This window comes from Methylorubrum populi (assembly GCF_002355515.1).
GTDB classification, from domain to species: Bacteria; Pseudomonadota; Alphaproteobacteria; order Rhizobiales; family Beijerinckiaceae; genus Methylobacterium; species Methylobacterium populi_A.
Genome location: NZ_AP014809.1, coordinates 1120001 through 1505000, shown reverse-complemented (window position 1 = coordinate 1505000; position 385000 = coordinate 1120001). Strand labels below are relative to the sequence as shown.

The following is a 385000-nucleotide window of genomic DNA, read 5'->3' as shown; positions in this document are numbered from 1 at the left end:
TCGCCCTCGGCGCGCTCCTGCTGACGGTCTTCGCTCCCACGGCGCTCAGCCAGATTCTGGCGATCGCTCTCGGTGCGGCGGCCGGCCTCGTCCTGTGCCGCTCGGATGACGGGCCGGGCAGCGGCCCTCGCGCGGTTCCGGTCTCGCGTCGGGCCGGCGCCCTCGCCGGTACCGTCTTTCTGCTCCTGCTGATCGGTCTTCCCGTCCTCGCACAGGAACTCGGCTCCCATGCCCTGGCGGTGTCGGACGCCTTCTACCGGTCCGGTGCCTTCGTCTTCGGCGGCGGCCACGTCGTCCTGCCGCTGCTGCGCTCGGCGGTGGTCGAGCCCGGCTGGGTGTCGCCGGATCGATTCCTGGCCGGCTACGGCGCGGCCCAGGCCGTTCCCGGGCCGCTCTTCACGGTGGCCGCCTATCTCGGGGCCGTCGCGGAACCGGGGCCGAACGGCCTGCCCGGCGCCGCCCTCGCGCTGGCCGCGATCTTCCTGCCGGGCCTCCTCCTCGTCTACGCGGCGCTGCCGTTCTGGGATGCCGTCCGGGCGCGGCCGGCGGCGCGGGCGGCCATGCGCGGAACCAATGCCGCCGTGGTCGGCATCCTCGCCGCGGCCCTTTATGACCCGGTCTGGACCGGCGCCGTCGTCGCGCCGCGCGACTTTGCCATTGCCGCCGTCGCCTTCGTTCTGCTGACCGTCTGGAGGGCGCCGCCCTGGAGCGTCGTTGTGCTCACAGTCCTGGGCAGCCTCGTCCTCGCTCCGGGGTGAGGGGGCGCTCCGCTCAAGGCCCGTCGCGGCCCGGAGCGGGCCGGTAGGCCTCCACCGGGAGGTCGCGGGACAGGCTCTCGCCGGTCGAGCGGCCCGGAGCCGGGCTCGGCATCAGGCCGCCGCCCGCGCCCTCGGCCGGTTTGGGCACATCGGTGATGTAGCGTTGCGTTCCCCCCGGCGGCGGAGCGGCCGTCGGCGGTTCGGCCGCCGGGTTCGCGCTCTGTGGCGTGGTGGGGGCGAGATAGCGGCGGCTGCCGTTGTCGGGCGGTGTCGCACCCTGTGTCGGTCCTGGTGCCGATCCGGGCGTTGCTGCCGGTGTCCGGGCCGGCGGTGTGGGCTGGGGCTGGACCGGCGATGCGGTTCCGGCGGGCGACTCGCCGGGGGCAGGGCGGGCGGCCTGCCGCTTCGCGGGCGCGGGCTTTTCGCGTCGGACGGTCGCGGGGCGCGGCCGGACCGGTGCCGGCCGGGCGCCGGGTTCGCCGGGCAGACTGATTGTCATCCGTTCGACCGCGGCGACGAGATCGTCGAGGCTGGCCTGCGCCGTGCGGCACAGCCGGATCCTCAGGGACAGGGCGCGCCGGCCCGCGGTCGGCGCCAGCGAACCATCGAACAGCCCGCCGCGGCTCGCCACGCGCTGGGCCGGGCTCGCCCGCTCGAACCACTGCCACGCGTAGAGGCAGTCGGTCCCCAGCGCCATGCCGACCGGTCCGTAGCCGTTGCGCCGCGGGGCGACGATGCGCAGGACCTGGCCGGGGAAGCGCACCGCGATCTCGCCCTCGATGCCGAACTGGCTCGGCTTGGCCAGCCGCGGCGGAAAGGCGAGCAGCAGGTCGCCGGTCTCGTTGCGCAGGGCGACCTCGGCATGGTTGCGGCCGTCGCCGCCCTCGAAGCGGATGCGCTGGTCGAACCCGTCGCGCACCCGCGTCTCGACCACGCCCGCGACCGGCCCGGCGCCGGGCAGGCGCAGGACCGGTGCGGATTGGGCAAGGGCGGACGGGACGGAGGCGGCCTCCGCGAGGAGCAGGGCCGGGAGCGCCGCGAGAAGCCGGAGCAGACGCGATCTCACGGAAAACCCTTCGCGTTCGGCCCGGTGCCGGAGGAGAGGCGGGAGGGCACGGAGAAGCGGTCGCTCTCCGGGCTCGTCCCGGCCCGGCCGCGCTCGGCCTGCTGGTCCTGCCAGAGCGTGCCGGCCGGTGCAGGGGCGAGCCCCTCCGGCTTGTCGAGGCCGTTATAGCCCGGCAGCAGAGCGAAGCCGTAGCGCTCGTAGGGCATCGCGCCCGCCCCGTTCACCCGCCGCGCCACCAGGGGCGGACGCGCGGTGACCGGCTCGCGGGCATAGCTGCCGGGGGCGGCGGGCTCGGACAGCGCCCGCTGCAGCGAGGACGGCGGGTAGCGCAGGGCGTTGTCGAGGGGCACGCTCAAGGGGAACTCGCCGCGCTGGACCGCCGCCGGCACCGTGCCGGCCTGGGCGCCGACATTGGCCGCGTCCGGCCGCGGCACGCGGCCGTAGGACGGGGCTTCGGGTCTCGGCTCGGCCTTCGCCTGCGCGGACGGCCGGGTGGGCGGCGGCTGCGGACCGAGGCAGGGCAGCGGCGGCCCGCCCGGATCCTCGCGGAACAGCAGATCGACGACTTTCGGGAACAGGCCGTCGTATCGGTTCACGACCTCGAGATAGGCGCGCTGGCGCTTCAGCCGCTGGAGCGTCAGCGCGTAGCCGAACACCGTGGTCTCGCTCGGCATCCAGGCGACGGCGCGCTGGAACCATTCGAGCGCCGTGTCGAACTGGCAGGAATTGTAGGCGTACCACGCCAGCCCCTGCGCGCCCTCGCCGGAGGCGGAGGCGATCACGACCTTGGCGTAGCGCTCGATCCGGGCCGGTTCGATGAAGGGCGGGTTGGCCTGCGTCAGCTTGCGTTCGAGCACGTCGATGAACAGCAGCTCGTTGCCGACGAAGCGGTCGCGCCAGGCATAGGCGACCTCTTCCGCCTCGCGCAGCATGTTCAGCTCGCGCAGGGTATGGGCGAGGCCGTGGGCGACCATGGCGTCGCCGCCGCGGCCGATGGCGAGCTTGAACCATTCCAGCGCCTCGCGGAACTGGCGCCGCTTGTAGGCGTACCAGCCGAGCAGGCCGGTCTGGCTCGGGTCGCCGCTCTTGCGGGCATAGGTCTGGAAGGCGGTGAGGTCGGCCAGCGTCGGCGTCTGGGCCGGCTCGTCGTGCAGGAAGGCGGCGATGCGCGCCCGGGTGATGTCGAGGCGGATCGCGTCGAATTCCGAGGCGCCCTCAGGGTTGCTGCGCCCCATGGCGATGAGCCGCTCGGCCTGATCCATCTTGAGATGGCCCATCGCCTTCTGGATCGTGGCGAGGCGCGCGCCCGCATCGGCGCTGCCGTCGAGGACGGACTTGTAGAGGTCGAAAGCGTCCTCGGCCGCACCCGTGGTGGCCAGCGCATCGGCGATGATCCAGAGGCTCTCGAGGTCGGTCGTGTCGAGGGCGCCGGGATCGGCGCGGTAGAGCGCGACCACCTCCTCGGCGTTCCTGCCCGATTCGTTCTTGCCCGGCCCGTTCTTCTCCGCGGCGGCCTTGATGCCGTTGCGGAACTCCGCCCGGCGGAGTTTGCGCGCCAACTCCTCCGAGGGCTGCCAATTGGGTTCGAGGGAGCGGCGCGCGGCGATCGCCGCCCGCAGGTCCTGGAAGCGGCCGGCGGTGAACAGATCCCACAGCGGCGCCTCCTCGGGCGGGCTCGGCTGCAGGGTGTCGAGGTCGGGCGGCTCGGTCCAGCCCGGATAGAGCCGCTTCAGCCGCGCGATCTCGGCCTTCATCCGCGCGGTCTGCTTCTGCGAGGCGTAGTAGCGCAGCGCGCTCTCGTCGACCATGCCGGGCGTGCCCCCGGTCTCGGGATCGACCATGATCGCAGGGGCGCGGGTACCGTCGCCGTAGAGGACGCGCGGGGCGGCCTCGGGTGCCGGCTGGGCGCCGGTCTGGGCAGGGGAGGGCTGGGCAAGGGTGGTTTGGGCAAGGGTGGTTTGGGCAAGAGCGGGCGCCGCGCTCGCGAGCAGGAGCGCGGTCAGGCCGCTGGCCAGGGGAGTCAGGACTTCACGCATGACGGATACCGCATCCGGGCCGCGATCAGCGCCAGGAGGTGGAGGGTTGTCGGATAGTAGTTCTGATTGTCCTGCACCGTTCTTAAAGGCTCGGGAAACGGCGTGCCGTCGGCGGCGCAGGCGGTGAGTGCGGGAATCGCCGTGTAGCCCACCTCGCTCAGCCACTCGACCGGCTGCCCGTCGCGGGTGTCGACGATCGGCAGGCGCTCACGGTCGATCCCGCCCCACAGCGCCTTGAACGGCGCGTAATCCTCCGGCCGCCCGACCCCGGCCCAGGCGAGATAGAGCGGCACGCGGATCGCGTTGTAGGAGAACAGCGGCGGAAAGCCGTCGGCGGGGCGAAGCGCCTCCTTGGCCGAGATCCACTCGGTCGGCAGGCTGCTCGGTCCGAACCGGGACTGGCGCAGGAAGTCGAGGCCGCTGCGGATCAGCGAGGCCCAGTCGTATTCCGGGGCGACGATCGGCAGCCGCTGGAAGGCGGGGAAGACCCAGTAGGACAGGTTGATGAGGGGGCCGTCGGCGCGCTCGCGGGCCGAGAAGCCGGAGACAGCCGGCAGCAGAACCGGTCCGTGCGGGTCCTTGAACAGGATCGTCTTGCGGCCGAACTCGACGGCGATGCGGCGCGCGGCGGTGCGGTAGGATGGCTCGCCCCAGGCCTCGGCCGCCTCGGTGAGGGCCCAGGCGACCAGGATGTCGCCGTCGGTGGCGTTGTTCATGTCCGCCACCGCCGGGCGGTGGTCGGGCGCCCAGCGCCACGCCAGCAATTCGTCGGAGCGCACCATCAGGTTGGCGCGGGTCCAGCCCCAGATCCGCTCGAAGGCGGCGCGGTCGCCGGCCGCGACCGCGATCAACATGCCGTAGCCCTGGCCCTCGCTGTGGCTGATCATGCCGTTGGCGGTGTCGACGATGCGGCCCTGTTCGGTGACGAACCGCGCCCGGTAGGCGCGCCAGGCCGCCTCGTCGCCCAGGGTGTTGACGAGGGCCGGGCCGGAATCGCTGCGCGTCGGCGTCTCGGGGCGCGGCGGGCTCGGCAGGGCCGTGGCGGGCGGCACCGTGGTGGCCTCCGTCTGCTGGGCCGCTGGCTGAGCCGATTGCGGCGAGGCCTGCTGCGGAGATGTGGGCTGCGGAGAGGCCGGCTGCGGCGTCTGCTGGGCCGAGGCGGGGCCGGCCGCCGCGAGGGCGATTGTCCATCCGGCGAGGCGCAGGACCGCGCCGAGACGGGCACTGGTCCGGGAGCGTGCGGGGGCGGACCGCATCACGAGTTCCTCCGGCCGAGCTGGCGCACGAGGCCCGTGGTGGCGAGCCCGAGGCACAGGGCCATGAACAGGGTCATCCCGACGTAGTAGCCGGGATTCAGCGAGAGCCACGCCGCCGAGACCAGCCGGAAATTCGCGAGCGACCAATTGCGGGTCTCGATCAGCGCGACGCGGTCCGGCTGGACCGTGGTCAGGGTGCCGTCGGAGGCGTCCAGAAAGGCGGCGCGTCCGACGAGGCGGGTCCAGACCACCGGATCGACGAGGCAGGACACGGAGGCCTTGAGCATCGACGGATTGGGGGCGGTGACGAGCACGGTGGTCTCGCTGAGCCGGGGCCCGTCGCTGTCCTCGGCGATGATCAGCGAGGCGCGCGGGTTGACCGGCACGTCCCCGGAGGCCGGGACCTCGATCAGGCCCGTCACGCCGCTGCGCAGCCGCAGCGCCCAGTTCGCGAGCCGGGTCCAGCCCTCCCGCAGGACCGTGGGGACGAAGGCCGCGCCCGACAGGGTCTGGTCCCAGCGGGCCACGAGCTCCTCGTCGGTTTCCGGGCTCGCCGGCCGCGGCGAGGTGCGCGATGCCGGCGCCGGAGCGGCAGCCGGGGCCGGAGCGGCGGCCGTTGCGGGGACCGCCGCGGGGGCGGCCGCGACGCTGACCGGCACCGCGGCGGGCGGCAGGGCGCAGCGCATCGGCAGGTTGCGCCGCAGCCGGTCGAGGGTCAGCACGCCTTCGGGGCCGAACTGGCCCGGCGTGGCCACCGTCTCGGCCCGCCCCTGCCAGACGCGGCGGATCTCGTCGGGATCGAGACCGACCGCCTGGATCGTCACCGGATTGAGGGCGCGGGCCGGCGCCACCACGAGCTTGGCGCCGCCTTCCGCACCGCCCGCATCGGGCACGAGTTCGAAGTCGATCACGCCTTTGGCCGCGATGGCGAGGCGGGCGGCGAGCGTCGCGGCGGCATCCGCCGTCTCGCGGTCGGAGACCGGCAGCACGAGGCGCGGACGCCCCCCCGCCGCGGCGACGGGCACGGCGAAGGGCACCGCGCCCGCCTTGACCGCCGCGAGGTCGGGACTGCGCACCGCCCGCGCCAGGGCCGGGATTTCGAGGCGGGTGCGGTCGAGGAAGAGGAAGCGCGGCTGCCGCGCCGTCGGCGAGAGGGTGTCGCAGACCTTGTCGGAGGCGTTCGGCAGCTGCGCGCTGATCTCGACGCTGTTCAGCCCCGGCCGCCACAGGCTCAAGGGGAGCGGGATGGCCTGATCGTCGAACACCTCGCCGCGGGAATAGGGCAGCGGCACGCTGGCGGCGTTGCGGCCGTTGATGTCGACGACGATCTGGGCGGTCGAATCGAGCCCGGCGGCGTAGCCGCCGGCCAGGTGCAGCATCACCTTGCCGTAGTCCGCCGGCACGAAATCGGCGGGAAAGCGCAGCTCGATCCGGGTGCGGAGCAGGCGCCCGTTGAACTCGCGGCTCGTGGCGCCGAGACGCGACAGTTCGAGCCGTTCGCCGCCCTGAACCTCGTAGCCCCGGATCAGGGGCGCGAGCGCGGTGCCGGGCCCGCTGCCGCCGGCATCCCCGGCCGCGGCGAGCTGGAAAATCGCCGCCCGCACGTCCTCGGGGCCGGGGCCGGTCACGACGAGTGTCGGTGCGCGGGTGCCCCGCGGCGGCAGCAGCGCGAGCCGCGGCCCGGTGATCGGCCCGAGATCCTCGGCGCCCTCCGTGCCGCGGATCTCGGCGGCGGTGCCCACGAGGAGGTTGACGCCGTTGCGGCCGGAGAGCGGCGGCCCGAAACTGACCGCGGGCCGGGCGAGCCGGCTCACGACGGCCACGGCCTGCACGGCACCGATCATCCGCTCCAGGCGCGGCAGGGTCGGCTTCTCGTTGAGCAGCACGCCCATCGGCAGTGCCCCGCTCTCGTCGGGCTCCAGGGCGGCCAGGGACTTCAGGTCGAGGTCGGCGGCCGGTGCGACCACGAGACCGGACCGGGAGGGGTCGATCTGGGTCCACAGCTCGTAGGTCGCCTCGATCGTGCAATCGACCCGGTGGCGCTGGCTCGCCGTGAGGGTGACGGCGTTGTAGCCGGCCTTGAGGACGCCGTCGGGAATCGCAAATTCCACGACCTTGACGGCGCCGGGCGCCTGGATCCGGGTCCAGCCGACCTTGGTGCCGTTCACGAGCCCGGTCAGTTCCGAGCCCTCCGGTGCCACCGAGATCGCCGAGAGGTAGGAGACGCGCAGCCGCGCCCCGCCCCGCGCCTGCCCCTCGGTGAGGTAGACCGGGTATTGCAGCACGTCCTCCTCGCCCGAGAGCCGGAAGCCGCGGGTGCCGGCGGGCAGGCGGCGGGCCGGGGCGATGGTCGCCTGCACCTGGGTGCGGCGGGCCGCGTCCGAACTCTCCGCGGCCGGCGGGCGGCCCTGCGCCGCCGACGGTTGCGCGGGGGCTTGGGACGGTGCCGGATTCGGCTTGCGCAGGGCGTCGCCGGTCGGCGGTACCGTCAGGCGCTCCGCCGGACCGGTTCCGAGAAAGCTCTGCGCCCGGGCGGCCGTGCCCGACGCCACCGAGCCGGCCGCCGCGACCGCACCGGCGAGCGCAAGGGCCAGGGCGGGCGCCCGGGTGATCCGGTGCCACGGACCGGCGCCGCGTCGTGGGGGGAGCCGCATCGCCATCCCCGTCACGCCGTGCCCGCTTCGCGGCCGGACCGGCCGCCGAGGGCACGCTCGTTCTCGTAGTCGAGCATCATCCGCACCCAGTCGTTCGAGGCGCGGGAGGGAGCTTGGTTCGGAGTTTGGTTCGGGGCCTGGTGCGAGGCTTGGTGCGAGGCCTGGACCGCAGCGGGGACGGTGCTCGGCGTCCCGGCCGGCGCGGGCTCCGAGGCAGCCGGCGGGGCGGAACGAGGCGCGAGCGCCTGCGCCGACGATGGCAGCAGAGGCTCCGGCAGGTTCGCCCCGGTCGGGGCCTGTTCCGGCGCGTCGTAGATCGGCGAGGTGCCGTCGATCACGGGGGCGACGGCCGGGCGCGCGTCGGCGGCCAGCGCGTAGCGCACCGCGCGCACCGGTTCCGAGAGCCCCCACCAGATGAATTGCAGGGTGCCGGTGAGGATGTCCTTGTGGCGGCGGCGGCGCATCTGGAAGCGGCGCATCGCCTCCGCGTCGCCGTACATCAGGCCGGCCAGCGCCACGTAATCCTGCGGGCGCAGGCGGCCGAAGCTGAGGCGGGCGAAGGCCTCGTCCTTGGCGCGCTCGACCCCCCCCAGGGATACCGGCAGGGCGCCGGCCGGGCGCGCGCCCGCCACCGGGACGACGGTGAGCGCGCCGGTCATCGTCCGGTGTCCGACCCCGGTCGGCAGCAGGGCGGCGGGCAGGCGCACCGTGCAGGTCTCCGCCGAGACGCGCTCGATCGACACGTCGATGGCCCGGCCGCCCAGGGTGATCTGGCCGCGCCGGCTGATGGCGAGCGAGGGCGTCCGCTCGAGCTGGCGGCGCTCGGCGCAGACGCCGAGCGCCGCGCCCGCGGTCAGCAGGTTGAAGAAGTTCCACAGGCCGACCACCAGCATCAGGTTGGTCACGCCCGGCTCGAACAGGTAGCGCCACGCCGCCACCCCGCAGCCCACCGCCAGCAGCCCGTAGACGGCAAAGAAGGGCAGCGAGGCCGACGAGAGATGGTTGTGGTCGAGGCTGATGCCCTTGTCGGTGACGTTGAAGGTGGGTTTCCGCGGTGACCAGATCACCGAGACGATCGCCTTCGACAGGTACAGGCCCTGGATGTATTCGTAGAGTTCCGAGACGAAGGGCCAGCGGAATTTACCGTAGACGTAGTTCTGCATCATCAGGTTGATGACGATGTAGGTCGCCGTGTAGGCGATCGATTCGTCGACGCTGGCGACGAAGATCTTCAGGTCGAAGAAGATGTGCAGCAGCGGCGCGAACATGAAGATCAGCCGCGGCACGGGAAAGAACCAGAACGTCATGCTGGAGAGGTAGGCGATCTTCTGGATCGGCTTGAGCCCCTTCTGCAGCGCGGGGTTCTTCAGGAGCAGGATCTGGAACATGCCCTGGCACCAGCGCGAGCGCTGGCCGATGAAGGCCGAGAGCGTCTCGGGCTGGAGGCCGGCGATCAGGGGCTTGTCGACGTAGGCGCTGGTCCAGCCGCGGGAATGCAGCTCGAAGGCGGTCTCGCAATCCTCGGTGATGGTGATGCCGGAAAACCCGCCGGCCTCGTCGAGCGCCGTGCGGCGCAGCAGGGCGGCGGAGCCGCAGAAGAACGAGCCGTTCCACTTGTCGAGCCCGCGCTGGGTCACCGCGTAGAACATCTCGTTCTCCGACGGCATCCGGTCGAAGGTCTTCAGGTTGCGCTCGATCGGGTCGGGATTGAGGAAGGCGTGCGGGGTCTGGACGAGGAACAGCTTCGGATCCTCGGCGAAGTAGCCGACCGTCTCGCTCAGGAAGGAGCGGAACGGGACGTGGTCGGCATCGAGCACGACGACGATCTCGCCGGTGGCGAAGGCGAGCCCGTTGTTGAGGTTGCCCGCCTTGGCGTGCTCGTTGCGGGCGCGGGTGAGGTAGCGGCAGCCGAGCGCCTCGGCGAGCGCGGTCAGCTCGCGCCGCCGCTCGCGCGCGGCCTTGGCCTTCTCCGGGTTGGGATCGGCGCATTTCTGGTCCGACCCGCCGTCGTCGAGCAGCCAGACGGTGAGCTTGTCGGGCGGGTAGTTCATCTGGCGCGCGGCCGCCAGGGTCATCGCCAGGATGGCGGCGTCCTCGTTGTAGCTCGGCACGAACACGTCGACGCTGGGCAGTTCGGCCGCGCTCGCCACCGGGGGCGGACGCCGCTTGAGCGGGTCGGCGTTGATGATCAGGCTGACGAACAGGATGAAGACGCAGTACAGCTCGCCGAGCAGCAGCAGCAGGCCGAAGCCGAAGCTGACCGGATCGCCGGGGGAGGGCAGCGTGTCGGTGACCCGCCACAGGATGTAGCGGAGCACCACGAGGCTCCCGAGCGCCAGGAACACGAAGCGGGTGCGCGGCCCGTCGAGGAACAGCCACAGCAGGATCATCGCCGCCATGGCGGCGAGACTCATGGCGAGCTGGTTCTGGGTCCCGACCGGCTGGCTCAGCAGAACGAGGCCTGCGACCGTCGTCCCCATCCACGCCAGCCACCGCAGCGCACGTATCACACTCGCCACCCCTGCGTCGCGGACCGGTCCATCATGAAAATACGACGATTTCCGGATGCGTTCACGCGTTCGCCGCCCAACTCTGCCAACAGGGTTGATTTTGCGCTGCGAGGCGTCGCGTCACCCGTAGAAAGATATCCGAGCCGGCGAAAGCACTTTCGCATCTATAGAACGCAACATCAAGGAAAGTCTTCCTGGTGCGGAAGTCAGACCTCATCCGAGATGCAAGTACTTTGCCGTGAGACAACTCGACAAGGCGACGGATTGTCCGCGGGCCGGGGGCGAGGCCTCGGCCCGGCGGCCGGCGCCCCGTGCGGCGCTCGCGTCCGGACGGGGCGGACGCGGTTTCCGGCCCTCGCGACCGCACCGTCCCCGTCGAACCGGCCTCCGCCGATCGGGCAGGCGTCCTAGAGCCGTATCCGACCTGATTGCATCAGGCCGGCGTCTCTCGCTCATTGTTTTGGCGCGCCTTCTCTCGACGAACCGGTGACCACTTCGTCGGAATGCGCTCTAGAAATTCGCCCGCGCCTCGATGCTCGAATAGTAGCCCGTGCCCTGCACCCGGTCCCGCACGTAGCCGACCGCGAGCGACATCTGGACGGGACCGAAGCTCAGGCCCGAGAGGTGGGCGCCGACCCGGTACTGGCGGAAGAAGTCGTCGCCGAGAAACAGCGCCTCCGGGCCGATATAGACGCCGTCGGCGACCATGTAGCCGACACGGAAGCGGGAATAGTACGCATTGAACTTGGTCGAATAGGAGCCGTAGGCCGAGACCATGGTCCGGTCGGTCGGCGTCGCGTAGAAATTGCCCGCCACCTTCAGGCCGACGCCGGTGCCGACGACGGGGTTGCCGGGATCGGGAATCGAGAGCTGGTTGCTGCGGACGTTGAAGCCGATATAGCCGGCCAGCGCCGCGTCGCGCCAGATCCACTCGTAGCCGGCGAGCAGCGAGCCCTCCTGCTGGTAGCCGGTGACCCGGGCGCCGACGGCCTGCCCGGGATAGGAGTAGGTGCCGGCCACGCCCTCGACGCGCACCCGCGCGCCGCTCACCGTCGGCGGGCTGCCGAGCGCCGTCGTCACGGTGACGGAGCCGAAGGCCGAGGAATTCGACGTGATGCTGGTCGACCCGTCGACGGCCACCGCCCAGCTGTCGTCGACCGCCTGCGCCTGCGCGCCGGTGTACCAATCGACGCCCGTCGCCGCGGGCGCGGAAGCCGGCAGGTCGGCGGCCCGCGCCGGAGCCGCCAACACGGCCGCGAGGCCGCAGGCAAGAACACAGAGATTCCCGGGAGTCCGTTGATGGTTGCGAGAAGCCACAGCCATTCGATCCTCGGATACGCACACGCTACACACCGATTTATCGGCCCCCACGGTTAACAGGAGCCTCTCGGAAACTGGAAAAGTTGTTCGGCTCAGCTGCGCGCCTATCCGCGAGACGGCCGCGACAGGGCGCTGCCGATAGGGGCGGCCGGCGCTCGAGCCGTATCCGACCTGATTGCATCAGGCCGGCGTCTCTCGCTCATTGTTTTGGCGCGCCTTCTTTCGACGAACCGGTGACCACTTCGTCGGAATGCGCTCTAGGCTGCCCGCATCTGCGGGGCCGTCGCGCTCAGGACCGCCGCGAGATCGTCCGGGCGGAACGGCTTTTCCAGCTGCAGGAACTGCCGAGCCGCCGCCGGGAGGTGCCCATGCGGGCTCGCCAGGATGATGCGGATGTCCGGATAGCGCTCGACCACGGTCGCGGCGAGCTGGAGGCCGGTCATCACCGGCATCGACTGGTCGGCCACCATGGCGTCGTAGGCCGCGCTCTCGCACAGCAGGGCCAGCGCGTGCTCGCCCGAGGCCGCCTGGACCACCTCGTGGCCGAGATCGGCCAGCGCCTCGGCCACGCTCGCCCGGACGAGGCTGTCGCTCTCCACGAGGAGGACGCGCAGGGCGGGCTGCCACAGCGGCGGCTCCTCCGCCCCCCGCCCGGTGGCCCTCAGCCAGATCTCGGCGACGAAGGCGTCCTCGCCGGTCCCGTCCGAGACGAGGTGCCAGCCGGCCTCGATCTCGGCGAGGAGCCGGGCCACCGTCTCCAGGGATCCGGGCCGCAGCGGGGACGGCGCCTGCCGGCCGGGCTCGTGCTGCCCGCTGGCGATGAGGAGGCGCACGCAAGGCCCCGGCGGCAGGCCGAAGCCCGCCTCCGCCTCGCCCCCGTGCTCGGCGGCGGCGCCGACCGCGAAGCCGCGAAGCCCGTGGTCGCGGAAATGGAAGGCGAGGTTGAGCAGGACGAGTTCGAGGATGCGCTCGGCGCACAGTACCTTCGGCAGGTCGCCGGGAACGCGGTTGATGACCGGCACGTCGCGCAGCACGTTGGCCTGCATGAAGGCGAGGGCGGCCTCGACGCTCGTGCCGACGTCGCATTCGGCAATTCCCCCCTCCTCGCCGCGCACGAGGCTGAGCATCCGACGGGTCAGCGCCGCTCCGCGCCCGGCACCGGCGAGCGCCGCGTCGACGAGGCGCGCCGGCTCCGGCGCCAGGCCGTGGCGGCGGCGCAGGGTGCCGAGATTGGCGGTCACGATCGTCAGCACGTCGTTGAAGTCGTGGACGATGCCGTCGGTGACACGGCGCAGGACGGCGTTGCGCCGCCGCTCGTTCAAGCCGGAGGGCGTCTCCGAGACGCCGTCCTCGATCGCCCGGCTGAGGGCATGGATGCGGCGGCCGTCGCCGGCCTCGCGCAGGAAGCGCACCAGCACCCGGCGCTCCGCCTCGGGAATGGGGGCGCCACCCTCGGCGCGGGCGCGCAGCACCACGTCGTGCGGACCGTCCGCCCGGCGCGCGGCGTCGAGGGTGAGGTCGAGGAGCGGGCGATCCTCCGGCTCGAACCACGCGGCGAGGTCGGACAGATCGGCGGCGTGGTCCGAGGCCGCCGCCGTCCCGGTGCTGTCGGCATCCGACCAGACGACCCGACGTGTCTCCGGATCGATCTCCCAGCAGGTCCAACCGGACATCGCCTCGAAGGTCTGGAGCCGGCCCTTGATCCGGTCGAGGCCGGTTCCCGCCAGCGCCAGCGCCGCCTCGCGGCTCCGGGAGCGGCCGGTGACCGCCTCGCTCAGGGCCGCGATCTCGCGCACCGGCGACGAGGCCGCCTCGTCCGGCCCGGCCTCGTCGGCGGCGAGGCGCTGCAGCGGCTGCGAGGCCCGGCCGCCCAGGGCGTAGCCGAGCGCGGCGGCCGCGCCCACCACGGCGAGGGCCAGCGCCAGGACGCGCCCGTCCGGGAGCGTGCCCGCCGCTGCGGCCGCAGGCGCGAAGGCGGTCACCACCCAGCCGGGGCTGCCGAGCTCGCGTCCGCCCTGGACCGGCACCGAAGCCGTGCGGTGCTCGCCCCAGGGCGCGGACGCGCTGCCCGCGAGCACCCGCCCGTCGGCGCCGCGCACCGTGAAGACGATGCTGTCGGGCAGGTCGAGCGCCTGACGCAGGCGCGGGCCGATTTCGAGGAAGGCGGGGCCGGCGCGGAGCTGGATCCGGTCGGAGCGGCCGGGCATCCCGAGGGACAGGATGACGTCGAACGGGGCGGTCTCGTCACCGCCATTGGTCGCGATGACGATCTCCGCGTTGCGCGCCCGGGCGAACCAGGGCTGACGGGCGACGCTGCTGCCGGTCCGGCGCGAATCGGCGGCAGCCCGCACGCTCCCGTCCGCACCGATCAGGGCGGCATCCCCGTAGCGCGGGTTGAGGGTGAGCCAGTCGCGCAGCAGGGTGGCGCGGTCGGCCTCGCCCAGCGCCGGGTCGCCGGGGCGCAGCAGCAGCGCGAGGGTCCGCGCCTGCGCGACGCTGCCGTGCAGCTCCGCATTGACCGCTTCCGCGAAGGCCCGCGCGCCCGTCAGGGCGGTCCGCTGCGCCCCGTCCGCGGCCGGGCCCGCCCCGACGATCGCGGCCCCGATCCAGGCCAGCAGAAGGGCCGCCGCCGCGATCAGGGCGAGCTGGGCCGCATTCAGAACCTTGAGCGAGATCCGGACGGAATCCAGCATGCGGGGGCTCCGCCGGCCTGGCCGGCCGGCCGCAGGGGGCCGGGATTGGCTTGCCTGCACCTTAGACGAGGGCGCTCAACGCTTAAGGGCCGGTTAACGCTGGCGGTATTCTCCGCCTCGGCGCCGGAATGGGTGGCGCTGCCCGCGCAATCCGGATCCGCTCGGCCGATCCGGGAAGGCGACGCGAATCGGGCTCGGCGCCAGCCTCCGCTCGGCCGTGAGGGATTTGTGGCTTTTGTGGCATGAGCCTTGCCAGAGCCCTCGCGCTGGCCGCGAGGGCCGGTGACGGCGAGCATGTGTGTCCCCGCGCTGAGCCCCCCGCGCGGACGACCCTCCTGAGCGGTTCCGACGGGATGGAACCGGCCTCGCCGTCTTCAAGGATGCGGAGCGCGAGATCGAGATGAATGCAATGGCCCTTTCCGTCGCCGTCGCCCCCGAGCCGGCCGAGGATGCCCTGGCGGCGCGGCTGATCGAGATGACGGTCGAGGACTGCCAGCGCGCCTTTGCCGAGGGCAGCGTCACCGCGGAAGCGCTGGCGCAGGCCTTCCTGGCGCGGATCGAGACCTACAACCCGCGCTACAAGGCGCTCATCGTGATGAATCCGCAGGCACTCGACGACGCCCGCGCCATCGATGCCCGCCGGGCGGCGGGCGAGGAACTGGGGCCGCTCGCGGGGGTGCCCGTGGTCATCAAGGACACGATGGACATGGCCGGCCTGCCGAGCACCGGCGGCTGGCACTTCCTCTGCGCCGAGGCCGGCGGCGTCGACCTGATCCCGGCCACCGACGCGCCGGTGACGGCGCGGATGCGCGAGGCCGGCTGCGTCATCCTCGGCAAGACCAACGTGCCGGTGCTGAGCCATACCGGCAGCCACGCCAACGATTCCTGGGCCGGCCCGACCCTCAACCCGGCCGCGCCCGACCGCATCCCCGGCGGGTCGAGCGCCGGCACCGCCACGGCGGTGGCCGCGAGCCTCGCCGTGCTGGGGCTCGCCGAGGAGACCGGCGGCTCGATCCAGAACCCGGCCTCGGCGCAGGGGCTGGTCGGCATCAAGCCGAGCTTCGGCCTCGTGCCGAATGCCGGTGTGATGCCGCTGGCCGGCAGCACCCGCGACGTGGTCGGGCCGATCGCCCGCTGCGTGCGCGACGCCGCGCTCACCCTCGACGCGCTCGCCGGCTACACCGCCGCCGACCCCAAAACCGTGGCCGGCATCGGCAAGCGTCCAGCCGGAGGCTATGCCGCCGGCCTCGAACCCGGCGCGCTCGCGGGCAAGCGCCTCGGCCTCTACGGGCCCGGCTGGCGCGACCTGCCGCTCTCGGAGGAGGCGTCCGCCCTCTACGCCCGTGCGCAGAAGGAACTCGAGGCCGCCGGCGCCACCCTGGTGGCCGATCCGTTTGCCGGCACCGAGTTCGCCGCCATCGCCGAGCCGACGCCGGGCCTCGTCTACTTCGACGCCCGCGGCTTCGAATCCGCGCCCTACGATCTCCAGCTCTACCTGGAGCGGATGGGGCCAGACGTGGCGATCCGCAGCTTCGCCGCCTTTGCCGAGGCCACCAAGGCCGAGGATGCCTTCGCGCCGGGCGGCGTGCTGCATCCGATCACCAACCTGCGTCAGCTCGCCGCCTGCCTCGCCGACCCGGCGAGTCCGCCCGACCTCTCCGACTTCCTCGCCGCCCGCGAGGCCTATCTCGCGCTGTTCGACCGGGTGATGGCGGAGCAGGGGCTCGACGCCCTGGTCTTCCCGCAGATGCGGGCCGAGCTGCCGCCGCTGCACGGGCCCGGTACGCTCTTGGAAACCACGGTCTGCGAGATCAACATCGCCGGCCTGCCGGGGGTGACGCTGCCGGCGGGCGCCTACGCCTCCGGCTCGCCGTTCAACCTGATCTTCGTCGGCCGGATGTGGAGCGAGGGCGACCTGCTCGCCTACGCCTACGCCTACGAGCAGGCGACGCATCACCGCCGCGCCCCGACTCTCGACGCCTGATTTTTTTAATCGAGGCAAGAGCCCGTTCGGCCTCTCGGCCGGGCGGGCGTGCGGCCGGTCCTGCACGCCCTGGTGCCGGCCCCTGTGTACGTCCTGAAATTGTGCGCGACCGGTCTGCGTCCGCGGCGCTATCCTCACTTCAACGGGGGACAGGGCCGGGATGCTGACCGATCATCGCCACGAGGAAATCCTCTCGCAGCTCGCGCAGACCGGGCGCGTCGGCGTCACCAGCATCGCCGCCGCGCTCGCGGTCTCCGACGAGACGATCCGGCGCGACCTCAAGATGCTGGAGGAGCGCGGCCTGCTGCGGCGCATCCACGGCGGCGCCGTGCGCCCGCGCCTCGATCAGGAGCGGCCGCTCACCGAGCGCAGCGGGCTCAACAGCCGCGAGAAGGGCCGGGTCGCCGCGCTCGCCGAGGGGCTGGTGGAGGACGGGATGTCGATCTTCATCGACACCGGCACCACGACGCTGGCGCTGGCCCGGCGGCTCACCACCCGCAAGCTCACGGTGACGACGAATTCCATCGACCTCGCGCTGCTGCTCGCCGACAGCCCGGCGCGGGTGAACCTGACGCCGGGCCGGCTGCGGCCGAACGACAACGCGCTCGTCGGCTACGACACCGTGGACTACGCCCGGCGCCACTTCTTCGATCTTGCGATCATGGGCATCGCCGCCTGCGACCTCGCCCAGGGCTGGATGGATTACGAGGAGCACGAATCCGTCCTGCGCCGGGCGCTGCGCGGTCAGACCCGGCGGGCGGTGCTGCTCGCCGATTCCCGGAAATTCGGGCGCCAGGCCAACCTGCAGACCTTCGACCTCGCCGCGCCGCTCACCGTGGTGACCGACCGGCCGCCGCCCGAGCCCTTCGCCGACCGCCTCCGGCAGCACGACGTCGATCTCATCTGCGGCTGACGGTCCGATCAGGGCGCCTCATGGCGTCGGCAGCGTCGGCGTGACCTCCGGCGGCGTCTCGCGCACGGCGCGCAGCTCGTACCAGAGGGCGTTGAGCACGCCGACCGCGGCGGCCAGTCCGAGACCGAGGATCCAGGCGAAGTACCACATCGTCGCGACTCCTGATGCGAGGCGGAAGGGGAGCAAGTCAGGCCCCGGCACCGCCGGGGCCGGGAGCGTCAGTAGGCGGCCGAGCCGGGGGCGGTGATGTCGCGGTCCGAGACCTTGCCCCACAGCACCCGGTAGACCCAGGCGGTGTAGGCGAGGATGATCGGCAGGAAGATCACCGTCGCGATCAGCATGTTGCGCAGGGTCGCCCGGCTGGAGGAGGCGTCGAACACGGTGAGCGCGTGGCCCGGATGCGTGCTGGACGGCAGGATGACCGGGAACATCGACAGGCCGACGGTGGCGATGATGCAGGCGATGCCGAGGCTGGAGGCGAGGAAGGTCAGCCCCTCGTGCCGGGTGCGGAAGCCGAGCGCCGCCAGCAACGGGCCGGCGATGCCGAGGAGCGGCACCAGGGCGAGGGCCGGATGGGCCCGGAAATTGGCGAGCCACGCGCCCGCATCCGCCACGACCGCCTTGGCCAGAGGGTTGGACGGGCCGTCGCCGGGGAGCGGGCTCGTCACCCGGTAGCCGCCGAAGGCGCCGGCCCAGATCAGGAGGCCGGCGAGGGCGAACAGGGCGGCGGTGGCGAGCGCCGCCTTGAGCCCGATGGCGCGGGCGCGCTCGGCGACCGGCCCCTCGGCCTTGAAGGCGAGCCAGGCCGCGCCGTGCGCCACCAGCATCGCCAGCGAGACGAGACCGCACAGCAGCGCCAGCGGGTTGAGCAGACCCAACAGGCTGCCCGCATAGATCGGGCGAAGGTCGCCCGTGAAGTGGAAGGGCACGCCCTGGAGCACGTTGCCGACGGCGACGCCGAAGATCAGGGCCGGCACCGCGCCGCCGACGAACAGGGCCCAATCCCAGCGGGAGCGCCACGCCGCGCCCTCCCGCTTGGAGCGGTACTTGAAGGCGACGGGCCGCAGGATGAGGGCGAACAGCACGAGGAACATGGCGAGGTAGAAACCGGAGAAGCTCAGCGCGTAGAGCGCCGGCCACGCGGCGAAGATCGCGCCGCCGCCGAGCACCAGCCAGACCTGATTGCCTTCCCAGGTCGCGGAGACGGTGTGGATCGCCACCCGCCGCTCGACATCGGTGCGGCCGACGAAGGGGAGCAGGGCGCCGACGCCGAGGTCGAAGCCGTCGGTGAGGGCGAAGCCGATCAGCAGCACGCCGAGCAGCACCCACCAGATGAGGCGTAGGCTTTCGTAGTCCGAGAGAAGGGCGAGCATGGAGGGGGACTCCTCGTGGGAGGGGCCGGCGCGGCGGCGGGTGCCGCCGGCGCCGGCAGGGAGCGAAGGGAGGGGCGAGGGCTACTCGGCGGCGACGAGGCCGGCCTCGTTCCGGTTCGTGCCGGCGCCGGGGAAGAGGGCGGCCGGGTCCTCGGCCAGGGTCTCGGGCCCCTTGGCGATGGCGCGCAGCATCAGCTGCACCTCGATCACCGCGAGCACGCCGTAGACCAGGGTGAAGCCGGCGATGGTGATGAGGAGCGAGGGGATGCCGAGTTCGGAGGTCGCCAGCGCGGTCGGCAGCACGCCCTCGATGATCCAGGGCTGGCGGCCGAACTCGGCGACGAACCAGCCGAACTCGATCGCGATCCAGGGCAGCGGCAGGGCGAAGAGCGCCGCCCGGAACAGCCAGCGCGGCGCCTCGGCCTCGCGGGCGGTGTACCAGAGCGCCGCCCCGAACAGGGCGATCAGCAGGAAGCCGCAGGCCACCATCGCCCGGAAGGTGAAGAACAGTGAGGGCACGTGCGGCACGGTGGACCACGCCGCCCGGTCGATGTCCGCGTCGGTCGCTTTGAGCGGATCGCCGATCAGCGGCTTGAGGAGCTGCGCGTAGCCGAGATCAGCTTGCGTCCGGGCGAACTCGGCGCGGGCCGCCTCATCCGTGCGGTCGGCCTTGATCCGCTCAAGGGCAGCGTAGGCGACGAGCCCGTTGCGGATGCGGTCCTTGGCATGCGCGACCAGTTCGGTGATGCCGGGGATCTCGGTCGTCAGCGAGCGGGTGCCGATCAGGCCCATCGCGTAGGGGATGTGGAGCGCGTAGCGGGTGGTGCGGCTCTCCAGATCCGGGACGCCGACCGCGGTGAAGGCCGCCGGAGCGGCTTCCGTGTGCCACATCGCCTCCATGGCGGCGAGCTTCATCTTCTGGTGGTCGGTGACGGCGTAGCCGCTCTCGTCGCCGAGCACGACGACGCTGAGCGCCGAGGCGAGGCCAAAGGCCGCCGCGATGGCGAACGAGCGCTTGGCGAGTTCGAGGTGCCGCCCGCGCAGGATGTAGAAGGCCGAGACGCCGAGTACGAACACCGCGCCGCAGACATAGCCGGCCGAGACCGTGTGGACGAACTTCGCCTGCGCCACCGGATTGAAGATCACGGCGGCGAAGTCGGTCACCTCCATGCGCATCGTGTCGGGGTTGAACAGGGAGCCGACCGGGTTCTGCATCCAGCCGTTGGCGATCAGAATCCACAGCGCCGAGAAGTTCGTGCCGAGCGCCATCAGCCACGTGACGACGCAGTGGGCGAGCGCCGAGAGCTTGTCCCAGCCGAAGAAGAACAGCCCGACGAAGGTCGCCTCCAGGAAGAAGGCCATCAGGCCCTCGATGGCGAGCGGGGCCCCGAACACGTCGCCGACATAGTGCGAGTAGTAGGCCCAGTTCATGCCGAACTGGAACTCCATGGTCAGGCCGGTGGCCACGCCCAGGGCGAAGTTGATCCCGAACAGGAGGCCCCAGAACTTGGTCATGTCGCGCCAGATCTTGCGGCGCGTCATGACGTAGACCGTCTCCATCATGGCGACGAGAATCGAGAGTCCGAGCGTCAGCGGCACGAACAGGAAGTGGTACATCGCCGTCAGCGCGAATTGCAGGCGCGACAGATCGACGAGCAGCGGATCGGTCATGGGAGGCTCCTTGTCCGACGCTGCCTGTCGCGCCGCCGCGCTTGGCGATCCTTGACGCAGATCAAGGCCGCTCTCGCCGCCCCCGCCGCACAAGGCGGCATGACCCGACGATCCCTCCGCGCCCGTTCCGGCCGCGCCGCCCTAGAGCATCGTCCCGAAAGGTGGCTGCCGGCTTTCGGAAAAAGACGATGCAAAAACAAGAGCCTAGAGCATCGTCCCGGATCCGATCTCCGGGACGATGCTCTAGAGCCCGCGGCGCTCGCCCTCGCCCGCGGGGCGGCGCGGGCCGGCCTGTCGCGCCTGCACGCCCTTCAGGCGCTGCGCTGCGCCGCGACGCTCGGGCTGGCCGTGGCGCTGGCGCGGCTCGCGGGCGCGCTGATCGAGACGGGGCAACTCGACGGGATCGCCCTCGGCCTCGCCGGGGCCTGCCTGCTCGCGGGCGCCGGGCTCGGGAGTCTGATCGAGGCGCACAGCGCCGCCCTGGAGGCGAAGGTCGCCGTCGCGCTCGTCGATGCCGCCGAGGCGCGGCTCGCCGCGATGCCAGCCCGCGCCGCCGCCGACCTGCCGCGCGGCGCGGTGATCGCCGGCCTGCAGCGGCATCCCGGCGCGCTCGCTCGGCTCGTCGTCAGCCATGCCGCGGCGCGGCGGATGATGGCGCTCGGGCCGGTGCTGACGGCGGGGGCGGTCGCGCCGGTGTCCTGGCAGGCGGCCGTCGCGCTGCTCCTCGCCACACCGGTGATGATCGTGTTCTTCGCCCTCGTCGGCGGCCTGATCCGCGACCGGGCCGCATTGCAGGAGGCGGCGCTCGGGCGGCTCGCCACCCAGTTCGCCGACCGAGTGCGGGTGCTGCCGACGATCCTCGCCGCCCACGGCCTGCCCCGCGAGACGGCCAAGCTCGACCGGCGGCTCAAGACTTACGCCGACGGCACCATGGGCGTCCTGGCGGTGGCCTTCCTGAACGCGGGCGTGCTCGACTTCTTCGCCTCGCTCGCCATCGCCATCCTGGCGGTCTTCCTCGGGCTCGGCCATCTCGGCCTCGCCGAGATTCCGGGTTTCGCGCATCTGGCGCTGTGGCAGAGCCTGCTGATCCTGTTGCTCGCCCCCGAATATTTCCTGCCGTTCCGCCGCTACGCCGAACTCTACCACGCCAAGGCGGAGGGCGAGGCCGCTGCCGAGGCGCTCGCCTGGGTCTTTTCGGAAGAGGCCGAGACGAGGCCCGAACGCGGCGCGGTTCCCGCAGTGCCGGGCGCCCGCGGCCTCGTCCTGCCCTATGCTGGGCCCGTCGCCGATTTCGATCTACCGGAGACCGGGCTCGTCGCCGTGACCGGGCCGAGCGGGGCCGGCAAGTCGACACTGCTGCGGGTTCTGGCCGGCATCGAGGCGCCGCTCGCCGGGGCTTTTCGCCTGCCCGCGCAGGGCGTGGCGGCGAGCTGGGTCTCCCTCGACACGCCGATCCCGGCCGGCACGCTCGGCGCGGCGATCGCTGACGGCGCGCCCGCGACGCCGGAGGCCGTGGCGGCCGCCGCCGCGACCCTCGGCCTGAGCGAGGATCCGCACTGGCCCGGCGGCCTCGACGCCCCCGTGCGGGCCGGCGCCGAGAACCTCTCCGGCGGCCAGCGGGTCCGCGTCGCCGTCGCGCGGCTGCTGCTGCGGCCGGGCACCGCCTTCTGCGACGAACCCACCGCCAAGCTCGATCCCGCGAACGCCGCGCGGGTGCGCCAGGCCCTGGCCAGCGCCGCCCGCACCCGCCTCGTCCTCGTGGCGACCCATGATCCCGCGCTGGCGGCGATGGCCGACCGGCGCATCGCCCTTAGGCCCACCCATTGCGAGAGGCAGGCCGCGTGATGCGCACCCGCTCCGACACCGCGCCCGCCGGCTCGACCCGCGCCGACACCGCCCGAGCTTGGCGCCTCGCCTTCGTCCTCGCGGCGCTGGCGCTCGCGGCGAACCTCGCGCTCGCCGGCACCGCCGTGAGCTTCCTGGCGGCGGTGGCCCTGGCCGGTGCCGGGCCGGCGGCCTTCGCCTTCAACTTCCACCATCCCGCCGCCCTGGTGCGCCTGTTCGCGCTGCTGCGCACCGGCGCGCGCTACGGCGAGCGCATGGCCGGCCACCGGGCGGCTTTGACCGATCAGGTCCGCCGCCGCGCCGGCCTGTTCGCGGCGCTCGCGCGGGCGCCGGAGAGCCGCGGCGCCGGCTGGCAACTCGGCCGCCCGGAGCGGCTCGCCGACTTCATCGACGACGTGGCCGACATCGACTACGCCCGTCTGCGCGTCGGCTTTCCCGTCGCCCTGACCGGCGCGGCACTCGGCCTCCTCACGCTCCTCACGGCTTACGTCGCGCCGCTCGCGCTCCTTCCAGTCGCCGGGCTCGCGCTGGCCGGCGCTCTCATCGCGCGGCGCACGCTGAGGCGGCTTGCCGGCATCGAGGCGTGGACGCGGAATGCGCGCCGCGCCGCCGCCACGCATCTCGGCACCGCCCTCGCGGGGGCCGTGCCCCTCGCAGCCGAGGGGCGTCGCGGCGCCGCCCTGCGGATTGCCCTCGATCCGCTGCGCGATGCCGAGCGCGAGGCCGCCGATGGACGGCGGGCGCTCGCCCGGTTCGAGGCCCTGCTGGCGCTCGCCGGTCCCAGCCTCGCCTTGGCGGTGCTGCTCGCCGCCTGGAGCGCGGGCGCCCGCGGCACCGGGCTCCTGCCCGCCGCCTTCCTCGCCTTCGCCTGGCTCGGTCTCGCCGAGCCGATCCTGTCCCTGGCGCGGACGCTGCCGGGTTCGGTCCGCGCGCGTCTCGCCCGCCGGTCGCTCGCCGTGGAGCCGGGCAGCGCTGCCGAGCCTGCCCCGCGGCCCGGCTCCGCCCCGGGCGCCCTGACCCTGCACGGCCTGCACCTGCGGGCGCCGGACGGGCGCGATCTCGGCCCGGCCCCGGAGCTGGCCGTCGTCCCCGGCACGCCGCTGACCCTCGTCGGCGCCAGCGGCTGCGGCAAGACCACCCTGCTGAAGGCGCTGGCCGGCTGGAGCGCGGAGCGGCCCGGCGAGACGATCCGGCTCGGCGGTGCCGTCCGCCCGGCGGAAGAGCGGCGGGCGCTGACGCATCTGAGCCTGCACGATGCGGCGATCCTCTCCGACACCGTGCGCGAGAACCTGTTCGCGCCCGGCGCCTCCGACGCGGCCTTGTGGGCGGCGCTGGAGGCCGTCGAACTCGACGCCCGCCTCCGTGCCGGCGGCGGCCTCGACGCCTGGATCGCCGAAGGCAGCCTCTCGCTCGGCGAGGCGCAGCGCCTCAACCTCGCCCGCGCATGGTTGAGCCCGGCCCCCGTCCTCCTGCTCGATGAGCCGGCCGAGCATCTGCGCGACGATCAGGCCGCCCGGATCCTCGGGCGCCTGCTCGCCCGCTGGCGCGACCGCGTCGTCGTGCTGACGAGCCACCGCCCGGATCTCGGGCTGCCCGGGCGCCGGGTCTCGCTCGGGACGACGTAAGGGTCGGAGTGAGGGCGTCAGGCGCGCTCGCCCCGCCTGCCGTGTCCGGGCCCGATCCGAGTCCGTGTGGCCGGGGAAGAAGCCGAGTAGTTCCGGCCTGAGGTCGGACCTTCAGGCGCATCCTGTCCGGTAGAGAGGCGAATTTCTTCCCGAAACATCCTCTTCCTCGACTGCGCTTTGTCCTGCGCTTGCTCGGGTTTTCCGGCTCTGTTCGCCGCGGCTTCACAGGCGGGGCGGATCGGGGCTATTGGATAGGCTCGGGGGATGCGCGGCGGGAGGTGTCCGATGCACGGCTCAGCGGAGAGCGCCCATGCCGAGCCTGCTCCGGCCGGCCATGCCTGCGCCCACGATCGATCGGAGGGCGGCTGCGCCGCGTGCAAGGTCCGCCTCGTCAGCGTCTGCGCGGCGCTCACGCGCGAGGAACTCGCCGGCCTGGAGGCGCTGAGCCAGCAGGTCCACCTCGACCCGCGCCAGGCCCTGTTCCAGCAGGACGACCGGGCCGGCGCCGTCTACAACGTCACCGAGGGCGCTTTACGCCTCTCGCGACTCCTGCCGGACGGGCGGCGGCAGGTGATGGGCTTCGCCATGGTCGGCGATTTCCTCGGCCTCGCTCTGCCCGAGCGCTTCACCGTCACCGCCGAGGCGCTGGCGCCGACGATGCTCTGCCGGTTCGAGAGGCGCGCCTTCGCCGGCCTCGTCGCGCAGACGCCGCACCTGCTGCAGCGCCTCTACGAGCGGGCCGGCCATGAGCTGTCGCTGGCACAGGATCACATGATGCTGCTCGGCCGCCGCACCGCCGAGGAGAAGGTCGCGAGCTTCCTGCTCGGCCTGCGCGCGCGCTACGGCCGCATCGGGCACGATTCCATCACCGTCGAGCTGCCGATGGGCCGGCAGGACATCGCCGACCATCTCGGCCTCACTATCGAGACGGTGAGCCGGATGCTGACCCGGCTCGACCGGGAGAAGGCGATCCTGATCGTGCCCGGCGGGGTGCGCCTTGTGGATCCCGCGCGGCTCGAACATCTTGCGGCGAACTGAGCGTCGCTCCCGAAACCCTTACCGCGCCGCTGTGACCGGACGTTTCGGGCGGCACTCCGAGGCGCCTCAGCGTTCGAGGCTCTGAAGATAGGCGATCAGGGCGTGGGCCTCGTCGGGATCGAGCCGGAATTCCGGCATCGACGGGTGCCCCGTGGTGATGCCCTCGGCCAGCGCCTCGGCCAGGTCCGTGACGGGATAGCTGCGGTGCAGGTCTCGGAACGGAGGCGCTTCCGCCAGCGGGCTCGCGCCGACGCGACCGATCGCGTGGCAGCGGGCGCAGTTCGTCCGCGCGATGGTCTCGCCGCGCTGGGCGCGGGCATCGAGGGCCGGCGCCGCGGCCGGCAGGGCGGCTGGATGGGCAATCAGCAGGAGGGCGAGGATCGGGAGGACGGTCGGAACGCGCATCAATGACACATCAGGCAGGGGAGGGGGCTGCGTTGCAGCATCTCGTAGGTGACGCCGCCGAACAGCCATTCGCGCAGGCGCGTGCGGCCGTAGGCGCCCATCACGATGAGGTCGGCCTCCTGTTTCAGGGCGAAACGCAGGAGTTCGTCGCTGTCGCTCACGGCGGTGCGCAGCAGATGCGTCGTTACGGAGGCGCCGTGGCGGGCGAGATGGCCGGCGACATCCTCCGCACCCTCGTAGCGGGCGCCCTCGCCGGTGCTGGCGACGAAGACCTGATCCGCTTCCCGGATGAAGGGCAGAGCGGCCGAGACGGCCCGGCGCGCTTCCAGGCCGTCCTTCCAGGCCACGACGATCCGGGCGCCCCGGAGGTGCTCGGTGCGCGGGGGCACCACGAGGATCGGGCGGGCGGCCTCCATCAGGACGGGGCCGGGCGGAACGCTGAGGGCGCCGAACGGGGCGTCGTCGACGCCGCGGCGCCCCACCACGAGGAGGTCGGCCGCCCGTGCCTGCCCGACGAGATGGGTGATCGGGCCGGCCAAGGCCTCGCGCCAGTCGCGGTGCAGCGGAGCCTCGGCGGATTGTTCGAACAGGGCGCGTGCCCGCTCGAGCATGGCGCGCGCCTTCTCCTCGAAGCGGGGATCCTCGTCGTCGATCTCGCCGATGTCGCGCACGTAATCCGGTGCCGGTACCTTGCAGGCGGCCGCTCCGGTGAGGGTCGCCTCGAAGCGCCGCGCGAGGCCGGCGGCGAGCCGGATGCGGTCGGGGGCGGTTCCGTCGAGATCGACCGAGACCAGGATGTTCGCGTAAGCCATTCTCGCCTCCGGGGCTCCCCCATCCGCTCGACGGCATCATCCTTGCCGGCCGCCCGGACGGGGTGCCTTGATCCAGCGCAAGGCGGTCGACGGCCTCCGTGCCCCGAAACGGCCGGCCGCCCGTTCGGCCGCGGCGACAGAACAGCCGAGAGCATCGTCCCGGATATCGGATCCGGAACGATGCTCTCGACTTTTGATTGCGCATCGTCTCTTTCCGAACGTCGGCACCCACCTCTCGGGACGAGGCTCTGGTCGGCGCGGATCGGGAGAGGTTCATCCATGCAGCGCACGACCATCGCCATCGATGACGAACTGGCCGCTGCGCTCGATGCCTACATGGAGAGCACGGGCGCGGGGAGCCGATCGGAAGCCATCCGCGACCTCGTGCGGCGAGGCCTGTCCGCGCGTCCCGACGCACCGGCCGACGCGCCGTGCTTCGGCGTCGTCAGCTATACGATCGACCAGTCGGTACGGAACCTCGCATCCCGCGTGCCGCAGGGGCGCCTCGACCGCCACGATCAGGCGGTCGCCTCCCTGTCGGTTCCGATCGATCACACGACGTCGATCGACGTGACGCTGATGCGCGGTCCCGTCGGCGATGTGTCGTCCTACGCGGAGAGGCTGTTTCTCGAGCGCGGCGTCATGCACGGCACGCTCAACCTGATTCCGGTCGCCGAGGACACCTCGGCGCACGCGCACGAGGAAGGATTCGCATCGAACCACACGCACACGCATCTGCGGGTGCGCAGCGGCTTCTGAGCGGCTGCGCCAGGATTTCCGCTTGCTCGCTCGGGTTTCGCCTCGTGATGACGGAGCGAAGCCGTTTCCGAGGCGGCGACGCGGATCGCGGGTGATGCGATCCCCGAACAACCTCGCCCGTCACGCGGCGCGGGCGATGCCGTCCGGATGCGCCTGCACCTCGCTGCCGTGCTGCTTGAGCGGCCTGTTGCCGGTCAGGCGGCGCAGCAGCACGTAGAAGACCGGCGTCAGGAACAGGCCGAAGGCGGTAACGCCGATCATGCCGGAGAACACTGCGACGCCCATGGCGTTGCGCATCTCCGCCCCGGCCCCGGTCGCGGTCACCAGCGGCAGGACGCCCATGATGAAGGCCATCGAGGTCATCAGGATCGGGCGCAGCCGCAGGCGGCTCGCCTCGATCGCGGCCGCGAGCGGGGTGCGGCCGGCAAACTCCAGTTCGCGGGCGAATTCCACGATCAGGATGGCGTTCTTGGCCGAGAGGCCGACGAGCACGATCAGGCCGATCTGCGTGAAGACGTTGTTGTCGCCCGCCGACAGCCAGACCCCGAACATCGCCGCGAGCAGTCCCATCGGCACGATCATGAGGATGGCGAGCGGCAGGGTCAGGCTCTCGTACTGCGCCGCCAGCACGAGGAAGACGAGCAGCAGCGCCAGCGGGAAGACCCAGATCCCGGAATTGCCGGCGATGAATTCCTGGTAGGTCAGGTCGGTCCACTCGAAGGCGAAGCCGCGCGGCAGGGTCTCGGCGGCGATGCGGGTTGCCGCCGCTTGCGCCTGCCCCGACGAGAAGCCGGGCGCCGCGCCGGCGTTGATGTCGGCCGACAGGAAGCCGTTGTAGCGCATGGCCCGCTCCGGCCCCGCGGTTTGCCGCACCCGCAGCAGGGCCGAGAGCGGCACCATCTCGCCGGAGCCGGCGCGGACCTTGAGCTGCCCGACATCGTCGGAGCGGGCCCGGAACGGCGCGTCGGCCTGGACGCGGACCGAGTAGGTGCGGCCGAACTTGTTGAAATCGTTGACGTAGAGCGAGCCGAGATAGATCTGCAGCGTGTCGAACACGTCGGTGACCGGGATGCGCAGCTGGCGCGCCTTGGTCCGGTCGAGATCGGCGAAGAGCTGCGGCACGTTCATCTGGAAGCTGGAGAACAGGCCGGCGAGCTCCGGCGCCTGCGCCGCCTTGGCCATGAACGCCTTGGTCGCCTCGTTGAGCGCCTCGTAGCCGAGGCCGGCCCGATCCTCGATCTGCAGCTTGAAGCCGCCGATCGTGCCGAGCCCGTTGACGGGCGGGGGCGGGAACATCGCGATGAACGCCTCGGGGATCGCGGCGAACTTCTTGTTCAGCGATTGCGCGATCGCCGCCCCGCTCAAGTCCGGACCTTTGCGTTCCTCGAACGGCTTCAGCGTCGAGAACACGATTCCCGAATTCGACGAGTTGGTGAAGCCGTTGATCGACAGGCCGGGGAAGGCCACCGCGCTCTCGACGCCGGGCTCCTTCAGCGCGATCTCGCTCATGCGGCGGATCACCTCCTCGGTCCGGTCGAGGGTGGCGCCGTCGGGCAGCTGCGCGAAGCCGACGAGGTACTGCTTGTCCTGGCCCGGCACGAAGCCGCCGGGGATCCTCTGGAACAGCACCACGGTCACGCCGACGAGCACGAGGTAGAGGACCATCATCGCGCCTTTCCGCGAGACGACGGCGCCGACGCCGCGCCCGTACCCGTCCGAGGCCCGCCCGAAGGCGCGGTTGAAGCGGCGGAAGAACCAGCCGAGCAGCGTGTCGAGGATCCGGGTCAGCCGATCCTTCGGCGCGTGATGGTCCTTGAGCAGGAGCGCGGACAGGGCCGGCGAGAGGGTCAGCGAGTTGATCGCCGAGATCACCGTCGAGATCGCGATGGTGAGCGCGAACTGCTTGTAGAACTGGCCCGTCAATCCGCTGATGAAAGCGAGCGGCACGAAGACGGCGACGAGAACGAGCGCGATGGCGATGATCGGGCCGGAGACCTCGCGCATGGCCTGATAGCTGGCCTCCCTCGGCGAGAGGCCGGCCTCGATGTTGCGCTCCACGTTCTCGACCACGACGATGGCGTCGTCTACGACGATGCCGATGGCGAGCACGAGGCCGAACAGGCTCAGCGCGTTGATGGAGAAGCCGAAGGCGTGCATCACCGCGAAGGTGCCGACGATCGAGACCGGCACGGCGAGAAGCGGGATGATCGAGGCCCGCCACGTCTGCAGGAACAGGATCACCACGAGGACGACGAGGGCGACCGCCTCCAGCAGCGTGTGGATCACCGCCTCGATCGAGGCGCGCACGAACTGCGTCGGATCGTAGACGATCTGGTAATCGACCCCCTCCGGCATGGTCCGCTTGATCTCGGCCATGGTCTGGCGGACCTGATCCGAGATCCGGATCGCGTTCGAGCCCGGGGATTGCGAGATCGGGATCGCCACCGCCGACTTGTTGTCGAGGAGCGAGCGGAGCGCGTAGTCCGAGGCTCCGAGTTCGATCCGCGCGAGGTCGCGCAGGCGGGTGATCTCGCCGTTCTCCCCGGTCTTGACGACGATGTCGCCGAACTGCTCCTCGCTGGTGAGGCGGCCCTCGGCGTTGAGCGACAGCTGCAGGTCGAGGCCCGGCACCGCGGGCGAGGCGCCGATGACGCCGGCCGCCGCCTCGACGTTCTGGGCCTGGATCTCGCGCACCACGTCGCCGGCGGACAGGCCGTGCTCGGCCACCCGCTGCGGGTCGAGCCAGATCCGCATGGCGTAGTCGCCGGAGCCGAAGAGCTGGACCTGCCCGACGCCGTCGAGACGGGCGAGGCGATCCTTGATGTTCAAGACCGCGTAGTTGCGCAGATAGGTCATGTCGTAGCGCCCGTTGGGCGAGACGAGGTGCACGACCATGGTGAGATCGGGCGAGGACTTCACCGTGACGATGCCGAGCTGGCGCACGATCGCCGGCAGGCGCGGCTCGGCCTGCGAGACGCGGTTCTGGACGAGCTGCTGCGCCTTGTCGGGATCGGTGCCGAGCCGGAAGGTGACGGTCAGCACCATCACGCCGTCGGTCGTGGCCTGGCTCGACATGTAGAGCATGCCCTCGACGCCGTTGATCTGCTCCTCGATCGGCGTCGCTACGGTCTCGATGATGACTTTGGGGTTGGCGCCCGGAAAGGTCGCGCGGACGACGACCGAGGGCGGCACGACGTCCGGATATTCCGAGATCGGCATCGCGAAGAGCGAGATGAGCCCGCCCACGAAGATGAGCACCGAGAGCACGCCCGCGAAGATCGGCCGGTCGATGAAGAACTTGGAGAGATTCATGCCGACCCTCGGGGAAGACGGGGCGTAGGAAGGCCGCCCGCGCAGCCGATGGGGCTGCCGGTCACGGCGTTGCCGCCGGGCGGTTTTGGGTGTCGGATCGGAGCGGTAGGCGTCTCAGCGCTGCGCCAGGCTTCTAGCGCTGCGCGAGGCTTCTAACGCTGCGCGAGGCTTCTAACGCTGCGCGAGCTTGCCCGTCTGGGGCGAAGAATCCTGCGGGCGGGCGCCCATCCGGACCGGCTCGGGGCTGATGCGGGTGCCGGGCCGGATGCGCTGCAGCCCGTTGACCACGATGCGCTCGCCGCCGGAGAGGCCGGAGGTCACGACGCGCAGGCCGTCGACGGCCCGGCCGAGGGTGACGGCCCGGAACTCGGCCCGGCCGTCGGCTCCCACCACGAGGACGAAGCGCTTGTCCTGGTCCGTGCCGATGGCGCGCTCATCGACGAGCAGGAGCGATTCGGGGACGGCCTGGCCCAGCCGCATCCGCGCGAACTGGCCCGGGATCAGGTGGCCGTCGCCGTTGGCGAAGGTGGCGCGGACGCGGACCGTGCCGCTGCGGGCATCGACCTTGTTGTCGATGAATTGCAGGCTGCCCTTGGCGCGCGCCCCATCGGCCGTGATCATCTCGACCGGGATCCGCGCGAGCCGGCCGCGCCCGCCCGCCGGCTCGGCGATCGAGGCGAGCGCCTTCAGGATGACGGTCTCGTCGGCGTCGAAGCTGGCATAGACCGGATCGACCGAGACGAGGGTCGTCAGCACCGCGGCGCCGGCGCCCGTTGCCACGAGGTTGCCCGGCGTGATCTCGCGGCGGCCGACGCGGCCGCCGACAGCCGCCCGCACCTGAGTGTAGTCGAGATTGAGCCGCGCCGCCGCCAGGGCCGCCTTCGCCCCCGCCAGAGTCGCCTTCGCCTCCTTGAAGGCGTTGGCGCGCACGTCGAGGTCGCGCGCCGTGACGATGTGCCGGTCCGACAATTGCTGCCCGCGCTCGAGGTCGCTCGAGGTCAGGGCGACGCGCGCCTCGGCGCCGGCCACCTGGGCCTCCAGGCGCTCGACCTCCGCCGCGTAGGGCGCGGGATCGATGGTCACGAGGAGGTCGCCGGGCTTGACCAGCTCACCCTCGACGAAATGCGTGGCCTGGATCGCGCCGCCGACGCGGGCGCGCACCTCGATGCGGTCGACCGCCTCCAGGCGGCCGGAGAACTCGTCCCACAGGATCACGTCGCGGGGTTCGACCGTGGCGACAGCGGCCGGCATCGCCGGCTCATCCTGCGGGGTTGCGGCCTGGGCCGGTGCGGTCTGCCACACCGAGACCGGCGTCGCGAGCCAGGCGGCGCCCGCCAGCAGGGAGAGTGCGAGGCCGACCCCGACGCTGCGCCGGAGCAGAAAACGGCCTAAGGAGGTGCCACGCTGAGGATCCACGAGCGGCTCCGACATCTGTAGAGTTCGCTACACATGTCGGCGTGGACGCCGCGCGTCAAGAGACTTATCTACCACTCGATACAAAACTTCGATACGAAATTTGGAGCCCGCGGACAATGGTGATGGGGCGGCCCCGGTCCTTCGACACGGACAAGGCCCTCGACGAGGCGATGGAGGTGTTCTGGCGCCACGGCTACGACGGCGCGAGCCTCGCCATGCTGACGAAGGCGATGGGCATCAAGGCGCCGTCCCTCTACGCGGCCTTCGGCAGCAAGGAGGGGCTGCTGAAGGCCGCCCTCGACCGCTACGCGCAGCGGCGCTGCGAGCACATGCGCCACGTGCTGGCGGGCGCGACCGCCCGCGAGGTGGCCGAGCGCTTCCTGTCGAGCATCGCCGAGAGCCACACCGACCCGGCCAACCCGCCGGGCTGCCTCCTAGTCCAGGGCGGGCTCGCCTGCGGGGAGGGTTCGGAGAACATTCCCTTCGAGCTGGCCTCCCGGCGCGCGCAGACCGAATCGGACCTGCGCGAGCGGTTCGCCCAGGCCCAGAGGGACGGCGACCTCGCGCCGGAGGCCGATCCGGCGGCGCTGGCCCGCTTCCTCTCGACGGTCGCCTCCGGCATGGGCGTCCTGGCCTCGTCGGGCGCCGACCGCGACGCCCTGCGCGAGGTCGCGCGGGTATCGCTGAGCGCCTTCACGCGGTGCCGGGAGGCGGGCGAGGCTCACCCCGAGCCGCGACGGGCCCAAGGGGCATGATCCTTGGCATAATCCTTGGCAGGATCCTCGGCTTGATCCTCGGCTTGGACACCGGGGAGACCGGGAGACACCGTGCCGAGATCGGATCGGCCGTCCCGAAGGAATCGATTCGCTTCGGCATGATATCGATGACACCGATGTGCCGTCCGCCACATCTCGAATCCGACCGCAGGCTAGGCTAAAGTCGGTCCTTCCCGGTTTGGGCAGGCTCACAGCGCCTCGCTCCGCCGCATGAGAAGTCGCCCCATGGACGACGAAGACACGATTCGCACGGATATCGAGTTCGCGGTCGCCGATGCCTGCTGGCGTGACGAGATCGCCAAGCGACTCGGGATCCCCGTCGTCGAGGAGGCGTTGACGCCGCCCGAGATGAAGGGCGAACCCGAGACCGCGCTTCGTCTCGCCTACGAGGAGCGCCTGCGCGCACTTCGGGCGTGGCGCCGCGCGCGCGGTCTCGGCTGATCGGGCCTACTGAACGGGAGGCTCGCGGCGCGCGAGGGTCGAGGCCGTCCGCTCCATGCAGTCGCCGGCCTGGAGCAGGGCTCGCTCGATGAGGATGAACAAGTCGGGATCCCCGGCTTTCTCGGCCTGACGCGCCGCCTCGAGCAGCGCGTCGAAGGCGGCGCAGAGCGCGTCCGGCGGCCTCGGCGAGCGAGCGGGCAGGGGACGCGTCGATGGATGCGGTGTGCCGTGCGCGGCGAGGATCTCCCGCGAACTGGCGATGATGAGCTTCGTGTGTTCGACGATCGTGCGGATCTCCGATGCCAGCTGCGTGGTCTGTTCGACTCTCGCGAGAGCCGCGCTCGTCCATGGTTCGGTCATCGGGCTTCACCTTGCCGGAGCGTCGGGAATCGTCTCCGGGGCGTGAGCCTGTGAGGATCGCGCACGGCAATCCGGGGCCGTTCGACACCCGGATTCGCAGCCCCCGCTCGGGCCGCGGACATCGTCCACAACCGGCAGCTTCGCATCCCGGCGGGTAAAGCCGCAAGCCGGTGCGTCGCAGAACGGTCGCGGAGGGGCCGCTCGTCCGTGCGAAGGACAGCCGCCGGCTCAGTGGGCGATGAGCTGGCTCACGGCTCGCAGCAATTCGTCGTCGAGGATGGGTTTGCCCAGGACGGGGTGCGAGCGGTAATCCGAGCCCTCGGCGATCCTGACCTCGCCCGTGGCGAACAGGTAGGGCACGCCGCGCTCGGTGAGGCGGTCGGCGACGACGTAGGCCGGCTCGCCGTCGAGATGGATATCGAGCACGGCCGCATCGAGCGATTCCGTCTCGATGAGGGCCAGTGCCCGCTCCGCGTCCGGAACGGGGCCGGCGACCTCGGCTCCGGCCTCCTGCAGCCAGCGCTCCATCTCGATCGCGATGAAATACTCATCCTCGACCACGAGGATGCGGCGACCTGACAGGGGAAGGGTCGGCGGGGTCATCACGGCTCCGGCGCAGCAAGAGGTTGTCAAAACCTATCCGCATCGCCGGTGCAGCGAATTTTCCCAGGTTATTCCCTTACCGGATTACTTCAGGGGCAGCTCGATCCGGCAACGCACGCCGTCGAGGTCGAGCCTGTATTCGGTCCGTCCCTGCAGCGCATAGGCGAGGGCGTTCTCGATCAGCTCGCGCCCGTAGCCGCGCCGGCCCAGGAATTGCGGCTCGACGCGAATGTCGCTCTCGACCCAGTTCAGCGCCAGGCGCTTCCCGCGGCCGCTGTTCTGGATGCGCTCCCAGGTCACGGAGAGACGCCCCGCATCGTTGTGCAGGGCGCCGTACTTGACGGCGTTGGTGGTCAGTTCGTGCAGGGCGAGGGCGAAGTTCTGCACCTGCTCCGAGGTCAGCAGCACCTTCGGCCCCGAGACCGTGACGCGCTTGGACGCCGCGCTGGTATAGGCCGCCAGTTCCGCGTGAACGAGGGCGCTGACCTCGGCGGTGTCGTTGCCCGATCGGCTGAGCAGGGCCTGGGCCCGCCCGAGGGCGTTCAGCCGGGTGGTGAAGTTCTCGACCGGCACCCCCTGTCCGACGGTGCGGGTCGCGAGCGAGGTGACCACGCCGAGGAGGTTGCGCGAGCGGTGCTGCAGCTCCTTGACGAGCACGTCCTGGCGCTCGGTGGCGAGCTTGGCATCGGTGACGTCGGAGGTGATGCCGCCGATGCGGTGCACCTGTCCCTTCTCGTCGAAGAGCGGGAAGTTGGTGTTGGCCAGCCACCGCTCCTCGCCGTCGCTCGGACGGCGGATGCGGAAGATGTGGGACACGCGCCCGCCCGCCCGCACCTGGCGGAAGGTGTCGATCACCTCCCCGCGGTCGGCCCGCGCGATGAGCTTCAGCCAGGATCGCAGGTGATCCTGCCCGGAGGTCTGGAGAATGACGCCGTACAGGGTCTCGAAGGCCGGACCGGCATATTCGAACGCGAGCGTCTGCGCGTTGCGGATCCAGAGCACGTCCGAGGAAGCGTCGGCGAACTGGCGGAAGCGCTCCTCGCTCTCGCGCAAAGCCGCCTCGGCCTGCTTGCGCGCGGTGATGTCGACGAAGGTGATGACCACGCCGGCGATGAAATTGTCGACGCTGCGATAGGGCAGGATGCGGACCATGTAGCGGGTGCCCGTCTGCGGGTTCTCGATCTCGCGCTCCGAGCTGTTGAGCGTGCGCAGGACGCGGCGGGCGTCCTCCTGCAGCTCGTCGTAGGCGATGCGCGACTTGATGTGGGCGATGGGCCGGCCCGCATCCGATTCGACGAGGTGGAACAGCTCCGCCGAGGCCGGCGTGAAGCGCATCACCCGCAGGTCGTTGTCGAGGAAGACGGTCGCGATCTGCGTGCTTTCGAGGAAGTTCTTGAGGTCGCGGTTGGTGCGGCCGAGCTCCTGCACCCGCAGGCCGAGCTCGCCGTTGACCGTGGTGAGCTCCTCGTTGACCGATTGCAGCTCCTCCTTCGAGGTCTGGAGCTCCTCGTTGGCCGATTGCAACTCCTCGTTCAACGACTGGTATTCCTCGTTCGAGGCCTTCAGCTCCTCGTTCGTGCTCTCCGCCTCCTCGGCGATGGCCTGCAGCCGGTCCTTGTTCTCGCGCAGCTCCGTTTCGAGCTGCTGGATGCGGTCGCGCTGATCCTGGGACGAGGCCAGGGACGCGACCGTGTCGGTGGCGGCCGCTCCTCCGTCCTTGAACAGCACGAAGAAGTGCCGGCCGGGGTTGGCCGTGTCCTTCACCGGCTCGACCACGAGATCGACCAGCAGGCTCTGTCCGTCCTGCTCGATCCGCCGGTTGGGAAGATGAACCGTCCGCCCGTCCTCGGTGGCGCGCACGAGCGCCGAGCGCAGGTCGAGGCGCAGGTCGGGATGCACCAGCTGCAGCAGATTGAGCGAGGCCGCGCCCCCGGCCGGATCGATGTAGCGCCCGGTCCGGCCGGAGAAGTGCAGCACCGTGTGCGTCTCGTCCACGATCACGTAGGCCGGCGTGTAGCGTTCCACGAAGCGCTCGGCGCGCTGGGCCAGGGAGGGTTCGACGGCGCGCACGGACAGGCTCGACGTCTGCCGGTGCTCGAAGCGCGGGGACGACACGGCGAAGGGGAAGTCGGGCAGGATCCGGCTATGCGTCTCCAGCCGGCGGAAGATGCGCGAGCGCTGCTCGATCGGCGCGAACAGGTTGGTGTGGCGGGAGACGTTCTCGGAATTGCCGAGGAACAGCACGCCCTCCGGTTTCAGGGCGAAGTGGAAGACCGGGATGACGCGGCTCTGCAGCTCGGCGTCGAGATAGATCAGCAGGTTGCGGCAGGAGATGAGGTCGAGGCGGGAGAAGGGCGGGTCCTTGATGATGCTGTGCTGGGAGAAGATGCACATCTCCCGCACTTCCTTGACGATGCAGTAGGTGTTGCCCTCCCGCACGAACCAGCGCGCGAGCCGCTCGGGACTGACGTCGCGCACGACCGTCTCGGCGTAGCGGGCCGCTCGCGCCGCCGCCAGCGCCCGGCCGTCGAGATCGGTCGCGAAGATCTGGACCTGCGGCACCTCCTCGAGGTTCGCCATGTGCTCGCGCAGCAGGATGCCGAAGGAGTAGGCCTCCTCGCCCGTCGAGCACCCGATGATCCAGATCCTCAGCTGGTCGCTGCGGGTCTTTCCCTCGAACAGCTTCGGGATCACGCTGCGTTCGAGAATCTCGAACTCCTTGGCGTCGCGGAAGAACTGCGTCACGCCGATCAGCAGGTCGTTGAAGAGTTCCTGCGCCTCGCCCGGTTGCGAGCGCAGGTGTTCCACGTAGGCCGCGCTGTCGTTGATCTGGGCGACCTGCATCCGCCTCTGGACGCGGCGCATGAAGGTGCCTTCCTTGTAGCCGTGGAAGTCGTGCCCGGTCTTGTTGCGCAGCACCGCCGCGATGCTGGCCAGCACCGACGAGGTCTCGGCCTCGTCGAGCTGCGCCTCCGATGGGGGCTTCGAGCCGAGCTGGTGGATGCTGGCCCGGACCCGCTCGGCCAGCTGGTCGATGGGCAGGACGGCATCCGCCAGCGCGGCGGGGATGTTGCTCGCGGCGAGCTCGCCGGATTTCGACTCCTCGGTCTCCTCCGCGAGCGCGATGCCGCCCATCTCCTTGACGGCCTTGAAGCCGAGGGTTCCGTCCGAGCCGGTCCCGGCCAGGACGATCGAGATGGTGCGCCCGTCCATCTCGCCGAGGAGCGAGACGAGGAAGCTGTCGATCGTGCCGCGCTCGCCGAAGCGCTGCTCGGCGGGACGAAGCTGGAAGTGGTCGCCCTCGATGCCGACGATGACGTTCGGGTCGGGCAGGTAGACCCGGCCCGGAGCGAGCGGCATGTTCTGCCCGATGGCGGTCAGTTCGTGCCCGGCCGCCTTGAGCGCGTGGCCGAATTCGGCCGCATCGAGCGATTCCCGGTGCTGGAGCACGACGATGATGGCCGTGTCGGGCCGGGCCGTCAGCTCCTGCAGGAGATGGACGAGGGATCGGGTGTTCGCGGCCGACGCGCACAGGGTGACGACGATCGGCTTGCCGCCTTGAGGGGCGCCGTTTTCGGAGGAACTCGCCATCACCGCCTCCAGCCGCCGCTCAAGTTGCCGCTGCTCACCCGCAGGCGCATTCCGGCCAAGCCTGTAGGACGACGCAGCGTGCGCTGACCAGTCTCAAATGACGCGCAGGGGCCGTTCGTCGAGCCGGATGCCGCCTCCCTTCGCGGGGAGCTTTGCGGGGATCTCGGCGTCTGTCGTGGCGCGTGTCTTGGCGTCTGTCTTGGCGTCTGTCTTGGCGTGTGCCCTGGTGGGGCCGCGTCCCGACGCGGGCGGGTGCGGGGCCGATGCGGGAGGGCGCCCATGCTACGGCTCTTGCTCGCCCTCGCCGTCTGCCGGTTCCGGTGACGGCAGGGTCTGGAGCACGGCCCGGCGGATCACGTCGGCGTATTGGCGGTATTCGGCTGCGCGCTCCTCGTACATCTCGCTGACGGCCGGACGCCCGGCCCGGCGTCCGTCGCTGGCCATGCGCCGGACCAGTTCGGCCCGCTCCTCGATGATACGCAGGGCGACGCGCAGGGCCTCGTCGATGGAGCCCTCCTGCATCTTGGCCACCGCCTCGGCGGTGTAGGCGTGGCCGACCTGGCAGCGGAAGCGCAGCGGCTTGCCCTCCCGCATCTCCGAGAGGACGCCGCCGCAATGCGGGCAGGACATCGCCGAGGGGTCGGCGACACGGCGCAGGACGTCGCTGTCGATCCGTTCCCCGGCGGCGATGTCGACCTCGAGCCGGATCTCGGCCGGAACCGGCAGGCGCGGGCCGGGGGCGTCGCGCACGAGGTCCGAGAGGACGTCGCCGATGCGGGCCGCGGACAGGGTGAGATCGACCTCCATGACCGAGAGGGCGCTGCGCGGCATCTCGTCGGCGATCGCCTCGGCGGGATCCTGCACGAGCGTGAGGCCGCCGCAGCGCTTGATCGCTTCGAGACCGGACGCGCCGTCGTTGAGCAGTCCGCTCAGAAGCACCCCGATCACCCGCGGGCCGTAAACCGCGGCCGCCGAGCGGAACAGCGGATCGATCGAGGGCCGGGCCATGTTCTCGCGCGGGCCGCGCCCGAGCCTGATCCGGTCCTCGTCGAGGATGAGGTGATGATCGGGAACGCCGAGGTAGATGTTGCCGGTGCGGATCGCCATGCCGTCGGCGGCGGGGTGAACCGGAAGGTGGGAGACGGCCGCGGTGACGGTCGCGAGCAGGCCGAGGCTGCGCGCGGGAATATGCAGCACGATGAAGACCGCCGCCGGCAGGTCCTGCGGCAGGGCTCCGAGGATCGTCTTCAGCGGAACGGTGGCACCGGACGAGCCGCCGATGACGATGATGTCGCGATTGCCCAAAACGGCGTTGCTCCACGCTTCGCCGCCTCGCGACCGCGGCCCTTCCGGCGGATGCAAGGCCGCACGCCCGTGCCCCTTTCGGATAGCCCGCGACCCGGGCCGAAGGTTCCGAAGGGCGCCGAACGGCGCGCCGGGCGCAGGCGGGCCCTCGCGGTGACCTCCTGGCCACCTCCGCCTGCTGCCCGACACATCGATCGGCCACCGATGATGTGTCGTATCGCACCAAATAGATCGCAAGCTACCTAATTTCCTGGTCAATCCCGGATTCCCGCGATAGAACGGCCAAGTCAGCGACGAGCGGGAGAGAGCCGGTGTGAACCGGCCGCCGAAGGAGCAACCGCCCCGGAAACTCTCAGGCCCCCGGACCGCCCGTCGTTCAACACTCTGGAAAGCGGAGCGGACGCTCCCGCCGATGGTGTAAGTCGCGACCCCGCTCGGGGCCGGGCGAAACTCTCAGGCCGATGACAGAGGGGGCCCGCACGCGAGGCGCGTGCGGAGCGACCCCGGAGGCCTGCGCGATGACCGACCCCTAGACGGCTCCATAGGCCACCCCACGCGGGGCTGCCCACGGTCCTCTTCCCTTCGCGATCCGATCGGCCGGCAAGCTCGTCCTTCGAGCCCGGATGCCGACGCGTGCCCGGACACCGCCCCCGCGCGGCCGGGCAGGCTCGGCGATGCTCGGACCATCGAACCACCGACTGGAGCCACGACGATGCTGGCCACCCGCCGCTCCCTCCTCCTCGCCGCCGCCATCCTCGCGCCGGCCCGCGCGCACGCCTTCTTCTGGGAGGCCGAACCGGTCCCGAAGGCTCCGGAGCCCGTCGATCCCGCCACGAACCGCGACGCGTGGTTCATCGGCGAGATCCCGGACGAGCCCTTCAACGTACCGATGGTCGACCTGACCCTCGTTCCGGCGGCGTTCCGCCGGCAGATCGTGGATTACGACGGCCCCGAGCGCGCCGGGACACTGGTCGTCGACACGCACCAGCGCTTCCTCTTCCTCGTCCGCGAGGACCGGACGGCCCTGCGCTACGGCATCGGGGTGGGCCGGGCCGGCTTCACGTGGTCGGGCGTCGCGGTGGTCAGACGCAAGGCGAAATGGCCGGGCTGGCGCCCGACGCCGGCCATGCTGAAGCGGCGGCCCGACATCCCGCGCTACGTCGAGCCCGGCATCCACAATCCGCTCGGCTGCCGTGCCCTCTACCTCTACCAGGGCGAGCGGGACACGCTCTACCGCATCCACGGCACCAACGAGCCCTGGACCGTCGGCGGCACCGATTCCTCGGGCTGCATCCGTCTCCTCAACGAGGACATCCACGACCTGTACGGCCGGGTTCCCCTCGGCACGACGGTCGTCGTGAAGTCCTCGCCGCCGGAGGTGATGGTCCAGCGCGAGTGGGACGGCCCCTCCCGCGCCGACAACCAAGTGCTGCTCTTCCGGTAGCCCCGCAATCCCTGACGAACCGGATCCCCGGCTGGACTGAGAACGATGTTCGAGACTGCGACCGCGACCCTGGACTGGCTCGGGGTGATCGTCTTCACGATCACCGGAGCCCTCGTGGCCTCCCGAAAGGCGATGGACTTCGTCGGCTTCGCCGTGCTGGGCACCGCGACGGGGATCGGGGGCGGGACGCTGCGCGACCTGCTGCTCGGATCGCCCGTCTTCTGGACGCAGCGGCCCGCCTACCTCCTCGCGTGCCTCGTCGTCTCCTGCGCCGTGTTCTTCGTCGCGCACATCCCGCAATCGCGCTATCGCGCCCTGATCCGGCTCGATGCCCTCGGCCTCGCGCTCTTCGCGGTGGCCGGCGCCGAGACGGCGATCCAGGCCGGAGCGAGCGGAGCCGTGGCCGTCGTGATGGGCGTGGTGACCGCGACCTTCGGGGGCGTCATCCGCGATCTCCTCGGGGGCGACAGTCCGGTGATCCTCAGCCGGGAGATCTACGCCTCGGCGGCGGGAGCCGGTGCGGCCACCTATGTGGCCCTGGCCGCACTCGGCGCGCCGCGGGAACTCGCGCTCGGCTCCGGCTTTCTCGTCGCCCTGCTCCTGCGGGCGGTCTCCCTCCGCCTGGGCTGGACCCTTCCGCGGTACCGTCCCCGGACCCGCCTTCCCGACAACTGACGATCACGCTCCCCTCGCGCCGCGCCACGCGGCCGGCTCGAGGGCGGGCATCGTCGCACGGCGTTCCGGCCGAAGGCGGATCCCCGAAGCGGCGCCTCCGGCTCGCCCGGTCCTCAGCGCGTCCGATCCTCAGCGCGTCCGATCCTGCGGAGGGGCGGCGGGGGCCGGCCCCCCGCGCCAGAACCGGAACAGGTCGAAACCCGGCGCCTCGCCCTCCGGCTCGACCGCGACGGTCGCCGTGCGGCCGGAGACGAGCCGGACCTCGTCGGCGACGCTGTCGAGCTTGATCCGGACCGGGATGCGCTGGGCGAGGCGCACCCAGGCGAAGGTCGGGTTCACGCTGGCGAGCAGGTTGGACCCGGCCGTGCGCTCGCGGTCCTCGATCCCGCCCGCGAAGCTCTCGACCCGGCCCGTCAGCGTGGCGCTCTCACCCATCAGCCGGATGCGGGCCGGGTCCCCGACATGGATGCGCGGCAGCTTGGTCTCCTCGAAATAGCCCTCGACCCGCAGCGTATCGCTGTCGATGAGCGCCATCACGCCCCGGCCGGTGGTGACGTAGGCGCCGGGCCGCAACTCCATGTTGGTGATGCGGCCATTGACCGAGGCCTTCACGGCGGAGCGTTCGAGGTTGAGCTTGGCCAAGTCCCGGTCGGCGATCGCCTGCCCGTAGGCGGCCTTGGCCTCCAGGTCGGTCGCCCGGGCCGCCTCGACCCTCTGCTGCGACACGGCGGCGTCGCTGAGCTTCGCGTAGCGGGCGTAGTCGGCCGCCGCCTGCTCCATCGTCGCCTGCTTGCCGGCGACCATCGCCTCGGCCTGCCGCAGGGCGAGGGCAAAGCGGTCGGGATCGATGCGGAACAGCACGTCGCCGCGCTTCACGATCTGGTTGTCCTGGACCAGGACTTCGGTGACGAGGCCCGACACGTCGGGGGCGACGGCGACGACGTCGGCGCGCACGCGCCCGTCCCGGGTCCAGGGGGCTTCCATGTAGTAGTCCCACAGCGCCAAGCCCACGACCACGGCGACCGCCACCATCCCGAGCGTGACGAGGAGGCGGACGGTGAGGGCGAGGAACCGGGGCATGGGATCGATCCGGACGGGGGGAGTGCGGGACGAGGGGGGAGCGTCCGCTCACGAGGTGAGCGGCACCGCCACCGCGACGACCGCGCCGAGCAGGACCACGTAGAGGGCGAGGTCGAAGAGCGGACGGTGCCAGACGAGGCGGTAGAGGCCGAGGCCGGCCAGGATCCGCCGAAGCGGCACGCTGATGGCGAAGGCGACGAGCATCCAGGCCGCGAGGCTCGGGACGAAGACGCCGTAGAGGTCGAACTCGCCCGTCATGCCGCGAGACCCGGTTCGGTGGCGGGGACGGGCGCGCCGTAGGGCGGCGCATCCGGGAACAGGCCGCGGCGGATGCCGACGAGACCCATCAGAGCCGCGCGCCCGGCGGCCTGCCGGGCCTCGACCGAGAGCGCGTCGAGCGCCCGATCGAGGGTGTCGAGGAGGGGGTTGGGCAAACCGGGCGCCGGATCGGCCGCTCCGCTCCGGAAGCGGCGCGCGAGCGCGGCGAGAAGCGCCTCGACGGCGCCGCGCGCCGAGGCCGAGAGCCGGTGCCGGTCACGGCGCAACTCGACCACGTTGATGCCGACGCGGACCTCGGCGAGGAGGTCGGCGGTCCATTCCGCGTCGTCCGGCGGCAGGGCGGCGAGGCGCGGCGCGATCAGCCCGACGCGGTCGAGCATGAGCGCCGCCAGTTCGAGGCCGTTCTGCGCGCCGCGCCGCTCCGCGGCCTCGGCGAGGCTGCGCCGGTTGACCGCGCGCAGGCGCCGCGCCGACCAGCCGGCCCCGACCGAGCGGACGAGCCGCGTGACGACGGCTGCCGACCACATTCCGAGGATGACGGCGATCGCGGAATTGGTGAAGGCCGCAAACTCCCCGGTGTAGCTGCCCTGGAGCGCGATCATCGCCGAGCCGTTGACCGCCGCGCCCATCGCCAGGGGGGCGGTCTTCGGCTGCGTCATGAACACTCCGCAGAGCAGAAGCCCGGGCGCGAGCGCCAGCGCCAGCATCTCGAAGGTGGTCGCGAGCGGCAGGATGGCGAACAGGTAGGCCCCCGCTCCGAGCGCCCCGAGAATCGCGGAATTGGCGAAGCTGACGATGAAGGGCGCCGGGTCGTCCTGCGCCGCGAAGAAGCTGCATCCGACCGCCGCCATCATCGGGGCGCCGGCCCCGTCGGGCCAGCCGGTCGCGATCCAGATCGCGCAGGTGAGCACGATCGAGAGGAACACGCCGAACCCGGACAGGAAGGCCATGCCGTGATCCCGGTGACGGATCGTGCGCGCGGCTGCGGTGTAGCGGAAGGCTAGGGTCTCCGTCACCGGTGTTCCGTCGGCGACGTGGCGCTGCAGCAGGCGGGTGTCCTGGCGCAGGTCGATGAAGTCGCGCAGGCGCGCCAGGAGGCTCGCGAGCACGAGGTCGTTCCAGGACGGGTGCTCGCCGAGTTCGGGCTCCAGCGCGCTCGCACTCGCCTTGAGGCGCCGGGCCTGCGCCGGATCGGTCGTTCCCGTGCCGAGCCAGTCCGCCATGTCGTCGAGGAGGCCGCGCACGGCCTGCGGCAGCCCGCCTGCCCGCTGCAGCGCCTCGATGCGGTCGGCGATCGCCGAGGCGATGGGCAGGAACATCAGCATGTGCTGGCGGAGCGTCGCCATGGCGTCGACCGAGCGCTCGGCGCCGGTCATGTCGTAGCGCAGCGGCGTCGCCAGGGCGTCGAACGCAACCGCATCCGCGGCGAGCCGCAGGCGCTTGGCCTGGCTGTCCTCGCCCGTGCGATTGCGGCCGAGCACCTCGATCACCCAGCCGCGCGCTCCGCGCAGCCACAGGTCGAGCCGGCTCGCGATCGCGGGCGCCACCGATTGCGGCAGCACGACGGTGTTGACGAGGCTGGCGCAGAGGATCCCGAGGGTGATCTCCTCGGTGCGGGCCACGGCGGTGTCGAACATCGTTCCGGGCTCGGCCACGCTGGGAAACCCGATCAGGGCCGCCGTGTAGCCGCCGAGCATCATCAGGTAACTGCGCGGCGTGCGGTCGAGCAACGAGACGTACAGGCAGAGGGCGACCCAGAGCGCGATCGCGACCGTCAGCAGTTCCGGCGCGTCGGCGAGGTTCGGGACGAGGATGACCGAGACGATGGCCCCGAGCAGCGTGCCGAGCACCCGGTAGAGCGCCTTCGAGCGGGTGGCGCCGGCCAGCACCTGACTCGTGATGTAGACGGTCCCGAGCGCCCAGTAGGGTTTGGGCAGATCGATCCAGAACGCCAGGTACAGGGCCAGCATGCCGGCCCCGAAGGTCTTGAGCGAGAAGGCCCAGTCGCGCCAGCCTGGAAGGGTCATCCCGCGGGCTCCTGCCTGCCCGCGTCCGCCTCGGATTCCACGCCACCGCCGACATGACGCTGGATCGCCTGGAACACCCGCAAGCCGGCCTCCAGGTCGGCGGCGCTGACCCCCGCGAAGGCGGTCTCACGGAGCCGGTCGAGGTCGGCCTCGATCCGGGCGACGACGGCCTCCCCGGCGGGTGTCAGGCTCAGAACCTTCGCGCGCCGGTCGCTCGGGTCCTCCCGGCGCCGGACCAAGCCGGCCGCCTCCAGCTGGTCGAGGAGGCGGACCAGCGACGGCCCCTCGATGCCCACCGCCTCCGCCAGGGCGTTCTGGCGCGGCTCGCCCCCCAGGCGCCCGATCAGAACCAGCGGCAGCGCCTTCGCCTCGGAGATCCCGTGCGCCTCGGTCGCCGCATTGGCGAGCCGGCGCCATTGCCGCCCGGAGAGCAGGAGCGTGTGGGTGTAGGCCAGACGCAAGCGGCGCAGAGTCTCGTCGGTCATCTCGACCCGTCCGCCTCGACCCTGAACGAACTCGCCCCGGAGCCTCAGGAAAGTACGGGTAGGAAGCTATCAATTAGCTGATGATCTTTCAAGCCCGTGTCAGTCCGCCGGAGGGTGAACCGCCTGCCTACGACCGGCGTGACCCGAGCCTCCGGCGACCGCTCGGGAATCGGCATCCCGAAGGAGAAGGCCGGGCGGCCGGCCGCTGAGACCTGCCGCGGCGAACAGGGCCACGTCAGCTCCCGGTGACGGCCGCAACGGGCCCGGATGTAACCTCGTCGCCGTCTAGTCCGCGGGTGGCACAACCTAGACTTTCGTTCATTGTCCCATAGTCCGACGTCCGGCTGCATTCCGGCACGTCAGGGCGGCATCCCCCGTGATCGATCCTCGGAGAGTTCCATGACTCTGATCGTCCGCCGCCGTGCCTTCGCCTCCGTCGCTGCGGCCGCCCTCGTCGCGGGCGCAGCCGCCGGCTTCGGCCTGACCGAGCCCGCCATGCCCGCCTACGCCCAGGCCCTGCCCAAGACCCCGATCGAGGCGCCCGAGCACCCGCCGGGATCCTTCGCCAACGTAGTCGACAAGGTGAAGCCCGGCGTCGTCGCCGTGAAGGTGAAGCTCGACAGCGGCCTCGACGACGATGACGACGGCCCCGGCAACCCGAACCTCCAGCAGGTGCCGCCGCAATTGCGCGAGTTCTTCAAGCGCTTCGGCCAAGGGGGCGGACAGGGCGGGCCGGGCGGGCGCGGGATGCTGCCGCGGGGCGGGGCCGGCTCCGGCTTCATCATCTCGGCGGACGGCTACGTGGTCACCAACAACCACGTCGTCGACAAGGCCAAGACCGTGCAGGTCACCCTCGACGACGGCCGCACCCTCGATGCCAAGGTGATCGGCAAGGACCCCAAGACCGACATCGCGCTGCTCAAGATCAATGAGAGCGGCAGCTACCCCTACGTCCAGTTCGGCAAGGGCGCCCCCCGCGTCGGCGACTGGGTCGTGGCCATCGGCAACCCGTTCGGCCTCGGCGGCACCGTGACCGCCGGCATCGTCTCGGCCCGCGGCCGCGACATCGGTGCCGGCCCCTACGACGACTTCCTGCAGATCGACGCGCCGATCAACAAGGGCAATTCCGGAGGCCCGACCTTCAACGTCAACGGCGAGGTCGTCGGCGTGAACACGGCGATTGCCTCGCCGTCGGGCGGCTCGGTCGGCCTCGCCTTCGCGATCCCCGCCGAGACCGTGCAGACGGTGGTCGATCAGCTCCGCACCGACGGCAAGGTGGTGCGCGGCTATCTCGGCGTGCAGGTGCAGCCGGTGACCAAGGACATCGCCGAGGGTCTCGGCCTCGACAAGGCGAAGGGCGCCCTGGTCGATCACGCCGAGAGCGGGACGCCGGCCGCCAAGGCCGGGCTGAAGCCGGGCGACGTGATCGAGTCGGTCAACGGTGCGCCGGTCAACGATGCCCGCGACCTGTCGCGCCGCATCGCCGGCCTCAAGCCGGGCACCGAGGTGAAGCTGGCCTACCTGCGCGGCGGCAAGAGCGACGTGGCCACGGTCGAGCTCGGCACGCTGCCGGGCGACGGCGAGGTGACGAGCCGTGGCGACTACGCGCCGGGCGGTCAGACCCGGCTCGGCCTGAGCCTGGCCCCGGCCGGCGAGATCGGCCTCGGTGACGAGGGTGTGGCGGTGATGGATGTCGATCCCGACGGGCCGGCGGCGGCCAAGGGCATCGCCCAGGGCGACGTGATCCTGGATGTCGCCGGGACCAGCGTGTCGAAGCCCTCCGACGTGCAGGCGCAGATCCGCGCGGCGGAGGCGAATGGCCGCAAGGCGGTGCTGATGCGGGTGAAGAGCGCCAAGGGCCGGACCCGCTTCGTCGCCGTTGCCCTCGGCAACAAGGCGGACTGATCTCCGATGATCCCGGTGAGGCCGCTTTCGGTCCCGCCGATCCATCGCCGAGCGCTCCCGAGGCGGCGCCCGCTCTTCATCCTCGCTCGCCCTCGCTCCGCCGTCCCGCAAGATCGGAGCGGAACGCGCGTCAAGACCGAAAGGCGCACGGCCCGACGCCGTCTCCCGCCTTCCGGGCGCGTTGATCGCAGGGCGGCTATTTCGGGAGGGTGCGATCCATGTTCCACAGGTTGAAGGCGCGCTCGCCGAGCATCGTGTCGAGCCCCTCCTCCTGGATCTCCTCCGGCACCCGCAGCGTGCCGAAGTGATCGAGACCCGTCAGGATCACGAGGGTGATGAAGGCGGCATAAGTGCCGACGACGGCGACGGCGAGAAGCTGGACGCCGAATTGCTGCAGGCTCGCCGAGACCTGATTGATGTGCGGGCTGGCCAGGACCCCGATGAGCAGGGCACCGGTCAGGCCGCCGACGCCATGGGCCCGCCAGACTTCCAGCGTGTCGTCGATCTTGAGCCATCTCTGGACGTACTTCGCATAGTAGCAAGCCGTCGCGCCGATCGCCAGGGCGGCGATGGGCTCGACATAGCCGGAGGCCGGCGTGATCGTCGCGAGCCCGGCCACCGCGCCGACGAGGACGCCGGAAAAGGACGGGTGCTTGGTTTCGCGCCACTCCCAGAACATCCAGGTGCTCGGCCCCGGTCGCCTGACCGGCGCGGCCTACCTGTCCTACATCGGCGCCAAGCCGCTGACCGAGGACGGCGGCTTGCGCTCCTCGCCCTATCCGCGGGTGAGCAGCCGCATCGCCTACATCCACGAGAGCGGCTGGACGACCTACGGGCAGGCGACCTGGTATCCGGGCGCCCGCACCAGCAAGAGCATCTTCAATTTCGGCTCGTCGGTATCGGCCACGGCCGCCGACATCTTCACCAGCCCGCAGCCGTGCCTGTCGCTGCTGGCCGGTCTCACCTACGGCCTCGCAACAGGAGCACCTCGCCCATGAGACGGACCGCCCTCCTGGCCGCCTTCCTCGCCCTCAGCGCCCCGGCCAGCGCCCACGACCTCTGGCTCGACCCGACCGGCAGCGGCGTGCAGATCCTCTACGGACATCCCCACGAGCCGGAACTGCCGAGCGCGGGCAAGCTGATGAGCCTCACCGCCTACGAACCGTCCGGCGCGGTGGTGCTGCAGGCGAAGCTGGATGCCGGCCCGGCCCCGGCGCTGAGGGCCGCGCACCAGGGCGAGGCGCTGTTCGCGGCGGCCTACGACAACGGCTACTGGGTGCGCCTGCCCGACGGCAGCTACCGCAACGCCAGCAAGCGGATGCTGCCGCAGGCCGACAAGAGCCTGTGGTCGGTGAAGTTCGCCAAGGCCGTGTCCGGCCCGGGCGCGCCGTGGGGGACGGTGGTCGGCCAGCCTCTGGAGATCGTTCCGCTGGAGGCGCCGGCCTCGGCCTCGGGCCAGATCCGGGTGCGGGTGCTGTTCGAGGGCCGTCCGCTGGGCGGTGCCAGCGTGGTCGCCACCGACGGGGTGAGCTTCAGGAGCGAGGCGGATCAGGCCCGCGCCCAGACGGATGCGCAAGGGGCGGCGGTGGTGCCGCTGCGCGGTGCCGGCCCGCAGGTGCTCGGTGTCAGCCACCGCGTCACGCCCTCGCAGACGCCGGCGCTGGCCGACGCGGACAGCTACGGGGCGACGCTCGCCTTCACCGTGACCGACCCGAAATCCAACTGAGCGCGAGGCGCCGTCGAGATCGGGCGGCATCGGCTCGCACGGCCTTTGCCGCCTTGATCGAGGTTCACGCCGCCGCACCGCAGCGCCATCCCGAATACATTCTGCTCCTGCGGGCTTGAATCTGCCTCAGCGGGCATCCGGCTCCTGCTTGGGTCGCAATTCTTCGCGCATCTCCCGAAAGTTGCCCGGCGTCACCCGCCAGCGGGCGGCATCGTCGTATTCGAAGAAGAAGCTTACCTTCGCATCGGACCGCCAGATCTGCATCAGAGCGGCCTTCCACGGTCGGGGGTCGCGCTCGCGCATGGCACGGTGCAACTCGACGAAGCGCTGCGCTACCGTCGAGGCCCGCGGCGTCACGGCCTCCGTCTTACCGTCGTCGAGATAGGCGTAGCCGTGAAGCTGCACGGTGTTCTCGTCGCGCATCGTCGCGACGAGGGAGAGGCTCGACCAGGGCTGCTCCAGATAGGCCTCGTCGTGGACGACGAGGCGGCCGATCTCGTGATGCAGCGCCTCAATGGTGCCTTGCTCGCCCAAACCCCGTCTCCCTTCCTGTTCCCGCGCCTTGCGAGCGCTATTCCAGCCCGAGAGCTTCGCGCATCCGGGCGGCAACGTCGATCTTCGCGTTCGAGTTGCCGCCTGCCGCGATCAGACCGTCCCTGTAGCCGTCGAACTCCTGGCCGGCCTCGTTCTCGAAGCGCGCGACGTCCGTCCTGTAGATCACCTCGCCGGTCTGAGGATCGGTGACCTCGTACTGCACGGTGACGTGGCTCGGGCGCTTGCCGCCCCAGATCCGGGTCTCGGGCGTGTCGCCGTCGCCGATGGTGAAGCGCGTATGGACATGCGCGCCCTGCTCGACCCATTGCCGGACCTCGCCGTCGATCTCGTTGAAGACCCGCTGGTTGAAGTCCTCGTTCTGCGGGAACTGATTGATCAGTCCCTGCTCGTGCAGGAACTGGAAGCCGGCGATGTGCCCGCCATTGTCCCGCTCCTCGCGGGTGTCGCGCCCGCGCCCGCCGGAGCGGCCGACCTCGGCCGTCATCCGGTTCTCCTCGGACGAGCGCTTCTTGCTCGGGGGAATCTCGGTCAGGTAGAGGTCGACCTGGGTCGGGTTGTGCTCCGCGTTGACGTGGTAGGTCACCCGGTTGCCGCCGACCTCCCGCGTGGTCTCGCCGACCGGGAGCCTGGCCCGTTCCGCCTCGATGTCGTAGCCGCCGCGCTTCGGCGCCGGCCCGGCGCCGTCATCCACGCGCTTGCGCTTGCTGTTGCGGGCGTCGATCGTCGCCGAGGCCGGATCGCGGGCGAAGGAGGAGACTTCCACGGACAAGTCGTCGAGATGGGTCCGGTCGATCGCGTTGGCGTGCGCGATCTCGGCGCGCCGCTCGGGCGTGAGCCCCGGGGCGTCGAGTTCGCGCAGCCGTGTGTCGAGGCGCTCGCGGACCTTGGCGATGTCCTGGCGGGCCGCCCAGCCGACGCTGCCGGGCGGCGGTTCGCCCCGGCCCGTGAACAGCCGCGCCACCTGTCCCTCCAGGGTGAGGCTGCGCTGGATGCCGGCCGCCGTGCGCGCGTGCAGGTCGATGTCGGCCGGGGTCGCCTCCGGACCGTGGCGGATGCCCCGGACGACGCCGGATGCGGGATCGAAGTCGATCTTGACGGCATCGCCCGCGAGCGAGGCATCGGCGGCGACCGGCGGTGGATTCGCGGCGAGGATGTTGTCGCGGACCGTGACCGGATTGAACATGTCGCCGGGATTGCGGGTGCCCGACGCCCGCATGCTCACCCCGGCGCCGACGCCCCAGAAGCCGATCTGAAGGAGCGAGGTGGCGCGCTCCTCCCCGCTCATCCGGTTCCAGTTCCGGGCGGTGGCGATGCCCTGGTCCGCCACCGCCGCGGTGTCGAGGGCGAAGGCGCCCGCCTGGGTGTAGCCGTGGAGCGAGGCTTCCAGCGGCGCCACCGCCCGGCCGGCCCGGCCGAGCTGGGACAGGCGCGCCGCGGAGCCGAAGGCGCCGACCGAGGCGACGCTCGCCCCGAGATTGAGCCAGAGGCCGCGGGCCTCGGCATCGGTGAGCGGGTTCAGCGACTGGCCGTGCTGGCCGCGATCGACCAGTTCGCCGCCGCTGCGATAGGCGCCCCAGGCGCCCGCGCCGACCGCCACCGCGGCGGCTCCCGCCACGACCGGTGCCGCGAGCCCGCCCGTACCGACGATGAGCACGCCGCCCGCGACGATGCCGCCGACGAGGGCGGCCTTGTCCACGACGGCGGTGAGATGCTCGCCGAAGCTGTCGACGGTCTTCGGGGTATTGCCCTGGCCGAGCGCGACCCGTCCGTCCGCGCCCGCGGTGAGGTGGCCGTCCTCGGGGTAGACCTGCGTGCCCGGCGGCAGCGTGTTCTCGGTGCGCCACGCCTCGAAGTCGTCGTAGCGGCGCCCGGTATTGTCGACGTAGCGCTCGGCACCCGATGGATCGGTGACGCGGAACAGGGGCACCTGGACCGGTCCCGTCTTGCCGTCCGAGTAGGTGACCGGCAGCACCGTGACGTCGGCCGGTCCGTCGCCCGCAACCGTGCGGATCTGGTCGGCCACCGTCTTGACCGGCTCGGCCGTTTCGCCGCTGCCGTAGAAGTTGAACGCGCCCCGCGCCGCCGCGGCCTCGGCCTCTCCGGGATCGGTGCCCGGCGGCAGCGCGGGCGCGAAGCCCATGGCCGTGCCGACGGTGTTGTCGAGGTCGGTCCCCGCGAGCGCGACGGCCGCGTCGCCGCGGGCGTCGAGATAGTGCCGTGCGCTGGCCTGGGCGGACGGCGAGAGAATCGCCGGGTTGGTCCAGGGATCGTCGGTCCGCTTCAGCGTCTCACCGGTGATGGCCGAATCCGCCCGCACGGTGGCGAGCGCGTTCACCCGCGTTTCCAACGACGGGCCGTCCTCGCCGCCCGCGCCGAGCAGGCGCCGACCCTGGTCCGTGCCGAGAATGCCGGTCAGGCGCTCCGCGTCGCGGGTGGCGGCGCCCGCATCGTCCGGGTTCCATTCCCGCGCCAGCGCCGTGCCCATGGCGCGCTGCAGCGCCGGATCGGCGTAGGCGGAGGCCGGCGTCTCCGCGAAGGCGTTCTGGACGAAGCTGCTGCGCGCCTCGCTCGCCGGGGCGCCGTCCAGCGCGCCGAGGGTGCGGCCGAGCGGCGAGCCGCCCGCCGCGGTGACCCCGCCGGCCATGAGCCCGTTGCGGCCGGCCAGCGTCCGGGCAAAGCGGCCCGCATCCTCGGGGCCGAGCGCCTCGGTCATCGCCCGCAGCCGTCCGGACGCGGCCGGATCGTCGGCCGCGCCGGCCGCGCGCACCGCATTGTTGGCGTAGCCCTGCGCCCGGGCGCGGCTCTCCCAGTTCTCGTCGGGCTTGTTCGGATCGAACGGCGTCTCGTTCGAGATCGCCGCGGCGCGGGCGGCGAGGCGTTCGCCGACGAGGGCGCGGATGTCCGGAGCGTTGTCGAGGGCGTCGACGAGCCGGGCGGGTCCGCTCGCGCCGTCGCCGCGCCCGGCCTCCCAGCGCACGATCATCCGGTCGGTCAGCGCCCGCTGCTCGCTCGCGTCCAGCGGCCCGAGTTCCGAACGGCCGGCGAGCGCGTCGCGGACCTTCTCGCTCGAATCGGTGCCGCCGAAGCCGAGGAAGCCGCCGCTGTGATCCGATCGTTCGTCCGCCCAGGCGGCGATTTCGTCCGCACGCGCGGATGACGGGGCATCGGCGGCAGGAGCGGGCCCGTTCTCGTTGGCATTCGCAGGCGGAGGCGCCGCCGCCGGCTCGGTGGCCGGTTCGACAGCGGCGGCCTGGGGGAAGGCCCGCTCGGATGCGGACGCCGGTGATTGTGGCGATGATTGTGCCGATGGCGGGGCGGGCCGCGGGGCGACGGAAGCGGATGAGGCCATCGGCGGTCTCCTCGTGCGGGCGGGATGCCGCGTCCGGATCGTTCAGGGATCCGGGCCGCGATCGGGGTGCGGAAGGCGGGGTCAGCCGGCGGCGGCCAAGACGTCGGGCGCGCGTTCCTTCGGGGCCGGGGCCGCTTGCGCCTTCGGGGCGGGTTTGGGCGCGGCCTGCGGGCGCGCGAGGCTGATCGAGCCGACCGGCTGGATCGTGAATTCGTCGGCGAGATCCTGGTAGGACAGCACGGCGAGATCGATGCCGTTGCGGGACAGGAAGCCGCGCACGAAGCGGCGGATGTCCATGGAGGCGAGCAGCACCGGCCGCCCCGCCTCGTCCTCGCCCGTGCGGGGGCCGAGCCCGTCCTGGATGCGGCGCATCTGCGCCAGCAGCGCCTCCGAGGCCCGCTCGTCGAGCACGAGATAGGGGCCGACCGCCGTGTCGCGCACGGCCGCCCGCACCGCCTCCTCGGTCTCGCGCTCCAGCACGTAGGCGGCGACCACCTTGTGGCCGTTGGCGTGGCGGTGGCAGATCTGGCGCTTGAGGCCCGAGCGGACGTATTCGGTGAGCAGCATCGGGTTCTGCTCGCGCTCGCCCCACTCGGCCAGTGCCTCGAGCAGGATGCGCGTGTTGCGCATGGGAATCCCCTCGTCGAGGAGGCGGCGCAGCACCTCGGCGATCCGCGGCACCGGCACCGAGCGCAGCACCTCCTTGACGAGGTCGCCGTAGCCCGCCTCCATCCGCCCGAGCAGGGCGCGCGTCTCCTGGATGCCGACGAAGCGGCCGGCATGGCGCGTCAGCACGCCCCGCACCCGCGCACCGATCACGCCGACGGGATCGTGGTAGCCGATGCCCGCCTCGTCGAGGGCCGCGGCCTGGTCGGCATCGATCCGGACCGGCGCCCCCGCGCCCTCCTCGCGGGTGAAGGGGATGCCGGCGAGTTCGAGGTTGGCCACGTCGTCGTTGAGGACGAGCTGGTCCGGGCGGACATGGCCGCTCTCGACCGGAACGCCCTCGACGTCGAGGCGGAACTCGCCCTCGCCGAGGTTCGGATCGACGGTCAAGCCGACTTCGGGAATCAGCACGCCGAGATCGGTCGAGACGGCGCTGCGGGTCCGCGCGATGGTCCGGGCGATCGCCTGGGCGTCGATGCGCTCGATCAGGCCCGGGGCGAGGTTGAGCATCACGGGGATCGCCTCGGCGGGCAGGGCGGGTTTTCCCACGCGGCGCGCCTCCTCGGCCTCGGCACCCTCCGCTTCCGCCGCCTCCGGCGCGGGCCGGCGGCGGAAGCTCGCGGCGGCGAACACGGCCGCGAGCACGAGGAAGACCGGGGCGGGGAAGCCCGGAATCGCGGCCATGCCGAGCAGCACGGCGGCAGCGAGCCGCAGCGCCCGCGGATCCGAGACGAGCTGGTCGGCGATGTCGCGGCCGAGGCCGATGTCGCGCCCGCCGGTGACGCGGGTGACGATGGTGCCGGCGGTGAGCGAGAGCAGCAGGGCGGGGATCTGCGAGATCAGCGCGTCGCCGATCGAGAGCAGGGTGTACTCGTGCAGCGCCTGGCCCACAGGCATGCCGCGGTTGAGCACGCCGATGGCCAGCCCGCCGATCATGTTGACGGCGATGACGACGAGCCCGGCGATGGCATCGCCTTTGACGAACTTCATCGCGCCGTCCATGGCGCCGTAGAGCTGGCTCTCCCGCTCCAGGACGGAGCGGCGGACCTTGGCCTGCGCCTGGTCGATGTCGCCGTTCCGCAGCTCCGCGTCGATCGCCATCTGCTTGCCCGGCAGGGCGTCGAGGGTGAAGCGCGCGCCCACCTCGGCCACGCGCTCGGCGCCCTTGGCGATGACGATGAACTGCACCAGCGTGATGATGAGGAACACCACGATCCCGACGATCAGGTTCCCCGAAATCACGAACTCGCCGAAGGTGCGGATGATCTCGCCCGCATCACCCTCGGCCAGGATCAGGCGCGCGGTGGTGATGGTGAGCGCGAGGCGGAACACCGTCGAGATCAGGATGATGCCGGGCAGCGTCGAGAATTCGAGCGGGCTTAGCACGTAGAGCGCCACCATCAGCAGCAGCACCGAGAAGCCGAGATTGAACGCGATCAGCGTGTCCACGAGCAGGTGCGGCATCGGCAGCACCATCATCGCGACCGCGAGGATCACGACGAGGGCGACGGCGATGTCGGGGCTCGCCGGCAGGCGGCACAGGAAGCTCTTCGCGGTGGCGATCACGCGGCTTTCTCCCGGATACGGCGCGCCGCGACGAAGCGGCGGAAGGTGGCGCGGCCCTCGTCCAGGCGGCCGGCGAGGCGCAGGGCCTGACTGCGCAGGAGCAGCAGCGGCGCGGACGGCTCCCCGTCATCCGGCGCGTCCCTGCGGTCCGCCCCGCGGCCATCGCGAAGCTTCTCGTGATGACCCGCGCGAAGCCGCTCCAGCCGGTCGAGGGCGGCGAGTGCACCCTCGCCGTCGCCGGTCGCGACGCGGGCATAGGCCAGGAGGCGCAGGGCGCCCGCGTCGTCCGGCACCTCGCGCAGGACGAGGTCGAGCAGCGTCACGGCCTGGCGCCCGTCGCCGATGCCGAGCGCGACGTAGGCCAGCGCGCAGAGCAGGTCGCGCTGCTCGCGGGCAATCAGCGGCGGCCGGGCCTGCGGTGCCGCGAGCGGGCGGGCCCGCGCCGGGACCGGCAGGGCATGAGCGGGCTCGTCGTCGCGTTCCGCGTCGAACATGGCGGCTATCCCTCCACCAGCGCGTTGCGCCCGGTCCTGAGAAGGGCGAGGCGGCGCAGCTCGCGATGCACGACGAGGGTGCCCTCGCGGATCACGACGTCCCCGCCGGCTTCGGCGAGCCCGTCGGCGAGATCCTCCAGCAGCGCCCGGTGCCGCTCGGCCCGCAGCACCTCGGGATGGTGCAGCCGCGGCATCACGAACCGGAACAGGGCGTGCGACAGGCTCTCGCCCTCGAATCCGTCCGATGCCGCGCCGGACCCGCCCTCGCTGATCGCCCGGCGCGCCGCGCTCAGGCGCACCCGGGTGACCGCGTCGACGCCCCCGGCCGCGAGCATGGCGTCGATGGCCGAATCGAGCGGTACGCCCTCCTCGGCCGGCGCCCCGGCCTGCCCGCCGTGGGCGCCCCGCTCGCCGATTCCGTCCACGTCCGCGAGGCGGGCATCGGCGCCGGCCTGATTGCGCCCGGCGAGGCGTTCGCGCTCGAGCGCGTAGGCGCCCTCCGAGGAGGGAATCGACGAGGTGACGCGGGTGCGGCGGGCCATCGGGCGGCTCGGTGTGCGAGGGTCGGATTCTAGAAGCGCATCGCGACGAGGCGGCCCTCGCGCTCCAGCATCACGCGGTCGCGCTCGATCTCGCGGATGGTCCAGCCGCCATCGACGACGGCGCCGACGAGGTAGCGCTGGCCGCGCACGACGATGTACGGCTGGGCACCGCGCCAGACCCCCTCGATGCCGAGCGAGGCGGGCAGCTTCTCCGCCTTGACGGCGACGCTGTTGACGAGCGTGACGTCGCCGGCGAAGCGCTCGTCGAACGCCTTCTGCAGCGCTTCCCATCGACCGGCCATCGTCGGCTCGATCGTTCCCGTCGCGGCCACGGCACCGCCGCTGCCCTTGACGTGGACGTTGAGCAGCCCGGCCCCGGCGGCCTCCGCCTGAAGTGCCTTTGCCGCCGCCTCGACGGTGCCGGCCTTCTGCGCCGGGAGGGCGGGACGCGGGAGTCCGGCATCCGGCGGGATCGGCGACGACGCGGCCGCCGTGGGGATTGCGGGGGGGATTGCGGGCGTGGGCGTTGCCTGCACCGGTATCGACGGGCTCGCCGCGACCGGCTGCACATGCGCGTCCCGGCCGGTGCCGTCGATCAGGACGGCGGCCCCGGCGATCGGGTTAGCCAGGGTCAGGAACACGGTGACCGCGAGCACCACGCCCGCGGCGATGCCCGGCACCGCCGGCCGCGCGAGAAGGCGCCGCAGCATCCCGAGCGGGCGGGCGGACCCGGCGGCCTCGCCGGAAGCGGACGGCCCGGCGATCGCCCAGGCGAGCGCGACCCCGCCGATCTCGACCGTCGCCGGGAGACGGACCGTGCGCGCGGCGCCCGCCGGCACCGGTCCTATGCCGGTCACCGCCACGCCCTGCTCCAGACCCTCGATGCGGATCGTCCCGTCCTGCAGAACGACGGCCGCGTGGATCGGAGCGAAATCGGGCTCCATCAGCAGGATGTCGGCGCCGGCGCCGCTGCCGAGCACCACTCGGCCCGGGCCCAGCTCCTGCGTCACGCCCGCGTAGAGTCCCGAATGAATCTCGAGACGGTAGAACTCGGCCGCCTGATCGGCGGCCCCCGCTGCGCTGTTCACGCTCGCCTCCCCTTCCTGCCCTCGCGCCGGTCCCTCCGGGCGCGGGGATGTCCACCGTGGCGGCCGGGTCGGGACCGAGGGTCCGCCGGGGGGCCGCCGGGCGCGGGGCGAGGCGCTGCGGCCCCGCCCCGTCGGGCATCGCGGCCGCTTACTGCTGCGGCTTTTCCTTGGCGGCGTTCTGGTCCGTGCCGAGCTTGGCCGAGACCATGCGCAGCTCCATGCTCTTCTGCTGCTGCTCCTCGCTCACCTGCTTGAGCTGGGCGAGGTTGGAAGCGAAGCTGTCGCCGCCGCCGGCGCCACCCGCGCCGCCGGCACCACCGCCGCCGCCGAGAGCGCCCAGGGCGCCGTTCACGATTCCGCCGATTCCACCAGCCATTGTCGTCTCCTAGAGTTCGCTTGAAGGGGGGTTTCGCGCGCCGAAACCCGAGGCTTCGCATCGCCCGCTCCGGGCTAGGCGAAGTCTTCCTCGGTCTCCGACATCGCCTGGTTCATCTCGTCCATGGCATCGCCCGCCACCTGCATGGCGAACTGGCCGAGAGCGTCCTCGAAGGCCTTGGCCTGCTGAGACTCGCCTCCGCCGCCGAGGACGCTTCCGATCGCGCCGCCGACAAGGCCGCCGACCGGACCGCCGAGGGCGGTTCCCGCGATGTTCCCGAGTGCTTCGAACATCGTCACTCCTCCTACGGCCCGCCGCCCGCCGGATGGCTGGGCGGGCCGGTTCCCGCGAAAGGCCGGCGAACACCGAGCAACGGCGTTCCGACCACTCGGTGGCGGCAGCGGAGGCTGGGGATCGGGGCCCCGGCCGCAGCGGCATCGCCACGGGCCGGGACGCTAGGCAGGCGAGCTTTCGAGAACCTGACGGGGCGCGGACGACGACGAATCCGTCCGGAAAATCAGGCCGGGACGGTCAGGGGCGGGGGAGCGGCACGGCGCCCGGCGGCGGGGCGACGAGGGAGGGCGCTGCGGGGGACGGTGCGGGATTCGTCGCGGGGACCGCGGCCGCGACACCGGCCGGCTCCTGACGGGCCGGCGCCTCCTCGGGGCCGATCAGGCGCTCGGGCCGCCCGTCGCGGAACACCGTCATCTGCCCGCCGCGGAACACGGTGAGCGTCGTCACCTTCGGCGGCTGGATCTTCGCCGCCTCGGCGGCCGTCTTGGGCCGCGCCTGCTCCTCCGCGACGAGTCCGGCCAGCGTCTGCTCGACGAGGGCGACGTAGCGCGGCGGGCCCGAGACCATCACCACGCCCTTGCCCGGCGCCGGCCGGATCGGGAAGCGCGAGTCGGCGATGTCGAGCGCGTCGAGGGCGGCCTTCAGGCGGTCGTAGGTGATCGGGCTGAGCACCAGCAGCTGGGTGCGGTTCTCGCGCGCGGAGGTCACGTAGAGAACGCTGCCGTCGTAGTACCATTCGAGGTTGTAGTTGGCGGCCAGTCGGTCGAGAAAGTCCTGCGCGGTGCCCTCGGGCAGGCGCCCCTGGATCCGGCCCTTCACCTCGGGGCTGAGGTTGACCTTGACCTTCAGGTTGCTGCCGAACTCCTGCAGCGCGGCACCGAGATCCTGGTCGATGACCGTGTAGCTGTAGGGCGTCGAGGGCATCTCGAGGGTCGCCGCCTCGGACCGGCTCGGGGAGAGCGGCCCCGAGAGGACGGCGAGGGCAACGGCCAGGGCGCCCGAGGCACAAAGCCGCGCGCGGGACGCCCGTCCGCCCGTCCGAACCCTGCTGCGCATCCCGATCTCCTCTGACGGCGCTCCTCCTTTACGAAGGATTTGCGACGCTGCGCTGACGCCATCGCCGGATCGCCGGCAGCCTGATCGCAGCGATCCGGTCAGGCTTGGCCCAGCACCTCGGAGATGTCGCGCCACCGCACGCGCTCCGGCAGCGGCTCCCCCCGCAGGAAGCTGGCGAGCACCGCCTCGAGGTTCTGCGAGGTGAACCACGCGTCGGCGCGCATCTTGATCTTGCCGTCCCCGGCCACCTGCCATCCGCGCCGAGAACGCGCGCTGGCCGTCGGCGAATTGCTGGTGGATCTGGTGGAAGCCCGCGGCCTGGCGAGCACCGGTCGAAACCGCCGGTTCGAGATCGCCGGCCTGGCGAGCGCGACTCGTCAGGTGGCCGTCAGGTCGGGCCGATAGCCTTCGCTTCGTGTTTCGGCGGCGAGCGGGACATCGCGTCCTGGGATCGCTGCCGCGCAAGTGCCTGCGAAGGGAGCCCGAGCCATGGCAGTGGAAGCGGTCGCGAGCGGACTCGGTGGTCTGGGAGGAGCGAGGCCCGTCCGCGGCGTCGAGACGGCGGGCTTCGATCCCGGGCTCGGAGCCGGCCCGAACGCGGTGCCGTCCCCGTCGCCGTCTTCGGCACCACCGGTCCGCGAAGCGTCGCTCGAACCGCGGACGGCCGGGGCGGAGGCGCTAACGCGTTCCGGGCCGGCCGCGGAGGTGCGCGCCGCGCCGCGCCATTCGGGCGACTCGATCGGCCATCGGGTGCTCGACGGCATGGACCGCGTTCAGAAGGGCGACGTCGCCTGGCGCGGGCGCCCCGGCCCCGCGGGCGCCGCGCCGGACGGGCCGACTCTGAAGGTCGCGACCCGCCAGCCCGGCCCGGCCGAATCCGCGATGCGCCCGGAGGCCTATCGCGGCCCGGAGATCGCCGGCCATCCGACCACCCAGCCCGGCCAGAGCAGTAATCCCGGCTTTGACGGGATGGTGCGGCAGCTGGAGCAGGTGAGCGGTCAGGTCGTGCAGGTTTCGGTCGTCACCAAGACCACGAGCAGCTTCACCGGCTCGCTCAACAAGCTGCTCTCCTCGGGCTGATCCGCGCCCGAACCCGCCCGCCCCGATCCGGAGACCGTCATGCCGACATCCGAAGCGCCGACCGGCAAAGTCCCGACGACGCGCCTGCGCCGCCTGCGCCTCGCCGCGACGATCGCGGCCGTGGCGCTCGCGCTCGGCGCCTGCAAGACCGACCTCTACACCAAGCTCTCCGAGCGCGAGGCCAACGAGATGGTGGCCCTGCTCCTCGACAAGGGCATCGCGGCCAGTCGCGTCGGCGCCAAGGACGGCACGAGCAGCGTGCAGGTGGACGACGGCCGCTTCGCCCAGGCGGTCGAGGTGCTCAAGGCCGGCGGCTACCCGCGCCAGAGCTTCACCAACATGGGCGAGGTCTTCAAGGGCGGAGGCCTGATCGCGTCGCCGACCGAGGAACGGGCCCGCTACGTCTACGCGCTGAGCGAAGAGCTCTCGAAGACCATCTCCAGCATCGACGGCGTGCTCTCGGCCCGCATCCACGTGGTGCTGCCGAAGAACGACCTCCTGAAGCAGGACGCGACGCCCTCCTCGGCCTCCGTCTTCATCCGCCACGACCAGGAGGCGCCGCTCAAGACCCTGCTGCCGCAGATCAAGATGCTCGTCGCCAACAGCATCGAGGGCCTGAGCTACGAGAAGGTCTCGGTGGTGTTCGTGCCCGTCGACCGGCGGCAGAATCCGGGCGGCGGGATGGCCGCGGCGGTCACGCCGGCTCGAGAGGCGGGCGCCGGGAGCGGGCTCGATCCGCTCGCGACCGGCGCTGCGGGGGCGGGCGGCGCGCTGGCGCTCGCCGGGGCCGGTTACTGGCTGCTGCGCCGTCGCCGCGGCGCGAGCGGGCGGGGTCCGGCGCTGGGCGCCCTCGAGACGCTGGAGCCGGCCGATCCGAGCCTGGCGCCGCCCGCGGCGCGGCCCGCCGTCGCGCTCAAGCGCGTGGCCTGAACCGTGAGCGGCGATGTCCTGCCTTCCGCCGTTCATCCGGACCGCGTCCGTGCGGCCCTGGATCCGCGCCTGTCCGACGCCACCGTGGCGCGTCTCCTCGCCTGCGCGCGTCTCCGCGAGCGCCTCGACGCCCGGCTCGGCCGCGGCGATGCGATTGGCGTTGCGCGGGGCGATTCAGCGGACACCGACGAGGCCGAGCACGCCTGGCTCCTCGCCGATCCGGACGGCGCGGCGCGGCGCGCGGGCGCGGCGCTGCACGGGCAGGCCCTGCGCTCGATCGTGGCGGGACCGGCCGTCGCCGCCCTCGTCGCCGCAATCGGCCGGGACGCCCACGCCTTCGGGTTGCGCAACGCCGTGCGGGCCGCCCCGCGGGACGCGCGCGGCGACCTCGCGGGCGCGATCCTGCACGACGGCTATGCCTGCCTCGGCGCCTGGCTCGCGGGCGCGCCCGATTCCCTGCGGCGGGCGGTGCTGCTGGCACTGCCGCCGGGCACGCCCGCGGAGGCCGAGGCCTTCGATCCGGCCCTGGCCGAACGGGCCGGTCCGATCATGGCGCTTGTGGCGATGTCCGCACAGCACGAGGACGCCCATGCCTGAAGCGAGACCCGAGCCGGCACAGCGAATATCGGCGCCGAATTCCCCACCCGTTCCGCCGCGCCTGCGGCCGGCCGGCCCCGTGGTGCGGGCCTCCGAGATCGGCATCTGGAGCGAGGCCCAGGCGGGGCTCGCCGCCTCGCACAGGCACGCCCTGGACACCCGCGAATGGGCCCGCGACCTCGTCGAGCGCGAGCGCGCCCGGGCGCAGGCCGAGGGCCGGGCGGCGGGGGCCGAGGAAGCCGCGCGACTCGTCGCCGGGACTGCCGCCCGGGCCGTCGACCACCTCGCCGCCCTGGAGCGGGAGCTGCCCGGCCTCGTCCACGGCCTCGTCGCCGAGATCGTCGGCAGCTTCGAGCCGGGCGACGCTCTCGTCCGCAGCGTGCGGCAGGCGATCACCCGCCTGCGTCCCGAATCGGAGGCGAGCCTGCGCGTCGCCCCGGGCGACCTGGAGGCGGTGCGCGCCGGGCTTGCCGGGATCGACACCGGCCTCTTACGGGTCGAGGCCGATCCGGTGCTTCAACCCGGCGAGAGCTGCCTGCGCAGCGCGATCGGCAGCATCGAACTCGGGCTCGAGGCGCAGCTCCGGGCGCTGCGAGCCGGCCTCGCCGCCCGAGCGGGGGCCGGGCACGCGAGTCGAGCCGGGGAGACATCGGCGTGAGCGGTGCGATCCTGCCTGAACCCGACGCCGACATCCCGCCGCTGGCGGGCGCCCTGCCGCGCCTGCGCGAGGCGGTGCGCGCCGTCGAGACGCGTCCCCTGCGCGGCCACGTCACCCGCGCCGTCGGCACGATGATCCACGCCGTCGTGCCCGGTGTGCGGATCGGCGAGCTCTGCCGGCTGGAGGACGGGCGCGGCGGGCTCTCCCTGGAGGCGGAGGTCGTGGGCCTGTCGGGTGAGACGGCCCTGCTCACGCCGATCGGCGGCATCGAGGGGCTATCGGGCCGGATCGAGGTGGTGCCGACCGGACGCATGGTCGAGGTGCCGGTCGGCGACGGCCTGCTCGGACGTATCCTCGACGGCCGCGGTCGACCCCTCGACGGGGGCGCGTGCCTCGCCGACGCGCCGACGCGCCCCTTGCGCGGGCCGGCCCCCAATCCCCTGACGCGCCAGCTTGTCGGGAAACCGATGCCGCTCGGCGTGCGGGTCATCGACGGGCTGCTCACCGTCGGCGAGGGCCAGCGTCTCGGCATCTACGGCGAGCCCGGCGGCGGCAAGTCCTCGCTGCTGGCGCAGATCGTGAAGGGCACGCGGGCCGATGTCTGCGTGATCGCCCTGATCGGCGAGCGCGGACGCGAGGTGCGCGAGTTCGTCGAGCGCCATCTCGGGGCCGAGGGCATGGCCCGCTCCGTCCTCGTCGTCTCGACCTCCGACCGCTCGGCGGTCGAGCGCGTCCAGGCGGCGCAGGCCGCCACCGCGATCGCCGAGCATTTTCGCGATGCGGGCCGGCGCGTCGTGCTGATGATGGATTCCGTCACCCGCTTCGCCCGGGCGCTGCGCGAGATCGGGCTCGCGGCGGGCGAGCCGCCGACCCGGCGCGGCTTCCCGCCCTCGGTCTTCGCGAGCCTGCCCGGGCTGATGGAGCGGGCCGGGCCCGGCGAGCGCGGCTCGATCACCGCCTTCTATACGGTGCTCGTCGAGGGCGACGGCGCGGGCGACCCCATCGCCGAGGAGACCCGCGGCATCCTCGACGGCCACATCGTGCTCTCGCCCGCGCTCGCGGCCTCGGGGCATTACCCGGCCGTCGACGTGCTGACGAGCCGCTCGCGGGTGATGAACGCGGTGGCCGCGCCGGAGCACGTGGCCGCCGCCGCGCGCTGGCGCGAATTGCTGGCGCGCTACGCCGAGGCCGAGTTCCTGGTCCAGGTCGGCGAGTACAAGGCGGGCTCCGACCCGCTCACCGACACCGTCATCGCCCGCATCGGCGAGCTGCGCGGCTTCCTGCGCCAGGGCGAGTCCGAAGTCACGACATTCGAGGAGACGGTCGCATGGATGCAGCGGCTCGCCGCGTGAGGTCCGCCGATCTCGCCCGCCTCGCCGCCCTGCGCGAGCGCCGGGAGGCGGAGGCAGGGCGCGCCGCCCGCGCAGCGGCCGCCCGCCGGCAGGCCGCCGAGGTCGCCGAGGCGCGGGCGCGGCAGGCGGTTTGCGCCCGCGAAGAAGCGCGGGCGGCCGGCGAGCGCGCGGTCTATGCCCGGCTGACGGCGGATGGCGCGATTCCGCTCGCGGCCCTCGAAGAGCGCCGGGTCGCCCTCGCGCGGCTCGGTGACGCCGTCGAGGCTTCCCGCGAAGAGGCTGCGAGCGAGGCCGAAGCCGCCGCCGGGGCCCGCGGCGCCCACGCGGAAACGCTTGTCGTCCTGGCGCGCCGCGCCCGCGAAACCCGAAAATGGCGATCGGCGCAGGACAGGATCCTGGCCGCCCGGCGAATCCTGGCGGAGCGGGCCGACGAGCGCGAGGCCGAGGACGAGACGCTGATGCGGATCGGTCGGGCGGGAGACGCCGCATGAGCCTCTTCTCACGGTCCGTCGCCCCGCCCTGCCTCGACGCGCCGGCGGTCCTGCGCCACCGGCCCCGCGCGCGCCTGCCCGAGGCCGCCGCCGGGTTCGTCAACCGGCTCGCCCGCCCGCGGATGCCCTTCGAGGGCAGGGTCGAAGGCTTGCCCCTGAGCCTCGCAGCGGGGGCTGTCCTGCTCGATCCCGCCCCGCCGATCCCGGAGGCGGTCGAGCTCGGCCTCACGGTCGCGGGCGGACGGATGTCTCTCCGCCTGCCGCGCGCCGGCCTCGACCGCTTGGCGCGGGCGCTGCAGCCCGATCTCGCGGCTTTTCCGGAGGGGCCGGCCGGTCCGCTGCTCGTCGAACTCGTTCTCGCGCCCCTCTTCGCGCAGGCAGAGCGGATCACCGGCGCAGCGATCACTCTCGTCTCGATCGCACCGGCTTCCACCAAGCCGCCGGGAAGCCTGACGCTCCTCGTCGAGGGAAGCCTCGCGGGCGAGCCCTTCCCGGCCCAGCTCGATCTCGGACCGGCGCCTCTGCTCTCGCCGGCCCCGCTCCGACAGGAGGCGCTGCTGGCGCTGATCGAGGCGGCGCCCGCGCGCGGCGCCTCGGTCTCGGCGCTGCCGGTCGCGGTGGCCTTCGTCGCCGGCCGCACCCGCCTGACCCTGCGGCAGCTCGCATCGATCGAACCGGGCGACGCGGTGCTGCCGGATCTCTGGCATCCGGACCGGGGCGAGACCCGCGCCGTACTCGGCGAGGGACTCGTCGCGCAGGCGCGCACGGACCGTCACAAATCGACGCTAAAGACGCCGTTTCGTCAGGTCGCGGAACATTCCGCGGCGGCGAGCGGGGATCCGGAGATGGCGCAGGATCGGGCGGCGCAGGGTGAGGCGGTCAGAGGAGCGGCCGAGGCGGAGGCATCGGGACTCGACGCCGTGAGCGTCGCGCTGACCTTCGAGCTCGGGCGCCGGACCCTGGGCCTCGGCGAGCTGAAGAGCATCGGCGAGGGCCACGTCTTCGATCTCGGCCTCGATCCCGAGCAGCCCGTCGACCTCGTCGCCAACGGCGCGCGGATCGGCCAGGGCGAGATCGTCGAGATCGGCGAGCGCGTCGGGGTGCGCGTCGTGCGCCTGTTCGGGCGGGACTGACGGGCACGATGGCCGAGGTCCAGCCGGGCATCCTCGCCCTCGTCGCCGTCACGCTCGGGCTCGGGCTGATGGCCTTCGTCGTCGTCACGACGACGGCCTTCATGAAGATCTCGATCGTGCTGTTCCTGGTGCGCAACGCGCTCGGCGCGCAGCAGGTGCCGCCCAACATCGTGCTCTACGGCGCGGCGCTGATCCTGACCGTCTACATCTCCTCGCCGGTCGCCGAGCAGGTTTTTCAACGCGCGGCGGACCCGCAGCTGACCTACCAGACGCTGGACGATTGGATGACGGCCGGCAAGCGCGCCCAGGAGCCGGTGCGGGACTACCTCTCGCGCTTCACGAGCCCGGAGCAGCGCCAGTTCTTCCTCGACGCGACGCAGCGCGTCTGGCCGGAGGGCGCGCGCGGCAGCGCCGGGCCGGACGATCTGCAGATCCTGGTGCCGTCCTTCCTGATCTCGGAGCTCAAGCGCGCCTTCGAGATCGGCTTCCTGCTCTACCTGCCCTTCATCGTCATCGACCTCGTGGTGACGACGATCCTGATGGCGATGGGCATGTCGATGGTCTCGCCAACCGTGATCTCGATCCCCTTCAAGCTGTTCCTGTTCATCGCCATCGACGGCTGGTCGCGGCTGATGCACGGCCTCGTGCTGAGCTACGCCATTCCAGGGTGAGGAGGGAGGCGCGATGGACCAGTCCGGCATCCTGCTGCACGTCAAGAACGCCCTGGCGCAGTTCATGACGCTGACCCTGCCGCCGCTGGTGGCCGCCCTCGTCGTCGGGCTCGTCGTCGGCATCCTCCAGGCCGCGACCCAGATCCAGGACCAGACCCTGCCGCAGACGGTGAAGCTCCTCGTCGTGGTGGCGGTGCTCGCCCTGTTCGTGCCGCTGCTCTCCGCACCCCTGATCGAGGGCGCCCGGCAGGTCTTTTCGGATTTTCCCGCGCTCACGAGCCCGGGCTGACGGCGCGGCCATGGCGAGCGCGCCCGATCCCAACGCCCTTGCCGGCCTCACCGCGCTGTTCACGGAAGCCATGCGCTGGGTCAGCGCGGCGGCCCTCGGCATGGCCCGGCCCGCCGGCATCTTCCTGATCCTGCCCGTCTTCACCCGGGCCGAGATGGGCACGCTGATCCGGCTCGGCCTCGCCTTCGGGCTGGCCTTCCCGATCCTCGGCTACAGCCAGCAGAGCGTGGCGCCCACCGACGCCGACATCCAGGTCGTGCACCTCGTCCTCGTGGCGCTGAAGGAGCTCTTCGTCGGCGTGCTGATCGGCTTCGTCATCGGCATCCCGTTCTGGGCGATCCAGTCGGTCGGCGAACTGATCGATACGCAGCGCGGCATCTCGAACGAGGTCGCGCCGGTCGATCCGACCACGAAGTCGCAATCCTCGGCGCTGGGGCTGTTCCTCGGGCTCCTCGCCATCACCGTCTTCGTGGCGGCGGACGGCCTCAACACCCTCGTGGAGACGCTCTACGCGAGCTACGGGCTCTGGCCGATCCAGCGCTTCCTGCCCGCCACCGACCTCGACGCGATGATGGATCTGGCCCGCCTCGTCGACCGGGTGCTGCGCACGGCGCTCCTCGTCGGCGGCCCGGTCATCGTGCTGATGCTGCTGCTCGACCTCTGCGTCATGCTGATCGGCCGTTTCGCCCCCCAGCTCAATGCCAACGACCTCGCGCCCACCGTCAAGAACGTCGCCGTGGTGCTGTTCCTGATGGCCTATGCGAGCTACCTGTTCGACTATACCAGCGCGAAGATCGGCACCGTTCGCGGTGTTGGCGCCACGATCGGGCCGTTCCTGCGATGAGCGGGGATTCGAGCGAGGAGAAGACCCTCCCGCCGAGCCAGAAGAAGCTGCGCGACGCGCGGAAGAAGGGGCAGATCGCCAAGAGCCGCGACCTCGTCAGCGCGCTCGGGCTCCTGGCCGCCACCGCCGTCCTGTGGTCGCGCGCCGGCACGCTGCGCGACGAGTGGCGCGAGGTGCTGCTCTACGCCGAGCGGCTCCAGAACGACGCCTTCGCCGTGGCCGCGCCGCAGGTGACGGCGAGCCTCGCGAGCCTTGCCACCCGCACCGTCCTGCCCCTTCTCGGCGCCGTCGTGGCCGCGGGCATCCTCGGCAGCGTGCTGGCCAATCGCGGCCTCGTCTTCTCCCTCGATCCCCTGAAGCCCAAGCTCGAGCACCTCAATCCCGTCGAGGGGCTGAAGCGCATGTTCGGCGTCAAGGCGCTGGTGGAGCTCGCCAAGACGCTCGCCAAGGCGGCCCTCCTCGGCGGCACGCTGTTCCTCGTCTTCCTCGGCACGTGGAACACGCTCGTGCTCCTGCCGGCCGGCGGCCTCTCGGCCCTCGACTTCGTGGTGGGCACCCAGGCCAAGCTCCTGCTCGGCATCTCCGTCGGCGCCTTCCTCGCGGCCGGGCTGATCGACGTGCTGATCCAGCGCTGGCTCTTCCTGCGCGACATGAAGATGAGCGCGAGCGAGTTGAAGCGCGAGTTCAAGGAACAGGAGGGCGATCCCCATGTGCGCGGCGCCCATCGCCGCCACCGCCAGGAGGGGGCCCAGATGCCCCGCACCGGGCTCAAGCGCGCCACGATCGTGATCCGGGGCCGGGGCGTGGCGGTGGGCCTGCGCTACGTGCCGGGGGAGGGGGGCGTACCGATCATCGTCTGCCGGGCCAGGGGCGCCGCGGCCGAGGTGATGATCGAGGCGGCGGCCGAACTCGGCATCCCCCGCGCGCCCGACCATGGACTGGCCACGGCACTCGCCAAGAAGGTGGCACCGGGTATGGCCCTGCCGAACCGCTTCTTCGACCGCGCCGCCCGGGCGATCTACGCCGCCGGGCAGGCCTGAGGCCGGTCCGCCGCCGGCACCGCCCCTTCGGAATCGAGCACGGGGCTGAACCGGTCAGGTTCTCGTCAGCGGACTCTCCTAGCCTTCCCGCATCGGTTGCATCGGCGGCCCGAACCGGAGGCGAGACATGGTCGGCAGCGCAACGGCCTCGGGCCGGTTACGGATGGCGCTGCCGCGTTCGGGGTCCGGCCGCCGCTCCTGGACGGCGGGCTCGAAGCTGCCGAGGCCTATCCGACCGTCCCTGGGCAGGCCCAGGCCCCGTCACCGGATTTCTCCGCCCCGGCCTCCGGCGACGAACTCGCGTTCAGAGGCAACCTGGGGTGGGGCCGGACACGGAACGGCGACGTCGTCCTCGCCTGGCCGAACTTCCTCGTCGAGATCGGCCGAGCCATCGCCTATCCGGGCCGCGTCCTGAACGGCGAAGTCCAGGTCTTCGACCCGGCGACCGGCCGGCCGACGGACGAAGCACTTGCCAATGCCTGGACGGCGGCGGGCCTCGTCGGCGGGGGCACGGGCAGCTTCGTCACCCGCGGGGCGGTTGAGGCTGCTTTCGGAGCCGGGCCCGTCCGCGTCCTGCGCGGCGCGGGTCCGCACGGGCTCAACGTCACCGAAGGCGTCGCCGTCACCGGCGCGCGGGCGATCGACCTCGGACAGGCCTACGAGGTGGGGGTGCGGGGCCTTTACGACAGCAAAGCATTTCAAGCTCGTCGATATTCGGCTGTTCTCGAAACGGGTCGGGTAACCGGCGTGGCCGACAATGTGGCAATCATCGGTGGAAAGAGTACCGCCGTCGAGTTCAAGTTCGTGGATGATTGGGCAAACTCTCTGCGCAACCCGGCCAGTCCCAATGGCGGTCGAGCCTGGGCGGTCGCCGAGCAGCGTGCTATGGTCGACCAAGCAAAGCGGTGGGCTAATGGCTTTGCAGGGGAGCTATTTATCACACGAACAGCCCTGAATTTGCGGCCCATTATAGGCATATCTTCCGCGAAACAGTTATTGATAATATTCGGTTCGTCCTCACACCAGCTCTGCGTCCGGGAGTTCTGTGATGCCGTCGATGGAAGAAATCCTCGGTGAATCGATCGAGTTGGAGCGCAAGGTTCCCGGCACGCGGCCCGGGGAGAGCGAGAAGGTGCGCTACATCTCGTTCCAAGAGCCACGCACGCCCGACGACATCTTCGAGGAAGTTCCTTGGATATTGGAACCGCTCTTGCCGAAGTGTGGCGGCGTGGTCCTCGCAGGTTGCATTCTTACCTTGCCGGATGGCCTGAGATTCTGCGCCCTGTCTTTCCACAAGGATGTCGAGGGCTGGCAGCGGCAGATCGAGGAGGGCACCCGGATGCTCGGCCTCGTCAGCGCCCGCCTCGAAGACGAGGTGATGCACCTCTCCGACGGGCGATCAATCCCGCTCCGTGACTGCAAGGTCGAGTTCGATTGAGGCGAGCCGCACCACCTGCGACGAAAATCAGCGGCGTGGGCGGAGTTCGATACCGGCACCGAACGATCTCATTCGTCCTCACACCAGCCCTGCGCTCAGGAGGTCTGTGATGCCGTCGATCGAAGAGATTGTAGGACCCATTGGACGAGAATGGTGGGTGCCCGGCACGCGGCCCGGCGAGAGCGAGGAAGTTCGCTACGTTTCATTTCAAGCGCCGCGTACGCCCTCCCACATCCTCAAGGAGGTTACTTGGGCGGTGAAGCCGCCTATTCCAAAGGAGGGGGGCGTGATGCTCGAAGGATGCATCCTTACCCTGCCGGATGGCCTGCGGTTCTGCGCCCTGTCGTTCCACCGGGAGGTCGAGGCTTGGCAGCGGCAGATCGAGGAGGGCGCGCGGATGCTGGGCCTCGTCAGCGCCCGGCTCGAAGACGAGGTGCTGCACCTCTCCGACGGGCGCTCGATCCCGCTCCGTGACTGCAAGGTCGAGTTCGATTGAGGCGGGCCGCACCACCTGCGACGAAGATCGGCGGTGTGGGCGCCTCCGATACCGGTTTCGAACGACCTCTCTCGTCCTCCCACCAGCCCTGCGCCCAGGAGTCTTGTAATGCCGTCAATCGAAGAGATTGTGGGACCGATCGAGCGGGAGCCTAAAATACCTGGCACGCGGCCAGGCGAGAGCGAGGAGGTCCGCTACGTCTCGTTCCAACCGCCCCATAGGCCCGCCGACGTGTTCAGGGAGGTCACTCGTGCTGTGACACCCCCGCTTCCGAAGAGCGGAAGCGTGATGCTCGAAAGATGCATCCTCACCCTACCCGACGGCCTTCGGTTCTACGCCCTATCGTTCCACAGCGATGTCAGGGGCTGGCAGCGGCAGATCGAGGAGGGAGCCCGGATGCTCGGCCTCGTCAGCGCCCGCCTCGAAGACGAGGTGCTGCACCTCTCCGACGGACGATCGATCCCGCTCAGCGACTGCAAGGTCGAGTTCGATTGAGGCAGGCCGCACCACCTGCGACGAAAATCAGTGGTGTGGCGACATTGGGTGTCGATCTTGGCAACGGACTATTCGCTCACCCTGACACCGGCCCCGCCTTCGCAAGTCCTGTGATGCCGTCGATCGATTTTATTTTATGCCGGATCTCCTGCTCTGCGCCTACTTGAAGCCGCGCCGGGAAACACGGGACGCCTGCGCCGAGCGCCGCGACCGGTTCGGCAGGCGCCTCGTCACCTGGGGCGCCTGCCTCGCGCGGTGGTTCCGCAAAGGCATGTCGCCCGAGAAGGCGAGGAGCGCGCCGTCGATGTCACCGATCCTGCCGGCCCGCCGCCCCTGCTCGACGCGGGGCGCAACCGCAACGATCTCGCCCGGGCCGTCATCGAGGAACTCGGTTTCCAACCCAGGCCCTGGAGCGGGCGGATCGACGTCGCGAGCGGGGCCGGCCTCAGCGCCATCTGCGGAAGCTACGCGGAGCGTGTCTCGTCCAGCAGCCTCCTCGTAGATCTGCCGCGACACCACGGGGTTGGCCGAGCCTGAGGCGATGATGCGGGCCCTGGAAGATAGGGTCACGATCTGGCAACGGCGGTGGGCCGATGTCGTCGCGCGCCGGGTATCGTGGCGGATCGCCGGCGTCGCCGACATCGGACCGGACGTCGTCCCGCCGTGCGAGGCGCTTGGCGGCCGGAGGTCCGAATACGCTCGGTCCGCTCGCGCACCTGTGATGCGGGAGTGACACCCGCCCGGCCAACGGCAGGAACCGGGTCCGCTGTTATCGCTCTGTCACACAAGCTCAGCAGGAATTTCCTCCAGTCGTCGTGACGACGAGGGGGCGGCCGATGCGAGCGACGACCATCCGGCAAGCCGCGCCCTGCCTCGGCGCGATGTCGCGTTTCCGCGCCCGCCTGTAGCGTTCCATGGATCGGTCGCCACTCCTCCGTCTGCTTGCCCGCCTCCCGGTCGCGATCACCCTTCTGGCGCTCGTGGCGGCGCCGGTCGCAACCTCGCCCGCGGCGGCCGAGCCGCTGGGGGTGCGGGTGATGCCCTCCGCTTGGCCCGACAACGCGCGGGCCGTCGAGGACGCCGCGCGCTTCCGCCCGAATCCGACTTGGACGGCCGGGTCGGCGAGCCCGCGCTTCCGGCCGAACGCGCCGGAGGCGGAGACGGTCTCGGCCGCCCACGGGCAGATGTTGCTCAACGTGTCGCGCGGCAAAACCCTGCGCCTGGCGCGGCCGGCCGCCTCGATCTTCGTGGCCGACCCGACCATCGCCGACATCCAGACGCCCTCGAACCAAGTGGTGTTCGTCTTCGGCAAGAAGCCGGGCCGCACCAGCCTGTTCGCCCTCGACGACAAGGGCGACCCGATCGCCGAGTACGGCGTGGCCGTCGTCCAGCCGATCGAGGATCTGCGCAACCTGCTGCGCAGCGAGGTCGGCGATTACCTGCTCTCCGTCGCCTACACGCCCAACGGCGCCGTCCTCAGCGGCACGCTGCCCAATGCCGGGCTCGTCGAGACCGCCAAGGCCGTCACCGCCCAGTTCCTCGGCCAGGGCGCCACGGTGACGAACCGCCTGCGCGTGGCGGGCGCGCTTCAGGTGAACCTGCAGGTGCGGGTCGCCGAGGTGAACCGCCGGGTTCTCAAGGAATTCGGAATCAACCTGAACGCCACGGGCCGGGCCGGCAATTTCGGTTTCAGTCTGGTCTCGGGCGGCTCGGGGGCCTCGCCGGGCACCCTGCCGATCACCGGCCGCGGCAACCAGTTCGGCGTCAGCTACTCGGACGGCGTCAACAACATCACCGCGACGCTGGACGCCCTCGCCGAGGACGGCCTCGTCTCGATCCTGGCCGAGCCGAACCTGACGGCGGTGTCGGGCGAGAAGGCGAGCTTCCTGGCCGGCGGCGAGTTCCCGATCCCGATCGCCCAGGCCCTCGGCCAGACCTCGGTGCAGTTCCGCCGCTTCGGCGCGAGCCTGGAATTCCAGCCCACCGTCCTGTCCTCGAACCTCATCAACATCCGCGTGCGGCCCGAGGTGAGCGAGCTGACGCCGGCCAACGGCATCGAGGTCGGCGGCATCAGCATTCCCGGCCTGACCACGCGCTCGGCCGACACGGTGGTGGAGCTCGCGAGCGGCCAGAGCTTCGCCATCGGCGGCCTGATCCGGAAGAACTTCTCGACCAATATCGGCGTCCTGCCGGGGCTCGGGGACATTCCGGTGCTCGGCGCGCTGTTCCGCTCCAGCGCCTTCCAGAAGGACGAGAGCGAACTCGTCATCATCGTCACGCCCTACATCGTGCGGCCGGCGGGTTCGCCCCAGGCGCTCAGCGCGCCGACCGACCGGGTCGCCCCTCCGACCGATGCCGGGCGCATCCTTCTTAACACGCAGACCCGAGCGCCCGCCGCGCGCCTCGCGCCCCGGAAGGGCTCGGTCGGGCTGTCGGGCGATGCGGGGCTCGGCGTCGAATGAGCGGGCGGAGATCGACGATGTGCCGGATCGGGCCTCTGGCGAGCGCGCGCAAGGCGCTGGCCTGCGCGCTCGTCTGGACACTTGCCGCCTGCACGCCGGTCGTGCCGCCGGGGAGCGGGCCGGTCGTCACGACCGCGCCGCCCGTCGCCGCGGTGGCGCTGCCGCCCGTCGCACCGGTGACCCTCGTCGATCCGCCGGTCGAGCCCGCCGCCGCCGTGCTGGTCCAGCGCGGGGCCGAGCCGCCGCCGGTGGTGCTCCACGATCAGCCCGCCCGTCTTTCGCCCCCGGGTGCCCCCGTCGTGCTCCCCCCGCCGATTCCGCCGCCGGGAAGCCGGCAGGAAACCTTGGTCGAGGCGGTGCCGACGACGAGCCTGATGGGGCGCAGCGACCGGCGCCGCTTCGTCGCCTTCCTCAAGGCCGCGGGCCGGGGTCGCTTCGACGCGCTTCACCTGGAACTGAACGGGCGCAACCGCGGCGCCGTGCGCGCCCTGGCCGATGCCGCGCGGCGCGCGGGCGTCGACCCGCTCAAGATCCGCATCACCGAGACGGGACCGGCGAATGGCCGGGTCGAGGTGATCGCGACGCGCTACGTCGCGGTCGCGCCGGGATGCCCGTCGCTGGCCATCGTCGGCCCCTCGGTCAACGACAACGACTTCGATCCGACCCACGGCTGCTCGAACCGCGCCAACCTCGCCGCGATGGTCAATGACCCGGCCGACCTCGTTCGCAACGACGCGGTGGTCGCCGCCGACGGTGCCTACGCCGCCCGCGGCATCGAGCGCTACCGCGCCTCCTACGCCCCCGGCCAGAACCGGGCCGAGGGCGGATACGGTCAGGCGCCGGTCGATAACGGCTTCGCCTACGGACCGCTCGGCGGCGCGGTGCTCGGCTCCGGCGGACCGGTCTCGCGCTGAGCGCACCGGATCGCGCCCACGTCGCGGCGGCCGGGAGGTGGGCGTCAGGGGCTCCGCCGATGACGGGACCGATCCTGCCGCCGAACTCCTCCCGGACCGTACGGATTCCCGGACCGCCGGCCACGGGGGCGATCCACGCCACGACCGGCCCCCGAGCAATGCTCTATCGCGGCAGTCCAGCAAAAGGAAAAGGCTCCGACTCGCGATAGGACCGGGTCGCATCGCCGGCGAAGACGTTGGCCTGCTCGGTGCCGAGATCAAGTTTCAGCACTTTCCCCGATTCCTTGGAGAAATCGATCTGATTCAGGTCGGCCCAGAACGTGTTGGGTGAAAGTGCCGATTTGAATAAATAGAAGCGGCGCTTATGGTCGAAGACCGTGCGCCAGCGTGTGGAAGGTATTTCCGGGTTTTCCGGCGTCGAAAGCCCGAGCGGTACGGAGACATGGCGTATGATGCCGTATACGCTGGCCAAGAGTTGGTCCGGGTCTCCATTGACCTTGTCCCCGTGGATTGCGCTCGTTCTGAAGCTAGTGGCTGTTATGGACCTTCCGGCTGGTCGGCTCAGATGATGGGTCATGAGCCAGTCCCGGAAAGCCTATCCCTCCGATGTATCCGATGGCGAGTGGGCCCTGGTCGCCCCCTACCTGACGCTGGTGCGCGAGGATGCTCGCCTCGGTGATCGAACACCATTCGGACCGCGCGTTCGCGGACCTCAGGCGACAAGGGTGTGCTGCGCTTCGTCAGGGCTCTATACTCTCAAGAGTTGGAGCCTCCGGGAAATCCGGAGCGGTTCACTTCCCAGAAGCGGTCATTTATTGGCCGTCCGGCTTGCGAACCTCGCCCCAGACCCCTGAGCTGGACCAACCCGGGTTGAGATCGGTGCCCGCGTCCCTGAGTTAGGGTGTCGCTGGAACGCCGACGCCTACTTCTTGATGGAAGCCTGAAGCCTGCAATCGGCGACCGTTTGCAATGTAACAAATCCGCATCGCTCGAACTGACTGGCCAAAGAGAAGCTTGACGAGCCGTCACCCGATACTGCCAGAGTGTGCGCTTCCATAAAACGAACGAGGCCGAATGGTCACCGCCGGGAGGGACGCTTATGCTCGGGTCGGAGCGGCAACTGTGGTCGCATCTGTCTGACAAGCCAACGATCGTCACCAGTGGCGCGCGAGCAGGCTGGCGGGGCTTTGCGTTCCAGGAAATCGAAGTGCCGCCGGAAGGACGGTTCGACATCCACCAAGCTTTCATTGCCCTCTCGATGACGTGCGGCCCCATGAAGGTTCGCAGAGGGTCGGCGCGCGCTGCCTTCGTTGACGTCCCGACGGACCCTTTGATGATGTTGCCGGGTCAGGAAGCCGTAGGCGCTTGGCAGGGTGTTCAGCGGGGGCTGCATCTGGTGATCGAGCCAGACGCCATCGAGCGTTACATAGGCCGCTCCTATCGTGAAGGCGCCTTCCGTCGCCTCCAAGGCACCGAGCCAACCATCGAACATCTCTTGCGGGCTCTGCACATCGACGTGAGGGCAGGGCACCCAAGTGGGGCGGGGTTGGGCGAAGCCATAGTTACTGCGCTCCTCCATCATCTCCTTACGGAAGACGCCGTCAGTGCTCCCACCGCAGCGCATCAGCCTGCCGCACCCGCGGATGTGAAGCGTCTGCAGGAGTGGATTGAGGCCAACTTAGCTCGGCCGATCACCTTGCATGAGCTGGCGAACGAGCGTGGCGTCAGCATCCGGCACCTGTGCCGGGCCTTCCAAGCTGGGACAGGCCATTCTCCCTACAGGTATATTCTCATCCGGCGGGTGGAGCGCGCGAAGGAGTTGATCAGCGAGGGGCAGCTCAATCTTCGAGACATTGCGGCAACCGTGGGCTTCGCACATCAGGCACACATGACGGATACCTTCCGTAAAATTGCCGAGGGTTTTAGGTTAGCATAGAGAGCAGGTCGCTGATCCTGCAGTTTCCGGCGAAACGGGCGAAGAGGGCGAGGCTGACGTCCACCATGCGCTTGGCTTTCGAGACCACGATTGAGCGGCGTCGAAAGCGGGCGAGCCAATGCCGCTGCCGGGCGTTGTCCCGCTCGATGCTGTGGGTCTCGTCCTTGCCCGTATAGTGCTGCCCGATCGGCAACAGCGCGGTGTAGGCAGCGTAGGCGTCCGTGCAGTAGAGCCGGGTGCGCCAGCGCTGCAGCCGTTGGATCAGGCGCTCGCAGGTGGCCTTGTCACGACCGCCGCATTCCCAGTCCACCAACTGCCCTGAAGCACGATCCCAAGCTTTCCAGATCCAGAGCGGCTCGGACTTTTTTTCACATAGTGCCACATCTCATCAAGCTCGATCACCACCGCCCGGCCTTCCGGCTCGGGCTTGTGCGCGTAGGCGGCGGCGAACTGCTCCAGCCAAGCCTGGATCGTCGGTGTCGAGACACCGAGCAGCTTGGCGGTGCGGTTCATCGACAAGCCGCTGACATACAGCAGGACCGCGGTGGCCTTCATGGCCAGCGGCTTGCCGCGGGCGGGCGTGTCGGTGAAGTTCAGGCCACAGGCCTTGCACCGATACCGCTGCTTGGAGCGCATCAGCCCATTTTTGACGTGCTCCTCACTGCCACAACGCTTGCACTGCAGACCCATGACCCACCTCCCGCCGAATGCGCTCGGCGAGGAAGATAGGTCATCTATGCAGCCCTAAAACCCTCTTCGGACAGAGGGCTCAACATCCACTTCTTCGATCTCGCCACACTAGCTGATCGCTTGCGCGCAAATCCGACAGCTTACGGATTTGCGGCAAATGCTGGCACCATTTCCTGCGCGCAAGATCCAGCCTGTAGCGCTAACGGCGCCACAACAGGGTTAGAAAATCAGTACATCTCTCCTGAGAACATCCATTTCACCGGCAAGGCCAACACGATTTTCGCCGCCTACGTGGCGAACCAGCTCAATGCCCCGCTGACCATCGGTCCCCAAGGTGAGCTGGGACAGGCCGCGGGACTGGGGTTTTCCTCGACCCTGATCGACTTCCTTAGCGCCGAGCGCCGCCGCAACATGGCCATGTCGGTGCCCGCCACCTTCACAGCCGACCTGCCGGGCCGCACCGCCCCGCCCGTAACCATCCCAGTTCAAGTCGGCAGCCTGCTGTCGGTGTTCGCTCTGGGCACCTACCTCAACGTCGACCGCACGGCTCAGAACCGGGCAGGCGGCACCATCGGCAACACCTTCAGCGCCGACTTCGGCGGCGTCACCGCCGGCCTGATGTACCAGGCCACGCCCAACCTCGTCCTCGGCCCCGCCTTCAACTACCTCAACACCAGCGTCGATCTGCGCGGCCTGACCAATGGCCGGATCGACATGGACAGCTTCCAGGGCGCCGGCTTCGCTTCGCTGTCGTTCCCCGACTTCTTCGCCGACGTGGTCGGCACCTACGGCCGCAACAACTACAACCTCGACCGGCCGGGGGTGGTGAACGACCGCCTGACCGCCGCGCCCTCCGGCGACACGTTCACGGTGGCGGCCCGAACAGGCTACCTGTTCGACTTCGGCACCTTCAGGGCCGGTCCGGTGGGCGAGGTGGCCGCGGTCTCCAAGCAGGTGAAGCCGGACGCCTCGGGCAACATGGAGATCGAGATCGTCTCCTCGAATGCTCCGAAGAAGCGCCCCGATCCGGAGGATGCCGCCGGCGCCGCCGAGATCCGCAGCCTTCTCGACGGCATCGAAGCTCAGTTCATCGCCGACGTGGCCCGAGGCCGGAAGACGACCACCGCCAAGGTGCGTGAGGGGTTCGGTCGCGGTGGCGCCGTGGTCGGTGCTGCTGCCGTGGCTGCTGGCATGGCCGATCGCGTCCAGAGCCAAGCCGCCAGCCTGACCGAGCTCACCCGCACCGCTGCGGCCGAACGTCGAGCGAATGCGGACCGATCGGGGGCGGCAGGGCGGCAGGTGCGGTGATGGGCGGCCACCCCCCAACCCGACCCCACCCGTCAGGGCCCCTGGGGGCTCCGAACCTATACGGGTGGTCGGGGCCCCGATCGTTCCTAGCGCCAGCGTTCGAAACTGATGCACGACTTGATGCACGACTCGCCGTCAGACGCCCTCATCACCATCTCGGCCGCCGCTCGCCGCCTGGGGATCGATCGCAGCGTACTCTCACGCCAGATCAAGGACGGGCTAGTGCGCTCGCATGGGCAAAAGGTCATATTTTCCGAGGTGTTAGCGGACCGCGCCGCCAACATCGACTTGACCCGCTCTGGGAGACGTGCCGGTCGCGCGGCGCATCAGGATCAGCGCCCTGCGCCCCCGCGTGCATCAGACCGTGCATCACCTGGTGCACGGCCCGACGAAGACAATGACGGCGAAGAAGTCGACAGCCAGGAGACGGTCCTCGTGGACGGCAAACTGATGACCCTCGGGAAGGCCCGAGCCTTAAAGGAAACCTACCTTGCCCTGCTCAGGCAGCAGGAGTTCGATGTGAAGGCCGGCACCCTCGTTGACCGGGCCGCCGCTGAGAAGGCGTTCTTCGAAGAGGCCCGAGTCGTGCGTGATGGGTTGCTGGCATGGCCAGCACGGATCGCGATTGAGGCTGCGGAAGAGATCCAGATCGATCGGAGCACCGGCAAGGTCGATCCCCGATCCCTCACAGCAGTGCTCGACCGCCACATGAAGCAGCAACTCACCGAGATGGGCGAGCCTGATTCGCCCGTATGAGCCAGCGACCGACTGGTCAGCAACAGCGAAGCCGATCCGCGCTCGAGCAAGGTGGATGAAGGGTCTCTAGCTTCAGTGTTGACCACCTTGTGAGGCAGCGCCTCACCGAGTTGGGTGAACCGGAACAACTCAGCCTTGGACGAGCCGCCTGATCGAAGTGGCTAAGCGGCGGGTCCCACGCGTCGGCTTTGCCGAAGGCAGCTTTCGACCCAACTCGGAAGTTTAGAGCGTCCGCTTGCCGGTACTCTGACTTGCTTGACGAGCGTTCCCCACCCAGAATCAGTTGGTCTGACGCAAGTGCGATGTGCTCGCCCGCCGCAGGTCACACGCGTTTAGACCATAGGATTGCCAAAAGCTGCTACTTCGTTAAAATTACTTCCGGCGTGCCGGGATAAGCTGATGACCGAGGCGTTCCGGGATCTGCGCGAGGAGCCTGACGAAATTCGAGCTGGACGACGGTCAATTTCGGCTAGAATTTACCTACGAGGCGCCCCATGCTGGATGATGTGGTGAAGCTCTTTAGCTCACATCCGTTTTGGGCCGTTCTGATCGTCGCTGCAGTGATCGGTATTGGAATAGGCGGGTTTGTTTTTGGGCGCCATCGCAGCGGCGCCGCCAGATTTGGCGAATACCTGAAACGGCAAACCGATCCGGCGATCAAGTCGCTGTGTGACACCTATGGGCTGACCGGGAACGAGATCGGCTTCGATGATGCCGTGAGATCCGTCATGGGGAGCAACGGACCGAACAAGGACATTGCCGTCGCAACCCTGGGCCAGCAATACGGCGCCTACCTGAAGTGGAGCTCGGCCGACAGCTTCGACGTAGTTTCTCTCGCCGTCCTGGCCCTCGCGACGGTGTTGTTCCTGAGCTTTCTCGGCTATGTGCTTACGAACGAACGCATGTTCTCGCTCTACATATCGGCCGACGGGGGGCGCGGGCTGCTGACGTTCCTCTTCGGTTCAACGACAATAGGCGTCATCCTTCTTATCGCCGTGTCTCTCTTCTGGATGGACAAAAACGAAATAGAAGAGAGATTTGGAAAGTCCAAGGATCTACTCGCTATCGTCATTGGCGTATTGGGCACGATCCTAGGTTTCTACTACGGGACCGCGTCCGCGAGCGGGGACAAAACAGGACCGTTCGCCTTAACGATCACCAAGCCGCCTCCGCCGGACTCACAAGCGCCCGTATCCATTGAGGGATTTATTACGGGCGGAGCTGCTCCTTACACGGTGGAGCTGAAAGCCTCAAAAATTATACCAAACGAAGAGTACGACGTCTCTAAGCTAAACGTAAAGCCAGATACGAAGGCTCAGAATTTCTCCGTCACACTTCCTGCTCCTTCTGATTTGAAGCCGGGAACTGAGGCTCATGTCGGCTATCAGTTGATTGCTAAGGACAAAGCGAATGTGACTTTCACCACCGGGATTGGCGTCGTCGAGTTTAAGCCGAAGCCGTAGTAGCTTGCAGCAGGGTCCCTTCCCCTCACAAGGCTCGTTGTCGAGGTGAGAGGGCAAGTCATTTCAGAGGCGCATATCGAGCGGATCATTGACCAACCTTGAGATAAGCCGAACGTCGGCTTTCAGGCGACAATCCGATGACGGCTTCCCACCCTCAACGGACGCCAGTTTGTTGAATCAAGACCGCTCCCGTGCGCACAACGAGCAGGTTTGAGCCGCCTGGCAGCAGCGCATCCCGATCGGCGGCGACGAGGCGAACGGCACCTGCCAGGTCGGTGGCTTCGTGCAGTTCGCCCAGATCAACCGGGGCGCTGCTTCGAGCGTAATTGCCTATCCGTGGCCCGATGCCTTGAAGGGCCGCCTCAACCCCGCGAATGGGCCGGTGTGCTCGGCACCCACCTCCGAGCAGAGCACCAAAGGTTACGTTTAGCATCATTGGATCAGCCTGATCCTACATCTTTGTGTGCGACGACGATGCTACGTCGGCTCCAGAAACAACAAAATCGACGGTTGCATGCACACGACATGGTGAATGGACCGTTAATTTAACGCGACGTTAACCATATCTGCGGTTGCTTGTGTCGAACACGAAAACCATAAGCACAGAAGATGTCCAGCATCTCGCTGACAGCAGCCACACGAAGCAATCTGCTCGCGCTCCAGAACGTCGCTGATCATCAAGCGCTCACGCAGAATGTCCTTGCGACCGGCAAACGCGTTACGTCTGCGCTCGACAATCCAGTCAACTTCTTCACAGCCGCGGGACTTTCAGACCGCCGAGCCGATTTGAGCGGCCTGCTCGATGGGCTGTCGAACGGCATACAAACATTGCAAGCAGCTAACCGCGGAATCGAGGCGATCCAGAACCTTGTAAGGATGGGGCAGAGCATCACCGCGCGAGCCGCCGCGGCCCCGGATGCCGTCAGTGTACCTGCTTTCCTGCCATCAATAGGTGATTACACGGCTGCTGACGTGGTCGGGGCCCAACCGGCTGCTGCATTCGCCTCCGGATCGCAGAACCTCGCAGGTCTCCACGGAGTGATGACGGAGACGGCCATCGCTGGTCCGCTAAATACCACGCCGGGACAGACTGTTGAGGTTCAACAAGCTGGCGGCACGGTGATCACCTACGAGGCTCGATCTCCTGTCCCTACTCCACCTGGCAACTTTTTCTCAGACGCGACCGAACTGGCGGATAGGATCAGGCGAGATTTCAATGCCATAGTCACGGTATCTGCTGATCCCGGCACCATTGCGACGGTGGCACCGAGGGACGGTGATCGGCCCATTACTGTCGGGGGAAGCGGCATCAGCCCTACCCAGCCGGGCCCGGCACTAACGCAGTCAGCGGACACATTTAGCTACGAGGTCAACGGTGGCGCGATCGTCACCTTCACCTTCCGCACGCCACCGGATCCCGCAAATGGCTTCTTCAACTCCCCGGCAACGCTGAGGGACGCCATCAACGCAAGAGCCGAACCGTCCGCTCCATCAGCGAGCCTTGATGGTACCGGCACCCGCCTCCAGCTCATCGCTGCGGACAATGACGATACATTTCAGCTTCGTGGGTCCGGCACAACGCTGAGCAACCTGGGATTCACGCAGCCCAACGGCTACACTTATCAACCAAGCCCGAGCCTCGACACAAAGTCGATTACTTACACGATCGGTAAGGGCGTCGAGGCGCGCAGCGTAACGGTGCCCTTCGGCTACGAGGCAACCGAAGTCACCACCCTCGACCAGCTCAACGCGCATCTCTCGACTGCCGATATGATCGCCACTCTCGAACCGTCCCCATACGGGAAGGTAGTGGTCCGTGGGATCGCAGGCCGTGAGGCTGACACCATCACCGTGCAGGCGCCCATTGGCGAGACCTCACCGACCGGCGTGCGCATTCTGACGAACGAAAACGCACCATATTCTGTTGGCGCCGTGCTGTCGGAACCCGGCGCATCTCAGCGCCAGAGCCTCGCACGCGATTATGCGGGTCTGCTCGAACAAATCTCCAGCTTGGCACGTGACAGCGGCTTCAACGGCCAGAACCTTCTCATGGGCGCCACGATGCGGTTGACTTTTAACGAGAGTGGAACCAGCAGCACCGACGTTGCAGGTGCAATGATGGGCGCACATGGCCTTGGCTTGCTGACGTCGATCGACGGAAACTTCTTGGATTCTCAATCTCTCCAGGCAGCAGTTTCTCAGCTTAGGAGTGCGAGCGACGCGCTGCGCGTTAAGGCATCAGAGTTATCGAGTGCCTACAATACTGTCGGCACGCGCAGCGGATTCACGAAATCAATGTCAAACATCCTCGCCGTTGGGGCTGCTGCGTTGACTGACGGCGACATGAACCAAGCTGCCGCCTCTGCCAGCGCACTCGATGTGCGGCGTCAGATGGCGACTTCCTCTCTAGGTCTCGCAAATCAAGCGCAACAGGCCGTTCTGCAGCTTTTGCGCAGCTGATTACCCGGACGGGCATCCGACCCGAGGCCGCGAGCCTGGCTCTACATCGGCGACTGGTGGTGGAGGGCGCGGATTCGGGCTCAGTGGCTCGCCATCCGGATGACGTCACCAATCCCGACCTGGCAGCGTGGGGCTCAATCTATCGGGTGTCGGTCACGCCAGCGATAGATTCCTGTCGGCACAGCTACGCACAAGCCTCCACCCTTCAAAGAGGAATATCGTACCCATGCTGGCTACCGCCCTATGAGTCTCTTCAGCACGCTGCGCACCGGCGTCTCCGGGATGAACGCGCAGTCCAACCGCATCTCGACAGTGGCCGAGAACATCCAGAACGCCAGCACCACCGGCTACAAGCGCACCTCGGCCGAGTTCTCCTCGCTGCTGCTCGATGCGGGGAATGTCGGCAACTACAATTCCGGCGCGGTCGAGACCACGCTACGCCGGTCTGTGAGCGAGGGCGGCCCGATCGCCTCGACCAATTCCGACAAGGATCTCGCGATCCAGGGCAACGGCTTCTTCGTGGTGAGCGATGCCGGTGGCGCGCCCTTCATGACGCGGGCCGGCAACTTCGTGGTCGACGGCAAGACCGGCAACCTCGTCAATGCTGGCGGCTTCGCCCTGATGGGCTACAGCCTCGCCAACGGCGCGCCGAACCCCGTCCTCAACGGGGTGGCCGACCTCAAGCCGGTCAATGTCAGCGTGATGGGACAGGAGGCGCGTCCCTCCACCAGCGCCACGATCGCAGGGAATTTGCCTGCAATCCTCGGAGAGACTGACAGAGCAGATCCACCAGTACTTGAGTCGTCGCTTATCGCCTATGACCAAGTTGGACAACCTACAAAGGTTGGTATCAGGATCTCCGCCTTAGGCCGCTCTGTTGGGCTCTCTGGCACCGCAATCAACTTGAATATTAGCGGCCCCGGCTGGTTCCAGATCAAAAACGATGCCGGAGAAATTAATTATACGCGGGATGGGTCGTTCATGATTGGAAATGACGGTACGATAATAACAAGAAGTGGATATTCCCTGGATCCGGCTGTTATAGTTCCGAACGGTACGAATAGGTTAATTGTAGAGAATAAGGGCGCTATACTTGGGGAGATGGAGGGGCAAGTCGCACCACAAGCATTTGGCCAAGTTGTTCTCGCAAATTTTGATGACCAATCTACATTGCGTCAACTTGAGGACGGAACATATTCAGCCACCCCGGCGTCAGGCCCGCCAATCTCGGGAATTCCCGGCGATGTCGGATATGGTTCTGTGAGTCTGGTAAATGATTTTAAGCCGCCGGCCAAATGGCTGGTAGAAATCACAGATCCGGCATCTATTCCAGCTTCATCGCTCATTCTCAGCTATGATCAAGACGGGACTCTTTCTTCGAATAAAAACAATATTTCGGTTTCGGTGAACAATTCTGAGCCGATGATAATCGATTTTTCCAAAGTTACTCAACTTGCAGGCCCGTACAGTCTGACCGGCACGGCCGACGGCTCGTCGCCGACCGCGGTGAGCGGGACCGCCTTTGGCGAGGACGGCACCGTCTACGCGGTCTATTCCGACGGCACTCGCAAAGCCGCCTTCAAGGTGCCGCTCGCGGACGTGACGAGCCCCAACAACCTGACGCCCCGGGCGGGCAACGTCTTCACGACGAGCGCCGAGTCTGGCGACATCCAGATCGGCTTCACCGGCCAGGGCGGACGGGGCACCCTGAAGGCCGGGGCGCTCGAACAATCCAACGTCGACGTCAGCACAGAGCTGACGACGATGATCGAGTCGCAGACAGTCTACACCGCCAATTCCAAGGTGTTCATGACCGGCAACGAGCTGCTCGAAACCTTGATGAACCTGAAGCGCTGAAAGCACAGGCTTAGGCGTGTCGGGCAGCCTTGCTCTAGGCTGCACCTATGGCCCCGCCTTTTCACAGGCGCGGGACGCTGGAGAAAATCTCGAAGGCTGCCTTCGCACTTAGGTTCAGTCGCCAGGCGTCCAATCGATTTTGGGCTGCTGTGAGAGGATCCGCTCGAAGTAGTTGGCTACGGCCTGCGGACCGTCCGAGTGCATCATGGCAACGGGGTGCGCGAGGTAGGCCCGGGCCAGATCGAGCGGGATCTCGCCAGCCTGGAGGGCACCGAGCACCGCGTCGATGAAGGCGTCGTTGGCCTCGTTGAAGTCGCTCGACAGCTTCTTGCGGTCGTTCAGAGCCTTGATCGGCATCGAGCGGTGGATCCCTTCGCGGTCGGGTGCGTGGCGCCAAGCGCCCCACGGTGGGGCGCCTACCCTTAGTGGGCATGGCCCTTCCGCCCGAACGCACGAATCGACCGCATTTCTCCTGCTGCTTCCGCAGTGCTTCCGCAGGCCCTACCGAGCGGGGCGCGTAAAGCAGCTAAGTCATTGATGAGATTGGCGCACCCGACACGATTCGAACGTGTGACCTTTGCCTTCGGAGGGCAACGCTCTATCCAGCTGAGCTACGGGTGCTGACCGTGGCTCGTGAGTAGCCCAACTGGACCGCCGACGCAACGGCGCTGTGCGGGATGATGAAATGCCCTGATCGCTCAAAGGGACGGCTGCGCAGCCCTCCTTAGGCAACGGTCACACGTTCGAATCGTGCCGAGTGCGCCAGGGGGGCGACCACAAAGGGAGGCTGCACAGGTGCGGCGCAGGTGTGGCTCTGAGACAGTGCCGCGCCTGCGCCGCGATCGTTCAGCTTACTGAGGTGTCCGCCTCTCTACTCAGTAAGTTCGGACGCGACCCTGACCGAAAGCCTGCTCAAAGGTGAGGTTGCCGAACACGAACTGCCCTCGCTTTCCGTTGTTCAGTTCCACGATGGCAGTGCCTGACATCAGGTCAGCTTGACGTGTGATGACGGCTTCGCCACGAATTCTTGAGCCGCAAGTTACCGGAACCACGATCGTAGGATTCGGATCGCGCACCGCATAGGTGCCGGTGCACCGCATCGATCCAGGGAACTGCACCCAGAATTCGCCGACTCCGTTATTGTAAGCGGTTGCTTGGCCCGCTGCAGGCACACCATTCGACAGCTGGCCAGTGATTGGAAGACTAAAGAGTGGCGCGGGTTGCGCTTGAACTGGTTGCGCAGAAAATGCAGCCACCAATGTCAGGAACAATGTCTCGACGGTCAGACGAAGCAACTTGGTCACGGAGGCTCTCGGTTATGATGGACAACGAAGTCTGCACGCGACCAGTGTCATCGGTCGCACGCATCCATCTTACAACGGCGCCTTCGGAACAGGTCGATCCTCGATGATTTTCTGGTGCATGGCGCTTCTCCGTGCCCCTGCATGCTGACAAACGCCAACTCGAAGGTTGTAGGCTCGGCCTGAAACATGGTGTCGTGGCACGGAACAATTCCCGGAAACATCCGAGATGACCGTCTACGCGCATTCCGTCCCAGGCTGACCGGAAGCGGGTTGAGAGCCGCTGCACGTTCATCTCGCCGGTGTCGCCGCGACGGCGGCCTTGTTCGCAACCCCCTTGGGTTGGGCCGAAGCGGCGTGCGTGGCCGGACGTCTGCACAATATCAGCAAAGTTTCGGCCGAGGTCCAAGCCTACCTGCATGGCAAGGGACCGAGTAGGAACCACTCCACGGCTGGAGCGCGGGCCGCGCAGGCAACTTATCCGAAGATCCTCGGGCGCATGATCGCGGCCGTCATTGCCGGTTATCATACGGGCCTGCTCGACGGAGAGCGGCTCGACCGTCAACTTGACCCCACCTACGACATTCCCGCCTTTGCTGGGTGGGAGACACAAACTGGTCTACTACCGCCGCTCTCGGCGCTGCGGCCGGACCGGCGGCCCGAGGAGAGCACAGGTCCCGGCTTCAGCTGGGCCTTGCGGACGCGGATGCTGTTCTCCTGCCTCGTCGATGCCGACTTTCTCGAAACCGAGCGCTTCTACGCAAGCGGAGCGGTAGCGCGGGGCGGATCGCCGAATGGTCGAGACGCTCCGTCGCGAAGGCTGGAATCTTCCCCCGTGGCTCCACGGTGCTTCACTGGCTCCCGGAGATCCGATCTCGCCTCAATGCGCGAGCGGGGCCGGCCGGGTGAGGCCGGCCTTGCGCGCCAGCCGTTTGCGCAGGTCGCCGAGTGGCCCCCAGAACAGGAGCAGCAGGCCGATGATCATCAGGCTCGAGACGAGGCCATTCGAGAAGAACACGGACAGGTCCCCGCCCGAGCCGAGCAGGGCTTGGCGGAACGCGTCCTCGGCGCGGTCGCCGAGGACGAGTGCGAGCACCAGGGGCGCGAGCGGATAGTCGAGCTTCTTGAAGACGTAGCCGACAACTCCGAAGATCAGCATCAGCCAGATGTCGAAGCGCGAGGACTCGACCGTGAAGGCGCCGATGGCGCAGACGACGAGGATGATCGGCGCGACCAGCGCGAAGGGGATGCGCATGATCGCGGCGAAGACCGGCACGGTCGCGAGCACGATCAGGAGGCCGGCGAGGTTGCCGAGATACATCGAGGCGATCAGACCCCAGACGAATTCCTTCTTCTCGACGAAGAGCAGCGGGCCGGGCTGCAGGCCCCAGATCATCAGGCCGCCGAGGAGCACCGCCGCGGTGGCCGAGCCGGGGATGCCGAGGGCCAGCATGGGCAGGAGCGCCGAGGTGCCGGCGGCGTGGGCCGCGGTCTCGGGGGCCAGCACGCCCTCGATCTCGCCCCGCCCGAACTCCTCGGGCCGGCGGGAGAACCGCTTGGCGAGGCCGTAGCCCATGAAGGAGGCCGCGATCGCGCCGCCCGGGGTGACGCCCATCCACATGCCCACGACCGAGGAGCGGATCAGCGTCGCCCAGTAGCGCGGCAGCGAGGCCCAGGTGCGCAGGACCACGCCGAGATCCATGGCGGCCCGCTTGCCCTTGAAGTGCAGGCCCTCCTCGATGGTGAGCAGGATCTCGGAGACGCCGAACAGGCCAATCACCACGACGAGGAGGTCGAAGCCCTTCATCAGTTCCGGCGTGCCGAAGGTCAGGCGCAGGTCGCCGGAGATGGTGTCGAGGCCGACCGCCGCGAGCAGGAAGCCGAGCGCCAGCGAGACGATAATCTTGGCCTTGTTCTCCCGGCCCATGCCGACGAACGAGCAGAAGGTGAGGAAGAAGACGCCGAAGAACTCGGCCGGGCCGAAGCGCAGGGCGAACTTGGCCACGAGCGGCGCCACGAAGGTGATGAGCACCACGCCCGAGAGCGCGCCGATGAAGGAGGCGGTGAAGGCCGCCGTCAAGGCCTCGCCGGCCCGGCCCTTCTGCGCCAGCGGATAGCCGTCGAAGGTGGTGGCGACCGACCACGCCTCGCCGGGAATGTTGAACAGGATCGAGGTGATCGCGCCGCCGAACAGGGCGCCCCAGTAGATCGACGACAAGAGGATGATCGCCGAGGTCGGGTCCATGCCGAAGGTCAACGGCAGGAGGATCGCGACGCCGTTGGGGCCGCCGAGGCCCGGCAGCACGCCCACCACGATGCCGAGCAGCACGCCCACCACCATGAACAGCATGTTGTGCCACGTCAGCGCGACTTGGAAGCCGAGCAAGAGCTGGTTGAGGTCGTCCATGGAGATCTCTCCGCCGCGGGCCGGTCAGGTCAGTAGCCGACGAAGGCTTCGATCGGTCCCTTCGGCAGCGGAACCCGGAACTGTTGCTCGAACACCCAGAAAGTGACGAGCGGCACGAGCACGGCGGCGAGCACCGTCTGCCACCAGCGGAAGGAGCCGAGCGTGAGCATGAACAGGGCCATGAACAGGGCCGAGGACAGGTAGATGCCGAGGAAGGCGATCCCCAGCAGGTAGAGGAACAGCGGCACGAAGACCTGGGCCACGAGCCGGAGCTGGCCGTAGGTGACGAAGATGCTGTCCTCCCGCCGCAGGGCACTCACGAGAGCGGCGATGGCCGCGACACCCAAGATCGCGGCGACGCGGGCCGGGAAGAAGCCGTTTTCCGGCCCGTTGTCCCAGCCCGCGCCCCGCGCGTAGGAGTCCCACAGGGCCAGCGCGGCAAGGCCGAGCAGCAGAAGCGCCACGACGATCTCGACGGCGCGGCGCGACAGGCCGCGCTCGGCAAGCGGGGGAGAGGCTTCGGTCATGTCGGGCACTTCCTGAACAAGTGGTCGCCTCGGCCGCGCCGCCCTTCGACGAAACGGCCGGCAGCGCGGCCGGGCGCGGGCTCAGTTCGTCGCGATGAACCCGGCCTTGGTCATCAGCTCCTTGTGCTTGCGCTCGTCCTCGGTGAGGAAGTCGACGAAGCTCTGGCCGGAGCGGAAGTCGGGCACCAGCGCATTGCGCTCGAGGTAAGATTTCCAGTCCGGGGTCTCGGTGACCTTCCTGAACAGCTCGACGTAGAAGGTCTGCTGCTCCGGCGTGACCTTGCCGGGCATGAACATGCCGCGCAGCATCTGGTAGGTGACATTCACGCCCTGCGACTGGCAGGTCGGGATGTCGGACCATGCCATATCGGCCGTGATCTTCTGGGTGTATTCCATCGGCTTGGGCGAGAAGGCGCACAACGGCTTGACGGCGCCGGAGCGCCAATTGGCGATCTCCTCGGCCGGGTTGTTCATGTTCGCGTCGATATGGCCGCCGGCGAGTTGCACGGAGGCCGGGCCACCACCCTGGTAGGGCACGTAAGTGATCTTGGTCTTGGTCGCCTGCTCCATCGTCACGGAGATCAGGTGGTCCTCGCGCTTCGAGCCGTTCCCTCCGGTCTTGAGCGGCGGGCTCGCCGTCTTGGCAGCGTCGATGAACTCGCTGGCGGTCTTGTAGGGTTTGGCGCTGTTGACCCAGAGCACGAAGGCGTCCTGCGCCATCATCGCGATCGGCGTGAAGTCCTTCCAGCTCACCGGAAGCTTGGTGGAGAGAGGCGTCATGTAGATGCCGCTCGATGTGGTGATGAGCTTGTGGGGGTCGCCGGCCGATTTCTGGATATCGAGCATCGCCTCGCCGCCCGCCGCAGCGGGCTTGTTCACGATGATGATCGGCTGCTTGACGAGGTTGTTCTTCTGAATCGCCCCCTGGATCGTGCGCGCCATCTGGTCGGATGATCCGCCGGGCGGGAAGGGGACGATGATCTCGATCGGCTTGGTCGGTTCCCACGCCTGGACTGGGGCAGCAGACAACAACAGGGCCGCGATCGCGGCCTGCACGGCAACTCTCATAGCGTCTCCTCCCACGGCGCACGTTTCGGCACGCGGTCCGTTATCTTGGCTTGAGGACCAGGTTGCAGCACCGATAGCCCCTCGACGGCGTTGCCCGGTCAGTTCGTGGGCCGACACCCCAACCGACGGCAACAGCCAGTAATTTCAATGCCTTGAAGGGCGCAGCCTGAGCCTAGGCCGACAGCCAGTCGAAATCTGAATTATAAATCAGTGCAACGCAAGCGCGCTGGCCGTATTTTGCACGCAGTGCTGGGGGCGGGCTATCCGGGTTGCCCCTCCGGCGACAAACCGGTGACCAATTCGTCGGACTGCATTCTAGCAGGCTGCTACAGCAGGCGATGGCGGCGCGGCTTTGGCGTGTTTCACCCGGCCTGAGCGACAGGCGGAGTGTCGGCCTGCGCGGGCGTGAGACGGCTGACGCAACGGCGCTGCGCGGAGTGTCAGAATGCTCTAACCGCTCAGTGGGAGGACGGCGTGGTTCTCTCCCCGGCAAAGTTCACCCGTTCGAGTTGCGTCGGATGCGCTAGGGATCGGCGGAGAGGCCATTCGAGTGCCGGTGATGTGTCCGCAGAGGCGGATGGGGTCGGCAGTCATCTCGGGCGCAAACCGCGAGTGGTCTCGGGCGATGCCGGCTTTGCCAACGAGGCGAACCTCGTCGCGCTAAGAGAGCGGGGCATCACGGGCTACCTTGCTCCGGGCCGGGCGCGTCATGGCGAGGCGGACGCAGCCGGCCGCCGGAGGCTGACCAAGATGCCGTTGATGAGCGCGATGGCCGCCCGCCTGAAGGGGGCTGGGCGCCGCAGTCGGTATCGTCTCAGGAAGCAGGTGGCCGAGCCGGTGTTCGGGCAGATCAAGCAGGCCCGAGGCTTCCGGCAGTGCCTGATGAGAGGGCTCGATCAGGTCCGGGGCGAGTGGGCGATGATCTGCACGGCTCACAACCTCATGAAGCTGGCACAGGCAGGCCGCTGAGGCTGCTGATCCGCCCTCGTCGGCTCACGTCTCTCCCCCTCTACCCGGCTTCAGGCCTCGTTACTCGGACGGGCTCTAGCCAAAGAACAGACTGCGCAGCGTCCGCATCAAGTCCGGATCGTTCTGCAGCGTGTGCGCACCGAAGGCGACGCCTCCGATCGCGGTGGCGCCGAGTGCGACGCCGCCCAGCGCCCAGTAGCCGGTGGCGATGCCCCCGAGGCCGAGGAGCAGCCCGAGCGCGACGCCGGCGAGGCTGATGAGGCCGATGGCGATGCCCCCGAGCGCGATGCCGCCGACGGCGATGCCGCCGAAGGCGACGAGGCCGATCGCGATGTTGCCGAAGGCGAAGACGCCGCGGGCGGGCCTCAAGGTGCCGTTGTCCGTCGCGCCGTAGATCACGTGGACGAGGGGCCAGCCCAACAGCGTCCGCTCGGAACGGTACTCGAAGCCGGCATAGACCGGTGCGTTCGCCGCCATGCCGCGGCGCCCGGCCGAAAGGGGACGCCCGCAAGTCGGGCAGGAGACGGCCCTGTCGCTCACCTGCCGTCCGCAATCCGGGCACCGCATCAGGGTCATTCGCGTCTCCGGCGAGGGGTCGGGGGGCGGGTGCGTTCCGCCGTCCCTTCCGTGGTCAGTTCCACATATGCACGAGGATGCGCCAGCCGCCCGGCTCGCGGTCGAGCAGGTTGAGCCAGTTGCCTTCGTAGGCGTGATGCGGGCCGTCCGGGCCGGGTCCGGTGAGCCGCCAGCGGCCGGAGGCGACCACCACGCCGTCGCGCGCGAAGACGTCGCCGACCTCGACCGCGTAGTCGCGGAAGCCCTGGGCGCGGATGTCCGAGAAGAAGCCGCAGATCTGGTCCGAACCGGCCACCGCCGGTCGGCCCGGCGGCACGATCCGGGCTTCGGGGGCGTAGAGGACGGCCAGATCTCCGGTCCGTCCGGCGTTGAAGACCTGGGCGAAGCCGTCGGCCAGGGCTTGGATCTCGGAGTGCATGGGGGCTCCTGTTCGAGGCTCAAGCCTCTGGGGCGGTGTCGGGACGTCCCCGCGCCACCAGGGCGGGCCAGAACACCCAATCCTCCACGGGGCAGAGGGCCGGCCCGCCGTCATGGGGCCGGACGCGGATGCGATCGCGGGAGGGATAGTCGAGGACGAGATGGGCGGCCCCGAGCCGCCGGGCGAACACCTCCGACCCCGAGACGGTCTCGACGCCGCGGCGCAGGCCCGGCCCCGCATGGAGATCGAGCCGCGCCCGCAGGCGCCGCGCCGGTATCGGGCCGAGCGCCTCGCGCGGCATATCGCAGAGAGAGAAGACGGCGAGGTCGGGCGTGGCGCGCCGCGCCAGCTCGGCGAACCAGTGGCCGCGCAGCGGCAGCAGATGGAGCGCGACCCCGTGCATCCTCGCCAGCACGTTGGCGGCGAGGCCGAGCCGCGGCTCGGGCCGCAGGCCCTGGTGGAGCAGGACGACGGTCCCGATTCCCCGGCGCGCTTTCAGGAAGGCCGCCATCCGGTAGAGCACCGAGAAGACGCAAGCATGGTGCACGGTGTCGAGCCAGAGCGGGCCGGGCCGGTACAGCCCCTCCGCCGGCCCGACTCGCAGCACCGCCTCGATGCCGGCGAAGTAGGCGTCGGCCTGCGCCACCGAGAGGCTTCCCAGCACCAGCGGCTCGAAGGCGAAGTCGATGGCGTTGAGCGCCGCCCGGCGCTCGCTCGCCTCGGGAAGCGCGGAAAACCCCTCGGCCTGCCGCAGCAGCAGCCCGTCATAGGCGCCGCGATGGAGGCGCGCGATCAGGCGGTCGCGGGCGTGGCGCGTCGTCCGCGTCGCGGCGAAGGCCTCGGCGACAACCGTGTCGAAGCGGGCCTGCGCGGCAAAGGTCCGGGCCGGAGAGACCGCGTTCACGGCGCCACCGCCTCCGGGCGAGCCTCGGCATGGACCGGTGCGGGCGCGGCCTCCAGGGCCGCCTCGCCGGCGAAGAGCTGGTCGCGGTCGAAGCTGCGGCCGTGCAGGGCGGAGACCTTCTCCAGCACCCGCGCCTGCGAGGTCTGGAGCGAGGCGAGCGACTGGCGCTCGCCCGACTGCTTCGCCTCCACCGTCGCCTCGCTGGCGAGCCATTGGTCCGGGCGGACGACGCCGAGATCCTTGGCCCGGGCGAAGACGTACTCGGCGGTGTTCCATTTCCAGCTCGGGCAAGGCAGGGCCGCCTCTTCCGGGTTGGCGTAGATGAAGCGATGGGCGCAGAAGCCGCCGCACATCGGCAGGATCTTGCACGAGGCGCAGGTCGGGTTGTCGAACGGGGTCCATTGCGACCACAGCGTGGCGTTCACGCTCTCGTGCAGCTTTTCGGGCTCGAAGATGCTGCCGGTGCGCTTGCTCGGATCGTGGGCGGTCTCCCAGCACTTGTGCACGTCGCCGTTGCCGGCCACGACGTAACCGCTGTTCGAGGCCGCCACGCACATCCCCGAGAAGCCGCTCGGCGGCGTCTGGATGCCGGCAAAGCCGAGCTGGCGCGCCTTGCCTTCAAGCGCGAGGACCCTGCGGTTGAAGTCGGCCCGCGACAGCTTCTCGGTGAAGGCGCTGCCGCTCTCCGGGGTCGAGGCCTCGATGGGCGCGAAGTAGACGCCGAAATTGCCCCGCTGCGCCAGCCGGCGGGCGGCGAAGTCGTCGAGCATGGCGTCGGCCTGCCCGACATTGCTGATCCCGACATTGACCCGCGCCTGGATCGCGATCGCGGTCTCGTCGAGGGCCTGCTCGATGTTGTCGAGGATGCGGTCGAAGGTGCGACCGCCGGAGGTGAGCGGCCGCATCCGGTCGTGGGTGTCGCGGTCACCGTCGATCGTCACCTGCACCCACTTCACCCGGCGGGTGTAGAGCTGGGCGGCCATCTCGGCGTCGAGGAACCACGCATTCGAGACGATGCCGGCGCTGTAGGCGATCTTGTTCTTGTCGCAGTAGCTGATGAGCCGGTCGGACAGGCGGAAGATCGAGTCCCGGCCCATCAGCGGCTCGCCGCCGTACCAGACGACCGAGAGCGACTTCAGATCCGGCTTCGACTTCACGAAGTCGAGGATCGCGTTCTGCACGTCCGGCGTCATCTTCTTGGTGGGCTTGTTGAGCCCCTGGAAGCAGTAGCCGCAGGCGAAGTTGCAGGCCATGGTCGGTGCGAGGGTGAGCGTCAGGCTTCCCTTGGCGGCCCGGGTCGCCTCGTAGCTGCGCCGCACCAGCGCCAATTCGTCGACACTCGCCCCGACGGCGTGGCCGCCGCCGATCAGCGCCTGAAGCAGGAGCCGGTCCTCCACCGCGTCGGCGCCGAACGCGCCGGCCTCGGCGAGGCCGCGATAGGCGCGCGCCTCGGCGGGCGAGAGCAGCACGAGCGAGCGGGTGCGGGCGTTGAACAAGAGGGCCGAGTCGTCGGCGAGCCGCACCGGGATGTCGTAGCGCGAGAGGCGATAGCGGGTGGCGGCCGGGCCCGCAGGCCTGCGGGGCTGCACCCGCGCCAGCGTCCGCCGCGCGGCGGCCTCCAGGGCCTCGTTCGCCTCCTCGGTGACGGGGGTTGCGGGGGCGTCGAAGTCGAGCATCGGTCGTCTCCTTCGGTTCAGGCAGCCGGGCGAGCCGCGCGGGCGGCCTCGATCCGGGTGAGCGTCGTGGCGGCGAGGTCGGCGAGCAGGTCGTTCCACAGCGCCAGGAAGGTGTCGGCGCGGATCGCGGCGTCGATCACGGGTTCGGCCCCGTCCTCGTCGAGGGGCAGCCCGGACAGCGTGAGCACCCGCCGGTTCAGGGCGATGACCGTGTAGTCGCCGATGCCGCCCCCGCCCGCCCCCGCGCCGTCGAGGCGCAGGGCGAAGCGCCCGCCGAGACGCTCGAGATGGGCCGCGTCGTAGAAGCGGGGGATCACCCCGTGCATCAGCGTGCGGAAGAAGGCGAAGCGGCCGGCCGCGCCCGCCGGCAATTGCCAGCCGGGCTCGGTCAGCAGCTCGGGGCCGAGCCGCAGGCCCGCCATGAAGCCGGCGAAGGCGGCCGGGGCCGAGACGTAGCGCCGGCCGCCGGTGACGATCTCGGCGAGGGAGAGGCGCGCGTTCCCGTTGCGCAGGTCGATCATCAGCATGAGGGCAACAGCGGGATCACGTTGACGGCGCAGAACGAGACCGGATCGCCGAGCGGCGCATCGACGCCGCAGACGCCGCCGAGATTGGCCGCACAGAGTCCGGTATCGACCGCGCAGACATCAGCCCCCGCCTTGGCCGCGCAGGCATCGGCATCCGCGCCGCAGGCATCGGCGCTGGCATTCGCCGCGCAGGCATCGGCATCGGCGCCGCACGCGTCGGCGCTGGCATTGGCCGCGCAGGCATCGGCATCCGCCCCGCAGGCCTCCGCCCGGGCATCGGCGCCGCAGGCATTGCCGTCCGCTCCGCAGGCCTCGACATTGGCGTCCGCCCCGCAGGCCGCACCGTCCGCCCCGCAGGCCTCCACGCTGGCATCGGCGCCGCAGGCATTGGCATCCGCCCCGCAAGCCTCGACCGCGGCATCGGCCGCGCAGGCGTTGCCGTCCGCGGCGCAGGCCTCCACGCCCGCATCGGCGCCGCAGGCCCCGCCATCGGCGCCGCAGATTTCGGCGCCCGCATTCGCTCCGCAGACATCTGCGTCGGCCCCGCAGGCCTCGATGGTGCCGTCCGCGCCGCAGACCCCGCCATCGGCCCCGCAGGCCTCGGCGCCCGCATCGGCGCCGCAGGCCTCCACCGTCGCGTCGGCCGCGCAGGCATTGGCATCCGCCCCGCAAGCCTCGACCGTCGCGTCGGTGCCGCAGACGTTGCCATCGGCGCCGCAGGCCTCCGCGCCGAGATTGCCGCCGCAGGCGCCGACATCGCTGCCGCACAGCTCGATCGCATTGTCCGATCCGCAGACGTCGATTCCGGCCCCGGTCGCTCCGGCGCTGCCCTTCTGGCCGCAGGCGAGATTGCCGTCGACGCCGCACAGCGTCGGGGCGCTGTAGCGGGAGCCGCAGACGCTGCCATCGACGCCGCAGGCCTTGCCGGTCGTCGTTTTCGCGCCGCAGGCACCGAAATTCGTGGCGCAGGCATTGCCGGTGCCGGCATTGGCGCCGCAGGCGGTCTCCTTGGCGGCGCAGGCCGTCCCCGCGCTCGCATTGCCGCCGCAGGCGCCGATATCGGCGGCGCAGATCGTGCCGAAGCCGGCATCGGCCGCGCAGGCGCTGGCCTTCCCGCCGCAGGCGCTGCCGCCGGTGAGCTTGGCGGCGCAGGGGCCCGAGGCGTTGCCGCCGCAGGCCCGCCCGGCCGTGAGATTTCCGCCGCAGGGAGCCGCCGCATTGCCGCCGCAGGCCGTGCCGGCCCCGAGATCGACGCCGCAGGGCACGTTGGTGTTGGCCGCGCAGACCGTGCCGATGCTGGCATCGACGCCGCAGGGCGGCGAGGATGCGCCGGACGGCTGCGGCACCGAAGGCGCGGGACCGGGCTGGAGCGGCGCGCCCGGCAGTGTGTTGCCGGGCGGTGTCGCGGGAGGCGCCCCGGCCGTGGTCCCCGGTCCGCCCGAGGGCGGCGTAGGGAGCGGCGCAGGGGGAGTTGCGGGCGGCGCGCCCATCGGAACGTTCACCCGGTCGCCGGGATAGATCAGGTCGGGATCACGGAATTGCGGATTGGCCTTCACCACCTCGGGGAAGGGGCGGCCGTAATCTCGGGAGATGCTCCAGAGCGACTCGCCTTCCCGGACCGTGTGGCTGACCACGTTGTCGTTGGCCGGATCGGAGGCCGGCGTTGCGCCGGGCTGCGCGCTCTGCCCTGAAGCCGAGGCCGGCACCGCCATGGGGGTGCGTCCGGTGTCCGGACCGGGCGATGGCACGGCGCGATCGAGGGCGGGGGTCCAGGACGAGTCGTCCCCGCCCGGCCGCGCCTCGGACCGCGCTTGGTCCCGGTTCCGGGCCGCCAGGGGCCTGTCGACGATCTGCGGCATCCTCCACCCCCGTGCGTGGCGCGGCCGGACCCGTTTCGAAGGGCGCGAGCCACGTCGGACCATTGCGGCCGGACGACGAGAAGGGCGGGATATCGGTGGCCCGGCTCCGTCGAACGCTGCGCCTCGGTGGTAGCCGGGCGAGCTGACGTCGACCTGACGAGCGGGTCCTTGAGGCCGAAAAAAGGACGGGCCTCGTCGCGTGGCGAGCGATCCGCGAAGGTCTGCCTTCTTTCCATCTCTCCGTATCAGCGCAGCAGAACGATCAATATGCCTTGATCGCGATGAAACAACTGTCGGAGCTGGTATGCAGTGTCGTGTGAGCGCTCGACGGCAAGCAGAGATCGATTTTTGACTTGTTTCGCTCGAGGCAGCCCGGTCCGTCAGGTTGTCGAAAGCTGGCATGCCTACCCATCGGAGCGCGCCGGCAGGGGCGCCGGTTGCCCGGAGCTTCGGCCCCGGTTGGCTCCGGCACCCGAAGGCCTCACCGTCGGTCGTCAGTGCGGCGCGTGCATGCGGGCCTCGACCGGCTCCCGACCGAACCTCTTCGGAGCTGAATCATGTCTTTCGGAATCTCGAACGTGTCGGGCGCGAACGGCGCCCTCGCGGGCAGCGGCCTCTCGGACAACGGCGCCGTGGCCGCCCAGAACTTCCTCAACGCCCTGCTCGGCCAGGAGGAATCGCCCCGCTCCGGCGGCGCGGCCTTCCTCGCCGACGTGAAGGAGACCAAGAATCCGGAGCAGAAGCGCGCCCTGATCGATGGCTTCGCGGAGGGCTTCGCGGCGGCCTCCCAGGCCGGCGCGTCCGACGCCTCCGCCGAGACGTCCGGCGCGGGCGAATCCCGGGCCGCGGGCACGGCGCAGACCGCCGAGGCCGGTGCGGAGGACGAGGCGGCGAGCCCGGCCGAGCTCATGAGCGGCTTCCAGGAGATTGCCGACCGAGTGGCCGACTCGGATCTTTCCAAGAACGCCAAGAACACCCTGCTCGACGGCATCGCCACGCTGATGTCGAAGCTTCAGGCCGAGGCGCCGTCGGAGGCTCCGTCCGAGGAAGCGGATGCGGGATCGGCCACGCCGAGCGCCGCCTCCGGTCCGGCCGCGAGCGCGGATGAGAGCACGGGTGAGAGCGCGAACACGGGTGTCTGGAGCCACGAGCTCAAGGACGGCGAGGCGACGATCCAGCTCGGCGACAAGTACACCATCCAGGCCAATGAGAAGGACGCAACCTGGACGGTGACCAACAACGAGACCGGCAAGACCACCAAGGTCTGGGGCGACCCCCATGTCGACACGGACAACGACGGCAAGAACGATTTCGACTTCAAGAAGGACATGACCTTCAAGCTCGACGATGGCACCAAGATCACGGTGGGCACCGTCCCGGGTGGCGAGAACGGCACCACCTTCTCATCCTCGCTGACGATTACCAACGGTGACAAGGCCATGCAGGTGACGGGTCTCGGCGACGCGCATGACGGCGAGAACAACCTCGAGGTGAAGCAGTCCGACGCCGGTGCCACCCTCGACGATCTGGAGCATGACGGCTCGACCACGATCTACGAGAACGGCGGCGCGTGGCAGACGAAGGACGGCAAGGCCGTCGATCAGTCGATCATCGACGCAGCGGAGGCCGCCGCGGCCTGATCCTGGCCAGCGCTCCGCAACTCAGCCCGCCCGAGGCCCGGCCTCGGGCGGGTTCACCGCGCCGAATGCGAATCGGCCCGGACGGCCGCAATAATAACTTCGCCAGCAAATCAAATATAATAACCCCTTTTATCGCAGAGGCTTAGATATTTGCCGTGTCTATGCTTCTGCATCGATCGGGTTTTGCGGCTTTGCACGTTATAAAAACTCGATTATTCCTTCGGTTCTAGGCGAAGGTCTCGTGGGATCTTGCGAACATCGTTGAACGGCGTGCGTCTGCGTCGAGAGGGGCATTCGGGATGCGGATTCTTGTCGTCGACGATGATCAGGCCTGTGCCGATTGCATCGGCGCGATCCTGCGGGACGAGGGCTTCGTCGCCGACCACGTGACGACGCTCTCCGATGCGAGCCTCTCGGCCACGCTCGCCCCCTACGAGGCGATTCTCGTGGACCGCATGCTGCCGGATGGCGACGGCCTCGACTGGGTCCGGGAGCAGCGGCGCTCCGGCAGCACAGTGCCGATGCTGATCATCACCGCCGAGCGGGACGCGGTCGACCATCGGGTCGAGGGTCTGAATGCCGGGGCGGACGACTACATCCTCAAGCCGATGCCGCTCGACGAGCTCATCGCCCGGATCCGGGCGGTCATGCGCCGGCCCGTCGCCACGCTCGACCAGGTCCTGCGGGCCGGCAACGTGACCTTCGATCCCGGCAACCGCGAGGTGCGGGTGGCGGGCAAGCCGCTGCGCATGCCGCGCCGGGAAACCTGCATCTTCGAGATGCTGATCCGCCGGGCCGGCAAGACGGTGGCGAAGGGCGTTCTGGAGGAAGGACTCTACAGCTTCGAGGACGAGGTCTCCTCGAATGCCATCGAGGTCGGCATCTACCGCCTGCGCGGCCATCTCATGGGTTCGGGCGCCACCGCGATGGTGCGCACCGTTCGAGGCACGGGCTACGTTCTGGAAGCGCCCGACGAGCCGATCACCGTGCCGGAAGCGCCGGGGGCCGTGCCCGAGGCCGCCCTGGTCGCGGCCCAGGTCGCGGTGGTCCTGTCGAACCAGTCGGCCTCCTCGGCCGCGACCATCCCGGCGGCCATCGCCGCGAGCCTGCCCGAGGCGCCGCCCTCGGAGACCGCCGCCGCCGTGGTCGCTGCCGTCATCGCCGTCAGCCTCGCCAAGGGCCGGTAGCACCGCCTCCTAGCGAGGCGTCACGCGTCGCGGTGCGACCGCTGTCAATCGGCGTCCAATAGGGACCCAGGATCGGCGTCCAAAAGGGACCCACCCGCCGCGTATGAGCGCCGACGCAGAGGCCGATGCCGCGCAGCCGGTCGGGTCAGCGGAGCGGCATCGGCCTCGTCTCCAGCCTGACGGCGGATCGGGCCTCGGCTCTTTGAGACAATCGGCACTCAGCTGCGCGTCTTCAGCCGCCAGCTGGCATTGCCCGTTTCCAGGATATCGCAGTGGTGCGTGAGCCGGTCGAGTAGCGCCGTTGTCATCTTCGCGTCCCCGAACACGCTCGGCCACTCGCCAAACGGCAGGTTCGTCGTCACGATCATCGAGGTTCGCTCGTAGAGCCGGCTGACCAGATGGAACAGCATCTGCCCGCCAGCGCGCGGGAACGGTAGGTAGCCGAGTTCGTCCAGGATCACGAGGTCCATCCGTGCCAGCTGTGAGGCCAGCCGGCCGGCCTTGCCTGCCCGCGCCTCTGCCTCAAGCTGGTTGACCAGATCGACCGTGTTGAAGAAGCGCACCCGCGCCTCCCGCTCCCGCACACAGTTCGCCCCGATCGCGATGGCCAGATGCGTCTTACCCGAGCCCGTGCCGCCGATCAGCACCGCGTTGCGGCTGTCAGTCAGGAAGTTGCCCTGGTGCAGGTCGCGCACCATCGCCGCGTTCACCGGCGAGGCGGTCAGGTCAAACTCGGCCAGCGTCTTCAGGACCGGGAACTTCGCGTTGCCCATGCGGTAGGCCGTGGCCCGACTCTCCACGTCAGCCAGTTGCGCGGCCAGCAAATCCCCCACGACCCGCTCTGGCGCATGTCCGCGCTTGCCAGCTTGCGTGATGATCTCGTCGTAGGCGGCGCGCATGCCGCGCAGCTTGAGCTTGACCATCAGGTCGACGACGGTGTGTCGCTCCATCAGATCGCCTCCAGAGCGCGCAGGCCGTCGTAGCGCGCGCAATCCGCCGCAGGCTCGACCCCAAGCGTCAAGCTGGCGGGTGTTGGCACCGGCGCAGGGGGGACGCTCTCGCGGCTGCGCGCGAGCAGGTTGAGCACCGCATCGGCGCTGAACAGACGCGCGGCCAAGGCGGCGGTGCATGCAGCCTCGACCGCCCCCAGGCCTGCCTCGGGCACGGCCGAGAGGATCGCGACGAACTGCCGATCGCCATCGGCATGTGCACGCAACCGCTCGCGGATCTGAGCCAAGCCGCCGGGCAGGTCCCACTCACGGAAGGGCTCGCCGTTGCGCAACGCTCCGGGCTTGCGGGCCAGCACGGGCAGGTAGTGCCAGGGATCGTAGACGGTCTGGTAGCGGCCGAAGCAACGCGCATGCTCGGCCACGATCTGGCCGGTGAGGAAGATGGCGATCCGGTCGGCATAGGCACGCAGCTGCACGTGTCGCCCGGCGGCGCGGGCGGCCACCGAGTAGCGGTTGGAGTCGTAGCGCACGAGGCAGGTCTTGGAGGTGACCACCTCGACCTCGTGGAAGCCGTCGAACGCGCCGCGGTAGGGGATCAGCGCCGGCTGGTCCTCGGTCTCGAAGACCGCTTGGACGGTGCGGTCGCGTTGAACCGGATGGACCGCGGTGGAAGCCCAGAGCCGGCACTGCTGCTCGAGCCAGTGGTTGAGGTCGACCAGCGTCTCGAAACGCAGGACCGGCTTGAAGAAGCGGTTGCGGGCGGTGCGCACCTGGTTCTCGACCTGTCCCTTCTCCCAGCCCGCGCTGGGGTTGCAGGCGGTGGGCTCGGTCAGGTGATGCGAGCAGAGCTGAAGGAAGCGGCGGTTGAAGGTGCGCTGGCGACCCACGAAGATTGCCGAGACGGCGGTGCGCATGTTGTCGTAGATGCCGCGCCTGCAGGAGCCGCCGAAGAACCGGAAGGCGTGCTCATGGGCGTCGAAGACCATCTCCTGCGTCTCACGCGGGTAGGCTCGCAGCAGGAAGAGCCGGCTGTGGCAGAGCCGGATATGGGCGACTTTGACCTGCGTGGTGATGCCGGCAAGTCGGATGGTCTCGTGGCTCCAGTCGAACTGGTAGGCCTCACCCGGCGCGAAGGCGAGCGGCACGAACACACCAGCGGCGGTGGCGACATGCTCCGCAAACCAGCGTTGCGCGTAGCGGCGCACCGCGTCGTAGCCGCCGGCATAGCCCTCCGCCCGTAGCCCCTCAAACAGGCGCGTGAGGCTGAGGCGCTCGCGTTTGGGCTTGATCAACTCCTCGGCCAGCAGGACGTCGAGGCGCGCGATGTGTCCGTCGAGTTGCGGCCGGGGCTGGTGCTGGCGCTTGTAGGCGAAGGCGGTCTTGTCCGAGCGCAGCGCCTTGCGCACGACTTTGCGGGATAGGCGCAGCTCGCGCGAGATCTCCCGGATGCTCCGGTGCTCACGAAACAAGCGTCGGATCTTGGCGATGGTCTCCACGATCAACATCCCCGGCTGGCTCCCTGACCGTGAGCGGTAGGGAGCAAGAGATGCACGGGGGCGGGGTGGGTCCCTATTGGGCGCCGATCAGCCCCTCAGCCGGGTCCTTTTTCCACGCCGATACCCAACCGCCGCCTGCGCGCGATGAGCGTGGCCAGCCACGCCCGTTCGCTCGGCGCCGTCTCCTCCGGGAGATCCGTCTCGAGCGGGGCTCCGCCGCGGCGGTTCCGACGCCAGCGGAGGACGCGCAGGATCGCCCACAGGCCGTTGCCGCGTTGTGGCGCTCCAGAGGTGCGGGACGGCGGGCGGCGCTCCGTCCGACGGGCCAGAAATGGATTGTAGAGGGGCAGCGGCGCGGCGCCGAGGCCGGACGCGCCGGCTGGCGTCACCCCGCTTCCCGATGCGCCGAAAAAATCACCCGCGGCCGGGCCGACCGACCCCGCATTGGGCCCGGCCGATCGCTGCTCCGAGAGGCCGGCCGGAGGCCGGGAGACGTCCGCCACACCGATGCCGGCGCTCGGCGCGCCCCCCTGGCCGGCCGGAGCCGCAGGCATCGGAGCAGGCACGGCCGCGGACATCTGGTGGGTCGCAACCGCTGCGGATGCCACGGCCGTGTCGCTCCGCGATTGCGCCGCGACGATCGTGCGCGGCTCGATCTGAGCAGCTGACCGGAGATCGGGCACGCGCTCTTGTCCGAACGGAGTCGGGGCGGCGAGACCGGCACCGTCGCGCGACGGTTGCCGTTCCGTCTCCGACACGGTCTCGTGGCGGCCGGGGGGCGAGTCGGCCATCTTCGTCGGGTTCGAGTCGGCCTGGGCAGCCACCTGTGCCGCGCCCGATTCATTCGGCACTGCCGGCGGCCGGAGCGCCTCCGAACGGACCGCATCCGCTGCGGTGCCGGGCGCAGGTGCCGGAGGCCGTGTCGCGAGCGGTGGGATTGCCTGGATGGTCGCTGGAGTCAGCGCAGGCACCCGGACGGAATCCGGCGGTGGCCCGGCATTGGCCGAGGCGACACCCACCATTGCGACGGCCGAGGTGACGGTGGGCGGCGCAGGCCTCTCCCCCGCCACGGCGGTCTCGGTGAAGGGCCGCGGGGTGGTCCTCCATGCCGCGTCGAGGACGCGCGCGCCGCTGGCGGTTTGGACCGGAGCGATATCGGGACGCGCTCCGGTCGCCCGCGCGGTGTCGTCCCTCCCCGATGCGTCGGCCGCGGCGCGTGTAATCGCATCACGGATCGGTTCGAGAGTTGGTCCTCCACCGGGTGTCCGCCTCGGTGCAAGGCGCGGCGCGAGAGTCAGTGCAAGGGTTGCGCGCGCATCGTCGAGGACCGGCAAGGCGCCGGTGGTGCGCCCCGGATCGACAGGCCGGCCGGGTAGCACGGGGCGTGACGGGATTGCCCCATCCGTCTCGATGCCGCCTGCCGGTTCTCCTGTTCCCGGTGCTTCCTGGGTGAGCGGTGCGATACGCGTCTTCTCGCCACCTCGGGGCGGCCCGGCCCCCGCTTGGCCCGCGGCGACCACGCCGGCTACTCCGGATTGAACCGGCGCATCGATCCCGCTTCCGGCTGCCACGGGAGCTTGCCGACCCGCAGACCTCTCACCACCGTTCTGCCGCTGCTCGTCCGCGAGGCGAGGGGCAACCGGCTCCTGCCCCGGGATGTGCGCCGTGCGGGGGCGATCCGGCCGCGCAAGGGGACCGGCAAGCTGCAGGCCACCGCGTCCGGCGGGTGCTGCACGGTGTGCGCCCACGATCTCGGCAGCCCGCAGCCCTTCCGCGGCTTCAGGAGCACGGCGTTCCGCGTGCGACCGCCTCGGAGCCGGTGCTCCACTCAGACCCATCAGGAGTGGCTCGGGACGGGCGCCGACACCCTCGGGACCGGTCTCGTTTCGCTGCCCGAGCTGGAGCCGCAGGCCGACCCCGATGACGGAGCCGATCCGTGCCTCCAGCCCGAGATCGACGAACGCCCCCCGGTCGTTTCCATTCTTCGACGCCTCGGGTGGAACCCTGGGAGGCCCGGTCGGCGCTGCCGCGGCGCCGGCCCGATCCGCGACGGATCTCTGCGCATGATCGCCGCTCGGATCGAAGGCTGGCCCCGCATCCCGGCGATCGCCGGCCATCTCCGGAGACCGGCCCAGACCCAGAAGGACTCCGATTAAGATCGTCATCGTCCACTCGGCCCACTCGCATCGGCTTCCGGTCAGAGCCTACGGAGCCAACCTGACAACGACCTGTCGAGACAGGGATGAGCCCCCGGGATTGGGAAGCGACACGTTCGATCCGCCCCTGCCGAGGTGGCCTGCCTTGAGGAACAGCCTGCGAGTGAGTGTCCCTGCACGAACGTTGAACTAACGCGACCGCGTAGGGACTGATCGGCGACCCGGCCGCGAACGCATTCGGGAGTTCGAGACAACCACCGGCGGCTTGCTGGCCCGGTCGCGCATCATGCCGTCGTCGTCGACGAGCGGGAGCGGTGTCCGGTCGACTTTCCGGCGTGGCCGCGATGGGTTGCCAGCCGGGCGGGTGCAGGCATCGGCTGCAGGGGCGGAGGTGAACGCGGATCGGCTGAAGGTGCCGTCGCTGCGCGGACTGGTCGAAGACGGGGATGTGCGGCTCGACCCCAGGCTCGTGCCTCACCCGGCCCCATCAGGCCGGCGACGGGGAGCGGACAATCGGGCCACAGGCCGGATGAGATCGAGCCGTCAGGGACGGCTGGAGCCACCGGGACAGCTCTGCAAGCCAGTCACGGTCTGCTGCCATCGCCACCCTTCGCTCCGGATCAACCTACCGCGCGGTTCCTCCGCGAAGCCACCTCGTTCCATCAACATGCCGAAGTCGTGCTTGGGCGGTTCGCGCGGGGTCTCCGAGACGTCGCCCACGAATACAGCCTCCGGCTCACGATCCGCCCCCAATTGAAGCATTTGATTGTGCCGTATGCGTCAGCGTCTCACATAATGAAAATAATATTTTCAAAGAATAGACTTTCCATATTTGAGCTACGACACATTGAAGCAGCGTATACTAGTGCAGAGTAAAAAATTATTTTCAGAATTATAGCTTCCATCACCCAGATTAAACCGCATGTTTGCGGCTGGGATTGCTCGGATTTCATCATTCTAATGCCGAGCAAATCTCGCTCTGATCGACGAATTACGCTTGGAGTCGTTGATTTTCGGATCTTCGACAAAAAGCACAGAGTGCTTGGAGTTGATGATGGCGGCGGTGACCCAGACGTTTAGCGGCTCTCTCAACAGTGCTGGGAACCCTTTAATCGTAGATGGGTATGCTTATACTCAATACAATTCGGCGGGCGTTCCAGCTGGAACACTTTCCGTCGCCAACTTTGGCTTGTCCGACGCGCAGCTTCGGACTGGCCAGGGCACGGGTATCGGCGTTGGTGTGCTGGATGGCGCCGGCTATCTGTCCATTTCACAAGTTTCCGGGGGACAGTTCGATTTAAATCGACTGAACATCAACAGTGGAGCTGCGGTCGGAGTCGCAACAACCACCTATTTCGTTGGGTACAGAAACGGCGAGCCGGTCGTCTCGAGAACCTTGGTGCAGGTCCTCGATTTAGGTGGGCTTCTCGGTGAAACCCGGGTCGACTTTCCGGCAGAATGGAGCGGCTTAACCGAGGTAAGAATTTTCAACGGCAGTGTTCTTGATGTCAGTCTGGGGCAACTCGGCTTTCGTATCGATGACATTGTCACGAATGACCGGTATGCTCCTGCGATACCGACGTTAACGACGGACGCGACTGCAACACAAGACAATACTCCAACGCTGTTTGGCACGGCAGAAGCCGGATCGACCGTTGCGATTTACAACGGGGCGGCGCAAGTCGCCACCGTCATCGCGAATTCTTCGGGCCAATACTCTTTCACGCCCTCGTCCGCCCTGGCGGACGGAATCTACAATTTCAGTGCGCGCGCAACGGATGCGAGCGGAAACGTGAGCGGAGCTTCCGCTTCGGTTCGGGTGACGATCGATACAGTCGCGCCGATAGCTCCTACGATCACCGCGACTTCGGCCTCGACCAACGACAACACGCCGACACTGAACGGTACGGCCGAGGCCGGCAGTACGGTGGCGATCTATAGCGGCACGACTCTGCTCGGCACGACCGTGGCGGGCGCCAATGGCAGTTTCTCCTTCACGCCTACCACCGCTCTCGCCGACGGCACCTACAGCTTCACGGCCCGGGCCACGGATGCAAGCGGCAATACCGGGCCAGCCTCGGCCGCGATCAGCCTGCAGATCGATGCGACCGCGCCGGTCGCGCCCGTCTTCACAACAGGCGGCGGTCTCACCAACGACACGACGCCGACCCTGACCGGCCGGGCCGAAGCCGGCAGCACAGTCACGGTCTACAACGGGTCCGTGGTGCTCGGCACGACGGTGGCGGCGGCTGATGGCAGCTTCAGCTTCACGCCGGCCACGGCCCTGAACGAGGGCAGCTATGGCCTGACGGCGACCGCCCGCGACGCCCTCGGCAATTCCAGCCCGCTCTCGGCCCCGCTGGGGGTAATCATCGATTCCGTTGCCCCGGGGCTGCCCACGATCGTGGCGCCTGCCTTCACCAACAATGTGGCGCCGGCGATCACCGGCACGGCCGAGGCCGGCAGCACGGTGACGATCTACAACGGCACCACCGCGCTCGGCACCGCCGTCGCGGGGGCCGACGGTCGCTACGCCTTCACGCCCGCCTCCCCGCTCGCCGCGGGCACCTACACCCTCACGGCAACCGCCACCGACCCGGCCGGCAATGTCAGCGCACGGTCCACGGCGACCTCGACGGTGATCGACCTCACCGCGCCCCTCGCCCCGACGCTCACCGCCGGCACGGCCGCCACGGCCGACACCACACCGACCCTCACCGGCACCGCGGAGGCCGGCAGCACGGTCACGGTCTTCAACGGCGCGGCCGTCCTCGGCACGGCGGTCGCGGGAGCGAACGGCACCTTCTCGTTCACCCCGACGATTCCGCTCACCGACGGTACCTACTCCCTGACGGCGATTGCGCGCGACCCGGCCGGCAATCTCGGGCCGGCCTCCGCGGCAATCAGCCTGCAGATCGACGCGACACCGCCGGCCGCACCGACCTTCCTGTCGGGGGGCGGCCTGACCAACGATTCGACGCCGACCCTGACCGGCACGGCGGAGGCCGGCAGCACGGTCACCATCCTCAACGGCACCACCGTGCTCGGCACGGCGCAAGCGGATGCCAACGGCGCCTTCACCTTCACGCCCACGACGCCCCTCGCGGAGGGCGGCTTTGCCCTGACGGCGGTCGCCCGCGATGCCGTCGGCAACGCCTCGCCGGCTTCCGCGGCCCTGTCCGTGCAGATCGATCTCACCGCGCCCACCGCGCCGGTGATTGCGCCGCTGGGCCCGACGAACAGCACCACGCCGACGATCACCGGCAGCGCGGAGGCCGGCAGCACGGTCACCATCCTCAATGGCACCACCGTGCTCGGCACCACCACGGCGCTCGCCAACGGCACCTTCTCGTTCACGCCGCCGACGGCCCTCGTCGACGGGACCGCGAGCCTCACCGCCACCGCCCGCGACGCGGCCGGAAACGTCTCGAGCCCGTCCGTCCCCGTCAGCGTCACGATCGATACCGGCGTTCCCGCCGCACCCGCTTTCAACGTGCCGTCGCCGACGAACGACCCGACCCCGGCCCTTACCGGCACCGCCGAGGCCGGCTCCACCGTCACCATCAGCAGCAATGGAACCGTGCTCGGCACGACCGTCGCGGGGGCCGACGGCACCTTCTCCTTCACGCCGGCCAACGCCCTGCCGGACGGCACGACCAACCTCACCGCCACCGCCCGCGATGCGGCCGGCAACCTCTCGCCCGTCTCGGCCGCGGTCGCGCTGACGATCGACACCGCGGCACCGGCCGCGCCGGCCCTCGCCTCGATCCCGCTCACCAACGATTCGACGCCGACCCTCACCGGCACGGCGGAGGCCGGCAGCACGGTCACCATCCTCAACGGCACCACCGTGCTCGGCACGACGGTGGCGCTCGGCAACGGCACCTTCGCGTTCACGCCGACGACGGCCCTCGCCGACGGGACCACGAGCCTCACCGCCACCGCCCGCGATGCCGCCGGCAACCTCTCGGGGGCCTCGCCCGCCGCGACCGTCACGGTCGACACCGCCGCGCCCACCGCGCCGGTCATCACGCCGCTGGGCCCGACGAACAGCACCACGCCGACGATCACCGGCACGGCGGAGGCCGGCAGCACGGTCACCATCCTCAACGGCACCACCGTGCTCGGCACCACCACGGCGCTCGCCAACGGCACCTTCTCGCTCACGCTGACGACGGCCCTCGCCGATGGGACCACGAGCCTCACCGCCACCGCCCGCGACCTGGCCGGCAACCTCTCCGCACCCTCCGTCCCGCTCAGCGTGACGGTCGATGCGACGGCTCCCGGAACGCCGGTCATCACGCCGCTCGGTCCGACGAACGACACGACGCCGACGATCACCGGCACCACCGAGGCCGGCTCCACCGTCACCATCAGCAGCAACGGAACCGTGCTCGGCACGACCGTCGCGGGGGCTGACGGCACCTTCTCCTTCACGCCGGCCGACGCCCTGCCGGACGGCACGACCAACCTCACCGCCACCGCCCGCGACGCGGCCGGGAACCTCTCGCCCGTCTCGGCCGCGGTCGCGCTGACGATCGACACCGCGGCACCGGCCGCGCCGGCCCTCGCCTCGATCCCGCTCACCAACGATTCGACGCCAACCCTCACCGGCACGGCGGAGGCCGGCAGCACGGTCACCATCCTCAACGGCACCACCGTGCTCGGCACGACGGTGACGCTCGGCAACGGCACCTTCGCGTTCACGCCGACGACGGCCCTCGCCGACGGGACCACGAGCCTCACCGCCACCGCCCGCGATGCCGCCGGCAACCTCTCGGGGGCCTCGCCCGCCGCGACCGTCACGGTCGACACCGCCGCGCCCGGCGCGCCGGTCATCGCGCCGCTGGGCCCGACGAACAGCACCACGCCGACGATCACCGGCACGGCGGAGGCCGGCAGCACGGTCACCATCCTCAACGGCACCACCGTGCTCGGCACCACCACGGCGCTCGCCAACGGCACCTTCTCGCTCACGCCGACGACGGCTCTCGCCGACGGGACCACGAGCCTCACCGCCACCGCCCGCGACCTGGCCGGCAACGTTTCCGTGCCGTCCGCGATCCTCACCGTCACGGTCGACAGGACGGCTCCCGGAGTGCCGGCGATCGATCCGCTCGGCCTGACGAACGACGCCACGCCGACGATCACCGGCACCGCCGAGGCCGGCTCCACCGTCACCATCAGCGGCGACGGGACGGTGCTCGGTGTCGTGACGGCGGGGCCCCAGGGCACCTTCTCGTTCACGCCGACGACGGGCCTCGCCGAGGGCGTCACGAACCTCACCGCCACCGCCCGCGATGCGGCCGGCAACCTCTCGCCCGTCTCGGCCGCGGTGGCGCTGACGATCGACACCGCGGCACCGGCCGCGCCGGCCCTCGCCTCGATCCCGCTCACCAACGATTCGACGCCGACGATCACCGGCACGGCGGAGGCCGGCAGCACGGTCACCATCCTCAACGGCACCACCGTGCTCGGCACGACGGTGGCGCTCGGCAACGGCACCTTCGCGTTCACGCCGACGACGGCCCTCGCCGACGGGACCACGAGCCTCACCGCCACCGCCCGCGACGCCGCCGGCAACCTTTCGGGGGCCTCGCCCGCCGCGACCGTCACGGTCGACACCACCGCGCCCGGCGCGCCGACTCTCGCGCCGGTAACGGACCCGCCCACGGACACGACGCCGACGATCACCGGCAGCGCGGAGGCCGGCAGCACGGTCACGATCTTCGCCGGCACGATCGTGCTCGGCACCACCACGGCGCTCGGCGACAACACCTTCTCGTTCACGCCGACCGTACCCCTGCCGAACGGTGTCTCGCAGATCACCGCGACCGCGCAGGACGCCGCCGGCAACGTCTCGGGGCTCTCGGCCGCCCTCGAAGTCTCCGTCATCAACGGTGCCTCGGACTTCCTGACCGTCGATTACCTGCCGCCGACCAACCTCGCCACGCCGACCATCAGCGGCTCCGCCACCGCGGGCGACACGATCACGATCAGTCTCGGCGGAACGGAGATCGGCACCGGGACGGCGGGAGCCGACGGGCGGTTCAACATCGCGGTACAAACCGCCATCCCCGAGGGGCCGCAAACCCTGACCGTGGTTGCCACGGATACGGACCTCCCCGGCGCCGTGGCGACGGCGACGCTCGACGTGCTGATCGACCTCACCCCGCCCGGGGCGCCAACCCTCGCCGCCTTCGTGGTGCCGACCAACGACCCGTCGGCCGTCATCCGCGGCAGCGGGGCCGAAGCCGGCTCCACGGTGACGGTTACGGCCGCGGCCGGAACCATCGTCATCGGCACCGCGCTCGCCGACGCCAACGGCAACTTCGTCGTCACGCCGGACAACCCGCTGGTGGATGGCACGCTCTCCCTCCAAGCCACCGCTCGCGACGTCGCGGGCAACGTCTCCCTCCCGTCGAACGTGGTCGAGCTGGAGGTCGATCTCACCCCGCCCGAGGTGCCGTCGGTCGACCTGCTCCGGCCGACCAACGACACGACGCCGACCATCACCGGCTCGTCCGATCCCGGATCGGTCGTCCTGATCTCGGTCAACGGCGTCGAGATCGGGAGCACGGTGGCGAACGGAGACGGCACCTTCGCGTTCACGCCCGGCACCCCACTGGCGAACGGCGCGATCTCGATCACCGCGACCGCGCGGGACACCGCCGGCAACGTCTCGGCCGCCTCGCCGGCGGTGACCGGGACCATCGATACGATCCCACCTGCGGTGCCCCTCCTGAGCACGGTTTCGGGCTCGATCGGCGACAACACCCCGACCATCACGGGGACCGCCGATCCCGGCTCGACCGTCACGCTCAGCAGCAACGGCAGCGTTCTCGGAACCGCGACGGCCGACCAGAACGGCCAGTTCTCCTTCACTCCGCTCCAGGCCCTGGCCGATGGGGCGGCGGTGATCACGGCGACAGCCTGGGACGCGGCCGGCAACGCCTCCGCCGCCTCCACGGCGATCACCCTCACCATCGATACGGTGGCGCCGTCGGCCCCCGCCTTCACACTCGCCTCGGGTGCCACGGCGAACAACACGCCCACCATCACCGGCACCGCCGAAGCCTTGGCGCTCGTCGTCATCTATAACGGTGCCGACGAGCTGGGCACCTTGTCAGCGGACGCCAACGGGGTCTTCTCCTTCACGCCCGCGACGCCGCTCGCGGACGGATCCTACACGCTCACCGCCACCGCCCGGGATGCCGCCGGCAATACCGGGCCGGCCTCCGCCTCCATTACCCTCGGCATCGATACCGACGTGCCGCAGGCTCCGGCGGTCGACCCACTTGCGCCGGCGACGCGGGACAACACGCCCACCATCACGGGTACGGCGGAGGCCGGGTCGACCGTGACCCTCCTGAACGGCACCACCGTGCTCGGCACGGCCATCGCCGACCAGAACGGCGCCTTCAGCTTCACGCCCACGACGCCGCTCGGCGACGGTACCTACACCCTCACCGCCACGGCCACCGATGCGGCCGGCCAGGTCGGTCCCGCCTCTCAGCCGATCCCCTTCACCATCGACACCGCGGCGCCCGCCGCACCGACGCTGACGAGCCCCGGCGGGGCCGTCGCCGACACCACTCCGGACATCACCGGCACCGGTGAGGCCGGCACCACCGTCACCCTGTTCGACGGCGCCACTGCCGTGGGAACCGCCACGGTCGCCCAGAACGGCACCTTCACGGTCAGCCCGGCCACCCCGCTGACGCAGGGCGCCCACAGCCTCACCGTCCAGCTCACCGACGCGGCCGGCAATGTCAGCGCGGCCACCGCCCCGCTCAGCGTCGTCGTCGACACGCTGCCGCCATCCGCGCCCGTCATCACCAATGCGGGCCTGACCAACGACAGCACGCCGACCATCACCGGCACGGCGGAGGCCGGCACCACCGTCACCCTGAGCAACAACGGCACGGTGCTGGGCAGCGTCGTGACCGACGGCAACGGCGCCTTCAGCTTCACGCCGACGCAGGCCTTCGGCGAGGGCGCCAACCAAGTCACGGTCGTGGCCCGTGACGCGGTCGGCAATCTCGGCCCGGCCTCCGCGGCCGTGACCTTCACCGTCGACACCGTCGCTCCGCTGGCACCCTCGATCACGACGGCCGGAGGTCTGACCAGCGACGACACGCCCACCATCACGGGTCGTGCGGAGGCGGGCACGACCGTGACCCTCCTGAACGGCACCACCGTGCTCGGCACGGCCATCGCCGACCAGAACGGCGCCTTCAGCTTCACGCCCACGATACCGCTCGGCGACGGCACCTACACCCTCACCGCCACGGCCACCGATGCGGCCGGCCAGGTCGGCCCCGCGTCCCAACCCGTCACGCTCACCATCGACTCCACCCCGCCCGCCGCACCGACGGTGACGAGCCCCGGCGGGGCCGTCGCCGACACCACCCCGGACATCACCGGCACCGGTGAGGCCGGCACCACCGTCACCCTGTTCGACGGCGCCACCGCCGTGGGAACCGCCACGGTCGCCCAGAACGGCACCTTCACGGTCAGCCCGGCCACCCCGCTGACGCAGGGCGCCCACAGCCTCACCGTCCAGCTCACCGACGCGGCCGGCAATGTCAGTGCGGCCACCGCCCCGCTCAGCGTCGTCGTCGACACGCTGCCGCCATCCGCGCCCGTCATCACCAATGCGGGCCTGACCAACGACAGCACGCCGACCATCACCGGCACGGCGGAGGCCGGCACCACCGTCACCCTGAGCAACAACGGCACGGTGCTGGGCAGCGTCGTGACCGACGGCAACGGCGCCTTCAGCTTCACGCCGACGCAGGCCTTCGGCGAGGGCGCCAACCAAGTCACGGTCGTGGCCCGTGACGCGGCGGGCAATCTCGGCCCGGCCTCCGCGGCCGTGACCTTCACCGTCGACACCGCCGCACCGAACATCCCGAACCTGACGCCGGTGGCCGGCCCCATCAACGACGGCACGCCGACCCTCACCGGTACGGCGGATGCCGGGGCGACCGTGACCCTTCTGAACGGCACCACCGTGCTCGGCACGGCCATCGCCGACCAGAACGGCGCCTTCAGCTTCACGCCCACGACGCCGCTCGGCGACGGTACCTACGCCCTCACCGCCACGGCCACCGATGCGGCCGGCAATGCGAGCGGGACTTCGGTTCCGGTGGTCCTGGCCATCGACACCGCGGCGCCCGCCGCACCGACGCTGACGAGCCCCGGCGGGGCCGTCGCCGACACCACTCCGGACATCACCGGCACCGGTGAGGCCGGCACCACCGTCACCCTGTTCGACGGCGCCACCGCCGTGGGAACCGCCACGGTCGCCCAGAACGGCACCTTCACGGTCAGCCCGGCCACCCCGCTGACGCAGGGCACCCACAGCCTCACCGTCCAGCTCACCGACGCGGCCGGCAATGTCAGCGCGGCCACCGCCCCGCTCAGCGTCGTCGTCGACACGCTGCCGCCATCCGCGCCCGTCATCACCAATGCGGGCCTGACCAACGACAGCACGCCGACCATCACCGGCACGGCGGAGGCCGGCACCACCGTCACCCTGAGCAACAACGGCACGGTGCTGGGCAGCGTCGTGACCGACGGCAACGGCGCCTTCAGCTTCACGCCGACGCAGGCCTTCGGCGAGGGCGCCAACCAAGTCACGGTCGTGGCCCGTGACGCGGCGGGCAATCTCGGCCCGGCCTCCGCGGCCGTGACCTTCACCGTCGACACCGCCGCACCGAACATCCCGAACCTGACGCCGGTGGCCGGCCCCATCAACGACGGCACGCCGACCCTCACCGGTACGGCGGATGCCGGGGCGACCGTGACCCTTCTGAACGGCACCACCGTGCTCGGCACGGCCATCGCCGACCAGAACGGCGCCTTCAGCTTCACGCCCACGACGCCGCTCGGCGACGGTACCTACACCCTCACCGCCACGGCCACCGATGCGGCCGGCAATGCGAGCGGGACTTCGGTTCCGGTGGTCCTGGCCATCGACACCGCGGCGCCCGCCGCACCGACGCTGACGAGCCCCGGCGGGGCCGTCGCCGACACCACTCCGGACATCACCGGCACCGGTGAGCCTGGGGCCACGGTGACGCTCCTGAACGGCTCTTCGCCGATCGGGACCGCCGTGGTGGGCGCGGACGGCACCTTCACGGTCAGCCCGGCCACCCCGCTCGCCGAAGGCAGCTACGACCTCGCCGTGCAGCTCACGGACGCGGCCGGCAATGCCGGTGCACCCTCGGCCCCACTCAGCATCGTCGTTGACACGCAGATCGACGCCGCGCCCGCCGTCACCTTCGCCGTGGAGACCACGGCGGACGGCATCCTCAACGCGCGAGAGGCCGCCGCGACGGCCTTCACGGTGACGGGCCTCGACGCCAGCACCACGGCGACGGCCACGTTCAGCGACGGCAGGGCGACCGTGACGGTCACGGTCGGCGCCGACGGCAGCTACGCGGCGGATCTCGACGCACTGGACGGTCCGGTGACCGCGAGCCTGCTCCTCACGGACGCGGCGGGCAACACCGCCACGGTTTCCGGCCCGACCGTCACCCTCGACACCTCGGCTCCCGTCGGCACGGCGGTGGCCGACACGGCGGGTGGCGCGGCGGTGGCGAGCTTCACCTACGGGGTGAGCTTCTCCGAGGCGGTCACCAACGTCAGCGTCGACGACTTCGTGCTGACCGGCACGAACGGAGCGACCGGGACTGTCACGGGCATCGTCGGCTCGGGCGGCGCCTACACCGTGACGGTGGCGGGGGTGACCGGCACCGGTACCCTGACCCTCGCCCTCGCGGCGGAATCCGACATCGCTGACGCCGCCGGCAACCGCGCCACGCTCGCGGCGGGAAGCCGCGACGTGACCGGAATCCCGCCGGTCCTGCCGGTGATCACCGGCTATACCGACGACACCGGCGTGCCGAGCGACGGCCTTACCCGCGACACCACCCCGACGCTAACCGGTATCGGTGCTGCGGGGGCAACCGTGGCGCTCACCGCGGCGGGCGCGGCGGGCACGGTCACGGCCACCGGCCTCGTCGCCGCCGACGGCACCTGGAGCGTCGCGCTGCCGAGCCTCGCGGAGGGGGCTTACAGCGTCACCGCCAGCCTGACCGACGCCGCCGGCAGCCCGATCGGTACCTCGGCTCCGTTCGCACTCACGATCGACACCACCGTCGACGGCGGTGCTCCCGCCACCTTGACGGTCGATCCGACAGCCGATGGCGTCATCGACGCGGCGGAGGCTGCCGCCGCCGCCTTCGCGGTAGCGGGGCTCGATCCCGGCACCAGCGGCAGCGTCATCTTCACCGACGGAATCCGCCAGACGAGCGTCGCCGTGGCGGCCGACGGCTCCTACACGGTGGACCTGTCAGGCTTCAGCGGGCGCGTGACCTCGGCGCTCAACCTCAGCGATGCGGCCGGAAACACGAGCACGATCGCGGGCGGCACGCTGACGCTCCAGACCGGGCGGCCCGGCGCCCCGGTGGTCACGGGTCTCGCCGACGATACCGGCGCCCTCGGGGACGGGCTGACAGGTGACACCACGCCGACGCTCTCCGGCCTGGCCGATCCGGGCAGCACGATCCGTGTCACCGCCGGCGCTCCCGATGGAACCGTCACGGTCGAGACGCAGGCCAATGCCGCCGGCGCGTGGTCGACGACCTTGCCGAGCCTCGCCGACGGCATCTACGCGGTGACCGCCGTGGCGATCGACGCCGCCGGCAACGTCAGCGCGGCGAGCGATCCGTTCACCTTCGGCATCGACGCGAGCGCACCGAATGCTCCGGTCGTGACGGCCGGAGGCGGCGTGACCAGCGACACCACCCCGGCCATCATCGGCACCGGTGAGCCCGGGGCCACGGTGACGCTCCTGAACGGCTCTTCGCCGATCGGGACCGCCGTTGTGGATGCGGACGGCACCTTCACGGTCAGCCCGACCACCCCGCTCGCCAGCGGCAGCTACGACCTCGCCGTGCAGCTCACGGACGCGGCGGGCAATGCCGGCGCGCCCTCCGCCGCCATCGGCGTGGTCATCGATACCGGCGTGCCGAATGCACCCACGCTGGCGCCGCTCGACCCGACGAACGACACGACGCCGACCATCACGGGCACGGCGGAGGCGGGTACGACGGTCACGATCTCGAACGGCACGAATGTGCTCGGCTCGGTCGTGGTCGGACCGGACGGCAGCTTCAGCTTCACACCGACGGCACCTCTGCCCGAAGGAACGGCCACTCTGACCGCCACGGCGCAGGACGCGGCCGGCAACGTCTCGGCGCCTTCCGCGACCGCGCTTGTGACGATCGATACGACCGCACCTGCCGCGCCGACGGTCACGCCTTTCCCGGGGACGACCACGGACACGACGCCGACCGTGACGGGAACAGGCGAGCCTGGAAGCACCGTGACGTTGCTGGAAGGGACGACGCCTCTCGGCACGGCCATCGTGCGGCCGGATGGGACCTTCGCCGTCACTCCGACCGATCCGTTCGCGGCGGGGCCCCACAACGTTTCCGTTCAACTGACGGATGCTGCTGGAAACATCAGCACAGCGTCTGACGCAATCGAGGTGATTGTCGTCGAAGGACCAAGCGATGGTGGCGGTGAACCTGGCGGCGGTACGCCTCCCCTGCTGGTGGGTGACGTCAACCAGACGCTGACCCACGCGCCGGCGGTCTCCGGCAACCTGCTCGCGAACGATGTCGGTGCGGCTCTCCGAGTCACGGCCGTGCAGTTCGCCGACGGGCGGCAGGTCGCGGTCCCCGGTTCGGGCACCGTCGAGGTCGTGGCCGACCACGGCACCCTGACGGTCTCGGCAGACGGCAGCTACAGCTACCAAGCCATCGGCGCGAACAACCTCGACTACAACGCTCGTGCCGCCGAGCATTTCACCTACACGGTGACGGATGCAGCCGGTGCCCTCGCGCAGTCGAGCCTCGACATCAGCCTCGGCGGACAGAAGCCGCAGGCCAGCGCCGACTTCGCCTTCGCCTTCACGGAGGCACGGGTGGCACTCGTGGGCGAGGCCCTGACGCTCGTCGGCCCCGACGGCGTGACGCGGGACATCAGCGGCATCGACACCCTGCGCTTCACCGACGGCGAAATCCAAAACAACGACGGACACCATGTCGTGGACGACGTGTTCTACTACGCCAACAACCTCGATGTCTGGCGGGCGCAGGTCGATGCCGACACGCATTACGAAACCTACGGCTGGAAGGAGGGGCGAGATCCGAACGCCTATTTCCACACCCGCGAGTACCTCGCCGAGAACCCGGACGTGGCGGCTGCCGACATCAATCCGCTCGAGCACTACGTCACCTACGGCGAGCGCGAGGGCCGCAGCCCAAGCCCGAACTTCTCTGCCGAAGCCTACCTCCACCGGAATTCCGATGTGGCGGCGCAAGGGATCAACGCCCTGGCGCACTACCTGACCTACGGGCAGGAAGAGGGCCGATCGGTCTTTGCAGGCGAGAGCGAGGGGCCGGGCCGGCTGATCGGCGATTTCGACGCCGATTTCTATCTGGCTCGGTATGCCGATGTCGCGGCGGCGGTGCCCACCGGGCGGGACGCCGGATCCTTCGCCTTCGAGCACTACCTGAAATACGGCGCGAGCGAGCTGCGCAATCCCAACGCCGTGTTCGACACCGCGTATTACCTGGAGCAGAACCCGGGTGTCGCCGCATCGGGCACCAATCCGCTGCTGCATTACCAGGAGTTCGGGTGGCGCGAGGGGGCCAATCCGAGCGCGTCGTTCGACACGAACGGGTACCTGGCGAGCCATCCCGAGGTGGTCGCAGCCGGCATCGACCCGCTCGGACATTACCTCCAGACGGGAAGCAGTATCGGCCACACCCTCGTCTAGTGAGTGACGCGGCAAGATTAGGGCGTTGACCGTCTAGCGCATCGTGCTGGATTTCGGATCCAGCACGATGCTCTAGGCTTCTGCTTTTGCATCATCTTTTTCCGAAAGCCGGAAACCACCTTTCGGGATGATGCTCTAGAGGCGGTCTCGCCATCGACGTGGTGTGTCCACTCTCGTCATCCGACTTGGCTCGGGCCTCCGGATTGATCGAATTGAAACGGGTTGCCCGGCTCACTGAGCCGGGCATACCGCTTCCCGCAGGCTGAGCAGCATCCGCCTCCGGCTTTAGCTGCTTCTTCACCCACGCGTCCGAGACATAGAGCTTCTGGAGCCGCTTCGCTTGCTGACCTGCGGAGGCATCCATGAGCCTCCAAATTCTTGGACGGCGCAGAACCACCGTGGTTGCCGGATGCCGAAGACATGGCATCCGCAAGCGACTGCCGTCCCGGTTGACCAACCCGACACCGCTGACTTGGCTTTGAACTGGACCATCAAAGCACCTCCGGGCTGTTACAGACCGCAACCGCAGCTTCGTTCACCATGACGATGTCGTCCTCCTCAGCCTCAGCCATCGCTCAGGCCGCCGGCACATCGATCGCCTGACGCCGCTACGGCTCGATCTTCGGAACGGCGCAGAGCCCAGACAGAGTCTATCCGAAAAATTGGGCCGCGAATTCGGTCGATGAAACGATGTTTTCCGCGGTGTTTTTAGTAAAAACCGGCTCGAAAACTTCCAATTCTGCTGCGGTGTTCTAAAAATATATTAGAGCACTGCGGCGCCCTGATGTGATCTTCATGGTGCCTTGGTCGCCGATGGCCAGTATCAACGTGAGCCGACAATGATTGTCCTAGCTCTTTTTCTAATCGTCGGGTTGTTGATCGGAAGGAAGTGTCAGACAAAATTGCTGATTGTGGCATCCTTTGCGGTGCTATGCGTGTCGGTTTCGACCGCATTCAGTCATGGGATTTTCACTATAATTGACGTATTATTGATGTTTTCGCGCCTTTCGGCATTGCAGGGCGGCTTTTTGATTGGCGCATACTTTCAAACAAGACGTGTAGAGAAAGGCTTTGGTTAGAGCCTGCCATTGCTTGCGCCAGTGGAGTGTCGCAGAGAGGCAGAGGACGCCGACGAAGCTCACAGAAATTGTCTCGTGACGGGGCTTTGTGCTGCCTCACCATCATTCACGCCGCTGACCCCCGCTCTCGTCGGCTTGCTTGGCAGGTTGAGCCGGTACGGAATGAGGTGCAGGGCCTGACGGCTCAGGCGGAGATTCGGATGTTCAGGCTCAGCCAGGCCAAGGGCGAGTGCGCCGCGCTCTCCAAGCGCGACATCGCTGCCGACCACTTGATCGCGGCGCGAGCGTTGCGTGGAGTACGGGAACGATGTCGCGGCAGCCCTCGACCATGCCCGCCACGCACTCGGTCAGGTGTTCAGGAGCGATCGTTCGGAGAAGGGATCACCGGACACGCATCATTCGCCGACAAGGTCTCGGAGGCCTGACACCACACGGCATAGGCACGTTCGCGCACCTCGAAGGCGGTGCGCAGCAGCGTGTCCGGCTCGCCGTGTGCCTCCGGCAGCAGGATGAGCCCGAGGTCGTTCGACTTGCAGTTGAGCACCTTGGCAGCCTCGCATCGCCACGTCGCGTCAGCCGCGACGAAGAGAAGTTCAGGTCCGGACAGATACATCTGGATCATTGAGCTTTTCAGAGAAATAGAAAGCGCTTCCTTTGCGCCTTCTGATTGCGCGCAACCGATTGAAGCGGGAAAATCGCGCGAACTCGGCGGTTTGTCGAGATTGCAGATTATAAGATCGCTTTGCTCACCGCCTTTTGAATGCATTATCCGATCAACTTGGCGCTGGGCCAAGCCGGGTTTCGGGCCACCATGCACATGGCTTCGCGCAGCAAGAGCTTACCAGACGTTTTTTGTTGAAGGATCCGTCATATGACGCGCATTTTTCTCCTTCGTAAATAAAAAATACTTTTCCACGAATGTCGGGCAGATGAATCAAGCTGTGTGGTTTTTTGCCTGCTTTGGTGCGCAGATTCTAGGGGCTGTTATGAACTTGCCGCGATTAGAGCGGCCTTTTTTGAGCATGCGGCAGACGAAGGCGACGAGATGCAGGACTGCCAACGTGCTTGCATAGCGCTCGTAGTCTTTGACGAGCCGACGGAAGCGGGTAGCCCAGGCGGAGGAACGCTCGACGACCCAGCGCCGGGAATGCCGAGAAAGCTTTCCGTGCCGCAGGTCATTCGGTGCGCTGATCACCCTTCAACCGAGCGAAGCACTCGATCGTGTCCGCTACCAACTCGCGGCTGCGGAGGGTCGGCTCGCTTCACCCGCAGGCATACCGGTCCGGCGCATCAAGGCCTCGCCTCCGGTTCCGGCAGCCAGCATGGCTGGGAGTTGCTTCATCGCGAAGTCGATGAAGCTGCGTGTTTTTGCCGGCAGCAGGCGTGAGGTCGTGACGATGTAGACCGGCGTCGGCGGCAGGTCCCACTCCGGCAGCACCTGCTCCAGTCGGCCATTGGCCACATCGCGCGCGACGCTGAGGCGGTGCGCGCTGAAGATGCCTTGTCCGGCCAGTGCAAGCTGGCGGGCCAAGTTCGCTGAGTTGCAGGAGAGCGGCCCGTTTACCGGGACCGGAACAGTTTCGTCACCGCGGCTGAGGGACCACGTCGTGCCCGCACCTTGGATCGGGACGATGGCACTGTGGTTCTCAAGAGCGTGTGGCCCTCCGGGCCAGCCGCGAGCCCTGAGATAAGTTGGTGAGGCGAAGAGGCCGTTTCCGACCTCGGCCACCTTGCGCATGATCAGCGAGGTCTCACGCGGCTCCTCGAGGGTCACGGCCAGATCGTAGTTGTCGCCCAGGAGATCGACGGCGCTGGGCTTCAGATCGACATGTACGCGGATGTGCTCGTGAAGCTTGGCGAACTCCGTGACGATCCGCGAGAAGTGTTGCAGCACCCATAAGTCTGGCGGCGCGGCGATCTTGAGGAACCCGCTCGGGCCCTTGGCCTCGGCCACGAGATTGTCGAAGGCCTGCTGCGCCTCTTCGACCAGTCGCGAGGCCTGGGCGAGGTAGGCCTCGCCGTACGACGTGAGGACGAGGCGCCGTGTGGTACGGTCGAGCAGCCGCAGGCCCACCACCTGTTCGAAGTGAGAAATCCGCCGCGAGAGCGACGAGATCGGCATGCCCAGGGTGGCTGCGGCTTTGCTGAAGCTTTTCTGTTTGGCCACTTCGACGAAGAGGGCCATGTCACGCAACATCTGTGCATTGGGCATATGTCTGTCGCGCGCTCCTGACCGTCGGTATGAGAGCTATCGGCCGGTAAGCCTCTCGAACACCTCTTCGCGCCCTGAGAGGTCCGGCTGACAGCTGCGTCATGCTCCGATTTTGGTGGCGAGAGAAAGGCCTGCATTTTCTAGTGCCTTTCGAATAGCGAAGGTTCAACGCCAAAGGGAAGCTTGAGATCAGACGGAGGACGAATATTTATGTATCCAGCGCGGAAAAGTCTTTTCGCTATGATTAGGGACAATTTTAATAAAAATCTCAGAGTATATTATGGGACGCATTTAGAAACATACGCTACACCGAGTGCGATAGCTTGGTTCAGGCGGATTTGTACGAGCTTGAGGCACGTCGCCAACAGCGAGGCTCACACACTCATCTGCGCTGGAGGTTGTGTGCGCTCTGCATGGCACGCTGCTCCAGAAGGCCAACAAGGTTCAATGCATTCAAAATGCACTGTACGCGCGGGTGCTACGCAGCTTGACCACTCGACATGACCGCGCCGGCGCGCAATGTGCTCCGGCGGATAAAGACTGCGCGCAATTATAAAGCGCGTTCTGTGCATTTTCTACTTTGGTGCGAGACGCTGGTGATCCAGATGTATCTGTCCGGACCTGAACTTCTCTTCGTCGCGGCTGACGCGACGTGGCGATGCGAGGCTGCCAAGGTGCTCAACTGCAAGTCGAACGACCTCGGGCTCATCCTGCTGCCGGAGGCACGCGGCGAGCCGGACACGCTGCTGCGCACCGCCTTCGAGGTGCGCGAACGTGCCTATGCCGTGTGGTGTCAGGCCTCCGAGACCTTGTCGGCGAATGATGCGTGTCCGGTGATCCCTTCTCCGAACGATCGCTCCTGAACACCTGACCGAGTGCGTGGCGGGCATGGTCGAGGGCTGCCGCGACATCGTTCCCGTACTCCACGCAACGCTCGCGCCGCGATCAGATGGTCGGCAGCGATGACAGGGCCTCTTACGACCTGGACACTTTGATGTCAGACGGCAGCCGGAAGCGGCGCCGACAGTGCGGGCCTCGCATGGGCGGAATGAGGCCGACGAACAGCCGGCCGATGATGGCCTGACGCACCGCCGGCAGGCTCGGAGACGGCGGCGGTCCCGGTAGGCCGGCCATCGTTTTTCCCCCGATCCGCTCGTTCGGGCTGAGCGAGGCGCAGGCGATGCACGCCATCAGCGCGTGCCGGTGCAGCCCGGCCCGCGAAGTGGTCGAGGCCAAGCTCCTCCTTGAGCTGCCGGTGGCCCTGCCCGCAGGCCCAGCGCGCCTTGATCGTGCCGGCCAGGACGCTCCGGGTCGTGCGGGGCGGCAGGTTGGACAGGTAGAATTTGCGCCCACCCGAGGCGCGTCACTCGCGCACCAGCCAGACCTCGTCGCCCGGCAGATGGCGGTTGTTGGCCCAGACCGGGCCGTCGCCCACCCGCACGCGGGTCATGGCAAACCGGGCCGAGAGCGCGCCCTTCGTGTCCCACCGCCACGTCACGCACCGCCAGGGCAGCGTAGCCAGAGCCGCCTCGGCCTCCCGCGGCTCCTGATCCGGCGCGGGTTTGCGTGCCCGGCCGGATGGCGGCACGAGCCGCCGGCCGGGATCGTAGACCTTCTGGTACTTCGCGATGCCCACCGCCCGGGTCGGCCCGCGCGCATCGAGGGCCTGACAAAAAACAGCACTGCAGCCATAGCCGGCAAATGTCGATGCGCAGATGCGGCCGAACCTTTCGACTCTCTCCGGCAACTAATTGCTCGCTGGAGCGCCTCCCACTGGCTCTAATCCGCTTGCCTGCGGGCACCACTGGATAACGGAAGCGCCGATGAGCCCGCCCGATCAACCGCCCTTCGATCCCGACGCGGTCCCGACCGATGCCGTCGTCTCTCGCGGTGGCCGCGACCTGCGCCTGACCTGGGCGAACGGCGAGGCGGCCGTCCTGCCGGCCGAGATGCTCAGGCTGCGCTGCCGCTGCGCTTGGTGCACTCGCGACCGGATCGAGGGCCGCTTCCCCGCCACCTTCCAGGCAGTGTCCGTGACCAAGATCGAGCCGCTTGGCGGCTATGCAGTGAATCTCGGCTTCTCCGATGGGCATGCGCGCGGGATCTTCCCGTGGGTCTACCTGCGCGATCTCGCCCGGGAGAACACCGTGCCGCCGATCGGCATCACCTCGGAGCGCACGCCCCAGGCGGCGTGAGCGCCGAGCTTTTCTTCCCTTTCGCGTGCGCGGCAGACGCCAGCGTCCGACCAGCGAGTGTGCATGATGAGCGACACCAGCCCCAAGGTCGACATCGTCGAGACCGACCTTCTCGTGATCGGCGGCGGCACCGGCGGTCCGATGGCCGCCATCAAGGCCAAGGAGGCCGACCCTCAGCTGCGGGTGCTGCTGATGGAGAAGGCCAACGTGAAGCGCTCCGGCGCGATCAGCATGGGCATGGACGGGCTGAACAACGCCGTCGTGCCGGGCTACGCGACGCCCGAGCAGTACGTGAAAGAGATCACGGTCGCCAACGACGGCATCGTCAACCAGAGGGCGGTGATGGCCTACGCCCAGGGCTCGTTCCCGATGATCCAGTACCTCGATAAGCTCGGGGTGAAGTTCGAGAAGGACGGCTCGGGCGAGTACAACATGCGCAAGGTCCACCATATGGGGACCTACGTGCTGCCGATGCCCGAGGGGCACAACGTCAAGAAGGTACTCTACCGACAGCTTCGCCGGCTCCAGGTCGCGGTCACCAACCGCTACATGGCGACCCGCCTCCTCAAGGACGCGGACGGGCGCATCGCCGGCGCGATCAGCGTCAACACCCGCACCTCCGAATTTCTCATTGTGAAGGCCAAGGCCGTGGTGCTGGCCTGCGGCGCGGCCGGGCGGCTCGGCCTGCCGGCCTCCGGCTACCTGTTCGGCACCTACGAGAACGCGGCCAATTGCGGCGACGGCTACGCGATGGCCTACCATGCGGGCGCGCAGCTCGCGAACCTCGAATGCTACCAGATCAACCCGCTGATCAAGGACTATAACGGCCCTTCCTGCGCCTACGTCACCGGCCCGTTCGGCGGTTTTACGGCCAACAACAAGGGCGAGCGCTTCATCGAGTGCGATTACTGGTCGGGCCAGATGATGCTGGAGTTCTGGCGTGAATTGCAGGGGGGCAACGGCCCGGTCTTCCTCAAGATGGACCACCTGCGCGAGGAAACGATCTCTGAGATCGAGACGATCCTGCACTCGAACGAGCGACCCTCCCGCGGGCGCTTCCATGAGCGGCGCGGCACCGATTACCGCAGGCGGCCGGTCGAGATGCACATCTCGGAGATCGGCTTCTGCTCAGGCCACTCGGCTTCGGGTGTCTTCGTGGACGAGAACGCCCGGACCACCGTGCCCGGCCTCTACGCCGTCGGCGACATGGCGAGCGTGCCGCACAACTACATGCTCGGCGCCTTCGTGAACGGCGGCATCGCCGGGGCGGACGCGGCCGCTTACTGCGCCGCGACGAGCCTCTCCGCCTACGACGAGGGCGACGTTCTGGCCGAGCAGGCGCGCGTCCTCGCCCCGACGCGCCGCGATGACGGCCTGACCCCGCACGAGATGGAGTTCAAGACCCGCCGCCTGGTGAACGACTATCTCGAGCCCCCCAAGGTCACCGCCAAGATGGAGCTCGGCCAGCGCAGGTTCAGCGAGATCCGCGCCGACCTCGACCTTCTCTGCGCCCGCGATCCGCACGAGCTGCACCGCGCCCTGGAGATGCAGTCGATCCTCGACTGCGCCGACATGGCCGCCCACGCCTCGCTCTACCGCACCGAGAGCCGCTGGGGATTCTACCACCTTCGCGTCGATCATCCCGAGACGCGGCCGGAATGGGCCTGCCACACGGTCCTGTTCAAGGATGAGAAGGGCCGGATGACGAGCGCCAAGCGCGCGGTCGACCCCTTCATCGTGCCCGTCGCCGACGAGGAGATGAGCGCCTATCACCAGCTCCGCATCAAGACGCCGGTCGCCGCCGAATAAGTCTTCGCGAGCATCCTCTCCCGATCAGACACGGAGACGAACCATGCCCATCATCACCCAGGCCAAGAGCGCCGCGGTCGTCATCGACGACGACAAGTGCATCGCCGAGAAGGGTTGCCGCGTCTGCGTCGATGTCTGCCCGCTCGACATCCTCGCGATCGATGAGACCCGGCAGAAGGCCTACATGAAGTACGACGAGTGCTGGTATTGCATGCCCTGTGAGGTCGATTGCCCGACGAACGCGGTCAAGGTCAACATTCCCTACCTGCTGCGCTGAGGTCGACCATGGCACCGGTCTTTGAAACCTTCGACGACGACATCGAGGATCTGGCCGAGCGCGCCGCCGATCCCGATCCCGGCATCCGCCGCGTGGCGATGATGGAGCTGGCCGAAGCGGTGGGCGCCGAGGCCAAGGTCCTGCTGCTCAAGGGGCTCGCCGACGACGATGCCACCGTGCGCGCCGCCGCCGCCAAGGCCCTCGACGAGCATGACGGCCCCGACGTGGTCGAGGGGCTCGTCCGCTCCCTGGAGGATGCGGACGAGGACGTGCGCCGGGTTGCCGCCGAGACACTCTCCGAGAAGAAGGAGCCGACCTGCGGCCCGCTGCTCATCGAGAGGGCGGAGCATGCCGATCCGTTCGTCCAGGCGGCGGCGCTCCGGGCCTTGCGCGAACTTGTCATTCCCGATGCGCTCTCGGCGGCCCTCAAGGCGCTGCAGAGCGCCGCGCCGGAGGTCCGCCGCGAGGGCCTCGGCGTCATCGGATATCTCAAGGCCGAGGAAGCGCTCCCCGCCCTGCTCGCCACGGCGCGGGACGGCGATGCCAGCGTGCGGCGCGCGACGATGTCGGCGCTCGTCTTCCTGCGCTCCGGCGGTCCCGGTGTCTCGACGCTGCTCGCCGGGTTGCAGGACGAGAACTGGCAGGTGCGCGAGGAGGCCGCGGTCTCCATCGCCAAGAGCCGGCTGCCCGAGGCGGTCGAGCCGTTGATCGCGGCGATGGCCGACCCGGTCTGGCAGGTGAGGACCAAGGCTGCCAATGCCCTCGGCCGGATCAAGTCGATCGCCGCCATCGACGTGCTCGGCCGGGCGTTGTCCTCCGATGTCAGCAACCTGCGCAAGGAGGCGGCTGCAGCGCTCGGCGAGATCGCCCATCCGCAGGCGCTGTCCTTCCTTGAGCGCGCTTCCGACGATCCCGATCCGGACGTGCGCAAGCTGATCCGCTGGGCCATCGGCCGGTGTAGTGCGGAAGTCTGAAGCGGAGAGGTCACGGCAAGACGACGCGAAGAGGCGGTGGATCCGGGAGGGTCCACCGCCTCTTCGCGTCGGCAGGCGGCGCGCGTCGGCGGATCCTGCCTCCGACCGGCTCGGGGGACTTGCAGTTTAGAGCTGGTACAGGGATTGCTGCGCTTCGTCGGTCATCGCCGAGGGTCAGCCCATGCAGCCCATCCCAGGTCGGACGGACACGGCCCACCTTTCATCGGGTCTCTCGCTTCCGACATGCTTGCGAGGCACGAGCCAGATGGAATCGTTTCCCCAGCCAGCCGGCCCCCGCCCCTTGCTGGAAGGACTGAGCGAGGCCGAGCGCAAGCAGGTCCTGGAGCGGGGCCACCGCCGCGTCCTCTATCGCGGCGCGACCCTGTTCACGCAGGAGACGCCGAACGACGGCATCTGGCTGATCGAGACCGGCCGCATCCGCGTCTTCTACGCCGCGCCGACCGGCCGCGAGATCACACTCGCCTACTGGTATCCCGGCAACTTCGTCGGCGGCCCCGAGGTGTTCGGGTCGGGCTGCCATAGCTGGTCCGGCATGGCCGCGAGCAACTCCACCGTGCTGCATCTTCCGGGCGCGGCCCTGAAGCAGCTCGTGGGTCGCATCCCGTCTCTGGCCTTCGGCATCATCGACGGGCTGACCTTCAAGGGCCGCTGCTACTCGGCCCTCGCTCAGATGCTGGGCACGCGCTCGATCACCGATCGCCTGGCCTTCCTGTTGATCCACCTCTCAGGACTCTACGGCGTCGAGGAGGAGGGAGGTGTGCTGATCGCGGCCGACTTCACGCATGCGGATCTCGCCCACATGGTCGGTGCCACCCGGCAATGGGTGACGATCAGCCTGAAGCGCCTCTCCGAACAGGGCGTGGTGACGACGCGGCGCTCGCAGATCCTGATTCAACGCCCCGACCTCCTCGCTCGGATGCCCGGTGGAGAGGAGGCCGCCTAATTCGAATGCTTCTCGCTCAAAGTTGCGCCATCGATGCGGGCCGCCAGACGATTTTCGCAACTAATCGACTCGACTTCCGCGTCTCCGTTTGATCAGCGCCGATCCAACACCTGATCATGACTGCGATGTCGAGCCGGCATCTCAAGACGAGACGGAGCGCGCGATGACGTCGATGGTGTTGAGACGAGGCACGGTGTCCGCTCTCGCGCTTCTGGCGGCAGCGGGGATCGCTTGGCGCTCACCCGCGCAGGCCCAGACCGTGCTGAATGTCGGGATCGGGACGCAGGATACGACGACGAACACCGCCACCGTCGGCGTCGTGGTCCGTCAGTTGAAGCTCATCGAGAAGCACCTGCCGAAGTCCGGCAAGTATGCCGACATCAAGATTCAGCTCGATTGGCAGAATTTCACCTCGGGGCCGCCAGTCACCAACGGGATGATGGCCGGAAAGCTGCAATTCGGTGCCATGGGTGATTATCCGCTCGTCGTGAACGGCTATACGTTCAAGAACAACCCCGAAAGCCGGTCCGAACTCATCGCCGTCGCGGCCTACAACCTTCACGGCTCCGGCAACGGCATCGTGGTCAACAAAGAGACCGATGCCTACTCGTTCGAAGATCTCAAGGGCAAAATCGTCAGTGTGCCGTTCGGCTCGGCGGCCCACGGCATGGTGCTCAAGGCGCTGCAGGACAAGAATTATCCGCAGACCTACTTCCGGCTGGTCAACCAGAGTCCGGAGGTCGGTTCGACCAACCTGCAGGAGAAGAAGATCGATGCGCACGCCGATTTCGTGCCCTTCGCCGAGTTGCTGCCGTTCCGGGGTTTCGCTCGCAAGGTCTTCGACGGCGTCGAGACCAATCTGCCGACCTGGCACGGTGTCGTCGTGCGTTCCGACTTCGCCCAGCAATATCCTGAGATCGTCGATGCCTATCTTCAGGCCATTCTCGATGCGCAGGCTTGGGTGAAGGCCGATCCGAAGCGCGCTGCCGAGCAGATCGCGGCCTGGACCGGCACCGACAAGGAGGTCGTCTACATCTTCCTCGGCCCGGGCGGCATCATGACGATCGATCCGACCATCAAGCCGCAACTCGTCGATGCTGCGAAGGAGGACGTGAAGGTCCTGCAGAAGCTTGACCGCGTGAAGGAATTCGACGTCGATGCCTGGGTCAACGACAAGCCCGTGCGCAAGGCCTTCGCCGAACGCGGCCTCGACTACGACACGCAGCGCGCCAGCACCGCCAACTACGAGGTCTCGGGTGAGGACGCGTTCTGCAAGAAGCCGATCTCCGATCCTCGCAAGGCCGGCGAGATCTGGGTGAAGGACGGCGACATCCTGCCCTATTCGAGTGCGGCCTGTACCCTCGGCGCGGTCAACGATCTCAAGGCCAAGGGCAAGGAGATCAACGTCGCCTACGTCTTCGATAGCTCGCGCGGCATCAAGCTGTTTGCGAGGGAAGCCTTCTACGTCGTCGGCTCGGACGGGATCGCTCCGTACCTGCTGAAGCGCGATGCGGAAGCTGCGGCGGCACGATCCGGTGCGAAGGTTCTGCCCTACGACGAGGCGATCAAGGCCGCGGTGACGGGGGGCTGATACGATGGAAGCAGCACTTCGAAACGCGCCGGAAACGGTCGCCCCTGTCGCGCCGAGGGCCCGGGCGCAGGCCCCGACCGAAGCCCGCGTAGCGCCCCCGGCGGCGGTCCGGACGAATCGTCTCGCCCGCTGGTTCCGCCTCCATCGCGGGCAGTTGCGCGGCGCCGCGCTCGGCCTCGTTGCGCTCGCGCTCTTCGTCGCGATCTGGCAGGTGCTGACGGAGAATCGCGCGACCTTCTACGTGCGCTTCACCAATGTCCCGAGCCCGGCCGACGTGCTCGCCCGGGCGACGCTCGCCTTCCACAATCCGGTCTTCGGCGACCACATCTGGATGAGCTGTCGGCGCATCCTCTACGGCTTCACCCTCGCGAGCGCGATCGCGATCCCGCTCGGCCTGCTGATGGGCCGCTTCCGGGTCCTGCGCGAGATCGTGTTCCCGATCTGCGAAGTCACGCGGCCGATCCCGGCCATCGCTTGGGTGCCGATGGCGATCATGCTCTGGCCGACGAACGAGGAATCGATCGTCTTCATCACCTTCCTCGGCTCGTTCTTCCCGATCCTGATCAACACGCTCCAGGGCATGGCGACCGTCGATCCGGTGCTGGTGCGGGCCGGGCGTTGCCTCGGCGCCGGCGAAGCTGCGCTCTTCCGTGAGGTCTACCTGCCGGCCTCCCTGCCGCAGATCTTCACGGGGCTGACCGTCGGCATGGGCGTCGCCTGGGTCTCGCTCATCGCCGCCGAGATGATCTCCGGCCAGTTCGGCATCGGCTACTTCACCTGGGAAGCTTACTCCCTGGTCCAGTACTCCGACATCGCGCTCGGCATGATCACGATCGGCGTGCTCGGCCTCGCGTCGAGCCTTGCCATCCGCCTGCTCGGCCGCATCGCCATGCCGTGGGGGACGGCCCGCTGAGGTCCCCGAGGACGAGACATCGCCGATCCATCGGAGAGAGGGACAAGTCATGGCCGGGACGGCTCGGGGCCTGATCGAGGTCCAGGATTTCTGCCTGCGTTACGAGACCATGGAGGGCACCGTCGAGGCCGTCTCGAACGCTTCGCTCAACGTCCAACCCGGCGAATTCGTCTCCATCGTCGGCCCGTCGGGCTGCGGGAAGTCGACGCTGCTGAACGCGCTCGCCGGCTTTCTCACGCCATCGGGCGGAGCCGTGACGGTCGACGGTGAGGGGATCTCGGGCCCCAGCGCCGATCGAGGCATGATCTTCCAACAATACTCGCTGTTTCCCTGGAAGACCGTGCGCCAGAACGTCGAATTCGGGCTCAAGATGAGCGGCGTTCCGCGAAGCGAGCGTGAGCGGCGGGCTCGTACCCTGCTCGGCCTCGCCGGCCTCACGCCCTTCGAGGATCACTATCCGGACCGCCTCTCGGGCGGCATGAAGCAGCGCGTCGGCATCGTGCGCGCTTTGGCGACCGGCCCGCGCATCCTGCTCCTCGACGAGCCGTTCGGGGCGCTCGACGCTCAGACGCGGCTGATCATGCAACAGATCCTCACCAACATGTGGCAGCGGCTGAAGATCTCGGTCCTGTTCGTGACTCACGACATCGACGAGGCGATCTTCCTGTCCGACCGCATCTACGTGATGACGGCCCGTCCCGGCAGCATCAAGGCCGAGATCGTCGTCCCTTTGCCGCGGCCGCGCGAGCCCTCTATGACCCTCTCCTCCGAGTTCCTGGGCCTGCGCCGCGGGTTGATGTCACTCATCCGCGAGGAGAGCATCCGCGCCATGGGCGGCGAGGTCAGCCTCGATGCCCTCAAGGGCCTCGCGGTCAATCTCGAAGGACAGGATCTCGCGACGGTCCTCTGAAGACGCGACCGCGCTGTCTCGCAGGAAAGCGGCCGAGACGCCTCCGTCTGCCTGTCTGGCTCCCGGCGCCTCCCGGCGGCGGGGACTTCCGGCTGCCGATGAAGGCGCATCGACGCGAAGATCCGAGAGAGGCCGGGCCGATGTGATCGGGCCGAGGAGCACTCTCGCCACGCCGCTTCCCACCGAGCCAATGGATGGCTGCCATGACCTATGTCGTCACCGACAACTGTATCCGCTGCAAGTACACGGACTGCGTCGAGGTCTGTCCGGTTGACTGCTTCTACGTCGGCGAGACCATGCTCGTGATCAATCCGGACGAATGCATCGATTGCGGCGTGTGCGAGCCGGAATGCCCGGCCGACGCGATCAAGGCCGACACCGAGCCGGGCCTCGATGGCTGGCGCGCACTGAATGCCAAGTATTCCGCCATCTGGCCGAACATCAGCGAGAAGCGAGAGCCGCCGACGGATGCGGCCTCGTGGGATGGACGCGGCGGCAAGCTCGAATCCGTGTTCGGCGTGTCGGATCCGGCCGCCGCCTGATCTCCCTCGAAGGCAGCAGGTGATAGCATGAGCAAGTACAACGAGGAGCGCGTCCTCTCCGTCCATCACTGGACCGACACGCTCTTCTCCTTCCGCACGACGCGCGATCCCTCGTTCCGCTTCCGCAACGGCGAGTTCACGATGATCGGCATCGAGGTCGAGGGTCGGCCGCTGCTGCGCGCCTACTCGGTCGTCTCGGCCAATTACGAGGAGGAGCTGGAGTTCTTCTCGATCAAGGTGCCGAACGGCCCGCTCACCTCGAAGCTGCAGCACCTCAAGGTCGGCGACCCGATCATGGTCGGCAAGAAGCCGACCGGTACGCTGGTGCTCGACAACCTGCTGCCCGGCCGTCACCTCTACCTGCTCGGCACCGGCACCGGGCTCGCGCCCTTCCTGTCGATCATCAAGGATCCGGAGACCTACGACCGCTTCGAGAAGGTCGTGCTGGTCCATGGCTGCCGCCAGGTGCAGGAACTGGCCTACGGCGAGACCATCACTGAGACGCTGCCCAAGCACGAGTTCCTCGGCGAGATGATCGCCAGCCAGCTGATCTACTACCCGACCGTCACCCGCGAGCCGTTCCGCAACCGCGGTCGGATCACCGACCTGATGACCTCGGGCAAGCTGTTTGCGGATATCGGCCTGCCGCCGATGTCGATCGAGAACGATCGCTTCATGCTGTGCGGCTCGCCGGAGATGATCAAGGACACCCGCGAGATGCTCACCGGCCTCGGCTACGAGGAGGGCAACCACGGCGAGGCCGCCCACTACGTGATCGAGAAGGCCTTCGTCGAGAAGTGAGACGAGGGGCGGCGTCTCGAGAACATGGCTTTGACGCGCCTTCTTCGACGGACCGGCATCCGCATCGTCGGAAAGCGCTCTGGCGTTCTCTGATCCCTGGCCTGGCGATCAACGGCCTGAAGATCAACCAACAGCGCCGCGTAGCTGTAGAGGATTTCGCCGGACCGGACGAGGCGTAGCTTCAGGGTACGCTCAAGAGACTGGTGGGCCTGGAGCGCGAGGCGTGCGATATCTGGCTTCAGGACGTGAGATTTCGAGCTTCCAACAAGACGGCTGGGGGGACGGCATGCCTCGCAACATCCTGATTCTGGGAGCCTCATACGGCTCGTTACTCGCCACGAAGTTGCTGATGGCTGGTCACAACGTGACTCTCGTCTGCCGCCGTAAGACCGCGGACTTGATCAACCGGGAGGGGACAGAAGTTCGCATCAAGTTGCGTGATGAGGCCGACTATCGGGCGATACGATCGCGCGAGCTTCCGGGGACCGTGGACGCGACTGCGCCGGAGCAGGTCGACGTTTCCCGATACAACCTGGCTGTCCTCGCCATGCAGGAGCCACAATACACCAACCACACGATCCGCGTGCTGATGATCAAGATCGCTGCGGCAAAGCTCCCCTGTCTCTCCCTGATGAACATGCCTCCTCTGCCTTATCTCAAGCGCATCCCCGCGCTCGCGGAGATGGATCTGGAGGCTGCCTACACCAATGCGGGCGTTTGGGACCGGTTCGAGCCAGGATTGGTGTCGCTCTGCTCACCTGATCCGCAGGCTTTTCGCCCACCGGATGAGGGCGCTAACGTGCTCCATGTCGGGCTACCGACGAACTTCAAGGCAGCGCCGTTCGCTGATGAGGCGCATAGCCAGCTTCTCCGAGAGCTGGAAGCCGACATCGATGCCGTCCGGCTCGACGGCCAGGATGTGCCGGTCAAGCTGAAGGTGTTCGACTCGTTGTTTGTCCCGCTCGCAAAATGGTCGATGCTGCTGACTGGAAATTATCGCTGCATCACGCAGGGTGAGATGCAGTCGATCCGTGACGCCGTGCATGGCGATCCGACGCGTTCACGCGCCATCTACGAACACGTCGACTCCATTGCCCGGCACTTGGGGGCTGATCCGAGAGACCAAGTGCCGTTCGAGAAGTATGCCAAGGCCGCCGAGAGCCTCCTCAAGCCCTCGTCAGCTGCGCGCGCAGTCGCGAACGGCGCTCCCTTCATCGAGCGGGTCGACCTGTTGGTGAAGCTGATCGCGCAAAAGCTTGGCACGCCTCACGCAGGGATCGACGAAATAGTTCAAACTGTTGATCGTAAACTCGATGAGCGCATCGTCGTGAGCTAATCACACGCATTCGCATGATGCAGTCCCGGTAACCCAGCCACCGTCCCACAGGCCGAGCTGGTTTCGCATATCCAGGCCCTTCGGCTGCGTTCAGCGATTGCGTCCGCGCTGGACGCTCGGTCGCCGATCGTGTCTGTTCTCCAGAACACGTAGAGGTTGGAAACTCTGGAGGAGCGTGAGCCATGTCCAGCGACACGGAGGGTCAGGGCCGGCTCACGCGCGCAGCGAGCTTCATCTTCCTTCATACCGAGCACGCCATCTACGCCGCTCTCGGCGCCCTGCTCGCTCTGACGGCCCTCGTCGCGCTGATCGATGCCGCCGGGCTGACATGGGAAGCCTTCCGCACCCTTGGGGGCGCCGATCAGATCCTCGAGGTGGTGGACCGGCTGCTGTTCCTGCTGATGTTGATCGAGATCCTGCACACGGTGCGGGTATCGATGCGCTCGGGCAGGCTGACCTGCGAGCCGTTCCTGATCGTCGGCCTCATCGCCTCGATCCGGCGGGTCCTCGTGATTACCCTGCAATCCTCGGAGATCACCCACGCCAAGGACTGGTCCCCGGAAAAACAAGCCTTGTTTCAGGCCTCGATGATCGAGCTTGCGGTTCTGGCAGGCCTGATCCTGACCATGGTGATCGCGATTTTCGTGCTCCACCGCGCTCGGGAGGACGGCAAGCCGGCGGGTGAGGAGGCGCAGGAACAGGCCGGCCCCTAGAGCCGTATCGGACCTGATTGCATCAGGCCCGCGTCTCTCGCTCATTGTTTTGGCGCGCCTTCTTTCGACGAACCGGTGACCACTTCATCGGAATGCGCTCTAAGCGGCACGGCGTGCCGGGCGTGCTGAGCACCGCCGCCGATCGGCTTCGCGGCGTTCGCGCCGGCCCTGAAGGAGGTCGTCCGGCGGGCGATGGTGTCCGCAACCGATCGATCGCATGTCCGCTCGATTCCCGGATCGAAGGCCTGCATGAGCCGTTATTGGGCCAAACCGCGGATCAGGCGTTTGGTTGATCAGAAGGCTTCCTGCGGCCGTCCCTTGTGAACATCGAGCGCCCGTCTCCCATGAACGCCACCCCCGATGCGCCCCCGTCGCCGGCTCCCGCGGTCGAACACAGCCCGATCCTCGACGCCCGCACGCGGCTGCGGCTCGGGCGGCAGTTGGAGGCGTTGTATGAGCCGGTGCTCGACGAGGTGCTCGATCCGCGCTTGGCGGAGTTGCTGCAGCAGTTGGAACGCGATCAGCGACAGGTGCAGGGCGAATAGCTGTTCTGCCGATGTCCGAAGCGGGCGCGCTCCGATGCAGGGGGTGGTCCGGCCAGAGAATGCGCGTCGGAGCGGAGGCTTGGAGACGCCGGCGTGAAGCGATCCGGCCGGATCCGGCTCTCGCATCGAGCGCGACCCGGCACCGTTCACGCTCGATCGCGATCGAGATGGGCTCTGATGAAGGCACCGGCCGCCGCCAGCGAGCGCCGTCCCTCCGCGACCTCCTGATAGAAGAGATGCCAAGCATGGATCATGTGCGGCCAGATCTCGAGCTGCACGCAGACGTCCGCAGCCCCCGCGCCGGCGGCCAGCCGAACCGAGTCGTCGAGAAGGGTTTCGGCCGAGCCGACTTGGATCAGCATCGGCGGCAATCCGGCCAAGTCGGCGTAGATCGGTGAGACGAGCACCCCTCGCGCATCGGCGCCGTTCAGGTAGAGGCTCGCCAGTTCTGACAGGTAGCCGCGGCTGAGCAGCGGATCGACGGCGGCCTTGGCCTCCAGACTGGCGCCGGTCAGGGCGAGATCGGTCCAGGGCGAACTGAGCCACAGGCAGCCCGGCAGCGGCAGTCCCGCCTCTCGCAGCGACAGGACCGCTGCGAGCGCGAGACCGCCTCCCGCGCTCTCTCCCGCAAGCGCAATCCGCGCCGGTGCGATGCCCGCATCGAGCAGAAAGCGATATCCGGCGAGGGCATCCTCGAGAGCGGACGGGAACGGGTGCTCGGGTGCGAGCCGGTAGTCGAGCGCCAGGGTGCGCGCCCCCGCTTCGCGCCCGGCCTGCGCGACCATGTGGCGATGGCTTGTCAGCGAGCCGGAGACGTAGCCGCCCCCGTGCAGGAACAGCACGACACGCCCGTCTTCTCCGGCGGCGGGCGTGCTCGTCCACTCCGCGCGCACGCCGTGGGCATCGACGGCTTCGACGGCGACGTCCGGCGGCAGCACGTAGCCGGCTCCGAGACCATCGATCCGCGCCCGCCGTGCGGCGAGATCGGCGGGCCGCGGATGTGCGGCAAGGCGGGCCCGGATCACATCGATTTCAGACGACGGCATCTCGCTGCGACCCGGTTGACCGGAAGACTTGTCCTGCCGAGGCGGGACAAGCCTTCTGTTTGTTCGACGGAAGAGTTTTGCACGCCGATGCAGCTTTGGAAACGCTGCCATCAAATCCTTTCGGGTCAAGAAGGAGCCATCGATCGGGCCGGTCCCGCCTCGGGTGAAAAAGAACTTGCGGGTACAGAGATGAGGCACCAGCCGAGGGGCCGCGGTGCCGGCAAGCGAGCCTCGATCGTCATCGGCGTGGACGACACCGCTCTGGGAGTGTGCCGAAGATCGGCCGCGACGCCGCGTTCCGCGGCGACGATGGGAGCCTTCCCTGCTACGAGGCTTGCTCGACCTCCCTTCCTGAAACGAGCGGGTGAGACGAATGAAGGATGCAAGCGCCCTCGCACCGTACGCGCACCACGTGCTGGACGAGGCGGAGATCGCCGGGCTGCCCAACCGCTACCGGGGCAAGGTGCGCGACAATTACGATCTGGCCGACGGCCGCCGGATCCTCATCACCACCGACCGGATCAGCGCCTTCGATCGCCCGCTCGCCGCCATTCCCTTCAAGGGGCAGGTTCTGACGCAGACCGCGCGCTACTGGTTCGAGCGGACCGCCGACATCTGTCCGAACCACGTCCTGGCCTATCCGGACCCGAACGTCGTCGTCGGGCGCCGTCTCGATATCCTCCCGGTCGAGATCGTGGTGCGGGGCTACCTGGCGGGGACGACCTCCACCTCGATCCTGACCCGCTATCAGCGCGGCGAGCGCGAGATGTACGGCCATCGCTTTCCCGATGGGATGCGCGCGAACGAGCGTCTGGCGGAGGCCGTCATCACGCCGACCACGAAGGCGGCCGATGGCGGCCACGATGAGCCGCTCAGCGAGGCGGCGATCCTGGAGCAGGGATTGCTCACGGCCGAGCAATGGCGGACCGTCTCCCAGGCGGCGCTGGCGCTGTTCGCCCGCGGACAGGCGCTCGCTGCCGAACGCGGCCTCATCCTCGCCGACACGAAGTACGAGTTCGGGACCGATGCGGAGGGACGGATCGTGCTCGCCGACGAGATCCATACCCCGGACAGCAGCCGCTACTGGTTCGCGGAAAGCTACCCCGAACGGCTCGCGGCCGGGACGGCGCCCGAGAGCTTCGACAAGGACTACGTCCGCAACTGGGTCGTGGCGCGCTGCGACCCCTATAGCGATCCGATCCCGGACATCCCGCCGGAGGTCGTGCTCGGGGCTGCGGCCGTCTACATCCGCGCCTACGAGACCATCACGCAGGACACCTTCGTCCTGCCCGATCCGGCCGAAGTGCCGCTCGAGCGCATCCGACGCAATCTCACGCGCTACCTGCAGGGCGATGCTGCGCGCGGGGCGGTCTGAGGCTTGAGGCCCTCGTGCGACCGCGTGCGAGGGCGGTGACGCGGCGCCGGATCGCGGCGCTGTGTCGGGATCCGATCCGGGGCTCGACGGCCGATCAATCCTGCGTCTTCGGTGCGATCGCCGCCGCCCGGGTGAGCGTCCGAGAGACCGCGTCGCTCCGGTAGACGAGGATCTCGGCCGTACCGATGTTTACGTCCTCGATGTGCCTGGGGTCGATGCGGTCGAGGCGCATGAGCAGCGATCGCAGCGAATTTCCGTGAGCGACGACGAGCACGCACCCGCCGTCGTGAACACGAGGGGCGACGGTGCGCTCGAAGAACGGCCACAGGCGAGCCCCCGTCATCGCCAGGCTCTCACCGCCGGGGGGCACCGCATCGTAGGATTTCCGCCAGGTGCGGACCTGCTCGACCCCGAACCGGGCGCGCGCTTCCGTCTTGTTGAGACCGGCGAGCGCTCCGTAATCCCGTTCGTTCAGGGCCGCATCCGCCTGTACGGGCAGATCGGACTGGCCCAGCCCTTCGAGGATCAGCGCGAGGGTGTGCTGGGCACGTCCGAGCCGGCTCGTGAACGCCGCGTCGAACCGGTATCCGAGCGTCCTGAGTGCCGTGCCGGCCCTGCTGGCCTCCTCGACGCCGCGGGGCGTCAGGGCTGGATCGCGCAATCCGGAAAAGAGCTCCCGCTCGTTGTCCTCGCTCTGGCCGTGCCGCACGAGCACGAGAGTGTGTTTGTGGTGTTCCATGTCCATCCGCTCGCCGGGGCGAGCTATCGCGTCACGAACGGGCTCGCAACTCGATCCCGGGCACGCGCCGGCCCCCGCTCCCATCGAGGTCGGCGCGTGTGGCGTACGAGCCTCGATCGGGCTGCCGGGACGAGATCTGCGGCCGTTCGTTGCTGCGGCGAGCCGGAGCCATCGATGCGCGTTATCCGTCGGGCCTCGCGCGAGGCCGCGACGTCAGACGACGGACGCAAGATCACGAAGGGGCTGCCGCAGCGATGCCGACGGTGTTTCTCGACTGCGATGGGGTCCTGGCCGACTTCGATCGCGGAGCCACGCGCGTGCTCGGGATGTCACCGGAGGCCTTCCAGCGCCGGTTCGGCCTGAAGCCATTCTGGGACCGGCTGGCGGCGGAACCCGACTTCTTCGCGTCACTCGACCTCTTGCCGGATGCCCGGGACCTCTACGAGGCCGTCAGCGCCTGTCGGCCGGTCATCCTCACCGGCCTGCCGCGGGGGAACTGGGCCGAGCCGCAGAAGCGGCGCTGGGCGGCGCGCCACTTTCCCGACGTTCCGATGATCGCGACGACCGCCGCGCTGAAGCGCGAGCATTGCCGTCCGGGCGATGCGCTGGTCGACGATTGGGATACGCACCGGCATCGCTGGGAGGCGGCCGGCGGCGTCTTCATCCATCATCGGGACGCCGTGTCGTCGATCCGGGCCCTGCGCGAACGAGGGTTCATCTGAGCGCGATCGTCGACCGCGACCGTCCGGGTCTCTCGATCGCGCCCTCTGGGCACGCCGGCCCGTGCCTGCCGGGCCCGCTTGGCCGGAACAGCACCCGCACCGATGTGAGCCGGTCGGATGCAGATCCAAGTCGCCGTCAGGTTTCGTCGCGTTCAGCCGCACATGCGGCGGTAGCGCCGGCAGTTGCCCTGGCCTTCCTCGCCGTAGATGTCCCGGTTCTCGCAGCGGTCGCGAAGCTCTCGGCACATGCGGCGATAGCGGCGTTCTTCCCGTTCCTCGCGATAGCCGCGGCCATCATCGATCTCCACGCCGCCGGGACCAATCCGGAACCCTTGCGCGAGGCTCGGAGCATCGAGGATGATCAATGTGCCGAGGGCGGCCGTCGCAACAAGAATTTTGCGCATGAACATTGTCCTTTCGCCTAAACTGTCAAACCGGATCAACAAACGCGCAATCACAGAAAAGGGTTCAGCTATCGTCGACTTCCGGCCTCTCGGTGCGGTGAGCGGAAGGCCGCGAGCCGCACGGCGGTGGAAGGCGCTGCCCGGTCGCCTTGCGGTCGCGGCGAGCCCGCTCTCAGCCTGACGTAATGCTGCCGACGGGAGCCGGCGTGAAGACCCGCGATTCTGCTGTCGGCAACAGAAGAATGGGAGAGGAAGGGTTTCGCGGGTGCAAGGTCTTGCCGAAGATTGGTTTCACGGCATAGGCTGCGGACAAAGTTCCTCAGGGGAGGATTCGGTCGTTCCCGTTGTGCCGCGCACACCGGAGGCACCGGTGCGGGCATGCCCGTTGAGAGGGGACGATGAGCGACCGGTCGAGTGGCGTTGGGTCGGGTCGTGCGCTCCTACGCCTGTCGCAGAACGTGGCGGCCGGTCTCGGCCTCGTCCTGCTCGGGGTGTTCGGCGTCTGGGCCGCGGGCGATCTGCCGCGCGGGACCCTCGGCGCGATGGGCCCCGGAATGCTGCCGCACTGGGTCGCGATCGGCGTGGCTGCCTGCGGAGTCGCGCTGGCCGCAACGGGCTTCGTGCGCGGCGGAGACGGGCTCCAGGCGGTCGGCCTGCGCGGTCCGGTCGTCGTCGTCCTGGCCATCCTCGCCTTCGCGGCGACGATCCGGCCCACCGACCTCGGCCCCGTCACCACGCCCGGCCTCGGCCTGATCGTCGCCGGTCCCCTCGCGGTCATCCTCGCGGGCTATGCGAGCCCCGAGGCGCGATTCCGTGAGCTTCTGATCCTGGCGCTGCTCCTCACGGCCGGGTGCATGCTTCTGTTCGGCGATCTGCTCAACCTGCCGATCCCGCTCTTTCCCGCCGCCCTCGTCGAGGCGGCGAGCGGGCGGATCCCCTCGCGGCTGCTCCTGCGGCTGATGGCCGGGACGCTCGCCCTGGCCGGTCTGGGGCTGCTCGTCCTGCAGCGCCGGTCCACCCGGCGGGGTGGGACCGATGTCGCCCGGCACTCGATGACCGCCTGATCGGAAGCCCCGCCCGTGCCGGATCTTCTCTCCAATCTCGGCCTCGGTTTCGCCGTCGCGCTGAGCCTGCAGAACCTGCTGCTCTGCTTCCTCGGCTGCCTTGTCGGCACGCTGATCGGCGTGCTGCCCGGCGTTGGGCCGATCGCCACCATCGCCATGCTGCTGCCGATCACCTTCGGCCTCGATCCGGTGGGCGCGCTGATCATGCTCGCCGGCATCTATTACGGGGCGCAGTACGGCGGCTCGACCACCGCGATCCTCGTCAACATCCCCGGCGAGGCGACCTCGGTCGTCACCACGCTGGACGGGCACCAGATGGCGCGGCAGGGCCGGGCCGGCATCGCCCTGGGCACGGCCGCGATCGCCTCGTTCTTCGCCGGCACCGTCGCCACGCTGCTGATCGCGGCGCTCGGCGCGCCGCTCACCCGCCTCGCGCTGATCTTCGGGCCGGCGGAATACTTCGCCCTGATGGTGATGGGACTGGCCTTCGCGGTCGTCCTCGCCCACGGCTCGGTGCTCAAGGCCGTGGCCATGATCCTGGTCGGCATCCTGTTCGCCTGCATCGGCACCGACCTCGAGACCGGCGAGGAGCGGATGACCTTCGGCTTCACCTTCCTGACCGACGGCATCGACTTCTCCGTGCTGGCCATGGGCCTGTTCGGGGTGGCCGAGATCCTGCGCAACCTGGACCAGACCGAGACGCGGGACGTCGCGCGGGCGCGCATCGGCCGCCTGCTGCCGAGTCTGGCCGATCTCCGGCAGGCGATGCCCGCGACCCTGCGCGGCACCGCGATCGGCGCCTCGCTCGGGATCCTGCCGGGCAACGGCGCCGTCCTCGGTCCGTTCGCCGCCTACACCGTCGAGAAGCGCATCGCCCGCGATCCGAGCCGGTTCGGCCGCGGCGCCATCGAGGGGGTCGCCGGCCCGGAGAGCGCCAACAATGCGGGCGCGCAGACGGCCTTCATCCCGCTCCTCACCCTCGGCATCCCGCCCAACGCGGTGATGGCGCTGATGGTCGGTGCGATGACCATCCACGGCATCGTCCCCGGGCCCGGCGTGATGACCAAGAGCCCCAACCTGTTCTGGGGCATGATCGCCTCGATGTGGGTCGGCAACCTGATGTTGCTCGTCATCAACCTGCCGCTGGTCGGCATCTGGGTGCGCCTGCTGAAGGTGCCCTACCGGCTGATGTTCCCCGCGATCCTGATGTTCTGCTCAATCGGCATCTACTCGATCAATTCACTGCCCACCGACGTCATGCTCATCGCGGCGTTCGGGGTGTTCGGTTACGCGCTGATCAAGTTCGGCTTCGAGCCGGCGCCGCTCCTGCTGGGGTTCGTGCTGGGCAAGCTGATGGAGGAATACCTGCGCCGCGCGCTCACCCTCTCCCGCGGCGACGCCATGGTCTTCCTGGAGCGTCCGGTCAGCGCGCTGCTGTTCCTCGTCGCCTTCACCATCCTCGCGCTGGCGCTGCTGCCGTCGCTGCGACGAAGCCGCGACGAGGTCTTCACGGAGGCCTGAGCGGCGGGAAGACAGGCGGAGCTCAGGGAGCTCCGACAGGACGAGGCAAGGCGACACAAGACCAGATCAGGAAGGGATGAGGAAACCATGAGAACGGCTCTCGCGATCAGTCTCCTGTCGGCGCTCGCCGCCTTCGGGGCGGCGGCGGACACCTACCCCCAGCGCCCGATCACCATGGTGGTGCCCTTCGCGGCCGGCGGTCCCACCGACGTCGTCGCGCGCATCGTCGCCGAGCCGATGTCGCGGGCGCTGGGCCAGCAGGTCGTCATCGAGAACGTCACCGGTGCCGGCGGCACGACCGGGATCACCCGCGCCTCGCAGGCGGCGTCCGACGGCTACACCATCATGATGGGGCATATGGGCACGCACGGCGCGGCCCCGGCCCTGTTCAAGGGCCTGAAATACGACCCGGCCAAGAGCTTCGACCCGATCGGGCTCGCCGCCGGCACGCCGATCGTCATCGTCGCCAAGAAGTCCATGCCGGCCGAGAACCTCAAGGGCTTCATCGAGGCGCTCAAATCCGGCGGTGCCTCGATCAACCAGGCGCATGCCGGCGTCGGCTCCGTCTCGCACTCGACGGGCGTGCTGTTCGACTCGCTCGTCGGCGCCAAACCGACCCTCGTCGTCTATCGCGGCACCGGGCCGGCGCTGAACGACCTCGTGGCGGGGCAGGTCGATTTCATGACCGACCAGATCGTCAACGTCGCCCCGCAGATCACCGGCGGCACGATCAAGGCCTACGCCATCGCCACGCCCGAGCGCTCCCCGAGCCTGCCCGACGTGCCGACCACCAAGGAGGCGGGCCTGCCCGAATACGAGGTCAGCGCCTGGAACGCCGTCTTCGCGCCGAAGGGCTTGCCGGCCGATGTCCGGACCAAGCTCGTCGCCGCGCTCGAGACCGCGCTGAAGGATCCGGGCGCGAAGAAGCGTATCCTCGAACTCGGCGGCACGGTGCCGAAGGAGGCCGAGGCCGGACCCGACGCGCTACAGAAGCTCGTCGAGAGCGAGGTCGCCCGCTGGACGCCCGTCCTCCGATCCGCCGTCGAGGCCAATCCCTGACGCGCGTTCGAGGGCGCGTTTCGACGAGAGGGCACCCCGAAACAAGGTCCGGAGCCGAGCCCGGATGGATTGCGATCGGGGCCGGCTCTCCGTTCCCGCCGTTGCCGGGCCTGCGGCGGTCCGGCATCCCTTCGCCGGAAAAGCCCATCGGGCCGGCGCTCCCGCCGGACGATGGGACCGGCCTCACCGAACATCCTCATCGCCTCTCAGGAATGTCGCGCGAGCGCCTGCCGTTCGCGCCGTCGCCATGACGGGCTGGGGCAGCGAAAGCGTGCGATCGTGGATGCCTATCTGAGTTCCTCCTTCCTGCTGTCCCTCCTCCAGATCGTCTGGATCGACATCATCCTGTCGGGGGACAACGCCGTGGTCATCGCCCTGGCCTGCCGAGGACTGCCCGAGCGGCAGCTGCGGATCGGGGTGTATGCGGGTGCCCTGGTCGCGGCGCTCCTGCGGATCGTCTTCGCCCTGATCATCTCGCAGCTTCTCGCGGTGCCGCTGCTGAAAGTGGTCGGCGGCCTCATCCTGCTGCACATCGCCGTGAAGCTGGTGCGCGGCGAGGAGGAGGACGAGAGCCACATCAAGGAACAGTCGAGCCTTCTCCGGGCGATCTGGACAATCGCCGTGGCCGACGCGGTCATGAGCTTCGACAACGTCGTTGCCGTGGCGGGGGCCGCCAAGGGGCATGACGAGCTCTTCATCATCGGCCTCGCCCTGTCCGTCCCGCTCCTCGTGGTCGGGGCGACCCTGATCACCCGTCTGATCGACCGGTTCCCGATCCTGATCTGGTTCGGCGGTGGCCTTCTGGGGTGGGTGGCGGGCGAGATGATCGCCAGCGATCGGCTGATGCAGCAGCACGTGATCGAGGCCCTGCCCTCCGTCCTGCAGCCGAACCTGCACTTGGCGGCAGGCGCCCTCGGTGCGGTACTCGTCGTCGGTATCGGCGCGCTTCTCAGGCGAAAATCCGATCGCGCGGTCGCGGGGGAGCAGGCCGAGGCCGTGGGCACAGTCGAAGCCGACGTCCTCGGTCGCTGACGCTTGGGCGGGCGCGGCGCGAATCGAGCGGTCCGTCCGAGCGACCGGTGCTGTTCCGGGCGCAGGCGTGCCCAATTCGGCGGCATGCGGTGGCCCTGCGAGGGGGCTGCGAGCGGCGTGGCGCCGACGCGGCGGCCGTGTCGTGTTGTCGCCCTCCGCCCGGTCGTCCCCAGCGAACTGCGCGGAGATTCGGCGATCGCCCGTCCGGACAGGAACCGCCGCCCCGCCATGCGCAGTTCCCGCAGGTCGACCCCGGACGTCGCCTGCACGGAACAGAGATGGCAAAGCCCAGGACAGCGAAGCCCCGAGACCAGGATCCGAGCCGCGACGCGGGTGCCGCACCGCTGATCCCGACGGGGGCTCTGGCAGCCGCCCTGCTCGGTCTTGCAGTTGCCGCGCGGCCGCTGATCCACGTGGCCCGCGACGGGCGCCGCCTCGAAGAGATCGCCGCGGTCCTTCGAGCCCTGGCACCGGAGCGGACCGTGGCGGTCTTTCCCGAATGGGATTGCCTGCCGTTCGATCGCGCCTCGCCCTCCCGCGGTGTCATGGGCGCGCGCGCGGGTGTGCTGCGCTGGCTGACCGACGCCCAGGCGCAGCCCGACATCCTGCTCACCACCGCCCCCGCGCTCCTGCAGCGCGTGCCGCCGCCGGAGACCTGGGCGAGCGCCCATGTCGAACTGCGCGTCGGTGATCCGCTCGATCCCGAGGGTTTGACGGCGCAGCTGGCACGGCTCGGCTACATCCTCGACGACCGCGTCGACGAGCCCGGGGAGGTCGCGGTCCGGGGGCGGACCCTCGACGTGTTCCCGGCGGCGGCGCCGCTCCCCTGCCGGGTCGAGCACGATGGCGCCCGCATCACCGCGATCCGATCCTACGATCCGGTGTCGCAGCGCTCACGGGTCGAGACCGAGCGGCTGGTGATCGATCCCGCCACCGAGATCATCCTGGCGCCGGATTCGGGCGTATGCCTCGAGCCCTTCACCGGCCAGGAGCACCGGCTGGCGCGCTTCTACCCGTCGCTCGTCACGATCCTCGACTACGCGCCCGAGGCCCGCCTCGTCGTCGAGGCCGGGGTGGAGGAGCGCGCCGCCGCCTTCTTCGAGCAGATCGCCGAGGGATGGGAGGCGGAGGGCGCGGCCTCATCCGCCGGGAGTGGTCAGCGATCCCGGCCGGATGCTGCGCCGGATCTCTACCTCACGCCCGATGCCTGGGCGGCGTTGATCGACGCCCGCCGGCTGGCCGCCGCGACCGTGGATGCGGCGGAGCAGGTGGCCGGGCCGGTCTTCGCCCGCGAGCGCCGTCCCGAGGCGGCCTTCGCCAAGGCCGTGCGCGCGGCCCTCAAGGACGGCGAGCGCCTCGTGCTCGCCGGTCCCAAGGCGCCGTTCCGCCGCCTCGTGCGGGCGGCCGCCGCCGTCGATGAGCGGACCGTGCGCCTGATCGACGGTTGGACCGAGGTCGAGGCGGCGGAGCCCGGAGCGGTGCTGGCGATCGAGGCGCCGGTCGAGGCGGGCTTCCGCGTGCCGGAGGCGGGCGCGACGGTGATCGCCGCCGCCGACCTGTTCGGGCCCCTCTCCGCGGGGGTGCAGCGTGCGCCCGCCGTGCTGCCGATCGGCGAGGTCGAATTGCGGGTCGGCGACGTGGCGATCGATCGCGATCACGGCCTGTGCGTGTTCGAGGGACTCGAGCCGGTCCGCACGGGCGAGGTGGACGAGGAGGATGCCCTGCGCCTGCGCTTTGCCGACGAGGCCATCCTGATGGTGCCGGTGAGCCAGGCCGATCGCGTCTGGCGCTACGGATCGGAGGCCGAGGCGGTGACCCTCGACCGGCTCGACGGGGGCACCTGGGCCCGGCGGCGCCTGGAGACAGAGGCGACCCTCGCCAAGGCGGCGCGGGCGATGCTGCGCGCCGCGCAGGAGCGCCGGAACATGCGCGCGCCGCGGATCGTGCCGCCGGAGCGCGAGATGGAGCGGTTCGCCGCCGGCTTCGGCTATCCCCTCACCGGCGATCAGGCCCGTGCGGTCGAGGAGACTCTGGCCGATCTCGCGGGCGCGGCGCCGATGGACCGTCTGGTCTGCGGCGATGTCGGGTTCGGCAAGACCGAAGTGGCCCTGCGCGCCGCCGCGGCGGCGGTCTTCGCCGGCCGGCAGGTTGCGGTGATGGCGCCGACCACGGTTCTGGTGCGCCAGCATGTCGAGACCTTTCGGCGCCGCTTTGCCCGTTTCGGCATCACGGTGGCGCATCTTTCGCGTCTCGTTTCACCCGCCGAGGCCAAGCGGGTGAAGCAGGGCCTCGCCGACGGCAGCGTGCGCCTCGTCATCGGCACCCAGGCGCTCGCCGGGCGCGGCGTCGCGTTCCACGATCTCGGGCTCGCCATCATCGACGAGGAGCAGCGCTTCGGGGCGAAGACCAAGGCGAGCCTGCGCAGGGCGGCGGGCGAGGCCCACATCCTCACCCTGAGCGCAACCCCGATCCCGCGCACGCTCCAGGCGGCGATGGTCGGCCTGCAGAGCCTCAGCGTGATCGCCACGCCCCCGGCGGTGCGCCAGCCGATCCGCACGGTGATCGCTCCGTTCGAGGAGGCGACGCTCGCCGCGGCCCTGCGTCGCGAGCATCGCCGCGGCGGCCAGAGCTTCGTCGTCTGCCCGCGCATCGAGGATATCGCGCCGATGGCCGAGCGCCTGCGCGCGCTCGTGCCGGGGCTCGACGTCGTGACCGCGCATGGCGAGATGAAACCGGCCGAGATGGACGACGCCATGGTCCGCTTCGCCGACGGCGAGGGCGACGTGCTGCTCGCCACCAGCATCATCGAGAGCGGGCTCGACGTGCCGCGGGCCAACACGATGCTGGTCTGGGATGCGGAGCGCTTCGGCCTCGCGCAGCTGCACCAGTTGCGCGGCCGGGTCGGGCGCGGGCAGCGGCGCGGCGTGGTGTACCTGTTCGCGCGTCCCGACAAGCCGCTCAGCCCCTCGACCGAGAAGCGGCTGCGCACGCTGGAGGCGCTCGACCGGCTCGGTGCGGGCTTCGCCATCTCCGCCCGTGACCTCGACTTGCGCGGCGCGGGCGATCTCATCGGCGACGACCAGTCGGGCCATGTCAAGCTCGTCGGCCTCGGCCTCTACCAGCACCTGCTGCAACTGGCGCTCCGCGCGGCCAAGGGCGAGGCGGCCGAGGATTGGAGCCCGGAGGTGCGGATCGGCCTGAGCGGCCGCGTGCCCGCCGACTACATCCCCGAGCCCGAGATCCGCCTGAGCCTCTACAGCCGCCTGCTGCGCCTGCGCGCCGAGGCCGAGATCGACGCCCTGCGCGACGAGATCGAGGACCGGTTCGGCCCCCTGCCGAAGCCGGTGGAGGCGCTGTTCACCCTGGCCGCCCTGCGCATCGGATGCCTCGCCCTCGGCATTGTCCGCCTCAGCGGCGGCCCGCAGGGCATCGCGGCCGATTTCCATCCGGACAGGACCGGGCCGGTGATCCCGGTCTCCGACGACGTCACGGTGCGCGATGGGCGGATCGTCCTGCGCCGGGGCAGCGAGGATGCGGTCGAGCGCGGACGGCAGGCTGCCGCCTTCCTGCGCCGCCTGGAGGAGGCCCGCGACCGGCGTCCGTGAGTGTCCCGATGAGGATCATGACGGACATCCGAACCAGTCGGCCGCCCCCGCCCCACTAGGCATCGAACGCAAAAAGGCCCTCCCGGTCGGGGGACCGGGAGGGCCGGGCGGGCAACGGCTTCCCTAGAGCCGTATCTGACCTGATTGCATCAGGCCGGCGTCTCTAGCTCATTGTTTTGGCGCGCCTTCTTTCGACGAACCGGTGACCACTTCGTCGGAATGCGCTCTAGCCTGGGGCGAGGCCGAGGAGTGTTCCGAGGGGAACGACGAGGGTGAAGCCGCCGTAGAAGCCGTCCTTGGCGCGGCGGGCGGTGTAGGGGTTCCAGAACGAGTTCGGGTTGACCACGTACTGCACCACCGGCTCGACGATCACGCCCGCGCCGACGTCGAGATGCGCGTTGGCCTCAAAGATGAACTTGTCGCGCGCGTACGGCGCGCCCGAGCCGCCGGAGATGAAGTTCGCGTCCGACAGGAACTGCGTGTAGTTCTCCGACAGGCGCTGCCAGTTCATCTTCAGGCCGAAGGTGTCGTTCGGCCGGCTCTGGTCGGGCGCCTGCAGCAGCACGCCGACGAAGGAGTTGAAGCGGATCGGCACCGTCGGGTCGAAGGAATAGCCCGTGCCGGTATAGAGCGAGATCGCCGTCGGGTGCGGGTTGGCCACCAGCCCGCCATCGGCGCGCCAGACCGTCTGCGTGCCGGTGAGCACGAGGCCGGACGTGCCCGTCTTCTGCAGCGCCGGGGTGCCGGGGTTGAGGCCGCGCGAGGTGCCGAACACCGTCTTGAAGTTGTCGTCGTGGTCGGCGGTGTTGACGAAGCCGGTGAGCGAGGCGCGTCCCGGATAGGCGGTCATGGTGTAGTCGGTCTTGTAGCCGATCTCGGTCATGACGAGCGCGCCCGAGAGGCGCTCGTAGCCCCAGTCGTAGCCGGACAGCGCGTTGGTACCGGGGTTCACCGAGAAGGCGCCGGCCTGGATGTAGGTGGTGGGCGAGAGCTGGTAGGCGGCATTCGCCCCCCAGACGGCGTAGAGCGGCGAGGTGAAGCCGGCGTTGATGTAGAACAGGTCCTGGAAGCAGGAGTTGATCGAGTTGCACGGCGGCAGGCCGTAGTAGCGATCTGGGTGGGTGCGGCCGAACTCGATGACGAGGCGGTCATCGAGGAGCTTCTGCTCGTAGGTGAGCAGCGAGAGGCGGTTGGAGTTGGGGTTGTAGGGCGGCTGGTAGCCGACGGTGGTGTCGCCGATATCGGCGGCCATGTTGAGGTTGCGCACGAGACCGAAGAAGGTCTGGGTGAACTTGATGGTGCCGCCTGCGATGTTGGCGAGCTTCTGCATGTCGGCGGACATGGAGAGGACGAAGTAGGCGGAGTTGGACTGCTCGCCGGTGCGCAGGCCGGCCGATGGGTTGGCCTGGTAGAAGTCGTAGATGTTGATGTCGAAGGTGAGCCCGCGGGCGGCCATGTCGGTGGCCCAGGGGGCGAGCGGGCCGACGCGGACGGGGTCGGCGGGTTTGGCGGCGATGTTGGGATCGGTGCGCGGCTGCGTCTGATCGTTGAACTGGCCCACCGGGGAGGGCTGCTGCGCCAGCGCGCCCACTTGCGAGCCGAGCACCAGCGCGCCCGCCAGCGCGCCGGCCGCCCATCCCTTCGACCGTCCCCGCCGGTCCGAGCGGGTCGTCCCCGGTTCCTTCCCGTATCCACCGCCGCGCATCACGTCATCCCCTTAACTGTACCCGTTGTGATCTAGTCTTCGCTCACCTTTGGAGGTGCTGGGTTGTGCGACGCACAATCCGGCGGTCTCCGCGGCGGCGGTGCTGCCGCGCGCCTCGCAAAGGGCGTGCAACAGCCGATGGCCGATTTCTGGTTTTCGCCCGAAATTCCGGCAGAAGCCGTCAAAAGCGGCCGGCCGGTTCGAATCTTTTGCAATGTGATCAAAGCTCGCGCTTTTGCGTAATTTTTGACCACTCATCCCTGGCTCTACTAGGCTGGCACTGAGTTTCCCATACGGTCAACTGCTAATTTGGACTTTTTGGAATTTGCGGCATCGTGCTTGCAAGCGGGCCACGCCGCGGCCTGGGACGCGCGATGCGCTCCGCCGATCGTTGCCCCGAAGAAAAAATGTGTCCTCAGGAGAAATGCGCTCTTGACGCAACGTAAAAGAGCGCCGTAGCGTTTCTCTGGAAGAAACAAGATTTACTTCTTGAGCAGTGAGTCGAGTATCCGCTCAAAAACCAGGCAATTGCACAGCAATTAAGGGGATCGACATGGACCTCACGCGTCGCAAGCTCTTGAAGCAGTCTTCGCTCGCCGCGGCAGCCATCGCTGCGCCGCACCTTTGGCTGCCGACGGCCCGCGAGGCCTGGGGCGCGACGCTCAAGAAGGGGGAGCCGATCAAGGTCGGCCTGCTGTTCTCCCTCACCGGCCAGCTCGCGGTGCCGGAAGAGGATTCCACGCTCGTGATGCAGTACGCCATCGACGAGATCAACAAGAGCGGCGGTATCGCCGGGCATCCGATCCAGCCGGTGATCGTCGATGCCAAGTCGGACTTCAACGTCTACTCGGAGAAGGCCAAGGAACTCATCATCCGCGAGAAGGTGATCGCGCTGTTCGGCTGCTACACCTCGGCCAGCCGCAAGGCGATCCTGCCGGTGGTGATGTCGCAGAACAGCCTGCTCTACTATCCGACCTGCTACGAGGGTGCGGAATGCACCCAGAACACGATCTGCACGGGTCCGCTGGCCAACCAGCACTCGAAGGACCTGATCCCCTACATGGTCAAGAACTTCGGCAAGAAGGTCTTCTTCGTCGGCTCGAACTACGTCTGGCCGAAGGAGTCGAACAAGAACGCCAAGATCTGGCTCCAAGAGGCCGGCGGCGAGCTGGTGGGCGAGGAATACATCCCCCTCGGCAGCTCCGAGTTCGGCCCCGTGCTCGGCAAGATCCGAGACGCCAAGCCGAACTTCATCTTCTCGACCGTGGTCGGCGCCTCCGACATCGCCTTCCACAAGCAGTTCAAGCAGGAGGGCTTCAAGGCCGATTCCATGCCGATCGCCTCGCTCACCACCGGTGAGATCGAGACCAAGGCGATGGGCCCCGAATTCGGCGCCGGGCACTTCCTGTCGGCGCCCTATTTCCAGTCGCTCGAGAACCCGACCAACCAGAAGTTCGTTGAGAACTTCCTCAAGAGCAAGTACGGCAAGAACGGCTCCACCCACTACAACATGGAGGAGACCTATCTCTCGGCCTACGTGTTCAAGGCCGGGCTCGAAGCCGCGCTCAAGAAGACCGGCAACATCGAGGAGGTCACCTCGCGCATGATCCGCGATGTCAGCGGCGGCGTGCGGGTCGAGGACGACGTCTCGCCGGAAGGCCTGATCTGGATCGACGGCGACAACTTCAACTCCTGGCTCAAGCCCAAGATCGGCCAGTGCCAGGCGGACGGCAGCTTCAAGATCGTCTCGGAAGCGAAAGAACACGTCGCGCCCGATCCGTACTCGATCTACCCGAATGCCGGAAAATGCACCGCCACGGGCCTCGTGGCCCCCGACGGCAAGAGCCGCAAGAACGTCATCTGACGGATTCCCGCGCCCCCGCTCCGGCCGCGGATCCGCGCGGCCGGGCCTTCGCATTCACGGAGGTCCCGTGACGTCCCTCGACATCGCTCCGTTCGCCAACGCCCTGGTGCTGGGGCTCAGCATCGCCAGCATCTGGCTCATCGCCGCGATCGGCCTCACGATCATCTACGGCACCGTCGGGGTCATCAACATGGCCCATGGCGAGTTCATCATGCTGGGCGCCTACACCTCCTACGCCCTGCAGAGCTCCCTCGGCCTGCCGTTCCTGCTCTGCCTGCCCGCCTCCTTCGCCGTGGTGGCGCTCGTCGGGCTCATCATCGAGCGCGGGCTGATCCGCTACCTCTACAACCGCCCGCTCGACACCCTGCTCGCCACCTGGGGCGTGTCGCTGGTCTTGATGCAGGGCGTGCGGCTGATCTTCGGCTCGGATCCGAAATACATCGCCGTGCCGGAGATCTTCCAGAGCAACGTCGAGGTGGGCTTCGCCAGCCTGTCGGTGTTCCGTCTCGTGGTGCTCGCCATCACCGCGCTCATCGTCGCGGCGACCGCCTGGCTGTTCTACCGCACCCGCTTCGGCATGCAGGTGCGCGCGGTGATGCAGAACAAGGAGATGGCCGCCTCCTTCGGCATCAACGCCGACCGGGTCTACATGACGACCTTCGCGCTGGGCGCGGGGCTTGCCGGCGTCGCCGGCTCGCTGTTCGGCGTACTCGCCATCGTGCTGCCGACCATGGGCACGGCCTACGTGGTGCAGGCCTTCCTCGTGGTGGTGGTCGGCGGCGGCACGCTGATGGGCAGCGTCGCGGCGGCGGGTCTGACGGGCGAACTCCAGTCGGTCTTCGCCTTCATGACCAACGACACCTTCGCGCGCTTCCTCCTCTACGTGCTGATCGTCGTCTTCCTGCGCTTCCGCCCGCGCGGCCTCTTCGCCGTCGCCAAAGGCCGCCGGTGAAGCCACTTCGGCTTCACCCTTCCCCCTGCCCGTCAGAAGAGTCTCACCCGCAGATGACGACGCGCAATCTCTATCACAGCAAGCCGGCGCAATGGGCGGTCTACGGACTGTTCTTCGTGAGCATTGCCCTGATCCCGGCCTTCGTCTCCGACGGCTTCCTGCTCAACCAGTTCGCCGTCTACGGCATCTACGGGATGCTCGCCCTGTCGATCAGCCTGTGCTGGGGCTTCGGCGGCATCCTCAATCTCGGCCAGGGCATCGCCTTCGGGCTCGCCGCCTACGGCATGGCCATGACCATGCAGATGCAGTCGCAGGATCCGGACTCGAACCCGATCCCGCCCTTCATGCTCAACAACAGCCTGGAGCATCTGCCCTGGTTCTGGCAGCCGTTCTGGAGCACCGGCGGCGGCATCCTGCTGGCGCTGATCGTGCCGACGTTGTTCTACGTCGTGTTCGGCACGCTGATGTTCCGCGCCCGGGTCTCGGGACCGTTCTTCGCGATCATGTCGCTGGCGATGCTCTCGGCCTTCGCCACGCTGATCCTCGACATGCAGCCCTACACCAACGGCGCCAACGGCATCTCGCCCCCTTCGCCACTCTCCGTGTTCGGCACCGACATCGACCCCTACGGCCCGACCGCCTACTGGATCGTCTGCGGCGGGCTCATCGCCGTCACGGTCGGCGCCAAGCTGCTGACGCAGAGCAAGTTCGGCCTCGTGGTCCAAGCGCTCCGCGGCGACCCCGAGCGGGTGCGCTTCCTCGGCTACAACGTCGCCCTCTATGAGACCTGCATCTACGCGATCTCCGGCTTCATCGCCGCGATGGCCGGCTGCCTCTGGGTGATTCTGATCCAGTACGTCTCGCCGGCCCAGCTCGACACCACCTTCAGCATCGGCATGGTGATCTGGGCCGGGATCGGCGGACGCCTGTCGCTGCTCGGCGCGATCCTCGGCGCCTTCCTGATCCAGGGCGGCCAGAGCTATCTCGGCGACCAGTTCCTCGCGACCTGGCTGCTCGTTCTCGGCGCCTTCTTCATCGTGGTCGTGCGCTTCCTGCCCAAGGGGCTGGCGGGCCTTCTCGAGAAGGTGCTCGGCGCGCTCGCGCGCCAGCCGGGCAAGCACGCCCGCCCCGACCTGCCGCACGCGATCTCCGGCGCCCCGGCGGCGGGCGAGTAAGGGAGAGGATGATGGGCGTTCTCGAAATCCGCGACCTGCACAAGAGCTTCGGCGGCACCAAGGTCATCAACGGCTTCAGCCTCGACGTGACCGAACTCACCCTGTGCTGCCTCGTCGGCCCCAACGGGGCCGGCAAGACCACCACGATGGATCTCATCACCGGGCGCCAGAAGCCGACCTCCGGCTCCATCGTCCTGCGCGGCGACGACATCACCGCTCTGAGCGAGCACGAGATCGCCCAGCGCGGCATCGGCCGCAAATTCCAGGTGCCGGCGGTGTTCCGCGAACTCAGCGTGCGCCAGAACTTCGAGGTGGCCTATTCCCGCGAGGTCAACCCGTTCCGCAACATGCTGCGGCGGCGCCCGGCCGGCTTCTCGGCCAAGCTCGACGAGGTGGCGACCTTGACCGGCCTCAAGGATCGTCTCGACGTCGAGGCGGGCTTCCTCTCCCACGGCGAGACGCAGTGGCTCGAGATCGGCATGGTGCTGATGCAGAACCCGGCGATCCTGCTTCTCGATGAGCCGGTCGCGGGCATGACCGAGTCCGAGATCGAGAAGACCATCGTCTTCCTCAACGAACTCAAGCGCACCAACACCCTGATCGTGGTCGAGCACGACATGGGCTTCGTCCGGCAGATCGCCGACGTGGTGACGGTGATGCACATGGGCGCCTTCCTGGCGCAGGGAAAGCTCAGCGACATCGAGAACGATCCGCGGGTGCGCGAGGTCTATCTCGGCGAGCCGGAGGTCTGACGATGCTGCTCGATCTCGACCGCGTGACCTCCTACTACGGCAAGACGCCGATCTTGAAGGAGATCGGCCTCGGCCTGCCCGAGGGGCAGTGCCTGTGCGTGCTCGGGCGCAATGGCGTCGGCAAGACCACGCTCCTGCGCACCATCATGGGCCTGACCGACCGGACCTCCGGCGAGATCCGGATCGACGGCGATCCCATCGGCAAGGCGCCGACCCATGTGCGGGCGAAGTACGGCCTCGGCTACATCCCGCAGGGGCGCCAGATCCTGCCGCACTTCACGGTCAAGGAGAACATCCTGCTCGGCACCTTCGCCCGCACCGACGGGCGCCAAGACGTGCCGGAGCTGTGCCTGACCCTGTTCCCTTATCTCGCGCAGAACCTGCACCGGAAGGCGGGCCTGCTCTCGGGCGGCCAGCAGCAGCAGCTCGCCATCGCCCGGGCGCTCGCCACCAACCCCCGCATCCTGCTCCTCGACGAGCCGACCGAGGGCATCCAGCCCAACATCGTCGCCGAGATCGGCCAGACGCTGGGGCGGCTCAACAAGGAGTTCGGCATCACGCTGATCCTCACCGAGCAGCACATCAAGGTCGCGCGCAAGCTCGGCGACGCCTTCCTGATGATGGAGAACGGCCGCATCGTCGCCCGCGGGCCGATCGGCGAGATGACCGACGAGCTGATCGAGCGGCACATGACGATCTGAGCGCCTCGGGCGAGGCGCAAGCCGTCCGGGATGCGTTCTGCCTGGACGGGGCGCGTTGCCGGAACGCTTCGCCGAGCCGCGCGACGACGGGGACATCTTTCGCGTTCAGCGTAAAAAACGTTTCCTGACAAGAAAAACTTGCTTGACCGATAGGCTGGAAGCGTCTTAAATCAGAACAACAAAGACGGGCGAAGTATTCGAAGCACTGCTTGCGAATACAATGGATTGACTTGCCCGGATATCAACTTCTCAGCGGGGCATCGCGGCTCCGCCGAAATGGGCCGCTCGCCGGATCGCACCGGCAGCGCGTGCGCGCCCGCAACCATCTCCCGCCGCAACGGCGCGGCCGGGATCCACGAGGAGCGACGACGATGGAACCGATCCCGAAGAAGGGCACGCCCGAGCGCCAGCGCCTGATCGACGCGCACAAGGCCTGCATGGACTCGATGAAGGGGGTCGCCGGCAACTCGGTGCTGCTGTGCGAGACGCCCGGCGACACCACCGTGGTGACCGGCGGCGTCCACGCCGATCCGGTGCTCAAGCGGGTGCTGCTGCGCATGCGCGGCGAGAGCCCGAAGGGCAAGCTGATCGTGATCTGCACCAAGGTCGATGCCGAGTGGCGCATCGCCCGGCTTTCCGGCATCCGCGGCGTGCCCCCCGAATTCGTCGGCGACAAGATCTACACCGACGAGCAGGAGATCCAGCACGACATCTTCCTGATGCGCCTCGACGAACTCTCCGACAGCTACGGCTTCCCGGAAGACTATCACGAGGGCTGGAAGCGCAAGGACGACAACTGGCCGATCACCTGAGGCGGCCGGACTTTTCGCAAGACACGTCGATCAGCGGGAGGCCGTGACGCGCCTCCCGGCTCCCCGCGCGCGAGGACGCGCACGGACGGGCGTGGACCAGAGACGCTCCCCAAAGGATTGACCCGATGACCACCATGAGGCTGACCGGCTACGCCGACAAATTCGGCGTTCACCCCGGCGATACGATCCAGTTTTACGTCAATTGCGACGGTCCGTCCGAGTACAAGGTCGAGATCGTCCAGATGATCAACGGCGACACCAACCCGCGCGGTCCGGGCTACATCGACAAGCCGGTCGATGCGGCGGTCAACGGCACCTATGCGGGCCGGAAGCAGATCATCCACGGCGGCTCCTACGGCTACGTGCCGGATGCCAAGCCGTTCCACGTCGAGAGCTTCACGCTCCAGTGCTGGATCTGGCCGACCGCGCCAAAAACCCATCCGCGCTACTGGAAGCACGGCCCGCAAGGGCTGGTGACCAAATGGTCGAACGAGTGCGGCTACGGCCTCTTCATCAACGAGGAGGGCTGCCTGGAGCTGCGCATCAACGAGCACCGGATCACCACCGGCGTGCCGATCCGCGACCATGCCTGGCATTTCTGCGCCGCGACCTTCGACGCCGCCACCGGCCTCGTGACGCTGATCCACGAGCCGCAGGTGGTCTACGCCCTAGATCCCGAGATCGAGCCGGTCGAGGCGAGCCTGAAGGTCGCGATCGCCCACGCCCCCGTGCCCGTCGCGCTCGGCGCCTATGTCGAGCGACTGACGCCCGAGGATCCGCTCGCCGCCTCCTCGAAGCCGGCCGGCGTGGTCTTTGCCGGCAAGTATAACGGCAAGCTCGACAGCCCGCGCATCTGCAACCGGGCGCTCTCGCGCGCCGAGATCGAGATGATGAAGGCCGGCGCCCAGCCCGGCCTGACCGAACGGCGCAATGCCGGCCCGACCGGCAAGCTCTCCGAATGCATCGTCGCCGCCTGGAATTTCTCCGTCGGCATCGACACCCTGACCGCCAAGGACGAGGGGCCGTATCGCTTCGACGCCACGCTGGTGAACTGCCCCAACCGCGGCATGACCGGCTACAACTGGTCGGGCCAGAACTTCGACTGGAAGCACGCCCCGCAGGAATACGGTGCCATCAGCTTCCACGACGACGACGTCGACGACGCCCGCTGGACCTCCGACTTCACTTGGAGCGTGCCGGAGACCGGCGTGAAGAGCCGCTTCTACGCCGCCAAGCTGACCACGGCCGAGGGCGACGAGGAGTTCATCCCGTTCTGGGTGGTGCCACGCATCGGCCAGGAGACCGCCAAGATCGCGGTGATGGTGCCGACCATCAGCTACATGGCCTATGCCAACGAGCACGTGGCCTGCAACGCGGGCGGGGCGGAACTGTTCGTCTACCGCGTGCCGATCATGCAGCAGCAGAACATGTTCCTGTCCGAGCACCGCGAATACGGCGGCTCGATCTACGACACCCACACCGACGGCACCGGCATCTCGATCTCGTCGCGCCTGCGGCCGATCCTGTCGATCCGGCCGAAATACGACCACTTCCTCGCCCAGGCGCCGTGGCAATACCCGGCCGACCTCCACCTGATCTACTGGCTGGAGACGATGGGCTACGAGTACGACGTCTTCACCGACGAGGACATCACCTACGACGGGCTGGCGCGCATCGAGAACTACAACGTCATCATCACCGGCTCGCACCCGGAGCACAATTCCGGCACCCAGCTCGATGCGCTCCACAACTACACCCAGCGCGGCGGCCGGCTGATGTATATGGGCGCTGACGCGTGGTACTGGGTCCACTCGTACCATCCCGGCTACGAGGACAAGGGCCGCGGCGTCGTCACCGAGATGCGCCGCTGCGAATCCGGCATCCGCACCTGGCGGGCCGATCCGGGCGAGTACTACCACCAGGGCACGGGCGAGCTCGGCGGGATGTGGCGCTTCCGCGGGCGCTACCTGCACTCGGTGGCCGGCGTCGGCATGTCGTCCGAGGGCTTCGACGTCTCGAGCTATTTTTCGCGCACGCCGGACAGCCTGGACCAGCGCGTCGCCTGGGCCTTCGAGGGCATCGATTACGACGAAAAACTCGGCAATTTCGGTCTCGTCGGCGGCGGCGCGGCGGGCCTCGAACTCGACATCGTCGACACGATGCTGGGCTCGCCCCCGCACACCCTGACGGTGGCGACCTCGGCCGGGCGGCACACCGAGGCCTACCTCCTCGTCATGGAGGATTTCGGCTTCAACCAGCAGGGTCTCGACGGCACCACCCATCCGCGGGTGCGTGGCGACATCGCCTACCACGAGACCCCGAACGGCGGTGCTTGCTTCGCCTTCTCCTCGATCGCCTATTGCGGCTCGCTGCCCTGGAACAACTGCGACAACAACATCTCGCGGCTGACCAAGAACGTGCTCGACCGCTTCGCCATGGACGGGCCCCTGCCGGCCCCGCCCGAGAGCGCGTTCAAGCATCGCGGCCGGGCCGATTACGACCCGACCCCGATGGAGCACCGCAGCCGCAAGGAGCGCGGCGAGCCGCTGCCGGCCTGAGACCCCGATGGTCCCCGCCACGGCGGGGACCGTTCCGACGCTCCGTCCTCGCCTTCCTCGGGCGGAGCCCCGGTGGCAGCGCCGTCAGCCCCCTGTGCGCTGCCACCGGCCCCCTTTCGAGAAGCGTGAGAGGCGTTCATGGTCCTCGCTATCGCGTCCGCCGGCTTCGTGCCGGACCGCCCCGATCTCGGCCACCACGCCGAGGGGCTCGACCTCGCCGATCCGGCCTTCTTCGCCGCCGGCCTCGACCCGGCCGCGCCGCGCCTGCTGCCGCCGGCGGCCTACCGGGCGCTCGCCTTCGCCGAACTGGAGGACGACGCGGTCTGGACCCGCTCCTGGCTCGCCATCGGCCTCGGCGCCGAGATTCCGGCGCCCGGCGACCTCCTGCCCTTCACCGCCGGCCATCACGGCCTCCATGTCCAGCGCGGGGCTGATGGCGGCCTCGTCGGGCGCTTCAACAAGGCCCAGCACGGCGGCTGCCGCGCGGTGCCGCTGCAATGCCGCACCGGCACCAAGACCCGCTGCTCCTTCACCGCCTGCGGCTACAGCCGCGACGGGGCCGTGCTTCCGGCGGGAGCCGAGGGGCCGACGCCGGCGATGCACCAGTATCTGGGCTTACGTCCGGAGCGGCTGCTGCCGGTCGCCGCCCGCGCCTGGGGGCCGCTGGTGCGGATCAACCTCGACCCGGGGGCAGCCCCGCCCGAGGCCGCGCCCGACGGCTTGGTGGCGCTCGCCGGCGAAACCCGGCGGGCGGAATACGCCGCCAACTGGAAGCTCGCGGCGCAGGCTCTGGCCGAAGGCGATGGCTGCGCGGAAGCGCCGGAGAGCTTGCACCTGAGCGGGCGGCTTGCCACCGGGGAGGCCGCTTCCCTTGCCCTCCACTTCCCCAACCTCGTCTTGATCGAGGCACGGGGCGAGACCTGCGCCGTGATGCTGCAGCCGACGGCCCTCGGCCAGACGCTGCTGCGGATCGGGTTGCTCGGCCCGGAGGGGACGGCGACGCCCAATTTCGAAGCCTCTTGGCTCGAAGCCTCTTGGGACGCGTGGCTCGCCGAGATCGCCGCCCGGATGGCGCCGGCGGTCGCCGCGCAGGCGGCGCTCTCGCGGTCGGACGCCGATGAGGCCCTTGCGACCAACGCCGCAGGTCTCTGGCTCCAGGCCAACCTCGCCGCCCGCGTGCGGGCCCGGCCCGCCGCCACGGACACCCAACCCCTCTACGCCACGGCCCAGGGCCGCGGCTGCTGATTTTTTTGGAGACGTCGATGAGCCTTGCTGTGCCCCTTGCCGCCCAGCCTCTCGCCGCCGCGCACGCCCTCGCAGAGGGCGTCGCCGCGTTCCAGGCCCGCGCCTACGACCGGGCGCTCGCCGTGTTCCGGCCGCTCGCCGAGGCGGGCGACCCGGAGGCGCAGGCCTGGCTCGGTGCGCTCCATGCCGGCGGGACCGGCGTGCCCGCCTCGCTGGCGCAGGCCTTCGAATGGTATCGCCGCGCCGCCGAGCAGGGCCACGGCCCCGCCGCGACCAATGTCGGGGCGATGCTGGCCATGGGCCAGGGCGTGGCGCAGGACCGGGCCGAGGGCGCGCGCTGGCTGGAGCGGGCCGCCGCCAGCGGCGACGCGATGGCGGCCTACAACCTCGCCACCCTGCTGACCAAGGGCGACGGGCTCCCCGCCGACCCCGCCCGCGCCGCCGCACTCTACCGGAGCGCGGCCGAGGCCGGGCACTACCCGTCCCAGGCCCGGCTCGGCCATCTCTACGCCCACGGCATCGGGGTGGAGCGCGACCGGGTCGAGGCCTTCGCCTGGCTCTCGCTCGCCGCCGGGCACGGCGTCGGTACGGCCCTCAACGCCCTGGAGGAGGTGATCAAGGAGATGTCGGCCGAGGAGAAGCGCGAGGGCGCCGCCCGGGCGCAGGCCCGCCGCACCGCGCCCGGCCGCATCGCCCCGATCCCCGCCTGAGGGGCGCCCGATGACCGCCTACAGCGTCCAGCAGATCAAGTTCGAGTTCATCAGCTACGTGAAGGAATTCGGCGCCGATTTCTCCGCCTGGTCGGTGGGGGTGGCCGAGGACGCGCCCGCCGCCCTGTTTGACGAGCACGGAATCGACGCGGCCCGCGACATCTGGCTGTGGAAGCCCGCCGTCTCCCCCGCCGCCGCGGCGATGGTGCGGGACTGGATCTGCGGCCGCCAGGGGGCCGCGGCTCTGGCGGGGGAGGGGCGTCAGGTCTTCCTGTTCCGGCGCGGACCGGGGGGGGTGAAACGCCGGACGCGGGATAGAAGCACGGCGCCCTCGCCGAACCGGTCTCCCCTCGGTGCGGCGAATCGCCGGCCGGCGCGTTGTCGTCGTCAGCCGACCGTGACCGGAGCGTTCCCATGTTCGTTCGTGCCGCCGTTTTGCCCGTTGCTTCCCTCGCGGCCTCCCTCATGGCCGCCCTGCTGGCCACGGCTCCGGGTGCCCAGGCCGCCCCCTTCGACAATCTGAAGGACGATTTCGCCGCCTGCCTTCGATTCGAGCTGGACGGGGCCAGGGGCCCGCGGCACGGCGCGGCGACGGCCAAGACGGAACGCGCGCTCCAGCGCTGCGCCGGCGAGATGGACCGGCTCGAGCGGGCGGATCCGCGCCGACTGCGGAGCGACCGCGGCCTGAGTCCATCGACCTGGGCGGTGATCGAGAGCGTGTTCGGCCCCGGCAGCCGTGGGCGCCTGTCCGGTCTGCGGTTCTGACCCCGACCGCCGTCCGCGCCGTCGGGCGAGGGCCGATCGGACCGAACGCGGCCGTCATCGGAGCCTTCGCCCGCATCCTCTTCCTCCAGGGCCGGAGGGAGCTCCAGGCCCGCCGCGGCCCTGGCCTTCGCCATCGTCGCGGGCCGTGGCTTATAATCGGGGCGGGGCAGGCCGCGGCGCCGGACCGACGCGAGCCGCCCGAAGCGAAGGGGGCTCCATGGCGATCGTCGGCATCGATCTCGGCACCACGAACTCGGCGGTGGCCGTCTGGTCGCCAGAGGGGCCGCGCCTCATCCCCAACGCCCTGGGCGAGCCGCTGACGCCCTCCGTGGTCGGCCTCGACGCCGACGGGACGGTGCTGGTCGGCCGCGCGGCGCGGGAGCGGCTGGCCACCGAGCCCGAGCGCACCGTCGCCTCGTTCAAGCGCTGGATGGGCTCGGGTCACGTCGCCCGGCTCGGCCGCGGCCAGAGCTTCCGTCCGGAGGAGTTGTCGGCCCTGGTGCTGAAGAGCCTCAAGGCCGACGCCCAGGCGCATCTCGGCACGGAGGTGACCGAGGCGGTGATCTCGGTGCCGGCCTATTTCAACGACATCCAGCGCAAGGCCACCCTCGACGCCGCGCGACTCGCCGGCCTGCCGGTGGAGCGGCTCGTCAACGAGCCGACGGCGGCGGCGCTCGCCTACGGGGTCGCCTCCAAGCAGGAGGGCACCGTCCTCGTGTTCGACCTCGGCGGCGGCACCTTCGACGTCTCGTTGCTCGAACTCTACGAGGGCGTGATGGAGGTGCGCGCCACCGCCGGCGACGTGGCGCTCGGCGGCGACGATTTCTCCGACGTTCTGGCGGGGGTGATCGCCGACGATCTGCGCATCGCCCCCGACAGCCTCTCGCCGGGCGATCGCGCCCGCCTGCTGCGGGTCGCCGAGGCGGTCAAGCGCGGGCTCACCGCCGCGCCGGAGGCGGCCTACGAGATCCGGCTCGGCGAGGCGGTGCGGCGCGGCCAGCTCGACCGCGCCCGACTGGAGGCCGCCGCCGCCCCGCTCCTGCATCGCCTGCGCGCGCCGCTGGAGCGGGCTCTGTCGGATTCCGGCAAACGGCTCGCCGATCTCGACGGTGTGATCCTCGTCGGCGGCGCGACCCGGATGCCGGTGATCCGCAGCCTCGTCGCCCGGCTGTTCGGACGGCTGCCCCTGGTCCATGTCGATCCCGACACCGCGGTGGCGCAGGGGGCAGCGGTGCAGGCCGGGCTCAAGGCGCGTCACGCCGCCCTGGAGGAGGTGGTGATGACCGATGTCTGCCCCTTCACCCTCGGTATCGCCATCACCGAGAACGCCCGCACCGCCGGGGCGACGCAGGTGATGCTGCCGATCATCGAGCGCAACGCCGCCGTGCCGGTGAGCCGGGCCCACCGCATCACCACGGTCCACGACGGCCAGGACCATATCGAGGTGAAGGTGTTCCAGGGCGAGAGCCTGCGCCCCGACGACAACATCCCGCTCGGCCAGGTTCCGGTGACGCTGCCGAAGGCGCCGGCCGGCACCGAGACCGCCGAGGTGCGCTTCACCTACGACATCAACGGTGCCCTCGAGGTCGAGGTCGCGGTGGTCTCCACCGGCCTGCGCCGCCGGCAGGTCTTCCGCAACGGCGCCAACCTCGACGAGGCGGAGATCGAGGCGCGCTTCGCCGCGCTTGCCGCGATCAAGCTCGCGCCGCGGGAGCAGGCGGAGAACCGGGCGCTGCTGGCCCGCGCCGACGCGCTCTACGCGGAGCTTCGCGGCGAGCTGCGCCAGCACGTCGCCGGCCGCGTCGCCCGCTTCGAGCGGGAGATCGCCGAGGCGTCGGGCAGCGAGCCCGAGGCGCTGCGGGCGGCCTTCGCGGCCGACCTCGACGCCCTCGAAGACCACCGCTTCCGGTTCTGAGCGCTCTCATGACGGACAGCGCCTGGGGCCTGCTCGGGCTCGAACCGACGCGGGACGCGTCGGCGATCCGCCGCGCCTATGCCCGCCGCCTCAAGCTCACCCGGCCGGATGAGGACGCCGAGGGCTTCCAGGCTTTGCTCGCCGCCCGCGAGCGCGCGCTGGCGGAGGCGCGGCGGCTCCCGGCCGAGACGTCGCCGGAGGACGAGGAAGCGCCCGGCGGCGGCGAGGAGCCGGCGGACGAGCCGGCCGGCGCGGCGCGGGGGATCGACGACCGCGTGCAGGTGAGTGAGGAAGCCGGACCGACGGCCCCGGCCGCCGAGAGCCCCCCGCCGGAACGCCCCCTGGTGCGCGATCTCGATGTGCCGGCCCCGCCGGCCGCGCGAGAGGCGCCGATCCTCCTCGTGCGGGACCTCGCCTCTCCGCCCGCTGCCCCGGATCCCGTATCCTCGCCGGACGTGCCGGTTCCCCTGGTGATCGATATCGCGCCGCTCGAAGCCGGGCCGGCGGAGTGGCAGGAGGCGCGCGCGCTGGAGGCGGATCTGCCACCCTTCCTCCGCGACGGCGCGGACAGCCTGGACGCGTGGCTGGCGCGGGCGCGGCGGCTGCCCGCCGGGCCGCGCGCCCTGGCGGAGACGGCGCTGCTGCGGGCGCTGTTCGGCCTCTGGCGCAGTCCGGATGGGCGGATCACGGCCAAGCGCATCGCCGCCACCCGCCCGGCGATCCTGCGGGCCGCCCCGGTCTTCGGCTGGCCGCGCGAGGATGCGGTTCTCGCCGCCTGCTTCGATGCGCAGGACGCGGCCATCGCCACCCAGATCCTGCGCGACGTGATCCCGCCCGAGCCCGGCGATCCGGCGGTGGTGGCGGTGCCGGTCTTTCCCCGCGGGCGCCTGCCGCTCCAGGCGAGCGATGCCCGCGCCTTCCTCGAATCCGCGCCGCACGCCCTCAAGGCCTACGAGGCGATGCGGCGGCGAATGCCGCCACCCCGCCGCCTCTGCCCCTACGCGCTGCTGGCGCCGCATGTCTGGGCGGTGGCGCATCGCCGCTGGGGCGTGGCCCTCGCGGCGCTGGCGGGGCTGTGGCTCTCCTTCCTCCTGTCGAACGTCGCCATAGATGAGAGCGGCGGCCGGGCGATCGCCCTCGGCGTCCTCGCGCTCCTCGTCTGGGCGGGCACCGCCGCCGTGACGGCGGTCCGGGCGGACCGGATCCAGATCGCGGCGGCCGCCCGCGCCGCGCGCCGTGCCGGACGCAAGGGCGTGTTCGCGCCCGCCGAGCGGGGGGCGCGCCTGCGCAAGGCCGGGGCGCGCATGGGCGGCTGGGGCTGGCTGGCGCTGCTATGGGGCGGCTCGATCGCCTTCATCGGCCCCTATTTCGGGCTGGCGGCCATGATCACCACCCTCCTCGGCGGGTAGGGCGGTCCCTGTCGCGTCAGGGCATCTTCAGGCCTCGGCTCGACCCGGCCGTGACGGCTTGACTCGGCCGCCGCAGCGGGGACCCTGCCGCCCGGCCGGATTCCGGCCCGCCCGAACCGGAAGAGGCTTGCAGACATGCGGTGGACGCCCGCGATCCGATTCCTTGCCGTGAGCGCGCCGCTTCTCCTCGGCAGTCCGGTCCGGGCGCAGGCGCCGTCGGCTGAGGCCGCCCCGCTTCTGACGCCGCGGCCGGTCTTCGTGCCGGGCCTCTACGAGACCGAGAGCCGCAACAGCCGGTTCCAGGGCCAGGGCGCGAAGGGCGAGGCCTGCCTTGCCTCGGCCGATTACGAGGCGTTCCGTCGCGAGACGATGGCGCAGTACCAGTCGAACCCGCGCTTTCTCGACGCCTGCCGCCTGAGCGAGACCCGCGACCTGCCCGACGGCTTCGTCTTCGCCATGGATTGCAAGGAGTCGAAGGTCGTCCTGACCTATCACTTCGCCAAGGACAACGTGACGGGCACCATCCAAACCCTCATCACCCGGCACCCCGAACTCTCCTCCGAGATCCTGACCCTGATGCGCCGCCTCGGCGATTGCCCCGGCCGGGAGAAGCCGGGCCGGGGCACCTGATTCGGGCGGAACGGGAGCGAGACGCGGCATGACCGGCCCGCCCTACGGCATCGCGGATGCGGAGCGCGACCTGCGCGCCGATCTCGGGCATGCCCCGGCGGGGGCGGTCGCGGGGGCCTGGAGCGCCACCACGATGCAGGCGGGGTATTCGGACATCTCGGGCGGCTACACCGATGCGGCGGGGCATTACCTGGACGCCGAGCCCCGAAACGCCTTCGCCGCCATCGAGGCGGCGGTGGGCCGCCTCGTCGAAGCGGGCGGCTCCCCCTTCAACCGGGTCGAGATCCGCTGGACGGCCGACCGCTTCCCTCTCTCTCTCCTCGGGCGGCCCGGCCGCGTCCGGGTGGAGACGTCGTTCGATCCCGGCATCGTCCCGCGCGGCCCCGAGGATCCGGCCTACGAGGCGGCCGCCGCGGCCCGCCACCGGTTCTGGGAGGCGCGCGACCGCCGCGTCTGCGGCTACGCCGCGCAGGATCATCACGCCAACATCCACGGGCAGACGAAGTGGTTCGGCCCCCATCGCCGGATCCTGCTGCTGCGCCCAGCCGATAAGGCGGTCGAGGGCGTGGTGCTCGCCACCGACGGTCTGTCCACGCCCTGGGCCGGCATCCCCGACCCGGAGAACGGCGTCGCCTGCGAGGTGGCCCTGCGGTTGCCGCAGGGAGAGGTGGCGGAGACCGAGCGGGTGCGGCTCTGGGCCAACATCCTGATCAGCCTCGGCGACCGCGTCTCGGACGGATATCGCGTGGCGAGGGACGTGGGGAAACACGGCGCGATCCTGTTCAGCCGCCTCCCGGCCGAGTGTGCGCCGTTCGAGTACGTGATTCTCGCCGGGGCGGCGGACGGCGCGGCGATCCCGGATCTGCCGTTCGGCTCCGTCCCGCTCCTCGAAGCCGTCCCGGTCACCGCGGCCGAGATGGCCGGGGGCGATCCGGACGAGGCCTGGGAGGCGAGCACGGCCCGCGCGGCCCTCGCCCGGCGGGACCGGTCGGCGCCGCTCTGAGGCCGCCCGACGCCGTGACCGATTTCGCGCCTCGGCCCGTGTCGCCCGCCGTGATCACGCGGCCAGCGAAGCGGTCGAGCGGCGGCTATCCGATCCGCCCTGTGCCGATGCGCCCGACCGCCGTGGCAAGGCCCGCGGATGAGCATGCAAAAATGCGCGGATTAAAATTCAGGAACAAAGATCCTTGGCCCGGGATATCTCGACAAAAGAACCAGATTTGGGGGACTCGATGCAAATTTCTGTGATCACATCATAGGTTGCTACAGAGATTATTTGTCTCAATCGAATTGATATTTGTTGTTTTGCAGCGATCGATGGAGTTGCGCGTCTGCTCATGAAAGATCTTGCCCTCATCACGGGGGGTGCCGGCTTTATCGGCCGTCATCTCACGAACGCGTTGCTGGCCCGCGGATACCGGGTTCGGGTTCTCGACAGCCTGATCGAACAGGTGCACGGCGACGGAGCCGCTCCACGGGGGCTCGATCCCGCGGTGGAGTTCGTTGAGGGTGATGTTCGGGATGGCGGGGCCGTGGCGCGGGCGCTCGCCGGGGCGACCCACGTGGTCCACCTCGCGGCGGAGGTCGGCGTCGGCCAGAGCATGTACGCGGTCGAGCGCTACGTCTCGGTCAATGATTGCGGCACCGCGACCTTGTTCCAGGCGCTGATCGAGGCGCCGGTCAAGCGCGTCGTCGTCGCCTCCTCCATGAGCATCTACGGCGAGGGCCTCTACCGCGCGGGCGACGGCACCACCGTCGAGGACGCGGTGCGCAAACCCCGCAAGCCCGGCGAGCCCTGGGACCCGCTCGGTCCGGACGGGCAGCCGCTGCGGCCGGTGCCGACGCCGGAGTCGAAGCGCCCGGCCCTGGCCTCGGTCTACGCGCTGACGAAGTACATGCAGGAGCGCCTGACCCTGACGCTCGCCCCGGCCTACGGCATGGAGGGCGTGGCCCTGCGGCTGTGGAACGCCTACGGGCCCGGCCAGGCGCTCTCGAACCCCTATACCGGCGTGCTGGCGATCTTCGCCGCCCGCCTCCTCAACGGCCAGCCGCCGATGATCTTCGAGGACGGCGAGCAGAGGCGCGACTTCGTCCATGTCGAGGACGTGGCCCAGGCCTTCGTGCTGGCGCTCGAACACCCCGCCGCCGTGGGGCAGGTCTACAATGTCGGTTCGGGCCAGGACCGCACGGTGAACGAGGTGGCCCGGCTGCTGGCCCGCGCCATGGGCCGCGAGGACATCGAACCCCAGACCACGGGGCAGGCACGCCTGGGCGACATCCGCCACTGCATCGCCGATATCGGCAAGATCACCCGCGAACTCGGCTACGCGCCCAAGCGCGACTTCGAGGAGGGCCTGGCCGAACTCGCCGCCTGGGTCGCCGAGCAGCAGGCGGTGGACCGCGTCGCCGAGGCGCGGCGCGAACTCGAAGCCCGGGGACTCGTCGCGTGAGCGCCGCCGGCCCAGGCCCGGCCCCCGACAGCCGCCCGATCCTCGTCACCGGCGGCGCCGGCTTCGTCGGCGCCAACCTCGCCGACCGGCTCGCGGCGGACGGGCACACCGTCATCCTCTACGACGCGCTGGCGCGCGCGGGCGTCGAGCGCAACCTCGCCTGGCTCAGCGAGCGGCATGGGCCGCGGATCGTGCCGGTGATCGCCGACATCCGCGACCGCGACGAACTCGCCCGCGCCGTGCGGGAGGCGGGCGCCGTGTTCCACTTCGCCGCCCAGGTCGCGGTGACGACGAGCCTCACCGCGCCGCGGGAGGACATGGAGGTCAATCTCGGCGGCACGCTCAACCTGCTGGAGGCGCTCCGCGCGCGGGGCGAGGCGGTGCCGCTGCTCTTCGCCTCGACCAACAAGGTCTATGGCGGCCTGCCCGACGTGTCGCTCACCCTCGCGGGCGAGGCCTACCTGCCGGAGGATCCGTCCTTGCGCGAGCGCGGCATCGGTGAGGATCGCCCCCTCGACTTCCACACCCCCTACGGCTGCTCCAAGGGCGCGGCCGACGCCTACGTGCTCGACTACGGCCGCACCTACGGCCTGCCCACCGTCGTGATGCGGATGAGCTGCATCTACGGTCCCCGGCAGATGGGCAACGAGGATCAGGGCTGGGTCGCCCATTTCCTGATCCGGGCGCTCAGGGGCGAACCGATCACCCTCTACGGCGACGGGCGGCAGGTGCGCGACATCCTCCACGTCGCCGATTGCGTCGCCGCCTACCGCGCGGCGCTGGCGCGAATCGACAGGGTCGCCGGCCGGGCGTTCAACCTCGGCGGCGGGCCGGCCAACGCCGTGTCCCTGCGCGGGCTGATCGCCCATGCCGGGCAGTTGCTCGGCCGGGACATCACCATCGAGACCGGCCCGTGGCGGCCGGGCGATCAGCGCTACTACGTCTCCGATCCGAGCCGTGCCATCGAGGCGCTCGGCCTCGACCGGCCGCTGCCGTGGCGCGAGGGCGTGGCGGAGCTCGCCGGATGGCTCGCGGAAGGGGCCGAAGGGGCCGGAGAAGCGCGCGCCGCCGAGCCGGCGCCCCGGCGCCAGCCGGAGGTCGCTCTATGAGGGTCGCGCTGGTCAATCCTGCCTGGGATTTCCGCAACAGCATCTACTTCGGCTGCCGCGAACCGCACCTGCCGCTCGAACTCGGCTACAGCGCCGCCCTGCTCCGGGCCGCCGGCCACCAGACGCTGATCGTCGATGCCCATCTCGAAGGGCTGACGACGCAGGAGGCCGCCGACCGCGTCGCCGCCTTCGCGCCGGGCATGACGGTCGTCACCACCGCGCCGACCTACCTGTTCTGGCGCTGCGCCCCGCCGGAGCTGCGCGTTCCCCGCCTCTTCCTCGACGCCCTCGGAGCCCGCGGCGGGCGCACCGTCGCCGTCGGTCCGCACGGCTCGGCGACGCCGCGCCCGACCCTGGAAAAACTCGGCTGCGACTTCATCGTGCGCGGCGAGTGCGAGGAGATCGTCGCCCGCCTCGCCGATGCGGAGGATCCGCGCACGCTGCCCGCGCTCGCCTACCGCGAGGGGGAGGCGACGATCGTCACCGGCCCGCCCCATGCCGGCCGCTTCACCGACCTGCCGGCCCTGCGCTGGCCGGACGCCTGGATCGCCCGCCATCACCATCATCACCACCGCTTCGACACCGCCCCCGTCGGGCCCGGCGCCGAGGTCGAGGCCTCGCGCGGCTGCCCCTATACCTGCAGCTTCTGCGCGAAGATCGATTTCCGCGATGCCTATCGCCGCCGCGACCTCGGACATGTGCTCGACGAGATCGACGGCCTGATCGCGCAGGGAGCGACCTACCTCTACTTCGTCGACGAGATCTTCCTGCCGCAGAAGCCGCTGCTCGAGGCGTTGGTGGCGCGGCGCGTCCAGTTCGGCGTCCAGACCCGGATCGACCTGTGGAAGCCCGACATGCTCGACCTGCTGGGCGCGGCGGGCTGCGTCTCGATCGAGGCCGGGGTCGAGAGCCTGACCGAGGAGGGCCGCGCCGCCCTCGACAAGCGCTGCCGCGCCTCCACCGACGACCTCGCCGAGCGCCTGATCTACGCTCGCCGCTCGGTGCCCTTCGTCCAGGCGAACCTGATCGCGGTGGCCGGCGACGATCCCGATCTCGTCGCGAGCTGGCGCGACCGCCTGCGCGGCCAGGGCGTCTGGGCCAACGATCCGGTCCCGCTCTATCCCTATCCGAGTTCGCCCGATTACCGCCGGCTCTGGGGCGAACCCGACGACGGCGCCTGGGAGCGGGCGCACGCGCATTACCTCGCGCAGTTCGAGCGCTTCAGCGACATCCAGGAGGAACGCCCCCTGCCGCTGGCCGAATTGGAGGCGGGCTGCGGATGCCGGTGAGACATGCCCCGGCCCATATCCTGATGACCGCCGACGCGCTGGGCGGGGTCTGGCAGTACAGCCTCGAACTCGCCGCCGGCCTGCGGCAGCGCGGGCTGAGCGTGACGGTCGCGCTGATGGGGCCGGCGCCGTCCGCCGCGGCTCTGGCCGAGGCCGAGGCCGCCAGTGACGCCCGCATCCTGCCGACCGGCCTGCCCCTCGACTGGACCGCCGAGCGGCCCGACGCGGTGATGGGGGCCGCCGCCGCGCTCGCCCGCCTCGCCCGCGAGACCGGCGCCGATCTCGTCCATCTCCACGCCCCGGCCCTGGCGCTGGCCGCCTTCGATGTGCCGGTGGTGGCGGTGTGCCATTCCTGCGTCGCGACGTGGTGGGCGGCCGTCGGTGACGGCCCGCTGCCGGACGATCTGGCGTGGCGCGCGCGCTTGGCGGCGGAAGGCTGCCGCGCCGCCGACCGCCTGCTCGCCCCGACCCGCGCCTTCGCCGAGGCGACGCGGGCGGCCTACGGCCTCAGCCGCGCGCCGGAGGTGGTGCGCAACGGGCGCCGGTCTGCCGAGGCGCGGCCCGAGGCGGAGCCGGCCGCCCAACCAGCCGCCCACGCCTTCACCGCCGGCCGGCTCTGGGACCGCGCCAAGAACGCCGCCGCCCTCGACCGGCTGGCCGCGCGCCTCGACGCGCCGCTGCTGGCCGCTGGCCCGACCGAGGGGCCGAACGGCGAGCGCTTCGCCGGCAAACATCTGCGTCTGCTCGGCCGCCTCGACGCGGCGCGGATGGAGTGCGAACTCGGGCAGCGCCCGGTCTTCGTCTCGCTCGCCCGCTACGAGCCGTTCGGGCTCGCGGTGCTGGAGGCGGCGGGCGCCGGCTGCGCCCTGATCCTCTCCGACATCCCGAGTTTTTCGGAGCTCTGGGAAGGCGCCGCCCTGTTCGTCGCGCCCGACGACGATGCCGCGGCGGCCGAGGCGGTCGAAAACCTTCTCGCCGATCCCGACCGGCGGGCGTCCCTCGCCGAGGCCGCCCGGGCGCGGGCCGCCCGCTACGGCACCGACGCCATGGCCGACGGCGTGCTCGCCGTGTTCCGCGATCTGCTGGGAGCGGCCCAAAGCCGAGCGCTCGCCAAGCCTCTCTCAGGGGCCGCGGCATGAGGATCGTCTACTTCACCCACTCTCTGGCCTCGTGCTGGAACCACGGCAACGCCCATTTCCTGCGCGGCGTCCTGCGTGAACTCATCGCCGAGGGCCACGCCGTCGAGGCCTACGAGCCCGAGGGCGCCTGGAGCCTCGACAACCTCCTGCGCGACCGCGGACCGGCCGGGCTCGACGCCTATCGCGCGGCCTATCCCGAACTGTCTTCGCAGACCTATGCGCGGGCGGAGGAGGCGGTCGAGCGGGCGCACGGCGCCGACCTCGTCATCGCCCACGAGTGGAACGCGCCCGACCTGATCGCCGGCCTCGGCCGTGCCCGCAAAGCCGGGCGGCTCGGCACGCTGCTGTTCCACGACACCCATCACCGCGCGGTCAGTGCGCCCGAGGAGATGGCCGCCTTCGACCTCTCCGGCTACGACGGGATCCTCGCCTTCGGCGAGGCCCTGGCGCGGGTCTACCGGGCGCAAGGCTGGGACGGCCGGACCTTCATCTGGCACGAGGCCGCCGACACGCGGCTGTTCCACCCACCGGCGGAGGAGGGGGCGCGCGCCGGCCTCGTCTGGATCGGCAATTGGGGCGACGGCGAGCGCACCCGCGAGCTCGAAACCTTCCTGTTCCGCCCGGCCGAGGCCGCGGGTCTGGCTCTCGACATCTACGGCGTGCGCTATCCCGAGGACGCGCGGGCGACGCTGACGCGTTACGGCGCACGCTATCACGGTTGGGCGCCGAACGCCGTCGCGCCCGCGCTGTTCGCCCGGGCGCTCGCCACGGTTCACGTGCCGCGCCGCTTCTACGTCGAGGCGCTGCCCGGCATCCCGACGATCCGCGTGTTCGAGGCTTTGGCCTGCGGCATTCCGCTGGCCACCGCCCCCTGGAAGGATGCGGAGGGGCTGTTCACGCCGGGCGCGGACTACCTCGTCGCCCGGAACGGCGCGGAGATGGAAGGCCACCTGCGGGCGCTGGCCCATGACCCGGACCTGCGCCGGGCGCTCGCGGCCCAGGGCCTCGCGACGATCCGCGCCCGCCACACCTGCCGGCACCGCGCCGCCGAACTTCTGGCCATCGCGGCCTCTCTCGCCGCACCCGCCGCAGCCCCCCCGATCTGGAGGCGCGCATGAAACGAATCGCGTTCTACGGCTCCTCGCTGCTCTCCTCGTACTGGAACGGCGCGGCCACCTATTACCGCGGCCTGCTGCGCGACCTCGCCGGGCGCGGCTACCACGTCACCTTCTACGAGCCCGACGCCTTCGACCGGCAGAGCCACCGCGACATCGACCCGCCGGACTGGGCGCAGGTGCGGGTCTATCCAGCGACGGACGAGGCGATGCGCGCCGTCGTGGCCGAGGCGGCGCAGGCCGACATCGTGGTCAAGGCGAGCGGCGTTGGCGTGTTCGACGACGAATTGCTCGAGGGCGTCACCGCCGCCGCGCGCCCCGAGGCGATCCGCATCTTCTGGGACGTCGATGCCCCGGCCACGCTCGCCGAGATGCGCGGCAATCCGGACCATGCCCTGCACCGGGCGATGCCCGATCTCGACCTGGTCCTCACCTATGGCGGCGGCCCGCCGGTGGTCTCGGCCTATGAGGGGTTCGGCGCGCGGGCCTGCATCCCGGTCTACAACGCCCTCGATCCGCAGACGCATCACCCGGTCCCGCCGGACCCGCGCTTTGCCGCCGACCTCGCCTTCCTCGGCAACCGCCTTCCGGACCGCGAGGAGCGGGTCCAGAAATTCTTCCTCGTCGCGGCGGCGCGGCTGCCGGAGCGGCAATTCCTCCTCGGCGGCAGCGGCTGGGAGAGCCGCGGGCTGCCGGTGAACGTGCGCCATCTCGGCCATGTCTCGACCCGCGACCACAACGCCTTCAACGTCTCGCCGCTCGCCGTCCTCAACATCGCCCGCGAGAGCATGGCAGCGGTGGGCTACTCGCCGGCCACCCGGGTGTTCGAGGCGGCGGGCGCGGGCGGCTGCCTCATCACCGATGCCTGGGTCGGGCTCGACGGGTTCCTCAAGGAGGGCGAGGAGGTGCTCGTCGCCCGCGACGGGCGCGACGTCGCCGAGCACGTCGCGGCGCTGACCCCCGAGCGCGCCCGCGCCATCGGCGAGGCCGCCCGCCGCCGGATTCTCGCCGAGCACACCTATGCCCGGCGCGGCGCGCAGGTCGACGCGATTTTTCGCGATGAGGCGGCGCGCAAGCGCGAGCGCCGGCTCACCGAACGGAGCGTCGCATGACCGGCACGCCGCTCCGCCTCGCGGTGCTGGGCCTCAGCCTGTCCTCGTCCTGGGGCAACGGCCACGCCACCACCTACCGCGCCCTGCTCAAGGCGTTTGCCGCAAGCGGCCACGACGTGACGTTTCTGGAGCGCGACGTGCCCTGGTACGCCGCCCACCGCGACCTGCCCGATCCGGATTTCTGTCGGCTCGTCCTCTATTCGGACCTTGCCGAACTGCAGGCGCACCGCACGGTCATCGAGGCGGCGGATGCCGTCATCGTCGGTTCCTATGTGCCGGACGGCGTCGCGGTGGGAAACCGCGCGCTCGCCTGGGCGCGGGGCGTGCGCGCCTTCTACGACATCGACACGCCGGTGACCCTGGCGGCGCTGGAGGCCGGCGCCTGCGCCTATCTCGGCCGGGCGCAGATCCGCGACTACGATCTCTACCTCTCCTTCACCGGCGGCCCGACGCTCGATCGGCTCGAGCGCGCCTACGGTTCGCCGGCCGCCCGCGCCCTCTACTGCTCCGTCGACCCGCTGGCCTATCCGGTCCTCGACCGGGCGCCGGCCTACGATCTCAGCTATCTCGGCACCTACAGCCCCGACCGGCAGCCGACCCTGGAGCGCCTGCTGATCGAGCCGGCCCGGCGCGCGCCGGAGCTGCGCTTCGCGGTGGCCGGGCCGCAATATCCGGCCGGGATCGACTGGCCGGAGAACGTCACCCGCATCGACCACCTGCCGCCGGACGCCCATCCCGAATTCTACGCGTCGAGCCGCTACACCCTGAACGTTACCCGCGCCGACATGATCGCCGCCGGCTGGAGCCCCAGCGTGCGCCTGTTCGAGGCGGCGAGCACCGGCACGCCGCTGATCAGCGACCGCTGGGACGGGCTCGACGCGATCCTGGCGCCGGACCGGGAAATCCTCTGCCCCGACGGTCCCGAGGCGGTCCTCGCCATCCTGCGCGAAAATCCGGAGACGGAGCGGCGCCGGATCGGCGCGGCGGCTCGCGAAACCGTGCTCGCCCGCCACTCGGCCGCCCATCGTGCCGAGGAACTCGAATCCTATCTGCGCGAGGCCGCCGCGCGGCGCTCCGGTGCCGCAGCGCCTGACCGAGCGCCCGAACGCGATCTCGAAGTGCTCTAAGTTTCTGTTTTCACATCGTCTTCTTCCGAGGGCCGAAGGCCATCCTTCGGGGCGATGATCCAGGCCGAAGGAGTTGAGTCCATGGGGGGACGCGCATTGGGCAACCAGATGGAAGAAAGAGGGGCCGATCAGGACGGCCGGCACGTGCTCGTGGCCGGAGGCGCGGGCTTCATCGGCTCGCACCTCGTCGATGCGCTGCTGGCGCGGGGCGCCCGCGTCGTCGCCCTCGACAGCTTCCTGACCGGGCGCCGCGACAACCTCGCCCATCTCGCCCGCGAGCCGCGCTTGGAACTCGTCGAGGCGGACGTGACCGGGCCGCTGCCGGTGCTGCCGCGCTTCGACCGCATCTTCAATCTCGCCTGCGCCGCCTCGCCGCCGCACTACCAAGCGGACCCGATGCACACGATGATGACGAGCGTCGTCGGCACCAACCGCCTGCTGGAGCGGGCGAAGGACGACGGGGCGCGCTTCCTGCAGGCCTCCACCAGCGAGGTCTACGGCGATCCGGAGGTGCATCCGCAGACCGAATCCTACTGGGGCAACGTCAATCCCACGGGGCCGCGCGCCTGCTACGACGAGGGCAAGCGCTCGGCCGAGACCCTGGTCTTCGATTTCGAGCGGGTGCACCGGCTCGACGTGCGGGTGGCGCGCATCTTCAACACCTACGGTCCCCGGATGCGGGCCGATGACGGGCGCGTGGTTTCCAACGTCGTCTGCCAGGCGCTCGCGGGCGAGCCGATCACCGTCTACGGCAACGGCGAGCAGACCCGCTCGTTCTGCTACGCCGCCGACCTCGTCGAGGGGCTGATGCGGCTGATGGACCGCGAGACCTCGCCCGGCGGCCCGGTCAATCTCGGCAATCCGCGCGAGATGACGGTGGCGGAGCTGGTCGACCTCGTCACCCGGATGACCGGCACCCGCTCGTCGGTGGTGCGCCGCCCGCTCCCCGTGGACGACCCGCAGCGCCGCCGCCCCGACATCACCCGCGCCGAAACGCTTCTCGGCTGGGCGCCGCAGGTGCCGCTGGAACAGGGGCTGGAGGCCACCATCGCGTGGTTCGCCAGGGAGATCCGCCCGCCCGAGCCGGCGGCGGTACCGGGCCTCGGGCGCTTCGTCGGAAGCCGCCCGTTTCAGCCGGCCGAGCCGGCGGTCGGCGATCTCGCCCGAGGGCCGACGTGATGGCAGCCCCCTGTGCCGAACCGATCCGCGTCGGCATCGTCGGCGTCGGCAACTGCGCCTCCGCCTTCGTGCAGGGCCTGCAGCATTACCGCGACGCCTCCGCGGACGAGGCGGTGCCGGGTCTGATCTCGCCCGAACTCGGCGGCTACCGGATCGGCGACATCGAACTCGCCTGCGCCTTCGACGTGTCGGCGGAGAAGGTCGGGCTGGACGTGGCGCGGGCGATCCTCGCGCACCCAAACAACACCCACCTCTTCGCCGCCGTGCCGCCGAGCGGCGTCACCGTGCAGCGCGGCCCGACCTTCGACGGCATCGGCCGCTACCTGCAGGGGATCATCACGGAATCGCCCGAGCCCGTCGCCGACGTGGTCGAGGCGCTGAAGCGCAGCCGCACACAGGTGCTCGTGAACTACCTGCCGGTCGGCTCGCAGCGAGCGACCGAGTTCTACGCGCGCTGCGCCCTCGATGCCGGCTGCGCCTTCGTCAACTGCATCCCGGTCTTCATCGCCTCCGACGCCGCGTGGCGGGCCCGGTTCGAGGAACGCGGCCTGCCCATCGTCGGCGACGACATCAAGAGCCAGGTCGGCGCCACCATCGTCCACCGGGTGCTGGCCAATCTGCTGCGCGAGCGCGGGGTCAAGCTGGAGCGGACCTACCAGCTCAATTTCGGCGGCAATGCCGACTTCCTCAACATGCTGGAGCGCGAGCGGCTCGAATCGAAGAAGCTGTCGAAGACCCGCGCCGTGACGAGCCAGCTCGATGCGCCGCTCGCGCCCGGCAACATCCATGTCGGCCCGAGCGACCACGTGCCCTGGCTCGAAGACCGCAAATGGGCGCATATCCGCCTCGAAGGGACCGGCTTCGGCGGCGTGCCGCTCAACATGGAGCTGAAGCTCGAAGTCTGGGATTCGCCGAACTCGGCCGGCATCGTCGTCGATGCCGTGCGCTGCGCCCGCATCGCCCTCGACCGGGGGCTCGGCGGGGCGCTCGACGGGCCGTCGGCCTGGTTCATGAAGTCGCCGCCGGTGCAGTACACCGACGCCGAGGCGCATGCGCGGACCCTGCTCTTCGCCGCCGGCGAGCCCGCATGAGACGCCTCCTGTTCCTGCGCCACGGCAGCCACGACCGGCTCGGGCGGATCCTGTGCGGGCGCATGTCCGGCGTGTCCCTCAGCGAGGCCGGCCGCGCCGAGGCGCGGACCGTCGCCGCGGCCCTCGCCCGGCGTTTTGCGGGCGAAACCGTGCGCCTCCTGTCAAGCCCGCAGTCGCGCACGCGTGAGACCGCCGCGCCCCTGGCCGAGGCCCTCGGCGTCGGCGCCGAGGTGGCGGACGAACTCGACGAGATCGCCTTTGGCGATTGGACCGGCAAACCCTTCGCCGACCTCGACGGCGACCCCGCCTGGACCGCCTGGAACACGTCCCGCGGCTCCGCCCGCCCACCGGGCGGCGAGAGCATGGCCGCGGTGCAGGCGCGGGTCGGCGGCCTGCTCGATCGGCTCGCGGCGGAGGAGGGGCCTCCCGTGATTCTCGTGAGCCACGGCGACCCGATCCGCGCCGCGCTTCTCGGCGTGCTCGGGCTGCCGCTCGACGCCTACGACCGCATCGTCGTCGCCCCGGCCTCCTGCAACGAACTCGAACTCTGGCCCGGCGGCGGACGGGTCGTGTCCATCAACGAGCGGTTGGCGGGATGAATCAGGCCGATCTGCGCCGGCAGGCGGAGGCCCTCGGGCCGTGGTTCCACAACATCGATCTCGGGGAGGGGGTCTGGACTGCGCCGAACCATTTCCTCGGCGATTATCCGGGCTTCAAGTTCCAGCGCTTCGCCCACGCCCTGCCCGCCGACCTCACCGGGAAGTCGGTGCTCGATATCGGCTGCAATGCCGGCTTCTACAGCGTCGAGATGAAGCGGCGCGGCGCGGCGCGCGTGCTCGGTCTCGATTCCGACGAGCACTACCTCGCGCAGGGCCGCTTCGTCGCCGAGCGGCTGGGCTACGACATCGAGTTCCGCAACCTCTCGGTCTACGACGTCGGCCGTCTCGGTGAGCGCTTCGACGTGGTGATCTTCATGGGGGTGTTCTACCACCTGCGCCACCCGCTGCTCGCCCTCGACCTGATCCACGAGCACGTGGCCGACGACCTTCTCGTGTTCCAGTCGATGCTGCGCGGTTCGCCCCAGGTCGAGCCGGTGGCCGAGGATTACGACTTCTTCGACATGGATGCCTTCGAGCGGCCGGGCTATCCGCGGATGCATTTCGTCGAGCACGCCTACGCCCACGATTGCACCAACTGGTGGATCCCCAACCGCGCCGGGATCGAGGCGATGCTGCGCGCGAGCGGCTTTGCGATTCAAGATCGGCCGGAGGCGGAGGTCTATCTCTGCCGGCGGGTCGAGGCCCCCTACGGGGCGGAAGCCGCCTATCCGGCGCGGGCCGACGGGCAACGGGAGACGTGATGCTTGAAGCGGTGATGCTCTGGAACGAGCCCAACAACAAGTCGCACTGGGATCCCGAGATCGACCCGGACTGGTTCCTATTCGGCGAGATGGTGAAGGACGCCTCCCGCGCGATCCGGGCCGAGGCGCCGGACCTGCCGCAGGTGCTCGGCGGCATCTCGCCGATCGATCCGCACTTCATGCGGCGGATGCAGGGGCAAGGGGTGCTCGACGGGCTCGACGCGGTGGCGGTGCACGGCTTCCCTCTCGACTGGAATCTCTGGCAGATCCACGAATGGCCGCAGAAGGTCGCCGAGATCCGCGCGGTGACGCATCTGCCGGTCTGGGTCTCGGAGGTCGGGGTGTCGAGCTTCGGCGCCGAGGAGGTCCAGGCCTGGGGCTGCCGCCGCACCGCGGAGCTGCTGAAGGGCCAGGCGCCCCGCATCCACTGGTACAGCCTCTACGACCTGCCGCTCGAATGGGGCGCCACCACCCGCCACAAGGAGGCGGAAGGCTCCTCCTACTACCGCCACTTCCATATGGGGCTCCTGCGCCAGGACGGCACGCCGAAGCTGGCGCTCGAAGAATTCGCCCGCTGCACTCCCGATTTCGGCCTGTGCCAGTGGTTCCACTTCGAGGATCACCGCCTCGACGAGGCGGTCGCCTGGATGAAGCGCCTCGGCGTCACCCATCTGCGCACCGGTCTCTCCTGGGCCGACAGCTTCCGCCCCAACGCCCTCGACTGGTTCGACCGCCAGATGGAGGCGCTGGCCGACTTCCAGGTGACGGCGACCTTCTGCTTCACCCCCGAGCACCGCGGCATCGCTCCGCATCACACCTCCGCGCCGCTGGTGCGCGAGGAGTTCTCGGAGTTCTGCGCCGCGATGGTGCGCCGCTACGCCGAGCCTGCACCGGTCCGCGCCGAGGCGGTGCCGGAGATGCCGCTGCCGTAGCGCGCAGAGCGCGGGACCGTCCGGGAGTCCAAGCGTCGCGGGCGTCGTCGGCCCAAGGGCCTCAGACCGGCCGGCCCGGAACTTTGGCGAAGAAGGCGCCCAAGGCGGCCATCACGCCGAGCAGCAGCATCAGTACGGAGAGGTACTGCATCGGGATCCAGAACAGGGTGTGGCGCGCCCGCAGGATCACGGTCTGCCCCGTGCGCGGATCGACCAGCTCCCGGTCGGGCCGGCCGTTCAGCCGCGTGCCGATGACCCAGTTCAGCGCCGCCGCGGCGAGCCACACCGCGACGACGCCGGTCGGCGTCGGGATGCCGATCCGGGCCAGAGCGGGATCGACGAGCACGCTCAGCACCAGGGCCACGCCCGCGATCAGCACGGAGAGCACGCCCCAACCGGACCAGATGATCATCGTCAGTCTCCTCGGCGGCCGCACGGTGCTGCCGCATCCTGCGCCGGCGGGGTGCCGGCCCAGGGGCCATGGGACGGCCAGACGGGCTTTCGCAGCCGGATCCGCCTCGCGTGCCGAACGGAGGACACAGCCATCATCAGGGCACGTCCTACGCGTCAAATGTTGTGTCGTACAGTCTCCCGTTGAAGCTGGAGCGGTGCCGGCGCGCGGGGCCCGATCAACGCCCTCGCGAAGACCGATGCCAGCGCTTAGAACGCATCGCGGCAGGTCGGCGAGAGGCCGCGGAGGATCGAGGAATGGACATGCAGGCTCCGCCCGCGGGCGCGGTGCCGCGCCTGGTGCCGCCGGTGCCGGTGCCGCCGGAGCGGGAATTGCCGACCCTGCGCTTCATCGCGGCGATGCGGGTCAACGGCATCCTCTGCTGGCCGGCCTCCGCCTACGAGGCCCCCCTGCGCCGCCGCCGGCTGTTCGGGCGCACCCGCTTCACCGTCAGCGATCCGGATCTCGTGCGGCGCGTGCTGGTCGACAACGCCGCCAACTACGCCCGCACCCCGATCAGCATCCGCATCCTGCGGCCGATGCTCGGCGACGGCCTGCTCATCAGCGAGGGGACGGCGTGGCGCCACCAGCGCCGCACCCTGGCGCCGGCCTTCACCCCGCGGGCGGTGGAGACGCTGGTGCCCCACATCCTCTCCGCCAGCGACGAGGCGGTCGCCGCCCTCGAACGGCCGGCGGCGCGGGGGCCGGTCGATCTGTTCGCCGCGCTCCAGCGGCTCGCCCTGGAGATCGCCGGGCGCACCATGTTCTCCGTCGGCATGGCGAACCACGGCGACCGCCTGCGCGGCTTCCTCGAAGCCTACGCCGCCCGGCTCGGGCGCCCGCACCTCACCGACCTGCTCGTCCCCCTGCGCTTCGCCACGCCGCTGGACCGGGCCCGCGCCCGCTTCCGGCGCGACTGGGTCGCCTTCCTCGACGGGATCATCGCCGACCGGGACAAGGGGCAGGACGAGCGGCATCAGAGCGAGGCCCGCGATCTGCTCGACCTGCTGCGGGCCGCCCGCGACCCGGAGACCGGCCGGGGCTTCACGCACGAGGAGCTGCGCGATCAGGTCGCCACCATGATCCTGGCCGGGCACGAGACCACGGCGGTGACCCTGCTCTGGGCCTGCACCCTGCTCGCGCTCTCGCCGGAGGCGCAAGGCGCCGTGGCCGCCGAGGCCGCGAGCGCGGACAAACCCTTCACCCGCGCGGTGATCGAGGAGACCCTGCGGCTCTACCCCTCCGCCTTCGTGCTCGCCCGCCGCGCCGTCGGCCCGGACGAACTCGGCGGGGAGCCGGTCGCGGCCGGCGACAGCGTCACGATCTCGCCCTGGCTGCTGCACCGGCACCGCCGGCTGTGGCGCGACCCCGACGCCTTCGATCCCGGCCGCTTCCTGCCCGGCGCGCCGCCGGTGCCGCGCTTCGCCTACCTGCCCTTCGGGGCGGGGCCGCGGGTCTGCATCGGCGCGGCCTTCGCGCTCACCGAGGCGACCCTCGCCCTGAGCCGCATCGTCGGGCATTTCCGGATCGAGCGGGCCGATGGCCGCCCGGTGCTGCCCGCGGCCGTGGTGACGACCCAGCCCGACCACGCCCCCGCGTTCCGACTGACGCGGCGGGCCTGATCCCTCAAAAGTCCACCGAGGCGGAGAGCAGCACCGTCCGCGGCGTCCCCTGGGCGAGGATGCCGCGCCCGGTCGTCGCCCAGTAGTTGCTGCCGGTCACGTTGACGACGTTCGCCCGCAGCGTCAGCGGCCTGTCCTGGAACAGAGTGGAATAGCGAAGGCCGAGATCGAGCGTCGCCCAATCGGGGATCTTCTGGCTGTTGGCCAGATCGTAGTACTGCGCCGCCGTATAGATCACCCGTCCGGTCAGGGTCAGGCCCGGCAGGAAGCCCGGTAAGAGGTTCGGCGGCAGGTCGTACTCGCCGTAGAGGTTGAGCTGCACCTCCGGCACGCCGACCGCGACCCGGCCGACATTGCTTGGATCTTGGGACCGCACCTGCACCCCGTCGAGCAGGCTGACGCCGCCCAGCACACGAACCCCGGGAACGGGCTCGCCGAACACGGTGAGTTCGACGCCGCTGTTGCGCTGGCGCCCATCGACCGAAAAGACCAGGGTGCGGGCATCGAGGAAGTCGAAGGGCTGCTCGATCTCGAAGGCGGCAAAGCCTAGCCCGACGGTGCCGAGATCGAGCTTGGCGCCGACTTCCGTCTGCCGCGAGACCGCGGCCGGGAAGGCGGCGCTGGCATTGACGGCGTTCACCGGCGGGGCCGGCGAGGTCAGGCCCTCGACGTAGTTGGCGTAGAGCGAGAGCCGCTCCCACGGCTTCACCACGACGCCGACGCCCGGCGAGAAGGCGCCGCTCTCGCTGGCGCCGGTGCGCAGACCCGTGACGGGGTTGTAGGAATTCACGTCGAGGCTCTGCCAGCGCCCGCCGACGGTGACGAGCAGCCGATCGTCGAAGAGCGCCATCGTGTCGGCGACGGCGATGCTGCGGTTGATCCGGCTCGACGTGCGCGGCGTCGCGTTCGACAGGCCGACGCTCGAGCGCGGCGCGACGATGACCGGGTCGTAGAGGTTCGACACGATGGGCGCGCCGACATTCTGCGCCGTCGGCTGGGCCAGATCCTGCCAGAAGCCGACCGCGGCGAGGCCGAAGCTGTGCCGGATCGGCCCGGTCTCGAACGTGCCGCGCAGGCCCGCCTCGGCGGTCCGGTTGACGATGTGCATCGGCAGGTAGCTGATCGGGTCGCGGTAATCGCCCCGCGCGTTGAAGATCGTCAGCACGCCGCCGAAATATTCCTGCCGGAAGTTCGAGCGGCCATAGGCGCCGTAGAAGGTCAGGTCGGGGGTCAGGTCGTACTCGACCCGGGTCGCGAGCTGCTGGTTGGCGCTGTCGCGGTACTCCCAGGGCTGGTGCTGGTTGAGCGTCAGGTCGGGGGCGCGGGGAATGCGCACGCCGGCCGCGACGCTGCGGTTGCGCAGCGGCGACTGGAAGTCGAGCTCCTGATAGCCGAGGTCGAGGCTCGCCCGCAGGCGCTCGCCGCGATAGTCGAGGGCGAGCGCGGCGGTGCCGAAATGGACGCTCTGGTTGTCGATCGGCGTGGCGCCGTTGTTGAACGCGCCGTTGAAGCGGATGCCCCATTCCTTGTCCGCGCCGAAGCGGCGGCTGATATCGACCGCCTTGTAGACCTGTGCGTCGGAGGCGTAGCCGAGGGTGACGCGGTTGAGCGGCTCCTCGAGCGCTCGCTTCGGGATCAGGTTGATGATGCCGCCGATATTGCCGAAGGGCGGCACGCCCGAGAGCAGGGTCGAGGGACCGCGCAGCACCTCGACGCGCTCGATCGGCTCGATCGCCGGGTTGAAGGAATCGGCGACACCGAACAGGCCGTTGAAGGCGATGTCCTGGGCGAAGACCGGGAAGCCGCGGATGAAGAAGCCGAGGATGCCGGAGAAGGCCGGCACGTTGGTGCGGATCGAGGGGTCGTTGTTGACGACGTCCTGGACGTTGCGCGCCTGCTGGTCGCGGATCAGCTTCTCGGTGTAGCTCGTCGCGTTGAAGGGCTGGTCGAAGGTGTTGCGGTTGCCGAGCAGGCCGAGGCGCGAGCCCGACGCGACCTGCCCGCCGGCATACGGCACCGGCGGCTGCCCGATCGTCCCGGTCGGCGGCGGCAGGCCCGCTGCGCGGGCGCCGCTCCCCGCCTGGCCCTCGACCGCCAGTTCCTCCAGGGTGACGGCGGAGGCCGGCTCGGCCCCGAGCTGGACGTAGCGCGGGTTGACGAGGGTGATCGTCGAGGGACCCGCCGCCCGGTAGGTCAGGCCGGTGCCCGCGAGCAGCTCGACGAGCGCGTCGAGCGGCCGGAACGCACCCCGGACGCCCTTGGTGGTCAGGCCCTCGGTCAGGGCGGTTCGGTAGGCGAGCGTCAGTCCGGCCTGTCCGGCCAGGGCCTTCAGGGCCGGCTCGAGCGGCCCGGCCGGGACCGCGACCGGGATCCGCACCGCATCCGTTCCGCCCGAACTGGATGGCACGTCGGCGGTGACGGGAACGAGGCTGATCCGTTCCGAGGAGAGCGGCGCCGCGTCCCCGGCGCCCGCAAGGGCCGTCACGGCGATCAGCGATGCGCCCGCCAGGGCGAGATGCGGCACGCCCCGTGCCGCCTCGCGTCGATCTCCCGCCACCATGTCCCGTGCCCCTGTCCCCGGCCGGGAGCGGTCCTTGCCGCTCCTGTTTCGATAGACAGGCGAGCCGCGAAACTCCTGACCTCCGCCGCGAAGATTTTTCTCGGCGAGCCGCACACGACCGCCGACGGAGGCCCTCGCGGTCGCGGATGGCGGCTTCGCCGACATGCCGCTTGGGCTAGCGGACGAGGACGAGCAGCGGCGTCAGCCGGGTGAGGCGCAGCCCCATCGCCGCGGCCAGCACGTCAAGCGCCGCGTCGGTGTCGCGCAGGTCGAGCGTGCCGCTGAAGCGGCGGCCGCCGAGCGCGGCATCCATCAACAGGATGCGGCCGCGCCGGTAGCGTTCCAGTTCGCTCAGAACCTGGGAGAGCGGCTGACCGGAGACGGTGAACTTTCCCTCGCGCCACGCGATCGCCCGCGCGACGTCGCCCGCCCGAGCGACGGGCCGGCTGTCGTCGCCTCGAACCGCGATCTCGCCGGCTCGCAGCCGCGTCTCGCCGGCTCCGATCGCGACATCGACGCGGCCCTCGGCCACGCCGACCGGAGCCGCCGCATCGATCCGGACGAAGAAGCGCGTCCCGACCGCGCGGGCCCGCACCCCGTTCCCGCGCACGACGAAGGGGCGTCCGGGATCGGGCACGACATCGAACACCGCCTCGCCGCGCAGCAGGGCGACGCCGCGCTCGGCCTCCGTGAATCGCAGCGCCAGGGCCGTATCGGTGTTGAGATCGACCCGGCTTCCGTCCGGGAGAACGGTCGTCTCGATTCCGCCCCGCCCGGTCCAGGCATCCGCCCGCATCCGGTCGATCCAGCCCAGGGGATCACCCAGCAGGGCGCCCAGGCCGAGGATGGCGGCGAGCGCCGCGAGGCCCTTCGGCGGCCCGCGCCGCCGCGGATCGGGCGCCCGCTGCATCGTGCGGCGCCACGCCTCCATCTCGGCGAAGGCCTCGGCGCGGGCGGGATCGGCCGCACGCCACGCCTCGAAGGCGCTGCGGTCGGCCTCCGTCGCATCCGCGGAGGAGAGGCGCGCGACCCAGAGGGCGGCCTCCTCGTGGACCGGATCGTCGGCCTCCTCCGACGCGTCCGGGGGCGTGCGCTGGCTCATCCCGTAGATCTTGACGTTGGTCGTGCCGGCTCTCGTCTCGCATGCCCGGCCGGGCCGGCGCGAGCGCCGTCCCTCTCATAAAGACCGGTGAGGCCGGCAAACCCTGACACTCCGCCTTCAGAAAAAATCGCGGCAGGTGCGGCGGGTGTGGAGGAACGCCTTCATCAGGTGCTTCTCGACCATGTTGCGGCTGATCCCCAGCCGGGCCGCGATGACGCCGTTGGGCAGGCCGTCGAGGGTGCTGAGCAGGAACACCTCGCGGCAGCGCGGCGGCAGCCGGTCGATGGCGTCCGCGACGAGGCGCAGCTGCTGGCGCGCGATGACCTGCTGCTCGGGCCGTGCCTGTTCGTCCGCCACCTGCGCCGGGTCGAGATCCGTCAGGGAGGAGAACAGCCTCTTTTCGAGACGGCGCCGCGCCCCGAGGTTGAGCGCGACATTGCGTGCCACGAAGAACAGGAAGATGCGGGGCTGCTCGATCTCCGTTCGGCCGAGTGCCTTCACGAGGCGCAGATAAGTCTCCTGCGCGGCCTCGGCCGCGTCGGCCGGATTGCCCAGCAGGCGCATCAGGAAGCGCTGCAGCCGCGCGCCCTCACACCGATGCAGAGCCTCGATCAACCCCGCCGACATCCCCACCAGCCCCGAGCCTCGTGAACGCGCGCGACCGCATCGTTCGTGGCTGCTATCGGAGGCGCAAAAGTCGCGTGGAGCAAGTCTGAGGGATCAGTTTTTAAGAATTCCAGAGTATTGCTTTTGATCAAAACAAGTCGTTGAGGGTCCTTCCGGAATCGCGCGCCGAACAGCCTGCGGCTCTATTGTCCTTATCCTGTGCCGGTCCGCTCTGCCGATTTGTGTTGCCGCTGCGCAACGGTTGCGCGATCGGATCTCCTTCCCGATCCGGCCCTGGATCGCTCCCGGGCGAGAAAAAACCCGCGGCATCGATCCGATGCCGCGGGCCGCGAGGTTTCGAGATCCCAATTCAGGCGCTGGCGCGCTTGGCCTTCGGCTTCTGGTTGAGGACCGCATCGACCGGGAATTCGATGTCGACGCCGAGCGTCGAGACGCCCTCGCCGCGATCCAGCTTGATCTGCACCTTGTCGCGCTCGACCGTGACGTGCTTGGCGATCACGTTCAGGATCTCTTCGCGCAGGGTGATGATCAGGTCGGGCCGTCCGTTTTCCGCGCGCTCGTGCGCGAGGATCAGTTGCAGGCGCTCGCGGGCGACCGAGCCCGAGCCACGGGGTTTGAGGAAGGTCAGAACACTCATGCGGCCCTCCGTGTGAACAGCTTGTTGATCAGGGATTTGCGGTCGGAGGGGATCGCCATCGGCACGGTCTCGCCCTTGAGGCGGCGCACGGCGTCGATGTAGGCGCGCGAGGGCGCGCAGAGCGGGTTGTTGAGCGTCACCGGGCAGCCGACGTTCGAGGCGCGCAGGACTTCGAGGCTCTCCGGGATGATGGCGAGCAGCGGGATCGAGAGGATCTCGAGCACGTCGTCGACCTTGAGCATGTCGCCGCGGTCGGCGCGGGCCGGGTCGAAGCGGGTCAGGATCAGGTGCTTCTCGATCGAGTCGCCGCGCTCGGCGCGGACGGTCTTGGAATCGAGCAGGCCGATGATCCGGTCCGAGTCGCGCACCGAGGAGACTTCGGGGTTGGTGACGACGACGGCGACGTCGGCGTGGCGCATGGCGAGCTGGGCGCCGCGCTCGATGCCGGCGGGGCTGTCGCAGACGATCCAGTCGAACTTCTCACGCAGCTCGCCCATCACCCGCTCGACGCCCTCGTCGGTGAGCGCGTCCTTGTCGCGGGTCTGGGAGGCGGGCAGCAGCGAGAGGTTCTCGAGGCGCTTGTCGCGGATCAGCGCCTGCGGCAGCTTGGCGTCGCCGTTGGTGACGTTGATCAGGTCGTAGACCACGCGGCGCTCGGCGCCCATGATCAGGTCGAGGTTGCGCAGGCCGACGTCGAAATCGACCACGCAGACCTTCTCGCCGGCCTGCGCCAGCGCCGCACCGAGCGCTGCCGTCGTGGTGGTCTTGCCGACGCCGCCCTTGCCGGACGTGACACAAAGAACCTTGGCCATTCTCGTTTCCCCTTAACCCAAGGCTGCAATTTTGATCGCGCCGCCGTCGGACCAGATCTGGACCGCTTGGCCGCGCAGGTGAGTGCCCATGTCCTCGGCCGTGCGGACGAGGCGGTCGATGCCGAGAAGCTCGGGCTCGAACTTGCGGCAGTAGATGCGTGCGCGGGGGTTGCGGGCGGCGCCCGCGATGGCCCGCCCGCGCAGGGCGCCGTAGACGTGGATGGAGCCGCCCGCGAGGATCTCGGCGCCCGAGGACACCGAGCCCATCACGGTCACGTCCCCTTCCCGGTGGACGATGCTCTGTCCCGAGCGCACCGAGCCCTCGATGGTGAGGGACGACACGCCCGGCTTCTCTTCCTCGAAGGCGGGTGCCTCGAAGGCATCGCCGGCGGGGCGACCGCCGACGAGCCGCGGCGGCAGGAGCGAGGGCAGCGGGGCCGTCGCACCCTCGATCCCGAGGATGCGGAGCTTACGGGCCGACAGCTCGGCGATCAGGCTCTCCAACTCGGACGGCGCGGCGTCGAGGCCGGCGACGTCGAGGATCACGGCCCGGTCGTCGAACAGCGTGGCCGACCGCTTCAGGGCTGCGTCCAGAAGGGCGAGCCAATCGGCGAGGGGGGCTTCCGGCGCCAGCGAGACGGCGCGGAACACGCGGCCTCGCAGGGGCAGTGAGGGGCGGGTGGGAGCGGGGCTGGTCACGGGCGTTGACGTTTCCTTACCGACGCACCCATTGACCGCCGGGATGGTTACCGGGGGGTTAATTTTTACGCTCACCGGGCAAGAATTGCCGGGCAAGATATTCCCGCCACGCCTCTTCCGTTCTTGAAAGCCCTGTTCGGACAGTCGCTTGACCGGACTGTGCCGGCGGAAACAATCATTAAGCCGGCCTGTGCCTGTCGGATCGCGTGATCCTGTGACCGGCGCGAATCAGGCAATTCGGCCCCGCCGCGACGCGGCACGAGCGCACAATTTGCTCGCGCGAGACCGGATTAACGGGGCCTTAGGCGCCGAAACTTATCAATTGATCAAGCGCCGCCGCAGGGCAGCGCATTCGCTTCTCGGATCAGCGTCATGCGTGCCATCGCCAACCTCTCCATCATCGCAAAGCTCGTCGTCGTCTTCGCACTGGTCATCCTCGCCGTTTGCGGCTCCACAATCATCAGTTGGCGTAGCCTCGGCACGATCGAGGAAACCAACCGCTGGCGCGACCATACCTACCAAGTCCTGCTGGAACTCGACCGCTTGACGGCCAGCATGGTGGATCGCGAGACGGGCCTGCGCGGCTACCTCGTCTCGGCCGACTCCGCCTTTCTCGAGCCGTATCATGCCGGAGCCAACGCCTACGGTGAGACGATGGGGCGGTTGCGCACCCTCGTGGCCGACAATGCCGAGCAGCTGCGCCGCCTCGACGCGCTCGACACCGCCGCCGGCCAGTGGACCCGCGACGTCGCCGAGCGCGAGATCGCGCTGATGCGCGACGAGGGGACCCGGGAGCAGGCGCGCCGGATCGAGGCTTCCGGTGCCGGCAAGACCGCCATGGACACGGTGCGCCGGATCGCCGCCGCGATGGCCGGCGCCGAGGCGGGCCTTCTGGAGACGCGCGCGCGGATCGCCGAAGAGGCCGCGACCGCCTCCCGCTTCGCCGTCGCCGCCGGCCTCGCGGCGCTGCTGGTCGTTGCCGGCCTCGGCATTCTGCTGCTGCACGGCTTCGTCGTGCGCCCGGTTCGCCGGATGACCGGGCTGATGAGCCGCCTCGCGGAAGGCGATGCGAGCGTCGAGATCCCGTTCCGTGAGCGCCGGGAGGAAATCGGCGCGATGGCGAAGGCGGTTCAGGTGTTCAAGGACAACCTGATCCGTACCCGGGCCCTGGAGGAGGAGACCGCTCTGGCGCGGGCCGGCGCCGAGGCGCAGCGCAAGGCGGCGATGCGCGAGATGGCCGACAGCTTCGAGCTGGCGGTGAGCAGCATCGTCGGCACCGTCTCCGCCGCCGCCACCGAGCTGCAGGCGACCGCCCAGAGCATGGAGGGCACCGCCTCGCAGACGGCCTCGCAGTCGAACGCCGCCGCCGCCGCGGCGGAAGAGGCGGCGACGAATGTCGGCACGGTCGCCGCGGCGGCCGAGGAGCTCGGCGCCTCGGTGCAGGAAATCGCCCGGCAGGTCACCGGCTCGACCACGCTCGCGCGCAACGCCGTGGTCGAGGCCGAGGGCACCGCGCAACTGGTGCAGGACCTGAGCGTCGCCGCGGCCAAGATCGGCGACGTGGTGGGGCTGATCTCCACCATCGCCGGCCAGACCAACCTTCTGGCGCTGAACGCCACGATCGAGGCCGCTCGCGCCGGCGAGGCGGGCCGGGGCTTCGCCGTCGTCGCCTCGGAGGTCAAGGAGCTGGCCAACCAGACCGCGCGGGCGACGGACGAGATCTCCGGCCAGATCGGGCAGGTGCAGGCCATCACCGGACAGGCGGTCGCGGCCATCGGCGACATCGCGGCCCGCATCCGCGAGATCGATGGGCTCGCCGGCTCCATCGCCGCGGCGGTCGAGGAGCAGGGGGCGGCGACCCAGGAGATCGTGCGCAACGTCTCCGAGGCGTCCGCCGGCACCGGCGCGGTGACGGGCAACGTCGCGCGCGTCGCGGCGGCGGCCGAGGAGACCGGGGCGGCGGCGAGCCAGGTGCTGGTCTCGGCCTCCGAACTGTCGCGCCAGTCCGAACATCTCGACGGCCAGGTCCGCCACTTCCTCCACACGGTTCGCGCCGCTTAGAGCATCATCCCGAAAGGTGGTGTGCGGCTTTCGGAAAAAGATGATGCAAAAACAGATCCCTAGCGCATCGTGCTGGATCCGATATCCAGCACGATGCGCTAGGGCGATCACCGCCCGGACCGATTCCCCCCTCGCCCCGCTGGCGGGGAGGGGGAAGCCGGCGCCGCCCGCACGCGTTCCTGCGGGCAACGGACGCCCAAGAAAAAAGGCCCCGGTGCGTTCGCCGCACCGGAGCCTTCTCGTTGTCGTCGAACCGGACGCGGCGCTTAGGCCGACAGCGCTTCCTTCGAGCGCTCGAAGCGCTTGCGCTCGTTCGGGTCGAGATGAATCTTGCGCAGCCGGATCGACTTCGGCGTGACTTCCATCAGTTCGTCGTCCTGAATCCAGGCCAGCGCCTTTTCCAGCGTCATCCGGATCGGCGGCGTCAGGCGCACCGCCTCGTCCTTCGAGGTGGTGCGGATGTTGGTGAGCTTCTTGCCCTTGAGCACGTTCACCTCGAGGTCGTTCTCGCGGTTGTGCTCGCCGACGATCATGCCCTGATAGACCTTGGCGCCGGGCTCGATCATCATCGGGCCGCGATCCTCGAGGTTCCACATGGCGTAGGCCACGGCCTCACCCTTGTCGTTCGAGATCAGCACGCCGTTGCGGCGGCCGGCGATCTCGCCCTTGTAAGGCTCGTAGGCCTTGAACAGGCGGTTCATGATCGCGGTGCCGCGGGTGTCGGTCATCAGCTCGCCCTGGTAGCCGATGAGGCCGCGGGTCGGGGCGTGGAAGACGAGCCGGAGACGGTTGCCGCCCGAGGGCCGCATCTCGATCATCTCGGCCTTGCGCTCGGACATCTTCTGCACGACGACGCCCGAATACTCCTCGTCGACGTCGATCACGACCTCCTCGACGGGCTCCAGGATCTCGCCGGCCTCGTCCTTCTCCAGGACGACGCGGGGACGCGACACCGCGATCTCGAAGCCCTCGCGGCGCATGGTCTCGATCAGGATCGAGAGCTGCAGCTCGCCGCGGCCGGAGACGTAGAACGAGTCCTTGTCGGCGGCTTCCTCGATCTTGAGCGTGACGTTGCCCTCGGCCTCCTTGAACAGGCGGTCGCGGATCATGCGGCTCGTGACCTTGTCGCCCTCGGTGCCGGCCAGCGGCGAGTCGTTGACGATGAAGGACATGGTGACGGTCGGCGGGTCGATCGGCTGGGCCTGGATCGGCTCGTTGACGGCGGGATCGCAGAAGGTGTCCGCCACGGTGCCCTTGAGCAGACCGGCGATGGAGACGATGTCGCCCGCCTCACCCACGTCGATGGGAGCGCGCTCCAGGCCGCGGAAGGCGAGGATCTTCGAGACGCGACCGGTCTCCACGACCTTGCCGTCGCGCGAGAGCACCTTGATCGACTGGTTCGGCTTGACCGTGCCCGACGCGATGCGCCCGGTGATGATGCGGCCGAGGAACGGGTTGGCTTCGAGCAGCGTGCCGAGCATCCGGAACGGCCCCTCCTCGACGCGGGCCTGCGGCACGTGCTTGAGCACGAGGTCGAACAGCGGCGCGAGGCCGACATCCGGCGAGGCGTCGGGCGATTCGGCCATCCAGCCGTTGCGGCCCGACCCGTAGAGGATCGGGAAGTCGAGCTGCTCGTCGGTGGCGTCGAGCGCCGCGAACAGGTCGAACACCTCGTTCACGACCTCGTTGATGCGCGCGTCCGGGCGATCGACTTTGTTGATCGCGACGATCGGGCGAAGACCGATCTTGAGCGCCTTGCCGACCACGAACTTGGTCTGCGGCATCGGGCCTTCGGCGGCGTCGACCAGCACGATCACGCCGTCGACCATCGAGAGGATGCGCTCCACCTCGCCGCCGAAATCGGCGTGGCCGGGAGTGTCGACGATGTTGACGCGGGTGTCCTGCCAGACGACCGAGGTCGCCTTGGCGAGAATCGTGATGCCGCGCTCCTTCTCGAGGTCGTTCGAGTCCATCGCCCGCTCCTCGACCCGCTGGTTTTCGCGGAAGGTGCCGGACTGCTGGAGCAGCTTGTCGACCAGCGTCGTCTTGCCATGGTCGACGTGGGCGATGATGGCGATGTTGCGCAGCTTCATCGGGGTCTCGAAAACGTTCGGAAACGTGGAGCCCGGCCATAAAGCGGCGTGTCGCGGGCCGTGCTTCGACGGTCGTGACGCCAGTGTACGGATTCGGGCGGTATCGCGTCGCAATATAAGCTGGCGGCCGATCCGGCAAGTGCGGGTTGACCGCCCTGCGGCGAGGACACACCCGCCGGGGGAACATGTCTGTCGATTCGGTCTGGCCCTCCGGTCTGCCGATTCGGGCGCGGGAGCAGGGACCATCCGCATGAGCGCGTTCAAGGATCACTTCTCGGACAACAGCGCCGGCTACGCCGCCCACCGGCCGACCTACCCGGCGGCCCTGGTGGATTTTCTCGCGGATGCGGCGCCCGGACGGGATCTCGCCCTCGATGTCGGCTGCGGCACCGGCCAGCTCTCCACGCGTCTGGCCGAGCGATTCGCGGCGGTGGTCGCCACCGATGCCAGCGCCGGGCAGATCGCGGCGGCGACGCCGCATGAGCGGGTGCGGTACCGTGCGGCTCCGGCCGAGCGATCCGGCCTGCCGGATGCGAGCGCCGACCTCGTCACCGTCGCGCAGGCCGCGCACTGGCTCGACCTCGATCCGTTCTACGACGAGGTTCGCCGCGTCGCCCGGCCCGGGGCGGTGCTGGCCCTGATCACCTACGGCGTGCTGCATCTGTCCGACGCCGCCGATCGCGTCGTCCGACACTTCTACGACGCCGTGATCGGGTCGTTCTGGCCGCCGGAGCGCCGGCATGTCGAGGACGGCTACCGTTCGCTGCCCTTTCCCTTCCCGGAACTGGACGCGCCGAGGCTCAGCATCACAGTGGCGTGGCGGCTGGCGGATCTGGCCGGATACATCGAGACGTGGTCGGCGGTGCGGGCGGCGGAGAAGGCCGTCGGCCGCGGCCCGATCGAGAGCTTCCATGCGGCGTTGGCCGCGGCCTGGGGCGATCCGGGTATGGTCAGGCCGGTGTCCTTTCCGCTGTCGCTCCGGGTCGGCCGGGTCGGGAATGGCTGACGCCGCGATCCCGCAGGACATCGGTGCGGACGCGGCGGACGCGGGGCGGGGAGGCCGCACGCCTTTGTTGTTGAGGAGGGCGCGCCCGCATGCGGCGCGGCCCGCGATCTGCCATAAGCTGACCGGCATGATCCCCTCACCGCGAACCTGCCCGTGACCGACCGTCCCCCGATCCGCTTCCGCGGCCGCTCCTTCCTGGCGATGGTGCTGGCGCCCGTGCCGCCGATCGACCAGTGGCTCGCCGAACTCGACGCGCTCAAGCAGCGGGCGCCCGCCTTCTTCTCGGTGCGGGCCATCATCCTCGACGTGACCGGCCTGCGCTTCGAGCGCTCGGATCTCGCCCATCTCTGCGAGGAGCTGAACCGGCGCTCGATCACCATCCTCGGCATCGAGGGGATCGGCCCGACCTCGCTCGGGCCGGGCTTCCCGCCGCCGCTGGTGGGCGGCAAGCCGGTCGAGGACATCGCTCCGCCCGAGCCCGGTGCCGCAACGCCCGAGGCTCCCGCCGCCGCGGCTCAGGCATCCGCCCCGGCGCTGGTGGCGCCGCCGGCGCCGCCCCGGCCACGCTCCTTCGTCCTCGACGCGCCGGTGCGCTCGGGGCAGGTGATCCAGCATCTCGACGGCGACGTCACCGTGCTCGGATCGGTGGCCTCGGGGGCGGAGGTGATCGCCGGCGGCTCGATTCACGTCTACGGCGCCCTGCGCGGCCGGGCGATCGCCGGCGCCGTGGGCGATCCGGGGGCGCGCATCCTCGCCCGCAAGTTCGAGCCGGAACTCATCGCCGTCGACGGTCTTTACAAGACCGCCGACGATCTCGGCGGCGCCCGCTGGGGCCAGGCCGTCCAGGCGCGGCTCGAAGGGGATGCGATCGTCCTCGTGCCGCTCGACTGACGCTACGGCCCCGGTCCGGGCGATCCCGGATCTCTCATCCATCGTGACGATGCGCCGGCGGCGGATTTCCGCCGCCCTCCCGGGCCGGGTGGCGGGAAACCGCCGCACTCGACACGGAGCTTCGGGCGGTCTCAAGAAAAAATTTCATTGGTTGCAATCCCTTAAACGACGACTGGCGCTTCCTGCATGGCTGGCATGCGCTCTGCAATGGAGCCGGGGCCAACCGCACCGGCCGCAGAGCCGGGCCATCAGGGAGAAACCCCTTGCTCGACCGTCTTCACCTGTCGCGTCGCCGCCTCGCGTCCCTCGCCGTCGCGACCTCCGCCCTGCTCGCGCCGCTCCCGCTCTCCGCGCAGGAAGTGGTCCGCGTCGGCAACCTGAAGCTCGCCCACTTCGCCGGCGTCTCCTACGTCAAGGAGATCGCCAAGAACTGCGGCATCACCATCGATCTCAAGATCTTCGCCAAGGGCCCGGACATCATGCAGGCGATGCTCGCCGGCGAACTCGATGTCGGTGCCACCGCCTCGGAGGCCGCGATCTCGGCCCGCGGCAACGGCGCGCCGGTCTACATCGTCGGCGGCTTCGCCCGCGGCGGCGCCCGCCTGCTCGCGACGCCGGAATCCGGCATCAAGTCGGCGGCCGATCTCAAGGGTAAGAAGGTCGGCGTCACCCGCGGCTCGATCCAGGAGGTGCTGCTCGGCGCCGAGATGGCCAAGCACGGCCTGAAGAACCGCGACGTCAACCTGATCTTCCTCGGATATCCGGATCTGAACCAAGCGCTGCTGCAGAAGCAGGTCGACGCGATTATGCAGACCGAGCCGCAATCGGCCCAGGCCATCGCCCGCGGCTTCGGCGTCGAGGTGATCAAGCCCTACGACACCCCGGTCGGCTCGCCGATCCGCACGCTGGTGATGACGGAGAAGTTCTACGGCGAGAAGAAGCCCGTCGCGGCCAAGTTCATGGAGTGCTTCGTGAAGGCGCAGAAGACCTTCATGGACGATCCGAAGGCAGCCGAGACCTTCGTCACGCAGGACGTGTTCAAGGGCCAGCTCACCGGCCCCGAGTTCCAGGAGGCGCTCGCCAACTCGCCCTACACCCTCGATATGAGCGCCGACCACATCCAGAAGACCACCGACGTCATGGCCGAGCACGGCATCGGCAAGATGTCGAAGCCCGCCAAGGCCGTCGATTGGGTAAAACTCGATCTGCTGGAGGCCGCCAAGGCTTCCGTCGGCACGAACTGAGGAGGCCTTCCCGATGAACGCCGCCCGCCTCAAACCCCTGGCCGAGGGCTTCGCGGTTCCGATCGCCGTCCTCCTGATCTGGCAGCTCGCCTGCACCGCCGGGCTCGTCAACCCGATGGTCCTGCCCTCGCCCGCCGCGGTCGCGGCGCGCTGGTGGGCCTATCTCGCGCCGCTCGAAGCCTACGATCCGGCCCACGGCTCGTGGTTCCTCTGGCTGTTCTCCGGCGAGATGCTGCACGACGCGATGGCCTCGCTCTATCGCGTCGTCGTCGGCTTCCTCGTCGGCGCCGGGCTCGCCCTGCCGCTCGGCCTGTTCATGGGCACGAGCGACGTGATCTACCGCCACATCAACCCCTTGATGCAGGTGCTGCGGCCGATCCCGCCGATCGCCTACATCCCGCTCTCGATCCTGTGGTTCGGCCTCGGCAACGCGCCCGCCGTGTTCCTCATCGCCATCGGCGCCTTCTTCCCGGTGCTGATGAACACCATCGCCGGCGTGCGGCACGTGGACGGGATCTACATCCGCGCCGCCCGCAGCCTGGGCGCGAGCCGGATGACGATCTTCCGCCGGGTCATCCTGCCGGCAGCCACCCCCTACATCCTGTCGGGGGCGCGGATCGGTATCGGCACCGCCTTCATCGTGGTGATCGTGGCCGAGATGATCGCGGTCAACAATGGGCTGGGCTTCCGCATCCTCGAGGCGCGCGAGTACTTCTGGTCCGACAAGATCATCGCCGGGATGCTGACCATCGGGGCGCTGGGCCTCCTCATCGACATGGGCGTCAGCCGCCTGAACAACCACCTGCTCCGCTGGCACCGCGGCCTGGAATCGTGAGGGAGACCATGTCCGTGCAACCGCATCCCATCGACGCCGTCACGCAGCGCGCCGTGCCGGTCGCCCCGCCGGTCGCCCCGCCCCTGGGCGCCGCCCCCTCGCACGCCGCCCCGCACATCGTGGTGACCGGCGTCGACAAGGTCTTCCCCGTCCCCGGCGGCGAGGTCGTCGCCCTCAAGGACATCGACCTCACCATCAACCGCGGTGAGTTCGTCTGCCTGCTGGGCCCGTCCGGCTGCGGGAAGTCGACGCTCCTCAACGCCATCGCCGGCTTCTCGCACCCGACCCGCGGCGGCATCACCGTCGACGGCACCAAGGTCGCCGAGCCCGGTCCCGACCGGGGCATGGTGTTTCAGGAATACGCGCTGTTCCCCTGGATGAGCGTGGCGCAGAACATCGCCTTCGGCCTCGAGATCAAGGGGATGGGCCGCGCCGCGATCGAGGCGCGGGTGGCCGAGCTCCTCGAGATGCTCAAGCTCACCGAGTTCCGCGACCGCTTCCCCAAGGATCTGTCCGGCGGCATGCGTCAGCGCGTGGCGATCGCCCGCGTGCTGGCGCTGGACAGCCCGGTGATGCTGATGGACGAGCCGTTCGGCGCGCTCGATGCCCTGACCCGCCGCTCGCTTCAGGACGAACTGCTGCGGATCTGGGCGGCCACCGGCAAGACCATCGTGTTCGTCACGCACTCGATCGAGGAATCGATCTACCTCGCGGACCGCATCGTGGTGCTGACCTACCGTCCCGGCACGATCAAGCGCGACATCCGGGTCGATCTGCCCCGACCGCGCGACAGCGCCTCGGCCGCCTTCAACGCCATGAAGCGTGACCTCTCCGCCCTCGTCACCGCCGAGCAGCACCGCTTCGAGGAGGTCGAGATGAAGGGGCTGACGACGGATTGAGTCCGCTTCCGGATGGAGCCGCCGACGAGGTTGGCGGCTCCCGCTTGCGGCCGTAATCCTATTCAATCCTCATTCTGAGGTGCCCGCGCGAGCGGGCCTCGAAGGATCTTCCAGATCGCGTGCGGCTGGCTGGAGCCCCCTTCGAGGCCTCCGCTCCGGCACCGTCAGGATGGGGGTGGAGCGACGGATCGGTCCGTCGATCCATCGGGAGCATGCTGGCACGCACCGGCGCACAGAATCGCCATGCCCTTTCCCCGCGCCAAGGCCTTGCGCGCCCTGCTCCTCGCCGTGCTGGCGGTCGCGGCGATCCTCGTCGTGATCAAGGCGGGCGACGTGACCGAGGACCGCGTCGCCGCGAGCCTCGCTGGCGATGCCCGCCAGCGGGCGGAGATCTACGCCCAGAGCCTGGAGGGCGCCATCGAGCGCTTCGGCTTCCTGCCGGCGGCGGCGGCCCTCGATCCCCGGGTCCGGCAATTGCTGGCCGCGCCCGAGGATCCGGCGCAGGTCGCCACCGTCAACGCCTATCTCAAGCGGCTGAGCCGCGACGCCGGGGCAGGCGTCGTCTACCTGCTGGTCCCCTCCGGCCTGACCATCGCCGCCTCGAACTGGGACACGTCCCAGACCTATGTCGGCCAGGACTTCTCCTACCGGCCCTACTTCACGGAGGCGCGCGGCGGGCGGATCGGGCGGTTCTACGCCATCGGGACCCTCACCGGTGTGCCCGGCTACTTCATCAGCGCCCCGGTCGTCATCGACGGCGCCGTGCGCGGCGTGGTGGCGACCAAGGTCAGCCTCGATTCCATGGAGACGATCTGGCGCGAGGGCACCGACCGCGTGCTCGTGGCCGACGAGAACGGCATCGTCTTCCTCGCCTCCGACCCCACCCTCAAATTCCGCGCGACGGGGCCGCTCGACACCGCCGCCCGCGCGCGCATGGAGCGGACGCGCCAGTACGGGCGCGACGACTATCGCGTGATCGATCTCGGCCTGACGGAGACAGTGGGCGGCGTGCCGCTGGTCAGCCGGTCCGAGGCGGCGCCGCACGGTCGGGCCCTGTTCGAGCAGCAGGCCCTGCCGGCCTATGGCTGGACGCTGCTGCTCTTCGCCGACGCGGCGCCGGTGGCCATTGCCGGGCGCAGCGCCCGGGTCGGCGCGATCCTGGCGCTGGTCGTGCTCGGCCTGATCGGCCTCTACGGGAGTCAGCACCTGCGGCGGGTGCGCGAGAACCGCGCGGCGCAGCGCGAGCTCGAAGCCAAGGTCGCGGCCCGCACCGCCGATCTGAGCGCGGCCAATCTCAGGCTCGCGGGCGAGATTGAGGAGCGGACCCGTGCCGAGGCCAATCTCAGGGAGACCCAGGGCGAACTGGTCCAGACCGCCAAGATGGCGACGCTGGGCCAGATGGCGGCCGGCATCACCCACGAGCTGAACCAGCCGCTCGCCGCCCTGCGGGGCTTGGCCGACAATGCCTCTGCCTTCCTGCGTCAGGGCCGGGAGACGGAGGCCGCCGCCAACCTGACCCGCATCGTGTCTCTGGTCGACCGGCTCGGCAAGATCACGGGACAGTTGCGCAGCTTCTCCCGCCGCTCGGGCACGGAGCGGGTCGCGGTCGATGTCGGTGCGGCGGTCTCGGAGAGTCTCGCGATCCTGTCCGCCCGCATCCGCGACGCGGGCGCGCGGATCACGACCGATCTCGATCCGGCTGCGCAGTGGGTGGTGTTCGAGCCGATCCGCCTGTCGCAGGTGCTGATCAACCTCGTCGGCAACGCCCTTGATGCCGTCAAGGGCCGTCCGGGGGCGGAGGTCGCGGTGCGCGCCTGGGCCGGGGAGGGGCAGGTCGTGCTCAGCGTCGAGGATAACGGGCCGGGGCTCGACGCGGCGGCGCTCACCCGCATCTTCGACCCGTTCTTCACCACCAAGCCGGCGGGGGAGGGCCTCGGCCTCGGCCTGCCGATCTCGCTGGCCATCGCCCGCGAGTTCGGCGCGACGCTCCAGCCCCGACCGATGCCCGGCGGGGGGCTCGCTTTCGACCTCGTGATGGACGTGGCGCGCGAGCCGTCTAAGGAGAGGAGCGGGGCGGTTTCGCCGGTGAGGATGCGCCAGGGGATCAGCCATGTTTCCTGAGACGGAGCCGGCCTCCGCCGCGCGGGTCGTGCTCATCGACGACGAGGAGATGGTCCGCCTGTCCATGGAGCAGGCGCTCCAATTGGCCGGGATCGCGGTCGAGGCTTACGACAGCGCCGAGGCGGCTCTTCCGGCCGTCACCCGCGACTTCTCCGGCATCGTCGTCAGCGACGTGCGCCTGCCGGGGCGCGACGGGCTCGAACTCCTCGCCGACATCCGCCGCCGCGACCCCGAACTGCCGGTGGTGCTCGTCACCGGCCACGGCGACATCGCCATGGCCGTCGCCGCCATGCGCGAGGGGGCCTACCACTTCATCGAGAAGCCCTTCGTCAACGACGCCTTCGTCGAGGTGGTCCGGCGTGCCCTGGAGAAGCGGGCACTGGTGACCGAGAACCGCCGCCTGCGCAGCGCCCTCGACCGGGGCGAGGCGCGGGGCAGCGCGGTGGAGCGCTGCCTCGTCGGACAATCGCCGGCGATGCGGCGCCTGCGCGACGACGTCGCCTCGCTCGCCTCGGCCGCCGCCGACGTGCTGGTGCTCGGCGAGACCGGGGCCGGCAAGGAGCAGGTCGCCCGCGCCCTGCACGAGGGCGGCGCGCGGGCGGCCAAGCCCTTCGTGGCGATCAATTGCGGCGCCATCCCCGAGAGCATGTTCGAGAGCGAGATGTTCGGCCACGAGGCCGGCGCCTTCACGGGGGCGGGCAAGCGCCGCATCGGCAAGGTCGAGCATGCCGGCGGCGGCACCCTGTTCCTCGACGAGGTCGAGAGCATGCCGCTGGCGCTGCAGGTGAAGCTGCTGCGGGTGCTGCAGGAGCGGCGCATCGAGCGGCTCGGCTCCAATACCGGCGTGCCGGTGGACCTGCGGGTGGTCGCCGCCACCAAGGAGGATCTCGACGCGCTCTCGGAGTCCGGGCGCTTCCGCCGCGACCTGTTCTTTCGCCTCAACGTCGTGACGCTGACCCTGCCCCCGTTGCGCGAGCGCCGCGAGGACATCCCGCTGCTGTTCGAGCAGTTCGTCGTCCAGGCGGCGGTGAAGTACCAGCGCCCGGTGATCGAGGTTCCGCCTTCGCTGCGCCGCTCGCTGATGCTCGCCGACTGGCCGGGCAACGTGCGCGAGTTGAAGAACGCCGCCGAGCGGGCCGTGCTCGGTTTCCTCAGCCCGGATCTGGCCGGCGCCGCCGACGCGGCGCCGGGGCTCGACGCCCTGCTTGACCGGGTGGAGCGCCTCGTCATCGAGGACGCGCTCAAGGCCTCCGGCCAGCGCATCGCCGAGGCCGCCCGGGCGCTCGGCCTGCCGCGCAAGACCCTCTCCGACCGCATGCGGCGACTGGGCCTGAATGCGGGCGACTGACCTCCTTATCCAACGCGAGACCGAACCTGTGACGCACGACGCCGGCTGGCCGCCGCTCATCCTCGCCAACGCCCCCAACGGCGCCACCCGCACCAAGGCCGACCATCCGGCCCTGCCGATCACCCAAGCGGAGATCGCCCGCACCGCCGCCGAGATCGCCGAGGCGGGGGCGGCCATGATCCACGTCCATGTCCGCGACGCGCAGGGGCGCCATCTCCTTGATGCGGAAGCCTATCGCGCGCTCACCGCCGCGATCCGCGCGGAGGTGGGGGAGCGCCTCGTGGTGCAGATCACCTCGGAGGCCGCCGGGCGCTACGAAGCCCCGGAGCAGATGGCGGTGGTGCGCGCGGCGCGCCCCGAGGCGGTGTCGCTGGCGCTGCGCGAGATCGTGCCGGACGCCGCCTCCGAGACCGCGGCGGCGGCGTTCTTCGCCTTCGCCCGGCGCGAGCGCATCCTGCTTCAGGTCATCCTCTACGAGGCCGCCGAAGTGACCCGCTACGCCGAACTCAAACGCCGCGGCGTGCTCGGGGAGGGCGGGGATTTCCCGCTCTTCGTTCTCGGCCGCTACACCCCCGGCCAGGTCTCGCGGCCCGCCGACCTGCTGCCCTTCCTGGCCGCGGCAGGGGAGGGGCTGCCGCTCTGGGCGATCTGCGCCTTCGGCCCCCGCGAACAGGCCTGCGCCCTCGTCGCGGCAGGGCTGGGCGGCCATGTGCGCGTCGGCTTCGAGAACAGCCTGCTCGCCCCCGACGGCCGTCCGGCCGAGAGCAACGCCGCCCAGATCCGCCGCGCCGCCGAGGGTGCGCGCGGGTTTGGGCGCCCGCTCGCCGACGCCGACACGGCGCGGGCGATGATGGCCTGACACGGCGTCCGCTCGATCGCGGCGGATGTCGCATCGGTCTGCCCGCGCGGCTGCCTGAGTGCAGACCGAGCCGCGAGGCTTCGCCCTGCGGCCATGCCTCAGTTCTCGTCTTGATACGATCCGGGAGTGAATTTTAATCCCAAAATATAGGGCAAATATCGAATTTTCCTGTCCTGTATCTTCTGGGATAAACTTGTAACAGGCGATCATTTCTATCAATCGATCGGCCTCTGCCCGACTATTCTCCTTTTTTTCTTCCCGCCATGGAGGCGCACGGATCGAAACAGCCTCGCAGGCGCGGACGGGCGGCTCGCGCGGGTCAGCAATGGGGAAACGTGGTGCAGTTTGGACGGAAAGCGCGCCGCCACGCGCGGGTCGTGACATGCGCGTTGTGCGCGCTTCTGGCCGGGGTGCCGTCCGTTGCCCTGGCCCGTTCCGCCGCGTTGCCGGGCATCACCGTCGGTCTTCCGACCGGCTGGCAGGTCCCGGAGGGCATCCAGATAAACCTCACGACGAGTTTCGCCGAGCGCGGAACGCTGCCGCAGGACAATCAGGGCAACAACAACCTCCTCGTGTTCCTGTGGGCGACTCCCTGGAAGGTCCTGGGTGGACAGTTGCGGTTCCTGCAAACGGTTCCGTTCAACGCGGTCAGCCCGCAGGAGGGCCCGTGGCAGGCGGGGATCGCTCAGCCGCTGACGGCGGCCCAGATCGCCTGGAAGCTCGGCGACAACCTCGGCGTCAGCTACTTCCTCGGCGGCTACTGGCCGAGCGACACGCTGTTCGCCTTGCGCTCCGCCTCGATCGCCCAGCGTTTCGCGATCAGCTACGTCGGCGACGGCTGGAACCTGACGGCCAACCTTCATTACGGAACGATGCTGGAGAACACCTCGCCGACCGGGGTGTTCTATTCCGACTACATGAACCTCGACCTGACGGCGACGAAGCGGTTCGGCAAGTGGCAGCTCGGTGCCGTCGCCTTCGGCTCGACCGACCTGCCGACCGGACGGCCGGGCTACCGTCCCGTCGGGCAGTTCGCGGCGGGCGGTCTCGTCGGCTACGCGTTCGACAAGTTCACGGTCCAGACCTTCGTCACCCGCGACATCGCCCAGCGCAATCTCGGCGGCGAGGAAACCCGAGCCTGGATGCGCTTCCTCGTGCCGCTCTGGCGGCCGGAGCCGGATCAGGTCCCGAACCGCGTCACCGTCCGGCGCAGCGGGGCCGCCGACTGATCCGGCGAGTGGCGGCCGATTGGCGGCGATGATGCGCGTCATCGCCGTCCGTGCCTGGGAGGGGGCTGTCCCTCAAACCCGCGCCGCCGGCGTCGACGATTGGCCGGCCGCGGTGTGGCGGGAGCGCAGGCGGAAGCCGAGGATCAGCAGCATCACGCCGAAGGCCACGGCGTAGGCGCCGAGCCAACACGTCAGGACGAGCGCCGACATGCCGGGATTGATCAGGAGCACGATCCCGAACAGCACCGAGACGACGCCGCCAAGGCCGAGCCACCAGCGCCCGTAATGCGCGTGGAGACGGAAGGCCGCCGCGATCATCAGCCCGCCGGAGAGAATGGCCCAGGCCGCGACGAGGAGCACGAAGGCCCAGACCGCGGCGGCCGGCACGAGGAAGGCCGCGACGCCGACCACGAGGTCGAGCAGGCCCTCGAGCAGCAGGAAGCCCCAGCGCTCGTGGCGCTGCGCCGCCCGCACCGCGGCGATGATGCCGAAGACGCCGTCGACCAGCATATAGGCCGAGAAGAACAGCACCAGCGACAGCACGAAGGCGCCCGGCGCCACGAAGGCGATGACGCCGAACAGGATGGCGAGGAGGCCCCGCAGGGCCACGAGCCACCAGTTGCGGGCCAGCATGGCGCTCATCGCATCGAGGCGGGCCGGTCCGGTCGGCGGCACACCGGACGGATTTGCCACCCCGGATACGTCGGATGATCCAGCCATCGACCACACTCCTGCACCAAACGCGGACGGGCCGGCGGAGCAGCCGGTCCGGCTCGCCCGCGAGCGAACACTCCATCTCTGCCGCAACGCAGCGTCCTGCCACCCGTTCCAGAACCTCACGTTCCAGAAGTTGTGCCGAATGTCGTGAAGTATCCCCTTCAGGTGGCTATTGCCCAGAACACAGGCTGCGCGTGGGATGGAACTTCGGTCTCGCTCGTGTCTTCTGCAACCGAGGCGGGTTCACCCGAGGCTCGGCTCCGTTGAGCCGATCCTCTTTCGGCACACTTTCCCCCGATGCTTGACGATCAGCGGCAGGCCGAGCCGGGCGTTGCGCCCGCGCGCCGGTCAGGAGAGACACCTGCGCACGGCACCGGGCCCAGCGACGGCTTGGATCTTCCGGCTCAGGCTCGCAAGGACGGCTCCGACCGGAGACGGGCCGACGATGCGGTCCAGGCCTCCGATGCGTCGGATGAGGAGGGGGAGGACGAGCGGGACGACGAGGCGCAGCGGCCGGGCCTCCTGCGGCGTCACCCCTGGTGGATCCTCCTCGGCGGTCTGGCCGTGCTGGCTCTGGGGGCGGCCGCCTACATCTATTGGCTGATCGAGCTGCACCCGTACGAGACCACCGACGACGCCTTCGTCGATGCCCGCAGCTTCACCATCGCGCCCAAGGTCGGCGGCTACGTCGTCGCCGTGCCGGTGACCGACAACCAGCATGTCCAGGCGGGCGATACGCTGTTCCAGATCGAGCCGCGCGACTACCGCGTCGCGCTGGAACAGGCCGAGGCTCAGGTTCAGGCGGCGCAGGCCTCGATCCAGAACGTCGATGCGCAGATCGGGGCGCAGAAGGCGCAGGTCGAGGTGGCGAAGGCCCAGGCCGAGACCGCGCAGGCGGCGCTGACCTTCGCCGAGGAGGATGCCGACCGTTACAGGAAGCTCGCCGAGCGCGGCGCCGGCACGATCCAGCAGTCGCAATCCTCGACCTCGACCTTGGACCAGCGCCGGGCCTCGCTGGCGAGCGCCCAGGCGAACGTGGTCGCCGCCCAGAGGCAGATCGGCTCGCTCCAGGCCCAACGCGCCAGCGCCGAGGCGCAGCGCGCCCAGGCCGAGGCCCAGCGCGACCAGGCCCGGCTCAACCTCGACTACACGACGGTGCGGGCCGCCCAGGCGGGTCGCGTGGTGCGGCTCACCGGCGGCGTCGGCGCGTACGCTCAGGCGGGGCAGAGCCTGTCGATGTTCGTGCCCGACGCGATGTGGGTCACGGCCAACTACAAGGAGACGCAGATCACCGACATGCGGCCCGACCAAGTCGTCGATCTCGCGATCGACGCCTATCCGAACCGCAGGATCACCGGCCGGATCGCGTCCGTGCAGCCGGGCTCGGGCACGGCCTTCAGCCTGCTGCCGGCGCAGAACGCCACCGGCAACTACGTGAAGGTGACGCAGCGCATCCCCGTGAAGATCGTGGTCGAGAACTGGCCGAGCGACGTCTCGATCGGCCCCGGCATGTCGGTCGTGCCGAGGGCCCACGTCCGGTGAGCGCCCCGGCAGCCCGAGCCGCGGGCGGTCAGGCGAAGGCCCCGGGCGGGCACAATCCCTGGATCGTCGCGCTCGTCGTGGCGCTCGCGACCTTCATGGAGGTGCTCGACACCACGATCGCCAACGTCGCCCTGCGCTACATCTCGGGGGCGCTCGCGGTGGGGCCGGACGAGTCGGCCTGGGTGGTGACGAGCTATCTGGTCGCCAATGCCATCACGCTGATCGCGTCGAGCTTTCTCGCCAAGCGCTTCGGCCGCAAGGCCTTCTTCATGTGGTCGGTGGCGCTGTTCACGCTCTCGTCGGTCCTGTGCGGCTTCGCCTGGAGCCTCGAATCGCTGCTGTTCTTCCGCGTACTTCAGGGGCTCGGCGGCGGCGGCATGGCGCCGCTGGCGCAGTCGATCCTGGCCGATTCCTTCCCGCCCGAGAAGCGGGGGCAGGCCTTCGCGCTCTACGGGGTCGCCATCGTCGTCGCCCCGGTGATCGGCCCGACGCTCGGCGGCTGGCTCTCCGACAACGCCTCCTGGCACTGGTGCTTCCTGATCAACGGCCCGGTGGGCGTGATCTCCCTCGTGCTGATGTACCTCCTGATCGAGGACAGCGAGGCGGCCAAGCGCGAGCGGCGCGCCCTGCGCAAGAAGGGCGTGCGCTTCGATCTCGTCGGCTTCCTGCTGGTGGCGACCTTCCTCGGCTCGCTCGAGGTCATCCTCGACGAGGGCCAGCGCAAGGACTGGTTCGGCACCTCAACCCTGATGAACGTGTTCGGCCTGCTCACCCTCGTCGCGTTCCTCGCGATGATCCCGTGGCTTTTGAAGGCGAAGAACCCGGTCATCGACCTCAGGCTTCTCGCGCGGCGGCAGTTCAGCGCCTGCTTCGTGGTGATGCTGTTCACCGGCGCGGTACTGATCTCCACCACGCAGTTCATCCCGCAGATCACGCAGGAATATTACGGCTATACCGCCACCCTGTCGGGGCTGGTGCTCGGGCCCGGCGGCATCATGACCGTGGTGTCGATGCTCGTGATCGGCCGCGTCTCGTCCTTCATCCAGCCGAAATGGCTGATCGCCACGGGCGGCCTCATCGTGGCTTTGGGCCTCTACGACCTCACCCGGCTCTACGGCGACACCACGTTCGGCTTCTTCGCGTGGTCGCGGATCTATATCGGTATCGGCCTGCCGATGATCTTCCTCTCGGTGACCTCCGCCTCCTACGAGGGACTGCCGAAGGACGAGACCGATCAGGCCTCGGCGCTGATCAACGTGGCGCGCAATGTCGGCGGCTCGATGGGCGTCTCGCTCGCCCAGAATGTGCTGGCCGACCGCAGCCAGTTCCACCAGAGCCGCCTCGTCGATACGCTCGATCCGTCGAGCCCGGCCTACCAGCAGACCCTGGCCGAAGCGACGCGCTACTTCCAGCAGCACGGCTTCGCCGGCCCCGACGCGCAGAACCAGGCCGTCGCCTGGATCGGCCAGCAGCTCGCGACGCAGGTCGCCTACTGGGCCTATATCGACGTGTTCTGGGTGCTCGCGGCGCTCACCGCCTGCCTCGTGCCGCTGGCGCTCGTCCTGAAGACGGTGAAGCTCGGCGGCAGCGCCACGGCGGCGCATTGAGCGGGACCGGGCGACCGCGCCGCATCAAGGTTTCGCCAAGCTCGGCAAAGATGGCACAAGCGCAGGGCCGGAGCCGCTCCGGCCGTCCGGGGGAACACGACATGACGGTGTCGAACGACGACGATCTGGCCGGGCTGCGGCGGATCGGGCGCATCGTGGCCGATACGCTGGCGGTGATGGGCCGGGCGATCGAGCCCGGAATGACCACGCGCGAACTCGATGCCGTCGGGCGAACCTTCCTGGAGGCGGCCGGAGCGCGCTCGGCACCGGAGACGGTCTACGCCTTTCCGGGGGCGACCTGCATCAGCGTCAACGAGGAGATCGCCCACGGCATCCCGAGCGAGCGCCGGATCGCGCCGGGTGATCTCGTCAATATCGACGTCTCGGCCGAGAAGGACGGCTACTTCTCCGATACGGGCGCCTCCTTCGCCGTGCCGCCAGCAACGCGCGCGGTCGAGCGGCTGTGCAAGGACGGGCGCCGGGCGATGTGGACGGGCCTGCGGCAGGTCGGCGCCGGCAAGCCGCTCGCGGGCATCGGCCGAGCGGTGGGCAGCTTCGCCCACAAGAACGGCTACACGCTGGTGCGCAACCTCGCGAGCCACGGGATCGGCCTGTCGCTGCACGAGGAGCCGACCGAGATCGCGACCTGGCCCGATCCGTCCGAGCGGCGGATCATGCGCGAAGGCATGGTGCTGACGGTCGAGCCGTTCCTGTCGTTGGGCGCCGACTTCGCCGAGGACGGCGACGATCCCTGGACGCTCTACAGCCGGCCCAGCGCCCTGACGGTGCAGTACGAGCACACCGTCATCGCCACGCGCAACGGGCCGCTGATCCTCACCATGCCGGGACCGTGACGCGGGTCCCGGCGGCATCTTCGCGGACCCGGTCGATGCCGTCGGACTGCCGGATCTACGGCCCGCTCGAGCGGAGACCGTGTCAGCCGGCGTTGTCAGACCGGATTCGCGTCGAGCCAGCGCTCGGCGCCCGAGAGGTCGTAGCCGTGGCGCGCGCCGTAGGCCGCCACCTCGTCGCGCCGGAGGTGTCCGGCCAGCACCTCGCCGATCACCCAGAGCGTCAGCGAGCGCGTGCCGCTGCGGCAATGGGCGACGACCGGACCCGGCGCCGCCGAGACCGCGGCGTGGAAGCGCTCCACGGCCTCGCGGGTGAGGGTGGGGCCGGTCACCGGAAGGTCGAGGTAGCGCAGGCCCGCCGCCTCCGCCGCCGCGCGCTCTGCCGCCGCGCCGGGCTGGCCCGGCTCCTCGCCGTCGGGACGGTTGTTGATGAGAAGGCTCACGCCCTCGTCTCCGAGCGCCCCGATCTCGGCGAGGCTCGGCTGATGGGCCACGGAGAGCTTGGAATCGATGGTCGTCCGCTTCATGCCGCTTGCCCCTGATGCCTATGGCCGGTGGTGCGCCCGCGCGCAGGGGTAACCTGAGCTCCGCGCCGCAACAAGGCGCCGGCGGAGCCGGGGCGGGCCCTTCCAGGCGTCGAAGCGGCGGCGCACATGACGCAGGGAAGGGCGGGAGCCGCGCGGTCCCTCCGGCCGTTTCTCCTGCGCTCGGCGGGACCGGCGCGCTGGACGGAGAGACGGAGTGGTGGGGCGGCGCTCCCGGCGCTGGCGCGACGCGGATCCGGAGACGCACGGGCCGAAACCGGCGGCCATGCCGGTCTGCCCGCTCTGCGAGCGTCCGATTCCGGCGCATGCGCGCCAGAGCCTGCATCACCTCACGCCGAAGCTGAAGGGTGGCGCCCGTGGCGCGACCGTGCGGCTCCATCAGATCTGCCACTCGGCGATCCATGCCCGTTACAGCGAGGCCGAGATCGCCCGCAGGCTGGCCAAAGTGGAAGCCCTGCGCGCCGACCCCGAAATCGCCCGCTTCCTCGAATGGGTGCGCGCCAAGCCCGATGACTTTCATGCCCCCACCCGCATGACCCGCGCGCGACGGGGCGACGGGGGGCTGCGTTGATCGAGCGGCCGGCGTGAAGGCCGGTTGTCCGGCGGATGAGGTGGGCGCCGACGGCCCCGTGGCCGGCCTCGCCGCCGATCCGGTTGATCCTTCCGAACGGCGGATATGGCTTATCCAAGCACGCTAGAGCCGTATCCGACCTGATTGCATCAGGCCGGCGTCTCTCGCTCATTGTTTTGGCGCGCCTTCTTTCGACGAACCGGTGACCACTTCGTCGGAATGCGCTCTGTGGGCTGGCCGATGCGATCAAGCCAACATCTTATGAATTCTTAAGATGCGCCGTGAGCAGCAGATCGATGAGTGCGATCAGTGCGTCCCGCTGCGGGGTTTCCCGGTCGCGGCGCAAGAACTGGGAAGCGCTTTCCTCAATCGTGTTCTGATCGGCATCTGCGCCGATCCGGCGCACAATCGGCCTACCCTGCGCGTCGAGCGTCAAGAGCCAGCGCGTGCCGTCCGCATCGACATGCAGCTGGTAACATTCTTTTGAAGCCCAGAATGCATTGACTGGAACGCCAAGCACATCTGCGAGTTCACGCAGGCGATTCGATTTCGCCACAGGAACTGGCCGGTCCTGGCTCCGGAGAGGGTATATGCTCATGTCCCTCGACTGCCCGCGCTCTCAGGATACGTGATCAGTAAAATGATGCGGGTTTCTTCTTTGGTCGCCATCTTAGATTAACGTGCGAAGGGTGTCGGGGTATGCCGTTTGATACGCATCGATATTGGATGGGATCTCTACCTGACGCTCTGATTGCCTCCCAAGTTGGAATTTGGGAAACAGACTTGAGCAACGATCGCACCGTTGCCGATGCCGTCACGGCCGCGTTGTTCAATCTCGATTCGATGCAGGCCGCACTTGGATTGCCATTGGCAGCCTATGTCGAGGCAATCTTGCCGGCCGACCGGGAGGCGTTTTTTACCAGCCTCGATCGTGTCAGCGAACATGGCGGCGTATTCGTGGGTGAATATCGCGTTTGCTCGGGTGCGCGAGGGGTGCAGTGGGTCCTGGCTCGGGGACACTTCGAACGCGATGACCAGACGGGAGAAGTCATCGGCCGCGGCATCGTCGTCAACACGACCGAAAGCAAGCTCAACTGGCCGGTCGAGGATCGCACGTTCTTTGTCCTGCACAAGAACGAACCGCCGCTCGAGCGTCTCGCGACCTACGCGCTTCAGGCACGGCGCGCAGTCGATGACGTGGCTGAGCACGAGAAGCCCGCGCTGCGACTGGCGGTCGACTCTCTGCTCTGGGCTGTCGGGCGGGCCATCGCCGGACGGAGCCATTTCTGAAGAGTGTTTCACCGCCAGCGAACCCTATCCGCGCGGGGCCGAAGACTTTCCTTCGCGGAATGGAGCAGAATGAAGCGGATCGGCCTGCAAGCTGATCTCCAACCTTTCCTCGCACGAGCCGGTTCCCGTCCCCGAACCGGAGCGCCTGCTGGGAGAGCCGGCGCAATTCCTTCGAAAAGTCCACGCAGGGCCTTGGTGGGACATTAACTGCGCGGTGAGATCGCTGGGCGGCGCTGGGCCGCCCTTAACCCTCGGATGCGACGGTCGAGGCTCGATCCTCTCCGCACGAGGTCCGCCCGCCATGACCGCAGCGCCGATCGCGGCCACCCGTCCCCTCCGCCCGCTTCCCGAGGAGGCTGCCCGCCTCGCCTGGGTCGATGTCGCCAAGGGCTTGTGCATCATCCTCGTCGTGATGATGCACTCGACGCTCGGCACTGGCGAGGCGCTCGGCGGCGAGGGCTTCCTGCACGATGTCGTCGAGTTCGCCCGGCCGTTCCGGATCCCTGATTTCTTCCTGCTCTCGGGACTCTTCCTCGGCCGGGTGATCGACCGCGACTGGCGCCTGTTCGCGGACCGGCGGGTGGTCCACTTCGCCTATTTCTACGCGCTGTGGGTGGTGATCCAGTCGCTGTTCAAGGCCGGGTCGATCGTCGCCGGGGCGGAGGGGCCGGCGGACAAGCTCGCCGCCTTCGGCCTCCACCTCGCCGAGGCGCTGGTGGTGCCCTACTCGACGCTGTGGTTCGTCTACCTGCTCGCCGTGTTCTCGGTGGTGACGAAGCTGCTTCACCGGCGGGTGCCGCCGGTCCTGCTGCTCGTCGCGGCGGCCGTGCTGCAGATCCTGCCGACGAGCGGCCTTCCCGAACTGCTGGACGAATTCTGCGAGCGCTACGTCTACTTCCTGGGCGGCTACCTCTTCGCCGAATGGATCTTCCGCTTCGCCGACCGGGTGCGCGAGCGGGCGACCCTGGCCCTTGCCGGCCTCGCCCTGTGGGCGGTGCTCGAGGCCGCGTTCGTGTTCACGCCGACGGGAATCGAGAGTCTTCCGACACTCGCGCGCCTGCCGGTGGTGAGCCTCGGTCTCGGTACGGTCGGCGCGCTCGCCATCGTCGCCTTCGCCGCGCTGATGACCCGGGCCGGCGGGCCGGTGACCGCCGCCCTGCGCGCCTGCGGCGAGCGGTCCATCGTGATCTATCTCGGCTTCTTCCTGCCGATGGCGCTGACCCGCACCCTGATCGCCAAGTTCAACGGGGCTCACCCCGATCTCGCCCTCGATGTCGGGCTCGCGAGCCTGGTCGTCACCGCGGCGGCGGTCACGGTGCCGCTCGCCTTCGCGCGGCTGGTGCGCGGCACCCGTCTGGACTTCCTGTTCCGGCGGCCGGCCGCCTTCCACATCGCGCCCGCACCGGCCGCCCCGTCGCGTCTGCGGCCCGCGCCGGTGGCCCCGCGCGAGGCGTGAGGCGAAAGGCCGGCATTCGGAACCATCCTGCCCGGCTCGCCGGTTTGTCCCCTTTGGCCTGCCCCGCCCTTGCGGGTGCGATCGAACGGAGCCGGAGCATGGTGCAGCAAGCGTCCGACGAAGGACATGCGGTGAGCGGAGATCCCGCCCAGGTGGTGCTCGACGCACCGCGCGACCGTGCCTACTGGGCGCGCCGGTTCGAGGTCTCGACCGAGCAGGTCCAGGCGGCGGTCGAGGCGGTCGGCTCCGACGCGGCCCGGGTCGCCGCCCATCTCGGCAAGCCCTGGCCCTACGAGAAGAGCGGCGTCGTCTGAGACCGCCCGTCCGGGTTGTCCTGCGAAAGTCGGGCCCGCGGACCCGCCTCGGGGTCCTTTGACGAGGACGGCGAGACGCGCCTAGCCGAGTCCGGCCCCCGACGTCATCATCGCGGGGAAGGGCCCTGCACCGCCGAGCTCCCGCAGCGGCGTAAAGTCAGCTGTGTGCGGAGTTGGCCGCCTCCTGGCTCGTCTCGAGATGATCGAGGAGGTGACGCTCGTAGGCGATCAACTCGCGCCCGCGCTTGATCGCGCGGTGGTATTGCCGTGCCGAGAGTTCGTCCTGAATCGCGAGGATGTAGGGGCCCATGCTCGGCGACGCCTTCATGATCTCGGTAGCTTGGCGCACGAACAGGTCCTCGGCCTCCGGCGGGTTGTCGGCGAGGTAGATGAACTGGAGCGTGACGCAGAGCCGCTTGGCGGCGGTGTCGGCCTCGGTCTCCGTGATGATCTCGCTCTCGCGCAGGAACTTGCACTGGTTCTCGATCACGAAGGTCGAGCGGCGGTCGCCGTTGCGGATCAGCGCGCCGTTGATGATCAGCCGCTCCTGAGGCTTCAGTTCGATGCGCAGAGCCATGGTGAACAAATCCTTGATTGGACAAAACGAAGAAAAGGCGGCGAACTTTTCTTAACCATGATCGCAGCGCTGAGCGCGATGTGGGCGTTTGACGGGCGAAAGCCCATGAATCCGACGGTCTGATTAAGGTCTCGGCAAGGCGCGGGGTGGAGGGTCCGGGTGTCGCCAAAAGGGCGGCATCAAGACCCACAAGGATCGCCCCCATGTCCTCCGGTATCACGCTTTCGGCCTCCACCCGTCAGAACCTGCTCTCGCTGCAGGACACCGCGGGCCTGACGGCCACCACCCAGAACCGCCTCGCCACAGGCCTCAAGGTCTCCTCCGCCCTCGACAGCCCCGTCAACTTCTTCACCGCGCAGAACCTGTCGAACCGCTCGACCGATCTCGGCGGCCTGCTCGACGGCATCTCGAACGGCATCCAGGCGATCCAGGCGGCCAACCAGGGCATCACCTCGATCCAGAAGCTGATCGACTCGGCCAAGTCCACCGCCAACCAGGCGCTCTCGACCCAGATCACCACCACCGGCACCGCGACCAGCGACTTCGCCGCGTCCACGACCTCCTCCACCACCGTCAACTTCTACGTCAACGGTGTGACCAAGTCGGCGACCATCGCCTCCAGCTCGACGATCGATCAGGCGATCACGGCGCTGAACTCGGCGGCCGGCACCAACGTGACGATGTTCTCGAAGGATACGACTGGCAAGAAGATCGTGCTGAACGCCAGCTCCGCGGTCGAGTTCAAGGCGACCGGCGACCAAGCCGCCCTCGGCTTCGCCCAGGGCAGCACGAGCACGGCCAACAAGTACGGCTCCAGCAACGACGCCATCTCCGCCGGCAGCGACCTGACCGTGTCGGGGGTCGACGCCCGCAAGAAGCTGTCCGAGCAGTACAACAGCCTGCTGACGCAGATCACGCAGCTGGCCAAGGATTCGAGCTTCAACGGCACCAACCTGATCAGCAACGGCGATCCGTCCAACAAGCTGCACATCGCCTTCAACGAGAAGGACAGCTCCAACCTCGACGTGCAGGGCCAGGACCTGACGGCGGACGGCCTGAAGCTGACCTCGATCACCGGCAACTCAGGTTCCTCGGTGAACGGTCAGGGCAACTTCCTGCTCGACACCGACATCAAGGGCACCCTGACCAAGCTGGGTTCGGCCTCCGACACCCTGCGCTCGGCGAGCTCGACCTTCGGTTCGAACCTCTCCGTGGTGCAGAACCGGCAGAGCTTCTCGAAGAACCTGATCAACGTGCTCGATACCGGTGCGGCGAACCTGACCAACGCCGACCTCAACCTGGAAGCGGCCAATTCCCAGGCGCTCTCGACCCGCCAGTCGCTGGGCATCTCGGCGCTGTCGCTGGCTAACCAGGCACAGCAGAGCATCCTCCAGCTCCTGCGCTGATCGCGCAATCTAAGACGCTGGACACCTAAAAGGAGACGGCCGGAGCCTTGCTCTGGCCGTCCCGCTATTCGAAAATCGAGAAATCTTGATGTCGGGAAGGGACCGTTAACGCTACGGCAACCCTAGACGTGGTGAATTAACCCTAATGCCGGTTCGGTATCGATCTGAACGGGGTTGTCACCCATGTCTTCCAGCGTCACACTTTCCGCCGCCACCCGTCAGAACCTGCTCTCGCTGCAGGACACCGCGGGCCTGACGGCCACGACCCAGAACCGCCTCGCCACAGGCCTCAAGGTCTCCTCCGCCCTCGACAATCCCGTCAACTTCTTCACCGCGCAGTCCTTCAGCAGCCGGTCGGGCGACCTCGGCGCGCTGCTCGATTCGATCTCGAACGGCATCCAGACGATCCAGGCGGCCAACCAGGGCATCACCTCGATCCAGAAGCTGATCGACTCGGCCAAGTCCACCGCCAACCAGGCGCTCTCGACCCAGATCACCACCACCGGCACCGCGACCAGCGATTTCGCCGCGTCCACGACCTCCTCCACCACCGTCAACTTCTACGTCAACGGTGTGACCAAGTCGGCGACCATCGCCTCCAACGCGACGATCGATCAGGCGATCACGGCGCTGAACTCGGCGGCCGGCACCAACGTGACGATGTTCTCGAAGGATACGACTGGCAAGAAGATCGTGCTGAACGCCAGCTCCGCGGTCGAGTTCAAGGCGACCGGCGACCAAGCCGCCCTCGGCTTCGCCCAGGGTAGCACGAGCACGGCCAACAAGTACGGCTCCAGCAACGACGCCATCTCCGCCGGCAGCGACCTGACCGTGTCGGGTGTCGACGCCCGCAAGAAGCTGTCCGAGCAGTACAACAGCCTGCTGACGCAGATCACGCAGCTCGCCAAGGATTCGAGCTTCAACGGCGTGAACCTGATCAGCAACGGCGATCCGTCCAACAAGCTGCACATCGCCTTCAACGAGCGGGACACCGCTAATCTCGACGTGCAGGGCCAGGACCTGACGGCGGATGGCCTGAAGCTGACCCCGATCACCGGCAACTCGGGTTCCTCGGTGAACGGTCAGGGCAGCTTCCTGCTCGACACCGACATCAAGGGCACGCTCTCCGGCCTGACCAAGGCCTCCGACACCCTGCGCACGGCGAGCTCGACCTTCGGCTCGAATCTCTCCGTGGTGCAGAACCGGCAGGACTTCACCAAGCGGATCGTCAACATCCTCGATACCGGTGCGGCGAACCTGACCAACGCCGACCTCAACGAGGAGGCGGCCAACTCTCAGGCGCTCTCGACGCGTCAGTCGCTGGGCATCTCGGCGCTGTCGCTCGCCAATCAGGCGCAGCAGGGCATTCTTCAGCTCCTGCGCTGACCGGCGGCATCGATCCGCGCGAGAGGGCTGGGTTTCGGGGGCGATCGCGCGCAGCGGTCGCCCCTTTTCGTCGTGCGAGCCGCGCAGCCCCGTTCCGTGCCCGCCCCGTGGCGTCCGGGCGAGCGCGTCCATAAATCAGCCGCGTTGTGCGCCGCTTGATCGGCACCGACACGCTGTCCGTGGCGTGGCCGGCCGGAATCCTCAAACGCTCGATGAACGCCATCCTGATCAAGCTGTTCGCGACCGCGCTGACCCTGTCACAGGTCACGACGCGGCCCGACGCGGTGCGAACCCAGTTCGACCCCGCCAAGGACGGCGCGGAGGTCGTGGCGATCCTGCGCGACGGCTGCGCCCACATGCGCAAGTCCTTCGACATCGAGGACATCAACCTCGACGAGCTGATCTCCACCGCCATGGAGGATCCGAGCGCGGTGGCGGGCGACAACGCGCCCAAGATCCTGCACGGGCTCGATCTCAACGAGCTGAACACGAGCTACAAGCAGTTCTGCAAGGGCGAGAACCCGGCCAATTCCCCCTTCGAGGCGGGGGCGGTGATCGCCTTCTACAACAACGCCGTGAAGGACCTGCCCTCGGCCGAGGCCCTGCGCGACATCAAGCTGCCCAGCGCCAGCGTGATCCTCGATGCGGCGGGCAAGCCCTATTCCGAGACCTTCGAAACGCATGGGCGCCGCCTCGTCGTGCCGATCAGCGGCGTGCCCGACCTCGTGCAAAAGGCCTTCGTCGCGGCGGAGGACAAGCGCTTCTACCAGCATCACGGCATCGACGAGCGCGGGGTGATCCGCGCCTTCGTCGGCAACCTCGCCTCGCCGGGGCGCCCGGCCGGCGGCTCGACCATTACGCAGCAGGTGGTCAAGAACCTCTCGGTGGGCGACGACGTCACCTACGAGCGCAAGATTCGCGAGATGATCGTGGCCTCGCGGCTGGAGCGGCTCCAGACCAAGCCGCAGATCCTCGGGCTCTACCTCAACGGGATCTATCTCGGCCGCGGCGCCTACGGCATCGAGATGGCCGCGCGCAGCTGGTTCGGGAAGTCGGTGGGCGCCCTCACACTCCCCGAGGCCGCCCTGCTCGCCGGCCTGCCGAAGGGCCCGAACTACTACAGCCCCGACAAGTATCCCGAGCGGGCGCGGGAGCGGCGCGCCTACGTGCTCAGCCGGATGAAGGAGGAGGGCACGATCACCGAGGCGCAGATGAATGCCGCGATGGCCTCGGATCTCGGCATCAAGCCGCCGGACGTCGCGCGCCAGGATTCCGGCTTCTACCTCGTCGATCACGTCGCCCGCGAGGCGCGCACCTTCGCCGGGCTCGAGTCGCTCACCAGCGCGAGCTACACCGTGCGCGCTACGGTGAATGCCGGCCTGCAGAGCGCGCTGGAGAACGCGCTGCAGGAGGGGCTCGCCACCTACGAGCGCGGCACCGGCCGCGCCCGCTACGAGGGGCCGGAGCTGAATCTTTCCGAAGCGATCAAGCGGATCGAGGCCGCCGCACCCGCGCCGGAGCCCGCCGCCGAGCCGACGCCCGCCCCCGAGCCGAAGAAGGGCGCGCGGAAGGCGGCCGCCGCGAAGGCGCCGGCCAAGCCCGCGGTGCAGCCTGCTTGGCAGCGCGCGCTGATCTCCGCCCGGCCGCCGCTCTACGACGTGCGCTGGCCGCTCGCCGTCGTGCTCCAGACGGGCAAGAACGGCACCCGGGTCGGTCTACCCGATGGACGGGTCGCGAGCCTGGAGCCCGGCCCGGCGCGGGGAAAGCTCCAGCTCTACGATGCCGTGCGGGTGCGCCTGCGCGAGGGCAAGGGCAACCTCCGCGCGGATCTCCGGGTGCGCCCCACCGTGCAGGGCGCGGCCCTCGTGCTGGAGAACCGGACCGGAAAGATCCTGGCGATGAGCGGGGGCTTCTCCTACCCCTTGAGCCAGCTCAACCGGGTGACGCAGACCGTGCGCCAGCCGGGCTCGACCCTGAAGCCGCTGACCTATCTCGCCGCGCTGAACGCCGGGCTCCAGCCCAACACCCTGGTGATGGATTCCGCCGTGACCCTGCCGCCGATCGGCGGGGTCGGCGATTCCTGGTCGCCCAAGAACTACGATGGCGGCGGCTCCGGGGCGACGACGATCCGGCGCGGGCTCGAATTCTCGAAGAACCTCGTGACCGCCCGCCTGCTCCAGGGCGGCATCGCACCCAAGGCCCCCGACAGCCTGCAGCGGGTCTGCGACATCGCGCTGGAGGCCCAGCTCTACGCCGAGTGCGAGCGCTACTATCCCTTCGTGCTCGGCGCCCAGCCGGTGCGGATGATCGATCTGGCGAGCTTCTACGCCGCCATCGCCAATGAGGGCGCGCGCCCCAGCGCGTACGCCCTCGAGGCGGTCGAGCGCGACGGCAAGCCGGTCTACAGCCATCCCGACAAGGCACCGGTGCGGATCGGCTCGGCCGACCGGGTCGCGTTCTACCAGCTCAAGACCATGCTCCAGGGCGTGACCCAGCACGGCACCGCCGCGGCGCTCTCGGGCATCTCGTCCTACGTTGCCGGAAAGACCGGCACGTCGGAGAACGAGAACGACGCGTGGTTCGCCGGCTTCTCGAACGAGATCACCGTCGTGGTCTGGGCCGGCTACGACAACGCCGACGGCGTGCGCCGCACCCTCGGCCGCGGCCAGACCGGCGGCCACGTCGCGGTGCCGATCGCCAAGGCGATCTTCCAGGCGGCCTGGGCCAACGGCGTGGCGCGCACGCCGCTGGCGCCGCCCTCGCCCGAGGCGAAGGCGCTCATCGCCGACCTGCCGATCGAGCCGCGGAGCGGCCAGCGCGTGGCCGGCGGAGGCTTCATCGAGCATTTCCGCCTCAAGGGGGGCCAAGTCGCCGACACCCAATACGCGCTGGTGCCCCGCGAGACGCTCTTCGCCATGCGGCCCGATGCCGAGGACGGCGATTACGGCAATGCCGAGGACGGGGCGGATGTCGCCGGCGACCTCTTCGGCAACCTGCCGGGCGGGCGCCGGCCCACCGAAGATCCCTTCGCGCAGCGGCGCAGCGCCGAGACGGACGATCCCTGGGGCCTGCGCCGGGACCGCCGGGAGGAACCGCAGGCCTGGCCCGGCCGCGACCGCTACGGGCAGGTCAACCCGGTGCCGTTCGGCTCGCCCTTCGACGATGACGGCGGCTCCCGCGCCCGCCAGCGCCGTCGCGATCCCGACTATCTGTTCGGCGACGATCCCGGCTACTGACGCCGCATCCTTCGACGCCTTCCCTCATCGACTCATCCGAGGTCCGCTTTGCCCAGGCAATTTCCGGCCGCCCTTGTCGTCGCGCTCGCGCTGGCCGTGCCGGCCCAGGCGCAGGAGGCGGCGAAAGATCTCCCGAAGCCCGCCGCCCTGGTCTCCGACCGGGTCAAGGACGTGCCGGCCCTGACCCCAGGCGACGCCGCGAGCCTCAAGCCTGGGACGGTGCTGTTCAGCGACCACCGCGAGGCCGCCTCGACCAACCCGGAGAGCGGATTGATCGCCTTCGAGGCGTGGCGCAAGAGCCGGCCGCAGGAGGCCGCGGCGCTGAGCCCCTGGCCCGGCTATACCGAGCCCGACTACACCCAGACGGTGAACGGCGTCGCCAAGCAGCGCCACGAGACCCTGAAGGTCTATGTCGCGGAAGGCCGCTTCGTCGTGGCCAAGCCGCCCTCCGCCATTGATCTTTCGGCCTTCGCCAATCTCGACTTCCTGGCCAAGATGGACCCGGTGATCCGCCACAAGCGGCTCGATCCGGCCGAGGCGACGCCGACCAAGGACCCGGCCGCCGCCTTCGCGAAGCGCCCCGACCGGCCCTGGTGCGGGGCGGGGGGCGTCTGCATCGAGTCGCGCTACGATCTCGAAGGCAAGCTGCCGCTGGGCGTGAAGCTCGCCAACAAGCTCGAACTCGGCACTTCGAAGAAGGTCGCCGAGTTCGTCTCGTTCCAGAGCGAGTTGCGGGTGCTGCCGCCGGCCGAGGCCGCGGGCCTCTCCGCGCTCACGAAGATCGACACGCCCGTGGCCGGCGGGCTCGAACAGACGATCTTCTGGGTCAACCAGATCCTGCGCTTCGGCAAGTTCCTGGCGGTGATGCAGCCGGCCCCCGACGATCCGAACCGGACCGTGGTGACGACCTACATGGCGCTCGCGATCAAGGCCGACGTGCTGGAGCGCAAGCAGGAATATGCCCGCGTGCCGGTGCTGAAGAACCTGCTGCCGGTGCAGGTGCTGATGGGCAATTCCTCGTTCAACACCGGCAGCTCGATCAGCGCCGGGGTGCCGACCTACGCCCGCAACCGCATCGTCGCCTTCGCCGACGCCCTGGCGAAGCGCTGATCCGCCGCGATCGGCGTCGCCCGACCCTCACAAAACTGTGAGCAAGGGGGCGCTGTCGCCGGAAGGCCACAGACATTGCGTGGTATATTGCATATTATCCTGTGACTCGTTCCTGAGACCGCGAGTCACCTCAGCCGGCGCGCCTCATAGGCGCGCCGCTTTTTGTTGGGCCGCGTCATGGGCTGCCCGGCCCCTTGGCGAGGCCGGCCAGGGTGAACAGGTCCACCGAGAGCTTGGCGCCGATGACGAAGGCGTCGGGGATGTTCTTCGGGTAGTACGGAAACCGGGTCTGGTCCGGGTTGACGATGTATTGCAGGTTCGGCGTCAGCCGGATCGCCGGCGTGACCTGCAGCCCGTAGTTCAGCTCCATCATGATCTGCTGCCTCGGGATCGCGCGGAACAGGCCCAGCGAGGCCTGCGCCGCCTCGATGTTGCCGAGGGCCAGCGGGCTGAACGCCTGGGTGTTGATGACGAAGCCCACCGTGTCGTAGGGCCGCCCGGCGAAGGTGCCGGTCTGCAGCGCGCCGATCTCCAGGAAGTAATCCTCGACCAGCCGGCCCCCGGTGCCGGCCATGGCGACGCCGAACAGGGTCAGGCCCTGGATGCCCTTCGGGTCGGGGCGCCAGACCATCTGGTCGAAGCGGGCGTAGATGCCCGAGCGACCGAAGCGGGTGGCGGGGGACAGCCCCGTCAGCACCGCCCGGCCGCCCGCCACGTCGCGCACCGGATCCGTGTAGTCGGAGCGGTCGATCCAGCCGCCGATACCGTAGTTCCGGGGCAGTTCGTCGTTGGCGAACGTCGTGGAGTAGCCGAGTTCGAACGGCACGATCGCGCCGGTTGCGCCCTTGGTCGAGAAGTCGAGGCCGTTGTCGCCGGGCTGCTGGTGCAGCGGGTTCACCTCGTAGGCGCCGACATGGAAGAACACCCGGTCGGTCAGCCACGCCTTGGCGTGCCCGCCCCAGCTCGCCACCGGCCAGAAGGTGAAGTTCGAGGTCTTGAACACGAAGGTCGGGTTGCCGCAGGCGGAGTTCGTCTGGAAGTTGCAGTAGATCGGCGAGTTGAGGAAGTTGATGTTCGCCACCAAGCGCCCGACTTCGATGTCGAGTCGGTTATCGAACAGCTTCTGCTGATAGGAGAGCAGCGTCAGCCGCGTGGTCTGGCCGCCCCCGAAGATCTCCTGCACACTCGTGTTGTTGCCGATGACGTCGTTGGCGAGGTTGCGGCCGTGGCGGTTGGTGACCGCGACGTGGAACGAGCCGCCCTCGATCCCGGCGAGCCGCTGCAGGTCGCCGTCGATGCCGAAGAAGAGCTGCCCGGCGTAGGCCGAGCCCTGGCGGATGCCGCCGATCGGGTTGGCCGCCGCCTGTCCCGTATAGTTCAGGAGGAACGACAGGCCGTTGCCGAGATCGAACGTCCCCGGCGGCAGGGCGGGGGGCGTCGCGGTCTGGCCGAGCACGTCGGCCGCCGCCGCGGCGCTGCCGTCATTGCCGAAGGGCCGGGGCGGCGGTGCCCGCCGCGCGATCCGGCGCAGGGCCGGGCGCCGGACGAGGGCGGGCGCCCCGTTCTCCGCCTGCGCGAGGCCCGGCGGCGCGGGTCGGTCCTGCGCTTCGGCCGGCGCCGCGCCGATCCCGAGCATCGTGCCGAGGCCGAGTGCGGCCCATGCTGCCTTCCCAGCGTTCATGTCATCCCCCCTCCGATGAGAATTTGGCTTTATCTTTCACGCTCATTCCCGGATGTAGCTCCGGTACTTATTTACTTAAAGTTGCAATTTTGGGCAGCGAACGGCTGCGTCCGCTGCTCGCGAGGTGGCCGCGCCGGTCGGTCCGGCGCGGTCCGGCCGCTCAGGCGGTCCGCTTCTTGAGGAGGCCGACTAGCAGTCCGGTCACGAGGGTGCCGACGGCGAGCGCGATCAGGGCGCCCGTCACGTTGGTGACGGCGTTGGGGATCGGCAGCACGAACAGGCCGCCATGGGGCACCTTGAGGGTGACGCCCGAGGTCAGGGCGATGGCGCCCGCGACCGCCGAGCCCGCGACCATGGAGGGGATCACCCGCAGCGGGTCGGCAGCGGCAAACGGGATCGCGCCCTCTGTGATGAAGGCGACCCCGAGCACGGCCGCCGCGCCGCCGGCCTCGCGCTCCGGCGCGGTGAAGCGGGACGGGAACAGGCGGGTGGCCAGCGCGATCCCGAGCGGGGGCGTCATGCCGCCGAGCATCACCGCTGCCATCGGCGCATCGACGCCCGAGGAGAGCAGTGCGGCGGCGGAGGCGTAGGCGGCCTTGTTGATCGGCCCGCCCATATCGACCGCCATCATCCCGCCGAGGACGAGGCCGAGCACCAGGGCGCTCGCCCCCTGCATGCCCTTGAGCCAGTCGGTGAGCGCGGCGAGCACGGCCGCCACCGGCACGCCGACGACGTAGACCATCAGCAGGCCGGTGATCGTGGTGGCCAGCAGCGGCAGGATCAGGACGGGTTTCAGGCCCTCCAGATTCTTGTGCAGCCGAATGTGCCGGTTGAGGAAGCGCGCGGTGTAGCCGGCGATGAAACCCGCCGCGATGCCCCCGAGAAAGCCCGCCTGGAGGTTCGCCGCCAGCATGCCGCCGATCATGCCCGGCGCGATGCCCGGCCGGTCGGCGATGGAATAGGCGATGTAGCCGGCCAGCGCCGGCACGATCAGGGCGAAGGCCGCCTTGGCGCCGATCTCGCCGAGCGCGTAGCCGAGCGTGCCGGCATTCTCCGGCTTCATCGCGTCGATGCCGCCGACGGCGAAGGCGAGCGCGATCAGCAGGCCGCCCGCCACCACGAAGGGCAGCATGAACGAGACGCCGGTCATCAGGTGCTTGTAGGCGCCGGCCTTCGTCTCGGCTGCCGCCGGGCGGGCGGGGCCGTCGGCCGTCGCCTCGGTGCCGCCGGCCGGCTGCATCTGCGCCTCGGCAAGCGCGGTGGCGATCAGGCCCTTGCCGTCGCGGATCGCCGCCTTGGTGTTGGTGGCGTAGACCCGTTTGCCGGCAAAGCGGGTGCGGTCGACCCCCGTATCAGCGGCGATGAGCACGATATCGGCCGCGGCGATCTCCGGCGCCGTCAGCGCGTCGCGGGCGCCGACCGATCCTTGCGTCTCGACGCGGACGTCGTGGCCCAGCGCCTGGGCCGCCGCCTGGATGCCTTCCGCCGCCATGAAGGTGTGGGCGATGCCGGTGGGGCAGGAGGTGATCGCCACGATTCTTTTGGGACCGGCTTTGTTGGGACCGGCCGCCGCGGAGGCGGCGGGGGAGGGGGCCTCCGCCCCGGCGCTCAGGCGGTCGAACACGGCGTTGACGTCGGTGAGCACGTCCTCGATCGCCGCGCGGGCCCGGTGCAGCGCCCCGAAGCGGCCCTCGCCGAGATCGCCTTCGCCGACGAGCAGCACGGCCCGCGCCTCGGCGATGGCCGCCTCGGGGAGCGGGTTGCTGCTCGTGCCCTTGCCGCGGAGTTCGAGGGCGATGGGGGTGTTTCGCCGCCCGGCCGCCCTGCGCAGGGCCTCGGCGGCGAGGACGGCGTGGGTGGAAAGGTCTCCGCCTCCCACCACGGCCAGAAGCTGTGCCATGGGTTTCCTCCTCGGATTCTTTTTCGATCTGCCTGCTGCCGCCGCACCTCCCTCTCCCCTCCGGATGTCGGGCTTGCCCGATATCCGGCTCCCTTGTCCGAGTCGGGTAAGCCCGACTCGGATGGGAAGAGGGTGGCCCCCGAAGGGGGGCGGGTGAGGGGCTGGCTCCGCACCGTCCGGAAGCGTCGCTCCCCTCTCCCGCCTCGCATCCGCGAGGCACCCTCCCCCGCAGAGGGGGGAGGATTTTTCACTCGCTCAGCCGAGTCGCTCGAGCTGAATCTCGGCGGCGAGCGCCTCCACCTCCGCCCGCGGCGGCAGGTTCGCTCCCGTGCGGCTGAGCTTGCCCGCGGCGAAGGCCAGCGCCCGGCGGGCGAGATCGGGCAGGGCCAGGCGATCGTGCAGCCCGGCGACGAGGCCGGCGACGAGGGCATCGCCCGCGCCGACCGTGCTCGCCACCCGCGTCGGCGGCGGCAGCGCACGCAGCGCGCCCTCCGACGAGACGAACAGGGCGCCCTCGGCCCCGAGCGAGACGCAGACCAGGGGGATTCCGCCGCGCTGGAGCTCTCCCGCCGCTGCCAGCACATCGGGAATCGTGGGAAGCGGGCGCCCGGCCCATTCCTCCAGCTCATGCCGGTTCGGCTTGATCGCGTCGGGCAGGCTGTCGCGCCCGGCCGCGAGGGCGGCGGCGAGCGGCGGCCCGGAGGCGTCGAGGACGACGCGGGCGCCGCGCCGCTTCAGCTCGGCGGTGAGCCGGGCATAGGTGTCGGCGGGCGCCGAGCGCGGCAGGCTGCCGGCGAGCACCGCGAGGCTGCCGGGGGCGGTGAGATCGTTCAGCACCGCGCGCACCGCCTCGACGGTGGAGGGGCCGAATTCGAGCCCCGGCAGGTTGATGTCGGTGGTCTCGCCGCTGCCCGCATCGAGGAGCTTGAGGTTGGTGCGCGTCTCGCCGGGGATCCAGACGAAGCGGTCGTCGATCCCCTTGGCCGCGAGGAGCTGCGCGAAGGGCGCCGCGTTGTCCTGGCCGAGCACGCCGGTGGCGGCGATCGACAGCCCCCAATCGGCCAGGCAGCAGGCGACGTTGACGCCCTTGCCGCCGGCATCCGACCAGACCGAGCGGGCGCGGTGGACGCTGCCGGGGGTCAGCGCGTCGAGGGTGACGGTCTGGTCGATCGCCGGGTTGAGGGTGAGGGTGACGAGGCGCATCGCTCAGGCTCCGGTCGCGGCTTCGTCGAGGGCGCGCACCGAAGCCGCGTCCTCCTGGGCGCAGGCCTGCGCCGCGAGCGCCTTCAGTTCGGCCATGTCGCAGGCCCGCAGCCGCGCCTTCACGCCGGGCAGGTCACGGGGCGTCATCGACAATTCGTGCACGCCGAGCCCCGCCAGCAGGGAGGCGCCGAACGGATCGCCCGCGATGCCGCCGCAGACGCCGACGAAGCGCCCGTGCCGGGCGGCGCCCTCACAGGTGAGGCGGATCAGCCGCAGCACCGCCGGGTGGAGCGAGTCGGCCTCCGGAGCGAGGTCGGTGTTCTGGCGGTCGATGGCGAGCGTGTACTGGGTGAGGTCGTTGGTGCCGATCGAGAAGAAGTCGCAGTGCCGGGCGAGCACGTCGGCCTGGATCGCGGCGGCGGGCACCTCGATCATGATGCCGAGCGGCACCTCCGGCGCGCCGATCTCTTCCCGGATCCCCTCGCAGATCTCACGGAGCCGCAGCACCTCGGGGACCGAGGTAATCATCGGCATCATGATCGAGAGCGGCGCGTCCTTGCCCCGCGGCGCGTCGGCCGGCACGTGGTCCTTGGCGGCGCGGTAGAGGGCGCGCAGCTGCGGCTCCATCAGATCGGGCCGGCGCAGCAGCAGGCGGGCGCCGCGCACGCCGAGGAAGGGGTTCTCCTCTTTCGGCAGGTGGAGATGGGCGACCTGCTTGTCGCCGCCGATATCGAGGGTGCGCACGATGAGCGGACGGCCGGCGAGCGCCCTCAGCATCGCCGAATAGGTCACGTACTGGTCGTCCTCGGACGGGGTATCGCCCCGCTCCAGGAACAGGAACTCGGTGCGCATCAGGCCGACGCCCTCCGCGCCCTGATCCAGAGCCAGCGGCACCTGCTCCGGGTTGTTGACGTTGGCGCCGATGGCGATGCGGTGACCGTCACGGGTCTGCGCCGGCATCGCCCGCTCCCGCGCCTCGGCCTCGGCCTGCTCGCGCTGGCGTGCCTGCCACGCGCTCGCCGAGGCGATGTCGGCCTCGCTCGGGTCGAGGTAGAGACGGCCGGTGGTGCCGTCGAGGATGGCGAGCGTGTGGTTGGCGAGCGCCAGCAGGGCCGGCCCGCCCGCGACCATGGCCGGAATGCCCAGCGTCCGCGCCAGGATCGCGGTGTGCGAGGTCGGCCCGCCCTGCGCAGTGGCGAGCCCGATGACGCGGGCGGGGTCGAGGCCGGCGGTGTCGGAGGGGGCGAGGTCGGGCGCGATCAGGATGCAGGGCACGTCCGGCAGGTCGTGGCCGCTCTTCAGCGCCGGATCGATCTGCGCCAGAACCCGGCGGCCGACATCGCGCAGGTCGGCGGCGCGGGCGGCGAGCACCGGGTTGCCGAGCGCCGAGAGCTGGCCCGCCATCCGCTCCACCGCCGCGTTCCAGGCGAAGGCCACGCCGTGGCCCTCGACCATGAGCTGGCAGGCCAGGGTGATCAGGTCGGTGTCGGCGATCAGCTCGCCCTGCGCCCGGAAGATGCCGGCATCGGCCTTGCCGAGGCGCCGCTCAGTGTCGTCGGCCAGCGCCTTGAGCTGGCCGCCCGTGGTCGCGAGCGCCCGGTGCAGCCGGTCGGCGCCGGAGGTGAGCGGCTCGGGCTCGTCGGGCACCGCGATCTCGGCCGCCGCCAGCACGTGGATCGGGCCGATGGCGAGGCCGGGGCTGGCGCCGATGCCGGCCATCACCCGCGGCGCGTCCGTGGGGTTCCAGCCGGCCACCGGGGCGGCCGCCTTGGCCGCGGCCTCCGCCGCGCGCTGGGCGGCGGCCTTCTCGCCGGCGCTCAAGCCTGTCACCGCGGCGCAGATCTTGGCCAGCGCCCCGGCCTCGTCGTCGCCCTCAGCCGAGATCGTCACCTCGTCGCCGCAGCGCAGGCCGAGCTGCAGCAGCGCGATCAGGTTCTTGGCATCCGCCACCGCATCGCCGTGGCGTACCTGGATGCGGGCCGGCAGCGCGCGGGCGGTCTCGACCCAGTGCGCGGCGGGGCGCGCATGCAGGCCGGTCGGGTAATCAACGGTCCAGTCGAAGCGCTGGCGCAGGTCGGTGGCGGGGCCAGCCGCGGCCGGCGCGGCGGCATCCTCGGTCAGCGCCGCGGCGATGTCCGCCTCGCTGCCCGTGGTGCGGAGCTGTTCGAGGCGCGCCTCGTCCTGGATCAGGCGGGTGAGGCGGCGCAGGACGGTGATGTGCGTGTCCGACTGCGCGGCGATGGCGACCACGAGATGCGCGGTCTGGCCGTCGTGCCATTCGAGGCCGCCGGGGATCTGCATCACGGCGAGCCCGCTCTCGCGCACCAGATGCCGGTCGTCGACCATGCCGTGCGGAATCACGACGCCGTGGCCGAGATAGGTGTTCGCCACCCCCTCCCGGCGTAGCATGCTCTCGCCGTAGGCGCCGTCGATGCAGCCGGCGGCGGTGAGCAGCCCGGCGGCCTCGCGGATCGCGGCCTCCTTGCTCGCGGGCGCGGCGCCGAGGCGGACCAGCAGCCGCGGTCCGGTGCGTTGGGGCGAAAATGTCGGCGTCAGCGCGAGCATGGCGTGCTCTCCTCGACCTAGGGGGCGCCCCGGCTTGTTCGGCCGGGTGCGGCGGTCGTCTTCGGCCTTCCGGCCCGACCTGTTGTTTCCAATGAAAACGTTTTCACAACATGTGTCAAGCAGCGACCTGCAACAAAGTGCAAGCCGAGCGCTTGCGACCCCGCGTGCAGAGTGGCAGAACCGTTTCATGTCGATGAAAACGTTTCCTGCCCGATGAGCGTCGGAATCCGCGACGTGGCCCGCGTGGCGGGGGTCTCGACGGCGACGGTGTCGCGGGCGCTCGGGCGCGGGCCGGTGAGCGATGCCGTGCGCGAGCAGGTCGAGGCGGCGGTGCGCGCCACCGGCTACCGGCCGAACCTCTCGGCCCGGCGCCTGCGCTCGAAGGCGGCGCAGACCATCGGCCTGATCGTGGCCGATATCCGCAACCCGTTCTTCACGGCGGTGAGCCGGGCGGTGGAGGATGCCGCCTACGCCGCCGGGATGCGGGTGATCCTGTGCAACACCGACGAGGATCCGGCCCGCGAGGCAATGTATCTCCGTCTGATGGAGGAGGAGCGCGTCACCGGGGTGATCTTCGCCCCCACCAAGGTGACGGCGGACGGGCTTAGGGCCGACAGCCTGTCCTTTCCGACGGTGTTCATCGACCGCTCGGGGCTGCCCGGCGCCCATGACAGCGTGGTACTCGACAATGCCTCCGCTGCCGCGTCCCTGGTCGATCACCTCGTTGCCCAAGGCTTCAAGCGGATCGGCGGCCTGTTCGGCTCCACCAGTTCGACCGCGCGGGAGCGTCAGGCCGGCTACGCGGCGGCCATGGCCCGCTACGACCTCGTACCGCTCGCCCGCTCCGTGGCACCGAACGCGATCGCGGCGGAAACGGAAGCCGCGCGCTGGCTGTCACAGCCCGACCGGCCCGAGGCGCTGATCCTCTCGAACGGCCTGATGCTGATGGGGGCGGTGCGGGCGGCGCGCACCCTGTCGCTCGCCGTGCCGAAGGATCTCGCGCTCGCGGGGTTCGACAACGAGCCCTGGACCGATCTGGTCGAGCCCGGCCTCACGGTGATCGAGCAGCCGGTGGCCGAGATCGGCACCCAGGCGATGCGCCTGCTGTTCGAGCGGATCGAGCATCCGGCCCAGCCGGTGCGCAAGGTGACGCTCAGCGGGCGGACGGTGCTGCGGGGCTCGACGCGGCGGGGGTGAGGAGCCTTTTCCGTTGATGGCGGCTCGCTAACCGGCTTTCGTCTTGCCGCCAAACCGAGCTTTCGGGCTCGATTCCTTGCCGGCGTCGCTCGACCGAGCCCTCGGCGCCGCGCGAAGCTCCTGCGCACCTCGGCTCAGGCACTCGTTCATGCGGGTCTGCCAGCCGTCGCCCGTGGCCTTGTAGGTCTCGACCACATCGGCATCGAGGCGGATCGTCACCGGTACCTTGGGCGTCTGCACCTTCGGGCGCCCGCGCCGCACGGACGTGACCGCCTCGAATTGCTGCGGGTTCAGAACCTCGCGGGCCGGGCGCATCTCGGCAAGCTGCGCTTCGGTCAGCTCGGGTGCATCGTCGTCCGCCATCACGGATGCCTTGCGAGCCATAGGCTGCGCTCCTGTTTTGCCGCCTTGCGCAGAGAGATGACGCGAAAGCCATCCTCGGTCAGCGAGAAGACGAGAAAGACCACCTCGCGGCCGATCTTGCCGAGCGTCTGGAATCGCGGCTCCGGATAGGCTCGCGGTCATCCTCGCGCACGAGCTCCGTGTCGAAGTCGAACCGTTCCGCCATGGTGAAGGGCACGCCGCGCTCTTGGCGGTTCCATTCACTTTTGGCGGGATCGAAGGTGATCGGCACGCGATTTTTGTACGTACATCAAAGCGGCGGCGCAAGCGCTTCGATGGAATGAAGGCCCAGCCTTGCCGGGCCTCGGTTTCGCTCCGCCCCTCAATGCGCCCCGGCGGGCGAATGTGCCTGCGCCGCCGCGACCCGGTCCGAGGCTTCCGAATGCACGGCGGGCTTTCGGCGCGAGAAGGTCAGGATCAGCACCGGCAGCACCAGCAGGATCAGCAGGGGCGCCAGCGCCATGCCGCCCACCACCACCAGCGCCAGAGGCTTCTGCACCTGCGAGCCGACGCCGGTGGAGAAGGCCGCAGGCAGCAGGCCGACGCCGGCCACCACGCAGGTCATCACCACCGGGCGCATCTGCGTGTAGCAGGTGCGCAGCATCGCCGGGACGCGCTCGACGCCCGCGGCCAGCAGGCCGTTGTAGGAGGAGAGCACGATGATGCCGTCCATCACGGCGATGCCGAGCAGCGCGATGAAGCCGATCGCCGCCGAGACGCTGAACGAGGTGCCGGTGAGCGACAGCGCCAGGATGCCGCCGGCCATCGCCATCGGGATCACGCTGAGCGCCAGAGCCGAGTCGACCACGGACGAGAAATTCATGAACAGCAGGATGGCGATGATGCCGATCGCGATCGGCACGGTCACGGAGAGGCGGGCGATCGCGCCCTTCATGTTGTTGAACTCGCCCACCAGCTCCAGCCGGTAGCCCGGCGGCAGCTTCACCTCGTTGGCCACGCGCGTGCGCGCCTCCTCGATGGTGCTGCCGAGATCGCGCCCGCGCACCGAGAACTTCACCGGCAGGTAGCGCTCCTGGGCCTCGCGGTAGATGTAGGCCGGGCCGGAGACGAGCTCGACCCGCGCCACTGCGCTCAGGGGGAACTGCACCGGCGCGCCGTTGGCCGGGCTCTGGCCGGCGATGCGCAGGTTGGCGATCGCCTCGATGCTCTGGCGGAACTGCGGCTGCAGCCGCACCATGATCGGGTAGTGCCGCTCGGAGCCGGGATCGTAGAGGTCGCCGGCCGAGTCGCCGCCGATGGCGGTGCGCACCGTGGTGTTGATGTCGCCGGGCGTCAGGCCGTAGCGGGCGGCGCGGACCCGGTCCACGTCGATCTCGATCGTCGGCTGGCCGAGCGACTGGAACACCGCCAGATCCTCGACGCCGTGGATCGTCGCGAGAACCCGCTGCACCTGCTTGGCCGTGTCGGTGAGGGTCTGCAGGTCGGGCCCGAAGATCTTGAACGAGTTCTCGCCCTTGATGCCGGAGACCGCCTCGGCGACGTTGTCCTGAAGGTACTGCGACAGGTTGAAGTCGACGCCGGGGAAGGCCGCCTGGAGCTTGTGCAGCATCTCTTCGGTGAGCGCCTCCTTGTCCATGCCGGGGCGCCACTGGTCGAGCGGCTTCATCGGCGCGAAGAACTCGGCGTTGAAGAAGCCCGCCGCGTCGGTGCCGTCGTCCGGGCGCCCGTGCTGCGAGACCACGCGCTCGACCTCCGGAATCTGAGCGATGATCTTGCGCATCTCGTTGACGTAGCCGTTGCTCTCCCTGAGCGAGATCGTCGCCGGCATGGTGGCGCGGACCCAGAGATTGCCCTCCTCGAGCTTGGGCAGGAATTCCGAACCGAGATTGCGCGCGGCCAGGCCGACGCCGACGGCGATCAGCGCGACGCAGGCCACCGTGACGAGCCGGGCGCCGAGCGCGGCGCGCACCGCCGGGCGGTAGAGCCGGTCGAGGACACGGACGAGGATCGTCTCCTTCTCCTCGATATGAGCCGGCAGCAGATAGGCCGCGAGCGCGGGCGTGACCGTGAAGGTGGCGATCAATCCGCCGAGCAGGGCGTAGGCGTAGGTCGTCGCCATCGGCCCGAAGATGTGGCCCTCGACGCCGGTGAGGGTGAAGAGCGGCAGGAAGCCGGTGACGATGATCGCCGCGGCGAAGAAGATCGAGCGGCTGACGTCGCCCGCAGCGAGCGCGATGCGCCCCGATTTCGCGTCGAGCCCCGGCGGTGGGTAGCCGGGGATGCCGTGGCCGGACAGGCGCCGGAAGATCGCCTCGACCATGATGACGGTGCCGTCGACGATGAGGCCGAAATCCAGCGCGCCGACCGAGAGGAGGTTGGCGGACTCGTCGCGCGCCACGAGGATGACGACGGCGAAGAACAGGGCGAAGGGGATCGTCGCCACGACGATGAGGGCCGAGCGCAGGTTGCCGAGGAACAGCCACTGGATCACGAGGATCAGCAGGATGCCGACCACCATGTTGTGCAGCACGGTGTGGGTCGTCACCGCGATCAAGTCGGCGCGGTCGTAGATGCGCTCGATCTTCACGCCGGGCGGCAGGATACCGGCGGCCTCGATCTTGGCGACCTCCGCCTTCACCGCCTCGATCGACGGCGTGCTCTTCTCGCCGCGGCGCATCAGGACGATGCCCTGGACGATGTCGTCCTCGTCGTTCATGCCGGCGATGCCGAGCCGGGGCTGATGGCCGATGGTGACGGTGGCGATGTCCTTCACCAGCACCGGGGCACCACCGACTTGGGTCAGCACCGTGCCGTTGATGTCGTCCACGTCGCGGATCAGGCCGACCGCGCGCACCACCGCCGACTGGCCGCCGATGGCGACGCGGTTGCCGCCGACATTGAGGTTGCTGTCGTTGAGGGTCTTGACCACGTTCGACAGGGTCAGGCCGTAGGCCATCAGACGGTCGAGATCGACCGACAGCTCGATGGTCTTGGTCTTGCCGCCCCAGCCGATGGCGTCGATCACGCCCGGCACCGCGCGGAAGCGCTTCTTCAGCACCCATTCCTGCAGCGTGCGCAGGTCGAGCACACTGTAGCCCGGAGGGGCCGTGAGCTTGTAGCGGAAGATCTCGCCGATCGGGCTGATCGGCGAGATGGTGGGCTTGGCCCCGGCCGGCAGCGGATCGAGCTGCTGCAGGCGGTTCAGGACCTGCTGCTCGGCCTGGAGGTAGTCGAACTCGAAGCCGAATTGCAGCTTCACGTCGGACAGGCCGTAGAGCGAGATCGTGCGCACCTGTCTCAGGTTCGGCATGCCCGAGGTGATGCGCTCGATCGGGATCGTGACGTAGCGCTCGATCTCCTCGGCCGAGAGGCCGTCGGTCTGGGTCACGACATCGACCATCGGCGGGGTCGGGTCGGGATAGGCCTCGATGTTGAGGTTCTGGAAGGCGGCCAGCCCGCCGACCACGAACAGCACGAAGGCGAGGATGACGAGGGGCCGTTGCCGGAGCGCGAGCGCGACGATGCCGTTCATGGGGTCGATTCCAACCTCGCGCCGTTACGGCGCGGCCGGGGACGGCCCCGGCTCGGAAGATCTTTGTGTTCGCGGAAAACGGCCGGCTGCCGGTCTCAGCCCGGCTGCTCGGTCATGCCGTCGATGAACAGGGCGCCCTTGGAGATCACCCGCTCGCCGACGGAGAGACCGTCCGTGATCTCGATGTTGTTGCCGTCGAGGAAGCCGGTCTTGACCGGGCGGCTCTCCACGGCATTGCCGGCGCCGAGCACCCAGACCCGCGCCTTGTCGCCCTCGAAGATCACCGCCTGCCGCGGCACGGCGCGGGAGACGGTCTCGCGCTCGTTGATGATGTGGACGCTGGCATACATCTCGGGCTTCAGCAGGCCCTTGGGATTGTCGACCTCGGCCCGCACGATGATGCGGCGGGTAGCGGGATCGACCGAGGCGCCGATATAGTTGATCCGGCTCTCGAAGTTCTGGTTCGGATAGGCGAGGGTTCTGAAGCGGATGCGCTCACCGAGGTCGACCTTGGCCGCATCGGTCTCGCGCAGCTGCGCGACGATCCAGACCCGGCCGAGATCGCCGATGACGTAGGAGGGGTCGGAGCCGCCGGTGTTGATGTACTGGCCCGGGCCGATCTTGCGCTGGATCACGGTGCCGGAGAGCGGCGCGTAGATCGTCGTTTCGGGGTTGATCGCGCCCTTGGTCTGGAGGGCCTTCATGTCGTCGTCCGCAAGCCCGAGGATCCGCAGACGGTTGCGCACCGCCTCGAGGCCGACCTCCGCCGTCTTGGCATCGTTCTGCGCGGTGGCGAGGTCGTTCTGCGCCGTCTGCAATTCCTTCAGCGTGGTGACGCGGGAATCGTAGAGATCGTGCAGGCGCTTCTCGGTGTTGGTGGCGTAGGAGAGCTGCGAGCGCGACTTGTTGAGCACGTTCAGCGCCGCCAGGAAGTCGTTCTGCGCCTGGACCATCTCGTTGGCCTGGAGCGAGAACAGCTTGTCGCCCTGCTTCACCTGTTCGCCGGAGCGGGCGAAGATGGTGATGACCCGGCCCGCATAGGGTGAGAACACGGGCGTCGCGCGGTACTCGTCGACGCTGATCTTCCCCTCGGTGGCGATGTCCTCGTAGAACAGGCGCTGCTCGACCGGCACGGTGGTCACGGTGGCCAGCTGGCTGTCGGTGAGCACGAAGCGCCCCGGTCCCGTGCCCGGCGCCGCGGCGCTCACTGCGGCCGGCGTCGGCACCGCGGCATCGACCTCCTTGGGCCGCCCGTACCATACGGCCGCGGCCGCTCCCGCCCCCAGCACGCAGGCGACGAGCAGCTGCGTCCGCAGCCGCATCGTCCGCGGCGTCAGGTTTTCCTCGTGCGCCCCGCCCATCGTCGTCCGATCCCGCTTCGACCCAGCGCCTCGATTTCACGACGGGCGCGCCGCGCGCCGGTTGATTCGGCGTGTCGCTTGCGCGCAACCGAAGCTCCCGAATTGCGCCGTTACCGTGGCGGCTTGACGGGGGTATGACGGGATCGGTTTCTTACAAATGAAACTGAGCCCGTCCCGCGAAAGGCTGGGAGGGAATTTCTTCACGCATGGTTCGTGACGGCTTTCACGGCGGCCCGCCGGCGAGCCGCGTCGGGGGCAGCCGCCTCGGCCTTTCCGTCGCTCTCTTCGTCAACGCGGGCGCGGACGAAGCGATCCGGTGATGCGGCCTTCCCCGATGAGTGGGCCCCCTGCGCCGCGCGTCTTCGCGGTCGGGCCGGGGCCGTCAATCGTCCATCTTCAGCGCGGCGATGAACGCCTCCTGCGGGATCTCGACGCGGCCGAACTGGCGCATGCGCTTCTTGCCCTCCTTCTGCTTGTCGAGGAGCTTGCGCTTGCGCGAGATGTCGCCGCCGTAGCACTTGGCGGTCACGTCCTTGGACAGGGCTCGGATGGTCTCGCGGGCGATGATCTTGCCGCCGATCGCCGCCTGGACCGGGATCTGGAACAGGTGGCGCGGGATCAGGTCCTTCAGCTTCTCGCACATCGCCCGGCCGCGCGACTCGGCGCGGGTGCGGTGGACGAGCATGGACAGCGCATCGACCGGCTCGGCGTTGACGAGGATCGACATCTTCACGAGGTCGCCCTCGCGGTAGTCCGAGACGTGGTAGTCGAAGCTGGCGTAGCCCTTCGAGATCGACTTCAGGCGGTCGTAGAAATCGAACACGACTTCGTTGAGCGGAAGGTCGTAGACGACCATGGCCCGCTTGCCGACGTAGTTGAGGTCGATCTGGATGCCGCGCCGGTCCTGGCACAGCTTCAGCACGCCGCCGAGATACTCGTCGGGCGTCAGGATCGTAGCGCGGATCCACGGCTCCTCGACCGTCTCGATCTTCATCGGATCGGGCATGTCGGCCGGGTTGTGCAGCTCCTTGAGCTCGCCGTCGCGCATCATCAGCCGGTAGACGACCGACGGCGCGGTCGAGATCAGGTCGAGGTTGAACTCGCGCTCCAGGCGCTCCTGGATGATCTCGAGGTGGAGAAGTCCCAAGAAACCGCAGCGGAAGCCGAAGCCCAGCGCCGCGCTCGTCTCCATCTCGTAGGAGAAGCTGGCGTCGTTCAGGCGCAGCTTGCCCATGGCGCCGCGCAGATTCTCGAAGTCGGCGGCATCCACGGGGAACAGGCCGCAGAACACCACCGCCTGGACTTCCTTGAAGCCCGGCAGCATCTGCGTCGTCTGGCGCTTGTCCTCGGTGATGGTGTCGCCGACGCGGGTGTCGGCGACCTCCTTGATCGAGCCGGTGAAGAAGCCGACTTCACCCGGCCCGAGTTCGCCGATATCGGCCATCTTCGGGCGGAACACGCCGATGCGGTCGACGCCGTAGGCGGCATCCGCCCCCATCATGCGGATGGTCATGCCCTTCTTCAGCACGCCGTCGACGATGCGCACCAGCACGACGACGCCGAGATAGACGTCGTACCAGGAGTCGACGAGGAGCGCCTTGAGCGGCGCGTCGCGGTCGCCCTTGGGCGGCGGCAGGCGCTTGACGATAGCTTCCAGCACCGCCTCGATATTGAGGCCGGTCTTGGCCGAGATCGGCACCGCCTCGGAGGCGTCGAGGCCGATCACCTCCTCGATCTGCTCCTTCACCCGGTCGGGCTCGGCCGCCGGAAGATCGACCTTGTTGAGGACGGGCACGATCTCGTGGTTGGCGTCGAGCGCCTGGTAGACGTTGGCGAGTGTCTGCGCCTCGACGCCCTGGGAGGCATCGACGACGAGGAGGGAGCCCTCGCAGGCCGCGAGGCTCCGAGACACCTCGTAGGCGAAGTCGACGTGACCGGGCGTGTCCATCAGGTTGAGGACGTAGTCCTGGCCGTCCTCCGCCTTATATTCGAGGCGGACGGTGTTGGCCTTGATGGTGATGCCGCGCTCGCGCTCGATGTCCATCGAGTCGAGCATCTGCTCGCTCATGTCGCGAAGCGCCACGGTGCCGGTCTGCTGGATCAGCCGGTCGGCGAGCGTCGACTTGCCGTGGTCGATATGCGCAACGATGGAGAAGTTGCGGATGTTGTCGATGGTGCGCGTGGTCATCAGGGTCTCCGGCACGGCGAACCCGTTGCGGGCTGGCGCGGCGCACGGCAGGTCTGTCGGGATTGGCCGGGGCGGGAATAGCAGCGGCGGGCACGCGCGCCAAGGCGGGAGGAAGCCGCGGGTCGTGCGGCCCCCGCCGGAACCGGTGCTTCAGGCCTCCGGATGAGGTGCGGAACCGGCCCGCGCCGCGGCGGCCATCGCCACCAGGGTCTTGCGCAAGCTCCCCATGTCGCGCACCGGCTCGGGATAGGGCACCCGCGCCGTGCGCTCGCCGGCCATCAGGTCGAGACCCTCCGGGTCGAGCCCGGTGAGCCGCCAGCCGGTGCCGGCCTCGCCCGCGCCCGCGGCGTAGAGGGCGAGCGCGTCGGCATGATCCGCGTTCATGTGCTCGACGGCGCCGCGCTCGCCCGCCACCACCGCCTCGGCCCCGGCCATGTCGAGGATGAGTTCCTGCGGCGTCAAAGTGGCCGCCTTGGCGAAGCCCCCGTTGAGGTGGCCCGCGAGGGGCGCGAGGGTGAAGAAGCCGAAATCGGGGAAGTCGGCGTAGAGCTTGGCCTTCGGGTGCCGCGCCAGGAAGCGTTCGCGGACCCGCTTCTCGTCCGTGCGCGTGGCGCGCCCCGTCACGGTCAGGCGCGGATGGGCCAGCGGGTCGCCCTTGCCGCCCACCGAGAACAACAGCGAGGCGCGCGGGTCCTTGTCGAGATTGCGCGTATGCGCGGAGAGCCGCGACATCAGCATCAGGGGCGTGCCGTCGACGTCCGTGGCGATGGTGACCAGGGAGGCGAAGGGCGTGCCGTCGGTCGCGTCGATCGTGGCGAGCGCCCCCGAGCGCACGCTGCGCAGCAGGTGCCGGGCGAGCCCGATCGCGTCGAAGGGCGCCTCGGATGCGGGCAGAGGTTCGGCCGGTCCGCGCCGTTCCTGCACGGGCGGCGTCGCGTCGTTGGCCATGGAAACCGTTCTCCCGAAATTTCGGGAACGAGCATAGCGCGGTGCAGGGTGCGCGCAGAAGAGCCGACGGCGAGGCCGGGCGCGGCGCGTTGTCCGCCCTATTTTTTGTCTTGGGGTCCCTTCGCCGAGCCGGCCGATACGGCCAAGCTTAGACTGCCGCTCGCTTTTTTCGAACGATGGTCGTAAAGGACGAGACCCGCCGCGACGGAGGGCGGCCCCGGTTTGCGGCGGCCGTTCACCCCCGTTGCGGGCCCGCCAAGGACGCGCCCGGGGCGGCGCGCGCGCCGCGTCAAGTCAGGGAAACTGCATGCCCACGATCGCCCTCGTCGACGACGACCGCAACATCCTGACCTCCGTCTCGATCGCGCTGGAGACCGAGGGCTACCGCATCCAGACCTACACCGACGGCGCCTCGGCGCTCGACGGCCTGCGTCACTCCCCGCCCGATCTCGCCATCTTCGACATCAAGATGCCGCGCATGGACGGAATGGAGCTTCTCAGACGCCTGCGGCAGAAATCGGACCTTCCCGTGATCTTCCTCACCTCGAAGGACGAGGAGATCGACGAATTGTTCGGCCTCAAGATGGGCGCCGACGACTTCATCCATAAGCCGTTCTCGCAGCGCCTGCTGGTCGAGCGGGTCAAGGCGGTGCTGCGCCGCTTCGCTCCGAAGGACGCCACCCCCGGCGCCGCGGCCCGCGAGGCCGACGCCGCCGCCCGTTCGCTCGAGCGCGGCCAGCTGATGATGGATCCCGAGCGCCATACCTGCACCTGGAAGGGCGAGCCGGTGACGCTCACCGTCACCGAGTTCCTGATCCTCCAGGCGCTGGCCCAGCGCCCCGGCGTCGTGAAGAGCCGCAACGCCCTGATGGACGCGGCCTACGACGATCAGGTCTATGTCGACGACCGCACCATCGACAGCCACATCAAGCGGCTGCGCAAGAAGTTCAAGGTGACGGACCAGAGCTTCGACATGATCGAGACGCTCTACGGCGTCGGCTACCGGTTCAAGGAGGGTTGAGACGATTTCCGGGAGATCCCGTCCGTCGATGCTCGCCCCCCTGTCCCGCCAGCCCGATTCCGATGAGGCCCAGGCCCGCCCCGGCCTCCTCGCGCGGCTCGTCGGCTCCCTCACCCGCCCGCCGCTGACCTGGCCGCGCGACCTCTGGAACGCGGTCGGCCAGCGCGCCTCGTCGAGCCTGACGCGCCGCATCGTGGTGCTCAATCTCGTCGGGCTCATCGTCCTCCTGTTCGGCTTCCTCTACCTGAACCAGTTCCGCCAGGGGCTGATCCAGGCCCGCGTGCAGAGCCTGCTGATCCAGGGCGACATCATCGCCGGCGCCATCGCCGCCCAGGCTTCCGTCGACACCGACACGATCCGGGTCGATCCCGACAAGCTCTTGCAGCAGCAGGCCGGCGAGGGCCGCGACTTCGAGGATGACCCCGCCTCGCTCGCCTTCTCGCTCAACCCCGAGAAGGTCGCCCCCCTGCTGCGCCGCCTCGTGACGCCGACGGGCAACCGCGCCCGGGTCTACGACCGCGAGGGCAGCCTGCTGTTCGATACCCGCTCGCTCTACGCCCGCGGCGACATCGCCCGCAGCGACACGGCGGTGAAGCCGCCCAAGCCCAACGTGCTGGAGCGGATCTGGGACTTCATCGGCAACCGCATCCTCGGCCTCGTCGTCAGCGAGCGCTCGGCCCAGGAGGAGGCCGGCCCGCAGGACGGGCGCGCCTTCCGCGAGGTCCAGGCGGCGCTCAAGGGTTCGCGCGGCACCATCTCCCGGCGCAACGAGCGCGGCGAGACCATCGTCTCGGTGGCGGTGCCGATCCAGCGGGCCGGCTCGGTGCGCGGCGTGCTGATGGTCTCGACGCAGGGCGGCGACATCGACCGGGTGATCGCCTCCGAGCGCTTCGGCCTGCTCCAGGTGTTCCTCGTCGCGGCCGCGGTGATGCTGGTGCTGTCGATCCTGCTCGCGGGGGCCATCGCCGGGCCGGTGCGCCGCCTCGCCGACGCCGCCGAGCGGGTGCGCCGGGGCATCAAGTCGCGCCAGGAGATCCCCGACTTCACGGGCCGCACCGACGAGATCGGCCACCTGTCGGGCGCGCTGCGCGACATGACCCAGGCGCTCTACCGCCGGCTCGACGCCATCGAGAGCTTCGCCGCCGATGTCAGCCACGAGCTGAAGAACCCGCTCACCTCCCTGCGCAGCGCCGTCGAGACCCTGCCGCTCGCCAAGACCGACGAGTCGCGCAGCCGGCTGATGCAGATCATCCAGCACGACGTGAGGCGCCTCGACCGTCTGATCTCGGACATCTCCGACGCCTCCCGCCTCGACGCGGAACTCGCCCGCGCCGAAGCGCGCCGGGTCGATCTCGGCAAGCTCCTCACCACCGTGACCTCGGTCGCCAACGAGCGGCGGCGCGCCAACGCCGCGGTAATCCAGTTCGACATCGAGCGGCCCGGCGCGGAGATCGAGGATCCGTTCCGCATCATCGGCCACGACAGCCGGCTCGGGCAGGTCGTCAACAACCTGCTCGACAACGCCCGCTCCTTCTCGCCGCCGGGCGCCAAGGTGCGGGTGGCGCTGCGCCGCCTCAAGAACGAGGTCGAATTTGTGGTCGAGGACGAGGGGCCGGGCATTCCCGAACATGCCCTGGAGCGGATCTTCGAGCGCTTCTACACCGACCGGCCGGAACAGGGCTTCGGCCAGAATTCCGGGCTCGGCCTGTCGATCTCCCGGCAGATCATCCAGGCCCATCACGGCACGATCCGCGCCGAGAACCGCCCCGGCCCGGCCGACGAGGAGGGGCATCCGACGGTGCGCGGCGCCCGCTTCATCGTACGCCTGCCCGTCGCCCCCCGGGCCGACCGCTACGGCGAGGACGACCTCGCCGCATGAGCGGGGAGGGCATCCTCGGGGGCGAGCCGACAGGAGAGACGGTCCACGCGAGCTGCGTGCTCCTCGATGAAGCCGGGGTGCTGATCCGCGGACCGTCCGGTTCCGGCAAGTCCGCCCTCTGCCTCGCGCTCCTCGACCGCTTCTTCCTCGAAGGGCGCCATGCCCGCCTCGTCGGCGACGACCGCATCCGGCTGGAGGCGCATCACGCCCGCCTCGTCGCCCGGCCCCACCCGGCGCTCGCCGGCCTGATCGAGATCCGCGGCCTGGGGCCTCGCCGCCTCGCGCGCCACGCGCCGGCCGCGGTGCTCCGCCTCGTGGTCGATCTCGTGGCGGAGGCCGAGCGCCTGCCCGAGACGGCGGAGACGGCCCTGGTCCTCGGCGTCGCACTCCCGCGCCTCGTCCTTGATCCGCGTCATCCCCGCGAATACCTGATTCGCGAGGCGCTTCGAGCCGGCGTGGCAATGCGGACGCACCCGGCGGCTCTCGTGCCCGGTGGCGTCCGCGATGTGTAGCGCGGCTGCCACCTCCATGTCATGGTAGCGACGTTGCGTTCGTCAAAAGCGACGCGACCCGCTTGCGCTTCACCTTGCGCTGCACAAGATGGCGTCTCCGCTCACAGGGCGTTGGAACACGCTTCGATGATTGGAATGGTGCTCGTCACCCACGGGCTGTTGGCGACCGAGTTCAAGGCCGCTCTGGAGCATGTCGTCGGCCCTCAGAAGCAGGTCGAGACGATCACGATCGGCCCGGAGGACGATATGGAGCTGCGTCGCGGCGACATCATGTCCGCCGTGGGCCGGGTCAACTCCGGTCAGGGGGTCGTGGTTCTCACCGACATGTTCGGCGGTACCCCGTCGAACCTCGCCCTGTCGTGTATGAACGGCGGCCAGGTCGAGGTGGTCGCCGGGATCAATCTGCCGATGCTGATCAAGCTCGCCAGCGTGCGTGAGGCCGAGAGTCTCGGCGATGCCGTGCTCCACGCGCAGGAGGCGGGCCGCAAGTACATCAATGTCGCCTCGCGGGTTCTTGCAGGCAAGTAGCCCGATCTCTCCACCGCACGGCCTTTCCTTCGCCCCGCTCCCGGCTTAACCACGTCGTCCCGCCTCCGGAACGATGCGCCTCGACGCGTCGCGATCCGCACGGAAGCGGCGGGGGGAGGGAGTGCCGAAGGCGATGAGCGAGAGCGTGGACGGCGAGGTCGAGCCGCAGCCGGAGGTGCCCGAGGGCGGTCTCGTCCGGATCCTGCCGATCATCAACCGCCGCGGCCTGCACGCCCGCGCCTCGGCCAAATTCGTGCAGACGGTCGAGCGCTTCGGCGCTTGCGTGACCGTGACCCGCGGCGGCGAGACGGTCGGCGGGCGCTCGATCATGGGCCTGCTGACGCTGGGCGCGGCCAAGGGCACCACGATCGCCGTCGTCGCCGTGGGCGACGATGCGGGCGCCGCCCTCGACGCGATCGAGGCGCTGCTCGCCGACAGGTTCGGCGAGGACGAGTAGTCTTTCATCTCTCCCGGCATCGCGAGGTTCGGCGCGATCGATCCAGGGCGCGACATTGGCCCGACGCACGCGCAGGATATCAGGCGAGATCGGGATAAAGATCGCGCCAATCGGGATTGAATCGTTCGATCAGGGCCAGCTTCCTGCTTCGTGAGCCAGCCTTGATCTGCTTCTCGCGCGAAATGGCCTCGATCATTGTTTCGTGCGGCTCGTACCAGACCAGAAGCTTGCAGCCGTAGCGGGCTGTGAAGCCTTCCGTCAGCTTGGCTCGATGTTCGTAGGCACGGCGCGGAAGGTTCGAAGTGACGCCGGTGTAGAGCGTCCCGTTGCGGGCACTCGCCATGATGTAGACGACAGGCTGCCGCATCGATCGCGCCTCGGGGCCAAGCCGTTCCCGCTTTGATCGTAGCAATCCAGGGCGCGACGAGAGCGGGAAGAGGCTGCCGCGTCGTGACAGCCTTCTCGCTTGCGCGAACGCGTTCTACCCGCCCGGAATCGCCAGCGGGTTCTCGGTCAGCGCCGCCCGGTCCGGCGTGTCCAGGGCGGGCTTGCCGAGGAAGGCGTCCCAGATCCGGCGGACGAAGGACGGGTCGAGGTCGCGCACGATCAGCACCAGCCGCGAGCGATGGTCCGCGTCGGGCCAGGCCGGCAGCGTCACCGGCGCGTGGACGACGTGCTGCACCCCGTGCACCACCACCGGCCGTTCGGGATCGTCGGCAAGCGCCACCAGACCCTTGAGGCGCAGCAGCTTCGGCCCGTGCGCCGAGCGCAGCAGGTCCAGGAACATCTCGAAGGCCGGGCGCGGCACCGGCGCGTCGCTGGTGAGATGGAAGGCGCGGATCGCCGCGTCGTGCCGGTTCACGTCGTGATGATGGTGGCCGTGGTGGTGGTCGTGCTCGTGACGATGGTGAGGGTCCGGCTCCTCGGCGCCGAGCCACGCGCGCACATCCTCGCCCTTGCTCGTCCCCCGGCCGTCGAGGCCGAATAGGCCGCCGAGCAGGCGCTCGGCCGGCACGTCGGGCCCGTGGATCCGCGCGCCGGGATTGAGCGCGGCCAGCCGCCGGGTGAGCGCCTCCGCCTCGGCGCCGGGCAGGTCGGCCTTCGTCACGACGAGATGATCGGCCACCGCCGCCTGCCGCAGGGCCTCGCCATGCGCGTCGAGGGTGCCGGCGCCGTTGACCGCGTCGACCACCGTCACGACCCCCTGAAGCTGGAAGCGGATCGCGAGATAGGGGTGGTAGATCAGCGCGTGGAGGATTGGCGCCGGGTCGGCCAGCCCCGTGGTCTCGATCACGACCCGGCGGAACGGGTTGATGCGACCGTTGTCGCGGCGGCGCAGCAGGTCTTCGAGCGTCGAGATCAGGTCGCCGCGCACGGTGCAGCACAGGCAGCCCGCGCCGAGCAGGATCATCCCCTCGTCCACCGTCTCGATCAGCAGGTGATCGAGTCCGATCTCGCCGAATTCGTTGACGATCACCACCGTGTCGGCGAGCGCCGGGTCGGCGAGCAGGCGGTTCAGCAGCGTGGTCTTGCCGGCGCCGAGAAAGCCCGTGAGCACGGTGAGCGGGATCGGCTCGGGACGGCCGGGCTGTTCGGAGTGGGTCATGGCGGGACGGCTCTCGAAGTCGAATTCACCGCGAACGCCTCACCCCCGCTGGGCGTCCGGCTTCATGCCTCGGTCAGAAGGCCGTGAAGCCCGCTCCCACCCGATCGCGGGCGGGGAGGGGAGTAGGATCTCGCAGCGTGTCTCGCCCCCGATATGACGGTGCCGGATGCCCGCGAAAACCCCTACGACTCGTCGTTCTTCGCCTTGGTCGGCTTGTCCGCCTTCTTGGCGGCGGGCTTCGCCTCGGGCTTCTTGGCCGCCGGCTTGTGGGCCGGCTTGTGAGACGCTTTCGCGGCTTCCTTGGCCGCAGCCTTGGGGGCGACCTCGACCGAGGTGTAGGCGCTGGTCGCGGCGGGCACGCCCTTGTCCTTGCCGGCGGTCTTGGTGGCCGGCTTCGGCGCCGTCACCGCGGCCGCGCGGGCCTTGGCGGCCTTCTCCGAGGCGGCCTGCTTGGCCGCGTCCTTGGCGGCCTTGGCCTCGGCGCGCTTGCGCTGGGCCGCTTCGAGCGCGGCCTGCTTGGCCGCCTGCTTGGCGGCCTGCGCCTCCTGCTCCTCGCGGGCCAGCGCCATCGCGCCCTCGGTCGGGCTGCTGCCGATCCAGACCGGGATGGGCTGCAGCGGTGCCCGCGGCGGCAGGGTGCGGCCGCGGACATTGGCGTTGCCGAGGGCGGCGAAGGCGAGGTTGGAGGCGTCGGGCGTGGCCGAGCCGAGAAGCTGCGTCGTGGCGCTGTCGGCACCGGGACCGCTCGCGGTCAGGGCACCGGGGCCCTCGTCCACCGGCATCGGCTTGCGCTTGTCGCAGATGTAGGGCCGCATGTCCGGCGGGGCGGCGACGTTGGAGGCCGGCAGCGACTCGAGCGTCGGCGCGGTCCAGCCCGCCGACTGGCCGAAGCCGTAATCGAACAGGTCGGCGGCCTTGATGTCGCGCTCGCGGGCGCTCGGCTGGCCCATCACCACCGCGATGATGCGCCGGCCGCCGCGGGTCGCGGTCGCCACCACGTTGAAGCCGCCCGAGCAGATGAAGCCGGTCTTCATGCCGTCGGCTCCGGGATAGCGCCCGAGCAGGCCGTTATGGTTGGCCATCACCGACTTGCCGAACTGGATCGCCGAGATCGAGAACAGCGCCTGCTGGTTGGGGAAGTCGCGCATCAGCGCCCGGGCCAGGATGGCCATGTCGCGGGCGCTCGTCCATTGCCGCGGCTCGGGCAGGCCGTTGGGGTTGTACCAGCGGCTCTCGCGCATGCCGATCCGGTGCGCGGTCTCGTTCATCATGTCGGCGAAGCCCTCGACGGAGCCGCCGAGCCCCTCGCCGATCGCCCAGGACACGTCGTTGGCCGACTTGACCATGATGATCTTGAGGGCGTTGTCGAGGGTGATCTGCGTGCCCGGCTTGAAGCCCATCTTCGAGGGCGGCTCGGCGGCGGCGGCCGGCGAGACCGTCAGCAGGGTGTCGAGGGAGACCTTGCCTTGCCGCACCATGTCGAGGGCGACGTAGGTCGTCATCAGCTTGGTGATCGAGGCCGGATACCAGGGATCGGTCGCGCCCTGGCTGTAGAGCACCTTGCCGGATTCGGCATCGACGACGAGGATCGGCGCCGTCACCGCCGAGGCCGCCCCGACCATCAGGCCGAGGGCGGTGAGCGAGCCGATCAGCCGTCCCCAAACACGGTTCACCATCGGGCCAATCTCGAAAGGGTGTGAGGGCGCGGGACGCCGCGGAGCATGAATTCCGTTGCCGGCCCCGGACCATCGCGAGGGATACGTCCGGAACGCGTCGGATCGAGGAGATCCGTTCATCAACGTGCCCTCCGTGGCGAGAGCATGGCAGACCAAGGGGTTTTGCCCACGGTTAAGCTGCCGATCCGGGTTGCGTTCCCGGAAATCGTGCCGCGCTTGGTCTTCCGGACCTCCCGGGGGTAAGGGCAAGCCCTGGCAGAAAAGCGCGACGATGTCCTACGCGGTCAAGGAACTGTTCCACACATTGCAGGGCGAGGGGGCCCAGGCCGGGCGCGCAGCGGTGTTCTGCCGCTTCTCCGGCTGCAATCTCTGGTCCGGCCGCGAGGAGGACCGGGCGGGCGCCGCCTGCCGCTTCTGCGACACCGATTTCATCGGCATGGACGGCGAGGGCGGCGGGCGCTTCGCATCCGCCGAAACTCTGGCCGAGGCCATCGCCGCGACCTGGGCCGGGGGCGGGGCCAACCGCTACGTCGTGTTCACCGGCGGCGAGCCCCTGCGCCAGCTCGACCCGGCCCTGATCGCCGCCGTCCATGCCCGCGGCTTCGAGGTCGCGGTGGAGACCAACGGCACGCTGCCCGCCCCGCCCGGCATCGACTGGATCTGCGTGAGCCCGAAGGCCGGAAATCCGCTGGTCCAGACCACGGGCGACGAGTTGAAGCTCGTCTTCCCGCAGGCGGAGGCGCGCCCCGAGCACTTCGCCGATCTGCCCTTCCGCCACCGCTTCCTCCAGCCCATGGACGGGCCGGAGGCCGCCGCCAACACCGCGAAGGCGGTGGCCTATTGCCGGTCGGATGCCCGCTGGCGCCTCTCGCTCCAGACCCACAAGATCATCGGGATTCCGTAGCGCAGCGGGAGCCGGGCGGTCAGGAGCGGCCGCCGGTTGCATCCGGCGGGGCCCTCGGCCACGCTCGCCCGGGCGGTGCCGCCTCGACGCGGGCCGCCCGGAATCACCGAAGGACCCGCCCGTGACGTACAGCTCCGCGCCGCTCCGTCTCGATCACTCCTCGATCGAGGATCTCAACCGCGCCCTGAGCCACTACCGGCGCCTGACCATGCGGCTGCCCCTGATCCTCGTCCTCGGCTTCGCGGCGGCGATCGGCCTGTCGCATCTCGGAACCGCCCTGTCGCCGCCCTACGGGGTCTACATCCTCGGTTGGGATCTCACGACCTGGGGGCTGCTCGGAGTTCTCGCTCTGCTCTTCGCCGAACTGTGGTGGGAGGGGCGGCAGATCGGGCGGGCCCTCAACAGCGTCGAGATGCAGTCCGCGCCGATCGCCTCTCTGCTGGGCGGCCAGGCCCTGATCGGGGCGCGTGCCCGCGAACACGGTATGAAGCCGGGCCCCTTCAACGGTCCGCTGCGGCCGATCGGTGAACGGTAGGATCGAAACCGGAACAGCTTGGCTATGCGAAGGCGGTTCTCGACCCTGGGCGGGCCCAGAACCCATTCAGGCTGAGGTACTGTTCCTCGCGTCGAACGGGTGACTGCGGGTCCTGAGAGAGGATGTTGCCGATCCACGCGACCAGCGCCGGCACGGCCGTGCGTTCGATCCGATCCCGCGCGGCCTGTGCCTGCTCGGACTGCGGACCAGACGGGTGTCGATGCTGACACGTGCAGTTTCGAGCGCCGCCTTCAGGATCGACGGTCTGAGCGGGTAGCTTTGCCCCTTGGGCAGCTTGGCAGCCTCCGACTTCATCCGCCCACCGTGCCAGCCGAGCCTCGGCTCCGCAAACTCTGCCCCCACCCTCCACTGCCCTTCGCAAGGTCGGGCTGATCGGGTTCGATCGCTGGCCGGCTCGTCCATCAGCCGGCCCCGCCGACCCGCTCGCGGGCCTTGCGCATCTGTCGGCGCCATTGGCGGTCCTCGCGACTCACCCGGTCGAGCGCCGGGGCGAAGCCGTCCTTCGGCGCGGCATAGGGAGCGGCGAGTGGCCGGAACCGCAGGTCGGAGAAGTCGGCGAGGCAGCGGGCGCGGGCGAGGAGTTCGTCCGTCGAGCCGAGGCCGGCGATCCGATCTGCATCGAGCCGGAACAGCGCGCCGCCCTGCGAGAACAGGAGGTCGCCGTTGCGGTCGAAGGCGGCCCAGCCGGCGACCGGCAGCGGCACCGGCGGGCCGCCGGCGCACAGGCTGTGACGCACGCTCTCGGGCAGCGACCGGAGCGGGTCGGCCGTGTACGCGCTGACCGACCGGATGAAGGCGTGGCTCGAAGGCGCGCCCGAGGGGGCGTCGAGGATCCAGCCGCCCTCGACGGCAGGGTCCGGCCGCCAGCGGCTCGCCGCCGGGCCGGATTGCGCCCGGGCCGTCAGCGCCTGTGCGTTCGCGCGCGTGAAGGGCAGCACCGTGAGGCCGGGCGGCGGCGAGAAGCCGGGGGCGAGGTCATAGGGGCCCTCGCCATGGGTCAGGACCAGCGTGCCGTCCGCCAGGAAGAACCCGCCGCCGGCCCAGGTGTCGCCCTTCGGCCAGAGAGCGACAGCGGTGAGGAAGGGCGGGCGCGACAGCACCGTCCAAGTCGCGAACGGCCCCCTGTACTTTCCGACGAAGCTCACGAGCCATTCGCCGTCCGGCGACAGCCCGCTCCAGGCCGGCTTCACCGTCCCCTTGAACCAGTGCCCGATCTCGAACGAATCGTCCGAGCGGTCCCAGGCGATGAGGCAGGTGTGGTTCGAGGGGCCGCGGCGGTAGATCACCGCGTGCGGGCTCGCTGCCGCGAAGACCGGATAGAGGGTGCATTTCGTCGGAGGCAGTGACATATCCACGATCTCGGTGCGCCCGCGGGCGGCCGTCAACCCGCCGCTGCTCGCGTGGCGGGACCGTTCCAGCCCCCGTGAAGATCACGCGATGAAGATCACCCAGGCCTTCACCTTCGAGGCGGCCCACCGCCTGCCGAACGTGCCCGAGACGCACCGCTGCCACCGCATGCACGGGCATTCCTACCGCGTGGAACTGACGGTGGCGGGCGATGTCGATCCGACGACCGGCTGGGTGGTCGATTTCTACGACATCGAGAGCGCCTTCGCGCCGCTCCTAGAGCGGCTCGACCATCACTGCCTCAACGAGATCGAGGGGCTGGAGAATCCGACCGCCGAGCACATCGCGGCCTGGATCTGGCATCGCGCCAAGCCGGCCATTCCGGGGCTCGCCAGCGTGCGCATCTTCGAGACGCCCTATTCCTGGGCCGAGTACGAGGGCGATTGACCGCAATGCAGGAGGCGGACGCAGCGGATCGGGCGGGGACGGCGCAGGGGGACAGCGCCCTGGTGCTGTTCTCCGGCGGCCAGGATTCGGCGACCTGCCTCGCCTGGGCGCTCGACCGCTTCCCGCGGGTGGAGACGCTCGGCTTCGATTACGGCCAGCGCCACCGGGTCGAACTCGACCGGCGCGCGGCGCTGCGGCAGGGAATGAGTGCGCTCGATCCGGCCTGGGCCGGCCGGCTCGGGCCGGATCACACGCTCTCCCTCGCGGCGCTCGGCGAGATCTCGGACACGGCGCTGACCCGCGACAGCGCGATCGCGCTGGCTCGGGACGGTCTGCCCAACACCTTCGTGCCGGGCCGCAACCTCGTCTTCCTCACCTTCGCCGCCGCGCTCGCCTACCGCCGGGGCCTGCGCCACGTCGTCGGCGGCATGTGCGAGACCGACTACTCGGGCTATCCCGATTGCCGCGACGACACGATCAAGGCGCTGCAGGTCGCGCTCAATCTCGGGATGGAGCGCCGCTTCGTGCTGCACACCCCGCTGATGTGGATCGACAAGGCGCAGACCTGGGCGCTCGCCGAGAGTCTCGGCGGGCACGCCCTCGTGGATCTCGTCGTCGAGGAGAGCCATACCTGCTATCTCGGCGAGCGGGGCGCGCGCCACGACTGGGGCTACGGCTGCGGCACCTGCCCGGCCTGCGACCTGCGCGCCAAGGGGTTTTCGCGCTACCTCGCCGCCCGCGCGGGGTAAGGCCGGCCTGTGCCGGCGGGCGAGGTATCGCGCCGCGTCCCCTGCAAGAATCGCGATACGGATGGCAGCCTCATGGAGGCACGGCCCGCGCGGTGGCGAACCCTCGCCTTCCGGTCGAGCGGCCCGGCCTTCGCCGTCCTGCTCGGCGGCATCACGGCGATGCAGAGACGCGGGCGGAGGGAAGGTTGAGCGCGGAGATCGTCGATTTCGGGATCAGCCGCGGCCGGGGCGGCGCTTCGGACACCGATCCGCGCAATCGCGGGCTCGTTCCGCCGCGATCGATGGAGGGGCTGCGCTACCTCGAACGGACCGACCGGATCGAGGCGCGCCGCTGCCGGAGCTTCGGCATCACCGTCCGGCTCGCCGCCGGGACGGGGCGCGGCTTCCGCACCGTGTTCGCGTCCGCGTGCTGCACCCCCTCTTCACCCGCACCGACGGCGCCGCGAGCCGGGAGGACGTGTTCACGAGCGACGTGCTCGACGACTGGAGCCACGTCGGCTTCACCTTCGAGCACGACGGGGAACTGCAGCCGGGTCCCTGGACCATCGTGGTCGAACCCGGCACCCGAGAACTCACCCGCAAGGACTTCACGCTCACGGCGCCGACCGCGCCCGCGCCGGAATGCAGCGGGCGATAAGCGCAGCCGTCCTCCGCGCTACTCCGCCGGAACCAGCGGGCGCGGGGCCGGTCCCCGGGTGAGCGCGAAGAAGCCGAGGGCCGAGGCGACGATGACGGCACCGAAACCCGCCGCGATGCCGAGCACCAGCCCGAAGCCGCCGCGATCGTGCAGCACCGCGATCATCGGCACCACGAAGCCGCTCACGGTGAAGCCGAGGAAGTAGCGCACGCTGTAGGCCCGGGCCCGGTAGGCGGCGGGCACGTAACGGGCCACCATCGCGTCGTTGATGACAACCTGCCCGTAGAGTGCGGCCATCGTCAGCACGAGGCCGGCGAGCAGCGTCAGGCCCGTGCTCGCCGCGGCCAGTCCGAGGCCGAGCGGTTGCAGCACGGAGAGAGCGAGGAACAGGGTCGGCAGACTGTAGCGGTCGATCAGTCGTCCCATCGCCAGCTGGGTCAGGGCGCCGAAGGCGAAGACGAGGGTCGCCACCGAGCCGATCAGCGCGAGCGGGAGGCCTGCGCCGAGGCGCTCGTCCACGACCTTGGGCAGGGCGATGGTGGTGATGTTGAAGGTCATGCCGCCCGCGACGATGGCGAAGGCGAACACGACGAGGAGGGGAAGGGGGCGCGCGACGGGGATGAGCGCGGCGCCCCCGGTCCTGCCGGCGGCGCCTTCGCCGTCGCCGGGCACCAGCGCCAGGAAGGCGGCGCCGACGGCAAGGCAGAACACGCCCGGCACGATGAAGGCCGCCTGCCAGCCGAGGCCGGCGGCGAGCAGGGCGGTCACGCCCGAGGCGGTGGCCGCGCCGGCATTGCCCCAGACCCCGTTCACGCCGAGATCGCGCCCGAGGCGGCGGGCATGGGTGACCAGCATGGTCGAGCCGACAGGGTGATAGATCGCCGAGGCCAGCCCCAGCACGCAGAGCCAGACCGCGAAGGCGGTCGGGCTCGCCGCGCTCGCGACGCCGAGGCAGGACAGGCCGTAGCCGAAGAAGAACACCGCCAGAAGGTTGCGCCGGCCGAACCGGTCGGCGAGCCAGCCCATCGGCAGCGAGCAGAGCCCGAAGGCGACGAAGGCGCCGGTCGCGAGCCCGATCAGTTCGCCGTAGCTCAGGCCCGTCTGCGCCGCGATGGCGAGTACGGCGGTCGGGTAGATCAGGAGCACGAAGTGATCGAGGGCGTGCGCCACGTTGACGAAGCGCAGGGTGCGGCGGGACAAGGTCTCGGCGTCCATCGGGCAGGCATCTCCGTAAGCCTTGTCTCTCCCTATCTGACCCGTTGCACGCCGTCGGGCCGAAGGCTTACGCAATCGGGTCAATTTGGACGGACATCTCCCATGCGTTCGATCCGGGCCGAGGATTATCAGGATCTGCCCCGCGCGGTCGCGGTGATGCCCAAACGCTTCGCGGCGGGCAGCTGCACGGAGCGCCACTTCCACCCCCGGGCGCAGCTGCTCTACGCCACAGCCGGCCTGATGATGGCGACCGCCGAGGACGGGACCTGGGTCGTGCCCGAGGGGCACGCCCTCTGGATCCCGCCGCGCCTGCCCCATGCGGTGGCCATGCACGGCGCGGTCGCGATGTGCTCGGCCTATCTCGCGCCCGAGGCGATTGCCGGCTTTCCCGCCCGCGCCCGCGTCATCGAGGTCTCGCCGCTGCTCGCCGCCGCACTGGCTGCCCTGACGCGGGAGCCCGTGCTCTACGACGAGGCCGGGCGCGGCGGCCACCTCGCGGCGCTGGTGCTCGACGAGATCCGGCGAGCACCGGAGACCAAGCTCACCCTGCCCCTGCCCAGCGATGCGCGGCTGCGCCGGATCTGCCTCGGCCTCATCGATGCGCCCGCCACGACCTTCGACCTGGACGCCTGGGCCGACCGCGCCGGCCTCAGCCGCCGTACCCTGACCCGCGGGTTCCGGCGCGAGACGGGTCTCACCTTCGGGCAGTGGCGGGCGAGGGCGCGGGTCGTGCGGGCCCTGGCGCTCACCGCCGACGGCTTGGCCCCGCGCCAGGTCGCGGCCTCGGTCGGCTACCGCAGCATCCAGGCCCTGCGCGGCCGGACGGAGGCCCTGCTTCCGGAGCCGTGACAGGGCGCGGACGGGCGCGCGGATAGGGGGCGTGACCGGAGCGGGTGTACCGTTCGCCGGTTGTGCTCAGCAGCGGTTGGGTCGATAGCGGTCTTCCGCGGTGAGGTTCGGTCCGACTTGAGGTCGGTATCGAACGGATCGCGTTTCGAATTCAGGAGGAGCCATGCGCGCCGACGCCTTCCTCGAGGCCGTGAAGGGCCTGCCCGTCGCCCCGCTCGCCACCCTGGTGCCGGACGGGGGCGGCCTCGTCGTGGTGGCGCCGCACCCGGACGACGAGAGTCTCGGCTGCGGCGGGCTGATCGTGCAGGCTCTTGCGGAGGGCCGTGGCGTGCGCGTCGTCATCGTCAGCGACGGCTGCGGCTCGCACCCGAACTCCAAGGCCTATCCCCATGGCCGCCTGCGGGATCTTCGCGAATCCGAGACCGTGCGGGCCATGGCCGAACTCGGGCTCGGCGCCGAGCACGTCCATTTCCTGCGCCTGCCCGACGGCGGCGTGCCGAGCGAGGGCCCGCAGGCCGAGGCGGCCGCCGACGCGATCGCCGAGATCGCCCGCGCGGCCGGGGCGAGCGCCCTGTTCGTGACGTGGCGACACGATCCCCATTGCGACCACACGGCGTCCGCCGCCATCGTCGATCTCGCCCGCGCCCGGCTCCCCGGAATCGCGGCCTACGCCTACCCGGTCTGGGGCTGGACCCTACCGCCGGAGCGCGAGGTCGGGCCGGCGCCGGAGGGGTTCCGCCTCGCCGTGGAGGGCGAGCGCGCGGCCAAGCGCCGGGCGGTGGAGGCGCACGCCTCGCAGGTCTCCGGGCTGATCGAGGACGACCCGTCCGGCTTCCAGCTGGAGCCGGCGATGATCGATCGGCTCTGCGGCCCGCACGAATGGTACATCACCCTGCGCTGATTCTCTTCATCGGGGTTTCAGGTTGGGGCTGGCACGACGGACGCGACCCTCAAGCCTGTCCCGGACCGGAAGCCCCCGTGAGCACCACCAGCGTCGTCACGCTCAACAAGGGGCGCGATGCCCACCTTGCGCGCCTGATCGAGGGGCTCGCCCGCGGCGCCGCCCTGGGCGAAGGGGCGGCCGAGTGCGTCGTGGTCGAGATGGGGCCCGCTCCCGAGCCGCTGCCGGAGACGCCGTTCCCGCTGCGGCGGGTCGATTTCCCGAGCGCCGGCCTGCCGCTCGCCGCCGCGCGCAATGCCGGCCGGGCCGGGGCATCCGGTGACATCCTCGTCTTCCTCGACGTCGATTGCATTCCCTCCGCCGGTCTGGTTCCGGCGCTCGCCGCGGCGGCGGCGGCCCATGACGGCCTCGTCTGCGGTCCCATCCGCTACCTGCCGGCGGGCGCCGTCCGCGACGGCTGGCGGGAGGCCGATCTCCTGCGGGCCGGCATCCTCCATCCGGCCCGGGACTTTCCGGAAAGCGGCGTGCGGGAGACCAGGAATCCGGGCCTGTTCTGGTCGCTCGCCTTCGCGGTGCGGGCTGCCACCTACGACCGCCTCGGCGGTTTCGACGAGGGCTACGACGGCTACGGCGCCGAGGACACCGATCTGGCCTTCCGCGCCGCCGAGATCGGGGTGCCGGTGCTGCTGGCGGGGGCCCCGCCCGCCTTTCACCAGCATCACCTCTCCTGCGACCCGCCGCTCCAGCACTTCGCCGACATCGTCCGCAACGCCCGCCGCTTCCGCGCCCGGCACGGGCTCTGGCCGATGGACGGCTGGCTCGACGCCTTCGCCCGGCTCGGCCTGATCGGCGAGAGCCGCGAGCCCGACATCACCCTTCTGCGCGGCCCGAGCCCGGACGAGATCGCCGCCGCCCGCGTGCCGCCGGATCGGCCGTTCTGAGCGGAGAGCCGGAGCGTCATCGGCCGCCGGGCGCCGGATCGGCCGATCCATCCTCGCTCACCTCGCGATGTCCAGCTGGTTTGCCCTCCGAGCCGGACCGCGGCGATGCCCCGCCCGTGAGGCTGCGGTGGCTCGGGCTGCCGTCGCCGGCCTCGGCATGGTCGGGGCTGCTCAGACTCGGATGGGCGGCACTGCCTGCCACGTTCTCGCCGGCCAACCCCTCCGCCCGGTCTTCGCCTTCTCGCGCCATGGCCATCCTCGCCTTCATCCTCGCGGCGAAACCGACCGGCTCGGGCTGCGGTTCAAGCTCGATGTGGCGATCCTGATGCGGACCGGCTGCGGCGAGCACAGACTCGCAATTTCCAGGCATGGCCTCTCGGAAGCGACGCTTCTGCCAAGAATATCCGTCCGGATTGCAAAGCATTGCTGTCTCGTACACGCAGGCGATGCATCGGCTAAGTCCCGGCGATCTCTTGCCTAACAGGGCGGGATCCGGAGGCTTGACCGCAGCCTCGGCTGAAAAGTTTCGATGATCGATCCGAACTCTTCGAGGCTCGGCCGGTTCTTCAGGTATCGTCCCCGACGCATGAACCCCGGAGTTTCGATGAGCACCAAGCCCCCACCCGTTCCGCCGGCCAACCGGTCCGATAAGGGCCCGGGAAGCGCGCCCGAGACCGCCACCGTTCAGGGGCAGTCCTCGTCGCAGACGAAGGATCCCGACAAGATCGGCCAGGCCGGCAACTCGAAGGTCAACACCACCCATCAGGGCTACCAGCAGGATCGCTGAATGAGCACGTCCTCGAAGCACCCCAACACCGACCGTCATCACGGCGGGCCGGGCAGCAGCCACCAGGACCGGTCGAAGCCCGCTGTCGAGTCCGATCACGGGCCGACGCCCGGCAGCCCGACCAATCACTCCAAGTCCGGCGTGTCCGGGGGCGGCGAGCGCGACGCGCACCACCGCCACAGCAGCATGGGCCACGCCCCCGACCGCACCGAGCGCTCTCACTGAAACGAGCGCCTCGGACCGACATCGAACGGACCCATCCGCTCCCCATCAGGAGAACAGCCATGGACGAGAGCCGCGGCAAGCCCGAATCCGAGCACGATTCCCTGCGCAACTTCAACGCCAACGCCGACCGCAACGGGCAGGATTTCGGGCAGGACAGTCCCCTCGACGTTGCCCGCCCCGCCGACCTCCAGCGCGCCCTGCAGGAGGACCCGAGTTGGGAAGCGCAGGTGGCGCGCACCGCCTCCGACTTCGACCGGCGCGACTCGATCGCGGGCGGAAGTGTCGAGTCGGTGGAGGCCACCGAGGCGGAGACACCATCCGAAAACCTGCGACGCATCAGCGATCCGACTTTTTCGCCCAAGCGCTGACCGGCGCGCTTGGTCAGGCCGAGATGAGGAGGATCGCGATGAACGGACGATGGCTCGCCGCGGTGACGCTTGGCGTCGCGATCCTCACACCCCTGCCGGCTGCCGCCCGGGAGACGGGCGGCGGCGCGGGCCGCGCCGGCAGCTTCGGCAATGCCGGCGTCAACGATCAGACCGGCACGGCCAAAAGCAGCAATCCGAATCCGGGCAGCGGCGGTATCACCCGCGATGGCGCCGGCGTGCTGTCCGACAAGCCGAAGACGCACGGCGCCTCGGGGCCCGGCACGACGGGGCGGGAGACCTCACCGGGGACGACGAACGACAAGTGAGTACGCCTCAGCGGGGTGTGGCTCGGGCGGCATGGGTCGACCCGAGCAGGCCTCTGGCATGAACGCCGGTCAGTCCGCCGCCCAGCAAAGCGCCTCGATGGCGTCGGCGGTGCGCGCGAGCGCATCGGGCTCGGCGAGGCGCCGGACGATTTCCGGATCGATGCTGAGGCCAGCGGCGGCGAGTTGCGACCACGCCGCCGCCTCCGGCCAGCCGCGATGGACCACCGCCGCACCGAGCCGCTCCAGCGCCTGCGCCTTGGCCTCCTGCTCGTCGTAGGCGCGCGGCTCGGGCAGGCACAGGAAACGCTTGCCCAGGGCCGCCACCGCCGTGACGAGTCCGTCGCCCGCACCCCCGACCACGAGGGAGGCGGGGGCGAGATGCGGGTGCACATCCGTGACCCAGCCGTGCAGGTTCAGGTTGTCCGGTGGCGACCCCGTGCCGGTGACAGGTCCGAGCACGTGCCAGGCGCGGTCCGGCACCGCTCGGGCGGCCTCGATCAGCGCGTCCAGCCGCCCGCCCTCGCCGCCGCGGCCGAACACCACGACGATGCGTCCGTCCTCCTCGGACACGAGCCGCGCTGGCGCACCGCCGAGAAAGCCGCCGTAGAGGGTTTTTTCGCGCACCCAAGCCGGCACGTCGCCGCCGTCGAGCGCTTCGGGGAACGGCGCGAGCAGGCGCGAGGCGGCCCGGAAGGCTTCCAGATGCGGTCGGTCGGTGCGGGTCCCGGACAGGCGCACGACGAGGCTCGGCACCGACAGGAGCCGGGCGAGCAGCGCCACCTCCGCCGAGACGTCAACGACGATCAGCGCCGGATCGTGCTCCGCCGCCCAGGCCGCGATCCGGCCCATCCGCGCGCGGATGCCGGGATGGTTCAGCGGCACGTAGTGGAAGCATTCGGGGCGCTGATCCGCACCGTCCTGCCCGTCGAAGCTCCGGTCAAGACGATCGTCGGGCAGATCAAGAACGGGGCCGGGCGCACCCGAAGTGTCGAGGCCGTTGAAGCTGCCCATCAGCGTGCAGGGGCGCCCGAGGGCCTCGAGCGCGCGCGCGAGCGCGATCGCCCGCTGGAGGTGCCCGGCTCCTTGGTGGTGGACGTAGTAGCCGACCGGACGAGTCATGCGCGATCCAGGAACAATGCGGCGCGAGGTTGGGCCGCCTCAACGACAGCCTGACCCTATCGCCGGCTTTCTCGCCAGCTTCATGCCGAATTCAGGCCGGACTCACGCCGCCCGGTCGCGCCGAAGGGCCGTGACGAGCGCGTCGAGCGCTGCCAGGGCCTCGTCGAGGCCGCATTCCGGGGCCGGATCGTCCCGCGATTCCAGGCGGGCATGGGCGCGCTCCACGAAGGCGATGTCGTTGGGGCAGGCCGCGGGATCGATGGCGGCGAGGTCCTCTGCACCGAGTCCGAGCGCGTGCAGGGTGGCCGGTGCGGCACCCTCGCGATAGGCGCGGCGCAGGGCGGCCCGGCGCAGGATGATCCGTTCCCAATGGGCCGCGGTCGGCAGGCAATAGGCCTCGCCCCCGCGCACGACGCGGGCCCGGCGCAGCATCTCGGTCGCCATGCCGCCCTCGGCGCGCCCGGCGGTGCGGGCCGAGACGAGCACCGAAACGTCGGGGCAGTGGCGCAAGCGCCCACCCGCGCGCCGGACGGCACCGACCAGGGCATTGTCCTCGCCGCGGGGCAGGGCGGGCAGGCCGCCCACCGCGCGGTAGAGCGAGGCCCGAAGCGCGAGGCTTCCCCCCGTATGGTCGCCGTGGCGCGGCGCCGGATCGTCCGGCGGCGGATCGAGAGCATCCTCGAGAGCCCGCACGCCCGACCAGTAGCGCTCGACCCGCGCGTGGAAGGCGGCGAGCATGGGATCGGCGGCGCCCTCGTCGTCGATCACCAGCCGGCCGCCGACGATCTCGGCCTTCTCCAGGGCGCGCAGGTTCGCCGCGACCCAGCCGGGGGCGATGCGCGCGTCGGCATCGGTGGTGAGCAGCACGCCGTCGGGCGCACCCTCGCGCTCCAGCCAATCGGCGCCCGCGTCGAGGGCGCGGCGGCGGGCCGTACCGACATGGGCCTCGGCCGGGGCGAGGGTCGCCTCGATCAGGCGCAGCGCCAGGGTGCCGAGCGCGCCGGACGCTTCGAGGGCACGCACCGCCTCGACCGTGCCGTCGGTGCAGTTGTTGCTGACGATCACGACCTTCAGCGGCGCAGCCAACGAGTACCCGTCCTGGGCGGCGAGCGCCCGCAGCAGGCGGGGCAGGCGCTCGGCCTCGTTGCGGGCCGGGATGCAAACGACGGCCGGGCCGAGGTGCGGAAGCATGGCGTTCAGGCCGCCGGGCGTTCGAAGACGGCGGCGCGGGCGCTGTTGGCCGGCGCGCCCGCGAGCACCTCGCGGTAGAGTTCCTCGTAGCCGTCGGTCATCACGTCGGCGTCGTAGAGTGTCTCGGCCCGGCGGCGACAGGCGCGGCGCTCGAGGGTGACGGCGCGCTCGATCGCGCGGGCGAGGGCCGCCACATCATCGGCCGGGGCGAGTGCGCCGGAGAGGCGATCGACGATGTCGGGGATCGCGCCGCGACCGAAGGCGGCAACCGGCGTGCCGCAGGCCAGGGCCTCGGCGACGACGAGGCCGAACGGCTCCTCCCAGCGCGGCGAGACGATGGCCGCCCGCGCGCCGCCGAGCTGGCGCGCCAATTCACGATGGGAGAGGTGGCCGACATAGGTGACGTCGGCCCCGAGCCGCGGGGCGATCCACTCGTCCCAGTAGCGCGGATTCGGCTTCGGGCCGGCGAAGCGCAGGCGCATTCCGGCTTGCCGCGCGGCGTCGATCGCCAGATGCGTGCCCTTCTCCGGCACGATCCGCCCGCTCCAGAATACGTAGTTGGCCGGCTCCGCGAACGGGCTGAACGCGAAGGTCGAGAGGTCGATGCCGTTGCCGATGATACGGGCATCCGGAACGAGCGCCTGCCATTCCTGAGCCAGCGAGGGCGAGACGGCCGCGAAGATCATGCCGGGCTTGGCCGCCCGCACGCCCTCGGCCAGGGACTCGAAGGGCGGCGTGTGCAGCGCCGTCGTCATCGGAACGGCGAGGGTGTTGCTCGCGCGCAGCGGCAGGTCGTGCAGGCTGTTGTTGTGCACGATGTCGAAGCCGCCGCGGGCGACCGCCTCCATGATGCGCTCGTAGGCCGCGAGTTCGGCCCGCTCGATCCGCTCGCAGGCCACCGGATCGCCCAGGGCATCGCCGGTCGGCGGGCAGACGGGATTAGGGACCAGGGCCGGGTCGGAGCCTTCGGAGGCGAACAGGGTGACCCTGTGGCCCCGCGCCCGCAGCGCGCCGGCCAAGTGATGCGTGTGCATCTCGAGGCCGCCCAGATAGGGCTGTCCGATCGGGAACTTGAGATGGGCGATGACGGCGATCTTCAAGGGCGTTGTCCGAAGTCGGCGGCGTGGAGGACTTGAGGCAGTCCAACGGCTAGGCTTTCGCCCACACCATCGCCCGTGCTCTAGGAACGCCCGATGAACGAACCCTTCAGGAAACGGAGAGGGGGAGGAATAATCCTGACGCGGCAATCCGCTGCATCATGAATCGCGACGCGGCGAGGCGGAAGCTTGGCGGGATTGTCCGGCAACCGGCAGCACGCATGCGTCGCCGCCGTGTTCGGCCGGCGCGGCGCTTCCATAGGGCTCGGCCCGAGGGCTCGCATGGACGGGGAGAGGATGCACCCGCCCGTCATCGCGGCCTTTCGCGACCCGATCCGACGGAAGCGGTCGTCGGCGCGGCGACGCGGCGCTCGCGCCGAGCGGTCAGTCGAGGTGGTCGCCGTAGCGCTGGACGTGGTCGGCCAACCCGAGGCCATGGTCGCGCACGAGGCGCTCGGCGCGCTCGGCATCGCGGGCCTCCAGCGCCTCGATGATCTGCACGTGCTCCTCGATCGACTTCGAGGCGCGGTCGCCCTGGCGGAGCGCCGTGTTGCGGATGCCGCGCACGTGCATCAGGAGGTTGCTGGTCAGATCCTTGATCACCTCGCTGTGGCCCAGCGAGATGATCTTCTGGTGGAAGCGGATATTGGCTTCCGAGTACTCGCCGAGATGCTCGTAGGGCTTGCCGTCGAAGAATTCGGGGAAGGAGCGGCGCAGACAGGCGAGATCCTCGTCCGTCGCGGCGGTGCAGGCGAGCCGCGCCGCCATGCTCTCGAGAGCGGCCCAGGCCTGGATCATGCCGACGATCTCGCGCTTCGTCTTCTTGACGACGAACACCCCGCGCCGGGGCTCGTTGCGCACGAAGCCTTCCTGCTCCAGCACCGTCAGCGCCTCGCGGATCGGCGTGCGGCTCACGCCGAGCGTCTGCGACAGGCCGCGCTCGTCGAGCCGCACATCTCCGGACTGGCCGTAGATGTCCATATTGGTGATAGCGGACTTCAGTGCCTCGTAGGCCAGTGTCCGCAGGCTCGTCGCCGGGACGATCGGCTTGATCGAGAGATTTTCCATCGCTTCGGATCGACCTTGATGCCGATGGGGATGCGGGCCCGGAGTCGGGGCATCGAGCCGTTCGAGCATGGCGCCTCGCCTCTGGGAAGACAAGCCGGACACACCCATGCGCCCGGCTTATGCCTCTGAAATCCGCTCACGAGCCCGTGCGGATTCCGCACCTGAAGCTCACAAACGTTGACGTCTGGCATCTGGTATGCCAGAAAGAAACCTTGAAGTCGAGACCTTCGGCATTCGCTGGGCGCAGGGCAGCCTTCCTCGGATGTGCCTCGTGCCCGGCGTGAAAGACCGGCCCGGCTTCTCAACGGCGCGTTCCGGCCGACGCCATGGGCCGAACAGAGCGCGCGAAACTGAAGCTATGCTCCTGGGGAGGAGACCTGCGATGGGCAAGGCGCTCGACGGCGTTCGGATCCTCGACTTCACCCACGTTCAGTCGGGGCCGACCTGCACCCAATTGCTGGCATGGTTCGGGGCCGACGTGATCAAGGTCGAGCGGCCGGGTGCCGGCGACGCGACGCGCCAGCAGCTGCAAGATCTTCCCGGCGTGGACAGCCTCTACTTCACGATGCTGAACCACAACAAGCGCTCGATCACGCTCGACGCCAAAAACCCCAAAGGCAACGCGATCCTGTGGCGGCTCATCGCCGAGTGCGACGTGCTGGTGGAGAACTTCGCCCCCGGCGCGCTCGACCGGATGGGGCTGACCTGGGAGCGGTTGCAGGCGGCCAATCCCGGGCTGATCCTGGCCTCCGTGAAAGGCTTCGGCCCGGGCCGTTACCAGGATTGCAAGGTCTACGAGAACGTTGCCCAATGCGTCGGCGGAGCCGCCTCCACCACCGGCTGGCGCGACGGCGTGCCGATGGTCTCCGGTGCGCAGATCGGCGATTCCGGCACCGGGCTGCACCTCGCGCTCGGCATCGTCACGGCACTCTACCAGCGCACCCAGACGGGACAGGGCCAGCGGGTCGATTGCGCCATGCAGGACGGGGTGCTCAATCTCTGCCGGGTGAAGCTGCGGGACCAGCAACGCCTCGGTCACGGCCCCCTGATGGAATACAGCCAGTACGGCGAGGGCGTCCCCTTCGGTGAGGCGGTGCCGCGGGCCGGTAACGATTCCGGCGGCGGTCAGCCCGGCCGAATCCTCAAATGCAAGGGCTGGGAGCAGGATCCCAACGCCTACATCTACTTCATCACGCAGGGAGCGGTCTGGGGCCCGATCTGCGACATCATCGGCGAGCCGGACTGGAAGACCGACCCGGCCTACGCCACGCCGAAGGCCCGCCTCCCGCATCTCAACGAGATCTTCACCCGCATCGAAGCCTGGACGATGAAGCACGACAAGTTCGAGGCGATGGAGATCCTCAACGCCTACGAGATTCCGTGCGGGCCGATCCTGTCGATGAAGGAGATCGCCGAGGATCCGATGCTGCGGGCGAACGGGACGGTGGTCGAGGTCGAGCATCCGACCCGGGGCGCCTACCTGACCGTCGGCAATCCGATCAAGCTCTCGGCGAGTCCGACGGAAGTCACCCGCGCCCCGCTGCTCGGCGAGCATACCGACGAGATCCTGCGCGAGGTGCTCGGCTGCACGGATGCCGAGATCGGCGACATCCTCGGTTCGGGCGCCGTCGGCGGCGTCCACCGCATCGCGGCTGAGTAACCGCGGCGGAGCAGTCGCCAACTTTATTTTTCTGATCTCACCACGGGTAGAACTTGATTTCCCACCCTCTGGTATGCCAGATGCCAGAGTGACAGATCCGACCGGCTACGGAGGCATGATCTTCGTTCGGGTCGGCATCCGGAGGATGCGGTGATGGCCGAGAACGCTCTGGACGACGCCCTGGCCGATCTCGTCGAGGCGTTCGGATCCTTCTCCGAGGCCGAGTTGCAGGCCTTCCTCGACGCGACGCCGTGTTCGGAAGCGCCCCTCACCGTGCCGCCGAGTAAGCGGATCGTCTTCGACTGGTTGACCCCTGCCGGCGTCGCTCCGTCCGAAGTCCTCGGCGTGGTTCAGGCGGCGCGGGCGTAGCGGCCGGCGGTCGGCTTCGTCTCGGGATCACAGACGGGCTGACAGTCCTGCGGCGCGCCGGAGAGGGTCAGCCGATCAGCCAGCTTGACGACGAGCAGCGCCTGCAAGGCGCCGAAAAACACGAGCGCGGCGAGCCAAGTGGCAAGCATGGTGGTCTCCGAGGATAAGCGCTTCGGGGCGCTTTATGGTGCGGTGCACATAAGATAACTCTGCCCTTCTGGAATATGAAGGACAAAATACCAGATTCAGGCATGCGTCACGCGCACGTGAAAGCGGGTTAGGTGATCCCGCCGCTGCCGGGCTTGGGCCGGTGACAGGCATCTGCCGGTGTCGACGCACCCGGTGAGCGATGCTCAGGCGATCACTCGATCCGCCTCGCGCCCCCAGGCACCGAGCGTCGACGTCCCGGTCGGGCAGAGGTTTTCGTCGTCGAGGGGCGGCACGGTGTCGGTCTGCTTCGGCAACCCGGTTGCCGCGAGGGCCCGCGCCGTCCCGGCATCGGTGAGCGCGGCGGCAAGCCCCGCTCGATCCAAGCCGATCAAGCGGCCCTGCTCGAACCGTGCGAAGACCCGTCCCGTCTCGCGATCGGCGAAGCGTACGACGGCGAGCCGCCGCAGAACCTCCCGCAGGAAGCCCGCCTCCGCCTCCGGCGCGTCGGTGACGCCGCGATAGACATCCGCCGGACTGCGGGCGCGAATGTCGATCCGCCGGTAGCGCTCGATCGCCAGCAGCGCTCTGGCGTCGAGGATGGTCATCGTGTCGTTCGTCCCGAAGGCGATGGTGAGCGGGCGCGCGCCCTTGGGTACGCTGTTGTCGAGGAACTCGAAGAAGACCGGCCGATCCCGGCGCAGGGCCCACATGAAGAACAGCCGCGGCATGCCGGTATAGGCCTCGACATTGTGCGCGAGCAGATCCTCGACTGCCTTGTAGCGCCCGAATTCCTCGCCCCGCTTCCAGGCCCGCTCCACGGTTTCCTCGGGCGGCGTGACCATGAACTGCAGATAGACCTGGTGGCCGAACCGGGTCAGGAGCTGCCCGGCGCCGTCGCTGCCGGCCTCCGTCGAGAAGCTGTCGAAGCGGAAGCGGTCGATCAGCAGGTGCGAGAGGCGGCCATTCGCGGCCTTGCGGGTGATGTAGCGGTCGAGCTTGGCATCGACGATCTCGACCTCGTGGCCGGTCAGCGGCCCGGCGTAGCGGCGGGCGGGACCCAGGCTGTCGTAATCGAGCAGGAACTTGCGCCAGACGTCGGGGGTGATGACGGCGAAATCCTGCCACGCGGCGCCGATCCGCCCGGCGAGGCCGCGCTGGTAGGGCCGGATCGTGCTCTTGCCCGAGGCCGAGGCGCCCTTGACGGTCATCACCACCGGCTGCGCTTGGGGGGCCGGGCGATGGTAGCCCTCGGCCTCGGCGACCGCCTCGATCCAGGGGGCGATCAGCGCACCGATCCGGTCGCTGCCGCAGCGGTTGGTCACGAGGATCCCGGCGAGCCGCCGCAGAAGCGCGCGGTCGCGGATCAGCATGCCCTGGCGGGCGACGACGTGGCCGAACACCGTGCGCAGGGCCTCGCGTGCTGCGCTCTCCAGAGTGTCCGACTCGTCGGCGGCGGCACACCGCGCGTCGAGACGCCCGAGGAGATCGGCTTGGCCATCGCCGGAATGGGGGAGGATCCGGGAGGAGGGCCGGTCGCGCCCGCCGAGCCGGGCGAGCCAGCGCATCCAGCCGGAGGCCGGTTCGGGCGTCTGCGCCGGCGTCTCGTCGAGCAGCGCCGACAGCTCGCGTTCGAGGAGCGCATCGGCCTCAGCGCGGACGGCTTCATAGGTGGCCGTGACGGCATCAAGGCGATGCGTCACGCCCTCGCGCAGGAGGGTAGTGACGATCCGACGGAAGTTCAGACCGAGATCGGCATAGACCTCGCCGACCGGAACCGAGATGTCGGCCATCACCCGGATCAGCACCTCGTGGACGACGAGGCGCTCGGGTCGGAACGGGGCGATCTGGGTCGCGGGCAGGCCGCTGAGATCGGAGAGTTCGAGGATCTCGGGATAGCCGAGGGAGACGTTCTCGGACCGGAACAGAGTCGCTAGCGGGCGCATCGCCCGCGGCAGGCCGGGTTCGAGCCCCGGGTTCCAGGCATGGAAGGCCGAAGGGGCCGCCGCGTCCCCGGGCTCCATGGCGGGGGGGGCGTCGGAAAGGGCCGGCGCGGCCGTGTCCATCGCGCTGGCCCTCCTCGTTGCGAACGGCCTGCGCCGATCAGGCGGCGGAGGCGTTCTCGATCACCTCGAACCGGATCTGGTACGCCTCGCCCCAGAGGGTCGCCGCCCGCTCGTGCCACGCGGCGTCGAAGAACAGCTTGGCGCAGAACGAGCTGCGCCAGATGCAGACGGCGATGATGCGCTCGTCCAGCACACGGATGTGGCGGCTCTCCAGGCCGCCGGCGATGCCGAGGCGGGGCAGCATGTCGACGCTCGACGCACCGAATTCGTTCTCGCCCGGGAAGACGATCGGGCACTCGACGACGGTCAGATGTTTCATGGGAGTTTCCATCACGGGCGCCTTTTCTCGGAGATATCGTCCGGCCGGTTCCGGTTCATTCTCGCACAACGTCCGATGCGCTGTGTCCGCTCCGTCGAGTGCGGTCCACAGCCTCGACGCGCCGTGCACAGCAACGGTCGCAGGGACGATCGTGCGCAAGCGGGGCCGTGTGCCTTCACGGATGCGATGACGTCATCGGGGTTGCTGCCCGCGCCTCGCCGATATCCTGGCCCGCACAGTCCCAGATGCTCAGGATTGCGCTGATGCGGCAGGATTCCATCAGGGCGATGTGGTCGACCTTCCGTTCGCAGAACGTCTTCAGCCGCTCCTGGGCCGAGGCCGCGATATCGACGGCGGGGAAGTCGTGGTCGGTGATGAGCCAGACGCTGCGATTGTAGACGTCCGGCCCTTCGGCCGCCACGGCACGGAAGATGTCGCGCTGGGTCAGAAGGCCTGTCACGGTCTCGTCGGAATCGCCCTCGACGACGACGAGTGCGCCCGCATCCGATTGGACAAGGAGCTGCGCCGCCTCGGCCACCGACCGGTCCCTATGGATGGTGCGGACGCCCGAGGCGTCCGGCGCACGGCGCATCGCTCCAAACACGGCGCTCCTCCATCGGCGTGCCTCTCGATGGGGACGCCTTGGAACGCAGGCTGGTATACAACATACCTATTGTCAATCCGGCATTTTGAATTATGGTGCCGCCCCGTCCAGGCTGGCCGGCATGATCGAGCCACCGGACCTTCTAACATTGGGGATGCAGCGGCGCGCGTCGCGACAGGCCCCGCTCTCGATCCGGGCCCGATCCAGCGCCCGGCCCTCGATCTTGCAGGCATATCGTCCAGGGTCCGGCAAGACCAATCGGCGGAGGTGTCACCCGGAGCGTTCCGCGGTTTCGATCGAACCATTGCAGCGCTGGCCACGTGTCCGCGTCGAAACATTGTCTCGACGGCTCATACTTCAGTTTTTCGTATATTAATTTCGAATTTAAGCTGAACAAAATGCTCGGAAAATCGAGCGTACACTGGAGAGACGTCCATGACCCAAGCTTCGACCACACCTGTTCCACCACCCGCAAACCGCTGGTTGCAGTTGCTGTTCGGCATCATCTGCATGTGCATGATCGCCAACATGCAGTACGGGTGGACGTTCTTCGTCAACCCGATCCAAGAGCGGCACGGATGGGACCGCGCCGCGATCCAAGTCGCCTTCACCCTCTTCGTCGTCACCGAGACCTGGCTTGTGCCGATTGAGGGCTGGTTCGTTGACAAGTACGGCCCGCGGGTCGTGACGCTGGCCGGCGGCCTGATGTGCGGGCTCGCCTGGGTGATCAACGCCTACGCCGACTCGCTCACCCTGCTCTATGTCGGCGCCGTCATCGGCGGCACCGGAGCGGGCGCGGTCTACGGCACCTGCGTCGGCAACTCGCTCAAGTGGTTTCCCGACCGACGCGGCCTCGCCGCAGGCCTCACCGCGATGGGCTTCGGCGCGGGCTCGGCGCTGACCGTGGTGCCGATCCAGGCGGTGATCCACCATTACGGCTACGAGTCGGCCTTCCTCTGGTTCGGCCTCGGCCAGGGGCTCATCGTGATGCTGATCGCCCTGTTCCTGGTGGCGCCGAAGAAGGGGCAGGTGCCCGAGATCGCCCGGGTCAGCCAGAGCAAGCGGGACTTCAGTCCGGGCGAGATGGTGCGCACCCCGATCTTCTGGGTGATGTACGCGATGTTCGTGATGATGGCGGCGGGCGGCCTGATGGCGACCGCTCAGCTCGGCCCCATCGCCAAGGACTTCCACATCGCCGACGTGCCGGTCAGCCTCCTCGGCATCACTTTGCCGGCGCTGACCTTCGCCGCCACCATCGACCGGGTGCTCAACGGCGTGACGCGCCCGCTCTTCGGCTGGATCTCCGACCATATCGGCCGCGAGAACACGATGTTCCTCTCCTTCGGTATCGAAGGTGTGGGCATCTACATGCTGAGCCAGTTCGGCCAGGACCCGATCATGTTCGTGATCCTGACCGGCCTCGTGTTCTTCGCCTGGGGCGAGATCTACTCGCTGTTCCCGGCGACCTGCGGCGACACCTTCGGCTCGAAATACGCCGCCACCAATGCCGGCCTGCTCTACACCGCCAAGGGCACGGCGGCGCTGATCGTGCCCTACACCAGCATCCTCACGACCATGACCGGGTCCTGGCATGCGGTGTTCCTGGCGGCGGCCGCACTCAACATCCTCGCGGCCCTGATGGCGATCTTCGTGCTCAAGCCGATGCGGCAGTCCTACACCCGCGAGGCGGCGGCGCGGGAGGCCGAGCCGAAGACGGCCACGGCGCACTGACGTCCTCTCCGGCCGGGGTCACCGCCCGGCCGCTTCCTCGACCTCGTCGCCGCAGGCCGGCCCCTTGGCGGCCGGCCTGCGGCGACGCATTTCGCTTCGCGCGGGTACACCCACCGGATGCGATCCGACCGGCGGTTCCAATCCAGTGGATGTGCTGGGTTGCCGCAGCATCGCACGCGAACTTCACCGCCCTGGTATATTGTATGCCTAGCATCATCGTGCATGATGCGGCGCCAGGGGAGCACGAGAACCGCATTAGGGAGAAACCGGATGGTCTACCAACCGGCAGAGCAGCACGCGCATACCGAGGCGCCCGTCGATGCGCCGTCCGCCAAGTGGTGGCAACTCGCCTTCGGCGTGCTCTGCATGGCCATGATCGCCAATCTTCAGTACGGCTGGACCCTGTTCGTCGATCCGATCGACGCGCAGCATCAATGGGGGCGCACGGCGATCCAGTTCGCCTTCACCATCTTTGTCGCCACCGAAACGTGGCTCGTGCCGATCGAGACCTGGTTCGTGGACCGCTACGGCCCGAGCATCGTCGTCGGCTTCGGCGGGCTCATGATCGCCCTGTCCTGGACGCTCAATGCCTACGCCGACTCGCTCTTCCTGCTCTACACGGCGGCCGTCATCGGCGGCATCGGCGCGGGCTCGGTCTACGGCACCTGCGTCGGCAACGCCCTGAAGTGGTTCCCCGACCGGCGCGGCCTCGCCGCGGGCGCGACGGCAGCGGGCTTCGGCGCGGGCGCGGCCGTCACGGTGATCCCGATCGCCAACATGATCGCCGCGAGCGGCTACCAGAAGGCCTTCCTCGTCTTCGGGCTCGGCCAGGGCGCCGTCGTCCTCCTGCTGTCGTTCCTCCTGCGCAAGCCCTCGGTCGCCGTACCGATCAAGCGCAAGAACCTGCGCCTGCCCCAGACCAAGATCGACCGCAGCCCGAAACAGGCGGTGCGCACGCCCGTGTTCTGGACGATGTACGCGATGTTCGTGATGGTCGCTTCGGGTGGCCTGATGGCGGCGGCGCAGATCGCTCCGATCGCCCACGACTTCAAGGTCGCCGACGTGACGATGAACCTGTTCGGCCTGCAGATGGCGGCGCTGACCCTGGCGATCTCGCTCGACCGCATCTTCGACGGGTTCGGGCGGCCGTTCTTCGGCTGGGTGTCCGACAATATCGGCCGCGAGAACACGATGTTCATCGCCTTCGTCATCGCCGCCACGGCCTGCATCCTGCTGCTGGGCTACGGCCGCAACCCGGTTGTCTTCGTGCTGTGCACGGCCATGTATTTCGGGGTGTTCGGCGAGATCTACTCGCTGTTCCCGGCGACCTGCGGCGACACCTTCGGCTCGAAGTACGCTGCCAGCAACGCCGGGCTCCTGTACACCGCCAAAGGGACGGCGGCCTTCCTCGTCCCCTTCGCCAGCGTCCTGTCGGCCTCCTACGGCTGGTCGGCGGTGTTCGGGCTCATCATCGGGCTGAACATCTTGGCCGCCGCGCTCGCAGTCTTCGTGCTGAAGCCGATGCGGCGGCGCTACCTCGCGGCCGAAGCTGAGATCGCCGAGGCGGCTGAAGCGCGCGCGGTCAAGCTCGCCTGAGGGTGCGGGCGGCCGACCGCCCCGACTGACGAGAAGCGCGCCGCGGCGGATGACGCCCGGCGCGTTTCTTCATGGAGAACCTGCCTTCGGCCTGCATCGCCGCCGGACGGCATCGATCAGCGCGAAGCGATCCGGTTGTACGATCTTCGACGCGTGGCAGGGCGGAAGCCGCCGCTCATCGTCGTCCCGAAGCCGCTGCGACGCACGCGACGCGCTGGAAGAAAAGTGCCGGTTCCGTTTGACCGACCATTTGGTATTTGGTATGCCAGATCCGTCGCAACAAGACCGGCCGTTCCCCGAACGGTCCGTGCGCCGCGGAAGGCGCCATCAGAGCCGCGAAAAGCGTCCGGCCCAACGCCACCGGGTCCCGCGCCGGACAACAGCATCCGCACCAAAAGGGAGAACGCCGCATGACCGTCCAGGCCCAGAACATCGACGCGATCACCGCGGGCGCCGTGCCCCATGAGGAAGCGGAGCTGACCGACGGCTTCCACCTCGTCATCGACGCGCTCAAGCTCAACGGCATCGAGACGATCTACAACGTGCCCGGCATCCCGATCACCGATCTCGGGCGTCTCGCCCAGGCCGAGGGCATGCGCGTCATCTCCTTCCGCCACGAGCAGAACGCCGGCAACGCCGCCGCCATCGCCGGCTTCCTCACCAAGAAGCCGGGCATCTGCCTTACGGTCTCGGCGCCGGGCTTCCTCAACGGCCTGACCGCGCTCGCCAACGCCACCACCAACTGCTTCCCGATGATCCTGATCTCCGGCTCCTCCGAGCGCGAGATCGTCGATCTGCAGCAGGGCGACTACGAGGAGATGGATCAGCTCGCCATCGCCAAGCCGCTCTGCAAGGCCGCCTTCCGCGTGCTGCACGCCGCTGATATCGGCATCGGCGTGGCCCGCGCGATCCGCGCTGCGGTCTCCGGCCGTCCCGGCGGCGTCTACCTCGATCTGCCCGCCAAGCTGTTCTCGCAGGTCATCGACGCAAGCCTCGGCGCCAAGTCGCTGGTCAAGGTGATCGATGCGGCCCCGGCCCAGCTCCCGGCTCCGTCCGCCATCGCCCGGGCGCTGGACGTGCTGAAGTCGGCCGAGCGTCCGCTCATCATCCTCGGCAAGGGCGCGGCCTATGCCCAGGCCGACGAGGCGGTGCGCGCGCTGGTCGAGGAGAGCGGCATCCCCTACGTGCCGATGAGCATGGCCAAGGGTCTCCTGCCCGACACCCACCCGCTCTCGGCCGGCGCGGCGCGCTCCACCGCGCTCAAGGATTCCGACGTCGTGCTGCTGGTGGGCGCCCGCCTCAACTGGCTGCTCTCCCACGGCAAGGGCAAGACCTGGGGCGAGCCCGGCTCGAAGCGCTTCATCCAGATCGACATCGAGCCGCGCGAGATGGACTCGAACGTCGAGATCGTCGCCCCGGTGGTGGGCGATATCGGCTCCTGCGTCGAGGCGCTGCTCGAAGGCATCCGCAAGGACTGGAAGGGCGCGCCCTCGGCCTGGCTCGAGACCATCCGCTCGAAGCGCGAGGCCAACATCGCCAAGATGGCCCCGAAGCTGATGAAGAACACCTCGCCGATGTGCTTCCACTCGGCCCTCGGTGCCCTGCGCACCGTCATCAAGGAGCGACCCGACGCGATCCTCGTCAACGAGGGCGCCAACACTCTCGATCTCGCCCGCGGCATCATCGACATGTACCAGCCGCGCAAGCGCCTGGACGTCGGCACCTGGGGCGTGATGGGCATCGGCATGGGCTTTGCCGTCGCGGCGGCCGTCGAGACCGGCAAGCCGGTGCTGGCGGTCGAGGGCGACTCGGCCTTCGGCTTCTCCGGCATGGAGGTGGAGACCATCTGCCGCTACGAGCTGCCGGTCTGCATCGTGATCTTCAACAACAACGGCATCTATCGCGGCACCGACATCGACCCGACCGGCCGCGATCCCGGCACCACCGTCTTCGTCAAGGATTCCCGTTACGACAAGATGATGGAGGCCTTCGGCGGCGTCGGTGTGAACGTCACCACGCCGGACGAGCTGAAGCGGGCGGTCGACGCGGCGATGGATTCCGGCAAGCCGACGCTCATCAACGCGGTCATCGATCCGGCCGCCGGCAGCGAGAGCGGCAACATCGGCAGTCTCAACCCGCAGAGCACGCTGAAGAAGAAGTAAGGGCGGCCTTCGCGCCTTGAGAGGACCGCGGTGCCCCGGCACCGCGGTCTTCGTCGTTTCATGGCCGGGGCTGCCGAACGGCGCCACGGCTCCATCAACCACCCACCGTCCTCCTGCCGAGGTGCAAGGCGAAGCGGAGCCTCGAAGCACGCTCGGTCGCACCCGGCCGCAGGCGCCCACGAGACCGGTTCAGGCTCGCTTCGAGGCCGCTTCGAGGCCGCTTGGCCGCACCTCATGACGAGCGTGGTGGGCTCCATCAGGAACGATGCCCGTGGCCTCCTCCGCCTTCGACCCGACCGCTCCCCTCGATCCCCGCCTCGCCGGCCGCCTCGCCTTCCTGCCGCGGCTGCCGACGAAGCCGCCGCTTCCCCCCGGGCGCCACGCACTCGGCCTGTTCGAGACCCGCGACGCCGTCCTGTGCGTGCCCGAGCACATCGATGCGCGCCTGCCGACCCCCCTCGTGGTCCTGTTCCACGGCGGCGGCGGGCATGCGGAAAAGATCCTTCCGATGCTGGAGGGGCATGCGAAGGCGCGCGGCTTCCTGCTGCTCGCGCCGCAATCGCTCCATCCGACATGGGATCTGGTCATCGCCGGCAACGGCCCCGACCGGGAGCGGCTCGACCGGGCGCTCGCCGAGGTTGCCGACCGCTTCCTGATCGATCCCGGCCATCTGGCCTTCGCCGGCCATTCCGACGGCGGCAGCTACGCCCTCTCGCTCGGCCTTACCAACGGCGACCGGGTCAGTCACCTGATCGTGTCCTCGGCCGGCTTCATGTCCGTGCAGGTGCAGGTCGGTGCACCGAAGATCTTCCTGTCGCACGGAACCCGCGACGAGCAGATCGGCATCGATCGCAGCGCCCGCACCCATGCGCGGCTGCTGAAGGGGGCGGGCTACGACCTGACCTACGTCGAGTATGACGGCCCGCACGCCTACAATCCGGACGTGGTGGCTCAGGCGGTCGATTTCTTCCTCGGAGACTTCTTCGCCTGAGCCGGAGCGTCGTCCCCGAAATCTGGCTTTCGGGGACGATGCCGAAGCGTCCGCTCCTCAGGCGATGCCGGCGGCGAGGCCCGCGGGCAGCGGTTCCACGCTCTGCGCCGATGCTGTCTCGCCGGCCGCGTCGTTGCGAGCGGCGGCCTCGCTCAGCAGCGCGGCCACGAGGTCACTCTGCGAGACGACGCCCATCAGCCGGCCCTCCTGCCCGACCACGGGCAGGTGGTGGTGGCCGCTCTGTGCCATCCGCGCCGCGACCTGGGCGAGGGACATCTCCGGCCGCAGGCTTTCGACATCGGTGGTCATCACGTCGGCGGCACAGCCATGCGGGGCGCGGCCCCGGCCGAGGGTCAGCTGCCAGCGCCGGGCGAGGCCGAGGCGGGGGCCGCGCCCGTCCCACTCCGCCTTGTCCATCAGGTCGGTCTGCGTCAGGACGCCCATCACCCGTGCGCTCTCGTCGGTGACGGGCAGCATCTTGATGTGGTGGCGTCGCAAGAGGGCGAGTGCTTCCCGCAGAGGGGCGTCGGGGGCGATGCCGATCACGTCGCGCGTCAGGATCGAGGCGCAGGTCGTCGGACCGGAGCGGCGCATGACGGCGCTGAGTTGGGCGCGCCGCAGCAGCGCCTCGAGATCGCCGCGGCCGATATCGAGGACTTGGTCGTAATCCTCCAGCGCCGCGTCGATGTCGGCCGAACTGAGCCCGAAGCGACCCGCCGGGGCCGGGACGGCGGGCGCCGTCTGCGCCACATGCGGGTAGGAGCGGCCGGTCAGGTTGTTGAACAGGATCGCCACGCCGAGGATCAGGATCGTGTTCACGCCCACCGGCCACAGCACGAAGCCGTAGCCGAGATCGTGGATCGCCGGCCCGCCCAGTACGGCGGTGAGCGCCACCGCGCCGCTCGGCGGGTGCAGGCAGCGCAGGGCCATCATCACCGCGATGGCGCCGGCCCCGGCGAGGGCTGCGGCCACTAGGGGATCGTGGATGAACAGGCCGGCCGTGACGCCGACGAGCGAGGCCACGAGATTGCCGCCGAAGATCGACCAGGGCTGCGCCAGCGGGCTCGACGGGACGGCGAAGAGCAGAACGGCGGAGGCGCCCATCGGCGCGATCAGCGCCGGCAGTTCGGCGCCTGTTCCCAGTGCGGCGCGGGTCACGAGCCCGGTGGCGAGAAGGCCGGCCAGGGCACCGCAGGCGGCACGCACCCGCTCGCGTGGGCTGACGGGCGCCTGATCGGGGAGAATACGGCGTAGGAAGGACGTCACCAGTCGCATCACCGGCAGGGCACCGCAGGCTCGAGGCGAGGGGGGAGGGCGCGTCGCGGCAGCCGGCGCGCGAGACGGAAAACCCGGACCGACAGGGTCGGCCCGGGAAAGTCATCGGAGGAGGAAAAACCCGGGCGCCGTGCCCGGTCAAGCGCTCCCGGGGCGATGCCCCGTCCCGGGAGAATCATGGCCGAAGGGGGCGGCCATCAAGTGCGGGCAGTCCGGGATCGGGGCTGCCCGCCGTCACCCGTCAGACCGCGCGGGCCTCATGCATCGCGGCGATCTGCTCGGGGGAATAGCCGAGGCCCGCCAGGACCTCGTCGGTGTGCTCGCCGAGCAGCGGCGAGGCCTTGATGTCGACCTTCATGTCGGAGAACTTGATCGGGCTTCCGACGGTCAGGTACGAACCGAGTTTCGGGTGCTGCACCTCGACGATGGTGCCGCTGGCGCGCAGCGACGGATCGGCGGCGATCTCCTTCATGGAGAGGACCGGCGAGCAGGGGATGTCGAACTTGCGCAGGATGTCGACGGCCTCGAACTTGGTCTTGTCGGCCAGCCAGTCTTCGATGAAGGCGAAGATCTCGAAGATCTTGTCCTGGCGGGCGCGGGGGGTGTTGTAGGCCGGATCTTCGATCCACTCGGGCTTGTTGAGCGCCTTACAGATCGGGGCCCAGGCGTGACCCTGGATCGTGAAGTAGATGTAGGCGTTAGGGTCGGTCTGCCAGCCCTTGCACTTGAGCACCCAGCCCGGCTGGCCGCCGCCGCCCGCATTGCCGCCGCGCGGCACCACGTCGGTGAACTCGCCGTGCGGGTACTGCGGGTACTCCTCGAGGTAGCCGATGGCGTCGAGGCGCTGCTGGTCGCGCAGCTTGACGCGGCAGAGGTTGATCACCGAGTCCTGCATCGACACGGCGACCTTCTGGCCCTTGCCGGTCTTGTTCTTCTGGTGCAGCGCCGTGAGGATGCCGATGGCCAGGTGCATACCCGTGTTCGAGTCGCCGAGCGCGGCAGCCGACACGGTGGGGGGGCCGTCCCAGAAGCCGGTGGTCGAGGCGGCGCCACCGGCGCACTGCGCCACGTTCTCGTAGACCTTCAGGTCCTCATAGTGGTGGCCGTCGGAGAAGCCCTTCACCGAGGCGAGGATCATGCCCGGGTTCAGCTCCTGGATGCGGGCCCAGGTGAAGCCCATACGGTCCAGCGCGCCGGGGCCGAAATTCTCGACCATCACGTCGGATTCACGGATCAGCTTCTCCAGGACTTCCTTGCCCTGAGGCGTCTTGGTGTCGAGCGTCAGCGAACGCTTGTTGGAATTGAGCATCGTGAAGTAGAGCGCATCCGCGTCCTCGACGTGGCGGAGCTGGCTGCGCGTCACGTCGCCGGAGCCCGGACGCTCGACCTTGATCACGTCTGCCCCGAACCAAGCGAGGAGCTGGGTGCAGGCCGGGCCGGCCTGGACGTGCGTGAAATCGATGATTCTGATCCCGTCGAGCGGCTGGGTCATCTTGGTTTTCTCCCTCTTTCGACTTCGTTGTGGAGTGTCGTTGTTGGAAACCTAGAAACAAATATTTCTACTAATATCACCGAATTCCGTGGATCTCTTTTTCCGAGCCCTCACTTCAGGCGCAGACCAGCGTGCCCAGCGCCTCTTCCAGCTCCGCGACGCGGCGGCGCAGGTTGCGCTCTTCCTGGAAGCGCTCGGTCTCGTCGCGGATGATCGCGGCGATCCCGGTGACCTCGTCGTCCGCGCCGTGCAGCAGCGCGACGGTGAAGGCGATGGAGAGCGCCCGTCCATCCTTGTGCAGGGCGGGCACCTTGAGCAGCGACGTGCCGTAGCGGGTCTCACCCGTGCGCATCGTCTTGGCGTAGCCGTCCCAGTGACGCTTGCGGTGGCGCTCCGGGGTGATGAGATCGAGGGTCTCGCCGAGGGCCTCGGCTTCCGAGAAGCCGAAGATCCGCTCCGCGGCCGGATTCCAGGTGACGATCCGTCCGTCCGCGTCGGAGATCACCACCGCATCGCCGATCGCCGCGACGAGCCCGGACGTGTCGAAGGTCTGCGATTGGGCCATCCGCCACCTCCCCTTGTGTCGCCGCTAGCCCCGAGGCCGCACGACCAGCGGAGAGGAACGATGTCCGTCGAGGATGCCGCGTTCGGTCATGGCAGGCGTTGCCTCCTTGGCTTCCCGTGTTCCGGGCCTCCCCGATTTCAGGGCTCCCGGATCGAGGCCGCTCTTTGCGGTGGCTCATCGATTGGCATCTGGTATACCAGATACGAATTATAGGTCAAGGCGCAGAGTGCGGTTCGAACGCCGGGGCGACAGCGCCGTTGATAGAGAGGCGAGGAGGCCAGGATGTCGGGCAGGCACAGCATCAAGATCCGGCAGATCGAGGCCTACGCCTTCCGGATCGAGTTCGGCGAAGCCTTCGTACCGCTTCTGACCGACGAGCCCGAGCCGATCGGCGGCGGGACCGGTCCCTCGCCGGAGCAGGTTCTGATCGCCGCGGTGAGCAATTGTCTGTGCGCGAGCCTCGCCTTCGCGTTGGGTAAGTACCGGCAGGAGGGCGGCGGCGTCAGCGCCGAGGCGATCGGGCGCGTGGCGCGCAACGCCGAGGGCCGCCTGCGCCTCGTCGGGATCGAGGTCGACATCGCCCTGGGCGCACCCGCCGAGTCGATGGACCGGCTCGACCGGGTGCTCGCTCAATTCGAGCAGTTCTGCACCGTGTCCGAAAGCGTCAAGGCCGGTGTTCCGGTGGCGGTTGCGGTGCGGGACGGGCAGGGCAACCGCCTAAAATAGACAAGCCTGAAAACGAGCCTGAAAACCGGGAGGAGCATCGATGAGCGCGAGCGAACGAGACGTGGCGCGGGAGCCGGAGGATCTGGCCCGGCTCTTCCACGAGCGGGCCAATGCCGGCGATGCCGAGGGGCTGGTCGCCCTTTACGAGCCGCAGGCCGTGGTCGCCGCGGGCGACATCGTGGCGACGGGCCACGACGAGATCCGCCGCTTCTACACGGATCTGCTGGCCCGCAAGTCGGACTTCCCCGAGCCCGAAACGCTGCCGGCGATCCGCAACGGCGACCTCGCGCTGACCTTCGCGCGGCTGCCGAACGGCGCGCTGTCGGTCGAATCGGCCCGTCGGCAACCGGACGGCACCTGGCGCTGGGCGATCGACCAGCTCAAGATCAAGCCCGTCGCCAAGGGCTGACGGGCCGGCTGACGGGTCGGCTGACGTCCGGGGTTGCGAAAGGACGGCCCGTTCGCGGGTCCAGGGCGGAGCCCTGATGGACGGGACGCCGGGGTTCTAACCTCGGCGCCCGGTCAAAGGGATGATCCCTTCGGAATCCCGTCAATTTGCGGAGGCCGAGCGGCGCGGCGTGGCGCTGCGCCGGCTGGCGAAGATGCCCGGGGCGGTGCCGGGTACCACGACGAGACGCCGGACCTCGCCGCGCAGGTAGGCCTGGAGGAAGCGGGTGTAGTTCTTGAACACGACGCAGCCGTTGGAGGCGCCGCTCGGGCCCAGCATGTAGGTGTGGGCGAGGATGCCGTCGCGTCCGTGGATGGCGGCGGAGCCGCCGACGGGATTGAGGCGGATCGCCCGCACTCCGTGGAACAGCGCCTCGCGCTCCCGCAGATCGTAGACGCCGGGCGGCGTGGCGCCGCGCATCCGGACATGGACGTAGTCCGGGTTGTCCTGGGCGACGCCGAGGCCGGAATGGGCTTCCAGCACCTCGCCGTTCGGCAGGGTCACGGTGGCGGCGCTGATATCGTAGACGGCCACGCCCGGTTCGGAGACCGGACCCGGCACGACGCGCCGCCGCGCGGCCGAGTCGACGGCGCCGCTGTCGAGCCCGGCATAGGCCATCGCCCTGTTCGAGGCCGGTGCGGGCGCCGAGGAGCCGGGCAGGTCGAACATCTTCTCGAAGAAGGAGCGGTCGTCGGTCACCGCGGCGCTGAACACGCTGCGGGTCGGCTCGGCCGAGGCACGCGCCGCGGAGGCGGCCGCGACCCGGTTCGACGCCCCGCGGGCGGTTTGCGCGGACTGCGCGGTCTGCGTCCGCGGCTCGAAGCGGAATTCCTCGGGACGCCGCAGCGGCAGCGGCACGGTGAGCGCGACGCGGGCGGTCGGCGCGGACGGGCGCGGCGTGACGGCGGGCGGCACCTCGGCAATCTGAGCCGCCGGGAGGGCGGCCAGCGTCGCGGCCGGCTCGGGCGTCGTCGGCGTCCGGAAAGCGGAGGCCGCCGGAACCGGCTGGACGAAGCCGCCGGTGGCGCCGTCGAGGACCGGCGCGGGGTCGAGCATCCAGGCGAGGGTGCCGGACGCCGCCGGTGCGGGATTGGCCGGTTCGGCCTCGTTCAAGACCTGGGCGGTCCGCGCGGGGTCGGGCGCGGTGCCATCCTGCGGCTGCAGCATTCCGGCCAGAGCGAGGCCGCCGAGCGCGGTGAGCGCGAGCGCCGCGAGAGGCGGCCCGCGCCGACGGCGGACGACGGGCCGGGCGGAGCGACTCTGGACGAGCTCGGCGATGTCCATGCGGGCGGTACTCGACAACGCGGATCCCGCACGGCCTCCCATCGTCGTTTCCGGCTGACATGTGCCAGAATGACAATCGAGAGGGCTTCGCCGATTAGGAAAGGAACAACCTTAAGCCTTCGTCATTGAACGGGATCTTGGTTAATCTTGCCTAAATCGCAGCCGGATCCGTTCAAAAGCCGTTCGCCCCCGAATTGCCGGAGCCGGGCCGGGCCGCCGACGATGTCATCGATGGTCGGAAGGCCGTAGGTCCGGCTTCTGATCGGCCGCCGGGACATGTGCCCAGACTGCCACAGGCGATGTTATGTTGTTACATTTCATCGGCCGACAGGTTGACCCCCCGCCGCAGTGCAGCGAAGTTGCGATAGCCAAGGTTCTCCGGCTGCATCTCCAGATGCAGCCGGGGCTAAGAGGGAATTCGGTAAGCGCGTCCGGGCGAAGCCGAAGCTGCCCCCGCAACTGTGAGCGGCGAGCCCCTGTCAGGGATGGTCACTGGTGCGCGGCACCGGGAAGGCCGGGACGGAGGTGCGGACCCGTGAGCCAGGAGACCTGCCTCGGCGCGATGATGTCTCCCGGGCGGGGTGTTCCGGCGGCGTGCCCGAGCGGCGAGTGCATGTTCATGCGCTCGCGATCGGGCATCCGCCTGAATTCGCGTCCGCACAGCCAGAGCGCACCCCGTGAGAGTTCGGACGAGCCTGAATGCCGTCACTGATGCGAAGCCGGCCCGGCGCCCACGCTGGATGCTGGCCGCGCTGCTCTGCGCCGGCCTGCCCGGCCCGGAGGCGCGGGCGCAGGACTCGGTGGTCCTGGACGAGCTGGCGGTGGAGGGGGAGGGGCGTGGCCAGGGTGTCGGCAACGGCGCGCCGGACGGCCGGACGGCGGCGGCCGGCACGATCGGGCTGATCGGCCCGACGCCGGGCTACCGCGCCGACCGCGCGGTGAGCAGCACGAAGACCGATACGCCCCAGCGCGACGTGCCCCAGATCGTCACCGTGGCGCCGCTGGAGGTCATCACCGATCTCGCCGCCACCCGCGTGGACCGCGTCTTCAACTACACGCCGGGTGTGGCGCAGCAGAACAATTTCGGCGGCCTCTCGGTGTTCAGCTACGCCATCCGCGGCGTGACCACCTCCGAGATCTACAAGAACGGCTTTCCCCTGAACCGCGGCACGCCGCCCCCGCCGGACACGCAGAACGTCGAGCGGATCGAGGTGCTGAAAGGCCCCGGCGGCGGCCTGTTCGGGCGCAGCGATCCGGGCGGCCTCGTCAACATCATCACCAAGCAGCCGACCGCGGAGCGCTTCGTCGAGATGGGGGGCCTGTGGGGCTCGTTCGGGCAGTTCCGCGGCACGGTCGATTCCGGCGGCGCGCTCAACGAGGAGGGCACGCTCCTCTACCGCTTCAACCTCGCCGCCGGGCGCCAGGGCAGCTTTCGCGACTTCGTGGACGGCGACCGGCTGCTCGTCGCCCCCGTCCTGAGCTGGCAGATCACGCCGGACACGCGGATCACCGTCGAGACCGAGTTCCTGCGCAACCGCATCGTGTTCGACCGCGGCGTCATTGCGATCAACGGGCGGCTCGGGCTGCTGCCGATCTCACGCTTCCTCGGCGAGCCGGGCCAGAGCACCGACCAGACCAGCAACACCATGCAGGTGCGGGTCGATCACCGCTTCAACGCCGACTGGCAGATGCGGCTCGCCACCCACTTCAACACCGGCACGCTGGAGGGCGAATCCGCCGAGATCCGCGCCATCGCCGCCGACAACCGCACCGTCTCGCGCGACCGCAACCTGCGCGACTACCGCTGGGACACGGCAATCGCTCAAGCGGAGGTGGTCGGGCGCTTCGACACCGCCGGCATCGGCCACACGATGCTGCTCGGCTTCGAGCGCGAGAGCACCGACAGCCGGGTCGTCTACAACCGCTCGAACTTCCGCACGAGCCCCTACGCCATCGACATCTACGATCCGCGCTACGGCCAGCCGCTGCCGCCGATCACCATCCCGCGCAACAACCTCGAGCGGATCACCAACACCGCCCTCTACGCCCAGGACCAGATCAGCCTCAGCCCGGAATGGAAGGCACTGGTGGGGGTGCGCTTCGACTTCTTCGGGCAGTCCTTCCGCGAGCGCATCCCGCGCTCCCAGGTCGACCAGACCTATTTCGCGGCGACCCCGCGGGCGGGCCTCGTCTACCAGCCGACGCCGGAACTCGCGCTCTTCACCAATGTCGGCACGAGCTTCCGGCCGAATATCGGCCCCGACGCGGCGGCCGTGGCCCGCGACGGCCCGTTCGCCCCCGAGACCGGCATCGGCTACGAGGTCGGGGCCAAGCTCGACCTCTACGGCGGCGCGCTGGCGCTCACCGGCACGGCCTTCCTCGTCGACCGGCAGAACGTGCTGACGCCCGACCCCAACAACAGCGCCTTCTCGCTCGCCGCCGGCGGGGTGCGCAGCCAGGGCTTCGAATTGACCGCCGCCGGCCAGATCACGCCGGAGATCAAGCTGCTGGCGGGCTACGTCTTCGCCGATGCGACGGTGACCAAGGACAACGTGCTGCCGGTGGGCACGCCGCTCATCAACGTGCCGCGCCACTCGGGCAGCCTGCTCGCCGTGCACGAGGTGCAGGCCGGCCCCTGGAAGGGGCTCGGGCTCGGCGGCGGCGTGCGCGGCGTCGGCGAGCGGCCGGCGGACGCGGTCAACAGCTTCTCCCTGCCGGCCTACATCGCCGTCGATGCGCTCGCCTATTACCGCTACGAGAATTTCCGCTTCGGGCTGAACGTCGAGAACGTGTTCGACACCGCGTATTACGAGAGTTCACTGAACCGCTTCCGGGTCTATCCCGGCTCGCCGCGGCGCTTCACCGGCACGCTGACGGTGCGATTCTGATGCGGTTTCGGCCGGACGCCGCATCGGCTTCGCGGACCCGCATCGGCGCCATCGATGCCCTGCGCGGCCTCGTGATGCTCCTGATGCTGGTCGATCACGTGCGGGAGTTCTTCTACCTGCACGCCCAGGTGAGCGATCCGGTGAACCTCGCGGCGACGCCCCCGGGCCTGTTCCTGACGCGGGCCGCCTCGCATCTCTGCGCGCCGGTCTTCCTGCTCCTGACGGGCCTCTCGGCCAGCCTCTACGGGCACAAGCACGGCAGCCGCGCCGCGACCTCCGCCTTCCTGCTGAAGCGCGGGTTGTTCCTGATCGCCCTCGAAGTGAGCTTGGTGAACCTCGCCTGGACCGGCAGCCTGCTGCCGCCGGTCCTCTATCTTCAGGTGATCTGGGCGATCGGGCTCAGCATGCTGGCGCTCGCGGCCCTGCTCTGGCTACCGCGGCCGCTGCTGATCGGCGCGGCGCTGGCGATCATGCTCGGGCACAACGCCCTCGACGGCCTCGTTCTGACGCCCGATCAACCGGGCTACACGCTCTGGGCGGTGCTGCATCAGCGCGGGATGATCCCGCTGCCCTGGGGGGCGGCGCGCACTTCCTATCCGGTTCTGCCCTGGATCGGCGTCATCGCGGCGGGCTACGCGCTCGGGCCGCTCTATGCCCCCGGGGTCGATCCAACCCGGCGCCGCCGACGCCTCGTCGGCCTCGGGCTGGCCAGCCTCGCGGCGTTCCTGATCCTGCGCGGCCTCAACGTCTACGGCGATCCGCATCCCTGGCAGGTGGGCAAGGACGGGGTTACGGGCGCCCTGTCCTTCATCAACCTCACCAAGTACCCGCCTTCGGCCGACTTCCTGCTCGCGACCCTCGGGCCCGGCCTGCTGCTGCTGGCCCTGTTCGAGCGCCTGCCGGAGCGGCGCCTGCGCTGGCTCACCGTCTTCGGCGGGGCGCCGCTGTTCTTCTACCTCGCCCATCTCTGGGCCCTGCGCCTGACCTACGACGGCCTCGCCGCCCTCGGCCTTGCCGGCGCATCCGGCCGGGTCGAGGCCGGTGCGCCGTGGCAGATCTGGCCCATCGCGGCGGCCTTCGCGCTCGCCCTCTATCCGGCCTGTCTCTGGATGGTGCGGCTGAAGCGGCGCAGCGCGTGGCCGGGGTTGAGCTATCTTTAGGATCGCTCCCGACCCTACGACCGGTTGAGCCTGTCCCCTCGCCCCGCTTGCGGGGAGAGGGGGCTTCCGGGGCTACTGATACCCCTTCGGGAACGGATTCGGCTCGATCAACTCGGGGCTCTCGTAGACCACGTCGAACTGGCCGTCCGCCCGTGCCCGCGCCACGCGTGTCTTCGACCAGAGGTGATGGTTCTCGTGGATCTTCACGGAGCCCTCCGGCGCATCCTTCATCTCGATGCCGGGCGAGGCCGCGATCACCCGGTCGATCTCGAACGAACCCGCCTTCTCCACCGCCGCCTTCCAGAGGAAGGGGCTCAGATACGCCGCCTGCGTCGCGTCACCGATGACGGTCTTGTCGCCCCAGCGCTTCTTGAAGGCGGCGACGAACTTCTCGTTGGCCGGATTCTTGAGCGACTGGAAGTACTTCATGCAGGTATAGGCGTCGGCGATATTCTCGCCGCCGATGCCGTCCACCTCGTCCTCGGTGACCGAGACGGTGACGAGCGTCTGCTTCTTGAGGTCGATGCCGGCCGCCTTGAGCTGCTTGTAGAAGGCGACGTTCGAGCCGCCGACGACGGTCGAGAAGATCACGTCGGGCTTCTTGAGCTTGATCTTGTTGATGACGGAGTTGAACTGGGTGTGACCGAGCGGGAAGTATTCCTCGCCGGCGACCGTCCCCTTCAGCACGCTGGTGATGTGCCGGGTGGCGATCTTGTTGGTGGTGCGCGGCCAGATGTAGTCCGAGCCGACCATGAAGAAGGACTTCGCGCCCTTCTCCTTGCCGACCCAGTCGAGGCCCGCCAGCGTCTGCTGCGTCGCCTCCTGCCCGGTGTAGATCACGTTCTTGGACTGCTCCAGGCCCTCGTAATAGGTCGGATAGTACAGCAAGCCGTTATACTGCTCGAACACCGGCAGCACCGCCTTGCGCGAGGCCGAAGTCATGCAGCCGAACACGGCGGCGCAATGGTCGTTGACGACGAGCTTGCGCGCCTTCTCGGCGAAGGTCGGCCAGTCGGAGGCGCCGTCCTCCTGGATGATCTTGATCTGGCGTCCGAGCACGCCGCCGGCCGCGTTGATCTCCTCGATGGCGAGCTTCTCGCCCTGCGTCGTCCCGGTCTCCGAGATCGCCATGGTGCCGGTCAGCGAGTGCAGGATGCCGACGGTCACCTCCTTGTCGGTGACGGCGAGGGCTCCGGCGCCGGTCTGGGCGAAGGCGCGTCCGGGTAAGGCGCCCAGCAGCGGTGAGGCGGCAAGGCCGAGGAGCAGGCGGCGGCGGAGATGGAAGTGGGCGTCGTTTTGGTCGCGCGAGCGCATGTTGTCTCGAAATCCTTCAACGTCATCCGGCAGGTCGGCTCGAGGGACGGCCATCCGGCCGCCAGACGAAACCAATGCCCCCATCCGTATTTCGTCTCAGGAAACCGATTTGTATCAAGAGGAATTGCTGGGCGCTCTGCCCATATTCTTTGCGATGTGCCGCCTGGTTGGCCTTTTGGAAAAATATCTACTTGCGCCGCCGCCCAGGCGCACATCCGCTCATGGCTTCGAACACGATCCGGAACAGCGCCTCCATGCCGGCCGAGAGGGCGCCGCCGTCCGGCGCGAGCAGGCGCAGGCCGAGGCCCGCCCCGTTGGGCAGCGGGCTCACGCCGGTTAGGCAGCCCGCCGCGTCCGAGGCCTGTCGCAGGAGAGGGCCGGCGAGGCGCGCATCCTCGGGCGCGCCGAGGACGACCATCGTGCCGTAGGCCCGGTGGCCGCCCATCGGTGAATCCGGTGCCGTGAAGGCCGCCCCGTCGATCCGGCTGCGCTCCCGCACCAGCGCGCGGCCCTCGGGCGTCCGGATCGTCAGGCCGAGGTCGAGCCGGTCGAAGGGCCGACCCTGGCCGAGGGGATCGTGGCAGGCCACGCTCTCGGTGACGATGGCGCGGGCGCCCGGCTCGGCGGTGATCTCGGTCGAGACCGCGAGATGGGCGCCGGGAAACAGGATCAGCGGATCGGGATTGAGCGCGAGCAGGGCATCGGCCGCGATGGCGAGCCGCGTCTCCTGGCGGGTCGGTTCCGGCCCGCCGCGATGCACCACCGTGCCGGCCTGGGTCGTGACATGGGCCCGTGCGCCTGAGCGCGCCGCGATGTCGAGGGTGAGGTGGTCGGCGGCGTAGAGGCCGCCGGAGGCCGATTGCAGGTAGAGCGTGGCGAGGTCCGGGCTCTCCGGATGCATCCGGAAGGCGCGGGTGATGTGGAACGGGTAGGGCACCGTCTGCCGCGACAGCACGGTGGTGCCGCCGCCGCGGGCGAAGACGAGGGAGGCCCGCACCCGGCGCCCGACCGGTGCGGCGGCCGCCTCGGCCGGGGCGGGCATCTCGGGAAGGCCGTCGAGCGACAGGGCCATCACGGGGCGAACAGCACGGCGCGGCAGATCGCGTCGGCCACCGCCTCCACGCCCTCGCCGGAGCGGGCATTGGTGGCGGCCACGGGCTTCTCGCCCCGCACCCGCGCGGCCTCGGCCAGCATCCCGGAGAGATCGACGCCGACATGGGGCGCGAGATCGACCTTGTTGATGACGAGGAGGTCGCAGCGCAGCACGCCCGGCCCGCGCTTGCGCGGGATGTCGTCGCCGCCCGCCACGTCGATGACGAAGATCCACCAATCGACCAGATCGAGGGAGAAGGTCGAGGCGAGGTTGTCGCCCCCCGACTCGAAGATCAGGAGCTGGAGCCCGGGAAACTTCGCCTCCAGATCGTCGCCGGCGGCGATGTTGAGGGTCGGATCCTCGCGGATCACCGTGTGCGGGCAGGCACCCGCTTCCACCGCCTCGACCCGGGCCGGATCGATCAGCCCGGAGCGGCGCAGGCGCTCGGCGTCCTCCTTGGTGACGAGGTCGTTGGTGACGACCGCGAGATCGACCCCGCGCGCCTGGAGCGCCGGGATCAGCCGCTCGATCAGCGCGGTCTTGCCGGAGCCGACCGGGCCGCCGATGCCGATGCGGGCGGCGGTGACGGTCTTGGGCAGGGCAGCGGAGGGGAGAGCGGAGGCACTCATCGCAGCATGTACCGTTGGGCGAGCGGCAGGACGGTCGCGGGCTCGCAGGTAGCGAGCTGCCCGTCCACGAAGACCTCGAAGGTCTGCGGATCGACCCGGATATCCGGGCAGGCGTCGTTCCAGAGCATGTCGGCCTTGGTCAGCGTGCGAGTGCCGCGGGCCGGCAGCAGGCTTTTGCGCAGGCCCAGATTCTCGCGAAGCCCACCCTCGATCGCCAGCGGATGGACGAAGCAGGCCGACAGCCCCTGCTTGGCCAGCCCGAAGGCGCCCCATTGCGGGCGCATCAGCATCGGCTCGCAGGTCATCAGCGAGGCGGCGGAATCGCCCATGGCGCCCCAGGCGATGAAGCCGCCCTTGATCACCAGTTCCGGCTTGATGCCGAAGAAGGCCGGGCGCCAGATCACGATATCGGCCATCTTGCCGGGCTCCAGCGAGCCGATGTGCTCGTGGATGCCGAAGGTGCGCGCGGCGTTGATCGTGTATTTGGCGATGTAGCGCTTGATCCGGGCGTTGTCGCCGAAGCCCGGCCGCTCCTCCGGCAGGCTGCCGCGCTGGTCCTTCATCTTGGAGGCGAGCTGCCATGTCCGGCAGATCACCTCGTGGATGCGGCCCATGCCCTGGCTGTCGGAGCCGAGCATCGAGATCGCGCCGATATCGTGCAGGACGTCCTCGGCCGCGATGGTCTGCGCCCGGATGCGGCTCTCGGCGAAGGCCACGTCCTCCGGCAGGGCCGGGTTGAGGTGGTGGCACACCATCGTCATGTCGAGGTGCTCGTCGAACGTGTTGACCGTGTAGGGATTGGTCGGGTTCGTCGAGGAGGGCAGGCAGTGGGGCAGCCCCGCCACGCGGATGATGTCCGGCGCGTGCCCGCCGCCGGCGCCTTCCGTGTGGTACATGTGGATCGTGCGCCCGCCGATCGCCGCCAGCGTATCCTCCACGAAGCCGGATTCGTTGAGCGTGTCGGTGTGGAGCTGGACCTGGAAGTCGTGCTCGTCGGCGAAGGCGAGGCAGGAGTCGATCGCCGCCGGCATCGCCCCCCAATCCTCGTGGATTTTCAAGCCCAGCACGCCGGTCTCGAGCTGTTCCTTCAGGGCCGCCGGCTTGTGGGTGTTGCCGCGCCCCAGAAAGCCGAAATTGACGGGCCAGGCTTCCGCCGCCTGGAGCATTTTTCCCGTGTTGAACGGCCCGCCGGAATCGATGCCGACGGTGATCGGCCCGAGCGAGCCGCCGAGAAGCGTGGTGATGCCGGAGGCGATGGCGTGGTCGGGCAACCCGGCGGAATCGAAGTGCACGTGGACGTCGATGGCGCCGGGCGTCGCGATCAGCCCCTCGCAATCGCGCACCGTGGTGCCGGCCGAGACGATCAGGCGCGGATCGACCCCGTCCATGATCGCCGGGTTGCCGGCCTTGCCGAGCCCCACGATGCGCCCGTCCTTGATGCCGAGATCGCCCTTCACGATGCCGATCACCGGATCGATGACGAGGACGTTGCACAGGAGGAAGTCGAGCGCGCCTTCCGCCGCCGTGACGCCAGGGGCGAGCCCGATGCCATCCCGAAGCGTCTTGCCGCCGCCGTGCAGGCACTCGTCGCCGTAGACCGCGTGGTCGTGCTCGACCACCGCGACGAGGGAGGTATCGGCGAGGCGCACGCCGTCGCCGGTGGTGGGGCCGTAGAGGGCGGCGTAATCGCGCCGGGGAATCGTGACCATGTTTTTCCGTCTCCCTCAGGCGCCCTTGAAGCCGCGGGCCCGGGCGCGGGCCAGCGCGTCGGCGCGGACGGCGTCGGAGTCGAGCTTGCCCTGCGTCAGGTTGTTGAGGCCGGTGAGTTCCTTGGCGCCGCCGAAGCCCGTGAGCGTCACCGTCTTGCGCTGGCCCGGCTCGAACCGCACCGCCGTGCCCGCCGGGATGTCGAGGCGGAAGCCCAGCGCCTTGGCCCGGTCGAAATCGAGCGCCCGGTTGACCTCGAAGAAGTGGTAGTGCGAGCCGATCTGCACCGGCCGGTCGCCGGTGTTGACGACCTCAATCGTGACCCGCGGGCGCCCGGCGGCGAGTTCGATCTCGCCCTCCGCCGGCAGAATCGCGCCGGGTTCGAGGGTGTCGGGCTCAGCCCCTTCGGCGGGCCGGATCGGCTCGTGCACGGTGACGAGCTTGGTGCCGTCGGGGAAAACGCACTCGACCTGCAGGATCGGCATCATCGCGGCCACCCCCGGCATCACGTCGCCGGTGGTCAGGATGGTCGAGCCCCAGCCGATCAGATCGGCCACGGAGCGCCCGTCGCGGGCGCCCTCCAGGATCTCGTCGGTGATGATCGCCACCGCCTCGGGGTAGTTGAGCTTCAGCCCTCGCGCCCGCCGCTTGCGGGCGAGTTCGGCGGCGGTGAAGATCGTGAGCCGTTCCATCTCGGTCGGCGTCAGCAGCATCGGCGCGGCTCCTTGTCAGTTCGCGAACAGGCGCAGCTCGGCCTGGGCCTGGCGCATCGCGGCGATCTCGATCAGCGGGGTGAAGCCGGTGAGCGCGATCTCGCCCTCCGGCTCGGCGACGGGGTGTTCCAGAAGCGCGGCGATCAAGGGCAGCGCGCCGCTCAGGCTCCGCTGCGCCTCGATCGCGCCGATGGCGCCGAGCCGCACCGCGGCCGAGGTCAGGCCGCTGGCGAAGAGATAGCCGGAGATGGACGACGCGGTGGGCTCGTCGAGGCCGAGAGCCGGCCACAGGGCGCCCTGGATCGTGGGAAGATGTCCGAGCAGCCGGCCCGCCCGCACGGCCGCGCGCAGTTCGGCGGCGCCCGGCGTGCCGAGGCGGGCATGCGAGGCGAGCAGCGAGGCGCCGTTGCGGCGGCTGCCGACCCGCATCGGCTCGGACAGCGAGGCGGCCTCGACCGCCGCGTCGATCACTGCCAGCCGCTCGATCGCAGGACCTGCGCGGTGGGCGAGGATCAGCGCGACCCGGTCCGTGCCGGCCCAGCGGAAGCGCAGGGCGGCCGCGAGGGTGCGGGCGAGCGCCGCCTCGTCGAAGGCGGGGTTTTCCGCGATCAAACCTTCGAGGCCGTTGGAGAAGGCGAAGCTGCCGCTCGGGAAGGCGGTGTCGGCCTGCTGAAGCGCGGTGAGGGCGGCGAGCAAGGCGATCAGCCCACCTCGGCGGCATCGACGGAATGGGTGACGCGGCCTTCCGTGACCAGTGCGCCGAGGCGCACGAGGTAGTCCTCCGCCGGTCCCTCTAGCGCCACGAGGATCGCCCCGCCGTCGAAGCGCACCCGCCAGTGCAGGTTGCCGGCATGGTAGCCGAGTTCGAGCGCGTCGGCCGCGTTCTCCGGCACGAGCCGCAGCCAGCGCTCGGTGCCGACGCGGGCGATCAGGGCATGATGGTCGTCGAGGACGAGCACGGCCCCATCGAACAGGGCCTGATCCCGCGGCAGGGCGAGCGCGATCTCCTCGCCGCCTATCGTCGTCGCCCGGAGGCGGCGCCGGGCCATGTCGGCGCTCGGAACCCGCAGAATGTCCACCGCGCCGTGATGCTCGAGGTGATGCAGGCGCTCGGCGAGACCAGCCTCCGACCGGCTGCCCAGGACGCGTTGGATCACACGCATACGCCACGACTCCGATACACACGACGCCCCGCCCGAGAGCGGGCCGGGTTGGTCTTCGGGCGCCGAAACCGCAGCGCGGTTCCTGCACCTCTCGGACTCTATGCGAAGATCAGGCCAGAATCGAGCGTAAAGAGAATTAATTTTTCTCAGAAAGAAAGCATATGTGGCGCTGGGCGCCGTTATCGCGATGCGACCAGCGGGTTGGTATCGCGACCGCGGCCCGGGACAACCACGACGCGGCGGATCTCGCCGCGCAGATAGGCCTGCAGGAACTTGTCGTAATCCTTGAACGAGATGCAGCCGTTCGAGGCACCGTTGGGGCCGAGCAGATAGGTGTGGGTGAGCAGGCCGACGCGGCCGTAGATCGCCTCACTGCCGCCGACCGGCGTGAGCCGGAGCGCCCGCACGCCGTGGAACGGCGCCTCGCGCTCCGTCAGGTCGTAGGTGCCCGGCGGCGTCGGGCCGCGCATCTTGAGATGGACGAAGCGCGGGTCGTCCATGCTCTCACCGAGACCGGAATGCGCTTCCAGCCGCTCGCCGTTCGGCAGGACCACGCTCTGGGCACTGATGTCGTAGACCGCGATGCCGCCTTCGCCGGCTGGCGGCGTGATCGGGCTCGGCGCGGTGAGCGGCCGGCGGGCGGCCGACTCGACGGCGCCGCTCTCCAGGGCCGTATAGGCGAGGGCCGGCGCGGGAGAGGCGGGCTTCTCGACGCCGAGCAACTTCTCGAAGAAGGTGCGGGTGTCCTCCGTCTCGGCCGGCGCGGCCGCCACGGTGGTCCGGCGGGCGGCGAGCCGCTCGGCCCGGCGCAGGGCGGCCGCCGCTCCGAGGGCGCTCAGCTCGGGCGGGCGCCGCACGGGCAGGGGCACGCGCTGGGCCATCGCGGTCTCCTGCGGCGGGGCCGGAAGCCAGAACAGGGCCGCCATGCCGAACCGGGCCTCGGTCGGCGCGGGCAGTGCCTGCGGCTCCCACTCGGCAAGGGCAATAGTCTGAGGCTCCGCAGCCTCCGGTGCGGCGGGCGGCGCTCCGCCGGGCACGTGAGCCGTTTCCTGAACGGGTTCTTGGACGAATTCTCGGGCCACGGTTTCGGCCGGTACGTCCGTTGGCAGCCCCGGCTCTTCCGCGAGCGGCAGCACGACAGGGTGCCGGGGCGGCAGACCGAGCGACCCGAACGGGGCGGAGGAGGCCAGGATCAGCGCCGCGCTCAGATAGGCCGTCGTCGGCAGAGCCCATGAGAGGAGAGGATGTGCCATGCTTGCGCCGCCCAAATTCACGTTCCGGAGCAGCCTCCGCTCCCGAACCGCCCTGTCGGCGCGGGCGTAACGCTCCCATCGCCGGTCAATGTGTCGTTCACCAAATGGCTGGCGGCACTCGGCGATTCTGGGGCGAGATCGTGGTCGGGCGGCGGTAAAACCGGAGCGGAGTTCGGGCCGGGCTGCAGAACAAGGCCGCCGGCGTCGCATCGAAGATGCGCACGGTGGAGAGGAGAGCCGGTTGTATCAGCATCTCCTCGAGTGTCTCGAAGCTCGTGTTGTCAGGTCGATCCGCGAAATCTCTTGGTCGGTCGGGTGTGAATTTCGGATGCGAAAAATATGCTCGAATAATCTGCTTTCGGGAGGAGGGGTAACGATCTGTGCTCTCAGAGGGCTGTGATCATTTCGGCGATTTGAGGTGCCCGCGAATCTGCTCGAAGGATGCGCTGATGGCGTTCAGCGCCTGCTGTCTCTTGCTGAGCAGATGCTTCATCTCGAGCTGAGCCGACCCGCGGGGTGGGCCCTCGAGGTCCGGCAGGGGCGGCAGGATATGCGCGTAATAGGTTCGGCCGAGCAGCCGATGCAGCAGGCGTTCGCCGGGGAAGGGCTCGTTGTTGTTCAAGGCCCGCGCCGCCTTGAGAAGGTTGCGGATATCGTATTGGACGGGGCTGATGTCCGGCACCTGCTTCGGCAGCCCGAGCAGCGTGTAGACGGCGACCCGCGCGGTCCGGATCGAACTGTCCATCGTGAAGACGATGTCGTTCGAGGTTTCGACGAACTGGCCCAGCAGGCCCAGATTCGTGCAGCCCCTCGGCACCACGTGCGGCCGGTCGCCCGCCGCACGGGGCATGAACATCGCGGTGATGTAGGGCATGAGCGCCAGGCGCACCTTCGTCCTGGCCGCGACCGCCTCGCACTGATCGGCGATCCCGAGATGGTAGCAGAGCTCGTCCAAGATCTCCCGGCCCGTACAGGCCGGCATCGGCTTGCGGACGTGGTTTCCGTCCTTGTCCATCAGGAGCGCGTAGGCCCAAAGCACCAGCACGTCGCCGGGTTGTCCGGGGAAATGCGGCTGGCGGTTGCAGGTCACGCTCAGTACCCAGTTCGAATCCGTGAAGGTGATGATCCCACCCGTCACGGTCTTGCCTGAATAGGGATCATTGACCGCCAGCTCCTTCAGGCGCTCGACAAGAGGCGAAGGTTCGCAGGTCAGCGTCACCGATTCCCACATCGATTTCTCGGTGTCGCCGTAGAACTTCGCCGGCTTTCCGAAGATCGGAGACTTCTCGGCCAGATTCTTCCAGAGCGTCCAATCGCTGTCCTCGCCCGGATCGTGACGGCCGCGTTCGAGGACCGGTGCATGGTACATGTCGCCATAGGCCGTGCCTTCGGTCATCGAGCCGGTCAGGGCGACGACCACATCCGTCGCCTCGACCGGAATGACCTCGTCCTTGCCGTCCGCCCGGATATGGATGCCCGTGACGGTCCGGGTGTCGCCGTCGACGCGCATCGCCAGATCGGTGGCCCGCACGCCGAAGCGCACCGTCACACCGCGGGCCAGGAGGTGGTTGACCAGCGGGCGGACGAAGCTGTCGTACTGATTGTACTTTGGAAAGACGAGCGCCGACATGTCCGTCAATCCGTCGATCGCATCGAGGAAGCGGTGCATGTAGAGCTTCATCTCGAGCAGGCTCTGCCAGTTCTCGAAGGCGAACATGGAGCGCCAGAGAAACCAAAAATTGGTCTCGAGAAAGCCTGGGCTGAAATATTGCTCGATCGTGATGTCGTCGAGATCTTCCTTGCGCTTGAGCAGCAGCCGGATCAGCTCCCACTGCTGGGTTTTCGTAAGGCCGAACCGCGAAAAATCGCGAATCTGCCCCTGCTGGTGCATGAGTCGCGCCTTGGAGTAGTTGGGATCGCGGTCGTTGACGAGCCGGTACTCGTCGAGGACGCTGTAGCCCTCCGGCAGTTCCAGCGCCTGAACATCCTGGAACATGTCCCAGAGGTTGTCGTAGTTCCAGTTCATCTCGCGGCCACCGCGGATGATGTAGCCGTCTTCCGGATTGCCGGCACCGTCGAGGGAGCCGCCCTCGACGGTCAGGGCGTCGAGGATCGTGATGTCCTCACCCTTCATGCCGCCGTCGCGGATCATGTAGAAGGCCGCCGCCAGTCCGGCGATGCCGCCGCCGATGATCCAGGCCTTGCGCCCCGCCACATGCCGCAGAGGCACGGGGCGGTTGCGCATATAGGCGCCCATCATGTCAGGGGGCGGGAGCGTGTTGTCGGGCCGGTGGTGCCAATAGGCCGCCGACGCATCCGCTTCGACGATGAACTCGCGGCCTTCTTCGCCTGGACGGGCCCCGGCCATAGCGCTTCTCCCGAGAATGCGGACGGTGTCGTTGTTCCGGTGTGACGGATCCGGCGGTCACCGGTTCGTCGTCGCGGGCATGGATGCCGGGCGAAGACTTGCGCTACGCACGGTTGAAGCCGTCGTTCCCCGCCGGAGCCTCTTCTTGGCCCGCCGGCCGAGTCTTCCAATGAGGCAGATCAATTGAGGCTGCCGATTTGTGAGATAGGATTGGGAATGCACTCTCAGATGTTGGTGGGGCGATGGTCGGGTCCAGACGATGGTGCGGCTCACCGTGAGATGTTTCCGTAAATCGGGTGTCATCGTCTGATTTTGTGCCGGAATGCGGCTTGGATCGGCGCCGCTGTGCTGCCGTCGCCTCCGCGGTCGCCTTTTTTCTCGGATGCGCGACGCCCGGAGAGCATCCCGAATCCGAAGCGGATAGGCCGCGGTCGGCATCGGCGAGACTTCGGGCGTCGAGCCCCTGAACACGCGAGGATTGTGCCCGTGATCGTCCCTTGGCGGTCCATGGTCCGCGCGGGTCGGCGGGCCCGGTTCGACATCCCGACCAGAGTGCGGCGGAAACCACCGGTCGCGCGGTATTCAGCGAGGAGGAATGAATGGCCGAGCTTGTGGTGATTGGCTTCGAGGATCCGCACGAGGCGGATCGCGCTCTGAACGAGTTGGCCCGCCTGCAGACCGAGTACCTGATCGATCTGGAGGATGCGGTGGTCGCCGTTCGCAGCCCCGACGGTAAGCTGCGGCTCAAGCAGAGCGTCGATCTGGTCGGAGCCGGGGCGGCGTCCGGCGGCATCTGGGGCGCGATGTGGGGCTCGCTGGTGGGCCTCCTGTTCCTCAACCCGTTGCTCGGCCTCGCCACGGGGGCCGCCCTCGGCGCGGGGGCGGGGGCCTTGTCGGGCAAGCTCGCCGATTACGGCATCAATGACGATTTCATCCGCTCCGTCTCCGAAGCCCTTCAGCCGAACACCTCGGCCCTGTTCATCCTCGTGCGCCGGGCGCAGCCGGAGAGGGTTCTCGCGCAGATGTCGCAATTCCGGGGGCGGGTGATCCGCTCCTCCCTCTCACCGGAGCAGGAAAGCCGTCTGCAGGCGGCCTTGTCGGGGCCGGAGGTGTCGATGCCCGGAAGCGCCGAGGCGGCACCGTCTTCCAGCACCGACAGCGCCACCACGGAGACGCCGGGGACCGGCACCAGCCCCCAGCCTCCCGGCGGTTCCACCGGTCCGGCGGGCGCCTGATTCCGGCAGGCGGCCCGCCGATAGGATGCGGACGGAGCCTGCGCTTGAGAGAGCCCTCACCCGGCACCCGTTCTCAAGCCGGTCCCGGCCGGGGACGCCGGTTCGGGACCCCGCGCAGGGCCCGCGCGACCTGCTCGGCCGAGTAGGGCTTGCGGACGAGGTCGAAGCCGTGCGCGTCGTCCTGGGCCAGCACGTCGCTGTAGCCGGTGGTCAGGATGATCGGCAGGTTCGGGTGGCCGGCCTTCAGCCGCCGGGCGAGCTCGACCCCGCCCATCCCCGGCATCACCACGTCCGAGAAGACGGCGTCGAACCGGAACGGCACCTTTTCGAACTCGACGAGCGCCGTCTCGGCGTCGTGCGCCCAGACGATCGAATGCCCGAGATCCTCCAGAAGCTGGGTGCAGAAGCGCCCGACATCGAGATTGTCCTCGACCACGAGCACGCAGAGCGCCCGCCCCTCGGCCTGGAACTCGGCCGCGTCCTCCCCCGGCTTCGCCGCCGGCTCGGGCGCATCGACCTGGGGGAGATAGAGCGTGAACGTGGTGCCGTTGCCCGGTTCGCTCGCCACGTCGATGTCGCCACCCGACTGCTTGGCGAAGCCGATGACCTGGCTCAGGCCCAATCCCGTTCCCTTGCCCACGGCCTTCGTGGTGTAGAAGGGCTCGAAGATGCGCGTCAGATGCTCGGGGGCGATCCCGGTCCCGTCGTCGGTGACCGAGATCGCGGCGAACGGGCCGGCCGCGCCGGCATGGCCGCGGATCGAGGGCAGCGCCGCGCCGCAGCCGAGCCGGAGCGTCAGGGTCCCCTCACCGGCCACGGCGTCGCGGGCGTTGACGGCGAGGTTGACCAGTGCGGTCTCGAACTGACTCGGGTCGACCCGAACGTGGCAGGGCGCCTCCGGCACCTCCATCGCGATGTGGATGCGGGTGCCGGTCACCGCGTTCATCATGTCCGCCACGCTCCGAAGCCGCTCGCCGAGGTCGAACACCTCGGGCTTGAGGGGCTGGCGCCGGGCGAAGGACAGGAGCTGGCTCGTCAGCTTGGCGGCGCGGTCGACCGTGTCCGAGACCGCCTCGAGGTAGCGGTTTCGCCGCTCTTCCGGAAGGTTCGGACGGCGCAGGAACTCGATCGACGAGCGGATGATGGTCAGCAGGTTGTTGAAGTCGTGGGCCACGCCTCCGGTCAGCTGACCGACGGCCTCCATTTTCTGGGCATGGCGGAGCGCCTCCTCAGCTCGGGCGAGTTGCGCCTGGCTGCGCAGCCGCTCGGTGACGTCCTGGGCGTACTGGAAGGCTCCGATCGCCTGTCCTGCGCTGTCCCGCAGCGTCGTGAACCGCAACTCGTAGGAGGGGCGCCTGCGTTCCGAGTCGCCGAACGCCTCGACCAGGGTGAATTCCTCCCCGGAAAGGGCGCGGGACCAGACCGCCTGCGCCGCGGCGCGTTGATCGGCGTGGTCGCCGAGCAGGTCGAGGAGATCGTCACCGACCGCGGGCCGCACGCCGTAGATGCTCTCGAACTCGTCCGCATAGGCCCGGTTCACGGCGAGCACGCGATAATCGCGGTCGAGTGCGGCCACGAGGGCGTCGGTGGTCTCGAACACGTCGGCCCAGAGCTTGCGCTGAGCGAGCGCATCCGCGACGCGCCGCTCCAGCGTGGCGTTCATCTCCTGCAGCCGCTCCTCGGCGAGCTTGCGGTCGTGGATATCCTCGACGACGCCGTACCAGCGGATGATCGCGCCGTCCGCGTCGCGCCGCGGCCGGGCGCGCGCCCGCATCCAGCGGTACGCGCCGGTGCGGGCGATGCGGATGCGGTAATCCACATCGACCGGCTCGCCCGAGGCGAGGCAGTTCGCGAAAACGGTCATGGTCCAGGGCACGTCGTCGGGATGAAGCGACTTGGCCCAGCCCGAGCCGTTAGGCTCACCCGGGGCCTGCCCGGTCAGTTCGAGCCAGCGGTTCGAGTAGGACGTGACGTTGCCGGCCGGGTCGCAGGTCCAGGGCACCTGCGGATTGAGCTCGACCGTGTGGCGGTAATGGTCCTCGCTCTCGCGCAGGCGCCGCTCCCCGAGAACGCGGTCCGTGCTCTCGGCCGTGACGCAGAACAGGCCGCTGACGGCGCCGGCCTCGTCGTAGGCGGGCGAGTAGGTGAAGGACCACCAGCCCTGCTCGGGACGTCCCTCGCGCGAGAGGTCGAGCATGACGTCGGTGAGGGTCTGGCTCTCGCCCGCGAGCGTCGCGTCCACCAGGGGGCCGATCTCGTCCCAGATGCTCGCCCAGACCTCGCGGAAGGGCTGCCCCAGGGCCGTCGCGAGCCGGTAGCCGAGGATGGGCCGGTAGGCGTCGTTGTAGAAGCAGAGCAGGTCCGGTCCCCAGGCGAGAAACATCGCCGTGGGGCAGGACAGCATCAGGGACAGCGCGCTGCGCAGCGATTGCGGCCAGCGTTCCGGCGGCCCGATCGGGGTCGCCGACCAGTCGCGGGCGCGGATCTCGGCACCGGTCCGTCCCCCGGGGGGCAGGAACGCGAAGGCGTCGCCGAGGGTGTCATCGAGAGCATCATCCATGATGCGCGAAGCCCGGCGCCCGAACATGCTCCCGCGCAGGCCCATCCGCGGCCGCCACCCCGCCTCCGGCGGCGGCCTCGCCACCGGTCACGATCGGTCGAGCCGCGCCGCTCGGGCGCTTCGCGTTTCGAGAGAGGCGGCCAAGCATGGTGGTTGGATAACCTGTCGCTTCTGCATGGGCGGGCATCGGCATAGGCCGTTTCAGGGGCTCGCGAACTGTAACCGGGGTGGGCGGCCGCCGGTTGCCACCCATCGCGGCAAGAGAGTTGCCATCCATTGCGGCAAGAGAGTTGTGACGGGAAGCTCCCTGTGACGGAAAGCGGGCGCGCGCCGCGCTCCCTTCACCCTGTCGATCGCCGTCGGATCGGCCTCACTTTCGCCTGAGCCGGACCGGCATGGTGGAACAATCCAGTGGCCTCACGCCTGTCTGCACGATGAACCCCGCTACAACGAGCGAGCGAGAGGCTGCGCGCCTTCGCGCCCTGGACCGCTACCGGTTGCTCGACACGCCGCGCGAGCAGGATTTCGACGAGATCGCGGAAGCCGCGGCCGAGCTGTGCGACGCGCCGATCGCGGTGGTCAATCTGGTCGGCGAGGGGCGGCAGTTCTTCAAGGCGGAGGTCGGCCTCGGCGTGCGCGAGACGCCGCTCGAAACCTCGTTCTGCCGGCAGGCCATCCTGCACAACGACTTCCTCTACGTGCCGGACGCGGCGCGCGACCCGCGGTTCGCCGACAATCCCCTCGTCAGCGGAGAGCCCGGCCTGCGCTTCTACGCCGGCGCCCTGCTGAAGACCGCCGAGGGGCAGCCGATCGGCACCGTCTGCGTCCTCGATACCCGGCCGCGCGAGCTGTCGGAGCGGCAGCGCCGTGGCCTGACGCGGCTCGCCCGCCAGGCCATGGCCCAGATGGAGCTGCGCCGCTCGCTCCGGGAGCATGCGGAGCAGCGCCTGCTGCACGAGCGCATCCTCGACAGCGCCACCGACTACGCGATCGTGGCCACCGACCCCGAAGGCCGCGTCACGCGCTGGAACGCGGGGGCCCAGCGCATCCTCGGCTGGACCGAGGCCGAGATGACGGGTCGGGCGATCGACGCGTTCTTCACCCCGGAGGATCGTGCGGAAGGCCGGCCCGAGGTCGAGATGCGCCTGGCTCGGGAGAACGGCAGCGCCCCGAACGAGCGCTGGCATATCCGCCGGGATGGGACCCGCTTCTGGGCCTCGGGCGAGATGATGCCGCTGACCTCCGAGGGCGGCGCCCTCATCGGCTATCTCAAGATCCTGCGCGATCGCACCGGGGCGCGTGCCTCGGAGGCGGCGCTGCGGGAGAGCGAGATGCGCTACCGCTCGCTGGTCGAGGTCAGCCCGCAGGTGGTGTGGTTCGGCGACGAGGCCGGCAACATCACCTACTGCAACGCCTACTGGTACGATTACACGGGGCTGCCCCCCGGCGAGACCGGCGAGGCGAGCTGGATGGGCGTGATCCACCCCGACCATCGCGCGCGCGTTCGCGACGCGTGGCTCGCGGCGGCGCGGAGCCAGGGCGCCTACGAGGTCGAATTCCCCCTTCGCCGGGCCGATGGGCAGTATCGCTGGTTCCTGTCGCGGGCGCAGCCCGTGCGCGACGAGGCGGGCGAGCTCCGGAGCTGGATCGGCACCACCCTCGACATCCACGAGCGTAAGGTGGCCGAGGAACGCTTCGAGGCGCTCACCGAGCTTGCCCCGGCCATCATCTGGTTCGGCAATCCGGACGGCAGCCTCAGCTACCTGAACGACCGCTGGTACGCCTATACCGGCCAGACGCCGGAACAGGCGCTCCCGCTCGGCTGGGGCGAGGCGATCCATCCGGACGACCTCGACGGTCTGCTCGGGGCCTGGGAGACGGCGCGCACCCGCGAGATCGTCTACGACACAGAGGCGCGCCTGCGGCGCCGGGACGGAGCCTACCGCTGGTTCCTGATCCGGGCGGAGCCGCTGAGGGATGCGAGCGGCGCGGTGGTCGGCTGGCTCGGCAGCAACAGCGAGATCCACGACCGGCGCCAGGCCGAGGAGGATCTGCGCAGGGCGCGGGAGCAGCTGTACCTCGCCGTCGAGGCCACAGGCACCGGCATCTTCGACTACGACCTCGTCACGGACCGGCTGGAATGGGATGCGCGCACCCGCGCCCTGTTCGGCCTGAACCCGGAGGCGCCGGTGAGCTACGAGGTCTTCCTGGCGGGCCTGCACCCGGACGATCGGGATTGGGTCGATGGGGCGGTCAAGGCCGCGCTCGACCCGGCCGGCAGCGGCCGCTACGACATCGCCTATCGGACCGTTGGGCTGGAGGACGGGGTCGAGCGCTGGGTCGCCGCCAAGGGACAGGTCTTCGCCGCCGACGGCCGCGCCGTGCGCTTCATCGGCACCGTGCGCGACGTCACGCAGAGCCGGCGGGCCGAGCAGGCCCTGCGCGAGACCGAGGAGCGCTACCGCCTGGCCGCTCGGGCCACCAACGACGCGATCTGGGACTGGAACCTCGCCACCAACCATGTCCTCTGGAACGAGGCGCTCACGGTCGCCTACGGCTATCCGTCGGAGGCGGTCGAGCCGACCGGCGACTGGTGGATCACCCACATCCATCCCGACGACCGGGCGCGGATCGACGCCTCCATCCACGCCGTCATCGACGGGACCGGCACCGCCTGGAGCGACGAGTACCGCTTCCTGCGCGCGGACGGCAGCTACGCCCACATTCTCGACCGCGGCTACGTCATCCGCGACGGGCAAGGGGCGGCGGTGCGGATGATCGGGGCGATGCTCGATATCAGCGAGCGCAAGCGGGCCGAGGAGCACCAGCGCCTGCTCACGGGCGAGCTGCAGCATCGGGTCAAGAACACGCTCGCCCTCGTCCAGGCGATCGCCAGCCAGACCTTCCGCAACGCTCCGGACCCGGAGGCGGCCCGCGAAGCCTTCGCCGCGCGCCTGATCTCGCTCGGCCGCGCGCACGACATCCTGACCCGGTCGAGCTGGACCGAGGCGCCCATCCTCGAAGTCGTCGAGGGTGCCTTGGCTGTCCATCGCGGTGCCGCGACGGCACGCATCCGTGCGAGCGGGCCGGGCGTGCTCCTCGGTGCCAAGGCCGGGCTCTCGCTCGCGCTGTCCCTGCACGAACTGGCCACCAACGCGGCCAAATACGGTGCGCTCTCCAACGAAGCGGGGTGTGTCGACCTGCGCTGGCACGTGGTGCACGAGGGCGACGTGCCTCGCTTCTGCCTGACATGGACCGAGCAGGGCGGGCCACCGATCCTGACGCAGCCCTCGCGCCGCGGCTTCGGCTCGCGCCTGATCGAGCGCAGCTTCGCCGCCGAGGTCGGTGGAGAGGTCAAACTCACCTACGCGCCGGCCGGCCTCGTCTGCCGCCTCGAAGCGCCCCTCTCATCGATGCAGGAGCCGCGCGGCGAGGCCGCCGCCTGAGCGAACGACGAGGGGACGAAGGCCAGGCCTTCGCGAGGCGCCGCGCCGCCGCATGACGCCGCCGCATGACGGCGAGCGTCGCGGCTTCGAGAGCCCAATCCGTCCTTCGATCCTGCGGATACCGCCCGGGATCAGTGCGCATGTATGAAAATGGCGCGGCATGTGCATACAACAGGGGCCGCGGTCGCGTGTCGATCGATGCCCTGGACGTGGATCGCCCATGACGCGGCGCCGAGCGGTCTCGTGAACCCGGTGACGACGGTTCGCGGGGCAGCACCGGACCTCGAGGCGACACGCGTGCCGTCGGCATCGGCAGAGGCTGCCGCGCTCGTCATCAGCCCGCCGCCGCGCCCGACGCGGCGTCTCGGCATCACCTACGGTTTCGCGACGGAGTACCCTGCACGATGAGACGGACCGCCCTCCTGGCCGCCTTCCTCGCCCTCAGCGCCCCGGCCAGCGCCCACGACCTCTGGCTCGACCCGACCGGCAGCGGCGTGCAGATCCTCTACGGACATCCCCACGAGCCGGAACTGCCGAGCGCGGGCAAGCTGATGAGCCTCACCGCCTACGAACCGTCCGGCGCGGTGGTGCTGCAGGCGAAGCTGGATGCCGGCCCGGCCCCGGCGCTGAGGGCCGCGCACCAGGGCGAGGCGCTGTTCGCGGCGGCCTACGACAACGGCTACTGGGTGCGCCTGCCCGACGGCAGCTACCGCAACGCCAGCAAGCGGATGCTGCCGCAGGCCGACAAGAGCCTGTGGTCGGTGAAGTTCGCCAAGGCCGTGTCCGGCCCGGGCGCGCCGTGGGGGACGGTGGTCGGCCAGCCTCTGGAGATCGTTCCGCTGGAGGCGCCGGCCTCGGCCTCGGGCCAGATCCGGGTGCGGGTGCTGTTCGAGGGCCGTCCGCTGGGCGGTGCCAGCGTGGTCGCCACCGACGGGGTGAGCTTTAGGAGCGAGGCGGATCAGGCCCGCGCCCAGACGGATGCGGAGGGAGTGGCGGTGGTGCCGCTGCGCGGTGCCGGCCCGCAGGTGCTCGGTGTCAGCCACCGCGTCACGCCCTCGCAGACGCCGGCGCTGGCCGACGCAGACAGCTACGGGGCGACGCTCGCCTTCACCGTGACCGACCCGAAGACGAACTGAGACGCCCTCCGCTCGATCGGAGCGGAGACTGTTTCGGCACGCCTGCGCGGCGATCGAGCACGGCCCCGGTCCGCCATCCCGAAGGGATCACCCGGATCGGGGGTAAATCAGGTTCGCCGGCCCTCGCGGGTTGGCGTCGCCGGGAGGCCAGAGTGCCGTTGCGCCCGTCGTGTCGCCGCGCGGGCCGCCACGCTCTTGCGTATCAGGCCCGAAGCTCGCGGCCCTGGTCGAGGCCGAGCCGATCTCGGGCGCAGCGTGGAATTGTAGACCCGCGACAGCGATCCGCTCGAAATGATCTCCGTCGGCGAGGTCGGGCGTCCGCGCTGGTGCGGGCCCGCCGCGCCAACTCCTCGACGCTCAGATGTTCGGCGATGTGAGCCATGTCCGCCTCCGCAAGAAGATGCGAAGGCGAACCCCAGGCTGCTTCAGTGCGAATCAACCCCGAGTCAATCAGCCGGAAACGGTATCACTCCTTGGATCCGATTTTGGCGAAGTGCGGTCCGAAGCCACTCCGCCTCAAGCTTGGACGTATCTGATTTGTTCTCATTGACATGGGGAGGGCGCCGATCAGGCGCCCTCCTTGCCAGTACCGTCCCAAATGTCCGCCAACTCGCTGGCGACTCAGCACTCGCTAGTTTGAAGACTGATAATTGAGCGAGTCGCATGGCAACTCTTGCCTTGAGCGGTGCTCAACTTATGCCGCCCTCCACATACACCACGGTCGGAGCGCGGTTCACGAGCATCCGGTGGTCGAGCCGCAGGTGTCGCACTTCAGGCAGGTGCCGTTGCGGACGAGCGTGAAGTTCGCGCATTCGGGGCAGGCTTCGCCGACATAGCCCTTCATCTTCGCCTCGGCTCGCCGATCCGCGACGCTGCGCTCGGCCTTGGGCTCCGGCTTGGCGAAGGGCAGGGTCTCGATGCTGCCGACGCTCTGCGGCTCCGCCTTGAGCGCCGTCGCGCCCCGCACCGCGTGGACCGTTCCGCCGGCGGGGGCCGACTGGCCCGTGGCCGCTGCGGCGACCCCCGTCGTGGCGCCGCCCGGACCGCCCTGGATCAGGGTGAGCCGGTCGGCCGAGCCGCGCAGCAGGCCGCGGGAGACGATGGCCGAGGCGGCCGGAGCGGGCTTCCCCGACTCGCGGGTGGTGTCGCCCTCGCCGCCGCCGAGCACCGTGCCGCCGATCTCGGCCGGGTTGACGTGGGCCAGATCCGTCCGTCCCAGATAGGACACCGCCAGTTCGCGGAACACGTAGTCGAGCAGCGAGGTCGCGTTCTTGATCGCGTCGTTGCCCTGCACGAAGCCCGCCGGCTCGAAGCGGGTGAAGGTGAAGGCCTCGACGTATTCCTCCAGCGGCACGCCGTATTGGAGGCCGAGCGAGATCGCGATGGCGAAGTTGTTCATCAGCGAGCGGAAGGTCGCGCCTTCCTTGTGCATGTCGATGAAGATCTCGCCGAGGCGCCCGTCGTCGTATTCGCCGGTGCGCAGATAGACCTTGTGTCCGCCCACCACCGCCTTCTGGGTGTAGCCCTTGCGCCGGTCCGGCATCTTTTCACGCGACCGAATGCGTTCCACGCGCTCGATCACCCGCTCGACGATCTTCTCGGCTGCGGCCGCCGCCTTGGCCGCGGCCGGCGCCTGGATGATCGCCTCGAGCGCGTCCTCCGCCTCGTCCTCGTCGTCCGCGATCAGGGCGGCGTTGAGGGGCTGCGACAGCTTCGAGCCGTCGCGGTAGAGGGCGTTGGCCTTGAGCGCGAGGCGCCAGGACAGCAGGTAGGCCGCCTTGCAATCCTCGACCGTGGCGTCGTTGGGCATGTTGATGGTCTTGGAGATCGCCCCCGAGATGAAGGGCTGCGCCGCCGCCATCATGCGGATGTGGCTCTCGACCGAGAGATAGCGCTTGCCGGTGCGGCCGCACGGGTTGGCGCAGTCGAACACCGCGTAGTGCTCGCGCTTGAGGTGCGGCGCGCCCTCCAGGGTCATCGCCCCGCAGACATGGGTGTTGGCGGCCTCGATCTCCTTCTTGGTGAAGCCGAGGAACGGCAGCAGCTCGAAGGTCGGGTCGGCGAGCTTCTCCGCCGGCACCTTGAGGGTGTCCTTCAAGAAGTCGTCGCCGAGCGTCCAGCGGTTGAACACGAACTTGATGTCGAAGGCCGATTTCAGGCCCGCTTCCACCGCGGCGATCTTGTCGTCCGAGAAGCCCTTGGCGCGAAGCGAACCGGGGTTGATCGCGGGCGCCTGGCCCATCGAGCCGTGGCCGACGGCGTAGGCCTCGATCTCGGCGATCTCGCTCTCGCGGTAGCCGAGTGCCCGCAGGGCGTCCGGCACGGCGCGGTTGATGATCTTGAAGTAGCCGCCGCCGGCGAGCTTCTTGAACTTCACCAGGGCGAAGTCGGGCTCGATGCCGGTGGTGTCGCAATCCATCACGAGGCCGATCGTGCCGGTCGGCGCGATCACCGTGGCCTGCGCGTTGCGGTAGCCGTGCTGCTCGCCGAGAGACAGTGCGCGGTCCCAGGCGGCGCGGGCATGGGCGCCGATATCGGCCTGCGGGATGTTGGCGTGGTCGAGCGGCACGGGGGCGACGTTGAGGCCCTCGTAGCCCGTGGCCTCGCCATGCGCCGCCCGGCGGTGGTTGCGGATCACCCGCAGCATGTGGTCGGCGTTCTCGGGGTAGGCCTCGAAGGTCCCGAGTTCGGCCGCCATCTCGGCGGAGGTGGCGTAGGCCACGCCCGTCATGATCGCGGTGAGCGCGCCGGCCAGCGCCCGGCCCTGATCCGAGTCGTAGGGCAGGCCCATGGTCATCAGCAGGCCGCCGATATTGGCGTAGCCGAGGCCCAGCGTGCGGTACTTGTAGGAAAGCTCGGCGATCTCTTTCGAGGGGAACTGCGCCATCATCACCGAGATCTCGAGCACCACCGTCCAGAGCCGGTTGAGGTGCTCGAAGGCTTGCGTGTCGAAATGCTTCGACTGCCGGTCGTACATCGTCAGCAGGTTGGCGCTGGCGAGATTGCAGGCCGTGTCGTCGAGGAACATGTACTCGGAGCACGGGTTCGAGGCCCGGATCCGCCCGCCGGTCGGGCAGGTGTGCCAGTCGTTCATCGTGGTGTTGAAGTGCAGGCCCGGATCGGCGGACGCCCAGGCGGCCTCACCGATCTTCTCCCACAGCTCGCGCGCCTTCACGGTCTTGGTGACCTTGCCCGTGGTGCGCGAGGTCAGGCTCCAGTCGTCGTCGGTCTCGACGGCGCGCAGGAATGTGTCGGTCAGCGAGACCGAGTTGTTGGAGTTCTGGCCGGCAACGGTGAGGTAGGCCTCCGAATCCCAATCGGTGTCGTAGACGGGGAATTCGATCTTGGTGAAGCCCTGGCGGGCGAACTGCACGACGCGCTTGATGTAGGCGTCGGGCACCATCGCCTTGCGGGCGGCCTTGATCTCGCGCTTGAGCGCCGGGTTGCGCTCGGCGTCGAAGCAGGCGTCGCCTTCCGCCTCGCACTGGATGCAGGCCTTCATCACCGCGGTGAGGTGCTTCGAGACGACCTTGGAGCCAGTCACCAGCGCGGCGACCTTCTGCTCCTCCTTCACCTTCCAGTCGATGAAGGCCTCGATATCGGGGTGGTCGATATCGACGATGACCATCTTGGCGGCCCGCCGCGTGGTGCCGCCGGACTTGATCGCGCCCGCCGCGCGGTCGCCGATCTTGAGGAAGGACATCAGGCCCGACGACTTGCCGCCGCCGCCGAGCCGCTCGTTCTCGGCGCGCAGCATCGAGAAGTTCGAGCCGGTGCCGGAGCCGTACTTGAACAGGCGGGCCTCACGCACCCACAGGTCCATGATGCCGCCCTCGTTGACGAGGTCGTCCTGCACCGACTGGATGAAGCAGGCATGCGGCTGCGGGTGCTCGTAGGCCGTGGCCGACTTCGTCAGCGCGCCGGTCTTCGGGTCGCAGTAGAAATGGCCCTGGCTCGGGCCGTCGATGCCGTAGGCCCAGTGCAGGCCGGTGTTGAACCATTGCGGCGAGTTCGGCGCCACCATCTGGCGGGCGAGCATGAAGCGCAGCTCGTCCATGAAGGCCGAGGCGTCTTCCTCCGAGGAGAAGTAGCCGCCCTTCCAGCCCCAGTAGGTCCAGCAGCCGGCCAGGCGATCGAACACCTGGGTCGACGAAATCTCGGAGACGAAGCGCTCCTCCTCGGGCAGCGCGCCGAGCGCGGCCTCGTCCGGCACGGAGCGCCACAGGAAGGAGGGAACGCTGTTCTCCTCGACCCGCTTCAGGCGGGCGGGGACGCCGGCCTTGCGAAAATACTTTTGGGCCAGGACGTCGGCGGCGACCTGGCTCCAGCTCTCGGGCACGGAAATGCCGTCGAGCCGGAAGACGATCGAGCCGTCCGGGTTGCGGATCTCGCTCACCGCCTTGCGGAAGGCGATGGACGCGTAGGGAGACTGGCCTGCCGTGGTGTAGCGCCGCTCGAACCGCATGAATCCCTCTCCCTCGGAGCCAAGCGACCCCGTGCCGCGGCGCGGGCCGCGGTTCATGGATGAAAAGCCGGAATGCCCTCGGCCGGTTCGTGGCCCCGCATGCGATGCGTTGGGAGCCTGTCCGTCACGCGGAAACGGGGTCTTTCGCAAACCCCGCCGAACCGTCCGAAGCGATGCCCGGACCTTACGTCCGGGTGGCCATCTGCGTCAATAACTAGTGCCGGCTACCCGTGTTCCGCGCTAGATGTTGTGTTCTGCAGGATAATCCTGTGGATATCCGGAACGGTTCGCTAAGTGGCCTTTCGGCTTCATCGAATCCGCCGGGAAATTTTTTCGGTCCACAGGCGACAGCACGGTTCCGGCTGCCCATAACGGGGCCGAACAGGGTTAACGGGCGCGCGAGACAGGCGGAGCGTGCCGAAAATGCGACAGCGGCGCGGGGTGCTGGACTCGCGCCCGCGTGACGACCATAACGGCCCGGCGACGGCGCCGCGGACCCGTCGCTTGCCGGAGGAACCATGGCCCTCAAGGACACGCTGCTGCGCATCTTCACGTGGTGGAACGGGCAGACGATGTCGCTCGCGCTCTACACGGCGCGCAGCGGCCAGTTCGTCGGTTCGGACGAACTCGGCAACAAGTACTACAAGGCGCTCGGCCCGCTGATCGACCGCTCGGTCGGCCCGGAGCGGCGCTGGGTGGTCTATAACGGCTACGCCGACGCCTCCCGCGTGCCGCCGGGCTGGCGCGCGTGGCTGTGCCACAACGGCGACACGCCTCCGAGCGAGGAGGATTACAAGCCCCGCGAGTGGCAGAAGGCCCACGAGGAGAACCTCACGGGCACGGCGGCGGCCTACCGGCCGAAAGGCTCGCAGCTCTCCTGGGGCGCACGGCCCGCCGCGACCGGCGACTACGTGCCGTGGACGCCGGGCGAGTAGCTCCTTTTCGGGCGTCCTGATCGCTCGGGTACTGCGCCGGCTTGCCGGTGAACGGATCGCCGCGTCGGGCCTTGTCCCTCCATCGAAGGATGAAGGGCGAAACCCATGCGAGCGACGACGTTGGCCCTGCTGCTGTGCCTCGGCACCGGCGCCGTGCAGGCTCAGGAGGCCGATGCGCAGGCGCAGGCCGAACTGACGCCGGTCCTGAAATCCGAAAACCTCGTCTTCAACGGCATCACCCGCTCGAAGGACGGGCGGCTGTTCTCCCCCTTCCAGCGCCAGCAGAAGGACAAGGGGATCGAGCTCGGTGAGTGGGTGGACGGCAAGCCGGTGCCCTATCCGGACGCGGCCTGGAACGGCTGGAAGACCGGCGAGGACGCGTCCAAGGCCTTCGTCGGCGTCAACGCCATCCGCATCGGTCCGGACGGCGATCTCTGGGTGATCGACAAGGGCGCGGCCGAACTCGGCGGGGCGCCGCTGCCCGGCGGGCCGAAGCTCGTGCAGATCGACCTCTCGGCCAACAAGGTCCGCAAGGTCTTCCCGCTGGAGAAGGCGACCACGGACAAGAGCTTCATCGACGATTTCCGCTTCAACGGCCGCAAGGTCTACCTGACCGATGCCGGCCAGCCCGGCATCCTCGTGCTCGACCTCGACGACGGCACGCTCCGGCGCGTGCTCGACGGGCATCCCTCGACGGTGGCGCAGCGCCCGCTCACCGGCGAGAACAAGGTGCTGCTCGACGCGAAGGACAAGCCGATCGCGATCCATGCCGACCAGCTCGAAGTCTCGCCGGACGGCAAGTGGTTCACCTACCAAGCCTGCACCGGCCCGCTCTATCGGATCGAGACCAGGTGGCTCGACGATGCGAATGTGAGCGATGCAGAGCGAGGCAAGCATGTCGCGCTGTTCGCCGCCACCGTCTCGACCGGCGGCACGGCGATCGATGCCGAGGGCAATATCTACGCCTCCGACACCGACAATCTGCGGATCCTGAAATTCGCGCCCGACGGCACGCAGAGCACCCTGGTGCAGGACCCGCGGCTGGTCTGGGTCGATGCGATGTGGATCGACGAGGAGGGCGGCCTCTGGCTTCCGGCGGCGCAGATGAACCGCAGCAAGGGCATGAACGGCGGCACGTCGAAGATTGCGTTTCCGACGACGATCTTCCGCATGTCGATTGGCGCCAAGCCGGTGCGGAACTAGGAGGGACGGTCCGGCCGCCCTTTTTCCACCACCCTTCGGGTGTTGGAACGGCCGGACGTTCCCCGGCCGCGACGGCCGGCTCCAGACTCAAGAGGGCGCCTTGAGCCGCATCCCCGCTACCGTTCTGCGCCGGACCGCGCTCGGCACGCTGGCGCTGATCCTGTCCGCGCTGCCGGCCTCCGCCGACAAGATCAAGAACCCGACCGCGGTGTTCTCCGGCCTCGACAAGATCACCGGCCGGATCGTGACCTTCGAGGTCTCCATCGACGAGACGGTGCAGTTCGGCGCCCTGCAACTCACGCCGCGGGTCTGCTACTCGCGCCCGCCCACCGAGACGCCGAAGACCACGGCCTTCCTCGAAGTCGACGAGGTGACGCTCGACAGCAAGTACCGGCGCATCTTCACGGGCTGGATGTTCGCGGCGAGTCCGGGGCTCCACGCCATCGAGCACCCGATCTACGACGTGTGGCTGACCGATTGTAAGGGCGGCACCGACGTGATCGCCGAGGCCAAGGAGCAGGAGGACGTGCCCGCGCTCGCTTCCCGCCAGGAGAAGCCGAAGAAGAAGGGCGTGGACCCGACCAAGACGGCGCAACAGGTCAACCAGAACGGCCAAGTGGACGTCGAGGGCCCGCGCGGCGTGCCGGTCCAGCCCAAGCAGAAGCCCTCGCGGAAATTCTTCCCGAACAACGAGGGCCCTGCGCCGGCCCCGCCGCCTCCGCGCGAGCCGCAATCGATCTTCGACGCGATCTTCCGCTAGCGCATCGTGCTGGATATCGGATCCAGCACGATGCGCTAGGCTATTGTTTTTGCATCATCTTTTTCCGAAAGCCGGAAACCACCTTTCGGGATGATGCTCTAGAGCGCATTCCGACGAACCGGCCTGATGCCATCAGGTCGGATGCTCCGGACGTCTCCTACGAAGCCAGCCGCTGCCGCGAGGTCATGAACGGTCCGTCCGGCTGGCGGGCGGCGGCGAAGGTGCCGAGCCCGACCGGGCGCGGCATGCCGACATAGATCGCCTCCATCCCGCCGGAGAGGCGGTAGGCCTCGTGCCAGAAACCGTTTCCGGCGGCATCGCGGCTGAAATCCCGCCACCACGTCTTGTGCGGGTCAGAGCGGGTGAAGGCCTCCAGACTCTCGAGATCGCGCCAGTACTGTCGCATCCCGATATGGTTGAGGCCGTAGACGAGGTTCTCGTGTGCGAGCAGCCCGTCGGGCATCTCCCGCTGCACGCGCGCCAGGCCACGCCCGATGCCGAGCAGCGCCAGCAAGCCCCGCAGCCGGCTGACCCGGAAGCCGAGATAGACCACCACGAGGCCGGGATAGGCCGAGAGGTCGACCGAGTCCCGCCGGGGCCGGCGGCTCGCGCCCGCTTGCTCGTCCGTCATCGGCATGGCATCCACTCCATGTTTACGGTGTAATCATAGGTCTCTTGCTTACAGTGTCAACATTCGAGCGCGAGCCGAATCCCGCCAAGGGCGGTTATCACCATGGCGAACTGCGCGAGGCGCTGGTCGCGGCCGGCCTGTCGATCTTGGAGGAGGGCGGCGATGCGTCCGCCCTCGGATTGCGCGAGGCGGCGCGGCGGGCCGGCGTCTCGGCCATGGCGCCCTACCGGCACTTCCCCGACAAGGACGCCCTGCTCGCGGCGGTGGCGACGATCGGGTTCGAGCGGCTGCGTGCGGCGCTGGAGGCGGCCGACAGGGCAGGGGAGGGCGAGGAAACGAAACGGGATGCGCTGTACGCTCAAGGGCAGGCCTACGTCGCCTTCGCCTGCGCCCAGCCCGGCCTATTCCGCCTGATGTTCTCGGCCCGCTCGGGCGGAGCGCGGCCTCAAGCCCTGTGCGAAGCCTCCGCCGCGGCCTACGCGGTGCTGTCCGACCGGGTCGCGACGCTGGTGCCGGCGGCCGCGGCGGCGGAGGAAGCCCTGCGATCCTGGGCGCTGGTCCACGGCATCGCCTCGCTCGCCATCGACGGCATGGTCGGCGAGGCGGTGCGCACCGACCCCCAGGCCGCCGCCGCGCTCGCCCACCGGCTGCTGAGACTCGAACCGATCTCGGGATGAGGACGAATCCGGGATTCAGACGGGATCGCCCGGTCGTCGCCAGGGCTCTGTCCTGAACCCGCGAAGGGACGCGTCCTTTCGAAGCCTCGACTATGGGTGGGTGCTGCCAATCCCGAGGGCGGCCAGGGCTTCGGTGCCGCGAAAGCCCCGGTCGCGCGGGCCCCACTCGGCCCGCTCGGTGATCGCGGCGGCGAGCTGGCGCTTGTAGATGTGGCGCGGCACCTCCTCGACGCCGAACTGGCTCAGGTGCTCCGTCAGGAACTGCGTATCGGCGAGCCGGTAGCCGCCCGCGCGGAGCCGGGCCACGAGGTGGACCAGGGCGACCTTCGAGGCGTCGCGCACCTCGTGGAACATGCTCTCGCCGAAGAAGGCGGCTCCGAGGGACACGCCGTAGAGCCCGCCCGCGAGCCGCCCCTCGTGGTAGACCTCGATCGTGTGGCAATGGCCGAGATCGAACAGGGCACCGTAGAGATCGCGGATGCGGGCGTTGATCCAGGTGCGGGTGGTGTCCCGGCGCGGGGCGGCGCAGCCGTCGATCACCGCGTCGAAATCCCGGTCGCTCACGACCTCGAACAGGTCGGAGCGCACGGTGCGGGCGAGCCGGCGGGGAACGTGGAAGCGGTCGAGGGGCAGCACGCCGCGGGCCCGGGGCTCGACCCAGTAGATCGTCGGATCATCCGCATCCTCGGCCATCGGGAAGATCCCGGCGGCATAGGCCTTGAGCAGGATGTCGGGCGTGATGTCCACGGGATGCCTGTCGTGCATCGGAGCGTTGTCGCGCGCTCCCGGCCCGAGCGCCAGCCGGCACTCGGGCGCAGGCGTGACGAGGAGGCGGGCGTGACAGGGCGTTGAGCCCTGTCCTCTCAGCGCCGCAGCTCGACGCCGGCGGCCTCCTCGCGGGCGAGGAAGCTCTCGAGCCAGTGGATGTCGTACTGACCGTTCTGGACGTCGGCGTTGCGCACCAGCGTGCGGAACAGCGGCAGCGTCGTGTCGATGCCGTCGACCACGAACTCGTCGAGCGCCCGGCGCAGGCGCATCAGGCACTCGTTGCGGGTGCGCCCGTGCACGATCAGCTTGCCGATCAGCGAGTCGTAGTGCGGCGGGATCCGGTAGCCCTGGAAGGCGGCCGAATCGACCCGCACGCCGAGACCGCCCGGCGGATGGAAATAGGTGATCAGCCCCGGCGAGGGGCGGAAGGTCGACGGGTGCTCGGCATTGATCCGGCACTCGATGGCATGGCCCTCGACCCTGATGTCTTCTTGCCCCACCGACAGGCCGCCGCCGGCCGCGACCCGGATCTGCTCGTTCACGAGGTCGATCCCGGTGATCATCTCGGTGACGGGATGCTCCACCTGGATGCGGGTGTTCATCTCGATGAAGTAGAACCGCCCGTCCTCGTAGAGGAACTCGATGGTGCCGGCGCCGAGATAGCTCAGTTCACGCATCGCGTTGGCGCAGATGCCACCGATCTCGGCCCGCATTTCGGCGTTGAGCGCGGGCGAGCCGCCCTCTTCCCAGACCTTCTGGTGACGGCGCTGGAGCGAGCAGTCGCGCTCGGCCAGATGCACGGCGCCGCCGCGCCCGTCGCCGAGGATCTGCACCTCGATGTGGCGCGGCTTGGTCAGGTACTTCTCGAGGTAGACCGCGTCGTCGCCGAAGGCGGCCTTGGCCTCGGTGCGGGCCATGTCGAGGGCCTGCTCCAGCTCGGCTTCCGAGCGGGCGACCTTCATGCCGCGCCCGCCGCCGCCGGAGGCCGCCTTCACCAGAACCGGATAGCCGATCTCGGCGGCGACCCGCTTGGCCTCGTCGGGGTCGGAGACGCCGCCCTCCGAGCCCGGCACGCAGGGGATGCCGAGGCGCTTGGCGGTGCGCTTGGCCTCGATCTTGTCGCCCATCACCCGGATATGCTCGGCCTTGGGGCCGATGAAGCCGATATTGTGATGCGCCAGAACCTCGGCGAAGCGGGCGTTCTCCGACAGGAAGCCGTAACCCGGATGGACGGCATCCGACCCGGTGATCTCGCAGGCGGCGATGATCGAGGGAATGTTCAGGTAGCTGTCGCGGGCGGCCGGCGGGCCGATGCAGACGCTCTCGTCGGCGAGCCGCACATGCATGGCGTCGGCATCGGCGGTCGAGTGGACCGCGACGGTGGCGATACCGAGCTCCTTGGCCGCCCGCAGGATGCGAAGCGCGATCTCGCCGCGGTTGGCGATCAGGATCTTGTCGAACATCGCGGGGAGGCTACTCGAGAACGAGGAGGGCTTCGCCGTACTCGACCGGCATCCCGTCCTCGACGAAGATCGCGGTCACCGTACCGGCGCGGGGCGCGACGATTTCATTGAAGGTCTTCATCGCCTCGACCAGCAGCAGCTTGTCGCCGGCCTGGACCTTGGTGCCGATCTCGATGAACGGCTTCGCGTCGGGGGACGGCCGCAGATAGGCGGTGCCGACCATGGGGGAGGGGACCGCGCCGGGATGGCCGGCGCCGGATTTGGCGGGCGCGGGCGCCATGGCGGCGGGGGGGACGGCGACGGGCGCTGCCGCCGCTACCGCGGCCGGGGCGGCGGGCGCGACCTGAACCGAGACCGCCTCGATCCTGCGGGCGACGCGGATGCGCAAGTCACCCTTCTCGACCTCGATCTCGCTCAGATCGGTCTCGGCGACCATCCGGGCGAGCTCGCGCACCAGTTCGGGATCGAAGGGTTCGTTCTTGGCCATCGGCTCTTGGTTCACGTCAGGAGGCGGACGGGAGCTGTCCGCGCAGGAGATGGGCGAGGGCATCGAGCCCGACAATGTAGCTGTGGGGACCGAAACCCGAAATCACACCGGCGCAGACCGGGGCGATCCGCGATACGTGCCGGAATTCCTCGCGGGCATGGACGTTCGAGAGGTGGATTTCCACCGCCGTCACCCCCGCGCCCTTGATCGCATCGCGCAGTGCGATCGATGTGTGCGTGTAGGCGGCGGCGTTGATGAGCACCCCGGCTCCGGCGGCCCCCGCCTCCTGCACGAACGTCACCAGTTCGCCCTCGTGATTCGTCTGACGGAAGGTCAGGGCGATATCGAGGCGGGCTGCGCGTTCCCGCAGGCTCTGCTCGATATCGGCGAGGGTCGCCGCGCCGTAGATGCCGGGCTCGCGCGTGCCGAGGAGGTTGAGGTTCGGCCCGTTGAGGCAGTGGATCGCGATCATGCCGTCCGGCTTCGTCGGCCGGAGGCTTCGCGAACCGCCCGGCGGGATGGGCGGTCTTAGACGAGGGAGTCGGGGCGCGACAAGGGCGCTTGTCGGCCGGCGGCCCGGCCACGCTTCAATAAGTCCAGCGCTGCGCCTTGTTGACGAGGAAATCGCGGAACGCCTGGACGCGGGCGACCGAGCGCATCTCCTCGGCATAGACGAGATAGCTCTCCATCGTCGGCATCTCGCTCTCGCGCAGCACCTGGACCAGGCTCTCGTTCCCGTCGACGGCGTAGTCCGGCAGGATGCCGACGCCTATGCCCGCCTCCATCGCCTTGTGGAGCGCGGCGATGTTGTTGACGGTGAAGTGGACCGGGCGGCGGTCGTCGCCCTCGCGGCCGATGCTGGCGAGATAGTGGGTGGCGAGCAGGTAGGACGGCTCGTTGCCGCCGAAGGAGACGAGGCGGTGCTCGTCGAGGTCGGCGATGGTCTTGGGCTCGCCGAAGCGCTTGACGTAATCGGGGCTCGCGAAGGCGTGGTAATGCACCGTGAACAGCCGGCGCTGGATCAGATCCGGCTGGGCCGGCCGGCGCATGCGAATGGCGATGTCGGCCTCGCGCATGGCGAGGTCCAGTTCCTCGTTGGTGAGCACCAGCTCGATGCGCACATCCGGGTAGAGGTCGAGGAACTCGGAGACGCGCTGCGACAGCCACGAGGTGCCCAGCCCCACCGTCGTCGTCACCCGCAGGTCGCCCGAGGGGCGCTCGCTGGTCTCGACAAGACGGGCGCGGGTGTTCTCCAGCCGGAGCTTCATGTCGCGGGCGGCGCGGAACAGCAGGTCGCCCTGCTCGGTCAGGATCAGGCCGCGGGCATGCCGGTGGAACAGCGGCGCCTTCAGCTCGCGCTCGAGGGCGCTGATCTGCCGGCTCACCGCCGACTGGCTGAGCCCGATGTCGTCGCCCGCCCGCGTGAAGCTGCCGGCTTCCGCGACGTTGAGGAAAATCCGGATCTTGTCCCAATCCAAGGCCGTCACTCCCGCCCGTCGAGGTCGGCCCGTCGCGGTCAACCCATCACGGGGGACCACAACCTTCGGGCGTTGCACGACGCCAGTCTGTTGCCCCGCCGTGCCCGACGAAAGGCGTCCTCGCGTAACCTGCTGGCTCCCGCAGCATTCAGGTTATGACGGCAACCTTGCGATTTGGTTGCGTCATTTTCGCCATCAACAGGGAAATGCGTATCAAACAACGTCTTCAATGCTTCGACAGCATCTGTTCCCCGTCGGTCACCGTGTCCGACATGATGGCGAAAAGGGCGTTGTTTTGGACAGTACTTGAAATGCCCGCGAAACACTCGGGGCCTGCGGCCCCGCGAGGGCGGACGGGTCCGTGCCCGCGGGGCGCCGGGTCGGCGGCTTACTCGGCGGCGGCTTTGGCCGGGCTCTCGCCGACATCGAGATTGGCCAGGAACTTCTCCGCCTCCAGCGCCGCCATGCAGCCCATTCCGGCCGCCGTGATCGCCTGACGGTAGACGTCGTCGGTGACGTCGCCCGCTGCGAACACGCCCGGGATCTCGGTCGCGGTCGTGCCCGGCGTCACGGTGATGTAGCCGCCGTGCCGCATCGGCAACTGGCCCTCGAAGATCGCGGTGGCGGGCTGGTGGCCGATGGCGACGAACAGGCCGTCGGTGGGCTGCTCGACGATCTCGCCGGAGCGCAGGTCCTTCAGGCGCAGATGCGTCACCGAGGGCGGCGTGTCGGAGCCGCAGATCTCTTCCACCGCGTGGTGCCACTTCACCGAGACGTTGGCGTGCTTGAACAGGCGCTCCTGCAGGATGCGCTCGGCCCGGAACTCGCCGCGGCGGTGGATCACGGTGACGGATTTGGCGAGGTTGGCGAGGTACAGGGCTTCCTCGACCGCGGTGTTGCCGCCGCCGACCACGGTCACATCCTTGCCGCGGAAGAAGAAGCCGTCGCAGGTGGCGCAGGCCGAGACGCCGAAGCCCTGGAACTTCGCCTCCGAGGGCAGGCCGAGCCACTTCGCCTGGGCGCCCGTGGCGATGATCAGGGCGTCGCAGGTGTAGGTCTCGCCGGAATCGGCCTCGAGCCGGAACGGACGCACCTTGAGATCGACCTTCGTGATGTACTCCGAGACGATCTTCGTGCCGACATGCTCGGCCTGGAGACGCATCTGCTCCATCAGCCAGGGCCCCTGGATCGCTTCGGCAAAGCCCGGATAGTTCTCGACGTCGGTGGTGATCATCAGCTGGCCGCCGGGCTGGAAGCCCGAGATCAGCAGGGGCTCGACCATGGCGCGGGCGGCGTAGATCGCGGCGGTGTACCCGGCCGGCCCCGAGCCGATGATCACGAGCCTCGCATGGGTGTGCGCCATCTGTGCCGTCTCCTGTCAGGGACGGGCGGTCTCCGAAGGGCCGGCCGTCCACTCGTCCTGTGTTCCGTCGCGTCCGATCCTGCACGACGCGGGCAAATATTTCCTTCCGAGGATCGGGACGCGTGAGAACGTCCCGTCTCGTCCGGCCGCCGCCTCAGAGCGATCCGCGCGGAGGCGCGATCAAGGCCGACGCGGTCCGATCCTTGTCCGATCCCCCCGCCGCGAAGCGCCGGCGATGCTGCACGTAAGCCTCGGCCAGGGCCGCGGCGATCTCCGGCGTCGCGTCGATCGGGGCGTAGCGCAGAGCCTCCAGGCGCCCGATGAAGGGCTTCAGCGCGCCGGCCATGGCAAGGCCCGCGAACATCCGCCTGTGCCGGATATAGGTGCGCGGCAGGTCGAACAGCAGGAGCGGCACGCCGGTGCTGGCGGCCTCGCCGACCATGTTGGCGGAATCCGAGGTGACGACGATGTGGTCGGCGATCGCCAGCATGCCGACGTAAGGGTTCTCGCCGCTGCCGTCCCAGAAGAAGCCGCCCTTGTCCTTCACGAGGTTTTCCAGGGCCGCGCGCAGGTCCGGCGGCGTGCGCCGGGACACCGTCAGCATCAGCGAGCAGCCGCCCTCGGCGAGCTTAGTGAGATCGCGCACGAGCCGCTGCATGTCGGCTTTGCGGTAGCGCAGATGCCGGCTGTCCCCGCCGATCAGCACGGCGATGCGCGGCCAGGGCAGCCGAGCGAGCCGTGGATCGGGGGTCGTGCGGGCGGCATCGAGCCGGGCGCGGGAGACAGGGTGCGGCGCGGTGAGTGTGGTGAAGACGTTGGGCCCGCGCAGGTCGTCGTAATCGGGAACCCAGATGAAATCCGCCGTGTCGTGGCCGGTGCGCGGATCCTTGAGGAAGGCGGTGAAGGTCCTGCCGCCCGAGGCGCCGCGCACGGCGCGCAGATAGGGCACGGCGCGCCGTCCCGACGCGATCAGAACATCGGGGAGCGGGCCCTGCAACAGGCCGCCGGCCCGGCCCGGCGCGTCCCGCGGATCGATCGGTCCCCAGGGGGCCATCCAGGTCAGGGGCCGTCCGTCCGGAATCCGCCGTGTCTCGTAGGTAAGGCCCAGCGCCTCGGCGATGCCGATGCACTGGTTCTCGTCGCCGGCCTTGCCATCCGTGAGAATCCAGGTGCGGGCCCGCGCGAGTTCCGGCGGTACGCTGCCGTCGGCCTTCACCGGCCCTTGTTCGTTCACGCGACGCACACCTTCGATCTCACGGGCCCCGGATTACTGAGCCGGGAGCTGCCGCCGCAGCCATTGCGCGTAGTGCTCGGCAAGGGCCGCGACCCGCCGCCGCTCGGAAGCCGGATCGTACCACGCGCCGCCGGAACTGGCGGGCAGGGCCGACAGCTGCGGGTGGCGCGCGAGGATCTCTCCCCCACGCCCGACCAGCAGGGCTTCGCCGTCGAGGTGGTCGGTCGTGCCGCCGCCACCGAGGCTTCCGCCGCGGCCGAAACCCTCGCCGCCGACATAGGGGTTGAGCGAGAGGCCGCTCACGCGCACCACCAGGGTCGGTCCGCCGCGCACCATGCGGTCGGCGAAGCTGCGCCGCAGCGCCTCGGTCAGATCCACCCGCAGCGCTTCCGTCTGCGGGCCTCGCGCATAGGCCTGCAACGGCCGCACATCGACGGCGATGCTGCCGAACCGGTCGAACGCCTGCGCCGGGGCGGGAGCGATCCCGGCGAGGAGTCCGATTAGGGCCGCGAGGCCGGCGGCGCGCAAAGGGTCAGGCTCCCCACTCGACGGCGACGACCTCGTAGGACTTGCCGCCGCCGGGCGTGGTGACCTCCACCGTGTCGCCGACCGCCTTGCCGATCAGGGCGCGGGCGATGGGCGAGGAGATCGAGACGCGGCCCTCGCGCACATCCGCCTCCGGCTCGCCGACGAGCTGGTAGGTCTTCTCCTCCTCGGTGTCCTCGTCCACGAGCTTCACCCGGGCGCCGAACTTGATCTTGGAGCCCGATAGCTTCGAGGTGTCGATGATCTCGGCCCGCGCGATCATGCTCTCGAGTTCGAGCACACGGCCCTCGTTGTGGGACTGGGCCTCCTTGGCGGCGTGGTACTCGGCGTTCTCGGACAGGTCGCCCAGCGCACGCGCCTCAGAGATCGCCTGGATGATCCGGGGACGTTCCACCTGCTGGCGCTGCTTCAGCTCCTCCTCGAGGGCTGCGTAGCCGCGGGCCGTGATGGGAAGCTTGTCGATGCTCATGGTCTCGCGCCACAATGAAGAGGCCCGGCCGGAGCGAAACACTCCTTCCGGGCCGGGATAACGGCTCTCGATTGTGTGGCCCCGGGCCGCCCGCCTCCGCTCGGCGGGCCGCCCGGCACACGAACGTCTATTTAGGCCGCGAAGTATTCCTGCAAGGCACGCACCTGGAGATCGCCTTCGAGATAGGCCTTGATCCCCTCGGCCGCCGCCATCGCGCCGGCGAGAGTGGTGTAGTACGGCACTTTATGCAAGAGGGCCGCCCGCCGGAGCGAGCGCGAGTCGGAGAGCGCGCCGGCCCCCTCCGTCGTGTTGATGACGAGGGCGATGTCGCCGTTCTTGATCGAATCGACGATGTGGGGACGGCCCTCCAGCACCTTGTTGATGCGCTCGGTCGGGATGCCCTCGTCCGCCAGGTAGCGCTGCGTGCCGCCGGTCGCGAGGATGGTGAAGCCGAGGTCCGAGAGCAGCCGGATCGTCGGCAGCACCCGGGGCTTGTCGTCGTCGCGCACGGAGACGAACACCGTGCCGGTGCGCGGCACCGCCGTGCCGGAGCCGAGCTGGCTCTTGGCGAAAGCCACGCCGAAGCCGGCATCGAGGCCGATCACCTCGCCGGTCGAGCGCATCTCGGGCCCGAGCAGCACGTCGACGCCGGGGAAGCGGGCGAAGGGGAATACCGCCTCCTTCACCGCGATGTGGTCGAGCTGCTTCGGCTTGAGGCCGAAGCCGTCGAGGCGCTCGCCGGCCATGATCCGCGCGGCGATCTTGGCGATCGGCTCGCCGATCACCTTGGCGACGAAGGGCACCGTGCGGGACGCCCGCGGGTTCACCTCCAGCACGTAGATCGCGCCGTCCTTGATCGCGTACTGCACGTTCATCAGGCCGCCGACCTTGAGGGCCAGCGCCATCGCCTTGGTCTGGCGCTCCAGCTCGGCGAGGAGCTCCGGCGACAGGGTGCGCGGGGGCAGCGAGCAGGCGGAATCGCCCGAATGGATGCCCGCCTCCTCGATGTGCTCCATGATGCCGGCGATGAACACGCTCTGCCCGTCGCAGACCGCGTCGACGTCGACCTCGGTGGCGTCCGAGAGGTAGCGGTCGAACAGGAGCGGGTTCTTGCCCAGCACCGTGTTGATCTGCCCCGTCTTGTCGTTGGGATAGCGCGCCTTGATGTCGGAGGGGATCAGGCTCGGCAGGGTGCCGAGCAGGTACTCGGCGAACTGCGCCTCGTCGCGGATGATCGCCATGGCGCGCCCGCCCAGCACGTAGCTCGGCCGCACGACGAAGGGCAGGCCGAGTTCGGCCGCCACCAGCCGGCTCTGCTCCACCGAGTAGGCGATGCCGTTCTTGGGCTGCTTGAGCCCGAGCTTGTCGAGGAGCCGCTTGAACTGGTCGCGGTCCTCGGCGAGGTCGATCGCGTCCGGCGAAGTGCCGAGGATCGGCACGCCCGCCCCTTCGAGCGCCCGGGCGAGCTTGAGCGGGGTCTGGCCGCCGAACTGCACGATCACGCCGTGGAGCTGGCCCGCCTGCCGCTCGGTCTCGACGATCTCCAGCACATCCTCCGCCGTCAGCGGCTCGAAATAGAGCCGGTCGGAGGTGTCGTAGTCGGTCGAGACCGTCTCCGGATTGCAGTTGACCATGATGGTCTCGTAGCCGGCCTCGGTCAGCGCGAAGCAGGCGTGGCAGCAGCAATAGTCGAACTCGATGCCCTGACCGATCCGGTTCGGACCGCCGCCGAGGATGATGACCTTCTTGCGGTCCGACGGGTACGCCTCGTCGGCGGTCTGGCCGGCAAACGGTGCGACGTAGGTCGAGTACATGTAGGCGGTCGGCGCCTTGAACTCGGCGGCGCAGGTGTCGATCCGCTTGAAGACCGGCCGCACCCCGAGGGCGCGGCGGGCGGCGCGCACGGCCTCTTCCTCGGTATCGGCGAGCACGGCGAGCCGCGCGTCGGAGAACCCGGCCGCTTTGAGCTGGCGGAAGGCGCCCGCGCTCTTGGGCAGACCGTGCGTCTTCACCCGGTTCTCCAAATCGACGATGGCCTGGAGCTGCTCCAGGAACCACGGATCGATCTTGCAGGAGGCGTGAATCTCCTCGTGGCTGATGCCGAGGCGCATGGCCTGGGCGACCTTGAGCAGCCGATCCGGCGTCGGCGTGCCGAGCGCAGCCTTGATGGCGTTGTGGTCGTCGCCCTTGCCGAGCCCCTCGATCTCGATCTCGTCGAGGCCGGTCAGCCCCGTCTCCAGCGAGCGCAGGGCCTTCTGCAGCGATTCCGCGAAACAGCGGCCGATCGCCATCGCCTCGCCGACAGACTTCATGGCGGTGGTCAGCGTCGGCTCGGCGCCGGGGAACTTCTCGAACGCGAAGCGCGGAATCTTGGTGACGACGTAGTCGATCGTCGGCTCGAACGAGGCCGGGGTCGCCCCGCCGGTGATGTCGTTGGCGATCTCGTCGAGGGTATAGCCGACGGCGAGCTTGGCCGCGACCTTGGCGATGGGGAAGCCGGTCGCCTTCGAGGCTAGCGCCGAGGAACGCGAGACGCGCGGGTTCATCTCGATCACGATCATCCGGCCCGTCTTCGGGTCGATCGCGAACTGCACGTTCGAGCCGCCGGTCTCGACGCCGATCTCGCGCAGAACCGCCAGCGAGGCGTCGCGCATCACCTGATACTCTTTGTCGGTGAGCGTCAGCGCGGGGGCGACGGTGATGGAATCGCCGGTATGGACGCCCATCGGATCGACGTTCTCGATGGAGCAGACGATGATGCAGTTGTCCGCCTTATCGCGGACGACCTCCATCTCGTACTCCTTCCAGCCGAGCACGCTCTCCTCGATCAGCACCTCATTGGTCGGCGAGGCGTCGATGCCCCGCTCGACGATTTCGAGGAATTCCTCGCGGTTGTAGGCGATGCCGCCGCCGGTGCCGCCCATGGTGAAGGACGGGCGGATGATCGCCGGCAGGCCGACCTCGGCCAGCGCGATCAGCGCCTGACCGAGCGCGTGCTCGATGTAGCGGCGGCGGCGGTCGCCTTCGCCGCCGCTCCACTGCCGCTCGAACTCGGCGAGCGCCGCCTCGCGGGTGGCCGGATCGGACTGCGCGGCCTCGATCCGCGCCTTCTCGGCGAGATAGCGGTCGCGATCGACCTTCTTGGCGGCGGAGGCGTTGGCGAGCGCGGATTTCGGCGTCTCAAGACCGATCTTGGTCATCGCGTCGCGGAAGAGGTTGCGGTCCTCCGCCTTGTCGATGGCCTCGGCCGTGGCGCCGATCATCTGCACGCCGAACTTTTCCAGCACGCCCATGCGCTTGAGCGAGAGCGCGCAGTTGAGCGCGGTCTGGCCGCCCATGGTCGGCAGGAGGGCGTCGGGCCGCTCCTTCTCGATGATCTTGGCGACGACCTCCGGGGTGATCGGCTCGACATAGGTGGCGTCGGCCATGTCCGGGTCGGTCATGATCGTCGCCGGGTTCGAATTCACCAGGACGATCCGGTACCCCTCCTCGCGCAGGGCCTTGCAGGCCTGGGTACCGGAATAGTCGAATTCGCAGGCTTGCCCGATGATGATGGGGCCCGCACCGATGATGAGAATGGAGGAGATGTCGGTGCGTTTCGGCATTGAGCGCCTTGAAGCGAGTTCGCGCGCGCTCGCCCTCGCGCGCCGCCGGTTCGAGGGCGGTGCCAAGGGGGCGCAGGCGCTGGGATGATCGTCAAGCCCCGCGTTTACACGCAGCCGCGCGGGTTTGAAAGGCCCGCCCGGTCCATCCCCGGCCGGGCGACGTCCTGCGGGCGACGGCCGACGACGTTTCGGTCAAGATGCTGAACAGCGGGCGGGCGGGATGATGGTGTTCGATACCGCCTTCGTGCGGTTGAAACCCGGCGACAGCATCAAGTTCGTGCCCGCCGACAAGGGGCACGATGTCGAGATCATCAGGGGCATGGCGCCCGACGGTGCGGACTTACGTGATGTCGGCTGTAGGACCGGAGACCGTGGCCAAGTTCGACAGGGAGGGCCTCCACGTCTTCGGGTGCTCGCCGCATTACATGATGGGCATGGTCGCCCTCGTCGTGATCGGCGACAAGCGCGACAACCTCGAAGCGGCCCGCAGCGTGCCGCACAACCGGCTCATGCAGAAGCGCATCGAGCCGCTGCTCGCCCAGGTCCAGTGATGCCGGCGGCTCGAATTGTCGAGCTCGGGCCGTTCCCTCAATCGGCCGCCATCACGAGGGCCCAGAAGCGCTTGTAGCGCGTCGCCGGCGCATCGACGCGGGCGATGCCGACCCGGCGCAGCTGCGGCATCAGCATGTTGCGATTGTGCTCGGGCGACGCCTTCCAGCGGGCGAGCACCTGCTCGAAGGTTTCTGAGCCCGCGCTCAGGTTCTCGGAGGCGTAGCGCTTGCCGAAGCCGGCGCTCGCCATGCGGCTGTCGAAGCTGCCGGCGATCTCGTGACTGAGCCGACCGGCCCGTGCGTTGGCCTGCGCCTGGAACGAGGCCGCGGTGATCAGGCTGCGATCGAGCGAGACCGGTCCGAGCCCGTGCTGCGCCCGATAGCGGGAGATCGCTGCGGCCGCCGCCTGCTCGTCGAGGATGATGGGCAGCGTCGGCGTCCCGGCATCGAGCACCGGAGCCCCGCCGCACCCGGCGAGCGTGAGCGCGATCAATGTCGCGACGGCGGAAAGGCGCAGGTTCGGCATCGAATTTGAGTCGGGCGGCCACGGGGAGGCGCCCGCTTCCGCGGATGGTGCGGCAAAACCGCGGCGGCCTGTCGTCGGTGCCGGATGAGGCCATCATCTGTGGCATCGCGGCCACGCAGACGCGGGGGCGACGGCGTCCAACGACCTGACGAGCAACAATGCTTGTCGAGCCTGAGCGATGCTGGTTTTGGAGGAGGAGTTCCCGTTCGCAACTGGGAACATGGCGCGGGCGACGGGGCTCGAACCCGCGACCTCCGGCGTGACAGGCCGGCACTCTAACCGACTGAGCTACGCCCGCGTTCTGCGTCGCCGGCCGGCTGGGCTCGTGTCGGCGACGAGGCGGGGTTTAGGTGGGGCGCCTTGGGCTGTCAAGCCGCTGAATCGCGGAATACGACGGTTCGGCGACGGTTCCTGAAGGGACCGGCTGAAACGCCTGATCGAAGCCGACCCAGCTCGGAGACGGCAGCGCAGCTTCGGAGCTTGAAATGGCTCAGCCCGGGCCTTAGCACCCTTGTTCACGTACTGTCTGGTATGCCAGATACCAAACAACGACGCTGGCGGGATGGCAGGGATGAAATGGCAATGCTCGAGCGTGGCAGGGCATGCGCCGATCCGCCCCGTGGCCGGATGCACGGATACCCCCATCTGTCAGCGAAAGAGGTGATTGTGCGACGCGCAATGCCCTTGTTTCGCCGGGGGGGCTCGTCTAAGCCTCGCCCGCGCTCAGTCTGGCATTGGAGGAATTCCACCCGAGGGATTCCGCACGCCGGAAACCGTCGCGAGGGCCGTCGTTCATGATCCTCACGCGCAACCATATGAGAGGTGCGGCATGACCGGCCTGCTGGCAGATTATCTGCCGCTCATCATCTTCATCGGCGTGTCGCTGTTCATCGCGGTGGCGCTGCTGGTCGCTCCGTTCATCGTGGCCTATTCGAGCCCCGATCCCGAGAAACTCTCCGCCTACGAGTGTGGTTTCAACGCGTTTGACGACGCGCGCATGAAGTTCGACGTGCGCTTCTACCTCGTGGCGATCCTGTTCATCATCTTCGACCTTGAGGTCGCCTTCCTGTTTCCCTGGGCGATCACCTTCGGGGAGCTCGGCTGGTTCGGCTTCTGGTCGATGATGGTCTTCCTCGGCGTCCTCACCGTCGGCTTCGTCTACGAGTGGCGCAAGGGCGCCCTCGAATGGGACTAGCGGCGCGACTCCCTTCGCGTCGTTTCCCTTCCGCACTCGCTCAGAGGCACAGATGGCCCTGACTCCGACCTTCTCCCGCGCGCCCGACATCGCGCCGGCCCCGAAAGGGATCATCGATCCCGCCACCGGCCGCCCGATCGGCGCGAACGATCCGACCTTCCTGTCGATCAACAGCGAGTTGGCCGACCGCGGCTTCCTCGTGACCAGCGCGGACGAGCTCATCAACTGGGCCCGCACCGGCTCGCTGATGTGGATGACCTTCGGTCTCGCCTGCTGCGCCGTCGAGATGATGCAGATGTCGATGCCGCGCTACGATTGTGAGCGCTTCGGCTTCGCCCCGCGCGGGTCGCCGCGGCAATCCGACGTGATGATCGTCGCCGGCACGCTGACCAACAAGATGGCCCCGGCCCTGCGCAAGGTCTACGACCAGATGCCGGAGCCGCGCTACGTCATCTCCATGGGCTCCTGCGCCAATGGCGGCGGCTACTATCACTACTCCTACTCAGTGGTGCGCGGCTGCGACCGGGTGGTGCCGGTCGACATCTACGTCCCGGGCTGCCCGCCGAGCGCCGAGGCGCTGCTCTACGGCGTGCTGCTGCTGCAGCGGAAGATCCGCCGCACCGGCACGATCGAGCGGTGAGGGAGGGCGCGATGGAGGCCATCACCACCAACGGCATCACGCTCCGCCGCACCGTCGCGGCGGCGCAGGGCGAGGATGCGCTGCGGGCCATGGGCGAGCGCATCGCCGGAGCGCTCGGCCCGGCGGTCACCGACTGGAGCATCACCCATGGCGAGCTGACGGTGATCGTCCAGGGCAGCGACATCGTCTACGCGCTGACGTACCTGCGCGACGATCCGGCCTGCGCCTTCCGCTGCTTCATCGACATCTGCGGCGTCGACTACCCGCAGCGGGCGCGCCGCTTCGACGTGGTCTACCACCTGCTCTCCTTGCGCCATAACATGCGGGTGCGCGTGAAGGTGCAGACCGACGCCGCGACGCCGGTGCCGTCCGCCATTCCGGTCTTCCCGGCGGCGAACTGGTTCGAGCGCGAGACCTACGACCTCTACGGCATCCTGTTCTCGGGCCATCCCGACCTGCGCCGGCTGCTGACCGATTACGGTTTCGAGGGGCATCCCCTGCGCAAGGACTTCCCGCTCACCGGCTTCGTCGAGGTCCGCTACGACCAGGACGAGGGGCGCGTCGTCTACGAGCCGGTCAAGCTCACCCAGGAATTCCGCAACTTCGACTTCCTGTCGCCGTGGGAAGGCACCGACTACGTGCTTCCGGGCGATGAGAAGAAGTCGAGCTGAGGGCTGCGGTCATGTCTGAGCACAACATCCGCAACTTCTCGATCAATTTCGGGCCGCAGCACCCGGCGGCGCACGGCGTGCTGCGCCTCGTGCTCGAACTCGACGGCGAGGTGGTCGAGCGAGTCGATCCGCATATCGGTCTGCTTCACCGCGGCACCGAGAAGCTGATCGAGCACAAGACCTACCTCCAGGCGACGCCCTATTTCGACCGGCTCGACTACGTCTCGCCGATGAATCAGGAGCACGCCTTCTGTCTCGCGATCGAGCGCCTCGCGGGCATCGAGGTGCCGCGCCGGGCCCAGCTCATCCGCACCCTGTTCTGCGAGATCGGGCGGCTGCTCTCCCACCTCCTCAACGTCACCACCCAGGCGATGGACGTCGGCGCGCTGACGCCGCCCCTGTGGGGCTTCGAGGAGCGCGAGAAGCTGATGATCTTCTACGAGCGCGCCTCCGGCGCTCGTCTTCACGCCAACTACTTCCGCCCCGGCGGCGTCCATCAGGACCTGCCGCCCGCGCTGATCGACGACATCGAGGCGTTCTGCGATCCGTTCCTGCAGGTGGTCGACGACCTCGACAACCTCGTCATGGCCAACCGCATCTTCAAGCAGCGCAACGTCGATATCGGCATCGTCTCGGTGGACGAGGCGATGGCCTGGGGCTTCTCGGGCGTGATGGTGCGCGGCTCGGGCATCCCGTGGGACCTGCGCAAGTCGCAGCCCTACGAGTGCTACGAGGAGATGGACTTCGACATCCCCGTGGGGAAGAACGGCGACACCTACGATCGCCAGGTGATCCGCATGGAAGAGATGCGGGAATCCGTGAAGATCATGAAGCAGTGCTGCGCCAAGCTGCGCGAGCCTGCGGGCCAGGGGCCGATCGCCTCGGTCGACGGCAAGTTCGCGCCGCCGCCGCGCCGGGAGATGAAGCGCTCGATGGAAGCGCTCATCCACCACTTCAAGCTCTACACCGAGGGTTTCCACGTGCCCGAGGGCGAGGTCTACGCCGCGGTCGAAGCGCCCAAGGGCGAGTTCGGCGTCTACCTCGTCTCGGACGGCACCAACAAACCCTACCGCTGCAAGATCCGCGCTCCGGGCTTCGCCCATCTTCAGGCGATGGATTGGATGTGCCGCGGCCACCTGCTCGCCGACGTGTCCTGCGTGCTCGGCACGCTCGACATCGTGTTCGGCGAAGTGGACCGCTGAGGAGACGGGTCGAAACGTCATGGCGAACCGCAGGCTAGCCCCCGCTGCCGAGCAGCCCCAGGACTTCGCGTTCACGCCCGAGAACGCTGACTGGGCTCGCGGCCAGATCGCGAAATATCCGGAGGGCCGTCAGGCCTCGGCCGTGATCCCGCTGCTGTGGAAGGCGCAGGAGCAGAATGGCGGCTGGCTGCCGCAGAAGGCAATCGAGGCGGTCGCCGACCAGCTCGGCATGCCGCATATCCGCGTGCTGGAGGTCGCGACCTTCTACACGATGTTCGCCCTGGAACCGGTCGGACGCTTCTGGATCCAGGTTTGCGGCACCGTTCCGTGCGATTGCTGCGGGGCGAAGGAGCTGAAGGCCGCCCTCCACGATCGCCTCGGCCCCTCCGGCCATGTCTCGGCCGACGGCAACTTTTCCTGGCTCGAAGTCGAGTGCCTCGGGGCCTGCTGCAATGCGCCGATGGTGCAGATCAATCAGGACTACTACGAGGATCTCACCCCTGAGAGCCTGAACAAGCTCATGGACGACCTCGCCGCCGGCCGCCCCGTGAAGGTCGGCTCGCAGATCGGCCGGATCTCCTCGGAGCCGAAGGACGCCGTCAACACCCTGACCGACCCGACCCTGTTCGACGGTTCGCGCGTCGGCGCGTGGCGCAAGCGCTTCGAGCAGACCGAGGGCGCCGGCGAGGGCGAGGAAGGTGTCAAGAAGGACGAGGCTGCCTCGACCGAGGCCCGCGTCGCGGACGAGACCAAGCCGGCCCGGCCCTCCGCCGGGCGTGCGAACGAATCGAAGGCCGCTGATGCGCCGGCCGAGCGGGCCAGTGCCGGCGAAACCCCGGTGAAGCCGGAGGACCAGGCGCAGGCCCGCGACGCGAAGGCGCCGCCGGCTCAGGATCCGGCCGTCGAGGAAGACAAGATCCTGCGCACCGAGCCGCCGCAGCATCCGGCGACCGTCGGTGCCGGCGACGACGTTCCCGAGGGCGAAAATCCGGAGGCCCGCGCCGACGCGGCCGGCACCCGGCCGCAGGGGCTCGACGCCCCACGCGAGGATCGTCCGGACGACCTGACCAAGATCAAGGGCATCGGCCCGATCAACCAGCGCCGCCTCAACGACCTCGGCATCTGGCACTACGACCAGATCGCCGCGTGGTCGCCGAAGGAGGTCGCCTGGGTGAGCGCCTATCTCGCCTTCCCCGGCCGCATCGACCGGGAAAACTGGGTGGGACAGTCGGCCGATCTCGCCGGCAGCAAGGATTGAGGAGCGGATCATGCTCTCCGATCAGGATCGCATCTTCACCAATCTCTACGGCCAGCACTCGCCGGGTCTGGACGCCGCGAAGAAACGCGGCGCCTGGGACGGCACCAAGTTCCTGCTCGAAATGGGCCGGGACTGGATCATCGATGAGATGAAGGGCTCCGGCCTGCGCGGCCGCGGCGGCGCCGGCTTCCCCACCGGCCTGAAATGGTCGTTCATGCCCAAGAAGTCCGACGGGCGCCCGCACTACCTCGTCGTCAACGCCGACGAGTCGGAGCCGGGCACCTGCAAGGACCGGGAGATCATGCGGCACGATCCGCATCTCCTGATCGAGGGCTGCATGCTGGCCTCCTTCGCCATGGGGGCGCATGCCTGCTACATCTACATCCGCGGCGAGTACGTGGCGGAGAAGTTCGCGCTCCAGCGCGCGGTGGACGAGGCCTACGAGGCGCGCCTCGTCGGGCCGTCGAACGTCCACGACTACCCTTTCGACATCTACGTCCACCACGGCGCCGGCGCCTATATCTGCGGCGAGGAGACGGCGCTCATCGAGAGCCTTGAGGGCAAGAAGGGCATGCCGCGGCTGAAGCCGCCATTCCCGGCCAATATGGGCCTCTATGGCTGCCCCACGACCGTCAACAACGTCGAGTCGATCGCGGTGGCCGGCACGATCCTGCGCCGCGGCGGCGCGTGGTTCGCGGGCCTCGGCGGCAAGAACAACACCGGCACCAAGCTGTTCTGCGTCTCGGGCCACGTCAACAAGCCCTGCAACGTCGAGGAAGAGCTCGGCATCACGTTCCGCGAGCTGATCGACAAGCATTGCGGCGGCATGCGCGGCGGTTGGGACAACCTGCTCTGCTCCATCCCCGGCGGCTCCTCGGTGCCCCTGGTACCGGCCGAGCAGATCATCGACGCCAAGATGGATTTCGACACCCTGCGCAACCTCGGCTCGGGGCTGGGCACCGCGGCGGTGATCGTGCTCGACAAGTCGACCGACATCGTCGGCGCGATCGCCCGCATCTCGTACTTCTACAAGCACGAGAGCTGCGGCCAGTGCACGCCCTGCCGCGAGGGCACCGGCTGGATGTGGCGCGTGCTCACCCGCATGGCCGCCGGCCGGGCGCAGAAGCGCGAAATCGACATGCTCTTGGAAGTCACCAAGCAGGTCGAGGGCCACACGATCTGCGCGCTGGGCGACGCTGCCGCGTGGCCGATCCAGGGCCTGATCCGGCATTTCCGGCCCGAGATCGAGAAGCGGATCGACCAGTACAGCGCGAACCCGCACATGGATGCGGTGCCGATGGCGGCGGAGTGAGCGCCGCCCCGATGCTCACCTTCGAGATGACCCGATGACCAAAATCCTCATCGACGGCACCGAGGTCGATGTCCCGGCCGACTACACCCTGCTGCAGGCCTGCGAGATCGCGGGCGCGGAGATCCCGCGCTTCTGCTTCCACGAGCGGCTGTCGATTGCCGGCAATTGCCGCATGTGCCTGGTCGAGCTGAAGGGCGCGCCCAAGCCCGTGGCCTCCTGCGCCTACGCGGTGAAGGATTGCCGCCCTGGCCCCAACGGCGAGCCGCCGGAGGTGCTGACGCGTTCTGGCACGACGAAGAAGGCGCGCGAGGGGGTGATGGAGTTCCTCCTCATCAACCACCCGCTCGATTGCCCGATCTGCGACCAGGGCGGCCATTGCGACCTGCAGGATCAGGCGATGGCCTACGGCGTCGACTCGACCCGCTACAGCGAGAACAAGCGGGCGGTCGAGGAGAAGTATATCGGCCCGCTGGTGCGCACGGCGATGAACCGGTGCATCCACTGCACCCGCTGCGTCCGCTTCCTCGCGGAAGTCGCCGGCGTGCCGGATCTCGGCGCCATCGGCCGCGGCGAGGACATGGAGATCACGAGCTACCTCGAACAGGCGATGGGCTCGGAGCTTCAGGGCAACGTCGCCGACCTCTGCCCGGTCGGCGCGCTGGTTCACCTGCCGCAGAGCTACAACGTGCGCCCCTGGGAGCTGCACAAGACCGAATCCGTCGACGTGATGGACGCGGTCGGCTCGGCGATCCGCATCGATGCCCGCGGCCGCGAGGTGATGCAGATCGAGCCGCGCATCAACGAAGAAATCAACGAGGAGTGGATCTCCGACAAGACCCGCCACGTGGTGGACGGCCTGCGCCTTCAGCGCCTCGACCGCCCCTTCCTGCGCGAGAACGGGCGCCTGCGCCCGGCCTCCTGGGGTGAGGCGTTCTCGGCGATCGCTGCCAAGGTGAAGGGCGCCGATCCCAAGCGCGTCGGCGCCCTCGTCGGCGATCTCGCGGGTGCCGAGGAGATCTTTGCGCTCAAGCAGCTCATGGGCTCGCTCGGCGTGACGAATCTCGACGCGCGCCAGACCGGTGAGGTGATCGACCCGGCCTGGGGCCGGGCCGCCTACACCTTTGCGCCGACCATCCCCGGCATCGAGCAGGCGGACGCGATCCTCATCGTCGGCGCCAACCCTCGCACGGAAGCCTCGCTGCTCAACGTGCGCATCCGCAAGCGCTGGCGCATGGCTCCGGTCTCGATCGGCCTGATCCTCGACGAGCAGCCGGACCTGACCTACCCCTACACCTATCTCGGCGCCGGCACCGGCACGCTCGGTTCGATCGCCAAGGGCGAGCACAGCTTCCTCGACGTGCTGAAAAAGGCCGAGCGCCCGCTCATCCTCGTCGGCGAGGGCGGCCTTGGCGCGCTCGCCGCCGCCGCCGCGCTGGCGAAGGATGTCGGCGCGGTCGCGGAGGGCTGGAACGGCTTCGGCGTGCTCAACACGGCGGCGGCCCGCGTCGGCGCCCTCGATCTCGGCTTCGTGCCGGGGGAGGGCGACCTGACCTTCACGCAGATGCTGGAGCCGGGCGCGCTCGACGTCGTGTTCAACCTCGGCGCTGACGAGCGGGTGATCGCGCCCGGCGCCTTCGTGATCTATCAGGGCACCCACGGCGATGCCGGCGCCAGCCGCGCCGACGTGATCCTGCCGGGCGCCGCCTATACCGAGAAGAGCGCGACCTACGTCAATCTCGAGGGCCGGGTGCAGATGGCCAACCGCGCCGGCTTCCCGCCGGGCGATGCCCGCGAGGATTGGGCGATCCTGCGTGCGCTCTCCGACGTGCTCGGCAAGCGCCTGCCCTACGATTCCCTCGCCGCGCTCCGTAAGGCGATGTATGCGGAGCACCCGCATCTTGCAGCGGTCGGGCAGGTCGAAGCCTCCGACGCGGCGGCGACGCTCGACACCCTGGCGGCGCTGCCGGGGGAGGGCGCGTCGGGCGCCTTCTCCTCTCCGGTCGCCGACTTCTACCTCACCAACCCGATCGCCCGCGCCTCGCGGGTGCTCGCCGAGTGCTCCGGCCTCGCCCGGGGCCGCGCCCTCGAAGCGGCGGAATAAGGGACGCCCGCGATGACCTTCTGGGAAGTGCTCGGCACCGTCCTCCTGATCGCGCTGAAGAGCTTCGTGCTGCTCGCGGCGCTGCTCGTCTTCATCGCCTTCGCGCTGCTGGCGGACCGCAAGATCTGGGCGGCGGTGCAGCTGCGCCGCGGTCCGAACGTGGTCGGACCGTTCGGTCTGCTCCAGTCCTTCGCCGACCTCCTGAAGTTCGTGCTGAAGGAGCCGGTGATTCCGGCGGGCGCCAACAAGGCGATCTACCTGCTGGCGCCGCTGGTCTTCGCGATGCTGGCGCTGGCGTCCTGGGCGGTGATCCCCCTCGCCGACGGCTGGGCGATCGCCGACATCAATGTCGGCATCACCTACATCTTCGCAATCTCCTCGCTCGGCGTCTACGGCGTCATCATGGGCGGCTGGGCCTCGAACTCGAAATACGCCTTCCTCGGCGCCCTGCGCTCGGCGGCGCAGATGATCTCCTACGAGGTCTCGCTCGGCTTCGTGATCATCTGCGTGCTGCTGTGTGCCGGCTCGCTCAACCTCTCGCGCATCGTCACCGCGCAGGACACGGCGCTCGGCCTGTTCGGCTGGTACTGGCTCTGGCTGTTCCCGATGTTCGGCGTGTTCTTCGTCTCGGCGCTCGCCGAGACCAACCGCCCGCCCTTCGACCTGCCGGAGGCCGAGTCGGAACTCGTGGCGGGCTACATGGTCGAGTACTCCTCGACGCCGTACCTGCTGTTCATGCTCGGCGAGTACGTGGCGATCATGACCATGTGCGCGCTCGGCACGGTCCTGTTCCTCGGCGGCTGGCTCTCGCCGATCCCGTTCGTGCCCTTCACCTGGGTGCCCGGCGTGATCTGGTTCGCGCTGAAGGCCAGCTTCCTGTTCTTCATGATCGCCATGGTGAAGGCCATGGTGCCCCGCTACCGCTACGACCAGCTCATGCGGCTCGGCTGGAAGGTGTTCCTTCCGCTCTCCCTGATCTCGGTCATCATCGTCGCCTTCGTCCTGAAACTCACCGGCCTCGCGCCGGGCGCTTGAGAAGGATCGCGCCGTGAAGCTCGATCAGGTCGCCAGAAGCCTTCTCCTGAAGGAGTTCGTGTCGGGGTTCTTCCTCGCCATGAGGTACTTCCTGAAGCCAAAGGCCACGATCAACTACCCCTTCGAGATGGGCCATCGCGGACCGCGCTTCCGCGGCGAGCACGCCCTGCGCCGCTACCCCAACGGCGAGGAGCGCTGCATCGCCTGCAAGCTCTGCGAGGCCATCTGCCCCGCGCAAGCGATCACCATCGAGGCGGGCCCGCGCCGCAATGACGGCACGCGGCGCACCACGCGCTACGACATCGACATGGTGAAGTGCATCTATTGCGGCATGTGCCAGGAGGCCTGCCCGGTGGACGCCATCGTCGAGGGCCCGAACTTCGAGTTCTCGGTCGAGACCCGCGAGGAGCTGCTCTACGACAAGCAGAAGCTGCTCGAGAATGGCGACCGCTGGGAGCGCGAGATCGCCCGCAACATCGCGATGGACGCGCCCTACCGCTAGTCCGCCGCCGGTTGTGCCTTGCACAGCCCAGATCTATAGACGGGCCGCCGCCTGCGGCCGAGGGTCCACCGAGGCAGAAGGGAGCCGCTCGACCGAGCGGCCGATGCTGAAAATCGCATGACCGCAGCCGCCGCCTTCTTCTATCTCTTCGCCAGCCTCGCCGTGGCCTCGGGCTTCATGGTGATCGCTGCCAGGAACCCCGTCACCTCGGTGTTGTTCCTGATCCTCGCCTTCGTGAACGCCGCCGGGCTGTTCGTGATGATGGGCGCCGAGTTCCTGGCGATGATTCTCGTCGTCGTCTATGTCGGCGCGGTGGCGGTGCTGTTCCTCTTCGTCGTGATGATGCTCGACGTGGACTTCGCCGCGCTCCGCCAGGGCTTCCAGCGCTACCTGCCAATCGGCGGCCTGATCGGCGCGATCTTCCTGATCGAGCTGCTGCTGGTGGTGGGCACCTGGACCATCGATCCGGGCCTCGTTCAGGCGCCGCTCGGCCGCGCGGCCCACGGCGAGACCGCCACCAACACCGAGGCGCTCGGCCGCGTGCTCTACACGGACTACGTCTACGCCTTCCAGATCGCCGGCCTGATCCTGCTGGTCGCGATGATCGGCGCCATCGTGCTGACCCTGCGCGAGCGCACCGGCGTGAAGCGCCAGAACATCTCCGTGCAGAACGCCCGCACGCAGACGATGGCGGTCGATACCATCAAGGTGCCCTCGCGGCAGGGCGTGGAGGTCTGAGGCCCATGATCGGACTGAGCCACTATCTCACGGTTGCCGCGATCCTGTTCACGCTCGGCGTGCTCGGCATCTTCATCAACCGCAAGAACGTCATCGTCATCCTGATGTCGGTCGAGCTGATCCTGCTCGCCGTGAACATCAACCTCGTCGCCTTCTCGACCCATCTCAACGACATCACCGGGCAGGTCTTCGCCCTGTTCGTGCTGACGGTGGCCGCGGCCGAGGCCGCGATCGGTCTGGCGATCCTGGTGGTGTTCTTCCGCAACCGCGGCTCCATCGCCGTCGAGGACGTGAGCATGATGAAGGGCTGACGCTCCCTCCCGAAGAGAGCCCCGTCCCCTTCGTCCGCCTGCTGCGAGGCATGACCGACCCATGTATCACGCGATCGTCTTCTTCCCGCTGATCGGCGCCCTGATCGCCGGCCTGTTCGGCCGGCTGATCGGCGCACGGATGAGCGAGCTCGTGACGACGGGCTGCCTTGCCTTCGCGGCCTTGCTGTCCTGGGGCGCCTTCTTCCTCGTGACCGGAGACGGCCGCGCCGAGACCGTGCCCGTCGCGCAGTGGTTTTCGGCCGGCGACCTCGTGGTCGACTGGGCCTTCAAGGTCGACACGCTGACCGCGGTGATGCTCGTCGTCGTGACCTCGGTCTCGACCCTCGTGCACCTCTACTCCATCGGCTACATGCACGAGGATCCGCACCGGCCGCGCTTCTTCGCCTACCTGTCGCTGTTCACCTTCGCCATGCTGATGCTGGTGACGGCCGACAACCTCGTGCAGATGTTCTTCGGCTGGGAGGGCGTCGGCCTCGCGAGCTACCTGCTGATCGGCTTCTGGTACGAGAAGCCCTCGGCCAACGCCGCGGCGATGAAGGCCTTCATCGTCAACCGCGTCGGCGATTTCGGCTTCTCGCTCGGCATCTTCCTCGTTTTCGTCCTGACGGGCTCGGTCGGTTTCGACGCGATCTTCGCCAAGGCGCCGGAGCTGAAGGACGCGACCTTCCACTTCCTCGGCCATGACTGGCACGCCCTGACGCTCGCCTGCCTGCTCCTGTTCATGGGCGCGATGGGCAAGTCGGCGCAGTTCCTGCTGCACACCTGGCTCCCCGACGCGATGGAGGGCCCGACTCCGGTCTCGGCGCTGATCCACGCCGCCACCATGGTGACCGCCGGCGTGTTCATGGTCGCGCGCCTGTCGCCGCTGTTCGAGCTGGCCCCGACCGCGCTCACCGTCGTCACCGTCATCGGCGGCATCACCGCCTTCTTCGCGGCGACCGTCGGCCTCGTGCAGAACGACATCAAGCGGGTCATCGCCTACTCGACCTGCTCGCAGCTCGGCTACATGTTCGTCGGCCTCGGCGTCGGCGCCTACGCCACGGGCGTGTTCCACCTCTTCACCCACGCCTTCTTCAAGGCGCTGCTGTTCCTCGGCGCCGGCTCGGTCATCCATGCGATGCACCACGAGCAGGACATGCGGAACATGGGCGGCCTGCGCCGCTACATCCCCTTCACCACGGCGATGATGACGATCGGCACGATCGCGCTGATCGGCTTCCCGTTTACCTCGGGCTACTACTCGAAGGACGCGATCATCGAGGCGGCCTACATGTCCGACCGCCCCGGCCACGTCCTGGCGTTCCTCGCCACGGTGATCGCCGCGCTGATGACCTCGTTCTACTCCTGGCGCCTGTTCTTCCTCACCTTCGAGGGACCGCAGCGCTGGGTGGCGCACGGCGCCCACGGTCACGACGATCACGCGCATGCCGCGGATGATCATGCCCATGCGGCGACCGCCCATGCCGCCTCGTCCCACCAGGCCGACGGCGCGCCGGGGCATCACGAGGGCGTCGCCCACGATGACAAGGGCCACGACGTCGAGCCCGCCTCGCACAGCGCGATCGAGCACCACGACGATCACGCCCACACGCCGCACGAGAGCCCGCTCGTGATGACGATCCCGCTCGGCATCCTGGCCTTTGGCGCCCTGTTCGCCGGCCTGATCTTCAAGGACCGGTTCATCGGGCACGACATGGACAAGTTCTGGGGCCACGCGCTCCCGCACGGGTCCGGCAACGACATCATGCACAAGATCCACGACGCGCCGGGCTGGGTCGCCGCCTCGCCCTTCGTGATGCTCGTGCTCGGCTTCTTGCTGGCCTTCTGGATGTATATCCGCCGGCCCGACATGCCGCACCGCATCGCGGAGTCTCAGCCAATCCTGTACCGCTTCCTGCTCAACAAGTGGTACTTCGACGAGATCTACGACCGGATCTTCGTGCGCCCGGCCAAGAACTTCGGCCTGTTCCTCTGGAAGGAGGGTGACGGCCGGATCATCGACGGCTTCGGCCCGAACGGCATCTCGGCCCGGGTCGTGGACATCACCCGTGGCGTGGTCCGCCTCCAGACCGGCTACGTCTACCACTACGCCTTCGTGATGCTCGTCGGGGTCGCCGGCCTGATCACGTGGTACCTCGTCTCCGGCGTGCCTGGGGGGACCCACTGATGCTCGGCCTCGGTATTCTCTCCGGGCTCCTGATCGTCCCGCTCGCGGGCGCCGCCTTCATCCTGACCCTGGGTGAGGAGACGGAGGCCGTGAAGCGCAACGCCCGCTGGGCCGCGCTGATCACCACGGTCGTCACCTTCCTGCTCTCGCTGGTGGCCTGGGCCCGCTACGACGTGGCGAGCCCGAGCTTCCAGCTCGTGGAGAGCCATGCGTGGCTGGCCGAGACGATCCGGTTCAAGCTCGGCGTCGACGGCTTCTCGATGCCGCTGATCCTGCTGACCACCTTCCTGATGCCGTTCTGCATCGGCGCCTCGTGGCTCTCGGTCGAGAATCGGGTGAAGGAGTACTTCGTCGCCTTTCTCGTCCTCGAGACGACGATGATCGGCGTGTTCTGCGCCCTCGATCTCGTGCTGTTCTACCTGTTCTTCGAGGCAGGCCTGATCCCGATGTTCCTCATCATCGGCATCTGGGGCGGCAAGCGGCGCATCTACGCGAGCTTCAAATTCTTCCTCTACACCCTGCTCGGCTCGGTGCTGATGCTGCTCGCCATCATGGCGATGTACTGGGAGGCCGGCACCACCGACATCCCGACGCTCCTCCAGCACCGCTTCCCCGTCGGCCTGCAATGGTGGCTGTGGCTCGCCTTCTTCGCCTCCTTCGCGGTGAAGATGCCGATGTGGCCGGTCCATACCTGGCTCCCCGACGCCCACGTCGAGGCGCCGACCGCGGGCTCGGTGATCCTGGCCGGCATCCTGCTCAAGATGGGCGGCTACGGCTTCATCCGGATCTCGCTGCCGATGCTGCCGGATGCGAGCACCGAGTTCGCGCCGCTCGTCTTCGCCCTGTCGGTGATCGCGATCATCTTCACCTCGCTCACCGCGATGATGCAGACCGACATCAAGAAGCTGATCGCCTACTCGTCGGTGGCGCATATGGGCTTCGTGACGCTCGGCCTGTTCACCCTCAACGAGCAGGGCATCCAGGGCGCGCTGTTCCTGATGATCTCGCACGGCATCGTCTCGGGCGCGCTCTTCCTCTGCGTCGGCGTCGTCTACGACCGGATGCACACCCGCGAGATCGCGGCCTATGGCGGTCTCGTGAAGCGGATGCCGCTCTACGCCGCGGCGATGATGGTCTTCACCATGGCCAATGTCGGCCTGCCGGGCACGTCGGGCTTCGTCGGCGAGTTCCTGGCGATGATGGGCGCCTTCCGCGCCAACCCGACGGTGGCCTTCTTCTCGGTCTTCGGCATCATCCTCTCGGCCGGCTACGCCCTGTGGCTCTACGCCCGGGTGATCTACGGGAAGCTCGACAAGCCCAATCTCCAGGGCATCCTCGATCTCGATAACCGCGAGAAGATCATCATCGCGCCGCTCGTCGCGCTGACGATCTGGTACGGCGTCCACCCGGCCCCCGTGCTCGACACGTTCGCGCCGTCCACCGAGGCGCTGATGCAGAACATGCGGGCCGCGCTCGCCACCACCCAGACCGCCGAGGCCGCAGCCAAGGCCGCACAATCCGCCGCGGCGGAGAAGGCGGCGGCTCACGCCTCCCAAAAAACCGTCGAGGCCGCCGCGCGATGACCCCGATCCAGTCCGTCCTGCCGGCGATCACGCCGGTCCTGCCGGAGATCGTCCTGAGCATCGGCGCTCTGCTGCTCGTCCTCTACGGGGCGTGGCGCGGCGAGCGCTCGTCCGAGGGCGTCAACGTCGGTGCGCTGATCCTCCTGATCTTCACCTTCTTCCTCGTCGTCTCGCAGACGGGCAACGTGACGACGCTGAACGGCGCCTTCATCGCCGACCCGTTTGCGCGGGTGATGAAAGCACTGATCCTGATTGGCTCCGCGGCGACGATCCTGCTCTCGCGGGACTACTTCCAGCGCGAGCGCATCGACCGGTTCGAGTACCCGATCCTGATCGTGCTCTGCACCATCGGCATGCTGGTCATGGCCTCCGCCAACGACCTGATCTCGCTGTATCTCGGCCTCGAACTGCAATCGCTCGCCGCCTACGTCATCGCCGCCTTCCACCGCGACGACGTGAAGTCCACGGAAGCCGGCCTGAAGTACTTCGTGCTCGGCGCGCTCTCCTCCGGCATGCTGCTCTACGGCGCCTCGCTGGTCTACGGCTTCACCGGCACGGTCTCGTTCCCCGGCATCGTCACGGCGCTGAACGGTCCGTCGAGCTTCGGCATCGTGCTGGGCATCGTGTTCGTCGCCGCCGGCGTCGCCTTCAAGCTCGCGGCGGTGCCGTTCCACATGTGGACGCCGGACGTCTACGAGGGCTCGCCGACCCCGGTCACCGCCTTCTTCGGCTCTGCGCCGAAGGTCGCCGCCATGGCGATGACGGTGCGCGTCTTCATCGGCGCCTTCCCCGACGTCACCGCGGTCTGGCAGCAGATCATCGTGTTCGTCTCGATCGCCTCGATGGCGCTCGGGTCCTTCGCCGCCATCGGCCAGCGCAACATCAAGCGCCTGATGGCCTATTCCTCCATCGGCAATGTCGGCTACGCGCTGATCGGCCTCGCCGCCGGCTCGGAGGAGGGGGTGCGCGGCGTGGTCATCTACATGGTGATCTACCTCGCCATGACGCTGGGCGCCTTCGCGGTGCTGCTGTCGCTCCGCCGCAAGGACAAGATGTTCGAGACGATCGACGATCTCTCGGGCCTCTCGCGCACCCATCCCTGGCTGGCCTTCTGCCTTGCCGCGATGATGTTCTCGCTGGCCGGCATTCCGCCGCTCGCCGGGTTCTTCGCGAAGTTCTACGTCTTCGCCGCCGCCATCAAGGCGGGGCTGGTGACGCTCGCGGTCGTCGGCGTGGTGACCTCGGTGGTCGGCGCGTTCTACTACCTGCGCCTCGTCAAGGTGATGTACTTCGACGAGGCCAAGGCCCCCTATGAGCGGATCCCGCCGGGCTCGGCGATCGTGCTCGGCGTGTCGAGCGCCGTCGTGGTGCTGTTCTTCCTGATCCCGGCGCCGCTCGTCGCCGCGGCCGGGGACGCCGCCAAGTCGCTGTTCTAAAGGCGGATGCAGTTCCGGCTGAGCCCAGCGGCCCGGTCCGAGGGATACCGGCTCCACAGCCACGACCGGCTCGACTCGACCAACAGCGAGGCGATGCGCCTCGCCCATGGCGGCGAGTCGGGTCCGCTCTGGGTCACGACCCGCCGCCAGGAGGCGGGCCGCGGCCGCCGCGGCAACGCCTGGACCTCGCCGGAGGGCAACCTCGCCGCGAGCCTGCTGCTGCCGGTGGCCGGTGTCGCGCCGGAGATGGTGGCGACCCTCGGCTTCGTGGCCGGCGTGGCGTTGGTCGATGCGATCAGGGATGCGTGCCGCCTGGACCCCGCTCCGCTTGCCTCGCAGGCGGGGCGAGCGGATGCCGCGGCGCCGCACGCTCTTGCCTCCGCACCGGCCGCCATCCATCTGAAATGGCCCAACGACGTGCTCGCCGACGGCCATAAACTCGCCGGCATCCTGCTGGAGGCCGAGACGCTTCCGGGCGGGCGGCGGGCCGTGGTGGTCGGGTTCGGCGTCAATGTCGCTGCGGCGCCCGAGGGTTTGCCCTATCCGGCGGCGGCGCTTTCGGCTTTTTCCGCGGCGGATGCGCCGAGGCTGCTCGAATTCCTGTCGGAACGGTTTGTCGAAGCCGTCCGGATCTGGAACAAGGGGCGCGGATTCTCGAATATCCGGCGGCGGTGGCTGGAGCGCGCGGCGGGGGTAGGGGCCCCCGTGTCGGTTCGCATGGCCGAAGTCACGCTGACGGGCATCTTTGAAACGATCGACGAGGGGGGGCGGCTCGTGATCCTCGCCCCGGATGGAACCCGACGAACCGTGACGGCGGGCGAGGTGCATTTCGGAAGTGCCGCGACGGCGGTCTGAGACTGGATAGACGAACAAGATGACGACACGGCAGGACGAACTCGTCTTCGTGCCGCTCGGCGGCGTGGGCGAGATCGGGATGAATGCGGGCCTCTACGGCATCGGGCCCGAGAAGCAGCGCAAATGGATCATGGTCGATTGCGGGATGGGCTTTGCCGGCGAGGAAGGCTTGCCCGGCATCGACCTGATGTTCCCCGACCTCACCTTCATCGAGGAGCGCAAGAAGGACCTTCTGGGCATCTTCATCACCCACGCGCACGAGGACCATATCGGCGCGATCTCGGAACTGTGGCCGCGGCTCAAGGCCCCGGTCTACGCCACGCGCTTCGCCAAGAACCTTCTGGAGACTCGCCGCCTCTCGGAGCCCGGCGCGCCGAAGGTCGATCTGCGCGAGGTCAAGCCGGGCCGGCGCGTCACCGTCGGTCCGTTCGAGATCGAGTTCGTGCCGGTGGCGCACTCGATCCCGGAATCGAACGCGGTGGCGATCCGCACCGAGCACGGCCTCGTGCTGCATACCGGTGACTGGAAGCTCGACGACACGCCGGTGGCCGGCGACACGACCTCGCCGGAAGCCTTCACCGCGCTGGGCGACGAGGGCATCCTCGCCCTCATCTGCGACTCGACCAACGTGCTGCGCGAGGGCCGCTCGCCGAGCGAGGCCGAGGTCTCCGCGACCCTGCGCAAGCTGATCGAGAACGCGCCCCATCGCGTCGCGGTGACGACCTTCGCCTCCAACGTCGCCCGCATCCGCGCGGTGGCGGAGGCCGCCCAGGCCTGCGGCCGGCAGGTGATCGCCGTCGGGCGCGCCATGGACCGGGTCATCGATGTCGCCCGCGAATGCGGCTACCTCGACGGGCTGCCGGACTTCCTCTCGGCCGATTCCTACTCGCACGTGCCGCGGGACAAGGTGGTCTGCCTGCTCACCGGCTCGCAGGGTGAGCCGCGGGCGGCGATGTCGCGGGTCTCGCGCCACGACCACCCGGCGATCTCGCTGACCGCCGGCGACCGGGTGATCTTCTCCTCCCGCGCCATCCCCGGCAACGAGCGCGATGTCGGCGCCATCATCAACGACCTGATCGAGGACGGCATCGAGGTCATCACCGACCGCACCGAACTCGTCCACGTCTCCGGCCATCCCCGCCGCGAGGAGATGGTGGCGATGTATTCGTGGACGCGGCCGAAGGCGGTGGTGCCGGTCCACGGCGAGGCCCTGCATCTCGACGAGCATGCGCGCTTCGCCCGTTCGCAGGGCGTCGAGACCGTGGTGAAGGCCCGCAACGGCGCGGTGGTCCGCCTCGCGCCTGGCAAGCCGGAGGTGGTCGAGCATGTCCGCGCCGGGCGGCTCTACAAAGACGGCAACGTCCTCATCGACTCGAAGGACCGAGCGATCCCCGAGCGGCGCAAGCTGTCGCAGACCGGCCTCGTCTCGGTGGCGCTCGCCATCGACGAGCGCGGCGAGATGGCCGGGGAGCCGGCGGTCGACATCATGGGCCTGCCCAATCGCGGGCGCAGCGGCGAGCCCCTGCTCGACACCGTGGTCGACACCGTCAACCGGACGATCAACGGCCTGTCGCGCGGCAAGATGAAGGACTCGGAGGCCGTGGAGATCGCGGTCGATCGCGCCGTGCGCTCCGCCGTCAACGAGGCCTGGGGCAAGAAGCCCGCCTGCCACGTGCAGGTGGTGGAGGTGTGATCGCCTCGCGCCCGCATCGCCTCGGCGAGCGGGCGCGGGCCGTCGGGATGCGCGACCTTGCCGGAGAGCGAGGCGCGCGGGATCCTTTCACGAGGCCCGGCGAGACGCGCCGGGCGTGACGCTCGAGAAGACAGGGAGGGAGGCAAGCATGATCGGACGGCTCAACCACGTCGCCATCGCGGTGAAGGATCTCGATGCGGCGACCGCGGTCTACCGCGACACGCTCGGCGCCAAGGTGACCGAGCCGCTGCCGCAGCCGGAACACGGCGTGACGGTGGTATTCGTGGAACTGCCCAACAGCAAGGTCGAGCTGATGTCGCCGCTGGGCGAGAACTCGACCATCCAGGGCTTCGTCGACAAGAACCCGGCCGGCGGCATCCACCATGTCTGCTACGAGGTCGAGGACATCATCGCTGCCCGCGACCAGATGAAGGCGGCGGGCGCCCGCGTGCTCGGCACCGGCGAGCCGAAGATCGGCGCCCACGGCAAGCCGGTGATCTTCCTCCACCCCAAGGACTTCCTGGGGACGCTGGTGGAGCTGGAGCAGGTCTGAGCGATCGGCCCCGGTTCGAGATTGTCGGTCGGGCGCCAGCCCGGCCGTTTTCACGAGTGTTCGAAGACGATGACCCGCTCGCCCCTGCGCATCCTGACCGCCTCGACGCCCCTGACCCTCCTGACGGTGGCCGTGCTGATCGCGCTGTTCGCGGCGGTGGCCGTGAAGGGGTTCGACCTGACGGTGTTCGGCGCGCTGGCGCTCTACTTCGTGCTGTGGTGGACCTTCCTGTTCGCGATCCTGCCGCTGGGCAATGCCGCCGAGGCGGACCCGCAGCGGCTGGTGCCCGGCCAGGATCCGGGGGCGCCCGCCAGCCCGCGCCTGCGCGAGAAAGCTCTGCTGACCACCATTCTGGCTGCGGTGGCGTTCTTCGCAGCGCTGCTGATCTTCCCGCTGGCCCGCCTGTAGCGGCGAAAGCTGCACTCCGCCCGGGAGCTAAATATCGAGCCGACTACAGGGCAAGCTCAGTGCAAAAACAAAAAGCAAGGCACGAGGCCTTGCTTTGGAAAACCGAAGTATTTTTCAGCCTGATTTATGTCGCGCATTGCTTGCGGCGCGTTGGCTGATTGTTCCTCCCAAGACCCGGACCGTGCGCTGCCTCGTGGGCTGCGACCATCACGGCGCTGCTTATAGGAAGAAGATTTCTCTTTGTCATCAGGGGAGAGATGGTTCGCAGCGCTTTTTTGCAGGGCGAGCGGCAAGTGGTCTCCTGAATTGATAAATGATGCATTCTGCAGGCCCTTCGCCGGCTTCGTTCCGCCTTATTGCGGACCGATCCTGTGCTCGTCGGGCGCTTGTGTTTTGCAGGGGCAATGTGTTGTGTGCCTCGGCACGCAGGCCCAGCTCCTCCGTTGGCCGCGCCTGCTCTCTTCCAAGGTCGAACGATGCGTCTCTCCCGCTACTTCCTGCCGATCCTGCGCGAGACGCCCAAGGAAGCGGAGATCATTTCGCACCGCCTGATGCTGCGTGCCGGCATGATCCGCCAGGAGGCCGCCGGCATCTACGCGTGGCTGCCGCTGGGTCTGCGCGTCCTCAACAAGGTCTGCGACGTGATCCGCGCCGAGCAGGATCGTGCGGGCGCCATCGAGATCCTGATGCCGACGATTCAGGCGGCCGATCTCTGGCGCGAGTCCGGCCGCTACGAGGCCTACGGCAAGGAGATGCTGCGTCTGAAGGACCGGCACGAGCGTGACCTGCTCTACGGCCCGACGGCGGAGGAGGTCGTGACCGAGATCTTCCGCGCCAGCGCCCGCTCCTACAAGGATCTGCCCAAGAACCTCTACCAGATCTCGTGGAAGTTCCGCGACGAGGTGCGTCCGCGCTTCGGCACCATGCGCTCGCGCGAGTTCCTGATGAAGGACGGCTACTCGTTCGACCTCGATCAGGCCGCCGCGCGCCACTCCTACAACAAGGTCTTCGTCTCCTATCTGCGCACCTTCGAGACGCTCGGCCTCCGGGCGATCCCGATGCGCGCCGATACCGGCCCCATCGGCGGCGATCTCAGCCACGAGTTCATCATCCTGGCCAAGACCGGCGAGAGCGAGGTTTTCTGCGACCGCGCCTATCTCGACATGCCGGTGCCGCCTCCGTCCGTCGATTTCGACGACGTCCCCGGGCTGCAGGGCGTGGTCGATGCCTGGACCTCGCACTACGCCGCCACCGACGAGATGCACGACGAGGCGGTGTTCGCCGAGGTGCCGGAGGCCTCGCGCCTTTCCGCCCGCGGCATCGAGGTCGGCCACATCTTCTATTTCGGCACCAAGTACTCGACGCCGATGAAGGCGGTCGTCACCGGCCCCGACGGGCAGGAGCGGCCGGTGCATATGGGCTCCTACGGCATCGGCCCGAGCCGGCTCGTGGCGGCGACGATCGAGGCGAGCCACGACGAGGCCGGCATCATCTGGCCGGACGCGATCGCCCCCTTCGACGTGGCGCTGATCAACCTCAAGGTCGGCGATTCCGCCTGCGATGCGGCCTGCGGCGAGATCCAGGCGGCGCTGGAGACGGCCGGCCTGTCCGTGCTCTACGACGACCGCGACGAGCGGCCCGGCGCCAAGTTCGCCACCGCCGACCTGATCGGCCTGCCCTGGCAGGTGATCGTCGGTCCGAAGGGTCTGGCCGAAGGCAAGGTCGAGCTGAAGCGCCGCGCCAGCGGGGAGCGCGAGACCGTCGATCCCGTCGATCTCCCCGCCCGCATCCGGCGCGTCTGAGGACCGGCCGCGATGGCACTCGCGTTGGGTAAGGCTGGCATCTCCCTGCGGGGCATCCTGGCACGGCTGAGGAGCGCCCGCGCGAGCGCCTCGACGCCGCCCTTCGCCGGGTTCGAGTGGATCATCGCCGGGCGCTACCTGCGGGCGCGCCGCCGGGGGGGCGGCGTCTCCGTGGTCGCCCTGTTCTCGGTGCTCGGCATCGCGGTGGGCGTGGCCACCCTCATCATCGTGCTCTCGGTGATGAACGGCTTCCGCACCGAGCTGCGCTCCAAGATCATCGGGCTGAACGGCCACGTCTTCGCCGCGCCGATCGACCGGCTGTTCACCGACTACGTCGATCTCTCCGACCGGCTGGAGAAGGTCGCAGGCGTGCGCGCCGTGGTGCCGATGGTGCAGGGGCAGGCCTTCGCCTCCTCCCCCTATGGCGGTTCCGGCGTGCTCGTGCGCGGCGTGCGCGAATCCGATCTGCCGAAGATCCCGGCGGTGTCCGGTGCCATCAAGAGCGGCACGCTCGAAGGCTTCGACGACGGCCAGGGCGTGGCGCTCGGCAAGCGGCTCGCCGACGCCCTCGGCCTCCAGGCGGGCGATCAGGTGACGCTCTCGACGCCGAAGGGCGCGAGCACGCCGTTCGGCACCGCGCCGCGCACCAAGACCTATACGGTCAAGGCGATCTTCGAGATCGGCGTCACCGATTTCGATACCACCATGGCCTTCATGCCGCTGGCCGAAGCGCAGGCCTTCTTCAACCGCGACGGCGACGTCAGCGTGATCGAGATCTATCTCGACGACGCCGATGCGGTGGGTGAGATGCGCGAGCCGCTGGAGATGGCGGCCGAGCGCCCGATCCTTCTGACCGACTGGCGCCAGACCAACCGCACCTTCTTCGGCGCCCTGGAGGTAGAGCGGAACGTGATGTTCCTGATCCTCAACCTCATCGTCATCGTGGCGACGCTAAACATCATCTCGGGCCTGATCCTGCTCGTGCGCGACAAGTCCTCGGACATCGCGATCCTGCGCACCATGGGCGCGACGCCGGGCACGATCATGCGGGTCTTCCTCATCAACGGGGCGCTGATCGGCCTCGTCGGCACGGCGATCGGGCTGATCGGCGGGGTGCTGTTCACCCTCAACATCAAGCCGATCCAGCGCACGCTCTTTCCCACCGCCTGGGATCCGACCGTGCGCTTCCTCGCCGAGATTCCGGCCGAGATGAACACGAGCGAGGTCGCCATCATCGTGATCACCTCGATCCTGCTGTCGCTGGTGGCGACCCTCTATCCCTCCTGGCGCGCCGCCCGGCTCGATCCGGTGCAGGCCCTGCGCTACGGCTGACGGAACGCCCCGATATGGCTCAGACGAATGACGGCGGCGCCCAGCCCGTGCCGGCCCTGTTCTTCGCGGGCGTCCAGCGCCGCTATCAGCAGGGCGAGGGCGCGCTCGAGATCCTGCGCGGCACCGATCTGGCGATCTGGCCGGGCGAGCTGGTCGCCCTGGTGGCCCCTTCGGGCGCCGGCAAATCGACCCTGCTCCACGTCGCCGGCCTGCTGGAGCGGCCCGATGGCGGCGAGGTCTATATCGGCGGCCAGCCGACCGCGGCGATGTCGGACGCCGAGCGCACCCGCCTGCGGCGCGAGGAGATGGGCTTCGTCTACCAGTTCCACCACCTGCTGCCGGAGTTCTCGGCGCTGGAGAACGTGGTGCTGCCCCAGCTCATCCGCGGGCTCGCCCGCAAGGAGGCGGAGGCCCGTGCCGCCGAACTCCTGAGCTTCCTCGGCCTCAAGGACCGCCTGCCGCACCGCCCGGCCGAACTCTCGGGCGGCGAGCAGCAGCGCGTCGCCATCGCCCGCGCGGTGGCCAACGGCCCGCGCCTGCTGCTGGCCGACGAACCCACGGGCAACCTCGACCCGCAGACCTCGGGACGGGTCTTCAGCATCCTGCTCCAGCTCGTGCGCGCCTCGGGCCTCGCGGCCCTGATCGCGACCCACAACATGGATCTGGCCGCCCGCATGGACCGCCGCGTGACCATCCGCGACGGGATGATCGAGCAGCTCGGCTAGGGGCGAGCGCCTCGGGTTCGATCCTCAGCCGTCATCGCGTGCGAATGCGAGGCGCCTCGGTGGCGCGGATCCGGAGAGAGCAGGCGCTGGATCGCATCGTATCCGCCTCGCAATGACGGAAAGGGCCTGCCACGCATCGGCACCGAGGCAGGGCGCTCGGCGGCGGTCGGGCGCGGGAGGCTGCAGCCTCACAGTGGCGCTGGCAACACATCGTTCACCATACCGCCGTGTCACCGCGTCCCCAGACTTTACACAGAACAAAACAGGAACAAAAATCACTCCATCAACACGGAGTGGAAGCCATGACCAAGCGCGTGTTCCTTACCAGCGTCGTCGAGTTCACCGCCTTCGGCCTGCTCTTCGGTGCGGTCGCGCTCTGGGCGGTAGCCTTGGCGCCGATCCATTAATGGTCCGCGTTCGAGCGCGCTTTGTTCCGGTGCCGGAAGCGTTGCTCACAGGAAATGTCATCAGGCGGGTGGTTTCACACCGGATCACCCGTCTGGACGACGCCGGGTTCGAAGAACGGTGGATATCGCCCGCGGTGCGGCGTGCCGGTGACAGACTCGCAAGGCATTGAACGGCGATCTTAGGGGGATCCGAACAGGGTCCCTCATGGCGCGCACGCTTAAAGAGGTCGGCTTCGTCCACCTCCACGTTCATTCGTCCTACTCGCTGCTCGAAGGCGGCGTGAAGGTCGCCGACCTCGTCAAGGCGGCGGCCGCCGACCGCCAGCCCGCGCTCGCGCTCACCGACACCAACAACCTGTTCGGCGCGCTGGAATTCTCCGAAAAGGCCGCCGGCACCGGCATCCAGCCGATCGCGGGCCTCCAACTCACCGTCTGCTTCGAGGCGCCCGATCCGATGGCGCGCATGCCGCAGGCCGGCTGCGCCAACATCGTGCTGCTCGCCCAGGACGAGACCGGCTACGGCAACCTGCTTCGGCTGGGCAGCCGGGCCTATTTCGACGGTCCGCTCGGCGCCGCTCCCAACCTCGCCGTCTCGGCCCTGGAGGGCAATGTCGACGGCCTGATCGGCCTCACCGGTGGGCTCACGGGGCCGCTCGATACCAGCCTGCGCGCCGGCCGCGCCGACCAGGCGGCCCGCCGCCTGGAGGTGCTGAAAGGGGCCTTCGGCGAGGAGCGCCTCTACGTCGAGATCCAGCGCCACGGCCTCGACGACGAGCGCGCGGTGGAGCGCGAGTTGCTGCGGCTCGCCGACGGCAACGGCCTCGGCATCGTCGCGACGAACGAGCCGTTCTTCGCCAAGCCCGGCGACTACGACGCCCACGACGCCCTGCTCGCGATCGCGGAGGGCCGCCTCGTCTCCGACGAGCGCCGCCGCCGTCTCACCCCGCGCCACGCCTTCACCACGCGGGCGGCGATGATGGAGCTGTTCCGCGATCTGCCGGACGCGCTCTCGGCCTCCGTCGAGATCGCCATGCGCTGCGCCGTTCGGGTGCGCACCCGCAAACCCATCCTGCCGAACTTCGCCAGCGTCGCCGCGGGCGAGGCCCCGCCCATGGCCGAAGCACTCGCCGAGGCCGCTGAGGCGCCGGTCCAGGCGGTGGCCGCCGACGAGCCGACGGAGCTGTGCCGCCAGGCCGAGGCCGGGCTGGAGCTGCGCCTGAAGCAGCACGGCACCGCGCCGGGCTTCTCGGAGGAGGATTACCGCGCGCGGCTGAAGTTCGAGCTCGACGTCATCGTCAAGATGAAGTTCCCGGGCTACTTCCTGATCGTCTCGGACTTCATCAAGTGGGCCAAGGACCACGACATTCCCGTCGGTCCGGGCCGCGGCTCGGGCGCGGGCTCGCTGGTGGCGTGGTCGCTCCTCATCACCGACCTCGATCCCCTCCGTTTCGGCCTGCTGTTCGAGCGCTTCCTCAACCCCGAGCGCGTCTCGATGCCGGACTTCGACATCGACTTCTGCGTCGAGGGCCGCGAGCGGGTGATCCGCTACGTGCAGCAGCGCTACGGCGAGCGTCAGGTCGGGCAGATCATCACCTTCGGTACCCTGCTCGCCCGCGGCGTGCTGCGCGACGTCGGCCGCGTGCTGGAGATGCCCTACGGGCAGGTCGACAAGCTGACCAAGCTCGTGCCGCAGAACCCGGCCAACCCCGTGACGCTGGCGCAAGCCATCGAGGGCGAGCCCAAGCTGCAGCAGGCGATCGAGGAGGAGCCGATCGTCGCCCGCCTCATCGAAATCTCGAAGAAGCTCGAGGGCCTGCACCGCCACGCCTCGACCCACGCCGCCGGCGTGGTGATCGGCGACCGCCCCCTCGAAGAGCTGGTGCCGCTCTACCGAGACCCGAAGACGGGCATGCGGGTGACCCAGTTCAACATGAAGTGGGTCGAGCAGGCGGGGCTGGTGAAGTTCGACTTCCTGGGCCTCAAGACTCTGACGATGCTGCGATGCTGCACCGACCTGCTGAAGCAGCGCGGCATCGAGGTCGATCTGGCTCAAATCCCGCTCGACGACCCAAAGACCTACGAGCCGATGGGGCGCGGCGAGACGGTCGCGGTGTTCCAGGTGGAATCCGCCGGCATGCGCAAGGCGCTGTGCGAGATGCAGGCCGACCGCCTGGAGGACATCATCGCGCTGGTGGCGCTCTACCGCCCGGGCCCGATGGCCAACATCCCGGTCTATTGCGAGCGCAAGCTCGGGCGCGACGCCGGCAACGAGGCGAGCTGGTACCCGCACCCGATGCTGGAGCCGATCCTGAAGGAGACCTTCGGGATCATCGTCTACCAAGAGCAGGTGATGGAGGTCGCCAAGGTTCTCGCCGGCTACACCCTGGGCGAGGCCGACATGCTCCGCCGCGCCATGGGCAAGAAGATCAAGGCGGAGATGGACGCCCAGCGCGACCGCTTCGTGAAGGGCTGCCTGGAGAGCGGGATCACTCAGGCCAAGGCCAACGAGATCTTCGACCTGCTCGCCAAGTTCGCCGATTACGGCTTCAACAAGTCCCACGCGGCGGCCTACGCGCTCGTGACCTACCAGACCGCCTATCTGAAGGCGAACTTTCCCGTCGAGTTCCTGGCCGCGGCCATGACGCTCGACATCGACAACACCGACAAGCTCGCCGAATTTCGCCAGGACGCGCAGCGCCTGAAGATCACCGTCGAGCCGCCCTCGGTGAACACCTCGGGCGTGGTGTTCGACGTCAAGGAAGGGCGCATCCTCTACGCGCTCGCCGCGATCAAGGGCGTCGGCCGCTCGGCGGTGGAATCGATCGTCGCCGCCCGCGGGGAGAAGCCGTTCAAGGACCTCGCCTGCTTCGCCCGGCGCCTCAACCCGCGCCACGTCAACAAGCGCACGCTGGAAAACCTGATCGCGGCCGGCGCTCTCGATTGCATCGAGCCCGACCGGGCGCGGGCCTGGGCCGCGGTCGAGCCGATGATGAAGATGGCCCAAGGCGCGGCCGAGGCCGAGACCTCCGGCATCACCGACATGTTCGGCGGCGTCGCCTCCGCCGATGTGGCGCTCCGCATCCCGCCGCACGAATTCTGGACCCACACGGACAAGCTCAAGCGCGAATGCGACGCCATCGGCTTCTTCCTCTCGGGCCACCCGCTCGACGAGTACGGGCCGATCCTCGAGAAGCTGCGGGTTCAGTCCTGGGCGGATTTCTGCCGCGCGGTGCGGGCGGGCTCGGCCAGCGTCGGGCGGATCGCGGCCTCGGTGCTCGACCGCTCCGAGCGGCGCACCAAGAGCGGCAACAAGCTCGGCATCGTCATCCTCTCGGACCAGACTGGCCACTTCGAGGCGATCATCTTCTCCGAGGGGCTGAACCAGTACCGCGACATCCTCGAACCCGGCCGCCCGCTGGTGCTGACGATCCAGGCCAACCTGGAGGGCGAGGACGTGCGCGCCCGCATCACCACCGCCGAGCCCCTCGATCAGGCCGCCGCCCGCCACCAGAAGGGGATGCGGATCTTCCTGCGCGACGACCGGGCGATCAGTTCGGTGCAGCAGCGCCTGACCCTGCGCGGGGAGGGCGAGGTCTCGCTGATCCTGATCCTCGACGGGGGCGAGCGCGAGGTCGAGGTCCGTCTGAAGGACCGCTATCAGGCGACCCCGCAGGTGGCGGGCGCCCTGCGCGCCGTGCCGGGCGTGGTGCAGGTCGAGGTGAATTGAAGGGGCCCGCCCGAACCCCCCGGTAACCAATCCGATCACCTCCGCAGGATATTGGCGTTACAGAACCTTTCGTGCCTCATCGCCGCCACAGCTCGGTGATTCTGCCAAGGTAAGGTTCGGCCAAACCCAAGGTGGCGCGTGGGAACTCCGGTTGGCGGAGTTCGCCCGGCGCCGCGAAGCGGCCGAAGCCCTTCGAATGCCGCGGCGCCGCATGGTCGCCGCCCGATGGAGTGTGGGATGACCGGACACGGTTTGAGAATGACGGCCGCCGCCGCCCTAATGGGGCTGGCCGGTGCCGCGCAGGCGGCGCAGTGCGGCAACAATGCCGCCGGCTTCGAGGCCTGGAAGGACGAGTTCATCGCCGAAGCCAAGGGCCGGGCCAGCCCGGCGGCGCTCGCGGCGCTCGCCAACACCTCCTACTCCACGGCGACGATCTCGGCGGATCGAGGCCAGAAGAGCTTCAAGCTCTCGCTCGACCAGTTCCTGGCCAAGCGCGGCGGCAACACCATCGTCTCCCGCGGGCGCGCCCTCAAGGCTCAGAACGCGGCCCTCTTCGCCTCGATCGAGCAGCGCTACGGCGTGCCGCCGGGCCCGCTCCTGGCGATCTGGGGCATGGAGACCGGCTTCGGCGCGGTGAAGGGCAACGTCAACACCCTGTCGGCGGTGGCGACGCTCGCCTACGATTGCCGCCGCTCGGCCTATTTCACCGACCAGCTCTACGCGGCGCTCAAGCTCGTCGACAGCGGCGTGCTGACGCCCGCGACCCGGGGTGCTGCCCACGGCGAGGTCGGCCACACCCAGTTCCTGCCCAAGAACGTCCTGACCTACGGCGTCGGCGGCAGCCTCGACAGCGCGCCGGTCGCGTTGAACTCCACCGCCAACTTCCTGAAAGGTCACGGCTGGCAGCGCGGTGCGGGCTACCAGCCCGGTGAGCCGAACTTCGCCGCGATCCAGGGCTGGAACGCCGCCGGCGTCTACCAGCGCGCCATCGCGCTTCTCGGCGCCCGGATCGACGGGCAGTAGTCTTCTCGCACGTCCGTCAGGGCGAGCGGGGCGAAGCCGTCCAGCCGCGGCGTGCCTGATCCGGCACGCTCGCGCCCTGGATCGCTGACGCCTCGCCCCGCATGACGGAGGCGAGAACTACGCGCAGGCCGCGCGCCGGTCTTCCAGGCGCTCGGCCACGAGCGCCTGGAGCGACCACAGGTGCCGGTCGTGGATGCCGAGCCGGGCGCAGGCCTCCACGGTGCGGAACAGATACTCGGCGCTGGGCCCCAGATGCCCGCAGGCCGCCGCGATCCTGTCCGCGATCGCGGCGTCGGATAGGCGGCCGGTGTAGCGGTCGCTCGCCCGGTTCACCATGAAGGTCAGTGCCGTGACCGGCCCGGTGTCCGTCTCCACGCTGACCCAGCGCCCCTCGTAGCCCTTGCCCTTCATCTCCCGCCGCCAGACCGGCATCAGGGTCGCGTGCGGGTCGGCATCGTCCAGGCGGAAGGTGACGCCGCGGCAGATTCCGCCGCGGTCGAGTCCCAGCACGAGGCCGGGACTCTCCGGCGTGCCGCGGAAGCGCCGCTGCAGCAGGCAGAAGCGGCGGTGCCAGCCGCGCAGCGTGCCGAGCCGCTGCTCGGAGACGGCGAATTCCGGGTTCCACAGCAGTGAGCCGTAGGCGAACACCCACAGCCCGCCCTCAGACGAGGCACGCCGCGCCAGCATCGCTTCGAGCTCGGGCGCGAGATCGTCGTCGGAGAGCAGCGTCAGCGCTGTTTCATCGTCGGGGACGGTGTCGGGATGGGCACGGGCGATGAGGTCGAGGGTGAGGGACAGGGGACGGGAAGGCATCAGGCCGGAGCGGATCATCTTTGGGGGTGTGAGTGCAACCCGTTTCGCCCCTTCCTCGTCATTCCGGAGCGCCGCAGGCGAATCCGGAATCCACGACGGGCCGCGACCTCCGACGTCAGCGCCGCATCACGGGTGGATCCCGGGTTCCGCGATGCGGCCCCGGGATGACGGAGAAGGCATGGGCGCCGCTCTTCGCCAGACGGTCTGCCCAGAGCGGGCAACATCCGGTTCAGCGTGCCGGTGAGTCCAACTCCGAAAACGGCTCGCTGCGGTGCCCCTCGCAGACGTCCTCTTCGTCGCGCAGGACGGTGAGATTGTCCGCTTCCTCCCGCACCACGAGTTTAGGCCGCTCCGGCTCGCCGAGGCTGCGGCCCTTCATGCGGGTCGAGACGCAATAGAGCCGGCGGCCGCCATCCTCGAACGGGCCGGTAATACGGCTTCGCTCGAACCGGACCGGGAGCAGCGAGACGGAGCCGAAGGCGACCTGGCCGCGGGCGAGCGCCGCGATCCGCTCGCGCACGGTGCCCGTGGTGGTGGAAGGCGGCGCCGCGCGCACCGAGCAGCCGGCGGTCAGGGCCAAAGCCAACACCATGCTCCCTCGCCTCCTGATCATCTGCGAATCTCCTATTGCGTGTGAAGGCGTAGCAATTTCTATCAAAGCGGGAAATGGCCCCGCACCCGCGGCGCGGTTCGGTGTCCGGCCCGGCTCCCGCGGGGCGAAAAAATGCTTATCTCTCCCCCATGCAGTGGACCGACGAAGGCCTCGTGATCGGCCTGCGCAAGCACGGTGAGACCGGGGTCGTGCTCGAACTGATGACGCCGGAGCACGGGCGCCATCTCGGGCTCGTCCATGGCGGGCGCTCGCGGCGGATGCAGCCGATGCTCCAGCCCGGCAACACGCTGCGCGCGACGTGGCGGGCGCGGCTCGACGGGGCGCTCGGCGCCTACGCGGTCGAGCCGCTTACCATGAACGCCTCGCGGCTGATGGATTCGGGCCTCGCCCTCTACGGGATCGGTCATCTCTCGACGCTGCTGCGGCTCCTGCCCGAGCGCGACCCGCATCCTGCCCTCTACGAGGCGGCGCAGGTCCTGATTGCCCATCTCGACGATCCCGAGATCGCCCCCGCCCTGATGGTGCGGTTCGAACTGGCGCTGCTGGCGAGCCTCGGCTTCGGCCTCGACCTGTCGCATTGCGCGGCGACGGGCGCCAACGACGCCCTGGTCTACGTCTCGCCGAAGAGCGGGCGCGCGGTCAGCGCCTCGGCGGGCGAGCCCTATCGCGACCGCCTGCTGGCCCTGCCGCCCTTCCTGCGCGACCGCGACCAGCCCGGCAGCGGCTGGCGCACGCCGGACGCCCACGACGTTCGGGAGGGGTTTACCTTGACGGGGTATTTCCTCGATCAGCATGTCTGGCGCCCGCGGGCGCAGGGCACGCCGGAGGAGCGGGCACGATTCGTCGCACTCGGCACTGGCCAGAGTGGGTGATGTTCGTGTTATGTTCCATTTTTCTTGCGGGATGCCGTGACCCGTCCTGACGGGTTGCGGGGGCGTAAGGCCGGCGCGCGTCGGCCTTGCGGACGAAAATGACGATGTGGAGTGAGTGATGGGCCAGCCCGTCCTGCCGCCGCCGGGCGACGGCATCGAGAGCGTCGAGCTGAAGACGGCGCTGGAGGAGCGCTACTACGCCTACGCGCTCTCGACGATCATGCAGCGCGCGCTGCCCGATGCCCGCGACGGCCTCAAGCCCGTGCACCGGCGCATCCTGCACGGCATGAACCTGCTGCGTCTTAACCCGACCGCGGCTTTCAAAAAGTGCGCAAAAATCGTCGGCGACGTGATGGGTGACTTCCATCCCCACGGCGACCAAGCGATCTACGACGCGCTGGTGCGCCTCTCCCAGGACTTCGCCCAGCGCTACCCGCTGGTCGATGGCCAGGGCAATTTCGGGAATATCGACGGCGACGGTCCGGCGGCCTACCGCTACACCGAGGCGCGGCTGACCGAGGTCGCCCGCCTGCTGCTCGACGGGATCGACGAGGACACGGTCGATTTCCGCCCCTCCTATAACGGCGAGAAGGAGGAGCCCGTCGTCCTGCCGGCGGCCTTCCCGAACCTTCTGGCCAACGGCAGCCAGGGCATCGCGGTCGGCATGGCGACCTCGATCCCGCCGCACAACGCCGCCGAACTCTGCGACGCGGCGCTCTACCTGATCCAGAACCGCGAGGCGACCTCCGAGCAGCTCTGCACCTTCGTGCAGGGGCCGGACTTCCCCACCGGCGGCATCCTGATCGACTCGCCCGACGTGATCCGCGAGGCCTACCGCACCGGCCGCGGCGGTTTTCGTGTGAGGGCGCGCTGGGCGAAGGAGGATCTCGGCCGCGGCACCTGGAACATCGTCGTCACCGAGATCCCCTACGGGGTGCCGAAGGCGCGCCTCATCGAGAAGCTCGCCGACCTGCTCCAGGAGAAGAAGCTGCCGCTCTTGGCCGATGTGCGCGACGAGTCGGCCGAGGACGTGCGGGTCGTGCTGGAGCCGCGCTCGCGCTCGGTCGATCCGGTGATGCTGATGGAATCGCTGTTCCGGCTCTCGGAGCTGGAGGCGCGGGTCCCGCTCAATCTCAACGTCCTCGTCGGCGGGGTCGTGCCCCGCGTCATCGGCTTGGCCGAGTGCCTGCGCGAGTGGGTCGATCACCGCCGCGTGGTGCTGCAGCGCCGCTCCAGCTACCGCCTCGGCCAGATCGAGCGCCGCCTCGAAATCCTCGGCGGCCTGCTCATCGTCTATCTCGACCTCGACGAGGTAATCCGCATCATCCGCGAGGAGGACGAGCCGAAGGCCGCCCTGATGGCGCGGTTCGAGCTTACCGAGGTGCAGGCCAACGCCATCCTCGACACCCGCCTGCGCTCGCTGCGTAAGCTCGAAGAGATGGAGCTCAAGCGCGAATTCGAGGCGTTGACCCAGGAGAAAGAGGGGATCGAGGCGCTGCTGGCTTCCGAGAAGCTCCAGTGGACGGAGATCACCAAGCAGATCCGCGCGGTGAAGAAGACCTTCGGGCCCGAGACCAAGCTGGGCAAGCGGCGCACCACGCTTGAGAACCCGCCCGACACCGCCGGCATCGACTTCACCGCCGCCATGGTCGAGCGCGAGCCGATCACCGTGATCCTGTCCGAGAAGGGCTGGATCCGCGCGCTCAAGGGTCACGTCGCCGACCTGTCGGGCGTCACCTTCAAGGGCGACGATACCCTCAAGGTCTCCTTCCTCAGCGAGACCACGGCGAAGATCCTGCTGCTCGCCTCGAACGGCAAGGTCTTTACCCTGGAGGCCGCGAAGCTGCCGGGCGGGCGCGGCTTCGGCGATCCGGTCCGGCTGATGGTCGATCTCGACGACGGCACCGAGATCGTCGCGGCTCTGCCCTATAAGCCGGAAAGCAAGCTGCTCGTTGCCGGCTCGGACGGGCGCGGCTTCATCGCGCCCTCGGACGCGCTGGTGGCCAACACCCGCAAGGGCAAGGCGATTCTCGGCCTCGACGAAGGGACGAGCGCGGTGCTGCTGGTGCCGGCCGAGGGCGACCACGTTGCCGTCTGCTCGTCCGACAAGCTGATGCTGGTCTTCCCGGCCTCCGAGGTGACGGAGATCAGCCGCGGCAAGGGCGTGCGCCTGCAGCGCTGCCGCCAGAGCCGGCTCGCGGATGCCTGCGTCTTCACCCTGGCGGAAGGCCTGCCCTGGCGCGACGGCTCGGGCCAGGCGCGGCTGGCGAATGCGGGGATGCTGGAGAAGTGGATGGGCCACCGGTCCGATGCCGGCACGCTGATGACCCGCAGCTTCCCGAAATTCGAGCGATTCGGGCGCTGAAACCTATGTTGGTAGACCTAGATCCCGCGCTCCGCGGTGGTATAGCTATCTAGAAGTTGTCGTTATCGCGGAGTACACCGTTGCCGTCGTTCCTGAGGTATGTGCCGTGCTCGGGAAGCGACGGATTGGAGTTACCGATCACCGTTCACGAAATCACGAAGAGCGACCTGCGTGCACGCCGCTGCCAAACTTGGCATCGCGATGTGCAGCCCGTCATCGCGAGGCGTACGTCCCGTCCGGATGCCGCCTGGAACTGGCCCATGCTCATACAGCCTATGACCCTGATAGGAGGTCTACGACGCGGCGGCCGGCTCTTCCAAGTCACGATCGGGGCCGAGCAGAAACCTGCGGCTATGATCGCCTTGCTGTCCGACGAGCGTTGGTTCGAGGATTGGAGCCAGCCCGCCACCTTTCTCTGGTTCCTGAGCGCGGCCCCTCCCGAAGCCCTGACCTTCGAAGATGCCCGCGGCGCACGGATCAAGCCGCGACAGGTCGGACGCACCGCCTTCGACGTGGCGCTGACGGTCGCCCTCGAAAGCGCCGGCAAAGGCAGGCTCTGGCTTCACGCTGATCCGCTTGGGGGCGACAAGCTCATGGCGTGGTACCGATTGACGATCGGAATGCGGCTCATCGATCCGGTTCGGTTTCCGAAATTGCCCGGCGACGCGATCCGCCGCACGCGTCCGAACGACGGGCGGTATCTATATCTTGATGAGCCGAGTGCTCTACAAACCCATGCCGCCCTGTCGGCGTACCGGGAGTGAGTCAAACCATGCCGACACATCCTTCGGCATTTGCCGCAGTCGCCGCTGGTCTTGGCGGTATCGATCCGCGTTCCGACCGGGCGGTCGAGGCATTCTATGCCGAGACCTTTCCGAGCTACAGCGAAGAGGTTCAGGCTCTGATCTTCGATTGGCTCGCCTGCACCGTCGAGCGGCCGTCGCGGGCCGAGGTCGAGGCGCTCGTCAGAGTCGTGGCACCTGAGCGAGCGAAGGAGCTTGAACAAGCGGAAGAAAAGGCCGAGCCGAAGCCGGCCTATCTCGGTTTCTGACCGACCGGAGACCGCTGGTCAGCGCCGGCGGAACTGCTGGCCGCCGCGCTGCGGCGGACGCGGGCCGGAGGAACGCTCGTCCTTGTGGCGGAACACGAGGCGGCCCTTTTCGAGGTCGTAGGGGGACATCTCGACGGTGACGCGGTCGCCGGCCAGGGTCTTGATGCGGTTCTTCTTCATCTTGCCGGCCGTGTAGGCGACGATCTCGTGACCCTGGTCGAGCTGCACGCGGTAGCGCGCGTCCGGCAGGATCTCGACGACCAAGCCGTCGAACTGCATCAATTCCTCTTTCGCCATGCACCTGTCTCCGGCCGGGCTGCCTGCACGGGGCGCTCCGGCAAATCCAAAATCGGTCTGTCGTGCGAAACGCGCGGCGCTGCGGGTCCGATCCGCTCGGGACGAGAGGCGTCAGCGATGCCGGGCGTCGGGCGCCTTTCGCGAAACTCCCGGATCGGGGAGTCCCCCCTCCGGCCGGACAAGCGGCACGACGGGCGTTTCGCGAAGGGCACCAAGCCTGCGACTTAAGCGTCGGAGGCGGTTTGTGCAAGAATATCCGCCGCGGATCGGCCGCTGAACCTCAACCTTCGGTGGATTTCGCGGCAATCGCGGTCCCGAGCCGCCTCTTTGCTCGCCTCATGGTGAGACTTCGTTGCCGGCAAAGTCGAGTCGTCCGTCGGGGAGCCGGCGCCACGCAACCACGGCGAAGGGCGGCTTCACGAGATCGCCGCCCGCGTCGAACGCCACCTCGCCGAGCAGAGTGCGAAGGGGGGCGCCGCCGTGCAGATAGGCCGCGACCTTGGCCGGCTCGACCGAGCGCGCGCCCTCGATCCCCTGCCGCAGCACCTCGACCGCCGCGTAGGCAGGGCCGGCGAACAGGTCGGCCTCGGGACCCCGCGGTGTCCGTGCGCCCCGCGCCTCGGGCAAGCGGGGCGGGGTGGACGGGACCGTCATCAGCGTGCCCTCGGCGCCGGGAACCTGCGAGAATTCCTTGTCGAGCAGCCCGTCGCTGCCGATCACCGTCGTCGTCAGACCGGCCTCGCGCATCGCCCGGATCAGCGCTGCGGCCGGGGCGGACAGGCCGCCGAAATAGATCGCTTCGATCCCGAGCGCCCGCAGCTTGGCGACGAGCGCGGCGATCTCGCGATCGTCGCGGGAGACGCCCTCGAACAGCCGCTCCTGCCCGCCGCGGGCCTTGAGGGCGCGGGCGGCCTCGTCGGCGAGCCCGCGGCCGAAGCTGGTCTTGTCGTGGACGACGGCGACCGGCTTCCCGCGGAAACGCTCGGCGAGCAGCGTGCCTCCGAGCGCACCCTGTTGTGCGTCGCTGCCCGAGAGCCGGAACAGCAGGCCGGCGCCGCGGCGGGTCAGCGGCGCCCAGGTCGCCCCCGGCGTGACCGAGACGATGCCGGCCTCCTCGTAGACCGCACTCGCCGCAGCGCTCGCCCCGGAGGTGAGCGGGCCGATCACGAAGCGCACGCCGCTGCCGGCGAAGCGGCGGGCGACGGCCACCGCCTGCTTCGGGTCGGCGGCGTCGTCCTGCACCACGAGCTGCAGCTTGCGGCCCGTCACCCCACCCGCCCGGTTGATCTCGGCGATCGCCTGCTCGGCACCGAGCCGCGCCCCCTGGCCGAACCCGGCATCCGGCCCGCTCAAGGGCGCGGCGAGTCCGATCTTCAGCGGCTCGGCGGCGTCGGCACGGCCCGCGAGCGCGAGGATGAGAAGGCTTGCCAACGCGCTCCGCTTCGTCACACCAAGCCCCCGTCCGGCCGCTGCGATACCCCGGGAACCTGATGAGGCCCGCCCGCGGGCCTTGCAAGCGCCTTGCAAGCGCCTCCGTTCGCCGCATTGCGGAAACGGCCGGCGTGCCTACCTCTCCCGTCACGGGACGGTCGGGGGCGGCGGGACCAAGATTTTCAGGATGTGAAGCCCATGCTCTCCACCGAGGACGACATCCTGCGCGCCGCCGAGGGCTGGCGGCGCCAGGGCCGCGCGGTCGCGCTCGCCACCGTGATCGAGACCTGGGGATCGGCGCCCCGCCCGGTCGGCAGCCACCTCGTCATCGACGGCGACAGCCGCTTCCTCGGCTCGGTCTCCGGCGGCTGCGTCGAGGGCGAGGTCATCACCGAGGCGCTCGACGTGATCGAGGACGGGCGCCCCCGCACCCTGGAATTCGGCGTCGCCGACGAGACCGCGTGGCGGGCCGGCCTCTCCTGCGGCGGCCGCATCCGCGTCTTCGTCGAACGCATCGACTGATTGTTCTCGAACCCTTGTCCGCTCCAAGCGTGAGCGGCCCGTCTCGCATCGAGCGACAGACCCCATGCGCCTCGACACCCTGTCGGCCCTCAACGCGGAGCGCGCGGCGCGCCGCCCGGCCCTGATCGTCACCGATCCGGAGGACGGCGGCCAGCGCCTCGTGCGCGCCGCCGAGATCGACGCCGATCCGCTCGGCCTTCTGCTGCGTGAGCGCCTGCGCAGCGGCAAGAGTGGCCTCAGCGAGGGACCGGACGGGCGCTCCGTGTTCGTGGCCGTCCACGCCCCGCCGGTGCGCCTCGTCGTTGTCGGTGCCGTGCACATCTCCCAGGCGCTGGTACCGCTCGCGGTGCAACTCGGCCTCGACCTGACCGTGATCGACCCGCGCACCGCTTTCGCCAGCCCGGAGCGGTTTCCCGGCGTGCGCCTCATCGCCGCCTGGCCGGACGCGGCGTTTCGAGAGATCGAGCCGCTCGATGCCTACACGGCGGTGGCGGCGCTCACCCACGATCCCAAGATCGACGATCCCGCCCTCGCCGCGGCCCTTCGGGCGGATTGCGCCTATATCGGCGCCCTCGGCTCGCGAAAAACCCATGCCCGGCGCGTCGAGCGCCTGAGGGAGGCGGGGTTCGACGAGGCGGCGATCGACCGGATCCACGCGCCGATCGGGCTCGACATCGGCGCCGTCTCGCCGGCCGAGATCGCCCTGTCGATCCTCGCCCAGCTCGTCGCGACCCTGCGCAAGGATCGCCTCAAGGGCCGCGACGCGGCGGATGCGGGACGCTGAACCCATGCAGTTCGGACCCGTCGCGACCCGCGACAGTGCGGGGCTCATCGCCGCCCATACCGTGCGCGCCGAGGGCGCGAGCCTGAAGAAGGGCCGGCCGATTCCGGAGGCGGAAGCGCTGCGGCTCGCCGAATCCGGTATCCCCGAGATCCTGGCGGTGAGGCTCGATCCCGGCGATGTCGGCGAGGACGCAGCCGCGGCCCGGCTCGCCGCTCATCTCGCCGGGGAGGGTCTGCGCGCGGAGGCGCCGTTCACGGGGCGCTGCAACCTGTTCGCCGAAGCCGCGGGCGTGTTCGTGGTCGAACCCGCCCGCATCGACGCGGTCAACGCCGTGGACGAGGCGATCACGGTGGCGACCCTGCCGGCCTTCCGGCCGGTGGCCGCGGGCGAGATGGTGGCGACCGTCAAGATCATCCCCTACGCGGTCGCCGCCGCGCCGCTGGCGCGGGCGCTCGCCGCGACCGACATGCCGCCGATGCGCCTTGCGCCCTACCGGCTGAAGCGCGTCGCCGTCGTCTCGACGCTGCTGCCCGGCCTGAAGGCCGCGACGGTCGCCAAGACCCTGCGAGTGCTGGCCGACCGGCTGGTGCCGGCGGACGCGCGCATCGTCGCCGAGGTCCGGGTGCGGCACGAGGCCGGTGCGGTGGCGGGGGCGATCGCCGCCGCGGTGGAGGAGGGCGCGGAGCTCGTCGTGGTGTTCGGCGCCTCGGCCATCGCCGACCGGCGCGACGTGATTCCCGCCGGGCTGGAGGCGGCGGGCGGCCGGGTCGAACAGTTCGGCATGCCGGTCGATCCCGGCAACCTGCTTCTGCTCGGCGCTCTCGGGCAGGTGCCGGTGATCGGGGCCCCGGGCTGCGCCCGCTCGCCCAAGGAGAACGGCTTCGACTTCGTCCTGCACCGCCTTCTCGCGGGTCTCGCCGTGAGGCGGGCCGACATCGTGCGCCTCGGCGTCGGCGGCCTGCTGACCGAGATCCCCCTTCGCGGCCAGCCGAGGTCGGGCGGTGACGGGGTTTGAGCCGCGCATCGGCGCGGTGGTCCTCGCCGCCGGCCTCGGCTCCCGTTTCGGGGCCGCGCCGAAGATGCTCGCCCCTTATGGCGACCGGCCGATGGTGCGGCGCGCCGCCGAGGCGGCTCTCGCCTCGCGCGCCGCCCCGATCGTCGCCGTCCTCGGCGCCCATGCCGAGGCCGTGAGGACGGCGCTGGCCGGCCTCGACCTGATGCTGGTCGAGAACCCGGACCCCGCCGCCGGCCTGTCGGCCTCGCTTCGCCTCGGGCTCGCCGCCCTGCCGCCAGGGACGGGGGCGGCGGTGGTGCTGCTCGGCGACATGCCGCGGATCGAGGCGGCCCATATCGATGCGCTCATCGCGGCCTACGCGGCGGCCGCGCCACGCCCCTGCGCGGTGGTGCCGGTGAGCGGCGGTTTGCGCGGCAATCCGGTGTTGCTCGATCTCACCCAACTGCACGCGGACCTCGCCACGCTGAGCGGCGATCGCGGCGCCGGTCCGATCCTGAAACGGCGCGGCGACGTGCTGGAGGTGCCGGCCGATCCGGCGGTGATCTTCGATGTCGACACGCCGGAGGCGCTGAGGGGCTGAGGCGGGCCTCAGCCCTTGCCGCGTGCCTCGCGCTTCGCCTCCGTCCGGCACCGGTCGGAGCAGTAGCGCACCTCGTCCCAGACCCGTTCCCACTTCTTGCGCCACGTGAAGGGGCGGCCGCACTGGGCGCAGATCTTCTGAGGGAGGTCACCCTTGCGGCGCATCGGTGGCATCGGCTGGAGCATCGTCCCGAAAAGTGGTGGCCGGATCTCGGAAAAGGACGATGCAAAAACAAGAGGCTGGAGCGCTGTTCCGGGGCCGGCATCCCCGACGGTGCGCTAACGTCCGATCTGCCCAGCCTCGTTGAGCGGCACGGGACTCCAGCGGGTCAGCTGCACGTAGCCGTCGCGGGCGGCCACCACGACGTGGCGGCGGTAGCGGTGCACGACCGTGCCGGGCGGGTGGCCGTGAACCTCCCGCCAGCCGTCCGCGGCGGCGACGAAGACGCGCGACTGCCCGAGCCGGGCGATGGTCTCGATCGCTCCGAACGCCCGCACGCGGCGCAGCACCTCGGCCACGTCCTTGCGGAAGTCGAGGGTGCGGTCGGCGTCGTTCACCCGCGGCCAGTAGGAGCCGTCGCCCTGCGGCTCCGCCTTGCGCCAGCGTTCGGCGAGGTCCTTTCCGATCGGGCCGAGGACGAGGCGCCGCGCCGCCATCTGGCACTTGGCGAGCAGCGACTCGTGGGTCTCGTGGCTGTCGAGGGGGAAGAGATCCTGGGCGAGAATGTCGCCGGTGTCGAAGCCCTGCTCGGAGAGCACGTGGGCGGTGACGCCCCAACTCTCGTAGCCATCGAGAACCGCCTTGAACAGCGGGTAGGGGCCCCGGCCCGTCGGTAGCGGCGAGGGGTGGAAGTTCAGCGCGTAGCGCACCCGCCCGTGCCAGCCCCGCACGAGCCAGGGATAGCCGGCCACAACGAGGACCACGTCGCGGCCGTGCTCCTGGGCGAGCCGCTCGATGTCGCCGGGCCGGAGCCGTGAGAGCTGGATCGGGATGCGGTGACGGCGGGCCTGCGCCACCACGACCTCGTTGAAGTCGTAGATGCCGTCGCAGGGGCGAGTGAACAGCTTCACCGGCGTCCATCCGGCCTCGATCAGCCCATCGAACACACCGCCGAGGAAGTCGATGCCGGCGAAGGCGAATTTCATGGCTGGCGACGTCCCGTTGCTGGCCGCCCTGCGACGTTCGGCGCGGGGATGCGGCGGCGCGGATCGGCTCCCCGCCGACCGGCTTCGCCTTAGCTAATGGATTTCAGACACGGGCGAAATCGCCGAGCCCGATCGGGCGGGGCCGGGCGCTTCGGCGAAAAGGGGGGCTTGCATGGAACGGGTCGTGATCTACGGCGGGACCGGCGGCATCGGCCTCGCCACGGCGCGGGCCCTGCGCGCCCGCGGTGCGGCCCTCCACCTCGTCGGTCGCGATCCGGAACGCGTGGGGCGGGCGGCCTCCGAACTCGGGGAGACCGGCTTCACCGCTGGCGACGTCACCGATCCGGCCCTGTTCCCGCGCGTCGCGGACGAAGCCGGCGCGCGCCTCGGCGGCCTCGTCTACGCGGTCGGCACGATCCAGCTCGCGCCGCTCGCCAAGCTCGATCCGGCCCGCATCGAGGCGGATTTCCGCATCAACGCCCTCGGCGCCTTCCTCGCGGTGCAGGCCGCGGCCCCCGCGCTCAAGGCGGGTGCGGGGGAGGGTAGCGCGGGCGTGGTCCTGTTCTCCACCGTGGCTGCCGCACAGGGCTTCTCGCACCACGCCTCGGTCGCCATGGCCAAGGGGGCGGTCGAGGGTCTCGCCCTCTCGCTGGCCGCGGAACTCGCGCCCGCGATCCGGGTGAACGTGGTCGCGCCCTCGCTCACCCGCACGCCGCTGGCCGAATCCATCACCCGCAACGCGACGCTCGCTTCCGGCATCGCCTCGATGCACGCGCTCCAGCGCCTCGGCGAGCCCGAGGACGTCGCGGCGCTCGCCGCCTTCCTCGTCGGCCCGGAGGCGGGCTACGTCACGGGGCAGGTGATCGGCGTCGACGGCGGACGCTCCTCGCTGCGCACCAAGGGGTAGGGCTAAGAAGCCGGGTCACGGCCTCAAAATCCCTCCGGAAGCCGGCCGCCGACTCCCGAGACAGGACGATGCACGGGCGCCCGCCTCACAGCGCGTTCCAGATCGCGAGGGACACGTAAGGGCTCCACTGGTTGAGCGGCGTTTCGAGCTGGCATCCGGCGGACAGGCGGAAGCGGTAGCCGCCCATCGCGTAGTCGGTGGCATGCAGCCCGACGCTCCATTTCCGGTAATCGGTCGCGTCGCCGTAGACGGCGGCCTCCGGGCCGAGATAGGCGCCGAACAGGGCCATACCCCACGACAACCGAGCATAGGCGTCGCTGCGGGCAGAGCCGAGTATCACCGTCGCGGTCGCCAGCGTCGTCTCCGTCGGCCGCGCCCAGACCTCGCCATGCAGGCGCAGGCCCGTGCGCAGGGGCATCGCCTGCACGAAGCCGGATCCGGACAGCGCTTCCCGCGACGCCTCCAGGCCGGCGAACACCGTCACCGCACCCCAATCCTGGATGAACTGGTAGCCGGCGAGTGCGGAACCGAGGGCGGTGAGGCGCATCAGGACCGGCGAGCGGCCGCCGCCCTCCGGCCGCCCCCCGCCGCCGGCCGTCACCAGGACGACGGGGCCGTCCCGGTCGAACCGGTCGAAGACGAGCTTCACCCCGCTGCTGGAGAAGACCGAGGCGCCGGCCTCCATGCTGCCGAACAGGACGGCCCGTAGGGCCGTGTCGTCGGCCCGAGCCGAACCGCAGACGAGGCCGGCGGCCAGGGCCATGACGGCGATCCGGCGATCCGCGCGGCGGCTCATCGCCCGCCGGAGGGCGGCCGGACGGCGTCGGCCATCGTTCGCAGAGGCGCGTTTCGACATTGGCGGTCGCGCAGAATCCGGCGGAACTACCAATGGTTGTCACAGTTTGCGGAAGGGATGAAAGGAATTTTTTAGCTTAAGATAAATTGGCGGTGGAGGCTTACTTGAAAGAACATTCAAGTCTTACTCCGCAACTTCAGCGCAGCCTATCGCCGTGTGGCAAGGCACGCGTGCAGAGGTGATGGCGCTTGGCGGATGGGTCCGGTTGGGCTAGAGCCGCGCTCACCGAAAGATCAACGGCCGAGCCGGTTTGTCCTCCGCTGCCCGCACCTCCGACGTTCTCACGATGCTTGCGAGCCAGGAGAGCGAGCGGCTGACCGTCGGCGACATTGTCGCCGTGCTGCGGGACCGCGCCTTCGCGCTGCTCGTCGTGCTGCTCGGTCTGCCCAACTGCCTTCCGATGCCGCCGCCGATCCCGCTCGTCTGCGGTCTGGTCCTGCTCGTCATCGCCATCCAGATCGTGGCCGGGATGTCGGCGCCGTGGCTGCCGCGGCGGCTGCTCGATCAGTCGATCGCCCGGGCAACGGTGGAGAAGGCGGTGAACCGGGCGGTGCCGCTCCTGCGACGGCTGGAGCGCTGGTCACGCCCGCGCCTGAGCGTGTTCGACGGGGCCGTCGGCATGCGCGGCATGGGGGTGCTGATCCTGGCGCTCGCGCTGGCGCTCATCGTGGCGCCCCCCTTCTTCGGTCAGATCCCGCTCGGGCTCGCCGTCTCGCTGATCGGCCTCGGGCTGGTGGAGCGCGATGGGTTCGTGGTGCTGATCGGCCTTCTGATCGGCGGAATCGGCGTCGGGATCTCGATCGGCTTCGTCTACACCCTGTTCGCCAGCATCATGGGCGCCTTCGCCTGGCTGTCGCAGGCGATCCCCGGTCTCGGGTTGTAGGGCGCTCCTCTCCCCTTCCGGCCATCCTCGCGCGGCGCTTGAAGCAAAGCCCGAATCCGCCCTACCGGGACGGATCGACCCGATCGGGGAATCACGCCTCGAGATGGCGCCGCCGCACGAGGCGGTGGATCAGGCCGCCGCGGGGACCGACCAGCATCGAGACGAGGTAGAGCGCGCCCGCCGCCAGGACGATCGCCGGTCCCGTCGGGAGCCGGATGCCGGCATGGTACGACACCAGCAGTCCGGTCACGCTCGACAGTATCGAGACCAGCATCGCGACGGGAATCAGTCCTGACAGGTCTGCGGCCCAGAACCGGGCGGTGATCGCCGGCAACAGCATCAGGCCGACCGCGAGCAGCGTGCCGAGCGCCTGGAAACCGCCGACGAGGTTGACGACCACCAGCGCGAGGAAGGCCGAATGGACCGGCCCGCCGGCGCGGCTCACCGAGCGCAGGAACAAGGGATCGACGCACTCGATCACCAGCGGGCGGTAGAGCAGGGCGAGCGCGACCAGTGTCAGGCTGCTGATCCCGCCGAGCAGGGTGAGCGCGTCGTCGTCCAGTGCCAGCACGGTGCCGAACAGGATGTGCAGCAGATCGACCTGCGAACCGCGCAGCGAGACGAGGAACACCCCGCCCGCGAGCGAGATCAGGTAGAAGGCGGCGAGGCTCGCATCCTCCTTCAGCACGGTCGAGCGGGTGACGAGCCCGGCGGCGAGCGCCACCGCGAGCCCGGCTAAGAGCCCGCCCAGCGTCATCGCCGGCAGCGACAGCCCGGCGACGAGGAAGCCCGCGGCGGCACCCGGCAGGATGGCGTGGCTCATCGCCTCGCTCATCAGGCTCATCCGGCGCAGCATCAGGAAGACACCGAGGGGCGGCGCCGACAGGGACAGGGCGAGGCAGCCGGCGAGGGCCCGGCGCATGAAGCCGAACTCGACGAAGGGGCCGACCAGGAGATCCGCGAGATCGGCGAGCGTCACGGCATGGCCCTCTGACGCGCGTGGTCGTGGCGGTGATCGTGAGGATGTTCTTGGTGGTGATCGTGGTCGTGCCCGCGACGATCGTGGGGGGCGGGCGCGTGATCGTGGCCGTGATCATGATGATGACCGTGACCTTGCGCCTCCGCCGCCCCGGCCCCGTCCGCGGGGTGAGCCTCGTGGTCCGCCCCATGATGCGCGTCGTGATGCGCGTCATGCCGGCAGATCGCGGCAGCCTCGTCCCAGGCTTCCGACAAGCGCAGCGCCCGTGCCATCACCGGCGGCGTCAGCACCTCGCGGGTCGGCCCCCAGGCGATGGGGCGACGGGCGAGCACGAGGGTCGAAGGGAAATGCGCGCGCACCTGGGCGAGGTCGTGCAGGGCCGCGACGACGGTGCGGCCCTCGCCGTGCCAGCCGCGGATCAGCGCGAGCAGATCGGCGGTGGTGCGCTCGTCGATGCCGGTGAAGGGTTCGTCGAGCAGGATAATCCGCGCGTCCTGCAGGATCAGCCGGGCGAAAAGGGCCCGCTGGAACTGGCCGCCGGAGAGGGTGCCGATCGGCCGGTCCTCGAAGCCGGTGAGCCCGACCGCCGCGAGCGCGTCGAGCAGGTGCTTGCGCTGGCGGGCGAGGCTGCGCCACGCGCCGAGGGGGCGCCACAGGCCCATCGCCGCGAGGTCGAGGACGCTCAAGGGGAAGCTGCGGTCGATCTCGGCCGCCTGCGGCAGGTAGGCGACGGCGCCGGAGCGCGGCCCCGCCTCGACCGATCCGTCGAGGGGACGGATCTCGCCGACGATGCCCTTCAGGAGAGTCGACTTGCCCGCGCCGTTCGGTCCCACCACGGCGAGCAGGTCGCCGGCCGCGATGGTGCCGTCGAGATGGTGAACCGCCGGATGCCGGTCGTAGCCGAGGGTCAGGCCGCGGAACCGGATGGCGCCCGCCGGCACCGAGCCACCGTTCACGGCTGCGCTCGCGCCGTCGCTCAAGACTTGGCCCACAGGATCACCGCCCAGAGCAGGCTCGACAGAATGAGGGCCGCCGCCAGTCGCAATCCGGCTCCGCTGCGGAACAGCGAGCGGCGCGGGAGGCGGACGGTCCCGCCGGCACGGGTCATGGGATCTCCGAGGAAGGCCGGGGCGGACGATGTCGCGGAGGCCGGGGATGGGGGCCGGGGATGACCGAGACCCGCGCCGTTCTCCGCCTCGTTGCCCGATTGCGGCCGGACGCCTATCTTGGTGGGGCTGATACACTGTAACACGGATCGAGTTCAATCGGCCCGTGCCGAGTGCCGGGACGAGCGGCGAGAATGCGGCGATCCCGGTCGCCGATACCGGGGAGGTCGGGATGCGCGGTCACGCGCAGCAGGAACACGGCCAGGGCGAAGGGCAGAGTGACGGGCAGGGTGACCGCCACGGACACGCGCATGATCCTCACGGTCATGACGGGGCCGGCTGCTGCGGGGCGCACGGCGGCGCCGGGGACGTGATCGAGCGGGCGGAGCGCCTGTGCCAGGCGCGCGGTCTGCAGTTCACGCGTCTGCGGCGGGACGTGCTCGCGGCGGTGGCGGCGGAGCACAAGCCGCTCGGGGCCTACGACATCGCCGAGCGGATGAGCGCGCCCGGGCGCCGGGTCGCGGCGGTATCCGTCTACCGGGCGCTCGACTTCCTCACCGAGCAGGGCTTCGTCCACCGCATCTCCAGCCGCAACGCCTTCGTCTCCTGCGGGCACGAGCACGGCGCGGGGGCGGGTCTCGTCTTCCTGATCTGCCGCACCTGCGGCGGCATCGACGAGATGACCGCACCGGCCGTCGAGAGCGCCCTCGACCAGACTTTGGCCGGGGCCGGCTTCACCCCGACGAGCCGCATCCTGGAGGTCGAGGGCGAGTGCGGCGCCTGCCGCGGACGCGGGGATCCTCCGGACGCGTCGGGCCGCGCGTAGTCCGCCCGAACAGGCGGCGCGGGTCAGAACGCGTTGCGATAGGCCCGCGGCGAGGCGATCGTGCGGAAGAGGATCGTGATGTCGAGCCAGAGCGACCAGTTGTCGATGTAGTGCAGGTCGGCCTGGACGCGCTGTTCCATCGCCGCGTCGGTCAGGGTTTCGCCGCGAAAGCCGTTGACCTGCGCCCATCCGGTAATGCCGGGCTTCACGTTGTGGCGGCGGGCGTAGAGGGCGATGCGCCGCTCGAAGCTGCGGTCGTGCGCCAGCGCGTGCGGGCGGGGGCCGACGAGCGACATGTCGCCCCGGATCACGTTGAGGAGCTGGGGCAGCTCGTCGAGGTTGGTCCGGCGCAGCAGGGCACCGATGCGGGTGATGCGGTCGTCGTTGCGCGAGGCCTGCCGGAAGGGCGCATCGGGGGCGGCCTTCATGCTGCGGAACTTGAACACGCCGAAGGCCTGCTGATTGAAGCCGTAGCGCCGCTGGCGGAAGAAGACCGGGCCGGGGCTGTCGAGCTTGATCAGCACGGCGAGCGCGACGAACAGGGGGGCGAGCAGCACGAGCCCGAGTCCCGCCAGCGTCAGGTCGAAGGCGCGCTTGAGCAGAATCTCCCCGACGGAGAGCGGACGGCGGCCGATATTGATGCCCGACAGCCGCCCGACCCGGGCGACCTGCAGGTCGGGGAAACGGTCCATCATCGTGCCGGGCCGCAGGTGCAGGGCAGCCGGCACCCGCAGGAAGGCGTCGATGCAGCGCTCGATATCGGCGGGCTCCGACCACGGCACGAGCACGAACACGTCGTCCGGCCGCAGGAAGCGCACCACCGAGACCGCGAGGTCGAGATCCTCGGCGAGCAGGGTTTCCGCGCTGGCCGCGCCGGAGGCAGGATCGAAACGGCGCAGGTAGCTCGTACCGACGATGCGGAGGCCGAGGGCATCGACATCGTTGCTGGCGTAGAAACTCGTCACGTCCTCCTCGTAGCCGACCAAGTGGACGCGGCTGGCCGACGGGGAGCCCGAGGTGCTGCTGCGGCGCACCAGCGCCACCGCGGCTGCGCGGACGAGGATCGTGACGGGAAGGCCGGTGAGGAAGAAGGCGACCGAGGCGACGCGGGAGAAGTCCTGGGTCGTCTTCGTCGCGAATCCGGCGAGAAGGGCGACCGCCCAAGCCATCAGCCAGAGCGTCGCCCGGCGCTGCAGATGTGGTGTCTGCGACAGGCAGCGCTCGATGCTGTACTCGCCGCGGACGAGGTTGGTCAGCACCACGATGAGGGCGAGGAACCCGGCCGTCTGAAGGTTCATGCTCTGCGTCGGCGGGATCAGCATCCCGTCGCCGATATAGGCGTGGTAGGCCGCATCCATCGCGTAGCCGACCGCGAGGATGGCCAGCAGATCGGCGGTGAGCAGTCCGGCCGAGATGCCCACGCGCAGGGCCGTGCGCCGCCGCTGCGGCAGGAGAGAGGCCCAGACCGAACGGCGCGTCCGGTCGCCGAGCAAGCGCTGGTACTGCTGAGGTGGGCGCTCGTGAAACATGTGTCCCGCGCTGTGCTGCCCTGAGGCGATAATCTGTCCCAAGGCGGGACATGGTTGGTCGCCGCTCCGGGTTTTGCGGTTCCCTGCGCAAGCCGCACACCGAACGCGCCCGAACGCCGTTGCCGGGGCGACGATGGGCTGACAGGCGACCGAAGGATCGGGGCCGATCCGACGCGTCTCCTTCGCGTCCACGCGGGCCGAACGCGGTTCCCGCCCGGATCGATCCGAGCGGCTGCGGCGCCGATGTGGAACGCAAGACACGAATTTGACGGGGAATCAGCAGCACCGGGACGCGCGGCCGCGGGAGTTCAGCGCCGGTCTTTTCAATAAATCAAGACCGAAGAGAGCCGTCCGGACGGAGCGCGGCATGAGAGCCGAAGCGGGTAAGATTCCGGCGTTGCAGGGCCTGCCCGCCGGAGCGGTGACGACGCCGATGCTCCCGCAGGCGGTCAGGCAAGAGATCAAGCGAGAGATCAAGCGAGAGATCAGGCGAGAGATCAGCTCGGTGCCCGAGCCGTCTTCGAGGCCGGCCCTGGCGGAGCTCCCTGGGCCTCAGCGTCCCGCACCGCCTCAACAACTTCGTGCAGTCGCTCCTGCCGGCGCTCTAGCGCATCGCGCTGGATATCGGATCCAGCACGATGCGCCAGGGATCTGTTTTTGCATCATCTTTTCCGAAAGCCGCAAACCACCTTTCGGGATGATGCTCTATCCTCTGCTCAAGGCAGGCTTCCACCTCGATTTCGGGAAGGTCGGGCTCATCACCTTCGTGTTCCAGGGAACGGCCTCGCTGCTCCGGCCGGCGAAGGGCCGCGACACCGACCGGCGCCCGCTGCCCGCTTCCTGGCCGCCGGCATGGGATTGTCGCTCGCCGGGCTCGCGCTCCTGGCAGCGGCGCCGGCCTACGGTGCCCCGCTCGCCGCCGCGGCGCTGATCGGGCCGGGCTCGGTTCTACATGGCGAGCTTTTCGCCCTACTAAAGCTTTTACCTGATCCACCGCTTCGGCGTGCCGGTGGCGCACGCCCGGCTCTACCTGTTCAGCTTTCCCGGATCGGCGGCGGTGGGTACGATCCCCAGCGTGCTGCCCTTCTCCCTCGTCCTGTCACAGGTGAACCTGTTCTGGACGGTGGCCTTCTCGGTGCCGATCGGCCCGATCCTGGCCTCGGCCAGGCCGGCGACCCTGGTCTATGCACAGGAATGATTACCGGGGCGCATCGGCCTCGTCGGCGGCCCTTTTTTGGCTTCGCCTCTGGCATGGGCGGCCTCGGGGCCGCTCTGCTCGACGAGATGGCCGACCATGCCGGTATCGCGCGGGCCTATGATCTCTGTGCCTGCCCACCCTCGGGCTGATGGCGTCCTTCCTGCCCCGCCTGCGACGATGCCCCTGGATCGGGAGGAATTCGCTGCCTGTTAGCCGCCGAACGCGGGCCGTGATTCGGTCGATGTCGGCCATCCGTCGAGAACGACCAGAGATCGCGCCCTCGCCCCGAATGGACCCAGCAAATCGGTGCACCGGGACGAGGCGTTCGCGAAACCGGAGTCAGGCCGCTTGCTCGCTCTCGGGCCGAGCAACCGTCTGGATCGACTCGAATCCCTCGAATTGCGGGTGGCCGAGATAGAGCGGCTTGGTGCCCGGAACCCGCCCATGCGCCTTGCGGAACTGTTCCGAGCGAGTCCAGGCCTCGAAATCGGCCCGCGAGCGCCAGATGGTGTGCGAGGCGTAGAGGATATGATCCTCGGCTTCCGGCCCCTTCAGCAGATGAAACTCCACGAACCCTTCCATCTCACCGAGATGGCTGTCGCGCCCGAGCCAGACCTGCTCGAAGTCCTGCGCCGATTCCTTGACGACCTTGAACCGGTTCATCGCGATGAACATGCTCGAATGCTCCCGATCTGTTCGAGCCGGCCGCCGCGCGGCCCCCGAATTTGATGACTCTACGTAGTCTCGCTCGTAAGGTGAACCGCAGCGGCTGTGCCGCCTACAGGCTGAATGCCGCTTCACAGCGAATTCGCGAGAAGTCGCACGAAACTCAAGCGAGCCTCGTCGATTCTGCCGCAGGAACGTTTCGAGAACAGAAACCTGACAGCAAACTGAAAACTCCGATCCGCCAACAGGTAGGTACTTGCATTGTGTATGCACTTCATGGTGATGCTGCGGCTAGGCTGAACCACAGCGATACGGTAGCCTCGCAACGCATCCACCCAAGCTGCTTCGGCAGTAGAAGCGTTCAGCGATGCCCGAAGACGCTGGCATATGCTCAAGCGCTGCCGACCTAAGGTCCTTGGGTCGGTCCGCGACGTCGAACAGGGACCGTGCCGTAAGATGATGCCGAAACAGACAACCGATGTCGACCGCCTCGTCGGGCTCCGGATCACCGCGCTGCGCAAAGCACGCGGCTTGAGCCAGACCGCGCTCGGGACCGCAGTGGGCGTGACGTTCCAGCAGGTTCAGAAGTACGAGAAGGGCCAGAACCGCGTCGGCGCCGGGCGCCTGCGCGAGATCGCCCGCCTGCTCGAAGTCCCGGTCTCCGCCTTCTTCGAGGAGGGCGACGGCGCCGCCGCCCAGGAGCAGACCGAGGTCTTCGGTTTCCTCCGGGCCCACGGTGCCGTCGATCTGCTGCGCGCCTTCGCCACGATCGAGGACGACCAACTTCGTCGCGAGGTTCTGGCGATCGTGCGCAGCGCCGCCCGCCTCGGCCGCAAGAAGGACCCGGAAGTCCTCGACGCCTGACGGTTCTGAGCCGGCGTCGAAGCCGGCCGGGCGTTCAGGAGCGCGACGGATTATGGCTGACGCGGTCTTCGCTAGCGGAGACCGGATCCGCCGACGCGCGGCTCGAGAAGGCCGAGCCGGGTGTGAGAGCCGCGATCCCGCCGACGGATCGGTCGAGGCGCCCGGTCATCGCATGGCGGGGCGGCTCAGCCGTCCGCTCTCGGCACGGTGCCGTTCCCCACGATTTCTGTCCCGACCCCGACCGGGCGGTGCTCGATGCATCGCGGCCGGCGGGGACCCTGTGTCACGCGCGGCCTGTTCCGGCGATCAGGTGGAAGAAGCTGCCCGTAACCTGACCCCGGCGGTGGCCGGCGAGGCCGAGCGGTACGCCTTCCGCATCCGTCACCCGTGCGAGCGCGAGGTCGCCCTCCGGGCTGGGCGTGAGTTCGCTCGCGTAGTGGAATTCGTGCCCGACGAGGCGCGTGCCCGCGGCGCCCAGCAGCCCGTCGGCGAGGAGATGCGCGACGCGGTAGCCGAGATGGAGCTTGCGCCGCCGGTACGAGGTCGCGACCGGCAGCAATCCGCACATCGGCTGGGTCACCCCGTCCGCATCCTCCAGGCTCTCACCCAGAACCATGTAGCCGCCGCACTCGCCGTGGACCGGCCGCGTCTGCGCGAAGGTCCGCAGGCCGTCGCGGAAGCGGCCCGCCGCCGCGAGACGGCCGGCATGCAGCTCGGGATAGCCGCCGGGCAGCCAGCAAGCATCGCAATCGGCTCCCGGCGCCTCGTCGGCCAGCGGCGAGAACGGCACGATCTCGGCACCGGCCGAGCGCCATCCCGCCAGCATGTGGGGGTAGAGGAAGGAGAAGGCGGCGTCCCGCGCCACCGCAATCCGCTGCGCCGGCGGCCTCGGCAGGCCGTCGGTGGCGGCGGGGGCGTGTCCGCCGGCCAGGGACAGGATCGCGTCGAGGTCGAGATTGGCTTCGGCCAGATCGGCGAGCCGGTCGAGGCGGGCGTGGAGGTCGGCGGTCTCGCCGGCCTGGACGAGGCCGAGATGGCGCTCGGGCAGGACGAGACCCGCCTCCCGCGGGAGGGCGCCGAGCACCGGCAGTCCGACCCGCGCCAGCCCCGCCTCGACGAGGCGGCGGTGGCGCGGGCTCGCGACCTTGTTGAGGATCACGCCCGCGATCCGGATCCGCGCATCGTAGGCCGCACAGCCGAGGGCGACGGCCGCCGCCGATTGCGCCGCGCCCGACACGTCGAGCACGAGGATCACCGGCCAGCCGTAGCGCGCGGCAATGTCGGCATTCGCGCCGGTGCGGCCCTCACCGGCGACGATGCCGTCATGCAGCCCCATCGAGCCCTCGGCCACGACGAGTTCGGCCTCGTGCGCGCTCAGGGCGGCGCAGGCGTCGAGCAGCGCGTCGGGCATGGCGAAGCTGTCGAGGTTGAGGCTGGGAGCTCCCGTCGCCGCCTCGTGGAAGGCGGGGTCGATATAGTCCGGCCCGCATTTGGCGCCGCGCAGCGCCACGCCCCGGCGGCGCAGCGCCCGCATCAGCGCGAGCGTCACCGTGGTCTTGCCGGAGCCGGAGCGCGGTGCGGCGACGAGGAGGCCGGGGGCGGGCGTCACGATGCGGCCTCGTCCGATGCTTCGCCAAGCGCACCAACTGCGCCGACCGCGCCGCGGGGGCGGAAGCGGCGGTCGTAATCGGGGGCGTAGAGCGCGCTCTCGCGGAAATCCGACGGGTCGAGCGCCGGCCCCACCAGGATCAGAGCGGTGCGCTCGATGTTCGCCGCACGCACCTGCTCGGGCAGGGTCGCGAGCGTCCCGGTCAGCACCCGCTCGTCGGGCCAGCTCGCGCGGAACACCACCGCGGCCGGGCAGTCCGGCCCGTAGAACGGGACGAGGTCGGCGCAGGTCGGCTCGACGACGTGGATCGAGAGGTGCAGCGCCAGGGTCGCGCCGGTGGCGGCGAAGGCGGAGAGCTGCTCACGCTCCGGCATCGGGCTCGCCCGGCCGGAGGTGCGGGTCAGCACCACCGATTGCGTCAGCCCCGGCACGGTCAGCTCGCGCCGCAGCAGGGCGGCGGCGGCGGCGAAGGCGGGGACGCCCGGCGTCACAGTGTAGGGAATGCCGAGCGCGTCGAGCCGGCGGGTCTGCTCGGCGAGCGCGCTCCAGACCGAAAGGTCGCCGGAATGCAGCCGCGCCACGTCCCGGCCCGCCGCGTGGGCGCGGCCGATCTCCTCCATGATCGCGTCGAGGTCGAGGGGGGCGGTATCGACGATGCGCGCCCCCGGAGGGCACCACGACAGGATCTCGGGCGCCACCAGCGAGCCGGCGTAGAGGCAGACCGGACAGGCCGCGATCCGGTCGCGGCCGCGCAGGGTGATGAGGTCGGCGGCGCCCGGCCCGGCGCCGATGAAGTGGACGGTCATGGCGTCCGCTTACAGCATCGGGACGGGCGTTGGGGAGAGACGATGGTCGCGGTGGCCGACAGGCTCAGCGGGACGGCTCCGCCGCGACCTCGCCCCAGCCCGGCAGCGGGAAGACCCGGTCGTAGGCGAGATTGAAGACGAAGGCGTAGGCCACGTAGAAGGCCGCGATCGCGAGATCCATGACGAAGGCCTGGACGAGGCCGATGCCGAGATACCACGCGATCGGCGGCAGCAGGATCACCAGCAGCCCCGCCTCGAACAGCACCGCGTGCCCTACCCGCAAGGGGAGGCTCTTGCGGGTGTGGCCGACCCACCGCTGCATCGCACGATCGAAGCCGAGATTGTAGGCGTAGTTCCACGCCGTCGCGGTGAGCGCGCTGCCCACGCCGATCACGCCCATGTCGGAGGCGTGCAGCCCGAACAGCACGCTTCCGAGCGGGATGATGAGCGCGAGGCCGAACAGCTCGAACAGGAGGGTGTGGCGGATACGGTCGCGGGTGGTGCGCATGGACTTGTCCAAAGAATCGGGATTGGTCCGCCGCCTTCTATCGGCGATAATCCGAAAACCAAGTTGGAACGTATCTGGAAACCAGATGGATGACCGTCTCGCTCGATCAGCTTCAGGCCTTCGTGGCCGCGGCCGAGGCCGGATCGTTCTCGGGCGCCGCCCGCGTATTGCGGAAGGCGCAATCGGCCGTCAGCACCCAGGTGGCGAATCTCGAGACCGACCTGGGACTGGCGCTGTTCAGCCGGACGGGCCGGAACCCGGTGCTCACGCCGGCGGGCGAGCGGCTGCTCTCGGAGGCGCGCGTCGTGCTGGATCGGCGCGAACACCTGATCGGCGTGGCGAGCAGCCTGGAACGGCGGGTCGAGAACCGGCTCGTCGTCGCCATCGATGAACTCTATCCCGAGCACGCGCTCGGCGCCCTCTTCGCCGACTTCGCCCGGCACTTTCCCTTCGTGGAGCTGGAACTGCTCTTTCCGCTGATGGAGGATGTCAGCCGGATGGTGCAGTCGGGCGCGGCCGACCTCGGCGTGATGTGGCGTCAGGAGGTCCTGCCGACGGAGCTCGGCTTCCAGACCATCGGCTGGGTGCCGCTCAAGCTCGTCTGCGGACGCGACCACCCGCTCGCGAAGGCGCGGGTGGAGTGGGAGGAGTTGAAGCGTCACCGCCAGATCCTCGTGGCGGCGCGCAGCGACGGGCCGGAGAAGCGGCGCCTGCGGGTGGCGGCCGAGGTGTGGTGGGTGGAAAGCCACTGGGTGATCCTGGAGCTGGTGAAGCACGGGATCGGCTGGGCCTTCGTGACCGATCACGTCATCGCTTCGTCGCTGACCGCGCCCGACCTCGTCACGCCGGACCTGCAGTTCGACAAGGGCGACTGGCCGATCGCCCTGGAACTGGTCTGGCACAAGCAGCGGCCCTGCGGCCCGGCGGCGGCATGGCTGCGCCAGCGCTTCGCGGCGGAGCGGATCGGCAGCCTGTCAGGCGGCGGTGCAGGCTGAGTGGCAGACCTCGCTGGCGGCCGCAGCGGGCGCCGGGCGGCGCGCCGCGATGCGGACGCGGTTCCGGCCGCCGGTCTTGGCGTCGTAGAGCGCCCCGTCGGCGCGTTCCAGGCTCTCGTTCAGGGTCTCTCCGGCCCCGAGCATCGCGACGCCGATGCTCACCGTGATCGGAACCGCCGATTCCCTCCAGAGGACGGGCACCGTGCCGACCGCGCGGCGAAGGCGTTCGGCGAGATAGGCCGTCGCGTTGTCGTCGTGCCCGGGCAGCACGATCCCGAACTCCTCGCCTCCCAGCCGGGCGAGGTGACCGCCCTCGGGCAGGAGCGCGGCCGCCCGCGCGGCGAAGTCGCGCAGCACCGCGTCGCCCGCGGCGTGCCCGAACCGGTCGTTGATCGCTTTGAAGTGGTCGAGATCGGCGACGATGATGCCGGCCTCCGTCAGACCGCCGGCCCTCGCCGCGAGCCCCTGCCGGTTCAGCGCTCCCGTCATCGCGTCCGTCCGCGCCATCCGCTCCATCGCCGCGTGGGCCCGCTCCGCCTCCAGGGCGAGGATCGCCGTGGTCAGGAGGATGGAGGTGATGTGATCGACGATGAAGATGGCGATGATGGACAGGCGGATCGAGGTCTCCGGCACCGGCAGCAGGGGCAGGCAGATCACCAGCGCGATCGCGAGAAGCGCCCAGGCGATCAGGTGGCGGAGCGGGGACCGCCGCGGGGGGCTTCGGAAGATGTAGAGGGCGGCCGCGCCCTCATGGAGGGCGTAGGCGATCGTGCTGCCGGCATTGACGCCGGCGGGACCGACACCCGCGAGGGTGAGCCCGAGATGCGTCGCCGTCGGGAGCAGGAACAGGCCGATCATCGGCCCGGTCACCGCCGGGCGCCCGTCGAAGAGCCGCAATCCGATCCAGAAGGTCGCCCCGGCAAGCGACCATCCGAACGGCGACCAGATGCTGCCGTAATAGCCGAAATCCACGAACCACACGGCCATGGCCGCACAGACGGCGTAGCTCGCTCCGAAGCAGAGGAAGTAGGTCTTCTGCCGGCGGAGCAGCCAGTTGCAGAGAAAGATCGCGGCGCAGGCGCCGAACACCAGGAAATCGGTGAATTGCAGGGTGGGAACCGACAAGTCCGTCACCGCCCGATCCTCCCTGCTGCACGGCGCCACCCTGGCTGCGATCGCGTGAAAGGTTCCCTTCCCGGACCGCCCCGAGCGATTTCTCGGTTAAGGAAATCCTGAAGCCGGGGCCGCGAGGGCGCAGGTGGCCCCCGCGCTGGCGATGCGCGGCAGGACGAGGCGGGCCGCCGGGCCGGCGCCGGCGAGCGCCGCCGCCTCCGCCACCGATCCGACGCCGCGGCTCGCCTCGATCCGCTCCGACCGGGTCACGACCCGCGCATCCACCGCCGTCAGGTCGGCTGCATCGAGCGCCGTCGGCGTGAGGCCGAAGGCGGCGGCGGCCTCGCGGATCGCCGGTTCCGCCGCCCGATCCGCGGCGGTGGCGATGGCGGCGAGCCGCTCGGGCGCGATTCCGGCCTCACCGAGGGCACGGTGCAGCAGCGCGATGATTTCCGCAGGAGGCGTCGCCCGGCGGAAGCCGATGCCGGCGACGATTCGGGACGGGGTCACGGCTTCGTCCAGACCCATTGCGTGATCGGCATGGCCGGGCGCCAGCCGGTGAGGCCGCCGACCGGCACGGCCTGGGCGACCGAGAGCCGGCGCAGGGCGCCGCCGGTCTCGGCGAAGGCCGCGAGCAGAGCCGCCTCGCCCTCCAGGGTGACGGCGTTGGCGACGCAGCGGCCGTCGCGCGGCAGCGCGTCCCGGCAGGCCGCGAGCAGACCGGGCTCGGCAATGCCTCCGCCGACGAAGACCGCCCCGGGGGAGGGGAGGGGGGACAGCGCAGCGGACGAGGCGCCGACCACGACCTGCACCCGCGCGCCGACGCCGAGCGCCCGCGCGTTGCGGCCGATGCGCTCGGCCCGGTCCGGGCGGCGCTCCACCGCGACCGCGCGGTTGGCGGGATGGCGCAGGCACCACTCGATCGAGACCGAGCCCGCGCCGGCGCCGAGATCCCACAGGGTCTCGCCGGCCCGCGGTCCGAGGGCTGCGAGCGTCACCGCGCGGATCTCGGCCTTGGTGAGCTGCCCGTCATTCTCGAACCACCCATCGTCGAGGCCCGGGCTCAGCGGGACGATCCGTGCGCCGGCTGCCGCCTCCACTTCCACCGCGATCGTGTTGAGGCTGGCGATCTCGGCGAGGTCGAAGCCGTCCGCCCGCGCCGCGCGGACGCGTTCGTGCGGTCCGCCCATCGCCTCGAGCACGGTGAGCCGCGAGGGGCCAAGGCCGCGCTCGGCGAGCAGGGCGGCGAGCGCGGCGGGCGTCGCACCGTCCCAAGACAGGGCGAAGAGGCGGGCGCCGGGTTGGAGCTGGGGCACGATGCCGAAGAGGTCGCGCCCGTGCAGGGTGAGACACGCGGTCTCGGGCAGCGACCAGCCGAGCCGGGCGGCGGCGAGGCTGAAGGCGGAGGGCTGCGGGAAGGCGCGGATCTCGGGTGCCGGCACCAGGCGGGCGATCTCGGCGCCGATGCCGTAGTGGAACGGGTCGCCGGTGGCGAGGATGCAGGTGGGCCGACCCCGCAGGGCCAAGATGCCGGGGTAGGCCGCGTCGATCGGGCTCGGCCAGGGCCGGGTCTCGGCTGCGAGCGGTCCCGCCAGCGCGAGGTGGCGGCGCCCGCCATAGACCACCTCCGCCCCGTCCAGGGCGGCGGCCGCGGCGGGCGAGAGGCCGGCTCGCCCGTCCTCGCCGATGCCGACGATGGCGAGCCAGGGAAGATGTCCCGGCTCGGGGGAAAGCGGCGCGGTCATGATCCGCGCCGCCAGGGAGTCGTGTTCATGGCGGATGTCTTTCGTGCGAGGCGGTCGGCCCCGCGGAAGCCATCCGTTACGCGCGCCGGCCCGGTTCTGCCAGGGCCGGCGCCTGACGGGACCGCCTCAGACCGCCGGGCGGGCGGCCAGCGGCGCGGCCACCTCCGGCACCGCCGGTCCGGGCACACCGAGATAGGCGCGGCGGGCGGGCTTGAGCACGAACCACGCCAGCGCCGCCACGACGAGGTCGAGGACGATGGCGATGCCGAAGACCGGCACCCAGCTCCCGACCGCGTCGTGGATCAGTGCAGCGACGGGGCCGCCGAGCAGCGAGCCCACGCCCTGGGCCATGTAGAGGAAGCCGTAGTTGGTGGTGGCGTGCTTCGTCCCGAAGGTGTCGGTCAGGGTCGAGGGAAACAGCGAGAAGATCTCGCCCCAGGCGAAGAAGACGACACCCGAGAGCAGCGCGAAGGCGTAGGCGTTCTCGCGGAACATCAGCAGCAGGCCGATGGCGACGGCCTCGAGGGCGAAGGCGACCGCCATGGTGTTCTCGCGGCCGACATGGTCGGAGACCCAGCCGAAGAAGGGCCGCGTCAGGCCGTTGGTGATCCGGTCGAAGGTCAGCGCGAAGGGCAGCGCGGCGAAGCCGAACACCATCGCGTCGGCTACGCCGAACTCCTTGGCGAAGGCTGCGAACTGCGCCACCACCATCAGGCCGCCGGTCGACATCATCGCCATCATGGCGAACATCAGCCAGAACAGCGGGCTCCGCAGCATCTCGGCCGGGGCCACGTCGCGGGCGGCGCTCGCCACCTTGTCGGCGGGGATGGCGGGGGTCTCGCCGGCCTTCGGGGTGCGCAGGCCGAGCGCTGCGGCGACGCCGATGACGGCCATGATCGCGCCGAACACGAACAGCGTGTGGCGATAGCCCGAGGCCGCGATCATGTCGGTGATGGGGAAGGTGGTGGCGATGGCGCCCATGCCGTAGCCTGCGGCCACGACGCCGGCCGCGAAGCCGCGCCGCTCGGGGAACCAGCGCACCATCAGCCCGACGACGCCGACATAGACAATGCCAGTGCCGAGGCCGCAGAGCAGGCCGTAGGTCGCGTAGAGGCCCCACAGCGTGTCGGTGTAGGAGGCGGCGACCCAGCCCAGGCCCGAGAGGGCGGCGCCCAGCGCGATCATGGCCTTGGCGCTGAAGCGCTCGATCAGCCAGCCTTGCACCGGCGAGAAGAAGGTCTGGAGCACGATCAGCATCGTGAAGGCGACCTGCACGGCGGCGAGACTCGCGCCGGTGGTCGCCTGGAACGGCTTCACGAACAGCGTCCAGACATATTGCGGGCTGGAGATCGTCATCATGACGAGGAGACCCAGGCCGAGCTGGATCCACCGCGTCCGACTAGAAATTGTATTCATCATTCACTCCCATGCGGCGCGGGGGATCCGCAAGGGACGTGCCAGAATTGAACCTCAGGTTCGCGCGGAGATAAGCCAGCAGGCGGCGCCGAGGCTGACCGGACCGCTCCCGAAGCGGTCGGCGAACAAATCGGTGATGCTTTTCAAGGCATCCTCCTGCAAAGCCGGATCGCACTCACGGAGCAGGCGCGCGATGGGGCCGCGGGTCGCCGCGAAGCTGGCCGCTGCCTCAGGCGTGTCACCGAGGCGCATTGCTCGATTTACGGGCTCGCACTCGATGGCGCGAAAAGCGGCTGCCTCCAAAATGGGCAGAGCCGTGTCGGGCGCGGCGAACCGGAAGGGACCCGGTGCGCCGGGCTGCGGCGGCTCGACTTCGGGCAGCAGCGGCAGGACCACCGCACGCGGGACCATGACCCAGTCGTTCTCCGCCATGCTCCGCCAGCAGAGGAAGGTCAGCCGCCCGTCCGGTTCGAGGGCGTGGCGGATGTTGGCGAAGGCGGCGGCGGAATCCTCGAAGAACATCACACCGAAGCGGGAGAGGGCGTGGTCGAAGCGCGTGCCGAAGGCGTGATCCTGGGCGTCGGCCCGGAGCCATTCGATCGGGGCGGCGCCCGGCGCCTCTCGGGCCGCGCGTTCCCGGCCGACGGCGAGCAGCGGCTCGGACAGGTCGGCGGCTGTGATGTGGCCGTCGCTCCCGACCTGTCGCGCGGCGATCAGGGCGGTGTCGCCGGCGCCGCAGCCGATATCGAGCACGCGGGCGCCGGGCGCGAGCGCGGCGCGGGCGAACAGAGCCTCGGTGAAGGGCGCGAAGGCGGTGTCGAGCGCCCGGTGGTGGGTGGCCCAGCGCTGTCCGACCTCGCCGTTCCAGTAGTCGCTCTGGTCCTTGTTCAGGGTGCTCATCGTCGATCGTCTCACTTCGACTCCGCGGCCAGCGCCTCGAAAGCGGTCGCCACCGCGACGGCTCCGGGATCGGGGTGGCCCTTCAGATCGCCGCTGGCAAGATAGCTCGAGCGGCCGGTGCCGGCCCGCTCCATCCCGGCGGTCGCCTCGGCGCCCGCGCGGGCCGCCCGCGCCGCCGCGCCGAGACCGGAGGCCGCCAGCGCCTCGACCGCGGGAATCGCCGCGTCGAGCATCGTGCGGTCGCCGGGGCCGGCGCCGCCGATCTCGCGCACCCGATCCAGCCCGGCGGCGCAGGCCTTCGGCCAGTCGGCGCCCGCTGCGAGGGCCGAGCCGGCGGCGGCGAAGAAGATCGAGAGCAGCACGCCGCTCGATCCGCCCGTGGCACGCCCGAGGCGCTCGCCGAGCGCGCGGCAGAGCGCGGCGGGCTCGGCCTGGGGCAGGCGGTCGAGATCGGCCAGCACGGCGCGGGCGCCCTCGGCGAAGGTCGAGCCGGTGTCGCCGTCGCCCACCCGCGCGTCGAGGGCGTTGAGCGCGTCCTCCGCCGCGATCAGGGCCCGGCACACCGCCTCGATCCGCGCGGCGACGACCGCATCCCGCGAGGGCGCCGGCGCCGGCCCGCCGGACAGCCCCTCCGGCAGCGGCCGGACGACCGCCTCGCGCAGGATCCGCGCCCGCGGCCAGGTGGCGACCGGCGTCTCGGCGAGGAGCGCCGCCTCGATGGCCTCGTCCAGCGCGAGAAAGGTGAGGGAGGCGCCGTGCATGTCGAGGGCGGTCATGACCGGGGAGGGGCCGAGCAGCAGCCGCACCCGCCGTCCGAGGTCGGTCGCGAGCACCGCCTTCGTCAGCACCTCCATCTCGAGGGCCGTAGTCGAGCCGAGATTGTTGACGAGGAGCGCGAGCCGGTCGGCCCCCGCGATGGGAGCGGGAAAGCGCGCGGTCATAAGCGCGGCAAGCGCATCAGCGCGGGGCAGGTCGATGCGCTCGATGCCGGGCTCGCCGTGGATGCCGAGGCCGAGTTCCGCCTGACCTTCCGCCAGCCGCGGCTCCGGCTTCGCGCCGGGGATCGTCGCAGTGGAGACGGCGATGCCGAGGGTGCGGACCGCGCCGGCCGTGCGCCGGGCGAGGGCCGCGACCTCCTCCAGGGCGGCGCCGGCGGCGGCGGCGTGGCCCGCGGCCTTGTGGACGAGGAGCGTGCCGGCAAGCCCCCGCGGCCGGGGCGCGTCGGGCAGGGCGATGTCGTCGGCGACCAGCACGGTCTCGACCCGGCGGCCGAGAGCCCGGGCGCGCTCGGCGGCGAGGCCGAAATTCAGCCGGTCGCCGGCATAGTTCTTCACGATGAGGACGCAGCCGGCCTCGCCCGTCACCGCCAGGATGCCGGCGAGCACCGCATCGACGGAGGGCGAGGCGAACACGTCGCCGCACACCGCCGCCGCGAGCAGGCCCGGCCCGACGAAGCCGGCATGGGCCGGCTCGTGCCCCGAGCCGCCGCCGGAGACCACGGCGACCTTGCCGGGCTCCGGCTCGGCCCGCAGCACGACGCGGATCTCGGGATAGCCGTCGAGCCGTGCCAGGGCCCCGCCGCTGCCTGCAACGAGGCCGTCGATGGCGTCGGTGACGAGACCGGCGCGGTCGTTGATGAAGTGGGCCAAGGATCGCTCCTCCTGTCGCGCCCGCTTGTGGGGCGGGTTTCGGCGGGAGGGTATGCGCGTGCCGCGGGTGGTGTAACCCTCGGCTCGGTCAGAGCCCTGCCGCGCCGCCGTCGGAGCGCGGATCGTGCGTCGCTTCGATCCGCCCGTCCTTGACGTGGCGCACCAGCATGCCGGCATGGCCGAGCGAGTCGATATAGGCGCCGCCCAGCTCCTCGATGTCGTGGCCCATCCGCCTGAGCGCCGCGATGCAGCCCGGATCGAACCGGTCCTCGACCTTCACGCTGAGCGATTCCGCGCCCCAGGTGCGGCCGTAGAGCAGGCGCGGCGCGTCCACCGCATCGGCCACCGACATCCCGTAATCGGCGTAGCGGGTGAAGATCTGGGCCTGAAACTGCGGCTGCCCGTCGCCGCCCATGGAGCCGTAAGACATCACCCGCCCATCGTCGAAGGCGGCGAGCGCCGGGATCAGGGTGTGGAACGGGCGCCGGCCCGGCTCCAGCGGGTTCACGGCGCCGGCATCGAGCGAGAAGGACATGCCGCGGTTCTGCCAGCAGATGCCGGTGCCGGGCAGCACCGTGCCGGAGCCGTATTCCCAGTAGACCGACTGGATGAAGGAGACGGCCATGCCGTCATTGTCGATCGCGCCCATCCAGACGGTGTCGCCCTCGCCCGAGCGCACCGGAATGCTCGCGGCGCGGCCCCTATCGATCAGTGCCGCCTCGCGGTCGAGGCGCTTCGGATCGAGGAAGGCGGCCGGGTCGCCCTTGAGGCGGTCGAAATCCGTGACGAAGCGGTCGCGGATGGCGAAGGCGCGCTTCGTCGCCTCGATCAGCCCGTGATAGTGGGCGGTGGTCTCCGGCTCACGGATGTTCAGCCGGTCGAAGATCCCGAGAATGATCAGCGCCGCGATGCCCTGGGTGGGCGGCGGGAAGTTGTAGAGCGTGGCATCGCGCCGCCGCAGGGTCAGGGGCGCCCGCTCCTTGGCCGAATAGGCTTCGAGATCCGCGCGGGTCACCGGCGCGCCGAGACGCTCCAGGTCGCCGGCGATCTCGCGGCCGATATCGCCTCGGTAGAAGTCGTCGAGCCCGGCATGGACGAGCTGGGCTAGGGTGTCGGCGAGCTTGGGCTGTGCCCGGAGCGCGCCGGCCGCGTAGGGCTTACCGTCCGCCAGATAGGTCTTCGAAAAATTCGGCGCGTCGTGGAGCGTGTCGAGCTCCTTCGGCACGTAGCGCGCCTCCGAAGCCGAGACCGGGCAGCCCTCGCGGGCGTGACGGATCGCGTCGGCGAGGATCGCGTCGAGGGGCAGCCGGCCGCCGAAGGCGCGGGCCATGTCGAGGGCGAGGCGCCAGCCGCCGATGGTGCCGGCCACCGTCACCGCCGCGTCGGGGCCGCGGGAGGGGATCGCGTCGAATCCCTTCTCCCGGTAGCGGTCGCGGGTGGCGAGCCGGCCGGCCGGTCCGCAGGCCTCGATGCCGCGCACGCGGCCGTTCTTCTCGCGGATCAGCCAGAAGCCGTCGCCGCCGATGCCGTTCATGTGCGGGTAGACCACCGCGATGGCGGCAGCCATGGCGACCATCGCCTCGATCGCGTTGCCGCCCTGCGCCAGCACATTCTGTCCGGCCGCGGCCGCCAGTGCGTGGGGGGCGGCGACGGCCGCATGGGCGAAGACGGGCGTGTCGGGCATGCTGAGACTCTGACGAAACCTGAGGTCGGAAAAGGCAGAAGCGAGAGGCAGGATCAGGACCATGCGCGGGCGCGCAGGGCAACCGTCACGCTCCATGTTCCGGTGCAGGCCCGGCATTCGCCGGCCGCGCGTCGGCCGCGAGATGCGCTCTCGCCGCCGGTCTCGCCGGTGAGCGGGCTCAGGACTGCGGGAAGGGCGGCTCTCGCGACATCTGAAAAGGTTCCGCCGCGACGCCTGCCTTTCCGCAAATGTTGCAGAAAAGGAACTGCGCCGGGACGGGCTGGGTGACATGATCGCCCTCGCGAATCGGCAGGTATCTCCGCACATGAAGCACAACGACCGGGCGATCCTTCAGGATCGTGTGAGAACACTTGTCTTGCGCCATGCTTTGGAAGCAGCACTTCAGCGGCTGGCTCATCTTTCCGGTGCGAATGCCGAGGAAGAGCTGTTGAAGCTCGAGCACTCCATTGTGTCCGCGACCCGCCGGGTCGGCGAAGTTCCGGGCAACGTGCAGCTCGCCGCCCTGGTCGCCGTCGAGGACGCGGTGGCGGCCATCCGGACCGCCTTCGACACCGTGCATCAGCGCATCGAGACGGCCCCGGGCGCCAGTGCCGCCTCGCAGACGGCGCTGGCCGCCTGAAACGCGACGATTTCGTCGCCGGGACACACAGGCGGCGATTGAATTGCCGTCCTGCCATGGGCATATCGCCCCCGCTTTTTGATGAGTGTCGCTCGCGATGCCGCGGCCGCGCCGTTGCGGTCCCGTCGCCCGGCACTCCAACTGCGGAGGCATGCTCTTGAGCGAGACGGTGGAGCGGCACGAATTCGGTGCCGAGGTCGGGCGCCTTTTGGACCTCGTCGTCCACGCGCTCTATTCCGACCGCGAGATTTTTTTGCGCGAGTTGGTGGCCAACGCCGCCGACGCGACCGACCGGCGCCGCTTCGAGGCGCTGACCAACGAGGCCCTGGCGCTCCCCTCCGACGCCCGGGTGCTGATCGCCCCCGACAAGGCGGCGCGCACGCTCACCATCTCCGATTCCGGCATCGGCATGAGCAAGGAGGATCTGGCGCAGAACCTCGGCACCATCGCCCGCTCGGGCACCCGCGCCTTCTCGCAGGCACTCGGCGAGGCCAAGGGCGGTGAAGGCGATGATCTGCGCCCGAGCCTGATCGGCCAGTTCGGCGTCGGCTTCTACTCCGCCTTCATGGTGGCCGACCGCGTGACCGTCACCTCGCGCCGGGCGGGCTCGGACGAGGCCTGGACCTGGGCCTCCGACGGCAAGGGCAGCTACACCCTGGAGCCCACCGCCCGCGAGCAGGCCGGCACCGACATCGTGCTGCACCTGAAGGAGGACGCCGACGAGTATCTGGAGAGCTACCGGCTCGACCACGTCGTGCGCAAATGGGCCGACAACATCGCCGTGCCGATCGCCATCCGTGACGCGGAGGGCAAGGAGGAGGCCGCCAACCGCGGCACCGCGCTCTGGCGCAAGCCCAAATCCGAGATCACGGACGAGCAGTACAAGGAGTTCTACCGCACCGTCAGCCACGGCTTCGACGAGCCCTGGGCGACCCTGCACTGGCGGGCGGAGGGCGCGCTCGAATTCACCGGCCTCCTGTTCGTGCCGAGCATGAAGCCGTTCATGCCGGTGGAGGACGACCGCCGCTCCAAGGTGCGGCTGCACGTGCGGCGCATGTTCATCACCGATGAGGCGGAGCTGCTGCCGAACTGGCTGCGCTTCGTCCACGGCGTGGTCGATACCGACGACCTGCCGCTCAACGTCTCCCGCGAGATGCTGCAATCGACGCCGACGCTCCAGAAGATCCGTCGCGCCGTGACCACCCGCGTCATCAACGAGCTGTCGAGCCGCTCGAAGAACACCGAGAAGGCCGAGGAATACCAGAAGTTCTTCGAGAACTTCGGCTCGGTGCTGAAGGAGGGCATCTACGAGGATTTCGAGCGCCGCGCCGAGATCGCGCCGCTGCTGCGCTTCCGCTCCTCGACGGAAGGCGGCTGGACCTCGCTGCCGGATTACGTGTCGCGGATGAAGCCGGAGCAGGAGGCGATCTACTACCTCGTCGCCGACGACGTGGAGGCGCTCAAGAACTCCGCCCAGCTCGAAGGATTCCGCGCCCGCGGGGTCGAGGTGCTGCTGCTCTCCGACCACGTCGATGCGTTCTGGCCGGAGCAGCTGGGCAAGTTCGAGGACAAGCCCCTGCGCTCGGTCACGCAGGGCTCGGCCGATCTCGCCAAGCTCAAGCCAGAAGGTGAGGCGGCCGAGGACGCGCCCGCGCTCGACAAGCTCGTGGCCGCCCTCAAGCTCGCGCTGGAGCCCGACGTCTCCGACGTGCGCACGACCGACCGTCTCGTGGACAGCGCCGTGGTGCTCGCCGCCTCCGGCATGGGCCCCGACCTGCAGATGCAGCGCCTGCTGCGCCGGGCCGGCCGCGGCTTCGGCGGGTCCGCGCCGATCCTGGAGATCAACCCGCGCCACGCCCTGATCCGGTCGCTCAACGACCGGGTCGAGGCCGGCGAGGATGTGAAGGCGGAGGCCGGCACGCTGCTTGACCTCGCCCGCGTTCAGGACGGCGACACGCCGCGCGATCCGGTGGCCTTCGCCCGTGCCGTCGCGGCAGCGCTGGCGGGCACTGTTGCGAAGCCGGCCGAGTCGGCTTGAGAGAAGGGCGGGATGCGGACGATCAGATCCGCGTCCCGTCATCCCGGGGCGGCGCACCGCAGCGGAAGCGGGCGACCCGCCAGCGGTCCCCATGGGCGTTCTGCCACGCTGCCATCTGCGGCTGGGCCACCGACAGGCATTGCTGCGGGGTGACGATATCCTCGTTGAAGCGGTGAACCCGCATAACGCAATGGGTGGGGTTCGCGACCATGCAGGTCAGGAAATAGAGGCCGTAGAGCATGCGTGGAGGCTCCGTGGTGGCGTGAGTTTCTCCTCCCAAGGGCCGCTTCTTGATCTGCCGGTTTCCGTCATCGCAACGAGTGTGCCGGAAGTTCCGCAACTGCATGCACAGATTGCGGGTGGGGCTTGTGTGCAACGCCCGCACGCTCGCGGATCAGGCCGCGTGATTCCACCGAGACCCGGCCGCGACCTCCTCACGATCGGATCAAGGGGCCGCCCGTTCCGTCGGCGTTGACAGCCCCGCGCGATCCGCGCGAACACCGCAGCCATGGCCGCCGACCTCTCGCCTGATCCGCAGACCGCCCGCCTCGACCGTCGGGTGACCTGGGGCGTGATCGCCCTCGTAGCCGCGACCGTTCTGATCGGCGCCCTCGGACCGCGCCCGCCCCACCACGCCGCGCCGGCGCCTGTTCCAGCCTCGGACCCGGCACAGAATCCGAGCTGTGCCGAGTGGGGCGACGGCTGCAAGATCTGCCGCCGCATCGGCGAGGAGACCGCCTGCTCGCTGCCGGGGATCGCCTGCACGCCCGGCCCCATGACATGCCTGCGCGACGCCGGAGAGCCGTGACCGCGGCGCCGCCGTGAACGATGGCCGGCTTGTCTGAAAGGACGGGCCGAGCGCGGGAGCCGGTGCTTCGCTTCGCGCCGAGCCCGAACGGCCGCCTGCATCTCGGCCACGCCTATTCCGCGCTCCTGAACGCCCGCATCGCCGAGCGGTGGGGCGGGCGCCTGCTCCTTCGCATCGAGGATATCGATCTCGGCCGCACCCGGCCCGAATTCGTGGCCGGCATCCTGGCCGACCTTGACTGGCTCGGCCTGCGCTTCCCGTCACCTGTCCGCCGCCAATCCGAGCACTTCTCGGACTACGCGGCGGCGCGCGACGCGATGGCGACCGGTGGGCTGATCTATCCCTGCTTCTGCTCGCGGGGGCAGATCGCGGCGGAGGTCGCGGCCCGCGCCGCGCGCGGCGAGGCGGTTCCGCGCGATCCCGACGGCGCGCCGCTCTACCCCGGCACCTGCCGACACCTGTCCGCCGCCGACGCGACGGCCCGTCGTGAGCGGGGCGCGCCGCACACGTGGCGCCTCGACATGGCGGCGGCGCTCCGGAGGCTTGCCGAACCGCTCGTCATCCGCCGCTTCTCACCCGATGACGGCGTGCTGGAGACCGTCTCCGCCAATCCCGGCCGCTGGGGCGACGCGGTGATCGTCCGGCGCGACGTGCCGACGAGCTACCATCTCTCGGTGGTCTGCGACGACGCCGTCCAGGGGATCACCCATGTGGTGCGCGGGCAGGATCTGGAGGCGGCCACCGACCTGCACGCCCTGCTCCAGCGCCTCCTGCGCCTTCCCGCGCCGGCCTATCACCACCACGCGTTGATCCGGGCAGAGGATGGCGAGAAGCTCGCCAAGTCGAAGGGCTCCAAGGCGCTGGCCGACCTGCGCGCCTGTGGCATCACCGCCGACGATGTGCGTGCGAGGCTCGGATTCTGAACCTTCGGTTGATCCTGCGTCTCACCGGGGCTTGTGCGCCGCCGCCCCTTCGGGAATCCGTGAGAGGCGGCGAGCGACCGTGAGGGGGCCGGGCACGATGTGACCGCTTGGCGCGATCCTGACTTCGTCGGCCTGGGCGCTCGCCGCACCCAATCTTGGGCGCCGTCTCACCGCATCGCGTCGCGCTGCGCCATCGCCGTGGCGGTCTTCGACTTCTGCATCGTCGCCTCGGTCTGATCGCGCTGCCGCTTGAACTCTGCGAGCAGGCGCCCGTCGAGCTCGCGCCCGCGGGGTACGCGGATCTTCATCGGATCGACGAAGTGCCC

General features: G+C 69.5%; 334 protein-coding genes, 2 tRNA genes, 7 pseudogenes and 2 riboswitches (2 of these 345 cut by a window edge). Of the genes and pseudogenes, 192 read left to right on the top strand and 151 right to left on the bottom strand.

All coding sequences use genetic code 11. The features are described 5' to 3' along the window. Nucleotides 1-758, top strand: the 3' portion of a protein-coding gene (gene chrA / locus MPPM_RS06900) for a chromate efflux transporter (protein ID WP_096484414.1). Its footprint begins 493 nt before the window's first position; only the last 758 of its 1251 coding nucleotides appear in the window; the start codon falls outside the window, past its left edge; it ends in the stop codon at nt 756-758. 13 nt (nt 759-771) lie between these two features. Here chrA and bcsN read toward each other — a convergent pair whose 3' ends face one another. From bcsN to MPPM_RS06865, 7 genes are all read right to left on the bottom strand, one after another. Continuing rightward, nucleotides 772-1824, bottom strand: coding sequence for a cellulose biosynthesis protein BcsN (gene bcsN, locus MPPM_RS06895; RefSeq protein ID WP_096484413.1), 1053 nt, complete (start codon nt 1822-1824; stop codon nt 772-774). Beyond that, nucleotides 1821-3860, bottom strand: a complete 2040-nt coding sequence (locus tag MPPM_RS06890) for a chromosomal replication initiator protein DnaA (protein ID WP_096484412.1) — start codon at nt 3858-3860, stop codon at nt 1821-1823. The genes bcsN and MPPM_RS06890 overlap by 4 nt, the downstream gene beginning before the upstream one ends. After that, the gene (locus tag MPPM_RS06885) at nt 3845-5116 is read right to left on the bottom strand and encodes a family 8 glycosyl hydrolase (protein WP_096484411.1); all 1272 of its coding nucleotides are present in this window, start codon (nt 5114-5116) and stop codon (nt 3845-3847) included. Before MPPM_RS06885 ends, MPPM_RS06890 begins: the two co-directional genes overlap by 16 nt. After that, nucleotides 5116-7776, bottom strand: a complete 2661-nt coding sequence (locus MPPM_RS06880; protein WP_244573495.1) for a cellulose biosynthesis cyclic di-GMP-binding regulatory protein BcsB — start codon at nt 7774-7776, stop codon at nt 5116-5118. The genes MPPM_RS06885 and MPPM_RS06880 overlap by 1 nt, the downstream gene beginning before the upstream one ends. A 5-nt stretch (nt 7777-7781) precedes the next feature. Next, the gene (bcsA, locus tag MPPM_RS06875) at nt 7782-10250 is read right to left on the bottom strand and encodes a UDP-forming cellulose synthase catalytic subunit (protein WP_244573494.1); all 2469 of its coding nucleotides are present in this window, start codon (nt 10248-10250) and stop codon (nt 7782-7784) included. Between the two features lie 540 nt (nt 10251-10790). After that, nucleotides 10791-11603, bottom strand: coding sequence for a cellulose biosynthesis protein BcsS (gene bcsS / locus MPPM_RS06870; protein ID WP_096484408.1), 813 nt, complete (start codon nt 11601-11603; stop codon nt 10791-10793). Between the two features lie 254 nt (nt 11604-11857). Continuing rightward, complete coding sequence (locus MPPM_RS06865; protein ID WP_096484407.1) at nt 11858-14293, bottom strand: response regulator; 2436 nt, start codon at nt 14291-14293, stop codon at nt 11858-11860. Nucleotides 14294-14693: 400 nt separating this feature from the next. On the opposite strand from MPPM_RS06865, the gene MPPM_RS06860 reads away from it, so the two are divergent. Continuing rightward, nucleotides 14694-16277 (top strand): amidase, encoded by a 1584-nt coding sequence (locus tag MPPM_RS06860; protein ID WP_096484406.1) that lies wholly within the window; start codon nt 14694-14696, stop codon nt 16275-16277. A gap of 160 nt (nt 16278-16437) precedes the next feature. Beyond that, on the top strand, nt 16438-17190 hold the full coding sequence (locus MPPM_RS06855) for a DeoR/GlpR family DNA-binding transcription regulator (protein ID WP_096484405.1): 753 nt from the start codon (nt 16438-16440) through the stop codon (nt 17188-17190). 18 nt (nt 17191-17208) lie between these two features. Here the strand turns inward: MPPM_RS06855 and cydX are convergent, their stop codons facing one another. From cydX to MPPM_RS06840, 3 genes are all read right to left on the bottom strand, one after another. Beyond that, nucleotides 17209-17340 carry a cytochrome bd-I oxidase subunit CydX gene (cydX, locus tag MPPM_RS06850; protein ID WP_012453227.1) on the bottom strand — a complete coding sequence of 44 codons (132 nt, stop codon included), beginning with the start codon at nt 17338-17340 and terminating at the stop codon, nt 17209-17211. A gap of 68 nt (nt 17341-17408) precedes the next feature. Further along, entirely contained in the window at nt 17409-18563 is a 1155-nt protein-coding gene (cydB, locus tag MPPM_RS06845; RefSeq protein WP_096484404.1) for a cytochrome d ubiquinol oxidase subunit II, read from the bottom strand. An 81-nt stretch (nt 18564-18644) separates the two neighbouring features. Continuing rightward, nucleotides 18645-20234, bottom strand: coding sequence for a cytochrome ubiquinol oxidase subunit I (locus MPPM_RS06840; RefSeq protein ID WP_096484403.1), 1590 nt, complete (start codon nt 20232-20234; stop codon nt 18645-18647). Nucleotides 20235-20333: 99 nt separating this feature from the next. On the opposite strand from MPPM_RS06840, the gene MPPM_RS06835 reads away from it, so the two are divergent. From MPPM_RS06835 to MPPM_RS06825, 3 genes are all read left to right on the top strand, one after another. Next, a complete protein-coding gene (locus tag MPPM_RS06835; RefSeq protein ID WP_096487758.1) occupies nt 20334-22079 on the top strand; it encodes an ATP-binding cassette domain-containing protein in 1746 nt (581 codons plus the stop codon). Continuing rightward, on the top strand, nt 22079-23704 hold the full coding sequence (locus tag MPPM_RS06830) for an ATP-binding cassette domain-containing protein (RefSeq protein ID WP_173807987.1): 1626 nt from the start codon (nt 22079-22081) through the stop codon (nt 23702-23704). Before MPPM_RS06835 ends, MPPM_RS06830 begins: the two co-directional genes overlap by 1 nt. A 285-nt stretch (nt 23705-23989) precedes the next feature. After that, nucleotides 23990-24742, top strand: coding sequence for a Crp/Fnr family transcriptional regulator (locus MPPM_RS06825; protein ID WP_096484401.1), 753 nt, complete (start codon nt 23990-23992; stop codon nt 24740-24742). 66 nt (nt 24743-24808) lie between these two features. Here MPPM_RS06825 and MPPM_RS06820 read toward each other — a convergent pair whose 3' ends face one another. Together MPPM_RS06820 and MPPM_RS06815 are read right to left on the bottom strand one after the other, a co-directional pair. Beyond that, nucleotides 24809-25147 (bottom strand): c-type cytochrome, encoded by a 339-nt coding sequence (locus MPPM_RS06820; RefSeq protein WP_096484400.1) that lies wholly within the window; start codon nt 25145-25147, stop codon nt 24809-24811. Beyond that, nucleotides 25147-25959, bottom strand: a complete 813-nt coding sequence (locus MPPM_RS06815) for a universal stress protein (protein ID WP_096484399.1) — start codon at nt 25957-25959, stop codon at nt 25147-25149. The genes MPPM_RS06820 and MPPM_RS06815 overlap by 1 nt, the downstream gene beginning before the upstream one ends. 279 nt (nt 25960-26238) lie before the next feature. On the opposite strand from MPPM_RS06815, the gene nikR reads away from it, so the two are divergent. Then, complete coding sequence (nikR, locus tag MPPM_RS06805; RefSeq protein WP_096484397.1) at nt 26239-26718, top strand: nickel-responsive transcriptional regulator NikR; 480 nt, start codon at nt 26239-26241, stop codon at nt 26716-26718. 120 nt (nt 26719-26838) lie between these two features. Here the strand turns inward: nikR and MPPM_RS06800 are convergent, their stop codons facing one another. Beyond that, a complete protein-coding gene (locus MPPM_RS06800) occupies nt 26839-30030 on the bottom strand; it encodes an efflux RND transporter permease subunit (protein WP_096484396.1) in 3192 nt (1063 codons plus the stop codon). 171 nt (nt 30031-30201) lie between these two features. Further along, a complete protein-coding gene (locus MPPM_RS06795; RefSeq protein WP_096484395.1) occupies nt 30202-31461 on the bottom strand; it encodes an efflux RND transporter periplasmic adaptor subunit in 1260 nt (419 codons plus the stop codon). A gap of 101 nt (nt 31462-31562) precedes the next feature. Here MPPM_RS06795 and MPPM_RS06790 point away from each other — a divergent pair, with 101 nt between their 5' ends. Both MPPM_RS06790 and MPPM_RS06780 read left to right on the top strand, forming a co-directional pair. Continuing rightward, nucleotides 31563-32201 carry a TetR/AcrR family transcriptional regulator gene (locus MPPM_RS06790; protein WP_096484394.1) on the top strand — a complete coding sequence of 213 codons (639 nt, stop codon included), beginning with the start codon at nt 31563-31565 and terminating at the stop codon, nt 32199-32201. Nucleotides 32202-32447: 246 nt separating this feature from the next. Continuing rightward, complete coding sequence (locus tag MPPM_RS06780) at nt 32448-32663, top strand: hypothetical protein (RefSeq protein WP_096484392.1); 216 nt, start codon at nt 32448-32450, stop codon at nt 32661-32663. Nucleotides 32664-32669: 6 nt separating this feature from the next. On the opposite strand, the gene MPPM_RS06775 is transcribed toward MPPM_RS06780, so the two are convergent. The 4 genes from MPPM_RS06775 to MPPM_RS06760 form a co-directional block, all read right to left on the bottom strand. After that, a complete protein-coding gene (locus tag MPPM_RS06775) occupies nt 32670-33023 on the bottom strand; it encodes a hypothetical protein (protein ID WP_096484391.1) in 354 nt (117 codons plus the stop codon). A 228-nt stretch (nt 33024-33251) separates the two neighbouring features. Continuing rightward, nucleotides 33252-33626: a response regulator gene (locus MPPM_RS06770; RefSeq protein ID WP_096484390.1), complete on the bottom strand. Its 375-nt coding sequence runs from the start codon at nt 33624-33626 to the stop codon at nt 33252-33254. Nucleotides 33627-33710: 84 nt separating this feature from the next. Further along, nucleotides 33711-37217: a CheR family methyltransferase gene (locus MPPM_RS06765; protein WP_096484389.1), complete on the bottom strand. Its 3507-nt coding sequence runs from the start codon at nt 37215-37217 to the stop codon at nt 33711-33713. Between the two features lie 282 nt (nt 37218-37499). Further along, the gene (locus tag MPPM_RS06760) at nt 37500-38522 is read right to left on the bottom strand and encodes a chemotaxis protein CheB (RefSeq protein WP_096484388.1); all 1023 of its coding nucleotides are present in this window, start codon (nt 38520-38522) and stop codon (nt 37500-37502) included. Nucleotides 38523-38810: 288 nt separating this feature from the next. Next, nucleotides 38811-38900: riboswitch (glycine riboswitch) on the top strand. Between the two features lie 334 nt (nt 38901-39234). Here MPPM_RS06760 and MPPM_RS06755 point away from each other — a divergent pair. Both MPPM_RS06755 and MPPM_RS06750 read left to right on the top strand, forming a co-directional pair. Next, entirely contained in the window at nt 39235-39966 is a 732-nt protein-coding gene (locus tag MPPM_RS06755; protein WP_096484387.1) for a L,D-transpeptidase, read from the top strand. Between the two features lie 45 nt (nt 39967-40011). Beyond that, nucleotides 40012-40641, top strand: a complete 630-nt coding sequence (locus MPPM_RS06750; protein WP_096484386.1) for a trimeric intracellular cation channel family protein — start codon at nt 40012-40014, stop codon at nt 40639-40641. 129 nt (nt 40642-40770) lie between these two features. Here the strand turns inward: MPPM_RS06750 and MPPM_RS06745 are convergent, their stop codons facing one another. Genes MPPM_RS06745 through MPPM_RS06730 form a run of 4 tightly spaced genes read right to left on the bottom strand, consistent with a single transcriptional unit; the run spans nt 40771 to nt 44512 of the window. After that, nucleotides 40771-41721 (bottom strand): efflux RND transporter periplasmic adaptor subunit, encoded by a 951-nt coding sequence (locus tag MPPM_RS06745; protein WP_096484385.1) that lies wholly within the window; start codon nt 41719-41721, stop codon nt 40771-40773. A 48-nt stretch (nt 41722-41769) separates the two neighbouring features. Further along, nucleotides 41770-41979: a DUF1656 domain-containing protein gene (locus MPPM_RS06740; protein ID WP_096484384.1), complete on the bottom strand. Its 210-nt coding sequence runs from the start codon at nt 41977-41979 to the stop codon at nt 41770-41772. After that, nucleotides 41976-44027, bottom strand: a complete 2052-nt coding sequence (locus MPPM_RS06735; protein WP_096484383.1) for an FUSC family protein — start codon at nt 44025-44027, stop codon at nt 41976-41978. Before MPPM_RS06735 ends, MPPM_RS06740 begins: the two co-directional genes overlap by 4 nt. After that, nucleotides 44024-44512: a MarR family winged helix-turn-helix transcriptional regulator gene (locus tag MPPM_RS06730; protein WP_096484382.1), complete on the bottom strand. Its 489-nt coding sequence runs from the start codon at nt 44510-44512 to the stop codon at nt 44024-44026. The genes MPPM_RS06735 and MPPM_RS06730 overlap by 4 nt, the downstream gene beginning before the upstream one ends. A 399-nt stretch (nt 44513-44911) precedes the next feature. Here MPPM_RS06730 and MPPM_RS06725 point away from each other — a divergent pair, with 399 nt between their 5' ends. After that, entirely contained in the window at nt 44912-46417 is a 1506-nt protein-coding gene (locus tag MPPM_RS06725; protein WP_096484381.1) for a Do family serine endopeptidase, read from the top strand. A gap of 196 nt (nt 46418-46613) precedes the next feature. Here MPPM_RS06725 and MPPM_RS06720 read toward each other — a convergent pair whose 3' ends face one another. Next, nucleotides 46614-47096, bottom strand: coding sequence for a hypothetical protein (locus MPPM_RS06720; protein ID WP_244573493.1), 483 nt, complete (start codon nt 47094-47096; stop codon nt 46614-46616). Between MPPM_RS06720 and MPPM_RS06715 the strand changes: the two genes are divergently transcribed. Both MPPM_RS06715 and MPPM_RS06710 read left to right on the top strand, forming a co-directional pair. Next, complete coding sequence (locus MPPM_RS06715) at nt 47071-47415, top strand: hypothetical protein (RefSeq protein ID WP_244573492.1); 345 nt, start codon at nt 47071-47073, stop codon at nt 47413-47415. The genes MPPM_RS06720 and MPPM_RS06715 overlap by 26 nt on opposite strands. Continuing rightward, complete coding sequence (locus MPPM_RS06710) at nt 47412-48143, top strand: DUF4198 domain-containing protein (RefSeq protein ID WP_096484380.1); 732 nt, start codon at nt 47412-47414, stop codon at nt 48141-48143. Before MPPM_RS06715 ends, MPPM_RS06710 begins: the two co-directional genes overlap by 4 nt. Nucleotides 48144-48269: 126 nt before the next feature. Here the strand turns inward: MPPM_RS06710 and MPPM_RS06705 are convergent, their stop codons facing one another. The 10 genes from MPPM_RS06705 to MPPM_RS27915 all read right to left on the bottom strand — a co-directional run bounded on the left by MPPM_RS06705 (nt 48270) and on the right by MPPM_RS27915 (nt 58377). Continuing rightward, nucleotides 48270-48677 carry a hypothetical protein gene (locus MPPM_RS06705; protein WP_096484379.1) on the bottom strand — a complete coding sequence of 136 codons (408 nt, stop codon included), beginning with the start codon at nt 48675-48677 and terminating at the stop codon, nt 48270-48272. A 37-nt stretch (nt 48678-48714) separates the two neighbouring features. Next, nucleotides 48715-52047, bottom strand: a complete 3333-nt coding sequence (locus tag MPPM_RS06700; RefSeq protein WP_096484378.1) for a DUF4781 domain-containing protein — start codon at nt 52045-52047, stop codon at nt 48715-48717. 81 nt (nt 52048-52128) lie between these two features. Continuing rightward, on the bottom strand, nt 52129-54279 hold the full coding sequence (gene sctV / locus MPPM_RS06695; protein ID WP_096484377.1) for a type III secretion system export apparatus subunit SctV: 2151 nt from the start codon (nt 54277-54279) through the stop codon (nt 52129-52131). Further along, nucleotides 54276-54773: a tetratricopeptide repeat protein gene (locus MPPM_RS06690; protein ID WP_096484376.1), complete on the bottom strand. Its 498-nt coding sequence runs from the start codon at nt 54771-54773 to the stop codon at nt 54276-54278. Before MPPM_RS06690 ends, sctV begins: the two co-directional genes overlap by 4 nt. 5 nt (nt 54774-54778) lie before the next feature. After that, nucleotides 54779-55315 (bottom strand): hypothetical protein, encoded by a 537-nt coding sequence (locus tag MPPM_RS06685; protein ID WP_096484375.1) that lies wholly within the window; start codon nt 55313-55315, stop codon nt 54779-54781. A gap of 29 nt (nt 55316-55344) precedes the next feature. Further along, on the bottom strand, nt 55345-56403 hold the full coding sequence (locus MPPM_RS06680) for a SctD/MshK family protein (RefSeq protein WP_096484374.1): 1059 nt from the start codon (nt 56401-56403) through the stop codon (nt 55345-55347). Nucleotides 56404-56551: 148 nt separating this feature from the next. Further along, nucleotides 56552-56779, bottom strand: a complete 228-nt coding sequence (locus MPPM_RS06675) for a hypothetical protein (RefSeq protein ID WP_096484373.1) — start codon at nt 56777-56779, stop codon at nt 56552-56554. 74 nt (nt 56780-56853) lie between these two features. Then, on the bottom strand, nt 56854-57072 hold the full coding sequence (locus tag MPPM_RS06670; protein WP_096484372.1) for a hypothetical protein: 219 nt from the start codon (nt 57070-57072) through the stop codon (nt 56854-56856). A gap of 238 nt (nt 57073-57310) precedes the next feature. Next, nucleotides 57311-58129, bottom strand: a complete 819-nt coding sequence (locus tag MPPM_RS06665; RefSeq protein WP_096484371.1) for a secretin N-terminal domain-containing protein — start codon at nt 58127-58129, stop codon at nt 57311-57313. 98 nt (nt 58130-58227) lie between these two features. Continuing rightward, on the bottom strand, nt 58228-58377 hold the full coding sequence (locus tag MPPM_RS27915) for a hypothetical protein (RefSeq protein WP_157914141.1): 150 nt from the start codon (nt 58375-58377) through the stop codon (nt 58228-58230). 241 nt (nt 58378-58618) lie between these two features. On the opposite strand from MPPM_RS27915, the gene MPPM_RS06660 reads away from it, so the two are divergent. From MPPM_RS06660 to MPPM_RS06600, 15 genes are all read left to right on the top strand, one after another. After that, nucleotides 58619-59209: a nodulation protein NolB gene (locus MPPM_RS06660; protein ID WP_096484370.1), complete on the top strand. Its 591-nt coding sequence runs from the start codon at nt 58619-58621 to the stop codon at nt 59207-59209. Between the two features lie 39 nt (nt 59210-59248). Then, nucleotides 59249-60139: a type III secretion system inner membrane ring lipoprotein SctJ gene (sctJ, locus tag MPPM_RS29175; protein ID WP_096484369.1), complete on the top strand. Its 891-nt coding sequence runs from the start codon at nt 59249-59251 to the stop codon at nt 60137-60139. 3 nt (nt 60140-60142) lie between these two features. Continuing rightward, a complete protein-coding gene (locus MPPM_RS27910) occupies nt 60143-60736 on the top strand; it encodes a nodulation protein NolU (protein WP_157914140.1) in 594 nt (197 codons plus the stop codon). Then, nucleotides 60729-61394 carry a type III secretion system stator protein SctL gene (gene sctL, locus MPPM_RS27905; RefSeq protein ID WP_157914139.1) on the top strand — a complete coding sequence of 222 codons (666 nt, stop codon included), beginning with the start codon at nt 60729-60731 and terminating at the stop codon, nt 61392-61394. The genes MPPM_RS27910 and sctL overlap by 8 nt, the downstream gene beginning before the upstream one ends. Next, on the top strand, nt 61391-62746 hold the full coding sequence (sctN, locus tag MPPM_RS06645; protein WP_096484367.1) for a type III secretion system ATPase SctN: 1356 nt from the start codon (nt 61391-61393) through the stop codon (nt 62744-62746). Before sctL ends, sctN begins: the two co-directional genes overlap by 4 nt. After that, complete coding sequence (locus MPPM_RS27900; protein ID WP_157914138.1) at nt 62722-63237, top strand: hypothetical protein; 516 nt, start codon at nt 62722-62724, stop codon at nt 63235-63237. Before sctN ends, MPPM_RS27900 begins: the two co-directional genes overlap by 25 nt. Then, a complete protein-coding gene (sctQ, locus tag MPPM_RS06640) occupies nt 63234-64370 on the top strand; it encodes a type III secretion system cytoplasmic ring protein SctQ (protein WP_157914137.1) in 1137 nt (378 codons plus the stop codon). The genes MPPM_RS27900 and sctQ overlap by 4 nt, the downstream gene beginning before the upstream one ends. 8 nt (nt 64371-64378) lie before the next feature. Continuing rightward, on the top strand, nt 64379-65041 hold the full coding sequence (gene sctR / locus MPPM_RS06635) for a type III secretion system export apparatus subunit SctR (protein ID WP_096484365.1): 663 nt from the start codon (nt 64379-64381) through the stop codon (nt 65039-65041). Nucleotides 65042-65054: 13 nt separating this feature from the next. Continuing rightward, nucleotides 65055-65330: a flagellar biosynthetic protein FliQ gene (locus tag MPPM_RS06630; protein ID WP_096484364.1), complete on the top strand. Its 276-nt coding sequence runs from the start codon at nt 65055-65057 to the stop codon at nt 65328-65330. Nucleotides 65331-65340: 10 nt separating this feature from the next. Next, complete coding sequence (sctT, locus tag MPPM_RS06625; protein WP_096484363.1) at nt 65341-66174, top strand: type III secretion system export apparatus subunit SctT; 834 nt, start codon at nt 65341-65343, stop codon at nt 66172-66174. Next, the gene (locus MPPM_RS06620; RefSeq protein WP_096484362.1) at nt 66171-67214 is read left to right on the top strand and encodes an EscU/YscU/HrcU family type III secretion system export apparatus switch protein; all 1044 of its coding nucleotides are present in this window, start codon (nt 66171-66173) and stop codon (nt 67212-67214) included. The genes sctT and MPPM_RS06620 overlap by 4 nt, the downstream gene beginning before the upstream one ends. A gap of 96 nt (nt 67215-67310) precedes the next feature. Then, nucleotides 67311-68291 carry a hypothetical protein gene (locus MPPM_RS27895; RefSeq protein ID WP_157914136.1) on the top strand — a complete coding sequence of 327 codons (981 nt, stop codon included), beginning with the start codon at nt 67311-67313 and terminating at the stop codon, nt 68289-68291. Continuing rightward, a complete protein-coding gene (locus MPPM_RS06610; protein ID WP_157914135.1) occupies nt 68263-68652 on the top strand; it encodes a hypothetical protein in 390 nt (129 codons plus the stop codon). The genes MPPM_RS27895 and MPPM_RS06610 overlap by 29 nt, the downstream gene beginning before the upstream one ends. A 289-nt stretch (nt 68653-68941) precedes the next feature. Then, entirely contained in the window at nt 68942-69148 is a 207-nt protein-coding gene (locus MPPM_RS06605; protein ID WP_096484359.1) for a hypothetical protein, read from the top strand. Between the two features lie 288 nt (nt 69149-69436). Next, entirely contained in the window at nt 69437-69643 is a 207-nt protein-coding gene (locus MPPM_RS06600) for a hypothetical protein (protein ID WP_096484358.1), read from the top strand. Nucleotides 69644-69802: 159 nt separating this feature from the next. On the opposite strand, the gene MPPM_RS27890 is transcribed toward MPPM_RS06600, so the two are convergent. Further along, nucleotides 69803-70285: a hypothetical protein gene (locus tag MPPM_RS27890; protein ID WP_157914134.1), complete on the bottom strand. Its 483-nt coding sequence runs from the start codon at nt 70283-70285 to the stop codon at nt 69803-69805. A 272-nt stretch (nt 70286-70557) separates the two neighbouring features. Here MPPM_RS27890 and MPPM_RS06585 point away from each other — a divergent pair, with 272 nt between their 5' ends. Both MPPM_RS06585 and MPPM_RS06575 read left to right on the top strand, forming a co-directional pair. Next, nucleotides 70558-72105 (top strand): type II and III secretion system protein family protein, encoded by a 1548-nt coding sequence (locus tag MPPM_RS06585; protein ID WP_244573491.1) that lies wholly within the window; start codon nt 70558-70560, stop codon nt 72103-72105. Between the two features lie 17 nt (nt 72106-72122). After that, nucleotides 72123-73019 carry a CpaD family pilus assembly lipoprotein gene (locus MPPM_RS06575; RefSeq protein ID WP_157914133.1) on the top strand — a complete coding sequence of 299 codons (897 nt, stop codon included), beginning with the start codon at nt 72123-72125 and terminating at the stop codon, nt 73017-73019. A gap of 163 nt (nt 73020-73182) precedes the next feature. Here the strand turns inward: MPPM_RS06575 and MPPM_RS06570 are convergent, their stop codons facing one another. Further along, nucleotides 73183-73491 carry an Ntn hydrolase family protein gene (locus tag MPPM_RS06570; RefSeq protein ID WP_432419840.1) on the bottom strand — a complete coding sequence of 103 codons (309 nt, stop codon included), beginning with the start codon at nt 73489-73491 and terminating at the stop codon, nt 73183-73185. A gap of 103 nt (nt 73492-73594) precedes the next feature. Here MPPM_RS06570 and MPPM_RS06565 point away from each other — a divergent pair. Together MPPM_RS06565 and MPPM_RS06560 are read left to right on the top strand one after the other, a co-directional pair. After that, nucleotides 73595-73687 (top strand): annotated as a pseudogene (locus MPPM_RS06565) (transposase); the annotation flags it as partial. A 431-nt stretch (nt 73688-74118) separates the two neighbouring features. Next, the gene (locus MPPM_RS06560; protein ID WP_096484353.1) at nt 74119-74955 is read left to right on the top strand and encodes a helix-turn-helix domain-containing protein; all 837 of its coding nucleotides are present in this window, start codon (nt 74119-74121) and stop codon (nt 74953-74955) included. Here the strand turns inward: MPPM_RS06560 and MPPM_RS28660 are convergent. After that, nucleotides 74942-75265, bottom strand: coding sequence for an IS1 family transposase (locus MPPM_RS28660; protein ID WP_053622179.1), 324 nt, complete (start codon nt 75263-75265; stop codon nt 74942-74944). The two genes, MPPM_RS06560 and MPPM_RS28660, sit on opposite strands and share 14 nt — an antisense overlap. After that, the gene (locus MPPM_RS28655) at nt 75217-75645 is read right to left on the bottom strand and encodes an IS1/IS1595 family N-terminal zinc-binding domain-containing protein (protein ID WP_083461089.1); all 429 of its coding nucleotides are present in this window, start codon (nt 75643-75645) and stop codon (nt 75217-75219) included. The genes MPPM_RS28660 and MPPM_RS28655 overlap by 49 nt, the downstream gene beginning before the upstream one ends. A 291-nt stretch (nt 75646-75936) precedes the next feature. Here MPPM_RS28655 and MPPM_RS06550 point away from each other — a divergent pair, with 291 nt between their 5' ends. The 5 genes from MPPM_RS06550 (at nt 75937) to MPPM_RS06525 (ending at nt 83489) form a co-directional block, all read left to right on the top strand. Beyond that, nucleotides 75937-76953, top strand: a complete 1017-nt coding sequence (locus tag MPPM_RS06550; RefSeq protein ID WP_096484351.1) for an autotransporter domain-containing protein — start codon at nt 75937-75939, stop codon at nt 76951-76953. 108 nt (nt 76954-77061) lie between these two features. Further along, nucleotides 77062-77709, top strand: coding sequence for a hypothetical protein (locus MPPM_RS06545; protein ID WP_096484350.1), 648 nt, complete (start codon nt 77062-77064; stop codon nt 77707-77709). Between the two features lie 494 nt (nt 77710-78203). After that, nucleotides 78204-79172, top strand: coding sequence for a hypothetical protein (locus tag MPPM_RS06540; protein WP_096484349.1), 969 nt, complete (start codon nt 78204-78206; stop codon nt 79170-79172). Nucleotides 79173-79781: 609 nt separating this feature from the next. Then, nucleotides 79782-81632: a hypothetical protein gene (locus MPPM_RS27885; protein WP_157914131.1), complete on the top strand. Its 1851-nt coding sequence runs from the start codon at nt 79782-79784 to the stop codon at nt 81630-81632. A gap of 243 nt (nt 81633-81875) precedes the next feature. Then, on the top strand, nt 81876-83489 hold the full coding sequence (locus MPPM_RS06525) for a flagellar hook protein FlgE (protein WP_096484347.1): 1614 nt from the start codon (nt 81876-81878) through the stop codon (nt 83487-83489). A 114-nt stretch (nt 83490-83603) separates the two neighbouring features. Here MPPM_RS06525 and MPPM_RS06520 read toward each other — a convergent pair whose 3' ends face one another. From MPPM_RS06520 to MPPM_RS27880, 3 genes are all read right to left on the bottom strand, one after another. After that, on the bottom strand, nt 83604-83846 hold the full coding sequence (locus MPPM_RS06520) for a hypothetical protein (protein WP_017487001.1): 243 nt from the start codon (nt 83844-83846) through the stop codon (nt 83604-83606). Nucleotides 83847-84033: 187 nt separating this feature from the next. After that, a tRNA-Arg gene (locus MPPM_RS06515) sits at nt 84034-84110 on the bottom strand. 254 nt (nt 84111-84364) lie between these two features. Then, entirely contained in the window at nt 84365-84793 is a 429-nt protein-coding gene (locus tag MPPM_RS27880; protein ID WP_157914130.1) for a hypothetical protein, read from the bottom strand. Nucleotides 84794-85073: 280 nt separating this feature from the next. Here MPPM_RS27880 and MPPM_RS29335 point away from each other — a divergent pair. Beyond that, a pseudogene (locus MPPM_RS29335) lies at nt 85074-85526 on the top strand (CRISPR-associated endonuclease Cas3''); the annotation flags it as partial. 144 nt (nt 85527-85670) lie between these two features. On the opposite strand, the gene MPPM_RS06505 reads toward MPPM_RS29335, so the two are convergent. The 3 genes from MPPM_RS06505 to MPPM_RS06495 form a co-directional block, all read right to left on the bottom strand. Continuing rightward, a complete protein-coding gene (locus MPPM_RS06505) occupies nt 85671-87197 on the bottom strand; it encodes a tripartite tricarboxylate transporter permease (protein WP_096484346.1) in 1527 nt (508 codons plus the stop codon). Nucleotides 87198-87226: 29 nt separating this feature from the next. Next, the gene (locus MPPM_RS06500; RefSeq protein ID WP_096484345.1) at nt 87227-87724 is read right to left on the bottom strand and encodes a tripartite tricarboxylate transporter TctB family protein; all 498 of its coding nucleotides are present in this window, start codon (nt 87722-87724) and stop codon (nt 87227-87229) included. A gap of 81 nt (nt 87725-87805) precedes the next feature. After that, a complete protein-coding gene (locus MPPM_RS06495) occupies nt 87806-88792 on the bottom strand; it encodes a Bug family tripartite tricarboxylate transporter substrate binding protein (RefSeq protein WP_096484344.1) in 987 nt (328 codons plus the stop codon). 576 nt (nt 88793-89368) lie between these two features. Here MPPM_RS06495 and MPPM_RS06490 point away from each other — a divergent pair. Then, nucleotides 89369-89761: pseudogene (locus MPPM_RS06490) on the top strand (transposase); the annotation flags it as partial. A gap of 75 nt (nt 89762-89836) precedes the next feature. On the opposite strand, the gene MPPM_RS06485 reads toward MPPM_RS06490, so the two are convergent. Genes MPPM_RS06485 through MPPM_RS06465 form a run of 6 tightly spaced genes read right to left on the bottom strand, consistent with a single transcriptional unit; the run spans nt 89837 to nt 95721 of the window. Further along, nucleotides 89837-90337 (bottom strand): zinc ribbon domain-containing protein, encoded by a 501-nt coding sequence (locus tag MPPM_RS06485; protein WP_096484343.1) that lies wholly within the window; start codon nt 90335-90337, stop codon nt 89837-89839. 55 nt (nt 90338-90392) lie between these two features. Then, nucleotides 90393-90755, bottom strand: coding sequence for a YybH family protein (locus MPPM_RS27875; RefSeq protein ID WP_157914129.1), 363 nt, complete (start codon nt 90753-90755; stop codon nt 90393-90395). 19 nt (nt 90756-90774) lie between these two features. Next, on the bottom strand, nt 90775-91659 hold the full coding sequence (locus MPPM_RS27870; RefSeq protein ID WP_157914128.1) for a hypothetical protein: 885 nt from the start codon (nt 91657-91659) through the stop codon (nt 90775-90777). Beyond that, nucleotides 91656-93335, bottom strand: a complete 1680-nt coding sequence (locus MPPM_RS06475) for a radical SAM/SPASM domain-containing protein (RefSeq protein ID WP_096484341.1) — start codon at nt 93333-93335, stop codon at nt 91656-91658. The genes MPPM_RS27870 and MPPM_RS06475 overlap by 4 nt, the downstream gene beginning before the upstream one ends. 17 nt (nt 93336-93352) lie before the next feature. Then, nucleotides 93353-93862: a hypothetical protein gene (locus MPPM_RS06470; protein ID WP_096484340.1), complete on the bottom strand. Its 510-nt coding sequence runs from the start codon at nt 93860-93862 to the stop codon at nt 93353-93355. Further along, nucleotides 93856-95721, bottom strand: a complete 1866-nt coding sequence (locus MPPM_RS06465; protein ID WP_162296258.1) for a LysM peptidoglycan-binding domain-containing protein — start codon at nt 95719-95721, stop codon at nt 93856-93858. The genes MPPM_RS06470 and MPPM_RS06465 overlap by 7 nt, the downstream gene beginning before the upstream one ends. A gap of 557 nt (nt 95722-96278) precedes the next feature. On the opposite strand from MPPM_RS06465, the gene MPPM_RS06460 reads away from it, so the two are divergent. Then, on the top strand, nt 96279-97361 hold the full coding sequence (locus MPPM_RS06460) for a DUF1521 domain-containing protein (RefSeq protein ID WP_244573490.1): 1083 nt from the start codon (nt 96279-96281) through the stop codon (nt 97359-97361). A gap of 299 nt (nt 97362-97660) precedes the next feature. After that, entirely contained in the window at nt 97661-98548 is an 888-nt protein-coding gene (locus MPPM_RS06455; protein ID WP_096484338.1) for a response regulator, read from the top strand. Nucleotides 98549-98766: 218 nt separating this feature from the next. Here MPPM_RS06455 and istB read toward each other — a convergent pair whose 3' ends face one another. The 4 genes and pseudogenes from istB to MPPM_RS27860 all read right to left on the bottom strand — a co-directional run. Continuing rightward, nucleotides 98767-99498 carry an IS21-like element helper ATPase IstB gene (gene istB / locus MPPM_RS06450; protein ID WP_096483901.1) on the bottom strand — a complete coding sequence of 244 codons (732 nt, stop codon included), beginning with the start codon at nt 99496-99498 and terminating at the stop codon, nt 98767-98769. Continuing rightward, nucleotides 99498-101003: an IS21 family transposase gene (gene istA, locus MPPM_RS06445; RefSeq protein ID WP_096483900.1), complete on the bottom strand. Its 1506-nt coding sequence runs from the start codon at nt 101001-101003 to the stop codon at nt 99498-99500. The genes istB and istA overlap by 1 nt, the downstream gene beginning before the upstream one ends. 86 nt (nt 101004-101089) lie before the next feature. Next, nucleotides 101090-102016, bottom strand: coding sequence for a hypothetical protein (locus MPPM_RS27865; protein ID WP_162296257.1), 927 nt, complete (start codon nt 102014-102016; stop codon nt 101090-101092). Between the two features lie 1398 nt (nt 102017-103414). After that, a pseudogene (locus MPPM_RS27860) lies at nt 103415-103622 on the bottom strand (IS5/IS1182 family transposase); the annotation flags it as partial. Between the two features lie 579 nt (nt 103623-104201). Between MPPM_RS27860 and MPPM_RS06425 the strand changes: the two are divergent. After that, entirely contained in the window at nt 104202-117008 is a 12807-nt protein-coding gene (locus tag MPPM_RS06425; protein WP_348529773.1) for an Ig-like domain-containing protein, read from the top strand. 1434 nt (nt 117009-118442) lie between these two features. On the opposite strand, the gene MPPM_RS28810 is transcribed toward MPPM_RS06425, so the two are convergent. From MPPM_RS28810 to MPPM_RS06410, 3 genes and pseudogenes are all read right to left on the bottom strand, one after another. Further along, entirely contained in the window at nt 118443-118880 is a 438-nt protein-coding gene (locus MPPM_RS28810) for a hypothetical protein (protein ID WP_244573488.1), read from the bottom strand. A gap of 141 nt (nt 118881-119021) precedes the next feature. Next, a pseudogene (locus MPPM_RS06415) lies at nt 119022-119231 on the bottom strand (hypothetical protein); the annotation flags it as partial. A gap of 84 nt (nt 119232-119315) precedes the next feature. After that, nucleotides 119316-120272 (bottom strand): LysR family transcriptional regulator, encoded by a 957-nt coding sequence (locus MPPM_RS06410; RefSeq protein ID WP_244573487.1) that lies wholly within the window; start codon nt 120270-120272, stop codon nt 119316-119318. Between the two features lie 527 nt (nt 120273-120799). Between MPPM_RS06410 and MPPM_RS06405 the strand changes: the two genes are divergently transcribed. Beyond that, a complete protein-coding gene (locus MPPM_RS06405) occupies nt 120800-121162 on the top strand; it encodes a hypothetical protein (protein WP_244573486.1) in 363 nt (120 codons plus the stop codon). 134 nt (nt 121163-121296) lie between these two features. Here MPPM_RS06405 and MPPM_RS06400 read toward each other — a convergent pair. Beyond that, nucleotides 121297-122028: pseudogene (locus MPPM_RS06400) on the bottom strand (transposase family protein); the annotation flags it as partial. Nucleotides 122029-122122: 94 nt separating this feature from the next. Here MPPM_RS06400 and MPPM_RS06395 point away from each other — a divergent pair. From MPPM_RS06395 to MPPM_RS06340, 12 genes are all read left to right on the top strand, one after another. Further along, nucleotides 122123-122494, top strand: coding sequence for a gamma-butyrobetaine hydroxylase-like domain-containing protein (locus MPPM_RS06395; RefSeq protein ID WP_096484331.1), 372 nt, complete (start codon nt 122123-122125; stop codon nt 122492-122494). Between the two features lie 66 nt (nt 122495-122560). Continuing rightward, the gene (locus MPPM_RS06390; RefSeq protein ID WP_096487754.1) at nt 122561-124303 is read left to right on the top strand and encodes a fumarate reductase/succinate dehydrogenase flavoprotein subunit; all 1743 of its coding nucleotides are present in this window, start codon (nt 122561-122563) and stop codon (nt 124301-124303) included. 43 nt (nt 124304-124346) lie between these two features. Continuing rightward, nucleotides 124347-124580 (top strand): 4Fe-4S dicluster domain-containing protein, encoded by a 234-nt coding sequence (locus tag MPPM_RS06385; RefSeq protein WP_015952121.1) that lies wholly within the window; start codon nt 124347-124349, stop codon nt 124578-124580. Nucleotides 124581-124588: 8 nt separating this feature from the next. After that, nucleotides 124589-125554, top strand: a complete 966-nt coding sequence (locus tag MPPM_RS06380; protein WP_096484330.1) for a HEAT repeat domain-containing protein — start codon at nt 124589-124591, stop codon at nt 125552-125554. A gap of 265 nt (nt 125555-125819) precedes the next feature. Then, on the top strand, nt 125820-126518 hold the full coding sequence (locus MPPM_RS06375; RefSeq protein ID WP_244573485.1) for a Crp/Fnr family transcriptional regulator: 699 nt from the start codon (nt 125820-125822) through the stop codon (nt 126516-126518). Nucleotides 126519-126681: 163 nt separating this feature from the next. Then, nucleotides 126682-128109, top strand: a complete 1428-nt coding sequence (locus MPPM_RS06370) for an ABC transporter substrate-binding protein (protein WP_096484328.1) — start codon at nt 126682-126684, stop codon at nt 128107-128109. Nucleotides 128110-128113: 4 nt separating this feature from the next. Then, nucleotides 128114-129022 carry an ABC transporter permease gene (locus MPPM_RS06365; protein WP_096484327.1) on the top strand — a complete coding sequence of 303 codons (909 nt, stop codon included), beginning with the start codon at nt 128114-128116 and terminating at the stop codon, nt 129020-129022. Nucleotides 129023-129071: 49 nt separating this feature from the next. After that, complete coding sequence (locus tag MPPM_RS06360; RefSeq protein ID WP_096484326.1) at nt 129072-129932, top strand: ABC transporter ATP-binding protein; 861 nt, start codon at nt 129072-129074, stop codon at nt 129930-129932. A 203-nt stretch (nt 129933-130135) separates the two neighbouring features. Next, complete coding sequence (fdxA, locus tag MPPM_RS06355) at nt 130136-130474, top strand: ferredoxin FdxA (protein WP_096487753.1); 339 nt, start codon at nt 130136-130138, stop codon at nt 130472-130474. A 27-nt stretch (nt 130475-130501) separates the two neighbouring features. After that, the gene (locus tag MPPM_RS06350; protein ID WP_096484325.1) at nt 130502-131275 is read left to right on the top strand and encodes a ferredoxin--NADP reductase; all 774 of its coding nucleotides are present in this window, start codon (nt 130502-130504) and stop codon (nt 131273-131275) included. A 286-nt stretch (nt 131276-131561) separates the two neighbouring features. After that, a complete protein-coding gene (locus MPPM_RS06345; protein WP_096484324.1) occupies nt 131562-132611 on the top strand; it encodes a ketopantoate reductase family protein in 1050 nt (349 codons plus the stop codon). A 182-nt stretch (nt 132612-132793) separates the two neighbouring features. Then, nucleotides 132794-133324: a phosphate-starvation-inducible PsiE family protein gene (locus MPPM_RS06340; protein WP_096484323.1), complete on the top strand. Its 531-nt coding sequence runs from the start codon at nt 132794-132796 to the stop codon at nt 133322-133324. Between the two features lie 41 nt (nt 133325-133365). Here the strand turns inward: MPPM_RS06340 and MPPM_RS27855 are convergent, their stop codons facing one another. Further along, nucleotides 133366-133575, bottom strand: coding sequence for a hypothetical protein (locus tag MPPM_RS27855; protein ID WP_157914125.1), 210 nt, complete (start codon nt 133573-133575; stop codon nt 133366-133368). A gap of 93 nt (nt 133576-133668) precedes the next feature. On the opposite strand from MPPM_RS27855, the gene MPPM_RS06335 reads away from it, so the two are divergent. Beyond that, the gene (locus MPPM_RS06335; protein WP_096484322.1) at nt 133669-133869 is read left to right on the top strand and encodes a hypothetical protein; all 201 of its coding nucleotides are present in this window, start codon (nt 133669-133671) and stop codon (nt 133867-133869) included. Between the two features lie 146 nt (nt 133870-134015). On the opposite strand, the gene MPPM_RS06330 is transcribed toward MPPM_RS06335, so the two are convergent. After that, entirely contained in the window at nt 134016-134915 is a 900-nt protein-coding gene (locus MPPM_RS06330; RefSeq protein WP_096484321.1) for an alpha/beta hydrolase, read from the bottom strand. A gap of 373 nt (nt 134916-135288) precedes the next feature. Between MPPM_RS06330 and MPPM_RS06325 the strand changes: the two genes are divergently transcribed. Next, nucleotides 135289-136290, top strand: coding sequence for a phosphoribosylaminoimidazolesuccinocarboxamide synthase (locus tag MPPM_RS06325; RefSeq protein ID WP_096484320.1), 1002 nt, complete (start codon nt 135289-135291; stop codon nt 136288-136290). Nucleotides 136291-136384: 94 nt separating this feature from the next. Here the strand turns inward: MPPM_RS06325 and MPPM_RS06320 are convergent, their stop codons facing one another. Further along, nucleotides 136385-137029: a 2,3-bisphosphoglycerate-dependent phosphoglycerate mutase gene (locus MPPM_RS06320; RefSeq protein ID WP_096487752.1), complete on the bottom strand. Its 645-nt coding sequence runs from the start codon at nt 137027-137029 to the stop codon at nt 136385-136387. 254 nt (nt 137030-137283) lie between these two features. Between MPPM_RS06320 and MPPM_RS06315 the strand changes: the two genes are divergently transcribed. Next, nucleotides 137284-137751 carry a 5' nucleotidase, NT5C type gene (locus MPPM_RS06315; protein WP_096484319.1) on the top strand — a complete coding sequence of 156 codons (468 nt, stop codon included), beginning with the start codon at nt 137284-137286 and terminating at the stop codon, nt 137749-137751. A gap of 152 nt (nt 137752-137903) precedes the next feature. Here MPPM_RS06315 and MPPM_RS06310 read toward each other — a convergent pair whose 3' ends face one another. Then, nucleotides 137904-138155 carry a hypothetical protein gene (locus MPPM_RS06310; RefSeq protein WP_096487751.1) on the bottom strand — a complete coding sequence of 84 codons (252 nt, stop codon included), beginning with the start codon at nt 138153-138155 and terminating at the stop codon, nt 137904-137906. 398 nt (nt 138156-138553) lie between these two features. Between MPPM_RS06310 and MPPM_RS06305 the strand changes: the two genes are divergently transcribed. From MPPM_RS06305 to MPPM_RS06285, 5 genes are all read left to right on the top strand, one after another. After that, on the top strand, nt 138554-139219 hold the full coding sequence (locus MPPM_RS06305; protein WP_096484318.1) for a tripartite tricarboxylate transporter TctB family protein: 666 nt from the start codon (nt 138554-138556) through the stop codon (nt 139217-139219). Nucleotides 139220-139234: 15 nt separating this feature from the next. Then, nucleotides 139235-140740: a tripartite tricarboxylate transporter permease gene (locus MPPM_RS06300; RefSeq protein ID WP_096484317.1), complete on the top strand. Its 1506-nt coding sequence runs from the start codon at nt 139235-139237 to the stop codon at nt 140738-140740. An 87-nt stretch (nt 140741-140827) separates the two neighbouring features. Then, nucleotides 140828-141799 carry a tripartite tricarboxylate transporter substrate-binding protein gene (locus tag MPPM_RS06295; protein ID WP_096484316.1) on the top strand — a complete coding sequence of 324 codons (972 nt, stop codon included), beginning with the start codon at nt 140828-140830 and terminating at the stop codon, nt 141797-141799. A 279-nt stretch (nt 141800-142078) separates the two neighbouring features. After that, on the top strand, nt 142079-142831 hold the full coding sequence (locus tag MPPM_RS06290; protein ID WP_096487750.1) for a TerC family protein: 753 nt from the start codon (nt 142079-142081) through the stop codon (nt 142829-142831). Between the two features lie 278 nt (nt 142832-143109). Then, complete coding sequence (locus tag MPPM_RS06285; protein ID WP_096484315.1) at nt 143110-146436, top strand: helicase-related protein; 3327 nt, start codon at nt 143110-143112, stop codon at nt 146434-146436. A gap of 226 nt (nt 146437-146662) precedes the next feature. Here the strand turns inward: MPPM_RS06285 and MPPM_RS06280 are convergent, their stop codons facing one another. Continuing rightward, the gene (locus MPPM_RS06280; protein WP_173807885.1) at nt 146663-148141 is read right to left on the bottom strand and encodes a carbohydrate porin; all 1479 of its coding nucleotides are present in this window, start codon (nt 148139-148141) and stop codon (nt 146663-146665) included. Between the two features lie 553 nt (nt 148142-148694). Here MPPM_RS06280 and MPPM_RS06275 point away from each other — a divergent pair. The 27 genes from MPPM_RS06275 (at nt 148695) to MPPM_RS06145 (ending at nt 177532) form a co-directional block, all read left to right on the top strand. Then, complete coding sequence (locus MPPM_RS06275; protein ID WP_096484314.1) at nt 148695-150005, top strand: transporter substrate-binding domain-containing protein; 1311 nt, start codon at nt 148695-148697, stop codon at nt 150003-150005. A 67-nt stretch (nt 150006-150072) separates the two neighbouring features. Next, nucleotides 150073-150957, top strand: coding sequence for an urea ABC transporter permease subunit UrtB (gene urtB, locus MPPM_RS06270; RefSeq protein ID WP_096484313.1), 885 nt, complete (start codon nt 150073-150075; stop codon nt 150955-150957). Between the two features lie 53 nt (nt 150958-151010). Beyond that, nucleotides 151011-152132, top strand: coding sequence for an urea ABC transporter permease subunit UrtC (gene urtC / locus MPPM_RS06265; protein WP_096484312.1), 1122 nt, complete (start codon nt 151011-151013; stop codon nt 152130-152132). Nucleotides 152133-152143: 11 nt separating this feature from the next. Next, complete coding sequence (urtD, locus tag MPPM_RS06260) at nt 152144-152884, top strand: urea ABC transporter ATP-binding protein UrtD (protein ID WP_096484311.1); 741 nt, start codon at nt 152144-152146, stop codon at nt 152882-152884. 2 nt (nt 152885-152886) lie between these two features. Continuing rightward, nucleotides 152887-153585, top strand: coding sequence for an urea ABC transporter ATP-binding subunit UrtE (gene urtE, locus MPPM_RS06255; RefSeq protein ID WP_096484310.1), 699 nt, complete (start codon nt 152887-152889; stop codon nt 153583-153585). Nucleotides 153586-153956: 371 nt separating this feature from the next. Beyond that, nucleotides 153957-154397 carry a N,N-dimethylformamidase alpha subunit family protein gene (locus MPPM_RS06250; RefSeq protein ID WP_096484309.1) on the top strand — a complete coding sequence of 147 codons (441 nt, stop codon included), beginning with the start codon at nt 153957-153959 and terminating at the stop codon, nt 154395-154397. Between the two features lie 125 nt (nt 154398-154522). After that, a complete protein-coding gene (locus MPPM_RS06245; RefSeq protein WP_096484308.1) occupies nt 154523-156955 on the top strand; it encodes a N,N-dimethylformamidase beta subunit family domain-containing protein in 2433 nt (810 codons plus the stop codon). Between the two features lie 138 nt (nt 156956-157093). Further along, the gene (locus MPPM_RS06240) at nt 157094-158200 is read left to right on the top strand and encodes a Rieske (2Fe-2S) protein (protein ID WP_096484307.1); all 1107 of its coding nucleotides are present in this window, start codon (nt 157094-157096) and stop codon (nt 158198-158200) included. A 17-nt stretch (nt 158201-158217) separates the two neighbouring features. Continuing rightward, the gene (locus tag MPPM_RS06235; RefSeq protein WP_096484306.1) at nt 158218-158910 is read left to right on the top strand and encodes a tetratricopeptide repeat protein; all 693 of its coding nucleotides are present in this window, start codon (nt 158218-158220) and stop codon (nt 158908-158910) included. Between the two features lie 10 nt (nt 158911-158920). Next, a complete protein-coding gene (locus MPPM_RS28805) occupies nt 158921-159433 on the top strand; it encodes a hypothetical protein (protein WP_244573483.1) in 513 nt (170 codons plus the stop codon). After that, entirely contained in the window at nt 159376-159675 is a 300-nt protein-coding gene (locus MPPM_RS06225; RefSeq protein WP_244573482.1) for a hypothetical protein, read from the top strand. Before MPPM_RS28805 ends, MPPM_RS06225 begins: the two co-directional genes overlap by 58 nt. 217 nt (nt 159676-159892) lie before the next feature. Further along, complete coding sequence (locus MPPM_RS06220; protein ID WP_096484304.1) at nt 159893-161590, top strand: Hsp70 family protein; 1698 nt, start codon at nt 159893-159895, stop codon at nt 161588-161590. Between the two features lie 8 nt (nt 161591-161598). Continuing rightward, nucleotides 161599-162999 carry a hypothetical protein gene (locus MPPM_RS06215; protein ID WP_096484303.1) on the top strand — a complete coding sequence of 467 codons (1401 nt, stop codon included), beginning with the start codon at nt 161599-161601 and terminating at the stop codon, nt 162997-162999. Between the two features lie 135 nt (nt 163000-163134). Then, nucleotides 163135-163629 (top strand): DUF3617 domain-containing protein, encoded by a 495-nt coding sequence (locus tag MPPM_RS06210; protein ID WP_096484302.1) that lies wholly within the window; start codon nt 163135-163137, stop codon nt 163627-163629. Nucleotides 163630-163657: 28 nt separating this feature from the next. Then, nucleotides 163658-164632, top strand: coding sequence for a hypothetical protein (locus tag MPPM_RS06205; RefSeq protein WP_096484301.1), 975 nt, complete (start codon nt 163658-163660; stop codon nt 164630-164632). Between the two features lie 334 nt (nt 164633-164966). Next, nucleotides 164967-166079: an NAD-dependent epimerase/dehydratase family protein gene (locus tag MPPM_RS06200; protein WP_096484300.1), complete on the top strand. Its 1113-nt coding sequence runs from the start codon at nt 164967-164969 to the stop codon at nt 166077-166079. Continuing rightward, complete coding sequence (locus MPPM_RS06195) at nt 166076-167188, top strand: SDR family NAD(P)-dependent oxidoreductase (RefSeq protein ID WP_096484299.1); 1113 nt, start codon at nt 166076-166078, stop codon at nt 167186-167188. Before MPPM_RS06200 ends, MPPM_RS06195 begins: the two co-directional genes overlap by 4 nt. After that, nucleotides 167185-168477, top strand: a complete 1293-nt coding sequence (locus MPPM_RS06190; protein ID WP_096484298.1) for a TIGR04295 family B12-binding domain-containing radical SAM protein — start codon at nt 167185-167187, stop codon at nt 168475-168477. Before MPPM_RS06195 ends, MPPM_RS06190 begins: the two co-directional genes overlap by 4 nt. After that, the gene (locus tag MPPM_RS06185; protein WP_096484297.1) at nt 168468-169616 is read left to right on the top strand and encodes a glycosyltransferase; all 1149 of its coding nucleotides are present in this window, start codon (nt 168468-168470) and stop codon (nt 169614-169616) included. Before MPPM_RS06190 ends, MPPM_RS06185 begins: the two co-directional genes overlap by 10 nt. Continuing rightward, a complete protein-coding gene (locus MPPM_RS06180; protein WP_096484296.1) occupies nt 169613-170734 on the top strand; it encodes a CgeB family protein in 1122 nt (373 codons plus the stop codon). The genes MPPM_RS06185 and MPPM_RS06180 overlap by 4 nt, the downstream gene beginning before the upstream one ends. Next, nucleotides 170731-171843, top strand: coding sequence for a CgeB family protein (locus MPPM_RS06175; protein WP_096484295.1), 1113 nt, complete (start codon nt 170731-170733; stop codon nt 171841-171843). The genes MPPM_RS06180 and MPPM_RS06175 overlap by 4 nt, the downstream gene beginning before the upstream one ends. Further along, nucleotides 171840-172970, top strand: coding sequence for a CgeB family protein (locus MPPM_RS06170; RefSeq protein ID WP_096484294.1), 1131 nt, complete (start codon nt 171840-171842; stop codon nt 172968-172970). The genes MPPM_RS06175 and MPPM_RS06170 overlap by 4 nt, the downstream gene beginning before the upstream one ends. Before the next feature lie 108 nt (nt 172971-173078). Continuing rightward, a complete protein-coding gene (locus MPPM_RS06165; RefSeq protein ID WP_096487748.1) occupies nt 173079-174149 on the top strand; it encodes a UDP-glucuronic acid decarboxylase family protein in 1071 nt (356 codons plus the stop codon). After that, a complete protein-coding gene (locus MPPM_RS06160; RefSeq protein ID WP_096484293.1) occupies nt 174149-175240 on the top strand; it encodes an inositol-3-phosphate synthase in 1092 nt (363 codons plus the stop codon). The genes MPPM_RS06165 and MPPM_RS06160 overlap by 1 nt, the downstream gene beginning before the upstream one ends. Next, nucleotides 175237-175839: a histidine phosphatase family protein gene (locus MPPM_RS06155; protein ID WP_096484292.1), complete on the top strand. Its 603-nt coding sequence runs from the start codon at nt 175237-175239 to the stop codon at nt 175837-175839. Before MPPM_RS06160 ends, MPPM_RS06155 begins: the two co-directional genes overlap by 4 nt. Then, entirely contained in the window at nt 175836-176600 is a 765-nt protein-coding gene (locus MPPM_RS06150) for a TIGR04290 family methyltransferase (RefSeq protein WP_096484291.1), read from the top strand. The genes MPPM_RS06155 and MPPM_RS06150 overlap by 4 nt, the downstream gene beginning before the upstream one ends. Then, a complete protein-coding gene (locus tag MPPM_RS06145; protein WP_096484290.1) occupies nt 176600-177532 on the top strand; it encodes a glycoside hydrolase 5 family protein in 933 nt (310 codons plus the stop codon). Before MPPM_RS06150 ends, MPPM_RS06145 begins: the two co-directional genes overlap by 1 nt. Before the next feature lie 61 nt (nt 177533-177593). On the opposite strand, the gene MPPM_RS06140 is transcribed toward MPPM_RS06145, so the two are convergent. Further along, on the bottom strand, nt 177594-177944 hold the full coding sequence (locus MPPM_RS06140; protein ID WP_096484289.1) for a hypothetical protein: 351 nt from the start codon (nt 177942-177944) through the stop codon (nt 177594-177596). 296 nt (nt 177945-178240) lie between these two features. Between MPPM_RS06140 and MPPM_RS06135 the strand changes: the two genes are divergently transcribed. Beyond that, the gene (locus MPPM_RS06135; protein WP_096484288.1) at nt 178241-179605 is read left to right on the top strand and encodes a cytochrome P450; all 1365 of its coding nucleotides are present in this window, start codon (nt 178241-178243) and stop codon (nt 179603-179605) included. Nucleotides 179606-179609: 4 nt separating this feature from the next. Here MPPM_RS06135 and MPPM_RS06130 read toward each other — a convergent pair whose 3' ends face one another. The 6 genes from MPPM_RS06130 to minC (MPPM_RS06105) all read right to left on the bottom strand — a co-directional run bounded on the left by MPPM_RS06130 (nt 179610) and on the right by minC (MPPM_RS06105) (nt 185994). Further along, complete coding sequence (locus MPPM_RS06130; protein WP_096484287.1) at nt 179610-182165, bottom strand: TonB-dependent receptor; 2556 nt, start codon at nt 182163-182165, stop codon at nt 179610-179612. Nucleotides 182166-182340: 175 nt separating this feature from the next. Continuing rightward, nucleotides 182341-183267: a FecR family protein gene (locus MPPM_RS06125; protein WP_096484286.1), complete on the bottom strand. Its 927-nt coding sequence runs from the start codon at nt 183265-183267 to the stop codon at nt 182341-182343. A gap of 117 nt (nt 183268-183384) precedes the next feature. Beyond that, a complete protein-coding gene (locus MPPM_RS06120) occupies nt 183385-183894 on the bottom strand; it encodes an RNA polymerase sigma factor (RefSeq protein ID WP_096484285.1) in 510 nt (169 codons plus the stop codon). A 349-nt stretch (nt 183895-184243) separates the two neighbouring features. Then, a complete protein-coding gene (gene minE / locus MPPM_RS06115) occupies nt 184244-184531 on the bottom strand; it encodes a cell division topological specificity factor MinE (RefSeq protein ID WP_096484284.1) in 288 nt (95 codons plus the stop codon). Next, nucleotides 184528-185343: a septum site-determining protein MinD gene (gene minD / locus MPPM_RS06110; protein WP_012453139.1), complete on the bottom strand. Its 816-nt coding sequence runs from the start codon at nt 185341-185343 to the stop codon at nt 184528-184530. Before minD ends, minE begins: the two co-directional genes overlap by 4 nt. Nucleotides 185344-185355: 12 nt before the next feature. Then, entirely contained in the window at nt 185356-185994 is a 639-nt protein-coding gene (minC, locus tag MPPM_RS06105) for a septum site-determining protein MinC (RefSeq protein WP_244573562.1), read from the bottom strand. Between the two features lie 420 nt (nt 185995-186414). On the opposite strand from minC (MPPM_RS06105), the gene MPPM_RS06100 reads away from it, so the two are divergent. Further along, nucleotides 186415-188103: a methyl-accepting chemotaxis protein gene (locus tag MPPM_RS06100; RefSeq protein WP_096484282.1), complete on the top strand. Its 1689-nt coding sequence runs from the start codon at nt 186415-186417 to the stop codon at nt 188101-188103. 266 nt (nt 188104-188369) lie between these two features. On the opposite strand, the gene typA is transcribed toward MPPM_RS06100, so the two are convergent. After that, the gene (typA, locus tag MPPM_RS06095; RefSeq protein WP_017486932.1) at nt 188370-190196 is read right to left on the bottom strand and encodes a translational GTPase TypA; all 1827 of its coding nucleotides are present in this window, start codon (nt 190194-190196) and stop codon (nt 188370-188372) included. 250 nt (nt 190197-190446) lie between these two features. On the opposite strand from typA, the gene MPPM_RS06090 reads away from it, so the two are divergent. From MPPM_RS06090 to MPPM_RS06050, 9 genes are all read left to right on the top strand, one after another. Continuing rightward, nucleotides 190447-191202: a class I SAM-dependent methyltransferase gene (locus MPPM_RS06090; protein WP_096484281.1), complete on the top strand. Its 756-nt coding sequence runs from the start codon at nt 190447-190449 to the stop codon at nt 191200-191202. Nucleotides 191203-191355: 153 nt separating this feature from the next. Next, complete coding sequence (gene minC, locus MPPM_RS06085) at nt 191356-192093, top strand: septum site-determining protein MinC (protein ID WP_096484280.1); 738 nt, start codon at nt 191356-191358, stop codon at nt 192091-192093. A gap of 263 nt (nt 192094-192356) precedes the next feature. Then, entirely contained in the window at nt 192357-193337 is a 981-nt protein-coding gene (locus MPPM_RS06080; protein WP_096484279.1) for an ABC transporter substrate-binding protein, read from the top strand. Nucleotides 193338-193350: 13 nt separating this feature from the next. After that, on the top strand, nt 193351-194172 hold the full coding sequence (locus tag MPPM_RS06075) for an ABC transporter permease (protein ID WP_017486928.1): 822 nt from the start codon (nt 193351-193353) through the stop codon (nt 194170-194172). An 8-nt stretch (nt 194173-194180) separates the two neighbouring features. Then, nucleotides 194181-195071, top strand: a complete 891-nt coding sequence (locus MPPM_RS06070) for an ABC transporter ATP-binding protein (protein WP_096484278.1) — start codon at nt 194181-194183, stop codon at nt 195069-195071. 243 nt (nt 195072-195314) lie between these two features. Beyond that, nucleotides 195315-197192, top strand: a complete 1878-nt coding sequence (locus MPPM_RS06065; RefSeq protein WP_096484277.1) for a sensor histidine kinase — start codon at nt 195315-195317, stop codon at nt 197190-197192. Then, the gene (locus MPPM_RS06060) at nt 197182-198540 is read left to right on the top strand and encodes a sigma-54-dependent transcriptional regulator (RefSeq protein WP_096484276.1); all 1359 of its coding nucleotides are present in this window, start codon (nt 197182-197184) and stop codon (nt 198538-198540) included. Before MPPM_RS06065 ends, MPPM_RS06060 begins: the two co-directional genes overlap by 11 nt. Beyond that, a complete protein-coding gene (locus MPPM_RS06055; RefSeq protein ID WP_173807884.1) occupies nt 198527-199399 on the top strand; it encodes a beta-keto acid cleavage family enzyme in 873 nt (290 codons plus the stop codon). The genes MPPM_RS06060 and MPPM_RS06055 overlap by 14 nt, the downstream gene beginning before the upstream one ends. Nucleotides 199400-199788: 389 nt before the next feature. Beyond that, the gene (locus tag MPPM_RS06050; RefSeq protein ID WP_244573481.1) at nt 199789-200628 is read left to right on the top strand and encodes a transporter; all 840 of its coding nucleotides are present in this window, start codon (nt 199789-199791) and stop codon (nt 200626-200628) included. A 72-nt stretch (nt 200629-200700) separates the two neighbouring features. On the opposite strand, the gene MPPM_RS06045 is transcribed toward MPPM_RS06050, so the two are convergent. Then, complete coding sequence (locus MPPM_RS06045) at nt 200701-201348, bottom strand: HdeD family acid-resistance protein (RefSeq protein WP_096484274.1); 648 nt, start codon at nt 201346-201348, stop codon at nt 200701-200703. Between the two features lie 294 nt (nt 201349-201642). Between MPPM_RS06045 and MPPM_RS06040 the strand changes: the two genes are divergently transcribed. The 3 genes from MPPM_RS06040 to map all read left to right on the top strand — a co-directional run bounded on the left by MPPM_RS06040 (nt 201643) and on the right by map (nt 205348). Next, nucleotides 201643-202887 (top strand): HlyD family secretion protein, encoded by a 1245-nt coding sequence (locus MPPM_RS06040; protein WP_432419839.1) that lies wholly within the window; start codon nt 201643-201645, stop codon nt 202885-202887. Next, nucleotides 202884-204494, top strand: a complete 1611-nt coding sequence (locus MPPM_RS06035; protein WP_096484273.1) for a DHA2 family efflux MFS transporter permease subunit — start codon at nt 202884-202886, stop codon at nt 204492-204494. The genes MPPM_RS06040 and MPPM_RS06035 overlap by 4 nt, the downstream gene beginning before the upstream one ends. A 101-nt stretch (nt 204495-204595) precedes the next feature. Further along, nucleotides 204596-205348, top strand: coding sequence for a type I methionyl aminopeptidase (gene map, locus MPPM_RS06030; RefSeq protein ID WP_096484272.1), 753 nt, complete (start codon nt 204596-204598; stop codon nt 205346-205348). 95 nt (nt 205349-205443) lie between these two features. Here map and MPPM_RS06025 read toward each other — a convergent pair whose 3' ends face one another. Further along, nucleotides 205444-205872 carry a protein tyrosine phosphatase family protein gene (locus tag MPPM_RS06025; protein WP_096484271.1) on the bottom strand — a complete coding sequence of 143 codons (429 nt, stop codon included), beginning with the start codon at nt 205870-205872 and terminating at the stop codon, nt 205444-205446. A 214-nt stretch (nt 205873-206086) separates the two neighbouring features. Here MPPM_RS06025 and MPPM_RS06020 point away from each other — a divergent pair, with 214 nt between their 5' ends. Beyond that, complete coding sequence (locus tag MPPM_RS06020; RefSeq protein WP_096484270.1) at nt 206087-206461, top strand: restriction endonuclease; 375 nt, start codon at nt 206087-206089, stop codon at nt 206459-206461. A gap of 259 nt (nt 206462-206720) precedes the next feature. Here the strand turns inward: MPPM_RS06020 and MPPM_RS27850 are convergent, their stop codons facing one another. Continuing rightward, a complete protein-coding gene (locus MPPM_RS27850) occupies nt 206721-207017 on the bottom strand; it encodes a hypothetical protein (protein ID WP_157914123.1) in 297 nt (98 codons plus the stop codon). 227 nt (nt 207018-207244) lie between these two features. Here MPPM_RS27850 and MPPM_RS06015 point away from each other — a divergent pair, with 227 nt between their 5' ends. The 3 genes from MPPM_RS06015 (at nt 207245) to MPPM_RS06005 (ending at nt 209521) form a co-directional block, all read left to right on the top strand. Then, nucleotides 207245-207751, top strand: coding sequence for a PAS domain-containing protein (locus MPPM_RS06015; RefSeq protein WP_244573479.1), 507 nt, complete (start codon nt 207245-207247; stop codon nt 207749-207751). 301 nt (nt 207752-208052) lie between these two features. Then, entirely contained in the window at nt 208053-209207 is a 1155-nt protein-coding gene (locus MPPM_RS06010) for an acyltransferase family protein (protein WP_096484268.1), read from the top strand. A 98-nt stretch (nt 209208-209305) separates the two neighbouring features. Further along, the gene (locus MPPM_RS06005; RefSeq protein WP_096484267.1) at nt 209306-209521 is read left to right on the top strand and encodes a DUF3606 domain-containing protein; all 216 of its coding nucleotides are present in this window, start codon (nt 209306-209308) and stop codon (nt 209519-209521) included. 157 nt (nt 209522-209678) lie between these two features. On the opposite strand, the gene MPPM_RS06000 is transcribed toward MPPM_RS06005, so the two are convergent. Beyond that, on the bottom strand, nt 209679-210098 hold the full coding sequence (locus MPPM_RS06000; RefSeq protein WP_096487745.1) for a flagellar biosynthesis repressor FlbT: 420 nt from the start codon (nt 210096-210098) through the stop codon (nt 209679-209681). Nucleotides 210099-210301: 203 nt separating this feature from the next. Between MPPM_RS06000 and MPPM_RS05995 the strand changes: the two genes are divergently transcribed. The 4 genes from MPPM_RS05995 (at nt 210302) to MPPM_RS05980 (ending at nt 217236) form a co-directional block, all read left to right on the top strand. After that, a complete protein-coding gene (locus MPPM_RS05995; protein ID WP_096484266.1) occupies nt 210302-211504 on the top strand; it encodes a flagellin N-terminal helical domain-containing protein in 1203 nt (400 codons plus the stop codon). Between the two features lie 183 nt (nt 211505-211687). Then, nucleotides 211688-212890 carry a flagellin N-terminal helical domain-containing protein gene (locus MPPM_RS05990; protein ID WP_096484265.1) on the top strand — a complete coding sequence of 401 codons (1203 nt, stop codon included), beginning with the start codon at nt 211688-211690 and terminating at the stop codon, nt 212888-212890. A gap of 212 nt (nt 212891-213102) precedes the next feature. Continuing rightward, nucleotides 213103-216126: a penicillin-binding protein 1A gene (locus MPPM_RS05985; protein ID WP_096487744.1), complete on the top strand. Its 3024-nt coding sequence runs from the start codon at nt 213103-213105 to the stop codon at nt 216124-216126. 48 nt (nt 216127-216174) lie between these two features. Then, on the top strand, nt 216175-217236 hold the full coding sequence (locus MPPM_RS05980; protein ID WP_096484264.1) for a hypothetical protein: 1062 nt from the start codon (nt 216175-216177) through the stop codon (nt 217234-217236). A gap of 175 nt (nt 217237-217411) precedes the next feature. On the opposite strand, the gene MPPM_RS05975 is transcribed toward MPPM_RS05980, so the two are convergent. The 4 genes from MPPM_RS05975 to ptsP form a co-directional block, all read right to left on the bottom strand. Further along, nucleotides 217412-218917: a carbohydrate porin gene (locus tag MPPM_RS05975; RefSeq protein ID WP_096484263.1), complete on the bottom strand. Its 1506-nt coding sequence runs from the start codon at nt 218915-218917 to the stop codon at nt 217412-217414. A 160-nt stretch (nt 218918-219077) separates the two neighbouring features. Next, on the bottom strand, nt 219078-220817 hold the full coding sequence (locus MPPM_RS05970) for a PTS fructose transporter subunit IIC (protein WP_096484262.1): 1740 nt from the start codon (nt 220815-220817) through the stop codon (nt 219078-219080). Between the two features lie 255 nt (nt 220818-221072). Next, entirely contained in the window at nt 221073-222020 is a 948-nt protein-coding gene (pfkB, locus tag MPPM_RS05965; RefSeq protein ID WP_096484261.1) for a 1-phosphofructokinase, read from the bottom strand. 3 nt (nt 222021-222023) lie between these two features. Further along, nucleotides 222024-224585, bottom strand: a complete 2562-nt coding sequence (ptsP, locus tag MPPM_RS05960; protein WP_096484260.1) for a phosphoenolpyruvate--protein phosphotransferase — start codon at nt 224583-224585, stop codon at nt 222024-222026. A gap of 213 nt (nt 224586-224798) precedes the next feature. Here ptsP and MPPM_RS05955 point away from each other — a divergent pair, with 213 nt between their 5' ends. Beyond that, nucleotides 224799-225782, top strand: coding sequence for a LacI family DNA-binding transcriptional regulator (locus tag MPPM_RS05955; protein WP_096484259.1), 984 nt, complete (start codon nt 224799-224801; stop codon nt 225780-225782). Nucleotides 225783-225809: 27 nt separating this feature from the next. Here the strand turns inward: MPPM_RS05955 and MPPM_RS05950 are convergent, their stop codons facing one another. From MPPM_RS05950 to MPPM_RS05925, 6 genes are all read right to left on the bottom strand, one after another. Beyond that, a complete protein-coding gene (locus tag MPPM_RS05950; protein ID WP_096484258.1) occupies nt 225810-226166 on the bottom strand; it encodes a BrnA antitoxin family protein in 357 nt (118 codons plus the stop codon). Next, complete coding sequence (locus MPPM_RS28800) at nt 226145-226249, bottom strand: BrnT family toxin (RefSeq protein WP_244573478.1); 105 nt, start codon at nt 226247-226249, stop codon at nt 226145-226147. Before MPPM_RS28800 ends, MPPM_RS05950 begins: the two co-directional genes overlap by 22 nt. A 257-nt stretch (nt 226250-226506) precedes the next feature. Then, nucleotides 226507-229677: an efflux RND transporter permease subunit gene (locus MPPM_RS05940; protein ID WP_096484257.1), complete on the bottom strand. Its 3171-nt coding sequence runs from the start codon at nt 229675-229677 to the stop codon at nt 226507-226509. Nucleotides 229678-229772: 95 nt separating this feature from the next. Beyond that, nucleotides 229773-231038 carry an efflux RND transporter periplasmic adaptor subunit gene (locus MPPM_RS05935; protein WP_096484256.1) on the bottom strand — a complete coding sequence of 422 codons (1266 nt, stop codon included), beginning with the start codon at nt 231036-231038 and terminating at the stop codon, nt 229773-229775. 382 nt (nt 231039-231420) lie between these two features. Then, complete coding sequence (lepA, locus tag MPPM_RS05930; protein WP_017486889.1) at nt 231421-233226, bottom strand: translation elongation factor 4; 1806 nt, start codon at nt 233224-233226, stop codon at nt 231421-231423. A 150-nt stretch (nt 233227-233376) separates the two neighbouring features. Continuing rightward, nucleotides 233377-234174, bottom strand: coding sequence for a HugZ family pyridoxamine 5'-phosphate oxidase (locus MPPM_RS05925; protein ID WP_096484255.1), 798 nt, complete (start codon nt 234172-234174; stop codon nt 233377-233379). A gap of 307 nt (nt 234175-234481) precedes the next feature. Between MPPM_RS05925 and MPPM_RS05920 the strand changes: the two genes are divergently transcribed. The 5 genes from MPPM_RS05920 (at nt 234482) to MPPM_RS05900 (ending at nt 238571) form a co-directional block, all read left to right on the top strand. Next, complete coding sequence (locus MPPM_RS05920) at nt 234482-235195, top strand: response regulator transcription factor (RefSeq protein ID WP_003606011.1); 714 nt, start codon at nt 234482-234484, stop codon at nt 235193-235195. 28 nt (nt 235196-235223) lie between these two features. Next, nucleotides 235224-237074, top strand: coding sequence for a sensor histidine kinase (locus MPPM_RS05915; protein WP_096484254.1), 1851 nt, complete (start codon nt 235224-235226; stop codon nt 237072-237074). After that, nucleotides 237071-237586 (top strand): HPr kinase/phosphorylase, encoded by a 516-nt coding sequence (locus MPPM_RS05910; protein WP_096484253.1) that lies wholly within the window; start codon nt 237071-237073, stop codon nt 237584-237586. The genes MPPM_RS05915 and MPPM_RS05910 overlap by 4 nt, the downstream gene beginning before the upstream one ends. 126 nt (nt 237587-237712) lie before the next feature. Beyond that, nucleotides 237713-238114, top strand: coding sequence for a PTS sugar transporter subunit IIA (locus MPPM_RS05905; RefSeq protein ID WP_003606016.1), 402 nt, complete (start codon nt 237713-237715; stop codon nt 238112-238114). Between the two features lie 133 nt (nt 238115-238247). Next, entirely contained in the window at nt 238248-238571 is a 324-nt protein-coding gene (locus MPPM_RS05900; RefSeq protein WP_096487743.1) for an HPr family phosphocarrier protein, read from the top strand. Between the two features lie 79 nt (nt 238572-238650). On the opposite strand, the gene MPPM_RS05895 is transcribed toward MPPM_RS05900, so the two are convergent. The 3 genes from MPPM_RS05895 to MPPM_RS05885 form a co-directional block, all read right to left on the bottom strand. Next, nucleotides 238651-238938: a GIY-YIG nuclease family protein gene (locus tag MPPM_RS05895; RefSeq protein WP_096484252.1), complete on the bottom strand. Its 288-nt coding sequence runs from the start codon at nt 238936-238938 to the stop codon at nt 238651-238653. A 114-nt stretch (nt 238939-239052) separates the two neighbouring features. Then, nucleotides 239053-240177, bottom strand: a complete 1125-nt coding sequence (locus MPPM_RS05890) for a CobW family GTP-binding protein (protein ID WP_096484251.1) — start codon at nt 240175-240177, stop codon at nt 239053-239055. A 182-nt stretch (nt 240178-240359) separates the two neighbouring features. Beyond that, nucleotides 240360-241853 carry a D-alanyl-D-alanine carboxypeptidase family protein gene (locus MPPM_RS05885; RefSeq protein WP_096484250.1) on the bottom strand — a complete coding sequence of 498 codons (1494 nt, stop codon included), beginning with the start codon at nt 241851-241853 and terminating at the stop codon, nt 240360-240362. A 271-nt stretch (nt 241854-242124) separates the two neighbouring features. Here MPPM_RS05885 and queE point away from each other — a divergent pair, with 271 nt between their 5' ends. Continuing rightward, entirely contained in the window at nt 242125-242757 is a 633-nt protein-coding gene (queE, locus tag MPPM_RS05880; RefSeq protein ID WP_096484249.1) for a 7-carboxy-7-deazaguanine synthase, read from the top strand. A gap of 121 nt (nt 242758-242878) precedes the next feature. Further along, nucleotides 242879-243292 (top strand): hypothetical protein, encoded by a 414-nt coding sequence (locus tag MPPM_RS05875; RefSeq protein ID WP_096484248.1) that lies wholly within the window; start codon nt 242879-242881, stop codon nt 243290-243292. Between the two features lie 422 nt (nt 243293-243714). Here the strand turns inward: MPPM_RS05875 and MPPM_RS05865 are convergent, their stop codons facing one another. Then, nucleotides 243715-244662, bottom strand: a complete 948-nt coding sequence (locus tag MPPM_RS05865) for a hypothetical protein (protein ID WP_157914122.1) — start codon at nt 244660-244662, stop codon at nt 243715-243717. A gap of 88 nt (nt 244663-244750) precedes the next feature. Between MPPM_RS05865 and queD the strand changes: the two genes are divergently transcribed. The 3 genes from queD to MPPM_RS29170 all read left to right on the top strand — a co-directional run bounded on the left by queD (nt 244751) and on the right by MPPM_RS29170 (nt 246493). Next, the gene (queD, locus tag MPPM_RS05860) at nt 244751-245107 is read left to right on the top strand and encodes a 6-carboxytetrahydropterin synthase QueD (RefSeq protein WP_096487742.1); all 357 of its coding nucleotides are present in this window, start codon (nt 244751-244753) and stop codon (nt 245105-245107) included. A 5-nt stretch (nt 245108-245112) separates the two neighbouring features. Then, nucleotides 245113-245856 carry a 7-cyano-7-deazaguanine synthase QueC gene (gene queC, locus MPPM_RS05855; protein ID WP_096484246.1) on the top strand — a complete coding sequence of 248 codons (744 nt, stop codon included), beginning with the start codon at nt 245113-245115 and terminating at the stop codon, nt 245854-245856. 61 nt (nt 245857-245917) lie between these two features. Continuing rightward, a complete protein-coding gene (locus MPPM_RS29170; RefSeq protein ID WP_096484245.1) occupies nt 245918-246493 on the top strand; it encodes a DUF3859 domain-containing protein in 576 nt (191 codons plus the stop codon). 18 nt (nt 246494-246511) lie between these two features. Here MPPM_RS29170 and MPPM_RS05845 read toward each other — a convergent pair whose 3' ends face one another. Then, complete coding sequence (locus MPPM_RS05845; RefSeq protein ID WP_096484244.1) at nt 246512-247708, bottom strand: MFS transporter; 1197 nt, start codon at nt 247706-247708, stop codon at nt 246512-246514. Nucleotides 247709-247810: 102 nt separating this feature from the next. Between MPPM_RS05845 and MPPM_RS05840 the strand changes: the two genes are divergently transcribed. From MPPM_RS05840 to MPPM_RS05830, 3 genes are all read left to right on the top strand, one after another. Then, complete coding sequence (locus MPPM_RS05840) at nt 247811-248557, top strand: helix-turn-helix domain-containing protein (RefSeq protein ID WP_096484243.1); 747 nt, start codon at nt 247811-247813, stop codon at nt 248555-248557. 163 nt (nt 248558-248720) lie between these two features. Next, the gene (locus MPPM_RS05835; protein WP_096484242.1) at nt 248721-249458 is read left to right on the top strand and encodes a PIG-L deacetylase family protein; all 738 of its coding nucleotides are present in this window, start codon (nt 248721-248723) and stop codon (nt 249456-249458) included. Between the two features lie 77 nt (nt 249459-249535). Then, nucleotides 249536-250399: a glycosyltransferase family 2 protein gene (locus MPPM_RS05830; RefSeq protein WP_096484241.1), complete on the top strand. Its 864-nt coding sequence runs from the start codon at nt 249536-249538 to the stop codon at nt 250397-250399. A 16-nt stretch (nt 250400-250415) separates the two neighbouring features. On the opposite strand, the gene MPPM_RS05825 is transcribed toward MPPM_RS05830, so the two are convergent. After that, nucleotides 250416-250649 carry a hypothetical protein gene (locus MPPM_RS05825; RefSeq protein ID WP_157914120.1) on the bottom strand — a complete coding sequence of 78 codons (234 nt, stop codon included), beginning with the start codon at nt 250647-250649 and terminating at the stop codon, nt 250416-250418. 354 nt (nt 250650-251003) lie between these two features. On the opposite strand from MPPM_RS05825, the gene MPPM_RS05820 reads away from it, so the two are divergent. Genes MPPM_RS05820 through MPPM_RS05805 form a run of 4 tightly spaced genes read left to right on the top strand, consistent with a single transcriptional unit; the run spans nt 251004 to nt 252105 of the window. Then, a complete protein-coding gene (locus MPPM_RS05820) occupies nt 251004-251186 on the top strand; it encodes a hypothetical protein (RefSeq protein WP_096484239.1) in 183 nt (60 codons plus the stop codon). Then, nucleotides 251187-251411 carry a hypothetical protein gene (locus MPPM_RS05815; RefSeq protein WP_096484238.1) on the top strand — a complete coding sequence of 75 codons (225 nt, stop codon included), beginning with the start codon at nt 251187-251189 and terminating at the stop codon, nt 251409-251411. It begins immediately after the preceding gene. Nucleotides 251412-251470: 59 nt separating this feature from the next. Next, nucleotides 251471-251779 (top strand): hypothetical protein, encoded by a 309-nt coding sequence (locus tag MPPM_RS05810; protein ID WP_096484237.1) that lies wholly within the window; start codon nt 251471-251473, stop codon nt 251777-251779. A gap of 38 nt (nt 251780-251817) precedes the next feature. Continuing rightward, entirely contained in the window at nt 251818-252105 is a 288-nt protein-coding gene (locus MPPM_RS05805; protein ID WP_096484236.1) for a hypothetical protein, read from the top strand. A gap of 69 nt (nt 252106-252174) precedes the next feature. Here the strand turns inward: MPPM_RS05805 and MPPM_RS05800 are convergent, their stop codons facing one another. The 4 genes from MPPM_RS05800 to MPPM_RS05785 all read right to left on the bottom strand — a co-directional run bounded on the left by MPPM_RS05800 (nt 252175) and on the right by MPPM_RS05785 (nt 256580). Beyond that, a complete protein-coding gene (locus tag MPPM_RS05800) occupies nt 252175-253224 on the bottom strand; it encodes a glycosyltransferase (protein ID WP_096484235.1) in 1050 nt (349 codons plus the stop codon). 102 nt (nt 253225-253326) lie between these two features. Beyond that, a complete protein-coding gene (locus MPPM_RS05795) occupies nt 253327-254415 on the bottom strand; it encodes a glycosyltransferase family 2 protein (RefSeq protein WP_096484234.1) in 1089 nt (362 codons plus the stop codon). Between the two features lie 5 nt (nt 254416-254420). Then, entirely contained in the window at nt 254421-255515 is a 1095-nt protein-coding gene (locus MPPM_RS05790; protein WP_096484233.1) for a glycosyltransferase, read from the bottom strand. A gap of 381 nt (nt 255516-255896) precedes the next feature. Beyond that, nucleotides 255897-256580 (bottom strand): GntR family transcriptional regulator, encoded by a 684-nt coding sequence (locus tag MPPM_RS05785; protein WP_096484232.1) that lies wholly within the window; start codon nt 256578-256580, stop codon nt 255897-255899. Nucleotides 256581-256962: 382 nt separating this feature from the next. Here MPPM_RS05785 and frc (MPPM_RS05780) point away from each other — a divergent pair, with 382 nt between their 5' ends. Together frc (MPPM_RS05780) and MPPM_RS05775 are read left to right on the top strand one after the other, a co-directional pair. Beyond that, nucleotides 256963-258240, top strand: coding sequence for a formyl-CoA transferase (frc, locus tag MPPM_RS05780; RefSeq protein ID WP_096484231.1), 1278 nt, complete (start codon nt 256963-256965; stop codon nt 258238-258240). A gap of 153 nt (nt 258241-258393) precedes the next feature. Continuing rightward, entirely contained in the window at nt 258394-258609 is a 216-nt protein-coding gene (locus MPPM_RS05775; RefSeq protein ID WP_096484230.1) for a hypothetical protein, read from the top strand. On the opposite strand, the gene MPPM_RS28505 is transcribed toward MPPM_RS05775, so the two are convergent. The 4 genes from MPPM_RS28505 to MPPM_RS05760 form a co-directional block, all read right to left on the bottom strand. After that, nucleotides 258591-258758, bottom strand: coding sequence for a hypothetical protein (locus MPPM_RS28505; RefSeq protein ID WP_173807882.1), 168 nt, complete (start codon nt 258756-258758; stop codon nt 258591-258593). The genes MPPM_RS05775 and MPPM_RS28505 overlap by 19 nt on opposite strands. Nucleotides 258759-258962: 204 nt before the next feature. Then, nucleotides 258963-260822, bottom strand: a complete 1860-nt coding sequence (locus MPPM_RS05770) for a DEAD/DEAH box helicase family protein (RefSeq protein ID WP_096484229.1) — start codon at nt 260820-260822, stop codon at nt 258963-258965. 37 nt (nt 260823-260859) lie between these two features. Continuing rightward, nucleotides 260860-261141 carry a hypothetical protein gene (locus tag MPPM_RS05765; protein ID WP_096484228.1) on the bottom strand — a complete coding sequence of 94 codons (282 nt, stop codon included), beginning with the start codon at nt 261139-261141 and terminating at the stop codon, nt 260860-260862. A 175-nt stretch (nt 261142-261316) separates the two neighbouring features. Beyond that, nucleotides 261317-261745, bottom strand: coding sequence for a CBS domain-containing protein (locus MPPM_RS05760; RefSeq protein WP_096484227.1), 429 nt, complete (start codon nt 261743-261745; stop codon nt 261317-261319). A 435-nt stretch (nt 261746-262180) separates the two neighbouring features. On the opposite strand from MPPM_RS05760, the gene oxlT (MPPM_RS05755) reads away from it, so the two are divergent. The 4 genes from oxlT (MPPM_RS05755) to MPPM_RS05740 all read left to right on the top strand — a co-directional run bounded on the left by oxlT (MPPM_RS05755) (nt 262181) and on the right by MPPM_RS05740 (nt 268225). Further along, nucleotides 262181-263476, top strand: a complete 1296-nt coding sequence (oxlT, locus tag MPPM_RS05755) for an oxalate/formate MFS antiporter (RefSeq protein WP_096484226.1) — start codon at nt 262181-262183, stop codon at nt 263474-263476. 270 nt (nt 263477-263746) lie between these two features. Continuing rightward, nucleotides 263747-265072, top strand: coding sequence for an oxalate/formate MFS antiporter (oxlT, locus tag MPPM_RS05750; protein ID WP_096484225.1), 1326 nt, complete (start codon nt 263747-263749; stop codon nt 265070-265072). A gap of 410 nt (nt 265073-265482) precedes the next feature. Then, the gene (oxc, locus tag MPPM_RS05745; RefSeq protein ID WP_096484224.1) at nt 265483-267234 is read left to right on the top strand and encodes an oxalyl-CoA decarboxylase; all 1752 of its coding nucleotides are present in this window, start codon (nt 265483-265485) and stop codon (nt 267232-267234) included. A 271-nt stretch (nt 267235-267505) separates the two neighbouring features. After that, complete coding sequence (locus MPPM_RS05740) at nt 267506-268225, top strand: alpha/beta hydrolase (RefSeq protein ID WP_096487741.1); 720 nt, start codon at nt 267506-267508, stop codon at nt 268223-268225. Between the two features lie 57 nt (nt 268226-268282). Here MPPM_RS05740 and MPPM_RS05735 read toward each other — a convergent pair whose 3' ends face one another. The 3 genes from MPPM_RS05735 to MPPM_RS05725 all read right to left on the bottom strand — a co-directional run bounded on the left by MPPM_RS05735 (nt 268283) and on the right by MPPM_RS05725 (nt 271557). Further along, on the bottom strand, nt 268283-269491 hold the full coding sequence (locus MPPM_RS05735; RefSeq protein WP_244573477.1) for an HPP family protein: 1209 nt from the start codon (nt 269489-269491) through the stop codon (nt 268283-268285). 250 nt (nt 269492-269741) lie between these two features. Next, complete coding sequence (gene frc, locus MPPM_RS05730; RefSeq protein ID WP_096484222.1) at nt 269742-270992, bottom strand: formyl-CoA transferase; 1251 nt, start codon at nt 270990-270992, stop codon at nt 269742-269744. Between the two features lie 115 nt (nt 270993-271107). Beyond that, a complete protein-coding gene (locus tag MPPM_RS05725; protein WP_096484221.1) occupies nt 271108-271557 on the bottom strand; it encodes a PAS domain-containing protein in 450 nt (149 codons plus the stop codon). Between the two features lie 282 nt (nt 271558-271839). On the opposite strand from MPPM_RS05725, the gene MPPM_RS05715 reads away from it, so the two are divergent. Both MPPM_RS05715 and MPPM_RS05710 read left to right on the top strand, forming a co-directional pair. After that, a complete protein-coding gene (locus MPPM_RS05715; protein WP_096484220.1) occupies nt 271840-272283 on the top strand; it encodes an OsmC family protein in 444 nt (147 codons plus the stop codon). A gap of 40 nt (nt 272284-272323) precedes the next feature. Further along, on the top strand, nt 272324-272692 hold the full coding sequence (locus MPPM_RS05710) for a YybH family protein (RefSeq protein WP_096484219.1): 369 nt from the start codon (nt 272324-272326) through the stop codon (nt 272690-272692). 141 nt (nt 272693-272833) lie between these two features. On the opposite strand, the gene MPPM_RS05705 is transcribed toward MPPM_RS05710, so the two are convergent. Continuing rightward, entirely contained in the window at nt 272834-274015 is a 1182-nt protein-coding gene (locus tag MPPM_RS05705) for a DUF2778 domain-containing protein (protein WP_096484218.1), read from the bottom strand. A gap of 354 nt (nt 274016-274369) precedes the next feature. Beyond that, nucleotides 274370-274586: riboswitch (cobalamin riboswitch) on the top strand. Nucleotides 274587-274692: 106 nt separating this feature from the next. On the opposite strand from MPPM_RS05705, the gene MPPM_RS05700 reads away from it, so the two are divergent. Both MPPM_RS05700 and MPPM_RS05695 read left to right on the top strand, forming a co-directional pair. Next, entirely contained in the window at nt 274693-276903 is a 2211-nt protein-coding gene (locus MPPM_RS05700; RefSeq protein WP_096484217.1) for a TonB-dependent siderophore receptor, read from the top strand. Further along, complete coding sequence (locus MPPM_RS05695) at nt 276903-278063, top strand: acetyltransferase domain-containing protein (protein ID WP_096484216.1); 1161 nt, start codon at nt 276903-276905, stop codon at nt 278061-278063. Before MPPM_RS05700 ends, MPPM_RS05695 begins: the two co-directional genes overlap by 1 nt. 72 nt (nt 278064-278135) lie before the next feature. Here MPPM_RS05695 and urtA read toward each other — a convergent pair whose 3' ends face one another. From urtA to MPPM_RS05650, 9 genes are all read right to left on the bottom strand, one after another. Then, the gene (urtA, locus tag MPPM_RS05690) at nt 278136-279377 is read right to left on the bottom strand and encodes an urea ABC transporter substrate-binding protein (protein ID WP_096484215.1); all 1242 of its coding nucleotides are present in this window, start codon (nt 279375-279377) and stop codon (nt 278136-278138) included. Nucleotides 279378-279564: 187 nt separating this feature from the next. Beyond that, nucleotides 279565-280449, bottom strand: coding sequence for an urease accessory protein UreD (locus tag MPPM_RS05685; protein ID WP_096484214.1), 885 nt, complete (start codon nt 280447-280449; stop codon nt 279565-279567). Further along, the gene (gene ureG, locus MPPM_RS05680) at nt 280449-281099 is read right to left on the bottom strand and encodes an urease accessory protein UreG (RefSeq protein ID WP_096484213.1); all 651 of its coding nucleotides are present in this window, start codon (nt 281097-281099) and stop codon (nt 280449-280451) included. The genes MPPM_RS05685 and ureG overlap by 1 nt, the downstream gene beginning before the upstream one ends. Beyond that, nucleotides 281096-282808, bottom strand: a complete 1713-nt coding sequence (gene ureC, locus MPPM_RS05675; RefSeq protein WP_096484212.1) for an urease subunit alpha — start codon at nt 282806-282808, stop codon at nt 281096-281098. Before ureC ends, ureG begins: the two co-directional genes overlap by 4 nt. Before the next feature lie 15 nt (nt 282809-282823). Next, nucleotides 282824-283519: an urease subunit gamma gene (locus MPPM_RS05670; protein ID WP_096484211.1), complete on the bottom strand. Its 696-nt coding sequence runs from the start codon at nt 283517-283519 to the stop codon at nt 282824-282826. Between the two features lie 15 nt (nt 283520-283534). Next, on the bottom strand, nt 283535-284215 hold the full coding sequence (locus MPPM_RS05665; RefSeq protein WP_096484210.1) for an urease accessory protein UreF: 681 nt from the start codon (nt 284213-284215) through the stop codon (nt 283535-283537). A 5-nt stretch (nt 284216-284220) separates the two neighbouring features. After that, entirely contained in the window at nt 284221-284682 is a 462-nt protein-coding gene (ureE, locus tag MPPM_RS05660; RefSeq protein WP_096484209.1) for an urease accessory protein UreE, read from the bottom strand. A gap of 179 nt (nt 284683-284861) precedes the next feature. Beyond that, entirely contained in the window at nt 284862-285935 is a 1074-nt protein-coding gene (locus MPPM_RS05655; protein WP_096484208.1) for a DUF2778 domain-containing protein, read from the bottom strand. 400 nt (nt 285936-286335) lie between these two features. Beyond that, nucleotides 286336-288303, bottom strand: a complete 1968-nt coding sequence (locus tag MPPM_RS05650; protein WP_096484207.1) for an oleate hydratase — start codon at nt 288301-288303, stop codon at nt 286336-286338. Nucleotides 288304-288902: 599 nt separating this feature from the next. Here MPPM_RS05650 and MPPM_RS05645 point away from each other — a divergent pair. Next, a complete protein-coding gene (locus MPPM_RS05645; protein WP_096484206.1) occupies nt 288903-289538 on the top strand; it encodes a DUF1269 domain-containing protein in 636 nt (211 codons plus the stop codon). A 73-nt stretch (nt 289539-289611) separates the two neighbouring features. Here the strand turns inward: MPPM_RS05645 and MPPM_RS05640 are convergent, their stop codons facing one another. Continuing rightward, nucleotides 289612-292098 (bottom strand): PAS domain-containing protein, encoded by a 2487-nt coding sequence (locus MPPM_RS05640; RefSeq protein WP_096487740.1) that lies wholly within the window; start codon nt 292096-292098, stop codon nt 289612-289614. 434 nt (nt 292099-292532) lie between these two features. Between MPPM_RS05640 and MPPM_RS05635 the strand changes: the two genes are divergently transcribed. The 3 genes from MPPM_RS05635 (at nt 292533) to MPPM_RS05630 (ending at nt 296680) form a co-directional block, all read left to right on the top strand. Further along, nucleotides 292533-295544: a PAS domain S-box protein gene (locus MPPM_RS05635; RefSeq protein WP_173807983.1), complete on the top strand. Its 3012-nt coding sequence runs from the start codon at nt 292533-292535 to the stop codon at nt 295542-295544. A gap of 198 nt (nt 295545-295742) precedes the next feature. Then, nucleotides 295743-295952 carry a hypothetical protein gene (locus MPPM_RS27835; RefSeq protein ID WP_157914119.1) on the top strand — a complete coding sequence of 70 codons (210 nt, stop codon included), beginning with the start codon at nt 295743-295745 and terminating at the stop codon, nt 295950-295952. Beyond that, nucleotides 295949-296680, top strand: coding sequence for a DUF4198 domain-containing protein (locus tag MPPM_RS05630; RefSeq protein WP_096484204.1), 732 nt, complete (start codon nt 295949-295951; stop codon nt 296678-296680). The genes MPPM_RS27835 and MPPM_RS05630 overlap by 4 nt, the downstream gene beginning before the upstream one ends. Nucleotides 296681-297413: 733 nt before the next feature. Here MPPM_RS05630 and MPPM_RS05625 read toward each other — a convergent pair. Further along, entirely contained in the window at nt 297414-301145 is a 3732-nt protein-coding gene (locus MPPM_RS05625; protein ID WP_096484203.1) for a vitamin B12-dependent ribonucleotide reductase, read from the bottom strand. A gap of 518 nt (nt 301146-301663) precedes the next feature. Between MPPM_RS05625 and MPPM_RS05620 the strand changes: the two genes are divergently transcribed. From MPPM_RS05620 to MPPM_RS05610, 3 genes are all read left to right on the top strand, one after another. Further along, a complete protein-coding gene (locus MPPM_RS05620) occupies nt 301664-302080 on the top strand; it encodes an NADH:ubiquinone oxidoreductase subunit NDUFA12 (protein WP_096484202.1) in 417 nt (138 codons plus the stop codon). Between the two features lie 105 nt (nt 302081-302185). Beyond that, a complete protein-coding gene (locus MPPM_RS05615) occupies nt 302186-303283 on the top strand; it encodes an SMP-30/gluconolactonase/LRE family protein (protein ID WP_096484201.1) in 1098 nt (365 codons plus the stop codon). A 100-nt stretch (nt 303284-303383) separates the two neighbouring features. Next, nucleotides 303384-304043 carry a DUF2155 domain-containing protein gene (locus MPPM_RS05610; protein ID WP_096484200.1) on the top strand — a complete coding sequence of 220 codons (660 nt, stop codon included), beginning with the start codon at nt 303384-303386 and terminating at the stop codon, nt 304041-304043. Between the two features lie 157 nt (nt 304044-304200). On the opposite strand, the gene MPPM_RS05605 is transcribed toward MPPM_RS05610, so the two are convergent. Continuing rightward, nucleotides 304201-304680, bottom strand: a complete 480-nt coding sequence (locus MPPM_RS05605; protein WP_096484199.1) for a monooxygenase family protein — start codon at nt 304678-304680, stop codon at nt 304201-304203. Nucleotides 304681-304727: 47 nt separating this feature from the next. On the opposite strand from MPPM_RS05605, the gene MPPM_RS05600 reads away from it, so the two are divergent. Then, nucleotides 304728-305351: a TetR/AcrR family transcriptional regulator gene (locus tag MPPM_RS05600; protein WP_096484198.1), complete on the top strand. Its 624-nt coding sequence runs from the start codon at nt 304728-304730 to the stop codon at nt 305349-305351. Nucleotides 305352-305441: 90 nt separating this feature from the next. Here MPPM_RS05600 and aat read toward each other — a convergent pair whose 3' ends face one another. From aat to carB, 10 genes are all read right to left on the bottom strand, one after another. Then, nucleotides 305442-306116 carry a leucyl/phenylalanyl-tRNA--protein transferase gene (gene aat / locus MPPM_RS05595; protein ID WP_096484197.1) on the bottom strand — a complete coding sequence of 225 codons (675 nt, stop codon included), beginning with the start codon at nt 306114-306116 and terminating at the stop codon, nt 305442-305444. A gap of 98 nt (nt 306117-306214) precedes the next feature. Beyond that, on the bottom strand, nt 306215-307582 hold the full coding sequence (accC, locus tag MPPM_RS05590) for an acetyl-CoA carboxylase biotin carboxylase subunit (RefSeq protein ID WP_096484196.1): 1368 nt from the start codon (nt 307580-307582) through the stop codon (nt 306215-306217). Between the two features lie 10 nt (nt 307583-307592). After that, nucleotides 307593-308069, bottom strand: coding sequence for an acetyl-CoA carboxylase biotin carboxyl carrier protein (gene accB, locus MPPM_RS05585; RefSeq protein WP_096484195.1), 477 nt, complete (start codon nt 308067-308069; stop codon nt 307593-307595). A gap of 16 nt (nt 308070-308085) precedes the next feature. Continuing rightward, the gene (gene aroQ / locus MPPM_RS05580) at nt 308086-308541 is read right to left on the bottom strand and encodes a type II 3-dehydroquinate dehydratase (RefSeq protein ID WP_017486732.1); all 456 of its coding nucleotides are present in this window, start codon (nt 308539-308541) and stop codon (nt 308086-308088) included. Nucleotides 308542-308656: 115 nt separating this feature from the next. Further along, nucleotides 308657-309547, bottom strand: a complete 891-nt coding sequence (locus tag MPPM_RS05575) for a LysR family transcriptional regulator (RefSeq protein WP_012452953.1) — start codon at nt 309545-309547, stop codon at nt 308657-308659. Between the two features lie 388 nt (nt 309548-309935). Then, the gene (gene trxB, locus MPPM_RS05570; RefSeq protein WP_096484194.1) at nt 309936-310910 is read right to left on the bottom strand and encodes a thioredoxin-disulfide reductase; all 975 of its coding nucleotides are present in this window, start codon (nt 310908-310910) and stop codon (nt 309936-309938) included. Between the two features lie 154 nt (nt 310911-311064). Then, nucleotides 311065-312144 carry a mitochondrial fission ELM1 family protein gene (locus tag MPPM_RS05565; protein ID WP_096484193.1) on the bottom strand — a complete coding sequence of 360 codons (1080 nt, stop codon included), beginning with the start codon at nt 312142-312144 and terminating at the stop codon, nt 311065-311067. A 33-nt stretch (nt 312145-312177) separates the two neighbouring features. Further along, nucleotides 312178-312672, bottom strand: coding sequence for a hypothetical protein (locus MPPM_RS05560; RefSeq protein WP_096484192.1), 495 nt, complete (start codon nt 312670-312672; stop codon nt 312178-312180). A gap of 4 nt (nt 312673-312676) precedes the next feature. Continuing rightward, nucleotides 312677-313153, bottom strand: coding sequence for a transcription elongation factor GreA (gene greA / locus MPPM_RS05555; protein WP_173807981.1), 477 nt, complete (start codon nt 313151-313153; stop codon nt 312677-312679). Nucleotides 313154-313290: 137 nt separating this feature from the next. Then, complete coding sequence (gene carB / locus MPPM_RS05550; RefSeq protein WP_096484191.1) at nt 313291-316764, bottom strand: carbamoyl-phosphate synthase large subunit; 3474 nt, start codon at nt 316762-316764, stop codon at nt 313291-313293. 197 nt (nt 316765-316961) lie between these two features. Between carB and MPPM_RS05545 the strand changes: the two are divergent. Continuing rightward, a pseudogene (locus MPPM_RS05545) lies at nt 316962-317315 on the top strand (pseudoazurin). Nucleotides 317316-317352: 37 nt separating this feature from the next. On the opposite strand, the gene MPPM_RS05540 reads toward MPPM_RS05545, so the two are convergent. Beyond that, the gene (locus MPPM_RS05540; RefSeq protein WP_096484190.1) at nt 317353-317841 is read right to left on the bottom strand and encodes a CAP domain-containing protein; all 489 of its coding nucleotides are present in this window, start codon (nt 317839-317841) and stop codon (nt 317353-317355) included. Nucleotides 317842-318062: 221 nt separating this feature from the next. Then, a tRNA-Asp gene (locus tag MPPM_RS05535) sits at nt 318063-318139 on the bottom strand. 531 nt (nt 318140-318670) lie between these two features. On the opposite strand from MPPM_RS05535, the gene MPPM_RS05530 reads away from it, so the two are divergent. The 18 genes from MPPM_RS05530 (at nt 318671) to MPPM_RS05445 (ending at nt 337522) form a co-directional block, all read left to right on the top strand. Continuing rightward, a complete protein-coding gene (locus MPPM_RS05530) occupies nt 318671-319036 on the top strand; it encodes an NADH-quinone oxidoreductase subunit A (RefSeq protein WP_096484189.1) in 366 nt (121 codons plus the stop codon). Nucleotides 319037-319088: 52 nt separating this feature from the next. After that, nucleotides 319089-319676: a NuoB/complex I 20 kDa subunit family protein gene (locus tag MPPM_RS05525; protein WP_096484188.1), complete on the top strand. Its 588-nt coding sequence runs from the start codon at nt 319089-319091 to the stop codon at nt 319674-319676. Between the two features lie 11 nt (nt 319677-319687). Continuing rightward, complete coding sequence (locus tag MPPM_RS05520) at nt 319688-320347, top strand: NADH-quinone oxidoreductase subunit C (RefSeq protein WP_096484187.1); 660 nt, start codon at nt 319688-319690, stop codon at nt 320345-320347. A gap of 11 nt (nt 320348-320358) precedes the next feature. Then, nucleotides 320359-321549, top strand: coding sequence for an NADH-quinone oxidoreductase subunit D (locus MPPM_RS05515; protein ID WP_096484186.1), 1191 nt, complete (start codon nt 320359-320361; stop codon nt 321547-321549). Nucleotides 321550-321568: 19 nt separating this feature from the next. After that, nucleotides 321569-322807 (top strand): NADH-quinone oxidoreductase subunit NuoE, encoded by a 1239-nt coding sequence (gene nuoE / locus MPPM_RS05510; protein WP_096484185.1) that lies wholly within the window; start codon nt 321569-321571, stop codon nt 322805-322807. A 10-nt stretch (nt 322808-322817) separates the two neighbouring features. After that, complete coding sequence (nuoF, locus tag MPPM_RS05505) at nt 322818-324119, top strand: NADH-quinone oxidoreductase subunit NuoF (RefSeq protein WP_096484184.1); 1302 nt, start codon at nt 322818-322820, stop codon at nt 324117-324119. A gap of 34 nt (nt 324120-324153) precedes the next feature. Next, nucleotides 324154-326220, top strand: a complete 2067-nt coding sequence (gene nuoG, locus MPPM_RS05500) for an NADH-quinone oxidoreductase subunit NuoG (RefSeq protein WP_096484183.1) — start codon at nt 324154-324156, stop codon at nt 326218-326220. 12 nt (nt 326221-326232) lie between these two features. Next, entirely contained in the window at nt 326233-327255 is a 1023-nt protein-coding gene (nuoH, locus tag MPPM_RS05495; protein WP_096484182.1) for an NADH-quinone oxidoreductase subunit NuoH, read from the top strand. Nucleotides 327256-327268: 13 nt separating this feature from the next. Continuing rightward, complete coding sequence (gene nuoI / locus MPPM_RS05490) at nt 327269-327757, top strand: NADH-quinone oxidoreductase subunit NuoI (RefSeq protein WP_096484181.1); 489 nt, start codon at nt 327269-327271, stop codon at nt 327755-327757. 117 nt (nt 327758-327874) lie between these two features. Further along, on the top strand, nt 327875-328495 hold the full coding sequence (locus tag MPPM_RS05485; protein WP_012452937.1) for an NADH-quinone oxidoreductase subunit J: 621 nt from the start codon (nt 327875-327877) through the stop codon (nt 328493-328495). Between the two features lie 5 nt (nt 328496-328500). Continuing rightward, nucleotides 328501-328806, top strand: coding sequence for an NADH-quinone oxidoreductase subunit NuoK (nuoK, locus tag MPPM_RS05480; RefSeq protein ID WP_003598182.1), 306 nt, complete (start codon nt 328501-328503; stop codon nt 328804-328806). A gap of 61 nt (nt 328807-328867) precedes the next feature. Further along, a complete protein-coding gene (nuoL, locus tag MPPM_RS05475) occupies nt 328868-330994 on the top strand; it encodes an NADH-quinone oxidoreductase subunit L (RefSeq protein ID WP_096484180.1) in 2127 nt (708 codons plus the stop codon). Further along, nucleotides 330994-332577: an NADH-quinone oxidoreductase subunit M gene (locus MPPM_RS05470; RefSeq protein ID WP_096484179.1), complete on the top strand. Its 1584-nt coding sequence runs from the start codon at nt 330994-330996 to the stop codon at nt 332575-332577. Before nuoL ends, MPPM_RS05470 begins: the two co-directional genes overlap by 1 nt. Beyond that, nucleotides 332574-334013 (top strand): NADH-quinone oxidoreductase subunit NuoN, encoded by a 1440-nt coding sequence (gene nuoN, locus MPPM_RS05465; protein ID WP_096484178.1) that lies wholly within the window; start codon nt 332574-332576, stop codon nt 334011-334013. The genes MPPM_RS05470 and nuoN overlap by 4 nt, the downstream gene beginning before the upstream one ends. 6 nt (nt 334014-334019) lie before the next feature. Continuing rightward, nucleotides 334020-334868: a biotin--[acetyl-CoA-carboxylase] ligase gene (locus MPPM_RS05460; protein ID WP_096484177.1), complete on the top strand. Its 849-nt coding sequence runs from the start codon at nt 334020-334022 to the stop codon at nt 334866-334868. Between the two features lie 19 nt (nt 334869-334887). Continuing rightward, nucleotides 334888-336561, top strand: a complete 1674-nt coding sequence (locus tag MPPM_RS05455) for a ribonuclease J (protein ID WP_096484176.1) — start codon at nt 334888-334890, stop codon at nt 336559-336561. A gap of 148 nt (nt 336562-336709) precedes the next feature. Next, a complete protein-coding gene (gene mce, locus MPPM_RS05450; RefSeq protein WP_017486707.1) occupies nt 336710-337114 on the top strand; it encodes a methylmalonyl-CoA epimerase in 405 nt (134 codons plus the stop codon). A 69-nt stretch (nt 337115-337183) separates the two neighbouring features. After that, nucleotides 337184-337522, top strand: a complete 339-nt coding sequence (locus MPPM_RS05445) for a DUF1467 family protein (RefSeq protein WP_096484175.1) — start codon at nt 337184-337186, stop codon at nt 337520-337522. Between the two features lie 56 nt (nt 337523-337578). Here MPPM_RS05445 and MPPM_RS27830 read toward each other — a convergent pair whose 3' ends face one another. Next, complete coding sequence (locus MPPM_RS27830; RefSeq protein WP_157914118.1) at nt 337579-337815, bottom strand: hypothetical protein; 237 nt, start codon at nt 337813-337815, stop codon at nt 337579-337581. A gap of 183 nt (nt 337816-337998) precedes the next feature. Between MPPM_RS27830 and proS the strand changes: the two genes are divergently transcribed. The 5 genes from proS (at nt 337999) to MPPM_RS05420 (ending at nt 346538) form a co-directional block, all read left to right on the top strand. Continuing rightward, a complete protein-coding gene (gene proS, locus MPPM_RS05440) occupies nt 337999-339324 on the top strand; it encodes a proline--tRNA ligase (RefSeq protein ID WP_096484174.1) in 1326 nt (441 codons plus the stop codon). A 12-nt stretch (nt 339325-339336) separates the two neighbouring features. Continuing rightward, on the top strand, nt 339337-340656 hold the full coding sequence (locus MPPM_RS05435; RefSeq protein ID WP_096484173.1) for a lipoprotein-releasing ABC transporter permease subunit: 1320 nt from the start codon (nt 339337-339339) through the stop codon (nt 340654-340656). Between the two features lie 14 nt (nt 340657-340670). After that, nucleotides 340671-341381, top strand: a complete 711-nt coding sequence (locus MPPM_RS05430) for an ABC transporter ATP-binding protein (RefSeq protein ID WP_096484172.1) — start codon at nt 340671-340673, stop codon at nt 341379-341381. Between the two features lie 612 nt (nt 341382-341993). Next, complete coding sequence (gene dnaE / locus MPPM_RS05425) at nt 341994-345515, top strand: DNA polymerase III subunit alpha (protein ID WP_096484171.1); 3522 nt, start codon at nt 341994-341996, stop codon at nt 345513-345515. Between the two features lie 237 nt (nt 345516-345752). Beyond that, nucleotides 345753-346538: a lytic murein transglycosylase gene (locus MPPM_RS05420; RefSeq protein WP_096484170.1), complete on the top strand. Its 786-nt coding sequence runs from the start codon at nt 345753-345755 to the stop codon at nt 346536-346538. Between the two features lie 117 nt (nt 346539-346655). Here MPPM_RS05420 and MPPM_RS05415 read toward each other — a convergent pair whose 3' ends face one another. Further along, a complete protein-coding gene (locus MPPM_RS05415) occupies nt 346656-347351 on the bottom strand; it encodes a gamma-glutamylcyclotransferase (RefSeq protein WP_096487739.1) in 696 nt (231 codons plus the stop codon). 229 nt (nt 347352-347580) lie between these two features. Continuing rightward, on the bottom strand, nt 347581-347964 hold the full coding sequence (locus MPPM_RS05410) for a hypothetical protein (RefSeq protein WP_096484169.1): 384 nt from the start codon (nt 347962-347964) through the stop codon (nt 347581-347583). Nucleotides 347965-348092: 128 nt separating this feature from the next. Between MPPM_RS05410 and recO the strand changes: the two genes are divergently transcribed. From recO to MPPM_RS05390, 4 genes are all read left to right on the top strand, one after another. After that, the gene (gene recO / locus MPPM_RS05405; protein ID WP_096484168.1) at nt 348093-348836 is read left to right on the top strand and encodes a DNA repair protein RecO; all 744 of its coding nucleotides are present in this window, start codon (nt 348093-348095) and stop codon (nt 348834-348836) included. A gap of 118 nt (nt 348837-348954) precedes the next feature. After that, nucleotides 348955-351201, top strand: a complete 2247-nt coding sequence (gene parC, locus MPPM_RS05400; RefSeq protein WP_096484167.1) for a DNA topoisomerase IV subunit A — start codon at nt 348955-348957, stop codon at nt 351199-351201. Nucleotides 351202-351554: 353 nt separating this feature from the next. Continuing rightward, entirely contained in the window at nt 351555-351965 is a 411-nt protein-coding gene (locus MPPM_RS05395) for a hypothetical protein (protein WP_096484166.1), read from the top strand. 8 nt (nt 351966-351973) lie between these two features. Next, nucleotides 351974-352252 (top strand): hypothetical protein, encoded by a 279-nt coding sequence (locus MPPM_RS05390; protein WP_096484165.1) that lies wholly within the window; start codon nt 351974-351976, stop codon nt 352250-352252. Between the two features lie 18 nt (nt 352253-352270). On the opposite strand, the gene infA is transcribed toward MPPM_RS05390, so the two are convergent. Beyond that, nucleotides 352271-352549 carry a translation initiation factor IF-1 gene (gene infA, locus MPPM_RS05385; protein ID WP_017486696.1) on the bottom strand — a complete coding sequence of 93 codons (279 nt, stop codon included), beginning with the start codon at nt 352547-352549 and terminating at the stop codon, nt 352271-352273. A 336-nt stretch (nt 352550-352885) separates the two neighbouring features. After that, on the bottom strand, nt 352886-353998 hold the full coding sequence (locus MPPM_RS05380; protein WP_096484164.1) for a branched-chain amino acid ABC transporter substrate-binding protein: 1113 nt from the start codon (nt 353996-353998) through the stop codon (nt 352886-352888). Nucleotides 353999-354178: 180 nt separating this feature from the next. Between MPPM_RS05380 and MPPM_RS05375 the strand changes: the two genes are divergently transcribed. From MPPM_RS05375 to MPPM_RS05360, 4 genes are all read left to right on the top strand, one after another. Continuing rightward, complete coding sequence (locus MPPM_RS05375; protein ID WP_096484163.1) at nt 354179-354502, top strand: XdhC family protein; 324 nt, start codon at nt 354179-354181, stop codon at nt 354500-354502. Nucleotides 354503-354566: 64 nt separating this feature from the next. After that, a complete protein-coding gene (locus tag MPPM_RS05370; protein WP_096484162.1) occupies nt 354567-355286 on the top strand; it encodes an XdhC family protein in 720 nt (239 codons plus the stop codon). A 4-nt stretch (nt 355287-355290) separates the two neighbouring features. Then, complete coding sequence (locus MPPM_RS05365; RefSeq protein WP_096484161.1) at nt 355291-356301, top strand: molybdopterin-binding domain-containing protein; 1011 nt, start codon at nt 355291-355293, stop codon at nt 356299-356301. Beyond that, nucleotides 356288-356881: a nucleotidyltransferase family protein gene (locus MPPM_RS05360; RefSeq protein WP_096484160.1), complete on the top strand. Its 594-nt coding sequence runs from the start codon at nt 356288-356290 to the stop codon at nt 356879-356881. Before MPPM_RS05365 ends, MPPM_RS05360 begins: the two co-directional genes overlap by 14 nt. A gap of 8 nt (nt 356882-356889) precedes the next feature. Here MPPM_RS05360 and MPPM_RS05355 read toward each other — a convergent pair whose 3' ends face one another. Both MPPM_RS05355 and MPPM_RS05350 read right to left on the bottom strand, forming a co-directional pair. After that, on the bottom strand, nt 356890-357054 hold the full coding sequence (locus MPPM_RS05355; protein WP_173807881.1) for a DUF2256 domain-containing protein: 165 nt from the start codon (nt 357052-357054) through the stop codon (nt 356890-356892). Between the two features lie 105 nt (nt 357055-357159). Further along, on the bottom strand, nt 357160-358026 hold the full coding sequence (locus tag MPPM_RS05350; protein ID WP_096484158.1) for a methionyl-tRNA formyltransferase: 867 nt from the start codon (nt 358024-358026) through the stop codon (nt 357160-357162). A gap of 172 nt (nt 358027-358198) precedes the next feature. On the opposite strand from MPPM_RS05350, the gene MPPM_RS05345 reads away from it, so the two are divergent. After that, the gene (locus tag MPPM_RS05345; RefSeq protein WP_096484157.1) at nt 358199-358933 is read left to right on the top strand and encodes an SDR family NAD(P)-dependent oxidoreductase; all 735 of its coding nucleotides are present in this window, start codon (nt 358199-358201) and stop codon (nt 358931-358933) included. A gap of 85 nt (nt 358934-359018) precedes the next feature. Here MPPM_RS05345 and bcsS (MPPM_RS05340) read toward each other — a convergent pair whose 3' ends face one another. Then, nucleotides 359019-359789, bottom strand: coding sequence for a cellulose biosynthesis protein BcsS (bcsS, locus tag MPPM_RS05340; protein WP_096484156.1), 771 nt, complete (start codon nt 359787-359789; stop codon nt 359019-359021). A 286-nt stretch (nt 359790-360075) separates the two neighbouring features. Here bcsS (MPPM_RS05340) and MPPM_RS05335 point away from each other — a divergent pair, with 286 nt between their 5' ends. Continuing rightward, nucleotides 360076-360672 carry an exopolysaccharide biosynthesis protein gene (locus MPPM_RS05335; RefSeq protein WP_096487738.1) on the top strand — a complete coding sequence of 199 codons (597 nt, stop codon included), beginning with the start codon at nt 360076-360078 and terminating at the stop codon, nt 360670-360672. Between the two features lie 91 nt (nt 360673-360763). On the opposite strand, the gene MPPM_RS05330 is transcribed toward MPPM_RS05335, so the two are convergent. Genes MPPM_RS05330 through MPPM_RS29165 form a run of 3 tightly spaced genes read right to left on the bottom strand, consistent with a single transcriptional unit; the run spans nt 360764 to nt 362759 of the window. Beyond that, on the bottom strand, nt 360764-361651 hold the full coding sequence (locus MPPM_RS05330) for a metal ABC transporter permease (protein ID WP_173807880.1): 888 nt from the start codon (nt 361649-361651) through the stop codon (nt 360764-360766). Further along, nucleotides 361648-362607 (bottom strand): metal ABC transporter ATP-binding protein, encoded by a 960-nt coding sequence (locus MPPM_RS05325; RefSeq protein ID WP_096487736.1) that lies wholly within the window; start codon nt 362605-362607, stop codon nt 361648-361650. Before MPPM_RS05325 ends, MPPM_RS05330 begins: the two co-directional genes overlap by 4 nt. A 20-nt stretch (nt 362608-362627) precedes the next feature. Further along, on the bottom strand, nt 362628-362759 hold the full coding sequence (locus MPPM_RS29165) for a hypothetical protein (RefSeq protein ID WP_255538675.1): 132 nt from the start codon (nt 362757-362759) through the stop codon (nt 362628-362630). Nucleotides 362760-362989: 230 nt separating this feature from the next. Between MPPM_RS29165 and MPPM_RS05320 the strand changes: the two genes are divergently transcribed. Next, nucleotides 362990-363583 (top strand): Fur family transcriptional regulator, encoded by a 594-nt coding sequence (locus MPPM_RS05320; RefSeq protein WP_096487735.1) that lies wholly within the window; start codon nt 362990-362992, stop codon nt 363581-363583. A gap of 23 nt (nt 363584-363606) precedes the next feature. On the opposite strand, the gene MPPM_RS05315 is transcribed toward MPPM_RS05320, so the two are convergent. Then, entirely contained in the window at nt 363607-365112 is a 1506-nt protein-coding gene (locus MPPM_RS05315; protein WP_096484155.1) for a sugar transferase, read from the bottom strand. A gap of 697 nt (nt 365113-365809) precedes the next feature. Here MPPM_RS05315 and MPPM_RS28795 point away from each other — a divergent pair. Beyond that, on the top strand, nt 365810-366043 hold the full coding sequence (locus tag MPPM_RS28795) for a hypothetical protein (protein WP_244573474.1): 234 nt from the start codon (nt 365810-365812) through the stop codon (nt 366041-366043). Between the two features lie 72 nt (nt 366044-366115). Next, nucleotides 366116-366310 (top strand): hypothetical protein, encoded by a 195-nt coding sequence (locus tag MPPM_RS28790; protein WP_244573473.1) that lies wholly within the window; start codon nt 366116-366118, stop codon nt 366308-366310. Nucleotides 366311-366649: 339 nt separating this feature from the next. Here the strand turns inward: MPPM_RS28790 and hmuQ are convergent, their stop codons facing one another. Then, complete coding sequence (hmuQ, locus tag MPPM_RS05305; RefSeq protein WP_096484154.1) at nt 366650-366985, bottom strand: heme-degrading protein HmuQ; 336 nt, start codon at nt 366983-366985, stop codon at nt 366650-366652. A gap of 447 nt (nt 366986-367432) precedes the next feature. Here hmuQ and MPPM_RS05300 point away from each other — a divergent pair, with 447 nt between their 5' ends. Next, nucleotides 367433-367840, top strand: coding sequence for a helix-turn-helix domain-containing protein (locus tag MPPM_RS05300; protein ID WP_017486678.1), 408 nt, complete (start codon nt 367433-367435; stop codon nt 367838-367840). A 283-nt stretch (nt 367841-368123) separates the two neighbouring features. Here the strand turns inward: MPPM_RS05300 and MPPM_RS05295 are convergent, their stop codons facing one another. From MPPM_RS05295 to MPPM_RS05285, 3 genes are all read right to left on the bottom strand, one after another. Continuing rightward, a complete protein-coding gene (locus MPPM_RS05295; protein WP_096484153.1) occupies nt 368124-369449 on the bottom strand; it encodes a cobyrinic acid a,c-diamide synthase CobB in 1326 nt (441 codons plus the stop codon). Beyond that, entirely contained in the window at nt 369446-370255 is an 810-nt protein-coding gene (gene cobM, locus MPPM_RS05290; protein WP_096484152.1) for a precorrin-4 C(11)-methyltransferase, read from the bottom strand. The genes MPPM_RS05295 and cobM overlap by 4 nt, the downstream gene beginning before the upstream one ends. A gap of 64 nt (nt 370256-370319) precedes the next feature. Then, the gene (locus MPPM_RS05285) at nt 370320-370763 is read right to left on the bottom strand and encodes a PACE efflux transporter (RefSeq protein ID WP_096484151.1); all 444 of its coding nucleotides are present in this window, start codon (nt 370761-370763) and stop codon (nt 370320-370322) included. Nucleotides 370764-370852: 89 nt separating this feature from the next. Between MPPM_RS05285 and MPPM_RS05280 the strand changes: the two genes are divergently transcribed. Then, nucleotides 370853-371758: a LysR family transcriptional regulator gene (locus MPPM_RS05280; RefSeq protein WP_096484150.1), complete on the top strand. Its 906-nt coding sequence runs from the start codon at nt 370853-370855 to the stop codon at nt 371756-371758. Here the strand turns inward: MPPM_RS05280 and MPPM_RS05275 are convergent. The 7 genes from MPPM_RS05275 to MPPM_RS05245 form a co-directional block, all read right to left on the bottom strand. Then, entirely contained in the window at nt 371738-372892 is a 1155-nt protein-coding gene (locus MPPM_RS05275; protein ID WP_096484149.1) for a GGDEF domain-containing protein, read from the bottom strand. The two genes, MPPM_RS05280 and MPPM_RS05275, sit on opposite strands and share 21 nt — an antisense overlap. An 87-nt stretch (nt 372893-372979) precedes the next feature. After that, on the bottom strand, nt 372980-373399 hold the full coding sequence (locus tag MPPM_RS05270; RefSeq protein WP_096484148.1) for a cobalamin biosynthesis protein: 420 nt from the start codon (nt 373397-373399) through the stop codon (nt 372980-372982). Next, complete coding sequence (cbiE, locus tag MPPM_RS05265; RefSeq protein WP_096484147.1) at nt 373378-374616, bottom strand: precorrin-6y C5,15-methyltransferase (decarboxylating) subunit CbiE; 1239 nt, start codon at nt 374614-374616, stop codon at nt 373378-373380. Before cbiE ends, MPPM_RS05270 begins: the two co-directional genes overlap by 22 nt. Nucleotides 374617-374742: 126 nt before the next feature. Then, nucleotides 374743-376032 carry an oxalate/formate MFS antiporter gene (gene oxlT, locus MPPM_RS05260; protein ID WP_096487734.1) on the bottom strand — a complete coding sequence of 430 codons (1290 nt, stop codon included), beginning with the start codon at nt 376030-376032 and terminating at the stop codon, nt 374743-374745. A 54-nt stretch (nt 376033-376086) separates the two neighbouring features. Next, nucleotides 376087-376932, bottom strand: a complete 846-nt coding sequence (locus MPPM_RS05255) for a class I SAM-dependent methyltransferase (protein WP_096484146.1) — start codon at nt 376930-376932, stop codon at nt 376087-376089. Between the two features lie 11 nt (nt 376933-376943). Continuing rightward, on the bottom strand, nt 376944-378581 hold the full coding sequence (locus MPPM_RS05250; RefSeq protein WP_096484145.1) for a dihydroxyacetone kinase subunit DhaK: 1638 nt from the start codon (nt 378579-378581) through the stop codon (nt 376944-376946). Between the two features lie 88 nt (nt 378582-378669). Continuing rightward, nucleotides 378670-380265 (bottom strand): gamma-glutamyltransferase family protein, encoded by a 1596-nt coding sequence (locus MPPM_RS05245; protein ID WP_096487733.1) that lies wholly within the window; start codon nt 380263-380265, stop codon nt 378670-378672. A 325-nt stretch (nt 380266-380590) separates the two neighbouring features. Here MPPM_RS05245 and MPPM_RS05240 point away from each other — a divergent pair, with 325 nt between their 5' ends. Continuing rightward, on the top strand, nt 380591-380905 hold the full coding sequence (locus MPPM_RS05240; protein ID WP_096487732.1) for a hypothetical protein: 315 nt from the start codon (nt 380591-380593) through the stop codon (nt 380903-380905). A gap of 157 nt (nt 380906-381062) precedes the next feature. Further along, the gene (htpG, locus tag MPPM_RS05235; RefSeq protein WP_096487731.1) at nt 381063-382943 is read left to right on the top strand and encodes a molecular chaperone HtpG; all 1881 of its coding nucleotides are present in this window, start codon (nt 381063-381065) and stop codon (nt 382941-382943) included. A gap of 22 nt (nt 382944-382965) precedes the next feature. On the opposite strand, the gene MPPM_RS05230 is transcribed toward htpG, so the two are convergent. After that, the gene (locus MPPM_RS05230; RefSeq protein ID WP_017486666.1) at nt 382966-383184 is read right to left on the bottom strand and encodes a hypothetical protein; all 219 of its coding nucleotides are present in this window, start codon (nt 383182-383184) and stop codon (nt 382966-382968) included. A gap of 267 nt (nt 383185-383451) precedes the next feature. On the opposite strand from MPPM_RS05230, the gene MPPM_RS05225 reads away from it, so the two are divergent. Together MPPM_RS05225 and gluQRS are read left to right on the top strand one after the other, a co-directional pair. After that, nucleotides 383452-383751: a hypothetical protein gene (locus MPPM_RS05225; protein WP_096484144.1), complete on the top strand. Its 300-nt coding sequence runs from the start codon at nt 383452-383454 to the stop codon at nt 383749-383751. 20 nt (nt 383752-383771) lie between these two features. Then, the gene (gene gluQRS / locus MPPM_RS05220; protein ID WP_096484143.1) at nt 383772-384674 is read left to right on the top strand and encodes a tRNA glutamyl-Q(34) synthetase GluQRS; all 903 of its coding nucleotides are present in this window, start codon (nt 383772-383774) and stop codon (nt 384672-384674) included. 167 nt (nt 384675-384841) lie between these two features. Here the strand turns inward: gluQRS and MPPM_RS05215 are convergent, their stop codons facing one another. Continuing rightward, nucleotides 384842-385000: the final stretch of a M23 family metallopeptidase gene (locus MPPM_RS05215; RefSeq protein ID WP_096484142.1), read on the bottom strand. Its footprint extends 1929 nt past the window's final position; the window shows 159 of its 2088 coding nt (coding positions 1930-2088); its start codon lies off the right edge, out of view — the gene reads right to left on this strand; the stop codon is at nt 384842-384844.

What these genes read in the sequence shown, in the direction of transcription:
- MPPM_RS06350 (WP_096484325.1), top strand. Translation starts at nt 130,502, where the DNA reads ATGAGCAAGTACAACGAGGAGCGCGTCCTCTCCGTCCATCACTGGACC.
- MPPM_RS05670 (WP_096484211.1), bottom strand. Translation starts at nt 283,519, where the DNA reads ATGCTGCTGACGCCGACCGAGATGGAACGGCTCACGATCTTCACCGCC.
- MPPM_RS05725 (WP_096484221.1), bottom strand. Translation starts at nt 271,557, where the DNA reads ATGGCCCAATCGCAGACCTTCGACACGTCCGGGCTCGTCGCGGCGATC.
- ureG (WP_096484213.1), bottom strand. Translation starts at nt 281,099, where the DNA reads ATGAGTGCCTCCGCTCTCCCCTCCGCTGCCCTGCCCAAGACCGTCACC.
- MPPM_RS05820 (WP_096484239.1), top strand. Translation starts at nt 251,004, where the DNA reads ATGAGCACCAAGCCCCCACCCGTTCCGCCGGCCAACCGGTCCGATAAG.
- MPPM_RS06340 (WP_096484323.1), top strand. Translation starts at nt 132,794, where the DNA reads ATGTCCAGCGACACGGAGGGTCAGGGCCGGCTCACGCGCGCAGCGAGC.
- MPPM_RS05900 (WP_096487743.1), top strand. Translation starts at nt 238,248, where the DNA reads ATGAGCGAGAGCGTGGACGGCGAGGTCGAGCCGCAGCCGGAGGTGCCC.
- MPPM_RS05935 (WP_096484256.1), bottom strand. Translation starts at nt 231,038, where the DNA reads ATGGGCGGGGCGCACGAGGAAAACCTGACGCCGCGGACGATGCGGCTG.
- MPPM_RS05370 (WP_096484162.1), top strand. Translation starts at nt 354,567, where the DNA reads ATGCGCCTCGACACCCTGTCGGCCCTCAACGCGGAGCGCGCGGCGCGC.
- sctT (WP_096484363.1), top strand. Translation starts at nt 65,341, where the DNA reads ATGGCGAGCGCGCCCGATCCCAACGCCCTTGCCGGCCTCACCGCGCTG.
- MPPM_RS28795 (WP_244573474.1), top strand. Translation starts at nt 365,810, where the DNA reads ATGATGCTCTATCCTCTGCTCAAGGCAGGCTTCCACCTCGATTTCGGG.
- MPPM_RS05350 (WP_096484158.1), bottom strand. Translation starts at nt 358,026, where the DNA reads ATGAAATTCGCCTTCGCCGGCATCGACTTCCTCGGCGGTGTGTTCGAT.
- nuoE (WP_096484185.1), top strand. Translation starts at nt 321,569, where the DNA reads ATGGCGAACCGCAGGCTAGCCCCCGCTGCCGAGCAGCCCCAGGACTTC.
- MPPM_RS05530 (WP_096484189.1), top strand. Translation starts at nt 318,671, where the DNA reads ATGACCGGCCTGCTGGCAGATTATCTGCCGCTCATCATCTTCATCGGC.
- MPPM_RS06465 (WP_162296258.1), bottom strand. Translation starts at nt 95,721, where the DNA reads ATGCCGCAGATCGTCGACAGGCCCCTGGCGGCCCGGAACCGGGACCAA.
- MPPM_RS05785 (WP_096484232.1), bottom strand. Translation starts at nt 256,580, where the DNA reads ATGGAAAATCTCTCGATCAAGCCGATCGTCCCGGCGACGAGCCTGCGG.
- MPPM_RS06060 (WP_096484276.1), top strand. Translation starts at nt 197,182, where the DNA reads ATGTTTCCTGAGACGGAGCCGGCCTCCGCCGCGCGGGTCGTGCTCATC.
- aroQ (WP_017486732.1), bottom strand. Translation starts at nt 308,541, where the DNA reads ATGATCGCGATCCACTGCCTCAACGGGCCGAACCTCAACCTCCTCGGC.
- MPPM_RS06385 (WP_015952121.1), top strand. Translation starts at nt 124,347, where the DNA reads ATGCCCATCATCACCCAGGCCAAGAGCGCCGCGGTCGTCATCGACGAC.
- MPPM_RS05285 (WP_096484151.1), bottom strand. Translation starts at nt 370,763, where the DNA reads ATGCGCACCACCCGCGACCGTATCCGCCACACCCTCCTGTTCGAGCTG.
- accC (WP_096484196.1), bottom strand. Translation starts at nt 307,582, where the DNA reads ATGTTCGACAAGATCCTGATCGCCAACCGCGGCGAGATCGCGCTTCGC.
- MPPM_RS05520 (WP_096484187.1), top strand. Translation starts at nt 319,688, where the DNA reads ATGGAGGCCATCACCACCAACGGCATCACGCTCCGCCGCACCGTCGCG.
- MPPM_RS06825 (WP_096484401.1), top strand. Translation starts at nt 23,990, where the DNA reads ATGCACGGCTCAGCGGAGAGCGCCCATGCCGAGCCTGCTCCGGCCGGC.
- oxlT (WP_096484226.1), top strand. Translation starts at nt 262,181, where the DNA reads ATGACCCAAGCTTCGACCACACCTGTTCCACCACCCGCAAACCGCTGG.
- sctQ (WP_157914137.1), top strand. Translation starts at nt 63,234, where the DNA reads ATGAGCCTCTTCTCACGGTCCGTCGCCCCGCCCTGCCTCGACGCGCCG.
- MPPM_RS06560 (WP_096484353.1), top strand. Translation starts at nt 74,119, where the DNA reads ATGCTCGGGTCGGAGCGGCAACTGTGGTCGCATCTGTCTGACAAGCCA.
- MPPM_RS06750 (WP_096484386.1), top strand. Translation starts at nt 40,012, where the DNA reads ATGTTCGAGACTGCGACCGCGACCCTGGACTGGCTCGGGGTGATCGTC.
- MPPM_RS06600 (WP_096484358.1), top strand. Translation starts at nt 69,437, where the DNA reads ATGCTCGAAAGATGCATCCTCACCCTACCCGACGGCCTTCGGTTCTAC.
- urtA (WP_096484215.1), bottom strand. Translation starts at nt 279,377, where the DNA reads ATGCGCTCGCGCGACCAAAACGACGCCCACTTCCATCTCCGCCGCCGC.
- MPPM_RS06710 (WP_096484380.1), top strand. Translation starts at nt 47,412, where the DNA reads ATGAGACGGACCGCCCTCCTGGCCGCCTTCCTCGCCCTCAGCGCCCCG.
- MPPM_RS06305 (WP_096484318.1), top strand. Translation starts at nt 138,554, where the DNA reads ATGAGCGACCGGTCGAGTGGCGTTGGGTCGGGTCGTGCGCTCCTACGC.
- MPPM_RS06545 (WP_096484350.1), top strand. Translation starts at nt 77,062, where the DNA reads ATGCACGACTTGATGCACGACTCGCCGTCAGACGCCCTCATCACCATC.
- MPPM_RS05845 (WP_096484244.1), bottom strand. Translation starts at nt 247,708, where the DNA reads ATGGACGCCGAGACCTTGTCCCGCCGCACCCTGCGCTTCGTCAACGTG.
- MPPM_RS05300 (WP_017486678.1), top strand. Translation starts at nt 367,433, where the DNA reads ATGATGCCGAAACAGACAACCGATGTCGACCGCCTCGTCGGGCTCCGG.
- MPPM_RS05635 (WP_173807983.1), top strand. Translation starts at nt 292,533, where the DNA reads ATGAACCCCGCTACAACGAGCGAGCGAGAGGCTGCGCGCCTTCGCGCC.
- MPPM_RS05655 (WP_096484208.1), bottom strand. Translation starts at nt 285,935, where the DNA reads ATGGCACATCCTCTCCTCTCATGGGCTCTGCCGACGACGGCCTATCTG.
- nuoH (WP_096484182.1), top strand. Translation starts at nt 326,233, where the DNA reads ATGACCTTCTGGGAAGTGCTCGGCACCGTCCTCCTGATCGCGCTGAAG.
- MPPM_RS06885 (WP_096484411.1), bottom strand. Translation starts at nt 5,116, where the DNA reads ATGCGGTCCGCCCCCGCACGCTCCCGGACCAGTGCCCGTCTCGGCGCG.
- bcsA (WP_244573494.1), bottom strand. Translation starts at nt 10,250, where the DNA reads ATGGGGACGACGGTCGCAGGCCTCGTTCTGCTGAGCCAGCCGGTCGGG.
- MPPM_RS05630 (WP_096484204.1), top strand. Translation starts at nt 295,949, where the DNA reads ATGAGACGGACCGCCCTCCTGGCCGCCTTCCTCGCCCTCAGCGCCCCG.
- MPPM_RS05345 (WP_096484157.1), top strand. Translation starts at nt 358,199, where the DNA reads ATGGAACGGGTCGTGATCTACGGCGGGACCGGCGGCATCGGCCTCGCC.
- MPPM_RS06380 (WP_096484330.1), top strand. Translation starts at nt 124,589, where the DNA reads ATGGCACCGGTCTTTGAAACCTTCGACGACGACATCGAGGATCTGGCC.
- MPPM_RS06160 (WP_096484293.1), top strand. Translation starts at nt 174,149, where the DNA reads ATGGCAGCCCCCTGTGCCGAACCGATCCGCGTCGGCATCGTCGGCGTC.
- proS (WP_096484174.1), top strand. Translation starts at nt 337,999, where the DNA reads ATGCGTCTCTCCCGCTACTTCCTGCCGATCCTGCGCGAGACGCCCAAG.
- MPPM_RS06155 (WP_096484292.1), top strand. Translation starts at nt 175,237, where the DNA reads ATGAGACGCCTCCTGTTCCTGCGCCACGGCAGCCACGACCGGCTCGGG.
- MPPM_RS06320 (WP_096487752.1), bottom strand. Translation starts at nt 137,029, where the DNA reads ATGGAACACCACAAACACACTCTCGTGCTCGTGCGGCACGGCCAGAGC.
- MPPM_RS06170 (WP_096484294.1), top strand. Translation starts at nt 171,840, where the DNA reads ATGACCGGCACGCCGCTCCGCCTCGCGGTGCTGGGCCTCAGCCTGTCC.
- recO (WP_096484168.1), top strand. Translation starts at nt 348,093, where the DNA reads ATGCAGTGGACCGACGAAGGCCTCGTGATCGGCCTGCGCAAGCACGGT.
- MPPM_RS06660 (WP_096484370.1), top strand. Translation starts at nt 58,619, where the DNA reads ATGGCAGTGGAAGCGGTCGCGAGCGGACTCGGTGGTCTGGGAGGAGCG.
- MPPM_RS05225 (WP_096484144.1), top strand. Translation starts at nt 383,452, where the DNA reads ATGGCCGCCGACCTCTCGCCTGATCCGCAGACCGCCCGCCTCGACCGT.
- MPPM_RS06335 (WP_096484322.1), top strand. Translation starts at nt 133,669, where the DNA reads ATGAACGCCACCCCCGATGCGCCCCCGTCGCCGGCTCCCGCGGTCGAA.
- MPPM_RS06890 (WP_096484412.1), bottom strand. Translation starts at nt 3,860, where the DNA reads ATGCGTGAAGTCCTGACTCCCCTGGCCAGCGGCCTGACCGCGCTCCTG.
- nuoG (WP_096484183.1), top strand. Translation starts at nt 324,154, where the DNA reads ATGACCAAAATCCTCATCGACGGCACCGAGGTCGATGTCCCGGCCGAC.
- ureE (WP_096484209.1), bottom strand. Translation starts at nt 284,682, where the DNA reads ATGCGTGTGATCCAACGCGTCCTGGGCAGCCGGTCGGAGGCTGGTCTC.
- MPPM_RS06345 (WP_096484324.1), top strand. Translation starts at nt 131,562, where the DNA reads ATGCCTCGCAACATCCTGATTCTGGGAGCCTCATACGGCTCGTTACTC.
- MPPM_RS06475 (WP_096484341.1), bottom strand. Translation starts at nt 93,335, where the DNA reads ATGCTCGACTTCGACGCCCCCGCAACCCCCGTCACCGAGGAGGCGAAC.
- MPPM_RS06860 (WP_096484406.1), top strand. Translation starts at nt 14,694, where the DNA reads ATGAATGCAATGGCCCTTTCCGTCGCCGTCGCCCCCGAGCCGGCCGAG.
- MPPM_RS06070 (WP_096484278.1), top strand. Translation starts at nt 194,181, where the DNA reads ATGTCCGTGCAACCGCATCCCATCGACGCCGTCACGCAGCGCGCCGTG.
- MPPM_RS05895 (WP_096484252.1), bottom strand. Translation starts at nt 238,938, where the DNA reads ATGCGGCAGCCTGTCGTCTACATCATGGCGAGTGCCCGCAACGGGACG.
- MPPM_RS05885 (WP_096484250.1), bottom strand. Translation starts at nt 241,853, where the DNA reads ATGGTGAACCGTGTTTGGGGACGGCTGATCGGCTCGCTCACCGCCCTC.
- MPPM_RS06780 (WP_096484392.1), top strand. Translation starts at nt 32,448, where the DNA reads ATGGACGACGAAGACACGATTCGCACGGATATCGAGTTCGCGGTCGCC.
- MPPM_RS06370 (WP_096484328.1), top strand. Translation starts at nt 126,682, where the DNA reads ATGACGTCGATGGTGTTGAGACGAGGCACGGTGTCCGCTCTCGCGCTT.
- MPPM_RS06880 (WP_244573495.1), bottom strand. Translation starts at nt 7,776, where the DNA reads ATGGCGATGCGGCTCCCCCCACGACGCGGCGCCGGTCCGTGGCACCGG.
- MPPM_RS06215 (WP_096484303.1), top strand. Translation starts at nt 161,599, where the DNA reads ATGACGGACAGCGCCTGGGGCCTGCTCGGGCTCGAACCGACGCGGGAC.
- MPPM_RS05525 (WP_096484188.1), top strand. Translation starts at nt 319,089, where the DNA reads ATGGCCCTGACTCCGACCTTCTCCCGCGCGCCCGACATCGCGCCGGCC.
- MPPM_RS06250 (WP_096484309.1), top strand. Translation starts at nt 153,957, where the DNA reads ATGGAACCGATCCCGAAGAAGGGCACGCCCGAGCGCCAGCGCCTGATC.
- MPPM_RS06855 (WP_096484405.1), top strand. Translation starts at nt 16,438, where the DNA reads ATGCTGACCGATCATCGCCACGAGGAAATCCTCTCGCAGCTCGCGCAG.
- MPPM_RS06815 (WP_096484399.1), bottom strand. Translation starts at nt 25,959, where the DNA reads ATGGCTTACGCGAACATCCTGGTCTCGGTCGATCTCGACGGAACCGCC.
- MPPM_RS06150 (WP_096484291.1), top strand. Translation starts at nt 175,836, where the DNA reads ATGAATCAGGCCGATCTGCGCCGGCAGGCGGAGGCCCTCGGGCCGTGG.
- ptsP (WP_096484260.1), bottom strand. Translation starts at nt 224,585, where the DNA reads ATGCTCGCGCTGACGCCGACATTTTCGCCCCAACGCACCGGACCGCGG.
- MPPM_RS06220 (WP_096484304.1), top strand. Translation starts at nt 159,893, where the DNA reads ATGGCGATCGTCGGCATCGATCTCGGCACCACGAACTCGGCGGTGGCC.
- MPPM_RS05640 (WP_096487740.1), bottom strand. Translation starts at nt 292,098, where the DNA reads ATGGATGATGCTCTCGATGACACCCTCGGCGACGCCTTCGCGTTCCTG.
- MPPM_RS06075 (WP_017486928.1), top strand. Translation starts at nt 193,351, where the DNA reads ATGAACGCCGCCCGCCTCAAACCCCTGGCCGAGGGCTTCGCGGTTCCG.
- MPPM_RS06295 (WP_096484316.1), top strand. Translation starts at nt 140,828, where the DNA reads ATGAGAACGGCTCTCGCGATCAGTCTCCTGTCGGCGCTCGCCGCCTTC.
- MPPM_RS05615 (WP_096484201.1), top strand. Translation starts at nt 302,186, where the DNA reads ATGCGAGCGACGACGTTGGCCCTGCTGCTGTGCCTCGGCACCGGCGCC.
- MPPM_RS05625 (WP_096484203.1), bottom strand. Translation starts at nt 301,145, where the DNA reads ATGCGGTTCGAGCGGCGCTACACCACGGCAGGCCAGTCTCCCTACGCG.
- MPPM_RS06145 (WP_096484290.1), top strand. Translation starts at nt 176,600, where the DNA reads ATGCTTGAAGCGGTGATGCTCTGGAACGAGCCCAACAACAAGTCGCAC.
- hmuQ (WP_096484154.1), bottom strand. Translation starts at nt 366,985, where the DNA reads ATGTTCATCGCGATGAACCGGTTCAAGGTCGTCAAGGAATCGGCGCAG.
- minE (WP_096484284.1), bottom strand. Translation starts at nt 184,531, where the DNA reads ATGAGTGTTCTGACCTTCCTCAAACCCCGTGGCTCGGGCTCGGTCGCC.
- MPPM_RS06245 (WP_096484308.1), top strand. Translation starts at nt 154,523, where the DNA reads ATGACCACCATGAGGCTGACCGGCTACGCCGACAAATTCGGCGTTCAC.
- MPPM_RS06045 (WP_096484274.1), bottom strand. Translation starts at nt 201,348, where the DNA reads ATGGCTGGATCATCCGACGTATCCGGGGTGGCAAATCCGTCCGGTGTG.
- minD (WP_012453139.1), bottom strand. Translation starts at nt 185,343, where the DNA reads ATGGCCAAGGTTCTTTGTGTCACGTCCGGCAAGGGCGGCGTCGGCAAG.
- MPPM_RS05955 (WP_096484259.1), top strand. Translation starts at nt 224,799, where the DNA reads ATGAGCGTCGGAATCCGCGACGTGGCCCGCGTGGCGGGGGTCTCGACG.
- MPPM_RS06185 (WP_096484297.1), top strand. Translation starts at nt 168,468, where the DNA reads ATGCCGGTGAGACATGCCCCGGCCCATATCCTGATGACCGCCGACGCG.
- MPPM_RS05270 (WP_096484148.1), bottom strand. Translation starts at nt 373,399, where the DNA reads ATGGGTCTGGACGAAGCCGTGACCCCGTCCCGAATCGTCGCCGGCATC.
- MPPM_RS27855 (WP_157914125.1), bottom strand. Translation starts at nt 133,575, where the DNA reads ATGCAGGCCTTCGATCCGGGAATCGAGCGGACATGCGATCGATCGGTT.
- cbiE (WP_096484147.1), bottom strand. Translation starts at nt 374,616, where the DNA reads ATGACCGCGCCGCTTTCCCCCGAGCCGGGACATCTTCCCTGGCTCGCC.
- MPPM_RS06225 (WP_244573482.1), top strand. Translation starts at nt 159,376, where the DNA reads ATGGCCGCCCTGCTGGCCACGGCTCCGGGTGCCCAGGCCGCCCCCTTC.
- MPPM_RS05515 (WP_096484186.1), top strand. Translation starts at nt 320,359, where the DNA reads ATGTCTGAGCACAACATCCGCAACTTCTCGATCAATTTCGGGCCGCAG.
- MPPM_RS06025 (WP_096484271.1), bottom strand. Translation starts at nt 205,872, where the DNA reads ATGAAGCGGACGACCATCGATTCCAAGCTCTCCGTGGCCCATCAGCCG.
- MPPM_RS06610 (WP_157914135.1), top strand. Translation starts at nt 68,263, where the DNA reads ATGCCGTCGATGGAAGAAATCCTCGGTGAATCGATCGAGTTGGAGCGC.
- MPPM_RS05770 (WP_096484229.1), bottom strand. Translation starts at nt 260,822, where the DNA reads ATGGACACGGCCGCGCCGGCCCTTTCCGACGCCCCCCCCGCCATGGAG.
- MPPM_RS06000 (WP_096487745.1), bottom strand. Translation starts at nt 210,098, where the DNA reads ATGGCTCTGCGCATCGAACTGAAGCCTCAGGAGCGGCTGATCATCAAC.
- MPPM_RS06360 (WP_096484326.1), top strand. Translation starts at nt 129,072, where the DNA reads ATGGCCGGGACGGCTCGGGGCCTGATCGAGGTCCAGGATTTCTGCCTG.
- MPPM_RS05840 (WP_096484243.1), top strand. Translation starts at nt 247,811, where the DNA reads ATGCGTTCGATCCGGGCCGAGGATTATCAGGATCTGCCCCGCGCGGTC.
- ureC (WP_096484212.1), bottom strand. Translation starts at nt 282,808, where the DNA reads ATGGTCACGATTCCCCGGCGCGATTACGCCGCCCTCTACGGCCCCACC.
- cydB (WP_096484404.1), bottom strand. Translation starts at nt 18,563, where the DNA reads ATGCTCGCCCTTCTCTCGGACTACGAAAGCCTACGCCTCATCTGGTGG.
- MPPM_RS06840 (WP_096484403.1), bottom strand. Translation starts at nt 20,234, where the DNA reads ATGACCGATCCGCTGCTCGTCGATCTGTCGCGCCTGCAATTCGCGCTG.
- MPPM_RS06865 (WP_096484407.1), bottom strand. Translation starts at nt 14,293, where the DNA reads ATGCTGGATTCCGTCCGGATCTCGCTCAAGGTTCTGAATGCGGCCCAG.
- accB (WP_096484195.1), bottom strand. Translation starts at nt 308,069, where the DNA reads ATGGCCAAGAACGAACCCTTCGATCCCGAACTGGTGCGCGAGCTCGCC.
- MPPM_RS05765 (WP_096484228.1), bottom strand. Translation starts at nt 261,141, where the DNA reads ATGAAACATCTGACCGTCGTCGAGTGCCCGATCGTCTTCCCGGGCGAG.
- MPPM_RS06275 (WP_096484314.1), top strand. Translation starts at nt 148,695, where the DNA reads ATGGACCTCACGCGTCGCAAGCTCTTGAAGCAGTCTTCGCTCGCCGCG.
- MPPM_RS06700 (WP_096484378.1), bottom strand. Translation starts at nt 52,047, where the DNA reads ATGGCCTCATCCGCTTCCGTCGCCCCGCGGCCCGCCCCGCCATCGGCA.
- MPPM_RS05825 (WP_157914120.1), bottom strand. Translation starts at nt 250,649, where the DNA reads ATGGCGCGAGAAGGCGAAGACCGGGCGGAGGGGTTGGCCGGCGAGAAC.
- queD (WP_096487742.1), top strand. Translation starts at nt 244,751, where the DNA reads ATGAAGATCACCCAGGCCTTCACCTTCGAGGCGGCCCACCGCCTGCCG.
- frc (WP_096484231.1), top strand. Translation starts at nt 256,963, where the DNA reads ATGGGCAAGGCGCTCGACGGCGTTCGGATCCTCGACTTCACCCACGTT.
- MPPM_RS06820 (WP_096484400.1), bottom strand. Translation starts at nt 25,147, where the DNA reads ATGCGCGTTCCGACCGTCCTCCCGATCCTCGCCCTCCTGCTGATTGCC.
- MPPM_RS06135 (WP_096484288.1), top strand. Translation starts at nt 178,241, where the DNA reads ATGGACATGCAGGCTCCGCCCGCGGGCGCGGTGCCGCGCCTGGTGCCG.
- MPPM_RS05605 (WP_096484199.1), bottom strand. Translation starts at nt 304,680, where the DNA reads ATGCCGATGACGGACGAGCAAGCGGGCGCGAGCCGCCGGCCCCGGCGG.
- MPPM_RS06125 (WP_096484286.1), bottom strand. Translation starts at nt 183,267, where the DNA reads ATGAGCCAGCGCACGCCCCCGGACGCGTCGGAGGAGGCCGACGATCCG.
- MPPM_RS06280 (WP_173807885.1), bottom strand. Translation starts at nt 148,141, where the DNA reads ATGCGCGGCGGTGGATACGGGAAGGAACCGGGGACGACCCGCTCGGAC.
- pfkB (WP_096484261.1), bottom strand. Translation starts at nt 222,020, where the DNA reads ATGCGCCTCGTCACCCTCACCCTCAACCCGGCGATCGACCAGACCGTC.
- oxc (WP_096484224.1), top strand. Translation starts at nt 265,483, where the DNA reads ATGACCGTCCAGGCCCAGAACATCGACGCGATCACCGCGGGCGCCGTG.
- MPPM_RS05445 (WP_096484175.1), top strand. Translation starts at nt 337,184, where the DNA reads ATGACCCGCTCGCCCCTGCGCATCCTGACCGCCTCGACGCCCCTGACC.
- MPPM_RS06755 (WP_096484387.1), top strand. Translation starts at nt 39,235, where the DNA reads ATGCTGGCCACCCGCCGCTCCCTCCTCCTCGCCGCCGCCATCCTCGCG.
- MPPM_RS06770 (WP_096484390.1), bottom strand. Translation starts at nt 33,626, where the DNA reads ATGACCCCGCCGACCCTTCCCCTGTCAGGTCGCCGCATCCTCGTGGTC.
- dnaE (WP_096484171.1), top strand. Translation starts at nt 341,994, where the DNA reads ATGGCGCGCACGCTTAAAGAGGTCGGCTTCGTCCACCTCCACGTTCAT.
- sctJ (WP_096484369.1), top strand. Translation starts at nt 59,249, where the DNA reads ATGCCGACATCCGAAGCGCCGACCGGCAAAGTCCCGACGACGCGCCTG.
- MPPM_RS06685 (WP_096484375.1), bottom strand. Translation starts at nt 55,315, where the DNA reads ATGGCCCGCCGCACCCGCGTCACCTCGTCGATTCCCTCCTCGGAGGGC.
- MPPM_RS27890 (WP_157914134.1), bottom strand. Translation starts at nt 70,285, where the DNA reads ATGTCGGCGACGCCGGCGATCCGCCACGATACCCGGCGCGCGACGACA.
- MPPM_RS06735 (WP_096484383.1), bottom strand. Translation starts at nt 44,027, where the DNA reads ATGACCCTTCCAGGCTGGCGCGACTGGGCCTTCTCGCTCAAGACCTTC.
- cydX (WP_012453227.1), bottom strand. Translation starts at nt 17,340, where the DNA reads ATGTGGTACTTCGCCTGGATCCTCGGTCTCGGACTGGCCGCCGCGGTC.
- MPPM_RS05230 (WP_017486666.1), bottom strand. Translation starts at nt 383,184, where the DNA reads ATGCTCTACGGCCTCTATTTCCTGACCTGCATGGTCGCGAACCCCACC.
- MPPM_RS05705 (WP_096484218.1), bottom strand. Translation starts at nt 274,015, where the DNA reads ATGGACATCGCCGAGCTCGTCCAGAGTCGCTCCGCCCGGCCCGTCGTC.
- MPPM_RS06285 (WP_096484315.1), top strand. Translation starts at nt 143,110, where the DNA reads ATGGCAAAGCCCAGGACAGCGAAGCCCCGAGACCAGGATCCGAGCCGC.
- urtD (WP_096484311.1), top strand. Translation starts at nt 152,144, where the DNA reads ATGGGCGTTCTCGAAATCCGCGACCTGCACAAGAGCTTCGGCGGCACC.
- MPPM_RS06525 (WP_096484347.1), top strand. Translation starts at nt 81,876, where the DNA reads ATGAGTCTCTTCAGCACGCTGCGCACCGGCGTCTCCGGGATGAACGCG.
- MPPM_RS05435 (WP_096484173.1), top strand. Translation starts at nt 339,337, where the DNA reads ATGGCACTCGCGTTGGGTAAGGCTGGCATCTCCCTGCGGGGCATCCTG.
- MPPM_RS06090 (WP_096484281.1), top strand. Translation starts at nt 190,447, where the DNA reads ATGAGCGCGTTCAAGGATCACTTCTCGGACAACAGCGCCGGCTACGCC.
- infA (WP_017486696.1), bottom strand. Translation starts at nt 352,549, where the DNA reads ATGGCGAAAGAGGAATTGATGCAGTTCGACGGCTTGGTCGTCGAGATC.
- MPPM_RS06010 (WP_096484268.1), top strand. Translation starts at nt 208,053, where the DNA reads ATGACCGCAGCGCCGATCGCGGCCACCCGTCCCCTCCGCCCGCTTCCC.
- MPPM_RS06520 (WP_017487001.1), bottom strand. Translation starts at nt 83,846, where the DNA reads ATGCCGATCAAGGCTCTGAACGACCGCAAGAAGCTGTCGAGCGACTTC.
- MPPM_RS06005 (WP_096484267.1), top strand. Translation starts at nt 209,306, where the DNA reads ATGGTGCAGCAAGCGTCCGACGAAGGACATGCGGTGAGCGGAGATCCC.
- queC (WP_096484246.1), top strand. Translation starts at nt 245,113, where the DNA reads ATGCAGGAGGCGGACGCAGCGGATCGGGCGGGGACGGCGCAGGGGGAC.
- map (WP_096484272.1), top strand. Translation starts at nt 204,596, where the DNA reads ATGACGGTGTCGAACGACGACGATCTGGCCGGGCTGCGGCGGATCGGG.
- trxB (WP_096484194.1), bottom strand. Translation starts at nt 310,910, where the DNA reads ATGGCGCACACCCATGCGAGGCTCGTGATCATCGGCTCGGGGCCGGCC.
- MPPM_RS27865 (WP_162296257.1), bottom strand. Translation starts at nt 102,016, where the DNA reads ATGGTGGGTGTCGCCTCGGCCAATGCCGGGCCACCGCCGGATTCCGTC.
- MPPM_RS05410 (WP_096484169.1), bottom strand. Translation starts at nt 347,964, where the DNA reads ATGATCAGGAGGCGAGGGAGCATGGTGTTGGCTTTGGCCCTGACCGCC.
- MPPM_RS05695 (WP_096484216.1), top strand. Translation starts at nt 276,903, where the DNA reads ATGCGGTTTCGGCCGGACGCCGCATCGGCTTCGCGGACCCGCATCGGC.
- MPPM_RS06470 (WP_096484340.1), bottom strand. Translation starts at nt 93,862, where the DNA reads ATGCTGATGATCGACCTGCGCAACGGGAACGCGCGCCTCTCCCTCGCC.
- MPPM_RS05620 (WP_096484202.1), top strand. Translation starts at nt 301,664, where the DNA reads ATGGCCCTCAAGGACACGCTGCTGCGCATCTTCACGTGGTGGAACGGG.
- MPPM_RS06740 (WP_096484384.1), bottom strand. Translation starts at nt 41,979, where the DNA reads ATGACGGGCGAGTTCGACCTCTACGGCGTCTTCGTCCCGAGCCTCGCG.
- urtC (WP_096484312.1), top strand. Translation starts at nt 151,011, where the DNA reads ATGACGACGCGCAATCTCTATCACAGCAAGCCGGCGCAATGGGCGGTC.
- MPPM_RS06500 (WP_096484345.1), bottom strand. Translation starts at nt 87,724, where the DNA reads ATGACCGAAGCCTCTCCCCCGCTTGCCGAGCGCGGCCTGTCGCGCCGC.
- MPPM_RS06765 (WP_096484389.1), bottom strand. Translation starts at nt 37,217, where the DNA reads ATGGCGAGTTCCTCCGAAAACGGCGCCCCTCAAGGCGGCAAGCCGATC.
- MPPM_RS06540 (WP_096484349.1), top strand. Translation starts at nt 78,204, where the DNA reads ATGCTGGATGATGTGGTGAAGCTCTTTAGCTCACATCCGTTTTGGGCC.
- MPPM_RS06410 (WP_244573487.1), bottom strand. Translation starts at nt 120,272, where the DNA reads ATGGCCCTCTTCGTCGAAGTGGCCAAACAGAAAAGCTTCAGCAAAGCC.
- MPPM_RS06325 (WP_096484320.1), top strand. Translation starts at nt 135,289, where the DNA reads ATGAAGGATGCAAGCGCCCTCGCACCGTACGCGCACCACGTGCTGGAC.
- sctL (WP_157914139.1), top strand. Translation starts at nt 60,729, where the DNA reads ATGCCTGAAGCGAGACCCGAGCCGGCACAGCGAATATCGGCGCCGAAT.
- MPPM_RS05245 (WP_096487733.1), bottom strand. Translation starts at nt 380,265, where the DNA reads ATGCCCGACACGCCCGTCTTCGCCCATGCGGCCGTCGCCGCCCCCCAC.
- MPPM_RS05810 (WP_096484237.1), top strand. Translation starts at nt 251,471, where the DNA reads ATGGACGAGAGCCGCGGCAAGCCCGAATCCGAGCACGATTCCCTGCGC.
- MPPM_RS05365 (WP_096484161.1), top strand. Translation starts at nt 355,291, where the DNA reads ATGCAGTTCGGACCCGTCGCGACCCGCGACAGTGCGGGGCTCATCGCC.
- MPPM_RS06190 (WP_096484298.1), top strand. Translation starts at nt 167,185, where the DNA reads ATGAGGGTCGCGCTGGTCAATCCTGCCTGGGATTTCCGCAACAGCATC.
- MPPM_RS06395 (WP_096484331.1), top strand. Translation starts at nt 122,123, where the DNA reads ATGAGCCCGCCCGATCAACCGCCCTTCGATCCCGACGCGGTCCCGACC.
- MPPM_RS06670 (WP_096484372.1), bottom strand. Translation starts at nt 57,072, where the DNA reads ATGTTCGAAGCACTCGGGAACATCGCGGGAACCGCCCTCGGCGGTCCG.
- nuoN (WP_096484178.1), top strand. Translation starts at nt 332,574, where the DNA reads ATGACCCCGATCCAGTCCGTCCTGCCGGCGATCACGCCGGTCCTGCCG.
- MPPM_RS06100 (WP_096484282.1), top strand. Translation starts at nt 186,415, where the DNA reads ATGCGTGCCATCGCCAACCTCTCCATCATCGCAAAGCTCGTCGTCGTC.
- MPPM_RS05455 (WP_096484176.1), top strand. Translation starts at nt 334,888, where the DNA reads ATGACGACACGGCAGGACGAACTCGTCTTCGTGCCGCTCGGCGGCGTG.
- MPPM_RS05915 (WP_096484254.1), top strand. Translation starts at nt 235,224, where the DNA reads ATGCTCGCCCCCCTGTCCCGCCAGCCCGATTCCGATGAGGCCCAGGCC.
- MPPM_RS06745 (WP_096484385.1), bottom strand. Translation starts at nt 41,721, where the DNA reads ATGCCCCGGTTCCTCGCCCTCACCGTCCGCCTCCTCGTCACGCTCGGG.
- MPPM_RS05995 (WP_096484266.1), top strand. Translation starts at nt 210,302, where the DNA reads ATGTCCTCCGGTATCACGCTTTCGGCCTCCACCCGTCAGAACCTGCTC.
- MPPM_RS05320 (WP_096487735.1), top strand. Translation starts at nt 362,990, where the DNA reads ATGCGCGGTCACGCGCAGCAGGAACACGGCCAGGGCGAAGGGCAGAGT.
- bcsS (WP_096484156.1), bottom strand. Translation starts at nt 359,789, where the DNA reads ATGTCGAAACGCGCCTCTGCGAACGATGGCCGACGCCGTCCGGCCGCC.
- MPPM_RS05890 (WP_096484251.1), bottom strand. Translation starts at nt 240,177, where the DNA reads ATGACCCACTCCGAACAGCCCGGCCGTCCCGAGCCGATCCCGCTCACC.
- MPPM_RS05430 (WP_096484172.1), top strand. Translation starts at nt 340,671, where the DNA reads ATGGCTCAGACGAATGACGGCGGCGCCCAGCCCGTGCCGGCCCTGTTC.
- MPPM_RS06235 (WP_096484306.1), top strand. Translation starts at nt 158,218, where the DNA reads ATGAGCCTTGCTGTGCCCCTTGCCGCCCAGCCTCTCGCCGCCGCGCAC.
- MPPM_RS05925 (WP_096484255.1), bottom strand. Translation starts at nt 234,174, where the DNA reads ATGGCCAACGACGCGACGCCGCCCGTGCAGGAACGGCGCGGACCGGCC.
- queE (WP_096484249.1), top strand. Translation starts at nt 242,125, where the DNA reads ATGTCCTACGCGGTCAAGGAACTGTTCCACACATTGCAGGGCGAGGGG.
- MPPM_RS05905 (WP_003606016.1), top strand. Translation starts at nt 237,713, where the DNA reads ATGATTGGAATGGTGCTCGTCACCCACGGGCTGTTGGCGACCGAGTTC.
- MPPM_RS05985 (WP_096487744.1), top strand. Translation starts at nt 213,103, where the DNA reads ATGAACGCCATCCTGATCAAGCTGTTCGCGACCGCGCTGACCCTGTCA.
- MPPM_RS05835 (WP_096484242.1), top strand. Translation starts at nt 248,721, where the DNA reads ATGCGCGCCGACGCCTTCCTCGAGGCCGTGAAGGGCCTGCCCGTCGCC.
- fdxA (WP_096487753.1), top strand. Translation starts at nt 130,136, where the DNA reads ATGACCTATGTCGTCACCGACAACTGTATCCGCTGCAAGTACACGGAC.
- MPPM_RS05460 (WP_096484177.1), top strand. Translation starts at nt 334,020, where the DNA reads ATGCAGTTCCGGCTGAGCCCAGCGGCCCGGTCCGAGGGATACCGGCTC.
- MPPM_RS05795 (WP_096484234.1), bottom strand. Translation starts at nt 254,415, where the DNA reads ATGCTTCCGCACCTCGGCCCGGCCGTCGTTTGCATCCCGGCCCGCAAC.
- nuoK (WP_003598182.1), top strand. Translation starts at nt 328,501, where the DNA reads ATGATCGGACTGAGCCACTATCTCACGGTTGCCGCGATCCTGTTCACG.
- MPPM_RS27900 (WP_157914138.1), top strand. Translation starts at nt 62,722, where the DNA reads ATGGATGCAGCGGCTCGCCGCGTGAGGTCCGCCGATCTCGCCCGCCTC.
- typA (WP_017486932.1), bottom strand. Translation starts at nt 190,196, where the DNA reads ATGAAGCTGCGCAACATCGCCATCATCGCCCACGTCGACCATGGCAAG.
- MPPM_RS06365 (WP_096484327.1), top strand. Translation starts at nt 128,114, where the DNA reads ATGGAAGCAGCACTTCGAAACGCGCCGGAAACGGTCGCCCCTGTCGCG.
- MPPM_RS05865 (WP_157914122.1), bottom strand. Translation starts at nt 244,662, where the DNA reads ATGTCACTGCCTCCGACGAAATGCACCCTCTATCCGGTCTTCGCGGCA.
- MPPM_RS28505 (WP_173807882.1), bottom strand. Translation starts at nt 258,758, where the DNA reads ATGCTTGCCACTTGGCTCGCCGCGCTCGTGTTTTTCGGCGCCTTGCAG.
- MPPM_RS06330 (WP_096484321.1), bottom strand. Translation starts at nt 134,915, where the DNA reads ATGCCGTCGTCTGAAATCGATGTGATCCGGGCCCGCCTTGCCGCACAT.
- MPPM_RS05990 (WP_096484265.1), top strand. Translation starts at nt 211,688, where the DNA reads ATGTCTTCCAGCGTCACACTTTCCGCCGCCACCCGTCAGAACCTGCTC.
- MPPM_RS05950 (WP_096484258.1), bottom strand. Translation starts at nt 226,166, where the DNA reads ATGGCTCGCAAGGCATCCGTGATGGCGGACGACGATGCACCCGAGCTG.
- MPPM_RS05315 (WP_096484155.1), bottom strand. Translation starts at nt 365,112, where the DNA reads ATGTTTCACGAGCGCCCACCTCAGCAGTACCAGCGCTTGCTCGGCGAC.
- MPPM_RS06460 (WP_244573490.1), top strand. Translation starts at nt 96,279, where the DNA reads ATGTCTTTCGGAATCTCGAACGTGTCGGGCGCGAACGGCGCCCTCGCG.
- MPPM_RS06675 (WP_096484373.1), bottom strand. Translation starts at nt 56,779, where the DNA reads ATGGCTGGTGGAATCGGCGGAATCGTGAACGGCGCCCTGGGCGCTCTC.
- MPPM_RS06375 (WP_244573485.1), top strand. Translation starts at nt 125,820, where the DNA reads ATGGAATCGTTTCCCCAGCCAGCCGGCCCCCGCCCCTTGCTGGAAGGA.
- MPPM_RS06730 (WP_096484382.1), bottom strand. Translation starts at nt 44,512, where the DNA reads ATGACCGACGAGACTCTGCGCCGCTTGCGTCTGGCCTACACCCACACG.
- MPPM_RS06040 (WP_432419839.1), top strand. Translation starts at nt 201,643, where the DNA reads ATGCTTGACGATCAGCGGCAGGCCGAGCCGGGCGTTGCGCCCGCGCGC.
- MPPM_RS05800 (WP_096484235.1), bottom strand. Translation starts at nt 253,224, where the DNA reads ATGACTCGTCCGGTCGGCTACTACGTCCACCACCAAGGAGCCGGGCAC.
- MPPM_RS06065 (WP_096484277.1), top strand. Translation starts at nt 195,315, where the DNA reads ATGCCCTTTCCCCGCGCCAAGGCCTTGCGCGCCCTGCTCCTCGCCGTG.
- carB (WP_096484191.1), bottom strand. Translation starts at nt 316,764, where the DNA reads ATGCCGAAACGCACCGACATCTCCTCCATTCTCATCATCGGTGCGGGC.
- nuoF (WP_096484184.1), top strand. Translation starts at nt 322,818, where the DNA reads ATGCTCTCCGATCAGGATCGCATCTTCACCAATCTCTACGGCCAGCAC.
- MPPM_RS06800 (WP_096484396.1), bottom strand. Translation starts at nt 30,030, where the DNA reads ATGAATCTCTCCAAGTTCTTCATCGACCGGCCGATCTTCGCGGGCGTG.
- MPPM_RS06775 (WP_096484391.1), bottom strand. Translation starts at nt 33,023, where the DNA reads ATGACCGAACCATGGACGAGCGCGGCTCTCGCGAGAGTCGAACAGACC.
- MPPM_RS06630 (WP_096484364.1), top strand. Translation starts at nt 65,055, where the DNA reads ATGGACCAGTCCGGCATCCTGCTGCACGTCAAGAACGCCCTGGCGCAG.
- MPPM_RS06720 (WP_244573493.1), bottom strand. Translation starts at nt 47,096, where the DNA reads ATGTTCTGGGAGTGGCGCGAAACCAAGCACCCGTCCTTTTCCGGCGTC.
- aat (WP_096484197.1), bottom strand. Translation starts at nt 306,116, where the DNA reads ATGCACGACAGGCATCCCGTGGACATCACGCCCGACATCCTGCTCAAG.
- MPPM_RS05650 (WP_096484207.1), bottom strand. Translation starts at nt 288,303, where the DNA reads ATGGCCGGGGCCCGTCCAGGCGAAGAAGGCCGCGAGTTCATCGTCGAA.
- MPPM_RS27885 (WP_157914131.1), top strand. Translation starts at nt 79,782, where the DNA reads ATGTCCAGCATCTCGCTGACAGCAGCCACACGAAGCAATCTGCTCGCG.
- MPPM_RS05540 (WP_096484190.1), bottom strand. Translation starts at nt 317,841, where the DNA reads ATGCCGAACCTGCGCCTTTCCGCCGTCGCGACATTGATCGCGCTCACG.
- MPPM_RS29170 (WP_096484245.1), top strand. Translation starts at nt 245,918, where the DNA reads ATGGCAGCCTCATGGAGGCACGGCCCGCGCGGTGGCGAACCCTCGCCT.
- MPPM_RS05775 (WP_096484230.1), top strand. Translation starts at nt 258,394, where the DNA reads ATGGCCGAGAACGCTCTGGACGACGCCCTGGCCGATCTCGTCGAGGCG.
- MPPM_RS06310 (WP_096487751.1), bottom strand. Translation starts at nt 138,155, where the DNA reads ATGCGCAAAATTCTTGTTGCGACGGCCGCCCTCGGCACATTGATCATC.
- MPPM_RS06175 (WP_096484295.1), top strand. Translation starts at nt 170,731, where the DNA reads ATGAAACGAATCGCGTTCTACGGCTCCTCGCTGCTCTCCTCGTACTGG.
- istA (WP_096483900.1), bottom strand. Translation starts at nt 101,003, where the DNA reads ATGTTGATCGTGGAGACCATCGCCAAGATCCGACGCTTGTTTCGTGAG.
- MPPM_RS05920 (WP_003606011.1), top strand. Translation starts at nt 234,482, where the DNA reads ATGCCCACGATCGCCCTCGTCGACGACGACCGCAACATCCTGACCTCC.
- sctR (WP_096484365.1), top strand. Translation starts at nt 64,379, where the DNA reads ATGGCCGAGGTCCAGCCGGGCATCCTCGCCCTCGTCGCCGTCACGCTC.
- nikR (WP_096484397.1), top strand. Translation starts at nt 26,239, where the DNA reads ATGCAGCGCACGACCATCGCCATCGATGACGAACTGGCCGCTGCGCTC.
- MPPM_RS05280 (WP_096484150.1), top strand. Translation starts at nt 370,853, where the DNA reads ATGACCGTCTCGCTCGATCAGCTTCAGGCCTTCGTGGCCGCGGCCGAG.
- lepA (WP_017486889.1), bottom strand. Translation starts at nt 233,226, where the DNA reads ATGACCACGCGCACCATCGACAACATCCGCAACTTCTCCATCGTTGCG.
- MPPM_RS27875 (WP_157914129.1), bottom strand. Translation starts at nt 90,755, where the DNA reads ATGCACTCCGAGATCCAAGCCCTGGCCGACGGCTTCGCCCAGGTCTTC.
- MPPM_RS05645 (WP_096484206.1), top strand. Translation starts at nt 288,903, where the DNA reads ATGGCCGAGCTTGTGGTGATTGGCTTCGAGGATCCGCACGAGGCGGAT.
- MPPM_RS06390 (WP_096487754.1), top strand. Translation starts at nt 122,561, where the DNA reads ATGAGCGACACCAGCCCCAAGGTCGACATCGTCGAGACCGACCTTCTC.
- MPPM_RS06405 (WP_244573486.1), top strand. Translation starts at nt 120,800, where the DNA reads ATGACCGCGCCGGCGCGCAATGTGCTCCGGCGGATAAAGACTGCGCGC.
- MPPM_RS06180 (WP_096484296.1), top strand. Translation starts at nt 169,613, where the DNA reads ATGAGGATCGTCTACTTCACCCACTCTCTGGCCTCGTGCTGGAACCAC.
- MPPM_RS05970 (WP_096484262.1), bottom strand. Translation starts at nt 220,817, where the DNA reads ATGGCACAGCTTCTGGCCGTGGTGGGAGGCGGAGACCTTTCCACCCAC.
- MPPM_RS05470 (WP_096484179.1), top strand. Translation starts at nt 330,994, where the DNA reads ATGCTCGGCCTCGGTATTCTCTCCGGGCTCCTGATCGTCCCGCTCGCG.
- MPPM_RS06575 (WP_157914133.1), top strand. Translation starts at nt 72,123, where the DNA reads ATGTGCCGGATCGGGCCTCTGGCGAGCGCGCGCAAGGCGCTGGCCTGC.
- MPPM_RS05415 (WP_096487739.1), bottom strand. Translation starts at nt 347,351, where the DNA reads ATGCCTTCCCGTCCCCTGTCCCTCACCCTCGACCTCATCGCCCGTGCC.
- MPPM_RS05910 (WP_096484253.1), top strand. Translation starts at nt 237,071, where the DNA reads ATGAGCGGGGAGGGCATCCTCGGGGGCGAGCCGACAGGAGAGACGGTC.
- MPPM_RS06240 (WP_096484307.1), top strand. Translation starts at nt 157,094, where the DNA reads ATGGTCCTCGCTATCGCGTCCGCCGGCTTCGTGCCGGACCGCCCCGAT.
- MPPM_RS06790 (WP_096484394.1), top strand. Translation starts at nt 31,563, where the DNA reads ATGGTGATGGGGCGGCCCCGGTCCTTCGACACGGACAAGGCCCTCGAC.
- MPPM_RS05815 (WP_096484238.1), top strand. Translation starts at nt 251,187, where the DNA reads ATGAGCACGTCCTCGAAGCACCCCAACACCGACCGTCATCACGGCGGG.
- MPPM_RS05710 (WP_096484219.1), top strand. Translation starts at nt 272,324, where the DNA reads ATGAGCGCGAGCGAACGAGACGTGGCGCGGGAGCCGGAGGATCTGGCC.
- MPPM_RS06120 (WP_096484285.1), bottom strand. Translation starts at nt 183,894, where the DNA reads ATGTCGGCGGGGTTGATCGAGGCTCTGCATCGGTGTGAGGGCGCGCGG.
- MPPM_RS06690 (WP_096484376.1), bottom strand. Translation starts at nt 54,773, where the DNA reads ATGTTCGACGCGGAACGCGACGACGAGCCCGCTCATGCCCTGCCGGTC.
- MPPM_RS28805 (WP_244573483.1), top strand. Translation starts at nt 158,921, where the DNA reads ATGACCGCCTACAGCGTCCAGCAGATCAAGTTCGAGTTCATCAGCTAC.
- MPPM_RS06485 (WP_096484343.1), bottom strand. Translation starts at nt 90,337, where the DNA reads ATGACCCTGATGCGGTGCCCGGATTGCGGACGGCAGGTGAGCGACAGG.
- MPPM_RS27835 (WP_157914119.1), top strand. Translation starts at nt 295,743, where the DNA reads ATGCCCTGGACGTGGATCGCCCATGACGCGGCGCCGAGCGGTCTCGTG.
- MPPM_RS05485 (WP_012452937.1), top strand. Translation starts at nt 327,875, where the DNA reads ATGACCGCAGCCGCCGCCTTCTTCTATCTCTTCGCCAGCCTCGCCGTG.
- MPPM_RS06505 (WP_096484346.1), bottom strand. Translation starts at nt 87,197, where the DNA reads ATGGACGACCTCAACCAGCTCTTGCTCGGCTTCCAAGTCGCGCTGACG.
- MPPM_RS06455 (WP_096484338.1), top strand. Translation starts at nt 97,661, where the DNA reads ATGCGGATTCTTGTCGTCGACGATGATCAGGCCTGTGCCGATTGCATC.
- MPPM_RS06200 (WP_096484300.1), top strand. Translation starts at nt 164,967, where the DNA reads ATGAAAGATCTTGCCCTCATCACGGGGGGTGCCGGCTTTATCGGCCGT.
- MPPM_RS05335 (WP_096487738.1), top strand. Translation starts at nt 360,076, where the DNA reads ATGCTTGCGAGCCAGGAGAGCGAGCGGCTGACCGTCGGCGACATTGTC.
- MPPM_RS06205 (WP_096484301.1), top strand. Translation starts at nt 163,658, where the DNA reads ATGACCGGCCCGCCCTACGGCATCGCGGATGCGGAGCGCGACCTGCGC.
- MPPM_RS06795 (WP_096484395.1), bottom strand. Translation starts at nt 31,461, where the DNA reads ATGTCGGAGCCGCTCGTGGATCCTCAGCGTGGCACCTCCTTAGGCCGT.
- MPPM_RS06665 (WP_096484371.1), bottom strand. Translation starts at nt 58,129, where the DNA reads ATGCGCAGCAGGGTTCGGACGGGCGGACGGGCGTCCCGCGCGCGGCTT.
- MPPM_RS06835 (WP_096487758.1), top strand. Translation starts at nt 20,334, where the DNA reads ATGACCCGACGATCCCTCCGCGCCCGTTCCGGCCGCGCCGCCCTAGAG.
- MPPM_RS06620 (WP_096484362.1), top strand. Translation starts at nt 66,171, where the DNA reads ATGAGCGGGGATTCGAGCGAGGAGAAGACCCTCCCGCCGAGCCAGAAG.
- MPPM_RS05685 (WP_096484214.1), bottom strand. Translation starts at nt 280,449, where the DNA reads ATGGCCCTGTCGCTCGACGGCCTTCCCGAGATGCCCGCCCCGGCCGAG.
- MPPM_RS06495 (WP_096484344.1), bottom strand. Translation starts at nt 88,792, where the DNA reads ATGAGAGTTGCCGTGCAGGCCGCGATCGCGGCCCTGTTGTTGTCTGCT.
- MPPM_RS29165 (WP_255538675.1), bottom strand. Translation starts at nt 362,759, where the DNA reads ATGACCCGTGCCGGCGGGACCGTCCGCCTCCCGCGCCGCTCGCTGTTC.
- frc (WP_096484222.1), bottom strand. Translation starts at nt 270,992, where the DNA reads ATGACCCAGCCGCTCGACGGGATCAGAATCATCGATTTCACGCACGTC.
- MPPM_RS05240 (WP_096487732.1), top strand. Translation starts at nt 380,591, where the DNA reads ATGAAGCACAACGACCGGGCGATCCTTCAGGATCGTGTGAGAACACTT.
- MPPM_RS05390 (WP_096484165.1), top strand. Translation starts at nt 351,974, where the DNA reads ATGCCGACACATCCTTCGGCATTTGCCGCAGTCGCCGCTGGTCTTGGC.
- oxlT (WP_096487734.1), bottom strand. Translation starts at nt 376,032, where the DNA reads ATGAATACAATTTCTAGTCGGACGCGGTGGATCCAGCTCGGCCTGGGT.
- MPPM_RS05805 (WP_096484236.1), top strand. Translation starts at nt 251,818, where the DNA reads ATGAACGGACGATGGCTCGCCGCGGTGACGCTTGGCGTCGCGATCCTC.
- mce (WP_017486707.1), top strand. Translation starts at nt 336,710, where the DNA reads ATGATCGGACGGCTCAACCACGTCGCCATCGCGGTGAAGGATCTCGAT.
- MPPM_RS05975 (WP_096484263.1), bottom strand. Translation starts at nt 218,917, where the DNA reads ATGAACGCTGGGAAGGCAGCATGGGCCGCACTCGGCCTCGGCACGATG.
- MPPM_RS06140 (WP_096484289.1), bottom strand. Translation starts at nt 177,944, where the DNA reads ATGATCATCTGGTCCGGTTGGGGCGTGCTCTCCGTGCTGATCGCGGGC.
- oxlT (WP_096484225.1), top strand. Translation starts at nt 263,747, where the DNA reads ATGGTCTACCAACCGGCAGAGCAGCACGCGCATACCGAGGCGCCCGTC.
- MPPM_RS06130 (WP_096484287.1), bottom strand. Translation starts at nt 182,165, where the DNA reads ATGGTGGCGGGAGATCGACGCGAGGCGGCACGGGGCGTGCCGCATCTC.
- MPPM_RS05375 (WP_096484163.1), top strand. Translation starts at nt 354,179, where the DNA reads ATGCTCTCCACCGAGGACGACATCCTGCGCGCCGCCGAGGGCTGGCGG.
- MPPM_RS06725 (WP_096484381.1), top strand. Translation starts at nt 44,912, where the DNA reads ATGACTCTGATCGTCCGCCGCCGTGCCTTCGCCTCCGTCGCTGCGGCC.
- MPPM_RS06055 (WP_173807884.1), top strand. Translation starts at nt 198,527, where the DNA reads ATGCGGGCGACTGACCTCCTTATCCAACGCGAGACCGAACCTGTGACG.
- MPPM_RS05355 (WP_173807881.1), bottom strand. Translation starts at nt 357,054, where the DNA reads ATGCCACCGATGCGCCGCAAGGGTGACCTCCCTCAGAAGATCTGCGCC.
- istB (WP_096483901.1), bottom strand. Translation starts at nt 99,498, where the DNA reads ATGGAGCGACACACCGTCGTCGACCTGATGGTCAAGCTCAAGCTGCGC.
- MPPM_RS28655 (WP_083461089.1), bottom strand. Translation starts at nt 75,645, where the DNA reads ATGGGTCTGCAGTGCAAGCGTTGTGGCAGTGAGGAGCACGTCAAAAAT.
- MPPM_RS05395 (WP_096484166.1), top strand. Translation starts at nt 351,555, where the DNA reads ATGATCGCCTTGCTGTCCGACGAGCGTTGGTTCGAGGATTGGAGCCAG.
- gluQRS (WP_096484143.1), top strand. Translation starts at nt 383,772, where the DNA reads ATGGCCGGCTTGTCTGAAAGGACGGGCCGAGCGCGGGAGCCGGTGCTT.
- nuoL (WP_096484180.1), top strand. Translation starts at nt 328,868, where the DNA reads ATGTATCACGCGATCGTCTTCTTCCCGCTGATCGGCGCCCTGATCGCC.
- urtE (WP_096484310.1), top strand. Translation starts at nt 152,887, where the DNA reads ATGCTGCTCGATCTCGACCGCGTGACCTCCTACTACGGCAAGACGCCG.
- MPPM_RS06315 (WP_096484319.1), top strand. Translation starts at nt 137,284, where the DNA reads ATGCCGACGGTGTTTCTCGACTGCGATGGGGTCCTGGCCGACTTCGAT.
- MPPM_RS05255 (WP_096484146.1), bottom strand. Translation starts at nt 376,932, where the DNA reads ATGAGCACCCTGAACAAGGACCAGAGCGACTACTGGAACGGCGAGGTC.
- MPPM_RS06210 (WP_096484302.1), top strand. Translation starts at nt 163,135, where the DNA reads ATGCGGTGGACGCCCGCGATCCGATTCCTTGCCGTGAGCGCGCCGCTT.
- cobM (WP_096484152.1), bottom strand. Translation starts at nt 370,255, where the DNA reads ATGACCGTCCACTTCATCGGCGCCGGGCCGGGCGCCGCCGACCTCATC.
- bcsS (WP_096484408.1), bottom strand. Translation starts at nt 11,603, where the DNA reads ATGGCTGTGGCTTCTCGCAACCATCAACGGACTCCCGGGAATCTCTGT.
- MPPM_RS05940 (WP_096484257.1), bottom strand. Translation starts at nt 229,677, where the DNA reads ATGAACGGCATCGTCGCGCTCGCGCTCCGGCAACGGCCCCTCGTCATC.
- parC (WP_096484167.1), top strand. Translation starts at nt 348,955, where the DNA reads ATGGGCCAGCCCGTCCTGCCGCCGCCGGGCGACGGCATCGAGAGCGTC.
- MPPM_RS05420 (WP_096484170.1), top strand. Translation starts at nt 345,753, where the DNA reads ATGACCGGACACGGTTTGAGAATGACGGCCGCCGCCGCCCTAATGGGG.
- MPPM_RS06165 (WP_096487748.1), top strand. Translation starts at nt 173,079, where the DNA reads ATGGAAGAAAGAGGGGCCGATCAGGACGGCCGGCACGTGCTCGTGGCC.
- MPPM_RS05715 (WP_096484220.1), top strand. Translation starts at nt 271,840, where the DNA reads ATGTCGGGCAGGCACAGCATCAAGATCCGGCAGATCGAGGCCTACGCC.
- MPPM_RS06425 (WP_348529773.1), top strand. Translation starts at nt 104,202, where the DNA reads ATGATGGCGGCGGTGACCCAGACGTTTAGCGGCTCTCTCAACAGTGCT.
- MPPM_RS06605 (WP_096484359.1), top strand. Translation starts at nt 68,942, where the DNA reads ATGCTCGAAGGATGCATCCTTACCCTGCCGGATGGCCTGCGGTTCTGC.
- MPPM_RS06830 (WP_173807987.1), top strand. Translation starts at nt 22,079, where the DNA reads ATGCGCACCCGCTCCGACACCGCGCCCGCCGGCTCGACCCGCGCCGAC.
- MPPM_RS06585 (WP_244573491.1), top strand. Translation starts at nt 70,558, where the DNA reads ATGGATCGGTCGCCACTCCTCCGTCTGCTTGCCCGCCTCCCGGTCGCG.